The following is a 461373-nucleotide window of genomic DNA, read 5'->3' on the forward strand; positions in this document are numbered from 1 at the left end:
ACAAAGGTGAAGTGCGCCGCTTCGTGCGTCAAAAAATCGGCGAACTGAAGGAAGGGCGCGACAAGCTCGTCGCGGGCGTGATCTCGACCACGCGCACGCAAATGACCCAGCGCGGCAAGATGCTGATCGTCAATCTCGACGACGGCACCGGCCAGTGCGAAGTCACCGTGTTCAACGAGCAGTTCGAAGCCAACAAGGCGCTCTTCAAGGAAGACGAGTTGCTCGTGGTGCAAGGTCAGGCGCGTAACGACGCCTTCACCGGCGGCATTCGCTTTACCGTCGATACCGCGATGGACCTCGAACGCGCGCGCAGCCGCTACGCGCAGTCGGTAAAGGTCGAGATGAACGGCAACGCGGATTCCTTGCGTCTGCGCCGCGTGCTCGAAGCGCATGCGGCGGGTGCGGAAGCGCCGGCGGCCGTGGCGCCGCCCGCGCGCGAAAACGGCAGGCAGCGCCAGTCCGCACCCATCCCGAACGGCTTGAACGTGAGCATCGTTTATCGCAGCGAGCATGCGGAAGGCGAAGTGCGGCTCGGCGATGCCTGGCGCGTCAAGCCCACCGACGAACTCATCACCGCGCTGCGCGGCGAGTTCGCGGGCAGCGCAATCGAAATCGTCTACTGATGCGCATCGGCATCTCGGCGAACGCGCTCAAACTGAGCGGCGGGCTCGAACGATACGCCATGGACCTGGTGCGCGGTCTTGCCGCCGCCGGCTTCGAGGGCCGCCAAAAGCCTGCGTTCTTTGCCCGCAAGATCGACTCGTCGTTGCCGGAGAGCAAGCTCGTCGAGGCGCATCGCATCAAGGTGTCGTTTCTGCCGGGCAAGCTGCGCGACGTGTATTTTTCGTGGGCGCTCAAGCGCGCGCGCAATAAGGCCAGGGTCGACGTGCTGATCGGCTGCAATCGCGTGGAAGGCTCGGAGATCGCCATCTGCGGAGGCACGCATATCGGCTTTCTGCGCGCAACCGGGCGTCGCGAAAAGCGGTCGGATACGCGGCAGATCGCGCTCGAACGCAGGCAGTATCGGGACGCGCGCGTGATCGTCGCGCACTCGGACATGATGCGCAACGAGCTTCGCGGGCTTTACGGCATCGACGAACGGAAGATTCGCGTGCTTTATCCGCCCGTGGATGGCGCGCGTTTCGCCTTAGCCGATGAAACCGCGCGCGCCCGTCTGCGCGAACGGTTCGGTTTCAAGGAAGACGAAATCGTGCTGCTCTTTCCTTCGAGCAGTCACGAGCGCAAGGGTTTGCCGCTGATCGAGAAGGCGCTCGGCGGCGCAGGCTTGCCGATCGTGATCGCCGTTGCCGGGCGCGCGCCCGAGAAGAGCGCGCCGAACGTGCGCTATATCGGCTACGCTAAAAATATCGAGGACGCTTATCGCGCGGCGGACTTCACCATTCTCGCGTCGAGCTACGAGCCGTTTGGGCTCGTGGGCATCGAATCGGTCATGTGCGGCACGCCGGTGATCTTTCCGGCCTGCATCGGCTGTGGCGATGCCATCGACGAAAGCGCCAAGCACGTTTTCAAATCTGGCGATGCGGACGACCTGCGGCGCGTCGTCGCTGCGGCAATTGCTTCGCGACGCCGCGTATCGGGCAATGCCGTTCGTTATGACGCGAGCGTCGCGTCGCATGTGAATGCGCTGCTGGCGCTGGCGGAAGAAATCAGCGGCGGTCGTTGAAGCCGCTGAGCCAAGCCGTGGCGCCTATCGTCTCTCGTTCAGATGCTCGAGCTTCAAGAACCGGTAATACACCGTCTGCGCATTGAAGAGCGCGATCATGAAGCCCGTGCGCCCATCGAGAAAACCGCGGCGCAGAAAATACGTTCGCAAAAAAGCCCACGTGCCGCGTGTAAGCGCAACCCCGAAACCGCCGCGCTTGCCTGCCGCATGACGCTGCACGGCGCCCGCGGTCGAATAAGCGTCCAGCTTGCGCAGCACGGTCTCGAAGTCTTCGTAGGAGTAGTGCATCAGCCGGCCATTTAGCCTGATCGCGGGCTCGTTCGTGGAAAATACCAGACGCTCGTGCACGAGATCCGACGAGAAGCGCGCCGCGCCCCGCTTGAACAGCCGGGGAATCCAGTCCGGATACCAGCCGCTGTGTCTCACCCACGTTCCGCAAAAACTCGATAACCGGTCGACCGAATAGACATCCGCTTGCGGGCGAGTGATGGCGGCTCGAATCGATGCGGCGAGTTCGGGCGTCACGACTTCGTCGGCATCGATAGACAAGACCCAGTCGGTGGCGAGCGCATCCAGCGCGCGATTCTTCTGCGGCCCGAAGCCGGGCCAGTCGCGCGCTTCGATCACGCGCGCGCGATGTGCCTGGGCGATACCCACGGTGGCGTCGGTGCTGCCGCCATCGACGATGACGATGTCATCCGCGAACGAAACCGAGTCGAGACATTGCGCGAGCCGCGCGGCCGCGTTGTAGGTGATGATGGCGATGCCAAGCGTTGGCGATTTCATGTTGCCCGAGTCCGGCCTCTGATTCTTGTCGTGGTCACGTTCGATTGGAAAAGCCTAGCCGCGCAAATGCCATTTCACGAAGAAGAACGGCGAAAGCAGCCACGGGCACGTCGCATACACGAACATCTTGATGCGAAATCCCGGACTGACTTCATTCGATCCAATCAGTAGCGCGACCTTGCGCGCCAACGACGCGTCGCCGAACACGGCGCTCACGTAGCGCTCGCGCGCCGACTTTCGCGCCAGCATCGCGCGCATCCGAGCGCCGACGCCGACCTTGTCCGCGTCGCTTTCGAGCTGACGCGTCTCGCCCGATCCGTTGATATTCGCAAGCTTGATACGCGCGACGAATTCCGCCGGCGTGCGCCATTTGCGCTTGCTCGACAGCCCGCCGCGCCGGTACAGCACGAGCGGTTCGTGCAGCGTATGCGCGCCGTGACTCATGATCGCGCGAAACGCCATGATCTGGTCTTCGCCGTAGATGCCGGGCGCGATCGGCCCGAACTCCTCGAAGAGACGCCGCGCCCACGCATGCGCCGCGCCGACCAGATGAGGCCGCCGTTCCATCCAGTCGTCGAAGCTGCGATAGTCATCGAGGTCCGTTACGCGCAGGATGTCGTGCGTATTGCCTTCGGCATCGAGGTCTTGCAGGTCGGTCGCGATGAGGTCGTGGCGCTTGCCGCTTGCGAGCCACACTTCCATGACGCGCGTGACGCGTTCCGGTCGCGAGATATCGTCGCCCGCCGCGATAAAAAGCATCTCGCCCGATGCGCGCACCGCGAGCGCACTGAGATGCGCGCTGATACCCGTGTTCTTCTCGTTTCGATACAGCCGCACCGTATGCGGCCCGCGATATTCGCGCACACAGCGCTCGGCGACGGCGTAAGTGGCGTCGGAGGAGGCATCGTCGGAAATGAGGATTTCCAGCGGCGACCAGGTTTGCGCGAGCGCCCCGGCAATCGCGTCGGCAACGGTTTCCTGCTGATTGAAGGTAATGAGCAAGAGACTCGCGAGCGGCGCGTTCTGCTCTGGCTGTGATATTCCTGACATGTACGATTCTGAGTGCTTCGAAGGCCCGGCGCGTCTTGGCCACGGCGTTGCGCGCTCGCGGAGAGCGAATCTCATGCCAGACGGCAGCGGCTATAATAACCCGCGATTTGGGGATAGGCGACCGGGCCGGCCGGTCAATCCCGCTTAAGGTTCATCGATTTGGAAAAAACTCTGCGCTACATGATCGCCAGCATGGTCTTGCTGGCGCCCGCAAGCACACTCGTCGTGCGAGGAGGGACGGGCTACTGCTTCTTCGTGTTGCTTGCCATCGCGCTCTTCGCGGGGTTCAGCAAGCCGTTTCGTCTGAGGCTCGGTCTGCTCGTCAACGCGTTCCCGCTCTATACGGTGGCCATGCTGTGCTTCATGGTTTATCTGCCGTTGCAGCAAGCCATCGAAGGTTATTATCTGCCGCGCGAATTCGACGGCATGTCGCGCTTCGCACTCGCGTTGCCGATTTTCCTGCTGCTCGTCAACGTGCCGATTCGGCAACTGAAGGCGCTCGGCTGGGGCTGCGCGCTCGGTGCCATCGGCGCGGGTTTCTGGGCCGTGGACAGCGCCATCCACATGACGGTGACAGAACTCGATCGCCTCGGCAACGATTTCACCAATCCGATTCCCTACGGAAATACCGCGCTCCTGCTCGGCTTTCTTTCGGTGATGTCGATCCGCTGGGATCGTTATCCGAACGTGCTTACGAAGCGCCTCGGCATTGCACTGAAGCTGCTCGGACTGGTGGGCGGCATTTACGCGTCGTATCTGTCGGGCACGCGCGGCGGCTGGCTTGCCATTCCGCTCTTTCTCGTACTGTGCCTGCTCAACTTCGGCTGGATCAAACACCCTCGTCACTGGCTGACCGCGCTCGGCGTCGCCGTTCTGGCGATGGCGCTCTTGCTCGCCTCGCCGATCGGCCGCGAACGTGTGCAGGCGACGCGCTCCGACATCGCGCGCCTGTCGCACGGCGCGGCGGCGGACAGTTCGCTCGGCGCGCGGCTGCAGTTGTGGACCGCGTCGATTCATCTGTTCGAGGCGAATCCGGTCTTCGGCGTCGGCAAGGGACATCTGAAGAATTCGCTCAAGGGCATGGCCGATGCCGGCGAGGTATCGCCGCTCGTCGTCAATCAACGCGCGCACAGCGAGTTTTTCTCGACGATCGCGGAATTGGGCGCGTCGGGCGTGGTCTGTCTTGCGTTGCTGTATTTCGGGCCGCTCGTGTATTTCCTGCGCTACCGGAAGTCGCCGCATCCCGATGTGTCGACGGCGGCGTATTGCGGGATCGCGGTCTCGGGGTCGGTTATCATCTTCGGACTGAGTATCGATGTATTCACGGTCGTGATGAGCACGTCGCTCATCGCGCTCTTCTGGGCCGTGCTGCTTGCGGTCATCACGCACGACGCGCGCGAGCCGCTTGGCAAGCCGGGGCGCGGACCGATCGGCTGAATTCGGGCCGGCCGGTTTCATTCTCCGGCGGACGAGAAATCACAAAAGTAACCAACGAGCGCCGCGGGAAGAGCTGGAAAGCGCCGGGCGAAGTGGAGATACGCTCTTGAAACGAGAAGGTAGTTTGCGCAAGCCGATTGGCGGCGCGGAAAGTTCGTCGCCGACCGCGGTCATGCGGCGCCTGTGGCCCTACATCCGCCCGCTCATGGGCATGGTGTTGCTCGGGCTCGGCACGATGGGAATCGTCGCCGCGACCGAAGCCGGCATCCCGATGCTGCTCAAACCGTTGCTCGACCACGGATTTGGCTCCAAAAGCAGCGATCACGCGAAATGGCTCGTGCCGGCCGCGGTGATCGGACTCGCGCTCGTACGCGGCGCGGCGCAGTATGCGTCGGGCTATTTTCTGTCGTACGTGTCGAACAAGATCCTGCTGCAACTTCGCCTGCAGATGTTCGAGCGCATGATCCACACGAGCGCCGGCTTCTTTCAGCGCGAGACGGCCAGCACGGTCATCAATGCAGTCGTGTTCGAGGTCAACCAGATTCTGAGCGTGCTATCGAGCGTCGTCGTCACGCTCGTGCGCGATTCGCTCACGGTCGTCTTTCTGCTCGGCTATCTGTTCATCCTCAACTGGCGGCTCACGCTGATCGTCGCGGTCATCCTGCCGGTGATCGGCTGGCTCGTGAGCAAGATCAACCGCCGATTGCGGCGGCTCAATCGCGAGCATCAGACGCTGACCAACGAGTTGTCCTATGTCGTCGAGGAAACCGTCGCGGGCTACAAGGTCGTCAAGGTGCATAACGGCGAACCGTACGAAATGGACCGCTTCACGGAGATGAGCCAGCGCCTGCGCGGCTACTCGATGCGCATGCAGGTGTCCGGCGGCCTCGCGCAGCCGCTCACGCAGTTTCTTGCGTCGATCGCGCTCGCGGTGGTCATCACGATTGCGGTCGTGCAGTCCACCAACGATCAGACCACGGTGGGCGGCTTCGTTGCCTTCGTCACGTCCATGTTGCTCGTCATCTCGCCGCTCAAGCATCTGATTGACATCAACCAGCCGATGCAGCGTGGCATGACGGCGGCGGAGCTGATCTTCGGCCTGATCGACGAACCCGAGGAGCCGAAGGGCGGCGGGCGGCGTCTGGAACGCGCGCAAGGCGAAGTCGAGTTCCGCGACGTCACGTTCAGCTACGGTTCGCTGGACCGCATGATTCTTGACCGCGTGTCGTTCAAGGTTGCGCCCGGCGAGATGGTCGCGCTCGCGGGGCCGTCAGGCAGTGGCAAGACCACGCTCGTGAATCTGCTGCCGCGCTTCTTCGATCCACGCGGCGGGCAGGTGCTCGTCGATGGTGTGCCGATCACCGACTACGACCTGCACGACCTGCGCGGCCAGATGGCGATGGTGAGCCAAGATGTCGTGCTGTTCAACGACTCCATTGCGGCGAACGTTGCTTATGGGCAGAAGCCCGATCGCGACCGCGTGTTCTCGGCGCTGATGGCGGCGAATCTCATCGATATGGTGCAGGCGCTGCCTGATGGCATGGATACCTTGATCGGCGGCAACGGAATGCGCTTGTCCGGTGGACAGCGGCAGCGTTTGGCGATTGCCCGCGCGATCTACAAGGACGCGCCGATCCTGATCCTGGACGAGGCGACATCGGCGCTGGATTCCGAATCGGAACGCTACGTGCAGGCCGCGCTCGAAACGCTGATGAAGGGACGCACGACGCTCGTGATCGCGCATCGCTTGTCGACCATCGAGCGCGCGGACCGCATCCTCGTCATGGAAGGCGGGCGAATCGCGGAGCAGGGCAGCCATGCCGAACTATTGCGCAAGGAAGGACTGTATGCGCATCTGCACCGGATTCAGTATCAGCAGCAGCCGGCTTGATCGGCTTATTGACCATCGGCGCTTGTTCCCGACTTCGGTCAACTATTGATACAAACGCTTCGAGCAGCCTTGATATGATCCGCGGCCCAATCCGTGGGACCGGATCATTGAAAGAGAAGCGAAGATCATGTTGCAGTTCGTTGTAAAAGCAAAAACGCGCAGCCGGCCGAGCCTTGCGTCGATGGCTACGGTGGTTCTCATCAGCACCGTTCTTGCTGCCTGCTCGGGCGGCGGCTCTAGCGCTCCCTCGAAGGATTCGACGGATACCACGGGTACGACGGACCCGTCGGGCAAGAGCGCAACGCCCGCGGCCGCGCTGCCGGCCATGTCCATTAATACGGATGGCCGTGTTCCGATCGTCGATAAAGATGTTTATCTCGGCGCCGATCTCGGCATCACCGGGCCGGACGATGTCGATCCCTTCACAGGCAGGACGAGCATCAAGGGCCATGGCAACAGCACGTGGACGGCGGACAAGAAGCCATATCGCTTGAAACTTGACAGCAAGGCAAGTTTTTTTGGGCTGCCGAAGGACAAGAACTGGATTCTGCTCGCGAATTACTTCGACAAGACGCTCTTGCGCAATCGCACGGCGTTCGAACTAGGCAGGCGTTTTGGCATGGCGTGGACGCCGCATGACGTTCCCGTCGAACTCACGCTCAACGGTCAGTATGCGGGCGTGTATGACGTGGTCGAGTCGGTGCGGGTGGACAAGAACCGCGTGAATATCGCCAATAGTGACAACGTGGTCGCGCCCGAGAGCACAGGCTTCCTGGTCGAAATCAACGAGCGCATGGACGAAGACGTTTGCTGGCGCACGACGCACGGCATTGCGCTTTGCATCGACAGTCCGGATTCGGCATCGGACGCACAGGTCGCTTTTATCAAAGACTATATGCAGCAGGCCGAAGACGCGTTGTATTCCAATTCGGGGAATTACGAGCAGTACTTCGATGTCGCATCGCTGATCGACTGGTATCTCGTCAACGAGATTTTCAAGAATCAGGACGCGCGGGATTTTGCGAGCATCTACCTCTATAAGGATGCCGGCGGTAAATTGAAGTTCGGGCCGTTGTGGGACTTCGACATTGGCGCGGGCAACATTAACTTTTCCGACGCGCAGTATCCGGAAGGATGGTGGGTTGCAAACGGTCAGTGGATCTCACGCATGAAGCAGATCGATCCGAGCTTCGAGACACGTGTTCGGGCACGGTGGGATCAACTGAAGGCATCGCAAATCGATACGATCGTGAGTTATGTCGATGAGAACGCGCAGGCGCTTCAGGCAAATGGCGCAGCTAAGCGCAACTTTGATAAATGGCCGGTGCTTGGGAAGAAGCTTTGGCCGAATCCGGTGGTGACGGGTACTTATCAGGGTGAGGTGGCTTATCTGAAAGATTGGCTCACGCGGCGGATTGCCTGGTTGGATGGGAATCTTTGAGGGTGGAATTGCAGGAGCGTCAAGCGCTCCTGTTTGCTATTTGCTGTTTGCTGTTTGCAGCATCGATACAGAAGAGCCGCTCGGCTCAGTCGTCTGGAAAACCATACCAGCCATCCATTAAGGCGCTGATTTCGATGTCGACAAATTCTGGTCTGCCTTCGAATGAAGCTTCGTAATGACGAAGGGCCGCTATTCGGCCCTTTCGTTGCTTATTTATGCGTCGATGAACAAAAGGTTCGAACGCGCGCCCCTGCGTGTTTCTTTAGAGGTTGTATGAGTTAGTCCTACATCAACACAATGTCATACTGCTCCTGACTCAAATTCGACTCCACCTGCAACGAAACCGGCTTGCCGATAAAGTCCATCAACATCGCCAGATGCTGTGACTCTTCTTCCAGAAACAGATCGATCACCTGCTGAGAAGCCACCACGCGAAATTCGCGCGGATTGAACTGCCGCGATTCGCGCATGATCTCGCGCAACACGTCATAACACACGGTTCGCGGCGTCTTCACCTGCCCCTTGCCCTGACAAGTGGGACACGGCTCGCACAACACATGCGCAAGAGATTCCCGCGTGCGCTTTCGCGTCATCTCCACGAGCCCGAGTTGCGAAAAGCCATTGACCGTCACGCGCGTACGATCCCGCGACAGCGCGCGCTTCAATTCGCTCAGGACCTGATCGCGATGCTCGACGTTCTCCATATCGATGAAATCGATGATGATGATTCCGCCCAGGTTCCTCAACCGCAATTGCCGCGCGATGGTGTGCGCCGCTTCGAGGTTCGTCTTGAAGATGGTGTCGTCGAAATTGCGCGCGCCGACATAGCCGCCCGTATTCACGTCGATGGTGGTCATGGCCTCGGTCTGATCGATCATCAGATAGCCGCCCGACTTCAAATCGACGCGCCGCGACAGCGCCCGCAAAATTTCCGCCTCGATGTTGTACAGGTCGAAAAGCGGCCGCTCGCCCGTGTAGTGATGCACGCGCGATGCCACCGCCGGCGTGAACTCCGCCGCAAAATCCGCCAGCATCTGATACGTCTCGCGCGAATCCACTTGAATGCGCGTGGTCTCGTCATTCACGAAGTCGCGCAACACGCGCTGCGCCAGATTTAGATCCTGATAGAGCAAAGTGGTCGGCGGTACGCGCTGCCCTTGAGCAACTATCGTCGCCCAGGTCTTGCGCAGATACGAGACATCGGCGGCAAGCTCTTCACTCGATGCATCTTCGGCAATCGTCCGCACGATATAGCCGCCTTTCTCATCGGCGGGCAGCACGGCGGTGAGACGCGCGCGAATAGCTTCGCGCTCCGTCTCGCTCTCGATCTTCTGCGAAATCCCGATATGCGGTTCCTGCGGCAGATAAACCAGCGTGCGCCCCGCAATGCTCACCTGCGTGGAGAGTCGCGCGCCCTTCGTGCCGATAGGGTCCTTCACGACCTGCACCATCAGCGCCTGTCCTTCGAAGACGATCTTCTCGATAGGCACATGCGGCGACGATCCATGCGGCTCGCCCGCCACGCGCGGATGCCAGATATCCGCAACATGAAGAAACGCGGCGCGTTCCAGACCAATGTCGATGAACGCCGACTGCATGCCCGGCAACACGCGCACGACCTTGCCAAGATAGACGTTGCCGACGCGGCCGCGCGAGAGCGTGCGTTCGACGTGAAGCTCCTGAACGGCGGCTTGCTGCACCAGTGCGACGCGGGTTTCTTGCGGTGTGACGTTGATCAGGATTTCTTCGTTCATGGCCTGTTTAGAATTCGACGCGTGCCACGCGCAAGAGTGCTGCGGTTTCGAAAAGGGGCAAACCCATGATACCCGAATAGGACCCGTCGATTCGCTCGATAAATGCTGCCGCGCGGCCTTGAATGCCATACGCGCCGGCCTTGCCCAAAGGCTCGCCCGTCGCGGCGTATCGTTGCAGCGCAGCACGGTCGACCGGCGCGAAACGCACCGTCGAGCGCGAGAGCGCGGCGTGACATGCGCCATCGCCATCGACGACGGTCAGTGCCGTCAGCACTTCATGTTCGCGACCCGCGAGCTTCGTCAGCATCGCGACCGCGTCTTCTTCATGCGCGGGCTTGCCGAGTATTTGTCCGTCGATGGTCACGGTGGTATCCGCGACGAGAATGGGCGCTGTCCCATGATTGCCCGCGACGAGACGTGCGCGCGCCGCATGCGCCTTCAGCATGCAGACACGCTGAACATAGGCATGCGCTGCTTCGCCGGGCAGCTCGGCTTCGAGCGCTTCGGCGTCTTCATCGGGACGAGGCAAGAGGAGTTCGAAGCGCACGCCCAGTTGCCGCAGCAACTCCTGGCGGCGCGGGCTTTGAGACGCAAGATAGACGAAGGGATAAGTAGACATTCGATAGCGGGTCTCGACAAGCGCGCCGGCCTTCGACACCACCACGGAATATCAGGGCATCTGCCGTTACGCGCGATGATAAGGATGATTCTGCGTGATGCTCCACGCACGGTAAAGCTGTTCGGCAAGCAGCACGCGCACCATGCCGTGCGGCAGCGTGAGACTCGAGATACGCAGCATGAGTTCGGCGCGCGCCTTCACTTCGGGCGCGAGGCCGTCCGCGCCACCGATCACGAACGCGACATCGCGGCCGTCCTGTTGCCAGGCGGGCAGGGCGTTCGCGAGTTGCATCGTGGTCCAGTCGCGGCCGCGTTCATCGAGCGCAATCACGCGGGCGTTCTTCGGCAGGGCGGCTTCTATTCGCTGCTTCTCGGCAGCCATCACGCTTTCGGCATTGCGGCCGGACGAGCGCTGCTCGGGCTTGATCTCTTTGAGCTCGATGCGCAATTCGGGCGGCATGCGCTTCGCGTATTCGTCGAAGCCATTCGTGATCCAGTCGGGCATCTTGTGTCCGACTGCGAGAATGACGAGCTTCATCGACGCGCTGCGCTTTAGGCCTGCTTGCGCGCGGTCTTGCGGGCGGGACGCTTGACGGCCGGTGCGGCATCTTCCTCGTCTTCGTCCTCGTCGGCTTCGACGTTCGCGCCGCCGAACATGCTCGGCTTGCTCAATTTCACGCGCACGGGTTTGTCGCCCCAGACTTCTTCGAGGTTGTAGTACTGGCGCAGCGCCGGTTGCAGGATATGGACGACCGCGTCGCCGCAGTCGACCAGCACCCATTCGCCGATCTCTTCGCCTTCCGTGCTGATGATGTCGCCACCGGCTTCCTTCACCCGTTCGCGCACGCTGTTGGCAAGCGCCTTGGTCTGCCGGTTCGACGTGCCGCTCGCCACGACCACGCGGTCGAACAGCGACGTCAGGTGAGTGGTGTTGAACACTTTGATGTCTTGCGCCTTGACGTCTTCGAGACCGTCGATGATCGCGCGTTGAAGCTTTTGAATTTCCATGATTACCGTTGATACAAATGATGTTGAACAATGTAGTCCCATACGGCGGATGGGACCTGCGCGCGGACTTCGTCTTGCGACGCGCCTCGTGCGCCTTCGTGTGATGCGCTCGCTTCCTCGCGGATCGCCGTGGCGGATACGTCGATGAGAAGCGTGGTGTCGATCAGCATGTGACCGTGCGTGCTGGCCTGCAAGACTTCCGGGGATGCCTCGCGTGCTTCGAGTTCAGCGGCGACGGGCGCGGGCAGCGACGCGACATCGAAGCCGGGACGCGTCTCCACGCAGACATGCGCGAATTCGAAGAGCCGTTTCCAGTCGCGCCAGGTATTGAGCTTGACCAGTTGATCCGCGCCGATCAGCAACGCAAGCGATGCCTCGGCGCCTTCCTGCTCGCGCCAGCGCGCAAGCGTCTCCACCGTGTAGGTCGCGCCTTCGCGCTCGACTTCATCGGTGGCGACGGTGATCTTCACGCCCTCGATGTGCAGCGACTGCGCCGCCGCGCGCGTCATCGCCAGCCGGTGATGCGGCGCCGATACGCCTTCCTTCTGCCACGGCTGACCCGCGGGCAACAGCACGAGTTCGGTCAGGCGCAAGAGCGCGGCGAAGCGGCGCGCGAGCGCCAGATGCCCTTCGTGAATCGGATCGAAGGTGCCGCCCAAAATGCCGACGCGCTTTTTGCAAGGTGTGCCCGGCGCGATCACAGCCATTGCCGGCGCACCAGGAAGTCGGAATAGAGTCGCGCTTCCGGCGTGCCGGGCTCGGGCGCCCAGTCGTAGCGCCAGTTCGCGACCGGCGGCATCGACATGAGAATGGATTCGGTGCGCCCGCCGCTTTGCAGACCGAAGTGCGTGCCGCGATCGAACACGAGGTTGAACTCGACGTAACGTCCGCGCCGATACGCCTGAAACGCGCGCTCGTGCTCGCCGTAAGGCGTGTCGCGGCGCTTGTCGATGATCGGCAGATACGCTTCGAGAAACGCGTCGCCGACGCGCCGCATCATCGCGAACGAACGCTCGAAGCCGGGCTCGGAGAAATCGTCGAAAAAGATGCCGCCGATACCGCGCTGCTCGTCGCGATGCTTCAGATAAAAGTACTCGTCGCACCACGTCTTGAAGCGCGGATACAACTCCACGCCGAACGGGTCGAGCGCGTCGCGGCAGACGCGGTGGAAATGCCGCGCGTCGTCCTCGTAGCCGTAAATGGGCGTCAAGTCCATGCCGCCGCCGAACCAGAAGATCGGCTCTTCGCCGGGCTTGACCGCCGTGAGCATGCGCACGTTCATGTGCACGGTCGGGCAGTGCGGATTTCTCGGATGCATCACCAGCGACACGCCCAGCGCCTCGAAACCGCGCCCGGCGAGTTGCGGACGCGCGGCGCTAGCGGAGGGCGGCAGCGCGTCGCCCGCCACGTCCGAGAAGCCGATGCCGCCGCGCTCGAAAAACTCGCCGCCTTCGAGAATGCGCGTCACGCCCCCGCCACGCAGATGCGCGCCGGGCTCGCGAGTCCAGGCATCGGTCGCGAACGAATTGCCGTCGAACGCGCCGAGGGCATCGGCAATACGCGTCTGCAAGCCCGTCAGGTATTGACGGACGGCGGCGATATCGTGGGCTGCGTCGTGCTGGTTCGTTTCACTCATCGATTGCTGCAATGCGCCATGACAGGCGTTATGTGGATTCTCTAAAAACGCGCTGCCGGACGCGGAGGTCCGGCAGCGCGGGAAAAACGGCTCGATTTCAGGCGAAAAGCCTTATCCGTGCTTGCGGTTCACCGCCCGGTAGCCAATGTCCCGGCGATACTGCATGCCATCGAACGAAATCTGATTCACCGTATCGTAGACCACGGATTGCGCGCCGCGCACGGAATCCGCCAGACCCACGACACACAACACGCGCCCGCCTGAAGTGGTATGCTTGCCGTCCGCGAGCGTAGTCCCCGCATGGAATGTGACGGCGTTGTCCGTTTCAGGCGGAATGCCGTTGATGCGGTCGCCCTTGCGCGGCGTCTCCGGGTAGTTGTGAGCCGCGAGCACGACGCCCAGCGCCGTGCGCCGGTCCCAGTCGAGCTCCACGCTGTCCAGCTTGCCGTCGATAGCCATCTCCACGACCTTCGAGAAATCGCCCTTGAGGCGCGCCATGATCGGCTGCGTTTCGGGATCGCCCATGCGGCAATTGAATTCGAGCGTCTTGGGCGTGCCGTTGGCGTCGATCATCAAGCCCGCGTACAGAAAGCCGGTGAAGCGGATGCCGTCGTTTTCCATGCCGCGCACGGTCGGCAGGATGATCTCGCGCATCACGCGCGCGTGCAGTTGCGGCGTGACGATCGGCGCGGGCGAATACGCGCCCATGCCGCCGGTGTTCGGGCCCTTGTCGCCGTCGAGCAGACGCTTGTGGTCTTGGCTGGACGCGAGCGGCAGCACGTGCTTGCCGTCCACCATGACGATGAAGCTCGCTTCCTCGCCGGACAGGAACTCTTCGATCACCACGCGCGCGCCTGCGTCGCCGAGCTTGTTGTCGGCGAGCATGGAGTCGATCGCGTCGTGTGCTTCCTCTGCGCTCATCGCGACCACCACGCCCTTGCCGGCAGCGAGGCCATCCGCTTTCACGACGATCGGCGCGCCTTTCGTGTCGATGTAGGCGTGCGCGGCGGCGGCGTCGGTGAAGGTTTCGTAGTCGGCCGTTGGAATGTTGTGGCGCTTCATGAACGCCTTCGCGAAGTCCTTCGAGCTTTCGAGCTGCGCGGCTTCCTTTGTCGGCCCGAAAATCTTGAGCCCGCGCGAACGGAACAGATTGACGATGCCCGCGGCGAGCGGCGTTTCCGGTCCGACGACGGTCATCGCGACATGCTCGCGTTCGACGAAATCGGCGAGCGCCGAAGGCTCGGTGATGTCGATATTGCGCAGGCGCTCGTCCTGCGCGGTGCCGCCGTTGCCGGGCGCCACATAGACGATCTGCACGCGCGGCGACTGAGCGAGCTTCCAGGCCAGCGCATGTTCGCGACCGCCGGAACCAACGACGAGTAACTTCATTTGAATCCCCGAAAAGCTTGAGTGAAAGCAGTAGCCGCGCGCTGACGCCGGGCGGACCAGGCCAATGCCGGAGTCCACGCCGTCACCGGCATGACAGGTCGAAGGCGGCTCGCGCGGACTTCAGGCTGCGTCACCTGCCTTCTCATCAAGCGAAAGCCGTTCCAGCATCGCGGCCCGCCGAGCGCGGCGGACGGGCGCAACAGCGGCGCTTATTCGTCGTTGATGGCGGCGTTTGTATAGACTTCCTGCACGTCGTCGAGATTTTCGAGAGCGTCCAGCAGTTTTTGCATTTTCAGGGCGTCGTCGCCGCTGAATTCCACTTCGCTTTGCGGCTTCATGGTCACTTCGGCGAGTTCCGCCTTGAAGCCGGCGGCTTCGAGCGCGTCCTTCACCTTCTGGAAGTCGTTGGCGGGGCTGATTACTTCGATGCTGCCGTCGTCGTTCGTCACCACGTCGTCCGCGCCTGCTTCGAGCGCGGCGTCCATCAGCTTGTCCTCGGGCGTGCCCGGCGCAAACAGGAACTGGCCGACATGGTCGAACATGAACGATACCGAGCCGTCCGTGCCCATGTTGCCGCCGAACTTCGAGAACGCGTGGCGCACTTCCGCGACCGTGCGGGTGCGGTTGTCGGTCATGGTGTCGACGATGATCGCCGCGCCGCCGATGCCGTAGCCTTCGTAGCGGATTTCCTCGTAGCTCGCGCCATCGACGCCGCCGACGCCGCGCTGGATCGCGCGGTTGATGTTGTCCTTCGGCATGTTGGCGTCGTACGCCTTGTCGACCGCAAGCCGCAGCCGCGGGTTCGAGTCGACTTCGCCGCCGCCCATGCGGGCCGCGACCTGGATTTCCTTGATGAGGCGCGTCCAGACCTTGCCGCGCTTTGCATCGGCTGCGGCCTTCTTATGCTTGATGTTGGCCCATTTCGAGTGACCCGCCATTACCTTTCTCCATCGCGCGCGGACGTCGTGCCGCGCCTTGGTTTGCTGTGATGCTGTAGATGTCTGTTCGATGCGCTGCCGCGTCTTTTTAAACGGCAGCCGGGTTCGTGCGTCGGGCGCGGCCCGAAGGCAAGCCAGTCAGGCTCGCGGCAAGATCCGCTAAGGAACAGACCGAAATTTTATCATGCTGGGATGGCTTGGCAGGCGGCTTGCGTCGATTGGGGAAAACGAGCGGGCGAAGGCGGATTCGGGGAAAGTGCGCCGCGCAAAAGCCATCGCACAATAAAAAACCGCCGCGCATGTCGCGCGGCGGTCTCGAGACTTGATTTGCGAAAACGGGTTGCGATCAGTTCTTCGTGCCAAACAGCCGGTCGCCTGCATCGCCGAGACCGGGAACGATATACGCATGATCGTTCAGATGCGAATCCAGCGAGGCGACGTAGAGCTTCACGTCCGGATGCGCGTCCTGGAACACCTTCACGCCTTCGGGCGCCGCCACCAGCGCCACGAACACGATATTCTCGGACAGCACGTTGCGGCGCTTCATCACGTCGACGGCGTGGACGGCCGAGTAGCCGGTCGCGACCATCGGATCGCACAGAATGAAGACGCGCTCCTCCAGGTCGGGCGGCAGGCGCACGAGATACTCGACCGGCCGGTGATCTTCCGCGCGATAGACGCCGATATGACCGACGCGCGCCGAGGGGATCAGGTCGAGCAGCCCGTCCGACATGCCGATGCCCGCGCGCAGCACCGGCACGATGGCGAGCTTTTTGCCCGCGATCACGGGCGCGTCGATCTCGACGAGCGGCGTCTCCACGCGCTTGGTCGTGAGCGGCAAATTGCGGGTGATCTCGTAGCCCATCAGCAAGGTGATTTCCCGCAGCAGTTCGCGAAACGTGCGCGTGGACGTGTCCTTGTCGCGCATGTGGGTGAGCTTGTGCTGGATCAGCGGGTGATCGGTGATGAAGAGATTGGGAAAACGGCTGTCCTGTTTCATGGGTCTCGCGCGTTCGCGCGTCCTGCTGGTGTGCTGCTCGTGTGATGGGGTGCCGTCATGGGCGATGCGTGAGCGCCGGCGCTCATGCCGCGCGCCGGGCGGACAGTGGCGACAGTTTACCGAAAACCCCGCCGTTGCCTAAGAACATTTGCCGCGTTTATCGGCAAGCCGCATGGGCCGCCCGACGTTGCCGCCCCGATTCTCTTAGAATTGCGCGGAAGGCGTGACGGTCATCTCACGCGCTCCGAACCGAAACAGTCGAGACAACCTCTGGAGGATGGACGATGGACATGGGAATCGCAGGGCGCACCGCGCTCGTCTGCGCTGCAAGCAAGGGACTCGGGCGCGGTTGCGCCGAGGCGCTCGCAGCCGAGGGCGTCAATCTCGTCATCACCGCGCGCACGGCGGAAACGCTCGAAGCGACGGCCGCCGCCATCCGCGCGGCCTATGGCGTGGACGTGAAGACCGTGGCCGGCGACATCGCCACGCCCGAGGGCCAGGCCGCCGCGCTCGCCGCGTGTCCGCAGCCGGACATCCTAGTCAACAACGCGGGCGGGCCGCCGCCGGGCGACTTCCGCAATTTCACGCACGACATGTGGATCAAGGCGCTCGAAGCCAACATGCTCACGCCGATCGAACTCATCAGGCAGACCATCGACGGGATGATCGGGCGCGGTTTCGGACGCATCGTCAATATCACGAGCTCGTCGGTGAAGGCGCCGATCGATGTGCTCGGGCTCTCCAACGGCGCGCGCTCCGGGCTCACGGGCTTCGTCGCGGGTGTGGCGCGCAAGGTGGCGTCCACGGGCGTGACCATCAACAATCTGCTGCCCGGCACCTTCGACACCGACCGCGTCGCTGTGACGTTCGAAGCGCAGGCAAAGGCGCAGAACATCAGCATCGACGAGGCGCGCAAGCGTCGCGCGGACGCGCTGCCCGCTGGACGCTTCGGCGAGCCGGACGAGTTCGGCCGGGCCTGCGCGTTCCTGTGCAGCGCGCATGCGGGCTACATCACCGGGCAGAATCTGCTGATCGATGGCGGCGCTTATCCGGGCACGTACTGAACGCAGCCGCGCCGCGCGCGCATCAGCGCGAACGGCGCACTTGATTCTCGACACATGGCGAACTGAACCGACGGAGACATTCAAGCGATGACCAAGGCAATCCGATTCGACAAGACAGGCGGCCCCGAAGTCATGAAGTGGGTCGACGTGAACGTGGGCGAGCCGGGCAAGGGTGAAATCCGCGTGAAGCATCACGCGGTCGGGCTCAATTTCATCGATGTGTATTTCCGCACCGGGCTTTATCCGATGCCGCTGCCCAACGGGCTCGGCATGGAAGGCGCGGGCGAAGTCACGGCGGTGGGCGAGGGCATCACGCAATTCAAACCGGGCGATCGCGTGGCGTATGCGTCGCGTCCGCCGGGCGCTTATGCCGAGGAACGCGTGATGGCGGCGGATTTCGTCGTCAAGCTGCCGGATGCGATCAGCTACGAAGATGCCGCGTCGATCATGCTGCAAGGACTGACCACGCAATATCTGCTGCGCCGGACCTATCGCGTGAAGGCGGGCGAAACGGTGTTGATCCACGCGGCGGCGGGCGGCGTCGGCCTGCTCGCGGTGCAGTGGGCGAAGGCGCTCGGCGCGACGGTGATCGGCACGGTCGGTTCGGACGAGAAAGCGGAGATCGCGAAGGCGCATGGCTGCGATCACGCGATCGTCTACACGCGCGACAACTTCACTCAGCGTGTGCGCGAGATCACCAACGGCGCGGGCGTGCCGGTGGTCTACGATTCCATCGGCAAGGACACGTATATCGCGTCGCTCGACAGCCTCTCGCCGCTGGGATACTTCGTGAGCTTCGGCAATTCGTCGGGTCCGGTGCCGCCTATCGATTCATCCGAACTCGCCGGGCGCGGTTCGCTTTACTTCACGCGTCCGACGCTTTTCAGCTATATCGCCAAGCGCGCCGATCTGGATGCCATGGCGGCCGAACTGTTCGAAGTCGTGTCGTCGGGGAAGGTCAGGACGAACGTGCGACAACGTTATTCGCTGGCCGACGCGCCCCGCGCGCATGAAGACCTCGAAGCGCGCAAGACGACGGGCTCGACCATTCTTTTGCCTTGAGCCTTTCCCGCGTGACGGATTCTCACTGAAACTAAGAAATAGAACAGCATCGATATGAGCGAGCCGTCCGTCACCGTCGTCCTGATCGAGGACGAAAAGCAGATTCGCCGCTTCGTACGCGTGTCCCTGGAAGCCGAGGGCATGACCGTGCACGAAGCGGAGACCGGCCAGCAAGGTCTGATCGAAGCGGCGACGCGCAAGCCCGATCTCGTGATCGTCGATCTGGGTCTGCCGGATACCGATGGCCTCGACGTCATTCGCGAACTGCGCGGCTGGACCGAATTGCCGGTGATCGTGCTCTCGGCCCGCACGCAGGAAGCGGAAAAGGTCGCCGCGCTCGATGCCGGCGCCGACGACTATCTCACCAAGCCGTTCGGCGTTTCCGAGTTGATGGCGCGTATTCGCGCGCATTTGCGGCGGCGCAATCAGGCGGCGGGCAGCGAGACGCCGGCCGTGCGTTTCGGCGATGTCACCGTCGATCTCGCGTTGCGGCGCGTCACGAAAAACGGCGAGAGCGTGCATCTGACGCCGATCGAATATCGCCTGCTTGCCACGCTCGTGCGGCATGCGGGGCGCGTCTTGACGCATCGGCAATTGCTGAAGGAAGTGTGGGGACCGTCGCATGTGGAGAGTCCGCATTATCTGCGCATCTACATGGCGCATCTGCGGCAGAAGCTCGAGCGCGATACGGCGCAGCCCGAGCATATCGTCACGGAAACGGGCGTGGGATATCGGCTCGTGGGAGTCGTGTGACGTGCGTCGTTCGAATTACGCGGTGACCGCGGCGTAGGTATCGAGCACGGCGTCGAGCGGTTCGTTTCCGCCGACGAAGCCGATGACCCGATCCCGCACGCCAAGCGCCACGCAACGCAGCGCAATGCGCGCGACATCCTCGCGCGACACGTCGGGCATCTCGACCGTGGTCTCGTCCGCGAGCGCAATCGTGCCGCGCGCGGGTTCGTCGGATAGCGGGCCAGGACGCAGGATCGCGTAAGGCACGCCGCGCCGCATGACGTAGGCATCGGCTTCGCGTTTCATGCGCGAGTAATGACGCAGGGAAAGCGGATTGCGCTCCGGATGAAACGCGGTCAGCGCGCTTACGACGACGAGTTGCCGCACGCGCCGGCGCTTTGCGTAATCGGCGGTGCGCATGACGGCGTCGCGATCGATCGCACGTTCCTCGTGCACGCCTTCGCTCTCGGACGACCCCGCCGCGTAGATCACGTGCGTGATGTCGTCGAAGACATGCGAGAAGTCCTGATCGAGATCGCCGAGCACGATTTCCGCGCCCAGCGCCGCGAACTCGCTCTTGTGCGCGGATTTGCGAAGCAGCGCCCGAAAAGGCGCGGCGTGGTCATGAAGACCTTGCGCGATAAGCCGGCCCGTGCGGCCGTGCGCGCCGATCAGCAGAACTTTCATCGTCTTCATTGAGTTCGCTCCCTTGCGGTGGCCGGCTCGACAATCAAAGTAGGCGATTTCGGCGCCTTGTGCTATCCGTGCTTGCGCGGCCTCGCGTCACTCCACCGCGCTTGCCGGCCGCGCATTGCCACGCCGCCGCGCGCGCCGTTCCTCTGCGCGCACACGGAAGCGGTCCATGTACAGGTAAACCACCGGCGTCGTATAGAGCGTCAGCATTTGACTCACGATCAGCCCGCCGACGATTGCGATGCCAAGCGGCGCGCGCATCTCCGATCCTTCGCCAGTTCCGAACGCGAGCGGCAGCGCGCCGAGCAGCGCGGCGGCGGTCGTCATCATGATCGGGCGAAAGCGCAAGAGACACGCTTCCTCGATGGCATCGCGCGAAGTCTTGGCGCCGTGCCGCGTGGCCTCGATAGCGAAGTCCACCATCATGATCGCGTTCTTCTTCACGATGCCGATCAGCAAGATGACCGCGATCAACGCGATGATGCTGAATTCCGTCTTGAACAGCAGCAGCGCAAGCAGCGCGCCGACGCCCGCCGACGGCAGCGTGGAGAGAATCGTAATCGGATGGATATAACTTTCATACAGAATGCCGAGCACGATATACACGGCCGCGAGCGCCGCGAGAATCAGGATGGGCTGGTCGTTCATCGACTGCTGGAACGCCTGCGCCGTGCCCTGAAAACTGCCGTGGATGGTCTGCGGCACGCCGATTTCCGCCATCGTTTCGTAGATCGCGGCGGTGGCCTCCGAGAGCGACTTGCCCGGCGGCAGATTGAACGAGATGGTGGAAGCCACGAACTGGCTCTGGTGATTGACGGAAAGCGGCGTATTGCCCGGCCCGAATTTCGCGATGGCCGAAAGCGGCACCATCGTTTCCTGCGATGTGGAAACCGCCGCGCCTGACGACGAACTCGACTTGCCGCTCGCCGCGATGGCGTTGGTCGCCGAATTCTTGACCGAAGCGAGCGCCAGCGCGGCGGCTGTGTCGGAACTGCTGGTGGACGAGCCACCCGCGCCGGTCGAACCGGTCGCCGAGGTGGACGCCGTCGAGTTGGCGCCGGAAGTGGTGGTCGAATTAGTCGATGACGTGCCGCTCGCCGTGCCGCCCGACGTGCTGATGTAGATCTGCTTGAGCATCTCCGGGTCCTGCCAGTATTTCGGCGCGACTTCCATCACCACGTGGTATTGCGACAGCGGGTTGTAGATGGTCGAGACCTGGCGCTGGCCGAAGGCGTCGTAGAGCGTGTTGTCGATCTGCGCGGGCTTGATGTTCAGACGCGCGGCCGTGGCGCGGTCGAAGGTCACCATCGCTTCGAGACCGCCTTGTTGCTGGTCGGAATTCACGTCGGTGAGTTCGGGGCGCTTGAGCAGCGCCTCGGTGAGCTTGGGCGCCCACGTGTAAAGGTCGCTCGTGGTGTCGGACAGCAGCGTGAATTGATACTGCGCATTCGACTGCCGCCCGCCCACGCGAATATCCTGAACGGCCTGCAGGAAGGTGCGCGCGCCCGCGACATCGGCGAGCGGCTTGCGCAGACGGTTGATGACCTGATCCGCCGACACCTTGCGTTCGCTCTTCGGCTTGAGCGAGATGAACATGAAGCCGGAATTGGTCGTGCGCCCGCCCGTGAAACCGGCGACGCTGTCCACGGCCGGGTCCGATTCGACGATTCGCATCATCTCCGAAAACTTGCCTTTCATCGCCTGAAACGAGGTGCTCTGGTCCGCCTGAATGCCGCCGACGATACGCCCCGTGTCCTGCTGCGGGAAAAAGCCCTTCGGCACGATGATGTACAAATAGACGTTCAGCCCGATGGTCGCGAGCAAAATGAGCAGGATGAGCCGCGGGTGCCTGAGCGCCCAGCCAAGCGTGCGCGCATAGCCGCGCTGCATGCGCTCGAATTGGCGTTCGAGCCAGAGCGCGAGCCGGCCTTCTTTCTTCTTCTGATGCGGCTCTTGAAGCAGACGCGAGCACATCATGGGCGTGACGGTGAGCGACACCACGAGCGATACGGCGATCGCCAGCGACAAGGTCAGCGCGAACTCGCGGAACAGGCGCCCGACGATACCGCCCATCAGCAGGATGGGCAGGAACACGGCAACGAGCGAAATGCTGATGGACAGCACCGTGAAGCCGACCTCGCGCGCGCCGAGTATCGCGGCCTGCATGCGCGGCACGCCGTTCTCGACATGCCGCGAGATGTTCTCCAGCACGACGATGGCGTCGTCCACCACGAAGCCCGTCGCGATGGTCAGCGCCATCAGCGAGAGATTGTCGAGCGAGAAGCCGAGCAGATACATCGCCGCGAAGGTGCCGATGATCGATATCGGCACGGCGACGCTTGGAATCAGCGTTGCGCGCCAGTTGCGCAGGAACAGGAACACGACCATCACGACGAGCGCCACCGCGATCACGAGCGTGAGTTCAGTGTCGTGCAGCGAGGCGCGGATGGTGGTCGAGCGGTCCGCTGTCGGGGTGATCAGGACATCGGCGGGAAGGGCGGCTTGCAGTTGCGGCAGCATGCCCTTCACGCGGTCGATCGTCTCGATGATATTCGCGCCCGGCTGACGGTACAGAATGACGAGCACCGCGTGCTTGTTGTTGATGAGGCCGAGATTGCGCAGGTCTTCCACGGAATCGACCACTTCGCCGACGTCCGAAAGATGCACCGCCGAGCCGTTGCGATAGGCGACGACCAGATCCTTGTATTGCGACGCCTTGCTCGCCTGATCATTGGTGTAGAGCTGGACGTGGTTGTCCTTGAATTCGATTGCGCCCTTCGGACTGTTCGCATTCGCCGATGCCAGCGCCGCGCGCACGTCTTCCAGCCCGATGCCGTAGTGAAACAGCGCGCCCGGTTCGAGTTCCACGCGCACGGCCGGGTTTGCCGAGCCGCTCACGTCCACTTCGCCGACGCCCGGCACGGTAGAAAGCGTCTGCTGCAGCACGGTCGCCGCGGAGTCGTAAAGCGCGCCCGCGGTTCGGGTAGGCGAGGAGAGCGCGAGCACCAGAATGGGCGCGTCGGCCGGGTTCACCTTGTGGTACGTCGGGTTGCTGCGCAGCGCGGTTGGCAAGTCGGCGCGCGCGGCGTTGATGGCGGCCTGCACGTCGCGCGCGGCGCCGTCGATGTCGCGGTTCAGGCCGAATTGCAGCGTGATGCGCGTGGTGCCGACCGCGCTTTGCGAAGTCATCTCGCTGACATCGGCGATGGAGCCGAGATGCCGTTCGAGCGGACTCGCCACGCTCGTCGCCACGGTTTCGGGACTTGCGCCCGGCAACTGCGCCTGCACGGAGATGGTCGGAAAATCGACTTGAGGCAGCGGCGCGACCGGCAGCTTCACGAACGCGAACATGCCGGCGAGCGCGATGCCCACCGCGAGCAGCGTCGTCGCAACGGGCCGGTCGATGAAAATGCGCGACATGTTCATGGCTTACTCCGCGTCGGCGGCGGGCCGCGGCTCGTGCATGCCGCCGCCGAAGCGCGCGCGCAACCGGCGGCCGAGCGAATCGAAGGCCAGATAGATCACGGGCGTGGTGAAGAGCGTGAGCAACTGCGAGACGATGAGACCGCCGACAATCGCGATACCGAGCGGATGCCGCAGCTCCGAACCCGCGCCCCAGCCGATCATGAGCGGCAGCGCGCCGAGAAGCGCGGCCATCGTCGTCATGAGAATCGGGCGAAAGCGCAGCAGACACGCCTGGAAGATCGCGTCGCGCGGCGACTTGCCTTGATCGCGCTCGGCTTCGAGCGCGAAGTCGATCATCATGATGGCGTTCTTCTTCACGATACCGATCAAGAGCACGATGCCGATGATGCCGATGATGTCCAGATCGTGCCCGGTGACCATCAGCGAAAGCAGCGCGCCGACGCCTGCGGACGGCAGCGTCGAGAGAATGGTGATCGGGTGGATGAAGCTCTCGTACAGCACGCCGAGCACGATATACATCGTGACGATGGCCGCGAGGATCAGGAACAGTTCGTTCGAAAGCGAAGCCTGGAACGCGAGCGCCGCGCCCTGAAAGCGAATCTGGAACGACGCGGGCAGGCCGATGTCGTTCTTCGCCTGCTCGATGGCCTTGACCGCCGCCCCAAGCGATTCGCCCTTGGCCAGGTTGAAGGAAACGGTCGTCGCCGGGAATTGGCCCAGATGCGTGACGAGCAACGGCGCCGCGCGCTCGTGGAACTTGGCGATGGTGTTGAGCGGCACCTGCCCCGTCGTCGAAGTGGACGACGGCAGATAGATGCCGTTCAGGATCTCGCTGTAGTGCGCGTCCGAAGGCTCCGATTCAAGGATCACGCGATACTGGTTCGACTGCGTGAAGATGGTCGAAATGATGCGCTGGCCGAAGGCGTCGTAAAGCGCGTTGTCCACCGTCGCGGGCGTGATGCCGAAGCGCGCCGCCGTCGGCCGGTCGATTTCGATATACACCGACTGGCCGTTCTGCTGCAGGTCGGTCGCCACATCCGTGAGAATGGACGTATGTTGCAGCCGCTCGACGAGCTTCGGCACCCATTCCGCGAACTCGGACGGGTTCGGGTCGGTCAGCATGAACTGATATTGCGTCGGACTGACGGTGGAATCGATCGTCAAGTCCTGCACCGGCTGCATATACAGCTTGATGCCAGGAATGTCCGCGACGTCGCTCTGAATGGAACGGATCACGTCGCTCGACGTGTTGCTGCGGTCGTCGCGCGGCTTCAGGTTGATGAGCATGCGCCCGCTGTTCAGCGTGATGTTGGTGCCGTCCACGCCGATGAACGAAGTCAGGCTTTCGACATCCGGGTTCTGCAGAATCTTCTGCGCGAGCGCCTGCTGCTGCTCGGCCACGGCCTGATACGACGCGGCCTGCGGCGCTTGCGTGATCGCCTGGATCACGCCGGTGTCCTGCGTGGGAAAGAAGCCCTTCGGAATGAAGATGTACAGCACGGCGGTCAAAACGAGCGTCAGCAGGGCGACGACGAGCGTCGCGGCTTGCCGCTCCAGCACCCATTCGAGCGCGACGGCGTAGCGGCCGATCACGTAGTCGATGAACTTGTGGGCGCGCGCCTCGAAGCGCTTGCTGTCTTTGGGCGGCGTGTGGCGCAGGAGTTTTGCGCACATCATCGGCACGAGCGTGAGCGAGACGATAGCCGAGATCACGATGGTCACGGCGAGCGTGATCGCGAACTCGTGGAACAGACGGCCAACCACATCGCCCATGAAGAGCAGCGGGATAAGCACCGCGATCAGCGAAACGGTCAGCGAAATGATGGTGAAGCCGATCTGCTTCGAGCCTTTCAACGCTGCTTCGAGCGGCGGGTCGCCTTCCTCGACATAGCGCGCGATGTTTTCGATCATGACGATGGCGTCGTCGACGACGAAGCCTGTCGCGATGGTCAGCGCCATCAGCGAAAGATTGTCGAGTGAAAAGCCGCACAGGTACATGATCGCGAGCGTGCCGACCAACGACAGCGGCACGGAAAGACTCGGGATGATGGTGGCGTAGACGTTGGCGAGAAACAGATAAATTACCAGCACGACCAGCACGACGGAGAGCGCGAGTTCGAACTGCACGTCGCGCACCGACGCGCGGATGGTGGTGGTGCGGTCCGTGACGATGCGCACGTCCAGCGCCGCCGGCAGCGATTGCTGCAAGCCTGGCAGCAGCTTCTTGATGCCGTCCACCACTTGAATGACGTTCGCGCCCGGCTGACGCTGCACGTTGAGGATGATGGCGGGCGTCGCGTCGACCCATGCGCCGAGCTTGGTATTCTCCGGACCTTCGACGACCGTGGCGACATCGGTGAGCATGACCGGCCGGCCGTTCTTGTATGCGACCACCGCGCTTTGGTACGCGCTTGCATCGGTCAACTGGTCGTTCGCATTGATGGTGTAGTTGCGCGACGGGCCGTCGAAATTGCCCTTCGGCGTATTGACGTTGAGGTTGGCGATAGTCGTGCGCAAGTCGTCGATATTCAGCCCGTACGAGGCCAGCGCGCGTGTGTTCGCCTGAATGCGCACGGCGGGGCGGTTGCCGCCGCTGATCGACACGAGACCCACGCCCGCGACTTGCGAAATTTTCTGCGCGAGGCGCGTGTCGGCGAGATCCTGGACCTTGGTGAGCGGCAGTGTCTTGGAACTGATCGCGAGCGTGATGATCGGCGCGTCGGCGGGGTTCACTTTCGCGTAGATCGGCGGGGCGGGCAGGTCGGACGGCAGCAGATTGCCCGCCGCGTTGATGGCGGCCTGAACTTCCTGCTCGGCGATATCGAGCGGCAAATCCAGACTGAACTGCAAGGTGATGACCGACGCGCCCGCCGAACTCTGCGACGACATCTGGTTCAGGCTCGCCATCTGCCCGAACTGCTTTTCGAGCGGCGCGGTGACGCTGGAGGTCATTACATCCGGCGAAGCGCCGGGGTAAAACGTCTGCACCTGGATGGTCGGATAGTCGACCGCGGGCAGCGCGGACAGCGGCAGAAAACGTAGCGCGACGAGGCCGACCAGCATGATCGCTGCCATCAGAAGCGCCGTGCCGACCGGACGCAGGATAAAAAGGCGAGATGGATTCATGCGGCTCTAGTTGCTCTTGGCTTAACTGTCACTGCTGCGGTTGCTGACGACGATGCCCGCCATGCCGCGCACCCGCCGCTGCCGACGCGGCAGCCGCCGCCGATGCACCTGAAGCGCCGGATGCGCCCGAAGCACCCTTGGCCTTGTCCGCCGGAATCGTGATCTTCGCGCCTTCCTTGAGCCGGTCGGAGCCGTCGATCACCACGCGCTCGCCGGCCTGCAGACCGGTTTTGATGCTGGTGCGCTCGCCATCGACGGGACCGGTTTTCACGTTGCGCACCGTCACCGTATTGTCCGGCTTGACGACATACACGAACGATCCCGACGAGCCGTTCAGCACCGCCGAAGTCGGAACGATAAGCGCGTCCTTGATGACATCGACAAGCAGCTTTGTGTTCACGAACTGGTTCGGAAAGAGCCCGAGTCCTTTGTTGTCGAAGGTCGCGCGCAGCTTGACGGTGCCGGTGGTGGTGTCGATCTGGTTGTCGAGGGTTTCCAGATAGCCCGATTCGAGCGCAACCGTATTAGCGCGGTCATATGCCGTCACCGACATCTTCGTGCCCGCGTGCAGCGGCTTCAGGATGGCGGCAAGGTTGTCTTCCGAGGTGGTGAAGATCACGCTGATCGGCTGCAATTGCGTGATGACCACGACGCCGTTGGTGTCACCCGTCGTCACGTAATTGCCGGGATCGACCTGACGCAGGCCGACGCGTCCCGACACGGGCGCCGTGATGCGCGCGTAGGTGAGATCGAGCTTGTAGGTATCGACGTTGGCCATGTCCGACTTGACCGCGCCTTCATACTGCTTGACGAGCGAGCCCTGAGTGTCGACCTGTTGCTTGGCGATGGAGTCTTGCGAGAGTAGCGTCTGATAGCGCTGCAAGTCGAGCCTCGCGGTCTGCAACAGCGCCTGATCCCGCGCCAGCGTGCCTTCGGCGTTACGCAGCGAAATCTCATAAGGACGCGGGTCGATCTGCGCGAGCACGTCGCCCTTCTTGACCATCTGGCCTTCCTTGAAGGCCACGTCCATCAGCGTGCCATTGAGCTGCGTCTTGACCGTGACGTTGGCAAGCGGCGTGACCGTGCCGAGCGAATTGATGACCACCGGCATCTCGCCTTGCGCGACGGTCGCGACGTGCACGGGCTGCGGCTGATTCATCGCGTTCGCGCCGCCGCCACGACGGCCGCCGCCCTGACGTGCATCCTGTGGTTGACCCGAGGCACTGTTGCGGCTCCAAGGATGCCACCAGGCGACGGCTCCCGCGACAATCAGCAAAGCGATCACGAGCGGGACGAGCTTGCGCCGCCTTGGCGGGCGTTCCCCGAGCGTGGTCGTGGCAGGTCGATCAGGCGAGTTGGACGGTTTCTGCGGTTGTCCGGGAGAATTCTTTTGGTCGTCCATCGGTTCTGTGGCTGGTATTTCAAGTGATTCGTTGGAGCGCCCAAGGCGGCGCGCGAACGCCAGGCAGGACAGCGCAATCTGCAAGCCGCATCGAGGCGAGGACCTGAATGCGGGCAATGAGCACATGAAGCTTTGTCGCGACGCGTTCGAAGCGCTGCCGCGCATGACGAAACCGCAACGAAGAGACACGACGCATACAAGCCGCACCAACGCCGCGCAGTCGTGCGAAGCATGATGCTACGTCCCGCATCGAGGCCCGTCCACCTACCTTTCTTTCGGCTGATTACGAGTGTTACACGCGGCCTGACATGGCTTTCGCACGATGCGAGCGCAGGCCGGCCGAACCCGTCGATGGGTCGGCCGGCCAATACGTCAGGGGTGTCAAGTCTACTCGGTGGCGCGCAAGTCCGTAGAGGCAGCCATCGCGATGGCCGCCGATGCGGCGCCGGACGTGCCGCCGATCTCGTGCGCGATCTGGCTCACGCAGCGCAACAGCGCGGGCGCGACTGTTTCGATGAGCGTCTCTTCGGGACACTGATGTGCCGCGCCGCCGCAGTTCACGGAGTAACGCTCTTCCGACGGACCGATGAAGCCCGCCGCGACCGCGTTGAGCCCCAGATGCCATTCGCCGATCGAAACAGCGAAGCCATTGCGATGCGTGTCTTCGATACCGTGCCGAAGTCCCATCGCGATGAGCGGCCAGTCGTCGCCGGATGCGATCTGCAGACTACCGATGAGCGTTTCGCGATCCGCCTGCGACAGCACGGACAAGTACGCGCGCCCCACGGCGGTACGGGTCAGGTCCATCCTTCCGCCCACTTCGAGACGTGAGACGAGCACGGCCGAACGCGGACGGATGGCATCGATAACGACCATTTCCAACCGGTCCCGAACCGCCAGATGCACCGACAGGCTGGTTTCCTCGGCGAGCGCGATGAGGTAGGGGCGCGCCCGAGCACGAATATCGAAATTGCGTAAGAATCCGTTGCTGAATTCCAGAACCGAGGCGGTCAGCACGAAACGCTCGCTGTCGGGCAGCCGCAGCAGCAGGCCCGCGCCGACGAGCGTTGCTGTGATACGCGACACGGTAGGTTTGGGAATGCCGGTCCATTCGGTCAGCTCTCGGTTGCTGACAGGGGCATCGGCGGCAGCGATACGGCGTAGAACGTCAAGACCGCGCGCAAGCGCCGTGACTTCTTCGCCCTCTCTCTCTCTCGGTTTTTCCCGGTCTGGTAGCCGGCTTTTTAATGTGTGCATTCTTATTTTCTGAAACGTAGTTTCGGATGCGGACTGACGCTAAATAACCCGGATGCCGCTTAAACTTGCAAGCGGTGCAAGCCTCTCATCGATAAGCGGTAGACGGGATGAAACATTTCTCTTGTTAGGGGTTTGCAAAGATTACCTTGGGCAGAAGTTCTGCGCCGGAGATTTTGCTTGACTTGGGCAGCAATCCCATAAAAAATGGAACCGAATTTCGAAACTGGTGGGGCGACGTGCACAGTTGCTTTCCGCTCCCCGCTTGAATGACCGGCTCTCAGGTTCTAGCACGGCCCTCGGAATGGCTAGAACTTTTAAGGCGCTATGGAAACATAGCGCCTTTTTTTTCGCCCTATGTTTGCGGTAACAAACGCACTGAATATACGCTGAAAGCAGAAATGGCGTCGGACTGGAAGCTAGCTTGCTTCGGCGCGAAGGGTTGCGGAGACGCTGGAAGAGGGCGAGGCGCGTGCCCGAAGGCCGGGTGCGTGGACCTATAGCGGCGCGCGATGCGCCGCCGGTGAGTCGATTCAATCGAATTCGTTGAACACACGGCGCTGCCGAAGCAGCCGCTTGCCGCGCATGATCCAGTACACGCCGGCAAGTAACAAAAGCAACGCGACGCTCAAAACGAATACTGGCGAAATGCGTTCGGGCGCTGGCTGACTGGTGGCGATCAAAAGCGCCGCGAAAAATGCCGCCGCCGCTTGATAGTAGGCGCGCTTGGCCAGACTGCGGCGCATCTGGTGCGTGGTAAAGCGGGAGACAGGAGGACGGGTGAAAGGCTCGAAAAGCAGGACCCCGGCGAAGAGGGCCACGACGAAATTCATATAAAGCATGGGGGCAACGTTGGCGCGAAGAGATGTGGACTGGCGGCGAATATATGCGAGTCCCATGCCTCTCAAAACCAGAAGTGTCCTAAATGTAGAGGGAAAACTCTATTACATTCGCGGGGAGTTAGAGGGTGTTCAAAAGTTAGGCGAAGCCAAGAAGAGCCGGTAAGGGTTTTCCAAGGTTCCCTCGTGATGCAAGCTTTACAAAAAGCTTCTTTTCCAAGTGCCAATTCGAGCTGTCGCGCTTAGGCAAAATGCGCTCAAAACGTTGCCATCCAGGGTCAGCGTATGATGAGCGCCATTTCCAAGAGGAACAAATCGCGCTCAGGCGTGCGGACTTCGCATCAAGATTCATGCAGCACTCAGGCACCACATCTGGAAGGAACGACCATGCAGACTTCGCCCATGACCCGAATCGGGATCGCGCTCGCCGCGCTCGGTGTACTTGCCGCGTGCGAAAAGCACGATGCATCGGCAGGACAGGCGGCGGGCGCGCTCAACAACCTCGCGAGCCAGACCCAGCAAAAGTTCGATCAGGCGGCGAGTTACGTCGGCCAGAAGGTCGATTCCGCCAAACAGACAGCTCAGCAGAACATCGACAACGCCGGCTCGATGCCCGATATCTCTGCGAGCAGCGTCGCGGCGACGGCACGTGCGAATCTGCAGAACGCGGCGAGCGCGACTAACGCCGCCATCACCGACGCGGCCAGCGCGACGGGCGCCGGTTTGCAGAACGCGGGCCGCAAGTTGCAGGACTGGTCGAAGGATGGAAGCGCATCGGGCACGTCGGGTAACGCGGGTACGTCGGGCACTTCGGGCGCGAGCCCGACCACCGACACGAGCGGCGCCCGCACGGAAATGGACAAGTAAGCAGCCGGCGTCGACTTAACATTCCGTTACGTCCGATTCGGCCGATGCCTTCACCGCAGCCGCTAAACTGGCGGTCTTTCGGAAATCGAGACAGTTATGAAGTCACGCAAGCTCGCGCATGACGGCGCGCTGGCGATCGTCGCGATATTTTGGATGGCCGCGCTTGCGCTTTTCACGCCCGCCGCGTTCGCGGCTCCGGCGCTCACGCTGCCTTCGTTCGAGGAACTGATCAAGCCCGCCGCACCCGCATCCGCTCCCGATGCGGCTTCCGGCGTGACGGACCCGGTAGTATCGGATGCCGACATGGTGCGCTCGCTCGATACGGTCATCTCGACGCTCGACAGCGATCGACAGCGCGGCGCGCTCGTCGCGCAATTGAAGAAACTGCGCGAAGCCAAGCGCGCGGCCGAGACGGCTGGCGCGTCATCGGGCGCGGTCGCGGTCGATTCAGCCGCTGCGTCAGGCGCAAGCGCACCCGCGGCCACGGCGTCGACGGCATCGTCGGTCGTGGCGAGCATGGCGCAGAACGCGGGCTTGCTGGGCGCGATAGCATCGGCGCTCACGAACATCGAAGCCGACGTGAAGCGCGGCAAAACGCCGATCGCGTACTGGGGCGGGCGCTTCAACGCGGCCGGCAACGAACTCTTCACCATCGTCACGAGCCAGAGCCGCGAGCCGTTCGGCCGCACGCTCTTCAATTACTTCGCGATGCTCGTCGGCTGGGGCGCGTGCGCGTTCGTCCTCGTCTATGTGCAGCGGCAGGTCCACGCGCGTTACGGCATCCAGGCCGGACTGCATTCCAACCCGACCACGCGCGAATTGCTGCTCTTCGCGCTGCGGCGCGTCGCGCCTTATTTGTTCGCGTTCCTCGTCGCGCTGGCCTTCGTGCGCATGATGCCGCTTTCGCTCGGCCGCACGCTCGCGATGGTCACGGCCTACGCCATCGTGGCGGGCGCGGTGTTCTCGGCGATCTGCCTCATCATGTTTTCGCTGTTCGGCTCGGCACACCGGCGTGTGGCGGTGAACGTGCTGATCATCCGCGCGCGGCGGCTCCTGTTCCTGATTGGCACGTTCGGTGCGCTCGGCGACGCGGCCGCCAACTACGACGTCGCGCAGCAACTCGGCACCAATCTGTCCGCCCTGATCTCGACCTTCGCGAACATGGGCGCGGCGGCGCTTACCGCGTATTTCGCGCTGGCGTTCCAGCGGCCGGTCGCGCATCTGATCCGCAGCCGCACTTACGAGCAGCGCAACACGCGCAAGGCCGCGACCGAGACCTTCGAAGTGGTCGCTTCGTTGTGGCAGGTGCCGTTGCTGCTGCTGGCGTCGGCGTCGGTGGTCGCGACGCTCGCGGGCATCGGTACATCAGAGAACGTGTTGCAGATGGCGATTGCGACCGCCGGACTGCTCGTCGTCGCGTTCTTCCTGTCGGCGATCGTGATCCGCATCACGCGGCCGAAGTCGCAGAAGCCGCGCCGCCAGTCGGCTTACGTGCGGCGGCTCGTGAAATTCGTCGGCACGATGATCGTGACCGGCGTGTGGCTCGTATTCCTCGAACTGTCGTCGCGCTTCTGGGGTTTTTCGCTCGCGCACATGGCCGAGGAGAGCGTCGCGGCACGCGGCATCACGCGCGCGTTCGCCATGATCGTGCTGACGTTCTTCATCGTCTGGCTGGTGTGGATCCTGATCGATACCGCCATCCAGGAGACGTTGCGGCCCGATTCCACGCGGCGCGGCACGCGCGGCCCGAGCATGCGCGCGCGCACCATGCTGCCGCTCGTGCGCAACGTCGTGTTCGTCGTGCTGCTGATGATCGCGGGCATCGTCACCGCGGCCAATCTCGGCCTGAACGTCACGCCCTTGCTGGCGGGCGCGGGCGTGATCGGGCTCGCGGTCGGCTTCGGCGCGCAATCGCTGGTCGCGGATCTGATCACGGGGCTTTTCATCATCATCGAGGACACCATTTCCGTCGGCGATTCGATCGAGGTGGAAGGCGGCCACGCGGGTATCGTCGAAAGTCTGACGATCCGCACCGTGCGCCTGCGCGACGGCCAGGGCGCAATCCACGCGATTCCCTTCTCGCAGATCAAGACGGTGAAGAACCTGTCGCGCGACTTCGCCTACGCCGTGTTTGAAGTGCGCATGCCGTTTTCGGCGGATGTCGACGAAATCACGCAAATGATTCGCGAAGTCGGCGTCGAGCTGATGGACGATCTGCGCTACCGGCGCGAGATGCTGGGTCCGGTGGAGGTCTGGGGACTGGACCGTTTCGATCCGAACTGGATGGTCGTGAAAGGGCAGATCAAGACGCGGCCGCTGCAGCAATGGAGTGTGGCGCGGGCGTTCAATCTGCGCATCAAGCGGCGGATGGACGAGGCGGGCATCGAGATTCCCGTGCCGCGGATGCATGTGCAGATGAGCCGCACCGACCTGCATGCCGCGTTCGAGCCGCACGCCGATGGCCGCGCGCAGCGCATCTGGACGGGCGAGGAGCGGCTGCTCGAAGACGAGGAATTGGTGGATGCCGATCCCTCGAAGGCCCGCGATGTCTCGCACGAACCGCGTCCCGCGCCGCCGCCGACGGACCAGTCCGTGCAAATTCCGCCGCAGATTCCCACGGCGGAGCCGGGCAAAGGTTGAGACGAACTCGTCGTCAGGCCGCGAGCAAGTCGTTCACGTGCGTGGCAATCTCGTCGCCCGCGACGCCGTAGATATGCAGCGAGATCGCGCGCGCGGTGGCATCGGCGGGATTTCCCAGGCGGTGAATCGCGCCTCGGCCCGCCTGCACGAAGGAGACGTCGCCGGCCTCGCGCGCATGATGCCGCGTTTCGATGGCTGATGCCGAAGGCGCGTCCCAGCGATAAAGCGTCTCTTCAAGCGTCCCGTCGATCACCGCATAGCCGCACCACGTTCGATGACCGTGCACCGGACTCGCCTGTCCCGGCTCCCAGACGAGCGCGGCGATGGCGTAGCGGTCAAGCGGGTCGGCCGCCAGCAGATGACGGCGATAGCCGCGCGCGCCGCTCTCACGCTGGTCGAGGCGCAGCAAGCTCGTATCGGACGAAGCGCGCCGCAGAGCCGCACGCACGCGCGATCCGAACGACAAGGCATCGGCGGAATGGAAGGCGGCATCGATTTCATCGCAGAGCCGGTTTAGCGCCGAACCGCCGCGTAGCGACGCCGGCGCTTGATCCCGAGGCCGCGAAAGGCGGCTGAACGCTTCGAATTTCATGATGACGGCACCGGTTTTCGTTGTGTTTCGCGAACAACATTTATACCGGCTTGCGCCCAGAATTAGTTTCCATATAATTCCGCTCGAAGAACCAAAAATAGAATAATTTCCTATCGGGGGTGCGCTGTGGGAATGGACCTTATCGATCGCAAGCTGCTGGAATTGCTGCAGACCGACGTGACGATGCCTATCGCCGAGCTTGCGCAGCGCGTGAATCTTTCGCAGACACCGTGCTGGAAGCGCGTGCAGCGCTTGAAGGAAACCGGCGTGATCCGCGCACAGGTGGCGCTATGCGATCCGAAGAAGCTGGGTGTCGGCACCACGGTGTTTGTCGCGGTACGCACGAATCAGCACACGCAGATCTGGGCCGAGGACTTCACGCGCGCCGTGCGCGACATTCCGGAGGTCGTGGAGGTGTATAGGATGAGTGGCGAGACGGACTATCTGCTGCGCGTGGTGGTATCCGATATCGACGATTACGACCGCGTCTATAAGCAGCTCATTCGCGCCGTGCCGCTCTACGATGTCAGTTCGAGCTTCGCGATGGAGCAGATCAAGTATTCGACCGCATTGCCGGTGCGTCCCACGCTCGAATCCTGAGGCGTGACTCGTTTTCAGATGGCGGTTGGCGCTTGCCCGCGCCATGCCACTTCAGTCCGCACCAAGCGCCTGCCTGTGGAAGGCGCGGCATGATGGATTCGCCAAAAAAAAGCCGCCCGTGGAGGGCGGCGTAACGCGTCCAGTCACTAGGTATTCCGGTCTAGCCCTTACTGCCCCGGCCGGAATCAGACGCGCATGGAATCGAAGGAAGTATGGCCGGTGACGCGGTGCCCCTCAAGCGGGACCGTGCAGCAAAGAATTTCGCGGTGCTTGGCCGTCTTCCGAAACGGCGCGCGCGGACATGCGGCAGATCGAGGAACGGTCGGCGCAACGCAACTGAAAACCAGTGCGGGTACTATCACGGGTTGATGACGAAACGCGCCAGGAGACGCAACATCCGCCATGACCGATGACCGCAACGACCGCCGCCCGGACAGCACCCGCAACGGCGCGCCCAAGAAGAAGAATCCGACATTCGGCGTCGGCGCGTTTATCGTCGTCGTGGTGTTGCTCGTGATCGGCACGCTCGCGTATAACGCGATTCGCGAGAAGCGCGACTTCGATCAACAGAACGCGACGCCTTCGCCAGCGAGCGATGCGCGGCCGGCCGTGCCGGCGATCGGAGCGTCGCAGTAGCCGAGCCCCTCAAACCGGCAAGCGAATCTGCGCCGCATCCTTGCTGATCAGCGCGGACGCCGTAAGCATCTGCTTGCATTGATGTGCAAGCAGTTTGAGATCGTGAAGGGCATCGGCGGGCAACGCCTGCGTGCGTTCGGCATTCGTGACCATGGCGTCGAGTTCACGGCGCAGTTCCTTGATGTCGTCCGCATTCGCCGGTGTCGCTTCTTCGCGCGCGGGCTCCGGCAGCGCGCCCTGTGCATCCGACAGATTGTCGCGCACGATTCCGAAAGTCCGTTGCAACGGCTCGAACGCCTGACCTTCGGCTTCGTTGATCGTTTGCAGAAGCGGCGCCGCTGCCGTGATCTGCGACGCGAGCACGTGACTTTGCACGAGCAGATCGTTGAGTTCGGCGACGTATTTTTGCTGCGCCTTGGGCTCCAGCATCATTCGCTGGAACGCTTGCGCGAGATTGGCGAACGCAATGTGCACGTTCTTGCGCGCGAGCCGGTAGCGGAAGTCGCGGTCCAGCGCGGTGGCGGCGACGGTCGCGGCAGCCGATGCGCCCTTGCTGGTGGTCGCCGCCGTGCTCTCGCCGATGCTCACCGACGACAGCTTTTCCGCCGTTGCGCTCGCGGCACGTACCGCCGATGCCGTCACGAGATTCGGATCGAGCGCGGGGGTATCGACGGTGGATTCGTTGGCGGCTTCTTTCGCGATCACGATGCTCGATACGGCGGCGTCGTCTAGCGTCTGTGTCGCGGTGGCCGTGGCAACGGCGGCCGGTGCAATCGAATCTTGCGTGCGCGTGTTTGCACCCGCACCCGCACCCGCACCCGCACCCGCACCCGCACCCGCACCGCCACGCGCTTTACTCTCCGCTTGCCCCGCGCTCGCGCTCTTGGCCTTCCACCACCAACTCGCCTCGAGGTAATTGCGCGTCGCGCCAAGCAGATCCTTCACGAGCTTGCCCATCAGCCGATATTCCCAATACGGGAACAGATGGCTCGCCGCGATTGCAATCGCGCAACCAACCACCGTATCGATAGCCCGTTCGCCGATCAGCCGCATGCTTCCCGGCGCGAGCAGATGAAACATCAAGAGCACATACGACGACGTGAACACCACGCTCGCCGCATAGTTGAAGAGCAGCAGGCTGTAGCTCATCACCATCGACGCGAACATCACGATGAGCAGAATGTGCGGCTCCTTCACGAGCAGAATCAGCGCGATGGTCAGCGCGCAGCCTATCGCCGTGCCGATGATCCGCTGCGTGTTGCGCTGCTTCGTGAGCGAATAGCCGGGCTTCAGAATGATGACCGTGGTCATCACGATCCAGTACGCGTTCGTGAGCGGCAAGAGCCGTCCCAGCCAGAAGCCGATGCCCACCGCGATCGTGACCCGAAGCGCGTGCCGGAAGCTCGGCGAGGCCATCGTGAGATTCGAGAAAATCTGCATGAACGGCACGCGCCGGCTCGATATGAAACGCGACAACGCATGGTCGATCTGCACTTCGGTTTCGATCAGGCTCGCGTCATCGCGCGTGCGGCGGCGCATCTTGTCGATCAGGCGCGTGGCGCTCCACAAACGGCGGAACACCGCCGCCGCGGCCGCGTAGGCTTCGGCGTTCTTCTCGGGCATGCCGTGCTTGCGCATGAGTTCGAGTTCGTACTCGATAGCGCGCAGCTCCGCCTTCATGCTGATCTGCCTGGGCGCGGAACTGTTCTGCAATACGGCCAAGCCGATTTCTTCGAGATCCGCGCTCGCCTTGCGCATCAGGTCGCGATAAAAGATCAGCACGTCCGAGCCCGCGAACGTCTTGCGCACGAGCGGATAGTCCGTATGCGCGCCGACGAAGAACTCGTGCAGATCCACCACGTTGATGAACAGATTGAAAAGCCGCGCGCGCCGCGCGTCGAGCTTGCGGCTTTTTACTTTCGGCAGATTGCGCAGCACGATGTCGCGCGCGGCTTCCTGTTGCTCCACCGCCGCAATCTGCTTTTCGATGAGCTTTCGGTAGCATTCGTCGAGATCGGCGTCGTTGTCGTAAAACTCGGCGCGCGCCTGCAAATATTCCGCGCAACTGAAGATGCTCTGCGCCAGCGCCTGCTGTTCGATGCGATACACGAGCAGCCGGCTCACGAGCGTGGCCCAGTACGTGTACCAGAGGCCGCCCAGCAAGATCCACGACGCGTTGACGAGCGCCTGCATCGGCGTGAAGTGCTCTTCCAGTGTGACGACCATCATGAAGAGCGTGGCGAAGCTGATCTGCGGCCAGCGGTTGCCATAGACGACGATCAGCGAGAGCACGAAGGTGAGCGGCACGACCGTGAGCCATAGCGTCAACGGATGCGCCGTCGCAATGCCCGTGGCGAGTGCCGAGAAGAAGCCGATCACCGTGCACGCGAGCATCTCGTTGTGCTTGTATTTGAGCGGACCCGGCATGTCGACGACACACGCGCCAAGCGCGCCCGTCGCGATGGTGAAGCCCAGCTCGCGATTGTGAAACACGATGAGCATGAGCACGGCGGGCAGCGACACGCCCAGAGCGATCCGCAAGCCGCCGAAGAAATACTGGCTGTAAATGAACTTCCTGATTTCGAACGAATAGCGCATCGACTTCCTGGTTTGACGCTCGTTATGACCACGGGCGAAGCACGCTCCGGACCCAGGCGGTCAGGCGGGTTGAGTCTATCGCACTTGTCATGCACTTATAACTCACTTGCGCTTCGTTCGGAACTCGGCCGAATGGCCAGCTTTTCGGCGCCTCGCGGCCTTTGTTATGCTCACGTGAAAAGCGCCGAACACATCTTCAAGGGAGCCCACCGATGAGCGACAGCATCGCCGTGCCGCCGCACGAGATCGAGCTGACGGCCGTGCGCGCGCAGGGTGCGGGCGGGCAGAACGTCAATAAGGTATCGAGCGCCATTCATCTGCGCTTCGACATCCGCGCATCGTCGTTGCCGGAGCACATCAAGGCGCGGCTGCTCGCGCTGTCGGATAGCCGCGTGACGCGCGATGGCGTGGTCGTCATCAAGGCGCAGGAATATCGGACGCAGGACATGAATCGCGCGGCGGCGCTCGCGCGGCTCGACGAGCTGATTCGCAGCGTGAGCATCGTGCGCCGCAAGCGCATCGCGACCAAGCCAACGCGCGGTTCGCAAGTGCGGCGCGTCGAAGGCAAGGTCAGGCGCGGGGCGATCAAGGCCGGGCGCGGGCCGGTGCACGGCGACTGAAGCGGGAATTCAAGCGGGATTCGAGCGGGAGTTGAAGCGGCGCGTCAGCCGTGCTGCTCCGCGGGCGATACATCGAGCGGCCCGAGCATGATCGTCTTAAGCCTGCCGCGTCCGAGCACGCGCGCGAGTTCCGCGAAGACGCAATAGTTGAAGACGAGCGTGACGAGCAAAATCTGCACGGCCCAGAATTGCGGCCAGTTCAGATGGTCCAGCAAGTCCTGGTGCGCGGCCGCAAGACTATGCGTCTCTTTCCAGAACTCGAACAAGCGCTCCAGGTAATGGAGCACCAGCGCGACGAGCGTGTAAATGACGGTTTTCCATCCCGCATTCCAGATGAGCGGGCGCTCGGGATAGCGATTGATGAACGGCAGCATGTCGGCGAGTAGAACCGCCTTGCCGAGAATGAGCGAGGCGACGAGCACGGATGCCGACGCGGGAATCGACAGGCCGGCGCCTTTCACCATGAGCGCGTGCACGACCATCACCACGTGCAGCACGACGAAGAAGAACAAGGTGGGCGGCAGCATCTTCATCAATTCGTGCCGGGCCTTCGCGAAAAAGTCGTGCATGGTCTGCTCCAGGAAACGCATGGATGCGCATGCCGGCGCGTTGCACGAAATGCAACGCGCATCTGAACAATTCGATGAATCTCGCACTGCGGCAGCGGCTGCGCTGTTTGCAGTCTAGTTCAGCCTACGAGCTTGCGGCGTCCTGAAAACGGCAGGCGCTTGATCGCGCCGGTGGCGAGCGCGGTGCCCGCAAGGACGACGGCACAGCCTTCGAGCATGACGAGCGACACCCGCTCATGCAGAAACAACGCGCCCCACAGAATGCCGAAGAGCGGAATGACGAAAGTGACGGTCATCGCGCGCGCGGGACCGACGACCGCGACCAGATGGTAGTAGATGAAGTACGCGATACCCGTGCAACCCACGCCCAGCGCGAGCACCGCCGCCCATGCAGGCGCGGAGACCGGCGCGGCGGGCCACGTGACGAAGGCGATAGGCGCGAGCACGAGCGTCGCGCCGATCATGCTGCCCGCGGCGTTGGTCATGGCATCGACGTCCATCAGATACTTTTTCGCGAAGTTGCCCGCAACACCATATAGCGCCGATGCCGCGAGCGCCGCGGCCGCCGCCAACACGCCCGCCGCGCCCGATCCCGCCGATCCGGGCGAGCCTTCTATCTGATTCCACACGAGCAGCAGCACCCCCGCGAAACCGATCGCCGTACCGATCGTGCGCAAGGTCGTGAGGCGGTCCTTCAGCCAGAGATAGGCGACGAGCGCGCCCCACAGCGGCGTCGTCGCATTGATGACGGATGTGGCGCCGGCCGAAAGCGTCAGCTCCGCATAAGCGAAGAGGCAGAACGGCGCGGCCGAATTGAGAATGCCGACGATGAGTAGCGGTAGCGCACGCTTGCGCATGATCGCGAGACTGCTCGAAAACTGGCGGCGGCCGAGCAGCATGGCGACGAGAAACACGGCGCCGATGCCGACGCGCAAGGCCATGAGCGGCGCGACGCCGAACTCGGCGACGCCCACGCGGATAAAGAGAAACGACGCGCCCCAGAGCGCGGCGAGACAGACGAGTTGCAACAAATTGACGGGTGACATGACGATGCGGACTTCAGTGTTCCAAGGAAAAGTCCGCGCATGTTAGCACCGCGCCGCGTGCCGTCGGTCATCGCGCCGATGAGACCGCAAGGAACAATCAATGTGGCGGAATCATCCACGTCAACACGTTCTGCTGCAGCCACACGAGAATGCCGAGAATGATGGTGAGCAGGATCGAATGCTTGAAGGTGCGCGCGAAGACGAGTCCTTCCTTGCCCTTGAGTTCGGTCGTGGCGACGCCCGTCGAAATGTTTTGCGGCGAGATCATCTTGCCCATCACGCCGCCGGACGAATTGGTCGCGGCCATCAGCACAGGATTGAGATTGAGTTGATGAGCGGCGACCACCTGAAGGTTGCCGAAGAGCGCGTTGCCCGAGGTATCGCTGCCTGAGAGAAACACCGCCACCCAGCCGAGAAAGGCCGACACGAGCGGGAAGAACGGCCCGACCGAGGCCACCCCGAGTCCGAGCGTGTAGTTCATGCCCGAGTAGTTCATGAGATACGCGAGCCCGACGATGGTCGCCACCGTGAAGATGGCAATGCGCGTTTGCACCCAGGTATCGACGATAGCGTGGCCGAACTCGCTTGCCGGCAGCTTTACCAGGAGCGCGGTGATGATAGCCGCCACGAGAATCGCCGTGCCGGTGGCGAGCGGCTGGAAGTCCCAGATCGCGCCGTAGGGCTGATTGTAGAGCGTGATGTAGACCGCCTTGTCGAGCCCTGGCCACGGGACCTTCACGTCGCCGATGAGGAATATCTTGGCTACCGTCCAGACGATCACCACGACCGAGACGACGATCCACGGCATCCATCCCTGAGCGGCCGAGACGTTGCCGCGCGCGTTGGCAAGGCGATCGACGTTCACCGCGAAGCGTTCGTCGGGCGCGGGCTTCCAGACGCGCAGGAACGCTATGGTGAGGATCAGCGAGACGAGCGAGGAGAGGACATCGGTGAGCGAATAGCTGATGTAGTTCGACGTGACGTACTGCGTCAACGCGAACGCGCCGCCCGAGACGAGCAGCACGGGCCACACGCGCAACATGTTGCGAAAGCCCGCGTAGATACCGATAACATAGAACGGCAGGAAGAACGCGAAGAACGGCAACTGGCGGCCGACCATCTTGGCGAGTGCATCGGTGGGCAAATGCGTGACCGCGCCGAGCACGGTGATCGGTACGCCGAGCGCGCCGAACGCGACTGGCGCCGTGTTGAAGATCAGCGTGAACGTGAGCGCTTCGAGCGTCGGAAAGCCGAGCAGGATCAAGAGCGAACTCGTGATGGCGATCGGCGTGCCGAAGCCCGAGATGCCTTCGAGCAATGCGCCGAACGAAAAGCCGATGACCACGAGCACGATGCGCCGGTCGTTCGGCAGGTTGTCGATCATCCACACGCGAAACGCTTCGAAGCGTCCCGAGCGTTGCGCGACGTTGTAGAGCAGGATCGCGGAGAACACGATCCACATCACCGGCCAGAGCGCGAACACGGCGCCGGCCGCGATGGAGTCGAGCGCGAGTCCAACCGGGAAGTGCCAGCCCACCATCGCGATGATCAACGCGACGATCAGTCCCGCAAGCGAAGCCTGCCACGCGGGACGGCGCGCCCAGCCGAGCATGACGAGTACGACGATGATAGGCAACGCGGCAACGATGAAGGAGAGCGCGAGCGAACCCGCGATAGGCGTGAGGATCTGATGGAACATCGGGTCTCCTGTGTCTCTATTCTTGGATGGATGCCGCGGTCTTCACTACTGGTTCGAGTGGTATCGAAGACTTTAAGCAACCGCATAACGCGCTCACTAAGAATAGGGCGAGGATGGCCCTCGTCAAGGCTTGAATATTGGCGTAAGGATGCCGGATGGAAGCGGAAAGGGACGTGACGCATCTGCTCCGTTCGGACGCTTGGTCACGCGTTTCGCGGGATGCGGCGCTCAGCTCTCGACGGTCGCTGGAGTAGCCGTTGTTCGTTGTGCCGCGCTGGAATCAAGACGCGATACCGGCACTTGGCGAAACACCCAGAGCGCGAGCAGCCCAAGAGATGCGACCATCCACAGCAGGAAAAAAGCGAAGGCCATCATGTCCAATCCCCGAGAACGATAGGTAACGCTTGGGCTGACACCCGCGCGGTCCAATAAGTAGGGATACCATTTAGCGATAATCGTGCCAAGGCACCGGCGTAATCCGCCAGGGCCTTGTCGGATAAGGAAAGTGACCGATCGTACAGAGTGGCAAGGCAAGCGAACTGCGTCTGCATTGCCGGGAAATGTTTCAGAGTTGTTACTTTTTTCGGTAATAGCGGCGCAGAATGCGACATCGACGCCGCATTCGAGCGTGGTGTTTCCTTATTCAATGGCCATGGCCGCCACCGCCATGTCCACCGCCGCCTTGCCAACTGCCACCGCCGCCGTGCCATCCGCCGCCACCGCCGTGCCATCCACCGCCGCCGCCATGCCATCCGCCGCCATAGCCGCGTCCCCAGCAACATCCGCCGCCGCCCCAGTAGCCGAAGCCGATCGACACCGACGGATAACCGTAGCCGTAATAACCGGGGTAAGCAGCATATGCGGGATAAGCGGCGTAAGCGGGATAAGGTGCGTACGCGTAAGGATAGGGATAAGCCGGCGCATACGGCGTGCTCGTATAGATCGTCGAGTAGTCGACTGTCGGCGCGGCCACTGCGTACTGAGCTTGCGACGGCGCGTTCGCGGCACTGACGCCCGAAGCACCTTGCGCCGGTAACGCGAACTCACGTTGCGTGTAGGCAGCGGGAACCGGCGGATAGTAATAAGCGGGGTAGTCGGGATACGGCAGGTAGCATCCGCCGAGAAGTAATCCGGCAGCAAGCGATGCGGCCGCTGCCCTGTAACCGAAGATGATGCGCGGGGAAATCATGATGCTGCTCCTTGCTTGCGGCTTGCCGGACTCTACCTATGCGATTGCGAGGAAGGGTCCGTTAAGAAGGAGCTTACTCGATCGTTGCGGCGTGCGCGTCGCGCGTCCGCTAACAAGCCTCGGCGTGTATCAATCCTGAAACAGCCCTTGATCGAAGCGGCGGCAAGCATCGCTGCTTGCCGCATGAGATGACTGTGGATCGCCCGCTTACTTCCCGACTTGATTGCCGATAACCCCGCCTACTGCCGCGCCCCCCAACGTCGATAACGCGCTTCCGCCGATCACGGCCCCACCCGCGGCGCCGACACCAGCGCCAACGGCCGTATCGCGTTGACGCGTCGTCATGTTGTCGCAGGCCGTGAGTCCGGCGAGAAGGGAAACGACCACTGCTGCGGCGCCGATTTGTTTGATGATTTTCATGTCGACTCTCCAGAACGATTGATCAATGAAACGGCCGCGGCTTTGCCCACGCGTCCTGCCGTTCGATCACGATCTGGCTTTCATCGACGGACGCCGCAACGTTTTTTTCGCCGGTTCGTTCGTTTATCAGCAGGAAAGATGCCCGAAACGGTGCACGCGCGCGCCATGCAAAAATGGCCTGCAAGGAAGCACAGGCCGTTGCGTACAGTCAGCGTTTGCTTCAGGTCGGCTGATAAATCTCCGCGCCCTTCTTCACGAACTCGATGGCCTTGGTCTGCATGCCCTTGGCGAGCGCATCGCTTTCGGAGACGCCTTGCCTGGCCGCGAAGTCGCGCACGTCCTGCGTGATCTTCATCGAGCAGAAGTGCGGGCCGCACATCGAGCAGAAATGCGCGACCTTGGCGGAATCCTTCGGCAAGGTTTCGTCGTGAAACTCGCGCGCCTTGTCGGGATCGAGGCCGAGGTTGAACTGGTCTTCCCAGCGAAACTCGAAGCGTGCCTTGGATAGCGCGTTGTCGCGCACCTGCGCGCCCGGATGACCCTTCGCCAGATCGGCCGCGTGCGCCGCGAGCTTGTAAGTGATGATGCCGGTCTTGACGTCGTCCTTGTTCGGAAGTCCGAGATGCTCCTTCGGCGTGACGTAGCAAAGCATGGCGGTGCCGAACCAGCCGATCATCGCCGCGCCGATGCCCGAGGTGATGTGATCGTATCCCGGCGCGATGTCGGTGGTGAGCGGCCCGAGCGTGTAGAAGGGCGCCTCGTCGCACCATTCCAGTTGCAGGTCCATGTTCTCCTTGATGAGCTGCATCGGCACATGGCCGGGGCCTTCGATCATCACTTGCACGTCGTGCTTCCACGCGATCTGCGTGAGTTCGCCGAGCGTCTTCAGTTCACCGAGCTGGGCTTCGTCGTTCGCGTCGTAGATGGAGCCGGGACGTAGGCCGTCGCCGAGCGAGAACGAGACGTCGTACTGCTTCATGATCTCGCAGATGTCTTCGAAGTGCTCGTAGATAAAGCTTTCCCGATGATGCGCGAGACACCATTTCGCCATGATCGAGCCGCCGCGCGAGACGATACCCGTCATGCGGTTGGCCGTCAGCGGTACGTATTGCAGACGAACGCCCGCGTGAATGGTGAAGTAATCGACGCCTTGCTCGGCTTGCTCGACGAGCGTGTCGCGAAAGATTTCCCAGGTCAGGTCTTCGGCCTTGCCGTTGACCTTTTCGAGCGCCTGATAGATCGGCACCGTGCCGATCGGCACCGGCGAATTGCGGATGATCCACTCGCGCGTCTCGTGAATGTGCTTGCCCGTGGACAAGTCCATCACCGTGTCGCCGCCCCAGCGGATCGCCCAGGTCATCTTGTCGACTTCCTCGCCGATCGACGAACTCACCGCCGAATTGCCGATGTTCGCGTTGATCTTCACGAGGAAGTTGCGCCCGATGATCATCGGCTCGCTTTCCGGGTGATTGATGTTCGCGGGGATGATCGCGCGGCCGCGCGCCACTTCATCGCGTACGAACTCGGGCGTGATGGCCTTCAGGGTGTCCTTGTCGAACGGCACCGCGCCGAACGACTGGCCGGGATGCTGACGGCCCATCATCGCGGCGAGCTTTTCGCCGTTCGGACCGCTCGTCTTGAGGCTTTCGAGGTATTCGGCGCGGCGCTGATTCTCGCGAATGGCGATGTATTCCATCTCCGGCGTGACGATGCCCTGCCGCGCGTAATGCATCTGCGACACGTTCTTTCCGGGCGTCGCGCGTCGCGGATGACGATGCAGATCCGGGAAGCGCAGCTCGGCCGTTTTCGGGTCGGCGGCGCGCTCGCGGCCGAATTCGCTCGAAAGGCCCGCGAGTTTCTCGGTGTCGCCGCGCGCTTCGATCCAGCCGGCGCGCAACGCGGGCAAACCGGAGCGGATGTCGATCTTCGCGTCCGGATCGGAGTAGGGGCCGGACGTGTCGTACACGTACACCGGCGGATTCTTTTCGCCGCCGAAACTGTCGGGCGTGTCGGACTGCGTGATCTCGCGCATCGGCACGCGGATGTCGGGCGTCGAACCCGTCACGTAGACCTTGCGCGAGTTGGGCAGCGGCGCGATGGCGGCTGCATCGACGATGGCGTTTTCGGACAGGAACTTGGGATTCGCATTCATGTGCTGTTTCTCCTTTTCAGTCGCAGGGACGGTAATTAACAGCGAGCACGCGGGCGATCGAATGAACGACGAACAAACGAACGCCGGCGAGCTCGGCTGATTCAGGAGCTAGACAGGGAGGAACGAGATGGAAAGGTGCGGGCCCGAGAAGACGTGGCGCGTGAGAGAGATACCGTGCGCCGAGGCCCGAACGCTTCCCTGCGCTGGCATTATCCAGATCAGGTTCAAAGGGTATTTCTCACCCACATTGCACGGGCCATTCAGTCGACGCAGCCGGACGAATCGCGATGTGCAACGCAGGACCCCCGCGTTAGCAGGCGTCACCATACATCGTGGCGTGGCATCTTGGCAACCGTTCGCGAAGTTTGCGCTGAAGCGCAGGCGCTTACTGCATAATGGCGAGCGCGCGATTTTCGGTACTTACCCGGATGTCGTCAGCAGTCGCCCCGCCTGTCGCTTCCGCACTTCTTTCGCTCCGTCATGCCGTCCATCGTCAGTCCCGCCTCGTTCGTCACCTGGCGCGCGCGTTCTTCAAGCTCATGCCCCGTTCGGTCGATTGGCGGCAGTCCCCATTGCAAGTCTCTTGCCCCGATCCGGGCGCGCTTCGCGGAGTAATGCATGTCTGCCGTACCTCCGCGTCTGCCGCTCGGTTTTCCCGACCGCTTTCCGTTTCGCGCTCCTCGCAGCCTCAAGGGACGCGTCGCGCTCGCGTTGGCCGTCGTTTATCTCGTGTGGGGATCGACGTATCTCGGCATTCACCTGGCGCTCGAATCGTTTCCGCCGCTCATGCTCGGCGGCCTGCGTAACCTGTGCGCTGGCGTCGGTCTCTTCGCGATTGCCGTGCATCGCAAGGCGGTGTGGCCGACGGCGCGTGAAGTACGGAATGCAGCGATCGTCGGGACTTTGCTCGAAGGTTTGTCGAGCGGGATGATGGCTTACGGCATGCGCACGGTGGGAACCGGCACGGCTGCCGTGATGGTGGCTACCGTGCCGCTCTTCGCGACGATCTTCACCGCGCTTGCCGGGCGCAGTGTGGCGAAGGGCGAATGGTTTGCGGTGGCGCTGGGTCTCGTGGGTATCGTGTTGCTCAATCATGGCGATCCCTCGCCGAGCTCGACCGTCGGCACGCTTGCCATCTTGTGCGCGGCAATTTTTTGGGCGGGCGGGGCGCATTTAGCAAGCCGTCTCTCGCAGCCTTCCGATCTGCTGATGTCGACTGCGTTGCAGATCGGGCTTGGCGGGCTTATCGCGACTGTCATCGCGTTCGTGTCAGGCGAGCGCCTTGGCCAAGTGAGCATGGGCGCGGGGTTTTCGTTCTTGTATCTCGTCGTAATCGGATCGATGGCCGCGTATGTCGCTTATAACTTTCTCATTCGGAACACGAGCACGATTGTCGCGACGAGTTGTCTTTACGTGAATCCGGTCGTCGCGGTTTTATTGGGCGCTTTGTTGCTTGGGGAAATCATCACGCAGTGGACGGTTGTTGCCACGGTCGTGATTTTGATGAGCGTTGCGTTGTCGTTTTGGTTTGATTATCGGCGGCGGGGGTTGGTTTGAGCGTAGGAATCTGGCCCCTGTAAGCAAGGGCTTTCGAATAGAACTGAATCGCCGCCCGACGCTTCTTAAAAAGATAGCAACTATCGTAGATAGGAATCGGGACTAGCTTGACTTGACTTGACTTGTTAGAAAGAGCACCGTGGTCCGTTACGTCATCAGTTTCATTACCTAAGATATCTCGCGCGCTTCCGAGCCACCATCCCCCTTTCTCATAGCACGCCGTAGCACGAACCGCCGCGAGTGCAACTAGTTAGCCGCGAATTCGAATGGTCTCGATCAGGTGATGGACGCTTGAGCTAAAACAGCTTGCTGTTTCCTCTACCGACGCGTTATAGCGCGATCAGGTGGCGTCCAATGAAAAGCTTGCCGGGCACTTCCTCCCGCGTCTGCACACGACGTCCGTCACACGATAGGCGTCTAAAAATAACTCATGTCACGTGAATGAATGGCGCGCTGTAGCGACCACATCCACATTTATATTTAGCTTCTTTGAGCGATTGTTTTTTAAAAAACGTGGCACATACTCGTGTGCATGGAGCTGCGTTCATGAAGACATAATGCAGCATGTCCGCTATGCAAGGCGCAATGGCCCCCTCCGTGTCTAGTCCCGATAGACTCAAAAATAAGCAAATTCGAAAAATTTGAAGCGTTGCTTCATTGCTTTCAATTACATTGGTTATAGTGTTTGGAAGCAGGTTGATTAATCGAGTAAGAGCAGGACCTTCAAAATTCCTCGGTATCCGCTTTGGCTCCATCCCATCCTGAAGTCGGTTGAGCTTAGAAACGCCATTCAAGGCATATGGATGATTTTTAATACGAGATAACAACAGAATAAAAACGAATTGCTTGATTTTTGGCGGAGTTTTTGGTCATCGGTGCATCTCTATCCAAACCAATGCAGCCAACCCGCTATCGCCGCGTTTCTATTAACAACGGTCCGAGCATTGGCACAGCAATAAAGGAGGCTTTAGCGACGACTATCGTGCCTACAAAAAACTACGTTAGACGAACCTTGGCCGGGCGTCTAACGCAGCGCAATTACGCATCACAACTTGTCTTTCTTATACGATCATTATATATGAAATTTCATGCTTTTCGGTTCAAACCAGTAACGCTGGCGGTGCTTACCAGCTTGGCAGCGATGGCTACGTCAAGCGCATTTGCAGGGACGGTGACGGGTTGGGGCGACTCGTTGGCATCCGGGGTATCGCGCGATGGAACGAATATTTACGGCGATAACAATACGGTAAATGCCACGGCGACGGTGATTGGCGATAGCAATGTAGCCAAAGCCAGCGCAACGATGATCGGGAACAATCAATACAACGATGTTACAGGTAGCGTTCTTATTGGAAACGGCGCACAGGTGTCATCGACTGCGGACGGTTACTCGGGTGATCTCGCGGCCGTTGCGATTGGAGCAAGTTCGAGCGCGAAACAAAATAGCGTCGCTATTGGGCCCCATGCGAATGCCAGCTATGCCGATGCAACGGCAATTGGAGCGAACGCCCGGGCGAGTTTGAACGGTGTCGCTATCGGTACGAATGCCTGGGGTGGGGACTATAGTGCGACTGCGCTTGGCGCTGGTTCCTATGCCGATAGTTATAGTACGGCGCTCGGAACCAATGCACGTGCGCTTGATAGGAGCTTGGTAGTTGGGATTGGCGCATCCGGGTCGAGTAGCAGCTTGGTTGTTGGCAACGGAGCATCCGGGTCGGGTAGCAGTACCGTGTTAGGAAATCACGCATCCGCTGGCAGTAGCGATGCCCCAATTGCGATTGGCGAAGGTTCCTACGCCGGCGCATATGGCGCGATCGCGACGGGTTGGAGTGCGCAGGCGAATAGCCCTAATTCGATTGCCTTGGGCACGCGGACTCAAGTAACCGGGGACAGCAGTATCGCGATCGGGCGCTATATAAACGTTAGCGGCAACAACATGGTGGTGATCGGCGGCAGTGCAGTGGGCGCTGACAGTTATGCAGTTGCCCTCGGCTACGAAGCGAAGGCACTGAAGTTCAGTGCGGTCGCGCTCGGGGGTAGCGCGCAAGCTACTGACAAGTTCACGTTAGCCCTTGGTGCCGAATCGAATGCTTCGGGATGGTATAGCGTTGCCGCGGGTGGTTTTAGCAGATCTGAAGGGGAGCAAAGTGCCGCCTTCGGGAATGGCTCATACGCTCAAAACATCAAGTCACTTGCGTTGGGCTCCGGCGCGCAATCGTATGGAGTCAATTCAGTTGCGCTGGGGGCAAACTCTAACGATTACGGCCTGGACAACGTGGTCAGTGTCGGCGGCGACTTTGGCTATAGCAGGCGAATCATTGGTGTTGCAAGTGGAGTCGGCGACACCGACGCTGTTAATATGTCGCAGTTGAACGCGGTAAGCGCTCAGGTTGCACAAAACACAGCGAACATCTCGGCTATGCAGGGTGGCGTGAGAGCAACCTTCGTTGGCACGCCTTTGCACGCAAGCGCCGATGTGTCCGAAGTCGGCACGCCGTCGCTCGTCGGCGCAACTTCGAATGTAGGCGCGGCACCCGTCGTCGCACTGTCGGGCGGCTCAAGCTCCTTCTTTGCAGCTGATGGCGATTCGTCAGAAGTTGCCATCGCAAGTGCTGCACATTCTTTGGCAGTAGGCGCGAACGCTCATGCAAGCGCAGACGGGTCTATCGCCCTCGGCGCCAACTCGGTAGCGGACCGCGTGAACACTGTTTCAGTGGGCTCAGCTGAAAGCGCGCGTCAAATTACGAATGTCGCCACCGGTACGCAGGGAACGGATGCGGTGAATGTCGATCAACTGAATGGCGCAGTGACCAGTGCAGTGAAGCAGGCAGACTCGTACACCGACAACGCGATTGCCGGCGCGAACGTATATACCGATCGAGCCGTCGCGGATGCCAAGAACGAGATGAAGCATTACAGCGACCGGGCAGCCGCGTCGACCCTGGCTATTCCGAGCATTCCGATGCTCAATACCGGTGAAAAATGGGTTGGCGCAGCTGTCGGGAATTACGGCACCTCGACTGCTGTCGGCGTTGCGGCAGCGTATCAAGCGACGACGAACCTGAATGTCGGCGTGGCCGTTTCGTCGGCGAGCGGCGGCCCAGTTGCGCTTAAGGCGCAGGCGGGTTATCGCTGGTAAGCGATTTCGCGGGGGAAGGGCGCTACTTGCCAATCCCCCGCGATTATTTTCAGCCGAGCTTCCGGGCGAACCGGCGCTTGTGCTTTGAAAAATCATCATCTGAATGCTTCGGCATAAGTGTCAGTTTGATTAGGCGTTTAGGCTGGAAAAAGCGCTAGAGTCTACCTGCTGTAAAATGTCTAAAAAAAGATTTGGTTAGGGTTAAAAACCATGAAGCTAGAAGGCAGATTTATAAATCTGGAGCGAAGTCAGGAACGACGACAGTCGATTGAAGCTCAGCTAAAACAACTTGGATGCGCAGATTGGATCACACGCTTTCCGGCAATTGATGGTCGCGCTAACGGACCTTTTGACAATGCCGCCGAAAACAGCGTTTGGGCCTGCCGACAGTCTCACACTGAAGCAATCTTGAATTCCGAGGATGACTCGGCAGTTCTAATCTTGGAGGATGATGTAGAGCTCAGTCGCTATTTCCCGAGCATTCTGAATGAAGCAACGCTCAATGGTTTCGTTGATAGCTTTCCAAATTGCGATGTACTCTTGCTTGACTGTGTGGCGTTTCGCGCACAGACTCCCTACCTGCTTTCGCTTGCTGAAGGTCGGCTGAAAAATCGGGTGCGTAGCGACGCTTTGGAAGTCGAGCGACACGCGCTCTCTACGGTAAGCATTATCGATGCTCGCGGTGTGTTCGCTTATTGCGCCGCCTCTTATGTCGTAACGCCCAAGGGAAAAAAGACATTACATCGGCTTTTTTCGGACGATAAGGACGCGAATGCAGCAGTAGATATCCTTTATAGAGATTGGATTGCCAGTGGCCAGCTCAATGCAAACATTACTGTCCCATTCATAGCGACGCCCGAGTTTCAAAACATCTCGACTATTCCCTACGAACAATTTAAATTTCTTCACCTCAACGTGTCAGATGCTTTGCTTGCCAACGCTATTCGGCGTCTATTGTTCGCTGGAGAACACCGGTTGGATATGGCCAATATAGCAGTCATGATCGGCGAAACGGAAAGTTCGCCTGAGTACACGCTTGGCATGAAACTATACGAAACGTCGCGCTCTTCCGATTATTGAGTGGAGACAGTAAAAACTCTGGTTTGTTGTCTGCTATGGCGGACTTCACCATGTTGGCGAATGGTCAGATGCACCTTAATTTGGAACTTCGGCTCGGTGCCTTTGGTACGGCGGTGACCTGTTCTTGTTCAACCAGCGCGCCTTCCGCCTTTCCTTTTGTAAAAACCTCCTCCGCGCGCTGCATTCGCTCGTATCCGGCGCCGCTTTAGTCGGCCTTCCCGCTCGGCCCGAGCAATTCTTCTAACGAATAACAAAGCCTTGCGGCGCAAGGCTTCCCGTCATATCTGCCGCCTTTGCGCACCGATGCAGGGCATGCGCATTGCTCAATGCCGTCACCCTCGAACGACAGTTTCATCGGCATGACACGAAGGCCTGTCGTTCAAGGGAATAGAAGCAAAAGAGAGAAGGGGTCTTCCGAGGCGCGCCGGGCAATACGCATGATCACTTAAGCGTGGTGCTCGCAGCGCGGACCGGACAACAAAATCAATGATTAAAGCTAAGGAAGGTGGAAACATGAAGCTCATCCGCACAGTCACCGCACTTGCCGCCGTCGCCTCGATCCTGTCCGCTTGTGGCGGCTCCGACGACGTAGGCAAGGAACTCGGACTCACGAATCCAGAAGTCCACTTCATCCACGCGATCCCGAGTGCCCCCAACGTCGACTTTTACGACAACGGCAAGGTGCTGCAAGCGAATCTCGGCTACCAGACGGTGACGAACTTCGCAAACATCGATACGGGCCAGCAGAACTTCTCCTACGCCGCCGTCAACACGACGACGCAACTCGCGACCGACACGAGCATCTCGAATGCCGCCAAGGGTCACGAGTACACGGTGATCGCGCTGCCTGACGCGGGTTTCCTGCCGTCCATCGCCGTGATCGACGATCCGTTCGACAAGGGTCTGCTCTCGAACAGCGCGCGGGTGCGCGGCTTCAATGCGTCGGCGAATGCGCAGACTCTCGATCTGTATCTGGTCGCACCGGGGACGAACATCGCGACCGTCAATCCGACGATGGCGGGCGTCGGCTTCAAGAACGCCGTGCCGGCAACGACGCAAGACTCGCTCTACCTCAACGGCGGGACGTATCAGCTGGTCGCGACGCTGCCGGGTTCGAAGACGCCGGTGTATGCGTCGGCATCGTTCAATCTGAGCAACAACGCCGATTGGCTCGTGACGACGCTGCCTTCAGGCAACGCGCTGTCGCAAGTGATCCCGAACAAGATTCGCGTGCTCGTTGCGCAGGGCGGCAATACCACGACGCCTGCAATCGAGCTGCCGGACACGCTGTAAGTTGAAGCGCCCGGGTAACAGGGCGCAGACATCGACGAACCCCACGCTGCTGCACGCGTGGGGTTTTTTCGTTCGAAGAGGAGCGGGTTTATGACCCTCGCACACATCCGGCCGCCTAACTACGTGCGAACGTCGCCGATCAGGCGAGGCAAGCAAGCCTCAAGCGCCGCGCATCCACGCTCTCTCACGTACTAAAGACAAACGAAAAAAATCCCGCCAAAAAACATGACGGGACGACAGAAAATCAGCACGAAACATCAACGCGATGAGCGCCTGGCTCACCGCGCCGCGGCCAATTTACTTATGCTCTTCGGCCGAATTCGAAATAGCCTGACCGCCCTTCGAGATATCCTGGCCCGCGCCCGACATGGTATTGCAGCCCGCGAGCGCGGCGGTGCCGGCGATCAGCAGCAAAGCGATGATTCGAGTCATGTGTGTTCCCCTTGAATTAGAAATTCGGGTAGCCCTTCGAGGCTTCCGTTGTGATCAATCATAAAAAAGCGGCGTAGTCGACGCTGTAGGCGCGCACGGGTTTTTGGTGTCGGCCGTCTCTGCTATTGGCGTAAGTACCGTCCTACATAATCAGGCAAGCGGAACGGCCGCCGGCGTGCTTGCATCGATGAACGCACCCGCGCTGCGCTCGCGTGGCATCGACACGCTGATGCGCGTGCCATGCGGCGCCACGCGTTCGATCTCGAAGCGCCCGCCGCGCGCCGACACGCGCTGACGCATGCCGACCAGGCCGTGCGTCTGCGTGCGCTTCAAATCCTGCGGACGGATGCCGATGCCGTCATCCGCGATAGCGAGCGCAACGTCGTCACCATCGAGCGCGAGCGCGATTTCGATGCGGTTCGCGCGCGCGTATTTCGCCGCGTTCGTGAGCGTCTCCTGCGCCACCCGAAAGAGCGCGATCTCGATAGCCTCGCCGAACTTCACATCGTCGCCGGGAAGATCGAATTCGACGCTCCAGCCGTTGCGTTGCGCGGCTTCATCGGCGAGCGAGCGCAGCGCGGTCACGAGACCGAAGTTGGCAAGCACGGTCGGCCGCATGTCTTCGATAATTCGCCGCTTGAGCGCAATTCCCTGGTCCAGATTGCCGATGGCGCGCGCGAGCTTGTCGGACATGGCGGGTTCGCTCGTCCTGAGCTTGCCGCGCACCCATGCGACATCCATCTTGCTCGCGGTAAGAATGGAGCCGAGTTCGTCGTGCAGTTCGCGCGCAAGTTCGGTCTTTTCGTTTTCGCTCACGGATTGCAAATGCCACGCGAGCGCTTCGAGCTGACGCGTGCGTTCGAACACGAGCCGGTCGAGTTCCTCCTGCTGCGTAATGAGCTTCTTCTGCACGCGGTCCTGCTTGTCCAACTGGATACCGAGATTGCGGAACAGCAGCAGGAACAGGACGATGTTGAGCGCGCACAACGCGCCGACGCACAACGTGGAAATGCGCTGATCGGCGCGGCTTGCATCGAGCGCGTGCTGCGCGCGTTGCTCTTCGTTCAGCCGCAAGAGGGCGAGCGCGGCATCGAGCGTGGCGCTGCTATCGGGCGACGGCGTCGCCACGACGCGTGCGCGCATTTCCGCATCCGCGGGTGTCTTCGACAGATCGGCGAGATGCGCCTCGCCTTGCGCGATGTTCTCGTCGGCGGCGGCGCGAATCTGCGCGAAGCTCGCAAGCGCGGCGTCATCGCCGATGCGGCGGTAATAGCTATCGAGCGATGTCAACGCGCGGCGCACGCGCCCGGCCGTTTGCGCGAAGTGGCTCTTGTAGGTGTCGTCGGCGGCGAGCGCGAAACCGCGTTCCTCGGCGCTGAGCGTGGCGATATCGGCCGCCAGCGACGATAACTGCGCGGTGGCGCTTTTTGCATCGAGTGCGGTCTCGTACTCGGCCGCGATGCGCATGCGCCCCGATTCCAGAATCACGAGCCCGCCGACGGTAATGACGATAGCCACCGTCATCGCGACCGCCCAGCTATAGCGATGCATCCATTCGTTGATACGCGTCGCGCGCCGGGCGAGTCCCTGTGGAGTTTCAGATGCTGCCGGCGCGGCGTCTTTTAGAACGTGGCTCATGGTGTGTTTCTGCGGTTCCGGCGGGCGTCGTGAGCCACGCCGGCAAAGCCGTTTGAAAGCGGATGTCGGTGGATTCCCACAGCAAAAAAGGAGCCAGCCCGGATGCGCGCGCCCAAAGGCCCGGCTAGCATGGGTTCGTCATCATTTTTCAATCATTCCAACGGGGAACGATCATGCTGAAGTGGGCATTGTTTTTCGCGATCGTGGCCGTGATCGCCGGTCTTCTCGGGTTCACGGGTGTGGCGGCGGGCGCTGCGACCATCGCCAAATTCTTGTTCGTGCTGTTCCTGATTTTGTGCGTCGTGTTCCTGGTACTCGGTTTCGTCGTCACCAAGAAAATAGTCGATTAGCGACCAACTCACTCGCGCCCGAACCTGAATCAGACCATCAAAAGCAAGTCAGGGGGATTCCATGCTTCATTACGCTGCCGTTTTCTTCGTCATCGCGATAATCGCGGCCGTGTTCGGCTTTACCGGCATTGCCGCGGGCGCCGCGGAAATCGCCAAGATCCTTTTCTATATTTTCCTGGTGGTGTTCGTCGTCACGTTGCTGCTGGGCGTGTTCCGAACCTGACGTACGCCTGAAAGCCTTGCCGCACCGGGCCGCTCGCGCGGCCCGCGCCTTTTCCGCGCCTTTTGCGAGGCATTGGTGGGAGCAGGCATGGCGCGTGCATCGGAGTTTTTGATTGGATAGCAGGGCCCTATAAACGAAGCGGCACGCGTAGGCCTGCTCCAGCGAACGTCTTTCATCAAATATCAAGGAGCGAACCAAATGTCCAAATCGTCTGCTGTACAAGCCGCGCCGACTCAATCGCGAGACGCATTCGTCCTCGACGTGGAAAAGATCCGCGCCGATGCGCGCACGCACATGGACGAGGGCCCGGTCACGCCGAGCTACGGCGCGGATCGCGAAGTCGTGCTCAAGCTGCTGAACGACTCGCTCGCGACGGAAATCGTCTGCACGCTGCGCTACAAGCGTCACTATTTCATGGCCAAGGGCATCCATTCGGAAGCCGTCGCAGCCGAATTTCTCGAACACGCCAACGAGGAACAGGAACACGCCGATACGCTCGCGGAGCGCATCGTCCAACTGGGCGGCGCGCCGAACTTCGCACCCGACAGCCTGAAGTCGCGCTCGCATTCCGAGTACAAGGAAGGCTCGGACCTGATCGACATGATCCGCGAGAATCTGATCGCCGAGCGGATTGCGATCGATACGTATCGCGAGATCATTCGCTATCTCGGCGACAAGGATGTCACCACGCGCCGTATCTTCGAAGACATCTTGGCGGTGGAAGAAGAGCACGCCGACGACATGGCCGATCTGCTGGAAGGCCGGAACGGCTAAATAGCAGGGCATGCCGGCATGACGTCACGCGATGCGCGGAACTCGTCCGAGACCGCGCATCTTTTGCGTGGGCGCATGCGTACAATGGCGGCTCATCCCTGATTTCAAGCGCGAATGATCCGAGTCCTGATAGCCGACGACCATGCGATCGTACGCAGCGGTTTCAAGCAGTTCGTCGCGGACGAACCCGATATGGAAGTGGCGGCGGAAGCCTCCACTGGCGACGAAACCATCGCGCACGTGCGCGTTCAGGCGTTCGACGTGGTGTTGCTCGACATCGCGATGCCAGACAAGAACGGCGTCGATACCTTGCGTGTCATCAAGCAGATTCGTCCGGAGCAGGGCGTGCTGATGCTGTCGGGCTATCCCGAGAGTCAGTACGCGATCAACTTGTTGAAGGCGGGCGCGAACGGTTATCTGAACAAGGACGCGGCGCCGGAGGAAATCGTCAGGGCGATTCGCACGGTGGCGCGCGGGCATCGGTATCTGTCGGAATTCATCGCCGACGCGCTCGCCGACAAGCTCGACAAGCCTGCCGCCGAACGCCCGCACGAGGCGTTGTCCGAGCGCGAGTTTCAGGTCTTCTGCAAGCTCGCGGCCGGGCGTATTCCGACTGAGATCGCGGAAGAACTGCATCTGTCGGTGAAGACGGTGAGCACGTACCGCGCGCGCGTGCTCGAAAAAATGAGACTGGCGAACAACGCGGATCTCACGTACTACGCAATCAAGAACGGCCTGATCGAATAGCGCGACGCGCAGTCGGACGGCAAGCTGAACCGGAGGGCGCCCGAAGTGGGCAAGCACATCATCACCGACGACCGTGCGCAGCAACGCGAAGCGCGCGACACGCCGCTAGCGGTGCTGCTTATCGAGGATTCGCCGCTGATCCGGCGCAGCCTGACTGAAGCCATCGACGCGCTCGGTCCGTGGCGCGTGACCGCGTTCGCCGAGGCTCCGGACGAAGCCATCGCGCTCTTGTCGTCGCAGCGGTTCCATGCGGTGATCATCGACTTGCAACTCAGGCACGGCTCGGGCATCGAGGTACTGGCGTGGTTGCAGGAGAGCGGCAAGGCATCCATACACGACGAGGCCTTTGTCGCGGTGCTCACCAATCACGCGTTGCCGACGTATCGCGAGCGCTGCCAGCAATATGGCGTGCGCCATTTCTTCGATAAATCGCTGGAGTTCGATCGGGTGCTGGATGCGCTTTGCCGGCACGCGCGGGAAAGACAAGGTGAGCGGGGTTAGCGATCCCCGCCGCCGGAGCCCGCCAACGAATCTGCCGCTTCCCGCCCGCGCCAGTGACTGAACGCCGCCAGCGCCGTCGCAGCCAGCCCGACGACGCAAACGCCTGTCCATCCCATTGCGTGCCAGGCGAGCGACGCCAGCGCCGATCCCAACGCCCCGCCGATAAAGTAAGCCACCATATAAACCGTATTCACGCGGCTGCGCGCCTCCGGCTTCAATGCGTAAATGCGCGACTGGTTGGATATCTGCGCGGCCTGCACGCCGATATCGAGCACGATCACGCCGATGACCAGCCCCGCGATGCTGCGCGCCGAAAACGCGAACACCACGAACGACAGCGCAACGAGCCCGATGGACAACGTGATCACCGCGCGCGGCCCACGCCGGTCCGCCGACTTGCCCGCAAGCGGCGCCGCGAGCGCGCCCGCCGCGCCGACGATACCGAATAGTCCCGCGGCCTGCGGTCCCATGTGAAACGGCTCGCCCGCGAGCAGGAGTGTGAGCAGCGACCAAAACGCGCTGAATGCTGCAAAGAGCGCGCCGCCCGTGAGCGATGCTTCGCGAAGCCCGGGATTCTCGACAGCGAGATGCCACATCGACACGAGCAGCTTGCCGTAGGGCAGAGTAGACGTCGGACGGCTCTTCGGCAGCCGCGCAACGACGACGACCGCCAGCACGATCGTCGCGACCACGGAAGCGCCGAACACCGCGCGCCAGCCGAAGTATTCGGCAACGAAACCCGACACCGTCCGCGCGAGCAGGATGCCGAGCAATAGACCGCTCATCACCGTGCCGACGGCATGACCGCGCTCGGCGGCTGGCGCGAGTTCGGCGGCGAACGGCACGGCTTGTTGCGCGATGGTCGCGACGACGCCAATGGCAAGACTCGCGGCGATCAGCACGGCGAGCGTCGGCGCGACGCACCCCACCACGAGCGCCACGCCGAGCGCGGCCAGTTGGAGCAGGATCAGAAGCCGCCGGTCGAAGCGATCGCCGAGCGGCGCTAGCACGAGCATGCCGAGCGCGTAGCCGAGTTGCGTCGCGGCGGGCACCGCGCCGATCAGATACGCGCTGCCGGGAAACGAACCACGGAAATCGCCCAGCAGCGGCTGATTGAAGTAGATGTTGGCGACCGATACGCCCGCGATGGTCGCAAGCAGCCAGAGCGTGGCGCGCGAATAGTGCTGATGATGACTCGAGGAATCGGACGAAGCGGTCATGGTTGCCTTGAGTTGAGCGCGAGAACGGCGGCGAGCCGCCGTGGAGATGCGCGCTTCCGGTCGCCCGCTTTACTGCGCGGCATCGTCCGTGGGCTGCGGCTTCTTCACGAGCCTGGCGGGCGCGAGCCATTGAAAGCCGGTCAGCGTGTTCTCGGCGAACGTGCATTCGGCGGCGGCGGGCGTCTGGACGATTTTCGTGGCGGGCGGCTTGGGCTGCGTCGGGAATTCGCCGCGCACGACGACGCGCGAACCGTGGTAGCTTGCGCCCGATCCGGTGAGCTTCAGTGGCGCGCTTGCGGCGTCGGGATACTCGGCGCGCACGCGGTCCTTGCACGTTTCGACGTTGCGGTAATAGGAAGTGCAGCCGGACAAGAGCACGAGCGGAAGGCAGACCAGCAAGAAGAGGCGGGAACGGGTAATCATTGGTGAACAGGTGAATGCTCGGCCGCGCGAGGGCGCATCGGAGCGAAATCAGGGGATGGCGAGCTTTATAACATGCGGGCGCGGCTTGCGTGACCGCATTGGCGTCGTGCTGGCTGGCGTGCTTGCCTGTCGTGCATGCGGCGCGCGGCGGTAGCACAATCGGCGAATAGCGTTTCGTTTTGTGGAGGCCATCGTCATGCGCAAAGATATCGAAGCCGGCGAATATCTGCTGGCGCTCAACGCGGAAGAAAGCGAGAACGAGTCCGGCGCGGGCTATGCGGTTCGTGTGCGGGTGGCGCGCATCGACGGAAAAGCGGTGCACGGCTCGCGGTTGGTCGATGATTCCGGCGAGATGATCGGCCCGCACGGTCCGTTCGAGACGATAGCGGGAGCCCTCGCGCATGGCGAGGCGTGGGGGCGCCACTACATCGCGCGCGTATTGGCGCACGGGTTGTAACGGCGGGTGGCGGCGCAGGGAGGGATGTCATCCCCGCGAGGCGAGGGTGCGCGCGCGAATTATCGGCCGCTAGACTTGGCCTTACCGCTCGGTCCTGCGCCGATCGGCTCAAGCCAGTTTGCGGAGATTGCCATGACGCCCGTTGCGCTTTACGTCACGCCGAACTATATCGCCTCGGTTCGCCGGGGAAGAGGACGTGAATGTTTTGGAGGCACCGTGAGGTTTATCGGTGTGGATGCGTTGCCGTTCGATATCGAGCATCTCTGCCTGCTCGACCGCGAAACGCCGATCGAAGCCTTGTTCGATGCAGTGAGGGATGCAGAACGCTTGTTGAATGCGGTGTGATCCGCGATATCGATGCAGCAGGCAGGCGAAGGAAAGCGCAACGGGGTAGATCCCGCAGCGGGGCGCGGTCTCGGCCCGCAGCGCTATCACCCGCGTGATGGTTTCAATTGTGTTCGTGGTCGTTCAAGTCTGAACGGAAACAGCGCGCGCCGCGATAAAAGACGACTGGCTTTATGCTGTCGATTCAGCGTGAAACCATGGGCGAGTGGTACCGGGGACCGGACTTGAACCGGCAAGCCGTTAGGCGGCGGATTTTAAGTCCGCTATGTTTACCAATTTCATCACCCCGGCAGAGGGCGGACGCGAATTCTACCACTGCCATGCAGCGCGCCAAAACAGCGCGACGACAGCAAGTGAATGGCCCGCGCTCCGAGCGCATATCGACGAGAAAACATGACCCTCATCGGCCTCATCTCCGACACGCACAATCTCGTTCGCCCCGAAGCGCTCGAGGCCCTGCGCGGCTCTGCACACATCATCCACGCCGGCGACATCTGCAAGCGCGAAGTGCTCGATACGCTGGCGCAACTCGCTGCGCTGACCGTCGTGCGCGGCAATAACGATATCGGCGACGATGTCGCGATGTTGCCCGAGCACGCGCGCATCGACTTGGCGGGCGCGACAATCCATGTCGTGCACGATATCGCCGATGTGCCGAAAGCACTCGATGGCGTCCATGTCGTCGTGACCGGGCATTCGCACAAGCCGCTCGTCGAGAAGCGCAATGGCGTGCTGTTCGTGAATCCGGGTAGCGCGGGGCCGCGAAGGTTCAAGTTGCCGATCACGGTCGGTCTGCTCGAAATCGGCGAGACGGGTGACTCTGAGGACACGGACATAAAGGCGCGCATCGTTACGCTCATCGAATAAAAAAAGCCGGCGCTCTTGCACGCGCCGGCTTTTGTTCTAACGACTCAACCTCGATGCTCAAGCCCGAACGGTATTCTCGGGAAACGAGCCATCCATCTCTGCTGCCTCGCGATGACCGCGCAGAATCGCATGCGCTTCCGAATGCGATGCCACCGCGGGCGGCGAGCCCTTCAGCGGCTTTTTGGCCGTCTCGCGCAGCGCGAGCACCGAAACGATGCCGATGATCGACGCGCCCATCAAATAGTACGCGGGCATCATCAGATTGCCGGTCTTGTCGACGAGCCACGCCGTCACGAGCGGCGTCGTGCCGCCGAACAGTGACACCGACACGTTGAAGCCGATGGCGAGCGCGCCATAACGAATCTTCGTCGGGAACAGCGCCGGCAGCGACGACGGCATCACGCCCGTGAAACACGACAGAAGCGCACCGAGAATCATCATGCCCGCGAAGATCGAAGGCACGGTGCCGAGGCGGATCAGCGAGAGCGCCGGGATCGACAGCAGCAATAAGCCGACGCAACCCGCGAGCATCACCGGTTTGCGGCCGATCGTATCCGACAGACGGCCCGCGAACAGCGTGAGCGGCATCATCAGCACCATCACGACGAGCACGATGAAAAGGCCATGTGTCTCGTTGAACTTGAGCGTCGCCGAGAGATAGCTCGGCAGATACGACAGCGCCATGTAGTCGGTCACGTTGAAAATGAGCACGAGGCCCACGCACTGCAAGAGCGGCTTCCATTGCTGCACGAGCGTTTCGCGAAACTGCTGCTTGGTCGTTTCGTGCGACACGGCTTCGGCCTTTTCCGCCTCGCGCTGGAACGCGGGCGTCTCTTCGAGCTTCATCCGGATATACAAGCCGATCAGCCCGAGCGGACCCGCGATCATGAACGGAATGCGCCAGCCCCAGCTGAGGAGCGCCTGTTCGGACAACGCGGCAGTCAACACCGCGACCACGCCTGCGCCGAGCACATAGCCCACGAGCGTGCCGAGTTCCAGGAAGCTCGACATGAAGCCGCGCTTCTTGTCCGGCGAGAATTCGGCAATGAACGTCGCCGCGCCGCCGTATTCCCCGCCCGTCGAAAAGCCTTGCAACAAACGCGCGGCGAGCAGCAGCACCGGCGCCATCACGCCGATGGTCGCGTAGCTCGGAATGAGACCGATACAGAAGGTGCCGACGGCCATCATGATCATGGTCATCGCGAGCACGCGCTTGCGACCGATGCGGTCGCCGAGCGGACCGAACACCATGCCGCCGATCGGGCGCACGAGAAACGCGGCCGCGAACGTGCCGAAGGTGGCCAGCAACTGCGCGGCCGGACTGCTCGACGGAAAAAAGACCTTGCCGAGCGTCACGGCGATGTAGCTGTACACGCCGAAGTCGAACCATTCCATCGCGTTACCGATAGCCATGGCGCCGACCGCGCGCTTGAGAAGCGATTGATCGACGATGGTGATGTCGTCGAGCGTCATATCGGACGCCTGGTTTGATGCGCCTCGTTTGCGCCAGAGGCCGTCATGTGAAGCATTCATAGTGCGAGAGACTCCGTGTTCAACCCCGCGCGCGATGCCAGCGCCGGGTGCGCCGCTCCGAGGGCGGCGACTACTGCCGATATCGGCCGGAATAGTGCAGTTTCGCGACGGCGCCGCATGCGTGCTTTCAACCAATGGCCGAAATCGATGGCTCCGCGCAGCCCTGAATGAAGTCAGTGCTGAAAAGTGCGTAGCAAATGCGGTGCCAGTGCCTCACGGAAGAAGTCGCGAAATTGCACTCGGGTAAGAGCAAACGAATTTGACGTGCGGACGGCGAACTCAGCGAGTTGCCGCGGGTGGGCCGCGACGTCGGCGAAAACCAAGGCTTGAAACGAAAAAGGCCGGCGCGACGTTTTGATGTCGCTCGAAAACCGACAAGCCTCTTTGTATGAAACTGTCACTGCCGCGTTCGGATTCAGGCTTTAAGCTCGAACTGACCGCGCGAATGATGGTGAATTGCTGTTGATAACGAGCAAGATGATAACACGATGACAGAAGAAGCGCAAACCAGCCTGTCCGGGCGCTCTCTTGAAAACGCGCAATCCCTTGCTGGGCTTAGGATTACGCTTAGTCGAATTTGTCTTTAAGCGCTTGTTGAAAAAGACGAGCGCTCAACAAAAAACCGGCCACTCGGACCGGTCTTCGAGAGCCAATTAGGCTTAGATTTAGCTTTGCGGCGGCACATATCCCGTCGCGGTGTCGGCGCCTTCGCCGAAGAAGTACTTCTCCGTCTGCTTGAGCAAGTACTGGCGCGCGCGCGGGTCGGCCATATTGAGCCGGTTTTCGTTGATCAGCATGGTTTGCTGCTTGAGCCAGCCCTGCCAGGCTTCCTTCGACACGGTTTCATAGATGCGCTTGCCGAGTTCGCCCGGCAGCGGCGGAAAGTCGAGTCCTTCGGCTTCCTTGCCGAGCTTCGCACATTGGATCATTCGGGCCATCGTCTGTTTCTCCTATTGAGTAGCGGAGCGCGTGCGTTCGTGCGCACGGCGCGTGCAATGTCGGTTCAAAGCTGTTTCATCAGGACGAGCGATTTGCGCTGCCAGTTGTAGAGTCGCCGGCGGTCTTCCGGCAGGTCGTCCACCGTGACCTTCACGAAACCGCGCTTGAGGAACCAGTGTTCGGTGCGCGTCGTCAGCACGAAAATGCGCGTAAGACCGCGAGCGCGCGCGCGTTGTTCGATGCGCTTGAGCAGGCGCTCGCCATCGCCGGAACCTTGCGCCTCGGGCGCGACGGTCAGACACGCCATCTCGCCGATGCGCTCCTGCGTGTACGGATAAAGCGCCGCGCAGCCGAAGAGCACGCCATCGTGCTCGATGACCGAGAAGTGGTCGATGTCGCGTTCGATCTGATGCCGTCCGCGCCGCACGAGCGTGCCGTCGGATTCGAGCGGCTCGATCAGCGTGAGAATGCCGCCGACGTCGTCCGGCGTCGCTTCGCGCAGACTTTCGAGATTCTCGTAGGAGATCATCGTGCCGACGCCGTCGTGCAGGAAGAGTTCGAGCAGCACGCTGCCGTCGAGCTTGTACGGAATGATGTGCGCGCGCGCCACGCCGCCGCGGCAGGCGCGAATGGCGTGCTTGAGATAAAACGCGGTATCGCCCTGAAGCTCGCCGCTTTCGTGAAGCCGGTAAGCGTCGTCGAGCGACATTTCCCGCACGAGTTCGTTTTCCTGATCTTCGAGGCCGGGAATCTCGGTCACGAAGATGATCTTGTCGGCGCGCAAGGCGATGGCCGCGGCGGACGCGACGTCTTCCATCGACAGATTGAACGCTTCGCCAGTTGGCGAAAAACCGAGCGACGACAAGAGCACGAGCTTGTTGCTCGCAAGCGACTGGCGGATGGAATCGCCGTCGATCTTGCGCACGACGCCCGTGTGCTGGAAGTCGACGCCATCCAGAATGCCGACCGGCCGCGCCGTCACGAAGTTGCCCGACACCACGCTGATGTGCGCGTGAGCCATCGGCGTGTTCGGCAAGCCCTGGCTGATGGCGGCTTCGATGTCGAGGCGCACTTCGCCAGCGGCTTCCTTCGCGGATTCGAGCGCGCGCGCGTCGGTAATGCGCAGCCCGTGCGAGAACGACGATTCGACGCCGTGCAGACTCAGTTGCTCGTCGAGTTGCGGACGCGAGCCGTGCACCAATACGACGTGGATGCCCATGGCGTGCAACAGTCCGACGTCCTGGACGAGTGCGTTCAGGCGGCCTTCCTGCACCAGTTCCCCGCCAAACGCGACCACGAAGGTTTTGTTTCGGAACGCGTGAATATAGGGCGCAACGGAACGCATCCAGTCAACGAACTGGGCGTGGGGATTCGGCGCTTCGGCTTCGACTGCGGCCGGCTGCGACGGGATGGCGAGGTCGGTAGGGGAATTCATGCCGGGATTATAATGCGATGCTATGCCGAATGTTTCCAGACGCCCCACCCAAGGCGGCAAGCCGCCATCCGCCGACAAGTCGCTCGATACCCAGGAGCAGTTGAAGAAACTGCGCGAAAGCTTGCTGCGCGACTCGCAGACAGGCGAGGACGAGGCTGCCGGTCTCAGCAAGAAGGAACTGGCCGCGCGGCGATTTGCGGGCGGCGGTGCGGTTGAGGGCGCGGTTGGGAGTTCGGGTCCGCAGGGGCAGAGTGCGAAGTCGCCGACGCCGGTGGCTTCGCAGCCTCGGCTCGGCGCGCAGCAAGCGGCCGGAGGGGCTGCCGCCAAGTCGCAAAAGCCGAAGCCGCAGTCTCCGGTCACGCAGGAGTCGCGAGGAGTCGCGCCGCAAAGTCGCGTGGAGCGCAAAGCGCTGCAGGAACCGTCGTCGCGAAAGCTGGATGCATCGGCTGATCGGAACACGTCGCTCGCGCGCCCGGCAAGCGCACGCGATATCGCCAAACCTTCCTCTTCGCGCGATGCAAGTAGTTCGCACGATGCTCGCGGCCAACAGCGCAGCACGCAGGCGCGCCAAACTAGTTCTGCTTCAACCGCGCGGCCGGTCGAGGCACAAGACACCCGACGTTCAAAAAACGATTCTCGCGCGGAGACTACGTGTGCCGAACACAGCGCGCGCGACGAACGGCACAAGGCCGAGGCGCGGCAAGTCGATCGAAGCGCACGACCGGACGACCGATCCCATCGAGAGCAGGCCGCAGCGCAAACGCACTCGAGCGCGCGCAACGCGCAAGCCGGGCAGGTTCGCCACGTAAGCGACGAGCGTTCACCACGTGAAGCGCGCGCGGCGCGAGCCAGCGAACCACGCGCCAAGCAACAAGGAGAAGTCTCCGCAGTTCAGCCCGCGAGGCAACACAACGTACGCCCACCGCGCCGCGAGGCGCGCGCCGTCACCCCCAACCCCATCCCGCCGATCACCTTTCCCGAGGCGCTTCCCGTCTCCGCCCGTCGCGAGGAGATCGCGCGCGCGATCGAAGGGAATCAGGTCGTGATCGTGAGCGGCGAAACCGGCTCCGGCAAAACCACGCAGCTCCCCAAGATCTGCCTCGCGCTCGGACGCGGTCTCGGCGCGGGCGGCAGCGGTCTCATTGGTCATACGCAGCCGCGCCGGATCGCGGCATCGGCGACGGGGCGACGTATCGCCGAGGAACTCGCAACGCCTTTCGGCGAAGTGGTCGGCTACAAGGTGCGCTTCACCGACAACCTCGCGCCGGGCGCATCGGTCAAGCTCATGACCGACGGCATTCTGCTCGCGGAAACGCAAACCGACCCGCTGCTGAGCGCGTACGACACGATCATCATCGACGAGGCGCACGAGCGCAGCCTGAACATCGACTTCCTGCTCGGCTATCTCAAGGAAATCCTGCCGAAGCGCCCGGACCTCAAGCTGATCGTCACGTCCGCGACCATCGACGCGCAACGCTTCGCGCGCCACTTCGGCAGCGACGAAAAGCCCGCGCCCGTGATCGAGGTCAGCGGGCGGCTGTATCCGGTCGAGGTGCGCTACCGGCCGGTGGAGGAAGACAGCGCCGCCGTCAAATCGGCGCAAGGCACGCTGCAAAAGCGCAACGACCGCAAGGCGGACCGCGATTTGATGGAAGCCATCGTCGATGCCGTCGATGAACTCTGCCGCGTCGGTCCCGGCGACGTGCTCGTGTTCCTGCCCGGCGAGCGCGAAATTCGCGACGCCGCCGAGGCGCTGCGCAAGCACCATCCGCCGCATACGGAAATCCTGCCGCTGTTCGCGCGCCTCTCCGCTGCCGAACAGGAGCGCGTGTTCAAGGCGTCGAACGCGCGGCGTATCGTGCTCGCGACCAACGTCGCGGAAACGTCGCTGACGGTGCCGGGCATTCGCTATGTCGTCGATACCGGAATGGCGCGCGTGAAGCGCTATTCGTATCGCAACAAGGTCGAGCAGTTGCAGATCGAGTCGATCTCGCAGGCCGCCGCCAATCAGCGCGCGGGCCGGTGCGGGCGCGTCGCGGACGGCGTCTGCATTCGTCTCTATGACGAAGGCGACTTTCAGTCGCGCGTGCGCTTCACCGATCCCGAGATCCTGCGCTCGTCGCTCGCGGCGGTGATCCTGCGCATGAAGTCGCTGCATCTGACGGCGATCGAAACCTTTCCGTTCATCGAGCCGCCGCCGGGTCGCGCGATCGCCGACGGTTACCAGTTGCTGAACGAACTCGGCGCCTTCGACGACGACAACGCGCTCACGCCGCTCGGCCGTGAACTCGCGCGGCTGCCGCTCGATCCGCGCGTGGGCCGCATGATTCTCGCCGCCCGCGATCATCACGCGTTGACGGAAGTGCTGATCATCGCGTCGGCGTTGTCGGTGCAGGACCCGCGCGATCGTCCGATCGAAGCGCAGGAGCAGGCGGATCAGGCGCATCGGCAGTTCGTCGACGAGCGCTCCGAGTTCCTGCAATGGACGCGCATCTGGAAGTGGTTCGACGAAGCCATTGCGCACAAGAAGTCGAATCGACAGTTGACCGATGCGTGCCGCGCCAACTTTCTCTCGCATTTGAGATTGCGCGAATGGCGCGACGTGCATTCGCAACTTCTCACGGTCGTGCGCGAACATGGCTGGCGTCTGAACGAATCCGACGCGACGTTCGAGCAAGTGCATCTTTCGCTTCTCACGGGGCTGCTCGGCAACATCGGCATGAAGGCCGACGACGAGCCGCATTATCTCGGCGCACGCGGCATCAAGTTCCATTTGTGGCCGGGTTCCGCGCTGCTGAAGAAAGCGGGCCGCTGGGTGATGGCGGGCGAACTCGTCGAGACGAGCCGGCTGTACGCGCGAACCATCGCGAAGATTGAGCCGGAATGGCTGGAAACGGTCGGGCCGCATCTGTTGCGCAAGTCGCTTTCCGAGGCGCATTGGGAGAAGAAGGCTGCGCAAGTGGTCGCGTATGAACGCGCGACGCTCTACGGTCTCACGGTCTACGGGCGGCGGCGCGTGAGTTACGGCCAGCAGGACCCGAAGTACGCGCGCGAGTTGTTCATTCGCGGCGCGCTGGTGGAAGGCGAGTTCGACACGCGTCTGCCGTTCTTCGCGCACAACCGCAAGCTGGTCGCGGACATCGAGCAACTGGAACACAAGTCGCGCCGTCAGGACGTGCTCGTGGACGACGAACTCATCCACGGCTTCTACGATTCGCTCGTGCCCGAAGGCATCTGGACCGGCGCGGCGTTCGAACGCTGGTATCGCGACGAGCAGCGCAAGGAGGGCGGCAAACAACTGCTGTTCCTTTCGCGCGACGACCTGATGCGTCACGAGGCCGCCGGCGTCACCACCGACCTGTTCCCGAAGCGCATGACGATGTCGGGCATCGAAATGACGCTCGCGTATCACTTCGAGCCGGGCGCGCCGCGCGACGGCGTGACGCTCACGGTGCCGCTTTATGGCCTGAATCAGATCGATGCGCGCCGCGTCGAATGGCTCGTGCCCGGCATGCTCAAGGAAAAGACGCAACTGCTCCTGAAGTCGCTGCCGCAAAAGCTGCGCCGGCATGTCGTGCCCTTGCCGGATTACGCGGCGGGCTTTGCCGAGCGCAACGCGGGGCCGAGGTTCGGCGCGGGTGCCTTGGTCGATGCGCTCATCGCCGATATTCGGGAGCAGACGCAAGTCGCCGTGAAGAGCGCGGATTTCAAGCTCGAAACGCTGCCCGCGCATCTCTTCATGAACTTCAAGGTGATCGACGAGCACGGCCGCCAGCTCGCGATGGGCCGCAATCTCGCGCAATTGCGCGCGGAACTCGGCGGTCAGGCGCAGCAGCATTTCCAGAAGCTGACGGCAAGCGCGGCTTTCGATGCACTTTCCGCCGATTCGCCAAACGCGCCGCAGACGCAGGCCGCGAACGCGTCCACCGGCACCGCGCTCTATGAAAACCTCACGACGTGGAATTTCGGCAAGCTGCCCGAGCTGCTGGAAATTCGACGTCGCGGGCAGACGCTGTTCGGCTATCCGGCGCTCGTCGATCGCGGCGCGCATTGCGACGTCGAAGTGTTCGATTCGCCGGAGGAGGCGGCGCGGATTCATCGCGCGGGCTTGCGGCGGCTCTTCTGGCTGCAATTGCGCGAGCCGATTCGTTATCTGGAAAAGAATCTGCCGGGGCTGCGCGAAATGTCGATGCAGTTCATGGCGCTCGGCACCGCCGACGAGTTGCGCGATCAGATCGTCGATACGGCGCTGGATTGCGCATGTTTGCAAGACCCGCTACCCGACGACGACGTGAGCTTCCACGCTCGCCGCGATGCCGCGAAAGGCCGGCTCACGCTGCTCGCGCAGGAGATCGCGCGGCTGGTCGGCGCGATCCTCGGCGAATACACGGCGCTTCTAAGGAAGCTCGCGCAGGCGAAGCCGTTCGCCCAGGCTTACGCCGATATCCAGTCGCAGTTGAATGCGCTCATCGGCAAGCGCTTTGTGATCGACACGCCTTACGCGCAACTCGCGCATTTCCCGCGTTATTTGAAGGGCATCGGGCTGCGAATCGACAAGCTGAAGGCCGATCCGGCTCGCGATGCGCGTATTTCCACGGATCTGCATCCGCTCGTGCAGCAATATCAGCGCGCGCTCGCGCAACGCGGCGGCGTGGCGGACGCGCGGCTCTCGGAATATCGCTGGCTGCTGGAGGAACTGCGCGTGTCCCTGTTCGCGCAGGAACTGCGCACACCCATGCCCATTTCCGTGAAGCGCCTGCATAAAGTCTGGGAAGCGATGCAGCGCTAAAAGACGAAGCAGCGCAATGCCGATTTTTTCGCCAAAAAAACGGCATTTCTTGCGCCGTTAAACGAAATTGCGCAAAAACAGGCGTTTCGTCAACGCGACGACAAGCGCAAACGTTCTACAATGACGCCTGCCTTCGGACGTCTACTTTTTCATGCGCTCATCTTTTCTGTCTGGCCGCTTTCGGGCGGTTGCCTCACGCGCCGCGCTCGCTATCGGCGCGGCCTTCATCGCCACCGCGGCATATGCCAATAACGTCATCGTCCTGAACTCGGCTGAAGCCACGCTGAGTCTTATCGACGAAAACACGCGCCAGGTCGTCGGCACCGTGCCCACGGGCAAGGAACCGCATCACTTGATGCCCACGCCGGACGCGTCGTCGCTGATCGTTGCGAATTCGGTATCGAACAATCTCATGTTCGTCGATCCGAAAACCGGCGCCGTGCAGCGCTGGGTGCAGGATATCGAAGACCCGTATCAGATCGGCTTTTCGCCGGATCGCAAGTGGTTCGTGTCGACGGGTCTGCGGCTCGACCGCCTCGATATCTATCATTTCGACGGCAAGAATTTGACCGTGGCCAAGCGCTTGCCGCTCGCCACCATGCCGAGCCATATCGCGTTTTCGAACGACAGCACGACCGCGTTCATCTCGCTGCAGGTGTCGAACGAAATCGCCGCGATCGACCTGGCGACGCAGACGGTCAAGTGGAAGATGAAAGTCGGCCCGACGCCCGCGGGCGTATGGTTCACGCCGGGCGACAAATATCTGCTCGTTGGCATGACTGGCGCGGATTACGTCGCCGTGGTGGACTGGCGCAATCAGAAGATCGTCAAGACCATCACGACCGGCAAGGGCGCGCATAACTTCCGCTCGCTCGTGGACGGCAAGCATGTGGCCGTGTCGAACCGGGTGGCGAACACCATCAGCATCATCGACGAAGACACGCTCACGAACGTCGGCGACATCACGGGCCTCTTGCCGGGACCGGATGACATGGAACTTTCCGCCGACAAGAAGTATCTCTGGGTAACGTTCCGTTTCGCGAAGCATGTCGGCGTGATCGACCTTGCGGATCGTAAGCTGATCCAAACCATCAAGGTTGGCCGTTCGCCGCACGGAATCTACTTCTTCAATCGCGCGCCGGTGACCTCGCCTAACGGCGCCTGAGGCTGCCCGCGAAAGCAGTAGGAAAAGGGCGCTTGCGGGCGCCCTGTATTACGATTGAGTCAGGCCGTATTGAGTCACACGGAGCATCATGTTTCATTCCATTCTTTCGTCGCTCGACAGCTTCGTCTCCGCCCTGCAGACCATGCTCTATGTGGACGTGGTCCAGCCGTTCCTGTTCAAGGTCGGCCTCATGGACTATGACGAAGACACCTACGACGCTCTTTACTGGGTGATCGTCGGCGTGCTGGAAGTGCTCGCGATGTACGCCGTGCTGCGCCCGCTCGAAGCGCTGCGCCCGGCCGAGGAATGGCAGGATCGCAAGGGCGTGCGTATCGACGTGCTTTATACGTGGATCGTCAAGCTCGGCATTCTGAACCTCTTTTTCTTCTTTACGTTCCAGCCGGTTTTCGATTCGCTGCAAAGCTGGCTGCGCCTGCATGACATCCCGAATCTGGAAATCGACAATCTCTGGCCGGGCGTGACCACGCAACCCATGGTCACGTTCGTGATTTATCTGGTGCTGCTGGATTTCGCCGGTTATTGGTATCACCGGCTGGAGCATCGCATCGGCATCTGGTGGGAACTGCACGCGGTGCATCACAGCCAGCAGCAAATGTCGCTTTGGTCGGACGACCGTAACCATCTGCTCGACGACATCCTGCAGGCGGGGTTCTTCGCCACTGTCGCGCTCGTGATCGGCGTGGAGCCGTCGCAGTTCGTCGTGCTGGTCGCCATTACGAACCTCATGCAAAGCGTGCAGCACGCCAATATTCGCCTGCATTACGGCTGGCTGGGCGACCGGCTCTTCGTGAGCCCGGCGTTTCATCGTCGTCATCATGCAATCGGCTTCGGCCACGAAGGCACGGCGTACGGCTGCAACTTCGGCGTGCTGTTCGCGTTCTGGGACATTCTCTTTCGCTCGGCTTCGTTCGACCGCACCGTGGAGCCGACCGGTATTCGCGATCAACTCGGCGCGCCGGGCGTCGCGCCCGTGCGTTACGGCGACGGCTTCGTCGAACAGCACTGGCTCGCGTTCAAGCGGATCGGCGCGCGTTTGTCTTCGCGTCGCGCGAGTTCGGCTTCCGACAAAAGCTCGGCGGCTGTCTGAGTCTCCATCACCAGCGCCCGTTCGGTGCGCTGGTTTATGCTGTCGTTTCCACTCCCTCTTCGTCGAATCACGCATGAATGACTTGCTGCGTTCGTTCGTGCGCGCCATTGCGCATGCCTTTCACCCACGCATGCTCTGGCTGACTTTCATGCCATTTGCGGTCGCCACGCTGAGCTGGGGCGCGGTGCTCTGGTTCTTCTGGCAGACGCTGACAGGCGCGGCAACCGGTTGGCTCGACGGCTGGGCGCTCACCGCCGCGATGTACCGCCTGTTCGATGCCGTCGGCTTCTCCTCGCTGCATGCGGTGATCGCGCCGTTTTTCGTCGTCATCATGGCGATTCCGCTGATCTTCGTGACCGTGCTGCTGCTGATCGCCACGCTCTCCATGCCAGGCGTCATCAAGCTGCTCACGCGCCGGCCGGGCGGTCATTACGCGCTGCTCGAAGAGCGTCACGGCGGCTCGTGGTACGGCAGTCTCGGGCACTCGGTCATCACCACGCTCGTTTGCTTGATCGCGCTCGTCGTCACGTTGCCGCTGTGGCTCATTCCACCGTTTTTCGCGCTGATTCCGCCGCTTTTGTGGGGCTGGCTCACCTATCGCGTGATGACTTACGATGCGCTCGCCGTGCACGCGAGCGCCGAGGAACGCCGTGTGATCGTGCGTGATGCGCGCTGGCCGCTGCTTGTCATTGGCATCGTGAGCGGCCTGCTCGGTTCGGTGCCGACCATGTTGTGGGCCTGGTCGGTATGGCTCTTGCCACTCTTTCCCGTGGTCGCGGCGGCGACCATCTGGGCATACGCATTCATTCTGGTGTTTTCGGCGCTCTGGTTCGCGCATTACTGCCTGCACGCGCTCGAACGACTACGGGCGAATGCGGCGCCTCAAGTGCCGGCCACCACCGTTCCATTCTGAGAAGGAGCATTCATGGGCATTGGCGTCATCATCATCGGCGACGAGATTCTTTCAGGCCGGCGCACGGACAAGCATCTGCCGAAAATCATCGAATTGCTGAGCGCGCGCGGGCTCTCGCTCGATTGGGCCGAATACGTCGGCGACGATCCCGCGCGCATCACCGCAACGCTCGCGCGCACCTTTGCTTCGAGCGATATCGTGTTTTCGACCGGCGGCATCGGCGCGACACCCGACGATCACACGCGTCAATGCGCGGCCAAGGCGCTCGGCCGGCCGCTCGAACTGCAACCGGAAGCGGCGGAACTGATCCGCGAGCGCATCCGCGAGACGGCCGGCGACAAACCGTATGACCTCGATTCGCCGGAGAATCTGCATCGGCTGAATATGGGGACGTTTCCGCAGGGCGCGGCGATCATTCCGAACAGCTACAACAAGATTCCGGGCTTTTCCGTCGGCGATCATCATTTCGTGCCGGGCTTTCCCGTCATGGCGTGGCCAATGATCGAATGGGTGCTCGATACCAAGTACGCGCATCTGCATCACGCGACGCCTTATATCGAGCGCTCGTTGCTCGTGTTCGGGTTGCCGGAGTCGCGCATCACGCCGCTCATGGTGACCATCGAACGCGATTTCGACGGCGTGCGCGCCTTCAGCCTGCCAAGCGTGGGCGATGCCGCGCGCGGCGCGCTCTATGCGCGTTCGCATATCGACCTCGGCGTGAAGGGCGAGCCGGATCAGGCCAACGCCGCGTTCGAAGTGTTGCGCGAGGGCGTGCTTGCCCTGGGCGGCGAAGTGGTCGAAGCGCCGCCGGAGGACGCGGCGTGATCCTGCTCGAAGTCATCGCGACGACCGTTTCCGACGCGCGCGCCGCCGAGCGTGGCGGCGCCAATCGGCTTGAACTGATCACGGCGATGGGCGAGGGCGGTTTGACGCCGAGCATCGGCCTGATCGAGTCGGTGGTGGAGGCGGTGCGCATTCCGGTGAACGTCATCGTGCGGCCGCACAGCCGTTCCTTCGTCTACGATGCTGACGATTTCGCGGTCATCGAACGCGACGTCCGCGCAATGGCGAAGACGGGCGCCAACGCGATCGTCGTCGGCATGTTGAACGCACATGGCGATGTCGACACCGAAGCGCTAGAGCGCGTGATCGATGCCGCCGACGGTTTGCCGCTCACCTTCCATCGCGCGATCGACGAAGCCCGCGATTTACCCGCTGCGTTCGAGACGCTTTTGCGCTTCGACGCCGTCACGAACGTGCTGACATCGGGCGGCAAGCCTTCCGTGCTGGAAGCCGGACCGGTTATCAAGGCGCTCGTCGCGCAAGCGGCGGGAACGCATTGCACGGTGCTCGCGGGCGCTGGTTTCACCGTGGATGCGGTCGCACCGTTCGCCGCCGCGACAGGCGTGAAGGCCGTGCATTTCGGCTCTGGCGTGCGCGTGCATGGAAAAGGCTCGGAGCCGGTCGACGAATTACGCGTGGCGCGCGTGCGGGCGTTGCTCGACGCAGGCGAGTGAACGAACGGCGACGCTTATGCGCCCATCCAAGGCAAGCCGCGAAAACACCATCCCGACACCGTCTTCCGATGCCCTTGCCCGTCTTTGTCTCCCTCGAAACCTTCGAGCAGGTCATACGCTTTCATGAACCCTTCTTTCTGCGCGGCGACCGCGGCGAGCTTGGAGCGCGCGGCGCTGCGGCACAGAAAGAGCACCGGCGTATCCGGAGTGGCGACCTGCCGCAATTGTTCGATAAACTCGCCGTTCGGCACCGAGCCGGGATAGCGAATCCATTCGATATGCGCGTATTGCGCGCCATCGACAGCGGGACGTCCGACCCAGTCGAGTTCGGCGCGTGTGCGGACATCGACGAGACGCGTACGCGGGTCGAGTTGCAGCAGTTCGAAGGCTTCGGCGGGAAGGAAGGCGCCCGCGTAGGTCAGCTTGTTTTCCGTGGCTCGGCTCGCGGCCTGACCATAAAGTTGTTCGAGCGTGCTCATGGCGCGTAGTCTCCGGTAAAGCGCAAAAATTCATTTTAGCGTGCCAGACTCTGAGCGGTGCCGAGGGCTGGAATCGCGGCAACCTTACTGCGTCAAATTGGTGCAAGATAAGACGAATGCACGAAAATCGGGCGCGCCTCGGTAGATCCGAATTGTCGCGCACCGAATTAGTGCGAACGGTCGGCTTACGACTAAGCGGCCGGCTCGATAAAGCATCATCGTTTCACAAAAAACGCGCGCCGCTTCAATTGCTTAGCGCAAGATTGGTGCGCTTGGCATGGAAGCTGCTTTTCAAACCACGATTGTTTCAGCGGTACAGGATTCGGTCGGGGCGGCGAAAGGTTTTCGCCGACTTTTGTTAATCAGGAGATAGGTAATGAGTAAATCCGTGGCCGACGTCATTCAGCTCGTCAAGGACGAAGACGTCAAGTTTGTCGATTTCCGCTTCACCGACACGCGCGGCAAAGAACAACACGTTTCCGTGCCGGTCTCGGCATTCGACGAAGACAAATTTGAAAGCGGCCACGCTTTCGACGGTTCGTCCATCGCCGGCTGGAAGGGCATCGAAGCATCGGACATGTTGCTCATCCCCGATGCGGATACCGCGTTCATCGACCCGTTCTACGAAGAGTCCACGCTGGTTCTGACCTGCGACGTGGTCGAGCCGGCCGACGGCAAGGGCTACGAGCGCGACCCGCGTTCGCTGTCGAAGCGCGCTGAGGCATATCTGAAAAGCTCGGGTCTCGGCGACACCGCGTTCTTCGGTCCGGAGCCGGAATTCTTTATTTTCGACTCGGTGCAATGGAACACGGATCAGTCGGGCACGTTCGTCAAGATCGGCTCGGAAGAAGCGCCGTGGTCGTCGGCGAAGGAATTCGAAGGCGGCAACACCGGCCACCGTCCGGGCACGAAGGGCGGCTATTTCCCGGTCGCGCCGGTCGACACGTTCCAGGACATGCGTTCTGAAATGTGCCTGTTGCTCGAACAGATCGGCATTCCGGTCGAAGTTCACCACCACGAAGTGGCGGGCCAGGGCCAAAACGAAATCGGCACCAAGTTCTCGACGCTGGTTCAGCGCGCGGACTGGCTGCAGCAGATGAAGTACATCATCCACAACGTGGCGCATACGTACGGCAAGACGGCGACGTTCATGCCGAAGCCTATCGTCGGCGACAACGGCTCGGGCATGCACGTTCACCAGTCGATCTGGAAGGACGGTCAGAACCTGTTCGCGGGCAATGGCTACGCGGGGCTGTCGGAATTCGCGCTGTTCTACATCGGCGGCATCATCAAGCATGCACGCGCGCTGAACGCGATCACGAACCCGGGTACGAACTCGTACAAGCGTCTCGTACCGCACTTCGAAGCGCCTGTGAAGCTGGCTTACTCGGCTCGCAACCGTTCGGCATCCATCCGCATTCCGCACGTGAGCAACCCGAAGGGCCGCCGTATCGAAACGCGCTTCCCGGATCCGCTCGCGAATCCGTACCTGTGCTTCTCCGCGCTGATGATGGCGGGTCTCGACGGCGTGCAGAACAAGATTCATCCGGGCGAAGCCGCGGACAAGAATCTGTACGACCTGCCGCCGGAAGAAGATGCAAAGATCCCGACCGTGTGTGCCGGCCTCGATCAGGCACTCGACGCACTCGACGCGGATCGCGAGTTCCTGACGCGCGGCGGCGTGTTCACGGATTCGATGCTCGACGCGTACATCGAACTGAAGACGAACGAGCTGCAACGTTATCGTCAGTCGGTGCATCCGGTCGAGTTCGAGATGTACTACTCGCTGTAAGCGCCGCCAACGCATGACGTCGATGCGCTTCGTAGACGGCTGGTCGATGAAGCGCGCGGCGCATGCCCTAGGCGAACACGAAAAAGGGACGGCGCGCCGTCCCTTTTTTAATCGCCGCGTGGCTGATGCGCGTCACATGCAGTCACAAAGAAAGAAGAAGATCGAGTTTCACGAGCGACCTCATTGGCCACCCTTTTTAAAGCTCGATGGTGCTTAAGAATCTGATCAAGGCCCGCAAAGGGCACGCCGACGCACTCTCCGACGACACCCAACTCGCGGGAACCGGTCTTCTGCCGGGACTCGAAGCGTTGCCGACCGTCGTGCTCGTGCTCGACAAACGCACGCAGCGCATCGCGTACGCGAACCCGTCGGCGGAGTCGATGCTGGAGATGTCGCGCAAGCAACTCACGCAGACGCACTGGCCCAATCTCTTCGCCAACTCCGAGGAACTGGCGACGACCATCGCATCTATCGCGGAAAACCGCTTCAACGCGACGCGGCTCGATGCCATGCTCGAACGCCCCGGGCGCGAGGCGTTTCATGTGCATGCGATCGTCGCGTATCTGGAAGTCGCCACCGATTACGTGCTGCTCGAACTCTTCGAGAACGAACGGCATTTGCGCACCGACCGCGAAGAGCGCATTCACGATCTCACGGCGGTAAACAAGCAGCTCATCCGCAACCTCGCGCACGAGATCAAAAACCCGCTCGGCGGCATTCGCGGGGCCGCGCAGCTGCTCGAGTTCGAACTCGGCGCGCGCGAACGCGACGAGTTGCGCGAATACACGCAGGTCATCATCAAGGAATCGGATCGGCTGCAGACGCTCGTCGATCGCTTGCTGGAACCGCACCGGCATCCGCATATCGTCGGCGATGTGAACATCCACGAAGTCTGCGAGCGCGTGCGCGCGGTGATCCTCGCGGAGTTTCCGCGCGGCCTCACCATCGAACGCGATTACGACGTGAGCGTGCCCGACCTGCGCGGCGACAAGGAACAGCTGATTCAAGCGCTCCTCAACATTGTGCGCAACGCGGCCGAAGCGTTGAGAGAGCGCATCTCGCAAGGCGACGCCAAGATCGAACTGCGTACGCGCATTGCGCGCAAGGTGACCATTGGCAAAAAGCTGCACAAACTGGCATTGGACTTGCATATCACTGACAACGGTCCCGGCATTCCTAGTGAGATTCGCGACCGGATTTTCTTTCCGCTCGTGTCGGGCCGGGAAGATGGCAGCGGTCTGGGTCTTACGCTCGCGCAGTCGTTCGTGCATCAGCACGACGGGCTGATCGAAGTGGAGAGCAAGCCCGGTTGCACCGAGTTCGCCATGCTGTTGCCATTCGGAAACTGAGGATCATCGACCTGAATCCAAACGACGCACATTCCTGGCCGCCAATTTACGACGCGATTGCGCTCCAAGCCTTGAAGCCTGACCGTTTCGACGGGCTCACACCGAACCACACGAAGACTTCTCGCCGAACGATATGAAGCCGATCTGGATAGTAGACGACGACCAATCAATCCGATGGGTGCTTGAGAAAGCACTCGCACGTGAGAACTTCACGACGCGCAGTTTCTCCGGCGTGCGCGATGCGCTCGCCGCGCTCGAGCACGACAGCCCGCAAGTGCTCGTCTCCGACATCCGCATGCCAGGCGGCTCGGGCCTCGAATTGCTGCAAACGGTGCGTGACCGCTTGCCGGGCTTGCCAGTCATCATCATGACGGCGTTCTCGGATCTGGATAGCGCGGTGGCCGCATTTCAGGGCGGCGCGTTCGAATATCTTGCGAAGCCTTTCGATGTCGACAAGGCCGTCGAACTGATCCGCCGCGCCGTCGACGAGTCCATGCGCGGCGAGTCCGCCTTCGACGAGCGCGTGACGGAAACGCCCGAGATGCTCGGCCAGGCGCCGGCCATGCAGGACATGTTTCGCGCCATCGGCCGCTTGTCGCATTCGGCGGCGACCGTGCTCATCACGGGCGAATCAGGCACCGGAAAGGAGCTTGTCGCGCGCGCCTTGCACCGACATAGCCCGCGCGCGAACGGACCGTTCATCGCGCTGAATACGGCGGCGATTCCAAAGGATCTGTTGGAATCCGAACTATTCGGTCACGAGCGCGGCGCGTTCACCGGCGCGCAGGCCATGCGGCAAGGGCGTTTCGAGCAAGCGGAAAACGGCACGCTGTTTCTCGATGAAATCGGCGACATGCCGTTCGACTTGCAGACCCGCTTGCTGCGCGTGCTCTCCGATGGACAGTTTTATCGCGTGGGCGGACACAATCCGCTCAAGGCGAACGTGCGCGTGATCGCGGCGACGCATCAGAATCTCGAATCGCGCGTGCGGCAGGGTTTGTTTCGCGAGGACTTGTATCACCGGCTCAACGTGATTCGCCTGCGCTTGCCCGCGTTGCGTGAACGCAGCGAAGACATTCCCTTGCTCACGCGGCATTTTCTGCAGAAGAGCGCGCGTGATTTGGGCGTCGAGCCTAAGCGTGTCTCGGACGAAGCGATTGCTTACCTGGCGTCGCTGCCGTTTCCGGGCAACGTGCGCCAGTTGGAGAACTTGTGCAACTGGCTGACGGTGATGGCGCCCGCGCAAGTCATCGAGCAGAAGGACTTGCCACCCGACCTCACGCCGCGACAGGACTATGCGTCGGCGGAGAGCATTGCGGTGTTGCCCGATGGCGTGATGACGGCGGGGCCCGCAGTCACCAACGGCGTCGCGGCGCCGTTGGCCGGAACGCCGGCTGGCGTCTGGGAGAACGGCTTGCGCACGGAAGTCGCGCGCCTTTTGCGTGAGAATTCGGCCGATGTCATGGACGAACTCGCGCGCCGTTTCGAGGCTGCCGTGATTCGCGAAGCACTCGACTTCACGCGCGGCCGGAAAGTAGAAGCGGCCGAGCGTCTCGGCATTGGCCGCAATACCATCACGCGCAAGATTCAGGAACTGCATCTGGACGCGTGATTTGGAGCAAATGGGGTCAGCCGAGCGTTGCGATCACCGGCGCGTGGTCGGATGGCTGGTCCCATTTGCGCGGCGCTTTATCGACTTCGCATGAAGTGCATAGCGCCGAGAGTTCCGCCGACAGCAAGATATGGTCGATACGCAGACCCATGTTCCGGCGGAACGCCATCATTCGATAATCCCACCACGTGTAGAGCTTTTCGGGCTGCTTGAACTTGCGGAAGGCATCGGTCAGGCCGAGTTCGACGAGTTGCACGAAGTGCGCGCGCTCCTCGGGCGATACGAGATTCTGTCCTTCCCACGCTTTCGGGTCGTGCACGTCGCGGTCGTCTGGCGCGATGTTGTAGTCGCCGAGTAACGCGAGCTTCGGATGATGCGCCATCTCACCGCGCAGCCATTCACGCAGCGCGTCGAGCCAGCGCATCTTGTAGGCGAACTTCTCGGTGCCGGGCGCCTGGCCGTTCGGAAAATACGCCGACACAATGCGCACGCCTTCCACCGTCGCCGCGATCACGCGCTGCTGCAAATCCTCGAAACCGGGGATATTGCGAATGACGTTCACCTCGTCCACTTCCATGCCGTCGCGCACCAGAATGCCGACGCCGTTATAGGTCTTCTGTCCCGCGAACCAGCTTTTGAAACCGACAGCCGCGAGTTCGGCGCGCGGAAACTTTTCGTCGGGGAGCTTGAGTTCCTGAAGACACAGGACGTCGACGTTGGAGGAAGCCAGCCAGTCGATGACGTGCTGCTGGCGGACTTTGAGCGAGTTGACGTTCCAGGTGGCGATTTTCATGGGGACGACGATTATCTTTGGTTCTGGTGAGGTCGAGTGCGCCGGACTTCGTGCGCAAGGCAATTCAAGTGCGGATAGCCATCCCGAATGATACCGCCATGTCATGGCGGATCGCCTTCGGCAGCCTGGCGCGTGGGACCTATCCGTAATTCTGTGGGCGAGGCATATTATGAGAGGTAAAAGTCATGGATATGCCGATGAAGAAGAAACGCACCGTCGCTTCTCAGGCAGCGGCCCGAGGGCCGCTGCCTGCCCTTCCGGAAGGTCTGCTGGATGACCTGGTCAAAGGCCCGATGACGCCCACCGAGGTCCAGGACCTGATGCTGGCGTTCAACAAGGCACTCATCGAGCGCGCGATGGGCGCCGAGATGAAGATGCATCTGGGCTACCTGGCGGGGCAGCCGAAACCCGACGGCCAGGACAACGAACGTAACGGCGCCAGCGGCAAGACGCTCATCACCGATTATGGCCCGCTCAGGGTCGATCTGCCGCGTGATCGTGACGGCAGTTTTGAACCCATCCTGATTCCGAAACACGAGCGCCGTTTTACCGGTTTCGACGAGCGCATCATCGCCATGTACGCGCGCGGCATGAGTGTGCGCGAGATCCAGGCGTTTCTGGCCGAAGCCTATGGCACCGAGGTTTCGCCCGATTTCATCAGCTCGGTCACCGACGAAGTCATGGCTGAAGCGCTCGCCTGGCAAAGCCGTCCGCTTGAGCCGATGTACCCGGTGGTGTTCTTCGACGCGCTGCGTGTGAAGATCCGTGGCGACGGCGTGGTGAGCAACAAGGCGGTGTATCTGGCGCTGGGCATTCAGGCCGACGGCCAGCGCGATGTGCTCGGCCTGTGGATCGAACAGACCGAAGGGGCGAAGTTCTGGCTGAAAGTGTTCAACGAACTGAAGACCCGGGGCTGCCAGGACATCCTGATCGCGGTGGTCGACGGCCTGAAGGGACTGGCTGAGGCGATTGGCACGGCGTACCCGCGCACGGCCGTGCAGACCTGCATCGTGCATCTGATCCGCAACAGTCTGGAGTACGCCAGCTACAAGGACCGCAAGAGCGTGGCCGCAGCGCTGCGCCCGGTCTATGCCGCCGCGAGTGAACAGGCCGCTCAGCAAGCCCTGGAGGCCTTTGCCGAAGGCCCGTGGGGTGCGAAGTATCCGACTATCGTGCAGTCGTGGCGACGGGCGTGGGAGAACGTCACACCGTTCTTCGTGTTTCCGCCGGACATACGCCGTGTCGTCTACACCACAAACGCCATTGAGAGTCTGAACATGCAACTACGCAAGATCATCAAGACACGCGGCCACTTCCCCAATGACGAGGCCGCCATCAAGCTGCTGTGGCTGGCATTGCGCAACCTGCTGGCAAAGTCAGTACGCGCGGCGTTCGACTGGTCGTCCGCGATGAACCAGTTTGCCATCCTGTTTGGAGAGCGTTTTACCAACGCACGCGGGTGACTCCGCTAACCGCCTCGCACACAAAAATGCGGACAGGTTCTCCGCGTGCTTCGCAAAGCTGCGGTCGAAGCGCCTCTTTACACCATTTTTACACCGCCCCCTCCAACCTTATCCAACCCTTTACGCGTCCTCCCCTAATCTCCACCCTATCCGAAAACCGATAGGGGAGAACGTCTCAATGGACCTGCTTTACCTCGCCGGCATAGCCCTGTTCTGGGCCCTGTGCGTGGCCCTCACGCGTGGCTGCGCGCTACTGCGCAACCGCGTTCAGGGAGGCCGCGCATGAACGCCTGGATGATGTGGCTCGCCGCCGCCTCGACGCTGCTGCTCTTCGCGTACCTCGTTTATGCGCTTCTCGACGCGGAGAACCTAGAATGAACGCCAATTCGCTGATGCAGACAGCACTCTTCATCGTCGTGCTGATCGCGCTCGCCATCCCGCTCGGCCGATACATCGCGAACGTGCTCGATGGCTCATCGGTGATCGTGAGAAAGACACGACCCGTCGAACGATTCATCTATCGCATGGCTGGCGTCGACCCCGAAGCGGAAATGTCGTGGAAGCACTACGCACTCGCCGTGCTGCTCTTCAACGCGCTCGGCACGCTCGCGCTGTACGGCTTGTTGCGCGTGCAGCATCTGCTGCCCGCCAACCCGCAAGGCTTCGGCGCGATGACGCCCGACGCCGCCTTCAACACCGCCGTGAGCTTCGTGACCAACACGAACTGGCAGGACTACGGCGGTGAAAGCACGCTCGGCTATCTCGCGCAAATGCTCGGCCTGACCGTGCAGAACTTCCTTTCGGCGGCGACGGGCATTGCTGTCGTCATCGCGCTGATTCGCGGTTTCAAGCGGCATTCGGTGCAGACCATCGGCAACTTCTGGGTCGATCTCACGCGCACAACGTTGTACGTGCTCGCGCCGCTTGCTGTCGTCGTGTCGGTGTTGCTCGTGAGTCAGGGCGTGATCCAGAACTTCAAGGCGTATCGGGACGTCTCGACGCTGCAAGTCACGACGTATCAGACGCAGTCGACGGACGCGCAAGGCAAGGCCGTCACGCAAACGCTCGAGAACGACAAGCAAACGCTGCCGATGGGCCCCGTCGCGTCGCAGGAAGCCATCAAGATGCTCGGCACCAACGGTGGCGGCTTCTTCAACGCGAACTCCGCGCATCCGTACGAGAACCCGACGCCGTTTGCAAACTTCGTGCAGATGCTCGCCATGCTCGTCATTCCGGCGGCGTTATGCGTCGTCTTCGGGCGCATGGTCGGCGACAAGCGGCAAGGCTATGCGGTGCTCGCGGCCATGACCATCGCGTTCGCCGCCGCCTGCTGGAGCGAGATCGCGGCGGAACAGTCGGGCAATCCGGTCTATGCGTCGCTGCATGTCGATACGACCGCGTCCGCGCTGCAATCGGGCGGCAACATGGAAGGCAAGGAAACGCGCTTCGGCATTGCGCAATCGGGCATCTTCACGGTGGCGACGACCGCGGCCTCATGCGGCGCCGTCAACAACATGCACGATTCGCTGACGCCGCTCGGCGGGCTCGTGCCGATGCTGCTCATCCAGCTTGGCGAAGTGATCTTCGGCGGCGTCGGGTCGGGGCTCTACGGCATGCTCGTGTTCGCGTTGCTCGCGGTGTTCGTCGCGGGGCTGATGATCGGCCGCACGCCCGAATACGCAGGCAAGAAGATCGAATCGTTCGAGATGAAGATGGTGTCGATCACCATTTTGCTCACGCCGTTCATCGTGCTCGCGGGCACCTCGATCGCCGTGCTGAGCGTGGCGGGAACGGCAGGTATCGCCAATCCCGGCGCGCACGGCTTCTCCGAAGTGCTCTATGCCTTCAGTTCCGCCGCCAACAACAACGGCAGCGCGTTCGGGGGGCTTTCGGTGAACACGCCGTTCTATAACGTCCTGCTCGGCATCGCGATGTGGTTCGGCCGCTTCGGTTCGATCATTCCGGTGCTCGCCATCGCGGGATCGCTTGCGGCCAAGAAGCGTCTCGCGGTGACGGCGGGCACGCTGCCCACGCACGGACCGCTCTTCGTCGTGTTGCTGCTCGGCACGCTGGTGCTGGTCGGCGCGCTCACGTACGTCCCCGCGCTCGCGCTCGGGCCGGTCGTCGAGCATCTCGGCATGATCGCCGGCCACTGAATCTCGAGGAAAGCATGAATCAAATGAATCAAGCGCCGCTGCATCGTCCGGACAATACCGGGCAGACGCGCACGGCGGCCCGTTCGATGTTCGATCCCGCGCTCGTGAAGCCCGCGATCGTCGATTCGTTCGTCAAGCTCGCGCCGCGCACGCAGTTGCGAAACCCCGTGATGTTCTGCGTGTACGTCGGCAGCATTCTCACGACCGTGCTCTGGATCGCCGCGCTCGCGGGCCAGGCCGAAGCGCCCGCGGGCTTCATCCTCGCGATCGCGTTATGGCTGTGGTTCACGGTGCTCTTCGCCAACTTCGCGGAAGCGCTGGCGGAAGGGCGTTCGAAGGCGCAGGCGGCGTCGTTGCGCAACGCCAAGCACAACGTGGTCGCCAAAAAGCTCAACGAGCCGCATCCGAAGTCGCCGATCCGCATCGTCGCATCGACGGATCTGCGGCGCGGCGATGTCGTGCTCGTCGAAGCCGGCGACGCGATTCCCGCCGATGGCGAAGTGATCGAAGGCGTGGCATCGGTCGATGAATCCGCGATCACGGGTGAATCCGCGCCCGTGATCCGCGAGTCGGGCGGCGACTTCTCGTCGGTGACGGGCGGCACGCGCGTGCTGTCGGACTGGATCGTCGTGCGAGTGAGCGTGAATCCGGGCGAGGCGTTTCTCGACCGCATGATCGCCATGGTCGAAGGCGCGAAGCGTCAGAAGACGCCGAACGAAATCGCGCTCACCATCTTGCTCGTCGCGCTCACGCTCGTCTTGCTGTTCGCCACCGCGAGCCTCTTGCCGTTCTCCATGTTCGCCGTCGATGCCGCGAAGGCGGGCCACGTAGTGAGCATCACCGCGCTCGTGGCCTTGCTCGTCTGCCTGATCCCGACGACCATCGGCGGCCTGCTGTCCGCCATCGGCGTGGCGGGGATGAGCCGCATGATGCAGGCGAACGTCATCGCGACCTCGGGCCGCGCGGTCGAAGCCGCCGGCGATGTCGACGTGCTCCTGCTCGACAAGACCGGCACGATCACGCTCGGCAACCGGCAGGCGTCGTCGTTCGCGCCCGCGCCGCGGATCGATGAACGCGAACTCGCCGATGCCGCGCAACTCGCCTCGCTCGCCGACGAAACGCCGGAAGGACGCAGCATCGTGGTGCTGGCCAAGCAACGCTTCAACATCCGCGAACGCGACATGGCCACCTTGCACGCGACGTTTCTGGCGTTCTCCGCGCAGACGCGCATGAGCGGGGTGGATCTTCCCGACCGCGAGATTCGCAAGGGCGCGGCGCTCGCGGTGAAGAAGTACATCGAGGAACACGGCGGGCGTTTTCCGCAGGAAGTGCAGAGCGCCGTGGATGAAATCGCGCGACGCGGCAGCACGCCGCTCGTCGTCGCGGAACGCATGCTCGAAGGCGGCGCGCGCGCGCTCGGCGTGATCGAGCTGAAGGACATCGTGAAGGGCGGTATACGCGAGCGCTTTGCCGAACTACGCAAGATGGGCATCAAGACCGTGATGGTGACGGGCGACAACCGCCTGACCGCCGCCGCGATTGCCGCCGAAGCGGGCGTCGACGATTATCTCGCTGAAGCCACGCCGGAGACGAAGCTCGCGACCATCCGCGCGCATCAGGCCGAAGGGCGGCTCGTGGCGATGACCGGCGACGGCACCAACGACGCGCCCGCGCTCGCCCAGGCCGATGTCGCCGTCGCGATGAACACCGGCACGCAGGCCGCGAAGGAAGCGGGCAACATGGTCGATCTCGATTCGAATCCGACCAAGCTGATCGAGATCGTCGAGATCGGCAAGCAGATGCTGATGACGCGTGGTTCGCTCACCACGTTTTCCATCGCCAACGACGTGGCCAAGTATTTCGCGATCATCCCGGCCGCGTTCGCGACGACGTATCCGCAATTGCGCGTGCTCGACGTGATGCATCTCGCGTCGCCGTCGTCGGCGATTCTCTCGGCGGTGATCTTCAACGCGCTGATCATCGTGTTTCTGATTCCGCTCGCGTTGAAGGGTGTGAAGTATCGCGCGCTCGGCGCAGCTTCGCTCTTGCGGCGTAATTTGCTGATCTACGGGCTGGGCGGCATCGTGTTGCCGTTTCCGGTCATCAAGCTGATCGACATGACCATCAGCGCACTCGGCTGGCAATAATGGAGATGAACATGAAGAACCTCTTGCGTCCCGCGATCGTGCTGCTGCTCGCGCTGACTGTCGTGACCGGCTTGCTTTATCCGGCCATCGTGACGGCGCTCGGACAGGCCGCGTTCTCGCATCGGGCAAACGGCAGCATCATCGAGCGAGATGGGAAGGCGGTCGGTTCGGAACTGATCGGCCAGCAATTCGATGCCCCGCGCTACTTCTGGGGCCGTCTCTCGGCGACCACGCCGAACCCGTATAACGCGAGCGCGTCGAGCGGCTCGAACCTCGGTCCGACGAACCCCGCGCTCGCCGATGAAATCAAGTCGCGGATCACCGCGCTCGACGATCCGGCGTCCGCGCCTGTCGACCTCGTGACGTCGTCGGGCAGCGGGCTCGATCCCGAGATCAGTCCGGCAGCGGCGGCGTATCAGGTCGAACGCGTGGCGAAGGCGCGCGGCCTGCCGCGCGCACGGGTCGAAACGCTCGTCGCGCAGGCAACGTCCGGTAGACAGTTCGGTCTCTTTGGAGAGCCGCGAGTGAATGTGCTTAAATTGAATCTCGCGCTCGACGATGTTCGATGATCGATCACGCTTGAAGCAATCCGCCGCCCACGATGACCCGTCCCACTCCCGATGAACTCCTCGACAAACTGCAACGTGAGGAAGCGCAGCGTCAGCGCGGCCGGCTGAAGATTTTTTTCGGAGCATCGGCGGGTGTGGGCAAGACGTTCGCCATGTTGCAGGCCGCGCGGCGTTTGCGCGAAGAGGGTGTCGACGTGGTCGCGGGCGTCGTCGAAACGCATGGGCGGAAAGAGACGCTTGCGCTGCTCGAAGGAGTCGACGTTCTGCCGCCTGCGCGCATCGAGTATCGCGGGCGGCTTCTCGCCGAATTCGATCTCGACGCCGCGCTCGCCCGCAAGCCGCAACTGATCCTCGTCGACGAACTCGCGCACGCGAACGTGCAAGGTTCGCGGCATCTGAAGCGCTGGCAGGACGTGCAGGAACTGCTCGATGCGGGCATCGACGTATACACCACGGTCAATGTCCAGCACCTCGAAAGTCTCAACGATATCGTCGGGCGTATCACCGGCATTCGCGTATGGGAGACGGTGCCCGACCGCGTGTTCGATCGCGCCGACGAAGTCACGCTCGTCGACCTGCCGCCCGAAGAGTTGCTCGACCGTCTGCGCGACGGCAAGGTCTATCTGCCGCAACAGGCCGAGCATGCGGTGCGCAACTTCTTTCGCAAGGGCAATCTCATCGCGCTGCGCGAACTGGCGTTGCGGCGCACCGCCGATCGCGTGGATGCGCAGATGCGCGAGTATCGTGCCGATCAGTCCATCGAGCGTATCTGGCGCGCGCGCGAACGGCTGATCGCGTGCATCGGTCCGGGCCCGGAAAGCGCGGCGCTGGTGCGTGCGGCGGCGCGGCTCGCGAGTGCGCTGAAGGCGGACTGGCTCGCGGTGTACGTGGAGACGCCGCGCCTGCAACGCCTTCCCGATGACAAGCGTCAACGCACCTTCGACGCCCTCAAGCTCGCCGCCGAACTCGGCGCGGAAACCGTCACGCTGGATGGCGCCGATGCGGCGGCCACGCTCATCGCTTATGCGCGCATGCGCAACGTGTCGAAGCTCGTGGCGGGTGCGTCCTTGCCCGGCGGATGGCGCCGCCTCTTCGATACGCCGATGACCGAGCGCATCGTGCGGCAGGCGGCGGATATCGACGTGACGCTCGTGTCCACCGGTCCACGCGACGAACCGCGCACGAACTACGCAATGTCGTTCACCGCGCATTCGCCGCCGCATGCGTACCTTCTTGCGCTCGTCATCGGTGCGGCCATTACGGTCGTCGCGAACTTCCTGGAAGCGCGCCATTTCGCGATCACCAATCTCGTGATGCTGTATCTGCTGGGCGTGATCTTCGCGGCGGTACGGCTCGGACGCGGGCCGGGCGTCATGCTCTCGTTTCTCTCCGTCGCCGCGTTCGATTACTTCTTCGTGCCGCCGACGCTGTCGTTCTCCGTAACGGACACGCAGTATTTGCTGACCTTCATCGTGATGCTGCTGACTTCGCTCACTATCAGCCATCTCACGTCGAGTTTGCGGCGCGAGGCGCGCATTGCATCGCAACGGGAACGGCGCACGAGCGCCATGTACGCGATGACCAAGGAGCTTGCGGCCGCGTTGATGACCGAGCAGATCATCGAGATCGGCACGCGCCATGTCGCGGAGATTTTCCAGGCGAAGGTCGCGATTCTGCTGCCCGATGCCGCCGAACAAGTGCGCCAGAAAGTGGGCGAGCCGAATCCCGACACGGCGCTTGATGCCGCGCGTCTGGATATCGATATCGCGCAATGGGTCTACGATCAGCAAAAGCCCGCGGGACATGGCGCGGAAACGCTGCCAGCCGCTGCGGCGCTCTACTTGCCGCTCAAGGCGCCGATGCGCACGCGCGGCGTGCTCGCGCTCGTCACGGGACGCGAGGCCGAATTCGCCGTGCCCGAGCAGCGGCGCATGATCGAAACCTTCGCGGCGCAAATCGCGCTGGCGCTGGAGCGCGTGCATTACGTGGAGATCGCGCAGGACGCGCTCGTCAACATGGAATCGGAGCGCATGCGCAATGCCTTGCTGGCCGCGATATCGCACGATCTGCGCACGCCGCTGACATCGATCGTCGGCTTTGCGTCGTTGCTGGAGGGCGGGGCGTCGGAAGCGTCGTCGCGCGAGCTGATTCATGCGATCCACGAGGAAGCGTTGCGCATGAGCGGGCTCGTGACGAATCTGCTCGACATGGCGCGTTTGCAGGCGGGCGCGGTGCGGCTCAACCGTCAATGGTCGATGCTCGAGGAGACCGTCGGCGCGGCACTCAACGTCATGCGCCGGACGCTCGCCGGCCGTCCGGTGCAGGTGCGCGTTCCCGCCGATCTGCCGCTTCTCATGCTCGATGCCGTGCTGATGGAGCGGCTCTTCGCGAACCTTCTCGAGAACGCGGCGAAGTACACGCCTGCGGGTTCCGCCATACGCATAAGCGCGGCGGCCGAGCAGGATGGCGATGGCCGCGTCGTGCGCGTGTGTATCGACGACGACGGTCCGGGCGTGCCTGCCGGTAGCGAAGGGCGCTTGTTCGAAAAGTTCACGCGCGGGGAGAAGGAGTCGGCGAAACCGGGCATCGGGCTTGGGCTTGCGATCTGCCGGGCGATTGTCGAGGCGCATGGCGGGCGCATCGGCGCGGAGAATCGTGCAGATGGCGGCGCGCGGTTCTGGTTCACGTTGCCGGTGGAGGAGGCGATGCCTAGGGACATGCCGCAGGACGAGGAGGCTGAAGCGCCGCAACGGGATGGCGATATGGCGGGTTGAGCGGCGTGATGGCTCGAGCCGGAATCTCGCGTGTCGGGCGCGGTCATTTCGATTAATGATTACCTTGCGACTCCGTAGACGAACCGGACGCGTTCTCACGATATCGGACGCGCAGACGACGAGCGGTGCTGCCCGGCTCAATAGGGTCGTCGCCATTCACGAATGCCATGAATCAGCGGGCACACTTTGGCTTCCTGTAGACCTCGGCCGTCTGGCGGCGTGCCGAAGCCCGCGCCTCCATGCGATCATGCCATTCGCCGCCACGCTCACAAAACGCCATGACCGATCCTCAACCGACGCTCGAAGGACCGCGCGTCCAGCTTCGCCCGCTGCAACGCGATGACGCCCAAGCCTTGCTCGATGCCGCCGCCGACGGCGAGCTCTGGAATCTCGCGGTCACCGTCGTGCCGAACGCCGACACCATCGCCCGCTATATCGATGCCGCGCTCGCCGGTCGCGATGCCGGCACCGTCATGCCATTCGTGATCGTGCGCCGCGACACGGGCAAGGTTGCCGGCAGCACGCGCTTCTGGAAAATCGATCGCGCGAACCGCAAGCAGGAGATCGGTCATACGTGGCTCGCGGCATCGGCGCAACGCACGGGCATCAACACCGAAGCCAAGCTGCTCCTGCTCACGCACGCGTTTGAAACCATGCAGTGCGTGCGCGTGCAGTTCACCACCGACGAACTCAATGCGAAGTCGCGCGCGGCGATACTCGGCATCGGCGCGAAACAGGAAGGAATCGTGCGGCACGAACGCATCATGCCCGATGGCCGCAAGCGCAACTCGGTGCGCTTTTCGATCATCGACGACGAATGGCCCGGCGTCAAAGCGATGCTGCTTGCCAAGCTCGAAGGCCAGGCGTAGCGGGGTCTTCCTCCGCGCGTGCATGAAGGCGACGAAGTGGCGCGTGAGCGCATCGTCGCGTGCGCTTTGCCATGCGAGGCGATGCGCCTTTTCGCTAGTACGCCGCTCTGCCGCGCGAGACCAGCACGCGCTTGTAACGCGCGTCATCCGGCAAGGTCGGCACGTTGTCTTAACGTGGCATCTGTCCTCCAAACGCCGCAACATCGCAACGCACAGCCCACTAGCGCGCTTTGCGCGTCATCCAAACAAGCCCGCACGGCTTTTCTGTCCCGCTACAATCGGACGAACAGCCTTACAGCGGAGGGTTCTAACATGGATCTCATCATTCGCCGCGCGGCGCTCGTGCGCGGTCGCGAATTGGTCGACATCGGCATGGAAGCGGGGCGCATCGTCGCCATCGAGCCGCATTTGAGCGCCACCGCGCGCGAGGAAATCGACGCCGACGGTTCGCTCGTCACCGCGCCTTTCGTCGATGCCCACTTCCACATGGACGCGACGCTCTCTTACGGCTTGCCGCGCGTGAACGCGTCCGGCACCCTGCTGGAAGGCATCGCGCTGTGGGGCGAACTCAAGCCCGAACTCACGCAGGAAGCGCTCGTCGAACGCGCGATGCAATATTGCGACTGGGCGGTCGGGCGCGGCTTGCTCGCCATTCGCACGCACGTCGATGTCTGCGATCCGCGTCTGCTCGCGGTCGAAGCCTTGCTCGAAGTCAAGCGGCGCGTGAAGCCGTATCTCGATTTGCAACTCGTCGCGTTTCCGCAAGACGGCGTGCTGCGCAGCGCCGGCGCGTTCGAAAATCTCAAGCGCTCGATTGCGCTCGGCGTCGATGTGGTCGGCGGCATCCCGCACTTCGAACGCACCATGGCCGACGGTGCGGCGTCCGTGAAATTGCTGTGCGAATACGCGGCGGAGCAAGGTTTGCGCGTCGACATGCACTGCGACGAATCGGACGATCCCATGTCGCGTCACATCGAAACGCTCGCCGCCGAAACGCACCGGCTCGGTCTGCAAGGCCGCGTGACCGGCTCGCATCTTACGTCCATGCATTCGATGGACAACTACTACGTGAGCAAGCTCATCCCGCTGATTCGCGAGTCGGGCGTCGCGGCGATTGCCAATCCGCTCATCAACATCACGTTGCAGGGCAGATCGGATACGTATCCGAAGCGGCGCGGCATGACGCGCGTGCCCGAGCTGATGGCGGCAGGCGTCGATGTTGCCTTCGGACACGACTGCGTGATGGACCCGTGGTACAGCCTGGGCTCCGGTGACATGCTTGAAGTGGCGCACATGGGATTGCACGTCGCGCAGATGACGAGCCAGGATGGCATGCGCGCCGCGTTCGATGCGGTGACGACGACGCCTGCGCGCATTCTGGGCATCGAAGGTTATGGGCTGGAAGTGGGATGCAACGCGGATTGCGTCGTGCTCGACGCACGCGATCCGATCGAAGCCATTCGCCTGCGCGCGGCGCGCGTGGCCGTGGTGAGACGAGGAAAGGTCGTGAGCCGAAGTCCCGCCGTGCGCGCAACGCTTGCGCTGGAGGGACGGCCGCCAAGCGTCGACTTCAAACTCTGGCGCTAGGCGGACAATAACGCGGATAAAAACGAAGGGGGCCGAAGCCCCCTTTTCGATTTATCCCGCCATGCCGTTATGCCTCAACAGCGCGTCGATGTTCGGCTCGCGTCCGCGAAACGCCTTGAACGAATCCATCGCGGGACGGCTGCCGCCGACTTCGAGAATCTCCCGGCGATACCGCGTTCCCGTCTGTGCATCCAGCACCGAACCGTTCGCGAGCTTCGCGGCTTCCTCGAACGCGGCGTAGGCATCGGCGGAAAGCACTTCGGCCCACTTGTAGCTGTAGTAGCCGGCCGCATAACCGCCCGCGAAGATATGGCTGAACGTGTTCGGCCAGCGCGAAAACGAGGTTTGCGGAATCACGTGGAACTTCTCGTTGATCTCGCGCGCCAGGTCGTTGACGTTCTGCGTGCTGTCCGCCGGATCGTAAGACGTGTGCAGGACGAGATCGAACATGGAGAACACGATCTGCCGCAAGGTGCCGAGACCGCTCTGGAAATTCTTGGCCGCCAGCATCTTGTCGAAGAGTTCGCGCGGCAGCGGTGCGCCCGTTTCGACGTGCGACGACATGTCGGTCAGCACGTCCCACTCCCAACAAAAGTTCTCCATGAATTGCGACGGCAATTCGACCGCATCCCACTCGACGCCGTTAATGCCCGACACGCCCATTTCCTCGATACGCGTCAGCATGTGATGCAGACCGTGGCCGAATTCATGGAACAGCGTGATGACTTCGTCGTGGGTGAAGCACGCAGGCTTGTTGCCGACGGGCGCCGAAAAGTTGCAGGTGAGATAGGCGACCGGCGTCTGCACGCCGCCTTGCGCGCGCTTGTGGCGTGAGCGGGCGTCGTCCATCCATGCGCCGCCGCGCTTGCCTTCGCGCGCGTACAGGTCGAGGTAGAACTGCGCGACGAGCGTGCCGTCCTGGTTTTCCACACGGAAGAAGCGCACGTCCTTGTTCCAGACGGCGGCTTCGTCACGGCGGATCGAGACGTTGAAAAGCGTTTCGGTGACCTTGAACAACCCCTTGAGCACGGCTTCCTGCGGAAAGTACTGCTTCACTTCGTTCTCGGAGAACGAATAGCGCTTCTGACGCAGACGCTCCGCCGCGAACGCGATGTCCCACGGTTGCAGTTCGGGCATGCCGAGTTCGGTGGCGGCGAACGCGCGCAGTTCCATCCAGTCGTTTTCGGCATAGGGACGCGCGCGCTTTGCGAGGTCTTCCAGGAACGCGATCACTTGCGCGGGCGACTCGGCCATCTTCGGTGCAAGCGACACTTCCGCGAAGTTCTGGTAGCCAAGCGTGCGCGCTTCTTCGAGACGCAGCGCCAGGTTCTCCACGATGTTCTGCGTGTTGTCCCACTCGGCCCGGCCCTTGCCGTAGGTCTCGCCGAGTTCCGACGCACGCGTGACATACGCGCGATACATCGCCTCACGCATCGGCCGATGCTCCGAATACTGCAGCACCGGGAAATACGACGGGAAGTGCAGCGTGAACTTCCAGCCTTCCTTGCCTTCGCGCTGGGCGGCTTCGTGTGCCGCTTCGATCACGTCGTCGGGCAGGCCTGCAAGTTCGCTTTGCTGCGTGACGTAATAGGCATACGCGTTGGTCGAATCGAGCACGTGATCCGAAAACGCCTTCGAGAGCGCGGCCTGTTCTTCCTGCAACTGGGCGAAGCGCGGCTTGCGGTCCTCGGAAAGCTCCGCGCCGGACAGACGGAAGTCGCGCAGCGAGTTCTCGAGAATCTTCTTGCGTTCGGGGGAAAGGCTCTCGAAGTCGGGGCCGGCCGCAATCGCCTTGTACTTTTCGTAGAGGGCGAGATTCTGACCGACGCTCGCCGAGAACTCGGTCACGCGCGGCAGATTCGCGGCGTGAGCGGCACGCAGTTCGGGCGTGTCCGCCACCGCGTTCAGATGGCCGACGACACCCCACGCGCGCGACAGCTTTTCCGATTCGAGTTCAACTGCCTCCACGATATCCGTCCAGGTGGCGGGCGTCTCGGGCGCGCTCGCGCGATCGACGGCGCCTTTCGCGGCGGCGAGCAGCACGTCGAGCGCGGGCGTCACATGTTCGGGCTTGATGTCCCCAAAACGCGGCAGGTCGGAAAAATCGAGCAGCGGATTGGCTGCGGCGTTCGTGGTGGCTTGGATGGTATCGCTCATGACTCTCCCTTACTTGCTAATACATGCTGATTCGGGTGCGGGCGCGAGGCGCCCAAACCTTCGTTCGTTTGCTCTATTCGAGCATTATTTAAGGGCGGCGTGGGCAAAATCCAATGGTTTGTTTTTAAGGGGCCGATTAATGGATGAAATTCTTTTCGTGCCAGCTCCGGTCGCTTGACCGCTCAGTCGAGCGCCGCGCGTTCGGCCGCTTCGACGGTGTTGACGAGCAACATGGTGATGGTCATCGGTCCGACGCCGCCCGGCACCGGCGTGATGAAGCCGGCCACTTCCTTCACGTTCGCGAAATCCACGTCGCCGCAGAGCTTGCCGGCATCGTCGCGATTCATGCCGACGTCGATCACCGTCGCGCCCGGCTTTACCATGTCGGCGGTCAGGATATTGCGGCGGCCCGTGGCGGCCACGACGACATCGGCGTTGCGCGTGAAGCTGGCGATATCGCGCGTCTTGCTGTGGCAGATGGTGACGGTTGCGCCCGCTTCGAGGAGCAGGAGCGCCATGGGCTTGCCGACGATATTCGAGCGGCCGATCACCACCGCGTTCGCGCCCTTTAGGTCGATGCCGTGCGCCTCGAACATCTTCATCACGCCATAGGGCGTGCACGGGCGAAAGAGCGGCTTGCCCGTCAGGAGCGCGCCCGCGTTGGCGACGTGGAAGCCGTCGACGTCCTTTTGCGGCGCGATCGCTTCGATCACCTTATGGCTGTCGATATGCGCGGGCAGCGGCAATTGCACGAGAATGCCGTGGATCGCGGGATCGGCGTTCAGCTTGTCGATGTGCGCGAGCAATTCGTTCTCGGCGAGCGTCGCGGGAAAGCGGTCGAACACCGAATGCAGGCCGTTGTCGTGGCACGCCTTGACCTTGTTGCGCACGTAGACCTCGCTTGCCGGATTGTCGCCCACCAGCACGACCGCGAGGCCGGGCTTGTGGCCGCGAGCGGTGAGGGCGGCGGCGCGCCGGGCGACATCGGCGCGAAGAGTCTTGGAGAGGGCGTTGCCGTCGATGAGTTGGGCGGTCATGGCGAATCGGATTCGGATCGAGGATGGGCGAGAGAGATGTCCGGGCGTCGGACTCGCAGCGCCCGGCGCGATGATGCCGCGTTTGTTCGCGGGCATCGCCGGGTGTCTTCGCACCCTGGGGAAGGGCGAAATTATACCGCCGAGGGCTTCGTGGCGTTCTGGGCGGTGCGCGTCGCCGCTCCGAATCGGCGACGCGCGCATCGTTCAGGCCGGCCTTCTCACTGCGCGACCGGCTGCCACGACGAATCCGGATCGAACGACTTGATCGCCGCCGCCGTGCGCGGCGTCGCTGCGCCCAGATTCTTCTCGTACACCTGCCCGTCCTGATTGACGATGAACGACATCACGCCCGTCTGCCCATACTTTGCCGGCCACGCGATCATGGCGAAACCCCGGCTCAGGTTTCCGTCCTGCAGGTAGTTCATCGCGCCGCCTTTCGCATGCGGCCCCTGCGCCGTGAGAATGCGGTAGTGGTAACCGTAGTAGGCATCGGCCGTGTCGGTCTTGTCGGGCATGGTGGCGGCGAGCGGGCCGAGCGGGCTTTCGGGTTCACCGGGCGCGGCGTCCCAGTAAAGGCCGTCGTGCGTGCCGTGCGTGCTCAGAAAGCGCAGCGCGTAGTGGTTCGTGAGCTTCCGAAAGTCGTTTTGAGCATCGACGAAAGCGAGCGCGACCTGGATCACCGAACGCTCGTTGCGGCCAATGCGCCGCGTCAGCACTTCATCGCGCGCGGCGGGCATGTCGAAGCGCCAGCCCTGGGCCGCCTTCACGAGCGGGATCGGCAGCGTCCAGCCGCTGTCGCCCACTTCCACGTGCGCGCTGCGACGGCCGCCGAGCGGCTTGGCATCTTCGACGATGCGATGCCCCTTGGCCCACGAGCCAAGGTACTGATAGATATCCTGCTCGCCGATGCTGTCGGTCGGCACATACTGCGCGTGGTCCTTGCCGAGCACCTTGGAAAGCGCGATTTCGTCGTTGGAGGCGATGGCATCGGTGAGTGCCTCCGCGGCGGCTTCTGGCGACGGATAAACGGCCTGCGCGTGCGCGAGCATGGGCATCGACAACGACATGAAAGCGAGTGCGGCGCAGAAGGCGCGTGAAAGTGCGAGTGCTTGGTTAAACGTCATCTCAGGCTCCTGTAGCGGATGGGGACATGGGGCGCGACACGATCAACGGCGATGAAAACCTCCGCCACCGCCAAGTCCGCCACCGCCGTGAAAACCTCCGCCGCCGAAGCCGCCTTCGCGCTGCACGCCGCCGCCGCCCGCACCAAGACCTGGGCGCTGCACGCCGCCGCCGTTGCCGCCCACGCGATTCTGCTGATTCGCGAACGACTGCCTGCTCGCTTGCCCGCGCTGAGCGTCCTGCCGGGCCGTGTTGCCGTCGCCCGCGCCGCGCAGCGCGTTATCGCGATTCACGCTCTGCGCACGCTGCCGCACGCCGTTGTTGTCGAGCGCGTTCTGACCGCCGCCTTGCCGAATGTTCTGCACGCGCTGACTCGCATTCTGGTTGAGGTTCTGGCCAGTGCGCTGCTGCAGCGTCTGTGCGGCCTGCGCGCGGGCGTCGTTACGGCCGCGATACTGATCGCGGTTGGCCGCGCCGAGATTCTGATTGTTGAAGTTGTTTTGCCGGTTCGCGACGTTGTTCCGGTTGAACTGCGGGTCGTTGCGGTTCCAGTTCACGTTATTGCTGTTCGCGTTCAGGCGATTGTTCACGTTGATGTTGTTGTACCGATTGACGTTCACGTTCACATTGCCGTGGTTCCAGTCGCAATTGCCCCACAACGAATTCGCAACCGCGATGCCCGCGCCGAACGCGAGCCCCGTCGCGAATCCAGTGGCGATCGCATAGCCGGGCGGCGGCGGCACGTACACCGGCGGATACGCGGGATACGGCCACGCGCCGTATACGACCGTCGGGTTGTAGGTCGGCACGTAGACCACTTGCGGATTGGCAGGCTGAATCTGGATAGTCTGCTGCTCGACCACGATCTTCTGCTGCTCCGTGCTCTTGAGATTGCCCGCTGTCTGCGCGGCGCGGCGCAAGCGCTGCACGGAGTCCATCACGTCGCTCGGCTGCGCAATGAACGCGTTGCCAAGTTGCGTCATCCAGTCGGGCTTGGATGCCATCGTCGCGAGCGCCTGCGGGAAAGCAACGAGCGATTGCACGCTCGGGTCCCACGGCTCGGACTGCACGGCCTTGACGGCATCGTCGCCCTTGATGTTCGAGTTGGTCTTCGACCATTGCGCGGCCTCGGTGACCTCTTGCGGGTACGTCGACGCCATCAGCACTTGCGCGAGCAGCGCATCTGGATAAAGCGCGACGGGCGCGGTGAGCGCGTCGAGTTGCTGATTGCCGAGCTTGGGTGCCGTACTGGCCGCGCCTTGAGTCTGCGCAAGCACGGACGAGCAATGCAGCGCGGCGAGCGGCATGGCGGCAAGCGCCGCGGACAACGCGAGCATGCGGGCTTGCCGCGCGGGCCGGGTCAAATGGGTGCGATGAGCGGTCAATTTCAGTTCCTCCGTTGCACGGTATTCGATGCTTCGGGCGCGACCTTGGCGCCCGACAGACGCGCACACGCCGCCGCATGATGCGACATGAGCGCGAGAGATGAGCGTGAACCAGCGGGATAGATTGGCGGTACGAAGACTAAGAGCGAAGCCGATGAAAGGCAATGATGCGAAGCAAGCACCGAGGCAATCACGCTGCTTTTGGCAGCACTCAATTCAAACGTTTGCCCGCGTGCCGAAGCACCGTTTGAAAAGGCGACGAATGCGTTGTCGTGCATGACCTCGTTCCCGTAAGGAGGGTGCGGTCAAGTTACGGGCCGCCCTTGTAATGTGTCAACGTGATCCACGAAATATCACGTTTTGCATGCGCGGACAACGAAGGAATGCCGAGAGAAGGGCGCGTGAATTGGAAGCGCAAATACGCATACGGCCAGCATCGAATGCCGGCCGTATGGATAAAGATTGCCTTTAGGCAGTGAACTACGGTTATTGCTGCTGCGGCTTGTTTGAAAGCGCGAGACGCAGAAGGTCGGCAACGGTATTCACGGACAGCTTCTCCATGATGTTCGCGCGATGCGCTTCCACCGTCTTGATGCTGATGCCGAGATCGTCGGCGATCTGCTTATTCAGCCGCCCGGCGATGATCCGCTCCAGCACCTGATGCTCGCGCGCCGTGAGCTTGCCGAGCCGCTCGGCGGCCGCGCGTTGCTGCTGCACGCTGCTGCTTTCGTTGCGCGCTTTTTCGAGCATGCGCTCGACGAGCTTGCGCAGTTCGGCTTCGTCGAAAGGTTTTTCGATGAAATCCATCGCGCCTTTCTTCATCGTCGAGACGGCCATCGGCACATCGCCGTGACCGGTCACGAAGATGATCGGCAGAAGCGAATTCTCGGCGATCAGCTTTTCCTGCAACTCGAGGCCGGTCATGCCGGCCATGCGCACATCGAGAATCAGGCACGAAATGGCGCCCGAATGCGCGATCGGCAGATAGACGTCGAGGAACGATTCCGCGCTCGAAAAACACTGCACGCGATACCCGTTCGCCTCGAGCAGCCAGCGCAACGAATCACGCACGGCTTCGTCATCGTCCACGACAAAGACGGTTTCCTGAGTGGTGACTGGACTGCTCATAGTTCTCCCGTAACTGTTTGTTGTCTCGTATGTTCGCTTTGCGACCCGGCGTTGCCGCCCGAGTCCGTGCCCGACCCATCCACTTCGCCGATCGGCAGGCTGCAATGGAAAGTCGCGCCGGTCACGTGTCCGTCCGATTCGACATTGTTCACGACCCAAAGGCGGCCGCGATGCGATTCGATGATCGAACGGCAAATGTTCAGCCCCATGCCCATGCCATCGGACTTGGTGCTGTAAAACGGTTCGAAGAGACGCTCGGCGGTGGCTTCATCCACACCCGGGCCCTGATCGACCACGCTGATGCACACCACGCCGCCGTCGAGCCGCTGCACGATCACGCGGATGACGGGATCGACGGCATTCGGTTTTGCATCATGCATTGCTTCGGCTGCGTTTTTCAACAGATTCACGAGCACTTGTTCGATCAGCACGGGATCGACGTAGATCACGGGCATGCGCGAGCGGATTTCCGTGACGATGCGAATCTTGCGTTTGCGCGCCTCGATTTCGGCGAGACCGACTGCATCCGCGACGATATCGGCCACGCGCGTCGCCTGCCGCTTCGGCTCGCTGCGCTTCACGAACTCGCGAATGCGCTTGATGATCATGCCTGCTCGCACCGCCTGCTGCGCGGTTTTTTCGAGCGCGGGCAAGAGCGATTCCTGTGTCATGCGCCCGGATTTCACCAAGGCGACGCAGCCCGAACAATAGTTGTTGATGGCCGCGAGCGGCTGATTCAGCTCATGCGCGAGCGACGACGCCATTTCACCCATCGTCATCAAACGGCTCGTGAACTGCAGCTTCTCTTCCTGCTGATGCGCGAGTTCCTGCGCCTGCTTGCGCTGCGTGATGTCGGTCGCGATCTGCATCTGCGCGAGATGGCCGTCCACCCACTGAATGTACTGGCGGCGCACTTCGAACCACTTCTGGATGCCTTCCACATAGACTTCCTGCGCGTCGGCCGAGCTTTCGGTCAGCGCGGTGGCGGGCAGTCCGGCGTAGGTATCGACCATGTCGATGGTGTCCGACGAACTCAGCTCCGACGAACCCGAAGCGCCATCGAAACCGGCGCCCGCAAGCTGCAAGTGCCCGTCCGGACGAATGCCGAAGAGATGCCGGTAATAGCGGTTCGCGAACAGCAGTTCGGCTTCGTCGGCGGCGAGAACGGAGACGGCGGCATCGAGACTTTCGAGCACCGTGGTGAAGCGTTCGTGGGCGGCGGCGAGCTCTTCGCGCGCGCGCTTGGGTTCGGTGATGTCCGTCATCGACGACATCCAGCCGGTCTGGCGGCCCGAACTGTCGATCAACGGCGACACGTAAAGACGCGCGTGGAAGAACGAACCGTCCTTACGGCGCACGCGCAACTCGAAACCGGAAGAGGGCGCCTTGCCGCGCAGCGTCATGTCGAGTTGGCGCTGCATCTCGGGATAGGCATCGCGCGGCCAGTATGGAAACGGCGCGTTCTTGCCGACGAGATCGCTTTCGTCCCAGCCCGTCATGCGGCAGAACGCGGGATTCACGTGCGTGATGCGGCCGTGCATGTCGAGCACGCGCATGCCGATCAAGACGGAGTTTTCCATCGCGCGGCGGAAGAACGCTTCGGCGTAAAGCGCCTGTTGCGCCTCGAAGCGCTGACGCGTGTGCTTCCAGAGACTCCACAAGCTCCAGAGCACGAAGCACGACAGGCCGGCGACGAGCCACACCAGCGTGTTGTTCGTGAAGTTCGTGAGCTGCGGATACGAATACACGCGCACCGACAACCCCTGGCCGGGCGGATCGAGCGGCAGATCGTAGAACATGTCGCGCGGCAGGCGTGGACGGCTCGATGTCGTCGCGAGTTCGCGATTGTTCAGATCGGTGATGGAGATCTTGTACTTCGCCGACAGCTCGCTCGGAATGTCGTGCTTCAGAATGCCTTCGATGGAAAACACCGCCGCGATGGACCCGAGGAATTCGCGGTCGCGAAACACCGGCGTTTGCAAGGTGATGTAGCCGTTGCCGAGGTCGTCGTAGAGTAAGGGCGAATAAACCTGGCGACGCGTCGTGCGCGCTTCCTCGAAGGCGGCCTGCACCGCTTCGTCCATCTGCGTGTCGTTGGGTTTGGCGAGCCGCGACCCGAGTACCGGCAGCGGCGTATTAGGCCAGCGCGGTTTGTGCTGGCTCGTGTACCAGTTCATGTAGAGGATCTCGGGATGCCCCTGCATGATGTCGGTGGAAGACGTCTGGAATGTCTGAGGGTCGCCATGACCGCTTGCGATGTCTCGCGATAACGCCTGGATCTGCTCTTGCGCACCCGTCATCGAAAGACGAATCTGTTGCTGGGCCCAGGCGACGTTCCGATATAGCGTGTCTTCCTGCTGCTGCTGCTCGCGGCGGTTGAGACTCCAGAGAATCAGGCTCATGACGACCAGAAAAACGAGGATCGAGATGAGCGGCGTGAGTAAATAGGAGTTCGACCACCACGGTCCGTGGTGCCAACGGGTGGGCGACGAGTCGGTCGGCTTGCGCGCGACCCGCGCCGAGCGTGCGAGAAGCCGATCGGTCAACATGGAAGCGATTGTAACGCAGCGTCTGATTGTTAATTAGCGTAAAAAGGTGCTAGAGACGGCTCAATTGCGGGAAAAGGAGGAGAAAAGTCTGATTAAAAAAGCCTTATCGGACGGTGCATTGCAGCAATTTTCCGCATTATGAGATCATCTCTCATGATTCGAAAAATTCCTTGCTACAAAGTCTGGACCCTATTTAGAATTGCCGGCACGCGGCCAGTGCCCGGTTTTCGGCGGGCGACTGTCGGCGGTTCTTAGAGCGATCCTCACATCAGGAGACGAGCATGTCCGCTGTACCCGACGAAGTTCTCAAATATGTCGCCAATGCCAAAGACGACGATCCTCAGGAAACCGCCGAGTGGCTCGACGCACTCGACGGCGTCATTTCGGCAGTCGGTCCTGATCGCGCGCACTACCTGATCGAAAAGCAGATCGAATTCGCCCGTGTGCATGGCGAGCATCTGCCGTTTTCGGCGAATACGCCCTATATCAATACGATTCCCGTCGCCGGCCAGGCCAAGATCCCGGGCGACCAGGACATCGAGCACCGCATTCGTTCGTACACGCGCTGGAACGCCATCGCCATGGTGTTGCGCGCGGGCAAGGACACCAATGTCGGCGGTCACATCGCTTCGTTTGCTTCGGCGGCGACGCTCTACGACGTCGGCTTCAATCACTTCTGGCACGCACCGTCGAAGGAACATGGCGGCGATCTCGTGTTCGTGCAGGGTCACTCGTCGCCGGGCGTCTACTCGCGCGCGTTCCTGCTCGGCCGTCTGACCGAGGCGCAGCTCAACAACTTCCGTCAGGAAGTGGGCGGCGAGGGAATCTCCTCGTATCCGCATCCGTGGCTGATGCCGGATTTCTGGCAATTCCCGACGGTGTCCATGGGCCTCGGCCCGATCATGGCCATCTATCAGGCGCGTTTCATGAAGTACATGGAAGCGCGCGGTATCGTGAAGACGCAGGGCCGCAAAGTCTGGGCGTTCCTCGGCGACGGCGAAACGGATGAGCCGGAATCGCTCGGCGCAATCGGCATGGCCGGGCGCGAGCGTCTGGACAACCTCGTGTTCGTCATCAACTGCAACTTGCAGCGTCTGGACGGTCCGGTGCGCGGCAACGGCAAGATCATCCAGGAACTCGAAAGCGAATTCCGTGGCGCTGGCTGGAACGTCGTCAAGGTGATCTGGGGCAGCCGCTGGGACGCGCTCTTCGCACGCGACAAGACCGGCGCGCTCATGCGCCGCATGATGGAAGTGGTCGACGGCGAGTACCAGACCTACAAGTCGGAATCGGGCGCGTTCGTGCGCGAACACTTCTTCAACACGCCGGAACTGAAGGCGCTGGTGGCCGACTGGTCCGATGAAGACATCTGGAACCTGAACCGCGGCGGCCACGATCCGCACAAGATCTACGCGGCTTACGATCAGGCGCAGAAGTCGAAGGGCTCGCCTACCGTGATCCTCGCCAAGACCATCAAGGGTTATGGCATGGGCGAACACGGCCAGGCCATGAACATCACGCACCAGCAGAAAAAGCTGCCGATCGACACGCTGAAGAAATTCCGCGACCAGTTCCGTCTGCCGTTGACCGACGAACAGATCGCCGACGTGCCGTATCTCACCTTCGAGGAAGGCTCGAAGGAACTGGAATACATGCGCGCCCGCCGTCAGGAACTGGGTGGCTATCTGCCGTCGCGCCGCGAGAAGGCGGAGTCGCTGCCGGTGCCGGAACTGTCGGCATTCGAGCCGCTGCTCAAGGGCACGGGCGAAGGCCGCGAAATCTCCACGACGATGGCGTTCGTGCGGGTGCTCAACATCCTCTTGAAGGACAAGGCCATCGGCAAGCGTATCGTGCCGATCGTGCCGGACGAGTCGCGTACTTTCGGCATGGAAGGCCTCTTCCGCCAGATCGGCATCTGGAATCAGGACGGCCAGAAGTACATTCCCGAAGACTCCGACCAGCTGATGTTCTACAAGGAATCGGAAACCGGGCAGATTCTGCAGGAAGGCATCAACGAAGCCGGTGGCATGTGTGACTGGATCGCGGCCGCGACGTCGTATTCGACGCACGGCGAGATCATGATCCCGTTCTACATCTTCTACTCGATGTTCGGCTTCCAGCGCATCGGCGACCTGGCCTGGGCGGCGGGCGACATGCGTTCGCGCGGCTTCTTGCTGGGCGGCACCGCTGGGCGCACGACGCTCAACGGCGAAGGCCTGCAGCACGAAGACGGCCACTCGCTTCTGTGGGCAGCATCGATCCCGAACTGTGTGAGCTACGACCCGACCTTCGGTTACGAACTCGCGGTCATCATGCAGGACGGCCTGCGCCGCATGGTCGCCGACCAGGAAGATGTGTATTACTACATCACCGTGATGAACGAGAATTACGAGCATCCGGCGATTCCGCAAGGTGAATCGGTTGCCGCGGACATCATCAAGGGCATGTACGCGTTCAGGAAGGCCGAAGGCGCGGCAAAGGGTCCGCGCGTCCAGTTGATGGGCGCGGGCACGATCTTCAACGAAGTGATCGCCGCCGCCGACTTGCTCAAGAACGACTGGGGCGTGGCCGCCGACCTGTGGAGCGTGCCGAGCTTCACGGAACTGGCTCGCGAAGGCCAGGCAATCGACCGCTGGAACCTGCTGCATCCGGCCGACGAAAAGCAAGTGCCGCATGTCACCAAGCTGCTCAAGGGCGCGCAAGGTCCGGTGATCGCGTCGACGGATTACATCCGCGCGCTCGTCGACCAGATTCGCGCCTATGTCCCGAACAAGTTCGTGGTGCTCGGCACCGACGGCTACGGCCGCTCGGACACGCGCGAAGCACTGCGCCACTTCTTCGAAGTCGACCGCTACTGGGTCACGCTGGCCGCGCTCAACGCGCTCGCCGACGAAGGCACGATCGAGCGCAAGGTCGTCGCTGAGGCGATCAAGAAGTACAACCTCGACCCGGCTAAACCCAACCCGATGACCGTCTAAAGGCATCGCCCCCGTGCGTTGTGATGCGGCGCGCTCCCGAAGCGGGGGCGCGCCGCATGCAACACAGGAGACACTAATAATGAGTCAAGCGATCGAAGTCAAAGTGCCGGACATCGGCGATTTCAAGGACATTCCCGTGATCGAGGTTCTGGTCAAGGTGGGCGATGTCGTTGAACAGGAACAGTCCCTCGTCACGCTGGAATCCGACAAGGCCACCATGGATGTACCGAGCTCCTCCGCGGGCACGGTCAAGGAAGTAAAAGTCAAAGTGGGCGATAACGTGTCGGAAGGCACGTTGATCGTCGTATTGGAAAGCGGCGCTTCCGCGCCCGCCAAAACCGACGCGCCCGCCAAGCAGGAAGCGCCGGCCGGCACGACCACGCAGTCGCAACCCGCGCAAGCCGCTCAGGCTTCGAGCGGCGGCGGATCGGTGGAAGTGAAGGTGCCGGATATCGGCGACTTCACGGATATCCCGGTCATCGAAATCGGCGTGAAGGTTGGCGACAAGGTGGAGAAGGAACAGTCGCTCGTCACGCTCGAATCCGACAAGGCGACCATGGATGTGCCTTCGCCTGCCGCTGGCACCGTCAAAGAATTGAAGGTCAAGCTCGGCGATACGGTGTCAGAAGGCACGCTGATTCTGATTCTCGAAGGCGGCGAAAGCAGCCCGGCCGCTTCCGCGCCCAAGCAGGAGGCGCCGAAGCAGGAAGCGCCGAAGCCGGTCGAAGCGCCGCCCGATGCGCCCGCCAAACCCGCGCCCGCGCCCGCCCAGCCGTCCGCGCTCGCGCAGGCGCCCGCTATTCCCGCAGGCGATGGCACACGCACGTCGAGCCACGCGTCGCCTTCGGTGCGCAAGTTCGCGCGCGAACTCGGCGTCGATGTCACGCGTGTGCGCGGTTCCGGTCCGAAAGGCCGCATCACGCAAGGCGACATCACCGCGTTCGTGAAGGGCGTCATGTCGGGTCAGGGCGCAGCGCCCGCCGCGGTCGCCGCGCCGGCTGGCGGCGGTGGCGACCTCAACTTGCTGCCGTGGCCGAAGATCGACTTCACGAAGTTCGGTCCTGTCGATCCAAAGCCGCTGTCGCGCATCAAGAAGATCTCGGGTGCGAACCTGCATCGCAACTGGGTGATGATCCCGCACGTCACGAACAACGACGAAGCGGACATCACCGAGCTCGAAGCGCTGCGCGTGAAGCTGAACAAGGAAAACGAGAAGTCGGGCATCAAGATCACGATGCTGGCTTTCGTCATCAAGGCAGTGGTTTCCGCGCTGAAGAAATTCCCGACCTTCAACGCGAGTCTCGATGGCGACAACCTCGTCTTCAAGAAGTATTTCCACGTTGGCTTCGCAGCCGATACACCGAACGGCCTCGTCGTCCCGGTGATCCGCGACGCCGACAAGAAGGGCTTGATGGATATCGCGAAGGAGATGACGGATCTCTCGAAGCTCGCGCGCGAAGGCAAGCTGAAGCCGGACCAGATGCAAGGCGGCTGCTTCTCGATTTCTTCGCTGGGCGGCATCGGTGGCACGAACTTCACGCCGATCATCAACGCGCCGGAGGTGGCCATCCTGGGTCTGTCGCGTGGCGCGATGAAGCCGGTGTGGGACGGCAAGCAGTTCGTGCCGCGCCTCACGTTGCCGCTGTCGCTGTCGTATGACCACCGCGTCGTCGACGGTGCGGAGGCGGCGCGCTTCAACGCCTATCTCGCGGGCATTCTGGCGGACTTCCGCCGGGTGATTCTCTAAAAAAGTGGCGCGTGTCTTCCTCGCTCGATTGTGCGGGCAAGACACGTGAGACGCTGGGACCGGCGCGTGCTTCGGTGCGCGCGCCTGCTCCAACCGCTCTTCTTCGCCATCATCTTGCATGGGACCCGGGTCAGGCGCTTCAGGCACCGGCTCTGGTCGACATAGGGGACAAATATGAGTCTCGTCGAACTAAAAGTACCCGACATCGGCGACTTCTCCGATGTCGATGTCATCGAAGTCAATATCAAGCCCGGCGACGCCATCGAAAAGGAACAGGGCGTCATCACGCTCGAAACCGATAAGGCCACCATGGAAGTGCCCGCCGACCAGGCAGGCACGATCAAGGAAGTGAAGGTCAAACAGGGCGACAAAGTCTCGCAAGGCTCGGTCATCGCGATGATCGAAACCGAAGGCGCGAGCGCCGCTGCGGAACCGAAGGCCGAAGCGCCGAAGGAAGCGTCGTCCGCAAAGCCGGCTGCACCCGCGCCCGCGGCGTCGGGCGGCGGCGCACAGGACGTGAAGGTGCCGGATATCGGCGACTTCAAGGACATTCCGGTCATCGAGATCCATGTGAAGCCGGGCGATACGGTCGAGAAGGAGCAATCGCTCGTCACGCTCGAATCCGACAAGGCGACCATGGATGTGCCTTCGCCCGCCGCGGGCACCGTGAAAGAACTGAAGGTGAAGCTGGGCGACAACGTCTCCGAAGGCAGCGTGATTCTGACGCTCGAAGGTCAGGGCGGAGGCGTGAGCGAAGTGCCGACCAAGCCGACGGCCGCGCAACCGCAGCCCGCCGAAAAGGCGAGCGCCGCGCCCGCGCCGAAGGCAGGCAGTTATTCGGGCAGCGCGGATGTCGAGTGCGACATGCTCGTGCTCGGCGCAGGCCCCGGCGGCTATTCGGCGGCGTTCCGCGCAGCGGATCTCGGCATGAGCACCGTGCTTGTCGAACGCTATGCGACCCTGGGCGGCGTGTGTCTGAACGTCGGCTGCATTCCGTCGAAGGCGCTGCTGCATACGGCGCTCGTGCTCGACGAAGCCAAGCATCTCGAATCGCACGGCATCACGTTCGGCAAGCCGAGCATCGATCTGGACAAGCTGCGCGGCTTCAAGGAAGGCGTCGTCAAGAAGCTGACCGGCGGTCTCGCGGGCATGGCGAAGGCGCGCAAGGTACAGGTGGTGACGGGCGTCGGTACGTTCGTCGATCCGAACCACATGGAAGTGCAGGGCGACGGCGGCAAGAAGGTCGTCAAATTCAAGAAGGCGATCATCGCGGCGGGTTCGCAGGCGGTGAAGTTGCCGTTCTTCCCGGACGATCCGCGCGTGGTCGACTCGACCGGCGCGCTCGAACTGCGTCAGATTCCGAAGCGCATGCTGGTGGTGGGCGGCGGAATCATCGGGCTGGAAATGGCGACGGTTTATGCGTCACTCGGCTCCGAAATCGATGTCGTCGAAATGCTCGACGGTCTGATGATGGGCGCCGACCGCGATCTCGTGAAGGTCTGGGAGAAGTACAACGCGAAGCGCTTCGCCAACGTCATGCTGAAGACCAAGACGACCAAGGCGGAAGCCAAGGACGACGGCATTTACGTGACGTTCGAGGGCGACAAGGCGCCGACCGAAGCGCAGCGTTACGACCTCGTGTTGCTGGCCGTGGGCCGCAGTCCTAACGGCGGGAAGATCGGCGCGGACAAGGCGGGCGTCGCGGTGACGGATCGCGGCTTCATCAACGTCGACAAGCAACTGCGCACGAACGTCGAGCATATTTTCGCGATCGGCGATCTCGTTGGCCAGCCGATGCTCGCGCACAAGGCTGTGCACGAAGGCCATGTCGCGGCGGAAGCGGCGCACGGCGAGAAGGCGTACTTCGATGCGCTGCAAATTCCGTCGGTGGCTTATACCGATCCGGAAGTGGCGTGGGCCGGCAAGACCGAAGACCAGTGCAAGGCCGAAGGCATCAAGTACGGCAAGGCGGTGTTCCCGTGGGCCGCTTCGGGCCGCGCGATCGCCAATGGTCGCGACGAGGGCTTCACCAAGCTTATTTTCGATGAAGCGACGCATCGCGTGATCGGCGGCGGGATCGTCGGATTGAACGCGGGCGATCTGATCAGCGAAGTGTGTCTCGCGGTCGAGATGGGCGCGGATGCCACGGACATCGGCAAGACCATCCACCCGCATCCGACCTTGGGCGAATCCATTGGCATGGCGGCGGAGTTGTACGAAGGCGTCTGTACGGACTTGCCGCCGCAGCGCAAGAAGTAAGCGGCCGCAAGAGGGTGTCGAGCGAAGCGCGCTTCTTCAAGGAAGCGCGCTTTTGCTTTTGAACTGCCTGCTCGAATGCGTGAAGCGAAAGCCGTTTTTCCGAACCAACAGACGACAAAAAACCCGGCGCGAGGCCGGGTTTTTCGTGATTCTTGCTTCGTCAACCGGGCGAACCCGGCTTCGAACTTACGCAACCGTCTTCTTGGCGGTGCGCGTAGCTTGTTCGGTCGCTTGCGTAGCGGCCTTCGTGGCGGCCGTGGCGGCTGCGTTGAAGTTGCTTTCAGCGATTTCGACAGCTTGCTTCGTTGCCTTGTGAACCGTTTCGTACGTCGTGTTGGCGGCGGTGATGGCCGACTTCATGACTGCGACTGCGGTTTCCGAACCAGCCGGTGCGTTCTTCGCGACGTTGTCGACGAGCGATTGCACCTTGCGGTTTTGCTCTTCGTACTGAGCTTCAGCAACGCGAGCGAATTCAGCCTGCGTGGACGACGCGATTTCATACAGATGACGGCCGTACGACAGAACCTTCTCGGCGACCGGCTGCGTGAGGCTTGCTTGCAGCGAGAGGAGTTCTTGTGCGTCCTTGACCGACAGCGCGCGCTGGGTGTTCTCCTGGCTTTCGGCCAGGGTGGACTTCACGACTTGCAGATTCAGTTCGACCAGCTTTTCGATACCTTCGAATGCCTTGTTCGTGAGGCCGAACAGCGTGTCGAAGTTAGCTTTTTGTGCGGCGGCAATTTGCTCGGGGGTCAACAGGGTCATCTCAGGCTCCTGATAGTCGACCCATCAACGCGGGTCGTGGTTTGGTAGATCCGGCGCGCCGTTGCGGCCGGTTACTGCAAAGTGCGATTGGTGCGTCGCAACATGAAGCCATTTTAGAGATATTCCGATAGATGTCAAGCGCTTTTTGTGCATTGCACAATAGGCCGAAAGATCTTGTTAAACAATGGCTTAAGTCAGATCGCAGCCGCATGCGCTGCTGCTTGGTGAAAACCCTATGCACCGCCGCAGGGCGTGGCGTTGCGAGACATTCCTAACCGGATAGGAGCGTTATGTAAGCACGCTAAGACGACAGAATCATGTCCCGTCGATGCGCATGCTGGAGACTCGCATCGGCAAGAAAGATGAGATGTTTCTGTAGTAAGTCCTATTTTTAGGATGACGCCGTACACCAAATTGTTGAAGAGACGTTAACATTTCGACTGTCGGTTGCGTTGTTGTTGTGTTGACGCCGCATCCGTCCACCGCACGCAGCCTTCTTCGAATTTTCGCTTCGCTGTCTTCCAGACCCGAATCCGCGATTCCTGGCTCAAGTTGCAGAAAGTTTTGCCGATAGTGCGCTTGTCGTCCCGCATAAAAGCGCACTGTTGGCAGCACTGCTGCAAAGCGCGATCGTTTTTTCCGATCAAAGCGCGCGTTGTGTAACGATAAGCAATCGTGGCTTACAACTCGGTTTAACGAGTGCCGATAAGTGCTTAATATTGCTTAAATTTCGTAGCTTCACTACACTTGGCGGTACTCTCCAGCCGCCCAATAGAACACTAATGAAAACCGAAATGTTTTCGTCGTTTAAGGTGGTTCATGGCGTAGCGCTGCGCTCCGCGTTGTCGATCGCCATTTCCATCGCCGTAGCGACGTCCTTTGCAGCGGCTCCGGCTGAAGCCCTCGCAAAAACCGCCACCGCAACCAAATCCGTCAAGAAATCCGCGAAGTCCACTGCTTCCGCCGAGAAGGCCGAAAAGCCTGCTCGTGTGGCGAAGACATCGGCGAAATCGGGCCGTGCCGCCCGCGTAGCCAAGGTCGCCGCCGAAGACGACGACGTACCCCGGGCTTCCCGCAAGCGTCGAGTGAATTACCGCATGGACCCGCGCTCGCGCCGCGCCGCAGTGCACTCGGTGGCGTATCAGCCGCGTGCCACCTCGGTCGGTTCGGCGTTCGGTCTGCATGAAACGCCCGACAGCCTGGCGCTGCGTTCGAGCGTGGCCTATGTGGTGGACCAGAACACGTCCGAAACGCTTTTCGACAAGAATTCGCGCGCGGTCGTGCCTATCGCGTCCATCACCAAGTTGATGACGGCCATGGTCACGCTCGACTCGCACTTGCCGCTCACCGACGAAATGACGGTGACCGACGAAGATCGCGATTACGAGAAGTTCACGGGCTCGCGGCTTGCCGTCGGCTCGGAGCTCAATCGCGAGGACATGCTGCATATCGCGCTCATGGCATCGGAAAATCGCGCGGCGGCCGCGTTGTCGCGCTATTACCCGGGTGGCCGGCCGGCTTTCATCGCGGCAATGAACGCGAAAGCGAAGTCGCTCGGCATGACCGACACGCATTTCGAGAACTCCACGGGTCTCACGAGCCTCAACGTTTCGAGCGCACGCGATCTCGTGAAGATGGTGAACGCGGCGTATCAATATCCGCTCATCCGCAAGTTCTCGACGGATCGCAGCTACGAAGTCTTCACCGGCAAGCGCAATCTCGCCTACAACAGCACGAACGCGCTGGTGCGTAATGCGTCGTGGGATATCGGTTTGCAGAAGACCGGCTTCATCAACGAAGCGGGCGAGTGCCTGGTGATGCAGGCAACGGTCAACGGCCGCCCGGTCGTGATCGTGCTGCTCGATTCCTACGGCAAGTATTCGCGTTTCGCGGATGCCGGCCGCCTGCGTTCGTTCCTCGATACGCTCGGCGAACCGCGCATCATGAGTGCGGACATGGGTAGCGGCACGAACCCCTAAGCACGTTTGAATAAGCAGAAAGCCGGATGGGTCTCTCGACCCGTCCGGCTTTTTGTCTTTGAAGCAGCGTGTCTAACGCAAGATTCAGCGCGATGCGGCTGCAACCGGCTCGGGGTGATAACCCAGCGAGCGCGAGATCTCCAGCGCCGTATGACTGAGTTGCTTGAGCCACGCGTCTTGGAGACGATCGGCCGGCGCCGACAACGACAAGCCCGCGACGAGCCGCCCGGTATCGTCGTAAATGCCCGCCGCGATACAGCGCACGCCCAGTTCGAGTTCTTCGTTATCGCGCGCGCAAGCCTGTTGCCGCACGAACGACAGCTCACGTTCCAGCTTCGACAGATCGGTGATGCTGTTCTGTGTGTGGCCCGAAAGACCCGTGCGCATGGCGTAGGCGCGCACGCGCGTGGTTTCGTCGGCGGCGAGGAAGAGTTTGCCGACCGAAGTCAGATGCAGCGGCGCGCGTCCACCGATCGCGCGAACGACCTGCATGCCGGAGCGTTCGGAATAAGCCCGCTCGATATAGACGATTTCGTCGCCCTGACGCACCGAGAGGTTGACCGTCTGTCCCGTTTGCCGATGCAGTTCGCGCATCGGCGGCATCGCGGCCTCGCGCACCGAAAGGCGCGCCTTGACCAGATTGCCTAGTTCGAGCAGACGCATGCCGAGCCGATACGTGCCTGGATCGGAGCGGTCCACCAGCCGGCACAGCACCATGTCGTTCAGGATGCGGTGCGCCGTGGAAGGATGCAGATCGGTGCTTTGGGAGAGTTCCTTCAGGCTGACGGGATCGGTGTGGCCGGCAAGCGCGTCCAACAGACGCATCATGCGTTCGATCACCTGAATGGAGGTTTTGGATTCCGGGTTCGTATCGCTCATCGTGGAAATCGGTTGATGCGTCAAACTACGGATGCGCAATTGTATCTCATAATGTGAAAACGCGGTCGGCGGTTGGGATTGCCCGAACCACCGCCGCTTCGCGGATAATCGGCGTGCGTCTTAGAAAATCGCGATAAAACAGGAAACGCTCCACCATGCAAGTCGGACTATTCGTCACGTGCCTCATCGATATGATGCGGCCGGAGATCGGCTTTTCGGTCATCAAGCTGATCGAGCGCGCGGGTTTTACGGTGAGCGTGCCGCCCGCGCAAACCTGCTGCGGCCAGCCCGCGTATAACTCCGGCGATCGCAGGCTTGCACGCGATCTCGCCGAAAAGACACTGCAGGAATTCGAACAATTCGACTACGTGGTGGTGCCGTCGGGTTCGTGCGGCGGAATGATCCGCGCGCATTACGGCGATCTCTTCCGCGACGATCCGCAACTCATGAATCGCTTCGCGCGCCTGCAACCGCGCGTCTTCGAACTCACCGATTTTCTCGTGAATGTTGCCAAGGCGCGCATGGAGCCCGGTGTGTTCGAAGGCGCCGTGACCTATCACGATTCCTGCTCGGGCCTGCGTGAACTCGGCGTGAAGGCGCAGCCGCGCGATTTGCTCGCACAAGCGGGCGTGCCCGTGACCGAGATGGCGGGCTGCGAACATTGCTGCGGTTTCGGCGGCACGTTCGCGGTGAAGTACGGCGACATTTCGACGGCCATCGTCGATGAAAAGTGCGCCAACATCAAAGCGAGCGGCGCGGCTACCGTCGTGCTGGGCGATCTCGGCTGCATGCTGAATATAGAAGGGCGCTTGAGGCGCACCGGCGACACGAGCACGCGTGTGCTGCATATCGCGCAAGTGCTTGCCGGCGACGCATCCGACTCCATCCGCAACTGACGAACGAGCGAGCCCATGCAAGTCCAGACGATGCACTTCAAGGCGCGCGCCGGCAGCAAACTCGCCGATGAGCGTCTGCAGCAGAACCTCACCAAGCTCTCGACCAAATTCGTGAGCGCGCGGGCGAGCGCGGTGCTCGATATCGACTTCGAGGCGACGCGCGCCGCGCTGAAGGAGCGCCGCAATCGCGCGCTCGACAACCTCGATGTATGGCTCGAAACCTTCGAACGCGAGGCGACGCGCCGTGGCGCGACCGTGCTCTACGCGGAATCGACGCAGGATGCCGCGCGGCTCGTCGCGGACATCGCGCGCGCGCATGGCGTGAAAAAGGTCATCAAGACCAAGTCGATGGTCTCGGAAGAGATGCAACTGAATCGCGTGCTCGGCGAAATGGGCGTGCAGTCCATCGAAACCGATCTCGGCGAATATATCCTGCAGATCAACGACAACGAGCCGCCGAGCCACATCATTGCGCCCGTGGTTCACAAAGACAAGGAGCAGATCGCCGATCTCTTCGCGAAGACGCACGGCAAGCCGCGTCTCACGGACATCCCCGACATGACCCGCGAGGCGCGCGAAGTGCTGCGCCCGCATTTCATGTCCGCCGATATGGGAGTGACGGGCGGCAACTTTTTGATCGCGGAAACCGGCTCGGTGGCAGTTGTCACGAACGAAGGCAACGAAGGCATGTGTACCGTGATGCCGCGCGTGCACGTCGCGGTGACAGGCATCGAGAAGATTCTGCCGACGCTCGAAGATCTCGCCACCGCAATGCGTCTGCTGCCGCGTTCGGCGACCGGGCAGACCATTTCCAATTACTTCTCATTGCTGACCGGCCCCCGCGCGACGGGCGAGCGGGACGGGCCCGAGCATATGTATTTCGTGCTCGTCGATGGCGGGCGCACCGGGCTTATCGGCGGCGAGTTTCAGGAGATGCTGCGGTGTATTCGCTGTGGCGCGTGCATGAATCACTGCCCGGTGTATCAAAAGGTCGGCGGTCATGCGTATGGCTGGGTTTATCCCGGACCGATGGGTTCGGTGTTGACGCCGGCTTATGTGGGCATCGACAAGGCGCTCGATCTGCCGCAAGCCGCAACGCTATGCGGCGAATGCAACAGCGTGTGCCCGGTGGGCATTCCGCTGTCCGACCTGCTGCGCAAACTGCGCGAAAAGCAGACCGAACGCCATCTGCGCCCCTGGACCGAACGCGTGGCGCTCGCCGTGTGGGGTTACTTCGCGCTTCGGCCAATTGCTTATGCGCTTTTTACGAAACTCGCCGTGCGCGTGCTTGAAGTCATGGGCGGAAAGAGAAAGACGATATCGCGGATGCCATTCGGCGCCGGATGGACCGAAACACGCGATATGCCCGCGCCGGTCGGGCGCACCTTCCGCGAACTATATAAGGCGAAAGGCACGCATCTCGGGTAAGCGTGTTTCCATGAAAGCGATGTGAAAAAAGCCGCGCCGGTTCGACCCGGCACGGCTTTTTAGCGCTCCGCGCAATCGACGCGTTATCCGCCGATCGGCCCGAGCGAGCTTCGCTGGTTGCCGCCGTGTCCGCCACCGCCACCGGCGCCACCGCCTTGATCGCCACCGCGATGGTAGCCGCCATTGCCGCCACCGTTTCCGCCAGGATTCGCGGCGGGCGCCTGCGGACGTCCCGGCGGGACGCCGCCGACGGCTCGCGGCAACGGCGCGCCGCCGCCTGCCTGTTGAGGCGGCGGTCCGCCCACCGGACGGCCTCCACCGGCTTGCGGTGGCTGACCACCACCCGGCTGATGTCCGCCGCCCGCTTGTTGCGGTTGATTATTTCCTTGCGGCGGGCGCCCACGCGGATAGTCCCCGCGATTCCAGTTGCCCGATGGCGGACGACGCCAGCCTGGACCGTCATCCCAATAGCGGCCGGGGCCAGGACCGTAGTAAGCGGGGCCAGGACCGGAGTAGTAGCCGCCGCCCACCGCTACGCCGGGCTGAACGACCACCGGCGCGCCGTACGCGTCGTAGCCATAGCCGGGATCGGCGTAGCCCGCGGCGGGATATCCGCCACCGTAGGATGATCCATCGGGATAAACCGCGCAGCCGCCTAGTACCAAAGCCGATGACGCGATCAAAAGTCCAGCAACTGCGGATTTCATGTCGTTGATTAGTTCGTTGCAGTGATAACAATAAGACACCCGGCGTGCTCCGATGTCCCCAAGAACTTTGTAAGGTTTTATGACGATTGGCCCGTTCTTGTTGCAATTTCAAAGCCGTGGGTTCGCTACCTTTCGTTGTCCGCCACGCAACGAAGCTTTGCTTTTCAGCGTCTTTTTAAGATGTCGGCGATTCCGTAAAATTCGATAGTCGCTTAGTGGGCATCATTCATGCGCTTGATGCGACGACGAACAGAGGTAATCCCATGAAAAAGACAATATCGACCTATTGGCCCGCCGCGATCCTGTTGCCGCTTGTACTGACGTTCTGCATGCACGCGGGCGAGCCCCGCTTAGCCGTCGAACGTCACGGGCGTTTGGGCGTGGCAAGCGTGAGCGCGGAATTGGCGCGCGCGATTTCCTACGGCTTAGTCGATGACGACGACGCAAGACCTAACGCGCCGGCACGTCCCGAATCGATATAGACGCCGGCGAAACGCCGCGCACAGGCCACAAAAAATGGCGCCCTTCGTGAGAAGGACGCCATTTTCTTTCGCAGCAAACGCGCGTGCAATGCCTTACTTCAGCACGCTCGCCACCGCGTTGGCGACGACATCGATATTGCGCAGATTCAGCGCAGCCACGCAGATGCGCCCCGTGCTGACCGCATAGATGCCGAATTCTTCCCGCAGACGGTCCACTTGCGGCGCGGTCAGGCCCGAGTACGAGAACATGCCGCGCTGACGGTCGACGAAGGAAAAGTCGCGATCCACGCCAGCGCCCTTCAGACGCTCGACGAGGCCATTACGCATGGCGCGGATACGATCGCGCATCTCGCCCAGTTCCTGTTCCCACAGCGCACGCAGTTCCGGCGATGCCAGCACGGCCGCGACCACCGAGCCACCGTGCGTCGGCGGGTTCGAATAGTTGGTGCGAATCACGCGCTTCAATTGCGACAGCACGCGCGACGACTCTTCCTTACTCGACGTGATGATGGACAGCGCGCCAACGCGCTCGCCATACAGCGAGAACGACTTCGAGAACGACGACGACACGAACACGTTCAGATCCGACGCGGCGAAGAGGCGCACGGCGGCGGCATCGGCTTCGATGTTTTCGCCGAAGCCTTGATACGCGATGTCGAGGAACGGCACGAGGTTGCGCGCCTTCACGACTTCGACGATCTGCGCCCACTGCGCGTCCGTCAAATCCACGCCGGTCGGGTTATGGCAGCACGCGTGCAGCACGACGATGGTGCCGGCCGCGTAGCCGTTCAGCGCGTCGAGCATGGCCGCGAAGTTCACGCCATGCGTCGCCGCTTCGTAATACGGATAGTTGACGACCTCGAAGCCCGCACCTTCGAAGAGCGCGCGATGGTTTTCCCAGCTCGGGTCGCTGATCGCGACTTTCGCGCCCGGATTCACGCGCTTCAGAAAGTCCGCCCCGATCTTGAGCGCGCCCGTGCCGCCCAGCGCCTGCGCCGTGACGATACGGCCCGAAGCGATCAGCGGCGAGTCGCGGCCGACGAGCAGCGTCTGGACGGCCGAGTCGTACGCGGCGATGCCGTCGATAGGCAGATAGCCGCGCGGCAGCGCTGCATCGACGCGTGCTTTTTCAGCTTCGCGAACGGCGCGCAGAAGCGGAATCTTGCCTTCTTCGTTGGTGTAGACACCAACGCCCAGATTGACCTTGGTCGGGCGCGGGTCGGCGTTGAAGGCTTCGTTGAGGCCCAGAATCGGGTCGCGGGGAGCGAGTTCGACGGCAGAGAAAAGAGACATGATCTATCGGCAGTGGAAGGAAGACGTGCGGCGGGAAGAACGATGCTTGGGCGCTCGAAAAAGCGGCGCGTGACGTCGTTGGCGGCGCGGTCGTGCGGGGCGCCCCCTCGAAGCCCAGTCGCATATTGTATCGAATCCGGCGCTGCATTTCGGATCGAGCGTTATTCTATGTACGCGCTTTTTTCTCGCGAGCAAGAATAAGCGCATGGGCGCTGGCCGGTTGAACGCCTTGTCCGGCATGCGCGCAAGCCTCGATTGGACGGCATCGACGGAACAGCGCGGAGCCTTGCGCGCCATTGCTTGACTTCCACCCAACGGTCCCAACCTCCTCGATTCCGCCTCCGTGAGGCGGCCCGCGCCACTTTCGCCGCAGCCGCTAGAATAGGTGTTTGCTCCGGCGCCGACTTAGAAGATTCCCCTCTCCATGTCCGATACCCTTATCGAAACGCCCGACGCACTGGACGAATCGAAGTTCGCCACGTTCGAAGGCTCGCCGTTTCAGCTCTATCAGCCGTATCCGCCCGCGGGCGATCAGCCCGAGGCCATCAAGACGCTCGTCGAGGGCGTGGACGACGGTCTCTCGTTCCAGACGCTGCTCGGCGTGACCGGCTCGGGCAAGACCTTCACGATGGCCAACGTCATCGCGCGTCTGGGCCGGCCCGCCATCGTTTTCGCGCCCAACAAGACGCTCGCCGCGCAGCTCTACGCCGAATTCCGCGAGTTTTTCCCGCGCAACGCGGTCGAGTACTTCGTCTCGTACTACGACTATTACCAGCCGGAAGCGTATGTGCCGCAGCGCGATCTCTTCATCGAGAAGGATTCGTCGATCAACGAGCATATCGAGCAGATGCGGCTCTCGGCGACCAAGAGCCTGCTCGAACGCCGCGACGTGGTGATCGTGGCGACGGTGTCGGCCATTTACGGTATCGGCAATCCGTCCGAGTATCACAAGATGATCCTCACGCTGCGCGTAGGCGACAAGCTCGGCCAGCGCGATGTCATCGCACGGCTGATCGCCATGCAATACACGCGCAACGAGGCGGATTTTCAGCGCGGCTCGTTCCGTGTGCGAGGCGACACCATCGACATCTTTCCGGCGGAACACGCGGAAATGGCGGTGCGAGTCGAATTGTTCGACGACGAAATCGAGTCGATGCAGCTTTTCGATCCGCTCACCGGCCGCGTGCGCAACAAGATTCCGCGCTTCACGGTGTATCCGTCGTCGCATTACGTGACGCCGCGCGACACCGTCATGCGCGCGATCGAAACCATCAAGCTGGAACTGCGCGAGCGGCTGGAGTTTTTCCATAGCCAAGGCAAACTCGTCGAGGCGCAGCGGCTCGAACAGCGCACGCGCTTCGACCTGGAAATGCTGCAGGAACTGGGTTTCTGCAAGGGCATCGAGAATTACTCGCGGCATTTCTCGGGCTCGGCGCCCGGCGAACCGCCGCCGACGCTCGTCGACTATCTGCCGCCCGACGCCATCATGTTGCTCGACGAGTCGCACGTGCTGATCGGCCAGTTGAACGGCATGTATAACGGCGACCGCGCGCGCAAGGAAAATCTCGTCGATTACGGTTTCCGGATGCCGTCCGCGCTCGACAACCGGCCGCTCAAGTTCAACGAATTCGAGCGCAAGATGCGCCAGGCCGTGTTCGTCTCCGCGACGCCCGCCGACTACGAACAGAAGAAAGCGGGGCAAGTGGCCGAGCAACTCGTGCGGCCGACAGGTCTCGTCGATCCCGAAATCGAGGTGCGGCCCGCGCGCTCGCAGGTCGACGACGTGCTCTCCGAGATCAACGCGCGCGTCGCGGTGCACGAACGCGTGCTTGTTACCGTGCTCACCAAGCGCATGGCCGAACAACTGACCGAATTTCTCGCCGATCACGGCGTGAAGGTGCGCTATTTGCACAGCGATATCGACACGGTCGAGCGCGTGGAAATCATCCGCGATCTGCGGCTCGGCACGTTCGATGTGCTCGTCGGCATCAACTTGTTGCGCGAGGGTCTGGATATTCCTGAAGTGTCGCTCGTCGCCATTCTCGACGCGGACAAGGAAGGCTTCCTGCGCGCCGAGCGCTCGCTGATCCAGACAATCGGACGGGCGGCGCGCAACGTGAACGGCAAGGCGATCCTCTACGGCGACAACATGACGGACTCGATGAAGCGCGCCATCGACGAAACCGAGCGGCGCCGCGCCAAGCAGGTGGCGCATAACCTCGAGCGGGGCATCACGCCGCGCGGAGTGGAAAAGCGCATCAAGGACATCATCGATGGCGTCTACAACGCCGACGACGCGCGCGCCGAACTGAAGGAAGCCCAGACGCGCGCGAAGTTCGAGGACATGACCGAGAAGCAGCTCGCGAAGGAAATCAAGCGGCTGGAAAAGCAAATGATGGATCACGCCAAGAATCTCGAATTCGAAAAGGCGGCGCAGACCCGCGACCAATTGGCGCTGTTACGTCAACGCGTGTTCGGCGCGAACGTGGGCGATCACATCACCGGCATCGGCGGAAAGTAAGGCGAAAGAAAGAAAGTTTTCATCGTTCTGTCTCAAGCGACGCGGCGAGCCGGAAGGCGCACCGCGTTTTTTATCGGCCGCGAATGGACCGCGAGTTGGCTGCAAAGCCCGCCGGAGCCTTGCCGCAGCAGGCTTTTGTAAGCCCGCGCTAATTTGTCCCGAGTGGTGAAGGGTGCTAAACTGACGAACATTGAGAATGGTTCGTATTAACGTTTTCCAGATTCTGGAAGCGGTTTTCTGCTTCGCGCTAACGAACCGGCACCACAGTCATTTTTTTGCGCCGGCGCGTTTTTTTTTAGAGCGCCGGAGTTCGGTGGAAAAGGCGCGCGAATGTCACGCGCGCCATCGATAACAACAGGAGTGTTTGATGGGTTCAACGTTGATGCGCGGCCTCGTTGCCGCCGCAGGCCTCACGGCGATGATGGCGGCTTCCGCTGCTGAGTATCCGATCGGCAAGCAGCACATCGAAGGCGGCATGGAAACGGGCGCCGTCTATCTGCAGCCAATCACGATGGCGCCGGAAGGCATCATGCGCAAGGCATCGGATTCGGACATCCACCTCGAAGCGGATATTCACGCGGTCAAGAACAACCCGACCGGTTTCGCCGAAGGCGACTGGATGCCCTATCTGAACGTGACGTATGAACTCACGAAAACCGGCTCGACGCAGTCGGTCAAGGGCGACCTGATGGCGATGGTCGCAAGCGACGGCCCGCACTACGGCGACAACGTCAAGCTCTTCGGTCCGGGCAAATATCACCTCAAGCTGCATATCTCGCCGCCTTCCGAAACCGGCCACATGGCGTTCGGCCGTCACGTCGACAAGGAAACCGGCGTGGGTCCGTGGTTCAAGCCGTTCACGATCGAATACGACTTCCCGTTCGCGGGCATCGGCAAGAAGGGCGGGTACTGAGCTCGCGCACGGCGTTCGCGCGTTCCGGCAGGCGTTTGCAGTTCGCTGCGCCGCCGGACGCGTACCAATCAGGAAGTCCGCATGAAATTGAAAAGCCAGCTGATGGCGATGTTGCTCTCGGTCGCAGCGGGTCTTGGCGTGGCGCACGCCGCCGATCTGCCGACGTTCAAGCTCGAATTGAACGACGGCAAGCTGAACCCGGCGCGCATCGAAGTACCGGCGGGGCAGCGCATCAAGATCGAAGTGCATAACGTCGGCAAGGGCGCGGCCGAGTTCGAAAGCGTGCAGTTGCGCAAGGAGAAGGTGCTCGCGCCGGGTGCCGATTCGTTCGTGGTGATCGCGCCGCTCGATCCGGGCGAATACAAGTTCTTCGACGACTTTCATCAGACCGCGCAAGGCGTGATCGTCGCCAAGTAAATGTCTGTGCCGCGCGCGTGTTTCGGTGCGCCCGCGCGGGCAAGTGAAGCAACGCAAAGGGGTTCAAATGGGGCAGGTACTTTTCATCGTCTGGCGTGAGAGCGTCGAAGCTTTGCTGGTCGTCGGCATTCTGTACGCATGGCTGAAGAACGGCGACCAGCAGGCGCGTCGCGGCCTGCCTTATCTGTGGTTCGGCGTGGCTGCGGGGCTGGTTGCCGCCATCGCGCTGGGCGCCGCGCTCATCGGCTTCACGGAAGTGCTGTCCGGCAACGCGCAGGATTACTTCCAGACCGGCATGGTGCTGATCGCGTGCGTGCTCATTGTGCAGATGGTCCTGTGGATGAAGCGTCACGGCCGCACGCTCAAGCGCGACATGGAAAGCTCGCTGCAAAAGAGCACGCAGGACGGACAGTTCTGGGGCATCGCGGTGCTGGTTGCGCTGGCTATCGCGCGAGAAGGCAGCGAGACGGCCGTGTTTCTGTATGGCGTAGGCTTCGGGCAATCGGGACACGTCGATGCTTCGCAATATCTCGCGATCATCCTCGGCTTCGCGCTCGCGCTCCTGACGTTCTACGTGCTGCAACTCGGCGGCAAGATCTTCTCGTGGCGCTCGTTCTTTCGCGTGACCGAAATCATGCTGCTGTTTCTCGCCGCCGGCCTCTTCGAGACGGGCGTCGACAAACTGATCGACATGGAAGTGCTGCCGGTCATCGTCAATCAGGTGTGGAACTCGTCCGCGCTGCTCGACGACTCGAGCACCTTCGGTTCGCTCGTTGCCACCCTCACGGGTTATCGCGCGCATCCGGCGGGCATGAACCTGGTTGCCTACGCGGTCTACTGGATCGTGATCTATCTTCTCCTGCGCCGTTCCAATCATCAGATGGCGCAAAAACAAAAGGCGGCGAGCCGTCCAGCATGAGCTCTGTTCTGCAACGACCCGGCCGGCTGCAACAGGCCGGTCAATGGATGCAACGGCACGGCAACGCGATCCGCGGAATTCAGTGGGTCGTGGTTGCCGTGTACGCGTTTCTGATTCTCGTGCCGGCTGTCATGCCGCTGCCCGATGGCTCGGCGCATTTGTGGAATAACCTCACGCTTGCCGCGCAGTTCGTGTTCTGGGGCATCTGGTGGCCGTTCGTGCTGCTGTCGATGGTCATGCTCGGCCGAGTGTGGTGCGGTGTGCTGTGTCCGGAAGGCGCGCTCACCGAGTTCGCGAGCAAGTTCGGCCGCGGCTGGGCGATTCCGCGCTGGATGCGCTGGGGCGGCTGGCCGTTCGTCGCATTCGGACTCACGACCATCTACGGGCAGATGGTGAGCGTCTATCAATATCCGAAAGCGGTGCTGCTCGTGCTCGGCGGCTCGACCGTGGGCGCGATGATCGTCGGCGTGCTGTATGGCCGCGAAAAGCGCGTGTGGTGCAAGTACCTCTGCCCGGTAAACGGCGTGTTCTCGCTGCTCGCACGGCTTGCGCCGTTTCACTACAAAGTCAGCGAAGACGCGTGGCGCCGTTCGTACAAGGAAGGCGAGCACGGGCATCGGGTGATTCCGATCAACTGTGCGCCGCTCGTGCCCCTGCGCAAGATGGAAGGCGCCGCCGACTGCCATATGTGCGGCCGATGCAGCGGCCATCGCGATGCCATCGCGCTCACGTGGCGCTCGCCGTCGGAGGAAGTGGTCGAGCTCGGCAACAAGGCGGCGAATCCGTGGGACACGGCGCTGATTCTGTACGGCTTGCTCGGCATCGCGATCGGTGCGTTCCACTGGACCGTGAGCACATGGTTCGTCGATCTCAAGCAGATCTTCGCGAGCTGGCTGATCGATCACAACATCCTCTGGCCGCTCGATACCAACGCGCCGTGGTTCCTCTTCACGCATTATCCCGAGCAGAACGACGTGTTCTCCTGGCTCGACGGCACAATGGTGATCGGCTATATCGTCGCAACGGGTCTCGTCTACGGCACGGCGCTGCTCGCGCTGCTGGCGCTCGGCACGCGCATGCTCGGCAAGATGAACGCGGCGCGGCTGCATCACCTGACGCTCTCGCTGATTCCGCTCGCGGGATGCGGCGTGTTTCTCGGCTTGTCGGCGACCACGGTCTCGCTCCTGCGCGCGGAGCATCTGCCGCTGTGGTGGGTGACGGACCTGCGCCTCGGGCTGCTTGGCGTCGCCAACTTGTGGAGCGCCTGGCTCGCGTGGCGCGTCACGGCTCGTTATTCCTCGACGCTTGTTCCGCGCGCACTCACGATGGTATGGTTTGTCGCGGCGCTCGCCGTCGCGGATAGCGCCTGGTATCTGATGTTCTGGGGCTTCAGCCGATAACGCCATTAGGTGAGAATCAAGTGAGAACCAAACCCGTACTGACCGACGAAGACGTCCTGCTGATGGCCGCCGCCGCCGAGGCGCACGCAAAGGCGCACAACTGGAACGTGACCATCGCCATCGTCGATGACGGCGGGCATCTGCTGCATCTGCATCGGCTCGAAGGGACGGGCGCGAGCACGGTCGAGATGGCGACTGGCAAGGCGCGCACCGCCGTGCTCGGCCGGCGCGAAACGAAGGTGTACGAAGACACGATCAAGCAGGGCCGCACCGCGTTTCTGAGCGCGCCCATGACGGCCATGCTCGAAGGCGGCGTGCCGATCTTCGTCGGAACGGATATCGTCGGCGCGGTGGGCGTGTCGGGCGTGAAATCGGATCAGGATGCATCGATCGCGCGGGCGGGCATTGCGGCGCTTGGCATCGAAAACGTCTGAAGCGAGAACGTCCGAAGCGCGCGTTCGAATTTTTGCCATAGCCCGCGCAAAATAAAAACGGCACGCCTTCGCATTGAAGGCGTGCCGTTCGATCAAACAAAATGCATGGCCTCGTTCGGGCACATGACATCGGCGGGAACCAAAAAAAGCGGCTTCGCTTGCTATCGACGACTGGCTGGTGTTTGCACGAAGGGGTCTAAATTCTCGCGTGCAAGTCGTCCTCGCTGGCTAAGGCCAAACACCTCTTTGGCGAGGTGGTCCCCACAATACACGGTACTGCTGTTCTGCCTTACCTCTTTGCCGCTTACTTCGTCAGGATCAGCTTGCCCAGACGCGTCGCGCGCAACTGATAGGTCTCCCCGTTATGCACGATCGCGATATGACTGCGTCCCTGCAGTAACGTATCGCTGCGCAACGAACGATCGCCGGTTGCATCGGCTGAATCCGTCGATGTCGTCGATGCCCGCACCGACGTCACGGCAGCCGTCTTCGGGCGCGTGATGGCTGCATCGCGAACTGCCGGACGGCGAAGCCTGAGCGTGGTGGATCGCAGCGTGTCGGTCATGTCGTTTGAGTGCGTTCGTTGATTCGATGGGTCTATAGTAAATGATAACTATTCCTATTTGCAACTAGAGTTTCCTATGGGTGCGCGGCCGTCATAGCCGCGCTTCATGTAGTACTTGAACTTTCTAGTGCAGCGGCGTTTCGTCGTGGCGACCGTGCGCATACTGGCGAATCAGCCGCACCGTGTCGATATCCGATTCCCGATAAGCTGACTTGACGATCTCTTTGGTCTGGCGCTCATCAGGCGTCGCGTCGTCGTTTTCGGGCAGGGTGGTGCTGTACGTGAACCGCAGAAACAGTTGCAACTCGTCGGGCTGCTCGATCGCCATGGTCAACGAGCCGCCGACATGTTCGGCAGTCGGCAGGATGTCGTAACGCACGCTGCTATCCGGTGTGAGCGTGACGCGGTCCCGCACCACGGCCTGACCGTAGTGCAGCTCGCGCTCCATGACATCGCCTTCGCGCGAGAGGATGTCGCAGCTATCGAGGCCGAGCACGAAAAGTTGCGGCTGCTCGGCGCGCAGCACGAGTCCTTCCCACAGTTGTTCGCGCGTGAGCGACTCGACGAGCGGATTGGTCGGATCGTTGATCTGGATGAGATGTTCGAAATTCAAAACGACGTTTCCCTGGATAGTTCGATGTACCCGTGCGGGCTGTTTTCAGGAAGTCAGGAAGCGAGCCCCGAGTCGATGCGCACCGCTCCGGACAGAACCTTGTGCATCGGACACGCATTGGCGATTTGCAAGAGGCGTTCCCGCTGTTCGGCATCGAGCGCGCCCGTGAGCGCGATCTGCCTGTCGATGATCGTGCCGTCCGCCGTGCTCTTCATCGACAATTCGACGTGCACCGCTTCGAGCGGCCAACCCTTGCGCTTCGCGTACATGCGAAGCGTGATCGAGGTGCACGCACCCAGGCTCGATAGCAGCAGCGACGCGGGCTCCGGACCGGTATCCGCGCCGCCGAGGCTCGCGGGTTCATCCGCGACCCAGCCATGCGTGCCGTCGCGCAATTGCACCTGATAGTCGGCAGCGCCGATGCTGGCGGTCACGGAAGATCCGGAAGACATGCGTCGCTCCTATGAATGGCGATGTACGGCAAGAATAGCGGCGCGAATGAGAGCGGCGCGGCACGAACGGTCAGCACGAACGGTCATTGTGACGCAATGCGCCCGTTCGTGCCGCGCCGTTTCATCGTGCCGATACGGTTCAGCGATGAATACCGCTCGGTGTGCCTAATGCGTGATCGCGCCCATGCGGCCTGTCTGATAGTCGGTCACGGCCTGGCGAATTTCATCTTCCGTGTTCATGACGAAAGGACCGTAGCGCACCACAGGTTCCTTGAGCGGCACGCCGCCGATGAGCAACACTTCGACGGGTTCATCGCCGGCGGCGAGGATGATCGTGTCGCCATCGTCCTTGAACGAGATCATCTGCTGCTTGCGCACCGGTTGACCCTGCGGCCCATAGAGACCGACGCCCGACAACGGATATGCGAACACGCGAAAATCCCGCGGCACGTGATGCTCGACTCTTGCGCCAGGTTGCAGCGAAAAGTGCTGATAAAGAATCGGCGTACGTGTTTCGATGGCGGCCTTCACGCCGAGCGCTTCGCCCGCGATGACCTTCACGCGCACCTTGCCGTCGTCGCTCGTCGCGACGGGAATCTGCGCCGACGCGATCTCTTGATAATGCGGCGTCGTCATCTTGTCGCGCTTCGGCAAATTCACCCACAGTTGCAGGCCGTGCACGCGGCCGCCGCGTCGCGTGAATTCCTCGCCAGGCATTTCGCTATGAATAACGCCCGCGCCGGCGGTCATCCACTGCACGTCGCCCGGACGTAATGTGCCGGAATGGCCGGCCGAATCCTTGTGACCGAACTCGCCTTCGAGCATGTAGGTGACCGTTTCGAAGCCCCGATGCGGATGATCCGGCGCGCCCTTGGCTTCGCCCGGAGCGTAATCGGTCGGGCCCATTTCATCGAGGAGAAGGAACGGGTCGAAGTCCATCAGAAGACGCGTCGGAAACGGGCGATGCACAACGAATCCGCCGCCTTCAACCGTGCGCGTTGCGGGAATGATGCTGGAAATGGTACGGCTCATGATCGGAATGCCTCGCGTCACCAAAAGGGAAATAGCGATATTTGTAGAACGTGGGGATATTATATGTGCCGGATTTAGCGATAAAAGACCTCGTGGCGCAATGGATTGTCCCGCCACGGATAACGAACTCGAACGAACCGAACGTCCCATGAAAGTCGATTCGCACGATCTGAACGATCTGATGTACTTCTCGCACGTCGTCGAACACGGCGGTTTTTCGGCGGCCGAGCGCGTGCTGGGCATCTCCAAGTCGCGCTTGTCGCGGCGCGTGTCGGAGCTGGAGGCGTCGCTAGGCGTGCGCCTTTTGCAGCGCTCCACGCGCAAGCTTGCGCTGACCGAGGCGGGGCAGCTTTTCTATCAACACTGTCAGGCAATGCTCGTGGAGGCGCAGGCCGCCGTCAACGTGGTGCAAAGCCTGCGTGACTCACCGCGTGGCACGGTGCGCGTGAGCGTCCCGGTGACCATCGCGCAGACGTTTCTGTCGGCGGTGATGCCCGACTTCATGCATCGATTCCCTGAAGTGCGGGTCGTGCTGCGCGTGACCAATCGTGTGGTGGATCTGTTCGAAGACGCGATCGATGTCGCCTTGCGCGTGCGCTCCGAGCCGCCCGTGAGTTCGAACGTGGTCGCGCGCCCGCTGTGGCGCACCGAGCAGATGCTGGTCGCCGCGCCTTCGCTTCTCAAATCGAACGCGCCACCGATGACCGCCGCCGAACTCGCGCAATACGACACGCTCGATGTGCCATCGGCGGATGGCCGCCATGTGTATCGACTGATCGCGCCCGATGGCACGCGTCACGAGTTCGAGCACGAGCCGCGTCTCGTCACCGCCGATCTCTCGATGATCCGCGAAGCCGTCATGCGCGGCGTCGGCATCGCGGCGCTGCCCGAGATGATGTACGGCGCGCCGCTCAGAACCGGCCAGCTTTCGCCCGTGATGCCCGGCTGGACGTTTCCGTCGCCGCAACTCTATGCGGTTTTCCTGACGCGGCAGGGCATGGTCCCGGCCGTACGGGCGTTCGTCGATTTTCTGGTGGAGTCGATCGAAGGCGGCAAACGCTTCCCCGGAGAATGTCCTGTCAACGAACAGCCGGAACGCGAAACGGTTTGATCGCAATCGGCGCGCGGCATCATTTATGTCATTGAAGCGCGCGCTTGCGATGGACAGATTCAATCGCCGAAACCTTGTTTGCGGGAATGGCCGGCGTTATATTGAAATTCCTTTCGCTAAGGAGCTTCTTATGCGGAAACTGACGGCTACTCTGATAGTTAGCCTGATAGGGCTGATCGCGCTGTCCGTGTCAACGACGGCTGCCGCATGTGGCGATTCTTCCGGCTCGGGCTATTCGAGTCCCAAGTAATTGCCTTGCCCGAATGCGCCGAGTGCGCAATAAAAAAGGCCTTCATCCGACGATGAAGGCCTTTTACCTTTTATGGCTGTGTTGCGCGCTGCTTTAATTGCCGCCGGCTTTCGGCTCGGTCACGAAACCGATTTTCGTGAGTCCGCCCGCCTGAGCCGCGGACATGAGATCGGCCACGCGTTCGTACGCCACCTTGCGATCCGCGCGCAGATGAATCTCCGGCTGCGGGTTTTGCTGCGAAGCCTGCGCAATGCGCGCCTTGAGCGTCGCGTCGTCGATTTTCTGCTCGTCCCAGACGATCGTGCCATCGGCTTGAATCGCGACGTCCACATGCGACGGCTTTTCGTCTTGCGGCTGGCTGCTTGCGTGCGGCAGGTCGATCTTCACAGCGTGATGCATCGCGGGGATGGTCACGAGGAAAATGATGAGGAGCACCAGCATGACGTCGACGAGCGGCGTCATGTTGATCTCGCTCATCATGCCGTCGTCTTCATCGCCGGCGAAAGGGCTCATGGCCATCTTGAACCTCCGCTTACGATGCGCGCGTCGCGAGACGCAGGCTTTCGGACGTGGCGTCCTTGGTGCGCTTGGACGACGACAGCTTCGAGCCGGTCACGAAGAAGGCATGCAAGCCGTGCGCGAAGCGGTTCAGCTTCGTCACGACGCTCTTGTTCGCGCGCGTGAGGGCGTTGTAGCCGAGCACGGCAGGGATCGCGACGAAGAGACCGAAGGCCGTCATGATGAGCGACTCGCCCACCGGACCCGCCACTTGGTCGATCGATGTCTGGCCCGTCGCGCCAATTGTCAGGAGCGCGTGATAAATGCCCCAGACAGTACCGAACAGCCCGACGAACGGCGCCGTACTGCCGATCGATGCCAGCACGGCGAGCCCTGCTTGCATGCGGCCGACGCTTTCATCCATGACGTCTTTCAGGCATCGCGTGATCCACTCCGACACATCCATGCGGTCGTGCAGATGCGGCTGCGTCTGATGATGATGCTCGGACGCTTCCTGACCGGCCAGCGCCAGCGCGAGGTACGGGTTGTCAGCCGGATTCGACGACTGGCTGCTGATTTTCTTGATGCCGTCGTTGAAGTCGTCGGAATGCCAGAAGGCCTGATCGGCGTTCTTCGTGAGGCGCTTGAGACGCAGCACGTTCCATCCCTTGACGACGATCACGGTCCACGAAAGCACCGACATGATGACGAGCGCCAGCGCGATACCGCGTGTGACGAAGTCGCCTTGCGCCCAGACGTGCGCAATCCCGTAGTTGTTCATTTCCAGTTCCTGTTTCTATAAAAAGCCGGTCAGTCGTTCAGACTGAATACGAATGGCACCGTGGCGGTTGCCCGAATGGCTTCGCCATTCTCTTTGTAAGGACTGCACGCGCTGCTGCGCACGGCGTCGAGCGCCGCGTCGTCGAGGCGCTGCGAGCCGCTGCTCTTTTGCAGCGTCACATTCTCGATTTTGCCCGTAATACCGACCGTTAGCTTGACGAGCGAGGTGCCGGTTTCGCCGCGACGCCGCGACATCGCCGGATAATCCGGCTGCGCGATGTTGCAGCTCAGACGCGCGACGTTCTTCGGCGCGGCCAGATCCATCGTCGGTTTTCCGATCGCGGGCGCGGCCGGCGCGGCGGGCGCTGGCGCGGGCGGTGTCGGGGCCGGCGGTGTGGGATCGGGTGCGGGCGCGGCGATTTGCGAGGGCGTTTCGCGCACCGGCATCGGCGTGGGCTTCGGCTCGACCTTGGGTTTGACCTTCGGTTTGGGCTGCGGCTTTGGAACCGGTTTCGGCGGCTCGGGAGTCGGTGGCGACTGCACGGCGACAGGCTGCGGCGCGGGCGCCGGCGTTTCGCTGATCAGCTGCGCGGTGATCGTCTTCGCTTCGACGGGGCGCGGCAGCGGCTCGCGATGCATGGTGAGCGCCACGCCGAAGAGCGTGGCGTGAATCGCCAGCACGGCGACGCACGCGGCCACCACGCGCGGGTTCAAATTGCTCGGCGTCGTCGTGTCGAATACAGCGGGAGAGGTTGTTGGGGACTGCATTCTTATTCGCTGCTTGCGGTGTTGCCAGTAGCGCGGCCATCGAAGTTACGTACGTTCGCTGGTTCGGCGCGGAAGAAACCAAACGACATCATTTTCTGAAAATAATGAGGGATATGAATAGCGTAGCCACGAAACCAATCAGCAATTCCATCTTTCCCTCCTTAAGGGCAAAGAGTTGCGTGGCTGGCGTAGGTGATCGGAACCTGGCTTGCGATAAGCGATCAAGAAACCAAGCGGCGCGCTTCGCCGACAGCGGGGCGCCGAGCGCTATCTCGGTCGCGCCCCGCGCAACTTCAGGCAGCCTGGCGTTCGTAGAACGTGAGCGGCGCGACTTGCGCATGTTCGCGCTGTTCCATTCCACAGCGCGACGCGCAGACACCGCTCGTCGCCATGACGTCGCGCACGCTTGCTTCGCACTTCCCGCAGCATAGCGCGACCCCAAGCTCGAACTGGAGCTCGTCGAAGGATTCCATTCCATCGGCGATGGCGGAGCGGATCTTACGGTCGGAAACTGCTTTGCAGACACAGACGATCATGGTCGTTCGCGATAGCTTGCGTTAATGCGAATTATTATCATTCAGTAAGACGCTCTTGGCAAGCCGGGTTCTGTGTTTTTTGTAACACAGCGCGCGTGTTAGCCGATTTATTGCTTAGGAGCGTTTGCTGGTGGGGCTCCGACGGCTATGACGCCCCGGAAAAACCCTTAGACGATGTCGGGTTCGGCAAGGCGCGTGCGTCGCGAAGGGATCAGCACGTGTTCGACGCTGGCGTCGAGATGCAGAAGCGATGCCGCAAGCTGACGCTGGGATTCGCCGTCGGCGGTCGAGCAGAAGCGCGGCATGGATTCCACCGCAGCCGATGAGTTTTTCAGCGCGTTCGTTTCCAGCAGACGGTCGAGCTGGCGCGCGATGGCGATGCTGGTATCGACGAGTTGCAGCCGTTCGCCGGCGATCTCGCGAATGGCGCGGTCGAGAAACGGATAGTGCGTGCAGCCGAGCACCAGAGTATCCGCGCCGGCTTCGAGCATAGGCGCGAGATAGCCTTCGAGCAGCGCCATGAGTTCCGGCGACGACGTATCGCAGCGTTCGACGGCCTGCACGAGACCGTGTCCCGGCTGGCAGATGAAGCGGCAATCGCCCGCATAACGTTCGAGCAGCAACTGGAAGCGCGCGCTGCGCAAGGTCACCGCGGTTGCCAACACGCCGACGACGCGCGTCTTGGAAACGGCGGCGGCGGGCTTCACGCCCGGTTCGACGCCCACGAGCGGAATGGAAAGCCGCTCGCGCACGAGCGCGATGGATTGCGCGGTTGCCGTATTGCATGCGACGACGAGCGCTTTGGCGCCTTGCGCGACGAGCCATTCGCCGATGGCCATGGTGCGGTCGACGATGAAATCGTCATCGCGCTCGCCGTAAGGCGCGTACAGCGAGTCCGCGACATAGACGAGCCGCTCGTGCGGAAGCAACGCCCGCACCGCGCGCAGCACCGACAAGCCGCCGAGACCGGAATCGAAAATGCCGACCGGCGCGCTCGCGTTTACCGGAGCACGCGCGTTCGGCATGAGTGTGGGTACGACAACTACTGACATTGCGGACAGATATTTACTCGCCTTCGCCCATCATAGTCTGCTGGTAGTTCTGGATGCCAACCTTGTCGATCAGATCCAGTTGCGTTTCCAGCCAGTCGATGTGTTCCTCGGTGTCGTTCAGGATCTTGTCGAAGATATCGCGCGAGACGAAATCGCGCACCGATTCGCAATAGGCAATCGCCTCCTTGCACGTGGACTGCGAAATCTGTTCGAGCTTCAGGTCGCACTCGAGGATTTCCTTGGTCTCTTCGCCGATCAGGAGCTTGTGCAGGTCTTGCAGGTTCGGCAGACCGTCGAGCATGAACACGCGCTGGATGAGCCAGTCGGCGTGTTTCATTTCACCGATCGATTCGTCGTACTCATGCTTGCCGAGCTTTTCCAGGCCCCAGTGCTTGTACATCCGCGCGTGCAGGAAGTATTGATTGATCGCGGTCAGTTCATTTTTCAACTGCGCGTTCAGATATTCGATGACTTTAGCGTCGCCTTTCATGATTGTTCCTTTTCATAGCGTGGGGCATCCCGCAAAGATAAACGTTCTTAACGTCTCTGCCAAGGATGAGTGAATCTTTTTTGATTGCGATAAAACTGAGAATGGAAATCCTTCTCGATACCGCTTCTCCAAAACAAAAGAGCCGGACGCGCGGTCCGGCTCTTCATTGGCCGCGATCCGTGCGGCCTCGATCGATCAGACCGTCGCGACGGGAATCTTGCCGATCTTCGCCTGCCATTCGGCGGGACCCGTTTTGTGTACCGACGTGCCTTGCGAATCGACGGAGACCGTCACCGGCATGTCCCGCACGTCGAATTCGTAGATGGCTTCCATGCCGAGGTCTTCGAACGCCAGCACCTTCGCTTCGCGGATGGCTTTGGAGACGAGATATGCCGCGCCGCCCACGGCCATCAGATACGCCGCGTTGTGCTTCTTGATGGCCTCGATGGCGACAGGCCCGCGTTCGGCCTTGCCGATCATCGAGATGAGGCCGGTTTGCGCGAGCATCATCTCCGTGAACTTGTCCATGCGCGTGGCCGTGGTCGGGCCGGCGGGACCGACGGCTTCGTCGCGCACCGGGTCGACCGGGCCGACGTAATAGATCACGCGGTTGGTGAAATCGACCGGAAGTTTTTCGCCCTTGGCGAGCATGTCGGCAATGCGCTTGTGCGCCGCGTCGCGGCCCGTGAGCATCTTGCCCGACAAGAGCAACGTCTGGCCCGGCTTCCAGGAAGCCACTTCTTCCGGCGTCAGTGTATTCAGATCGACGCGCCTGCTGGTTTCCGTGTTCGGCGCCCAGGTCACGTCCGGCCACGCGTCGAGCGGCGGCGCCTCGAGCTTCGCCGCGCCCGAGCCGTCGAGCGTGAAGTGAGCGTGACGCGTGGCCGCGCAGTTCGGAATGATCGCGATGGGCTTGGACGCCGCGTGCGTCGGCGCCGCCATGATCTTCACGTCGAGCACGGTGGCAAGCCCGCCCAAACCTTGCGCGCCGATACCAAGCGCATTCACCTTCTCGTGCAGTTCCACGCGCAGTTCTTCGATCCAGTCCCGCGGTCCGCGCGCGATGACGTCCTGAATGTCGATGGGGTCCATGAGCGATTCCTTGGCCATCAGCATCGCCTTTTCCGCCGTGCCGCCGATGCCGATACCGAGCATGCCTGGCGGACACCAGCCCGCGCCCATCGTCGGCACGGTCTTGATGATCCAGTCGACGATGGAATCCGACGGGTTCAGCATCGCGAACTTAGACTTGTTTTCCGAGCCGCCGCCCTTGGCCGCGACCTGCACGTCGACCTTGTCGCCCGGCACGATCTCGTAGTGGATCACGGCGGGCGTGTTGTCCTTCGTGTTCTTGCGCGCGCCTTCGGGCGGGCTCACGATGGACGCGCGCAGCACGTTGTCCGGGTTCAGGTAACCGCGACGCACGCCTTCGTTGATCATGTCGGTGACGCTCATCGTCGCGCCGTCCCAACGCACGTCCATGCCAACCTTGACGAACACGGTCACGATGCCCGTGTCCTGGCAGATCGGACGCTTGCCTTCCGCGCACATGCGGCTATTGGTCAGGATCTGCGCGATGGCGTCCTTCGCGGCCGGGCTTTCCTCCAGCTCGTAGGCGCGGCCGAGCGCCTGAATGTAGTCGAGCGGATGGTAATAGCTGATGTATTGCAGCGAGTCGGCAATACTCTGGATCAGGTCTTCCTGCTTGATGACGGTCATGGCTTGGGCTTTTCGGGGACGAATATATTTGTGCGTTCTGATGACGCCTGAGGCTCAGTCGAGCGCGCTTCGGGGCGCGACTTCGCTGTGAAAATGTGCGGGATGCGTATGCGTGGTCAGCTTGTCGACGTACGCCATGATGAGCGCCGAGAACAGGAAGGCCATATGGATGATCACCTGCCACAGCACCGTATGAAACGTATGCTGGTCCGGGTTGATGAAGGTTTTGAGAAGATGGATCGACGAGATGCTGATGAGCGCCATCGAGAGCTTGACCTTCAGCACGCCCGCGTTGACGTGGTCGAGCCATTCGGGCTCGTCGGGATGACCTTCCACGCCCAGACGCGATACGAAGGTTTCGTAGCCGCCGACGATCACCATGATCAGCAGGTTCGAGATCATCACCACGTCGATGAGGCCGAGCACGACCAGCATGATGTTGGTTTCATCGAGCGTCATTGCGTGCGTGACGAGATGCCAGACTTCCTTCAGGAACAGCACGACGTATACGCCTTGCGCGACGATCAAGCCCAGATACAGCGGCACCTGCAGCCAGCGGCTCATGAAGATGATTTTCGGCAGCGCCTTCATCGAGCCGGGTTGGACGCGCGAGTCGGGTGTGTGCTTGGAAGCGGGCATGGGCGGCTTGTCGGTCGGCTGTCGGACGAGGAAAGGGAAGAAGCAACGAACAGGAAACGCGCGCGGGTCGTGGACCCGCGCTCAGGAAGCCCGCCATTGTAGCAAGTTGTATGTGACGATCCGCCCGGCTTTCAAAATGCGTCCGTGTCGGCGCGACTACTCGGCAACAGATACCGCCGCGCGCGTCTTCATGCTCGCGAGCCCGATGCCCGCGACCACGCAGGCGAGTGCGATGCCATGCGCGAAACTCGGCCGCTCCCCGAGAAACGCGATGCCATAGATCGCGGCGGCAATCGGCAGCACGGCGCAGAACACGCCGGCGAGACTGCCGTCGACATGGCGGATGCCTTTCATCCACAGCCAGAACGAGAAGATGCTCGCCGAGAGTCCATACCAGAGTACGAGCGCCCAGGTGAGCGGTTCGACGCCGCGCCAGTCGAACGCAACAAACGAAGCCGCGCCGAACGGCAGCATCAGCACGAAGCCTATGCCATGCGTATAAGCGCAGATGTCGATGGCCGGCAGCGTTTGCGTCAGACGCCGCGACAGGATCACATAGAGCGACTCGCAGCACACCGCGCCGAGCACCATCAGATTGCCCGTGAGCGAGCCCGCGCTGCCGTCGGCGTAGGCGTCGCCACTTTGCGCGACGTTAATGACGAGCACGCCCGCAATCGCAAGCGCGATCGATGCGAACGCGCGTCCGCTCGGCTTCTCCTTGAGAAAGAGCCACGAGAAGAGCGCGACGACAGCCGGAATCGTGCTCGTGATGACGCCCGCCGCGACCGCGCTCGTGCGTGCGACGCCATTCAACATCAGAAGCGTGAAGCCGAATGTGCCGAAGAATGCCTGCAGAAAGAGGTTGATCCATTCGCCGCGCGCGACCTGCCTCATCTTGGCGAGCCGGAAGAGCGGCCAAAGGACCAAGAGGGCGATCACGAAGCGCAGAAGCGCGAAGAGCGGAACGGGAACGGACGCGACGATGGACTTGCCGATACCGACGTTGCTTCCGACGAGCAGCATGGCTGCGATGAGTAAAAAGGCGTAGCGATTCAAGCTGGAATCCGCACTGCGAGTTCAGTTACGATTGTGGGGACACATTGTAATTGAAGCCGCCGCGACTCCGCGTATACCCCGTGCCTCTTGACCGGCGCGCGTAAGAAGCAGGTAAGTTGAACGGCATATCTTGGAGTACATGCGGGATGGCAGCGCTTTGCGAGCGACGCCGTTCCTGGAAAGGAGACAAGGTTCGGCCGGGAACGAAGCACGCTTTCCGGCTTTCGAACTTCATAACATGCGGCACGCGTTAGCAACGAAGCGCGCCGCCGGCTTTTGGAATCACCATCAGAGAGGTTGTCGATGTCTGCGATCGAATCGGTTCTTCAGGAAAAACGCGTGTTCCCGCCGTCTGCGAAAGCATCGGCGGGCGCGGCCATCTCCGGCATGGAGGCTTACAAGGCGCTCGTCGCCGAAGCCGAACGCGATTACGAAGGTTTCTGGGCGCGGCTCGCGCGCGAAACGCTGTCATGGCACAAGCCCTTTACCCGCGTGCTCGACGAATCCAAGGCGCCGTTCTACAAGTGGTTCGAAGACGGCGAGTTGAACGCTTCGTATAACTGTCTCGATCGCCATGTCGAAGCGGGCCGCGGCGGCGACAACGCCATCATCTTCGAAGCCGACGACGGCACGGTCACCAACGTCACGTATCAGGACTTGCTCGACCGCGTATGCCGTCTGGCCAATGCACTCAAAAAGCGCGGCGTGAAGAAGGGCGATCGCGTGGTGATCTATCTGCCGATGTCGGTGGAAGGCGTGGTCGCCATGCAGGCTTGCGTGCGGATCGGCGCGACGCATTCGGTCGTGTTCGGCGGCTTCTCGTCGAAGTCGCTCAACGAACGTCTCGTCGATGTCGGCGCGGTCGCGCTCATCACCGCCGACGAGCAGATGCGCGGCGGCAAGGCGTTGCCGCTCAAGAGCATCGCCGATGAAGCGCTCGCGGCCGGCGGCTGCGAGGCGGTGAAGAACGTCATCGTGTATCGCCGCACGGGCGGCAAGGTGCAATGGACCGAAGGACGCGACTCCTGGCTGCACGACGTAGTCGAGAATGAACCGGCGACGTGCGAGCCGGAATGGGTAAGCGCGGAGCATCCGCTCTTCATTCTGTACACGTCGGGTTCCACGGGCAAGCCGAAAGGCGTGCAGCACAGCACGGCGGGCGTGTTGCTGTGGGCCGCGCAGACCATGAAGTGGACCTTCGACATGAAGCCGGGCGATGTCTTCTGGTGTACGGCGGACATCGGCTGGATCACGGGACATAGTTACATTGCGTACGGGCCGCTCGCCATTGGAGCGACGCAAGTCATGTTCGAAGGCGTGCCCACGTATCCGCACGCCGGCCGTTTCTGGGAGATGATCGCGCGCCACAAGGTCACGATCTTCTACACGGCGCCGACGGCGATCCGCTCGCTCATCAAGGTCTCGGAAGCGGATCAGAAGGTCCATCCGAAGCGTTTCGATTTGTCGAGCCTGCGCATTCTCGGCACCGTCGGCGAGCCGATCAATCCCGAAGCGTGGATGTGGTATCACGAGAACGTGGGCGGCGGGCAGTGTCCTATCGTCGACACCTGGTGGCAGACCGAAACCGGCGGCCACATGATCACGCCGCTGCCGGGCGCGACGCCGCTCGTGCCGGGGTCGTGCACGTTGCCGTTGCCGGGCATCATGGCCGCTATCGTCGATGAAACCGGCCAGGACGTGCCGAATGGACAAGGCGGCATTCTGGTGGTCAAGCGTCCGTGGCCGTCCATGCTGCGCAACGTCTGGGGCGACCCGGACCGCTACAAGTCGAGCTACTTTCCCGAGGAACTCGGCGGCAAGCTGTATCTCGCGGGCGATGGCGCCGTGCGCGACAAGGACACCGGTTATTTCACGATCATGGGCCGTATCGACGACGTGCTGAACGTCTCCGGTCATAGGCTCGGGACGATGGAGATCGAATCGGCGCTGGTTGCGAACCCGATGGTCGCGGAGGCGGCAGTCGTCGGCCGTCCGGACGACACGACCGGTGAAGCCGTCGTGGCGTTCGTCGTGCTCAAGCGCGATCGTCCTGAGGGCGATGAAGCGAAGCAGATTGCGAACGAGCTGCGCAATTGGGTTGGCAAGGAGATCGGACCGATCGCCAAGCCGAAGGACATTCGCTTCGGTGAGAATTTGCCGAAGACGCGTTCGGGCAAGATCATGCGGCGTCTGCTGCGTTCGCTCGCGAAGGGCGAGCAGATCACGCAGGATGTTTCGACGCTCGAGAATCCGGCGATTCTGGATCAGCTCGGCGAGGCGCGTTGAGGGACGGTTTGCGATGTGTCGCGCACGTCAAGGCGCGCGCCGCATCGCGTTTAGCCGCATGCCGTGATTGCGGTTTAGCTCGATCGACGAGGGCAGGTACGTGAGCCTCTCCGTCTCCGTGCCATTCCATTCGGTCGTCTCGGCAGCGGACTCGTCCAGCCAGGGCAAACGCAGTTAGATTCGAACTCGATCCGCGTCCGCCCATCCCATCCCGCTGTAGTCCCCGATTGCCGATACCATGCGGTTTTGGTAAATAACCGCATGGTCATGCCGCCGCCCGCCGATTCCGCGCCACCCACGCTTCCCGCTCCGCCGCTCGTGCCGGCGGCAATGGCGCGCGCGCATCGGGCGTATTGGCGCTTCAATATCGCGTTGATCGGCGTGCTGCTCACGATCGGTTTCGTCGTCTCGTTCGGCGTGCCGCTTTTCGCGCAGCGTCTCGCGCACGTGCGCGTCGCGGGCTTTCCGCTGCCGTTCTACTTCGGGGCGCAAGGCGCGATACTCGTCTATGTCGCGTTGATCCTCGTCTATATCGTGCTGATGCAGATTGCCGATGCGCGTCTGTTGCGCGCGGCCGCGTTATCGGCGAGACAAGACGCAATGGACGCGGCCGCGCGATGAAGCTCACGAACCGGCTGATCCTCGCCTACGCGCTCTATACGCTCGGGTTTTTGCTCTTTATCTTTCTGATGGAGCGCATCGAGCGCACGACCGGGCCGGGCATGTGGATAGGCTACGTGTTCCTGTTCGTGCCGATCGCGGTGTATGCGGTCATCGGACTGCTTTCGCGCACGTCCGATCTCGTCGAATACTATGTCGCGGGCCGGCGCGTGCCGTCGGCGTTCAATGGCATGGCGACCGCGGCGGACTGGCTGTCGGCGGCGTCATTCATCGGACTCGCGGGATCGATCTATGCAAGCGGCTACGACGGCCTCGCCTACGTGATGGGCTGGACCGGCGGCTACTGCCTCGTCGCGTTCCTGCTCGCGCCGTACGTGCGCAAACTCGCGCGCTACACCATTCCCGACTTCCTCGGCACGCGCTTTTCCAGCAACCTCGTGCGCGCGCTCGCGGCCATCGCGGCGATACTCTGCTCGTTCGTCTATCTCGTCGCGCAGATTCAGGGCATCGGGTTGATCGCGTCGCGCTTTATCGGCATCGAGTTTTCCATCGGCATCTTTTGCGGGCTCGCGGGCATTCTCGTGTGCTCCTTTCTGGGCGGCATGCGCGCGGTGACGTGGACGCAGGTCGCGCAGTACATCATTCTGATCAGCGCGATGCTGATTCCCGTGTCGATGATCGCGCATCGCGAAGGCCTCGGCTGGCTGCCGCAACTCAACTATGGCCGCGTGATGGAGCGAGTCGAAGCCCTCGAGCGCGAAGTCGCGGCGTCACCCGACGAAGCGCGCGTGCGGATGGATTATCAACGTCAGGCGGCGCGGATGCAGCAGCGTATCGACGCGCTGCCGAAGTCGTTCTTCGACGAACACGGCCGTCTCGTCAACGAAGTCACGGACCTGCGCCGGCATAACGGACCGCTGCGCGAAATCAACGAGCGCGAGCGCGAACTGGCTTCGTTCCCCCGCGATCCCGCGGATGCGAAAGTCAAGTGGGCGCGCGAACGCGATGCCCTGACCGAGCGCGTCGCGGCTCCGGTTTCGATGGTCGAAGCCTTCGCGCCGGACTCCGCGAGCGATGAGACGCCGCGCTCGCATCAACTCAACTTCTTGTCGCTGCTGCTGTGCCTGTCGATCGGCACGGCCAGTCTGCCGCACATCCTCACGCGTTATAACACGACCACATCGGTGGCATCGGCGCGGCGCTCGGTTGGCTGGACCTTATTCTTCGTGGCGCTGTTTTATCTGACCGTGCCGGTGCTCGCGGTGCTCATCAAGCACGAGATTCTGACGGGCATTGTCGGCCACCGGTTCGCGGATCTGCCGCAGTGGGTCACGCAATGGCGGCGCGTGGAGCCGTATCTCATCCATATCAGCGATGTGAATGGCGATGGCATCGTGCGTTGGGCGGGAATCCAGATGCAGCCCGACATGGTCGTGCTTGCCGCGCCGGAGATCGCGGGCTTGCCGTACGTGATATCGGGATTGATCGCGGCGGGCGCGCTGGCGGCCGCGCTCTCGACGGCGGATGGCTTGCTGCTGACCATCGCGAATGCGCTTTCGCACGATGTCTATTACTGCATGGTCGATAAGAACGCGACCAGTCAGCGGCGCGTCACCATTTCCAAGATCTTGTTGCTGGGCGTGGCGTTGCTGGCATCGTGGGTGGCGTCGCTCAATACGGGAAATATTCTCTTTTTGGTGGGAGCCGCGTTTTCGCTGGCGGCGTCAAGTTTGTTTCCAGCGCTGGTGCTCGGTGTGTTCTGGAAGCGCACCACGCAGCGCGGCGTGGTCGCCGGGATGATTGCCGGGCTTGTCGTGTGCGTGTATTACATCGTGTCGACGTATCCGTTCTTCGTGCAACTGACCGGCTTCGCTGGGCATCGCTGGTTTGGCATCGAGCCGATCAGTTCTGGCGTCTTCGGTGTGCCGGCCGGTTTTGCGGTGGCGATCGTCGTGAGTCTTCTCGACCGGAAGCCGGATGCTTACACGCGCGCGCTCGTCGATTACATTCGACATCCGTAGGGGGTGGCGGGGCGGCGGGAAGTTGGTATAATCGCGGTCTTCCGGAGAGATGGATGAGCGGTTTAAGTCGCACGCCTGGAAAGCGTGTATAGGGTAAAACCTATCGGGGGTTCGAATCCCCCTCTCTCCGCCAGAATTTCAAGCCCTTGATTGTTCAAGGGCTTTTTTCTTTTCCAGCCGTAATGAACCTGTCCGCATTTTTGTGTGCGAGGCGGTTAGCGGAGTCACCCGCGTGCGTTGGTAAAACGCTCTCCAAACAGGATGGCAAACTGGTTCATCGCGGACGACCAGTCGAACGCCGCGCGTACTGACTTTGCCAGCACGTTGCGCAATGCCAGCCACAGCAGCTTGATGGCGGCCTCGTCATTGGGGAAGTGGCCGCGTGTCTTGATGATCTTGCGTAGTTGCATGTTCAGACTCTCAATGGCGTTTGTGGTGTAGACGACACGGCGTATGTCCGGCGGAAACACGAAGAACGGTGTGACGTTCTCCCACGCCCGTCGCCACGACTGCACGATAGTCGGATACTTCGCACCCCACGGGCCTTCGGCAAAGGCCTCCAGGGCCTGCTGAGCGGCCTGTTCACTCGCGGCGGCATAGACCGGGCGCAGCGCTGCGGCCACGCTCTTGCGGTCCTTGTAGCTGGCGTACTCCAGACTGTTGCGGATCAGATGCACGATGCAGGTCTGCACGGCCGTGCGCGGGTACGCCGTGCCAATCGCCTCAGCCAGTCCCTTCAGGCCGTCGACCACCGCGATCAGGATGTCCTGGCAGCCCCGGGTCTTCAGTTCGTTGAACACTTTCAGCCAGAACTTCGCACCTTCGGTCTGTTCGATCCACAGGCCGAGCACATCGCGCTGGCCGTCGGCCTGAATGCCCAGCGCCAGATACACCGCCTTGTTGCTCACCACGCCGTCGCCACGGATCTTCACACGCAGCGCGTCGAAGAACACCACCGGGTACATCGGCTCAAGCGGACGGCTTTGCCAGGCGAGCGCTTCAGCCATGACTTCGTCGGTGACCGAGCTGATGAAATCGGGCGAAACCTCGGTGCCATAGGCTTCGGCCAGAAACGCCTGGATCTCGCGCACACTCATGCCGCGCGCGTACATGGCGATGATGCGCTCGTCGAAACCGGTAAAACGGCGCTCGTGTTTCGGAATCAGGATGGGTTCAAAACTGCCGTCACGATCACGCGGCAGATCGACCCTGAGCGGGCCATAATCGGTGATGAGCGTCTTGCCGCTGGCGCCGTTACGTTCGTTGTCCTGGCCGTCGGGTTTCGGCTGCCCCGCCAGGTAGCCCAGATGCATCTTCATCTCGGCGCCCATCGCGCGCTCGATGAGTGCCTTGTTGAACGCCAGCATCAGGTCCTGGACCTCGGTGGGCGTCATCGGGCCTTTGACCAGGTCATCCAGCAGACCTTCCGGAAGGGCAGGCAGCGGCCCTCGGGCCGCTGCCTGAGAAGCGACGGTGCGTTTCTTCTTCATCGGCATATCCATGACTTTTACCTCTCATAATATGCCTCGCCCACAGAATTACGGATAGGTCCGCCGTAATTTTCGCCTTGCTCTTAGGCGATTCTCATCACGACAACGTCCGCGTTCCAGACGTTTCCCCAAGCGATGCGCTTCACGGAACACAAGCGATCGCCATTTCTCACGCGCGATCCAACCGGAAGTTCTCATCTGCGGGAAAAGCCGCACTCCTAAGCGTACGTCCTTGAAAAATTTAGTCAAATTCGCATCACTCGATGCTGGAAAGACTAACCATCGACGGTACTCCGCGCTAAGGTTCACGCGCTGCAACTCCCTATCAACTCAAGGAATTGAAACATGAGCATCTTCGGTGACATCGTCAACAAGATTTTCCACAAGGCAAAGCCCGCCGAGCAAGCGCCCGCAGTCGAAGCGCAACCGGTCCCGGCTGATGTCGCACAAGCCGACGTGGCGCCGGCTCCTGCCGCACTGTCCGACATCGACGTGGCCGCCGTCATGGACGGCTTGGCGCGCGAAAGCGGCCAGACGCTCAACTGGCGCGTATCGATCGTCGATCTGATGAAACTTCTGCAAGTAGACAGCAGCCTCGACCATCGCAAGCAGTTGGCCGCCGAGCTGAAGTACAGCGGCGACACCAACGACTCGGCGACGATGAACATCTGGTTGCACAAGCAACTGATGCAGGCATTGGCTGCCAATGGCGGCAAGCTGCCGTCGGATATGCTCGCTTAAACGCAAGCAAATACAGTCAGCAGAACAAGCCCGCTATCGGAGTCATTTCCGATAGCAGGCTTCTTTTTGGACAGACACGGGGAAAAGGAGGCGCCGTAAGAACGATGGCTACGACGGCAAGGCTAGGCCTCTAATAATGCTCGATTGAATCGCGCACATGGCAGGGCGGGGCCAACCGTGTATCCATCTCTTACGACATTCAACAGAATAGTCGATCCTGCTTCGGTGTCGATATCGGATTAATCGTGTTTCTGCAAACGTTTCATCGTCAAATTGCCGAAGAAACGTACGCTCCGTGCTTACCGTTGCCGCGGCGCAGTCGCGAAAGCCTCGATCGGATCGCGCGACGCGGCCGCTTTTTCCTCGCGTTTCCTGGCTGATGAGTCCGGTCGCGCGAACGCGGCGATGGGATCGGACTGGTTTGCGGTATCGACGTGCTGTGATGTATCCGCCACTTTTCGTTTTGGTGACACCGTCTTCGCCGCATGTTGCGGCGTGCTTTGTCGCGCGCCCGCCGTACTGCTAACCCATTCTTCGCTGTAGGTCGCGAAGGCCGACGATGCACAGGTCAACGCCAGGAATCCGAATGAAACAATAAGAGCGCTAAGTGTTCGCATGATTTCGTGATTGTTTTCCAATTGGCGGATGCACCATGACGCTGCCTGGTACGTGGACATGGGCGCGTAACGGTTGAAATCGTTGCAGTGAGAAGCCCCGCGCGTGCGGGGCTGTGAGTCGCTCGACTCGATACCGCGTGCTTTTGCTCGCGGTCAAGTCGTTTAGTGAGCGATCATCGCTTGAGCAGCCTGCTCTGCGTCGAAATGCAATGCGGCGTTTGCCGCCTGTTCCTGCGCCATGAATTCACGCGCCGTCTGAACGCCCTTTTCAAAAGACGCGCGAGCCGTGTGCTCTTCGAGCGCGGCGATCAACGGCATCTGTTCTTCTGCGACGGAGTGGAGCAGGCTCAGGATGTCGCGACGCATGGTTTCCGGGTACGAGCAAAAGTGTTCGAAGCCGCCCGGCGCTGCGACGATATTGACGAGCGATGACAGCAGGCGCGCACGATTGGCGCAATGCTCGCCGATAGCCATGGAGTGGGAAGTGGTGACGCGGCCGTTGGAGTCGACGGAAACTTGCAGGTCCTTCATTATTGTGAGCCTCTTTATGGTCTGTAGGAGGTATGCATTTAAGCGACTCACGCTGCAAAAAACCTTCGGACAATTCTTAATCGTTGTGATGGAGACGATAATTAACGTTTAGTAGGTCCGATGGCGATCACGCCAAACCGTTCGCGAGTGTCGCGCCCAAGCCGCCAACAGTAATGGACGCTTTGTCCGGAAACGCGCGTGTCAGCGCGCCGCACGAATGCACGGCGCGCGGTTCTATGTCACGCACGACTACTGCTTCATCGTCCCAGTAGAATTCGCGCCCTTTGCGGGCGCCTGCGTCGCGTCGGGCGCCATGCCCTTCTCGCGCTGTTGCATGAGCGTGCCGCTTCCCGCTGTGCCCGACGGCACGCCGCCCTGGGCCGAGTCGTTCATGTTCTTGCCCGGCGAGACGCCCGGTTGTACCTGCTGCATTTGGGAAGGACGCTGATTCAACTGATCGCGCGACATCTCCTGCGCCAGCGTGGCGGTGCTGACTAAGGCAATGAAAGCGCCGGCAACCAATGCGGTGGATTTCATGTTTGTCTCCTAGAAGTCCGGCGCGAGAGGTGCGCCGTGTGCCGACTTCGTAAGCATCGCGCGTGCCGCGTCGAAACGGCGGCTTTCTTGTCTTAAATCATTCGCAAAGACTAGGATTTATGGACGGGCAAAAGCCGCTGTTGGTTCGTTACAATTCGTGGTCCAGAAGATCTGGAACGGATCGAAATCCGTTTCAATCAACAGAATGTTACGGAGTTTTCCATGTCGATTTCCCTGAACGAATTAATGGCATGGAGCGCACGCATGCCCGATCCATCGAGCGAAGAAGCGCGAATGCTTCAGACCATGATTGCGCGCCGCGATAGCGAATTGCGCTTGCGCATTGCCGATCTCATCTCGAAAATAAGTGAGCGTGAGAATTGGCGCTTGCATGTGTGCGCCGCGACTGCGCGACGTGTCGAGCAAACGCCTGCCGATGGTCTGGAAGCGGTTTATCAGTTTTTCGTCGGCCGAAATGAAGGCACCATCCGTGCCGATATACCAGCGCCCGAGCCGCTTCCGGAACCGCCGGTGAATACGCCGGTTGCCGTCGAAAACGTCAGTCGTCTGTCCGCGTCCACGCACGCTGCACCACCTTCGCTGGTACATGGCGTTGCGCCTATCGAACATTTGTATCGCCACATGTCCACGCTTGAAGCCAGCGTCGCCAAGACGCCCGGCATTACATGTGGCGTACAGGGCATTCGAATCATGCGCATGGTTGCTTTAATGTCCAAGGCACGGTCCGCGCAATTAGCTAAGTTGCGCATGAGTGGAACTCAGGCAATCTACCGCCATATGTGATTAGCGTAGCCGGAAGAGTCACGGCGTTTCACGGAATTGCATTCACGGAAACGTCGCGAGTCAATCTTACGAGATACATGAGAAGCCTCGGCCTTTTCAAGGCGTCGATTGAATCTACCGACGCCTCGGCTATACTAAGTTTTCCGCAGTTCAATCGTATTGAAGATTAAAGCGTCATTGAGCGATGCATATTAGTGGCGTTTCAATCTTCAAGCTCGCAATTCATCGCGAAGCAATTTAAAGTCGCGAACTTCGAGTACGGATCGCGTGACGTCTGGCGATCGGAGCGAGGGGCAGCCGGGGAGTCAATGTGAAGAGTCTGCTCAGCAGAAGAGGCACCTTACTCGATAATGCGCCATCGTTTCTCTTACGGCCAAAAGCGCCTGATTCCTTTCGAATGCACGCCCCTCAGCCGCATGACGATGACGATGACACTGGTGCCGAGCCGCCTACCGTCGCCACACCCGCTGCGCAGGCAACGCGCGTCACGCCTCTTCGGCCGATAGGCGCATCGGCGCAGCAAGTCAATTCGCAAGCGTTGCAGGCTGCTCAAATAGCTGAAGTCGAATGGCTGATTCAGCAATCATCGTTATCGACGTTTCGCGCTTTTCAAAGTTTTGCGTTTTCGACCACTCTCCTGTTTTACCCGCGTGACCTGACGTACTATTCGGTACTTTTCCACGACGACGCTGTGTGGCGAGTCCTGAAAGCAGAAGATGCCGATGCCGCTGAAGCCGCGTTCCGTCACTTCGTCGAGCAAGCCATGCGACTCGCCGAAGCCGAAATGCGGCGCGCATACCTGGAAGCACAGAACGAACAGTACACACGGTTGATTGCAGAATCCGAAGCGCAAGTCGAGCGTGTGCGGGTCGATCTGCAGCGTGGCAATAGTCAGGATCAGCAAGTCGCAGCCAGGCAGCAGGAAATACGTCGCGAGCTTGCCCAACTAGAAGGCCGGCGAGTCTCGGCACAGGTGCAGCTCAGCAAACTTCAACGTCAGCTTCATCAACTCGAAACGACCTGCAACGAAGTTGTCCCGCACCTTCCGTCGCGTCGTTGAGTTGTTCCATAGTGGGGCAAAAAAAGAGTGCTGGCGGCAATAAGCTAAAATGGCGGTTTTGGCGGCTAGATAATTTTTTCGGCATACTCGCCGCCGTATCGCGAAATGTAGGTGCTTAGCCCGCGTCCAGTGTTAGCTAGCCGTTTCATCTCCTCGACTGTCGTACGCCCCGGCGTGCAATAGTCGTATAAATAGGTCCCGCCGTTGACAAAGCGTATTTTTATGCCGTCGTGCAGGATTTCGAAAGCCGCAATGCCCGATTTGCCCGAAAGATTTTTATAAGGCTGCATGAGTATTTTCCCGCATGCTGGATCTGGCGCGGCCGTGTGGCCGTGTAATGCGAGTCCGACAGCGCGCGTGATCCTAAAGTATTGCCGGCGTCAGCCGTTATCGATTTCATGCAACCGCCGCGGCCGGGGCCGACAGAGTGTCATGGATAAAGATCAGATACCGTTTCTGGATTCGAGCGATCCACACTTCGAACACGCTCGTGCGTTGAGCCTGTCGGTCGGAGCCATCCGGCGTGCACAAGGCAAATGCAATCCCAACGACTTCCCCGTGGGCTCGCTCGAATGGCATTTCGCCATCGAAGACTTCGCCGGCGATGTCCTGAAGGCGCTGATGGGCGAGACCGAAGGCGTCGACGTCCACGTCGGCGAGCGCCGCCGCGACTAGGCGGCTCGCCGAAATCCGTCCGCCCCTCAGAGCTTGACGCCGCCCGCCTCGGGCGCGTCGACGCCGGATGGCGGGATCGCGCCCGTCGGACTCACATCGTCCGGCCGCGTCTCATTGGTCCAATAAGGCTCTCGTCCGTAGTGCTGATGCACCGTGGTCGCCCAGACGCGGTCGGCCATGGAAGGCCACGCATCCTTGTCGAAACCGGGCGAGCTGCGCACTTCCTCGGCAGTCGCGGTTAGCCGAAAGCAGCGACTGTCGGTATCCAGCGTCAGCGCGCTCCAGGGAATGGCCAGCAGCTTGTTGCCGATGCCAAGAAAGCCCCCGCTCGACAGCACCGCATATGCAATACGTCCGCTGCTCACATCCAGCATGATTTCCTTCAGCGAGCCGACGTCGTGACCGTCGCTCGACAACACCGAATTTCCATCGAGCGTACTTGCGGCCATCACGTCCGGGCCAGGTCCGGCGGCGGTCGCGGCGCCTTTGCCTATGATCGTCGCGCCGCCCGAGGCGGGTTCCATCGGTTGGTTCATGATTCGCTCCTTACGCGTGAAAAACGTTGCGCGGTGTCGGTTTTCAAAGGTGCATGAGCCGCTCTTTTTCTTCAACTAAGCAGCAACGTTCGTTCCCATCGATGCCTGTTTGAATGCGCGCTAATGGCGTCTGCTAAGCTCGGGCTTCTTTTTCCCCGATGCCTCCTTAGTCCATGATCGATGTCGAGGAACTGCTTGCGGTTGCCTATAAGAAGGAACGTGAACGGAGCCGCCGGCTGTCCAAAGGCGCTTCGTTGTCCGAGCACGAAGCGCTCATCAGGACGATGACGAAAGTCGCCGGTTCGCAAAGCCTCGCCGATTTGATCGCGACCCGACGTGCAACGCAGCGGAAGTTTGCCGATGCCGTACGAACGCGCGAGGCCGAGCGTGCGAGCCGCGCGAACCGAAAACCCGTGGTCACCGATGCGCCCGCCTGGCGCGGCTGGTTCGACGGCTCCGCGCTGCCGAATCCGGGGCGCGTCGGCATTGGCGCGGTATTGCAGAGCCCGCAAGGCGAGGTCGTCGAAATCAGCGCGGAAGCGGGACGCGGCGACAGCAGCGTTGCCGAATATCGCGCGCTCATCGCGCTATTGGAAGCCGCCTTGCGCGAAGGCGCGACGGAGATCGCGATTCACGGCGACAGCCGCGTCGTGATCGACGATATGCACGCCAGCGAAGGCGCGGGCATTCGTTCCCTGACTCATTTTGCGCGCGAGGCGCGGGCGCTCATCGCCCGGATCGGCGCGGTCCGCCTCACGTGGATTCCGCGCGAACGGAATGCGAGCGCGGACGTGCTGTCGCGTCGGGCGCTCGACGGAGCGTCGATTCAAATGGACACGCACGACGCTCAGCCGAGCTCGCGCACGTCCGCTATGGCCGCGCTGCCGAACGCATCGCTCAACAAGTAGGCGATCAGCTTCTCGGACGATTGCCGCGGCGTCGCGAGCTGACCGTCGCGCTTGAGGGCATCGAAACGTTCTCGCAGCGGAAAGCGTTCGAGTCCGGTCGAGCGGATTTCGGCCTGCATGTCCGTATCGACGACACCCGGCGCGACGCTGCAAATGCGCAGCGTGCGATCCCCGGCTTGCTCCGAATCCAGTGCGACCGCGCGCGCGTGATGATCGAGCGCGGCCTTGGTCGCGCAGTACACGCTCCAACCGGGATAGGCGTTGCGCGCCGCGCCGCTCGAAATATGCGCAATGCGTTTGTCCGCGACGTGCGCAGCCTGTGCGGCGAAGGCTGCGGCGAACATCAGCGGAGCGGCAACGTTGACGCTGACCGCGCGCGCGATGGTCGCGGCGTTCTGATCCGCGAGCGCGCCGATCGGTGCCAGCATGCCCGCATTGTTGACGAGGAGCGCCTGGTCCGCATCGCCGATGAACGTGCGCAATGCGTCGCTTTCTAGCCAGCGGCCGAGGGCATCCAAGTCGGTCAAATCCAGTTCCACCTCTTCGAGCTTGCCGGAATAGCGCGCGGCGAGCGCGGCGTTTGTGTTGCGCGAGAGGGCGAGAAGCCGAATGTCTCGCGCGAGCAGCGTTTCGGCGAGCGCCGCGCCAAGGCCGCGCGTGTGGCCCGTCACGATTGCGATGGTGTTTTTCGACATGGGGCGTATTCCGGTTGTCCGTGAGCGCCTCGATTCTAGCGGCAAGCAACACGGGTCGCTGACTATGCTGAAGAGGGCGAAATCCGCAACCTCAATAAAGCAGAAAAAAGCGCGTTCGTTGGTTCAAGGTCACAGAGGGCTTTGCTGACGCTTTTCGACCTGACAACCTCGATTGCAGAATCGACAATCGCTCTCAGAACCAAAACGAACTATCGGAGCTCTTTATGCCAATCCGTCCGCGAAACTGCCGTGATACTTCTTCGGCCGCCGATGCTGGCCTCACGCCATCGAGCGCGCTGTTCGGCGTCCAGGCGGCGGTGGCAACCATCATCGCAGTCGTCGGGACGCCGTCGGCGGCCTGGGCGCAAAGTTCGGTGCAGCTCTATGGCGAAATCGACACCGGCGTGGCCTATGTCAGCAACGTGGGCGGGAAGTCGCAGTATCGGCTGACGAGCGGCACGATCGATGGCAGCTATTGGGGGCTGCAAGGCTCGGAGGACCTCGGCGGCGGCGCGCGCGCCATCTTCCGGCTGGAGCGCGGGTTCTCGTCGGTATCGGGAGAGGGCTTGAACGATCATCCGATGTACGTCGGACTCGGCACCGACACGCTCGGCACGGTGACGTTCGGGCATCAATACGATTCCATCCACGATTACCTCGCGCCATTCACGTTGACAGGCGGCACTGGCGGCACCGCGTTCGCCCATTTGCTCGATAACGACAACGCCAACAACTCGTACCTTGCCGCGAATTCCGTGAAGTACACGAGCGCTTCCTATGGCGGCCTGAGCTTCGGCGGGTTGTACGCGTTCTCTAATGCCGCCGGCCAGTTTGCGGAGAATCGCGCGTACAGCATCGGCGCGAACTATTCGCTCGGGTCGTTCAGCGCGGGCGCTGCCTATCTGCATAACAACGGACGCGGCGACACCACGAGCGGCGCGTACGACGCATTGGCGCTTCCCGGCGCGGCCAGCACGGTCTACTCGGCGAACGTTCAGCAGCAGAATACTTTCGGCGTGGGCGCAAGCTATGAACTCGGTGCGGTCACGCTGGGCGGCGCCTTTTCACGCACCGTCAATTCTGGCGTGACCGATGCCGACACCGGCAACGTCATGCCATCGCTCGGGCTGAACAACTACGAGATCAACGGCATTTACAAGCTCACGCAGTCCATCGCGATAGCGGGCATGTATGTCTATACCAGCGGCGGCGGCGCGCACTGGCATGAGGGCGCGCTGCAGGTGGATTATCTGCTGTCGAAACGCACCGATGTTTATCTCGAATCGATTTATCAGAGAGCATCGTCGCAGGCGCCAGCGGTGGTTTATGGCAATGATCCGTCGAGCGGCCGAAATCAGTTGATGTTCACGACGGGAATACGTCATCGTTTTTAAATGTGGTGCTGCACATTTTCACGTAATTCGAACGATTATTACGCTCGTAATTGCAATGCTCTTTTGGCATCGCAAAGTCTGTTTCCCCAAAGATTCGTGGCGATATGCGCAATTAAAATTGCAGCGGTTGTCGTGCAGCGCGAGATTGGCAAGAGAATCTCGTTGGTCTGCCTTGCAATACCGGTGCGTCGGAGTTTTGTCGGCATCCGCTGCGGCGACTCGCGCAATAGCCTGTTTCTCAATTTCCCCCATGATCCACATCGCGGATTTGCGATAATCACCCATTTTCCCGCTCGAACTCGCCTTACAGTTATTTGACTTTTTCCTGATCACCCTTTGAAGCGACGTTTCTCGCGCCGCTGATTCGCCCATCGTTGTTCAAGGATTTATCGATGATTACTCGCCCGCCCGGCACGTCTGAGACGCGCTCGTTCACCACGGTTTTTTTGATCGAGATGTGGGAGCGTTTTGGTTATTACGGCATGGCTGCGTTGCTCGTACTGTTCATGATTGACAAGATCGGTTTCGCCGACGAGCACGCCAATCTCACATGGGGCGCATTTACCGCGCTGGTTTTCTCCGCGCCGTCCATAGGCGGCTGGATTGGCGATAAAGTGCTCGGCGCGCGGCGCACGATGACGCTTGGCGCAATCGTGCTTGCGCTCGGTTATTTCATGCTGGCGCTGCCATACGACGCGCTCGGGTTCATGTATGCGTCGCTTGGCGTGATCGTCGTCGGTAATGGGCTTTTCAAGTCGAATGCGGCGAATCTCGTGCGACGAATTTACGAAGGCGATATCGCACGTATCGACAGTGCGTTCACCATTTACTACATGGCGGTGAATATCGGCTCGACCTTTTCGATGCTCGCCACGCCGTGGATCAAAGATCACTGGGGCTGGCACGCGGCCTTTGCGGTGTGCTGCGGCGGCATGCTGCTCGGACTTCTGAATTTTGCGCTGATGCGACGCACGCTCGCGCATATCGGCTCGGCGCCCGACGAAGCGCCTTTGAACTGGAGGCGCTTGTTCGCGGTCATCGGCGGCGGCGTGATGTTGGCGCTGGCAACAGTGTTCATCCTGCAGCACAAGGCCGTGGCCGTGACGTGCGTGTATGGCGCGGGCGTCGCGATTCTCGCGATCTTCGGCTACATGCTGAGCGTGTGCGATCGTAGCGAGCGCGCGGGACTCGTCGCCGCGCTGATCCTCGTATTTCAGGTCATCCTGTTCTTCGTGTTCTATCAGCAGATGTCGACGTCGCTCACGCTGTTCGCCCTGCGCAATGTCGATCCTTCGTTCTCCATTGCAGGCCGGCATCTCTTCAGTTGGAGCGCGGCGCAGTTTCAGGCGCTCAATCCGATCTGGATCATGCTGCTGAGTCCTATGCTCGCGCTGGCCTATACACGTCTCGGGCGTAGCGGCCGCGACATTTCCGTTGCGGCGAAGTACGCCCTTGGCTTTGTCGTCGTGGCGATTGGCTTTTTCGTCTTCGGATTGAGCGGGCGCTACGCGGTGGAAGGGCGCGTGTCGTCGTGGTTCATGGTGGCGGGGTACGGACTCTACTCGCTCGGCGAGTTGCTGGTGTCGGGCCTTGGTCTCGCGATGATCGCGCGTTACGTGCCGGCGCGCATGAGCGGCTTCATGATGGGCGCGTATTTCGTGGCGACGGGCGTGTCGCAGTATCTTGGCAGCGTGGTTGCCAATTTGGCACGCATGCCGAGCGGCAGTCTCGATGCGGTGCAGTCGTTGCCGCTTTATACGCATCTGTTCTTCGGACTGGGATGGCTTGCGACGGCCGGCGCGGCCATCGCATTCATCTTGCTGCCGTTGCTCAATAAGCTTTCGCGGGAGCACCATCGAGCGTTGCATTCTGGCGAAGAAACGCACGCAAGCGAAATACTTCTGCGTGTTTCATCGACTTGATGAAAACTCCGTTTGACGTAGCGAGCAAATTGCGCCTATAATTCAATTCTTCAGACGCGGGGTGGAGCAGTCTGGCAGCTCGTCGGGCTCATAACCCGAAGGTCGTAGGTTCAAATCCTACCCCCGCAACCAAGTTTCAAAGCAAAGAGCCCGGTTAAAGCCGGGCTCTTTGCTTTTGTGCGTTTGTTTGGCTTTTGCGCGCCGTTATCCTGATTGCAAGGCAAAACTAAAACACAAGGCCGCGTCGAAAAATTCATCCCCAACAAGCACGAAAAGCCTGCATGAGCATTCACTCATGCAGGCTTTGTGCATTCTTGCCAGCCGTTGTCCGAAGGACGCACGTCGAGTGCGCGTACTACCCGCGAACTTTCGCACCGATGACCAGACGGCCACTCAAGAGCGAAACCGCGACTAATCAGACTAAGGCTATGACCGGCTATCGGGCCGCTGTACCAGACAACTCAAACGACTCCGAACAGCTTTGATGCAGGCGAGGGCTCAAGACCCACGTCGATCAATAGAATTTCTTCGGCAATTGCGCGCGACGGATCTGCTTGCGCAGGCGAGCGACAGCAGCAGCTTTCTTGCGCTTGCGCTCGGTGGTCGGCTTTTCATACGCCATGCGCGACTTGAGTTCTTGAATCAGGCCCGTGCGCTCGACGGTACGGCGAAAACGGCGCATGGCGACGTCGAAAGGCTCATTCTCTTTCAGCAGTACTTTTGTCATTGAATTCTCGGTTGATCTGGCCCTGCCAGAATTTAGGGCAAAGCGCAATTGTACACTTTTTGAGAGCCGGCCTGCATCCTCTTTCCACTCGGACATGCTTGGCGGTGACTCGGGATGTTCATCGTAGGTCGTTGAATCGAGACGACAATCCCGGAATACCCGGGTTCGCGGAGTCAGAATCCGCGCGAGCGTGAAGGGCGCGGCAAAGGCACCATCTCACGCGCTTCGGGCTGCTCGATCACCACATCCGACGTCGCAAGCGCCACGCACGGCAGAACCCAGCGTTCGGCTTTTTCTTCCGCCGTCAGCCCCGGCCACTCTATTCGATACCGCACGTCGCCTTCGATCAGGCGGCACATGCACGCGCGGCACGTGCCGTTACGGCAGGAACTCGGCAGCGCCACGCGTGCCTTTTGCGCGGCTTCGAGCAGCGAGACGTTTTCATCGACCGGGACGACGAACCCGGCCGGCTCGACGCGCATTACGAACGCGCTCAAGTGCGCACCTCGACATTCGCGCGGCCATGGGTGATGTCGCGCAATTCGGCGGCAGCGGGTTCGCGTGCGATGGCCGCCATCTTGACGACGAGCCGCACGCGCATGCCGTAGGCGCTTTCCACGAGTTCGGCGGCGTTCTGTTCGATCCAGCGTCGCACGCGCGCTTCATCGGCGTAATCGATGTCGATCTCGACGACTCCCTGCTCGATGCGCTCCACACGCTCGGCCAGTTGCATGGCGCTGGCGATGGCATCGGTGTAGGCGCGCACGAGCCCGCCCGCGCCGAGCTTGATGCCGCCGTAGTAGCGCACGACGGCGGCGAGCACGCCATCGACTTCGTGATGGCGCAGCACTTCGAGAATCGGGCGGCCTGCCGTGCCAGATGGCTCGCCGTCGTCGGACATGCCCGACTGGCCGCCCGCCAAGAGCGCCCAGCAGACATGCGTCGCCGATGGGTGCTCGGCGCGCAGCCGTTCGAGTTCGCGCATGGCCGCGTCGCGGTCGGCGACGGGAATCGCGAGCGCGATGAAGCGGCTTTTGCGGATATCGATTTCAGCGCTGACGGCGGAGGCGAGTGTGTAGGTCGGCAAGGCGTGCTCAACTCTTCCCGTCGATGACCGGCGCCGACGCATCGAGCGCACGCTGCATCAGCACGGAATCGACCCATCGGCCATGCTTAAAGCCGACATCGCGCAGCACGCCCACATGTCCGAAGCCGAGCCGCGTATGCAGCGCAATCGACGCCGCGTTGCCGCTGTTGCCAATAACCGCGACCATCTGGCGCCAGGGCCCGGCCTCGCATCGGTCGATCAGCGCGCTGAGAAGCGTGTAGCCGAGACCGCGGCCATGAAAGCCCTCGGCGATATAGATGGAGTCTTCGATCGTATGCCGATACGCCGAGCGCGCCCGATACGCCGACGCATAGGCATATCCGGCCACTTCGCCATCGATCTCGGCGACGAGATAAGGCAAGCCCGCAGCCACGATGGCCGCCTGACGCGAACGCATTTCATCGGGCGATGGCGGGACTTCCTCGAAGGTGGCGAGCGCATGGTCGACGTAATGCGCATAGATGCGCGCGATGGCGTCGAAATCGCCGGATGCGGCGTCGCGAATGATCGGCGCGGTGGCGCTCTGTGCGTTCATCGTCGTTTCTGGAGCAAAAGTGATAGGCGGATTCTCGCACGACCGGCCGAGGCAAAAAAAGGGCCTGCGGGCCGTGCGCCAACCCACCAAGCCGGCGACTTATAGGTTAAAGAAAGCGTTGAACCGGGCGGGCGCTGCCCCCTACACTTAGTCGTCTGTCCGGGACGGCGGACGGCGCTGCCCTGCGCGCGCCCCGCCGAGTCGAGCATCCGAACGAAAAACGCGCTCAAAGCGCGTGCGGCGTAAGACCAGTATCACCCAACGCGCCGCGGACCATAACATGCAATGAACAAATTCCAACGTGGGGCGCTGGCGGCGCTTCTGATCGTCATCGTGGTGACCGCGGCGCTCGCACCGGCGGGCATCGGCTTTTTATTGGCGGAGCGCAGCCGCCGGCAGGAGCGAGTCGAATTGCTGAACACCGCCGCCGCCGCCGCGCTGTTTCGGGCGGAAGACGTAACGCGCCGTCTGTCGGGCGCGCTCGGCGAAATCGGCAAGGTGAGCGCCACGCCATGCTCGACGATCTATCTCCACGAACTCAGGCGCATCGCGCTGACACATACCCAAGTGCGCGATGCGGGCGCCTACGATCACGACGGCCGCTGGCAATGCTCGTCGCTTCTGGGCGCGGTGTCGGCGGGCACGCTCGAAGGGCTCACGCTGCCGGCTCCGGACTGGCGTTCGCGCGACGGCGTGAGCGCCTGGTATGCGCTCTCGCGTTTGCCGGGCGGCAAGGAGTCGCTCGTCATGGGCCGCGACGGTTTCTACGTCGCCGCCGATCCTTCGCTTTATCTCGATGGTCGCGACAACGCGAGCGCGCCCGCGAGTCTCGCGGTCATCAACACCGAAGCGAGCCGCGTGATCGCGCGCACGCCCGCCACCGATACCGCCGCCATCCTCGCCGTTTATCGCACACCATCGCCCGGGCCCGATTGCGCGTCGTGGGTCGTGCGCCGGTCCGTGTCGCTGCCGCTCGCGGTAGTCGTGAGCGCGCCGCATCAGACCTTCAGGCAGCGTATCTCCACCTTGCCGTGGGGATGGCTGCTCGGCGGCATGGGCGCGGGTCTTGCGTGCGCGGGCTGGGCCGCATGGTTCATCGTGAGAAGGCTCTCGCCGCGCGGTCAGTTGAGCGACGCGGTGCGGCGGCATCAGTTCATCGTCGCGTATCAGCCTATCGTCGATCTCACCACGCGGCGTTGCGTCGGCGCGGAAGCACTCGTGCGCTGGAAGCATCATGACCGGATCGTGCGGCCGGATCACTTCATTCCGCTCGCGGAGCATGGCGGGCTGATCCAGGCCATCACCGATCAGGTGCTCGACACCGTGCTCTTCGAACTCGGCGAGTTTCTCAAACGCTATCGCGATTACTACGTGTCCGTGAATCTGTCCGTGCCGGATCTCACGACGCACCGTTTTCTCGACGTGCTGCGCCCGGCGGTGGCGCGGGTCGGCGTGCGGCCGCAGCAGATTCGCATCGAAGCGACCGAGCGCAGTTTCCTCGATGCCGCCGCCGCGAAGGAAGTCATCAGCGCGTTCCGCGATGCGGGGCACGCGGTCTATCTCGACGACTTCGGCACCGGCTATTCGAGCCTGTCGCATTTGCAGAACTTTCGCGTGGATGGCCTGAAGATCGACAAATCGTTCGTCGATACCATCGGTCAGGACGCGGCATCGAGCAGCGTGGCCTCGCATATCGTCGACATGGCCGAGACCCTCGACGTGCAGGTGATCGCCGAGGGCATCGAGCGCGAGGAACAGGCGGCGTATCTGCAAGCGCGGGGCGCGAAGTTCGGTCAGGGCTGGCTCTTCTCGCCGCCGCTCTCGGCTGCCGAGTTCATTCGCTACGCAAGCAGGACACGCGGCCACTGAGCGGGTTGGAATCGACGGTATTGTCCTCATCTGGTGGGCTGACCTCAAGGAGCCACGACCATGAACGACCAGACAGCAAGCGCTTTTCTTCGCGATGTCCGTCATCCGCTGCTCACGTTTCATCGCAGCGTGCTCGCGCACATGCGCGCGCGCCACGAGGCCGAGTTCGGCGCGGTGTCGCCTGGCGAGTTCCTGCAGATCGTGATCAACGGTTCGGCTTATAAATGGCTCTCGCCCTTGTCGGCCGCGATCGCCGCCATCGACGACGTCCTCGACGACCGTGAAGCCACGCCCGAGGCGCGCATCGAGCACGCGAAAGCGGTGGCCGCGATGTTCCGCGCCGAAACTCGCGACGCCGCATTCGCCGAACGTTTCCTGCCGCTGCTGCAGGAAAGCGCCGATATCGCGGTGGCCAACGGCCAGGTCGCGCAACTCGTGCGCGCGCTGCCAGCGGATTGAACGCGACGCGGCTACGACAGGTCATTGTCTGGACGCCGACGCGTCTATCGAAAATGCGACCTGAAAGCGCGATTTTTCAACCTCATGCGTGCGTGGGTTCCGATCCGCGCTCGCGTACGCAGCGGCGTCTCGACTGCCTTCACACACGGATGCTGCATCGCAATACAAGCCAGCTTGCGCTTTGAGCGATTATTTTTAGCTTGCGAGGATCGCCGCCAATCGAAGAACAAATTGGAGGCGCTCCTTGTCTTTACACGGTTTCGGTCCGCTCCTATGGGCGGGCGCCAGGGAAACGCTCGCGCTCGCGGTGCTGTCGCTTCTCGTGGCGGTGCTGCTCGGACTTGCGGGCGCGACGGCCAAGTTGTCGCGGCATGGGGCGCTGCGCGCTATCGCCACCGCCTACACGACACTCATCCGCTCCGTTCCCGATCTCGTCCTCATGCTGCTCTTGTTCTACAGCATTCAGATCGCGATCAATCGCGTCACCGATGCCTTCGGCTGGGACCAGTTCGACATGGACCCCTTCACGGCCGGCGTGCTGACGCTCGGGTTCATCTACGGCGCGTACTTCACCGAGACCTTTCGCGGCGCGTTCCTCGCCGTGCCGCGCGGCCAGCTCGAAGCGGGTAGCGCCTACGGCATGAGCGGCATGCGCGTGTTCGGCCGCATTCTTTTTCCGCAGATGATGCGCTTTGCGTTACCGGGCATCGGCAACAACTGGCAGGTGCTGGTGAAGGCGACCGCGCTCGTGTCGATCATCGGGCTCGCGGATGTCGTCAAGGCGGCGCAGGATGCGGGCAAGAGCACCTTCGACATGTTCTTCTTCATCCTCGTCGCGGCGCTCATCTATCTCGCGATCACGAGCGCCTCGAATCTGGTGCTGATGGCGCTGGAACGCCGCTATTCCATTGGCGTGCGGCACGCCGAACTCTGACCACTCACGCTCGCCATGATCCAGATCCTTGCCGAATACTGGCGCCCGTTCCTGTACTCCGACGGCATGCGCGCATCGGGTCTCGTCGTCACGTTGTGGCTGCTGGCGGCATCGATCGCGACGGGCTTTTGCGCCGCCGTGCCGCTCGCCTGCGCGCGCGTGTCGAAGCGCCGCTGGCTCTCGACGCCCGTGCGTCTCTACACCTACGTGTTTCGCGGCACGCCGCTCTACGTGCAGTTGCTGCTGCTCTACACGGGCATGTACAGCCTCGAATTCGTGCGCTCGCAGTCGCTTCTCGAAGCGTTCTTCAAAAGCGGCTTCAATTGCGCGATCCTCGCCTTCGCGCTCAATACCTGCGCCTACACGACCGAGATCTTCGCGGGCGCGATTCGCGCGATTCCGCACGGCGAAGTGGAAGCGGCGCGCGCCTTCGGCATGAGCGGCTTCACGATGTATCGCCGCGTGATCCTGCCATCCGCGCTGCGCCGCGCCTTGCCTTTGTACAGCAACGAGGTGATCCTGATGCTGCATGCCACGACGGTCGCGTTCACCGCCACCGTGCCCGATATCCTGAAGGTCGCGCGAGACGCTAACTCCGCCACGTATCAGTCGTTCGAATCGTTCGGCATTGCGGCGCTGTTGTATCTCGCGATTTCGTTCGCGCTCGTGGCCGCGTTCCGGCGCGCGGAGCGGCGCTGGCTCGGCTATTTGAGACCGGCGAGCCGTTGACGAGCGGTAAAATCCGAAGCCATGCATCACGACAAGCCATCATCCGAGGAGAAAGCGTTGGAGCCTACCGCCAAAGACGTCGCGACCAAGCTCGTCGCCAGTGACATTCACAAGCGCTACGGCGACAACGAAGTGCTGAAGGGCGTGTCGCTCTCGGCGCGCGCGGGCGATGTCATCAGCATCATCGGCGCGAGCGGTTCGGGCAAGAGCACGTTCCTGCGCTGCATCAACTTTCTGGAGAAGCCCAACGCGGGGCAGATCGTCGTCGACGGCGAACCCGTGCGCACGAAGGCGGACAAGGCCGGCAATCTCGATGTCGCCGATCACAAGCAGTTGCAGCGCGTGCGCACCAAACTCGCAATGGTGTTTCAGCACTTCAATTTGTGGTCGCACATGACCGCCATCGAAAACGTGATGGAAGCACCCATCCACGTCCTCGGATTGTCGAAGAAGGAAGCCGAGGACCGCGCGCGTATGTATCTAGAGAAAGTGGGTTTGCCGCCGCGCGTGGAGAAGCAGTATCCGTCGCATTTGTCGGGCGGCATGCAGCAGCGCGTGGCGATTGCGCGCGCGCTTGCCATGCATCCCGATGTCATGCTCTTCGACGAACCTACGTCCGCGCTCGATCCCGAACTCGTCGGCGAAGTGCTGAAGGTCATGCAGAAGCTCGCGGAGGAAGGCCGCACGATGATCGTCGTCACGCACGAGATGGGCTTCGCGCGCAACGTGTCGAATCACGTGATGTTTCTGCATCAGGGACGCACCGAGGAAGAGGGCGCACCCGCCGATGTGCTGAGCGCGCCGAAAAGCGACCGCCTGCGTCAATTCCTGTCCGGCAGTCTCAAGTAAGGTGGGGCTGTCGCCGCCGGGTTCCGCGGGCTCGTCCGGGCCGTTGCAGGTCGTGATCGTGGCGCTGCCGCCGGTATCCATGAGCGGCATCGCGCCGATCATCGACAGTCTTCTGCTCGCCAACGAGATCGACGGGCACAGGCTTTACGAATGGCGGATCTGTTCGTGGGACGGCCGGCCGGTGCCGCTCTCGGGCGGTGCGCACATGCCCGCCGATTGCGCCTTCAACGACGCGGTGCAGTGCGACTGGCTCATCGTGATCTCGGAGCGCTACCAGCAGTTCGCCGACTACCGCCTCTTTCTGGCAAGCCTCGCGCGCGTGGCGCCCCGCACGCCGCTCGTTTCCGGCATCCATCACGGTGTCTGGTGGCTCGCCATGGCGGGACAACTCGCGCAGTATCGCGTCGCGGTGAACTGGGAAACGTATCAGCAATTCACCGAGCAGTTCGAGCGCGCAATCGTCTCGCAGCAGATCTTCGAGATCGACCGGAATCGCGCGACCTGCGCGGGCGGGCAAGCGAGCATCGACTTCATGCTGGCGATGATCGCGCGCGATCACGGCCAGGATCTTGCCGAACGCATTGCCGATTCGCTCGGCGTCGGCGTGTTGCGCGCGGGCACGGAGCGGCAGCGCATTCCGTTCGTGACCGCGCCGGGCGAGCGTCATCCGCGTCTGAACGACGCCTTGCAGCTCATGGAAGCGAATATCGAAGACCCGCTCGCCACCGATGAAATCGCGAGCCTCATCGGCATTTCGCGGCGGCAGCTCGAACGGCTGTTCCGCCAATACCTGGGCGCGATGCCATCGAAGTACTACCTCAATCTGCGGCTCACCAAGGCGCGCACGCAATTGCAGCGCACGAGCAAGTCGGTCGTGCAGATCAGTCTCGCATGCGGCTTTTCTTCGGCGGCGCATTTTTCGAATGCTTATCGCGACCGTTTCGGCGTGACGCCGCGCGAGGAGCGCCGCAACTGGATCGAGAAGCAGCGCGGCGGCGTGGTCGACGAACCGCGCGGCGGCGCGCTCATCGAACCGCCCGATGGTAGCGGCCAGCGCAATTGACGAGGTGCCTCGCGGCGGACGCCATCGACCGAAACGGAGCCTGTCCGCCAGTCAATGGACGCATCGAGCGAATCACGAAGTTTTGCACCGCCGCTTTTTTTACGAAGTCGCCGCCGGCAAGGTATAGACGCTCGTTTTTCTCATTTGCATCGTGTACTTGGTCGTCATTCCGTCCGGCCCCGACTTGGGATCGCTCAACGTTCCTTTTTCCGCCAGGACGCGGACCGAGACGGTGCCGTTCATGTCCTTGGAGATGACCGCTTCTCCAGTGCCTACCACGCTCTTCGAGTTGTCGGGTTCGAAGTAGTCGAACATCGACATTCGTTCAGCGGAGTTGCCAGTACTCGGATTCGTCAGGCTTCCCGATTTGCCGTTATAAACGATTACCGAGAATGGATACTTATTGCCGACGTTCATCAGGTCTTGACCGCCGGGCGAGGCAGAAGCAACGACCGGGCTATCTGGGCGCATTGCGTTGTGCGCTCGGACGATTTCAGCGGCGCCGTCCGCAGAGGTCGTCCATCCTGGACCCGCGCGATTGGTGCCGGCGTGGTAAGCATAAAAGTTCCGTCCGTCCGATGCCATCACCACGGAACATCCGGACAGGGTGCCTGTAGTCACGAGGACGGTTCCCCCGCGCGGAATCTTCGAGTACGGCACCGCGATCGCACCGACTCCCTCCCGGCCATTGTCGATACTGATGATCTGATCGGTGTTCTTGAGCGAAACGCCTTTCTTGTCCCAATAAGTGCCGGTGAACATCTTCATTTTGCTGTCGTACGAGGTCGCATCCTTCGTCTCGCCTACGTTCAGCACGTCGCGACGTTGATCGTATCGCGCTTCGGTGGCGTCCATCGGCGTGGCCATGTCGGAGACGTCTCTGTCGTGCCGATAGTATTCGAACCGGACGCGCAACGAATTCATTCGTTGCTGTTCGGCCGCCTGATCGGTGGGCGCACGTAATTTGAGCGGGCCTTTTCCGGCCAATTTCTCGACATCGCGCTGGCCGAGCTGGCGGGCAGGCGGCCGTGTCGTGCTGCCGCCCCCGGCTGTCGAAACGCCGGAGGTACCGGGTTGTTCCGGGCGCATGCGCGGTGGTTTGGTCGGCCCCAACAGGTACCCGATGCGCCCGTCCCGGAGATGTACAGGCCGCTTGACGAACGGCGTCGAAGGTGTTGCAGGCGGCGTCTCGTTTCGTGCGCTTTGCACGGCTCCCAAGTTCGGCCGCACGTTCAGCTCGTTGAGCAACTCGTGCGCCAATGCTCTCGTAAGTGGCTTTCCTTCTAAGACTTGATTCAAGCCGCCAGTCAACATACCGGCAACTTTCATGGCCCAGCCAGCAGGCGTTAATGCCATGAACTGGTCCGCCACGCCGGTATACCGTTCTATGGTCGATGCCTCTTCGGGAGTAAGCGCTTCTCCTCTTGCCAGCTTCTTACCGAGATCCTGCGAGCTTTTTACGAAGGACGTGAGGGGATTTTTGAGAGCCTCGGACGTCATTTCGAGAACTTCGGCTTGCGTATAGTCCGTCCGGATAATCGGGCCGCCTACATATCTGATCTGCACTTCGTCTTGAGTATGGGTGGACGGTGTGTCCAGCATGCTCTTGAGCGCGGGATCGATACGCGCGAGATATTCCGTCGCGACAGCGAACCGCCTTAGAGAGACGATTTCGTCCGCCGTAAGCTCCTGATGAGCCTGCAATTTGCCTTCAATCGCGAGAACGTTATTTCCCAGCATGCCGAATCGATTAGTGATTGTCTGCGCGACCAAGTCGGGGCTAAGCGTGAGCCAGCTTCCTCCCTTCGCGGAGACGGCATATCCGTTTGGCGTATAACGCGTGAATACGTTCTGCCCGTGAAAGGTGGGTGGCGTTGCTGGCGGCGTTTGCGGGCCTCCCGTCGTGCCTGCGTTCCCAGGCGGAGTATTTTCGCTTCCCACGGGGGGCGGCGGGGCCGCCAGCGCTCTCGTACCGGCCGGTATTAGCAATTCCGGCGGCAAGCCGCTCGTATCTCGCGTCAGCTCATCATTCGATACGCCGTACATATACCCAGTTTGCGAATTTACCTGCATACGGACCTCCTCAACGAGTTGTGGTCAATCCTTTTGTTACAGATCGAGCGTACGAGATGAGGTACGGCGGGGGTAATACGCGATCAATGCGCCGGATAAATCGCGCAATCCTGCGATAGGGAAGCATGCTCCAAGGCATTGCGCTGCGGTCTTGCACGCGCCGTTCCGCGAAAAGCCCTCGAAGCATGTCGCGAACGCGCAAGACGGATGGCGCGCGATTGCCTAATATCGGAGGCATTGCAATGGCAGACGAGGAGCACAGCATGAGCGAGATCAAGGTAAGCCGCGATACGTTCGACGAAGTCATGGTGCCGGTGTTTTCGCCGGCGAGTTTCGTGCCGGAAAAAGGCCGCGGCTCGCGCGTGTGGGATACCGAAGGAAAAGTCTACATCGACTTCGCGGGCGGCATAGCGGTCACGGCGCTCGGTCATGCGCATCCCGAACTGCTCAAGGTCTTGCACGAGCAGGGCGAGAAGCTCTGGCATATCGGCAACGGCTACACCAACGCGCCGGTGTTGCGCCTCGCGAAACGCCTCACGGACCTCACTTTCGCGGATCGCGCGTTCTTCGCCAACTCGGGCGCCGAAGCCAACGAAGCCGCGCTCAAGCTCGCGCGCCGTTATGCCATCGACACATTCGGTCCGGAGAAGATCGGCATCGTCTCGTTCACGCAATCGTTTCATGGCCGCACTTTCTTCACGGTGAGCGTGGGCGGCCAGCCGAAATACGCGGAAGGCTTCGGGCCGCAGCCGCAAGGCATTCGGCATTTGCCGTATAACGATCTCGCGAAGGCCGTCGAAGCCATCGGTCCGGACACGTGCGCGGTGATCGTCGAGCCGGTGCAAGGCGAAGGCGGCGTGCTGCCCGCCGATCCCGCGTTCCTCGAGGGTCTGCGCCGAGCCTGCGACAAGCACGGCGCACTCCTGATTTTCGATGAAGTGCAGACGGGCGTCGGCCGCACGGGCACGTTCTACGCATACATGCAGTATGGCGTGACGCCCGACATTCTCACGAGCGCGAAGGCGCTGGGCAACGGTTTTCCCATCGGCGTGATGCTGACCACCGAAGCGATCGCAAGCCATTTCTCGGTCGGCGTGCACGGCACGACGTATGGCGGCAATCCGCTTGGCGCATCGATTGCGGAAAAGGTCGTCGAACTGATCAGCGATCCAAAGGTGCTCGCAGGCGTGGAAGCGCGCAGCCGCGCGATCAAGGCGCATCTGCAGCGGATTGGCGAGCGCTTTAACATGTTCAGGGAGATTCGCGGTCGCGGTCTTCTGATCGGCGCGGAACTCAACGACGCTTACAAGGACCGCGCGAAGGACGTGCTCAATGCGGCAGCGGCGAATGGCGTGATCATGCTGATCGCCGGCCCCAACGTGCTGCGTTTCGCGCCGTCGCTCATCATGCCGATGGCCGATCTCGACGAAGGCTTCGCGCGTATCGAGCAGGCAATCGGCCAGCTCGTGGGCGCGTCCGCCGTCACTCGCTAACAGGACCCGATGATGCTATTCGTTCGTCCCGCAAGACTCTCCGATCTCGACGAGCTCGAACGGATGGCGCGTGCGGCGCAACCCGTGCTGCATTCGCTGCCGCGCGACCGCCGCGCGCTCGAAACGCGCGTTGCGCTCTCGGAAGATTCGTTTCGCGCCGAGGTGGATTTGCCCGGCGAGGAGTTCTATCTCTTCGTGATGCAGGATTCGGCGACGGGCAAGCTGCTCGGGACATCGAGCATCGTCGCGTCGGCAGGGTACTCGGAGCCGTTCTACGCGTTTCGTAACGACGCGCTGATCCACGCATCGCGCGAACTCAAGGTGAATCGCAAGATTCACGCGCTCACGATGTCGCACGAACTCACGGGCAAGAGCCGTCTCACGGGCTTTTATATCGATCCGTCGCTGCGCACGCCCGAAGGCGAAGCGGCGGCGCATTTGCTGTCGCGCTCGCGCATGTTGTATATCGCCGCGAACCGCAAGCGCTTTTCGAGCGAAGTCTTCTCGCTGATGCTCGGCGTCAGCGACGACACCGGCGCGTCGCCGTTCTGGGAAGCAGTGGGACGCAAGTTCTTCAGCCGCGACTTCGAGCAGGTGGAACTCGAATCGGGTGGACGCAGCCGCACGTTCATTGCCGAAGTCATGCCGAGTTATCCCATCTATGTACCGCTCTTGCCAGGCGAAGCGCAGCGCGTCCTCGGCGAGCCGAACGAAAGCACGCTCCTTGCATACGACATCCATCTGGAAGAGGGCTTCGAGCCCGACCGTTTCGTCGACATCTTCGACGCCGGCCCGGTGTTGACGATAGCCGTGGACAAGAGCGCATCGGCGAGTTCGGGCGAATTGCGCACGGTGCGCGATGGCGCGCTTGCCGGTTCACGCGCCGCGCCATATCTCGTGGCCGCGGGCGGCGCGCACGAATTTCGCGCGATCGTCGCACCATTGGCGGGCACGCGGTCCGACGGCGCGGCCTTGAGCGCCGACGCGCGCGCGGCGCTCGGCGTGCAGGAGAAAGAGACGGTGCGTGCCGTGCCCTTGCATCAGGCTTCGGGAGAATTGCAATGATCGTCGTGCGCTCTGTGCGGCCGGGAGATGTCGACGCACTCGTCGCGCTGGCCCTCGAAACGGGTCCGGGCCTGACCACCTTCAAGCCGGATCGCGAGGCGCTCGCCGCGCGCGTCGAACGCGCGCGCCGCACGCTTGCGGATGCCGCCGAGGCTTTCGAGGCAGGCTATCTTTTCGTGATGGAAGACACCGCGACGGGCGATATCGCGGGCGTTTGCGGCATCGAAACGGAAGTCGGACTGGAGCAGCCGTTCTACAACTATCGCGTGGCAACGGTCGTGCATGCGAGCAAGGATCTGGGCGTATGGACGCGTATGTCGCTGCTCAACATCTCGCACGACCTCACCGGTTACGCGGAAGTGTGCTCGCTGTTTTTGAGCCCGCGTTATCGCACGGCGGGTGTCGGCGGTTTACTGTCGCGCTCGCGCTTCATGTTCATCGCGCAATTCACTTCGCGGTTTCCGCAGCGTCTGTGCGCCGAGTTGCGCGGTCATTTCGATGACAACGGCGAGTCGCCATTCTGGAACGCGGTCGGCTCGCATTTTTATCAGATCGATTTCAACGAAGCGGACTATCTCAGCTCGCATGGCAAGAAGTCGTTCGTGGCGGAACTGATGCCGCGTTATCCCGTGTACCTCGACTTGTTGCCCGATGCAGCGCGCGATGCGGTCGGCATCACGCATCGCGATACCGCGCCCGCGCGCAAGATGCTCGAAGCCGAAGGGCTGCGCTACGAGAATCACGTCGATATCTTCGATGCCGGTCCCGTGCTCGAATGTCACGTCGCGGATTTGCGCACGGTGCGTGAAAGCGTGCTGGCCGAAGTGAGGATCGGCGTGCGCGATGCCGCCATCGAAAGCGATGCGCGCAGTCTCGTGTCGAACACGCTGCTCGAAGGGTTTCGCTGCGGCGCGACCGTTGGCGCGGTCGATGACGGCGAGTTCCTGCTGACTCAGGAAGAAGCCGATGCCCTGCGCGTAACCGCAGGCGATGCCGTGCGCGTGCTCACGTCTTATCCGCGCGCCAAGTAAAGAGAAACGACATGACTATCCAGAATCAGTTGTATATAGGCGGCGAGTGGCTCGAAGGCAAGGGTGCGGCGTTCGCCTCGCGCAACCCGGCGACGGACTCGGTCGTCTGGCAAGGCAACAGTGCTTCGGCCGACGATGTCGAGCGCGCGGTTTCATCGGCGCGGCGCGCGTTTGCGTCCTGGTCGGCGGTGAGTTTCGATGAACGCGTCGCCATTGCGCGCCGCTTCGCCGCGTCGTTGAACGAGAACAAGGAAGCGCTCGCCGACGCCATCGGCCGCGAGACCGGTAAGCCGTTGTGGGAAGCGCGCACCGAGGTGGCTGCGATGGCCGCGAAGGTCGATATCTCCGTGCAGGCCTATCACGAGCGCACCGGCGAGAAGCGCGCACCCATGGCCGATGGCGTCGCCGTGTTGCGGCATCGGCCGTATGGCGTCGTTGCCGTGTTCGGGCCGTACAACTTTCCGGGGCATCTGCCCAATGGTCATATCGTGCCAGCGCTCATCGCGGGCAACGCGGTCGTGTTCAAGCCTTCGGAACTCGCGCCGGGCGTGGCTGCAGCGACGGTCGCGTTGTGGAGCGAAGCAGGCTTGCCCGCCGGCGTGTTGAATCTCGTGCAGGGCGAGAAGGACACAGGCGTGGCGCTGGCGAATCATCGGCAAATCGACGGGCTTTTCTTCACCGGCAGTTCGGATACGGGCACGCTGTTGCATCGCCAGTTCGGTGGGCGGCCGGAGATCGTGCTCGCGCTGGAAATGGGCGGCAACAATCCGCTCGTCGTCGCGCATACGGACGACGTGGACGCCGCCGTGCATCACACCATTCAATCGGCGTTCTTGTCGGCGGGGCAGCGCTGCACGTGCGCGCGCCGTCTCTTCGTTCCCGACGATGCCTTCGGCGAGCGCTTCATGCAGCGCTTCGCCGAAGTGAGTGCGAACATTCGCGTTGGCGCTTATGACCAAGATCCGCAGCCGTTCATGGGCGCGGTGATCTCGGCGCGCGCGGCGGCGCGGCTCGTCAAGGCGCAGGCGCATCTGATCGAAGCGGGCGCGGCGCCCGTGCTCGAGATGAAGCAGCGCGCGGCGCATCTGGGCTTCGTCACGCCGGCTATCCTGGATGTGACCCACGCGGCCGACGTTCCCGACGAAGAGCATTTCGGGCCGCTCGTGCAGGTCACGCGCTACCGGACTTTCGACGAGGCCATCGAACGCGCGAACGATACGGCCTACGGTCTCTCGGCGGGCTTGCTCGCCGACGACGAAGCCGCGTGGACGCACTTTCAGCGCACCATTCGCGCGGGCATCGTCAACTGGAACCGGCCGACCAACGGCGCTTCGTCGGCGGCGCCGTTCGGCGGCATCGGGCGCTCGGGCAATCAGCGGCCGAGCGCGTACTATGCGGCGGATTACTGTTCGTACCCGATGGCATCGGTGGAAAGCGCGCAACTGCAGATGCCCGCGAGCGTGTCGCCGGGACTCACGTTCTAAAGAACCGCGAAGGATCAAGGATGTCTTCATTCGAAGCAAACTTCGACGGGCTGGTCGGCCCGACGCACAACTACGCGGGGCTGTCGTTCGGCAACGTCGCGTCGCGCAGCAACGAGAAGTCGGTGGCGAACCCGAAGGCCGCCGCGAAGCAGGGCTTGCGCAAGATGAAGCGGCTGGCGGACCTCGGCTTCAAGCAAGGCGTCTTGCCGCCGCTCGAACGGCCTTCCGTGCGTCTTCTGCGCGACGTCGGCTTTTCCGGCGACGATGCCACGGTCATCGCGCGCGCCGCTCGCGAAGCGCCCGAACTGCTGGCGGCGGCCAGTTCCGCATCGGCGATGTGGACCGCCAACGCCGCGACCGTCAGTCCTTCCGCCGATACCGCCGATGGCCGCGTCCACTTCACGCCCGCGAATCTCGCCGCGAAGCTGCATCGCGCGATCGAGCATGGCGAAACGCGCCGTTCGCTCGCCGCGATCTTCGTCGACGAAGCGCGCTTTCGCATTCATCACGCGCTGCCCGGCACGCCCGCGCTCGGCGACGAAGGCGCGGCGAATCACACGCGTTTTGCGCGCGAATATGGGGAGAAGGGCGTCGAGTTCTTTGTCTACGGACGCAGCGAATATGCGCAGGGACTGCAGCCGCAACGCTATCCCGCGCGGCAGACGCTGGAGGCGAGCCGGGCCGTCGCGCGCCTGCATGAACTCGATGAGTCGGCGACCGTTTTCGCGCAGCAATCGCCCGATGTGATCGATGCCGGCGTGTTCCACAACGATGTCATCGCGGTCGGCAATCGCACGACGCTGTTTTGCCATCAGCGCGCGTTCGTCGATCAACACAACGTGTACGACGAACTGAGCGCGAAGCTCGCGGCGCGTGGCGCGGTCTTCACGGCGCTCGAAGTGCCGGAGAGCGAAGTGAGCGTCGCGGATGCGGTCTCGTCGTATCTTTTCAACAGTCAGTTGCTGTCGAACGTTCAGGGCAAGCAGGTGCTCGTCGTGCCGCAGGAATGCCGCGAGAACGAGCGCGTGGCCGCGTATCTGGATTCGCTGGGCGAGCGATCCACGCCGATCGACGAAGTGCTCGTCTTCGATCTGCGCGAGAGCATGAAAAACGGCGGCGGCCCGGCGTGTCTGCGCTTGCGCGTCGTGCTGAACGACGTGGAGCACGCGGCCGTCAATCGCGATGTCTGGATGAACGACGCGCTCTTCACCCGCCTCGATGCGTGGATCGACACACATTATCGCGATCGCCTCGCGCCCGCCGATCTCGCCGATCCGCAATTGCTCGATCAGTCGCGCACCGCGCTCGATGAATTGACGGCCATTCTCTCGCTCGGATCGATCTATGACTTCCAGCGCTGATGCCTTGCTGCTTAACGATTTCTTGCGCTTCACGCTGTCGGGCGCGCAGCCGTCGCAAACCTTCGGCGTCGCGCCTTCGGGCGTGCGCTGGACCTGGCAGGACGATGGCGTGCTGCTGCTCGAACCCGCGGCGAACGAGGCATCGCAAAGCGTGATTGCATCGGCGGGCATTCATGGCGATGAAACCGCGCCCATCGAAATGCTGTCGCGGCTCGTTGCCGATATCGCGAGCGGCGCGGCGCCACTTGCCGCGCGCATGCTGGTGATTCTCGGCAACATCGAGGCGATGCGCGCGGGTGAGCGGTATATCGACGACGATCTGAATCGGCTTTTTAGCGGCCGCCATGCGAAGTTCACGCAGAGCCGGGAAGCGCCGCGCGCGGCGTCGCTCGAAGCGAGTGCGTTGGCGTTCTTCGAGGGCGTCACGCATGCGCGATGGCATATCGACATGCACACGGCGATACGCGCCTCGGTATTCGAGCAGTTCGCCTTGCTGCCGCACACCGGCGCACCGCTCGCACGCGCGATGTTCGACTGGCTGCGCGATGCGCGCTTGCAGGCGGTGCTTTTGCATCGCGAGAAGAACAATACTTTTTCATACTTCACGGCGCAGGCTTGCAACGCGCTTGCCTGCACGCTGGAGCTCGGCAAGGTGCGTCCGTTCGGCGCGAACGATCTCACGCGTTTTGCGGCATCGGATGCGGCGTTGCGTCGTCTGGTAGGCGGTGAGCGGCCGGACGCGGATGCGCCGTTGCGCGTGTTTTCGGTGGTCGCGCAGATCGACAAGCAAAGCGATGCGTTCGTGCTGAACGTAACTGGCGACGTGCCGAATTTCACGGCGTTTCCGGCGGGCACCGAGCTCGCGCATGACGGTGATTACCGGTATCGCGTATCGCACGATGAAGAGCGGATCGTGTTTCCCAATGCTCGGGTCAAGGCGGGATTGCGCGCGGGGCTGATGGTCGTCGATACGACCGAGGCTACGCTAGCGGCGCTCGATTGAGCGCTGGCGTTTGCGGTGGCGCTTGCACGTTTGTCCGAGCGTCGAGTCGTGCTTGTGGCCACACATCGGTCGCGATTATTGGGCGGCACATTGCCGACATTTCTATCGAGGTGGGTGGCACGCCTTCGCGATCTGTCGCGTGTTTGCACTTGTGCGTGGCTTGCCCGTGCATTTGCGTTTGGGCTCTAGCTTGAACTTGCCGCATGCACTTGACCGCGCACCCGACCGTCCATTTGTACTTGCATGAACGCGACCACCACTTGCAACTTCCCCTTCCACGTTATCTCCACAGTCTGTTGCCGCGACCACGCTACAATCGCGGCCCTGTGTTTGATGCGGCGCAGCGATCATCGCCGAGACGTTTGAGCATGGCTTTCCGTGCAGCGATGCTTCGGACGCTGGCGGCATGCGGCATCTAACAGAGACGAACGAATCGAACTGGAAGGAGATGGACTTGATTAAACTGCAATGGCTCAATCGCAGGTTTGCCGCGCTCGCGCTCGTGAGCGTTTCCGCGGCGGCAGGCATGGCAACGCTCGACGCGCATGCCGCCGACAGCATGAAGGAACTGCGCTTCGGCGTGGAGGCGTCTTACGCGCCGTTCGAATCCAAGACGCCGTCGGGTGAACTGACGGGCTTCGATATCGACATCGGCAACGCGGTGTGCGCGAAGCTGAAGACGAAATGCGTGTGGGTCGAAAATTCGTTCGACGGCCTGATTCCGGCCTTGCAGGCGCGCAAGTTCGACGCCATCAACTCGGACATGACGATCACGGACAAGCGGCGCGTCGCGATCGACTTCACCGATCCCATTTATACGATTCCCAACCAGCTCGTCGCGAAGAAGGGCAGCACGATCCTGCCGAGCGTCGATGGTCTGAAGGGCAAGCGCGTGGGCGTGCTGCAAGGCTCGATTCAAGAGACATACGCGAAGGCGAAGTGGGCGCCGGCGGGGATAGATGTCGAGTCGTATCAGGCGCAGGATCAGATCTACGCGGATCTCGCGACGGGCCGTCTGGATGCCGCGTTCCAAGATGCCGAGGCGGCATCGAAGGGCTTTTTGAAGCAGCCGCAAGGCGCGGGTTTCGCGTTCGCGGGACCGGCTGTGTCGGATGACAAGCTGCTCGGATCAGGCGTCGGCTTCGGCGTGCGCAAGAACGATAAGGCGCTGAAGGATGCGCTCAATCGCGCGCTGAAGGAGTTGAAGGACGATGGGAGCATCGACCGGTTCGCGGCCAAGTATTTCGATGTGAAAGTGGTTTTGAAGTAAGGCTTGGTCTTGCTTGAGAAAGCCCGTTTCTGGCGAAAGCGGAACGGGCTTTTTTGCGGCGGAATAGCTAGCGAATCGCGCAGATGACGCCGAGGTAATCGGCCAATTCTTCTCGACTGATGTTGCCTTCGGCCACATCCACCATTGTTTCGACCAGATCCTCTTCAATGTCTGGCGTCGCGGACAAGTCGTATCCCTGTTCCCCCAGATACGCCAAGGCACAGACAAGCGCTGTTCGCTTGTTACCGTCGTTGAATACGTGCCCTCGGGCAATGGCCACCGCGTACATCGCTGCAATACCGAAAATATCGTCTGCCCTGCGTAGTGGGCGTGATTCTACTCGGGCAAGCACGGCGTCCACGCCGCCCGGACCCGCTTGCGCGAAACCCGGAAGCCCGCCTTCCCAGGCCAGTATGTCGACGTGCGCGACGATGACGAATTCAGCGTTTAATAGCATGGCGAGACTCAGCGCTTTGCGAGTGCCTTGATCGCGACGTTATGCGTACGGATCACCTTGCGGATCGCAGCCGAGGCTCTTTCGCGCGCTTCCGGCGTCGACATGTCGATGGCTCGTTCAGGCTTGGGCGTGATTCTTTCACGCGGCGGAATGTCTTCGACCGCGAAGCGACCGATCTTCATGGATCCCATTCGAGACTCCTTTACTGCAACGAAAATTTCGTTCGACTTTACCTCGAACCCGTCCGTCGCATGAGCGGCGCAGCCTGCCCTTCGTACCTCACATCGCCCCAATCACCACCGTACAAGTCGTCCCCGCCGCGAGCAGCACGCCCTCCGGCACATCATCGATCTTCACGCGCACCGGCACGCGTTGCGCAAGCCGCACCCAGTTGAACGTCGGGTTCACATCCGCGAGCAACTCACGGCTTTGCGGATTGTCGCGATCGTAAATGCCGCGCGAAATGCTCTCGACGTGACCCGTGAGCTCGCCGCCGCTCATCAAACGAATCCGCGCCTTGTCGCCGATCTTCACATGCGGCAGCTTGGTCTCTTCGAAATAGCCATAGACCCAGAACGAATGACTATCGACGATGGCGAGCTTCGCCGCGCCCGCCGTCGCGTAGTCGCCGCGATACACGTTCAGATTCGTCACATAGCCATCCACTGGGGAAAACACCTTGGTGCGTTCCAGATTGAGCTTCGCGGCATCCAGCGCGGCGTTCGCCTGCTGCAACTGCGCCTCGGCAGTCGATGCCGTCTGCATGGAGTTCTCGCGTGCTTCCTTCGAGACGACCAGCGCGTCCATGTCCGCGCGACGCGCCGCATCGGCACGGCGCATGCGCAACTCGGCCGCGCGCGCCGCGACGTTCGCCTGCGCCTGCTCGACGGCGATCTGGTAATGCGACGGGTCGATCTCCAGCAGCAAGTCGCCTTTCTTCACGAACTGATTGTCGTGCAACGGCATCTGCACGACCGCGCCCGACACGTCCGGCGCCACGTTGACCACATCGGCGCGCACCCGTCCATCGCGCGTCCACGGATCGTTCATGTAATGCACCCACAGCATGCGGCCGATGACGAGCGCCGCGGCGAAGATGGCTATCGTCATGACGAAGCCGACGAGTTTTCTGATCAGCATGATGCAACTCTCTTGAATATGTTGTTGGCGACGAAGCGGTCGAGAATCATCGATACACCGCGAGACCCAGCACGCCGCACACGCAGACGAGCAGGCTCGCGCGAAACAGCGCCGGATGCCAGACCACGCGATACAGTCCGGTCAGCGCCAGCACGCGGTCGATGATCCAGGTGACGAGCCCGCCCGCGAGGCACAGCAAAAGCAGCGTCGGCACGTAAGCTTCGAGAATCGCGGTATCACGCGGCATGGGACGCTCCTTCAGGCGAAATCGGTTGGAACGCTGCGAACGGCGATTCCGGGTCGAGCAGCGCGGTACGAATAAAATGCAGATGACTCACGATGCGTTGCAGCCGATGCCGCTCTTCTCGCGGCGTATCCGAATCCGAAGCGTGCGAAGCAAGCCTGGCCTGCATCTCGTCGATGGCGTGTTCCGTCGCGACGAGCGCGCCATCGAAACGCGCTTGCCGTGGCCGATCGAAGAGCCGCGCCACCGCATCGAGCGTCGGGTTCACGACGCGTTCGAAGCCCGCCATTTCGCGTCGCAAATCGATCACCGCATTGCCGAATTCGAGCACCGCGAAGAGCCACTGCAAGGCCTCGCGTTGCAGCGCGGGCTTGTCGGAGGCGAGCGCGTTGATCTGCGAAAGCAGGTCGCGCGTGCGGCTTTCGAAATGCGTCGTCAGTTGCGCGAGACGTCCGCGCCGCGCGCTCACTACTTCGCGGCGCAGGTCCGCGAGCAGCAGACGGCGCAGCCACGGCGCATCGGTCGGCAGGAGCACGGCGAAGGCGATCGCGGAGACGATCATCGACAAGACGAGCGCGATGGCGTCGTTCATGAAGCCGGTCGGATCGTAATGCACGAGGTTGTCCGGCCCCGCGAGAAAGCAGAAGAAGATGCAGTAGCCGATGCCCACGCCCGCGAGCGAGCGACGCGTCGTCAAGAACGCGCCGAGCATGAGCGCGGGCACGAGCGCCGCGCACATCAGCACGAAGCCGTCGATATGCGGAAACACGCCGAACACGACGATCATGCCCGTGATGCTCGCGAGCGTCGTGCCGATAGCCATTTGCGCGGCCATCTGCGTCGGCCGTGGCGACGACGACGCCAGCGCGCATACGGCAGCGGCGTTGAGCACCATCGTGCCGCCGCTCGGCCACGCGCTCGCGATCCAGAACGCGCTCAGGACGAACATCACGACCGCGCCGCGCAGGCCGGAAACCGCGGCTGCGAGCAGATTGGTCTTGGGCACGTAACGCGCGACCCAGCGCTCGCGTTCATGCGACGGCGCCGCGAGCGACGCGTAGGTGTCGGCATACGCGAGCATGTCGTCGACGAAACGATAAAGCAGCTCGGTCGCGGTATCGAATTCGAGTGCGGTGAAGCCGGGCGCGGCTTCGAGCGAGATACGCACCGCGCGCACGCGCTTGGGAAACGCGGCCTTGTAATCGCGCAATTGCGCGGCGGCGTGCGCGGCGTCGGCAGCGTTGCGCACCGGTTCGCCCGCAATCAGCAACAGCGGCGGCACTTCGTGGATGAACGGTTCGAGCGCATCGATGGTCGTGCGCGACGCGTTTGCGCGCAGCCGGTTCATCAACTGATGCAGCGCGTGAAAACGCGTGGATGCGCTCATGAATTCGCTATTCAGCCGCGCGAGCCGCCCGCCGCGCCGCCGCGATTCGGGATGCTCGAAAATCGCGACACTGCGCGCCGCCTCGAAGCCGACGATATCCGCGACGAAGCTCAGATTGGTGCGTTCGATTTGCGCGCGCTCGAGCTTGCCGGACATCGCGTGACAGACGTAATCGACGAATTGCGTGAAGCGCCGTCGCACCGTGGTGCGGATCTGCTCGCCCGCGAGTTGCGGAAACACGAGCGCGCTCACGGCGCCCGCGCACACGATGCCGAGCGACACTTCGCCCACCCGCGTCAGGGCCGACAGATACGCGCCATCCGGATGCTGCGCCGCCGGTATGCCGATCAGCGCCGCCGTGTATCCCGCGAGCACGAAGCCATACGAGCGGAAGTTGCGATTGCGCGCCGCGCCCGCCGTGCAGATGCCGACCCAGAGCGCCGTCGCCGAGAGAAACAGCACCGGCTGCTGCGAGAACAGGCTGATGAATGCGAGCATGACGACGAGACCGACCATCGTGCCGCAGAAACGGTAGAAGCTCTTCGCGAGCACCATGCCGCTTTGCGGCTGCATCACGACGAAGACGGTGGTCATCGCGGTGCGCGGCTGCTGCATGTCGAGCCGCATGGCGATCCATAGCGCGATCAGCGCCGCCAGCACCGCCTTGAAGATGTAGATCCACGCGAGGCCGTCGGTGCGCGCCCAATCCGCGAAGGCGTTCACGAGCGATGCGCGCTTGTCGATGAGAACAGTGGCCATGAACGTTCTCCTCACTTCACCGAGGACGACGCGCCGAGCGACGAACCGAACGGGCCGATATGCTTCGCGGGCGCGAGCGCCGTTTCTTGCGGACCATTCGAGGGATCGTCGATACCGCCGCCGAGCGCGGAGGTGAGCGTTGCATAGGCTGCGAGCCGTTGCGCCCGCACGCGTGCTTCGCCGTCCTGCGCGCGCAGCAATTGCGCTTGCGCGATCAGCACGTTGACGTAATCGGTCAGGCCGCGCTTATAACCGGCGTTGGCGAGGTCGTAGTTCTTGCGTGCGGCGGCGACCGAGCGCCCCGACGCTTCCAGCTGCGTGTCGAGCGAACGCACGCGCACGACCTGATCGGCGATGTCCTTGAGCGCGGCGACGAGCGTCGCGTTGTAGTGATCGACGGCTACGTCGTATTGCGCCGACACCGCGCCGAGTTGCGAGCGCAGCCGTCCGCCTTCGAAGATAGGCAACGACAGCGCCGGGCCGAATGTATAACCCGTCGCCTTGCTCGTGAGGAAGCTGAGCAGCGCGCCGCCCGCGAAAGTCTGCGTGAGCGACGCCGCGAGATTGATGTTCGGATAGAACTCGGCCTTCGCGACATCGATACCGCGCGCTTGCGCCGCCACCATCCAGCGCGCCGCGACGATATCGGGCCGATGACCCACGAGTTCGGCGGGCAGCGACGAGGGCAAGGGCAGCGGCGTCGCGAGCGCGAGCGTGGGACGCGTGAGCGCATCGCCCGCGCCGGGACCTTCGCCTGCAAGCGCGGCGAGCTGATGGCGCGCGAGCTCGATCTCTTCCTGATAGATATCGACCTGACGCTCGTACTCGGGCAACGGCGTTTCGGCCTGACTCACTTCGAGCTGTGTGCCGATGCCGCCTTTCAAACGCCGCTCTGCGAGATCCGCGATGCGCTGCTGCTGCGCGAGCGTCTGTTGAGCGATATCGAGCAGCGCGAACGCCTGCGAAAAGCCGATGTAGGCGCGCACCACGTTGGTTTCGAGTTCGAGCTGGGCGGCGCGGGCATCGGCGGCGCGCACGTGGGCGACATCGAGCGCGCGTTCGGCGGCGTTATCGTCGCGGCCCCAGAGATCGAGGTCATAGGAGAGCGAAAGGCCGGCGGTGTCGTCCCACGTAGTCGTGCCGCCGTAGTAACCGGGGCCGTAGAAGTCGTTCTCCGGCCAGTGCTTGCGCTGCAGGCTCATCGCGCCATCGACGTGCGGCAAAAGCGCCGAGCGCGCCACGCCGGCTTCCTCGCGCGCCTCGCGAACGCGTGCGGCGGCCATCGCCAGTGTCGGGTTGCCGCCGGTTGCGCGTGTAATCCAGGCATCGAGCTGCGGATCGCGATACGCGCGCCACCATTCCTGGTCGGGCCACGCGGCGTCCGCATTGGCGGCGCGAATGGCGTTGCCGACATCGAGCGTTGCCGCGTCTTTCAGCGGATCTTGCGGCGCGACCTTGCCCGTACTTGCGCATCCGGCGATTGTTAAAAATGCCGTAAGAACCGCGGCATAAGCGGCGTGACTGAACGACCGGCTCCGCACGATTCCCTCCCAAAATTGAATAGAATTTGAGAGTGAATTATATTTTTGCAGGGATTGTCGAATAACCAGTAACGATGTAAAGCATTATTACTGAGATTGCGATAATCGCTGTTACTGGTCATGTAACAATTCGGTCTACATAAACGCCGAAAAACGGGAAAGCGTCATGGATACGCTCCAAAACATGCGCGTGTTCGCGCGCGTCGTCGAGGCGGGCAGTTTCACCGCCGCCGCGCAGCATCTCAATACGACCACCGCCTATGCGTCGCGCGCCGTGTCCGACCTGGAAGCGCATCTGCGCACGCGGCTGCTCAATCGCACGACGCGCCGAATCGCGCTAACCGAGGCGGGCGAGCGCTATTTGCAACGCTGCGAGCAAATTCTCGCGTATGTCGATCAGGCCGAAGCCGAAGCCAGCGACGCGCACGCGCGCCCGGCCGGCAAACTCAAGGTGCATTCGATGACGAGCTTCGGCGCGCACTATGTCGTGCCGATGATCTCGCGCTATCAGCAGCGTCATCCGTCCGTACAGGTCGAGCTGACTTTGGCGCAACGCGTGCCGGATCTACTGGACGAGGGTTACGACGTGTCGGTGGTGCTGGCTTCTGAGTTGCCGGATTCCGCATTGGTGTCGGCGCGGCTCGGCACGGTGTTCAGCATTGCATGTGCGTCACCGGCGTATATCGAGAAGCACGGCACGCCGCATGTGTTGTCCGATCTGGTGCGCCACACCTGTCTGCAATTGATGACGCCCGTGTTTCCGCCCGACCGCTGGGTCTTCGACGGTCCGAACGGGCAGGAAACGGTCAGTCTCGGCGCTTCGCCCTTCACGGTGAACGTGGCCGACGCCATGGTGACGGCGATCCGGGAAAACATGGGCATCGGCGTATTGCCGACGTCCTCCGCGCTGCCCGCCTTGCGCGCGGGCACTTTGGTGCGTGTGCTGCCGCAATACACGATGCAGGAACTGACGGTCTACGCGCTGTACCCGTCGCGCCAGTATTTGGACGCCAAGATCCGCACGTGGGTGGAGTTTCTGCGCGAGGCGCTGCCCGACACGCTCGCCGCCGATTCCGAGTCGCTCAAGGAGTTCGTAGTAGGCTAAATATGCTTGCCGTCAGTGCTGTCGGCTCCGGTGCGCTGACCGAAGTCCGGTTACGAAATAAGCTGCGGCGCAACACTTGCTTACTCCTGATTCACCCGCATTTGCTACTGTCTGTCTACGTTCACTGCATTTATCTTGGGGACTCGTCTGATGAGCACGCCACTTATGTTCGCCCTCGCCGCGCTTGTGTCGTTGATCGCCGTTCCGGCGTCGCGCGAGCTTTTCAATGCCATGCGTGCCCAGTCGGAAGAAGAGGCAAGAAAGCGCCTGATCCCGATTCGCGTCGAAAGCAACCGCGACCGGCGCACCCGCTGAATCTAAAAAAGCGCTTCCAGCGGCTCGATGAGCCGCGCTTCGTCCGTGGTGGCGCGGTTCACATCGGTTGAAACGCGGTGCCAGACGAAGTGCGAAGCCGGCACGCCGTCGGACTTCACGAGCCGCGCCAAATCTTCCGCTGATGCGTCCGGGTCCAGCCAGCGCCGCGCCGTGGCTGCGGAGAAAACCAGCGGGCGGCGGTCGTGGACGTCCACGAGGCCTTCGTCGGCTGCTGCCGTGACGATCACGAAGCCCGCGCCGGGCTGCGCGGCGTCCTCCTCGCGCGTGATGCTCGTGAGCGCGGCGAGGAACATGGGCTCGCCGTCGGCGCGTCGAATGTAATACGGTTGCTTGAAGGGCTTCGCAGCGGCGGGTTTGGTCGCCAATTCGCCCGGACGCGGCTCGATTCGCCATTCGAACCAGCCATCCGCCGGCACGAGAATGCGCGCTTTTTTCCACAGATTGCGAAAATAGGCACTGGTCGACGCCGTCTCGACGCGGGCATTGATGGTCTGCGGCAGCTTCTTTTGTATCGCCCACGGCGGGCAATATCCCCAATGCACGGCGCGAATCGATTCGTCGGGATAGACGGCGAGCGGATGCGTGCCCGGCGACAGGTTATAGCCGGGCCGCCGGTCGGCGGCATCGACGAGTACGAACGGGTTCTTCAGATGCAGACGTTGCGCGTAATGCATCGGCAGTCGGTACTGGCTGATTCGGCCGCACATGGCTTGGCTCCCGTTATTCGCGTTGCTCCGTCAGATTTCGACGACCTTGTCCCAGGCGAACTGTTCGTTTTCCCAGCGCCCGGAGCGACGGTCGAAGTAGCCGCGCGGATTGCAGACCACGCGCGTCCCATTCGCCGTGTAGTCGAACGACGTATGCGTGTGGCCGTGAATCCAAAGCGCGGCGGGCGTGCGGGCGAGCGTCGGCAGATGATTGACGAAGCCCGCCGACACGATATCCGTCGCGTACCGCTCGGACAGACTTTCGCGCAACGGCGCGTGATGCGTGACGACGATCGTCTGGCCCGCGAACGGTCTGGCCAATTCGTTTTCGAGCCACGCGCGCGCTTGCTCGTGCAGCGCGAGGGAATCTTCCGGTGCGAACGCGCGGGGTTCGCCGTCTTGCTCCGGCCACGCGAGCTGGATCAGCCCTCGATAATCCAGCATGACCTTGATGCACGCTTCCTGCGCCCGGCCGATTTCTTCGTCGCTCGACCCGAACAGCGCGAAGTCGGTCCAGAGCGTCGTGCCGAGAACGCGCCACGCGCCGCGCCGGTCGACGAGCGCCGCGTTGTTCAGGTAATGCACGTTGTCCACGCTTTGCGCCGCGTCGAGCATGGCGGCTTCCATCGCGCCGAATTCGGCGTCGTAGTACTCGTGATTGCCCGGCACATAGACGATAGGCACATCCGAACCGAAATTCTCCACCGCCCAACGCACGCCTTCCGCGTGATTGTGGATATCGCCCGCCAGCACGACGAGATCGGCTTCGGCATAAGGAATCGCGAGCGGCTCGTCGTTTTCCAGATGCAGGTCCGACAGCACGCGTATCTTCATGCGATGTTCTCCTTCCTTGTCCCGGCTTGCGCCCAGCGCACGACCTTGCCCGGATTCATGCGATTCTCGGGATCGAGCGCGGCCTTGATGCTTTGCATGAGGCGCACCTCGACGGCCGATTTATAGTGCATCGCTTCGTCCACCTTCAGTTGCCCGAGACCGTGCTCCGCGCTGATACTGCCGCGATGCGCATGCACCTGGTCGTAGACGAGCGCGTTGATCGGCGTCTGGAACGCTTCGAGAAATTGCTTCTGATCGACGCCTTCGGGCGCCTGCACGTTGTAATGCAGATTGCCGTCGCCTAGATGTCCGAAGGTCACCATGCGCGCGCCGGGCGTGGCTCGAGCGATGATCGCGTCGGTTTCCTCGATAAAGCGGCCGATGCTCGAGATCGGCACCGCAATGTCATGTTTGATGTTCAGCCCTTCCTCCGCCTGCGCGAGCGGGATATGCTCGCGCAAATCCCAGAATGCCTGCGACTGCGCGAGGCTTTCCGCGACCACGGCATCTTCGACGATACCTTCTTCCATAGCCTGTTCCATCAGCCTTTCGAAGAGCGCGCGGGCGTGTTCGTCGCTTTCGCTGTCGGAGAGTTCGAGCAGCACGGTCTGCGCGTGCGGTTCGCCGAACGGATAACGCAGTTGCGGAAAATGCCGGCCGACGAGGCGCATCGAGAAGTCGGACATGAGCTCGAAGCCGGTCAAGAGCGCACCTGCGTGACGTTGCGCCATTGCCAGGAAATCGAGTGCGGCGTGCGGCGAGGCTAGACCCGCGAGCGCCGTCACGCGCGCGACCGGCGCGGGATGCAGTTTCATCACCGCCGCCGTGATGATTCCGAGCGTGCCTTCCGCGCCGATGTACAGATCGCGCAGATCGTAGCCGGTGTTGTCCTTGCGCAAGCCGCGCAGGCCGTCCCAAATATCGCCTTGCGGCGTCACGACTTCGAGGCCCAGGCACAACTCGCGCGTGTTGCCGTAACGCAGAACGCCCGTGCCGCCCGCGTTGGTCGAGAGGTTGCCGCCGATCGTGCAACTGCCTTCGGCCGCGAGACTCAGCGCGAAGAGACGTTGTGCGCTTTCGGCGCGCGACTGGACTTCGGCGAGCACGACGCCTGCTTCGACGGTAATGGTGTTGTTATGCGGATCGATACCGCGAATGCGGTTCAGGCGGCGCAGGCTCAACACCGCTTGCGCGCCGCTCTCGTCGGGGGTTGCGCCGCCCGCGAGTCCCGTGTTGCCGCCTTGCGGCACGATGGCCACGCCGTGTTCATGCGCGAGTCCGACGACGGCGGCGACTTCCGCGGTGTCGGCGGGAAGCAGCACGGCGCACGCATTGCCGCGATAGCGCTTGCGCCAGTCGACGAGAAACGGCTCGGTGTCGTGATCGTGCGTGAGAACGTGGGACGCGCCGAGCAGTTCGGTGCAGGCGGCGATGAACGGGGCGTGAGAGGCAGTCATGGATGAGGGCAGATTGGACCGTGTAGCGTAGTCGACAGTATCGCGCAGCGGGGCGCGGCTTGCGCCTCGGCCGAATGGCATAGGCCGCGCGCAGCGTTTCGATCCGTGCTAAAAAGCATCACGTCCGTATGGAAAAAAGCGAACGATTCAGCGTTTTCTTGCACGCGCCGCACGTTTGAAGGGGGCGACGAAGCCGAGCGCGCAGACGAAGAATGCGAACGCAAGCAAAGTTTCGAGCCAGGCGAGGCGCGCGGAGAGGCCGGTATCGGTCATGCCGCGCACGATGCCTTCGGCGAAGTAGAGCAAAACGAGCATCGAAGCCCATTGCAAGGTATAGACGTTGCGATTGATGACACCGGGCAGCGCGCATGCAAGTGGCAGTGCTTTCAACGCGAGTACCCATGCGCCGGGACGCAGCGGCGCGAGCCACAGCTCCCAGAGAAGCGAGAGCACGATGAGCGCGGCAAGACTCGTCAGCGCACCGATGGCAAGCGGCGTGTTCGTTCGCGGCTCGGTTAGCGAAGGTGCGGTCATGGCGGGCTTAAGCGGGTTCAAACGGATTTAAGCGGCCTTCGCGCCACGCACGAGGTCGAGCGCGGTGCGCGCGAGCCTTGCGCCGAGCGCGACGGCGAGCGCTTTCTCGTCGGCGGTGATGCCGTGCTGGCTGGCGTCGCCCGTGCGCGCATGATGCGATGCGCCGTAAGGCGTGCCGCCGCTTTGCGTGGTAGTCAGGCGCGACTCGGTGTAAGGAATGCCGACGATCAGCATGCCGTGATGCAGGAGCGGCAGCATCATCGAGAGCAGCGTGGTTTCCTGGCCGCCGTGCAGGCTGCCGGTGGAGGTGAAGACACTTGCTGGCTTGCCCGCGAGCGCGCCGGACAGCCACTGCGGCGTGGTTCCGTCGAGGAAATATTTGAGCGGCGCGGCCATGTTGCCGAAGCGCGTGGGCGAACCGAGCGCAAGACCCGCGCATTCCTCCAGATCGCGCAACTCGGCGTAAGGCGGGCCGTCGGCGGGAATGTCGGGCTGCGTGGCTTCGCAGACGGTGGAAACCGGCGGCACCGTGCGCACCCGCGCGGCCATGCCAGGAACGCTGTCGACGCCCTGGGCGATGGCGAGCGCAAGCTCGCGGGTCGCGCCGTGGCGGCTGTAGTAGAGGACGAGGATGTCGTTCATAAGGCTTTTTTAGTGAACGGCTATTATAGGGATTAGCCTGTTTTTAGGGGCGCGCAGGGCAATAGCCTCACGCGGCCTCGCTTGGGAGAATGCGTTTGCGGCACGTTTTCATCGATCTCGCGGCAGTCAAGCGTCTCGCCGGTTTCGTCGCGCGGCGTCTTGGCGAGGATCGCGTCGCGCAGGTGGCGGGCAGTCTCACGTTCACGAGCGTGCTGTCCGTCGTGCCGCTCGCAACCGTCGCGTTCGCGCTCTTCACCGCGTTTCCCATTTTCGGTTCGTTCCAGTCGTCGTTGCAGGACTTCCTCGCGGCGCATTTAATGCCGACGCAGATCAACACGCAGATCTTCAACTATCTGAACCAGTTTGCCGCGAAAGCGAAGGGCCTGACCACGGTCGGCCTCATTATCCTGTTCGTCACCTCGGTGATGACCATGATGACCATCGAATCGGCGCTCAACGTCATCTGGCGCGTGAAGAAGGCGCGCCCGTTCGCGCAACGCGTCATGGTCTATTGGGCCATCATTACACTCGGGCCTATTCTCTTCGGCTGCAGTCTGTCCATCTCGTCCTACGTGTTCGCGCATTCGATCGCGTTCGCGGGGTCGCACAATCTCATGCCGCCTATCGTCGAATGGGCGCTGACGGGCGTTTCGTTGCCGCTCACGGTGTTCGCCTTCACCATCATTTACGTGTTCATGCCGAACTGCAAGGTCGAATGGCGCGATGCCGTCATCGGCGGGCTGATTGCAGCGGTGGCGTTCGAACTGGGCAAGCGCGGCTTCGGCTACTACGTGCGGCGCATTCCCACTTACACCGCCGTGTATGGCGCGTTCGCCGCGCTGCCGGTGTTTCTGCTGTGGGTTTATCTCTGCTGGATGATCGCGCTCGTCGGTGCAATGGTGACGTCCGCGTTGCCGGCCATTCGCATCGGGCAATATCATCGGCGCGAGTTTCCGGGCAGCGACTTGCTTTACGCGCTCGAAATACTCGCGCGACTCGTCGAATTGCGCGACGAAGGCAAGCCTGGCTACACGGCGATGGAACTCGCCAAGATGGCGCGTTGCGATCTGGATACCTCCACGCGCCTGATCACGCGGCTCGATGCGCTCGGCTGGATCGGCCGGCTCGAAGACTCGAAGATGCCGCGTTTCGTGTTGATCGCCAACCCGGCGCACATCACCATGACCATGCTGTTCGACCAGTTCGTGATCGACCGGGAGGAACTGGATTATCAATTGCGTCTCGATGCCACGCATCTCGATCGCACGGCGCTGATGGAAGCGCTCGAAAACGACAGGCTCGAAGCCACGCTCAACTCGCTCGTCGCGGCGCGCGCGGCGGCGCTCACAAACCCGCGCCTGCTCGAAACACCGCGTTCTTCCATGCCGCAGCAACCGGCCTGAGTGCGCGGTTCAAAGCGAGATCCTGCCGATGCAGATGTCCTTGAACATTACCCAGTCGCCCATCAGGCTATAGACCGGATGGCGAAAGGTGGCAGGGCGGTTCTTTTCGAAAAAGAAGTGGCCGATCCACGCAAAGCCGTAGCCGCAGATCACGGCGGCCGGCAGCCAGAGCCAGTCGCCGGTGGCGATGGCCATGGCAATGCAGCCAATCACGCCGAGTGAGCCTAAAAAGTGCAGCCTGCGCGATGTCAGATTGCGATGCTCGTCCAGATAGTACGGATAGAACTCGGCGAAGTTCGCGAAGTGTTCTCCGTGTGTCGTCTGCGCCATGATCGCCTCCCGGTCGATGCGGTGCCTTCCACCTGACGAAAGCGCCAGCAAGATTCATTCTGCGACGGCGCGCATGGTGGTGCAAGCGACGCAAAGCTTTGACGCGCGTGAGGCGTTCAACTATTGCAAACCACGCGCTAACCGGATTTCCATGCACTTCGGCGCCGAGACGAACGACGCGTCCGGTTACTCGGCTATCCGCGCAAAATCGTCACTCGGACCTAAAGCGCTTACCGCTTCCCTACACATTTCGGCGCCAAGACAAACGACGCGTCCGGTTCCTCGGCCAACAGCGCAGAATCGTCAATCGGTTCGAAAGCGCTTACCGTTCCCCCACACACTTCAGCGCGAACGCAAACAACGTGTCCAGCACGGCATCCGGTTGCTCGGCCATCAGCGCATGACCGCCGTCCAATTCGACCGCGCTCACCGTTGCGCCCGCACGCTTCATCGCCTCGACGAGCGGGCGGGAGGCGCGCGGCGGCGTCATTACATCGCGCTTGCCGCTCAGTACGAGTACCGGACACTGCACCGTTGCAGCGCGTTCGAGCGCATCCGCGTAACCGTTGCACGCGCTGAAATCGGTGTGAAAAAGCTGCGCCTCGCCTTGAGCGCTGATGCGTTCCATCAGGCGCTGGTTGACGCCTCGCAACCAGAATCCGGGCGCCGGAGCCGACGGTTTCGCGGCGATGGTCGAATGCGACCATTGGTTGACCATATCGATCGCTTCCGGCTCGTGCTCGCGCGCGGCATCGAGAAGCATGTCGGAGACGGCCATCGGTGCGGCCGTGCTGACGAGCGCCAGTCCATGCGCGCGGGTCGGATGGCGCGCGGCGGCATCGAGCGCGATCAGCGAACCCATGCTGTGCCCGACGAAAATGGCCTTGTCCGTATAGGCTGCATCGAGAAGGTGAATCGTCCAGTCGGCGAGCGCGGCGATGGTGCTCAACGCGGGCCCGGCGCTACGGCCATGCGCGGGCAGGTCGGGCGCGAGCACGCCGAAACCGTGATGCGCGAAGTAACGCGTCTGCAAGCCCCAAACGCTGTGATCGTGCTGCGCGCCGTGCAGGAAGACGATCGTTGGCCTGGCGGCATCGAACGGTTTGCCACCGGTGTAGGCATAGGCCGGGCGCCCGGCGATATCGAACATCATGCGCGGCTCCCAAGCGGCGCGGCGCGTGAGCCTTCGCTGCTTTTGCCGCTCTCTGCGCTTTCGGCCGCCTTTTGCGCTGCCTTGAGCCCGCGTTTGAGATCGTCGATGAGATCGTCCGCATCTTCCAGTCCGATAGACAAACGAATACGTCCCGGACCGATGCCCGCCGCGGCGAGCGCCGCCGCGTCCATGCGAAAGTGCGTGGTCGAGGCGGGATGGATGACGAGCGAGCGCGCATCGCCGACATTGGCGAGATGCGAAAACAGCGTCAGCGACTCGATGAACTTGCGCGCCGCCGGCACGCCGCCACGCAGATCGAAGCTGAACACCGCGCCCGCACCGCGCGGCAGAAGCCTCTTGGCGAGCGCATGGTCGCGATGCGTCGGCAGTTCGGGATAAGCCACGCCTTCGACTGCCGGCGAACTCAGCAGGAATTCGATCACCTTGCGCGTATTAGCAACGTGCCTATCCATGCGTAACGGCAAGGTTTCGATGCCTTGAAGCAACTGCCACGCAGCCTGCGGATGCAGACACGCGCCGAAGTCGCGCAGCCCTTCGCGCCGCGCGCGCAACAGGAACGGCGCAACCGTGCTTTCCTCGGCGAAGACCATGCCGTGAAAGCCGTCGTAAGGCTGGGTGAATTCGGGAAAGCGTCCGCTCGCCGCGAAGTCGAACGTGCCGCCATCCACCAGCACGCCGCCGATGGTCGTGCCATGACCGCCCAGAAACTTGGTCGCGGAGTGGTAGACCAGGTCGGCGCCGTGTTCGAGCGGTCGCAGCAGGTAAGGCGTGGTGAAGGTCGAATCCACGAGCAGCGGCGCGCCATGTTCATGCGCGATCTCCGCGACGCCCGCGATATCGAGCACGTCGAGTCCCGGATTGCCGAGCGTTTCGCCGAAGAAGAGGCGCGTTTCCGGACGCGCCGCTTGACGCCACGCATCGAGATCGTGCGGCGCGACGAAGGTGGTCTCTATCCCGAAGCGCCGCAGCGTGTAGTGCAGCAGATTGTGCGAGCCACCATACAGCGCGCTCGATGCCACGACGTGCGAGCCCGCACCCATCAGTGTGGCGATGGCCAGATGCAGCGCCGCCTGGCCGCTCGCCGTGCCGATTGCACCCGCGCCGCCTTCCAGCGCCGCCACGCGTTCCTCGAAAACCGCCACCGTCGGGTTCGAGATGCGGGAATAGACATGCCCCGAGCGCTCCATGTTGAAGAGCGCGGCGGCGTGATCGGTATCGCGGAAAGTGAACGACGTGGTCTGGTAGATCGGCGTGGCGCGCGCCCCGGTTACGGGGTCGGGCGCGGCGCCCGCGTGCAGCGCGAGCGTGTCGAAGCGGTTGGCGGGCATGGTTGGCGGCCTGTGTGGAGCAGGTCAGGAAAATAGCGGTCGATCATCGTAACATCCGCCTCGCGCGGGAAAACCTAGGGCGAACACGCGCGCATCGAATGGGAGATCGGCCCGCAAAGCCTTATCCGAATGGCCAGACAAGGCTGCTTTGCTTTCTTTTTGCGGGCCTTTCCGATAGCATCGAAACATGGTTTCAAGAACGTTCGGCAATTGAACAGGCATTTCGCGAGGAGACAGTCATGCGAGTCAGCGACATTCTGAAAGTAAAGGGCAACGCGCTATTCACGGTCACGCCCGACACGCCGCTCGCCGAAGCAATCGACGCCATGGCGGCGCATGACATCGGCTCGCTCGTCGTCATGGAATATGGCGATCTGGCCGGCATGCTTACCTTCCGCGAAATCATCGTCACCTTGCGCGACAACGGCGGCAGCGTCGGCACAACGAGCATCCGCAAGATCATGGACGACCATCCGCTCACCTGCACGCCCGAAACGGACGTCAACGAAGTGCGGCGCATGATGCTCGAGCATCACGTGCGTTACTTGCCGGTCATGGAGAATCGCGCGCTGATGGGCGTGATCTCGTTTTATGATGTCGCGCGCGCGGTCGTCGAGGAACAAGGCTTCGAGAATCGCATGCTGAAAGCGTATATACGCGACTGGCCTGAGCAAGAGGAAGAAGCGCGCTGAGCACCTGCCCGATCCAACGTTTCGACGCTTCGCGTGACACCCCATGGAAGCGCGCCCCGGTGGCGCGCTTTTTTTCGTCCGGCTCGAACGCCTTTGCAGGCTTCGAGCTTCTTTTCCCGTGACATCCGCATTCGATCGCGCGGCGCCATTCAAGCCCGGTTCGCGATCAACTCCGGATCAATTTTTGTAGATAGCCATGAGTAGTGAAAATCCGTCGCGTGCCTCGTCGCGCGCATCCCGCGCCGCACGCCACGACGAGAAAGGCCAGTTCGGTCTTTTGCGCGAACGCCGTTTCGCGCCGTTCTTCTGGACGCAATTTCTAGGCGCGATGAACGACAACGTCTTCAAGGTCGGCTTCACGTCGCTCGTCACGTTTCAGGCGGCGCGCTTTTCCGGCGTCGATCCGGGCACGGCCGCGTTCCTCATTTCGGCCATCTTCATCGTGCCGTTCGTGCTGTTCTCCGCGACCTCCGGCCAGATCGCCGACAAATACGACAAGGCCACGCTCGCGCGCCTGGTCAAGAGCTTCGAGATTCTCGTCATGTTGATTGGCGGCGCCGGCTTCGTGCTGCATAGCGCGCCGCTTTTATACGTCTGCACATTTCTGATGGGCGTGCACTCCACGGTGTTCGGGCCGGTGAAGTATGCGTATCTGCCGCAGCATCTGGAGGCTTCCGAACTCGTCGGCGGCAACGGGCTCGTGGAAATGGGCACATTCGTCGCGATTCTCATCGGCACGATCGTCGGCGGGGCAGCGGCGGGTGCGGTCGAACACGGGGCGATGGTGCTCGCGGCTGCGTGTCTCGCGTTCGCGATCATCGGGCGCGTCGTATCGAGCTTCATTCCGAAGTCCAACGCGTCGCAGCCGGACTTGCGCATCAACTGGAATCCGGTCTCGGAGACGTGGCGCAATCTCAAGCTCGCGAAAGCCGACCGTACCGTGTTCTTGAGCCTGCTCGGCATTTCATGGCTGTGGTTCGTCGGCGCGACTTTTCTCACGTCGTTCTTCAACTTCGCGAAGGACGTGCTCTCCGCGAACCCCGATGTCGTCACCATTCTCCTCGCGACGTTTTCGCTCGGCATCGGCACGGGTTCGCTCTTGTGCGAGAAGCTGTCGAAGCGGCGCGTCGAGATCGGACTGGTGCCGCTCGGGTCCATCGGCATCAGCGTGTTCGCCATCGATCTGTTCTTTGCCAGTCATCGGATTGCGCCGGCGGGGCATCTGCTCGGCGTTGCGGAGTTTCTGCTCGCGTTGCCGCACTGGCGCATTCTCGCGGACCTCTTTCTCCTTGCCATGTTCGGCGGCTTCTACAGCGTGCCGCTCTACGCGCTGATCCAGGCGCGCAGCCAGCCGACGCATCGGGCGCGCATCATCGCCGCGAACAATATCCTGAACTCGTTCTTCATGATCGTCTCGGCGTTGATGGCGCTCGGGCTCACGGCGCTCGGCGTAGGCATTCCCGGGCTCTTTCTCGCGACCGCGCTGCTCAACGTGGTTGTCGCCGTGTACATCTATTCGCTCGTGCCGGAGTTTTTGCTGCGCTTCATGGCCTGGGTGCTGGTGCATACGTTCTACCGCATTCGTCTCGTGGATGCCGAGCGCATTCCATCGCGCGGCGCGGCGGTGCTGGTGTGCAATCACGTCAGTTTCGTCGATGCCATCGTCATCATGGCCGAAAGTCCGCGCCCGATCCGCTTCGTGATGGATCACCGCATCTTTCGCTCGCCGGTAATCGGCTGGCTGTTCCGCCATGTGAAGGCGATTCCGATCGCGCCCGCGCACGAAGACGCGGAATTGCTCGAACGCGCGTACCAGAAATGCGCCGAAGCGCTCGAAGAGGGCGAGCTCGTGTGCATCTTTCCCGAAGGCAAACTCACGCGTACGGGCGAGATCAATCCGTTCAGGCACGGCATTTCGCAGATCCTGCGGCGGCATCCGGCGCCGGTCGTGCCGGTCGCGCTGCGAGGCTTGTGGGGCAGCGTGTTTTCGCGTCATGAAGATGCGCGCTGGCCGCGGCCTATCCAACGCGGCGTCATGACCCGCCTGACGCTGGCGGTAGGCGAACCGATCGCGCCGGAAGAGGCGACGCCGGAACGTTTGCAGCAGATCGTGACGGCGTTGCGCGGGGCGCGGCGCTAGATGCCACTGGCATAATGTCGGTTTCCCCGGCACTTTTCTAAGGTCGACGCTCATGTCCGGCAATACCCTTGGCACGCTTTTCACCGTCACCAACTTCGGCGAGTCGCACGGACCGGCGATCGGCTGCGTGATCGACGGCTGCCCGCCCGGCATGGCCCTGACCGAGGCCGATATCCAGGTCGAACTGGACCGCCGCCGTCCCGGCACGTCGCGCCACGTGACGCAGCGCCAGGAAGCGGATCAGGTCGAGATTCTCTCGGGCGTGTTCGAAGGCGTGACCACCGGCACGCCCATCGCGCTGCTTATCCGCAATACGGATCAGCGCAGCAAGGACTACGGCAATATCGTCGAAACCTTCCGCCCCGGTCACGCCGATTACACCTACTGGCAGAAATATGGCGTACGCGACTATCGCGGCGGTGGCCGTTCGTCGGCGCGTCTGACGGCGCCGACAGTCGCGGCAGGCGCGGTCGCGAAGAAATGGTTGCGCGAAAAGTTCGGCGTGGAAACGCGCGGCTACATGAGCGCGCTCGGCGAGATTCCCATTCCGTTCGTCGGTTGGGAACATGTGCGCGAGAACCCGTTCTTCGCGCCGAATGCCGACGTGGTGCCGCAGCTCGAAGCGTACATGGACAACTTGCGGCGCGACGGCGACTCGGTCGGCGCGCGCATCGAAGTGGTCGCGAGCGGCGTGCCGGTCGGCTTGGGCGAGCCGCTTTACGATCGACTCGATGCCGACATCGCCAAGGCGATGATGGGCCTGAATGCAGCGAAGGGCGTCGAGATCGGCGCGGGCTTCGCGAGCGTGGCGCAACGCGGTTCGCAGCATGGCGACGAAATGACGCCCGAAGGTTTCGCGACCAACAATGCGGGCGGCATTCTCGGCGGCATTTCGAGCGGGCAGGACATCACCGTGTCGATTGCGATCAAGCCGACATCGAGCATTCGCACGGCGCGGCAGTCGATCGACAAATCGGGCGCGCCCGCGACTGTCGAGACCTTCGGCCGTCACGATCCGTGCGTGGGGATCCGCGCGACGCCTATCGCCGAGGCGCTGCTTGCGCTCGTGCTAATGGACCACGCGCTGAGGCATCGTGCGCAGAACGGCGATGTCGTCGTCGGCACGCCGAAGATTGCGGCGCATACGCCGGCTAGTTGATCGCGCTTTGATTGCGCTTTCCTGAACGGCAGGCTTGACCGCGACGGCATTATCCTCGCCGATAAAAGCACGGCGCCGGTTCAAGACCGGCGCCGTACGACAGCCGCGCCCACGCGCGGCCCACCATCTCACCCGATTACATATTCGGGTAATTCGGCCCGCCGCCGCCTTCAGGCGTCACCCACACGATATTCTGCGTTGGGTCCTTGATATCGCATGTCTTGCAATGCACGCAGTTTTGCGCGTTGATCTGCAGACGTTCGCCGCCATCGTCCGTCTTCACGAACTCGTACACCGCTGCCGGGCAATAACGTCCTTCCGGACCTGCATAGGTCCGCAAATTCACGTTCACCGGCACGCTCGGGTCTTTCAGCGTCAGATGCGCCGGCTGATTCTCTTCGTGATTCGTGTTCGAAATGAACACCGACGAAAGCCTGTCGAACGTCAGCTTGCCATCCGGCTTCGGATAAACGATCGGCTTGCTCTGCGACGCGGGCTTCAGCATCTCGTGATCCCAATGCTGATGATGCAGCGTCCACGGCACGTTGCCGCCCATGACCTTCTGTTCCAGCCCGACCATGAACGTGCCGAGGTACAGGCCCTTGCTCATCCACTGCTTGAAATTGCGCGCGCGATGCAGTTCGGTCTTGAGCCAGGAAGTATCGAAGGCTTCTGGATAGGCGCTCAACTCGTCGCTCTGACGGCCCGCCTGCACCGCGTCGAAGGCGGCTTCGGCGGCCATCTTGCCGGACTTGATCGCCGCGTGGCTGCCCTTGATGCGCGATGCGTTCAAAAAGCCCGCGTCGTCGCCGGCCAGCGCGCCGCCCGGAAACACGAGCTTTGGCAACGACATCAGGCCGCCCGCGGTAATGGCGCGCGCGCCGTAGGAAATGCGCTTGCCGCCTTCGAGGAACGGGCGAATGGCCGGATGCGTCTTGTAGCGCTGAAACTCTTCGAACGGCGAAAGATACGGGTTTGAATAGCCGAGCCCGACCACGAAGCCCACCATCACCTGATTGTTGTCCATGTGATAAAGGAACGAGCCGCCGTACGTGTCGGGATCGAGCGGCCAGCCCGCCGTGTGGATAACGAGCCCCGGCTTGTGCTTGACGGGATCGATCTCCCACAATTCCTTGATGCCGATGCCATATACCTGCGGATCGGCATTCTGATTGAGCTTGAACTTGTCAATCAACTGACGGCCGAGATGCCCGCGCGCGCCTTCGCAGAATAGCGTGTACTTCGCGTGCAATTCCATGCCGAGCTGGAAGTTCTCGGTCGGCTCGCCATCCTTGCCGATGCCCAGATTGCCGGTGACGACGCCTTTCACCGCGCCACTGTCGCTGTACAGCACTTCGGCGGCCGGAAAGCCCGGGAAGATCTCGAGGCCCAGTTCCTCCGCCTGCGCGCCCAACCAGCGCGTGACGTTGGCGAGACTCACGACGTAGTTGCCGTGATTCTTGAAGTTGTCGGGAAGCAGCCAGTTCGGCACCTGCTTCGCGCTGTCCTGCGTGAGAAAGAGGAAGCGGTCTTCGGTCACTTCGACGTCAAGCGGTGCGTTTCTTTCCTTCCAGTCGGGGATGAGTTCGGACAGACCGCGCGGGTCCATGACCGCGCCCGACAAAATGTGCGCGCCGATCTCCGAGCCCTTTTCCAGCACGCACACGCCGATTTCGACGCCTTTTTCCTGCGCAAGCTGCTTTAACCGGATAGCCGCCGACAAACCGGCTGGCCCGCCGCCGACGATGACGACGTCGTATTCCATCGATTCGCGGGGACCGTACTGCTCGATAAGGCTCGCCGGGGTCATCAATGCTCCTCTGTACCGTTAGAATGGCCTTTTAAGATCGCGTATTGTCAGCGAACGTCAGGCAGGCTGCAACCGACCTTGTCTGATCGAGTACGATCGTACTATTCTAGACGGCGCCGCGAAATCGGTGTCGATGCCACTAGCGGACTGGCGCATGCCGCGTGCCGCGTAAGGCCGATCAACCGTAAAAGAAGGAAGCACAATGGGCCGTTCGATCAATCTGGAAGGCAAGGTCGCGCTGATTACCGGCGCGTCCAGTGGACTTGGAAAGCGTTTTGCGCAAGTACTGTCGCAAGCCGGCGCGAAAGTGGTGCTGGCGAGCCGTCGCACCGAGCGTCTCAAGGAATTGCGCGCGGAAATCGAGGCATCGGGCGGCGCGGCGCATGTCGTGTCGCTGGACGTGACCGACTATCAGAGCATCAAGTCCGCGGTCGCGCATGCGGAGACGGAAGCCGGTACCATCGACATCCTCGTGAATAATTCGGGTGTTTCGACCACGCAGAAGCTGACCGACGTCACGCCCTCCGACTACGAATACGTCTTCGGCACCAATGTGCGCGGCGCGTTCTTCGTGGCGCAGGAAGTGGCCAAGCGCATGATCATGCGCGGCAGCGGCGCGGCCAAGCCGGCGTATCGCATCATCAACGTGGCTTCGGTGGCGGGACTGCGCGTGTTTCCGCAGATCGGCCTCTACGCCATGAGCAAGGCGTCGGTCGTGCAGATGACCAAGGCCATGGCGCTCGAATGGGGCCGCCACGGCATCAATGTGAACGCCATCTGCCCGGGTTATATCGACACCGAAATCAATCACCATCACTGGAAAACCGAGCAAGGCCAGAAGCTCGTGTCGATGCTGCCGCGCCGCCGCGTGGGTTCGCCCGGCGACCTCGACGGCCTTCTGCTCTTGCTCGCCGCCGACGAATCGCAGTTCATGAACGGCGCGGTCATCTCGGCGGACGACGGTTTTTCGCTCTGAGCGCGCGCGCTTTCTCGAACAGGCAAACATGAGCAACAACCCTTTTCACACCGTCTTCGAACTTTCCATGCCTATCCGTTGGGGTGACATGGACGCCTTCGGGCACGTCAACAACACCGTCTACTTCCGCTACATGGAGCAGGTGCGAATTTCGTGGTTCGAAGAGCTCGGCATCGTCGGATCGAACGCCGAGGGACAAGGGCCGGTGATCGTCAATGCGTCGATGGAATTCCTGCGGCAACTACATTATCCGGGCAACGTGATCGGCCGCATGTCGGTCGGCAAGCCTGGACGCAGCAGCTTGGAAACGCACTTCGAGCTGTATCGCGACGACGCGCCCGGTGAGCTCTTTGCAAAGGGCGCGGCCAAGATCGTGTGGGTGGACTACAAGGCGGGCAAGTCCGTGCCGCTGCCGGACTTGCTTCGTCAGATCATCGAGACGGCTGCGCCCGCACTATGAGCGTGCGCGCTCAGTTGCCGAGCAGGCGCTGCAGCAACTCCGTCGCGTTGCCCGTATCGTATTTGCGCATGAGCCGCGCGCGGTAGATATCGACCGTGCGCGGGCTAATGTCGAGCACGCGGCCAATTTGTTTGCTCGTCTTGCCGGTCACGAGTTGCGCGGCGATCTCCCTTTCGCGCGGCGTCAGTTCTATGGCCACACGCCGCGTCGCGCTCAAATCCTCGAAAGTCCAGACGCCTGCCGCATGCGGTGCGTCGCGCTCCAGCGCGCGGCCGGTGACGTGGCACCAGAACATTTCCCCATCCGAGCGCTTCATGATGCGATCGTCGCTGTAGGTGCCTTGCGTGCTGATATGCGCGGCAATACGCTCGCCGATGCGCGCAAACTCGTCCGGACTCGGATAAAGCACCTGAAACGACTCGCCGATGAGCGCCGCGCGCTCGAAGCCGAACATGGCGCAGACCTGCTCGTTGCAGTCCTCGATGATGCGCTCGCGCGAAAGCACGAGGCCAACGGGCGCGAGATGAAACGCGGTTTGGTAGTCCAGTTCAGGCATGAGGAAAAGGTGCGCCCGTGCTTCGCTCCCGGACGGAACCAAAGGGCGCGGGCAAAGACTTATGTATTTTTGCGTATTGTGCCGGATGGATCGCTAAGCGTAATCTTTGCCCAAGTCTAAACGCCGCCTTGCATGCCACGGCGGCCAAGAAAAGCCGGTTTTCAGTCGGGTTCACAAATGGAAGGGACAATCAGATGAACAAGGTCTATCCCAGCGCGAAGGCGGCGCTCGATGGCATCGTCAAGGACGGGCAGACATTCGCCGTCGGCGGTTTCGGGCTGTGCGGCATTCCCGAAGCGCTGATCGCGGCGTTGCGCGACTCGGGCGTGAAGGACATCACCTGCATCAGCAACAACGCGGGTGTCGACGGCTTCGGGCTCGGCCTCCTGCTCGAAACACGTCAGGTCAAGAAAATGATTTCGTCTTACGTGGGCGAAAACAAGGAATTCGAGCGGCAGTATCTGGCCGGCGAACTCGAACTCGAATTCACGCCGCAAGGCACGCTCGCCGAAAAACTGCGCGCGGGCGGCGCGGGCATCCCGGCGTTCTTCACGAACACGGGCTTCGGCACCGTGATCGCGGACGGCAAGGAAACGCGTCAGTTCGGCGAAAACCATTACGTGCTCGAGCATTCGCTGACAGCGGACGTCGGTATCGTGAAGGCATGGAAAGCCGACAAATCGGGCAATCTTATCTATCGCCGCACGGCGCGCAACTTCAATCCGATGTGCGCCATGGCCGGCAAGATCACCGTGGCCGAAGTGGAGGAGATCGTCGAAGTAGGCGAGCTCGACCCCGATCACATCCATACGCCGGGCATCTTCGTGCAGCGGCTCGTCCTGAATGCGCACCCTGAAAAGCGCATTGAGCAACGTATCGTCCGCGCGAAAGGAGAATGACCATGGCTTGGACTCGTGACCAGATGGCCGCGCGCGCGGCGAAGGAATTGCAGGACGGCTTCTATGTGAACCTCGGCATCGGCTTGCCGACGCTCGTTGCCAACCATGTGCCGGATGGCATGGAAGTATGGCTGCAATCGGAGAACGGCCTGCTCGGCATCGGCCCGTCGCCGACCGAAGAAGAAGTGGACGCCGATCTCATCAACGCCGGCAAGCAGACGGTGACCACGCTGCCGGGCTCGTCGATCTTTTCGTCGGCGGATTCATTCGCGATGATCCGCGGCGGCCACATCAATCTGGCGATTCTCGGCGCCATGCAGATCAGCAAGACGGGCGACCTCGCCAACTGGATGATTCCCGGCAAGATGATCAAGGGCATGGGCGGCGCGATGGACCTCGTAGCGGGCGTGAAGAAGGTCGTCGTGCTGATGGAACACGTCGCGAAGGGCGACCAGCACAAGATTCTCGAGGAATGCTCGCTGCCGCTGACGGGCGTGGGCGTGGTGGATCGCATCATCACGGACCTCGGCGTGATCGACGTGACCGAGAATGGTCTCAAGCTCGTCGAACTGGCCGATGGCGTCAGTGCCGAGGAGATTCAGCAAAAGACCGGCGCGCCGTTGGATGTCAGCGGCGTGAAGTAATCGGGTTGAAGTAAAGCGGCGTCTTTCGACGTGGAAAGGCGGGTGGGGCTGCGAGGCTTCGCCCGCTTTGTTTTTGATCACCGTGGTCAAGGGGTCGTCCGTTCGGCCGATGTTCAGTCGGTTTCGCGCGCGGCGCTTACAATCGATTCGACATCTTCCTGCGAGGAATACCCATGAGCACATCCATCGTCGTCGAAGCGCCGCATCCGGCGGCCGCCGTGCCGCGCCAGCGTTTCGTGCAGTGTGCGAGCCCGGCCGGTCTGCATCGCACGGCCTACACCGAATGGGGCGATCCCGCCAATCCGCGCGTGCTGATGTGCGTGCATGGCCTGACGCGCTCGGGCCGCGACTTCGACAAGGTGGCGCAGGCGCTCGCAAACGAGTATCGCGTGGTGTGTCCGGATGTCGTCGGGCGCGGTCTGTCGGACTGGCTCGCCGACCCGCGCCATTACGGCGTGCCGCAGTACGTCGCGGACATGGTGACGCTCATCGCGCGTCTGAACGTGGAAACGGTGGACTGGTTCGGCACCTCGATGGGCGGACTCATCGGCATGGCGCTCGGCGGCTTGCCGAATACGCCGATTCGCAAGATGCTCATCAACGACGTGGGACCGCATATCGAGCCCATCGCGCTCACGCGTATCGGGGAATATCTCGGCAAGCCCACGCGCTTCGCCTCGCTCGATGAAGGCGTGCGGCACGCCGCCGCGCTTGCGGCTTCGTTCGGCAATCTCACGGACGAGGAGTGGGCAAGCATCAATACGCCGCTTCTGCACGAGAAGGACGGCGCGTGGCGCTTTCGCTACGACCCGGACATCGCGAAGCCGTTCAAGGCGTCGACGCCCGAACAGAACGCGGCGGGTGAAGCGTACTTGTGGCATGCGCTGGCCTCGTTCAAGACGCCGGTGCTCGTCGTGAGAGGAGAGCATTCGGACTTGCTGTCGCGCGAGACGGTCAAGCGAATGGTGTCGAAAGGGCAGGCGGTCACGAGCGTCGAAGTGGCGGATACCGGACACGCGCCGGCCTTCCTCGCGGCGGACCAGATCGCCACCGCGCGCGCCTTCTTTCTCGGAAATGACGCGGGCGCGGCATAATATCGGGCTGAGCGCCTGGCGCTATATCCCAATTTGCATCTTTATCGAACAGGAACGCATATGGCAGTTACTCGTCATCACGTCGGCGCACGGCTTTCGGAAATCGCCATCCACAACGGCACCGTGTATCTCGCGGGCCAGATCGCCGAGGACACCGACCAGGACATCACCGGCCAGACGCGCGAAGTGCTCGGCCATATCGACCGTTTGCTCGAAGAAGCGAACAGCGACAAGTCGCATCTGTTGTCGGTGCAAATCTACGTCTCCGACATGGTGCACTTCGCCGCGATGAACGCCGTGTGGGACTCGTGGGTCGCCGCGGGCAACACGCCGCCGCGCGCTACCGTCGAAGCGAAGCTCGCGAACCCCGCATGCCTGGTGGAAGTCGTCGTCGTGGCGGCGCAGCGCTAAGCAGGTTCGCCAAAGAGCAGTCATTCGCGCATGACCGAGTCCGCCGTTATCGCCGACACCTTGCCGGAGCCATCCATCGACGATGCGCTCGCGTTCATCCGCGAGCACGCGAAAGATGCGCGCGTCTCGACGGGCGAACTGCTCACCGAGCACGCGGAAGGCACGGCGCGCATCATGCAGACGCTCAACGTCGACGCTCACGCGATCGCCGCTGCGGCGCTCTTCGTGTTGACGCCGCATTTGGACGACCCGGAAAAGGTCATCGAGGAGCGCTTCGGCGCGGAAGTGCAGCGGCTCGTCGGCGATGTGCGCAAGCTCTTGCGTCTCGGCTCCGTCAGTTCGCGCGCCACGCTCGCGGACTTGCCCGAGAACACGCGCGACGCACAGGCCGCGCGGCGCGCGCAAGTCGAATCATTGCGCAAGATGTTGCTTGCTTTCGCGCAGGATATTCGCGTGGTGCTGATTCGCCTCGCCTCGCGCCTGCAAACCTTGCGCTATCACGCGGCCAACAAGATCGATCCCTCGCCCGATGTGCCGCGCGAGACCATGGAAATCTACGCGCCGCTCGCGAACCGTCTCGGCATCTGGCAACTCAAGTGGGAGCTCGAAGACCTGTCGTTCCGCTTCGAGGACCCGGTCACGTACAAGCGCATCGCGAAGTTGCTCGACGAGAAGCGCGTGGAGCGCCAGTCCTATGTCACGGACGCCATCGCGCGGCTGCAAACTGAACTCGATACCGCGCAGATCAAGGCCGAAGTCAGCGGCCGGCCAAAGCACATCTACAGCATCTGGAAGAAGATGCGCGGCAAGCATCTCGACTTCTCCGAACTGAACGATGTGCGCGCGTTTCGCGTGATCGTCGGGGACATCAAGGACTGCTATACCGTGCTCGGCATCGTGCACAACTTGTGGCAACCGGTGCCGCGCGAGTTCGACGACTACATCTCGCGGCCCAAGCCGAATGGCTACAAGTCGCTGCATACGGTCGTGATCGGCGACGACGGGCGCGCATTCGAAGTGCAGATCCGTACCTACGAGATGCATCAGTTCGCCGAGTATGGCGTGGCGGCGCACTGGCGCTACAAGGAAGCGGGCACGCGCGGCTACGCGGGCCAGGTCACGGCAAGCGAGAAGTACGACGAAAAAATCGCCTTTCTGCGCCAGTTGCTTGCCTGGAAGGACGATGTCGAAGGCGAGCAGCCCGGTTGGCAGCAGTTGCGCGACGCCACGCTCGACGACGACCACATCTATGTGCTGACGCCCCAGGCGCGCGTAATCGCGTTGCCGCACGGCGCGACAGCGGTCGACTTCGCGTATCACCTGCATAGCGAGCTTGGGCATCGCTGTCGCGGCGCACGTGTCGATGGCGTCATGGTGCCGCTCAACACGCCGCTGCAGAACGGGCAGACGGTCGAGATCGTCGCGGTGAAGGAGGGCGGCCCGTCGCGCGACTGGCTCAATCCGCAGCTCGGCTATCTGCACAGCCCGCGCGCGCGGCAGAAGGTGCGCGCGTGGTTCAACACGATCGATGCGGCGGAGAACATCGCGGAAGGTCGCGCGATCGTCGAAAAGACGCTGCAGCGCGAAGGGAAGACCTCGGTCAATCTCGATCAGCTCGCGAGCAAACTCGGCTTCAAGGCGCCCGAGGATCTCTACTCGGTCGTTGGCAAGGACGAATTCAGCCTGCGCAATATCGAACAGGCCTTGAGCGATACGCCGCCCCCCGAGCCCGAACTCGAAACGCCCGAGCAGTTCGAAAAGCGCAGCAGCGGACAGAGCGTGGCGCTCGGGGCATCGACGGGCGTGCTGGTCGTCGGCGTCGATGCGCTGCTCACGCAGCTCGCGCGTTGCTGCCGCCCGGCGCCGCCCGATCCTATCGCGGGGTTCGTCACGCGCGGCAAGGGCATGTCCATTCATCGGTCCGATTGCGCGACGTTCCAGCGCATGGCGCAGCGTTCGCCCGAGCGCGTGCTGCATACGACGTGGTCGGCGCAGGTGATGAACGGGCGCGGGTCGTCGGTGTATCCGGTGGATTTGTCGGTCGAGTCGGCGGATCGGCAGGGGCTGTTGCGCGACATCACGGAAGTCTTCGCGCGCGAAAAGATCAACGTGATAGGCGTGAAGACGCAAAGCCGGCGCAACGTGGCCTACATGCAGTTCACCGTGGAAGTGTCCAACGCGATGCAGATTCAACGTGCGTGCACCTTGCTCGGGGAAGTCGTGGGCGTGATCCGCGCGGCGCGCCGAGCCTGAACGCAAGCTACGGCCGGGAGCGTCACTGCGCGAAAAGTTGAACGGATCGACGAATAATTTTTCGATTCATCGCACAGATGCACTTGCCAAAAATCGAAACGCTCCATATAATCTCACTTCTTTCAGGCTCGTAGCTCAGCTGGTTAGAGCACCACCTTGACATGGTGGGGGTCGTTGGTTCGAGTCCAATCGAGCCTACCAACGAAAACGAAGCCTCGGTCCGCCGAGTCTTCAATCCGCAAGAAGCGCATTGCGCACAAGGCGAAAAAATATGGCACGTCGAACGTTGACCGAAACAACTTCGGAGCGACGCTAGTCGAGGACCTAATTCGCCTTCTGCCAATCTGTTTGCGGTATGTGTGAAAAGTGAATGCGGCCCCTCGATAGCGGGGCCGCATTTTTTTTGTCTCTCGGGTTTTGCACGGTATCGAGCGGCATGTTTTAGTCGAACTCGCCTGGCGTGAGCTGGCGTCTTGGAGAACGAAATGGTTTCGGTACGTTTGCCTGATGGGTCGGTCCGTCAATACGACCACCCGGTGACCGTCGCGGAAGTCGCGGCATCGATCGGCGCGGGTCTCGCCAAGGCCGCGCTTGCCGGCAAGCTCAACGGCGAGCTCGTCGACACGTCGTTTGTCATCGACCAGGATTCGTCGCTCGCCATCGTCACGGACAAAGACCCGGAAGGCGTCGATGTCGTTCGTCACTCTGCCGCGCACTTGCTGGCCTACGCGGTCAAGGACTTGTTCCCCGAGGCGCAGGTGACCATCGGGCCGGTCATCGACAACGGCTTCTATTACGACTTCGCGTACAGCCGTCCCTTCACGCCCGAAGACCTCGAGAAGATCGAAAAGCGCATGCAGGACCTCGTCAAGAAAGACGAGCCCGTGTCGCGGCGCGTGGTGTCGCGCGACGAAGCGGTCGAGTACTTCAAGAGCATCGGCGAGAAGTACAAGGCGGAGATCATCGAATCGATCCCGGCTTCGGACGAAATCAAGCTCTATTCGCACGGCGGTTTCACCGACCTGTGCCGTGGTCCGCACGTGCCGTCCACCGGCAAGCTGAAGGTTTTCAAGCTCATGAAGGTCGCGGGCGCGTACTGGCGCGGCGACTCGAAGAACGAACAGTTGCAGCGTATCTACGGCACCGCCTGGACCAAGAAGGAAGACCAGGAAGCGTATCTCCACATGCTCGAAGAAGCGGAGAAGCGCGATCATCGCAAGCTCGGCAAGCAGCTCGACCTGTTCCATTTGCAGGACGAAGCGCCGGGCATGGTGTTCTGGCATCCGAAGGGCTGGTCGCTGTGGCAGCAGGTCGAGCAGTACATGCGCCGTCGGATCAATGAGGCCGGCTATCTCGAGATCAAGACCCCGATGGTCATGGACCGCTCGCTGTGGGAAGCGTCCGGCCATTGGCAGAACTATCGCGAGAACATGTTCACGACCGAGTCCGAGAAGCGCGACTACGCCATCAAGCCGATGAACTGCCCGGGCCACGTGCAGGTGTTCAATCACGGCCTTCGGTCGTATCGCGATCTGCCGCTGCGCTACGCGGAGTTCGGATCGTGCCATCGCAACGAGCCGTCGGGCGCGTTGCATGGTCTCATGCGCGTGCGCGGTTTCGTTCAGGACGACGCGCACATCTTCTGCACGGAAGATCAGTTCATCGCCGAATCGATCGCGTTCAATACGCTCGCGATGAGCGTGTACAAGGACTTCGGCTTCGATCACATCGACATCAAGTTGTCGCTGCGTCCGGAGCAGCGCGCCGGTACCGACGAAACCTGGGATCGCGCGGAGCAAGGCCTGCGTGACGCCCTGACCGCGTGCGGCCTGCAGTGGCAGGAACTCGCGGGCGAGGGCGCGTTTTATGGTCCGAAGATCGAGTACCACATCAAGGACGCGCTCGGCCGGTCCTGGCAATGCGGTACGCTGCAGCTCGACATGGTGTTGCCGGAGCGTCTCGGCGCGGAGTACGTCGGCGAAGACAACAGCCGCCGCCGTCCGGTCATGCTTCATCGCGCGATCGTCGGGTCGATGGAACGTTTCCTCGGCATCCTGATCGAGCACCATGCCGGTGCAATGCCGCCGTGGCTCGCGCCTGTGCAGGCAGTCGTGCTGAATATTGCCGAAAGTCAGGCCGAATATGCGGCTTCTCTGGCCCAATCGTTGCAAAAACAAGGGCTTAGAGTTGAGAGCGATTTGCGCAATGAGAAGATTAGCTATAAAATACGCGAGCACACGCTGCAAAAGGTTCCGTATTTGCTGGTCGTCGGAGACAAAGAGCGTGATGCACAAACCGTAGCCGTGCGTGCTCGTGGCGGTGTCGATCTGGGCGTGATGCCGGTCGACGCGTTCCTCGAACGTCTGCAGCAGGAAGTGCGGGCGTTCAAGTAAGTCACTCGCAGCGCGGCTAGTCTTTTTATTTTTAGAGGAAACGTAACATCGCTACTGATAAGTCGTCACATCGCATCAACGGTGAAATCACTGCGCCGGAAGTGCGCTTGGTCGGAGTGGACAACGAGCCGCTCGGAATCGTGAAACTGGCCGAGGCTTTCCGTCAATCGGAACAGCTCGACGTGGATCTGGTCGAAATCGCGCCGCAGGCTTCACCGCCTGTCTGCCGTTTGATGGATTACGGCAAGTTCAAGTACTCGGAAGCGAAGAAGCAGCACGAGGCGAAGCTCAAGCAGAAGATCGTGCAGGTGAAGGAAGTCAAATTCCGCCCCGGCACGGACGACGGTGATTACAACGTCAAGCTGCGTAACCTCACGCGCTTCCTCGAAGACGGCGACAAGACGAAAATCACGTTGCGTTTCCGCGGGCGGGAAATGGCGCACCAGGAAATCGGCATGCGCATGCTCGAACGTCTGAAGACGGATCTGGACGAATACGGTCAGGTCGAGCAAATGCCGAAGATGGAAGGGCGTCAGATGATCATGGTGCTTGCCCCGAAGAAAAAGGGTAAGTAACGAGCGTCGTAAAGCGTTGGATCGCGCGCCGTGAAAAGCGTGAGCGCGGCATCGCAGGTGGTTTCAGGGCTGGCGTCACTTTGGTGACGCCGCTCATGAAAAGCGGTAGCCACAAAAGGCTGTCCGCACATAAGTGGAGCGTGGGTTTCGAAGGGCGGCAAGGGGTCCGATGTTTGTTTGACGGATCATCCGCACACCCATGACCATCTAATAAACTGGAGTAGTTTCATGCCGAAGATGAAGACCAAGAAGAGTGCTGCAAAGCGCTTCGTGGTGCGTCCGGGCGGTACCGTCAAGCGCGGTCAGGCCTTCAAGCGCCACATTCTTACCAAGAAAACCACAAAGAACAAACGCCATTTGCGTGGCACGACGGCCGTTCATGAGTCAAATCTGAACTCCGTCCGCGCAATGTTGCCGTTCGCTTAACCCTTAACCGACACTCATAGGAGCGCAACATGCCTCGAGTAAAACGTGGGGTTACCGCACGGGCCCGTCACAAGAAGATCATCCGTCTGGCCAAGGGTTACCGCGGCCGTCGCAATAACGTCTATCGCATCGCCAAGCAAGCGGTCATGCGCGCAGGGCAATACGCCTATCGCGATCGCCGCAACAAGAAGCGTGTGTTCCGCGCATTGTGGATCACGCGTATCAACGCGGCGGTGCGTCAGCACGACATGACGTACAGCGTGTTCATCAACGGCCTGAAGAAGGCTTCGATCGAACTTGACCGTAAGGTGCTGGCCGACATGGCTGTGTTCGACAAGGCTGCTTTTGCTGCGATCGTGAATCAGGTGAAAGCCGCCGTTGCAGCCTAATTGCGAAATTAGTACTGCGTGGTTCGCCTGAGCGTCGTCCGGTTGTTCAGGGTGGCGCGAAGGTAGAAAACGGGGCTCTCACCGAGCCCCGTTTTTGTTGGTCGGACGGTTTTGCTTATCGCATGTGAGGCGTACGAACCAATCGTGCGCATAAGCCAAACCGTAATTCAATTAGAACTTCGACGTTGAAAAGATGGGATCAATGGATCTGGACCAGATTGTCGCCGACGCAAAAAGCGCCTTTGAAGAAGCCTCCGACGCCGCCGCGCTCGAAAACGCGAAGGCCCGCTTTCTCGGCAAATCCGGCGCGCTGACCGAACTGCTGAAGGGTCTCGGCAAGCTCGATCCGGAGGCGAAGAAGACCGAAGGCGCGCGGATCAACGTGGCCAAGCAGCAAGTCGAAGCGGCGCTCAACGCGCGTCGTCAGGCGCTGGCCGACGCGCTCCTCAACCAGCGGCTCGCTGCCGAAGCTATCGACGTTACCTTGCCCGGACGCGGCGCGAGCACGGGCACGTTGCATCCGGTCATGCGCACGTGGGAGCGCGTGGAGCGCATCTTCGGCACGATCGGCTTCGATGTGGCGGACGGTCCCGAGATCGAAACCGACTGGTACAACTTCACGGCGCTCAATAGCCCTGAGAACCATCCGGCGCGCTCGATGCAGGACACCTTCTACGTCGACGGTAAAGATGCCGAAGGCCGCCCGCTGTTGCTGCGCACGCACACGAGCCCGATGCAAGTGCGCTACGCGCGCATGAACAAGCCGCCGATCAAGGTGATCGTGCCGGGCCGCACGTATCGCGTGGACAGCGACGCCACGCATTCGCCCATGTTTAACCAGGTCGAAGGCCTGTGGATCGAAGAGAACATCAGCTTTGCGGACCTGAAGGGCGTCTATACCGATTTCCTCAAGAAGTTTTTCGAGCGCGACGACATTCTCGTGCGCTTCCGCCCGTCGTATTTTCCGTTCACGGAGCCGTCGGCCGAGATCGACATGATGTTCGAACACGGCAAGAACGCGGGCAAGTGGCTGGAAATCTCCGGCTCGGGTCAAGTACATCCGACCGTCATCCGCAACATGGGGCTCGACCCGGAGCGCTATATCGGTTTTGCGTTCGGTAGCGGCCTCGAGCGTCTCGCCATGCTGCGTTACGGCGTGCAGGACTTGCGTCTGTTCTTCGAGAACGACCTGCGTTTTCTGCGCCAGTTCGCTTAAACGCCGCACGGCCCGCGGAGCCCGGTTTGGCAACAGCAACCGGGCGAGAGTCACCACCTCATTCGAACGTAGACACACATGCAATTCCCAGAATCCTGGCTCCGAAGCTTCGTCGATCCCGCACTCACGACCGACGAACTTGCGCACGCACTCACGATGGCCGGTCTAGAAGTCGAAGACCTGAGGCCGGTCGCGCCGCCGACCAAGAAGATCGTCGTCGGACAAGTGCTGGAAGTGGCGAAGCATCCGGACGCCGACAAGCTCAACGTCTGTCAGGTCGATGCCGGCACGGGCGAGCAGTTGAACATCGTGTGCGGCGCGCCGAACGTGACGCCCGGTATCAAGGTGCCAGTCGCGCTGGTCGGCGCGGAGTTGCCGCCTGCCGAAGCCGGTGGCGCGCCTTTCGCGATCAAGCTCTCGAAGCTGCGCGGTGTCGAAAGCCAGGGCATGCTGTGCTCGGCGCGCGAACTGAAGCTCTCGGAAGACCATAGCGGCTTGCTGATCCTTCCGGCCGATACGCCGATCGGACAAGACATTCGCGAAGCGCTCAATCTCGACGACACCGTCTTCGAGATCAAGCTCACGCCGAACAAGGCGGACTGCCTTTCGGTTTTTGGCGTCGCGCGCGAAACCGCCGCGATCACGGGCGCGACGTTGAAGTCGCTCGACATGCCGCCGGTCGAGGTCAAGCTCGACGAAAAGCTGCCAGTGAAGATCCTCGCGCCGGATCTGTGCGGCCGCTTTTCAGGTCGCGTGATTCGCGGTGTGAACGCGCGCGCGAAGACGCCGCAGTGGATGGTCGAGCGCCTCGAACGCGCCGGTCAGCGCAGCATCTCGGCGCTCGTCGATATCTCGAATTTCGTGATGCTTGAACTCGGCCGTCCCTCGCACGTGTTCGATCTCGACAAGATTCACGGCGGTATCGAAGTGCGTTGGGGCAAGAAGGGCGAATCGCTCAAGCTGCTCAACGGCAACACTATCGAACTGGATGAAACCGTCGGCGTGATCGCGGACGGCGCGCAGGTCGAAAGCCTCGCGGGCATCATGGGCGGCGACAGTACGGCTGTCACGCTCGATACCACCAACATCTATCTCGAAGCCGCCTTCTGGTGGCCGGACGCCATTCGCGGCCGTGCACGCAAATACAACTTCTCGACGGACGCCGCGCATCGCTTCGAACGCGGTGTCGATTACTCGACCACTGTCGAGCATATCGAACGCATTTCGCAATTGATCCTCGACATCTGCGGCGGCGAAGCCGGCCCGGTGGACGATCAGACCGTCAACGTGCCCGAGCGTCATCCGGTGACCATGCGCGTGTCGCGCGCGCACCGCATTATCGGCGTGGACATTAGCGTGGACGAGATCGCACAGATTTTCACGCGTCTGAATCTCGCTTTCGAGCGCGACGGCGATACCTTCAGCGTGACGCCGCCGGCTTATCGCTTCGATATCGAGATCGAGGAAGATCTGATCGAGGAAGTCGCGCGCATCTACGGTTTCGAGAAAATTCCCGCGCGCCCGCCGGTTGCTGCCAGCGAAATGCGGCGCACGAACGAAACGAAGCGCTCAATCCACACATTGCGTCATGCCGTGGCCGCGCGCGACTATTCGGAGACCGTGAACTTCAGTTTCGTCGATGCCGACTGGGAGAAGGATTTCGCCGGCAACGACAATCCGGTGAAGCTTATCAATCCGATCGCGAGTCAGCTTTCGGTCATGCGCACGACGCTGTTCGGCAGTCTGATCGACGTGCTGCGCTACAACCTCAACCGGCGCGCGGACCGTATTCGCTTGTTCGAAGCCGGGCGTGTGTTTCTGCGCGATGCATCGGTTACGGCGGGCGAATTGGCTGTCGAAGGTTTCGCGCAACCGAAGATGATCGGCGGTCTCGCCTACGGTCCCGCGCTAGACGAGCAATGGGGCGCGCCGTCGCGCAGCGTCGACTTCTTCGACGTGAAGAGCGACGTCGAAGCGCTGTTCGCTCCCGTCGTGCCGCGCTTCGTGAAGGCGGAGCATCCGGCGCTGCATCCGGGACGCAGCGCGCGTGTCGAAGTGGCGGGCCGGGCGGTGGGCTGGATCGGAGAACTGCATCCGCGCTGGCAGCAAAAGTACGACCTGCCGCATGCGCCGATCCTCTTCGAAATCGAAGCGGACGCGTTGATGGATCGCGCGCTGCCGGCGCCTTCGGAAGTGTCGAAATTCCCGCCCGTGCGGCGTGATATCGCCGTCGTCGTGGATCAGAAAGTACCGCTCCAGGCGTTGCTCGACGAGCTTGAAAATGCCCGTTCCGAACCTGCCTGCAAGCACGTCACAAGGGTTGCGCTTTTCGACGAATTTCGTCCAAAATCAAATACTTCCGGTGGGTTGGCGGAGCACGAGAAAAGTCTTGCCTTCCGTGTTACGTTGCAAGATACTGGCGGCACGCTTCAGGATGAAACGGTCGATACGGCCATCAAAACGCTGGTGGATCGCCTGGCTCGAGTACACGGCGCGCGGTTGCGCGGATAGCCTGCGGTTGGGCATGTAGTTGGCCTGCAGTTGGCTTAGTCCGTCTTCATCGTCGTCCGCCGTTTTACCGATATGAACCAAATGAACTCGAGTGATTTCGAAGCCCTTCTTTCGGCGCAGCGTAGCGCCATGACCCGAGATATCCCGACTTCGGGCGCCGTGTCCAATGACACGCCCACGCTCACGAAAGCCGAACTGGCCGAGATGCTGTTCGACCACGTCGGCTTGAACAAGCGCGAAGCGAAAGACATGGTCGAAGCCTTCTTCGAAGTCATTCGCGACGCGCTCGAAAGCGGCGATAGCGTCAAACTCTCCGGCTTCGGCAACTTCCAGTTGCGCGACAAGCCGCAGCGTCCGGGACGCAATCCGAAGACTGGCGAAGCCATTCCTATCGCGGCACGGCGGGTCGTCACATTTCATGCAAGTCAGAAGTTGAAGGCGCTGGTGGAAACGGGAGCGGAGTCAGGTCTCACGCGTTGAATTCGCTCATGCGCTGAACATCGCGCGAATCGCTTTTGCTTGCCGTGCTTCATCGACATCACTCACCAAGATGGTTGATCGACGATGGAAAAAGTCGTCTTGCCTCCGATCCCGGCCAAGCGTTATTTCACGATTGGCGAAGTCAGCGAGCTGTGCGGTGTCAAGCCGCACGTGCTGCGCTATTGGGAGCAGGAGTTTACGCAGCTGAGACCGGTCAAGCGGCGCGGCAATCGGCGCTACTATCAGCATCATGAAGTGCTGCTGATCCGGCGGATTCGCGAACTGCTATACGAGCAGGGATTCACCATCAACGGCGCGCGTAATCGGCTTGATTCGCAAGGCCGCCCGATCAGCGATGACGCCGAAGCCGAAGATATCGAGGGCGTAGCGGCTGCGCCTTCAGCGGGCGTCGATGTCGATCAGTTGCGCAAGGAGATCACGCAGGTGATCGATTTGCTCGGTGGCTGAATGCCGCTTGTCTTGTAGGAGTGACCAATGCCGCGACGGACTCGCGGCATTTTTTTGGTCTGTGTGCATTGCGTTCCGAGTGCGACTGCGCGAGGAACATGGGCTGTATGGTGCCGTTCTACCCGCGCAATGGCGAATCACAAAGCATGGGTTGGATCTATCAGCCGACGGTCAAGTTCGCGCTTGGCGCCTCTACACCAACCGACCAGTACACAAGGCTCGGCCCCATACCCATAGGCGGATAGATACGCCAGTCATCAGGTCCGTGATGGAAGAAGTACAGCGCAAAGCGCCCGCCATTCTTGTATGCGCTCACACATACATAGCGGCTCCCGCCCAGATAGATGCGGCCGAACCGTGTAACGCGCGCGGATGACACCGAAACGAACCATCTTGCGACTTCGAGACGCAAGCTGGAAGTTCGGGCTGACAGCGGTTGCCTTTGAACGACAGGCGCGAGAGCAAGCGAAGGCATCAGGCGGCGTTCCTTATACGTCACTTTAAGATTAGAGCTTAAGGGCCTGAGTTACAAGTGGTTTTTGTGCCTTTTAAGTCTGAGTAAAAGCGGGCAATTGCTTTAGGGAGACGATACTTTCTTGTTTCCGATCTGCAGTGGAAACCGATGAATCAATCGCTTCGGAACAAACTACAGACGGTTTCGGCGAGCATACCGCAAACGTTTGCTTTGCGAACTACTTTTCAGCGTGCAAAGTCATACGCAATTGAGAAAAGCAGCGACTAGCTCTCACGTGCTGTTAAGCAAGCGGTGCCATAGCGCTTTGGAAAGCTTGATTAGGGCGACAGTATTGTCAAATGCACCGACTGTTCTTCGTTATCCATACGCCGCAGAAATCGCGATGCATCGACCGGACAAAATAGCGCTTCTGTGCGGACTGACGGCGGATTAGTCCGTCGAGCTTCTAACCGCTGGTTCGGTGCCTTGTTTTTTTATGCGGTGAGCGGGTCGCTGAGCGTCGCGTCAAAATCGCGTTAAGGCAGGCACGGCTAATCATCGCGATCGCCGGAGTTCAGTGTTTTTTGCTTTGCGTGCAGCGCGCAAACCTATCTGAACGTTTTAGCGCGCCCATTTTCGCGTATGAACTTCGGCATGGCGACTGCCGCCCATTTTTCTGCACACGTGCGGGAGAGCACGGTCAGAAGAGGATAAGCAACTCTCGGGTTTCGCACGACGAGTCGGCCTATCTCGAGCAGCACGGCAATTCTCTGGCGGCGATGCATTCGTAAAGTCCAGGATGTGCGACGGTGGTCCTTGCCCGACGGTCGATTGACGAAGGACGGTATTCGCTGAGCAAGAGGCTTCATCACTACAGGCGCCTGGCGCCGAGTGACCATTGCATTACGACAACGCTTGCAATCGCTAGATCAGCTCTGTTGAGCAAGACGGCACTGTCGACTGACCACCTGATGTGCGGCGTCGATAGCTTCCAGGAACTGTTGCATGCCTGCCTGACGTGCCTCGCCATTGGCGATGAATTGCAAGGCTTCAAGAGCATCCACTTGCAGCAGATGGCCGGACGTGTTTGCCAGGTCTTTGATTTCAGCGTGCTTGCGTTCTAGTTCCTCAAGCACGGCCTTGGGCCAAGGCCGTTCAGGATCAGTCTGATACATGACTCGGAACACAACGCCCGAAAGCTCGGCGAGCGTTCCGAGCACTTCACGATAGACATGTGCGAGTGCATCCGCTGTCACCTCCGGCTTCTTGTCTCGACGCCCGAGATAGTGGAGGCTGGCGGTGGCACCGCGGACGACAACTGAGAGAATGGCTGACACGGCACGCCCCGATTTTTTATTTAATGATCATGATCGGAATATGAGGCAGTCTGGTTAGAAGTTGAGTGCGCCACTTAACGAAACGCCGCAATCAGCGTCAGGCCTGTCGAAAGTTTGGCGTGATTTGCATGACACTCGGGTGCCTCGCAGTCTTTTAGGTGGCGATCAAGGTGCAACGGCAAACACTGCGTGTGCCTAACAATCGTGGCCGCTCGAACTGATCCGATGATTTGTCGATAGATTGCGCGAAGAAGCGGTTGTCCGCATCGAAGCATGGGTCAAATGATTTTTGGCATTAGGATCTGCTCGGCGATAACGGGCAAGGCGTTTCCGCACAAGAGAGTACAGCTAGGATCGGCAAAGCGTCGATGCCGCAAGCGGAGCCGGTATCGGACACGCCTACAGGAGTTTGTAGAGAGGGCAGTGCGGCTTCATCACCCATGGTCCTTCAGAGACACATTCCCATCGTTGAACGAGAAGCAAATGAACAAGACGCCAAACAAATCCGCCATCCGTCAAACCGAATTCTCAAACAGCATTAGAAAATCATTTATATCTGTGCTTTTCATCAAGAGCGGATTCAACGTCTCCGGATCGTGTTCCCACCAACGTGAGTCGAGTAATCGGGCTATCACGTCTGGCTCGAAGCGATGACGCAGAACGCGCTGCGGATTACCGACGACTATCGCGTAAGCAGGAACATCTTTGCTGATCGTGGCGCCCGCCCCGATGATCGCTCCGGTGTGGATCGTAACGCCTGAAAGGATGGTGGTGTTTGCGCCGACCCAGACATCGTTGCCAATGACGACGTCTCCCTTCCATCTATTGGAAGCATTTATTTGATGCAGCGTCGTGTTCGTAGACAACGAAAGCTTCGGATGCTCGCCGCCTAACACGAATGTTGCTCCCTGAGCAATTGAGCAGTAATGCCCAACCTCAAATGCACACGGAGCCCCCCAGTAATAAACGGTTGGTCGGTTTATATGACTGTGGTTACCGACCGCGACTCTGATTTCCTGAACTGGGAAAAAGAACCGTCCGTCAGTCACTTCCGGTGGCGGTAACGGAACCTCGACTGCCGGTTGCGGGGCCTTTCTCGAAAAAAATTTAGATAGCGGCTTCATGCTTCATCACCTGTCTCGCGCGCTGGGGCCGTTGTGAAAGTCGTCGTTGTCAAGCCGATTAGCCGGACGGCGCTGTGCACACGAATCCTTCGTATCCACACTGTTGGCCCGTGCTAGAAGACACTTGAGCTTGGCTTGTGGCGCTACCACGAGCCGCCATCACGCAGGCAGGCATGATAGCAAGCGGGGCGAAATGACTTCGAATTCCCTGATGTGCGTGACAGAGCGGATCTTCCTCTCGCCATGACAAAGCCCGCTGCAAAGCGTGAACGCTTCCTCGCTATGCGGGCGAAAGTATCTGACGGTAAGTGGCGCAACGATGCCGCGGAAGTGGCGCGGCGGAAGGTAAAGAGGCGTCTCAAGTCTGACGGGACGCGGAAGTGCGCAGGCATCCGACTATGAAACCGCTCATTCCGTTGCTAGTTATCCAATATGAGTTCTTCGAGGTTGATGGCTATCAGCCAGCTCGGGCGGAGACTACGAACGCAGCGACTTCCTGATCCTCGATCGCCCAACACAACGACTAGCCTTAAAGTTCAGAGGCCTGCGCCAGTGCAAGCGTGTCGATGTACTCGCGAATGCTCGCGACTTTGCCATTGCGAACGATGATGGCAAAGATCCAGTGGTCTTCGAAGGTCTTGTTCGTGGCTTTGATTCGGCCCGTCGCGAAGCCGACGACCAGAACCCGGTCACTCTGAGCAACGAATTCGGGCGGGGCGGGGTAGGACGTATCCACCATCTCGGAAGCCTTCTGCAACAGGTTCGCCAAGTCCGCGTGCCCACGGTGGGTGCCGGCCAGCGCCCACTCGCCCGGAACGATCCACTCGATGTCTTCTGCGGAAATGGCCAGCAAAGCTTGCTTATCGCCGCTGCCCAGCGCGGCAAAAAAATCCTTCACGACCTGGACGCTCGCTTGTGTGCTCATCGGTATCTCTCCATGTTTGTGACACAGGCCCGCAACTGGAACAGGTCGCGCTCTTACGTCGGACGGCCGCTGCTCCATCGATGTGCCGCGCGTTTTGCAGTCCAACACGCGGCACTTAGGACCCACGCTTTCCGCCGTCGACCGACAAGCCCACTGAAGGGGCACTGCGAACGACGTTAGCCAGAGCCGCCACAACACATCAAAGTTGCGCCAAGCCGCCGTCGACGGCCACCTCGCTGGCGGTCATGAAGCTGCTGTCCGACGACGCGAGAAAGGCAGCCACCGCTCCGACCTCGGCCGGATCGGCCATGCGCTGAAGCGGAGTCATCGAGGCGAAAATCTTCTGGCCTTCCTCGCCCAGCGCTTCCTTCGCGAGTTCGGTTGCCGTCGCCCCGGGTGACAACACGTTCACACGGATGCCGGTGCCTTTCAGGTCCTCCGCCCACGTCCGCGCGAGGTTGCGCACGGCCGCCTTGCTCGCGCTGTAGGCGCTCATTCCAGGAGCGCCCGTAGTGCCGGCGCTCGATCCGGTCAGGATGATAGAACCGCCATCGCGCATCAGCGGCAACGCCTTCTGGACCGTGAAGATCGAACCCTTCACATTGGTGTCGAAGGCTTCATCGATGTGCTCGGCGGTGATCTTGCCGAGCGCTAGCTGGCTTCCCGCGCCGGCATTCGCAAAGACGATATCGAGGGTCCCGCGCTCGTCCTTCACCGCAGCATAAAGTCGGTCTAGGTCGGCCTCATCCGAGACCGAGCCCTTTACCGCGCGGGCATTGGGCCCGAGGTCGGCCACGGCATCGTCGAGTGCGTCTTGCCGACGGCCGAAGATGAAGACGAAAGCGCCTTCCTCGATGAAGCGCTTCGCTGCCGCGCGGCCAATGCCCGTGGCGCCACCGGTGATGACAGCCGTCTTTCCACTGAGTCTGGTCATGTCGTGCATCCTTCTTTCAAGTTGTACGGAAGCAGGAATTGCTTGCTTGAAACAAGTATGCAGTTGGACTAACCTAAGAACAAGTATGCACCTTTTGGTAACCACGAAAATGACCGACTGTTCTCCGACCTGCGGTGGCCGCTACTCTTACGGGCTAGCCGCGACCCTCAGCATCATCGCGGGCAAATGGAAGCCACTGATCTTGTACTTCCTGCTCGACGGCCCGAAGCGCTACGGCGAACTCAAGCGCAATGTCCACGGCGTCAGCGCCAAGGTGCTGATCCAGCAATTGAAGGAACTCGAAGCCGATCGCGTCCTCGCGCGGACCGACTATCAGGAGGTGCCACCGCGCGTGGACTACACGCTGACGCCGCTCGGTCGAAGCCTGGCCGACAAGATCGTCCCGCTGTGCACTTGGGGAACCGAGAATATGGCCGAAATGGTGAACATGCTCGCTGAGCGCGACAGGTTGAGATAAAAGACAGCCGACATCCACGTTTAACGCGCTATCAAAACGTGCCCGCGCTGTTTTCGCCACTCAAAGAGCAGGGAAGTAGTGGCCATTGTCGAGGTCCTCGATCAGGCCGGGCTGGGCAGGCTTCCAGCCGAGAGCCTGACGCGTGATGAGATTGGACGCCGGAAGGTCCAGCGTGACCAGGTTTGTCAGGAAGCCAAAGTATCCCGGCAGCATCAGCACGTCGATGGGAATGCTCACGGCCGGCAGGCCCAGGCGGCTGCCGATGGCCTCGGCGATCTCGCGCAAAGCGATGCCCTCGCCCTCGATGCCGTGCCAACTTTTGCCAGCCGGACCTTTCTCCAGCGCGAGACGGAACAAGGTGGCGAGGTCGCGGCCATGCACGGCCGGCCACAAGTTTGCGCCGTCTCCCGGATAACCGATGACGCCCTTGTCCTTTGCGAGCGCAATCAGCAACGGGAGGAAGCCTGCATCGCTCGTGCTGTGCGCGATGGGAGGAATCCGCACGACCGAAGACCGCACGCCCCGCTGCGCGAGTGCGATGACGGCGAGCTCCACGACGTTACGAACTCGCAGGGTTCCTTTGTATGCATCGCCGGCCGGAAGGGCAGGGTCATCCTCGCTGACGGGCCGGCCGAGGCTTTCCCATCCGGGTGAGCCGATGCTCGCCGACACGACCAGCGGCTTGCCGGTTCCGGCCAGTGCGTCGCCATATGCGAGCATGATCCGGAGTTCCGCGGCGGCCACGGCATCGAGCCCGCCAGAGGGAAGCAGGTCTTGTCTATGCGCGACATGGATGACACCGTCTGACTCCGACGCCGCGGCCTTGAGTTCATCGAGATCGGAGATATCGCCGCGACGCACCTTTGCGCCGAGCGCGGACACCGCCGCCGCTGATTTGTCCGACCTGGCGAGGCCGGTTACCTCATGGCCGGCGGCGATGAGCTCGGGAATGATGTACGAACCGATATGGCCGGTCCCGCCCGTGACGAAAACGTGCATGTTATTGCTCCCTCCAGAAGATGTGATGCGAGATGTCGTGGCGCGGGTGCAATCAGCCGAACAGGCTGACGCCGATTGAGAAGTTGGCGTGCTTGACGGAGTGAGTGAGCAGTCCCAGCGACAGCAGGCTGACGTGCTCCAGCGTCTTCGCCATGAGCAGCGGCCCGGTATCCATCGGGCGCAGTCCGAGGCTCGCGACGAATGCCGAGACGCGTGCTTTCGCCTGTGCGTCGTCCCCGGCGATGAACACGTCCAACAGGCGGCCCTCTACTGGACCGGCAGCCAGGACGTGAGAAAACAGGGTGTTGAACGCCTTGACGATTTTCGCGTCGGTAGGCGCGGCCTTGGCGATCTCCCGCGCGCCGAAGCTGTCGCCCGGAGTCACGAAGCTCACGTGATCGGAGGCGATGGGATTGGTGATGTCCACGAGAACCTTGCCTGCAAGCTCGTTCCCGTATTGCTTCACCACGTCGAGAACGGCTGGGTAGGGAAGCGCCAGGATGACCATGTCCCCGGCCGGGGCGACGCCGAACATCCCTGTCGTCGCGTTGGCTCCAAATTTTTCGGCAAGCGCCCGCGCCTTGGCAGCGTCGCGACTCATTACCTCGACTATGTGACCTGCATTGGCGGCAAGGCCGCCAATCGCTGCGGCCATGCCGCCTGTGCCAATGATGCTGATCGTGCTCATGCAGTCTCCTGGTGAGTTGGGTGGTGCTCGTAACCACTAGCAACCATCCTATTCACATAACTTGCAAAAAACAAGTAAACTAGGAAATTTACTTGCTTCATGCAAGCGATGTTAATATTTGGCCATGAAGACGACATCCAAAGAAGACCTTCGATCCCATTGCGCGGTGAACTACGGCGTGGAGATCTTTGGCGACCGGTGGTCGCTCTTGATCATTCGCGACATCGTTTTTGTTGGCAAGAAGACGTATGGCGAGTTTCTGAAATCGGAAGAGGGAATCGCGACCAATGTCCTTGCGTCCCGCCTTGCGTTTCTTGAGGAGCAAGGAATTCTCTCGAGGGCGCCCAGCCCCGACGATGGGCGCCGTGACTTCTACACGCTGACCGAGAAGGGCTTGGACCTCATCCCTGTCGTGCTGAACATCGTCCTATGGAGCGCGAAGTACGATTCAAAGTCGTACGTTCGGCGAAGTAAGGCTTTCATTGCCCGATTAAGGCAAAGTCCCCTACTGGTGAGCGAAGAGGTGAAGACGCTGGTTCGGAATGGCGGATGTATGTTTCCGGAGAGCAAGGAATAGGCAGGGCGGCAGGCATGCCGTGCTACGTCGATAGACGATGCGCGCATGGCTAGTCGAGAGGTGCGGCGAATAGCGGCCCGATGTCGAGAACGGTTCTGGAGACCGTGACTGAGGTTCAGCGGCCTGAGCGGGCGAAAAATCGCGCCGGCTTCAGTTCCATTCCGTACGCGATCTAAGACATTACGGCGAGCGCGATAACGGATGAAAAGAAAGCGCGACCACTACATCGACGCACTTCAGTCCACCGTAGCACACGCCACGCGCGCGCAGGACGGAGATGAAGATTCAGCCGCGCAGAAGTTTCATCTTGACTGTACGCAACGCGCTTCGGCGGCGTTCTTTTGGAAGCCGTCAGAACTGCTACTTCCGCCATGACATACAAATGAGAAAGCCCGCGTAATCAAAAGATTACGCGGGCTTAATTTGGTCGGGGCGAGAGGATTTGAACCTCCGACCACCTGCACCCCATGCAGGTACGCTACCAGGCTGCGCTACGCCCCGAAAGAGCGAAAGTATATCAGAGCGAAACGAATAGTAGAACTGCTTCGACGAAATTCGTGTTCGGACTCGTCGAATCTACTCGAAAATGCTCACAGCCTGAGTTCAGATTGCGTGTAAGGGGAAGTCTTGATCGAAACAGGCGCGTCATTGTTACGCAGCGTCGGCACGCGCCGCTTGCGCGCAAGCGCTGCGCGCTGACGCTTGCGAAAGCGCTGTGCCAACAACGCCGACACGACACAAGGAATCAGGTAACTCAGCACGCGTTCGCTCCACTTGCTCCGCGTCGCGATGCTTTCATACTGCGTGTGATCATGAAAACTCGCGGACGCAAAGACCATCGTCAGTACGAAGTCGAGAGCCATTGCCAGAAAGCAGAAGATAAAGAACACCAGTGCGCCATTCCACAGCAGCTTGCCGTGACTTGCATTGATCGTGCGGCAGACAAACATCACCGCGCACAGAAGCAAGAGGTTGAACAACAAGGGGAGCCAGGGAAAGAAGTCCATGTGCGCTAAGCCAATGATGATGCGTGAAAGAGCCAGCCTCCCCAGCGGCGATCGTCACAATCCGTGATAACCAGATCGTGGAAGGCCAAACCGGGAATTGGGCGCGATATTCACACACGGCAAGCAGCGCTTGAATACGAGTATTCTTAATCTACGACTAATCCGAATTCTGTCGTGATTCGGTCACTTCCTTGGTTCTTGATCGCTCAGCGAGTCCGACAAGAAATCGATGAAGGTTCTGACCTTCGTCGTCATGTACTTGCGGCTCGTGTACACCGCATACACCGACGGCGCGAACGCTTCGTAGCCGGGCAGCACGCGCAGCAAGTTGCCCGCGCCCAGTTCGGGATCGACGATCCACGCCGGCAGATACGCCATGCCCATCCCGGCGCGCACGAGTTGGAGCGCCATCGACGTATCGTTGGTCTTCAGCACCGGCTGATTTCTGACCGTGAACGCGCCGTCCGCGCCCGTCAGCGTAACCGTCTCGATATTGGTGTAAGTCGGCAGCACGACGCGATGCCGCGCCATGTCGTGCGGATGCCGCACCGGCCCATGCCGTTCGATATACGCAGGCGATGCCGCCAGCACGAACGGCATCCGGCACAACGGCCGTACGATGAGCGAGGGCGACGGCTCGGACGTCGCGCGCAAGGCCATGTCGTAGCCTTCCTCGACCAGATCGACGAAGCGGTTCTCGAGACGCAGATCGACGAGCACATCCGGATAACGCGCCTGATAAGCCACCAGCAAATCCGCGAACTTACGATTGGCGAACCAGCCCGGCGCGGTCACCTTGAGCACGCCATGCGGCTGCGCCGTCTGCGTGCCGACCGCGGCTTCTGCCGCGCGCAGGATATCGAGCGCCTCGCTGCACTGTTCGTAATAAACGTTGCCGGCTTCGGTCAGGCTGAGATGCCGCGTCGTTCGATTCAGCAACCGCACGTTCAAATGGCGTTCGAGGTTGGCGACGTGTTTGCTCGTCATCGCGGTCGAGATGTCTAGCCGTTCGGCCGCCTTCACGAAACTCCCGGCTTCGACGACCTCGCGGAATACGCGAAGACTGGTGAGCGCATCCATCGATCATTTCCTTCGAGGAAACAAAACGCCAATGTTAGCCGGATTTATCCGCGGATGAGGGCCACTCGGACGCAAGCCGGAGCGGGCGTTAGACATCGCCGCACGTCGAGGAAAAGCTGCCCGTCACTTCGGCCATTCGTCGAGCGCGTCGTTGAAGAGCGAGGCGACGACGCCACGCAGCCAACTCGTGCGTGGATCGTTATGAAACTTGCGATGCCAATGCTGCCGCAGATCGAACCTCGGCAGCGCGAGCGGCGGCTCGGCAAGCGTGATCGACGCGTGTTCGGCCACATACGCGAAGCCGATCGCATGCGGCACCGTCGCGATGAGATCCGTACGCGACAAAATGAACGGCAAGCTCATGAAGTGCGGCGTCTCCAGCACGGCGCGGCGCCGCACGCGTTCCTTGTCGAGATGATTTTCGAGTATCTCCTGACTGCGTCCCTCCGCGCGCACGACGGCGTGGCCGCATGCGCAGAAGCGTTCGAGCGTGAGAGGCTCGCGCGCGAAGGGATGATCGCGCCGCATGAGACAGATGAACCGGTGCGAAAAGAGCCGCTGCTGGAAGAAGTTGTTGCCGCGCAGATCGGGAAAATAGCCGACCGCCAGATCGATCGAGCCGGCTTCGAGTCCGCGCTCGACATCGCCGTGTGAAGCCGACACAGACCGCAGATTCGCTTGCGGCGCCTCGGTTGCGAACGCCTGCAACAAGCGCGGCAGAAACACGATCTCGCCGACATCCGACAGCGCTATCGAGAACGTGTCAGTGCTCGACGAGGGATCGAAGTGCTGCGTATCGAGCAAACCGCGTTCGATCCGCCCGAGCGCCTCGCGCGCCGCCGGCACGAGCGCCAGGGCGCGCGGCGTCGGTTCCATGCCGCGCGAGGTCCGCACGAACAGCGGGTCGTTGAAATATTCGCGCAACCGTCCGAGCGCCGTCGACACGCGCGGCTGACTCACGCCAAGTCGCTCGGCGGCGCGGCTCACGTTGCGCGTCTCCTCTATCGCGACGAGGAACGGGATCAGATTCAGGTCGAGGTCGGTCATGCGGCCGTCGTTATCGTCCGGCGAAATAGTGCGTCATGCGGCATTCGCCTCGCGGATAGTGGAGTGTCGCGCGGATCATCCACGCCGCGCAACCATGTCCGACACGCGCTGCGCCGCTTCCTGCAGCGGCGTCAGGAACGACTTCACCATTTGCTTCGCGCTCTTGCGCTGCGCGTTGCCGGAAAGGTTCAGCGCGGCGATCACGCGGCCTTGCCGGTCGCGAATGGGCGCCGATAAGGAGATCAATCCTTCTTCCAGTTCCTGATCGACGATAGCCCAGCCCTGGCGCCGCACGAGCGCGATCGATTCCCTGAGCGCAGTCTTGTCGACGATGGTGTGCGGCGTGCGCGCGACGAGTTCGCTGGCATCGAGTGCTTCGTCGAGTTGTGCGTCGTCGAGCGCGGCGAAAAGCACGCGGCCCATCGACGTGCAGAACGCGGGCAGACGGCTGCCGATCGACAGATTTTGCGTGATGATCTTGTGGGTCGGCACGCGCAGCACGTAGACGATCTCCGCGCCGTTCAACACCGCCGCCGAGCAGCTTTCGTGAACTTGCGCGACGAGTTCTTCCATGACCGGCTCGGCGAGATTCCAGAACGGCATCGACGTGAGATAGGCGAAGCCCAGGTCGAGTATCTTCGGTGTGAGCTGGAAGAGGCGGCCGTCGGCTTCGACATAACCGAGCGTCTGCAACGTAAGGAGAATGCGCCTTGCGCCCGCGCGCGTTAAGCCGGTCGCGGCGGCGACATCGGTGAGCGTCTGCGCCGGGCGGTTCGCGTCGAACGAGCGGATGACCGAAAGCCCGCGCGCGAACGATTGCACGTAGGCGTCGCCGGGACGCGCGGGGTTATCGGATGAATCCGCGTCGGCATTCGTTGGAGTGGACATATAGAAAGCGTGAAGACCCGTACAAACCCGCACTTCGCGCATGCTTCGTTGACACGACAAAGAACCGGGGACTAACATGCCGATGTTCGCTTAACGAATCCATGTTCGCATATCGAACATTTCGAAGCAAGCTTGTCGGCGCACAGGTAAACCCCGAGATGCGTTTGCTTCAAGCAGCCGCTGACACGCAAGTCGGTTCGACACAGGAGAAAGTACGGCAATGATCAACAAGATTTTCGACTCGCTCGCGTCGGCGGTGGCGGATGTGCAAGACGGCGCGACCATCATGATCGGCGGTTTCGGCACGGCGGGCATGCCCTCGGAACTGATCGACGCGCTCATCGAACAGGGCGCGCGCAATCTCACCATCGTCAACAACAACGCGGGCAATGGCGACACGGGTCTCGCCGCCTTGCTGAAGGCGAAGCGCGTCAGCAAGATCATCTGTTCGTTTCCGCGTCAGACCGACTCGCACGTCTTCGACGCGCTCTACCGCGCGGGCGAAATCGAACTCGAACTCGTGCCGCAGGGTAATCTCGCGGAGCGCATTCGAGCGGCGGGCGCGGGCATCGGCGGATTCTTCACGCCGACCGGCTACGGCACGAAGCTCGCAGAAGGCAAGGAAACCCGCGTGATCGACGGCAAGCACTACGTGCTCGAAGCGCCGCTACACGCCGACTTCGCGCTCGTGAAGGCCTATAAGGGCGACCGCTGGGGCAATCTGGTCTATCGTAAGACGGCGCGCAACTTCGGGCCGATCATGGCGAGCGCCGCGAAGACCGCCATCGTGCAGGTGTCGAAGGTCGTGCCGCTCGGCGAGCTTGACCCCGAAAACATCGTGACGCCGGGCATCTTCGTGCAACGTGTGGTCGAAGTGCCGCAGGCGGTGCATGCCGCCGAACTCGAAGCTGAACTTGCATCCTGAAGGATCGAAGCCATGAAGAAACTTTCCCGTGACGAAATGGCCCGCCGCGTGGCCGCGGACATTCCCGAAGGCGCGTATGTGAACCTCGGTATCGGCGTGCCGACGCTCGTCGCCAATCATCTCGCGGCGGATCGCGAAATCTTCCTCCATAGCGAAAACGGCCTGCTCGGCATGGGTCCCGCGCCCGCGAAGGGCGAAGAGGACGACGAACTCATCAACGCCGGCAAGCAGCACGTCACGCTCTTGACGGGCGGCGCGTTCTTCCATCACGCCGATTCCTTCGCGATGATGCGCGGCGGCCATCTCGACTTCTGCGTGCTCGGCGCGTTCCAGGTCTCGGCGACGGGCGACCTCGCTAACTGGCACACCGGCGCACCCGATGCGATTCCCGCCGTCGGCGGCGCAATGGACCTGGCCATCGGCGCCAAGCAGGTGTACGTGATGATGGAACTGCTCACGAAGCAAGGCGAGAGCAAGCTCGTGGCCGAGTGTTCTTATCCGGTGACGGGCGTACAGTGCGTGGATCGCGTGTATACGGACCTCGCCGTGTTCGACGTGACGCCCGAAGGCTTCGTCGTGCGCGAGATGGTGGAAGGTCTGTCGTTCGACGAACTGCAAAAGCTGGCCCAGGTGCCGCTGCAATACGTGCCGCTGTCCGAGGCTGCATAAACGCTTCGACTGAGAGATAACTGGAGTTGACCGATGAAAGAAGCTTTCGTATGTGATGCCATCCGCACGCCGATCGGCCGTTACGGCGGTTCGCTGTCTTCCGTGCGTGCCGACGACCTGGGCGCCGTGCCGCTGCGCGCGCTCGTCGAACGCAACAAGGAAGTGGACTGGGAAGCCGTCGAGGAAGTGATCTACGGCTGCGCGAATCAGGCGGGCGAAGACAATCGCAACGTCGCGCGCATGTCGGCGTTGCTTGCCGGCTTGCCTGTGGGCACGCCCGGTTCGACGGTCAACCGCCTGTGCGGTTCGGGCATGGATGCGGTCGGCATCGCGGCGCGCGCCATCAAGTCGGGCGAGGCGAGCCTTTTGATCGCGGGCGGCGTCGAGAGCATGAGCCGTGCGCCGTTCGTGATGGGCAAGGCGACGAGCGCGTTCTCACGTCAGGCCGAGATTCACGACACGACCATCGGCTGGCGCTTCGTCAATCCGCTGATGAAGAAGCTCTATGGCGTCGACTCGATGCCCGAAACCGCCGAGAACGTCGCCGACGACTACAAGGTGAGCCGCGCCGATCAGGACGCGTTCGCGCTGCGCAGTCAGCAGAGGGCATCGCGCGCGCAGAAGGACGGCACGCTCGCCCAGGAAATCACGCCGGTCAGCATCGCGCAGAAGAAGGGCGACGCGCTCGTCGTGTCGCAGGACGAGCATCCGCGTGAGACGAGTCTCGAAACGCTCGCGAAGCTGAAGGGCGTGGTGCGTCCGGACGGCTCGGTGACGGCGGGCAACGCGTCGGGCGTGAACGATGGCGCCGTCGCCATGCTGATCGCCGACGAAGAAAGCGCGAAGCGTCATGGCCTCACGCCGCGCGCGCGCATTCTCGGCATCGCGACCGCGGGTGTCGAACCGCGCGTGATGGGTATCGGACCGGCGCCCGCATCGCAGAAGCTGTTGGCGCGCCTTGGCATGACGATCGACCAGTTCGATGTGATCGAACTGAACGAAGCCTTCGCCTCGCAAGGGCTCGCCGTGCTGCGCATGCTCGGCATTGCCGACGACGATCCTCGCGTCAACCCGAACGGCGGTGCGATCGCGCTCGGACATCCGCTCGGCGCGTCCGGCGCGCGGCTCGTGACGACCGCGAGCTATCAGTTGCAGCGCACGGGCGGGCGCTTCGCGCTCTGCACCATGTGCATCGGCGTGGGCCAGGGCATTGCGATGGTCATCGAGCGTGTCTAAGGACATGTTCGCCTCGACCGGACGTCTCACGGATCTCATCTGCGGCAACGAGGCCGCCAACGCGCTATGGTCGGCGCGCGCGACGGTGCAGGCCATGCTCGATGTCGAAGCGGCGCTCGCGCGTGCATCGGCGGAGCATGGCGTGATTCCGGCGAGCGCGGTCGATGCGATAGTCGCCGCATGCAATGCCGACAACATCGACGCCGGCGCGTTGATGACCGGCGCGGCCGCTGGCGGCAATCTCGCGATTCCGCTCGTCAAGCAATTGACCGCCGTGGTGAAGGCCGGCGACGCCGAGGCCGCGAAGTACGTGCATTGGGGCGCGACGAGTCAGGACATCATCGACACGGGCGTTATGCTGCAACTGCGCGCCGCATTCGAACTGATCGATACCGATCTGCGGGAACTCGCGGCATCGCTCGCGCAGCAGGCGCAGAAGCATCACGCGACGCCGATGATCGGCCGCACATGGTTGCAACAGGCGCTGCCAATCACGCTCGGTCTCAAGTTCGCGCAATGGCTGGACGCAGTGACGCGTCATCGCGGGCGTCTGTACGAACTGAAATCGCGCGTGTTCGTGCTGCAATTCGGCGGCGCGGCGGGCACGCTGGCGAGTCTGCGCGACAAGGCCTTGCCGTTGGCGCAGTCGCTCGCCGATGAACTTCAGCTCGCCCTGCCCGCGCTGCCTTGGCATACGCAACGCGATCGCATCGCGGAGGCGGCGGCGTTTCTGGGCATGCTCACGGGCACGCTTGGCAAGATCGCGCGCGACATCTCGCTCATGATGCAGACCGAACTCGGCGAACTCGCCGAGCCGGCCGCGGCAGGCAAGGGCGGGTCGTCCACCATGCCGCACAAGCGCAATCCCGTGGGTTGCGCGGCGGTGCTGACTGCCGCGACGCGCGCGCCCAATCTCGTCGCGACGGTTTTCGCGGGCATGGTGCAGGAACACGAACGCGCGCTCGGCGGCTGGCAGGCGGAATGGGAAGCGCTGCCCGATCTCGCGCGGCTTACGGCGGGCGCGTTGTCGAATATCAAGGGCATCGTGCCGGGTCTCGAAGTGAACGTCGCGCGGCTCGCGCGGAATCTCGACGCGACCAACGGTCTCGTGCTCGGCGAAGCGGTCATGCTCGCGCTCGGCGACGCCATCGGCCGGCTGGATGCGCACAAGCTCGTCGAGCAGTCGTCGAAGGCGGCGGTGGCAAGCGGCCAGTCTCTCTTCGATATGCTCGCCGCGAACGAAACCGTCACGCAGCATCTTTCGCAACAACAGTTGAAATCCTTGCTCGATCCGGCGAATTACGCCGGTCAGGCACAGGCCTTCGTCGACGCCGCGCTCGAGCTTCATCGCGCGAACGCGTGAGCGCACAAGATTCAGGAGCGATACAGCATGCCCCTTGCCGCTATCAACGGTACCCGGATTCACTATCGAGTCGATGCCCGCGCGGGCAATGACGCCCCGTGGCTCGTGCTGTCGAATTCGCTCGGCGCCGATGTCTCCATGTGGACGCCGCAAGTCGAAGCGTTCGCCGAGCACTACCGCGTGGTGCGTTACGACACGCGCGGCCACGGCCATTCGGACGCGCCAGCGGGGCCGTACACCATCGATCAGTTGATCGGCGATGTCGTCGGGCTGCTCGATCATCTCGGTATCGAACGCGCGCATTACTGCGGTCTGTCGATGGGCGGACTCACGGGCATCGGGCTCGCCGCGCGTCATCCCGAACGTTTCTCGCGCGTGGTGCTGTCGAACACGGCGGCGCTCATCGGCTCGGATGCGGTGTGGACGCCGCGCGCCGCGAAAGCGCGTGAAGCAGGCGGCATGCCGTCGCTGACCGACGCCGTGATCGCGCGCTGGTTCACTGCGCCGTTCATCGAGCGCGAACAGCTCGTGCTCGCCAACATCCGCGATGTCTTCCGGCATACGGAGGGCGAAGGCTACGCGTCGAATTGCGAAGCGATCCGCGACGCCGACCTGCGCGCCGAAGCGAAGACCATCGCGCTGCCGGTGCTCGTGATCGCAGGCACGCACGATCTGTCGACGACTGCCGAGCAGGGCCGCGAACTGGCGGGTTATATCGAAGGCGCGCGCTACGTCGAACTGGACGCGGCGCATTTGTCGAACATCGAGAAGCGCGACGATTACACGCGCGCCGTGCTCGACTTTCTCGGAGAACAACCATGACTGATGACGAACGTTACGAAGCCGGCATGAAGGTGCGCCGCGCGGTGCTGTCCGATGCGCACGTGGACCGCTCGCTTGCCAACCGCACCGATCTCACCACGGATTTCCAGAACTTCATCACGCGCTATGCGTGGGGCGAAATCTGGACGCGCGATGGCTTGCCGCGTCATACGCGCAGCCTTCTCACCATCGCGATGATGGTCGCGCTCAATCGTGGCGAGGAACTCGCGTTGCATCTGCGCGCCGCGAAGAACAACGGCGTGACGCAGGACGAGATCAAGGAAGTGCTGTTGCAGACGGCCGTGTATTGCGGCGTGCCGGCCGCGAACTCAGCGTTCCATCTGGCGCAGAAGATCTTCGAGGAAGAGGCGCAGAAGAAGTAAGTAGCTTTCCGCCTGTTGCGGCATGTCAAGCCGAGGGCCGTTCATCGCGAACGGCCCTCGGCTTTTCAGAACGCGTAATACGGCCCGTTTCCTGCGGGCGTCGCGCGTCCTTCGAGCGCCGTGAACACGCGTCTCCCAAAGAAGAATGGCAAGCCCCAGTCGAAGTATCCGCTCGACGGTCCGGCGAGATTGCTGAACGCGAAATTGCCGCTTGCGATCAACGTGGTCGATTGCGCGACGCTGAACGAGACGTCGGTCGTGATGCCGCTCGTCGAACGCACGGTCGCGCTCAAGGCTTGCGTCGCCGCCGGGCAATACCACGCGCCGCATGTCGTGATGCTCGTCGAAGGGAAGAACAACCCATTCGATCCGCTGTCGATGAAGCTCGTCCCATACTGACTGCCGCCGAAGCTCGTCGACACATAGCCGGAAGACGAACTCGATTTCAACACCGTCGCCGAGCCAAGCAGATTGTTCGCCTGCGTACCGATGCCGAAGGTCATCGTCCCCGTGACCGCGGATGCGCCTGCGGCTGGAATGGCGGGGAGTTCGATCAGCACGCCGTTGTTGTCGGCGGCGAAATTGGCGACCGGATTGGTCACCTGCTGCGCAACCGGCAAGCTGCTCGCCGTGCAACCGCCGCCCGCGTTGCAGGTGTAGTACCAGCGTGGCATGGCGGAGGCGGCGCAGCCCGCGCCGCAATCGGCGGTGAACGGACCGACGCCGAGAATGCCGTTGCCGCGCAGCTTCGATGCGTCGAGCATCGGCAGGCCGGACTGTGCGCAATCGGCGGGCGCCGTGGGCGTCGATGCATCGGCGATCAACTGCACGGAGGTTGCCCCCGCGACTTGGCCGGCGAGCCGCACATCGGCGGTGCGCACGGCGCCCCATGTGTAGCCGGTGCCAAACACCGAGCATTCGGCGACGATCCCGTTCGAACCGCTTGCCGCGACGAGCGGCAGCGCGATTTGCGAGTTCAGTGCCGACGCCAGCACGCGCAGCCCGTGCGAGCCGGTATCGACCTGGATGTTGTCGATGGTCTGGCAAGTATTCGTACCCGGCACGCAGATAGTGACGCTCGTCTGCAGCATGTTGCGCGTGCGAGTTGGCGTGCTGGTCACGGTGATGGTTTGCACGTTCGGCGTGGTCGATTGCACAACGGTGGTGGAGTCGGCGCTCGGTGCGGATGCCGCGCTGGCGCTGCTGGCGGCGCTTGCCGCGGCCGGGGCGCTTGCCGTGCCCGGCGCGCTGGCCGTCGCGGGCGCGCTGGCTTGTGCAGGTGCCGCGGGTGCCGGCGTGGCGCTGTCGGAACCGCCGCCACCGCCGCATGCGGTCAAGGTCAGTGCGGTGACGATAAGAAGCGTGAGATGCGTGCGAATAGGCATGCGTGCCTCCATCGTCATTGAATATCGGCGGTGGATACGCCAACTGGAAGCGCGCTCACGAGCCATGCGCGGCCACTGAACTCACGCAGCCGCACGTGATTTTCGACGACGAGATCGCCATTCGCGATGCGCGTCGCGTGCAGACCGGCATCGCCCGACGAAGCGTTCGCGCCGTCCTTGAAGCGCTGAAAGTACGCGCCGAGCAGCGCTTCGGTGTCGGGCATGGCCGGTCCGCGCCAGGAGATTGCGTACACGGCGCCGCTGGCCGCGACGTATTCGCGCACGACGATGCCGTTCGCGTCCGTCGTTTCGACGTAATCGAGCAGGCCGTGCGTCGATCGATGCGCGACGACGCCTGGCGAAAATACGGCGCTGCGCGCTATCGCGCCGAGTTGCGCTTGTGCAGGCGCGGCCATCGATCCGCCGAGCGCGATGCAAGCCGCCGCGAGGTAATGAGGATTTCTTAGCGTATGTCTTGGTGTAGTCACGTGTTCCTCTTTCAGTTTCACTCAGATAATTCTTAATTTTGAGAGCGATTCTAGAGGGAAGAAGGGGATGGGCGATACCGTCGCCCGAGGCACTCGAAAGCCGCGAAAAGCCTTCGAAAGACGGGCGTGGTGCCTTGAAAATCAGTACGTTACGAAGCTCGAAAAGCCAAATCGCCTATTTTTGAGACTGTCATAAATTGTCATTTCGAGGCGAAGACGATTTAATGGCTTGGGTGCATCCATGCCTTTTGACCGCAACAAAAGCGCATTCGCTGCCGATGGCGAATTGCCAACAAATCTCGGCGACAAAAAGCATCCAGTTTCCGTGGATCAATATCGCGACGAGCGTCGCGGAAAACGAAACCGGCCTCTTTTTGCCAGAGACACCGCCAGACCGGTAAAATGCTGGGTTGATCCACGGAAGAACCCGTGGCGTTGCGGAAGGACTTTCCAGACATGACAGATTTTCGTGTAACCAGGCGGGTTGCTGCGGTCGTCGCAGTGGCAGGAATCGTGGCGGGTTGCGGCACGTCTTCACCTAACGCGATCAACTACAAGAGCGATCAGCGCTCCAAGCAGGAAACCCTCGCGAATCCGCCGAACCTGCTCGACGAAGCCGTCGATCAGCGTTCGCTGCCGCCACAGGGCGGGCAGACATCCCTTTCCGATCTGCAGCAAGTCCAGAAGGTCGCGCCCACCGCACCCACGGTGGTGCCGCCAATCACGGGCATGCGCATTCAGCGCGATGGCGCCGAGCGCTGGCTCGTCGTCGACGACCGCGCGCCCGATCAGGTCTGGCCGCAGATCCGCCGGTTCTGGCAAGAGCAGGGCTTCTTGCTCGTCGTCGATCAACGCGATAAAGGCGTGATGGAAACCGACTGGAACGAAACGCATCCGCAAATTTCAGATGGCCTGATTCGCGACACGCTCTCCAAGGCCACGGGCAATTCCTATGTCACGGCCGAGCGCAACAAATACCGCACGCGTCTCGAAGCGGCGCCCAACGGCGGCACGTACGTGTTTATCAGCCAGAAGGGCATGCGTGAAGCGTTGACCGGCGTGAACAACGACACGAGCCAGTGGCAGGCGCGTCCGAACGACCCCGCGCTCGAAAACGAATACCTGCGCCGTCTGATGACTTCGCTTACCAACGCGGACACGCGTCAAGCGGGCGGCACGTCTTTGCCGGGCGCGACCGCTGCGGCGGCGAGCGCCAAGGCTGGAGACAAGAAGGCTGCATCGGTTGCCGCGCAGAACGCGGCCAACGCAGGCAACAGCCCCATTCGCAACGAAGCCGTACCCGAAGCCACGACATCGGAGCTGACCCTGCCCGAAGCCTACGACCGCGCGTGGCTGCGCGTGGGCATCGCGCTGGATCGGGCGAACTTCACCGTGGACGATCGCGACCGTGGGCGTGGCGTCTACTACGTGCGTTACGTCGATCCGAACGACAAGACATCGGCCGAGCAGGGCTTTTGGAGCCAAGTGTTCCACGGCCGCAAGGAAATGGTCGCGAAGCAATATCAGGTCAACGTGCGCGCGGTTACCGAACAGCAAACACGCGTAGCAATCGTCGACGACAAAGGTCAACTCGATTCGTCGCCGCAAGCGCGTCAGATCATGGCCTTGTTGGCCGGTCAGATCGGCTGATCATCGCGTTCGCAGCCTTCGGGCTCTCATCGTGTGCAAACCGCCTCGTCATCGAGGCGGTTTTTTTTTCGTCAACCTTTCTCGGCGCGACAAGTTAAGACGATAGCGAAAAAATCGGTCGTGCGATTGAACGCATATGCGAGCGTTCCGCGCTTATTGCGCAGAGGATTCTTTCTATCGCGCTATGTGCGCAAAAGCTTATAGAAAACGACCGAGTGGACAGTACATTACGTCATCGGCGAACACGGTGCAGCGAAGCGCCGATACAGGACAAACGAATAATGGTTCGCGTTCTCGCGAACCCCGATGGCCCCGTCGCCTATCCTCGTAGGGCGACGGTTTTTACCCGCGTTTCATTCGGAACGCGGGTTTTTTCTTTGTGGATCGAAAACGGCAGAGTGCGCCGCGCGCGGTTATGCTTCGCGTTCCATCCCAACATTGAAACGAGGAGAACACTTATGTCGGAAGTCGCTGTCGTCGCTATTTTTGTCGCGAAGCCAGGCAAGGAAGAGGAACTCAGGAAAGTGCTCGAAGCGAATGTCGAGCCGACTCGCAAGGAACGCGGCGCGTTGCAATACGACCTGCATCGCGATGTGAAGGAACCGCGCCGCTTCATCTTCGTCGAGCGTTGGGAAAGCGAAGAGGCACTCGCCGAGCACGGCAAGTCCGCGCATATCCAGGCGTTTCGCGCCAAGTCGCCGGAACTGGCCGAGCACGGCGAGGTTCACGTCGCAGGCAAGATTCTCGGAACTGCGGCGTGAATGAACGGCGCGGATGCCGTTGGGTCGTTAGTGCGTTTCGTGCGGGACGTCGAGGATCAGAATGATGGTCCAGTCCGCATCGCCGTCGTGATGATATTGACGCTCGGCCACGATAAACGGTTGCTGCTTACCCGACGGCCCGAGGAAAAGCACATCGCCTTCCATCGGCAAACATTCGACCGGCGGCAGTGCCAGATAGGCGTCCTTGCTGGCGTTGCGCGGCATCAGTTTCTCGATTTTGCGCGATGCCGCCTCGGTCCATTCGATATCGAGCTGGATATTGCTCATGCTGTCGTTCGCACGGTCAGTGCGCTCCACGGTTGAATCGTTAAAAAGACGATGCGCAATGTAGCACACGCCATGCGCGATTCGTTCGCCACGTCTCAATGAACAAACGGCCCGCAGGCCGTTTGTTCGCAATGCACGTTTCGCAATGAACGACTCAACCTTCGCGGGTCAGATCGCCTCGTAAAGCGGCAGGGTCAAAAATTCGGTGAACTGCGCCGAAGTCGACATCTCTTCGAAGATCTTGGCCGCGCGTTCGTAAGGCTTGGTATCGCTGCCCGCGCCGCCGACCAACTGCTTGACCTTCTCGAGTTCGTCGATGGTGATCTCCCGCACCATCGCTGCCGTGACCTTGCGGCCATCGTCGAGCTTGCCCTTCGGCGAACGAATCCACTGCCACACTTGCGAACGCGAAATCTCGGCGGTCGCGGCATCTTCCATCAGATTATGGATCGGCACGCAGCCATTGCCCGCGAGCCACGAACCGAGATAGTGGATGCCCACGTTCACGTTATTGCGCAAACCGGCTTCGGTGATCGGTTCTTCGGGACGGAAATCGAGCAGATCGTGTGAGCTCACCTGTACGTCGTCACGTTGCTTCGCGATCTGATTCGGCTTGTCGCCGAGCACTTTCACGAATTCTTCCATCGCAATGGGCACGAGTCCCGGATGCGCGACCCAGCCGCCGTCGTAACCGTCGGTGGCATCGCGCGCCTTGTCGGACCGTACGCCGCCCATCGCTTTTTCGTTCGCGGCGGGATCGTTCTTGATCGGAATCAGCGCCGCCATGCCGCCGATAGCCGGCGCATTGCGCTTGTGGCACGTCTTCAGCAATTCGAGCGCATATGCGCGCATGAAGGGCACGGTCATCGTGATCTTCGCGCGATCGGCGAGGCAGAAGTTTGGATCGTTCTTGAACTTCTTGATCGCGGAAAAGATGTAATCCCAGCGGCCTGCGTTCAGGCCGGAGCTATGTTCGCGCAGTTCGTACAGAATCTCGTCCATTTCGAAGGCCGCGAGAATGGTTTCGACCAGCACGGTCGCGCGAATCGTCCCGCGCGCAATGCCCACGCTTTCCTGCGCCGCGATGAAGATGTCGTTCCACAGACGCGCTTCGAGATGGCTCTCCATCTTCGGCAGATAGAAGTAGGGGCCGCTGCCGCGCGCGATCAGTTCCTTCGCGTTGTGGAACAAGAACAGCGCGAAGTCGAAGATGCTGCCCGAGACGCGCTCGCCATCGACCGTCACGTGTTTCTCATCCAGATGCCAGCCGCGCGGACGCACGATCAACGTGGCGACCTGGTCGTTGAGCTTGTATGACTTGCCGTTCTGTTCGAGCGAGATGGTGCGGCGCACGGCCTCCATCAGATTGAGCTGGCCGGTGATCTGGTTGTCCCAACTCGGCGCGTTCGAATCCTCGAAGTCGGTCATGTACGAATCCGCGCCGGAGTTGAGCGCGTTGATGATCATCTTGCGCTCGACCGGACCGGTGATCTCCACACGACGGCATTGCAGGTCCTTCGGCAACGGCGCCACTTTCCAGTCGCCTGCGCGAATCGATTCGGTCGATGCGAGGAAGTCGGGACGCTCGCCTGCGTCGAGCCGCCGGGTACGGTCGATACGCGCGGCGAGCAGTTCGCGGCGACGCGGCTCGAAACGGCGATGCAGCGATGCAACGAGCGCGAGCGCCTCGGGCGTGAGGACGGTTTCGAAGCCCGGCTTGATCTCGGCCGCGATGCGCATGCCTTCGGGCAACGAGAGCGGATGCGATTGCGATGTCTGCGTCATGTTCAAATCTCCTTGGTCGGTCAGACGGTTTTGCTTGTAGCGGTGAAGCGGTAAATCAGTTGCGCGGCGCCCGGCGCGCACCACGTAAGGGAATGTCCTGTGGCTTGCATCCACCTTCGACGAATTCGATCAGTTCGGCCATGCCGCGTCCCGTTGCACGTGGCGCGAGCCCGAGTTCTTCAACCGGCAAGCCGGCGCGATTGATCCAGAACGTCGTGTAGCCGAACCAGGTCGCGCCCGCGATATCCCAGCCGTTCGACGACACGAACACGATCTCGCGCGCCGCCACGCCGAAAGCGCGCGTGCCGAGTTCGTACGCGGCGGCGGCGGGCTTATAGGCGCGCACCGCATCGACGGAAAGCACGTGGTCGAAGAGTCCCGTCATGCCCGCGCTTTTGATGGCGATATCGAGCATCGGCGGATTGCCGTTGGACAGGATCGCGAGGGGAATGCCTGCGCGCTCACGCCATTGTTTGAGCGCGGTCACGGTATCGGGGAACGCGGACAGGCAGGCGTATTCGTCCATCAGACGCTTCTCGGCGGCGCTGGTGAGCGCATCGGCAAGACCGAGGCGGGCGGCGGCGTGGCGCAGGGCATCGATCGTGATGTCCCAGAACGGCGCGTAATGGCTACCCGACGGATCGGCGAGCGTGCGCAACTGCGTGTATTCGATCTGCTTTTGCCGCCAGAGCTGCGAGAGCGGCTCGCCCTTGCCGGGAAACAGTTGCTCGGCCACCGAGACGACCGAGTGAACGTCGAAGAGCGTGCCGTAGGCGTCGAAAATCACTGCGCGGGGAGATGGGTGTGTCGTTATGGCCGACATAGCCGTGCGCTCCATGTAGAGGTCGGGTTGGATTGTATTGGTGATCGTAGTGAAGGAAAAAGCATCGCCGGATCACTTGATCTTTTACTTTTTAATACCTAATCTGAGCGCGAGTCCCGCATTTGACGAAAAAAACGCATGGATCGATTCAAGCAGATTGAGACGTTCGCGGCCGTCGCGGCAAAAGGCAGCTTGTCGGCGGCAGCGCAGGCGGAAGGCATCGCGCCCGCGGTAATAGGCAGGCGGCTCGACGCGCTGGAAGAACGGCTCGGCGTCAAGCTGCTCGTGCGCACGACGCGCAAGATCACGCTGACGTTCGAAGGCTCGGCGTTTCTCGAAGACTGCCAGCGCATCATCAACGACATGCAGAACGCGGAATCGAGCGTGTCGGCGGGCGGCGTGAAGGCGAGCGGGCATCTGCGCGTGTCGGCGCCGGCGGGCTTCGGGCGGCGTCACGTCGCGCCGCTCGTGCCGAAATTCACGTCGCTGCATCCGGACGTTTCCGTGAGCCTCGATCTCACCGACCGCATGGTCGATCTCGTCAACGAAGGCTTCGATTGCGCCGTGCGTCTCGGCGAGTTGCCGGATTCGTCGCTCGTGTCGCTCAAACTCGGCGAGAACCGGCGCGTGTGCGTGGCGTCGCCCGACTATCTCGCGAAATTCGGTGAACCCGCGGACCTCGCGGCGCTTGCGCATCACAACTGTCTCGCGCTTGGGGCATCGGCAAATCAGCAGCGCGGCTGGGTGTTTCAGCAAGATGGCAAGGTAGTGACGATCAAAGTCTCCGGCACGATGGAGTGCTCGGACGGCGCCGTGCTGCACGAGTGGTGCATGGAAGGGCGCGGGCTCGCGTGGCGGTCGTGGTGGGAGGTGGGCGAGGATATCGGCGCGGGACGCCTCGAGAGCGTGCTCGATGCGTTCGCCGCGCCGCCTATCGGCATCCACGCCGTTTTTCCGCAACGCCGGCACTTGCCGTTGCGCGTGCGTCTTTTTCTCGATCTGCTCAAGCATACGTATAACGCTTCGGGATACTGGGGATGAACCGCCCTTGATCGCGCGTTTGCGGCACTAGAATGAAAGCACGCACCGACGCCCGAAGGAGGACGCCATGTTCAAACACATCCTTGTGCCGACGGACGGTTCCGAACTGTCGCAAAAGGCCATCGACGGCGCGATCGACCTCGCGCAATCCGTTGGCGCACGCATCACGGCTTACGCGTGCCTGCCGCAATACCCTTATTCGCCTTTCGCCGATGTCGCCGTCGAACCACCCGACGACTTCCACACGCGCGCCGAACGCGAAGCCCGCGATCATCTGCGCGCCGTCGAACGCGCGGCGATCGCGGCAGGCGTGGCGTGCGACAGCGTGACGAGCATTGACGCGGCGCCGTATATCGGCATCATCGAGGCGGCGGAGGGCAACGGCTGCGACGTGATCCTGATGGCCTCGCACGGCAGACGCGGGCTCGGCAGTCTCCTGATCGGCAGCGAGACACAGCGCGTGCTTACGCATACCAAGATTCCGGTCATCGTCTATCGGTGACAGGTCACGGTGAAATGAAAAACGGCGGCCATGTCGCCACGGCCGCCGTCGGTTTCACTGCGCTCCCTGATTCAGCCTGCCGCTTTTACGCGACCTTTTTGTCGAAGAACTGCTCGTCTTCCGTCGATCCATGCAGCGCGGTCGTCGATGCGTCGCGTTCGACCGTTTGCGTGACGGCATCGAAATAGCCAGTGCCCACTTCGCGTTGATGCTTGACCGCCGTGAAACCCTTGTCGGCGGCAGCGAATTCGGCTTGCTGCAGTTCGACGAAGGCGCTCATCTGCGAGCGGGCGTAGCCGTGCGCGAGGTTGAACATCGAATAGTTCAGCGCGTGGAAACCCGCGAGCGTGATGAACTGGAATTTGTAGCCCATTGCGCCGAGTTCGCGCTGGAACTTGGCGATGGTCGCGTCGTCCAGATTCTTCTTCCAGTTGAACGACGGCGAGCAGTTGTACGAGAGCATCTTGCCCGGGAACTGCTTGTGGATGGCTTCGGCGAATTTCTTCGCATATTCCAAGTCCGGCTTGCCGGTTTCGCACCATACGAGGTCGGCATACGGCGCGTAGGCGAGGCCGCGCGACACTGCCTGATCCAGCCCCGGACGCGTGCGATAGAAGCCCTCCACGGTGCGCTCGCCGGTCAGGAACGGCTTGTCGTTGTCGTCAATGTCGGACGTGACGAGATCGGCGGCTTCGGCATCCGTGCGCGCAATGACGAGCGTCGGCGTGCCGCAGACATCGGCGGCGAGACGCGCGGCCGTCAGCTTCGCGACGTTCTCACGCGTGGGCACCAACACCTTGCCGCCCATGTGGCCGCACTTTTTCACCGACGCCAACTGGTCCTCGAAGTGCACGCCCGCTGCGCCGGCTTCGATCATCGCCTTCATCAGTTCGAAGGCGTTGAGCACGCCGCCGAAACCGGCTTCGGCATCCGCAACGATCGGCGCGAAGTAATCGACGTAGCCGGCATCGCCCGGATTCTTGCCTTCGGACCATTGAATCTGATCGGCGCGCGTAAGCGTGTTGTTGATGCGCTTCACGACGAGGGGCACCGAGTTCGCCGGATACAACGACTGATCCGGATACATCTCGCCCGCGACATTGGCATCGCCCGCGACTTGCCAGCCGGACAGGTAGATGGCCTTGAGGCCGGCTTTCACCTGCTGCATCGCCTGATTGCCAGTCAATGCGCCAAGCGCGTTGACGAACGGCTCTTCATGAATCGACGCCCACAGCTTTTCAGCGCCACGCCGCGCGAGCGTGTGCTCGACCGGCACGGAGCCGCGAAGACGCACCACGTCCTCCGCCGAATAGCTGCGCTTGACACCTTTCCAGCGCGAATCCGTTTCCCATTCCTGATGGAGTTGTTGGGCTTGCTGTTGACGTGAGGTCATGGCGTTTCTCCTAGAGATTGAACTGAAGTTCCTTGACGATTTGAGCTTCGGTGCGCCGAGGTCGGCGGTTTTGTTTGCTCAACTCTTATATAAGAGTCTAGGCAAATTGCCGCCCGCAACACAGTCCCTGCAGAGCGATTTGCGTATAAATATTTTCGTTAAAATACAGGGAGATGGGATAATATTTCCACGATGCGAAATACGGTTTTCCATCTTGCAATGCCCGACGTTGTGCCGCGCAGCACGTCTTTTGCGACGCAAAAGATCATTGCACATCGTGAAATATGGCGAGCGGACGAAAAAAAACCGACGCGCGAGGCATCGGTTTTTTTTGTGCAATCGGGCAAAGGGCTTTTATAGCCGCTCTGCCCTTTAAGCGATCAAGGCTTAGCTGCCGCGGCGCGGGGCGCGCGGACCATCGCTGCGGCGGGCGAAACCGTCGCGCTGGCCACCGAAACCGCCATCGCGCGAACCGCCACGATAACCGCCTTCGCTGCCGCCGGCGTTGGTGCCGCGATAGCCGCCGCCTTCACCGCGATACCCGCCTTCGCGCGAACCGGTGCTCGGCTTGTTACCGTATCCGCTGGCGTTGGATGCGCCGTACCCACGGCCACCGCCGTTACCGCTGCCGCCATTGCCACCGCCGCTGCCGAAGCGACGACCGCCGCCATTGCCGCCGCCCGGACGACCACGGCCGCCAGCGCCGCCACCGAAACCACCCTTAGGCGGCGACTTGCGCGGCTCGAAGCCGACCACGACGTTCACCGGCAGCGGCGAACGCACGAAGCGCTCGATACGCTTCAGCGCGCCGATTTCAGCGTAATGCACGAGGCTCACCGCGATGCCGCTGCGGCCCGCGCGACCCGTGCGGCCGATACGGTGCACGTAGTCTTCCGCGAACTTCGGCAGATCGTAGTTGAACACGTGCGTGATGCCGGGAATGTCGATACCGCGTGCAGCCACGTCGGTCGCGACCAGCACGCGAACGCGCTTTTCGCGCAGCGCGCGGATCGTGCGATTGCGTGCACCTTGCGGCAGGTCGCCGTGCAATGCGGCGGAATCGAAGCCAGCGTCCGACAGACGGTTGGCGATCAGGTCCGCGTCGCTCTTGGTCGCCGTGAAGACGATTGCCTGATCGAGGCCTTCGTCGCGCAGCAGATGGTCGAGCAGACGATCCTTGTGATCGCGGTCATCGACGTAATGCACGTGTTGCGCGATGTTGTCGCGCGCTTCGAGCTTCTGAACGATCTCGATGCGCTCAGGGTCCTTCAACAGACGGCCGGTAAGTGAAGCGATCTTGCCGTCGATGGTGGCCGAGAACAGCAGCGTCTGACGCGAAGCTGGCGTGGCGGCAACGATCGTTTCGATGTCGTCGATGAAGCCCATGTCCAGCATGCGGTCGGCTTCGTCGAGCACGAGCATGTCGAGAGTCGACAGGTCGATACGGCCACGTTCGAGGTGATCGATCAAGCGACCCGGCGTGGCGACGAGAATCTCAGGGTTCTTCGCAAGCAGCATCAATTGCTGGCCGTAAGCCACGCCGCCGAGAATGCTGACCGTACGCAGACGCTTCAGATGACGGCCATAGGTCGTCGCGGCAGCGGAAACCTGCATGGCGAGTTCGCGGGTCGGCGTGAGCACGAGCAGACGCGGGCGCGCGACGGGTTGCTGACGGCGCACCGGCTTGGCATTCGGGTCACGCGGGGCGCGCGGTTGCTGCGCCTGGAGCTTCTCCATTTGCGCGAATTTTTCGATGGCGGGCAGCATGAACGCGGCCGTCTTGCCCGAACCGGTCGGGCTGGAGACGAGCAGATCGCGGCCGGCGAGCGCTGCGGGAATCGCGCGCTGCTGAACCGGCGTCGGCGACTGATAGCCTGCGGCGGTCAGCGCGGAGACGATGTCGGCGGACAGGCCAAGCGACTCAAACGTCGGGCCTTCGGGTTGTGCCACGGCTTGTACTGCGGGTGCTGCGGGGAGGTCTAGTGTTTGTGCTGCGATGTTGTCCAACGGGCTGGGGGTAATGCTCGAAGTCATGTCGATCCTTGAAACGGGAAATGAGGCGTCGGCGCCAATCGGCATACCCAGGTCGTTGGATTCAGCGAGCGAAGAAACAGCGAGCAAATCGAAAAACGGGGGCCACTCGCACGCATAAGCGGCGAGAATCTTTTTAGAAGCTGTATAGGATACGGCAGACCCGAGGGGCGCTGACGTCAGCCTGATGCATGACGGGCCGATAGATGCGAACAACACAACGCGCTAATACAACACGCAGACGGCCTGGCAGGGAGGGGACAGTTTCTAAACTGGATTGGGGCAAAACGCTACGAAACGCTTTGTTGCTCGGAAGATCACCGATCTTGCTTAGGTCTTTCTCGGGTGATGCAACTTACAGTCAAGCGCTGACCGCTAGTATATCGTAGTTTGTTGCACCGCGCCACATGATGAAGCACCTGCGCGCCAATTTCGGGCATTAAAGCGCGCCGGCATACTTGGTTCGTGAATTAGTCAGCGTCGCCGCGTCTGAGCGAATCGACCAATTCCACGTAACGCCGCTTGGCGTCGTCGGCGGGTGTGCCTTTGAGCGCGGCCCAGGCTTCGTACTTGTACTTGCCGGCGATATCGGTGAAGCCTGGCTTGTCGCCTTGAACGTCGCCGAGACTGCCTTGCTTGAATAGCGCATACAGGCGCAGCAGCGTGAGATTGCCGGGGCGCTCGGTCAACTGCGTGACATCATTCTGCGCCTGGGCGAATTGCTGATCGATCTCGGTCATGCGCGTTTCTCCTGCGAGTCTTTGGGCTGCCGATCTTAGCAAGCGCATTCTCCCGAATGGGTCGAGGTTTTCTTCGAACCGAGCGAAGCCTCCAGAGCCCACGCATCGCCGAAACGCGTCGCGCCGATTCAGATGGCGCGAAAGCGTCGCGGGTCCCGCATTACAATACCGGCTATGACACGCACCGTTCTGCTCGCCCTCGATACCTCGACGGAGTTCTGCTCCGTTGCGCTCTTGCTCGCCAATTCTTCTTCTCCTTCCGATACCGTCGCCCCGCAATACGCACACGACGACCTACGCGTCTGGTATCGCCACGAGGCGACGGGCGCGGTATCCAGCACGCGGCTGCTGCCCGCGGTGCGCGAGTTGTGCGAGGACGCTGGCGTCACGCTTGCCGAATGTTCGGCGATCGCGTTCGGCGCGGGTCCGGGCTCCTTCACGGGATTGCGCACCGCGACAGGCGTCGCGCAGGGTTTGGCGTTCGGCTTGAACGTGCCGGTCGTGCCCGTGAGCACGCTCTTCGCATGCGCACAAGCGGCGCGCCTGCACGACGCAGCGCTGCCAGCGCGCGTGCTCGTCGCACTCGATGCACGCATGGACGAAGTCTACTGGGCCGACTTCGAGTTCGACGATGCAACGGGCGCGTGGCGCACGCTGCATCCCGCATCGCTCGATGCACCGGCGGCCGTACCGCTTCCCGATGTCCCCTTTGCGCTCGCGGGCAACGCCGCAACGGCTTTTGGCGAACGTTTTCCCGCGCTTGCAGCCGCGACGGTCGTCGATCGTCATGCCTTGCCGCACGCGCTTCCCGTCGCGCTGATCGCGCTTCGCGAATGGCGCGCGGGACGGGCGATTGCACCTGAACTCGCCGCACCCGACTATATCCGCGACAAGGTGGCGCAAACGACGGCGGAGCGCATGCAGGCGCGCGCCGCATCGGGCGAGGGGGCGCTGCGGTGAGCGGCGTGCTGCTGGCGGACCGGTATCTGACGCCGATGACCGAGGCCGATCTCGACGAAGTCGCCGCCGTCGAAAAGATGGCGTACGAGTTTCCGTGGAGCCGCGGCAATTTTCAGGACTCGTTGCGCAATGGTTATTACGGCGTGTGCTTGCGGCATGTGACGGGCACGCTCATCGGCTATTGCGTGCTGATGCCGGTCGTCGATGAAATGCATCTGCTCAACCTGTGCGTCGCGCCGAGTGCGCAGCGCGCTGGAGCGGGGCTCACGCTGTTGCGCGAGGCGGTGCGCATCACGCGTACGGAAAAGCTCGAAGGCGTGTTGCTCGAAGTGCGGCCGTCGAACCCGCGTGCCATTCAGCTTTACGAGCGCTTTGGCTTCGTGGCCATCGGGCGCCGGAAAAATTATTATCCCGCGCGGCACCGTTCGCGCGAGGACGCAATCGTCATGCGTCTGTCGTTTCCGAAGGAGAGTGCGCATGGCGCTCGATGATCTGCTTGTGGAAGAACTCGGCTTCGGGCCGGTGTGGGTGCGGCGGCGGGTGAGCGAGGCGGGTGGCGCGTCTTCGGCTTCCTTGACGTTGCCATCGGATGTTGCAGTCGAGGCGCGGCTTTCGCGTTCGTCGCGTGGCGAAGTGGCAAGTCCGGGTGCGGACGAGGCGGCATCGTTGGCTTCGAAAACATCGGAGGCGCGGTTGACGCCTCTTCCGGCGGCCAATCCACGCGACGCATCGGCGACGCATCAGGGACATGTGGCGAGCCCAACCTCGCGCGATTCGCTGCCGAATCAAGCGCCTGAGGGTCGTGCGCAAGACGCATCGCCTGATGCCTTGGCCCACCAACCGCGCTTACGCGAAGCCGAAGCCGAAGCCGAAGCCGTCACTCGCGCCGATCGCGAACCGGCACGCGCCGCACGCGAACCAAGCCCGCCTCAAGACCACGAAGCCCCTTTCGAAGCCTACGACGATCTCCCGTGGACCGACGATGCGCCGTTTTACGCACCGTCGCCCGCCGCAGCCGACGCCCCGAGCGACATCCATACGCTCGATTGGGACACGCTCGCCGCGCGCGTTGCCGGTTGCGAACGTTGCCGCCTGTGCGAGCGCCGCACCAACACGGTGTTCGGCGTCGGCGACCGCGAAGCGGATTGGCTGCTCATCGGCGAGGCGCCCGGCGAGAACGAGGACAAGGAAGGCGAACCGTTCGTCGGCCAGGCCGGCAAGCTGCTCGACAACATGCTGCGCTCGCTCGAACTGTCGCGCGAGTCGAACGTCTTCATCACCAACGTGCTGAAGTGCCGTCCGCCCGGCAATCGCAATCCGGAACCCGAGGAAGTCGCGCGCTGCGAGCCTTATTTGCAACGTCAGGTCGAGCTCGTCAAGCCGAAGATCATCGTCGCGCTCGGGCGCTTCGCGGCGCAGAGTCTTCTCAAGACGGACGGCAGCATCGCGTCGATGCGCGGCCGCGTGCATGAATATCGCGGCGTGCCGGTGGTGGTCACGTATCACCCCGCGTATCTGCTGCGCAGCCTGCCCGACAAGGCCAAGGCCTGGGCGGATCTGTGCCTCGCGCGCGGCACGTACCGGGATGCGCTCGCCGCGCTCGGCGTCGAGGCGGGCGCGCAGGAAGGACGAAAGGGCGGCCGCTGATGTCGGCGCCATCGCCGGATTTCGCGCGCATCGTCGATGGTTTCGGCGACACGACGGTGCGGGATCTGGCGTGGCTGCTACTCTCGCCGGACTTGCTCGACGAGCATCATGCGGGCGCGCGGCTCGCTCATCCCTTCGACTCGGAAGCAATGCGGCGAACGACGCTCGCGTGGCTCGCCGAACTCGATGCCGCGCCCGACGCGCTCCACGCCCACACGCGCAATCCAAAGAGCACGCGGCTCGGCATCTATGCGGAAAGCCTGCTGGAATTCTTCCTTGCGCACGGGCCGGCGGCGCGCCTGATCGCCGCGAACGTGCAGATACGGCGTCAGCGTCGCACCATCGGCGAATGCGATTTTCTGCTCGAAACGGCGGACGGCGCGCGGCTGCATTGGGAACTCGCGGTGAAGTTTTATCTGCATATCGGTGAACCTGTCGCGCAAGGCGGTGGCGAGATCGACGCGCCGTCAGGCGCGCGTCTGCCAGATCGCTTCGTCGGTGAACGCGCCGCGCAAGGCGGTGGCGAGATCGACGCGCCGTCCGGCGCGCGTCTGCCGGATCGCATCGTCGGTGAACGCGCCGCGCAAAACGTCGGCGCTGACGCCGCGTCGCCAAGTTCACGACTCTCCGACTACGTGGGACCGGACTTGCAGGATCGCTTCGATCTGAAACATGCGCGCTTGCTGACGCATCAGTCCACGCTGACGGCGCGCCCTGAGTTCATCGCGCTGGGTTACGAAGGACCGTGGGAGCCGCGCTTGTTCATCAAGGGGCGTCTCTTTTATCGTGATGAAGGCGTCGCGAGCGCGCCTGAAATCGGCGAGCAGCATTTGCGCGGCTGGTGGATGACGGCATCCGACTGGCGCGAGAAGCGTGGCACGGCAAGCAATGCCCACGATGAGCGCGCGTGGATCGTGCAGCCACGACTCGCGTGGCTGGCTTCGCGGCGGCTCCGCGCAGACGATGCAAACGCGTTGTTGGCCGAGGCATCGGTGATTCATGCGCGTCTGCAAGAGATTGCCATGCCGACGATGATCGCGGCTTATCGACGCGATGATGCGGGCAACTGGAGCGAGGAATCGCGCGGCTTTATCGTGCCGGACGACTGGCCGGAGCGCGCGCGGATCTTTGCGGCGGCGCGGTTATAGAGCGTTCAGGCGCGCGCCGACCGCTACCACCAGCGATAAAAATGATGCACCGGCCCGACGCCGTGCCCGACATCGAGCCGCGCGCTCGCTTCGATCGCGCCCGTGAGATAGCGCTTCGCTTTAGCCGCCGCGCTCGCGAGATCGTCCGTTTGCGGAATCAGCGCCGCAATCGCCGACGACAACGTGCATCCCGTCCCGTGCGTATTCTTGAGCGGCACGCGCACACCGTTAAGCCGCATCGAACCGCTTGCCTCGACGAGCCAGTCGGGACTGTCGGCCGAAACAAGATGGCCGCCTTTCATCAGCACCGCGCGCGCGCCGAGCGAGCGCAGTGCTTCGCCCTGACGGACCATTTCGTCTTCGTCGACGGCTGGCGTCGAGCCGAGCAGCGCCGCCGCCTCTGGCAGATTCGGCGTCACCAGCGTGGCAAGCGGAAGCAGTTCGTCGCGCAACGCCGCCACCGCTTCCGGCGCGAGGAGCGCGTGATTGCTCTTGGAAATCATCACGGTATCCAGCACGACATGCGTCGGCTTATGCCGCCTGAGCGCATCGGCGACGGCGCGCACGATATCCGCGTTCGCCAGCATGCCGATCTTCACCGCGTCGATGCGAATGTCGTCGAACACGGCATCGAGTTGCGCGGTGATGAACACCGCTTCCGGCGCATGCACGGCCGTGACTCCGCACGTGTTCTGCGCCGTGAGCGCCGTGATGACGCTTGCGCCGTACGCGCCGAGCGCGGAGAACGCTTTCAGATCGGCCTGGATGCCCGCGCCGCCGCCCGAGTCGGAACCGGCGATGGTGAGCACGTTGGGGATGGTTTTCGTATCGGCCATAAGGTGACGGTGAGGTTCAGGCGCGTTCGATGATCTCGCGCAAGACGCGCGACGCGTCGCGGGGATCGGCCGCCTTGCAGATTGCGGAGACGACGGCAAGACCCGCGGGTTTCGCGCGCATGACATCCGCGGCATTGTGCGTCTGAATGCCGCCGATCGCCACCGTGGGCAAACACGCATCGGCGACGAGCGCAGCCAGGCCATCGATACCGCATGGCGCCGATGCATCGGTCTTCGTCGGCGTGGCGTACACCGGTCCCGCGCCGAGGTAATCGACGGTTCCTCGTAGCGCGTTCGCCGCGTCGAGTTCGGCGCGATCGGCCACCGACAAACCGATGATCGCATCCGCGCCCAGCAAGCGCCGCACGGCGTCGGCCGGCAGATCGCGCTGCCCGACATGCACGCCATCGGCGCCGACTGCGAGCGCGACATCCACCTGATCGTTGATGATGAGCGACACGCCATGCGCACGCGTGAGCGGCAGCAGATCGCGCGCGAGCTCGTACCACGCGCGCTTGTGCCACTCAGGCGCGCGTAATTGCAAGATGGTCGCGCCGCCTTCGAGCGCCGCGCGCGCCACGGCAAGCGCCGCAGCGTGTCCGCCGCACTGCACGGGATCGAGCACGAGATAAAGCGAAAGATCGAAGGAAGGCCGCATTTGCCGAGCGATCAGGAAAGCGCGACGTCACGCATGACGAGCGTCTGCCCGAACGCGTTCTCGTCGAGTGAGGCCAGCCGGTCGAGATACGCGACCGCGAAACTGCCGGGCAGGGCGGCATCGCGCGCGGCGAGTTCGCCCGCAATCGTCGTATGGGCGATGGCCGCGACCGTCGCCGCGAAGTGTTCATCGCGCGATGTCGCGGTGGCGATGAACGCCGCGACCGTCGCCGAGAGCGCGCAGCCCACGCCGGTTACGCGCGTCATCAGCGGCGAGCCGTTCGACAGCGCGACGACCTGCCGGCCATCGGTGATGTAGTCGGTGGCGCCCGTCACCGCGACGACTGCCTGTGTCCTGAGCGCGAGGATCTGGGCGGCGTCGAGCGCGGCGTCGGTGGCGGCGGTGCTGTCCACGCCGCGTCCGCTTGCAGCGCCGCCCGAGAGACTGATGATCTCGGATGCGTTGCCGCGTATGACCGCTGGCGTGAGATCGAGCAGTTCGAGCGCGAATTCCGTGCGGAACGTAAGCGGGCCGACCGCGACCGGGTCTAGCACCCACGGCTTGCCGGCGCCGTTGGCGGCATCGACGGCGGCACGAATCGCGCGGGACTGCGGGACGTCGAGCGTGCCGAGATTGACGGAGAGCGCGCCCGCGATCGGCGCGAATTCACCGACTTCCTCGCGCGCGACGACCATGGCCGGCGCGGCGCCGATGGCAAGCAGCACGTTGGCCGTGAAGTTGGTGACGACGAGATTCGTCAGGCAATGCACGAGCGGCGCATGACCGCGCACGCGCGTGACGAAGGAATAGAGATCGGCGGAAAGCATGATGGAAGAAGATTAGCCGATGCTTACGAGCAAAGCGTGCCGCGCGACTTCAATGCCGCGCTTCGCCGATCAGCGCGACGGAATCGAACGCGCGCTGATTCGCCTGATGCCGCCGCATGACGAAGTACATCATCAGGCACACGAAGGTGCCGAACAGCACGATCACGAACTGGATCGGCACGTCGAGCCACACCAGCACCGCGTAGAGGCACAGCATGACGAGCACGGAGAGATTCTCGTTGAAGTTCTGCACGGCGATCGAATGGCCCGCCGACAAGAGCACGTGCCCGCGATGCTGGAGCAGCGCGTTCATCGGCACGACGAAGAAGCCCGACAAGCCGCCGACGATCATCAGGAACAAATAGGCGACGAGCAGATACCCCGGAAAGTGCATCTTGCCGAAGTAGATGCCCCAGTGCGCGGGAAAGAGGTGGCGCGTGTAGAACGCCATCAGCATGACGGCGATGCCCATCATGATGCCCACCGGCAACACCGAGAGCGAGCGCTTGAGCGGCACGCGCGCCGCCGCGAGCACCGCGCCGACCGCGACGCCCACCGCGATCACCGCCTGCAAGATGGCGGCCTGCGAGAGCGTCATGCCGAGCGACACTTCGGCCCATTTCAGTACGATGAACTGCAAGGTCGCGCCCGCGCCCCAGAAGAGCGTGGTGACCGCGAGCGAGATTTGTCCGAGCTTGTCGTGCCAGAGCGTCACGAAGCAACCGGCGAAATCGGTGATGAGCTTGATCGGCCGCGTTTCCTGCTTCGGATAACGCGCGCCGGTGTCGGGAATGCGCAGGTTGAAGATCGCGGCGATTACATACATCAGCACGATCACGAGCATGGCGGCTTCGGCGGGCGTATTGACTTTCGGAATGTGCAGACTGAGCAGATGCCCGGCGATATGCGGACTGATGAGCGCGCCGCCCATGACCGTGCCCAGGATGATCGACCCGACCGTGGTGCCTTCTATCCAGCCATTGGCGGCAACGAGCCGGTCGGCGGGCAGCAGTTCGGTGAGAATTCCGTACTTCGCGGGCGAGTAGGCCGCCGCGCCGAAGCCCACGATGCCGTAGGCCAGTAGCGGATGCGCGCCCACCAGCATGGTGATGCAGCCGACGACCTTGATGGAATTGGTGACGAACATCACCCGGCCCTTGGGCCGCGAGTCCGCGAAAGCGCCGACGAAAGCCGCGAGTACCACGTAGGAGAGCACGAAGAACAGCTTCAGGAGCGGCGTCATCCAGTTCGGGGCGTGAAGGTCTTTCAGCAGTGCAATGGCAGCAATCAGGAGAGCGTTGTCAGCCAGCGATGAGAAAAACTGCGCGGCCATGATGGTGTAAAAACCTTTTTTCATCTGATCCGAAGCTTTCCTCACTGCGGGTGATCCGCCCCGCCCGCCGGACATGCCGCTTGTCTTGTGATCGGGCTTATGCCTTTCGAAATGGGTTGTGCGCACGGCTTTATAACACGAAAATAGGCGCATTCTGACTAGCAGTAATCTCGATGACGCTCGAAAAACAGACGATCGTCCGCGAGTTTGTTCTTAAGATACTGATTCGCAAGGCGTCTTTGAGACCCGCAGCACGCAATGCCACGCTGGCGTATGCTCGCCCTTCCGACTGCCCGAACCGCAATTCCACACACGCTCATGCCGCGCCCCCTTTCCGCCACCATTCACACCGCCGCACTCGCCAACAATCTCTCCGTCGCACGAAAGCACGCGCCGAAATCCAAAATCTGGGCTGTCGTCAAGGCCAATGCTTATGGCCACGGACTCGCGCGAGCGTTCCCCGGACTTCGGGCAACGGACGGCTTCGGGCTTCTGGACCTCGAAGAAGCCGTAAAGTTGCGTGAATTGGGTTGGGCCGGGCCGATTCTTCTGCTCGAAGGCTTCTTCCGGCCGACCGATATCGACGTGATCGACCGCTACAGCCTGACCACGGCCGTGCATTGCGACGAGCAATTGCGCATGCTGGAAATGGCGCGGCTGTCCAAGCCGATCAATATCCAGTTGAAGATGAATAGCGGCATGAACCGGCTCGGCTACGTGCCCGAGCGGTTCCGCGCCGCGTGGGAGCGGGCGCGGGCGGTGCAGGGCATCGGACAGATCACGCTCATGACCCATTTTTCCGATGCCGACAGCGAACGCGGCGTGGCGCATCAGCTGGCGGCGTTCGAACGCGGCGCGGAAGGCATTGCGGGGGCGCGCAGCCTGTCGAACTCGGCGGCGGTCCTGTGGCATCCGGCCGCGCACTTCGACTGGGTGCGGCCCGGCATCATTTTGTATGGCGCGTCGCCGTCGGGCGTGACGGCCGATGTCGCGAATCTCGGGCTGCGTCCGGCCATGACGCTTTCGTCGGAGCTGATCGCCGTGCAGACGGTCGAGGCGGGCAGCAGCATCGGTTACGGTTCCACTTACACGGCGGGACAGGCCATTCGCATCGGCGTGGTGGCGTGCGGTTATGCGGACGGTTATCCGCGCGTGGCGCCGGAAGGCACGCCCGTTATCGTCGATGGCGTGAGGACGAAACTCGTCGGCCGCGTGTCCATGGACATGCTCACGGTCGATCTCACGCCGGTTCCGCATGCGGGCATCGGCTCGCGCGTCGAACTGTGGGGCCCGAATCTGCCTATCGACGATGTCGCCTCTTCGTGCGGCACCATCGGCTATGAATTGATGTGCGCGATCGCGCAACGCGTGCCGGTGCGCGCGGAATGACCCAGGCATCGAACTTCAACCGGACTTATAGCAAGGCAGCGCGTGGCAAAAGCAGCGAAAGCAAAGACGCTCTATATCTGTAGCGAATGCGGCGGACAAGCGCCGAAATGGACCGGCCAGTGTGCCGCGTGCGGGGCGTGGAATACGCTCGTGGAGTCGGTGGAGCAGGGCGCTTCGGCGCATCGCTTCCAGGCGCTCGCGAAGAGTTCGCCGGTGCAGCGGCTCGCCGACATCGAGGCCTCCGACGTGCCGCGTTTCACCACGGGCGTCGGCGAATTCGACCGGGTGCTCGGCGGCGGTCTCGTGCCCGGCGGCGTGGTGTTGATCGGCGGCGATCCGGGCATCGGCAAATCGACGTTGCTCTTGCAATCGCTTGCGGAAATCGCCCGCGAGCGGCGCGCGCTCTACGTGAGCGGCGAAGAATCCGGCGCGCAGATCGCGTTGCGCGCGGCGCGGCTCGGCCTGACGGGCGCGCGGGACAGCGCCGTCGGCGACCTCGGCTTGCTCGCGGAAATCCAGCTCGAAAAAATCCAGGCGACCATCGACGAGCAACGGCCGGAAGTCGCGGTCATCGATTCGATTCAGACCATCTATTCCGAAGCGCTCACCTCCGCGCCCGGCTCGGTCGCGCAGGTTCGCGAGTGCGCGGCGCAGTTGACGCGCATCGCCAAGCAGACCGGCACCGCGATCATCATGGTCGGCCACGTGACCAAGGAAGGCAGCCTCGCGGGGCCGCGCGTGCTGGAACATATCGTCGATACGGTGCTGTACTTCGAAGGCGATACGCACTCGTCGTTCAGGCTCGTGCGCGCCTTCAAGAACCGCTTCGGCGCGGTCAACGAACTCGGCGTGTTCGCCATGACCGAGCGCGGCTTGCGCGGCGTGGCGAATCCGTCGGCGCTCTTTTTGTCGCAGCACGAGCAGAGCGTGCCGGGGTCGTGCGTCCTGGTGACGCAGGAAGGCTCGCGGCCCTTGCTCGTCGAGGTACAGGCGCTCGTCGACACCGCGCACGTGCCCAATCCGCGACGCCTCGCGGTCGGGCTCGAACAGAACCGGCTCGCGCTCTTGCTCGCGGTGCTGCATCGGCACGCGGGCATCGCGTGTTTCGATCAGGACGTGTTCCTGAACGCCGTCGGCGGCGTGAAGATCACCGAACCCGCGGCCGATCTCGCCGTGCTGCTCGCCATCCATTCGTCGATGCGCAACAAGCCGCTGCCGAAGGGCCTCATCACGTTCGGCGAAGTGGGACTCGCCGGCGAGATCCGGCCTTCGCCGCGCGGACAAGACCGGCTCAAGGAAGCGGCCAAGCTGGGCTTTTCGGCCGCGCTGATTCCGAAGGCCAACGCGCCGAAGCAGCCTATCGACGGGCTGAACGTGATCGCGGTGGATCGGATCGAGGAAGCGATCGACCGCGTGCGCGACCTGGAGTGAGCTCCTGGCGCGCTTGGTCGGAGCTTCGTAATGCGACGTAAAAATGTCGCGTCGATATGTAACCTGATTCGCGCGCGATCTTCTTATCCTTACAGGGCTACGGAACCGGCCGGCTTCGTCTGCTGTCTCGACACAGGCGAAGTGATTGCAAGGATCGAGAGGACCACGCTTTGAACCACATCAAATCAACGCGGCCCAAGCCCGCGTTTCATCTGCGCGGGTGCCGTGTCTCCGCGCCGCTGCAGCAGCCTTTCGGTGGCGGATGCCGGATCGTCGAATGGATCGACGGTGAAGGGCAGATTTCGCGTCGTGTCGTCGCGGCCGATGCCACCGAGGACGAAGTCGTCGCGACTATCCGCCGCCATGTGACGGGGCGCAAGCACGTGCTCGTCGATGACGAACGGCAACCAAGGCAGACCTTGCCGCGAAGGTGAAATTCGTGGCGGCGGCGTGGGTGAACGTGTTGCGTGTCGATCAGTGAAGGGTTCGCGCTTCCTACGAAGCACGGTGGCGTTCGAAGGCTTGCGGCGCGCCAGGCACGCGAAGCTACGTGAGTCCGGCCGCTGGATCAGCGCGCCGCAAAGTCATCACCCGATCTGCTCAAGCTCTTCATGCGCTTCCAGCCACTCCATTTCGAGCGCCTCCAGCCGCGCGCCGACTTCGCCTTGCCGGCGAATGGTGTCGGTTAGCTTCGTTTTCATCGCGGCCTCGTAACTCGCGGGATCGGCGACGAACGTATCGAGCGTGGCTTTTTCCGCATTCAGCGCATCCATTTCCTTTTCTATCTTCGCAATGCGCGACTGCAGCGGCTTCTTCAGATGCGCGAGCTTCTGCCGCTCCTGCGCCTCCAGACGGCGCTGTTCCTTGCGGTTCTGCGCGCTGTCCTGCGTGTCTGCGTTCGTGGACGACGCGCCATTCGCGTCCTTTGCCGCCGCGCGCGTTTCGGCGGCGTGTTGCAGCAGCCAGTCGCGATAATCGTCGAGATCGCCGTCGAACGGACTCAGACGATGCTTCGCCACCAGCATGAAGGTGTCGGTCGTCGCGCGCAGCAAGTGCCGGTCGTGCGACACGAGGATCAGCGTGCCTTCGAACTGCGCGAGCGCCATGGTGAGCGCGTGGCGGGTTTCGAGGTCGAGGTGATTGGTCGGCTCGTCCAGCAGCAGCAGATTCGGCTTCTGCCAAATGATGAGCGCCAGCGCGAGCCGCGCCTTTTCGCCACCGGAAAACGGCGCGATCTTCGCGGTCGCCATTTCGCCCGAAAAGTTGAAGCTGCCGAGAAAGTCGCGCAGTTCCTGCTCGCGCGTGTCGGGCGCAAGCCGCGCGAGATGCTGAATGGCGGAGTCGTCGGGACGCAGCGTTTCGAGCTGATGCTGCGCGAAGTAGCCAATCTGCAAGCCCTTGCCTTGCCGCACGCTGCCGGACAGCGCGGCAAGCGTGCCGGCGAGCGTCTTGATGAGCGTCGATTTACCCTGCCCGTTCGCGCCGAGCAAGCCGATGCGCTGACCGTTTTGAATCGACAGCGTCACGCCTTCGACAATCGGAATCTCGATGCCCTCGGTGCGATAGCCGCAGCGCACGTCTTCCATGACCATCATCGGATTGGGCGCGGCGTCGGGCGCGCGGAACTCGAACGTGAACGGCGAGCTCGCATGCGCGGGCGCGATCAGCTCCATCTTCTCCAGCGCCTTGACGCGGCTTTGCGCCTGCTTGGCCTTGGTCGCCTTGGCCTTGAAGCGGTCGATGAAACTCTGCAGATGCGCCACCGTTCTCTGCTGCTTTTCGTAGGCGTTCTGCTGCAAGGCGAGCTGCTGCGCGCGCAGCACTTCGAACTGGCTGTAGTTGCCGCCGTAGCGCTTGATCTGACGATTCTCAAGATGCAGCGTGACATTGCAGACCGCGTCGAGAAATTCGCGGTCGTGCGAAATCACGACGAGCGTGCCGGGATAACGGCCGAGCCAGTCTTCGAGCCAGATGATTGCATCGAGGTCCAGGTGATTCGTGGGTTCGTCGAGCAGCAAGAGGTCGGACGGACACATCAGCGCCTGCGCCAGATTCAGGCGCATGCGCCAACCGCCCGAGAAGCTCGTCACCGGTTCGCGTGTCTGCGCGAGCGTGAAGCCCAGGCCGAGCAACAGCGTTTCGGCGCGCGCGGGCGCGGTGTAGCCGTCAGCATCGGCGAAAGCGGCGTGGGCTTCGGCTTCGGCCGCGCCGTCATGCGCCGCCGAAGCCGCCGCGATGCGTGCCTCGATAGCCCGCAGTCGCGTGTCGCCGTCGAGCGTGTAGTCGAGCGCCGTGCGGTCCACGGCGGGCGTTTCTTGCGCGACATGCGCAATGCGCCACGAAGGCGGCAGCGCGAAATCGCCGCCGTCCGCGTGCAACTCGCCGCGCAACACGGAAAAGAGCGTGGATTTGCCCGCGCCGTTCGCGCCGACGAGACCGGCTTTCTCGCCCGGATTGAGCGTGAAACTGGTCTCTTCGAAAAGCGGCTTGGTGCCGCGGGAGAGGCTGAACTGGTTGAAGCGAATCACGGGAGATGGCGGCGCGGCATGAGGGAAACCGCTATTTTAGACTGCGGCCACGAAGCGCCGGGGGTCGTCCGTTCGGCCAATGGCGGTAAGTGGCGCGCGGTAGTAGCATCGCCTTTCTTCGAATCTTTCCAGCGGGAGCAACTCATGAGTGCAGCAAGCGACGACATTTACGCGTTCAAGGCCGAGACGCTGGGCGGCGAGACGGTGGGCATCGACCAGTATCGCGGCAAGGTGCTTTTGATCGTGAACACCGCGAGCGAATGCGGCTTCACGCCGCAATACAAGGGTTTGCAGGAAGTCTATGAGCGCTTCGCGGCGCGCGGTTTCGAAGTGCTCGGTTTTCCCTGCAACCAGTTCGGCGCGCAGGAACCGGGCGATGCCACGCAGATCGGCAGCTTCTGCGAAAAGAACTACGGCGTCACGTTCCCGATGTTCGCGAAAATCGACGTCAAGGGGCCAAATGCGCATCCGCTCTTCAAATATCTGACATCGAAGGAACCGGGCGTGCTCGGCACCGAGGTCATCAAGTGGAATTTCACGAAGTTTCTCGTGAACCGCAACGGCGACATCCTGAAGCGCTACGCGTCGCTGACGAAACCGGAGTCGATTGCCGAGGACATCGAAAAACTGCTGTAGCGCCTTAAAGGATAGGCGAGAAGAGGCGCGCCACGTGCATGGCCATGCGTCGCCAGGACGCCGCGCCGCGATAGTCCTCGCGGTCGATCTCATACGAAAGCGCGAAGTCGGCGAGCAGCATGCTTTCGACTTCACGCGCGAAAGCGTTGTCGACGGTCAGCACCATGACCTCGAAGTTGAGGCGAAAGGAGCGGTTGTCGAGATTGGCGCTGCCGATGGCCGCGCCGACATCGTCGACGAGCACGACCTTTTGATGCAGAAAACCCGGCTTGTAGCGGAAGATGCGCACGCCCGCCTGCAACAGATCGTAGGCATACAGCTTCGATGCCGCGAACACCACGCGATGATCGCGCCGGCTCGGAATCAGGATGCGTACATCGACGCCACGCATCACGGCAAGGCGCAGCGCGGAGAACACGGCTTCGTCGGGAATCAGATAGGGCGAGGTGATCCAGACACGTTGGCGCGCCGCGTTGATCGCCTCGACGAAGAAGAGCGAACAGGTCTCCTGTTTGTCGGCCGGGCCGCTCGACAATACCATGCAGTGCATGTTTTCGTCCGAATGCGGCGCGGGGCCGAGCTCGGGCAGGCGTTGCGTGGCCCAGTACCAATCTTCCGTGAAAACGAACTGGATGCTCGCCACGGCGGGGCCGCGCACCTCGACGTGGGTATCGCGCCAGGGCGTGAGGCGTGGATTGCCGCCGAGATACTCGACGCCCACGTTATGTCCGCCGACGAATGCGCGCTTGCCGTCGACCACCACGATCTTCCGGTGATTGCGGAAGTTGATCTGGAAGCGGTGCACGAACTTGCGCTTGGCCGCGAACGGATGCGCCTGTACGCCGCTCGCACGCAGCGCATTCACGTAGCGATGCGGCAAGTCGAAGCTGCCGATGCTGTCGTAGAGAAAATAGACGCGCACGCCCGCTTTCGCCCGCGCGATGAGCATTTCCTTGAGCAACTCGCCGAGCGCATCGGCGCGCACGATGAAGAACTGCACGACGACATAGTGCTCGGCCGCTTCGATGGCGGAGAGAATCGCGGAGAACGTGGCGTCGCCGTTGACGAGCACGCGCACCGAGTTGCCGCGCAGGAACGGCATGCCCGAGAGGCGCTGCAAAGTGCGAATGGTCGGATTGCCGAGATAGCTCGCCGGTCCCGGCGCGATCTCGCCGCGCACGCCCGACGCGTCGAGCAGCGCGCCGGCTTCGTCGCGATGAATTGGGAGCGGCTGAGGCGCGTCGCTGCGATCGGTCGAGTCCCATTCGGCGGGTTTCGAGCGGCTGCGCAGAATCTCGATTTCGAGCCGACGCGCGTCGATATAACCCGCGAACTTGCTACGGCCGAGAAACAGATAAGGAATGAGCGTGAAGTAAGGCATGGCCACGAGCGACACCGCCCACGCCACCGCGCCCTGCGAGGTGCGCGTATTGATGATGGCGTGAATCGCCGCGATCACGCCGAGCACATGCGCGGCTATCACGAGCGTGCCGAGGTGTAGCCAGTCTGCTGCTTGCATGGAATGCCGTTGGTCCGATGACGACGCGTGCAGCCTGCACGGCGCGACAGCAAATGCGCTGCCGCGAGGATGCGTCATATTACCGAACCTTGGGCGCAAGTCGCGGCCCGAAAAGGACCGCGCTTGCGTTGAAACAACGCCGCTGAAGGCTCAGGCCGGCAGGTCGGCGGCCTGGATCAGGAACACGTTGTCGTCGCCAGCGCTGGTCGAGAGCCAGATCAGATCGAGACCGCCGAGCGCCGCTTCGACATTGGCGCGTTCGTTGCCGATCTCGACGACGAGCACGCCGTCTTCGGTCAGCCACTTGCTCGCCTCGTGCACGATACGCCGCACCACGTCCATGCCGTCCGCGCCGCCCGCGAGCGCGAGTGCCGGCTCGTGGCGATATTCCTCGGGCAGCGACTGCATGGCGGTGGCGTTGACGTATGGCGGGTTCGTGATGATCACTTCGTAGCGCGCGTCTTGCGGCAGCGGCGCGTACAGGTCGCCTTCGTAAAGCGAGATGCGTTCGTCGAGTTCGTAGTCGTCGACGTTGCGGCGCGCGACCGCGAGCGCATCGGCGGAGATGTCGACGGCATCGATATCGGCGTTTTCGAACGCCTGCGCCGCGAGCACCGCGAGGCAGCCCGAACCCGTGCAGAGTTCGAGCACGCGCGTGACCTGGTCGGGGTCGGCCACGTAAGGCTGCAAGCCGTCCTGCAGCAATTCGCCGATGAACGAACGCGGCACGATCACGCGCTCATCGACGTAGAAACGGTGTCCGTGCATCCACGCTTCCTGCGTGATGTAGGCGGCGGGCACGCGCTCCTTCGCGCGGCGCTCGATCACTTTCATGACGGCGTCGATTTCGGTGTCGAGCAGGCGCGCGTCGAGAAACGGGTCGAGCGTGTCGAGCGGCAGATGCAGCGTATGCAGAATCAGATACGCGGCTTCGTCATAGGCGTTGGTCGAACCGTGGCCGAACGAGAGTCCGGCCTCTGTGAAGCGCGTAACGCCAAAGCGCAGCAAGTCGCGCAGGGTGGTGAAGGGCAGCGCCATCGAATGGCTCCTTGTGTGACGGGTAGAGGCTTTAAGCGACGAGTTGTTCGAGCACGCGGCGGTAGATGTTCTTCAGCGGCTCGATGAATCGCACTTCGACATGTTCGTCGATCTTATGGATGGTGCCGTTCGGCGGACCGAATTCGATCACCTGTTTGCAGATGCGCGCGATGAACCGCCCGTCCGACGTGCCGCCCGTGGTCGACAGTTCCGTCGCCACGCCGGTTTCGTCGCGGATCGCTTTTTCGAGCGCCTCGGAGAGTTCGCCGCGCGGTGTCAAGAAGGGCAGGCCGCTCACCGTCCAGGTCAGGTCGTAATCGAGGCCGTGCTTGTCGAGAATGGCTTGCACGCGGCTTTGCAGACCTTCGACCGTGCTCGCGGTCGAGAAGCGGAAGTTGAACATCAGGTCCGCGTGGCCGGGAATGATGTTGGTCGCGCCCGTGCCGGAATGCAGGTTCGAGACTTGCCATGTGGTCGGCGGAAAGTATTCGTTGCCGTCGTCCCAGCGCTCCGCCACGAGTTCGGCAAGCGCCGGTGCGAGCGCATGCACCGGATTTTTCGCGAGATGCGGATACGCGATATGCCCTTGCACGCCCTTGACGACGAGCTTGCCTGTCATCGAGCCGCGCCGGCCGTTCTTGACCATGTCGCCGAGCGTGGCGTTCGAAGTCGGCTCGCCGACGATGCAGTAATCGAGTCGCTCGCCGCGCGCCTTCAAGGCTTCGACGACCTTCACGGTGCCGTCGGTGGCGGGGCCTTCTTCATCGCTCGTGATGAGAAAGGCGAGCGAGCCGCGATGCAACGGATGGTTCGCGACGAACTCTTCGCTCGATACGACGAACGCCGCAAGCGAGGCCTTCATGTCCGCCGCGCCGCGCCCGTAGAGCTTGCCGTCGCGCTGCGTCGGGGCGAACGGCGGCGAGGTCCATTGTTCGAGCGGGCCGGTGGGCACGACATCGGTGTGGCCGGCGAAGGCAAGCAGCTTGCCTTGCGATCCGTCCGTGCCGCGCTTGACCGCCCACAGGTTCGTGACGCCGCCCGAGGCGATGGTTTCGCAGTGAAAGCCGATCGCGGCGAGGCGTTCGATCATCAGCGCCTGACAATGCTGGTCGTCGGGCGTGACGGACGCGCGTTCGATCAATGCTTCGGTGAGGGATAAGGTGCCGGACATGGTGTCTTGACGTTGATGCGATAAAAAATGCCGGCGCAGGGGGCCGGCACTCGTGGCGCGTCAGTGACTCGGAAAAGCGAAGTCACCGCACGCGATCATGCGAAGATCGTCTCGTACTGCTCGGCCGAAAAGCCGAGCGTCTTCACGCGCCCGTTCACGACGACGACCGGCCGCTTGATGATCGACGGCTTGTGGATCATGAGCGCAATGGCGCCCGCGGTGGTATCCGCTTCGGCCTTGTGCACGTCCGACAGCCCGCGCCAGGTCGTGCCGCGCTTGTTGATGAGCTGGTCGAGCGGCACGTCCTTCAGCCAGTCCTGCACCAGCGCGTTCGACACGCCGGCTTTCTTGAAGTCGTGAAACTCGAACGGCACGCCATGTTCCTCCAGCCACACGCGTGCTTTCTTCACCGTGTCGCAATTGGGAATGCCGTACACGACCGTTGTCTTCGCCACGATCAGTCGCCTCGCAGCAGTTCGTTCAGGCCAACCTTGGCGCGCGTCTTGGCGTCGACCTTCTTGACGATGACCGCGCAATACAGGCTATGCGAACCGTCCTTCGAAGGCAGGTTGCCCGCAACCACCACCGAGCCCGCCGGAATGCGGCCGTAGCTCACCTGACCGGTTTCGCGGTCATAGATCTTGGTGCTCTGGCCGAGATACACGCCCATGGAAATGACCGAATTCTCCTCGACGATCACGCCTTCCACCACTTCCGAGCGCGCGCCGATGAAGCAGTTGTCCTCGATGATGACCGGATTCGCCTGTAACGGCTCCAGCACGCCACCAATGCCCACGCCGCCCGACAGATGCACGTTCTTGCCGATCTGCGCGCACGAACCGACGGTGGCCCAGGTATCGACCATGGTGCCTTCATCGACATAAGCGCCAATGTTAGTGTACGAGGGCATCAGCACCACGTTCTTCGCGATGAACGAGCCGCGCCGCGCGATGGCCGGCGGCACCACGCGGAAACCGCCTGCCGCGAAGTCTTCGGGCGTGTAGTTCGCGAACTTCGAGGGCACTTTGTCGTAGAACTGCGAGTAGCCGCCGGCGGGCATCGGCGCGTTGTCTTCCAGACGGAACGACAGCAGCACCGCCTTCTTCAGCCATTGATTCACGACCCAGTCGCCGTCGCGCTTTTCGGCGACACGCAACGCGCCCTTGTCCAGTTGTTCGATGGCATGGGCAACGGCTTCGCGGACTTCCGCTGGCGCGGCCTTGGGCGACAGTTCAGCGCGGTTTTCCCAGGCTTGATCGATGATGCTCTGAAGTTGTTGCGACATAGTTGGTATCGAGGATGATGGAGAGATGGACTGGCCGCGCCCGTCACGGCGAGACGGATGCCGTGACCGGCGACAGCGTGCGGCAGAATTCGACGATGCGGCGGGCGCCTTCGACACATTCCTCGACGCCGGCGACGAGCGCGATGCGCACGAAGCCTTCGCCCGGATTTGTGCCGTGCGCCGTGCGGGCGAGAAAGGACCCCGGCAGGACCGTCACATTATAGTCGGCGTACAGACGCGCGGCGAACTCGGTATCCGTGAGACCGGTCTTGGCGACGTTGGCCCACAAATAGAACGCGGCGTCGGGCAGACGCACGTCGAGCACCTCGGCGAGCATGGGCGTGACGGTTTCGAACTTCCGCAGATACTTCGCACGATTGTCGCGAACGTGCGTTTCATCCTGCCACGCGACCACGCTCGCTTTCTGAAACACCGTCGAAAGCGCCGCGCCATGATAGGTGCGATACAGCAGGAAACTTTTGAGGATAGCGGCGTCGCCAGCGACGAAGCCCGAGCGCATGCCGGGCACGTTCGAGCGCTTCGACAAGCTCGACAGCATGACGAGACGCTCGAAACCGCGATTCAGCTTGTGCGCGGCTTCGAGGCCGCCGAGCGGCGGATTGGCTTCGTCGAAATAGATTTCCGAATAGCACTCGTCGGAGGCAATCACGAAGCCGTGCTTGTCCGACAGCGCGAAGAGTTCGCGCCAGTTGTCGAGCGTGAGCACGGCGCCTGTCGGATTGCCCGGCGAACACACGTAGAGCAGTTGCGTGCGCGCCCAAATTGCTTCGGGCACCGTCGAGTAATCGCACGCGAAGTTGCGCGACGGGTCGCTATTGACGAAGTAAGGCTCGGCGCCCGCGAGCAGCGCCGCGCCTTCGTAGATTTGATAGAACGGGTTCGGACAGAGTACGATGGGCGGCTCGCCCGACGCCGCCGCGTGACTCGCGCCGCGGCTGTCGACAACGGTTTGCGCCAGCGCGAACAAGGCTTCGCGCGAACCGGAAACGGGCAGCACCTCGGTGGCGGGATTGATCGAAGGCAGACCGTAGCGCGTCATCACCCACTTGGCGATGGCTTCGCGCAAGGGCGCGCTGCCGAGCGTTGCCGGATAGCTCGCCATGCCGTCGAGCGAATCGATGACGGCGTCGCGTATCAGCGCGGGCGTGGGATGCTTCGGCTCGCCTATACCGAAGCTGATCGGCGTGAATCCGGCGCGCGGCTCGATGCCCTGAAAAAGCAGACGCAGCTTTTCGAACGGATACGACTGAAGTTTCTGGAGTAGTGGATTCACAGCGTGACCGGTTTTGCGGTTATGCGGTTATGCGTCTGTACGTATGTATGAGCGAACGGCATCCGACGCATGCGTGCAGCGGGCTTGAAGAAGAGCTTCGTCGCGACACGACGAACACGCGAAATGCACACGCAAGAGCACGAGATTATAGCGCGCGGCCTTATGCCGGACGCGTTGCAGCAAAGGACAAATGAATAATGAGCCTCATGAAAGGCGCACTGGTACAGCCGGTTGATCACGATGAGATGCGCGCAATCGCGCAGCCGGCCGGAGTAACACGATGAGCAGCCGCTTCCACGACGCCGGCCCGACGCTCGCCATCATGATCGGCGCATCGGTCTGGGGCCTCGTGTGGTATCCCATGCGCATGCTCGCCGCCATGGGCCTTTCCGGCACCGCCGCCAGCGCAAGCACGAGCGCGGTCGCCTGTCTCTTCGTGCTGCTGTTCCGGCATCGCTCGATCAAGAGCCTTTCGTGGCATTGGCTGCTCGTCGCGCTTGGACTCGCGGCGGGCGTGACGAGCATCGGCTTCGTCTGGGGCGCTATTCACGGTCAGGTGATGCGCGTGCTGCTGCTGTTCTATCTCACGCCCGCCTGGACCGCGATCTTCGCGCACTTCATCCTGAAGGAACGCCTGACTCGCGTGGATGCCGCGCTGTCCTTGCTGTCGCTCGCGGGCGCGGTCACCATGCTGTGGTCGCCCGAACTCGGCCTGCCGTTGCCCGCCAATCTCGCGGAATGGGCGGGGCTCATGGGCGGCATGGGCTTTTCCATCAGCAACGTGCTGGTGGTGCGCATCACGCGCACGCTTCCGGCAATGAAGCCGGAGATGCGCACGGCGGTGATCTTCGGCGGCGCGGCTATCGTCGCTTCGCTCGTCACCGTGTTCGAGCCGATGCCCGCGCCGCCTTCAGCCGCGCAATTGGGCACGGTCGCGTCGATCGTGCTGGGCCTCGGCGTCGTGCTCGCGGTGAACAACATGATCGTGCAGATCGGCCTGGCGCGCGTGCCCGCCAATCGCGCGTCGATCATCATGCTGTTCGAACTCGTCGTCACCGCGCTCTCGTCGTGGCTCTTCGCGCATGAAGTGCCGGGCCCGCGCGAATGGGCCGGCGGCGCGTGCATCGTGGCGGCTTGCGTGCTGTCGGCATGGGTGCATCGGCAGCGAAAAGAAGCCGCTGAAAATACATCGCGCGATGAAGGCGCAGGCAAAAAGAAATCGAGACGGGCGATGGTATGATGGTGACCGCTCGCCGGGTAGGGCTTTAAGCTCATGCCCGGGCCTCGACTGCCTTCAAGGCGAGCATGATCGACGGGCCGCTGTGCGGCCTGTCTGCTATTTACCTCCGTATTCATCTCAAACAGCGAAATCGCCGTGCGTCTGACCTCGATCAAACTCGCTGGCTTCAAGTCCTTCGTCGATCCCACGCATTTCCAGGTCCCCGGCCAGTTAGTCGGCGTGGTCGGTCCGAATGGCTGCGGCAAGTCAAACATCATCGATGCCGTGCGCTGGGTGCTCGGCGAATCGCGCGCGTCCGAACTGCGCGGCGAATCGATGCAGGACGTCATCTTCAACGGCTCCACGGCGCGCAAGCCGGGCAGCCGGGCAAGCGTCGAACTGATCTTCGATAACGGCGACGGCCGCGCCGCCGGGCAATGGAGCGCTTACGGCGAGATCGCGGTCAAGCGCGTGCTCACGCGCGACGGCACCTCCAGCTACTACATCAACAACCTGCCCGCGCGACGCCGCGACATCCAGGACATCTTCCTCGGCACGGGCTTAGGTCCGCGTGCTTACGCGATCATCGGCCAGGGCATGATCGCGCGCATCATCGAGGCCAAGCCCGAAGAACTGCGCGTGTTTCTGGAAGAAGCCGCGGGCGTGTCGAAGTACAAGGAGCGCCGCCGCGAGACGGAGAATCGTCTGCACGATACACGCGAGAATCTGACACGCGTGGAAGACATCGTCCGCGAACTTGGCGCGAATCTCGAGAAGCTCGAAGCGCAGGCGGTCGTCGCGACGAAGTACAAGGATCTGCAGGCCGAAGGCGAGGAAAAGCAGCGCCTGTTGTGGCTTTTGCGCAAGAACGAAGCGGGCAACGAAGCCGAGCGGCAGCAACGCGCTATCCGCGACGCGCAGATCGAACTCGAAGCGCAGACCGCGCGTCTGCGCGAAGTGGAAGCGCAACTCGAGACGCTGCGTGTCGCGCACTACAGCGCGAGCGACGCCATGCAAGGCGCGCAAGGCGCGCTCTATGAAGCCAACGGCGAAGTGAGCCGGCTGGCAGCGGAGATTCGCTTCATCGTCGAATCGCGCAATCGCGTGCAGGCTCAGATCGCCGCGCTCAACGCGCAGCGCGAGCAATGGCAAATGCAGGCGCAAAAGGCGCGCGACGAAATCGAGACGGCATCGGAAGCGCTCGCGGAAGGCGAAGAGAAAGCAGTCATCGCGCGGGAAAACGCTGCCGCAAAGCATGACGAACTGCCGGCGCTCGAAGCCCGCTGGCGCGACGCGCAGACGCATCTGAACGAAGAACGCGCAGGCATCGCGCGCGCGGAGCAGGCGTTGAAGCTCGAAGCGGCGCATCAGCGCAATGCGGATCAGCAGCTTCAGCAGTTGCAGCAGCGCGAGGAGCGGCTCAGGACCGAATCGAAAGGACTCGACGCACCCGACGAAGCGCAACTCGAAGAACTGCGCATGCAGCTCGCCGAGCATGAGGAAGTACAGAGCGAAGCGCAGGCGCGTCTCGCCGATGCGCAGGAAACCGTGCCGCGTCTGGATGCCGAGCGCCGCGCGGCGCAGGAGCGTGTACAGACCGAAAGCGCGCAGAATCATCAGCTCGAAGCGCGGCTTGCTGCCTTGCGGCAGCTTCAGGAAAGCGTTCAGACCGAAGGCAAGATCCAGCCGTGGCTCGACAAGCACGAGCTCGGCGCGCTGCCGCGCCTCTGGAAGAAGCTGCATGTCGAAGCGGGCTGGGAAGCGGCGCTCGAATCGGTGCTGCGTGAGCGTCTGGCGGCACTCGAAGTATCGAATCTGGACTGGATCAAGGCTTTCGCCGCCGACGCGCCGCCCGCCAAGCTCGCGTTCTATTCGCCGCCCGTCGCCGGCAAGCCGCTCGACACGCCGCAAGGCTTGCGGCCGTTGCTGTCGCTCGTGCGCATCGACGACCCGGGCTTGCGCGCGGTGCTGAACGAGTGGCTCGCCACGACCTTCATCGCCGACGACATCGGCCAGGCGCTCGCGGCGCGCACGCAATTGCCGGAAGGCGGCGCGTTCATCGTGAAGGCAGGGCATGTGGTGACGCGTGTCGGCGTGCAGCTGTACGCCGCCGATTCCGAGCAGTCGGGCATGCTCGCGCGTTCGCAGGATATCGAAAATCTCACGCGGCAAGTGCGCGCGCAGGCATTGCTCGCCGACGAAGCAAAGGCCAACGCGGTACGCGCAGAAGCCGCGCATACCCAAGGCTCGCAAACTCTTGCCGATGCCCGCGCCGCCGCCGAACGCGCGACGCAACGCGTCCACGCGCTGCAACTCGATGTGCTGAAGCTCGCGCAGGCGCATGAGCGCTACACGCAGCGCAGCACGCAGATTGGCGAGGAACTCGAGGAAATCGTCGCGCAGATCGAGGAACAACGCGCGCTGCGGGCCGAATCCGAGGCGGCGTTCGAACATCACGATACGGAGCTCGCGCAATTGCAGGCGCGCTTCGAAGACAACCAGATGGCGTTCGAAGCGCTCGACGAAACGCTCACGGCCGCCCGTCAGGAACTGCGCGAACTGGAACGCGCCGCGAGCGACGCGGGTTTCGCCGCGCGCGGCCTTGCCGCGAAGATCGAGGAATACAAGCGCAACATCGACACGGCGCACGACCAAAGCGAACGCGTGGCGGCATCGCTCGAAGATGCGCGCGCCGAACTCGAAACCATCAACGAACAGACGGCGCAGACCGGCTTGCAGGACGCGCTCGAAGTCCGCGCGGCACGCGAGGAAGCGCTGCACGCCGCGCGCGTCGAACTGGACGATCTGACGGCGCGTCTGCGTGCCTCCGACGAACAGCGGCTACTCGCCGAACGCTCGCTGCAGCCGCTGCGCGACCGCATCAACGAATTGCAGTTGAAGGAGCAGGCCGCGCGCATCAGTGGCGAACAGTTCGTCGAACAGTTGCAAGCAGCGGGCGTCGACGAAGCCGAACTGCAGGCGAAGCTCACGCCGGACATGAAGCCTTCGTATCTGCAAGGCGAAGTCACGCGTCTGAACAACGCGATCACGGCGCTTGGGCCGGTCAACATGGCGGCGCTCGAAGAACTCGTCGCGGCCACCGAGCGCAAGCAGTTCCTTGACGCGCAATCGGCGGATCTGAACGACGCCATCGGTACGCTGGAAGATGCAATCCAGCGAATCGACCAGGAAACGCGCGCGCTGTTGCAAGGCACGTTCGACGAAGTGAACCGACACTTCGGCGAACTGTTCCCGCGGCTGTTCGGCGGTGGCCAGGCCAAGCTCATCATGACGGGTGACGAAATCCTGGACGCTGGCGTACAGGTCATGGCGCAGCCGCCCGGCAAGAAGAATTCGACCATTCACTTGCTGTCAGGCGGCGAGAAAGCGCTTACCGCGACCGCGCTCGTGTTTGCGATGTTCCAGTTGAACCCGGCGCCGTTCTGTCTGCTAGACGAAGTGGACGCGCCGCTCGACGACGCCAACACGGAACGCTTCGCGAATCTCGTGCGCGCGATGTCGGTCAAGACGCAGTTCCTGTTCATCTCGCACAACAAGATCGCGATGGAAATGGCGCAGCAACTGATCGGCGTGACGATGCAGGAGCAGGGCGTATCGCGCATCGTCGCGGTGGACATGGAGTCGGCGGCGGGCTTCGCCCAAAACGGCTGAAGCGCGCGACGCAGCACCAGGATTTGAATGAGTGGCAGGCCGGACGCTGATCCGGCCAGGCGCGCAGGCGCGGAGTGGTGCGCAAAAGACCCGAGGCGTGATGCCGGAACGCGGTCCGATGCGTGCGACAGATCGCGCGGCGCTTCGTAACCCAAAAGAACGATGGAGCGTGCATGGACGAGTTGACACTCGGTTTGATCGGAGCAGGAGCCGTGGTGGTGGGCGGCGTGGTGGTGTACAACGCGTGGCAGAGCGCCAAGGTGCGCCGCAAGATGCCGCGTCCGATGCCCGACGAGGCAGCCGACGCGCTCGCGCGTCAAGAGACGGACGACGAGCAACCGTTTATCGAACCGGTGCGCCAGCCGCGTCGCGAGCCGGTTTCGAGCGAGAGCGAAGCGCGCGTCGAGCCGAGTTTTGGCGGCGTGAGCCTTGCGGCCGAGCCGGCGCCCGTCGCGCCCGCGCCTATCGCTCCGGCTGATACCGCCGTCGATCTGCAGGCTGAAGCCACCGCCGCTGATGAAGCGGAAGTCGCGAGCATCGACGAAGACGAACGCAACGAGCCGACCTTGCCCGCCACGAACACCATTTCGTCGGCGCCGCCGGCGCTGGTCGATCGCCGCATCGATTGCGTCGTGCCGATTCGCCTTGGTGGACCCGTTGCGGGAGACCGCGTGTTGCCGCTGGCGCAGCGTCTGCGTCGCGCGGGCACCAAGCCCGTGACGATCGAAGGCAAGCCCGAGGGCGATTCGACCTGGGAATTGCTGCGCAACGGCGCGCGTTATGAAGAGTTGCGTGCCGCCGCGCAACTGGCAAACCGCAGTGGCCCGCTCAACGAACTCGAGTTTTCCGAATTCGTGACCGGCGTGCAGCGTCTGGCCGATGCCATCGACGGTTCGCCCGAGTTTCCGGACATGATGGAAACCGTGGGCATGGCGCGCGAGCTGGACGCCTTCGCCGCCCAGTGCGACGCGCAGCTCTCCATCAATATCCTGTCCGACGGTGCGCCGTGGTCGGCCAACTACGTGCAGGCGGTGGCCTCGCAAGACGGGCTTTTGCTCTCGCGCGACGGCACGCGTTTCGTGAAACTGGATGCGAAGCAGAACCCGGTTTTCATGCTCCTTTTCGGCGATACCAACTTCCTGCGTGATGACCTCACGTACAAGGGCGGCCAGATGATCACGCTGGTGCTCGACGTGCCGGTGGCGGACGAAGACATCCTGCCGTTCAGGCTCATGTGCGATTACGCCAAGTCGCTGTCAGAGCGTATCGGCGCGCGGGTCGTGGACGATCAGCGCCGGCCGTTGCCGGAATCCGCGTTGCTCAACATCGAAAAGCAATTGATGACGCTGTACGCCAAGCTTGAGCAGGCGGGCATGCCAGCAGGCTCGCCCGCCACGCGGCGGCTCTTCAGCCAATAAGCGCGAGGTCTCACGGCGCGCTCGTCTTTTAGCGTGCAGCGGGCTTCGAAATTGCGCCCCCGACCGGGGCGCTTTCTTTTGCGCGCGCGGCATCGCACGTTTCGTCACATCCTGGCCGTTTGGCCGATGCCACGATTTACCGATCTTCTGAGACAATCGAACGGTCGTTGGCAGACTTAATTCACTTTCCCAAGTATTTGTCGCATGTCCGCTAAAACGAAAGCCGAATCCGCCGCTGCCAGAAAGTCGGGCGCAGCCGTCCCCAGTGCCGATCGTCCGGCCGAGCGCGCGGCGTGGTTGCGCTCGGAACTCGAACGCGCGAATTACGCCTACTACGTGCTCGACCAGCCGGATCTGCCCGACGCCGAATACGACACGCTCTTCAAGGAATTGCAGGGAATCGAGACGGACCGTCCCGATCTCGTCACGCCCGATTCGCCGACGCAACGCGTGGGCGGCAAGGCGGCGGAAGGTTTCGAGCCCGTGGTGCACGACGTGCCGATGCTTTCGCTCAACAACGGTTTCGCCGACGAAGACATCGCCGCGTTCGACAAGCGTGTGTCGGACGCGCTCGCGCACGCGCCGGTGCAATATGCGTGCGAACTGAAATTCGACGGCCTGGCCATTTCCCTGCGTTACGAGGACGGCCGCTTCGTGCAGGCGTCCACGCGCGGCGACGGCGCGACCGGCGAAGATGTGACGGCCAACGTGCGCACCATTCGCTCCATTCCGCTCACGCTCAAGGGCAAGCACGTGCCGAAGCGGCTCGACGTGCGCGGCGAAGCACTGATGTTCAAGCGCGACTTCGAACGGCTCAACGCACGTCAGCGCGATGCCGAGCAGCGCGAGTTCGCCAATCCGCGTAACGCCGCGGCGGGCAGTTTGCGTCAACTCGATCCGAAGATGACCGCGCAACGGCCGCTATCCTTTTTCGCATATGGAATCGGCGTGCTTGAGGGCGCGGAGATGCCGGATACGCACGCCGGTCTGCTCGACTGGTACAAGGAAATGGGCTTGCCGGTGAACGCGGAACGCGGCGTGGTCGATGGCGCGGAGGGTCTGCTCGACTTTTTCCGCAAGACGGGCGAAAAGCGCGAGCAGCTGCCGTACGACATCGACGGCGTGGTCTACAAGGTCAACTGGCGCGACGAACAGGACAAGCTCGGCTTCGTTTCGCGCGCCCCGCGCTTTGCGCTCGCGCACAAGTTTCCGGCGCAGGAAGCGCTCACGCAGCTGCTAGCCATCGACGTGCAGGTGGGCCGTACGGGCGCCATCACGCCGGTCGCGCGCCTGGCGCCGGTCTTCGTCGGCGGCGCGACCGTCACGAATGCGACGCTGCATAACGAAGACGAAGTGCGCCGGAAGGACATCCGTATCGGCGACACGGTGACCGTGCGCCGTGCGGGCGACGTCATTCCCGAAGTGGTGGGCGCGATTCTCGACCGTCGTCCGGACGACGCGCGCGAGTTCGTCATGCCGGCCGAGTGTCCGGTGTGCGGCTCGAAGATCGAACGTCTGCCCGACGAAGCCATTGCGCGTTGCACGGGCGGCCTTTTTTGTCCGGCGCAGCGCAAGCAGGCGCTGTGGCATTTCGCCCAGCGGCGCGCGCTCGATATCGACGGCCTCGGCGAGAAGATCATCGATCAACTGGTCGAAGAGAATCTCGTGCGCACGCCCGCCGATCTCTTCAGCCTCGGTTTCTCGACGCTCACCGCGCTCGACCGGTTCGCCGACAAATCCGCGCAAAACCTGCTCGATTCGCTCGACAAGGCGCGCCACACGACGCTCGCGCGTTTCATTTACGCGCTCGGCATCCGCCACGTGGGGGAGTCGACGGCAAAGGATCTCGCGAAGCATTTCGGCTCGCTCGACCCAATCATCGCCGCTTCGGTCGAGGAATTGCTGGAAGTGAACGATGTCGGGCCGGTCGTCGCCGAAGCCATCCATAATTTCTTCAGCGAAGAGCACAACCAGCACGTCATCGAACAATTGCGCGTCAAGGTGTCGTGGCCGGAAGGTCCGCCCGCACCGAAAGCGCCGCTGGGCGTGCTGGCGGGCAAGACCGTGGTGCTGACGGGCACTTTGCCCACGCTCACGCGCGAAGATGCAAAGGAGATGCTGGAGGCGGCCGGAGCGAAAGTGGCCGGTTCGGTATCGAAAAAGACCGACTACGTGGTGGCGGGCGCGGAAGCAGGCAGCAAGCTTGCGAAAGCGGAGGAACTCGGGGTTCCCGTTCTCGACGAAGACGGCATGAAGAAGCTTTTGGAAGGAGTTACCCCATGATCCGAGAAATCCTGAAGATGGGCGATCCGCGGCTGTTGCGTATCGCCGAGCCGGTGGAGCATTTCGACACGCCGGAACTGCACACGCTGGTGCAGGACATGTTCGATACGATGCGCGACGCCAATGGCGCGGGCCTCGCCGCTCCGCAGATCGGCGTCGATCTGCAAGTGGTGATCTTCGGCTTCGGACAGAATCCGCGCTATCCCGACGCGCCGTCGGTGCCGGAGACGGTGCTCATCAACCCGATCATCACGCCGAACGGTCACGACATGGAGGAGGGCTGGGAAGGCTGCCTGTCCGTCCCCGGCCTGCGCGGCGCGGTACAGCGCTTTTCGATGATCCGCTACCAGGGCTTCGATCAGTACGGCAACGCCATCGAGCGGCTGGCGGAAGGTTTTCACGCGCGCGTCGTGCAGCACGAGTGCGACCATCTGATCGGCAAGCTTTATCCAATGCGTATTACCGACTTCTCGAAGTTCGGCTTCACGGACGTGCTGTTTCCTGGGCTCGATCCGGTTGGCGACGACTGAGAACGTGCGGACGCGCGAGGGCGCGTTCCGCATTTGCACACACTAAAAAGCCGCTCCTTGCGAGCGGCTTTTGTTCAGGCGAAGGACTTGGGCGTTCCGCTAACGGCCGGCTGGCGGAACAGCGCGACATGTTCAGGGTTCGCGGACGCTTGCAGACGTCCGTCCGGCAGGCGCGCAACAACGATTTCGCCGATGCCGGGGCTCATGACGACCACTTCATCTCGCAGGGCGAGCAAGGCGTCGAGCCGTCGACGGCCGCTGACGATTTCGAGGCCGCTTTTCGTTTCTCGGACAATGATCTCGACTGACATGGCGATTCTCCTTCGATCAGTTAAATGCTGAATCCTTGGTGCGCTGCAGGACGGTAAAAAAGTCTCTGCGTCACACTTGCCTAACGGAATAATGACTTATTTTCTTTAGGCGGTAATCAGCAAAAAAATAAAACTGGCGATCGATGTGGCGCCATCAGGGGTTGCAAGTCGAGACGTCGCTTTTTTGCGACGCAGCCGCGAAGCGGAGAGGATTGCGAGAACGGTCGTTCGTGGTTCGCTCCGAACGATGATCGTCCGGAGCGAAAACGCGCAATCAGAAGCTCTCGTCGGCGCCGAGATAGCGCCAGTGACCCGGCGGCAGCGCGCCCAGCGTGACGCGGCCCATGCGGATGCGTTTCAGACCGACGACTTCCAGTCCGACCAGTTCGCACATCCGGCGAATCTGGCGTTTTTTGCCTTCGTGCAGCACGAAGCGCAACTGCTCGCCGTTCTGCCAACTGACTTGTGCGGTCTTGAGCGGGACGTCGTCGAGCGACAGGCCGTGACGCAGCAGCGCGAGTTGTTCTTCCGGGAAGTGCTGATCCACATCGACTTCGTGTTCGCCGTAGCGCACGCGCACGAGGTACTCCTTGTCGACTTCGGAATGGTTGCCGATCAATTGCTTCGCGATGCGGCCATCCTGCGTAAGTACGAGCAGCCCGGTCGAATCGATATCGAGTCGGCCGGCCGGCGCGAGCGTGCGCAGATGACCCGGTGCGAAACGAATGCCGCTGCGGTCGTCTTGCCAGTGATTGGCCGGATTGATGAGCGTGACGGCGGGCTCGTAGCCGTCTTCTGCCTGACCCGATACGTAGCCGACCGGCTTGTGCAGCAAGATCGTGACGAGCAGCGACTGTGCGGAACGCGCGGCGGGCAGGACATCGATTTCCTGATCCGGGCGGATACGCGTGCCGAGCGTATCGGTGACTTCGCCATCGACGAGCACCCAGCCTTTTTCGATCCACTCGTCCGCTTCGCGGCGCGAGCAGAGGCCGAGTTCGGACATCACCTTCGACAGGCGGACGAGGCCGTCGTCGTGGGCGCGGGGCTTGTGGGCGGGTTCGGTGGATGCCGGGATGACTTCGGCGTGCGGTGGGCGGTCGTCGCGTGATGCGGGACGACGGTCGCCCGCGCCGCGCTTGTCGAAGCTTGGGCGTGAATCGTCGCCACGCGGTTTGAACGTGCGTCGTTCATCGGTGCCGGGCGTGCGGTCGTCGCGTACGAACGGCCGACGCTCCGACCGATCGCCCGCGCCGCGCTTGTCGAAGCTCGGACGCGAATCATCGCGCGGTTTGAAAGGGCGTCGTTCATCGCCACCGGTCGGGCGCTCATCGCGCGCAAACGGCCGCCGTTCGGAGCGATCGCCCGCGCCGCGTTTATCGAAGCTCGGACGCGAATCGTCGCGCGGCTTGAAAGGGCGTCGTTCATCGCCACCGGGCGTGCGCTCATCGCGCGCAAACGGCCGCCGTTCGGAGCGATCGCTCGGGCCGCGTTTATCGAAGCTCGGACGCGAATCATCGCGTGGTTTGAACGTGCGTCGTTCATCGCCACCGGGCGTGCGGTCGTCGCGCGCAAACGGACGGCGTTCGGAGCGATCGCCCGCGCCGCGCTTATCGAAGCTCGGACGCGAATCATCGCGCGGTTTGAAAGGGCGTCGTTCATCGCTGCCGGGCGTACGGTCGTCGCGCGCAAACGGCCGACGTTCCGAGCGATCGCTCGCGCCGCGCTTATCGAAGCTCGGACGCGAATCATCGCGCGGTTTGAAAGGGCGTCGTTCATCGCTGCCGGGCGCGCGGTCGTCGCGCGCAAACGGCCGACGCTCGGAGCGATCGTCCGCGCCGCGCTTATCGAAGCTCGGACGCGAAGCATCGCGCGGTTTGAAAGGGCGTCGTTCATCGCTGCCGGGCGTGCGGTCGTCGCGCGCAAACGGACGGCGTTCGGAGCGATCGCCCGCGCCGCGCTTATCGAAGCTCGGACGCGAATCATCGCGCGGTTTGAACGAACGTCGTTCATCGCCACCGGTCGGGCGCTCATCGCGCGCAAACGGCCGACGCTCCAACCGATCCCCCGCGCCACGCTTATCAAAGCTCGGACGCGAATCATCGCGAGGTTTGAAAGGGCGTCGTTCATCGCTGCCGGGCGTGCGCTCATCGCGCGCAAACGGCCGACGCTCCGACCGCTCGCCCGCGCCGCGTTTATCGAAGCTCGGCCGCGAATCATCACCACGCGGTTTAAACGCGCGCCGCTCATCGCCGCCCGAAGAACCGGGCCGACGCTCCGACCGATCCCCCGCGCCCCGCTTATCGAATCCCGCGCGCGAATCGCCCCCCGCACCGCGTGGTGTCGACGGCCGCTCGTGCGGCGTTTCAGGCCGCGTGGTCTTGCGGGCGGTGGAACTACCGGTGCGAACCGGCGACCGCGTCGACGATGTCGGACGCGGATGTTTGGCTGTCAGTTTGACGCGCATAAAATTTCAGGCTGCGATCGCGCGCAGCAGTTCGGTCTCGATCTGGATCTGGGTGCGATTGTTCGACAAGCTCTTGCCGTCGAGCAAAAACACGTCCTCGACGCGTTCGCCAAGCGTGTTGATTCGCGCTGCCTGCACGCCGATCCGGTGTTGCGCCAGAACGCGCGCGATCGAATAAAGAAGGCCCTGCCGGTCGTTGGCCGACACGGAAAGGATGTAGTACTGGCCACGCTCGTCCGGGCGCAAATCCACACGCGGCGTGACAGGAAAGGTGCGCACGAGCCGCGATACGCGGCCCTTCGACGGCTCGGGCAAAATGCGCTCGTCCGCCAAAAGCGTGCTCAATTGTTGTTCGACGAGATTCGCGATGTCGCGATAACTCCCGTCGTGATCGGGATGCGCCACGAGAAAGTTATCGAGCGCGTAGCCATGTCGCGTCGTCGTCACGCGGGCATCCAGCACGGAAAGGCCATTGCGGTCGAAGTACGCGCAGATGCCGGCGAACAGATCCGGCCGGTCCTTCACGTACACCAGCACCTGTAGCGCCGCGCCGATGGGCGACGGGCGCGCGCGCACGATCGGCGCGTCGCTTTCGACATGCCGGTACAGCACACGCGTTTGCCACGCAATATCCGCGGCATCGTGACGCAAGAAGTAGCCGACATCCAGTTTGTCCCACAGCTCGCGCTGCGCATTCTCCGGCACGGTTTCCAGACGCAGGAGCGCGAGCGCCGCCTCCTGACGCGACTTGAGTTCCGAGTGCGCATCCGGCTGTGCGCCGCCGAGCACGGCGAGCGTCGCGCGGAACAGGTCTTCGAGCAGCTTGCCCTTCCAGTTGTTCCAGACCTTGGGCGACGTGCCGCGAATGTCCGCCACGGTCAGAAGATAAAGCGCGGTCAGCCGCCGCTCGGTCTTTACCACGGAGGCGAACTGCTTGATGACTTCAGGGTCGCTCGTGTCCTGCTTCTGCGCGACATGGCTCATCGTCAGATGCTGCTGCACGAGCCACACGACGAGGTCGGTGTCTTCCTGGCACATGTCGTGTTCGCGGCAGAAGCGACGGGCATCGGCCATGCCGAGGGTCGAATGATCGCCGCCGCGACCTTTCGCGATGTCGTGGAAGAGCGCCGCGACGTAGAGCACCCACGGGCGCTCGAAATTGCCCATCAACTGACTGCAAAACGGATACTCGTGCGCATGCTCCGCTATCGCAAAGCGGCGCAGGTTGCGCAGCACCATCAGGATGTGCTGATCGACCGTATAGACATGGTAAAGGTCATGCTGCATCTGTCCGACGATGCGCCGGAAGTTCAGCAGATAACGCCCGAGCACGCTCGTCTGGTTCATGAGACGCAGCGCGTGCGTGATGCCCTCGGGCTGCTTGAGAATCTCCATGAAGAGACGCCGGTTCTCCAGGTCGCGCCGCCAGTCGCGGTCCATGAGTTCGCGCGCGTTGTAGATCGCGCGCAGCGTGCGCGCCGAGAGTCCCTTGATGCCGCGGGTCTGCTCGTAGAGCAGGAACGCTTCGAGAATGGCGTGCGGTTCGCGCTCGAAGACGTCGTCACGGGCAATTTCCAGCATGCCCTGCTTCTCAACGAAGCGCCCCGAAATGACGCGCGTGATACCGCTCGTCGACGGGAACAACTGCGCCTCGACGTTCTGAATCAGAATGGTCGCGAGCTGCGTGACGGCCTTTGCCGCCCAGTAGTAGCGGCGCATCAACTGCTCGCTCGCGCGCTTGGCAGTCGTCGGTTTGAAGCCGAAACTCTCGGCGAGCGGCGTCTGCAAATCGAAGACGAGAATGTCCTGGCGACGCTTCGCAATCACGTGCAACCGCGCACGCAAAGTCTTGAGAAACGCTTCGTTGCGGCGCAGTTCGCGCGCTTCGCGGTCGGTAATGAGACCGCGCAGGTCGAGTTCGCGCCAGCTACTGCCGAAACCGGCTGCGCGCGAAATCCAGAGAATGAGCTGAAGATCGCGCAGACCGCCCGGACTTTCCTTGATGTTCGGCTCGAGGCTGTACGGCGTGTCCTGAAACTTCGCGTGGCGCTGACGCATTTCCAGCACCTTCGCCTGGAAGAAGCCGCGCGGATCGAGCGTCTCCTTGTAGCGCGCGGAAAAGCGTTCGAACAGTTCCGCGCTGCCGAAGATGCGCCGCGCCTCCAGCAGCGACGTGAGGACGGTGACATCGCCGCTCGCTTCCGCGATGCATTGCTCGACCGAACGCACGCTGCTGCCGATATCGAGCCCAAGATCCCACGCCATGCCGATAAACCGCTCGACGCGCGCGTTGAGCGGGCCCACGTCTTCCTGATCGCCGCCGGCATCGGGCAGAAGCACGAGGATATCGACGTCCGAATACGGCGCGAGTTCGCCGCGCCCATAGCCGCCGACCGCGACCAGCGCCGCGTCCGCCGGCATATCGCAGGCGGCCCAGGCGCCCTTGAGCGCGTCGTCGGTGGCGCGCCCGAGCGCGTGCATCAACGGTTCGACGTTCGAAGCCGTCTGAAAGCGTTCGATGAGCGCCGACTTCGCCGCCTTGTAGGCAGCGCGCAGCGTTTCACACGGCGTGGCGACAGGGACTGTGACGCTCATGGGCTCGGATTCAGGAAGGAAGAAGGCCGCGCACGCAAGCGCGGCCGGGGCGCGGCGAAGCTCAGGAAGCCGTGGCCGCGATCAAATGCGAGGGCGCCTGCGTGCCCGCGGACACGGTCAGGACTTCGTAACCGGTCGGCGTGACGAGAACGGTATGTTCCCACTGCGCGGAAAGGCTGCGATCACGCGTCTTGACGGTCCATTGATCCGGCATCGTGCGGATTTCGCGGCGACCGGCGTTGATCATCGGCTCGACGGTGAAGATCATGCCCGCTTCCAGTTCGATACCCGTACCCGCGCGCCCGTAATGCAGCACCTGCGGTTCTTCATGGAACACCTGGCCGATGCCGTGACCGCAATATTCGCGCACCACGCTGTAACCTTGCGCCTCGGCATGCTTCTGGATAGCCGCGCCGATGTCGCCGAGATGCGCGCCCGGACGCACCTGATCGATGCCGAGCCACATGCAATCGAAGGTGGTTTGCACCAGACGCTTCGCCAGAATGGACCCTTCGCCGACGATGAACATGCGGCTCGTGTCGCCGAAATAGCCGTTCTTGATGACGGTGACGTCGATATTGAGCGCGTCGCCGTTCTTGAGCACTTTTTCGCCGGGAATGCCGTGGCAGATTACGTCGTTGACGGAAATGCAGGTGGCTTTCGGGTAAGGCGGATAACCCGGCGGCTGATAGTTGAGCGGTGCGGGCACCGTGCCCTGTTCCTTCACCATGAGTTCGTGGCAAAGGCGGTCGAGTTCTTCGGTGGTCACGCCAGCAACGATATGCGGCGTGATGAAATCGAGCACTTCGCTGGCGAGCCGGCAGGCGACGCGCATTTGCGCGATATCGTGATCGTTTTTCAGCGTAATGGACATGACTAGGCTCAGAAATGCGTGTATGCGGCCGTGAGCCGCGAAATCGGCATTATCGCACCTTAGAGAGGGCGCCGCAGCCCGAATCAAAGGCATGCGGGGCATGGATCGGGCTTCCCCAAGCGCTTTCGGGCACCTGCAAGCGGCTTGAGCTAGTCAATCCTCACATGCTATAGTTACGGGCTAAGTCCTATCCACACTTTTATCTAGGTGTAGTAGGGCTTGGAAAGAGGTTGAAAGTTAGGGTGGCGTGACGTCTCGCTTCTCTTACAGACAATCGTTCGATTCGCAAGCCGGCGCACCCAGGGTGTCCGGCGTCCGGTTAGCTAGAAGCACCGGGCGCGGGATGCGGCAGCCGGCTTAAGACCCAACCCTCGCGGAGAATTTCATGGCAGTCACGATGCGTCAAATGCTGGAAGCCGGTGTCCACTTCGGTCACCAAACGCGCTTCTGGAACCCCAAGATGGCCCCGTTCATTTTCGGTCATCGCAACAAGATTCACATCATCAACCTCGAAAAGACGCTGCCGCTCTACAACGACGCGCTGAAGTACGTGCGCCAGTTGGCAGCGAACCGCGGCACGATCCTGTTCGTGGGCACGAAGCGTCAATCTCGCGACACCATCGCTCAGGAAGCCGCCCGCTCGGGTATGCCTTTCGTCAACGCCCGCTGGCTCGGCGGCATGCTGACCAACTTCAAGACCTTGAAGGTTTCGATCAAGCGCCTGAAGGACATGGAAGCATCCGTCGAATCGGGTGAAACCGAGCGCATGAGCAAGAAGGAAGCGCTTCTGTTCGAACGCGAAATGCAGAAGTTGCAGAAGTCGATCGGCGGCGTGAAGGACATGGGCGGCATTCCGGACGCGATCTTCGTGATCGACGTCGGCTACCACAAGATTGCCGTGACCGAAGCCAAGAAGCTTGGTATTCCGGTCATCGCCGTGGTCGACACGAACCACTCGCCGGAAGGCATCGACTACGTCATTCCGGGTAACGACGACGCCAGCAAGGCCGTCGCGCTGTACGCCGAAGGCGTGGCCGACGCGATCCTCGAAGGCCGTGCAAACGCGGTGAACGACGTGGTCCAGGCTGTCCGTGAAGGCGACGGCGACGAGTTCGTCGAGGTCAACGCAGAGGCGTAATCGAGCCCTGTGGCCGATATAAAAGGGGGCTTTGCGAAAGGCCCCTTTTTTTTAAGCCGCGGCACTCGGGAGCGCGACATTGCGTTCATGCACGTCCAGTACCCTTTCCCGTGGCGGATTCAAGCGGCGGGACGTATCAAACAGACTCAAGGAGCGAATGATGGCGGCAATTACCGCAAGCATGGTGGCAGAACTGCGCGCGAAGACCGACGCGCCGATGATGGAATGCAAGAAGGCGCTGACGGAAGCCGACGGCGACATGGCGCGCGCCGAAGAGCTGCTGCGCGTGAAGCTCGGCAACAAGGCGAGCAAGGCGGCATCGCGCGTGACGGCTGAAGGCATCGTCACGTCGTATATCGACGGCGGCGTGGGCGCGCTCGTCGAACTGAACTGCGAAACCGACTTCGTTGCCAAGAACGACGACTTCCTGGCCTTCGCCAAGACGATCGCCGAACTCGTGGCCAAGAACAATCCGGCTGACGTGGCCGCGCTCTCCGCGCTGCCGCTCGAAAGCTCGACGGTCGACGCCGTGCGCCTCGCGCTCGTCGGCAAGATCGGTGAAAACCTGTCGATTCGCCGTTTCGTGCGCTTTGAATCCGCGAACAAGCTGGCCTCGTATCTGCACGGTGCGCGTATCGGCGTTCTGGTCGAGTTCACGGGCGCGGACGAGCAAGTCGGCAAGGACGTCGCCATGCACGTCGCGGCCATGAAGCCGGTCTCGCTGTCGTCGGACGAAGTGCCGGCCGACCTGATCGCGAAGGAACGCAGCATCGCCGAGCAAAAGGCCGCTGAATCGGGCAAGCCGGCTGAAATCGTCGCCAAGATGGTCGAAGGCAGCGTCCAGAAGTACCTGAAGGAAGTGTCGCTCCTGAACCAGCCGTTCGTGAAGAACGACAAGCAGACGATCGAACAGATGTTGAAGGCCGCAAACGCGTCGGTGCAGAAGTTCGCGCTGTTCGTGGTGGGCGAGGGCATCGAGAAGCGTCAGGACGACTTCGCGGCGGAAGTGGCTGCGCAAGTTGCCGCCGCCAAGCAAGGCTGAGTTTTAAAGTGAAGGCGCTCGGCGGTATGGCGGCGCCGGGCATCGAAAGGCAGTAAGGCGGCAAGCATCGCGCGGGCGCGGCGAATTCGGGAAAACCCGTATGCGTCGCGCCCGTCGCCCGATCCGGCCGCTTGCGGTAAATATTGTTTCACCCCTACAGTTCTACGTTGTTGCAACCCTCCTCGGCGCGATCGGAAACTCATATGCCCACAGCCTACAAACGCGTACTCCTCAAACTCTCCGGCGAAGCCCTCATGGGCGACGATGCCTTCGGCATCAATCGCGCGACAATCGAAAGGATGGTGGCGGATGTCGCTGAAGTAGTGCGGATGGGCACGCAAATGGCCGTCGTGATCGGCGGCGGCAACATCTTCCGTGGCGTGGCGGGCGGCGCGGCCGGCATGGACCGGGCGACGGCCGACTACATGGGCATGCTCGCGACCATGATGAACGCGCTGGCGCTGCAAGACGCCATGCGTCACGCCGGCATCGAAGCGCGCGTTCAGTCCGCGCTGCGCATGGACCAGGTGGTCGAGCCGTACATCCGCCCCCGCGCGATTCGCCAGCTCGAAGAAGGCAAGGTCGTGATCTTCGCGGCCGGCACGGGCAACCCGTTCTTCACGACCGACACCGCTGCTGCCTTGCGTGGCGCGGAAGTGGGCGCCGAAGTGGTGTTGAAAGCAACCAAGGTCGATGGCGTATACTCCGCCGACCCGAAGAAAGATCCGAGCGCCACGCGCTACAGCACGATCAGCTTCGACGAAGCGATCGGCCGCAATCTGCAAGTCATGGACGCCACGGCTTTCGCGCTGTGCCGCGACCAGAAGCTGCCGATCCGCGTGTTCTCGATCACGAAGCCGGGCGCGCTCAAGCGCATCGTGCAAGGCGACGACGAAGGTACGCTCGTCCACGTGTAAACTCTCGCGTTGAGAGTGGTCAACGAGAAGTTCAGCGACGTTGAAAGGGCGCCGCGCCGCGGCCGGTGTGGAGCACGCCGGAAGATCGCGCGAAGGCGCCTAGATTGCCAGTAACCCAAGGTTTCGGAGGTTCAAATGAGTGTGGCTGACATTAAAAAAGGCGTCGACCAGAAGATGACGCGGTCGATCGAAGCGTTCAAGGCCGATCTCGCGAAGATCCGCACGGGCCGCGCCCACACGGGTCTGCTCGATCACATCCAGGTCGACTACTACGGCTCGAATGTGCCCATCTCCCAAGTGGCGAACATGACGCTCGTCGACGCCCGCACGATCGGCGTGCAGCCGTGGGAAAAGAAGATGGTCGGCGTCGTCGAAAAGGCGATCCGCGAGTCGGACCTCGGTCTGAACCCGGCAACGCAGGGCGATTTGATCCGCGTGCCAATGCCCGCGCTCACCGAAGAGCGCCGCCGCGAGCTGACCAAGGTCGTGAAGAGCGAAGGCGAATCGGCGAAGATCGCTGTGCGTAACCTGCGCCGCGACGCGAACGAGCAACTGAAGAAGCTCGTGAAGGACAAAGAGATTTCGGAAGACGACGAGCGCCGCGCAAGCGACGACGTGCAGAAATTCACCGACAAGTTCGTCGCCGAAATCGACAAGCTCGTCCAGACCAAAGAAGCCGAAATCATGACGGTGTGAGGCCGTAGATACGGTCTTGCCAGCCTCGACCATTTAGATTGAGGCTGGCTCTCACTTCTGTCGATTTCAAGATTCAACGGCCATGACCTATACCAGCTCTACCGTTCGCGTGCCCGATGTCGCGGCTGTCCCGCGCCACGTCGCGATCATCATGGACGGCAACGGCCGTTGGGCGACCGAGCGGCGCCTGCCGCGCGTCGCCGGTCACACCCGCGGCGTCGATGCGGTGCGCGCCACCGTCGAAAGCTGCGCGCGGCGCGGCGTCGAATTCGTCACGCTGTTCGCGTTCAGTTCCGAAAACTGGCGCCGTCCGACCGAGGAAGTGTCGTTTCTCATGCGCCTGTTCGTGACCGCGCTCGAGCGCGAAATCGGCAAGCTGCACGCCAACGGCATCCGTCTGCGCGTGGTCGGCGACACCGGCATGTTCGACGACCGCATCCGCGCGCTCATTCAGCGTGCCGAGACCAAGACGGCGCGCAATACGCGTTTGACGCTCACCATCGCCGCCAATTACGGCGGGCGCTGGGACATCATGCAGGCGACGAAGAAGCTCATCGCGCAATCGCTTGAGCAGGGCGTGCCGGCGCGCGTGGACGACGAATCCTTCGCCGAGCATCTCGCCATGGCTTACGCGCCCGAGCCGGATCTCTTCATCCGTACGGGCGGCGAGCAGCGCATCAGCAATTTTCTGCTGTGGCAACTCGCCTACACCGAGTTCTATTTCACCGATACCTACTGGCCCGATTTCGACGCCGAAGCGCTGGATCGCGCCATCGCGTCGTATGGCGAGCGTGAACGCCGCTTCGGGCGCACCAGCGCACAAGTCGAAAACCAATCGCAGAAGGCCGACACCCTTTCATGCTAAGAACCCGTGTCATCACGGCAATCGTCCTGCTTGCGGTCCTCGTGCCGGTCACGTTGTTCGCGCCGATCGGCGTATTCGGGGCGTTGATCGGTTTTGTCGTCGTCTTCGCCGCATGGGAATGGGGACGGCTCCTCAAGCTCAACGGCGCGGGTCCGGTGGCCTACGCGCTCATTGCGGGACTCGCGCTCATTTTCAGCACGTTTCTCGGCGTCGCGCCCAAGGCGCTCTTCGAAATGGCCGCTATTTTCTGGGTGTTGGCCGGGCCATATGCGCTTTTGCGCAAGCCCGTGCTTTCGGCGGGTGCGTGGCGCGGCTTCCTGCTTTTTGCCGGAATCGTCGTGTTCGTGGCCTGCTGGCACGCGGTGGTCGCGGCCCGCACCGTGGGCGTGGCTTTCGTGCTATCGCTTCTTCTAGTAGTCTGGCTGGCCGATGTGGGCGCATACTTCGCCGGCAAAGCCCTTGGCCGCCACAAGCTGGCCCCGTCCATCAGTCCGGGCAAGACTTGGGAAGGCGCGATCGGCGGCTGGGTCGCGGTGATGGTCATCGGCACGATTGCCGCCGCCACCGCGTTCGAGGCGCCGACCGTATTCAGCGCGTTCGTCGAACATCTAGGCTGGGCGCGCGCGCTCCTCGCGCTGAGCGTGCTGGTTGCGTTCAGCGTGGTCGGCGACTTGTTCGAATCGCTCCTTAAGCGCCAGGCGGGCGTCAAGGATTCGAGCGGTTTGCTGCCGGGTCACGGCGGCGTACTCGACCGGATCGACGCGTTGCTGCCCGTACTGCCGATTGCATTGCTGATGCTCGGCTAGAGAAGAATTCATGCAAAAACGTCTTACATTGCTCGGCTCCACGGGCTCGATCGGCGATAGCACGCTCGACGTCGTGGCGCGGCACCCGGACCGTTTCTCGGTCTACGCGCTCACCGCGCATCGCAACGGCGACAAGCTCGTCGAACAGTGTCTGCGCTTCACGCCCGAAGTGGCCGTGGTCGGCGACGCGGAAACGGCCGCGCACGTGGCGGGCGCCCTGAACGCCGCGGGCTGCAAAACCGAGGTGACGCATGGCGAAGCCGCGCTAGTCGAGGTGGCGCGGGCGTCGCAATGCGACACGGTGGTCGCGGCCATCGTCGGCGCGGCGGGCCTTGCGCCTACGCTCGCGGCGGCGCGCGCGGGCAAGCGCATCCTGCTTGCCAACAAGGAAGCGCTCGTCATGTCCGGCCAGATTTTCATGGATGCGGTGCGTGACAACGGCGCCATCCTGCTGCCGGTGGACAGCGAACATAACGCCGTGTTTCAGTGCCTGCCGCCCTGCGCGGACAACGAGGCAAAGCTGCACGGCGGCGTATCGAAGATCATCCTGACCGCATCGGGCGGCCCGTTTCGCACGCGCGAGCCGGCAACGCTCATCGACGTCACGCCGGACGAAGCCTGCAAGCACCCGAACTGGGCAATGGGCCGCAAGATTTCCGTCGATTCCGCGACCATGATGAACAAGGGCCTCGAAGTCATCGAGGCTCACTGGCTCTTCAATTTGCCCGGTTCGCGCATCGAGGTGCTGATTCATCCGCAAAGCGTGATCCATTCCATGGTCTCGTATGCGGACGGCTCCGTGCTCGCGCAACTCGGCAACCCGGACATGCGCACGCCGATCGCACATGCGCTGGCGTTTCCGGATCGCGTCGATTCGGGCGTCGCGCCGCTCGATCTCGCACAGATCGCCACGCTCAGTTTCGAGAAGCCGGACTTCACGCGCTTTCCGTGTCTCGCGCTCGCAATCGGCGCGCTGGAAGCGGGCGGTCTGGCAAGCGCGGCGCTGAATGCCGCAAACGAGATCGCGGTGGAAGCGTTCCTCGCGCGCCGCATCGGTTTCATGGCGATCGGCGATGTCGTCGATCGCGTGCTGAACTCCTTGCCAAACGGCAGCGCTTCATCGCTCGACGACGTCCTCGCCGCCGATGCGAACGCGCGCCGTCTGGCGCATCGGTTTGTCGCGGAACTCACCGCCAGCGCGCCAGGCGCCGAGTCCATCGCCCATTGAGGCCGTCATGAACTTTCTGACCGAAATCGTCGCCTTCGTCGTTGCGATTGGCGTACTTGTCGTCGTCCACGAATTCGGTCACTACAGCGTCGCGCGCATGTGCGGCGTCAAGGTGCTGCGTTTTTCCGTGGGCTTCGGCAAGCCGCTCGTGAGCTGGGTCAGCAAAAAGACCGGCGTCGAGTGGACCATTGCCGCGTTGCCGCTCGGCGGTTACGTGAAGATGCTCGACGAGCGCGAAAGCGAAGAGAGCATCGCGCCCGAGGACCTGCCACGCGCCTTCAACCGGCAGCCGGTCGCCAAGCGCATTGCGATCGTCGCGGCGGGGCCTGTCGCGAACTTCATTCTTGCCATCGTGCTGTTCGCGGCGGTATTCGCGGGCGGCGTGTCGGAGCCCGAAGCAATCGTCGCGACCCCCGTGGCGAACACGGCAGCCGCGCGCGCAGGTTTCGAAGGCGGCGAAAAGATCGTTTCGATGCGCGACGCGGACAACGGCGGCGAAACGCACGCTATTCGCTCGTGGTCGGATCTGCGCTGGAAGATTCTGGATGCATCGTTCGATCATCGCCGCATCGTGCTTTCGGCGAAGACGCACGAAGGCACGTACGACTTTCCGCTGAGTGTCGGCACCATTTCGGATGCGGACGCCGAGCAGGACTTCATGGACAAGCTCGGCTTCACGCCGGGCGGTGGCACGCTCACGGTCGCGGGTGTGGAGGCGGGCAGCGCCGCGCAAAAGAGCGGTCTGCAGGCGGGCGACAAGCTGCGCGCAATAGACGGTCATAACGTCGATAACGCGACGAGCTTCATCGACTACGTGAAGGCGCACGGCGCGAAAGCGGTCACGCTCAAGATCGAGCGTGCGGGCAAGCAGCAGACGGTGCAGGTGACGCCCGACGTCAAGCACGATGCGGCGAGCGGCAAGGATATCGGCCGTATAGGTGCTGCGCTCGCCAATCAGTTGCCTAGCGTCGACGTGCGTTACGGACCGGTGGAAAGTCTGCGTCTCGGCGTGAATCGCACGTGGGACATCAGCATGTATTCGCTGCGCATGTTCGGGCGGATGATCACCGGCGAGGCATCGCTCAAGAACCTTTCAGGACCGGTCACCATTGCGGACTATGCAGGAAAGAGCGCGCGTTTGGGTCTGGCGGCTTTCGTTTCCTTTCTCGCGCTCGTGAGTATCAGCCTCGGTGTGTTGAACTTGTTACCGATTCCGGTTTTGGACGGTGGGCATCTGTTATATTATTTGGTTGAAGCCGTTACCGGCAAGGCGGTGTCCGATCGCTGGCAGCTGGTTCTGCAACGGGCGGGGCTGGTGTGCATCGTCGCTTTGTCGATGATCGCGTTGTTCAATGACCTGGCTCGCCTGATCCGTTTCTGATCCACTTTGACAATCTCTGGCGGCGTTGTTCGAGCGACCGCCGGAATGAATGCAGCTTTAAATACTGGGGAAGCACGTTGTTCAAACCTCATCGCTTTGTTCCTAAGACGGCTGTAGCCGCGGCGCTTGCCGCAACGGGTATCACGGCACACGCCGTTACGCCGTTCGTCGTGCAGGATATTCGGATCGAAGGTCTTCAGCGCATCGAACCGGGTTCCGTGTTCGCCTATCTGCCGATCAAGCAAGGCGACACGTTCACCGACGACAAGGCCTCCGAAGCGATTCGCGCCCTCTATGCAACGGGCTTCTTCAACGACGTTCAAATCGCAACCGAAGGCAATGTCGTGGTCGTGCAGGTGCAAGAACGGCCGGCCATTTCGAGCATCGATTTCGCGGGTCTGCACGAGTTCGACAAGGACACCATCACCAAGGCGCTGCGCTCGGTCGGCCTGTCGCAAGGCCGCTCCTACGACAAGGCGCTGCTCGACAAGGCCGAACAGGAACTGAAACGTCAGTACCTGACGCGCGGCTACTACGCGGCCGAAGTCACCACCACCGTCACGCCGGTCGACCGTAATCGCGTCACCATTCTGTTCTCGGTGGCCGAAGGTCCGAGCGCGAAGATTCGCCAGATCAACTTCGTCGGCAACAAGGCCGTGAGTTCGAGCACGCTGCTCGGCGAAATGCAGCTCTCCACGCCGAACTGGTTCTCCTGGTACACGAAGAGCGATCTCTACGCGAAAGAAAAGCTCACGGGCGACCTCGAAAATGTCCGCTCGTACTATCTGAATCACGGTTACCTCGAGTTCAGCATCGACTCCACGCAGGTGTCGATCTCGCCGGACAAGAAGGACATGTACCTGACCGTCGCCTTGCATGAAGGCGAGCCGTACAAGGTCAGCAGCGTCAAGCTGTCGGGCAATCTGCTGAGTCGCGACGCCGAGTTGAGCAAGCTCATCAAGATCAAACCGGGCGAACTCTTTTCGGCCGAGAAGCTGCAGTCCTCGACCAAGGCCGTCGTCGACAAGCTCGGTGAATACGGCTACGCGTTCGCACAGGTCAACGCGCAGCCGGAAATCGATCAGGCGCATCACACGGTGGCGCTCACGCTGCAAGTCGATCCGAGCCGCCGCGTGTATGTGCGCCGCGTGAATATCGACGGCAACACCCGTACGCGGGACGAAGTCGTGCGTCGCGAAATGCGTCAGCTGGAAAGCTCGTGGTTCGATTCGAGCCGCCTCGCGCTCTCGAAAGATCGCATCAACCGTCTCGGTTACTTCACGGATGTCGATGTCACCACCACGCCGGTGGAAGGGACCAACGACCAGGTGGACGTGGACGTGAAGGTCGCGGAAAAGCCGACCGGCGCCATCACGCTGGGTGCGGGTTTCTCGTCGACGGACAAGGTGGTGCTCTCGGCGGGCGTCTCGCAGGACAACGTGTTCGGCTCCGGCACGAGTCTCTCGGTGAACGTGAACACCGCAAAGACCTACCGTACCTTGACGGTCACGCAGGTCGATCCGTACTTCACCATCGACGGTATCAAGCGGATCACGGACGCCTACTACCGCACGTATCAGCCGCTCTACTACTCGACTGATTCGAGCTTCAAAATCGTGACGATGGGCGCGGACACGAAGTTCGGTATTCCGTTCTCCGAGCAGGACACGGTCTTCTTCGGCGTCGGCGCCGAGCAGAACACCATGGACGTCGACTCGGCCACGCCGCAGTCGTACATCAACTACGTGAACGAATTCGGTCGCGTGGTGAACAACTATCCGCTGACGGTTGGCTGGTCGCGCGACAATCGCGACAGCGCGCTCGTGCCGAGCCGCGGTTACTACCTGCAATCGAACGCGGAGTACGGCACGCCTATCGGCAACACGACCTACGCTAAATTCGACGCGCAGTTCCAGTATTACTACTCGTTCGCGCGCGGCTTCGTGCTCGGCTTCAACCTGCAAGGCGGTTACGGCAAGGGCCTCGACGGCCAGACGTACCCGATCTTCAAGAACTACTACGCGGGCGGTATCGGCTCGGTGCGCGGTTACTCGCCGAGTTCGCTGGGTCCGCGTGACGCGAAAACGGGCGACCCGATCGGCGGTTCGCGCATGGCGGTGGGTAATATCGAACTCACGTTCCCGCTGCCGGGAACGGGTTATGACCGCACGCTGCGCGTCTTCACCTTCCTCGACGCCGGCAACGTCTGGGGCGACCCGAATCAGGGCGGCACGAGCGCCGGCGCGAACGGCTTGCGGTATGGCTATGGTGTCGGTCTTGCATGGATCTCGCCAATCGGCCCGCTCAAGCTGAGCCTGGGCTTCCCGCTGCAGAAACATGAAGGCGACCAGTATCAGAAGTTCCAGTTCCAGATCGGCACGGCGTTCTAAGCTGCGTCGCGACGAGAACAGAGGCTTCATTCATTTCGACGTAACGTGAGGAACACTTTGCGAACCGGTAAGCTTTCGAAACATATGGCGCTGGCGCTTGCGTTGTCGATGGTTCTCGGCCTGGGTGCGGCTGCGAGCGCGAGCGCTCAAGAAGCGCGCATCGCCGCGGTCAACTCCGACCGCATCCTGCGCGAGTCGGCGGCGGCGAAGGCTGCGCAGTCGAAACTCGAGCAGGAGTTCTCCAAGCGCGACAAGGCGCTGCAGGACATGGCGCAGCGCATGAAGGCCATGTCCGACAACATGGACAAGAATGGCGCCTCGCTCGCGCCAACCGACCGCGCCGCGCGCCAACGCGATCTGGCGCAGCTCGACGCCGACTTCCAGCGCAAGCAGCGCGAGTTTCGCGAAGACCTGAATCAGCGTCGTAACGAAGAACTCGCGGCGGTGCTGGATCGCGCGAACAAGGTCATCAAGCAGATCGCGGAACAGCAGCATTACGATCTGATCGTGCAGGAAGCGGTGTATGTGAGCCCGCGCATCGATATCACGGATCAAGTGCTGAAGGCGCTGGCTGCGAGCACGCAAAATGGTGCGAGCGGCGCGAGTGGCGCAAGCTCGAACTGACACGGAGTAACTGAACGCATGGCATCAGGCATGGCGATCACGCTCGACGAACTGGTCAGCCGCTTTGGCGGCGAGATAGTCGGCGCGGGCACGCAAAAGGTCGAGGCGCTTGCGCCGCTCGACAAAGCCGGCCCCGCGCAACTCGCGTTTCTCGCCAACCAGAAGTATCTGGCGCAAGTCGAGACGACGCGCGCCGGCGCGGTGTTGATCTCGCCCGCCGATCTGGAGAAGGTGGGCAATCGCGCGGGCACGAATTTCATCGTCACGGCGAACCCTTACGCTTATTTCGCTCGCGTCGCACAGGCGTTTATCGATCTTGCAACGCCCGTCTCGAAGCCCGGCGTGCATCCGAGCGCGTATGTCGATCCGGCTGCGCACGTCGCGGCGAGCGCGGTGATCGGGCCTCATGTGACGGTGGAAGCGGGCGCGGTCGTCGGTGAGCGCGTGAAACTGGATGCAGGCGTGGTCATCGGACGCGGCGTGAAGTTGGGCGACGACGTGCATCTGTATCCGAACGTCACCGTGTATCACGGCTGCAAACTGGGCGCGCGCGTGATCGTGCACGCCGGCGCGGTCATTGGCGCGGATGGCTTCGGCTTCGCGCCGGATTTCGTGGGCGAAGGCGATGCTCGCACCGGCACCTGGGTGAAGATTCCGCAGGTGGGCGCGGTGGACATCGGCGAGGACGTGGAAATTGGCGCGAACACCACGATCGATCGCGGCGCCATGGCGGATACCGTCATCGAAGAAAGCGTGAAGATCGACAATCTCGTGCAGATCGGGCACAACTGCCGCATCGGCGCGTACACGGTTATCGCCGGTTGCGCGGGTATCGCGGGCAGCACGAATATCGGGCGGCATTGCATGATCGGCGGCGCGGTGGGCATTGCAGGCCACGTCACATTGGCGGACTACGTGATCGTCACGGCGCAGTCGGGCGTCTCCAAGTCGCTGACGAAGCCTGGCATGTACACGAGCGCTTTCCCGGCGGTGAATCATGCCGACTGGAACAAGAGCGCGGCGCTGGTGCGCAATCTGGACAAGCTGCGTGATCGCATCAAGGCGCTCGAAACGGCGTTGGGCGAGAAAGCAGGTAAGGGCGACGCGGGCGGCGCGGAGTAAGCAAGCCAAGATCCGCTGGTTCAAAGCACTGGCCGGCAACCTTGATACGGGCAGTAAGCCGGCGACGTCAGCAATTTCAGCAGCGCAAGGGGTTGGTATTCTCACCGAGGCAGCGTCGAAACGTGCCGTGAGCAGGCCGAGTCAAGCAGTGTAAAAGCGTCGAGGGTTCGTATCATCGCCGGCGCATAAACGAAACGCGCAGTAAGCGAGCCGGGTTCAACGGTTTCAAAAGGCGTCGACGGTCCATCCCATCATCGAGGCAGCAACAAAACACGCAGTAAGCCGCATTGAAGATAAACACAAAGGCATTTCCGGCGGGCGCAAGATTCGTTCAACGCGTCCGCAGTCAATTTCCGCGCACAATACGCGCGCGAGCAGAACGACCATGAGCACAGAAAAAATCAACCTCGATATTCACAAGATCCTCACGCTGCTGCCGCATCGGTATCCGATCCTGCTCGTGGATCGCGTACTCGAACTCGAGCCGCACAAGAGCATCAAAGCGCTGAAGAACGTGACGATCAACGAGCCGTATTTTCAGGGTCACTTCCCGACGCGGCCCGTCATGCCCGGCGTGCTGATTCTCGAAGCGCTCGCGCAGACCGCGGCGCTCCTGACTTTCGCCGAGGAACCGCACGATCCGTCGACCACGCTGTATTACTTCGTGGGTATCGACGGCGCGCGCTTCAAGCGCGTGGTGGAACCGGGCGATCAACTGATCCTCAACGTCAACTTCGAGCGGTACATGCGAGGCATCTGGAAGTTCAAGGCGCGCGCCGAAGTTGACGGCGTGACCGCTGCCGAGGCCGAGCTCATGTGTACCGTGAAGAACACGGCCGCCTAAGGCCGCGTTCACCGTCAAGACACAGGCAGCACGAACAGCTTGAGGCGATAAGCGCATGAGCAAGATTCACCCTACCGCGATCATCGAGCCGGGCGCTCGACTCGACGATACCGTCGAAATCGGACCGTACGCGATCGTCGGCCCCCACGTCGTGATCGGCGCGGGTACGACGGTCGGTTCGCACAGCGTGCTCGAAGGGCACACGAGCATCGGCCGCGACAACCGCATCGGCCACTACGCGTCGATCGGCGGGCGTCCGCAGGACATGAAATACCGCGACGAGCCCACGCGTCTCGTGATCGGCGACCGCAATACCATCCGCGAATTCACCACGCTGCATACCGGCACCGCGCAGGATCAAGGCGAGACGTCCATCGGCGACGATTGCTGGATCATGGCTTACGTGCACGTCGGCCATGATTGCCGGCTCGGCAACAACATCATCATGTCGAGCAACGCGCAACTGGCGGGCCATGTGACGGTCGGCGATCATGCTATCGTCGGCGGCATGTCGGGCGTGCATCAGTTCGTGCGTATCGGCGCGCATTCCATGCTGGGCGGGGCTTCCGCGCTCGTGCAGGACGTGCCGCCGTTCGTCATCGCGGCGGGCAACAAGGCCGAGCCGCACGGTATCAATGTCGAAGGGTTGCGCCGGCGCGGCTTCACGCCCGACGCCATTTCGGCGTTGCGCCAGGCGTATCGCATCGTCTACAAGAGCGGTTTGTCACTCGAAGAAGCGAAATTGCAACTGAAGGATCTGGGCAAGGCAGGCGGCGAGGGCGATGCTCCGGTCAAGGCGTTCTCCGATTTCATCGCGACGTCGCAGCGCGGCATCATCCGCTAAGCGCGCCCGATGACGCCAATCACCCACTCGCCACGCATTGCGATGGTCGCGGGCGAGCCTTCCGGCGACCTGCTCGCGGCGTCGCTGCTTCAAGGTCTGCAAGAAAGGTTGCCTGCCGATACGCGTTACAGCGGCATCGGCGGCCCGCGCATGGCCGCGGCGGGCTTCGAAGCCCACTGGCCCATGGACAAGCTGTCCGTGCGCGGCTATGTCGAAGCGCTGCGCCATATTCCCGAAATTCTCGGCATTCGCAACGAACTGAAGCGGCAACTGCTCGCGGAGCCGCCGTCGGTGTTCATCGGCGTCGACGCGCCCGATTTCAATTTCGGTCTCGAAGAGCCATTGCGCGCAGCGGGCATTCCGACGGTGCACTTCGTCTGCCCGTCGATCTGGGCGTGGCGCGGTGGCCGCATCAAGAAGATCGTGAAAGCGGTCGATCACATGCTGTGCGTGTTTCCGTTCGAAATCGCGTTGATGGAAAAGGCGGGCGTGGCGGCGAGCTATGTCGGCCATCCGCTTGCCGATGAAATCCCGCTCGAACCGGATGTCGCCGACGCGCGACGCGAACTCGGTATCGCACAAGGCGGTCCGGTGATTGCCGTGCTGCCGGGCAGCCGCCGCTCGGAGATCGCGCTGATCGGCCCGACCTTTTTCGACGCCATGGAACTCATGCAGTTGCGCGAGCCCGGCGTGCGCTTTCTGATGCCGGCCGCGAACCCCGCGTTGCGCGAGCTTCTGCAGCCGCTCGTCGATGCGCATCCGAATCTCTCGCTGACGATTACCGACGGCCGCGCGCAAACCGCCATGACCGCCGCGGACGCCATCCTCGTGAAAAGCGGCACGGTCACGCTCGAAGCCGCGCTGCTCAAGAAGCCGATGGTCATTTCCTACAAGGTGCCCTGGCTCACGGGCCAGATCATGAAGCGTCAGGGCTATCTGCCCTATGTCGGCTTGCCGAACATTCTCGCGGGGCGCTTCGTGGTGCCGGAGATCCTGCAGCACTTCGCCACGCCCGAAGCGCTCGCCGACGCCACGCTCAAACAGTTGAACGACGAAGCGAACCGCCGTACCCTGACGGAGATTTTCACGGACATGCATATCGCGCTGCGTCAGAACACGTCGCAGAAGGCGGCCGACGCGGTCGCGCGAGTGCTGCAAACGCGGAGAGCCGGATAATGGCGCGTGAGACAAAGGCGGTGCGGGCGACACTCCAAAGCGGGCTGGACTTCAGTTCGCCTTTCGACATCGTCTGTGGCGTGGATGAAGCGGGGCGCGGTCCACTGGCGGGGCCGGTCGTGGCCGCCGCGGTGATCTTCGATCCCGCGAAGCCGCGCATCAACGGTCTCGACGATTCGAAGGCCTTGAGCGCGAAACGCCGCGAGGAGCTTTACGAGAAGATCGTCGATCGCGCGCTTGCTTTTTGCATCGCGTCGGCAAGCGTCGAAGAAATCGACACCATCAACATCCTGCATGCTTCCATGCTCGCCATGAAGCGCGCGGTCGAAGGGCTTGCGGTTGCGCCGACGCTCGTGAAAGTGGACGGCAACCGCTGCCCGACGCTGTCGATCCGCTCGGAAGCCGTGATTGGCGGCGACGCGCTCATCAAGCAGATTTCGGCGGCATCGATTCTGGCCAAGGTCACGCGCGACCGCATGCTGCTGGAATTGCACGACGTTCATCCTGTCTACGGATTCAATGCACACGCGGGCTACGGCACGCCGCAACATCTGAAAGCGCTTCATGAGCATGGGCCGTGCGAGCATCATCGGCGTTCGTTCGCGCCGGTGCGCGAGGCGCATATCCGTTTCGGCTCGATGCTGCCGGCCATCGCGCCCGAGGTGTTGCAAGCCGCCGCGACCATCAACGACGACCCCGATGCACGCGCGTTCTGAATCTTGAAATCGATCACCTCGCGGGACAACCCGCTCTACAAGCGTCTAAAGGCGCTCGCCGGTTCGACCGCGCAGCAGCGCCGCAGCGCTCACGCGCTCCTCGAAGGGCTCCACCTCGCTTCAGCCTATCTCGACGCCGCCGGTCAGCCGGAAACCTGCGTCGTGACCGAAGGCGCGCTCTCCCATGCCGAAGCGCGGGAGATCGTCGCGCGCATCGAGGAAAAACGTGTGATCGTGCTGCCGGATGCGCTCTTCGGCCAATTGTCGAGCGTCGTGCACGGCGTTGGCATGTTGTTGCTCGTTGAGAAGATCGATGCCGCGCTGCCCGACCGCGTCGAGGCAACCTGCGTGATTCTCGACGGCATTCAGGACGCGGGCAACGTCGGTTCCATTTTGCGCAGCGCGGCGGCGGCGGGTATCACGCGCGTTTTCTGCGCGCCGGGAACGGCTTACGCGTGGTCGTCGAAGGTCTTGCGCTCGGGCATGGGCGCACACTTTTTGCTCGATATCTTCGAGGATGTCGAACCGGCAAACCTGATTGCGCGCCTGGATGCGCCCGTGACCATCACCGACTCACATGGCGCGGTCGCGCTTTACGATTGCGATCTCGTGGGTCCGCTCGCATGGGTCTTCGGCAACGAAGGCGCGGGCGTGTCGCAGGTCTGGCGCGATGCAGTCACGCATCGCGTGACGATTCCACAGCCGGGCGGCATGGAATCGCTGAACGTGGCGGCTGCGGCGGCAATTTGTCTTTTCGAACAATGCCGCCAGCAGCGGCGCTGATCAGTAGTACGACGGCCGCTCCGGCTTGATCTCCTGCAGAATCGTGGTGGCGATTTCCTCGATCGACTTGTGTGTCGACGAAAGCCATTTCACGCCTTCGCGCTTCATCATCGATTCGGCTTCGTTGATCTCGTAACGGCAGTTTTCGAGCGCCGCGTACTTGCTGCCCGGCCGGCGCTCGTTGCGAATCTCCGAGAGCCGCTGCGGGTCGATGGAAAGACCGAACATCTTCTCGCGATGTTCCAGCAAGGGCGTCGGCAGTTTGCCGCGCTCGAAATCTTCCGGAATCAGCGGGTAGTTCGCCGCCTTCACCCCGTATTGCATTGCCAGATAGAGGCTCGTCGGCGTCTTGCCACTGCGCGAGACGCCCACGAGAATCACGTCCGCCTCCGTGAGATTGCGGTTGGATTGACCGTCGTCGTGCGCGAGCGAGAAGTTTATGGCCTCGATGCGGTTCTTGTATTCCTCGGTATCCGCGTTCTGGTGGACGCGGCCCATGGCGTGCGTCGACTTGATTTCCAGTTCGTGTTCGAGCGGCTCGATGAAGGTCTGGAACATATCGAGCACGAGCGCATTGCAGCCCTTGACGATCTCGTTCGACGCGCTGTCGACGAGCGTCGTGAAGACAATGGGCCGCCGTCCGTCCAGTGACACCACTTCGTTGATCTTCTCGACGGTCGCATGCGCCTTGTCGATCGAGTCGACGAACGGCACGCGCACTAGCCGGAATTTCTGGTCGAACTGGGCGAGGATCGAATGCGCGAACGTCTCGGCGGTGATTCCTGTACCGTCGGAAACGATGAATACGGATGGCGGCATCGGCGATATGGGGAACGAGTTGGAAGGCACGTGCTCGAAGGTAACGCGCGAGCACGGGAGCGGAAAAGGCCTGTGTTAAGGTAACTGGATTCGGGGTGTGCGCCGCCGAACCATTGGGCGTCAAAGACCTCGATTTTGCCGTCTATTTGCTGATTATGCCGGGACAAAATTGAGAAATGGCACGGTAGAATAGCGGCAACCTGTTCGATAAGCAATTGCGTATGGATTGATTGGGATTTTCGTCAAAACGAGGTTGCTTCGCTTATTTTTGCTTCAAAGAAGCATGAATCCGAGCAGTTTCAGACGTCCCTATCCATACCGCGATGGCTTATCAAACAGGTTGTACGAGATGCGTCTCGCGCTTCCAATGAGCGCCGCCGCATATGAGCCCACTCGTGCGATCGTGAATTTCATCCACCTTAGGGGCTTGTATGACTAACGCAGTTAATGTTGCGAACGATGTCGCAAAGGATCAGGCGTATGTAGTTCCATTCGAGCAGTTGCGAATGACCGACGTGGAAATCGTCGGTGGCAAGAATGCGTCGCTCGGCGAGATGATCAGCCAGCTTTCCGAAGCCGGCGTTCGCGTGCCCACGGGCTTTGCCACAACTGCACTCGCGTTTCGCGATTTCCTGCATCACAACAATCTGACCGAACGCATTGCGAAGCGTTTGGAGACGCTCGACGTCGACGACGTGAAGTCGCTCGCCGAAGCCGGCAAGGAAATCCGCCAGTGGATCGTCGACGCGCCCATGCAGCCGCGTCTCGAAGACGAAATCCGTCGTGGGTTCGACGTCCTTCAGAACAGCTCGCCCGAAGAGCTTTCGTTCGCCGTGCGTTCCTCGGCGACCGCTGAGGATTTGCCCGACGCATCGTTCGCGGGTCAGCAGGAGAGCTATCTGAACGTCGTCGGCATCGAAGACGTGCTCGACCGCATGAAGCACGTGTTCGCGTCGCTGTACAACGACCGCGCCATTTCTTATCGCGTCCACAAGGGCTTCACCCACGCCGAAGTCGCGTTGTCGGCTGGCGTGCAGCGCATGGTCCGTTCGGACGTGGGCGCGGCGGGCGTCATGTTCACCATCGACACGGAATCGGGCTTCAAGGAAACTGTGTTCATCACGTCGAGCTACGGTCTCGGCGAAACGGTGGTGCAGGGCGCGGTGAATCCGGACGAGTTCCACGTCTTCAAGACCACGCTCGCGCAGAACAAGTATCCGATCATCCGCCGTTCCATCGGCTCGAAGCTCATCAAGATGGAGTTCACGAAGGCCGGCGAAGCGGGCCGCGTGAAGACGGTGGACGTGCCGCACGAGCAGCGCAACCGCTTCTCCATTTCCGATGAAGACGTGATCGAGCTCGCGAAGTACGCGGTGATCATCGAGAAGCACTATCAGCGTCCGATGGACATCGAGTGGGGCCGCGACGGTCGCGACGGCAAGATTTTCATTCTCCAGGCGCGTCCGGAAACGGTGAAGAGCCAGGCTGCGGGCAAGGCCGAGATGCGTTTCAAGCTGAAGGGCCAGTCGAACGTGCTGACCACGGGCCGCGCAATCGGCCAGAAGATCGGCGCGGGTCCGGTGCGTGTGATTCACGACCCGTCGGAAATGGAACGTGTGCAACCGGGCGACGTGCTCGTCGCCGACATGACCGACCCGAACTGGGAACCGGTGATGAAGCGCGCATCGGCCATCGTGACGAATCGCGGCGGGCGCACGTGCCACGCGGCAATCATCGCGCGTGAATTGGGCGTGCCGGCAGTGGTTGGCTGCGGCGACGCAACGGACTTGCTGAAGGACGGCGCGCTCGTCACGGTATCGTGCGCGGAAGGCGACGAAGGCAAGATCTACGACGGCCTGCTCGAAACCGAAGTGACCGAAGTGCAGCGCGGTGAACTGCCGAAGATTCCGGTCAAGATCATGATGAACGTCGGCAATCCGCAACTTGCGTTCGACTTCTCGCAGTTGCCGAACGCGGGTGTGGGCCTGGCGCGGCTCGAATTCATCATCAACAACAATATCGGCGTGCATCCGCGGGCTATTCTCGAGTACCCGAATATCGACGCCGATTTGAAGAAGGCCGTTGAAAGCGTTGCGCGCGGTCATGCGTCGCCGCGTGCGTTCTACGTCGACAAGCTGACCGAAGGCATCGCCACGATCGCGGCGGCGTTCTATCCGAAGCCCGTCATCGTGCGTCTGTCCGACTTCAAGTCGAACGAGTACAAGAAATTGATCGGCGGTTCGCGCTACGAGCCGGACGAAGAAAATCCGATGCTCGGTTTCCGCGGCGCATCGCGCTATATCTCGGACGACTTCGCCGAAGCGTTCCATATGGAATGCATCGCGCTGAAGAAGGTGCGTGAAGACATGGGACTCGACAACGTCGAGATCATGGTGCCGTTCGTGCGCACGCTGAAGCAGGCGGAGCGCGTGGTCGGTCTGCTCGACAAGTTCGGGCTCAAGCGCGGCGTGAACGGCCTCAAGCTCGTGATGATGTGCGAAGTGCCGTCCAACGCGATTCTCGCCGAAGAATTCCTGCAGTTCTTCGACGGCTTCTCCATCGGTTCGAACGACTTGACGCAGCTTACGCTCGGGCTCGACCGCGACTCCGGCATGGAACTGCTCGCCGCCGACTTCGACGAACGCGACGAAGCCGTGAAGTTCATGCTGAAACGCGCAATCGAGACGTGTCTGCGGCTCAACAAGTACGTCGGCATTTGCGGTCAGGGCCCGTCGGATCACCCGGACCTCGCCGAATGGCTGGCAAAGCAGGGCATCGAATCCATGTCGCTGAACCCGGACACCATCATTGACACCTGGCAGCAATTGGCGACTACTTTGTCAAAATAAGTGGGCAGTGCCTTTCCGTGTGCTGACGGAGAGGCGCATCATGCTATAAAAAACACCCCGGACCTTTCCGGGGTGTTTTCGTTTGGAGACGAGCATGGCGACGAATGGACTGATCTGGTGGATCGCAGCCGGTGCGTTGATCGTAACGGAGTTGTTTACCGGCACGTTCTATCTGCTGATGATCGCGCTCGGGTTGATCGCGGGCGGTCTTGCGCATGCAATGGGCGCGTTGCCGCACGTGCAGTTCGGCGTGGCGGCGGTCGTCGCGCTGGTCGCGGTCGCCGTGTTGCGGCGTTCGCGCTTCGGCAACTGGAAGCGGCGCGACGCCACGCGCGATGCGGCGGTGAATCTCGACATCGGCGCGACGCTCGAGGTCGACGAATGGCGCGATGGCCGCGCGCGGGCGATGTATCGCGGCGCGCAGTGGGACATCGTGCTGGCGCCGGGCGAGTCGGAAACGGCGCGCTGGTATCGCATCACCGCGCTCGACGGCAGCCGGCTCGTCGTTGCCGCAAAAGGCTCCTGAGCGCAAACCGGTCGAAACTCGATCAACAAGAACCCAAGGAGTAGAAAATGATTTTCGCGCTAGTCTTGCTCGTCATCGCAATCGTGATTGTGGTGAACACGGTCAAGATCGTTCCGCAGCAGCATGCATGGGTGCTGGAACGTCTCGGCCGCTATCACGCGACGTTGACGCCGGGCCTGAACATCGTGCTGCCGTTCATCGACCGCATTGCGTACAAGCACGTGCTCAAGGAGATTCCGCTCGAAGTGCCGAGCCAGGTCTGCATTACGCGCGACAACACGCAATTGCAGGTGGATGGCGTGCTGTACTTTCAGGTCACGGATGCCATGAAGGCGTCATATGGATCGAGCAACTTCGTTTTTGCCATCACGCAGCTCTCGCAGACGACGTTGCGTTCGGTCATCGGCAAGCTGGAACTGGACAAGACTTTCGAGGAGCGCGATTACATCAACCAGAACATCGTCGCTTCGCTGGACGAAGCCGCGTCGAACTGGGGCGTGAAGGTGCTTCGCTACGAAATCAAGGATCTGACGCCGCCGAAGGACATCCTTCACGCGATGCAGGCGCAGATTACCGCCGAGCGCGAGAAGCGGGCGTTGATCGCGGCATCCGAAGGGCGCAAGCAGGAGCAGATCAACATTGCTTCCGGCGCGCGCGAGGCGGCGATTCAGAAGTCCGAGGGCGAGCGTCAGGCGGCGATCAACCAGGCGCAGGGCGAGGCAGCGGCCATTCTCGCGGTGGCCGAGGCGAACGCGCAAGCCATCGAGAAGATCGGCGCGGCGATTCAGACGGCAGGCGGCATGGAAGCGGTGAACCTCAAGGTTGCCGAGCAGTATGTCGGCGCGTTCGGCAATATCGCGAAGGCGGGCAACACGCTCATCGTGCCGGGCAACATGTCCGACATGGGCTCGATGATCGCATCGGCGCTCGCTATCGTGAAAGGCGAGGGCGGGGGCGGCATCATCAGGAAGAGCTAAAGCAGAAGGGGCGCTTTCGGGCGCCCCTTTTTGCATGCGGAATCAACGCGCGGCCGTTCGCATGAGACGCGCGCGTTCGCGGTCCCAGTCGCGCTTCTTCTCCGTCTCGCGCTTGTCATGCAGCTTCTTGCCCTTGGCAAGCCCGATCTCGCATTTCACGCGGCCTTCCTTGTAGTGGAAGTTGAGCGGCACGAGCGTATGCCCACGCTGCTCGACCTTGCCGATGAGCTTGTCGATCTGATCGCGATGCAAAAGCAGCTTGCGCGTGCGCACCGGGTCCGGGTTGATATGCGTCGAGGCTTCGGGCAGCGGGCTGATATGCGTGCCAATCAGGTACAGCTCGCCTTGCTTGATGACGACGTAGCCTTCCTTGATCTGCCCGCGGCCCGCGCGCAGCGCCTTGACTTCCCAGCCTTCGAGCACGAGACCCGCCTCGAAGCGTTCCTCGATGAAGTAATCGAAGAAGGCTTTTCTGTTGTCGATGATGCTCATGAATGGAAAGTGCCCAACTCGTTTAAAATCACAATTTTAGCAGCGCGCCGTCTGTGGGACGATCCCATGCGTGAAGCGCAGTTGCCGCCCAATCAAGCCACCCGCCGCGCCCTTTATGGCAGACGTCCAAAAAACAGTATTGATCCGCCATTCAGCGGAAGAAATGTTCGACCTCGTCACCGATGTCGCCGATTACCCCAATTTTCTGCCGTGGTGCGGCGGCGTGGAGATCGGGCGGCAGGACGAGAACGGCATGGAAGCGAAGATCGACATCAGCTTCAAGGGCATCAAGCAGCACTTTGCCACGCGCAACGTGCAAAAACGTCCGACCAGCATCGATATGGTGTTCTTAAGCGGCCCTTTCAAGAAGTTCACGGGCTATTGGCGCTTCACGCCCCTGCGCGCGGACGCCTGCAAGATCGAGTTCGCGCTCCACTACGAGTTTTCGAACCTCATTCTGGAGAAGCTGATCGGGCCGGTGTTCAGCCATATTGCCAACACCTTCGTCGATTCCTTCGTGAAGCGCGCGGATCAACGGTACGGCAAGAAATGAGCCTTCGTATCGACGTTTGCTACGGTCTTGCCGATGGCGCGAGCTTTCTCGCGCATCTCGATCTGCGCGAAGGTGCGACGGTGCGAGAGGCCATTGAAGTGAGCGGGGTCTTGAAGCAGCATCCGGAAATCGATTTGTCGACACAAAAGGTCGGCGTGTTCGGCAAGGCCCAGCCGCTCGATACGGCGTTGTCGGACTTCGATCGCGTGGAGATTTATCGGCCGCTCAAGGTCGACCCGAAAACCGCGCGCTTGCGCCGGGTGGCGAAGACACGCAAGGCCGGTTCGATCGAAGGCCGCAAGTGGCAGTCGAAGGATTCGCGTTAGCCGGCGCCTTTCAATGCGCAGGCGCTTCCTTGCTGACGCGAGGCGTCACGACGCTGTGCTGACGCACCGACCAACTCACGCCCGCAGTCAGCAAAGCGATGGCGCAGAGTTCCGGCACGCGCGGCCAGCGGCCGTCATAGACAAAGGCATAGAGCAGCGCGAAGAGCGTTTCGAACGCAATCAACTGACCGGACAGCGTCAGCGGCAAGCGCTTGGACGCCGCGTTCCACAAGATGTTGCCGACCCACGAACCGCCCGCCGCCAGGGCAAAACTCACGAGCCAGAACAACTGCCAGCGTTCGGGCGACACGGCGGCCTGCACGCTGCCTGCGGGCAACATCCACATGATCGCGCCGAGGATTGCGCCCAGCACGCCCGTCACGATTCCCCACAGCACCGACCATTCGTTGCCATCGAAACGATGGTTCGCCTGCACGTAGCGCGCGTTGACGACCGCATACCAGGTCCACGCGGCGAGCGCCCCGAGCGCGCATGCGAGGCCGGCAAGCCGTGTCGGCACGCTGCTCGTCTCGACGCTGCCATGCTGCAAAAACACGTCGCGAAACACATCCAGATTGATGCACGCGATGCCCGCCAGGATCATCGACAACGGCCCGGCGAGGCGCCGCAATTCCACCGCGCCATCATCGCGCCGCCCCGCGAGCGTGACGGTGACGGGCAGAATGCCGACGATCAGCGATGTCGGCGCGACGCCGACCAGTTGCACCGCGCTTGCAAGCAGCATGTAGTAAAGAAGGTTGCCGACGAGCGCCAGTTTTACGAGCGCGAGGAGATCGGCGCGCGTGAGCTTGGTCATCAACCGCCGCGCGATAGGCAGCGCCACCGCGAGCGACACGGCGCCATACATCAGATACCGGCCGACGCTCAAAGCAAGCGGCGAGAAATCGGGCAACAGCCGCGGCGCCAGAAAAATGAAACCCCAGATTGCTCCGGCCGACATTCCGTACATCACACCGCGCTGCATCCCGACTCCCTGACCCACGTCCATTCGATGTAGGCGAGGGTAAAGGCGCGCGCCAGCCAGCGTCTTGTCTAATTCTGCATATGCCAGGGGCGGTCAGAACGCCCGCACGCCCGGCCCGTAACTTGCATGCGTTTGAGCTAAGCCGCTGTTCGGGCAGTGAAAACCCGAGGAACTATCGGTATAATCTGCTTTTGCGCCCATAGGATTTGCCATGCGTCTGATCCAGAAAGCACTCACGTTCGATGACGTGCTCCTCGTGCCTGCGTTCTCCAGCGTACTTCCGCGCGATACCAGTCTGAAATCCCAGCTGACTCGCAACATCTCCCTGAATATGCCCCTCGTGTCCGCCGCCATGGACACGGTCACCGAAGGCCGGCTCGCCATCGCCATGGCGCAGATGGGCGGCATCGGCATCGTTCACAAGAATCTCACTGCCAAAGAGCAAGCGCGCGAAGTCGCCAAGGTCAAGCGCTTCGAGTCGGGTGTGGTGCGCGACCCGATCACCGTGCCGCCGGAAATGCGCGTACGCGACGTCATCGCGCTTACGCAGCAGCATGGCATTTCGGGCTTTCCTGTCGTGGAAGGCGCGAAGCTCATCGGCATCGTCACCAACCGCGACCTGCGCTTCGAAGAGCGCATGGAAGAGCCCGTGCGCAACATCATGACGCCGCGCGAGCGCCTCGTGACGGTCAAGGAAGGCACGCCGCTCGCACAAGCCAAGGCGCTGATGCATAGCCATCGCCTGGAACGCGTGCTCGTGGTCAATGACGCGTTCGAACTGCGCGGCCTGATGACCGTGAAAGACATCACGAAGCAGACCGAGAATCCGGACGCTTGTAAAGACGAAGACGGCAAGCTGCGGGTGGGCGCGGCAGTGGGCGTGGGCGCGGACAACGAGGAGCGCGTCGAGCTGCTCGCGGCGGCGGGCGTGGACGTGATCGTCGTCGATACCGCGCACGGCCATAGCCAGGGCGTGCTCGAACGCGTGCGCTGGGTGAAGCAGAACTACCCGAAGGTGCAGGTGATCGGCGGCAACATCGCTACGGCGGCTGCCGCCAAGGCGCTCGTCGAATACGGCGCGGACGCGGTGAAGGTCGGTATCGGTCCGGGCTCCATCTGCACGACGCGGATCGTCGCGGGCGTGGGCGTGCCGCAGATCACGGCAATCGCGAACGTCTCTGAAGGATTGCGCGGCAGCGGCGTGCCGGTGATCGCGGACGGCGGCGCGCGCTTCTCGGGCGATGTCGCCAAGGCGCTTGCGGCCGGCGCGAACGTCGTCATGATGGGCAGCATGCTCGCGGGCACGGAAGAGTCGCCCGGCGACGTGTTCCTGTTCCAGGGCCGCCAGTACAAGGCGTATCGCGGCATGGGTTCAGTCGGCGCGATGAAGGACGGCGCGGCGGACCGCTACTTCCAGGACAACTCGGCGAACATCGACAAGCTCGTGCCGGAAGGCATCGAAGGCCGCGTGGCCTACAAGGGCTCGGTCAACGCCATCCTGTTCCAGGTCATCGGCGGTGTGCGCGCGAGCATGGGTTATTGCGGCTGCAGCACCATTGCCGAGTTGCACGACAAGGCTGAGTTCGTTCAGATCACGGCGGCCGGCATGCGCGAGTCGCACGTGCACGACGTGCAGATCACGAAGGAAGCGCCGAATTACCACGTCGACTGAACATATTGACTAACCCGGGGATCGATCATGAAACCGTTGCTGCGGGCCGTGCTGATCGTCAATGCGCTGATCTTTCTGGCGTTCGGCGTATTGTTCCTGCTGACGCCGTGGACCGGCCTGTACGCCGCGCTGCAACTCGACCCCATCCTCGTTCAGCCCGCCTTCGCCGGGCAATTGCTCGGCGTGGCGTTGCTCGGACTGGCGTGGCTTTCACTGCACGCGGCTATCGACGGCGCGTTGACGGCGCGGGCTGCAAGAGTTTCGGGCCATGTGGAGTGGCTTTCCGGCGTGATCGTGCTGGTCTGGCTGCTTGGGTTGCGCACGCCGGAAGTGGCCGGCTTCGGGCAGGTGAGCGCAACGCTCGTTGGCATCGTGCTCATGGTGCTAGGTCTTGGCAGCGTGCGTTTGTCGTCGGCCGTGCGGCGGCGTGAGCGTCTGGCGGCGGCAGGCAAGGCTTCGGCCACGCGGGCAGAACAGAAGGCGGCGGACAAGCGCGAGCAAGGCATACCGTTGGACACCGCGACACGTCCGTTGGCGCGCGCGCCGGAAGCTACGGCCATCGATCCAGTTTCAGGCCGCACGGTCGATTCGTCCGGGCGTCCGCTTGATACCGCGACGCCGCTGTCTCGCACGCGTATGGACGGCGGCGCGGTCGATCCGGTCACGGGCCGCACGTTCGACCCCGTCGGTGGCCGCGAAATCGATCCGGTGACGGGCAAGCGCATCGAGCCTGTAATCAGCGGCGATATCGATCCGGTCACGGGCAGACGCGTCGATCCGCTGACCGGTGCAGATGTGCGCCAGACGCCGCTCTGATGGCGTGCAGACGGCAGATCATCGTCGGGCAGTACCGCAGTAAGACAAGCACGGTCGGCCTTTGCGCCGACCGTCGATTTATTGGCAGCCGGACTTCGCGCGAGATTCGCGCGCAGCCGGCACAAGACCCATTCGTTCACTTAGCCTTTGGCCGCAGCCATGCACGACAAAATCCTGATCCTCGATTTCGGCTCCCAAGTCACGCAACTGATCGCGCGGCGCATCCGCGAATCGCACGTCTACTCGGAAATCCATCCGTACGACGTCGATGAAACCTTCATCCGCGAGTTCGCGCCGAAGGGCATCATCCTGTCGGGCGGCCCGAACTCGGTCACCGAGGCGGGCTCGCCGCGCGCGCCGCAGGTTGTGTTCGATCTCGGCGTGCCGGTGCTCGGCATCTGCTACGGCATGCAGACGATGGCCGATCAGCTTGGCGGCAAGGTCGAACTCGGCAGCGTGCGCGAATTCGGCTATGCGGAAGTGGCTGCGCTCAACCACACGGGCTTTCTTGAAGGCATCGAAGACTTCAAGAGCGCCGAGGGCGAGGCGATGCTGAAGGTGTGGATGAGTCACGGCGACAAGGTCGCCGACTTGCCGGCCGGCTTCAAACTCATGGCCTCGACGCCTGCGTGTCCGATCGCCGCGATGGCCGACGACGACCGCCGCTTCTACGGCGTGCAATGGCATCCCGAAGTCACGCACACCGTGCAAGGCCGCGCGATGCTCGATCGCTTCGTGCTTGGACTGTGCGGCGCGAAAGCGGACTGGGAGATGGGCCATTACATCGACGAAGCGGTCGCGAAAATTCGCGAGCAGGTTGGCAGCGAGCATGTCATTCTGGGCTTGTCGGGCGGCGTGGATTCGTCGGTGGCGGCGGCGCTGTTGCATCGCGCGATCGGCGATCAGCTGACTTGCGTGTTTGTCGATCACGGCCTCTTGCGTCAGAACGAAGCCGAGCAGGTGATGTCCACGTTCGCCGATCACCTTGGCGTGAAGGTCATCCACGTCGATGCGAGCGCGGAGTTTCTCGCGAAGCTCGCGGGCGTGACGGACCCGGAGGCGAAGCGCAAGATCATCGGCGCCGAGTTCGTCGAAGTGTTCGATGCGGAATCCCAGAAGCTCACGGATGCCAAGTGGCTCGCGCAGGGCACCATTTATCCGGACGTGATCGAATCGGCGGGCAAGGGCAAGAAGGGCGCGCATACGATCAAGAGCCATCACAACGTCGGCGGCTTGCCGGAGACGCTGAACCTGAAGCTGCTCGAACCGTTGCGCGAGCTGTTCAAGGACGAAGTGCGCGAGTTGGGCGTGAAGCTTGGTTTGCCGCACGCGATGGTGTACCGCCATCCGTTCCCGGGACCGGGACTTGGCGTGCGTATTCTCGGCGAAGTAAAGCGCGAGTTCGCTGACCTTTTGCGTCAGGCGGACGCGATCTTTATCGAAACGTTGCGCAATACCATCGACAAGGAAACGGGCAAGTCGTGGTATGACCTCACGAGCCAGGCGTTCGCGGTGTTCTTGCCGGTGAAGAGCGTTGGTGTCATGGGCGACGGGCGGACTTATGAGTATGTCGTTGCTCTGCGCGCCGTGCAAACGCTGGACTTCATGACTGCGCATTGGGCGCATCTGCCGCATGAGTTGCTTGGGCATGTGTCCAATCGGATCATTAACGAAGTGCGGGGGATTAACCGGGTGGTTTATGACATCTCGGGGAAGCCGCCAGCGACGATCGAGTGGGAGTGAATCGACGTGTCTTTATGGGCCATCGCCGGGTAATTAACCCTTTACGAACCGGCGGACGATGCCCTGACAGCTGAACAATCTTGGGTGGCGCGGGATCAAAGCTTTTGGGAGGGGACGGGTTGACAAGCCCGTCGCTGCCTTGAGCTCTATGCTGGAGTGCCACCGCTAGAGCAGGCGTGCAGCTTGCCCTTGCTTCGTCAGCAGTGATACCGCTTTTTTGTCGAAAGAAACGAAGGTCTCCGCCCCAAGCCAGCTACCATCGTAGGCGATGACCCCATCAGCAAAATCTCCGCCCGCATCCAGTAACGCAAGTCCTGCCTCGGCGCCCGGACGATTAACCACGACATTGCTTGTGCTCAACAGCGTGCGAATTGCGAAAGCGATATCCGCACGAGTAACGCCGTATTGGCCGCGCAGCACCCAAACAACCTCGCATAGCGTTTGCAGGCTAACCGCCACCATGTCGGCCGTATCCAAAAGTGCGACAGCGCGCGTTGTTTGAATTGCGTCATCGTCCACAATGGTGCGAAGCAGGACGTTCGTGTCAGCTGTCACCTTCATGCCTTGCCAGCCCCTCGGGCCGCGCCACAAGCGGCAATCGCGTCGTTAATTTCCTCGATAGTTAATCGAGCGCCGTTCGTCTTGCCCTTAAGAATGCCCCGCAGTTCCCGAAATGAACCCTTTGTTTGAGCGGCAGTCAATTCGGCCCGGCCGTCCGGCAGCAGGTTCAACTCGATTCTTTCGCCGGGCTTGATACCCAAGTGCTGCAGTACCTCTTTCCGAAACGTGACCTGGCCCCGCGCGGTGACCGTCAGTGTGCTCATGAGATACCTCCATCAGTTAATGATCGATTGTAATGCAAAACTGCATTACAATCGAGTTTGAGACAGCGTCAGCGCTGCCACTTCCACTGGCACAAACAAAACCGGCACCCTGAGGTGCCGTTTCTCGGCTTTACGGACTTTGCTTTCAAAACAACCTCAACAACCCATCCAGCCCAACGAAATTAAACGCGAGACTAGCCGCCTCCCTCACCACCGGCTTTGCGCGAAACGCCACCGACAGACCCGCTTCCGCCATCATCTTCAAATCGTTGGACCCATCGCCCATGGCGATCGCGCGTTTCGGATCGATGCCGAGCTCCAAGCAGGTCTCGCGCAGCGTGCGCGCCTTGACATCCGCGTTGACGATCTCGCCGAGCACCTTGCCCGTAAATTTGCCATCGACGATTTCGAGCGTATTCGCGCGCGTGTAGTCGAGGCCGAGCCGCGCTTTCAGCCGCTCGGTGAAGAACGTGAATCCGCCCGACACCAGCAGCGTTTTCAAGCCCGCTGCCCGCGCGCCGGCGAGCATGCGTTCCGCGCCCGGCGACAACTGCAGACGCTCGTCGAACACGCGTTGCAATGCGGTCGCCTCCAGTCCCTTCAAAAGTGCGACGCGGCGCGTGAGACTCTCGTTGAAGTCCTTGATCTCGCCGCGCATCGAGGCTTCCGTGATCGCCGCGACTTCCGCCTTCAGCCCGCAGAAATCCGCGATCTCATCGATACATTCGATCGTGATGAGCGTCGAATCCATATCCATCGCGACGAGGCCGAAGTCGGTCAACTTCGCGTTTGCGTCGATGAACGCGTAGTCGAGCGCGTGCGTGCCGCAATAAGCGTCGATGTCGGCGCGTTGCAGCGGATCGGCATCGGTCAGGCGCAAGAGCGTGTCGTCGATACGCTGCGTTTCGCGCGAACGGGCGAGGGCGGCGAGCGGCTTCAGATGCGCATCGGAGATAAGACTGGGGCTTTGAATGACGAGGTTCATCGCAGGCGGATTGTGATAAGCGCGAAAACCGACATTGTACGGGCCACCCGCGAGTGGAGACCGGCTAGCCTGTTCCAAAGCCAAAGCCAAAGCCAAAGCCAAAGCCAAAGCCAAAGCCAAAGCCAAAGCCAAAGCCAAAGCCAAAGCCAAAGCCAAAGCCCAAGCCCAAGCCCAAGCCCAAGCCTACCGCTGCACGCTTCCCGGATCGACGTCCCAATACGGCGGTTCGCCGAAGCGCTCGGCCAGAAAATCGATGAAAGCCAGCGTCTTCGGCGGCACGAACGCGCGACTCGGATACACCGCCCAAATCGCGACCGTCTGCGCGCACGGATAATCATCGAGCAGCGTCACGAGTTCGCCGCTCGCGAGCAGCGGCGCCACGCTCCACGTCGACTTCAACGCGATACCGACGCCCGCCGCGATCGCGTCCCGGATCACTTCGCCGTTGTCGGTCACGATGCGCCCCGACACGCGTACATCGATCACGCCCGTCGGCGTATGAAAGCTCCAGTCGCGCTGGTCGGATAGGATCACGCACTCGTGCTCCGCAAGCTCGGCCGGGTGCCGCGGCCGGCCATGCGCCTCGATATACGCAGGCGACGCGCACAGCACGCGCCGGTTGCTCGCCAGCTTGCGCGCGACGAGCGTCGAGTCCTTCAGCGCGCCGATACGAATGGCGAGATCGATGCCCTCATCGACGAGATCGATGATCTGATCCGTCATGCGCAGCTCGATGCTCACACCCGGATACAACCGCAAAAACGCCGGAATCAGCGGCGAAACATGCTGACGCCCAAGCGACGACGGCATGGTCACCCGCAGCCGTCCGTGAGGCCGTTCGCGTGCGCGGCCCACCGATGCACGCGCGGCCTCGGCGGCATCGAGCAGTTCACGCGCGTGGGCCGCGAAAATCTCGCCCTCCTGCGTGACGCTCACGCGCCGCGTCGTCCGATGCAAAAGCCGCGCGCCGAGCATGCGCTCCAGCCCCGCGATGCGCGCGCTCGCCACCGCCGGCGAGAGGCCGAATTCACGCGCCGCCGCCGACAAACTGGCAAGCGCCGCCGCGCGCACGAACAAGCCGACGTCGAGCAGATCGAGACGTTCGCGCGCGTCGGAATCGGCGTGGCTGGCAAGCGGTTCGCTAATCATTCGATGGATTTCCCAAAAAATGTTTCAACAATTATGACGGTTTTACGGAACGCCGGCGGCGGCTAAGATGACTACACCTCATGCAATTCAAACACGGAGCTCAAACATGAAAGCCGTTGGACTGACTCGCTATCTGCCGATTTCGAATCCCGAATCGCTCGTCGACATCGAGCTCGACAAACCCGCGCCGTCCGGGCGCGACTTGCTCGTGAAAATCGAGGCGATCGCCGTCAACCCCGTCGACACGAAAGTGCGCGCGCCAAAGGACAAGACCGAGGCCACGCCGCGCGTGCTCGGTTGGGACGCGGCGGGCGTCGTCGAAGCGGTCGGCCCCGAGGTCACACTCTTCAAGCCGGGCGATGCCGTCTATTACGCAGGCGACATCACGCGGCAAGGCGCGAACAGCGAGTTTCATCTGATCGATGAACGCATTGTCGGCGCGAAGCCGAAGTCGCTTGATTTCACGTGCGCGGCGGCGTTGCCGCTCACGACCATCACCGCATGGGAAGCGCTCTTCGACCGCCTGAACGTGTCCGCCGAAGGCAAGGACGCGGGCAAGACGGTGCTGATCATTGGCGGGGCGGGCGGAGTGGGGTCCATCGGCATTCAGTTGGCCAAGCAGGTTGCGAAGCTGAACGTGATCGCCACCGCATCGCGGCCGGAATCCGCGCAATGGGCAAAGGAGCTGGGCGCGGATCACATCGTCAATCACTTCGAGGACATCCCCAAGCAGCTGAAGGACGCGGGCTTCCCGCAAGTCGATTTCGTGCTGATTTTCAACGACACTGACAAGCATTTTCCGGCAGCGGCGGAAGTGATCAAACCTCAAGGCGGCATCTGTACGATTGTCGAGAATGCGAAGCCGATCGCGGTCGAATTGCTGAAGGCGAAAAGCGCGGCGTTCCACTGGGAGTTCATGTTCACGCGCGCGATGTTCCATACGCCCGACATGATCGAACAACACAAGCTGCTCACGGAAGTGGCGCGGCTGATCGACGCAGGCGCGATCCGCACGACGCTTGGCCGCGACCTCGGCAAGATCAATGCGACGAATCTGCGTGAGGCGCATCGCCTGCTGGAAGAAGGGCGCGCGATCGGCAAGCTCGTGCTGACCGGTTTTTGACGAACTTCAACGAAGCGGGCCATCGTTCAAGTGCACACGGGTTTTCCATTAGGAGACCCGGGCATGCGCGGCGCTAGACTGATTTCGCCTTCAGTCATCCGGCGCGTCGTTCGCGGCGCGCCGGAATTCCCCAAGCGTTTAAACGGAGGTGCCGGCATGAATCGTCGCCCGAATTTCAGTCGCATCGTTTCAGCGTTTGCGCTCGCGTTGGGCGTGATGGCGAGCGCGCATGCGACGCCAGGCATCAAGGTTCTCTCCGAAGCGCCCAATGACGGGCCGATCAAATACAGCGTGAAGATGGTGTCGAAGAGCTTCGGCAACGAACAGGAAACGCGCACCATCCGCTCGGGGGAAAGCGACGACTTTACCTGGCAGGGCGCGGCGCCCGCTGGCGCGCAGCCAGTGCCGGATGGCTGTCCGCAGGCGGCATCGGTGCCGCATAGCGCGGACGGCGCGGCCGTGCGCCAGGTGCAGATTCGCTTTGCGCCGGTCATCGCGGATAACGGCGCGGCCAATGTGCAGATCAGCTTTCGAGCTTATGCGCCGAAGGGTGTAAATAAGGTCACGGTCGGCGGCAAGAGCTTGCAGTGTCCCGTCGATAATCGCTTCAGCCAGGTCGTGCGCTTTTCCATGTCGACTTCGACCGGCTCCAAGAAGACCGTCACGCTCGATGATGGAACGCAACTGACGATTACGGCGAGTCGGAAGTAGGGCGCTGATGACGCGGGCTTGTTTCGCGCTGATCGTGACTTGCTGCTTTGATCGGCATGCAGACGGCGGGGCGGTGGCTTATGCATCGGCCCCGACGATGACCTCAGTGCAATCGGTCCGCGTGCGTCTCAGGTGAGGTCAACGAGGCTCTTGCCAGAGGCGACGTCGCGACCGCAATGCGTTCAACCGCACTCAAGCGCACTCAAGCGCACTCAAGCGCACTCAAGCGCACTCAAGCGCACTCAAGCGCACTCAAGCGCACTCAAGCGCACTCAAGCGCACTCAAGCGCACTCAAGCGCACTCAAGCGCACTCAAGCGAAGCAACTAACCGTCCATTTCCTCGCAATCTAACTACTTCGACGTACACCACTGTCACCAATTCATCTCCATAAAGCTTACAGCCAGCAGCGCCATCCGCGGATCAGATCCAACAACGCAATCAAAGCCCGCCGCCAACCTACCTGATTTGGCACGCTTCCTGCGGTACACCCCGATGCCCGCTTCAAACGCAGCTTTCAACCGCGCGTGAAGCGCGTCCCATCGACCGTTCCGCCAGCGAGGTTTCGCGATGCCGCACATGATCTGGAAGGGTGCGATCAGCTTCGGGCTGGTCCACGTGCCCGTGCAACTGTATCCCGCCACGCAGTCGGACAAGGTCGGCTTCAATCTGCTCGACAAACGCTCGATGGACCCCATCGGCTACAAGCAGATCAACAAGAACACCGGCAAGGACGTGACACGCGACAACATCGTGCGCGGCTTCGAGTACGAGAAGGGCAAATACGTCGTGATGACCGATGCCGAAATCCGCGCGGCCAATCCCGAGTCGACTCAAACGGTCGATATCCTCGCTTTCGTCGATGCCCCCGAAATCTCGTTCCTCTCGCTCGACACGCCGTACTATCTCGCGCCCGATCGGAAAGGCGAAAAGGTTTATGCGCTTCTGCGCGACGCCTTGAAAGACACAGGCAAGGTCGGCATCGCTAGCGTCGTGCTGCACAACAAGCAGCATCTGGCCGCATTGATTCCCGTCGGTCCCGCGCTTGCGCTCAACACCTTGCGCTGGGGCGACGAAGTACGCGATTTCACCGACTTCAAGTTCCCCGATGAAGACACCAAGAAAGCGGGCGTATCGCCGAAAGAACTCGACATGGCCAAGCGCCTGATCGACGACATGAGCGACTCGTGGGACCCGACGAAGTATCACGACACCTTCAAGGACGACATCATGGCGCTCGTCGACCGCAAGGTGAAGGAAGGCAAGGTCGCGGAAGTCATGAAGATCGACGAGGGTAGCGGCGGCGAAGGCAAGGCATCCGCCGATATCCTCGACCTTTCCGAACTGCTCAAGCGCAGCCTGAAGAAGGGCGGCGCGGCGCCGGCCAAGCGCGGCGCCGCGGCATCGAAAGACGACGATTCGGGCGAAGAACCCGCCGCGAAGCCCGCGCGCAAGACTACGCGGCGCAAACGTGCCTAAAGCGTAAGGCGTGCCGGCCGCGCCCATGAGCTGCGCGACGGCACGTTACGCGGTCTGATGAAGCCGACAGAGCGTGGCGACCAACCCCGCAACATCGGCGACGTTTGACGCAATCACACACCGCACCACGACTACCAAGCCTCCCATAAACGGAGCCACGAAAACGATGGCCGGCAAACTCGAAACCTATCAGCGCATGCGGCGTTTCAACGAGACGCCAGAGCCGTCCGGGACGCAGAAGGCTGCCGCGAAGAAACGCGCAGCCAAAAAAGCCGCCGCGGTCGAGACGCTCTCATTCGTGATCCAGGAACACGATGCGCGCCGCTTGCACTACGACTTTCGCCTGGAGCTCGACGGCACGCTCAAGTCGTGGGCCGTGCCGAAAGGCCCGAGTCTCGATCCAACGGTCAAGCGCCTTGCGGTTCATGTCGAGGATCATCCGATCGATTACGGTTCGTTCGAAGGCGATATCCCCGAAGGAAATTACGGCGCGGGCAGCGTGATCGTCTGGGATCGCGGTCGCTGGGCGCCGCAAGCCGGCAGCTTCGACGAAGCCCTGGCCGAATATGAAAAAGGCAAGCTCAAGTTCGTGCTCGATGGCGAAAAGCTGCAAGGCGGCTTCACGCTCGTGCGCAGCCACATGCGCGGTAGCGGCGACAAGGAACAGTGGCTACTCATCAAGGAACGCGACGACGAAGCGCGTCCCGAAAGCGAATACGACATCCTTCTGAAGCGGCCCGGCAGCGTCTTGTCGGAATCGCTCGGCGCGCGGGGGAAGAATGGCGCGGTCGTCGAGCGCACCGAGCGCAAGACCAAGCCTGCCGCCAAGAAAGCGGCCACCAGAAAAACCGTCAGCAAGACAGCGAATGGGCGCGAGCATCCGGATATCGTCGCGAACCGGAACGCGGAGTCGTTGCGCACGCTCTCGCATGACCCGGCGATAGAAGGCGCGGTCAAGGCCAAGCTGCCCGCGACCTTCAAGCCGCAACTGGCCACGCTCGTCGATACCGCGCCGTCGGGCGAAGACTGGGCCTATGAGATCAAATTCGATGGCTATCGCGTGCTCGTGCGGATCGAGACGATCAAGGGCAAACGCGATATCCGCATTTTCACGCGCAACGGCAACGACTGGACGGCGAAGTTCAGCAAGCAGGTGAAGGCGCTCGAAGCACTCGACATAGAAGACGGCTGGCTCGATGGCGAAGCCGTCGTGCTCGACGATCGCGGCCTGCCGGACTTTCAGGGGCTGCAAAACGCGTTCGATGTCGGACGTCCGCAAGATATCGTCGTGTACTTCTTCGATCTGCCTTATTTGAACGGGTACGACTTGCGCGAGGTGCCGGTCGTGCAGCGCCGCGCAATTCTGAAAGCGATCGTCGAACCGCTCGCCGATCCCGTGCTGCGCTACTCGGAAGACTTCGCTTTTCACGCCGACGATCTCCTCAAAAGCGCCTGCGACATGGCGCTGGAAGGGATCATCGGCAAGCGGATCGACTCGACTTATGTCTCCGGGCGCAGCGCGTCGTGGATCAAGCTCAAGTGCCGGCGCCGGCAGGAGTTCGTGATCGGCGGCTATTCGGAACCGGCGGGCACGCGCGGCGAGTTCGGCGCGTTGCTGCTCGGCGTGTACGACGCCAAGGGCAAGCTGCAATACGCGGGTCGCGTCGGCAGCGGCTTCGATCACGCCACGCTCACCGCCGTGAAGAAGGAACTCGACAAGCGCGAAACCAAAAGCATGCCGTTTGCGAGCGAGCCGCAGGAGCGCAGCCGCACGCCGGTGCATTGGGTCAAGCCCGAACTCGTGGCGGAATGCAATTTCGCGGAATGGACCAAGGAGCGCATCGTGCGACAAGCATCGTTCGTCAGTCTGCGCGACGACAAGCCGGCCAGGCAGATCGTCAAGGAAGAAGCGGTATCGGCGCAAAAGGTGGAAGACGAGGGCGCGCCGAAGAAGACGGCTGCCAGGAAAACCGCCGCGAAGAAAGCGCCCACGAAAACCGCGGCCAAAAGCAAATCGGCCGCCGAGGTCGAAGGCGTCAAGATCAGCCATCCGGATCGCGTCATCGACAAGTCCACGGGGCTTCGGAAAATCGATGTCGTCGAGTATTACGCGTCGGTCGCTCAATGGATGCTGCCGCATCTGCACGACCGGCCCGTGTCCCTCGTGCGCGCCCCGGAAGATATCGGCGGCGAATTGTTCTTTCAGAAGCACAGCGCGAGGCTCGCGATTCCGCACATCACGCAGCATGCGGATATCGATCCGGGACATCCGCCGCTGCTCACCATCGAATCGGCGCAAGCGCTCGTCGGCACGGCGCAGATGGGGACGATCGAACTGCATACGTGGAACGCGCTGGCGTCGAACATAGAGAAACCGGATCGCATGGTGTTCGACCTCGACCCCGGCGAAGGCGTCGACTGGAAGCGCATGGTCGAAGCCGCGAAGCTCACGAAGGAACTGCTGGCCGAACTCGGACTTACTTCGTTTTGCAAGACGAGCGGCGGCAAGGGCTTTCATGTGGTCGTGCCGCTCGCCAAACAGTCGGGCTGGGACGAAATGAAGGGCTTCTCGCAAGCCGTCGCGCAGCATATGGCGAGTACCTTGCCCAAGTTCTTTTCCGCGAAGATGGGCATGCAGAATCGGAAGGACAAGATATTCATCGACTATCTGCGCAACAACCGCGGATCGAGCACGGTGGCGGCGTTCTCGTTGCGCTCGCGGCCGGGACTGGGCGCTTCGATGCCTATTGCCTGGGACGAAATCGACGAGGTCACGAGCGGCGATCAATGGAACATCGGCAACGTGGCCGAGCGCATGAATTCATTGCGCGCCGACCCGTGGGCCGACTACGCGAAGGGCCGCCAGCGTCTTACGGCGGCAATGAAAAAACAGCTTGGCATCGACGCTAAAAGCAAGACCAAGTGAACGCATCAAGGAGAGGGACCATGAAGCCAGTCAAGACAGCACCCGAAAGCGCGCCCGAACGCGGCCGCGAAATGTCGAGCAAGGACGAACAGACGCAAGTGGACGACGATTCATCGAACGCGGCGCTGCCGCACGAGGCGGATCAAAGTGTCGACTCGCAGGATGAGCACGAGCCGCGCGAAGTCGGCAAGCAGGCGCATGACGATGTAAAGCGCGGTCTCGTCGATACCGACCGGCGCGGTGGCGGCGCGTATCAGGAAGCCACGCAGCGCGACGATCACGTGAACGAGAATAGCGGCGGCGGCAGCGGCGGCCCAGGCGCGAATTGAACCAGATGGTGAAACCACGAGTCTTGCACTGACATTGCGTGAGACGGTTGCGTAAAATGATTTTTGTTTCGAAAGCAGAACACGTCGATCATGCGTTTTCTACCGGATCATTCAGTGCCGCGCGCGTTTCATCCGGTAAGCGCTTCCGATGCAAGCCTCGTTTGCTTGCTTGTACATCCATAGCGTCCTCAGCCAACCCGACGGAACATGTCCCAAGATCTATTGTCCCGGCTCAAGAACGAAACCGCCGTATGCCATACGCGGCTCGAGAACGCGCTCGACCTCATGCAGGACAGCCTGCAACGCGCCGAATACATTGCGCTGCTCGAACGCTTTTACGGCTATATCACGCCGTGGGAAGACGTCGCGGGCGCGCAGATGCCCGAGTCGCTGCAAGTATTTTTCGATGAGCGCCGCAAGGCGCCGCTCATCGCCGCCGATCTCGCCGTGCTCACCGGCGAGCGCGTGCCCGTGGGTTCGGTCCCGCGTGCTCACGCGCTTTACGATCTGCCGCAGATCAAGAGCGTCGCGAGCGCGATCGGCTCCATGTACGTGATGGAAGGTTCGACCCTGGGCGGGCGTTTCATCGCGCCGCATGTTGCCAAGCTGCTCGATCTCGAACCCGGTTTCGGCAACGCTTATTTCGAAGGTTACGGTTCGCACACCGGCAGCATGTGGAACGCCTTCCGCACGACCGCCGCGGCGACGGTGCCCGAGGCGCAATACGACGAAGCCGTGCATGCCGCCATCGCGACCTTCGAGAGCATGCAGGCGTGGCTGTGCCCGGAATCCGCGGAGGTCGAAGACCTTCAGGCCGTGAGCGGAGTGGCCACATGAGCGAGGCGGCAAGCGGACCAGCCGGTTCTGCGTCCTTTCACGGCGACTCGCAAGGTCCGCCGGATGCCGTCGCGCGCCGCCTGACGCTCGACTCCGGCGTTGCGAGCAAGGACTGCGACGCCGAGCCCATCCATGCACCCGGTGGCATCCAGCCGCATGGCTATCTGCTCGTGCTGGACGACGCTCTGCGCATTCTGCAGGCAAGCGAGAATCTGGCTGCGCTCACGGGCCGCGACATCGAGACGCTGCCTGGCGAATCGCTCGAAACAGTGCTGGGCGATGTGGGCGCCAAGCGCATCGCGAAAGCCGCCGCGACGGCGGAGATCGACGACGCGCCGCTTTACGTCGGCCCGGTGGATGCCGCCAAAGCGGACCACGCTTCCGTGCGCCTGGATGTCACGGTGCATCGCCATGAAGGCGCGCTCATCGTCGAGATGGAAACGGCCGCAATCGGCGACGCCGCTTTCGCGTCCATGTATCCGCTCGTGCGCACGTTCGCGCGCGGTTTGCAGGATGCCGGCACCGTGCAGGAACTCGCGGAACTCGCCGTGCAAGAAGTCCGCGCGATCACCGGCTTCGGTCGCGTCATGCTTTACAGCTTCGACGAGGAAGGCCGCAGTCATGTTCTCGCGGAAAATCGCGACGAAAGCTACGCGTCCTTTCTGCATCAGTTCTTTCCGGCTTCCGACATTCCGCGTCAGGCGCGCGCCCTGTATATGCGGCACCGGATCCGCCTCGTCGCCGATGTGAACTATCGCCCCGCGCGCCTCGTGCCGGCGCTCAATCCGCTGACCGGCCGCCCGACTGACCTCACTTACGCCACGCTACGCAGCTTCTCGCCCGTGCATCTGGAATACATGCGCAACATGAACACGCATGCGTCGATGTCGGTGTCGATCGTCGTGCGCGGGCGCTTGTGGGGCCTCATTTCCTGTCACGATCACGATCCGCGCATCGTGTCGTTCAATACACGGCTGGCGGTCGAACATCTGGGGCACATGCTGTCGCTGCAGATCGAGGCAAAGGAAGAGCGCGCCGAGGGCGAATATCTCGCCGCGCTGCGTCGCACGATGGGCCGTCTCGTCAGCGCGATGGGCGAGCACACCAATTTCGTGGCCGGCCTGCAGGCGGCGCCGAAGGACGTGCTGGGCTTCGCGCGTTCGGCGGGCGCGGCTATCGTCTTCGATGAAAACGTCACGCTCATGGGCGCGACGCCCGATGAAGACACGGTGCGCGCGCTCACGCACTGGCTCGCGGAAAACACCACGGGCGTGTGGGCAAGCGACTCGCTCGCGCGCGAATGGCCGCCCGCCAAGGCGCACGAGGACAAGGCGTGCGGCGTGCTCGCCGTGCCGGTATCGCAGATTTTTCGCAACTATTTGCTGTGGTTTCGCCCCGAGGTGATGCAGACCATCAAGTGGGCGGGCGAGCCGGTCAAGATTCGCGACGCGGAAGGCGCCAGCGCCCCGCGCACGAGCTTCAGTCCCTGGCTCGAAACGGTGCGCGGGCATTCCGCCATGTGGCGTCAGGGCGAGATCGAAATCGCCAACGAATTGCGCGGCGCGCTTCTGAATATCGTGCTGCGCCGTGCCGAGGAACGCGCGGAACTCGCGACCGAACTCGCACGCGCGAACAAGGAACTCGAAGCGTTTTCGTATTCGGTATCGCACGACTTGCGCGCGCCGCTGCGCCATATCGCGGGTTACGGCGACCTGCTGCGCGAACTGGAAGGCGAGCGCATGTCGGAAAAGAGCCGGCGTTTTTTGAACAACATGCTGGATTCGGCGCGCTTCGCGGGCACGCTCGTCGACGATCTTCTGACCTTCTCGCAGATGGGCCGCGCGGCGCTCAGACCCGCTCCGGTCGACCTGAACCAGCTCGTCGGCGTGATCGTGCGGGAGTTCGAAATGGATGCCTCCGAGCGCCGGATCGAGTGGGTCATCGGCGATCTGCCGCGCATCACGGGCGACGCCGCCTTCCTGCAACTGGCGCTGCGCAACCTCATTTCGAACGCGGTGAAATATACGAGAACGCGAGAATCGGCGAAAATCGAGATATTCGCCCAGAAAAGCGGCGACGAGTACATCGTCGGCGTACGGGACAATGGCGTCGGCTTCGACATGAAATATGGAGCCAAGCTGTTCGGCGTGTTCCAGCGGCTGCACCGCGCGGAGGAGTTCGAGGGCACCGGTATCGGCCTCGCCAACGTGCGGCGGATCATCGAACGGCACGAGGGACGCACATGGGCGGAAGGGCGGCTCGGAGAAGGCGCGGTATTCTATTTCTCCCTGCCGGTCGTGTTTCGACATGTCACGGGCCGCGAAGGCGTCCGCCTGGGTTCCGGCGCGCCGTCGGGAACCTGAATATCAGCGTCAATACCAGACCATGCTTAAACCGATTTTGCTTGTCGAAGACAATCCGAACGACCTCGAACTCACGCTCGTGGCGCTGGACAAAAGCCAGCTTGCGAACGAAGTGATCATCGCGCGCGACGGTCAGGAAGCTATCGACTATCTCACTTGCGAAGGCGACTGGAAGGAGCGCACGCCGGGCAATCCCGCCGTCATTTTGCTCGACTTGAAACTGCCGAAGATCGACGGGCTCGAAGTGCTCGACACGATCCGCTCGACCCCGGTTCTGAAAAGCGTGCCGGTCGTCATGCTCACGTCCTCGCGCGAAGAGCAGGACCTCGTGCGCAGCTATGAACTCGGCGTCAATGCCTATGTAGTCAAGCCCGTGGAGTTCGCGGAATTCGTCGAGGCGATCAGCGATCTCGGCGTGTTCTGGGCCGTGCTCAACGAGCCGCCGCCGGGTTCCACGCGCTTTCGCCGACCGCCGTCCGCGCAATGACCGACGTGAACCTCGTGAACTTCGTGACTGCCAATATCGACCGCATCGTGCGCCGCCGCGCGTTTTCTCGCGAGGCCGCCTAGACCATGCAGCCCCTGCATCTGCTTCTCGTGGAAGACAACGCACTCGATGCGGAGCTGACCATCGCTCAGCTCGAGCGCGCCGATTACGCGGTGGATGCGTCCATCGTCTACGACTCGGCGAACTTCATCGCGGAGCTCGCCGCCAAGCGCTTCGACGTGATCCTCGCGGACTTCGTCATGCCCACGTTCTCCGGCATCGAGGCGCTGAGCATCGCGAGCGAGCGCGCGCCGGATACCCCGTTCATCTTCGTGTCCGGGCTGCTTGGCGAAGAACACGCCGTCGACATGCTCAAACGCGGCGCGACCGACTATGTGCTGAAGCAGCGTCTGCAACGGCTGCCCGCGGTGGTGCGCCGCGCCATGCGCGAGAGCGACGAGCGTGCGCAACGCATTGCGGTGGAGCGCGCGCTGCGCGAGACGGAGACGCACTTTCGCATGCTGATCGACGCGCTGAAGGACTACGCCGTCATCACGCTCGACCCGGAAGGGCGCATTCGCACGTGGAACGCGGCGTCGGAGCGCATTCTCGGCTTTCCGGCGCAAGACGTGCTCGGCCAGAGCGCGAGTATCTTCTATAACCAGGAAGACCGCGAAACCGGCGTATTCGAGGACGAACTCGACATCGCGCGGCGCGAGGGCAGCGCCAGCGACGACCGCTGGCTGTGGCGCAAGGACGGCCACTCGTTCTTCGCCTCGGGCGTGACCACGGCCATCCGCACGGAAAACGACGAACTGATCGGCTTCTCGAAGATCGTGCGCGACGCCACCGACGCTCACATGGCCGCCGATGCCTTGCGGCTCGCCAAGGATCAGGCGGAATCCGCGAATCGCGCGAAGGACCATTTCCTGGCGGTGCTGTCGCATGAATTGCGCACGCCGCTCACGCCGATTCTCGCCGCCGTGCGTCTGCTCGAAATGAAGCATTCGCTGTCGCACGAGGCGCATCCCACGCTTGAACTGATTCGCCGCAATGTGGAACTGGAGGCGCGTCTGATCGACGATCTGCTCGATCTGACGAGCATCGCGCGCGGCAAGCTGAGTCTGAATTTCGCGAGCGTCGCGCTCGATACCTTGCTCACGAGCGCACTCGACATGTCGGAAGCCGACATGCGCGCGAAGAATCTCACGCTCGACACGCGCTTCGACGCGCACCAGTTCGTCGTTTTCGGCGATGCCGCGCGCCTTCAGCAGATCGTCTGGAACCTGATGAAGAACGCGGTGAAGTTCACCCCGGCGGGCGGGCGGCTCGAAGTACGGACGTGGAATCCGGATCGCGCGACCATCGCGGTATCGGTGACGGATAGCGGCATCGGCATCAGCGCCGAAGCATTGCCGCGCATTTTTTCCGCATTCGAACAGGCCGATGATTCCATCACGCGTTCCTTCGGCGGGCTGGGCTTGGGCCTGGCTATCGCCAGCACGCTCGCGCAGAAGCATGGCGGCACGCTCTCGGCCTACAGCGAAGGCCGCGATGCGGGCGCGCGTTTCACGCTCACGTTGCCGCTCGCGAAAACGGAGCCGCAGCACGAGGCCGAGCCGCTCGTCGAGGCAAAGCGGCACGAACACGGCCGTTCGCTGCGCGTATTGCTCGTGGAGGACAACGAGCAGACTTCATCGGCGATGGCGGAAGTGCTGGAGATGCTCGGTCACGTCGTTACTGTCGCCAGCACGGTGGCAGTTGCGCTCGAACGCGCGAAGGAGGCGTCGTTCGATCTTCTCGTGAGCGACATCGGCTTGCCGGATGGCACCGGTCTCGACATCGCGCGCGCGTGGCGCGAGCTGCAGCCCGACAAGCCCGCCGTGGCCATTACGGGCTACGGCATGGACGAAGACATTCGACGTTGCCGGGAAGCAGGTTTTCGGGATCATCTGACGAAGCCCGTCAACTTTTCGCGGCTCGAAGGGCTCATTCAGACGCTGGCCGAAACGCCGGACGCCTGAGCTGCAAAAAAATCCGGCCGAAGTCCGGATCGATGTCGATTGACGCCTGGCTTGCACGTTGTAGGGTAGGAGAGCGGCGCCGATTCCCGGCGCGTCTCGTCACTTCTACGGAGCCAGCCATGTCCACACCTGCCGTCAACCCCATTCCGCCTGGCATGCGTTCGCTGACCCCGCACCTCACGTGCGCGGGCGCGGCGGAGGCGATCGACTTCTATGTGCGCGCCTTCAACGCCGTCGAACTGGGCCGTCTGCCCGGACCGGACGGCAAGCTCATGCATGCCATGGTCAAGATCGGCGATTCGGTGCTGATGCTCGTCGACGAGAACCCGACCTTCGGCATGCTCGGCCCGAAGGCGATCAAAGGGTCGCCGGTGACCATCCACCTTTATGTCGACGATGTCGATGCCACGTTCACGCAGGCCATCGATGCCGGCGCCGAAGTCACCATGCCGGTTGCCGAGATGTTCTGGGGCGACCGTTACGGCCGGCTCGTCGACCCGTTCGGGCATCAGTGGTCGTTGGCATCGCACGTACGCGACGTGAGCCCCGAGGACATGCAAAAGGCGATGACCGCGCCGCGCGAATAACGCGCCTTTCAAGGAGAGACTCATGAACAAGATATCGCCATGCCTATGGTTCGACGGCAACGCGCAGGAGGCCGTCGATTTCTATCTGAGCGTGTTCAAGGACGCGCGCATCGTTGAAACCATGCTGCATAACGAGGCCAGTCCGGGCACGCCGGGCAGCGTGCTCGCCATTCTGTTCCAGTTGGAAGGCGAAGACATCATGGCGCTCAACGGCGGCCCAGAATTCAAGTTCACGCCCGCCCTGTCGTTGTTCGTCAAATGCGACAGTCAGGCCGAGATCGACCGCTACTGGGACAAGCTTCTCGAAGGCGGCCAGGCGATGGCCTGCGGCTGGCTCACGGACCGTTTCGGCGTGACGTGGCAGATCGCGCCGAGAAAGCTGCTTAAGATGCTGCAGGACCCCGACCCGGACAAGGCCAATCGCACGATGACCTCGATGAGAACGATGGTGAAGCTCGACCTCGACGAACTGGAGCGGGCATACCGCGGAGCGTGACGCGAAAAGGAAGCGCTTCAGGCAGAGCGCTTCTTCGCCTTCCTCTCCATGAGTTTCGCGGCCATGAAGCGGTGATCCGGCGAGAACAGCCGCCGATACGTCAGCACGACTGCGCCGACCACGCCGAGCGCCGAAGCCGCCGCGATCAGAAACATGATGACGATCTGATAGCGCACCGCCTGCAATGGAGATTGTCCCGCCAGCACCTGACCGGTCATCATCCCCGGCAGACTGACGAGGCCCACGACGGTCATCTGGTTGAGCGTCGGAATCATGCCCGCGCGCACGGCCTGCCGCGCGGGCCCTTGCGCGGCTTCCCAGCGCGTCGCGCCTAATGCGAGCGACATCTCCACGGCCGCGCGTCCGGCGGTCAGTTCCTCCGTCATGCGTTCGATGCCGAGCGACACGCCCGTGAGCGTATTGCCGAGAATCATGCCGAGAATGGGTATGGCGTATTGCGGCTCGTACCACGGATGAATGCGGATCACGACGAACAGCCCGAATGCGCCGATCAGCCACGAACTCGCCCAGATCGACACGATGCTGTCGGCGCGTTGTCCGGTGTAGGTGCGCCGTCCGCGATTCGAAGCGGACAATCCCGCGATGATGGTCATCAACGCCATGAGCGGTAGCACGACATACCACCGGCTGAAGGCAAACACCCAGCCGAGCACATAGCCTATCAGCAGCAATTGAACGACGGTGCGTATGGCCGCGATCGCGAGCTTGCGTTCGAGCCCGAGATTGAGCGCGACCGACAACACGCCGTTCACCACGATCAGCGCCGCCGCAAGCGCGATATCGAGGAGACTGAGGTTTTGATAACCGTTCATGGCGCGCTCGCTTCGGTGAGGACGCCCGCGTTCATCGACAAATGACGCGTGGCCACGCGCGCGGCTTGTTCGGGGTCGTGCGATACCCAGATGCTCCCGCGCTTGTTGCCCGGTTTGCCGTCCGCTTTGTCCGCCGATTCGAACCACGCGCTGACCAGCGCTTCGATCGAACGCGCCGAAGCCGGATCGAGCGATGCCGTGGGCTCGTCGAGCAGCAGCACGTCGGGCGCGAGTTGCAGTACACGCACGAGCGCGGCGATCTGCGCCTCACCGCCGGACAACTCGCTCGCGACCTTGTCGAGAAAGTCCGCGCCGCGTCCCGCCGCTTCCGCAAGTTGCGTGGCCATCGCGCGATCGAAGCGGGCATCGCGATAAGCCTTGAGTGTGTACGGATAACGCAGGTTGTCCTCGACACTTCCGTCCAGCATCGCGGGCCGTTGAGCGATATAGGCCACGCGTCGTCGATAAGCCGGAATGCCCGCGCGCGCGATACGCTCGCCGCGCCAAGTCACGTAACCCTCGTCGCAGGCATCGAGCAGCGCGAGGGTACGCAAAAAGACGCTCTTGCCCGATCCCGACGGTCCTGTGATCGCGGCGCGCTCGCCTTCGCTCAGCACGAAATCCGTGGGATGCAAAAGGACGGTGCCGCGCGCGGTATCGCGCCGTGCGACGCCAACGGTTGCGACGAGTGAAGAAGGCATCGGGCCTCGTGGGGCACTTATCGAGCCGTCATCTTACGGAAAAGGCCGGGCGTTGCCCATGACATGCGGCGCTCATGACACACGTCGACCGTCACGCGGGCACACTCTGTGCTGCGCCACACACAATCAGAAAAAATGGATGGAGAGGTCATGGCGCAGGCCCGCACGAGCAGAAAAATCGGAAAGATCGTCGCATGGTTTTTTGCCGTTCTGGCGGTACTGATAGCGGTGGTCGTGGTTATTTTCCTGACGTTCGACTGGAATCGCCTGAGGCCGTGGGTCGATGACAAAGTCTCGCAAGCTATTGGGCGGCAGTTTCATATTACCGGCGACCTGAAGGTGGGCTGGCGCCGTCCGCCTAACGAAACGGGCTGGAAACGCTGGGTGCCGTGGCCGCGCTTCTCGGCTGAAAAGATCACCGTCGCGAACCCGGACTGGGCGCGCAACCAGTATTTCGCCACGCTCGACGAAATCGACTTTCAGGTGGCCGTGCTGCCGCTGCTCGCGCACGACATCGTCATTCCCGCGATCAATCTGGTGAATCCTTCCATCGATGTCGAGCGGCTCAAGGACAACCGCAACAACTGGACGTTCAAGTTCAAGCAGTCCACCGAACCTTCGACGTGGAATCTCAAGCTCGGCGATATCTCGCTTGCAAAAGGCACGGTCGGCGTGCACGACGAAGTGACCAAGGCCGAGATGCAGGTCGATATCGATACGCTCGGCCAGGCCGTGCCGATCGGCGAAGTGATGAAGCAGCAACAAGAGGCGTCGAGCAAATCGTCGGCGGAGATGGTCGGCAAGAGCGGCGCGGCCAAGCTGGAAAAGCAGACGGATGCAGCGGCGGCCTCGGAGGCGTCCGCCGCTTCGGCTGCATCCGCGGCTGCGGCGGCGAATGCGTCGGCGCCGAATCCGGCGAGTACGTCGGCCAATCAGAGCATCACGACGAAAGAAGGCGTGAAGCCGCCGATTCCGCCGTATGCCTTCGGCTGGACGGTCAAGGGCACCTACAACGGCGGCAAGGTTTCCGGCGACGGCAAACTCGGCGGCGTGCTCGCGGTGCAGGACGCGGCGCGCCCGTTCCCCGTTCAGGCCGATGTGCGCCTGGGGGACACGCATATCGCGTTCGTCGGCACCGTGACCGATCCCGCGCATCTCGCGGCGCTCGATCTGCGGCTGTGGATTCAGGCGGTCAGCATGGCGCATCTGTATCCGTTCACGGGCGTGACGCTGCCGGAAACGCCTCCTTTTGCCACGGAAGGGCGTCTCACCGGTCAGTTCAAGGAAGACGGCAACGTGTTCCACTACGAGAACTTCACGGGCCGCGTGGGTGGCAGCGACATCAACGGCTCGCTCGTCTATGCGGGCAGGAAGCCGCGACCGCTGCTTCAGGGCGAACTCGTGTCGCATCTGCTGCGTTTCGCGGACCTCGCGCCGATCATCGGTGCGGATTCGAACGCGAGCAAAGCCAAGCGCGGCGAGACGGAAAAGCAGCCGTCGGCGAAGGCGTTGCCGACCGAGGAGTTCAAAACCGATCGCTGGAAGGCCATCGATGCCGACGTGAAGTTCACCGGTCAGCGCATCATCAAGGACCCCGACCTGCCGATCACGGATCTCTATACGCACGTCGTGATGAAGGATGGCGTGCTGTCATTCGAACCGCTCAAGTTCGGCGTGGCGGGCGGCGCGTTCTCGTCGAACATTCATCTGGATGGCAGTGCGGCGCCTCTTAAGGGACGCGTGTCGGCGGAGGCGCGGCATCTAAAGCTCAAGCAGTTGTTCCCGACCGTGAAGACCATGCAATCCGCGCTCGGTGAAGTGAACGGCGACGCGGCTTTGTCCGCCACCGGCAATTCGCCCGCCGCGCTTGCTGCAACGTCTAACGGCGAGATAAAGGCGCTCGTGACGCAGGGCACCGTGAGCCGGCTGTACATGGAAGCGGCGGGCCTGAACGTGGCGAACGTCGTCTACGAGAAGCTCTTCGGCAAGCGCGATGTGAACATCAACTGCGCCGCGACCGATTTCGTCGTCACGGATGGCGTGCTCGACTCGCGCGTCTTCGCACTCGATACCGACGACGCGGTCATCAACGTCGACGGCAACATCAATCTGAGGAGCGAACAGATGGATCTGGGGATTCATCCGCATACGAAGGGCTTCCGCATCTTTTCGTTGCGTTCGCCGCTGTATGTGAAGGGCACGTTCAAGGACCCGAAGGTTGGCGTGAATGTCGGCGCGTTGGCGGTGCGCGGCGGTGCGATGGTCGGTCTTGGACTCATCAACCCGTTTGCCGCGTTGATCCCGCTGATCCAGCCGAGCAACAACAAGCCGTTGCCGTGCGCGCAGATGCTGGCCGACATGCGCAATGCGCCAACAGCGCCGCCTGCCGGACAGAAGCAGACGACCAAGGCGGCGCCGGCTTATATGTCGTCGGGTGCGGCCGCGGGCTCGGCTTCCAAGCCGCCGGCGAAGAAGGCCGTGCCGGCCGCGCCGGCCAGTGCGGCGCAGTATCGCGGAAGCTAAGAGCAACGTACTGCACAGGCTTGTCCACAGATTCTGTGGACAAGTCGGGCAAGGATCGAGCTATTCGTTTGCCACGTAGAGCATGACCTGATCCGCGCCGCACGGCGTTTTGCGAACAGAATCAAGAAATTAGCTGAGTCGCCAAGCGCTTTTCCACAGGCATTTCCCCGTTTGCGGGGGATAAGTTATGCAGAGGGCGCGGGCAGGTTGGCGCGACTTGAAGCGCAGGATGTTTTTCGTTGCGCGTCAAATGCTTAGACGAGTTCACAGCGGGTTTTCAACAGGGTGGTCCCCAATTGCTGGGGACAACTTCGGCTCTTTGAGACGCCCTTCCTAGACCGAGATTCCCGGACCGCCATTGCTTCCGAGCAACTGCTCGACGGAATTCGCATCCTTATAGTCTTGCTCGGGCAGACCATCGAAGACAGCAATCACATCGTTGCTGACACCGGCTTCGCGCGCGGCATTCACTAGTGCGTCCTTGTTGGCTGGGAACGTGGCATAACGCAGGACTTCGGCGATTTCATCGTCGATGGGTTCGTCGTTCAGGCTCTGAGTTCCGGGTGTATCCGACATGGAATTCCTGTAGATGAAGAAGTGAGCGCTTCAGGTCTGTACCTGAATGGTCTGGCTTGCCATGCCGTGACTCGGCGTACGCGATTTCGGCAGCGGCACATGACGCCAGTGCGCGTGGTCGAGACTATCTGCCGCGATTTCGGGCGCGGGCGGCGCGACCGGCCCGGCGTTCACACGCAAGGCAGCGCGCGTTGCGGCCACTACGGCCGAATCGTCAGTCGAACTCGTGTGCAGAGGCGCGGCGTAACACGACGCCGAAACCAATGCCATCGTCAACAACGTTGAGGTCTTCATCGGGCAACCCCTCCTCACGTAGGCAGCGAGAAGCATCAAGCAAAGCCTATGCCGATACGTCCCTCGCGCACCGTTCATGCGTGGATGCCAATGAAGCAGACCTCGCACGGGCGCAACGAGCGGTGCTCGCGCGCAAACACTTCGCGTGATTTCTAACTTATGAATAATCCGCTTCCACCCAGCGTTGCGGATCGGCATGCGCCGCGAAATTGCACAGCCGCGCACTTTCAGCGCTGCGTCGGATTCAGACGGAAGTATGCGTCGAGAAGAGAGGTTTTGTACACGACACCGAGCAGCAGCGGTTCGCTCTTTTTTTCGATGACAGGAAGCCGCTCGCCCTGGAAAGCGAGGAAGTGCTGCAGTGCCTCGCCGAGCGACATGTCGGGTGTGAGCACGTCGAATTGCGGCTGGAGGTAATCGGCGGCGGTACGCGCGGATGTGTCTTGCTTGTCGAGAAGATCGGACGTGATGTCCTTGAGTGCGACCACACCGCGAAAGCGCCCCGCGTCATCCACGACATACAGATACTTCACGGGATATTCGAGGAACACGCGCGTCATGTCGTTCACGTTCGCATCGAGCGGGACGACGGTATCGGGCGGCTTGACGAGTTCGCGCATCTGCGTGGCCGCGAGGCGCAGACGCTCCTTCTCTTCGCGCGTGCGACGCAGGGTGACTTCGTACATCGACGTCTGCTCGGAGGTTCGGGCAATGAAATATGCCACCACGCACGAAAGCATGAGCGGCAACACCACCGAGTACGACAGCGTCATCTCGAAGATCATGAGGATCGCCATGAGCGGCGCGTGCGTGGCCGCGGCGAGAAACGCGCCCATGCCGACCATGGCGTAGGCGAATGGCTGTGAAGTCGAATGCGGCCAGATGGCGTGAACGCCGAGACCGAAGAGACAGCCGAGCACGGCGCCGACGAAAAGCGTGGGCGTGAAGATACCGCCTACCGCGCCCGAGCCGGCCGTCGCGGCGGTGGCGAGGAGCTTGAAGACGAGCACCAGCAAGAGCGCGGACCACGTCCATGGCTGATGCAGAAGCGAGTTCACCACTTCATAACCGTTGCCCCAGACTTCGGGCCACCAGATCGAAATGACGCCGACGATCAGTCCGCCGAGCGCGAGACGAATCGGCAAGGGCAGCGGCAACTTCGCAAAGCGCTTGCGCGACTCTGCGAGCAGCCGCAGGAAGTGTGGCGCGAGCGCGCCGCACAGCAAACCGAGCACGACGAAGAGCAGCACTTCGAGGCCCGCGATGGGCGGAAACACCGGCATCTGGTAAGGCGGCCGATACCCGGCGAACTCGCGCATCGTGATGTTGGCGACGACCGACGACACGACGATCGGCCCGAAGCTCTCCATGACCATGGAGCCCAGCACGATTTCGGTGACGAAGAACGCGCCCGCGATCGGCGCGTTGTATGCGGAGGTGATCCCGGCCGCCGCGCCGCACGCCACGAGCAGTCGCAGGCGCGGCGGATCGAAGTGGACCCAGCGTCCAATAAGCGATGAAGCGAGCGCGGCGAGCTGCACCATCGACCCTTCGCGGCCGATGGAACCGCCGCTCGTGATCGTGAAAAGCGACGACAGGCTGCGCCAGATGCTTTGCCACACGGGCACGACGCCATCGCCGATGGTCACCGCTTCCATGTAATCCGTGTTCGCGTGCTTGTCTTGACGAACCCGTGCGACGATCAGACAGAAGCCCGCGATGAGCCCGCCCGCCGCTGGCAACACGATACGCAGCGGCCACGGCAGGCTTTCGGCCATCTTGACGAAGTTGCCGGGTTCGCCGCCGAACGCCCGTTGCAGCGAATCGATGCCTTCACGAAACGCCGATGTCGCGAACGCGCCCGCAACGCCGACGACGACTGCCCAGATGAGCATGGTGTGCGCATCCGACAAACGGAAGAGTTGTTGAGCGCGCGTGCGCAGCCGAAGCAGGAACGAAAGCACGGATTATCGTGGAAAGCTTAGAAGCAAATGGAATAAGGCCGACGCAAGGATAGCATTGCGCATCATCCGTCCACTTTCGAGCGCGCGAAAAAAAGCCCGGCTATCGAAGACAGCCAGGCTTTTCAAGCGATGCATCCAGCGCTTCGGTCTACGCGCTCACCACTTCGGCGCGAACGAAGGATTCGCGTTGCGCTTGCCTTCGTCGAGCTTGTCGATCTTCGCGATGTCGTCGGCGTCGAGCTCGAGCTTTTGCGCATCCCAGTTGATCTGTTGATGCTCCGGATTCGTCGATGCCGACAGTACCACGATATCGCGCGCCAAAAGCCATGCGAAGGTAACTTGCGCGGGCGTCGCGCCGTGCTTCTTCGCGATGGCCTTGATGGTCATGTCGTTATGCGCGCGGCCTTCGCCGAGCGGCATATACGCGGTCACTTTCACGCCGAGCCGTTGAGTGGCTTCGACCAACGCTCGGTTCGCGAGGAACGGGCTCACTTCGATCTGGTTCGTCACGATCTCCTTGCCGCCCGGCGCCTCGAGCGCTTGTTCGAGCAGCGGCGCGGTGAAGTTCGACACGCCGTAATGACGGATGAGGCCGAGCTTCTGCGCTTCCTGAAACGCGCCAAGCGTTTCGGCGATAGGCACCGCGCCCTCGGGCGACGGCCAATGCACGAGCGCGAGATCGATCGTGCCGATATCGAGCTTTTCGTGACTGTCCTTGAGACTCGCGATCAGCTTGTCGCGCTGCAGCCGGTCCCACCAGACTTTCGTCGTCACCCAGACGTCTTCGCGCGGAATGCCTGACTCGCGCACGCCCGCGCCGACGGCGGCTTCGTTGTTGTAGAACTGTGCGGTGTCGATATGACGAAAGCCGATCTGCAATGCGCTTCTGACGGCTTCGGTGGTCTTCGCGGCATCGACACGGAATGTGCCGAGGCCGAAGGAGGGAATCGTTTCGATCATGCTGGCTCCTTGTTTCGTTGAGGCGATCAGTGAACTCAGTGACGCGTCTTACTTCGCGTCCTGATCGAGTTCGGGATAGTGCCTGAAAATGCCGGATTCGTTGAACGGGATGCGCCGTTCCGAATCGACATAAGCGGCGATATTGGGCCGTTGCAGCACGGCGTCATGCAGCGCCGCGACACGCGGATAGTGCTTGTCGAAGGTCTTCATCGCGCGCGGGAAGGCGTAGTGCAGGCCATCGACGAGCTGAAAGACGGAGAGATCGACGTAGGTCGTCGTGTCGCCGACCATTTGCGTGTCGCCGTGCGGATTCTGCTTCAGCACGCGCTCGAAATAACCCATGAATTTGGGCACGCGCTGGTCCAGGAAATTTTTCGAGCGCGTTTTCGCGGCTTCTTTCTGGTCTTCGTAATAGAGATCGGTCGCGAGCGGATGATGCGTGTCATGCACTTCCGCGACGATATCCGCGATGGTCAACTGCAAGCCATGCGCTACGTAGCGCAGGCCTTCGTCCTTCGGCGCGAGCTTCAGCTTCGGGCCGAGATACAGCAGGATATTCGCGACATGCGGCACGATCAGATCGCCGTCCTTCAGAAACGGCGGCGCGAACGGAATGTGCGGCTCGGTCTTGCTGCCGAGGAGCTTCATCATCGCGTCCATGCCTTTCTTCGAACGCGCGACATCGATGTATTCGGCGCCCGCGTCTTCGAGCGCGAGGCGCACATATTCGCCCCGGCCTTGCAATCCGTCCCAGTAATAGAGTTCGTAAGCCATGCGTGGGCTCCTTGTCAAACGTGCTGTGCTTTTGACGCCATGCGCGGCGGATGCTTGGGTTGGCAAGTTAATCGCGTGCTGCTTGCCGCGGGTCGAGCACGCGAACGAGTGTTCAGGCGAGCAACACGCGTACCCGCCTGGGGCCGTGGCGGCGCGGGCCGCGATGTAAAATGAATCCTTTGCTCGAGGGCCGATTCGCGATGCCCGTCAGAGAGCGAACGACTTCGAAGCGGAGAGAAGATGGACAAGCAAGGCTTCACCACTGGCATCGTACACGGCGATCGTGACGCGGGCGTCGAGCATGGCGGCGTGCGTCAACCCATCCATACGTCGGTTCAGTATGGCTTCGAACGCGTGGAAGATCTCATCGGCGTGTTTCAAGGCACGAAGAAGGGCGGGTTCAACTATGCTCGTCAGGGCACGCCGACCACTGCGGCGCTCGAGCGCAAGATCACGAAGCTCGAAGGCGGCGCGGGTTCCATCTGCTTCAGCACCGGCATGGGCGCAATCTGCGCGGTGTTTCTCACGCTTCTGCGCGCGGGCGATCATCTCGTGTCGAGCCAGTTCGTCTTCGGCAATACCAATAGCGTGTTCGGCACGCTGCGCACGCTCGGCATCGAAGTGACGGTGGTCGATGCAGGCGATGTCGCGAACGTCGCCAACGCGCTCAAGGCCAACACGCGCATGGTGTTCGTCGAGACCATCGCGAATCCGGGCACGCAGATCCCGGATTTGAAAGGTATCGGCGAACTGTGTCGCGAACGCGGGCTCGCTTATGTCGTCGATAACACCATCACGTCCGCGGCGCTTTTCAGGCCGAAGGATGTCGGCGCGAGCCTCGTCGTCAACTCGCTGACGAAGACGATTGCAGGACACGGCGCGGCGCTCGGCGGTGCGGTCACGGACACGGGCGTCTTCGACTGGAGCACGTACCCGAATATCGCGGATGACTACCGGCGCTCGCCCGCGAAGGAGCAAGGGCTTCTGCAAATTCGCAAGAAGGGTCTGCGCGACATGGGCGCGGCGTTGTCGTCCGAGCAGGCGCATCAGATTGCGCTGGGCGCGGAGACGTTGGCGTTGCGAGTCGGCAAGAGCAGCGATAACGCGCTCGCACTGGCGCAGTTCCTGCAGAAACACGAAGCGGTGGGTCGCGTGCTTTATCCGGGTTTGCCGAGTCATCCGCAATATGAAGTCGCGAAGAGTCTGTTCAAAAACGGCTCGTGGCTCTTGTCATTCGAGTTGCGCCATCCCGAACGCATGATCGACTTCGTCAACGCGCTGCAGATCCCGATCAAGGCGACCGGTCTCGGCGATACACGCACGCTCATCATCCCCGTTGCACCGACCATCTTCCACGAAGCCGGTCCGGACGTGCGCCGCGCAATGGGCATTTCGGACGGCATGCTGCGCTTGTCGCTGGGTATCGAGGATATCGACGATCTCATCGCCGATTTCGAACAAGCGTTGAAGCACGCGTAAGCCGAGAAAGCAGGCTTCGAATGCAAAAAAGCCGTCGGTTCAGTCGACGGCTTTTTTGTGTCCAGCATCGATACGATCAGCCGAAAAGACGCTCCACACCATACGTGATCGCAAGTCCACCGCCGATCAACCATGTATACAGAATCGCGCCGGTTGCAATCGCACGCGGACCCGCTTCGCGAATCTGCGCGATGCGCGTTTCCATGCCGAGTGCGGTCATCGCCATGGTGAGCGCGAAGGTATCGAGCGTGTTGAGCGTGCTGGTCGCGCTGGCGGGCAACACGTGCAGCGAATTCACCACCACGAGCGCGAGGAAGCCGAAGGCGAACCAGGGCACCGCGAGCTTGCCCGTGCCGCTTTGTGCGCTTTGATCATGACGCTTGCGATTGATCCAGAAGCCGACCACGAGCAGGACCGGCACGAGCAACATGACGCGCGTCATCTTCACGATTGTCGCGATATGCGCCGCTTCCGGGCTCACGTTGCTTGCCGCGCCAACGACCTGCGCGACTTCGTGAATCGTGCCGCCGAAGAAAAGGCCCGTGCCGAGCGTGTCGAGATGCAACCAGCCTGCGTGAATCGCGAGCGGATAGAGGAACATGGAGAGCGTGCCGAACAGGACCACGCTGCCAACGGCCATCGCGCTCTTGTGGGGCTTCGATTGCAAGGTCGATTCGAACGCGAGCACGGCCGCGGCGCCGCAGATGGCGCTGCCGGCTGCCGTGAGCAAGGCGGTATCGCGGTCGAGCTTCATGACCTTCATGCCGAACCATGTGCCGATGGCAAGCGTACTCACGACCACCAGCACAGATACCGCGAAACCCGACAGCCCGACGTGCGCGATTTCCTGCAGACTCACGCGCAACCCGAAGAACGCCACCGCGATGCGCAGCAATTTGCGCGCGGCGAAGTTCACGCCCGCCGCCCAGCTTTCGGGCATGCCGTGGCGCAGCGCGTTGCCGTAAATCGTCCCCGCGGCAATGCCGACGATCAACGGGCTGATGCCCAATCCAGCGATGAACGGCAGCGCGGACAGATGCGTCACGGCTGCCGCGAACAGCGCGACGAAAAGAATTCCGTTGAGCTGCCCACGCGTGGACGATGCTTCGGCGATTGACGGTGCGGCGGGTACTGCGGACATGGGAGCGTCCTTTTGACATTGCGTTGCGATTTGCTAATCCTAAATCACTCATATGCATATGAAAAATCGTGATTTAGGATGTAATGTATCGGTTGATCTGATATTTTTGCAAGATGACCCCGGATCAGCTGATAACCTTTGCTACCGTTGCCGAGCACGGCAACATCAGCCGCGCGGCTGTTGCGTTGCATTTGTCGCAGCCTGCCGTGTCGGGGCAGCTTCGGCTTTTGCAGGACGAATTCGGCGAATCGCTGTATTTGCGCGACGGCCGGGGCGTTCGCCTGACCGCAGCCGGCGAACAGCTGCTCGTCCACGCGGAGCGTGTGCGCGAGAGCTTCCGGCAAGCACACGCGCTGCGGGACGCGTTGCGCGGGCTCGAGCGCGGCACATTGCGTATCGGTGCGAGCACGACGCCCGCGAGCTACCTGCTGCCTTATCTGATCGCCGCATTCCACAAGCGCTATCCCGACGTGACGCTGACGACCATCGACGGGAACACGGCGGAAATCGTCGCTGCGCTCGGTTCGCTCGATATCGCGCTCATCGAAGGCCAGCCAAGTGGCGAGTTGCCGTCGGGCACTACGGTGACCGCCTGGCGGGAAGACGAGATCGTGGCTATCGTTCCGCGCGGTCATCCGCTCGCCGAAAGGCAAGACGCCACGCTCGATGAAATCGGCGGCTATCCGCTCGTGCTGCGCGAAAGCGGCTCGGGCGTGCGGCAGATCGTCGAGCGCGCGTTCGCCCAGGGCAAGGTGGCCGTGCGCGTCGCGCTCGAAATCGCGGGCGTCGAAGGCGTCAAGGAAGCGGTGCGGGCGGGCATGGGTATCGGCTTCGTCTCGGCAATGTCGATCCGGCACGAGGACGGCATGCTGCAACGCGTACACGTCGGCCCGGCGCCGCTCACGCGCCGCTTTTCAATCCTGTTTCCTCATGCCGACGCGCCTTCGCGTGTCGCCGCGCGCTTTCTCGAACTCTGCCAGGACGCCTCGATTCTCGGCTAGGGAATTCCACTATGGCGCAACGCGCACCGCCAAGAGCACTATTCGTCTTCATTGGGGCGCTGCGGCGTCCTTTTCAAACAGCAGTAATGGAACCGGTTCCAACCACTAGTTTTTGTCAGTTTTCAACGGAAAAGAGGCGTGATTTCATCTGATGCTTCAAAAATCGGCGTGCGCCCGGATGTCGTCGTAGTCGCCAGCGCCTTTGGCTTGGACACGGTTCGCACCGATGGTCACGCGGTCTGCGCCGAAGCCGCCGCGCGCGCGGGCGCCCAGGGTTTCGAAGTGCGCCGCGAACTTTTCGCTAACGAATCCGATGCCAGTTTCGACGCGCTCTCGCTTCTCGGCGCGCGCATCCGCACACTCGGTTTGTGGGCCGTCCACTCGACGCCCGCAACCTTGTTTCGCGACGATGGCGCTCTCGATGACAGTGCGCTCGCCCAGGCCATCGGCGAGGCGCATGCGCTGGGCGCGCGCATCGTGAAGCTGCAATTGGGCGGCACGGAACGCGGCGTTGCGACCGATGCGGCAACGCTCGATCGGTTGCTGAACGCGGTGGCGTCGTCGCCAGCGCGGGTGGTCGCCGAAAACGGCCAGTTGAAGGCGGGCGGCACGATCGGCGCGTTCGAGGCGTTGTTCGCGGCTTTGCCCGCGCAGGCGCAAAACGGGCTTGCGATGACCTTCGACACTGGCAACTGGCGCTGGCCGGATCAAGACCCGCTCGATGCCGCCGTGCGTCTCGCGCCGCACGTGGCCTATATCCATTGCAAGGCAGTGACAGGCGAGGGCGCGCGACGTTTCGCCATAGCCCCGTCGCAAGACGATGCGCACTTCGCCGCGCTCCTCGCGCAATTGCCGCGTGACGTGCCGCGCGGAATCGAATATCCCTTTCTCGACGCCGATGACGCCGCCGTTCAGGTCGCGCGTATCGCGGCATTTTGAATACAAGGTACCGCATGCAATCACAACGAAACGCCCTCGACATCGTTACGTACGGCGAGGCGATGACCATGTTCGTCGCCGCCGAAACCGGCGATCTGGCAAAGGTCGGCCAGTTCACCAAACGCGTCGCGGGCGCGGATCTGAACGTGGCTATCGGGTTGTCGCGGCTCGGCTTCAAGGTGGGCTGGATGAGCCGTGTCGGGCGAGATTCCTTCGGTCAATACGTGCTCGATGTGCTCGCGGCCGAAGGCATCGATGCGCGCCGCGTGAGTATCGACGAGCGCTATCCGACCGGCTTCCAGTTGAAGGGCAAGTGCGACGACGGCAGCGATCCGGCAGTCGAATACTTCCGCAAGGGCTCGGCCGCAAGCCATCTTTCGCTTGACGATTACGCCGCTGATTACGTGCTCAACGCGCGGCATCTGCACCTGACGGGCGTGGCGCCAGCCATTTCCGCGAGTTCGCGTGAACTGGCTTTCCACATGGCCCGCGAAATGCGTGCAGCAGGCAAGACTATTTCCTTCGATCCGAATTTGCGCCCGACACTCTGGCCGTCGCGCGACGCAATGGCGCAATCGCTCAACGCGCTCGCGGCGCTTGCCGACTGGGTGCTGCCGGGTGTGAGCGAAGGGTTGACGCTGACGGGCTACGAGAAACCCGAGGACATCGCGAAGTTTTATCTCGATCAGGGCGCGAAAGGCGTGGTCGTGAAACTGGGCGCATACGGCGCGTATTTCCGCACCGTCGATGGCGATGCCGGCATCGTGCCTGCGGTGCCCGTCGCGAAGGTCGTGGATACCGTCGGCGCGGGCGATGGCTTCGCGGTCGGCGTAGTGAGCGCGCTGCTCGAAGGCCGCGACGTGCGGCATGCAATCGCGCGCGGCAACCGCATCGGCGCGCTGGCGATTCAGGTGATCGGCGACAGCGAGGGCCTGCCCACGCGCGCAGCGCTCGACGTGCTCGAAGCTCAGGATGTGGGCGCTGCCCTCGACGCGGCGTGATCATCAGAGACTCAATCGAACTGTGTTCGGAGACAACCATGCAAGCATCTTCAACCCCGACTCTCGCCGTGCGCCGCTGGTGGATGATCATGCCGATCGTCTTCATCACGTATAGCCTTGCGTATCTGGATCGCGCGAACTATGGCTTTGCGTCGGCGGCGGGCATCAATCAGGATCTGGGCATCAGCAAGGGACTGTCGTCGCTGATCGGCGCGTTGTTCTTTCTCGGCTACTTCTTCTTTCAGATTCCGGGCGCGATCTACGCCGAACGCCGCAGCGTGAAGAAGCTCGTCTTCTGGAGCCTGATTTTATGGGGCGGTTGCGCCGCGCTGACGGGCATGGTGAGCAACATACCGTCGCTGATGGCGATCCGCTTCGTGCTCGGTGTCGTCGAAGCGGCGGTGATGCCCGCGATGCTCGTCTTCATCGCGAACTGGTTCACCAAGTCGGAGCGTTCACGCGCGAATACGTTTCTGATTCTCGGCAATCCGGTGACAGTGCTGTGGATGTCGGTCGTCTCGGGCTATCTCGTGAATTCGTTCGGCTGGCGGCACATGTTTATCGCCGAAGGTTTGCCTGCGGTGGTGTGGGCGGTAATCTGGTGGTTCATCGTGAAGGACAAACCCGCGCAGGTGACGTGGCTCACGGACGCGGAAAAGAGCGATCTCGATGCCACCTTGCGCGCCGAGCAAGCGGCGATCAAGCCGGTGAAGAACTATGGAGAGGCATTCAAGTCTCCCGCTGTCATCAAGTTGTGCGCGCAATACTTCTGCTGGAGCATCGGCGTGTATGGCTTCGTGCTCTGGCTGCCGTCCATCCTCAAGAGCGGCTCCACGCTCGGCATGATCGAGACGGGCTGGCTTTCCGCAGTGCCTTATCTCGCCGCGACCATCGCCATGCTGCTCGCTTCCTGGGCCTCCGACAAACTGCAGGCGCGCAAGGCCTTCGTATGGCCATTCCTGCTGATCGGCGCGGTGGCGTTCGCGGGTTCGTATCTGCTTGGATCGAACCACTTCTGGGCTTCGTACGTCTTGCTCGTTATTGCAGGCGCGGCGATGTATGCGCCTTATGGGCCGTTCTTCGCGATCGTGCCTGAACTGCTGCCGAAGAACGTCGCGGGCGGTGCCATGGCGCTCATCAACAGCATGGGCGCGCTCGGTTCGTTCGTGGGTTCCTATGTCGTCGGATACCTGAACGGGGCCACTGGATCGCCGGCTGCGTCATACGTCTTCATGAGCGCGGCCTTGCTCGTGGCCGTGGCGTTGACGCTGGCCGTGAAGCCGCCAGCGGTGGTGAGTCCGCGCGTCGCCGTGGGGTCGTGATGTCCAGAGCTCCAGAGCGCTGCCGCTGTCTATGCTTTAATGGAAAGCACGAACGCAGCGGCCGTCATCCACTCTTACCATGAGCCTGCAAAGGCCTGAAAACTCCATGAGCCGAAAGAAAATCGTAGCCTATAAGTCCCTGCCATCCGATGTCGAAGCGTACCTTCTCGATCATGCGGATGTCGTACATGTCGATCCGGCCGATCACGACGCATTCGTGGCGGCGCTCAAGGATGCCGACGGCGCCATCGGTGCGAGCGCGAAGATCACGCCCGCGATGATCGAAGGCGCGACGCGTCTGAAGGCGCTTTCGACGGTCTCGGTAGGCTTCGATGCGTTCGATGTCGACGACCTGACCAAACGCGGCATCGTGCTCACGCATACGCCTGACGTGCTCACCGAATCGACCGCGGATACGGTCTTCGCATTGATCCTCGCCAGCGCGCGCCGCGTGGTGGAACTCGCGGAATGGGTCAAGGAAGGGAACTGGAAAGCGAGCCTGGGCGAAGAAGGTTTTGGCGTGGATGTGCAGGGCAAGACGCTTGGTATCGTGGGGCTCGGTCGCATTGGTGGCGCGGTGGCAAGACGCGCGTCGCTGGGCTTTCGCATGAACGTGCTTTACACGAATCGCAGTTCCAACGAGCAAGCAGAGAAGGACTACGGCGCGAAGCGTGTCGAACTCGACGACCTCCTTGCGCAATCCGACTTCGTGCTTCTGCAAGTGCCGCTCACGGCTCAGACGCGTCATATCATCGGCGCGGCGCAGCTCAAGAAAATGAAGAGGAGCGCAATTCTCATCAACGCATCACGCGGACCGACCGTCGATGAAGCGGCGCTCATCGAAGCTCTCAAAGACGGCACGATTCGCGCGGCAGGCCTCGACGTGTTCGACAAGGAACCGCTGCCCGTCGATTCGCCCTTGCTCAAGCTGAAGAACGTCGTCGCGTTGCCGCACATCGGCTCGGCCACGCATGAAACGCGTCACGCGATGAACCTCAACGCCGCCGAGAACCTCATCGGCGCGCTCGATGGCACGCTCACGCAGAACATCGTGAATCGCGAAGTCCTCAAGCGCTGAACGCGGATCGGATCGACGGGTAGCCACGATGCGCTAACATGCGCATGCCGAGGCCAACGACAACGATGTCGATACCGCTCGCCCGATGTCGGGCGTTCGTCAAGCCATCACGACCACCATGTCCGACGATCCCACTTCAAGCAACCGGCCGCGCGTTTTCGGGGCGCGCCGCGCGACTATCACCGATGTCGCGCGCGAAGCCGGCACCGGCAAGACCAGCATCTCGCGTTATCTGAACGGCGAGACGGGCGTGTTGTCGCCCGATTTGCGCGAGCGTATCGAGGCGGCCATCGCGCGGCTGGACTATCGACCGAATCAGATGGCGCGCGGCCTGAAGCGCGGGCGCAATCGACTGATCGGCATGTTGCTCGCCGACCTGACCAATCCGTACTCCGTCGAAGTGCTGCAAGGCGTGGAAGCCGCGTGCCATGCGCTCAACTACATGCCGCTCATCTGCCACGCGGCCAATGAAGTCGACATGGAGCGGCGTTATCTGCAACTGCTTACGACGTATCGCGTCGAAGGCGTGATCGTGAATGCGCTCGGCGTGAAGGAAGCGTTGTTGCAAGGCTTCACGCAAGGCGGTATTCCGGTCGTGCTGGTCGATCGTTCGGTGGAAGGCATCGTCACCGATATGGTCGGGCTCGACAATCCGGCGGCCGTTGCACTGGCAACCGGACATCTCATCGATGAAGGCTTCGACGAATTGCTCTTCATCGTGCAGCCCGTCACGCATGTCAGTTCGCGGCGTTTGCGCGAGGCCGCGTTTCGCGAAAGCGTGAGCGCGCGTGCTGCAAACGGCGCGACGCTCGTGATCGATCTCGCCGATGCGGCATCCACGCTCGATGAAATCGATCGGCGCATCGAAGGTGCGCGCGCGGCGAACCGGCGCGTCGCGTTGTTCGCGGCGAACGGTCCGGTGGCTTTGCGCGTCGCGGTGCATCTCAAGGAACGATACGGCGCGGACTGGCAAGCGGGCGTCGCGCTGATGTCCATCGACGATTCCGAGTGGGCGCAACTCGCCGGCATGACGACGGTGCGGCAGCCGACTTACGATATCGGCCGACGCGCGGTGGAGTTTCTGCATGAGCGGCTCGGCGGCGCGGTCATGCCGCCACGCGAATGTCTGTTGCCGGGAGAACTCGTCGTGCGCGCATCGACGACGAGAGCAAGACACGAAGCATCACAAGGAACCTGAATGGTCAGTCTATCGACGTTGCTGTGCGTGGGATTCGCCACGCTCATCATCGCTGCATTGCCGGTCGTGTTGTATAAGCTCGCGAGGCCGCGTTTTCAGCTCGTGCCGCGCGAGGCGATACTCGGCATTGCCGTGTTTGCGCTTTTCGCCATGGTGATCGAGCGCGCGCTGCACGGCTTCATGCTGGGCAATCCGGCCACGTCCGCGTGGTTGATGAATCCCGCGGTCTTCGTGGTCTATGGCGCCATCACTGCGGGCCTGTGCGAGGAAGTGGGCCGCTTCCTGGCGATGAAGTGGCTCATCTCGCGCGAGCCCGGCGCGCTCGATCGTCCCGGTCCAGCGCTCGGTTACGGCATCGGACATGGTGGCGCGGAGGCGTGGATCGTCGGCGTGCTCGTACAGGCGCAATGGATCGTGTATGCGATCCTGGCCAACAACGGTACGCTCGATGCGCATTTCGAAAGCGCGCCGCTCGATGCAGTAGCGCGTATTCACTTGGTGCTCATGAGTCTCTCGCCTGTGTCGGCGGCTATCTTCGTGGTCGAGCGGGCGAGTGCGTTTGCCTTCCAGCTCGGCTTTTCGGCACTGATGTGGCAGATGCTGCGCGAACGGTCGCGTCATGCGCTTGGCGTGCTGATTGCGGCCCACGCGCTCGTCGGCATGCCGGCCGCGCTCTTTCAAGCGCGCCTGATTCCGCTCGCCGCCGCCGATGCCGTGTATCTCGTGCTCGGCGTGATCGTCACCGTGGCGCTCGTGCGCTACTATCGCGCCGCAGTCACGCGCCAATCCTGATTCATCGAGTATCCATGGACGACTACCAATACGACTGCCCGAGCGCGGACATCGACATGCTTGCGCATGTCATCAGCGATCTCTTCCCCGAGCAGACGCAATTCGCCGAACGCCTCGACGACGAAGGCCGTACCTCGCTGACGATTCATTACATCGCGATGCGTTTCGGTTCGACGGCGCGGCGCATTGCCATCGACGTGCGTTTCGATGCTGCCGCGCTGGCACGGTATCGAGCCATGCCGGTGAGGATGCATGCTCGAAGCTATGCAGTGTTACGTGCCTATGTGGAGGCGACGCTGGGTTCGCTGGAAGAAGCATACGCGAATGGCGAGGCGGTCCCGCGGCAGCTTGAAATCGAGATGGGAGAGGATTTCGCGTGAAGGGGCAGGTTGTATTCTGTATGCCGACAGGTTGCGTTTTGTATTCGAGATTTGAGCGAGGTGGGGCGGAACGGGTGATCGATTCAGATGCGGGTTGGCTGTTCGCTTTCGCATCTTGCACTCGGATGTGCGTGCGCTATGCGGCTGTCCGCGTCGGATGCGGCTATCTGAATTCTGTATGCCACGCCTTGGCATTTCGCATACAAAGTCTGCGTGGATTTATTGAACCTGGTTGAGGCTGTCTTCGGCATACGTGCGATTTGAATTCCGTATGCCACGCTCCCGCACTTTGCTTTCTCATCCGCGTGATCTGCACGCTCGTTGAGGCCATCCCCGTCAAACGCAGCAACTTGCATGCTGCGTGCCGCGTCCCTGCATAGCGCCTTCAAACTTCGCGATAAACCTTGGCGAAGCGTGCCGCCTTCACGACGCCATAGTCGCCCGGCGCATACTGCATGACCCAATCGCCCGCGTCGCCGGTGAGCACGTCGCCATTGTCTGACCGCGCGATGGAAAAAGGCTCATGCATCTCCCGCGCAAGAACCACGCTCGGCTTGTTGCGGTAGGTTCCAGCCTCGCCATGCGCGATGCCGCCTTCCGGCACGTACTTGGGATCGAACCGGTCACGCGACACGACCCAGCGTTCACCCGTCGCGCCAGTGACGATAGCGTCATCGGGCGCATAGCGATTCGGGCCTTCCAGGCTCATCAGCTCGCCAGGCGCAGCGGCGAATTCCACGGTCACGGCTTCGTCCTTGACGACGCGGCGCGCGGTAGCATCTGTTGTGAGATCGAGGCGGGATAGATGGAGCATGATTAGTCGGCCAATGCGGTTGCGGTGCGGGATCGTAACGGCAATCGGATGATTTTGCATCCAGAATACGAAAAACCCGCTTCGTTCGCCATGATGACGCCCGATGCGGGTTTTGGCAAAGCCGCCGAATGCCAAGCATTCAAGCGCTTACGCGCTGCGGCTTAAGGCTTCGTCGTCGATGCCGGTTGTGCTGCGCCCGCGCGCGACGGATGACGAGCGCGTGCATTCTTTGCGCGATCATGATGCTCTTGACGGAAGCTCGTATCGGCAAGCTTCTTCTGCTCCGGCGAAAGGCTTGCGTAAAGCGGCTCGAAAGCCTCGACCAGGCGTTTCGTGCCGTCTGCATTGGCCTGCGTGATCTGCTCGTATTGCTTCATGTCATCGAGCGCGGACATGGTGTCGCGTTGTGCAACGCGTTGGCGGTATAGATCGCCCACCGTGTGCGCGTTGTCGCGCATCACGTCGGCGAACTTCGACCACTGATCTTCCTGCTGCGATGTGATCTTGAGGCTTGCATGCAATTGGGCGATACGTTCTTCCACGCGAGCTTCGCGCTTCGTGGCGCCGGGCGCCGATGCCACCGTCGTGGCGGAGGCAGATGCCGCGGAGGGCGCCGCGGTCTGTGCGAACGCGGCGCTAAGCATGCAAGATGCCGCCAGTGCTAAAAATGTTTTTTTCATTCCGAAACCTTAGTCGAATTAAGAGAAAGCGCGCTTGCTGGTTGATCTCAGTCAAGGCAGAAACGTCGTCGGCGGTTATTAGTAACACGCCTGCCTGACAATTCACCTCGATTGCCACAACTGCTTACATCCGATACTTCTCTGGAAAATTCCGTAAAGGAAGCTCAAGCAAGATCGGGCGGTGACGTCGGCGATAATCCTGCTTGCGGCCGATTGCATACCGCATGCGGTACACAAAACGCATAACGCAATACAAACGCCAAACATCACAGCGAGAAGGACGACATGAGACCCCCGCGCCTCGACCAGCTCGACGACATCGACCGTAACCTCGTCGCGCTATTGCAGACGAACGCGCGTGAAAGCGTTGCCGATCTCGCGCGTCAGCTGGGCGTGGCGCGCACCACAGTCATCGCGCGCATGGCGCGGCTCGAAAAGAACAACGTGATAGCGGGCTACGGCGTACGGCTAGGCCAGGACGTGCTCGACGCCAGTATTCAGGCTTACGTCGGCATCAAGCTCGCGCCAAAGTTCGGCCGCGACGTGCAGAAACGCTTCGCGCGCATGCCGGAGATGCAACTGCTTTGCGCGGTAAGCGGCGAGTTCGATTACGTCGCTTGGTTGCGTGCGGACTCGCCCGATCGCCTGAACGACTTGCTCGATGAAATCGGCGCACTGGAAGGTGTGGAGCGCACCACCACCTCGATCATTCTGGCGCGCAAAATCGACCGTTCGAGTTAGGACGATACAAAACGCAGCGATACATCGTCAAAACGTCGAAAATTATCGTCGATACGCATCAATTTGCGTCTAGGATCAATATTCGTCGGTCCCTAAACTGTATTCAGTATGCCTTCCCAGGCGACACAAAATGCAAAATACACTAGGAGAACAACGATGAAAGTAGCGTTAGTCGGCGCCGGATTGATCGGCAAGAGCATCGCCCACTTGCTTCGTGACACGGGAGACTTCGAAGTCGTTGCATTCGATCGCGACGAACAGGCGCTCACCGCGCTCGAAGCGGAGGGAATCGCGACTCGCCGCGTCGATTCCGCCGATACGCCCGCGCTGCGTCAGGCGCTCCACGGCTTCGACGCACTCGTCAACGCGTTGCCGTATTACCTTGCCATCAGCGTTGCATCGGCGGCCAAGGCGGCGGGCGTCCATTATTTCGATCTGACCGAGGACGTGCGCGCAACGCATGCAATTCGCGCCATCGCGGAGGGTTCGGACGTGGCCTTCATGCCGCAGTGCGGGCTCGCGCCGGGTTTCATCGGCATCGTCGCGCATGATCTGGCCGAGCGGCTCGATAACGTGCGCGAAGTGAAAATGCGCGTCGGTGCGCTGCCCGAGTTTCCGACCAATGCGCTCAAATACAACCTGACATGGAGCATCGACGGACTCATCAACGAGTACTGTCAGCCATGCGAAGCGATCCGCGATGGCCGCACGCAATGGGTCCAGCCGCTCGAAGGCGTCGAACATTTTTCGCTGGATGGCATCGAGTACGAGGCCTTCAATACTTCGGGCGGGCTCGGCACGTTATGCGAGACGCTGGCGGGCAAGGTGGAATCGCTCGACTACAAGTCGGTTCGATATCCCGGCCATCGCGATCTGATGAAGTTCCTCCTCGACGATCTGCGCATGTCGACCGATCGCGACGGTCTCAAGGCAATGCTCAAGCGCGCGGTGCCATCGACTTCGCAGGACGTGGTGCTGATCTTCGTCACGGTAACGGGCATGCGCGGCGGCCCATCGGGACAACTCGTGCAGAACGTCTTCACGCGCAAGGTCTTTGCCAAGGAAGTCGGCGGCATGCCGATGAGCGCAATCCAGATCACGACGGCGGGCGCCATCTGTGCCGAGCTCGATCTGTTCCGCGAAGGCGTGCTGCCGCAAAGCGGGTTCGTGCGTCAGGAGCAGGTGCCGCTTGCGGCGTTTTTGAATAACCGTTTTGGAAAGCTCTATCAAGGCGCGAATATGGTTTCGAGCGCGCCGCGGATGGCGACGCTCTGAACCAGCCACTTCAGATACGCCTCGTCGGTCTGCGAGGCAATAGCGGACATGAAGACAGCGCCACTTCGGCATTTTGCATGCACGCTGCCACACCTCAAGCCTGATCGATTACACGCTGATACCGCTTCATCAAGGGCGTCGCCGTGACGCCATGAATGATCACCGACGCCACGATCACCGCGATGACAAGCGGAACGAGCGGCTTGGCCACGTCCTTCGGCGCCTGCTCGATTGCATACAAGAGATAGTAGAACGAGCCGACACCGCGTATGCCGAACCAGCTCATCAGCCGCCGTTGCGCGCCATGTGCGCCCGATCCGATGAGCGATGCCTCCACCGACAGCGGCCGCGCCACGAAGAACAAGCAGCCGATCAGCAAGGCCGCTTGCCACGTGAACAGCTCGCGCCAGATAGTGGCGAGCACGGCGCCGACCATCAGCATGATCGCGACTTCGGCGATACGTTCCAGTTCGATCGTGAAGCCATGCACGCGCTCGGCCATGAAGGCGTGCGCGCGGGCCGGATCGGATGCAGTGGCGCCGACATCGTCGGCGTCGATCGTGCCGACCGCTTCGCGCGCGGACTTGTCGCCGCTCGCTTTCTGTTCTACGCGTCGCATGGCGAGTCCCGCCGCGAACACGGCGAGAAACGCATACGTGTGCAGCAATTCGGCCACGCCATACGACAAGGCGATCAGTCCTAGCGCATAAAAACCTTCCGGACCGAGCGCCTGTCCGTGGCGCGTGCGCAGATAAGCCACGAGCCGCACAGCCAGTTCCCCGAGGAACCAGCCGCTGCCGAGCGCGCCGGCAATGCCCCATAAAGCCTGCAATGCGAAGCTCCAATGCAGCACCGCTGCAGGCGACGCTTCGAACCGGCATACCGCGATGCCGAGCAGCGCGAAGGGCAACGCGATGCCATCGTTCAGTCCGCCTTCGCCCGTCAGCGAAAAGCGCAACAAGTCGATGTCGCCAGGCTTTTCGACCTGGACATCATGAGCGAGGACAGGGTCGGTCGGCGCGAGCATCGCGGCGAGCAGCAGCGAAGGCCCCCAACTGAAGCCGAGTACATACACGCAAAAGACGGTGAGCAGGGCGACGGTCAAGACCATCGCAACCACGCCGAGCCGTAGCGGCAGTATCCAGATGCGGTCCGTGGGCGGCACGCGCAGACGCAAGCCGATGGCAAAGAGCGACGCGAGCATCGCGACTTCGGTGATGCGTCGCAAAACCGTGGCATCGGTCGCGAGATCGAAATGCAGCATGTTTGCCGCGCCCGGCCCCAGCACGAAGCCAATGGCTAGGTAGCACATCGCGGTGCTGATCGGCAAATGCCGGAATGTCGAACTGGCGAGCCCCATGAAAATGAGCACGCCGCCGACGATGAGAAACCACATCGTCTCGGTCATGGAAGCCCTGTTCGATTGTTTCGAGGATGGCGGGGAGCCGTCTGGATCCTCGTTTGCATTCTGCATGCAGGATCAATGCAAGCGGCTGAGAAGACAACAGCAAGCACGTCACATGCCCATGCTTGCAGCAAACCTGCTTGAGCCCGACGATCCGCGTAATATTGGCTGGCTCATTTGCGTTTTGCATGCTGTATCCATTTGGTTCGGCGACACCGGTCCAGCGTGCGCATTCAGGAGATCAAGGCATGTCACAGCACTTCGATGCGGTCGTCATCGGTACAGGTCAGGGCGGCTCGCCGCTCGCCGTGCGGCTGGCACAGAGCGGAAAACGAACCGCCGTGATCGAGCGGCATCTTTTTGGCGGCACGTGCGTGAATGTCGGCTGCACGCCGACCAAGACCTATGTGGCGAGCGCGCGCGCCGCGCATGTGGCGCGCACGGCGGCAAAGTACGGCGTGATCGTCGGCGGCGACGTGAAAGTGGACATGGCGCGCGTCAAGGCGCGCAAGGACGAGGTCATCGCCGGCTCGCGCAATGGCATCGAGGCGTGGTTGCGCGACACGCACGACATCACCGTATTCGAGGGACACGGGCGCTTCACCGGTCCGCATGCGCTGCAAATCGAAGCCGCCGATGGCTCGCAGCAGGACATCGACGCGGACATGATCTTCATCAACACGGGCACGCGAGCGTCGGTGCCGAAGATCGACGGGCTCGACGGCGTGCCGTATCTCACGAATTCATCGATTCTCGAACTCACCGAAGTGCCCGAGCATCTCGTCATCGTGGGCGGCAGTTATATCGCGCTCGAATTCGGGCAGATGTTCCGACGCTTCGGCAGCCGCGTCACGCTTCTGGTACGGGGCGAGCGCATCCTTGCGCGCGAAGACGAGGACGTCGCGCTTGCGATGCAAGACGTGCTCCAGCGCGAAGGCATCGAGTTTCGCTTCGGCACGGAACCGCGTCGCGTGGAAACGCAAAACGGCGGCGTGCGAATCGTCACCGAGGGCGAAACGATCGATGCCTCGCATCTGCTGTTCGCCACCGGCCGCACGCCGAACACGGACGATCTCGGTCTGGAACACGCTGGCATCGAGCCGGACAAGCACGGCATCATCGAAGTGGATGGGCAATTGCGTACGCGCGTCGAGGGCGTATGGGCGCTGGGCGACGTGAACGGACGCGGCGCGTTCACGCACACGTCGTGGAACGATTACGAGATTATCGCGGCCAACTTGCTGGATGGCGAAACGCGCAGCGTCGATACGCGCATCATGGCTTACGCCGTGTTCGTCGATCCGCCGTTCGCGCGTGTCGGCATGAGCGAGGCGGAGGTCAGGAAGGACGGGCGTGAGGCGCTCATCGCCACGATGCCGATGTCGCGCGTAGGCCGCGCGAAGGAACGCGGTGAAACGGATGGCTTCATGAAGGCGCTCGTCGATGCCCGCACCGAGCGGATTCTAGGCGCGCAGATCTACGGCATCGAAGGCGACGAGGTCATTCATACGTTCATCGACATCATGAATGCCGACGCTTCCTACAAGACGCTGCAGCGCGCCATGCACATTCATCCGACGGTGAGCGAACTGGTGCCGACGCTTCTCGGCATGCTCAAGCCATTGAAGTGACTATCAAACCTTGACGGATGGTTCGGCGGTGCCGGCCTCGGCTTTCTCCGCTCCGCGCGTCTCCGGCATCGCGAGCCAGACGAGCAAGACGGCGAGCGCGCCCGCAGCGGCGAGGCCGAAAAAGCTCATCGACGTGCCGAAGCGATCGGCGGCAAAGCCTGCGGCCGCAGTCGACAAGGTTGCTCCGACGCCCGCTGCCAGCCCGAAGAAGCCGATGGTCAGGTTGTAATGCCCGCGCCCGCCGGCGACATCGGCGGCGATGAGCGGCAGCATCACGCCGAAGACGGCCGCGCTGATGCCATCGAGCATCTGCACCGGCACGAGCAGATAAGGGCTGCTGACGCCGGCGAAGAGAATCGCGCGCAGGGGCAAGGCGCAGAAGCCGATGATCAGAACCGGCCGGCGGCCCCAATGCTGCGCCTTGCGCCCGACCCACGGCGAGAGCGCCGCGACGATGAACTGCGGCACGATGATGCACGCCGCGATCACCAGTTGAACGTTGTCGCCCATGTGCGCGGTGACTTCGCCGGCGGCAAGATTCAGCATCGCCGCGTTCGAGAGATGGAACAGCACCACGCAAGCCGCGAAGATCAGCAGGCGCCGGTCTTTCAGAAGCTCGCGCAAGGACTCGCGCTCTTCGCCTTCCGGCGTCAGGTTCGGCTTGCCCGCAGGCATGCACGGCACGACGGGCGGCGCATCGTAATGAATCATGCGCAAGGCGAAGATTGCCGGCAACGCGAGCGCCGCCGTGAGAAAGAACACCGAGCGCAAGGACAGATATTCTCCGAACGCGCCCATCAACGCGGCGGTCAGCGCGCTGCCTATGGACGCCCAGCGCGCGTTGCGGCCGAGCCGGTCGCCGAGATCGGCACGCGAGACGAGTGCGAGCGAAATCGCGGCCATCGCCGGGACCAGCATGCAGCTCGCGAAGCCGTGCAGCACTTCGGCGGCGAACACCGGAATGAAGGTCGGACTCGCTGCGAGCAGCAACGCACTCGCGATGATCGCGACGATGGCCGAAAGCGCGGCGAACTTCTTGTTGCGCATGGCATCGACGAGCGCGCCCGCGGGCAGCTGGCTCGCCATCGCGCTGATGGTGCCGACCGACAGCATGAGGCCGATCTCACCCTGCGTCCATTTGTTGGCAGCGAGATAAGAGGCGATGAAAGGGCCGAAGCCCGTCTGCACGTTGGCGACGAAGAAGTTCAGCCAGTCGAGCGCGCGCAGACTTCGTGCAATTACCATGTTGTGATTCGGTTATCGATCTCGTGAATCTTCATGTGCGTCTTTTGCGTCATGTGCGTCGTCTGCGTCATTTGTTCGGGCGCGCGCCGGACGATGCCGACGACTGCGCCGCCACGGACCCGGATGCGGTCGTGCCGGTGGACGAGTTCGAGGCCGGCGCGCCCGCCGATGCCGCAGCCGCCGGCGAAGAAACAGGCGCGGCGGGCGCGGCTACGACCGGCGAAACGATCTTGATCGGTTGCTCGGGCGAGTAGGTCGGCGAGGCCTTCAGTTGCGCTTCGGTGAAGTCCATCTGCAAGCTCGCTTGCTTGTTGCGCGTCACGACGTGCAGATCGCCCCAGTTCGCGGCCACATGGCGCTTGTCTTCCGCGAGCGAATTGCTCAGGTCGAGCACGAGCGCTTCTGGCTCGCCTTGCGAATCGACGAGCACGTCGACCACCCGTCCAATACGCGCGCCGGTCTTCTGGGTCACGGTCGAATCGACGAGTTGCAGGTAGCTCGGCGGCGCTTCCGCGACCGGTTGCGGCTTCGGCGCGGGGTCGGCGGGCTTGCCCTTGACGGCGGGCGCGGGCGGCACGAAGGTGATCGGCGCGGTCTTCGAGTTGGGCGCGAAGCGGAACGCGGTCCACGGGAAGTTGACTTTTCGGTCGCCTACGCCGAGGAAGCCGGCGAGGTTCACCATCATGAGCTTCGGCTTGGCGGCGGTATCGATATACAGGTCCACCGCGCGGCCCACGACCTTGCCATCGGCGCGCTGCACTTCGGCATCGAGCAGGCCGTGCAGCTGATCGTGCTGCAGGATACGCGTGGAGATGATCGGCGGGGGCGGAGGCGGCGGCTCGGGCGCCTCTTGCGGCTGCACGATCACCGGCTCCGGCGGCTTCGGTTTGACGATACGGCGTTTGGGCTTTGGCGCGGGCGCGGGCTTCGGCGTCGATGCGGGCTCGGGCACGGCGGCGACAGGCGCGGGTTCCTCGGGCTCGGTGCTCTCGGTTTCGTCCGGCGTCGGAATATACGAATGCTCGACGATGGGCGCGGGCGTCTGCACCGGCAAGAGTCCGCAGGCGGACAGGGCGAAGGCCGCGAAGATCACCGCCAGCGTTGCAAGCGGGAATCGCTCATGCCGCGCAGGGTGCCGCATCAGCGATGCGACAGCGCGCCAGGCGAGGCGCATAGCGAGCATCCCCGCTACGAGGCCGAGTGCGGCGAGGCCGGTCGTCGACGCATCGCTTCGATGCGAGAGTCCGCCTGTCATCACAAAAGCTCCATGGTTCCGTGTCACCTGTCGATCGGAGCGGGCACTGCGCGCCTCGCTCCGGTGCCATGCAAGAGGGCGGGTTCGTTACCGTGCATTCAGCGCGGCCTTGCCAGAGAGCGTGTCACGCGCGCCGTCACACATCGGACGGGCGTGTGTGCGTGCTCGCCGCCTGCGCAAGACGCGCGGCAGTGTCCGGCGCGCCCATTTTTTCGGCGGCGTCGCGTGCGGAGAAACCGCCCTTGTCGCGCGCATCCGGATTGGCTCCACGCGCGATCAGATATTCGACGATCTCCACGCGATTGAACATGGCCGCGATCATCAACGCCGTGCGTCCGTCAGGCGATGCGCCTTCGACATCGGCGCCATGTTCGAGCAGCGTCTCGATTACTGACTTGTAGCCCTTGAAGGCCGCGCCCGCGATTGGCGACTGGCCGTTATCGTTGCGCAGGTTCGGGTCGGCCTTGTGTTGCAGCAGCACGCGCACGGCATCGGCGTGGCCGTGATAGCTCGCGAGCATGACGAGGCTGTCGCCCTTGTCGTTGCGCAGGTTCGGCGGCAGGCCCTTGGCAAGCAGCGCGTCGAGCATGGCGGCGTCGCCTTTGCGCGCGACTTCGAAGACTTCGGTCGCGAAGGCGATCATTTCGTCGTCCGGGCCGTCGGCGGGGCCATTTGCCGGCGAAGCGTGCTGCGGGGCGTTGCCCGAAGGCGTATCCCTGGTTGGGTCGTGCGGCATGGTCAGCTCCATGGTTTCGCGTTATCTGAATCGCGTTGCGGGCAACCGGCTGCTCATCGGGTAAGCTTGAGCGCCGCGCGGAAATCTTCCGGGAGCATACACGGGGTTGCGTGCGCGCTTCATAACTCCGGCGCGCGGCGGGCTTGGCAACGCTCGTGCGACGGGGCGGGCAGCAGGAATCGCGCCAACTCTTTCAGCTTGTGCCACCGAAGCCCTGACGCTCAACGCATCCAAACTCAACCGCGCTCTTCGATGACGACCACTTCCCCCGATGACGATGCCCGCGTGCGCCGCCGCGCTCCCGCCGCCGAACGCAATCGCGATGCGATTCTATCGGTCTTGACGCGCGTGCTGCCGTCCGCTGGCGTCGTGCTGGAGATCGCGAGCGGCACCGGTCAGCATGCCGTGCATTGCGCGGCGGCGTTGCCCGGCATCGTGTGGCAGCCAAGCGATGCGGATGCCGCCGCGCGCGCATCCATCGACGCGTGGCGCGAGCATGCGTGCCTCGCGAACCTGAACGCGGCGCTCGCGCTCGATGTGCGTGAGGAGGACTGGCGCATCGGCGAGGACGCGGGAATCGCGGCGGTCGTGTGCATCAACATGATCCACATTGCGCCGTGGGAGGCCGCCGAGGCACTGTTTCGCGGCGCGTCGCGGCATCTTCCGGCGGGGGGCGTACTTTACCTGTATGGGCCGTATCGGCGCAATGGCGCGCATACCGCTCCGAGCAACGAAGCGTTCGACACGGAGTTGCGCGCACGCGATCCGCGCTGGGGCGTGCGCAATCTGGAGGCGGTGGAGGCGTTGGGTAGATCGGTGGGCTTTGCGCTCGAGCAAGTCGTGCCGATGCCGGCGAACAACTTCAGTCTGGTGTTTCGGCGCGGTTACATCAGGTCGATCGGTTTGCGAGGCCCGACCGCGCCGCGAACCATCCGCGCCAGGGCACTGTCGCCATCAACGAGGCGAGGACGATCAGGCCGCCGCCGATCCATCCCGTCGCCGATACATGCTCGCCCAGCCAGACGCTTGCGAAGAGCGCGCCGAACGCGGGTTCGCTGCCCATCAAAAGCGATACGCGCGTCGGACTGCTGCGGCCAATCGCATAGTTTTGCGCGAAGAACGCGAAGAGCGTGCACGCGATCACGAGATACATCACCGAGCCCCAGAACGCGCCGTGTCCCGCGAACGACGGCAAGGGCTGCCATTGCGACGGCACGAAGAAGAACGCCAGCAACGCGCTGCCGCTCGCGACGACGCCCGCCTGCACCGCCGTCACGGTGAGCGCCGGAAGCGGCGAGGCGCGCATCACGCGCTTGGTCACGCACACCGAGAGCGCGCGCAGCACGGCGGCGACCAGAATCAGCGCATCGCCGGGATTGAAGCTGAACGCGCCATCGCCAGCTAGCAACCACGCACCGCCGAGCGACACCGCGACCGCGAGCCACTCGGTCGCGCCGGGTTTGCGACGCAGCATCGCCCATTCGACGAGCGGCGTCATCACCACGCACAGACTGATGAGGAACGCGGCGTTCGCGGCGCGCGTGAGCATCACGCCAAAGGTCTCCGCGAGGAAGATGGCGAGCAGCAAGAGGCCGCAAGTCAGCACACCCATGAGCGTTTTCAGGTCGACACGGCGCAAGTGGCGCAGGTTCACGCTCAACAGCACGAACGTGATGCCGAACCGCAACGCGATGAGCGCCAGCACCGGATAAAACCCGAGCGCGTTTTTGACGACGCCATAGCTGCTTCCCCAAACCATCGCCACCACGAAAAGCAGCAAATCGGAGACAGGAAGCAGGCGGCGAACAGGCGATGCGAGGGTCATGCGACGTCTCCGGTAAGTGCTGACTGGCAGTGCCCAGCAGCGAGCCGTCATTGTCGAATGATGCGTTCATCGCGATAATCGGGTCTGGACGCACAGATTAATTGTCGCGGATGCACAAATGAACCCTTCGGATCTTTTCGACTTGCTGCCGGACATGGCGGTATTCGCACGCGTGGTCGATGCCGGCAACTTCTCGATCGCGGCGCGGCAATTGGGCAGCACGCCATCGACGGTGAGCCGGCAAATCAAGCGGCTCGAAGACGCGCTCGCCACGCGCCTGCTCGAACGTTCGACGCGCAAGGTGCGCGTGACGGAATCGGGATATCAGGTGTATCGGCATTGCCGCGACATGGCGACGGCCGCGACCGGCGCGGTGGATGCCGCCGGGCAACTATCCGGAAAGCCACAGGGCAAGGTCTCGCTATCGGCGCCCACGGCATATGCGAAGTCGGTGATTCATCCGCTCGTGCCGGGCTTTCTCGCGGCTTATCCCGAAGTGGATTTGCAGCTCGTGTTCAGCGATCACGACATCGATCCGCTCGCGAGCGACGTCGATCTCGTCATTCGCGCCACCGACGATCCGCCGCAAGGTCTCGCGGCACGGCGCATCGGCCGCGTGCGATGGCTGCTGTGCGCGGCGCCTCGTTATCTTCAGACGCGCGGCGAGCCCGCGCATCCGCGTGATCTTGGGCGTCACGATTGCATTCCGCTCGGCGAGACCGTGGACGATCATCGCTGGCGGTTTGCGCGCGGCGGTGAGACGGCGACGGTCGCGGTGCACGGCCGGTACATCGCCAATCACGCGGGCGCGCGGCTCGACGCGGCTGAGAACGGCATGGGCATTGCGACTCTGCCGGAGTTCGCGGCGCGCGAAGCGCTCGCGAGCGGCCGCGTGCAAGCCGTGCTGGTCGATTGGGAGGTACAGGCGCGCGCGTATCGGGGACCGGTGTGGCTGCTTTATCCGCCCAATCGCTTTCTGCCGCCGAAGGCGCGCGCGCTGATCGATTATCTGCACGCCCATCTTGGCGAGTCAGACTGACCGAACCGGCCTGACATGGCCCACATTGACGAAACGCAGGCTGCACGCGCACCGAATCGGGCCGCGCCGTGTAGACTGCCAGAGGTCGTTCATCGCGCCGCGCATCATGCGTGGCGCTCAATCCGATCTCCTTTTCCGGAGGCGTCGTACATGCACGCAGCGTTGCCGCAGGGCGAACAGGAAGCCGGTTCGGTCGATACAACAAGAGCGCCGCGCGATCTGCGCCGCGTCGATATTCATCCGGATCACTGGTATCCGCTTGCATGGTCGCGCGAGGTCAAACGCGGCAAGACGCACGCCGTGAAGTTCGCGGGCGATCCCATCGTGCTCGTGCGCAGTGAGTCGGACAAAGTGTTCGCGCTGGAGGACCGCTGCGCGCATCGGCAAGTGCCGTTGTCGGCGGGTGTCGTGGATGGCGAATCCATCCGCTGTTGCTATCACGGCTGGACTTACGACTGCACCGGCCGTTGCACCGACATTCCGTATCTCGGCCGCGAACGCTTGCCCAACGGCGTGCGTTCCTATCCGTGCCGCGAGGAAGCGGGGCTCATCTTCGTCTTCACCGGCGACCCGGCGAAGGCCAACGACGCCAAGTTTCCCAACCTCGTCTCGGCGAGCGACAAAGCCTACAAGACACGCCGTTTCGGCAAGCCCGTGAAGTGCCATTACAGCTTCATGCATGAAAACCTGATGGATATGAACCATCAGTTTCTGCATCGGCGGCAAATGGGCAGCATGCGCGCGCGCTCGGTCGGACGACGTCGCGGCGACGACTGGATTGAAGTCGATTACACCTTCGCGCGCGAGGCGGGCAAGCAGCCTATCGGGGAGGCGCTCGTGTTCGGCCAGAAACGCGGCACCAAGGCCGACGATTCTCACAAGGACGTGATGACGATTCGCACCGAGTATCCGTACCAGACGCTCAAGATCCACACGAAGGACGAGACGATGGTAATGGACCTGTGGATCGCCTATGTCCCGCTCGATGCCGAACAGCGCACCAACCGCACCTTCGGCTTGCTGTCGATCCGCCGCCCGAAACTTCCCGGCGTGCTCGATGCCGCGTGGCCGTTGCTCGTGTGGTTCACCGAGCGCATCTTCAAGGAAGACCGGTGGATCGTCGAGCGCGAGCAGGAAGCACATGACAGGCAGGGCGCGGATCACAACCACGAAGTGTTTCCGGTCATTCTCGAATTGCGCGCTTTGCTGACCGAGCATGGCGTGGCGCACCGCGCCGGTTATGGCGATGCCAAGCGCATCCATTTCATGCAACCGGTGATGGACTTGCCGACGTCGTGATGCCACCGATTGCGGCGGCATCGCCACGGCGCTATACAAGAAGAAGGCCATTCGTCTGGAGGACCATCACATGAACGGCGACCCGACTGATCAGCGCAATCTGAACGATCCGCGCGCAACCGACCCGGCGGTTGGCGAAGCGCATCCTGGCGTCGAGCATTTCGATGCGGCGCTTTCACACGTCGATGAATCCGTCGCGGCAGGCAGGATGGCGGCCGGCGCGGCAAAGGGCATTCTTTACAGCATCATCGAGACGCTCGGCACGCTCGTCGGCGACCCCGATTTGCCTGCGCATGCGCGTTCGGGCTATGAAGGCTTGCTGGAAACAGCGCGCGAACTGCGCTCGAAGATCGACGACTGAGCCATCCGCGCGCAGTCTCATGAACCGCATGGTGACCATCCATGCGGCTTCCCAACAATCGATTAGTGATTTACATATTTCCTTCGGCACCGTAACGGCCTTCGTCGGGCCGTAAGCCGTGGTCAAACTCAGTCGCGCCGCGTGGCTGGCACTGTGCAAATCCTTTCAGTCGTGTCTTCGGCCCAGGCCGAGTCCTTGGGCACGCTTCCCTTCTCCGCATATCAAATTTTCACATCGAGCCTTATCCAGTAAGGCTTTCAGGCGATCGCGCCGGCTTCGTCACAGCTTTTGCCCGCTCTCGTCACATCTCGATATCCGTCCCGCAGTTGTCAGCTACCGGTCAGTTTCATGACCGGATGCCCAATATTTGCGCGCCAGAAAATACTGGTTAACCACACAGTGCAAAAAAAAGACACGAATCTGCCTGATTCTTTCGCATTGCATCCGTAAGCCATACACTTGCCAGCGATGAAATGTTACGAATTTATAAGGCGGTTCAGCGTTAAGCGGCATCCGTTACCGGCTCACTAAAGATCAGAAGATTCGCCATTCGCACACAGGAGAAGAAATGAAGGGTTTCCGCTTGACCAAGGCTGCCATCGTCGCCGCCACCGCCTTTGCCGCAGCAGTCCCGGCGTTCGCTCAAAGCAGCGTGACGCTTTACGGTATCGTCGATGACTCGATCGTCTACCAGAGCAGCCAGGGCGCACTTGGCTCTAACAGCGGCGGACGTTCGAACGTCAAGCTGGCATCGGGCATCTGGGCGGGTAGCCGCTTCGGCCTGAAGGGCGCCGAAGATCTCGGCGGCGGCAACAAGGCAATCTTCCAGTTGGAATCGGGCTTCAACATCAACAATGGCGGACAGCAATACGCCAACGCGATGTTCGGCCGCCAGGCTTGGGTTGGTCTCACGAACCCCACCTACGGTACGTTGACTCTCGGTCGCCAATACACGTCGTATTACACGCTGATGGCGCCGTATAGCCCGACGAACTGGCTGACCGGATACTTCGGCGCGCACCCGGGCGATCTGGACGAACTGGATACGATCTACCGCGCGAACAACTCGATCGTCTACACGTCGCCGAAACTCTTCGGCTTCACGGCAAGCGGCTCGTACTCGTTGGCTGGCACGCCGGATAGCGCCTATCGCGGATCGACGTGGTCGGGCGCCTTGCAGTACGCGCAAGGCCCGATCGGCGCGACGGTCGCGTTCACGCGTATCAACAACTCGACGATTGGCGGCGGCGTGTACGGCGCGGATTCGACGACCAACACGGGCGGCCAGTCGGGCATCTCGGCAGTCACGAACGGTTATCAGGGCGCGCAAGCTCAGAACCGCTTCGCGGTTGGCGGCGGCTACACGTTCAACAGCCAGTGGGATATTTCGGCGACGTACACGAACGTTCAGTACATCCCGGGTATCAACTCGAAGTTCACCGACACGGCGATCTTCAATACGGCTGGCACCGTGCTGCACTGGAAGGCAACGGCGGCATGGGACTTTGCCGCTGGCTACAGCTACACGTGGGCAAGCAAGGCGAACGGTATCGACGATGCAGCGTCCTACCATCAGTTCAACCTAAGCCAGTACTACTCGCTGTCCAAGCGCACGGGTCTGTATGCACTGGAAGCATTCCAGCGCGCCAACGGCCGCACGCTCGGCACGCCGACGTTCACCGCTGCGGGCGCGACGAATCGCCAGATCAACGCCACGGCTTCGATCGGCGACGGCTTCCAGAGCGCTCCGTCGACCTCGCGCAGCCAGTTCGCGGCAGGCGTGGGTATCATTCACCGCTTCTAAGCCTTCGGGCTGCCGAGCGGGTTGTACAAAGCTGCATGCAGAAAACCGGGCGCTTCGGCGTCCGGTTTTTTCGTTTACGTGGTCGATGCCGGGTTCATGTCGGGTTGCCGGGTTGCCATATTGCCGGGTTGCGGGCTTGCTGGCGCAGCCTTTGCTGCGAATGGTATTTCGCATGCAAACGTCGGCATTGAGTCTCGCTCAAGGGCCTGTAACGGAGATACGGACATGACCACCAAAGACGAATCACTCGATGAACAGTTGTTTCGCCTCTTCGCCGTGGAACAGCGCGTACTGGCACAGAATGTCGACGGCAAGGTTATCGACATCGGTGCGTTCGAATCCAAAGACGGAGAGTATTGGGCGAGTCTCGATGTAGGTGAGATTTCAGTGGAGCCCAAGCGCAGCCCGGAACTGGCGCTCAAGGCTTTGGTGGAAGAGCTGTCGTTCGATTATCTCGATGGACTGTTCACGAGCGAAGGCGAGACGGAAGTGAGCGGGCGGTTGCAGGATTATCCGAACGTGGAATTTGCGCTCGATGAACCGCTGCCGCGTGGTTTGACCGATGGAACGCCACCACAGGTGTTCTGATGAGCGTTTGCATGCTGCATTCTTAATGCGGCATGCAGCATGCAAAGTCATGCGTGCCCTCGCGGCGATTCACCGCCTCCGACAGACCGGGCCGCGGCGCTGTCAGCCGAAATTCTGGTCTTACCGCCAGACAGCGTTCCAGAAGCATGCCCCCGGGCCGGCGGTGCGTCGCGCGGGGGAAACATCGCGCCGACGAGGCGATCGACGAAATAGAAGAACTTGTCCGACGCGTACCCCGCAATGAACGCCAACGCGAGCGGCGATACGTCCTTGCCGCCCTCCAATAGCTTGCTGAAGAGTCCAATGGAAATGCCGACGATGATCGCGCTCGTCACATGTGCGCGATTCGCCACTTTCGAATGCTCGGGATGAAACGTGCTGGCAGACGACTCCGCGCTCAACTGCCGCAAAATCGCGGCGCACGCACCAAGCCATGCATACAGCACGGGCAACAAGAAGCCGGTCACAGCGCCGACAATGGAAAGAATGATGTCGTTTGCATACAGCGCCATCGCGCGGATGTCCTGATAGACGGCGATCTTCTGAAACCCTTGCTCGACAGCGTCGAGATCGGTTGGCGGATGCTCGTCCCCGGTTTGCGCGCGCGGCTTGGCCAGTAGCGGCAGTGTGATTTCGAGCACCTTCCGAGCGACGTCCGGATTGCATTGCCAATCGCTGTCTACATTGCCGCCGGTGTATCGACGCGAATGCGAAGTGCGGTACGCGCTCTGAAAATTAAGCACGCTCTCTTGATCGTCGCAAGGCCGCTTATAAGGGCTGCGGATGACACCGAGTCCAAGGCCGGTGGTCAACGCACTAATGCGGGACACGTCCGCGAAAAGCTGCCGGTTATTGGTCGCGAAGTTCTGCAGTTCCTCCTTGATCTGCAGTGCGGGCTGCGAGTTCTGCAGCGCGATGAGAGCGGCATCGTCCTTCTTTTTGACAGCCTCGCCGATAGCCACCGCATGCGCCTGCAACTGGTTGTGCAGTGTGAGCGCGGCGGCGTCGTTGCTCTTCACGACGTTGGCGATATCGCTCGAAATCTGATTGCCCACGAAGAGCAGGCACGACAACGACACCACCAGCACGGTGAGCGCAATCGCCGAGCGCGTATAGATGCGGATTGCACGACGCGCGCCTTCGCGTGCTTCGTTGCCGGCAGTCGCGGCGACGACAGGCGTCACCGCATGCGCGATACGGCTCATCGCGGCATAGAAGGCGCTCTCCGTTTCCGCGTTCCACGTGCGATTTTGCTGGGCGGCGCGTGCCCTCGACATGGCTTCGACATCGTGTTCATCGAGCGGTTTGCCGTTTTGTGCGCCATACGAGACCATGTCGCGGCAGTGATCGAGATCGGCGACGATGCTGCTGCCCGGATAATGCGACGCTGCCGCGATACGGCTCATCGCACCATAAAACGCACTGGCGGTAGCGCGGTTCCACACGCCGCGACCGAAGGCGCAGCGCGCGTTACGCACGGCGTCGACGTCGGCGTTGTCGAGGATCGTACCGGTTGCGGCAGCGCGCGAGATGAGTGCTTCGCATTTGGCAAGATCCTCGGCCGCGCGCGGCCCGGGATCGCCGTGCCCGGCTTCCGTATCGCTCGGCTCGATATCTTCGCGCTCGCCTGCGCGGAGTTGCGGTGTGGACGGTACGCTCATTACGGTCTCCCGTCGATCAAACCGAATAGGCGACAGCCCTGACGCTGGGATCGCCAATTGATCGGATTACTGATCGATCGACTGCTTGCTCATTGACCAACTGGCAGCCTGCGAAGCTGTGCGCAGAGTTGCGGATAGATGTCCAGAAAACCGGGCGTATCGAGCCGCTTGGAAAGGCTTGGATCGATCGTCTCGTTGAGCGCCGTACCTGCAACACGCGGTGCCTTTTCGCAAACATCCCTTAGCACGGCGCTTTTGCTGGTGAACTCGGCGTATGAATCGATTGGCTCGCATGCGTAAGCGGCTAACGGAATATCGATTGGCTTATCGAACACGAGGCCATGCGATGCCGCCTTCTCACGCAGCCATTCGGCGGGAATCAGCGGTAGCAGATCTTCGGGGGTGCGTGGTGGACTCAGGTAGCCGCCGCCGACATTGGCATGCGCGCCCATGAACCAGCGCTGCTCGAGCGGCAAGTTGCCACGATCCTCGGAACCTTGCGTCCACAACGTCGGCGCATAGAGCGAGCGATATTCGTTGGCCGCGATCGCGTGATATGCGGCCTTTGTCGTGTTGGACAGCGTCGTATCGTGGAACTTGTAGTAGCTCGAAAATCCCGGCACCGGCAATGTGCCGACTGGAATGCCCAGCTCGCCGACCGTATCCCAGACGCCAACGAATGCAATATCCACATCGCGCGAGAACTGCTTGCGATACGCGACGACTGCGTCATCGGTGGCGCTCGCATTCTGATCACGATAGATGCCGTATGCCTGATCGATCGAATCATGTCCCGTGTCGGTGGCGAGCCCGCATTTGCGGATCAGCCCGGCAAGACTGCGCGCCGAATAGGCGCCGCGACTGAAGCCGAGAATGAAGATCGATGCGCCCGGTTTGTAGCGTTCGCAAAGCCACGCATAACCGGCCTTGATGTTTTCCGATAGCCCGTCGCCGAACGCGCCGCCAAGGAACTTGCTGGCCAGCGCGAACAACCCGTTACCTTGTGTCCCGACGCCTTGGACGTAGAGCGTTTCCTGCTCGTCCGTCTCGGGTGCGAGCTTGTAGAGCAGATATGCGTTGGTGCGATCGTTGGGTTCGCTCCAGGTGCCGTCGAAAAAGATGGCGAGATTCATGATGAAGGGTCTCCTTACCAAGTCTCGATACGCTCTCATACGTTGTCAGCGGTCTGACAAAAGCGCCTTGAGTAAGGGATAGGAAATCGCGGGGCAAGCTGCAAGCATCGGATACGCGAAAACGGCGCGCGGGCATGGAGCGGCTGTATTTTGGCGGATACGAGGGGGACCCATGCATCTCGCGCACGGACGGATCGACATGAATGTGCCATCCTTGATCCACGGCCGATGCGATAGGGCGTGATCGGGCCGTCGACTATTGCTGGGGTGAATCATGAAGAAAACGTTTCTCGCCATGATCGTTTTTGCATGCGCTGCAACACTCGGTGCACCGGCATTCGCACGCGACGATGGTCCGCGCTTCGCGCAGGACCATCTCGATCGGTTGGTCGCGCAGCATGCGGACGCGAATCGGCATATCCGCGGTGGGACGCATGGCGCGGCGGCATCGGGAACGGTGTCATCGCAAAGTTTTGGCAACGACGCTTCCAAGTGATCGCTCGCGGCTTTCGCGACGGCTTGTGTGCCGGCCGGGTGCAATAGGCACCAACGTGTACGGCGCCGGAAGAGAGACGCTTTCGTGCAAGGCGAGAGCGGAGAGGCATTACGCATTGGGTCGACCGCATGCAAAATGCAAATCGTTAGGGCGCGCCTAACAGCAACATGAGACGCTCCGAAGGAAAGCCACGTTCGTGCGACGCGAAGATGGCGCAGGTTCCAGGCATCCGGTTCACCGCATTCAACATGCAATCGGTTGGCAAAGGTATGAATTTTGCGACAACCGCCCGAATGTTCCGCGGCGACATGCCGACGATCCTCCCCGTCAATTCCCCTGAGAGCCATGACACGGAAAGCCCTATTGATAGCTGTACTCTCTGCATCTTTTCTGGCGGCAGGCTGCGCGGGTATCGGCCCGAGCCGTCTAAAAGCCGATCAGGTCGACTATTCACGCGCACTCGGCGATGCCAAGAAGCGCGAAATTCTTGCCGCAATCGTCGGTTTGCGCTTCGCGGATTCGCCTTCATTCCTCACGGTGAGCAGCATCATTGCCGCTTACACGTTCGATACCACCGCTGGCGCCACGCTCAATGCGGGTTCTGGCAGCGTGCCGAACTACGCGGCAGCCACCGGAAGCGTGTCGTATTCGAACCATCCGACTTTCACCTTCACCCCTACCACGGGCGACGCCTACGCGAGCGCATACATCCACCCGCTCGCACCCGCGCTCGTGATGCCGCTTGCCGAAAGCGGCATTCCGGTCGATCTGCTCTTGCGCATCACGGCGCAATCCATCGGCGGGTTACAGAACGGCACGGCGCTCGGCGGCCCGAATGGATCAGGCGCGCCGGAATTCTTCATGTTGATTCAAGCGCTGCGCCGTCTGCAACTGGCCGGCGAATTGAATATTGAATCACGTAATGGAAAGGATGGCGGCGTGTTCATTACGCTCGGCGCAACGCGCAGCGGCACTAACAAGCAGACCGTCGGCGATCTCACGCTCGTGCGCAAGCTGCTCAAGTTGTCCCCGAAGATGAAGACGTATGAACTCGTCTACGGCCAGGCGGCGGATCATGATCGCATTCCGATGGTCACGCGTTCCGTGCTTGGGATCCTGACCGATATCGGCGCGCAAATCACCGTGCCGGACGAGCAGGTGGGAACGGGAGCAACCAAGCCGACCATCGGGTTGATCGGCGGAGAGACGCGTCCGACCATCATCGTGCAAGTGGGCGAGAAGCCGCCGCAGGATGCGTATGTCAGCGTGCCCTACGATAAAACGAACTATTGGATCGACAGAAGGGATTTCGATTCGAAGTATGCCTTTACCGTCGTGCAGAACCTGATGGCGCTAGCCGAAGTGACGGACACATCGAAAGCGCCGGTCGTGACGATCCCGGCCAACTGAGTTTGTCCGCGCGCTCGGCGTCTGCTCCATTGCTCTTCTAAAAGGCAGGTCGAGTGGCGCCGCCGCTATGAATGTCCTCGTGTCGCAATGTCGCAATGTCGCGAAGCGCGAGATGAGATTGCCGGCACGGATAGGCCGCTTGAATTTGAATGCAAAGTACCTTGGCTTTGCATTCTGCATCCAATTACGCGCCAAGCAACACAAGCACACGCCAAGCGCAGACAACCCCAGCGCTTACTGCCCGAAAAACGTGCCGAACGCGCGAGGTTGAGTGCTCGTCGTGCGACCAGCTTGCGACGACCCAGCCGTGACCGAACCATAGTCATTCGACTGCGTTGACGCTTGCGCAATGGATTGCGTGCCCACACGCGCTTCGGCTGCCTGAATGTTCGACGGATAGGTAGGATCGGCTGCGACCGGGTTGTAGCCGGCGTTCTCTAGTTGCGCGAGTTCGGCGCGAACCTGCGCGCGAGTAAGCGGCGCATCCGTTTGCGAGTAAGAAAGGGCGGGGACGGCAAAAGCAGCGGCGATGGCGATCGCAGAGAAGAACGGTTTCATGGATGTCGGCTCCGTGGTGGATAGGTCGTGCTCTTCGAATAGCTTTCGGGACAGCGTTTGCACGGAGTGTAGAGAGGGCTGAGTCGCGGATCATCTATCGATCCGTTGAAGGATCTTTCTAGGGATGGCAACAATCCATGGATGCGCTTGAATTAAAAATACCACTCACTGGCATACAAAATTAGGGTTTCACCTAGCCTATCGGCGTTCAAGACGTTCATCTTAAAATTAATCAACCGGACGGTCGGTTAATCGATATACTCGCTGCATCGCTTCTCAAAATAGAGCGGAGTCTCGCATGTACACGCAATCCCTCGATCTTCCGGGTCAGCCCGCGGTTTCGGACGCTTCAGCCGAGGCGTCGTCGCAACAGCAACATTTCGATGCGGTGATGCAGGCGGATAGCAAGATCGAACCGCAAGACTGGATGCCCGAGGCGTATCGCAAGACGTTGGTGCGGCAGATTTCTCAGCACGCGCACTCGGAGATCATCGGCATGCAGCCCGAGGGCAACTGGATCAGTCGTGCGCCTAGCCTGAAGCGCAAGGCGATCCTGCTCGCCAAGGTGCAGGACGAGGGCGGCCACGGCTTGTATCTCTACAGCGCGGCTGAAACGCTCGGCGTCTCGCGCGACCAACTGACCGACGCGCTGCATGCGGGCAAGGCCAAATATTCGAGCATCTTCAACTATCCGACGCCTACATGGGCCGACGTGGGCGTGATCGGCTGGCTCGTGGATGGCGCCGCGATCATGAATCAGATACCGCTGTGCCGCTGTACTTACGGCCCTTACGCGCGCGCGATGATTCGCATTTGCAAGGAAGAGTCGTTCCACCAACGGCAGGGCTTCGATGCCCTGCTCGCAATGATGAAAGGCACGCAAGCGCAGAAAGACCTCGTGCAGCAAGCCGTGAATCGCTGGTGGTGGCCCGTGCTGATGATGTTTGGACCGAGCGACAAGGATTCCATTCATAGCGGCCAGTCGTTCGCGTGGGGCATCAAGCGAATTTCGAACGACGACCTGCGGCAAAAGTTCGTCGATGCCACCGTCGAGCAAGCGAAGATTCTCGGCGTAACGTTGCCCGATCCCGATCTCAAATGGAACGAAGCGCGCGGTGCGCATGACTACGGCGAGATCGACTGGGACGAATTCTGGCGAGTGGTCAATGGTGACGGTCCGTGCAACAAGGAACGGCTTGCGACTCGCGTAAAGGCGAATGACGATGGCGCGTGGGTGCGCGAAGCGGCGCTCGCTTATGCCGACAAACAAGCGCGCAAAGCGCAGGATCAGCAGAAACAGGCCGCATGAAGGAGACGACGATGAGCAAGGAATGGCCGATCTGGGAAGTGTTCGTGCGTAGCAAGCAGGGTCTAGATCACAAGCATTGCGGCAGCCTGCATGCGCCCGACGCGGGCGCTGCGTTGAGAATGGCGCGCGATGTCTATACGCGGCGTCAGGAAGGCGTGAGCATCTGGGTGGTGCCATCATCGGCTATCACGGCATCGGACCCGGCGGACAAGGGCGAATTATTCGAACCCGCGATCGACAAGATATATCGGCATCCTACGTTCTTCGTGCTGCCCGACGAAATCAATCACATGTAAAGGCGGGACATGACGACGCTCATTTCGACGCGCGAACATCTCGCTTACGTCCTGCGCCTCGCCGACAACGCGTTGATCCTCGGTCAGCGAAACGCCGAATGGTGCAGCCACGGTCCCGCGCTCGAAGAAGACATCGCGCTCGCTAACATGAGTCTCGATCTCATCGGACAGGCGCGCTTGCTTTATTCGCATGCGGCAACGCTCGAAGCCGAGATGACCGGCACGCAGAAAAGCGAAGACGATTACGCGTACTTTCGTGGCGAGCGTGAGTTCGCCAACTATACGATTTCCGAGCTGCCGCACTATGGACCGTTCGCGGGCACGGTGCGAACCGAGCGCGATTATGCAGTGACCATCGTGCGCAACTTCCTCTATTCGGCGTTGATGGCTGAACTATGGACGGCCTTGCAGGCATCGGCCGATGCGCAGCTTGCCGCCATTGCCGCGAAGTCGATCAAGGAAGTCCGTTACCACTTGCATCATGCACGCGACTGGCTCGTGCGCTTCGGCGACGGCACGGAGGAATCGCATCGACGCGCACAGGCTGCACTCGACTATTTGATGCCTTACACACGCGAGTTTTTTGCGATCGATGCAATCGAGCGCGCCGTTGCACAAGCAGGCATCGCGCCGCTTGCAAGCGATTTCGAAGCGGCATGGCGCGCACAACTGGACGACGCTTTAAACGAAGCCACACTCACCGCGCCCGCCGATGTAAAGCATGTCAGCACAGGCAAACTCGGCGAACACTCCGAGCATATGGGTTATCTGCTCGCGGAGATGCAAAGCCTCGCACGTCAGCACCCGGGCGCAAGCTGGTGAACACCATGCACGCCGATACTGTCTTGCAACACGTATGGTCCGTGCTCGAAGCCGTGCCGGACCCGGAGATCCCCGTCGTATCCATACGCGAACTGGGCATCTTGCGCGACGTGCGTCATGGCGCGGACGGCGTGCTCGAGGTCGTGATTACGCCGACTTACTCGGGATGTCCCGCCATGTCGCAGATCGCCGAGGACATCGCGTATGCAATCCATACCGCGAAGCTCGGGGCGCATCGCATTGAGACGGTGCTCGCGCCGGCATGGACCACCGACTGGATCACCGATGAAGCGCGCGACAAGCTACGACGTTATGGCATCGCGCCGCCGACGGGGCAACGTGGAACTGCTGCACCGAATCAGGAGCAACCGCTGCGTTTCGTGCCATATAAGCCTATGAAGCAGGAGACGGTCGCGTGTCCTCGTTGCGGTTCGACGCATACGGAAAAGCTCGCGCAATTCGGCTCGACGGCGTGCAAGGCGCTGTACCGATGCGTCGATTGCCGCGAGCCGTTCGATTACTTCAAGCCGTACTGATCCGTTTCTTTTTTATCGATTCAACGCTCATGGCCACTCCGCAATTCCATCCGCTGCGCATTCGCGAGGTTCGTCCTGAAACGGCCGACGCGGTCACCGTCTCGTTCGATGTACCGCCACTGCTGCGCGACGCGTTCCGCTTCACGCAAGGGCAGTTCGTGACCTTGAAGACGCATATCGACGGCGAAGAGACGCGCCGGTCCTATTCCATCTGCGTAGGTGTCACGGATTACGATCGCGATGGAGAATTGCGTATCGGCATCAAGCGCGTGCGCGGCGGGCGCTTTTCGAACTTCGCATTCGACACGCTGAAGCCCGGCCTCGAGATCGAAGTCATGACGCCCGATGGCCGTTTCTTTACGCATCTGAATGCGGACCACGCCAAGCATTACGTGGCGTTTTCAGGTGGCTCGGGCATCACGCCAGTGCTCGCCATCGTCAAGACCACGCTCGATACGGAACCCACGAGCCGCTTCACGCTTGTGTACGGCAATCGCAGCGTGGATGCGATCATGTTTGCCGAAGAGCTCGAAGATCTCAAGAACCGTTATATGAGCCGCTTTTCGCTCTATCACGTGCTCTCGGACGACTTGCAGGATGTCGAGCTCTTCAACGGCGTGCTGGACGAAGCAAAGTGCCGCGCGTTCCTGCAAACGCTGCTGCCTCCGCAAGAAATCGATGAAGCCTTCATTTGCGGTCCTGGGCCGATGATGGATGCGGCTGAAGCCGCGCTCAAGAGTTCGGGCATCGCACAGAAACGGATCCATGTGGAGCGTTTCGGTACAGCCTTGCCGCAAGCGGGCGTTCCGGCCGTCGAAATTACCGACAACACGCCTGCGGCCGACCTTGAACTCGTCATCGACGGAAAACGGCGCAAACTGCGTTTGCCCTATGAAGGCGTGAGTGTGCTCGACATCGGACTCAAAGCGGGTTTGGCGCTGCCCTATGCGTGCAAAGGCGGCGTGTGCTGCACGTGCCGCGCAAAGGTGCTTGAGGGAGAGGTAAAGATGGACCGGAATTTCACGCTCGAACAACACGAGATCGATGACGGTTTCGTGCTGACGTGCCAGTGTCATCCGGTTAGCGAACGCATAGTCGTGAGCTTCGACGAACGCTAGACACTTCTTAGCGTGGCTTTAGAAAAACAATTCAGGAAATATCGGAAGAATTCTTTACGCATAAACCCTCGCAAGCGTTTGCACAAATTGTTTTGTAAGCTTTGTTTGTGTCATCGTACGGATGCTTTCAGCGCTTAGTTGGCGCTGAGCGAAAAGTATTCGAAATAGCGAACATCAAACGGGGCAAGCGAAACTTCGATGTGGATCGTCAGACTCGCGCTTAAGCGCCCGTACACGTTCATTGTCCTGTCGCTGCTGCTGCTTATCATCGGCCCGCTCGTGATCATGCGCACGCCGACCGATATCTTTCCGAACATCGACATTCCGGTCGTTAGCGTAATCTGGTCGTACACGGGCTTGCCTCCTGATCAAATGGAGCGCCGCATCACGCTCAATTACGAGCGTGGGCTTTCGGTGGCGGTCAACGACATCGAACATATCGAATCGGAATCGCTGCCAGGCATTGCGGTCATCCGCATATTTTTTCAGCCGAACGCAAACGTGGATGAAGCGATCGCGGAAATTACCGCGCTTTCGCAGACGCAGCTTCGTCAGTTGCCACAGGGCATCACGCCGCCGAACATCTTGCGCTTCAATGCGTCGACCGTGCCGATCTTGCGGCTTGCGTTGTCATCGTCGGAACTCACCGAGCAGCAGCTCTACGACTTCGGCAATAGCTTTCTCAAGACGCAGCTTGCGACAGTGCAGGGTGCATCCGTGCCGTTGCCCTATGGCGGCAAGCAGCGGCAGATCATGGTCGATATCGACTCGCGCCGGCTGCAGGCAAAGAATCTCGCGCCCACCGATGTCGTGAATGCCATCAGCGCGCAAAACCTGATCTTGCCGACGGGCACGACCAAGATCGGACCGACCGAATATCAAGTGGGACTCAATGCGAGCCCGGATACGATCGAAGGTCTCAACGACATTCCGATCCGAACAGGGCCTGGCGGCACCATCTATATTCGCGACGTGGCGCACGTGCGCGATGGCTTTCAGCCGCAAACGAATATCGTGCGACTCGATGGCACGCGTGCGGCGCTTCTGACGATCAACAAGAGCGGCAATGCATCGACGCTCGATATCGTGTCGCGCGTGAAGAACCTGTTGCCGACGCTGCGTGGCATGGTGCCCGAATCTTTAAAGATAGAGCCGGTCGCCGACCAATCGCTGTTCGTGCGGGCATCGGTAGAGGGTGTGTTGCGCGAGGCCGTGATCGCGGCGGGTCTGACCGCGCTCATGGTGCTGCTGTTTTTAGGTAGCTGGCGCGCGACGCTTATCATCGCCATCTCCATTCCGTTGTCGATGCTCACGTCGATCGTCGCACTCTCGGCGATCGGGCAGACCATCAACATCATGACGCTCGGCGGACTGGCGCTCGCGGTCGGTATTCTCGTGGACGATGCTACCGTCGCTATCGAAAACATCAGCCAGAATCTCGAAGAAGGCAAGGAACTGGAGCAAGCGATTCTCGATGGCGCGCAACAAATTGCCGTGCCAACGCTCGTTTCCACGCTTTCCATCTGCATCGTTTTCATTCCGATGTTCCTGCTTACCGGCGTTGCGCACTACCTCTTCGTGCCGCTGGCCGAAGCAGTCGTTTTCGCCATGATTGCGTCGTACTTCTTCTCGCGCACGCTCGTTCCGACGCTTGCGAAGTATCTGTTGCGCAACCACGAACACATGGGTGGCGATGTCGAATCGATGAAGGGTTCGCGCAACCCCTTCGTGCGTATTCATCTCGGTTTCGAGAGGCGCTTTGAAGCGGTGCGCGGACGCTACCGCGCCTTTCTCGAAGCTCGGCTCGCGCATCCCGCGCGCTTCGCGTCGTTGTTCCTCATCTGCTGTCTGCTCTCGCTCGCCCTCGCACCGTTTCTTGGCCGTGACTTCTTTCCTTCCGTCGATTCGGGCGTGATCGCACTGCACTTGCGCACGAAAACCGGCACACGTATTGAGGAAACAGCGGCATTGACCGATCGTGTCGACAAGCGCATTCGCCAACTCATTCCGTCGCGCGAGGTGCATTCGATCATCGACAACATGGGCTTGCCGGTATCGGGCATCAATCTTTCGTATAGCAACACCGGCACCATCAGTTCCGCCGATGCCGACGTGCTCATCACGCTCAACGAAGATCACGCGCCCACCGACGACTATATCCGCCAACTCCGCAAGCGCCTGCCGCAGGAGTTCCCCGGCGTGGCGTTCTCCTTCCTGCCCGCGGATATCGTGAGCCAGATTCTCAACTTCGGTGTCCCGGCGCCGCTCGATATTGCCATCACGGGCCGCGATGTGCGTGGCAATCGCGCCTTCGCCAATCACTTGCTCGAGAGGATTCGTCGCGTGCCGGGTCTCGTCGATGCACGCATTCAGCAGCCTTCCGATCTTCCATTCGTCAACGTTGAAGTAGATCGTACGAAGGCGCTTCAGGCAGGCTTTACGCAACGCGATGTCGCAAGCAATCTGCTCATCACGCTGTCGGGAAGTCAGCAGACGACGCCTACGTTCTGGCTCAATCCCGCGAATGGCGTGAGCTACAACGTCATTACGTCCGCGCCGCAATACGATATGAACTCGTTGCAATCAGTCGCGAATATTCCAGTGACATCGGCTAGCGGCAAGACGAATATTCTCGGCGCGCTTGCTTCATTGTCTCGCGGGTCGCGCGATGCCGTTGTATATCACTACAACGCGCAGACCACCATCAATCTTTATGCAAGCACCGAGCGGCGCGATCTGGGCGCGGTGTCGGATGACGTTCAACGCATCATCGACGAAGCGCGCGGCCAATTGCCCAAAGGCTCGTCAATCGACATGCGTGGACAAGTCGAAACGATGAACGGGTCTTTCTCGGGCCTGGCGTTTGGATTAATTCTCGCCGTCGTGCTGGTGTATCTGCTTATCGTGGTGAATTTTCAGTCGTGGCTCGATCCGTTCATCATCATCACCGCGCTGCCGGGTGCGTTAGCGGGCATTGTCTGGATGCTCTTCCTCACGCATACGACGCTGTCCATTCCCGCATTGACCGGCGCAATCATGTGTATCGGTATCGCGACGGCCAACAGCATTCTCGTCGTGAGCTTTGCGCGTTCTGCATTGCAGGAACACCGCGATGCCATGCGCTCGGCGCTCGAAGCCGGCTACTCGCGTTTCAGGCCCGTGCTGATGACCGCACTCGCGATGATGATCGGCATGGTGCCCATGGCCATCGGTCTCGGCGAGGGCGGCGAACAGAATGCGCCGCTCGGCCGCGCGGTGATCGGCGGCCTGATGGTCGGCACCATCGCCACGCTCTTCTTCGTGCCCGTGGTGTTCTCGATGATCTATAAGCGTATCGAAGCGAAGCGCGGCGGCGCAAAGCACCTGGATGGCAAGCCGCAAGGCCAGTCGTGATGCCGATATATACGGAGTTCGAATGAACGAGCAGTCAAACGAACGATCGACACGCAAGCGCGGGCGCATGTGGCTCGTGATCGCGCTCGTGGTCGTCGTGTTGCTGGTGGCGCAGGGTATCTGGTCACGCCATTCCGCGCACGCGGAACTGGAACGCGATGCCGGCGAGCACAGCGTCCAGACCGTCGAAATCATCAAGCCGACGCGCATGAAGCCGACACAGGACCTCGTGCTCGCAGGCGATATCCGTGCCTTCTCCGATGCCCCGATTTTTGCGCGCACCAATGGCTATCTGAAACGCTGGACCGCGGATATCGGCACCAAGGTGCGCAAAGGACAGCTGCTTGCGGAGATCGATGCACCCGAGATCAATGATCAGCTGCGCCAAGCTCGCGCCGATGCGCAGACGGCGCGCGCCAATTATCTGTTGGCGAAGACCACCGCCGATCGTTGGGTGCAGATGGCGAAGAACAACTCGGTCTCGCGGCAGGAGACAGATGAAAAGACCGGCGACATGCTCGCCAAGGAAGCTGCGTTCAACGCCTCGCAGGCGAACGTGTCGCGACTGGAGCAGATGGTTTCGTTCCAGAAGATCTATGCACCGTTCGATGGCGTCGTGACGGCCCGCAACACCGATGTCGGCCAGTTGATCGATGCGGGCAGCGCGGGGATCGGCCGCGAGCTCTTCCATATACAAGATGCCACTACGCTGCGCGTGTTCGTCGATGTGCCGCAAGCCTATGCGCGGCTCGTGACCCCCGGCTTGCCAGCGGAACTGATCCTCAACGAAGAGCGCAATCGCAAGTTCGAGGGCGTCACGGTGCGAACGGCGGGAGCGGTCGATCCGGTTGCACGCACCATGCGTGTCGAAGTCGGCGTGAAGAATCCGAGCGGGGAATTGCTGGCAGGCGCCTATGCGCAAGTGCGCTTTCATCTCACCAACGCTAGCGCGTCGTACACGCTACCCGGCAATGCGCTGCTGTTTCGTCCGGATGGCGTGCATGCGGCGAGCGTCGATGCGAACAATCTCGTGAAGCTGCTGCCGATCACGCTTGGAACCGATTACGGCACGCGCGTTTCGATCGCAGCCGGATTGTCGGGCGATGAGCGTGTGATCGTGAATCCCCCGGATTCGATCATCGATGGAGCGGCGGTGCGCATCGGACGCGCGAACGCCACGCCTGGTGCGAGTCAACCGAAGCAGGGCGGCGAAGCATCATGAGCATGCTGCATGCAAAATGCCGAATGCCAAGTTTGGCGGCGGTGCTGGCGCTAATGTTAAGCGGATGCGCGGTCGGGCCGGATTACAGCAAGCCCGACGTGGCGATGCCCGTTGCATACAAAACGGCAGAACCCGCCGATGCGCCCGTTCATGCGGACACACTGCCGCAAAACTGGAAAGCCGCGCAGCCCGCCGATGCCACCCAACGCGCTCCCTGGTGGGAAATCTACGGCGACCCGCAATTGAACGCTCTGGAGGAACGCGTCGCGAGCGCGAACCAAACGGTGGCGGCGGCATCCGCGCGTTTTCGCGGCGCGCGAGCGGCCGTCGCGCAGGCGCGTTCGGCATACTTTCCGACTGTCACGGCGAATGCTGCATTCAATCAGTCGCGGGCGTCGTCGAACATAATGTACAAGTCGAGCGCGGGCGTGACAGTGCCGGACTATCTGGTCGATGCGCAAATCTCGTGGGAGCCCGACTTGTGGGGCCGCATTTCCCGCGCGGTCGAAGGCGGACGTGCGGGAGCGCAGGCAAGCGCAGCCGACTTGCAAAGTGCGATCCTGTCGATGCAGGCCGAGCTTGCAAGTAACTACTTCGAGTTGCGCGGCACGGTGGAGGAAGAGCGGCTTTTAAAGGAAACGCTGCAAGCCTACGACAAGGCGCTCGCGTTGACGCGTGACCGGTTTGCAGGCGGCATCGCGGCCGAGTCCGATGTTGCGCAGGCGGAGGAGCAGTTGCGCTCGACGCAGGCGCAGTTGATCGATCTCGAAACCGCGCGCGCGAGCCTCGTGAATGCAATCGCGATTCTCGTTGGCGAGCCGCCGTCGAGTTTCACGCTCGATGTCGAGCCGCTCGATGAAGGGCATGCGCCGCGCCCATCGGCGGCACTCGCTGCGCTGCCGCTTTCCGTGCCTTCCGCGTTGCTGGAGCGACGGCCCGATATCGCGGCGGCCGAGCGCCGCGTCGCTGAGGCCAACGCACGCGTCGGCGTGGCGACGGCCGCGTTCTTTCCGAATCTGCTGCTTGCCGCGACGGGTGGCCTCGAAGCCACCAATTTCAGTTCCTGGTTGATGGCGCCAAGCCGCTTCTGGTCGCTCGGGCCGCAACTCGCTTTCACCGCACTGGACTTCGGTGGCCGTGCCGCGGCACGCGATGCGGTACGCGCGACTTATGACGAGAGCGTCGCTGATTATCGTCGAACGGTGCTCACGGCTTTCGGGCAAGTGGAGGACAACCTCAACGCGCTGGAGGTTTTGCGCCGTGAGAGCGAAGCGCAACGCGACGCGGTCGATGCAGCGAAGCGCGCGTTATCGAAGGTTGGCAATCGCTACGAGAACGGCGCGATCACGTATCTGAACGTAGTGGTGACGCAGGCTATCGTGTTATCGGATCAACGCACGGAGGTGCGTATCGAGCGGCGGCGCATGGCGGCCAGCGTCGCGCTGATCAAGGCGCTCGGCGGCGGATGGACGACCGCCGCGTTACCAGATGCGGAAGAAGTATCGCGGCGAGAGTGAGAGGGCATTTTGCATTCGGTCTTTTGCATGCCGGAATTATGCATGCCGAATGCAATTGCCTGGCAGAAGCGCTCGCCATGTGAAACGCCGGGCCGCATTCGTCGCGTTCCCGGCGTATCGCCCAGCAGTCGAATACCTCAACCTTGCGCTTTCGGCCTGCAGATCATGAAGTATTGCGAACTCAACCACCAAGGCATATGCGGCACCGGGCTCATATGCACGGCATTGATATCGAAGCCCACGCTTACGAGATCGCGCAACTCACGGAAGTCGAAACCCTTATGCGTGATGCGCGGATTGATCGGCCGGCTCACGGACATGCCGACCATCGACTTGAGCACTTCGGAAGGCGTGTATTCCGACTTGAAGGAACGACTGCGGAGCATCCAGTTCGATACCTTCGGCGCGATTGCGAGGCCGTACATGATCGGCACCGAGATCACGAGCGCGCCGCTCGGCTTGAGAATGCGCGCGGCGTCATCGAGCAGCATGGCCAGTTCGTTGTCGTAGAGATGCTCGCAGACTTCGAAGGCGGTCAGCACGTCGACGCTTTGCGGCGTTACGTTGTTCAGCGACTCCGCGTATTTGATTTCGGGAAAGGTGGGCGCCATGTACGGATCGTGACCGACGAGCGTCACGTCCGGGCGCGCTTCGCCGAGCGTGTGCAAAAAGAGTCCAGGGCCAGCACCGAAATCGACCACCGTGCCGCGTTTCGCACATAGTCCGGTCACCAAATCGACCGCCATGTTCATGCGCGTTCGATGTGCATAACGCGCTAGCGGATTGCCGGATTTGACGGTTTGTTCTTCGTATGAAATTTCGCGCATCGGTGTGCTCCCCCTCGTTCGACTAGGCCATTTGTTCCTGGAATTTTCTGCGCCGCGTTCTTTTGTTTTTATCGTTATGTCGGTTGATATTGCCGGGACTAACTGAGTCACGCAATCGACGACAGTAGGCCTTTAGCGCCTAACTTCTGCCGGCGTCCGCCACGTGCGTCGGCCCTTGAGGCCTGTCTTGCAGCAGCGGAATCCAGACTACACGAAGAGCCACGCGCCGCATGCGATGAGGGCCACACTCCAGAGCCAATCGACGTTGACCCACCCCGTGCGTAGAAACCCGAGCCCCACACGCTCATGCACCGTCACGGCCAGCAGGGAGATGACGGCAATGACGGCAAGCATCGACGCCGTGTGGATGGCGAGCGCGAGGGCGCCCGCTTCGAGCGCGCCGCCGGCAAGCTTGCCCGAGCACAGGGGCAAGAGCGCCGGCACGAGCATGAGGCCCGCGCCGTGTGCGCTCGACATTACGAACGACCACAACGCGAGGCCCGCGAGGCCCGTGCGCATGCCAACCGAAGGCCGTCCACGATGACCGCGCCACAGCCGCCATATGCCCCAGCCGATCAGCACCAGGCCTGCACCACGCGCGAGCATCTCATGTCCAAGCATGGTCCCGAGCGTAAGCGCGCCAACCAGCACGAGCCCTACCGATAACGCATGACCGAGCGCAATCGGCACGAGCGAGATCAGAACGACGCGCCTGCTATGCGCATAGAGTCCGAGCGCGACGGCAAAGAGCCAGCCCATTGCGGGATTGAGTCCATGAAAGGCGCCCAATCCCGCAGCCGTGAGCCATAACGCCGACGAGGAGGTCACGGATAGCAGAACGAATCCGATGAGCAATCGCCGCCTTGCAGCCTGATCTGATGCGGCCTGTGCCCCTTCGGCCAGTCGATGAAGAAGTTCTTGTCGGTGCTAAGGCCGCCGTTCGGATCGGCGTCGAGTTTCACCATCCAGCCGTCGATACCTTCGGGATAAAACTGCGCGTCCACCGCGCCATAAAGCGAATTGGTGAAGTAGACGCGCCGACCATCGCGACTGACTTCGACCATTTGCGGTCCGCCATTGAGTGCACCGTTTTTAGCGCCGGGATGAGTGGCGCGCGACACGATCCCACCGATGCGGACCTTACCTGTGAGCTTGGGCGAGAAGGGATCGGAGACGTCATACTGAAGCATGTCGCCCGTGCCCCAGCAGGACACGTAGAGGAAGCGATCATCCATCGAGAGATCGATGTCGGAGACGAGCGGCGGCACCGCGCCGAAGCCTTGAAGAAGCGGCGGCAGAACCGAGGCATCGGCAGGTTCCGCGGGAATGTCGATGATCTTCTTGACGGCCCACTTGTCCTTGTCGCGATACCAAGTCCATATCGACGAGGACAGATCCTTCAAGCTGATGACGCAATTCACGAAGCCGTACGCCTTGGTCGGATCGTGCGCGGGGCGCAGTTCGAACACGAGTTGATACTCGTCGCCAAAGTCGATTTCCTGAATATGCTTGCGCTTGGTGAAGTCCCAGAAATGCAGTTTTCTGCCGTATTTCGCGCCTAAAAGAAGTTCGGGTACGAGGCCGCTCTCGAAGGTATCGGGCGTGCCCCATTCGCTCGTCACCATCGTGTCGTAACCGAGATGCCACCAGCCATCGTAGGCAAGCTGTTGCGGGCCGCGGTCCACTTCCCATCGGCCTAGTGGATCGAAGCTCTGTTGATCGAGCATCAGCACGCCGCCGGGCGCTTTGCCTTCTGCATTGCCCAATGCCGTGACGTAGATGCCTCCCGGTCCGCAATGCACGGTATGCGGACGCGTATAGCCCGTTTTCTCGGCGAGTTCATCGGGCTCGATCGTACGCACGATCTTGAGTTGCTTTGGATCGGGCTTCGTATCGACGATATGAATGCGCGACGAGCGCAGCCCCGGCACCACGAGATAACGCCTTTCCATATGCGGGTGCGGCGCATTGGGGCAAAGACACGAAGAGCAGGCGTTCCAGCCGAAGTGATGCAGTTCGTCGCCGGTATCGGGCATGGCGAGTTCGCCGACGATCTTCGTATAGTCCGGCGAATCGGGATCGACATCGACGACCGCTAGCTTGTCGGGCGTATTGCGCTCGGGGTCGAATGTCGCGACATAGGCGAGTGTTTCTCGCGGAGCCTTGGCTGCAAGGCGAGGCGAAGGATAGAAGCTCGGGTCGGGTTTCCATGTTGCCATGTTGCACGTCTCCGGTTAGCGGTCCTTGAGCGGCTCTTCTAAAGCGTTCTTGCGACTCTCTTACGTCTCTTCAAGTCTCTTCATCATAGGACAAGCGTGCGCGACTCGTTCCGTCAAGCTTCGAAGTATTTGCGCAATACAAAGCAACGTGCGCTTAAGGATCGCTCGGTCGCTCCAAGCTTTACCTCAGGCTGGCTTGAAAAATTCCATCGGCATGCACTGCGCCGTGAAGTTCGTTTAAGCGCATGATGCCTGGAAGCGCCGCACGCTCTCAAGCTGTGCAAGCGTCGCCCCTTGTTCCGCTAAGGAGGTTGCTTATGACCGAACCGATGATCAGCCTGATGGTGGGCATTGTCGTGCTGCTATGCGCCGCGGTGATTCTCGTGATGCATCATCGTCATCCGCATATCAACGTCCCCAAGGCACGATGGCTCGATACACATCCGCCGCGCGACTGGATGCGTCACAGACATTAAAGCTCGAAGTGTTTTAAGCACATGCGGCGCCGGCTGATTACCGGCGCTTTTTATTGCCTTGGCCTGGCTGCTATGAATCGCTTTAGCGTCTTGGCCCTTTCATCACTTCGGCTTCCATGGCGGCGTGCCATTCCTCGTTGTGCTCTATCGGCTCCATGTCTTCGTCGATGAACGCCGATGCACGCTCGGCCACGGAGCGCGTTTCCTCTTCATCGTCGATGTCGGCGGTATCGTCGTCATCGCCAGGAGGGTCGAGCATGTCCTTGATCATTGCGTTGAGTTCGGGTGTATCCCACGGCTCGTTCCGCTGCTTTTTCTTCTTGATGTAATGCCGCACTTCGGCGTCCTGCTCGGTGGTCAACGGCAGCCCGCGGAAGGTGCCTTGCGCGTCCAGGTTATCCATGATCGGTGCTCCTATTGCTGAGGCATTCAAGCGTTTTTGAGCCGTTCTAGTGTAACGCGCTTCGACCTCGTGCCACGTCGTATAAAATGGCGCGCTTTTCCCGAACGCATCGATACCTCGCCATGTGGTTCAAAAACCTCCAGCTTCACCGTCTGCCCGCACCGTGGAACATCACCCCTGAAAAGCTGCAGCAGTGGCTCGCGCCACTTGGCTTCAGTGCTGCATCGAGCGTCGAGAACGAACGGCGCGGCTGGGTTTCGCCGCACGGCGACGACTCGCTCGTCTATGCCGTCAACCGACAGATGCTCATTACGTATCGCGCCGAGAAGAAGCTCTTGCCCGCTTCGGTCGTGACGCAGTTCACTAAGGAACGCGCGCTCGAAGTGGAAGAACAGCAGGGCTTCAAACCCGGCCGCAAGCAGATGCGCGAGCTCAAGGAGCAGATCACCGACGAACTCTTGCCGCGCGCGTTCAGCATCCGGCGCGATACGCGCGTGTGGATCGACCCTGTAAATGGCTGGCTTGCAATCGACGCTGCGTCGGCGACGCTATGCGACGACATCATCGGTCTGCTCGTCAAGTCGGTGACCGATCTTCCGTTGATGAGTGTGCGCGTGGCACGGTCGCCCGTTTCCGCGATGACCGAGTGGCTCCTAACAGGCGAAGCGCCCGCGGGCTTTACGCTTGACCGCGATACCGAGCTGCGTTCTGCTGGCGAGGGCAATGCAACGGTCCGCTACGTGGGTCACGCGCTGGAAGCGGAAGACATGCGCCGTCATATCGAAGCGGGCAAGCAGTGCATGCGGCTTGCCATGACGTGGAACGACCGCGTTTCCTACGTCTTGACGCCATCGCTTACGTTGAAGCGGGTCAGCGCGCTCGACGTCATCAAGGAAGCCGCCGATCCCACCGCGACCAACGACGATGAACGCTTCGAATCCGACTTCATGCTGATGACAGGCGAACTCGCGCGCATGCTCGGCGACCTGACCGACGCGCTCGGTGGCCAGGAAGACCTTCGTGCAGCGGCCTAGATAGAAGCGGAAGCAGATGCAGTGGGTGCGAGAGAGGCGAAGGCGTAGTTGTTCTTGCCGTTACGCTTGACTGTGTACATGGTGTCGTCGGCGACCGCGACGAGGCGCCAATAGTCGCTCACCCGGTCCGGGTAGCTCGCGATGCCGATACTTGCTCGCACCAGCGAAAGACGCATCTGCATGTCGGTTTCGGTCACGCAATCGATGATCCGTTGCGCGATCGCGGCCAGCTCCTTGTCCCCGGAAAACTCGCGCACGAGCACGGCGAACTCGTCGCCGCCGATACGCGCGACGACGTCGCCACTACGCACGGTCTGGCGAAAGCGTCGCGATATCGCAATCAGGAACTCGTCGCCGATACGGTGACCGTGCGTATCGTTGACGCGCTTGAAGCCGTCGAGATCGATATACAACACGGCGATGCGTGCCGGTTCGGCGCCGTTCGCAAGGCGCGCGGCCGACTCCTCCAGCGACGCGAACAGCTTGCGTCGATTGGGCAGGCCCGTCATCGCGTCGTGCAGTGAAGCGTGTTCGAACTCATGCGACATGCCGACCAATTGTCGATTGCGTTTTGCATACATTCCGATCGCCGTGATCAACACGCCGAACACGATCGCCGATAACGCGATGAGCGTATGCGACACGCTCACGATGCGCTCGCGCAGATCGGCGCTGGCGCGGTCGCGCTCGGTGCGCCAGTAGGCATAGACGGAATCGAGCGCGCTGCTGGCCGCGCGAAAATCGGCAGCAGGCGAGAGGACGTCAGCGGGCATTGGCGGCGCGGGCACCGGGCTCGAACCGATGAGCGCGTGCAGGCTTCCGAGCCGCGCGGCAAACTCGATGCGCGCCTGGCGGTACGCAATGTGGTGCTGTGCATCGCTCGCCGGCGTGCCCAGCAGCACCACCGAGGCGCTACGCGCGGCATCGGCACGCTCGACTGCTTCGAGCACGAGCCCGATGTATTCCTGATGCAATTGCACCGAGAAAATGGTGCGGACCTGAACCGCAAGAAAGAGCAGGCCGATGAGCAGCAGCGACAATGCCACGGCTGCAAGCGGAGCTGGCCCGCGAATGCCCGCACGCCGGGCGAGCGCCTGAACGGTATTCAAAATGCGATGCGGCAGCGGCCGATCCACGGCGTCTTCATCCGCGGGCATCGGTGGCGCTGCCGATGCTTCACGGACGGGAATATTCCTCTCGCTGACCGGCTGTTGCATTGCGTCGATAACTCACTCGATGGAAGAACGCGCCCACGCGCGCGAAGAGGCCGGTGTCCGTTCTGGCGCGCGCCGCGCGCCGGCGTGCAGCCTGAGTCTGGCCGGCGCTAGCCTGGGCCGAAGCCGCGCGGTTTCCGCGCGCCGAGGCAGTTTGCGACTGAGGTCGCGTTGCGGCCACCGCGCTCGGACGTTGCACGGTCGGCGCCGCTTGCGTTGGAGCGGCGGCGATGGCGGCGGCATCCACTGTGTCCGCGCCATAGACGGCGGGTGCAGTCGTGCTCACGGACGCATCGCGAACGGAGACGGGCGCCGCTTCCACCGTGCCAACGGCTTGCGTCTGCGTTTGCACCTGTGCAGGCACCTGAGCCGCGACAAAAGTCGGTTGATCGACACCTAACGTCTGGCGTGCGCTGGACATCGCTTCGGCATAGACGCGTTGATCGTGCGAGAACCACATGCTGTAGGCGATGGTTCCCAGCACGCCGACGGCCAACGCGCCCGCCGACGCGCTCCACAAGGCGAGACGCCCAAAGCGCAATGGTGCGCGCTGCGCCACGGGCTCATCCTCCAAATCGAGCGGCGGTGTTTCCATGGCAATGACAGTGGGATCATTCGCGGGTCGTGCGTGACCCGCGATGCTCTCCTGGGGTAGTTCAGCGTGGTGAGGCATGACAGCGCTCTCCGGAACGTGATCGTCGGGCGATGTCCAACTAGCGTTACACAACACGCTCGACACCGCCGTATAACAGTGGAATGGCGCGCACGCGATATGAAGGCCCGCGTGGCGCACCCATTCAAACGAATGGCCCAACTGATGATGAGTACAGCCTTGAAGATCGATGGCTATGCAGCGACAGCCGACTGATCCTTCTCGCCGCAATAAAGCATGCCGAACGCCCGCGTTACCTGGCGCTCAACGATGGATGCAATTCAGTTTGCTTCGCACGATGCCCGCGTAAGGAGGGCTGGCGCCGCATTTTATAGGCGAAGTGCTTAGAGCGGCACCATGCCATCGACATTTACAGGACGTGTCGCTCGCATTTTGAATACTACCGTAGCAGAGTTCACGCCCGCGCATCGAAATGGGGAATTTAGCGCTATTTGTCGGACGAGAAAGTCAAACTTATGTGCGATAGCGCACATAAAATGCAATCGGACCATCAGGCGGATAGGTTCAGCCCGTGCCAGTGTGGAACGGTTGCGGCTCGGTGGCCTGAGGCAGGCCGAAGCGCTCGAACTCGGAGATTACTTGCGCACCGAAGAGCAATAACGTGGCGAGTGCCTCCAGACTAAACAGCACGACAATCGACGTCGTCAGCGATCCGTACACCACGCTTACCTGCGAAAGCGTCGCGAAGTACCAGACGAGCACGTGGCGCGTGATTTCCCAAAGAATGGCAGCGGTCACGCTGCCTATCAACGCGAGCCGCAGTGACGGTCGTCCCACCGGCATCACGAGATAGATCGATGTAAGCACGAAAACCTCGCCCGCGAAGCCGAGCAAATACAGCAAAAGGCGCGACACGCCTTTGAGCGATATTTCGATGCCGAGGAAATAGAGGCTGTTCGTGCCCATCGCCTGAAGCCCGTTCGAGACGAAAGTCACGATCAGCATGCCGACGCCCAAGAACAGGATGTAGCAGTACGGCAGCAAGGCGGACAGGAGAAAGTGCCGACGGCGGATCGCCACGCGATGCACGAAGATCACCGACATCGCGTTCTCGAGCACGGTGAAGGCGAGCGAACTGAAGAAGATCATCGTGATGAGAAGAAGCCAACCGATGACCGCGCGATGCGTCAAAAAATTCGCGAGTTCACGCACGACTGCGCGTGCCTGTCCCGGCACGAGCCATTCGAGTAAATGGGAGAGCGTGTCGAGCAGTTCCTTCTGTCCGATGAATTTCGACAGCACGATCACGATGAGGATCAGAAGCGGCACGATCGACAAAAGCGCGTAATAAGCCACCGCGCCCGCGAGCAGCATGCCCTGATTGGCGCGAAATGCCTTGATCGTGCGCATGACGAAGCCGAACGGATGACGTGCGACGTTCGCTACGTGCGGGCCCAGTATCGGGCCGAGTATCTTCGACATGGAGCCTCCGCGGCGCGTGGCCCACGGCGCCATGTCGTTCTGAAAAGCAAGTAATGCTCCCGTCCGTGAATACTCTTGCTCAGCCGGGACGGCGCGCCTCGCTACGGGCGGCCGCTTGCTGCGCGGCTTCTTCGAAGGCGAGGTCGAGCAGTGTATCCACGTCCTGGGCGGGCAAGTCGGCGGCATCCACGTTGCGCAGCCGGCAAAAAAGGGCAAGCGCCTCGGCGGCTGCGGCGAAGGCGTTGTTCATATCGCGGGAGTGTAGGCGTTTCTTTCTCATGCACCGCATAACGGCATGCGGATCACCTGACTTTAGCGTGTGGTGAGCGTGTCGTTGCTCGTCGGTGCAATGATGCGCGCGGTCGTAAGCCAACACGGGCGTGGTGGATATGGACCTCGCGCCGTCGATGAATTTGCTCGGCTCAACGCAGCCACTTGCGCACGTCCTGCTCCCAGTCGGGTTGTCCGCAGTTCGGCGGGTTTTCCGGGCCTAGAACGGTGATGTAGCCTTTGCTCTTCATACAGGATTCGTAGGCGCGCACCTGTGTGCAGCGGTCCGCGCCTGCCTGTCGCGACTGCGTCTTGCAGGCGTTCATCGAGTTGTCCATGCCGCTGAAGTCGGCGGGACCGTCGTTGTCGGAAGCGGGTGGGTTGGCGCTCGCGGAGAATTCGACCGGGCCGGTCTGTGCGCAAGCCGAAAGGAATAGGGCGGTCGCGATTGAAAACGCTCGGAACGGCAGACCCAGCGGGAAAGTTCTCATCTTCTCGATTCTCCAGGCGTTATCGATGTTTTGCGTGGTTGTTGTCGTGCACGTTCGAGGTGACATGGCCCGGTGCGCTGGCGTGCTTGATGGCTGTGGCGCAAAACGGGCAAAGTTGCCGGCGACGCTGGGCATTTTGTGTTTTGCATGCGGTGCACCTAATGCCAAGGGTGTTATTCGCAGTGACGTTTGGAATGATGCCGTCGTGTCTATTATCCGCGCGGAGGTTACTGCGTGTCCCGGATCGTGACGTGAAGGGCTTTCTGCGTTTGACACGCGGCGGACTTGGCGCCCGCGCCTGTTTTGCCGCAGTCCCTCCCTGGTGGGATGACGTCGGATGCATTGTTCCTGTGTGTAGAGTTGATCGTGCTTTGCGTTTGGCATTTTGCATGTGGTGCTTTGCATGCCATCCGCATCATTCGCCATTGGCCATCCCTGCGCCAGGCACTGTCTGCAAATCCACGGTCCAAAGACAGCCCATTTCGCCGATACCTCTCGTCTTTGAGACGATCGAGTAGTCAATCGAGACGCTGCGACATTCGCGCAACGGCCTGACGGACCTAAGCTTTCTCCATCGACGGACACAAGAGCGCAGCACGCGTTCTTACCCGCGCATTCACGGAGAAGGGCAATGGACACCAATGATCGTATGAACAAGCGTCAACCGATGCCGGTCGCTTTTTTCGGCATCGCGGTGGGCCTTCTGGCCTTGGCGGGCGCATGGCGAGCAGCGGCGCATGTCTGGGCGATTCCGGCCGTCGTGCCGCCGCTCTTGACCGCGGGCGCGCTGTCGGTTTGGCTCGCTTTGATGATCGCGTATGCACGCAAGTGGCTTATCGAGCGCGACGCGGCCATCGCCGAGATGGCGCATCCCGTGCAGTCGTCGTTCGCCGCGCTCGCGCCTGTATCGACATTGCTCGCGGCGCAAGCGGTGCAGAACTATTCGCGAGAATTAGCGATCGTGCTGTTCGTCGCGGGCGTGGTGAGTCAGCTCGGCCTCGGCGCTTATCTTCACGGACGCTTCTGGCAAGGCGGCCGGAAGCCCGAACTGACGACGCCGGCCATCTATCTGCCGACCGTCGCGCCGAGTTTCGTCGCGGGAACGGCGGCAGCGAGTCTTGGTTGGACGCAGATCGGCGCGTTGTTCTTCGGGGTGGGTGTGTTCTCGTGGCTCGCGATCGAATCGATCGTGATGCATCGCGCGGCTGTACACGATCCGCTGCCCGACGCGCTGCGTCCCACGCTCGGCATCCAGCTCGCGCCGCCGGTGGTGGGAGGCGTGTCGTATCTCGCGATCACGCATGGCGTGCCGGATCTCTTCGCTTACATGCTTCTCGGCTACGGTGTTTATCAGGCAATGATGCTCACGCGGCTCCTGCCGTGGATTCGTCAGCAATCGTTCACGCCTTCGTACTGGGCGTTCAGCTTCGGCGTTGCAGCGTTGCCGACGATGGCAATCCGCATGCTGGAACGCGGCGCAGCAGGCCCGCTGCTTTGGCTGGCTCCGGCATCTTTCATCGTGGCGAACGTGGTATTTGCGAGTCTCACCGTCGGGACCGTGCTGGCCCTGTTCAAGGGCAAGCTTTTTCCGATAATGGCCACGCAAGTCAAGACAGTTTGAGACGACGAGCCTGCGAGGTGCAGGCTCGTTCAGCACAAACATGCAACTAATGGTCGGCTTTTTGAACATCCACATTCAACTGTCGACGTCGTACCGTTCTCCAAAACTAGCATCCAGTTTGGCCTCGACGTAATCACGCAGAAACGCTACCCAAGTCTTGATCTTCGCATCGAGGTATTGGCGCGAAGCGTACATCGCATACACCGTCATCTTTTGCAGTTCCCAGTCCGGCAGCACGCGCACCAGCGCGCCATTCGTAAGCGAGGGCAGGGCAGACAACATCGGCAAAGGCGCGATACCCAGACCATTGGCCACCGCGACGGCGAGTGCATCGGCGGAATTCACGCGAAGGCGGCCAGGCGGAAGTTCGACATCGACTTTTCCTTGCGCGCCTTCGAACGTCCATCGATCCACCGGAAAGAATGTCGTGACGAGTTGAAGGCACGCGTGCTTCGAAAGATCTTCCACGGTCATCGGCATGCCGGCCCGCCGCAAATAGTTCGGCGATGCGCACAGCACGCTCGGCATCGTGCAAATACGCGTGGAGACGAGCGCGGAGTCGGGCAGCGTCGAACTCGTGACCTGCAGGAAGACGTCGTAGCCTTCGTCGAGCATGTCGGGAACCTGCTGCGACAAGGTCAACTCGACGCGCACGAGCGGATGCTCTTCCAAATACTGAGAAAGCGCCGGCACGACATAGTGATGACCGAAGGTGATCGGCGCGTGCATGCGCAACACGCCGCTTGGCGACACTTGCGCGTCGCTGGCTTCCGCTTCAGAGAGGTCGACCAGCGAGATCACTTCCTTGCAGCGCGCCAGATAGCGATTCCCAGCATCGGTCAATGCGACGCGGCGCGTCGTGCGATTCAAAAGACGCGTGCGCAGATGCGACTCGAGTTCGGTGATCGCGCGCGACGCTTGCGCGGTCGTAATGTCCATGTGCTGCGCGGCGACGGTAAAGCTTGCCGCCTCGGCTACCCGGACAAAGATTCGCATGCTGCGCAAGAGGTCCATTGGCCGGCATCCTTTTTATCGAGCCGGAAATATCCCATGCACGATACGAGCGCGCAACCCGCTGACGGGTTCAACAGGGCACTGCAAGCTTCATTTCAGTGTTCACATCTGTTACAGCGCTTGTAACTCAAGCCTGCGAAGGCATCGCTAACATGGATTCATGGCTGCGATGCGCGGTCGCTTCGGACGAGGAAAACATGAACGTGAAGAGTCTCATCGGACTGGGTATCGCGTCTTGTGCGGGGCTTGCTTGTGGATCGGCGCTGGCGGGTGTGAGCGTCGGCGTCAATCTGGGTGTACCGGTGCCGGTCTATGCGCCGCCTCCGCCTGTATATGTGGCGCCCGCCGCGCCGGTTTATGCCGCGCCGCCTCCGCCGCCTCCGGTCGTGTATCAATCGCCGCCCGTGGTCGCTTATCAACCGGCGCCCGTTGTCGTCGCGCCGGGGCCTGCTGTCATCGTCGGATGGCATGGCGACCGGTATTGGGACGGCTATCGGTACTGGAACCAGCGTGACTGGTACGCGCATCACGGTGGATATGGGTATCGCCGCTGGTAGACGGGGACGAACGGGGAGTCGCATCGATCATGAAAAACATTAATCGACAACACGGTAAGCGAGGTGCGGTTCGAACGCTCGCGACTGCAACTGCGATAGTCATCGCGGCGGGGCTTGGCGGCTGCATTTATGCGCCGCCTTACGGCTATGCGCCTGCGCCCGCTTACGGCTATGCACCGGCGTATGGCTATGCCTACGGCCCCGGTTATTACGCGGCGCCGGCGGTTTCAGTGGGGATCGGCGTGGGCGGTTATGGGCATTGGCACGGGCATTGATGCGTAATGGTTGTGAGGGCGGCAGGAGACGCCATGACTTCGTTGGAACACACGTTGCTCCTCCGTCGTAAGACCCGGAGGATCACGTCATGTCCCATGAAACCAAAACCTCACTTGCCGCCAACGCGCGCTGCGAATCTTTCATGCTGGCGCAAAACGGCTGGGTACCGAATAACACGCGCTTGCCGGTTCTCGTCTGGCGTAATGCAATCGACTCGCGCGAGTTCGACGTAGCCGGCCGCTTCGAATCTCTCTTTCAGCAAAACGGCTGGCCGCCGCAATGGCGCGACGGGGTCTTCGACTATCACCACTTTCACTCGACCGCGCACGAAGCGCTCGGCGTGATCTCGGGCGAGGCGGAATTGATCATCGGCGGGCCGAAAGGCCGAGTCATCGCAATCCGCGCGGGCGATGCCATCGTTCTTCCCGCCGGCACCGGGCACTGTCTTTTGGCGAGTGGTCGGCGCTTTCAAGTGGTGGGCGCCTATCCGCCGGGACAGCAGTGGGACATCCGCCGCGAAGGCATCAGCGAGGCGGAACGACAAGCGATGGAAGCGTTGCCGTTTCCCCATGACGATCCCGTGGCCGGCGAAGATGGCCCGCTCGTCCATCTCTGGCGGTAAAGCCACGCGCTCCTGGCGTCACTGCTTCGCCGCCGCTGCGCGTCGTGCACGCGGCCACGCAACGCGCTTGACCACGCCCGTTGCAAGCCCTGTCCCGATCAGCACGATTCCGCACGCCACCGCCATCCCGACCGATACACGTTCGGCGAGAAACAGCGCGCCCCACAGAATTCCGAAGATTGGAATGACGAAGGTCACGGTAATCGCGCGAGCGGGCCCAGCCACGGCGATCAAATGGAAGAACAGCATGTAAGCGACGCCTGTGCATGCCACGCCCAATCCGAGCACCGCGCCCCACGCGTGCATTGAAACGCTCGCTGTTGGCCACCAGAACAGCGCAAACGGTAGCAGGACGAGCGTCGCGGCGCTCATGGTGCCTGTCGCGACGATCAACGAATCGACACCCATGAGATGCCGCTTGGTGTAACTGGCGGCGATCCCATAGAACAATGTCGCGCCCAGTGCGGCCAGGGCGGCGAGCGCAGTGGCGAGCGGTGCAACGGTCGCGGCGCCGGCATCGTGGACGAACATCTGATCCCAAACCAGCGCGAGCACGCCCGCAAAGCCGATGGCGAGTCCCGCAATGCGTAGCTTGCTCAGGCGATCGTCGAGCCAGATGTAGGCGACGAGCGCGCCCCACAGCGGCGTGGTCGCGTTGATGACGGAAGTGACGCCAGCCGACAGCGTCAACTCCGCATAGGCGAAAAGGCAAAACGGCGCGGCCGAGTTGAGGATGCCGACCATCAGAAGCGGCCATGCGCGCTCGCGCATCGCGGTGAGTGCCTGACGCATGCGGCCGCGAAGCACGAGCACCGCAAACAAAAACACTGCGCCGATGCCGACGCGCAAGGCCATCAACGGCGCCACGCCGAAATCCGTTACGCCGATACGAATGAAAAGGAACGAACCGCCCCACAGCGCGGCAAGGATGAACAACTGGACCAGATTGACGGGATTCATGGCGGGCTTCGCAAGAGAGGGAAGAGCGAAGCCATGGTATCGGCGCTTGTTGGGCGGATGCTTCCGCGCGGCGTGAAACGAATCATGCAGCATCAAGCCCGCATTACCGATAAACGCTTCGTTCTTGTTCGCCGAATCGTAGGCTGGCCGTGTGGGCGTCGCAAACGAGCAATTCTCACGGATATGTGAGCCAGATTGCGATTGAGTCGATATCGCGTGGCGCCATATCGTCAGGAGCGAGTTGCCGCCGCGCCCATTCGGTGCGACTCTTGCGTAAGGGTGACATGGGCTTCACGACAGGCTTGATGACTTGGTGGGACGACGTAAAAAGGAGAGCGCCATGGACAATGCAAACGGCAACAAGAAGGGAGTTGCGGCATCGGGCGAATCGCTGCCGCTTCGGCAAAGGCGCGGGCAGGGCGCACTCGGGTCCGCGCTCACGCCCGGTCTCGAACAGCATCAGGGCGTGATTCCACTCTCGCCCGGCGCGCCGCACAAACCGGCGCACGCGCATCCGTCGCATCCGTCGCGGCACGTGCATGGCAGCGTGCTGGAAGGCGGCGACAGTCCGGCCGTGCTCGCGCAGCCCGCAGCAGTCACGGCGCAGCATCTAGGTAGCCGGTTTCATCCGCAGGCGGCCAAGAACAAGTTCATCGAGCATGGGCGGCGTGCCAAGGACGTCGTTGCGATGCGCTATCGCGATGTCACCGAAGGCGCCGACGATTACGTGCACTACAACCCGTGGAAGTCGATTGCACTAGCGGCAATTGGTGGACTGATCGTCGGCTTGCTGGCCGCCCGCTGAACTTTTGTCGAAGTGCGGGCCTCGTCCTTGCTAAATCACCTAAATGGCGCGGTGCTTATCATTGCGTCATTCCGACATGAACCGACGACCCTTCAACACGCGCCCCGGGCGCAGCGAAATCTGGAATCAGCGTACCGCCGTGGAAAGCGATCCACGACGCGTAATGCTCGTGCATTCCGAGTCCGATGTCGGCGAGTCTTTCGCGATGATGCTCGCCATGCGTGGCTTCGATGCCGTGCAGATCGCGGATGCGCAAAGCGCGCTTCATTTCGCTCACATGTGGCGGCCGCAGGTATTGTTCATCGATACACGCGTGAACGAGGCGCACGAGGTGCTGGCAAAGCACGACCATGCACTTGTACGCGCGTTGCGCGAATGTGGCAGGGAAGCATCGCTGGATCAGATGTTGATTGCGTTCGCGGCCGAGGAGAGCAGCGACCCACGCGACGTTTTGTTGAGCGCCGGCTATGACGGATTCTTCAGAATGCCGTGCCCCGTGTGGCGGCTTTTCGATGCAGTGACGCGTTTTTACGTGCACTGATAAATGCATCGAGCGTCGATTCGTTCACCGAGGCGGCGGCGCCGCCCCGGTACAACGCGTACGCGTTTTGCTATTGCTTCGTGCTGTTCCTGAAGTCGCCGGTTTCGAGTTCCACGGACTGGCCGTGATTGCGTTCGAGCGCTCGCCGCGCTGAATCTTCGATTTCGACGCGTCCGCCTTCGAACGCGCTGAGGATGGCATGGGAAGAGGTGCCGGTATTGCCGAAGTGATCGTTGAGCGCATCGAGAGAGACGCTGCACCAGACTTCACGTCCATCTACATTGGCTTCGAACGCAACTCGCGCTGCCGCCACGACGTGACGCCGCCCACTGAACTCTATCGTCATCCTTATTACCTCCGGTTGTTCGTTTGAGGCACGTGGACCGCAATGCTCGTGATCCACGCTTCAGGTCGCGCAACGGCAATGACGCTGGTACTCGACTCAAGCTGCACAACTACGCGCCTGTCCCGTGCATCATACGCCGCCCGCCACGGGTTCGTGCTTTTGCAATGGCCGTGCCCGAACGCATGTGGACACGCGTGCATCGATCAGCCACAACACGCACAACCGCCGCGATGGCGCATGCCGTAGCTCCCCGAATCTTCGCTCACGTTGGCGCCGCCGTTACCGCCGCGTCCAAGCGATGGCGCGCCGATGGTGACGCGCGCGCTAGTCTCACCGCAGCGTGGACAGGCTGCGGGTTCATCGCGTTCGGCGATACGGCGATTTGCTTCGAAAGTGCCGCAGTCGCCGCATTCGTAATCGTAGACAGGCATGGCTTCTATCGGGCAGAAGATGGAATGAACGACCAGTTTATCAAGTTCGAGCAAGCGACATTCCGCTTCACGCATTCTCGAATCTGCCAGAAAAACATTGAGTGGCACCTGCATTGCTGACAACAGGTAGCACCAATCGCCACAGGAGGCCACATGAAACGCAATATCGTTATGATCGTCACCGCGCTTGCAGCAGCCGCGCCAATCGCGAGCTTTGCACAGACCGAAGCTGCCAGCACCACGCTTGCCAACGACCTTACGCAACCGGACAAGGATTTCGTGCAGGGCGCGTCGTCTTCGGGATCGACGGAAATCGATGCCGCCAAGCTTGCTCAGACGCACTCGCAGGACAAAGACGTGAAGAGCTTCGCGCGTCATATGATCGTCGACCATACCAAGCTGACCGTGCAGCTAAAAATGGCGGCGCCCAAAGGCGTGACCGTGCCCAAGGACAATTCGGATACTTCCGCGATCGATTCGCTCAAGGCATTGCACGGCAAGGCATTCGATACCGCATATATCCAGAAGGTTGGCGTGCAGGGCCACCAGGAGGCAGTGGCGCTATTCCAGAAGGAAGCAGACGGCGGCCAGAACGCGAAGCTGAAGGAAGCGGCGCAAAAGGCGTTGCCGACGATCCAGGATCACTTGAAGATGGCTCAGGATCTCGCGTCGAAGAAGGGCGTGCAGTAATCGTTCGTTGCGGCGTCAGCCCTATTGACGCCGCCATTCTCATGTATTTTCAACGCGCCTGTTCGCGTAACAGGCGCAAGCGCGCTTCGGCAATCGACTGGAAGCCGCCCCCGTGTTCGTCGAAGATCGATACCTTTCCCTGCCCGATGTCATATACCCAACCCTGCACTTGAAGCTGGCCAAGCGCGAGCCGTCCCGCGACTGCCGGATGCGTACGCAAATGCGTAAGTTGAAGGCGGATGTTTTCTTCGACCATCGCCTGAACCATGCGCTCGTGTTCCAGCTTTCGCGCCCGTACCACACTGCGCGCCGCTTCTGCGTTGCGTAACCACGCGTGCACCGTAGGCATTTCATCGGCGATGGTTGCGCCCGAGGCGAGGCCCTTCATCGCGCCGCAGTCGGAATGGCCGCAGATCACGATCTGCCGCACGTTCAATGCGAGCACCGCGTATTCGACTACCGCCGACACGCCGCCGAGCATCTCCCCATAAGCCGGCACGATATTGCCGATGTTGCGGCACACGAAGAGCTCGCCGGGCCGCGTCTGCGTGATCATCTCGGGCGACACACGCGAGTCCGCGCACGTGATGAAAAGCGTGTGCGGTGCTTGCCGTCGCGCAAGACTTTTGAAAAGCGCTTCGCTATCGGGGAAGACGAAGTGGCTGAAATCGTCCGCGCCTTGAAGCAGATAGAGGAGGTCGGGCGTGTCGGAGCCGTTGCGTTCTTCACTCATCGATTTATCGGACATGGGCGCCTCGGGTTCTGGACAATGCGCGGCGTTGGTTCGCGCTCCGGCGAGAGCTTGCGGGGTTTTGAGATAGATCGCAAGTCGAAGGAGCGAGGGGCGGCGCACCAGGAGGGGGCGTGAGTAGGGGAATCGCTTTGCAGGCGAGGACGTTTCTTTATAGTTATTGACGAATTCGGACCGGTGGTTTGTTATCTTTGGGTCCATTTTCTTTTGCGTGCCCGAAGCATGTCCGCCAAATCCGATTCATACGGCGCAGCAGCGGCGTTTTACTCCAGCGAGCGGTTCGTTGAAGCGCTTGAAGCGCTGGAATATCAAATAAATCAGCCGTACGCGGATATCGAAGCGCTGAATCTCGCCGCGGTGTGTTGCTATCGGCTGAATCGACTCGACGAGGCCGAGTCGCATTGGCGTCGTGCGGTAGCGCAAGACCCTCAATACGCCGGCGGATATGCCAACCTCGGTAATTTGCTGATGCTGCGAGGCAGATTGGAAGATGCGGAAACTGTCTATCGCGAGGCGATTGCCATTCGTCCTGATTTCGCGGAGGCTCATTACAATCTCGGTAATCTGCTTGTCAAAAAGGGACGTCTTGTGGAGGCAGAGGCCGCGCTTCGTCAGGCGTGCGCCGCGCGCGCCGATTTTGCGGACGCACATTTCAATCTCGCGAATCTTTTAAAGAGTCAAAGTCGATTGGCTGAGGCTGAAATTGCCTTTCAACGCGCAATTGCTGCTAGAGGAAATTACGCGGACGCATTCAACAATATGGGTAATTTATTGCGCGAATCAGGACGCCTCGTGGAAGCGGAGGCGGCTTTGCGGCAAGCCGTGGCGTGTCGCCCTGATTTTGCTGAAGCAAATTTTAATCTCGCTCAGGTTTTGAACGATCTGAAAGACTTTGCGCAAGCTGAGGCGTTTTACCGGCGCGCCATCGAACTCCGACGAGACTACTCGGAGGCACATGTCGGTCTCGGCGCGGTTTTACATAAGCTGCAACGCGTGCGAGAAGCTCAAGCGGTATTTCTCGCGGCATTGTCGGTTTGTCCGGACGACACGAATGCGCTTATGGGGCTGGCCAATGCCTACCACGCACTCGATTCGTTGGAGGATGCGGAACGCATATATCGTCGAGTTCTCATTCTGGAGCCGGATAACATACAGGCAAGAACCACACTCGGTTATACGCTCCAAAAGCTGGAGCGCCTTTGCGATGCCGAGACTGAATATCGCAAGGCGTTGATTCTGGCGCCCGATGCTGCCGATATCCACTACAACCTCGGCATACTTTATGGTCATCAAGATCGCCTGAACGACGCTGAACGGACATATCGCCGGGCAATAGAATGCTGTTCGGATCACGTCGAAGCGCATAACAATCTTGGCCGCATTTTGCAAAGCCTTGGTCGCCTTGAAGAGGCTGAATCAATCCTGCGCCGGTCGATTGCAATCCGAGACGATATTCCCGAGGCTCATAATAACCTCGCCGGCGTACTCAAGGATATGGGCGCAATGGAAGAGGCAATCCAAAGCTTCCGTCGCGCCGTCGATTGCGGACCGAACGATGAATGTGTGCATCGAAATCTCAACTACGCGCTGACCTATCACGCGGAAACGCCACGCGAAATTCTCGAAGACTGTTTGCGCTTCGCCGCGCGACACGAAGCGCCGCTGCTTCGCCATGACATCGTCCATACCAACAATCGCGATTCTGAGCGACGGCTCAAAATTGGCTACGTCGCGCCAGACTTCGACGGACACTGCCAGGCCATGTTCACCGCGCCGGTCTTCGCGCAACACGATCACGCGGCGTACCACATCTTTTGTTATTCCAGCGTTAAAACGCCCGACGCGATAACACACCTGATCCGTCCGATGGCCGACACCTGGCGCGACGTTCACGCGCTCGACGACGAGCAATTGGCGCAACTCGTTCGCGACGATGGCATCGACGTATTGGTCGATCTGACGATGCACATGTCGCGCGGCCGGCCATTATTGTTCGCACGCCGACCGGCGCCTGTGCAAGTGCAATGGCTCGCGTATCCGGGCACGACGGGCAGCAGCGCCATCCGCTATCGCCTGACCGACCCGTGGATCGATCCGCGCGACACGGCCGATCTCGCGGATCGTTATAGCGAAGAGACCGTGTGGTTGCCCGAGACGTTCTGGTGTTTCGATCCGCGCGTCACGTCGCCGAATGCACCGAACGTGAATGCGTTGCCAGCGTGGCGCAACGGTCACATTACATTCGGATGCCTGAATAATCCGTGCAAGGCGTCCGAGTGCACGTTGCGCATGTGGGCGGCAATACTCGCCGCCGTGCCCAATGCGCGCTTCATTCTGCTAGCCGGTCCCGGCCCGCGCGAACGTTTCAGTGAGCGTCTCGGCGCGTTGGGCGTCGATCTGTCGCGCGTTCGGTACGTGGGATATCAGTCGCGCGTCGATTATCTGCGGACCTATCAATCAATCGATATCGGCCTCGACACCTATCCGTACAACGGCCACACGACGAGCCTCGACGCCTTGTGGATGGGCGTGCCCGTGCCATCGCGCGCGGGCGAAACATCGGTCAGCCGCGCGGGTCTGAGCCTGCTGATGAATCTCGGCATCGGCGAACTCGTGGTTCATGACGACGCGGCGTACGTCGATGTCGTGACTCGCCTCGCCAACGATCTGGCGCGTTTGACCGAGTTGCGCTCGACGCTGCGCGCAAGGCTCGAACGCTCACCGATGATGGATGCACCGCGCTTCACGCGTAATCTGGAAGCGGCGTATCGGCAGATGTGGCGCGCGTGGTGCGCTTCGCCAGGCGCTTGAAAAAGAGCGTCACTTCGGTTTTTACGAACCGAAGCCTCTGAAAATTCACGTTTTTCAGTGTCGAATGCTGCGATAGGCTTGGGTCATCGTAAGCAAAAAGAAAGGATTCGACATGAAATGCCCCGTGTGTCCCGCGACGGATCTCCTGATGACCTCGCGCGAGAGCATTGAAATCGATTATTGCCCGTCCTGTCGCGGCGTGTGGCTCGATCGCGGCGAGCTCGACCGGCTCATTCAGCGCGACGAACAGGTCTCGCCGCAGCAAACGGCAGGGCGCGAAGCGTGGCGCGACAAGGACGACGATCGCGACCATCGCGTGCGACCGCGCTATGACGACCATCGCTATGGCGACTCGCACTCGAGATATGGACATTCACGCAGGAAGAAGTCGTTTCTCGGCGATCTGTTCGACTTCGGCTGAACCCGTCGTTCCAACTTTTCAGGCAATCCGACCCAACCGCGCGCTGCGCGAAGGAGATCAAGCATGGCAACGGTAAAGCAAGTACTCAAGGCCAAGAGCGATGACACGGTGCATACCATCGACGTCGAAGCGAGCGTGTTCGATGCGGTCGTGCTGATGTCGAAGGCCGGCGTTGGTGCCGTCGTGGTCACGGTGGGAGGGCGCGCGGACGGCACGGTGTGCGGGATCGTCACCGAGCGCGACTACGCGCGCAAAGTCATCTTGCAGGACAAGGCATCACGCAATACGACCGTGTGCGAAATCATGAGCGCGCCCGTCTTGTCGGTGAGCCTGCGCACGAGCACCGACGAATGCATGGCGCTCATGACCACACGCCATGTCCGTCATTTGCCAGTAATCGAATGCGGCCGGCTGATGGGGATCGTTTCCATCGGCGACATGGTGCGGCAGTTGATCGATGAGCAGCAGTTCGCGATCGAGCAGCTGGAAACGTACGTACGCGGATCCAGCGAAGAAATGCCCGCTTGCGCGCTTACCCGGCGCAGTCCCGTGCCGCAGACGTTGGCGCTGCGCTTCGCTTGATGCGCAAATCAGCGCGCATCCGCATTCAACAGACGCCCCAGGTTATCCGCCAAGCCGCGCCATCCGCCCAACTCGGTCGCACGTACGAGCCGCGTGGCCGGATACCACTTCGTTACCGTCGGATCGCGTTCGTACCGCCATTCAGCGACCTGATTGAGCAGCAAATGATTGCGTTTGCCGAGCGCGCCCGCGATGTGCGCCAGGCTGCCATCGTTGCCGGCGAACGCATCGAGCCGGTCGAGCAGGGCGATGGATTGCGCGAAAGTCGTATTGGATTCGAGCGTCGTGAAACGGTTGAGATTGCGTGAACGCGGGTCGTCCAGCCAACGCTTGCGCTCGAAGCCGCGCTGCATGATCACCCAGTAGATGTCGCCGGAGTGGTCGAACAGCGCGTCGAGATCGGGCAAACATAGGCTCCGATGACCGAAATTGTCCGGCGATTCGGACGACGACCAGAAGATGCCTACGCAGCGCCTGCCGCGCGCGCGATGCCAGATCGTGTCGAGAATGGCGTCGGCCGCATCCGGCTCTGCGGGCTCGATATAGCGCCCTAACGGCATATGGCCGAGCGCTGGGAAGAGGGACGTGAAGAGCGCGAAGGGATCGGTCCACATGTCGCCTTCCGTCGATGCGCGTGTGAAGCCGGCCGCGCGCATCGCGGCAGCAAGCGCCTCGTGTTCGGATTCGGGTATGACGAGCCTGAACCGGCTGTCTTCATACTCGACTTTCACTCCCATGACTTCCAGCGCGCCTAGATAGCGCACCCATTGAATAAGATCCCCGTAACCGGATGCAATCGACTTGACGGTAATACGCGCGGGCAATTCACGCTGGCCGCTCCAGTATCCGTCGAGATTTAAATGTGGAAAGAGCACGCGCCGCGCTTCTGGCGACGACCACCATCGATGCATCGCCGCAACCGCGTGCTCGATGCCGTGCAGTCGCATCTGGCTGCGTGCCTGGTGATGACCGAGCACGTAGACTGAATGCTCGTCGACGCCATCCGCGCTCAAATCGAGCACGCGTTGATCCTCGCCGAGATAGTGCCAGCCGTAGACGCGCCACAAAAACGCGCCGATGGCCGGCGTCGTCGGCTTCTTTCCGAAGTAATCGATGGCGGTGAGCGCCGTTTCCTTCAGTCCCAAGTGGGAGCAGGCATCGGCGAGACAGTGAATCTGGTAGCCGAAGACATCCGACTCGCGCGTCAGGTAAAAGCAAATGTCGAGCGCCTTGTCGAATTGCTGCGCGCGCAAATGCGTTACCGCGCGCCAATGCCAATAATCGGCGCTATTGCTGTCGGTCGCGCGGCGTGCATCGAGAAACTCGAAGCATTCGTCGATGTCACCGGCATATAGTTTCGGCGGAAGGTCCTGGTAGTTTTCGATCATGCGATGACTCTTATCGTTTGACGCGGACGCGCTCAATTGGCGTAACCGGGTAGTCTGGCACTTCGATGTCACTGTGTTTCGAAGTTTCGATTAATCTTTGAGAAAGATGACAATTTTTGAATTAATCGGTGACGAACGGCTATTAAGTATAGGTGGATGTTGCATGCAAAAACACGGCATCTCCTTATAGTTTTGCTGTTGAATGGTGCTACTTCTAAGTCTTACCAAGTAACTGGCAACGGATTCGGTGTTGGCGCATTGCGTGATCATGGCCGCGAAGGGAGACTCGATGGATGGCCAGGATGGACGACGCTGCCCGCCAGCGGGTGCGAGCCGCTCCGTATGTTGTCGGGCTTGACGCCATCCGCGTAGCGCCTAAAAAACACGCAGAATCTCATCGCGCTACGAGATCGACTTGTCAGACTGCGACCTTCGACAGCGCACAACAGAATGGCTGCGAATGTGGATTCTGCGTCATCAACGCGAAGCAGCCCTTCACTCCGGGCCGCGTGGCGCGTAAACCTTTTGTGCAAGGTCCGAAAATCAATTCCGCTTCGACGACACGAAAGGCGGCGAGCAGGTACTTCTGGATGCGGAGCGCAATCGGGATATTGCAGTCGAGACTTACTGGGACGGGCACGACACGAAGATTATCGGAACGACGAAACCACCGTCGTGAAGCACAACGGACCGAGTCGGTTGGCCATGACGAAACGATCACCATCGGTATTGATCGTAGCGAGCGGGGGAACAACAACGAGAAGATTCCCATCGGCGCGAACCGGACCGATACCGTGAACGAGAAAAAGCCATCACCGTTGACGCCAAGCGCACAATCCTCGCCAAGCCCGGGAGACCGCGACCGTGCTCTTGCAACGCACGCGGTGGGCATCGATGAAACCGTTTCGGTGGCGCGACGCGGAGAGGTGATCATCGGCGCGTTTCAGGCGGTGCCGATGGTGCTTACGAAAGCGTGAAAGTCGGCGCGAAACAGACGATCGAACTGCAAGGAGATATTAACTGCGATCAAGTTATTTTCATTTCTAGCAGTAATCTATCTTTTGAAAATGCCCTATGGCAATTACGTAATTCAGCTTTTCCCGTATTTTGATCGAGTGCAAAGGACGTGAAATTACAGCTTCAATACTTCACCTCACGTGATAGGCTGCCAATCATTGATCTTTCCGCTTGTAACGGAGCAGGTAAAGTTTAGCGCGATTGGTTTTCCAACGACGAAAGAGATTATTTCCGAGATATCCATGTCCGGCGCCTTTAGGCCGCACCGCCAAGTACGCGACACGCGCCAGCAATCGACACCGTTGCTTTAGCAGTCTTAGCTTACTTTTTCTTCGGATAATCAGACATATTCAGCAGTGCTCGAAAATCACAACTAGAAATGTCCTAATCAACATCTATCGCTTCCCCCTATTAAAACCCTGTCCGTGCCGAATAAGAATTAAGCCGTCGAATTTAAATAAACGTGATTCGAGAGCAGGCGCGACTCGCCGACAACAGTGTAAGAACTGTAGTCCTCGCAAGTGACGCGATGGATTTCAGACGCTAAACAAAACGCGCATGGAAGGTCGATTTTTTGAGCGCGCACCAGTCCATTTATCCGAACAGATCGTCGCTGAGCACGCGAGCATCCCAAATAAATCGACGTGCGCAACTAGAATCAGTCAAAGAGGAACAAGAAGAGATGAATTCCGGCTCGTTATTCGAAGTCTTCGTCCGCAATACAAACCGTGGAGTAGCAGCCTCTTACACCAGTCTACGGGACGGGGAAACCGTCGAACGCACATTGACTCACGTCGAACTACTCCAGCGTGCCAGAGCGTTGGCAGGGTGGATGAAGCAGAAGGGCTTCTCGGGTAAGCGCGCCATCATGGTGTTCCCAGTTGGCCTGGAGTTCGTGGAAGCGTTTCTGGCGTGTCTCATGGCGAATGTTATAGCGGTGCCGGTTGCACCGGTGCCGCTCACGGGCGACTCCAACAAGGTTCGGCGAATGCTCGCGATCATGGAGGATTGCCAGCCATCGCTAGTGCTGGGTGTCAGCAAGAGTATCGGCAATTCGGCGCTCTTCGTGGGACGGTATCCCGAATATGGAAACCTGACGTGGCTGGAAGTCGATCGATTCGACGAATGGGATTCGTTGTCCGACTTAAGCTTCGACATGCCGTCTCCCGAAGCAATCGCATTGCTGCAATACACGTCTGGCTCCACGGGCATGCCCAAGGGAGTCATGCTGTCGCACCGAAACATCCTCAGTAATTTGCAGCAATGGGATCAGGGACTGGGGCATGACGACGACAGCAAGCTCGTCTGCTGGGTGCCGCATTGCCATGATCTCGGCTTGCTGTACGGCATTCTGTTCCCGATGTATCGATGCATCTCGGCCTATCTGTTGCCGGGCGTTGCGGTCGCGCAGAAGCCATCGCGCTGGCTGCGCGCGATTTCGGATTTCAAAGGCACGCACAGCATGGGGCCCAACTTCATCTACGGGCATTGCTGTGAGCGCATGACAGAGCAGGAATGCGAAGGTCTCGATCTGTCTTCCTGGCGCATGGCGCTCAACGCCGCAGAGCCGATCCGCGCGGAAACCGTGGAGCGATTCACCCGAAAGTTCCGGCCGTTCGGCTTCGATCCTCTCGCCATGACGGCGGCCTACGGTCTGGCCGAAGCGACATGCATCGTCACAGGCCAGAACTGGGATTCGCCATGTCGCATTCTGCGCTTGTCCGACAAGGAACTGCAGCGCAACAAGGTCCGGTTGGCGGGACCGGACGAGACGGTTGCGTCCCTGGTGGCCTGCGGTCAGCCGCTATCGGACACCATCGTGAAGATCGTCGATCCCGCAGGCTTGACCGAATGCGCGCCGGACGAGGCCGGGGAAATCTGGGTATCCGGCGACAACGTGGCGAGCGGCTACTGGATGCGGCCCGACGAATCGGCGGCGACGTTCGGCGCCACCCTGCCCAGCGTTCCCGGCAAGGTTTTTCTGCGCACGGGTGACCTCGGTTTCATTCACGAGGGCGAAGTCTTTACGACCGGGCGCATCAAGGATCTCATCATCGTGCGGGGGGCAAACTATTATCCGCAGGATGCTGAAAGCCTCCTCGAGCGCGCCCATCCTGGTTTCGTGCATGGCTCCTGCGCTGTTTTTTCGGTGCTAAAAGAGGGCGAGGAGCGCGTGGTCGTGGTCCAGGAACTCACGCGCGGACATCGCAACGGCCCTTATGAGGAGATGTTCGATGCGATCCGGCGCGCGGTGGGGGCGGCGTTCGATCTCCCGGTGGAATCCATCGCCCTGATACAGCCAGGCACCACGGCCAAGACCTCGAGCGGCAAGATTCAGCGCCGCCAGTCCAGGCAGGCTTTTCTCGACGGTAGTCTGCGGCTCGTCGCAACGTGGAGTCGCGAACGTAACGCGGATGTGCCTGCCGTCGGGACCGCCGCGCCAGCCCAGGCCAACTCGGAGAAAATGGAACACTTTCTGATCCGGCGTATCGCGGATATTTCGCGGCTTTCGCCAGAAAGCATCCGTGTGGATCGCCCGTTCTCAGAGTACGGACTGGGGTCGCTCGATTCGACGCGCATCGCGGAAGAACTGGCGGTCCAGTTCAAGATCGCCGTGTCTCCCGCAATGTTCTACGACCATCCGGATGTCCAGCGGCTGGCGGCGCATCTGGGCAGCCTGGTGCGGACGCCCGCGCCCGCGTCCGGGCAGCCGCGCGTGGCCACGGCATCGCCCGATGCCGACACTCTCGTCGTGGTCGGCATGGCATGCCGGTTTCCGGGCGCGAGTCATCTGGCGGCCTACTGGGAATTGCTGTCGGAAGGACGAAGCGGTGTCGGCACGCGCCGCGAAGTGGATGGCGCGACGCGTCATGGCGGTTTCGTCGACGACGTGGGGCAATTCGACAACGCATTCTTTACGATCACCAATCGCGAAGCGGCGTGTATCGACCCTCAGCAGCGCATGGCGATGCAAGTGGCCTGGAATGCGCTCGAAGATGCCGGCATCATTCCGTCCACGCTAGCCGGAACGGACACCGGTGTGTTTTTTGGCGCTTCCGCATTCGACTACGGATCGCTTCAGTTGGCGCACAGTGAACTGGACGCTTACAGCAATCAGGGATCGGTGCTGGCGGTCATTGCGAACCGGATTGCCTATCATCTGGATCTGCGCGGCCCGTCGTTCGTCGTCGATACGGCTTGTTCATCGGCACTGACGGCGGTGCATCTCGCTTGCCGCAGCTTGCGCGAGCGCGAATGCCGTACGGCTCTCGTTGGTGCGGTGAACGTTCTGCTTGCCAAGGACTGGGATATTGGACTGACCAAGGCCGGTATGCTCGCGCCCGACGGTCAGTGCAAGACCTTCGACGCAGCGGCCGACGGCTACGTGCGCAGCGAAGGTTGCGGCGTGCTGGTCGTCAAACGATACGAGGACGCGCTGGCCGACGGTGACCGTATCTATGGTGCCATCCTTGGTACGTCGATCAATCAGGACGGACGCAGCAACGGCCTGACCGCACCCAACGGCAGTGCGCAGGAAGCGCTCGTGTTGCGCGCGCTTGCGGATGCGAAAGTCGACCCGTCCGATCTTCAGTATGTCGAAGCGCACGGCACTGGCACGGCGCTAGGCGATTCCATCGAATGCCGGGCCTTGTCACGCGTTCTGGCGCAGGGCGCCCACCCGGAAGCAAAGCCATGCTATCTGGGGTCGGCCAAGGCAAACGTCGGTCATCTCGAAGCCGCCGCCGGCATGGCCGGACTCATCAAGGCGTTGCTGATGCTGCATCACGGATCCATTCCGATGCAGCGCAATCTGTCGCGGCTCAACCCGCTGCTCGATCTTGGCGCGCGCCTACGGATTTCCCGCACTCGCGTCGATTGGCCTTCGTCGACCGAGGCTAGGCGCTACGCATCGGTGAGCGCCTTCGGCTTTTCCGGTGCAAACGCCTGCGTGGTGGTTGGGGACGCGAGCGATGCAGCCGGGGCACAGCCGGCGTCGGTCCCCTCTTCAAACGTTCTGCCCTTCGTCATGAGCGCTCGCGACAGGGCGGCGCTAGATCGCCTGGCTGTCAGTTATGTCGAGATGCTTTCGACCTTGCCCGCGCAGGATTGGCCCGACTTCACCTACACCAGCAGTTGCCGCCGAACGCCGCAAGATGTCCGTTTCGCAGTCACGGCCGACGGTCCGGCGGCGCTCGCGCCGAAGTTGCAGGCTCTGGTCCGGGGTAGCGATGAATACGTATCCAGGCGTGCCGCGCCGAAGATCGCTTTCGTCTACACAGGACAAGGCATGCCGCTGAAGAACGCTGCGCGTGAGTTTCGTCGGATGCCCGTCTTTCAGGATGCCTTGAAGCGTTGCAACGAGGTATTGCAGCCGGTGCTCGGCATGACGCTCGACGCGTGGCTCTACGAGGACGCTACCGGCCCGCTCACGAGCCGGCCCGCCTTGTCGCAACCGGTCCATTTCGGCTTGCAATACGCCATCAGCCAGGTCGTGCTGTCGTTCGGCATCCGTGCCGATCTCGCGTTGGGTCACAGCCTCGGCGAGTATGCGGCGCTAGTGACCTGCGGGGCCATGACCCTGGAAGACGCGCTCCGGTTGGTCCTCGTACGCGGCGACCTGTGCGAGAACCGGGTCGCTTCGGGCAGCATGGCAACGGTCTTCTCCGATGAAGATACAGTCCGGCGCGCAATACTGCTCGCAAATGGTCAGGTTGAACTGGCCGCGGTCAATGGCCCGCAACATTGCGTGGTGTCCGGGACCACCGATGCCGTGTCGCAGTTCTGCGCTCGCCTCAAGGAGCAGCGCGGGATAGACTCGCGCAAGTTGCAGGTCGAGCGTCCTTACCATTCGGCTCTTTTGGAGCCGGCTCTGCCCGCGCTGATGAGCGCCGCCGAGGCGCTGGAACTGCACGCGCCCGAGATTGGCTTCGTTTCCACCGTGACGGGTAGCCTTTGGAGTCCGGGAAAGAAGCTTAACGGCCACTACTTTGCGCGTCAGTTGCGTGAACCCGTGCGCTTTGCTGATTCGCTGCAAACGCTGGCACGCGCTGGTATCGACCTGGCAATCGAAATTGGCTCCCGGCCGGTTCTGTGCGCCCTTGGCAAGGCGTGCCTGGGAGATGCTGGCCCTCGCTGGCTGCCGCTGTTGAGGCAAGACGACCGCGACCACGAGAATGTGATCGAAAGCCTGCTGGACGCGATGGGCGCGGGCGCGGACATCGATTGGCGGCCGTTCTTCGACGCATCGTCACGCAAGATTCTGTCCTTGCCGGTGTACGAGTTCGAGAAAGTACAGCACTGGTTCCAGTCGCGTTCTCCGGAGCTGGCTTCGCCCGATGTTCCCGCCGCAACGACGCAATTGCCGACACGACCAGATCCATCGATTCCATTCGTCGGACTGCCGGCTTGGGATGCCGTTGTCCGCCGCGGCGAACAGGCCTTGGACGGCTTCCGCGCTGCCGAGCGCCCGGCGTTGGCGCGCTTTGAGGACATTTGGCAACGTCTAGAAGAGGCCTGCCCGCTGGTCATGGCTGCCTCACTGGCCGAACTGGGGCAGTTCCGCCAGCCTGGAGAAACGGCGTCCGCGCAATCTATCTGCAAACGGTTCGGACTCAAAGCCAATCGGCTTGCGCCGCTCGGACAATGGCTAATGACGCTCGAGCAGACCGGCTTCGTCAAGGCGGCCGGAAGTGACGGCCTCTTTCGCAACCTCGTTGCGTTCGATGCGGTGAAGCTGCGCAGCCAGGTCGCCACGCTGTTCGCCACGATCCAGGCGGACGACGACGTTCGACCGTTCGTGGACTATGTAAGGGCGTGCGCCTTCAGTCAGGTCGGGCTGCTCAAGGGCCTGACGAATCCGCTCGACTTGTTGTTCCCTGACGGCCAAACCAGTGTCGCCGACTCGCTTTATCAACTCAATCCTGTATCCAGAATGCAGAACCGTATCGCGGCGGAAGTGCTAGGGGCGCTCGTGGCCCGGCACACCGCTTCGCGCCGGACTCCCATGCGCATCCTGGAACTGGGCGCGGGGACCGGCGGCACGACGGCGGCGCTGCTGAAGGCGCTGCCGCAGTCAGGCGTCGTCTATCGCTTCACGGATGTCTCGCACTTCTTCACAGACCGCGCCCGGGCGCACTTCGCCGCTGTGCCGTTCATTGAGTATGGCCTCTTCGATCTCGACAAGGGCTTCGCCGAACAAGGCTATCAAGCGGCTTCTTTCGACCTGATTCTGGCCGCGAACGCTGTGCACGCCGCGAAATACATCGACCGGACGCTGCTGGACCTGCGCCGGCTTCTCGCGCCGGGCGGCGTAACCATGCTCATAGAGGGCACGGTCAATACGCCAATTCAGATGCTGACGCTCGCGCACATCGAGAGCTTTGGCCACTATCAGGACCACCGCAAGGTCAGCAACCTGCCGTTCATGGCGATCGATCAATGGCGGGAGTGTGTGCTGAAGGCCGGTTTCGAGCACTTCAGCGCCATTCCGGGCACGGGCGTTCCGTCCACGGCGTGGCCGCAGAACGTGCTGCTGGCCTTCGCTTCGGAAACCAACGCTGCGTTGCCTCCGGCGGCCGCGTATGGCGCGCCCGCCATTCATCCGCCGGCCGCGGTGGCTAAGAAAGCGCCTAGTTCGGACGCACGGACCGAACCAGGCTTAAGCACCATGGACTCGCTGAAGAGTCTGCTAGCAAATCTCATCCACGTCGATGCGGCGAGCATCGAACCTCACGCCACCTACATGGAGCTTGGCGTCGATTCCATCGTGCTGATGGAATTCACGCGCGTCGTCAGTCGGCAGCGTGGCATGAAGCTGACGGTGCCCCAGCTCTTCGAGCACTACCCGAGCCTGGATGCGCTGTCGCGCTTCCTCGATGCGAGCGAGACCAGTCAGGCGCGCTTGCAGGATATCGACGCCGCACAGGAGATCTCATGAGCGGAAGAATTGCGACCTTGCCTGTCCTGAACGACAGCGTCCGCGGGGCCTACCCGTTGACTCCGATGCAGCAGGCTTACTGGATCGGCGAAAAAAACGGCTATCGACTGAACACCGCTGCCAGCCTGTATCGCGGCTTCCGGACGACGGAACTCGATGTGCAGCGGCTAGAGCAGGCACTGCTCGTCCTCATGGTCAACCACCCGGCGCTGCGAACCCGCGTTCATGCGGACAGCACGCAGTCCATCGCCGCTATGCCCGAACGCTACGAGGTGCGCATTCGTGACTTGCGGCATCAGGAAGTGGCATTCCAAGAGAGCCTCGCGGGTAGCCGGAAGGACGCGGCGAGCGAGCATCTGCCCGGCATGGACAGCGGCTGCCAGTTCGCCTGCTTCGTCGATCGTGTTCACGACGGCTATCGTGTTCATTTCCTGTTTCGTCTGCTGATCCTGGATGGTTACTCGCTCGCGTTGTTTTTCAACGACCTGACGCACGCGTATAGCGGAAGGGCGATAAACGCGCCGACGGCCGCGTTTCGCGAGTATGCCGAACGGCTGTCTGTGGAAAGGTCCGAGCCGGAGTATCAGCTGTCCCTCGATTACTGGAACGACAAGCTCAAGACACTGCCTTCCGCACCGGATCTGCCCATTCGGGATCTGGATGAAATTCCTGGGAAGTCGGTCTTCCGTCGCCTCCAGATCTGCCTTGAACCGGCCGATGTTCAGCAACTCGGCTTGCAGGCAAGAAAGCTCGGCGTCACGCTTAACGCTCTGCTATGCACGCTGTTCGCGGATGTCCTGCGCATGTGGTCGCGTCATCCGGCCTTCACGTTAAATCTGCTGATTTCCAATCGGCCCGCAGACGATGCGCGCTTCGATCGCACCATTGGCAATTTCAGCAACACCCTGCTGTTGGAAGTGCCCGTAGTCGAAGGCGATTTTCAAGGGCGCGCGCGCGCCTTGCAAAGGCAACTCTTTCGCGAGATCGAATACCGCAAGGTGTCCGGCGTGGACGTGATCCGGATGATGAGCCGTCCGGCGTCCGTGCTGCCGGCCATGCCGGTGGTGTTTGCCAGCACCTTGGGACTCGAGAATGGCTCGATGGCCGCACCGGCCGAACTGGGCTGGCGCACCGACGGCGGCGGCATGAACACGCCTCAGGTATGGCTGGACCATCAGGTCTACATGGATGAAGGCCGTCTGATTCTGAACTGGGATTACGTCGACGGCGTGTTCATGGTCGGCGTGATCGAGGAAATGTTCGAGACGTACGGCAACGCCCTGCGTCAACTTCTGGCGCTGGAGGACTCTTCTTCGCTCGTTCCGAGTCTGCCCGAGACCGCGCTTGCCGCCCGCCGCCTCGCGAATCAGACCGCACGGGTGCTGCCTCAGGGACTGTTGCATGACTTCTTCCACGCGGCGTGTGGCGCTCATCCCAAGCAAACCGCGCTGATCGCGTCCCGCGTCGAGATCAGCTACCGCGAGTTGTTTCACAGAACCACGCATTTGGCGGCGACATTGCGGCGCCTGGGCGTATGCGCCAATGACCTCGTTGCCATCGTGGCACGGCGGAGCTGGCGTCAGGTGGCCGCGGTCATTGCCACGGTGCAGTCTGGCGGCGCGTACCTTCCTGTCGCCCATGACCTTCCCCAGGCACGAAAGCAGTGGTTGATCCAGCAGCCGGGCGTCAAGGTCGTTTTAGGCGAGCGGGAGTGCGTTGCTAGTCTGAGCGTCCCGGCAGACGTGATAGTGCTGGCGCTCGAGGACGTGCTGCCGGACGAAGCGCCCACCGAGGCCGTCACACTGGCCAACGTTCAGCATCCGCACGATCTGGCCTATGTGATATTCACCTCCGGATCGACGGGCCAGCCGAAGGGCGTTGCCATTGATCATCGCGGGGCTGTCAACACGCTCCAGGACGTCATCGCGCGGTTTGGCCTAGACACGCACGATCGCGTCATAGGTCTCTCGGCCTTCAATTTCGATCTCTCTGTCTACGATATCTTCGCCACTCTGGGCCGGGGCGCAACGCTGGTGCTGCCGCCTTACGGCGACGGCCCGTCTCCCGCCGACTGGGCCAAATGTCTTCAGGAGCATGGCGTCACCGTCTGGAACAGCGTGCCCGCGCTATTGGAAATGCTGCTCGAAGTATCGGCAGGTCAGGCGGCGGCGGTCTTTGCGAGTTTGCGGCTGATCATGCTGAGCGGCGATTGGATTCCGGTATCCCTGCCGGGGCGCATGGCCGCCGTCGCGCCGAACGCGACGTTCGTCAGCATGGGCGGAGCCACCGAAGCCTCGATCTGGTCGAACTATTTCATCATCGATACGGTGAACCCGGCGTGGCGGAGCATTCCATACGGATGGCCGCTTTCGAACCAAAGTTTCCACGTGCTCGACGACGCCTTGCAGGCCCGGCCCGCGTACGCCGTCGGCGAGCTGTATATCGGCGGCATCGGTTTGGCGCAGGGCTACTACCGGGACCCGGAACGGACTAGTCAGAGCTTCATCACGCAACCTCAGACCGGTGAACGTCTCTACAAGACGTCGGACCTCGGCCGCTACCGTTCGGACGGCTGTCTGGAGTTTCTCGGGCGCAACGACACCCAAGTCAAGATTCATGGGCATCGCATGGAATTGGGCGAGATCGACGCTGTGCTCGAACGATGCCCCGGCGTGCGTAGCGCCGCGTCGCTAGTCAAGACTGTCGGTGAACAGCACGGGCTGCAACTGCTGGCATTCTACGTTCGCGATCGCGCTGTTTCAGAGCGCGCTGTAGCAATCGAGACATCGATACGACAGCACTTGAGCGATTTGCTGCCCCAGTACATGGTGCCCAGTTTGCTCGTTGAAATCGATCATATGCCCGTGACGGCCAACGGAAAGATCGACCGCGCCGCATTGGGTCAAAAAGCAGCCGTGATACAGATAACAAGTACGGAAAAAATCTTGCCTCGCAACGACACCGAGCGTGCCTTGTCGAGCCTTTGGGAAGGCTTGCTGGGAATCGAAAGTCCCGGCGTTCACGACGACTTCTTCGCGCTGGGCGGCAGTTCGCTGCTAGCGGTGCGCCTGCTCAACGCTATCGCGGTCGAGTTCGGGCAAAGCTTGTCGCTGGCCTCGCTGCTGCGTCACGGCACGATCGCGGCCCAAGCCGGATTAATCCGCGAAAGCGCCCCGCAAGATCATGCCCGGAGTGCCGGTTCAAATCTTCCACGAAAAGCGGTGGTGTGCATTCGGGACGCGGCTCCCGAGTCTGATTCGCGGGATGTGCTGGTCGCTGTTCATCCAGTAGGCGGCAACATCTTGTGCTACCGGGAACTGCTGGACTACGTTCCCGCGGACATGACTGTGATCGGCATCCAGTCGCGCGGCGACGGCGTCGCAAGGACGGTGACGGGTATGGCCGCCAGTTATTCCGAGGAATTGGCTAGCCACATTTCTTCCAATGCCCGAATCTCGCTGTGGGGATGGTCCATGGGCGGCGCCATAGCGCAAGAAATGGCACGTTTGCTGGAGAACGCCGGCGCGACGGTCGCGAACCTGATCATGATCGACAGTTGGGTCGGGAATCCAGCTCTCGATCGTACGGTGCTGGAAGGGCATCGACTCTTGGAGAATTTCGCTCGCGATCTGCTACAGACGCAGGACAGTCCGAAAGACCTGGAATCGCTGCTGTCGTTGCCTGAGGCCCGGAGGTTGCAGGCAGTCAGGTCGATGCTCGACGAGGCGGGCGGTGTGCGCTTGTCGGCGGCCGATTTCGACAGCCTTCTGGCCGAGCATCGGGCGAACTTCAACGCGCTGATTCGTCACCGGCCGCAAGCAACCTGTATCGCACCGGTGCAGTTTCGCGCGACGCGACTCTTCGACTTCCCCTTCCTCGTGCCTTTCCCGGCGTCAGTTGGCAATGCGGCCGCGCCAGGAGAGACGATCGATCTCGACGAAACCCATTTTTCGATTGTCCGCGGCGAGTGTCTTCGCCGAATCACGGATATGACTCTTGGTAGCAAAAACCTCGCATGAATCATCGATCATCTTTCATCAAGACCGTGGACACGCTCGTCATCGGCGCCGGACAAGCTGGTCTGGTCACGAGCTATCACCTTCGTTCGCACGGCATCGAGCATCTTGTCATCGAGAGCGAAGGCCGCCCGGCCCACAAATGGACGGACCGTCTTTGGGACTCCTTTACCCTCGTAACACCCAACTGGACTTTCCGGATTCCTGGCGCGGAGTACGGCGGGACCGATCCCCACGGGTTCATGACCAAGGCCGAAGTGGCGGCTCGTTTCAAGGCTTACGTCGCGAAGTATCAATTGCCCGTGCTTTACAACACCCGGGTGCTGTCAGTGACCGCGGGCGTGGACGACGACTTCGAGGTGGAGACCAATGCCGGCAAAATGCGGGCGAAGCAGGTGGTCATGGCCACGGGCCTGTTTCAGACATCTCGCATTCCTTCGTTTGAACGGGGCTTTTCCAGCCACGTCCGTCAACTGCATTCCAGCGACTACAAGAACCCTGAGCAGCTGGGACGAGGGGCCGTGCTCGTGGTCGGAAGTTCCCAATCTGGCGCCCAAATTGCCGACGAAATCAATCGCAGCAACCGGAAGGTATTCCTGTGCGTCGGCGAGTCGGGCCGGGCGCCGCGGCGGTATCGCGGCAAGGATAGTTCGGAGTGGCTGGAACTGCTTGGCCTTGCGGATAAAACAGTGGACCAGTTGATGTCGCCGGGAATCAAGTTCGCGGCCAACCCGCACATTGTCGGCCGATCGGATGGCCGCGATATCAATCTGCACCGCTTCCACCGCGACGGCATCACGCTACTGGGCCGGCTGATGGACGTGCGCAATAGCACAATTTATCTTGCGCCGGACCTGCACCGGAATCTGAAACTGGCCGACGAGTTCGAGAAATCGCTTCTCGAGCAAATCGATCAGTACATCGCAGAGCATCGACTCGACTGCGAATCGCAACGCTTGACGCAGTGGAAGGATGGTTTCGAGTGCGAGCAACTTTCTTCGCTCGACGCCACGCGAGAGGGCATCGAAACCGTCATCTGGGCAACAGGTTACCGGTTCGACTTCAGTTTGGTGGACTTCCCGGTGTTTGACGAGGACGGATATCCCGTCCAGAAGCGCGGCGTCACCGCACAGCCAGGCCTCTACTTCGTCGGACTGCCGTGGTTGTACAAGCAGAAGTCCGGCCTTCTGGGCGGCGTGGGCGACGACGCGGCGCACGTGGTGTCCGAGATCGTGCGGCGCACGTCTGCCGTAAGACACGGTTGATGCTTCATCACTGTCCTAATTCATACAGATCACGCAAAAGGTGGAGATGCCTGAGAATCAAGATACGGCGGCACGGTTATCCGTGCCCAATCCGAACGACGCTGCTGCTTCCGCAGTTTCGGCCCAGCGGCGCGATGGCCGCCGGAAGAACCGGTTGATCATCGGCGCGGTCGTCGTTGCGGCTTTGATGGTTGCGGCGCGCATGGCATGGCGAAGCCACTATTTCGAGGAAACGGACAACGCTTTTCTCGACGGCAACATCACTTTCGTTTCACCGCGTATCGCCGGCACGGTGAGCAGGGTTCTCATTAAAGAAAATCAACGAGTGAGCGCCGGGGACCTGATGATCCAACTCGACAAATCCGATCAGGAAATCAAGGTCCGCGAGGTCCAGGCCCTGTTCGTGGAAATCGATGCGCAGAGCAAGCAGGTGGAAGCGCAGATCCGGAAATCGACCGCCGAGGTCGAATCGGCCAGGGCAGAGGTCGAGCGCGCCGAGGCACAAGCACGCCGGGCGCGCACCGATGCGGCGCGCTACAAGACCGTGTTCACCGAGGAAATGCGGGCGGTGTCAAGGCAAGAGCTGGATAATGCGGTGGCCGCCGCCGACGTGGCTGCCGCCGAGTTGCTCGAAAAGAAGGAACGGCAATCCGCGGCGCAGGCCAACATGGCTTCGGCCGTCGCGTCGAGAGACATCCTGCTCGCCAAGAAAAGTGGGCTGCTCGTTCAACTTCAGGACGCGCAACTTCAACTGAGCTATAACGACATCCACGCGCCAGTCAGCGGCGTCGTAGGCAGGAAGAACGTGGAGGTCGGATCCCGGATCGCGCTAGGTCAGCAGGTGCTTGCCATCGTGCAGGACCATGTGTGGGTCAATGCAAATTTCAAGGAAACCCAGCTTGGCCAACTAGTGCCGGGGCAGACTGCGACCGTTCACGTGGATGCCTTTCCGGCGCACGATTTCGTTGGGCATATCGAGAGCTTCTCGCCCGCGTCCGGCAATCAGTTCGCGCTGCTGCCGCCGGACAACGCAACCGGTAACTTCACCAAGATCGTTCAGCGCGTTCCCGTGCGAATTGCGCTGGAGCCGGCCTCCGTCGATGCCTACAAGTCGCGTCTTGCGCCGGGCATGTCCGCAGTCGTGGAGATTGATCTTCGGCAGGGTCGCCCCGCGCATCCTGCCGAAGCAGCCAGCCATCAAGGGCGCTCATGAAGACCGTCGGCACCGATATGTTCCAAAGCGGCCCCGGCAAGCCGTCATCACCAGACCCGCTTACCGACGATGCGGCGTTGCGTCGGACGTGGGTGGCGGTCTCCGCCGCGATTCTCGGCGTATTCATGTCCATTCTGGACATCCAGATCACCAATGCATCGCTCAAGGACATCTTCGGCTCGCTGTCCGCCACACAGGACGAAGGCTCGTGGATGTCCACCGCCTATCTGGCGGCCGAGGTGACGGTCATTCCGGTGACGGCCTTTTTCATGACCGTTCTTGGTCTCCGTATGTATATGCTGGCCAGCGGATTTTTTTTCCTCGTGTTTTCCACCTTGTGTGGCTATGCGTGGAATCTGGAAAGCATGATCGTCTTTCGCATGCTGCAGGGCCTGGCGGGCGGCGCGCTGATTCCGATGGCCATGACGCTGCTGTTGACGCGCCTTCCGCCGGCCAGCCGCCCGACAGGACTTGCGTGGCTGATGCTTTCCACCACCTTGGCGCCGGCCTTCGGTCCGACCATCGGCGGCGTGCTCACGAGTATGTATGGCTGGCCGTCGATCTTTTTCATCAACTGGGGGCCGGGCATCCTGTTGCTGATTGGCCTTGCCCACGGGCTCGACCACGATGCGGGCAAGGCCGGTGCGCTCCGGCAAGCCGACTGGCTGTCCATCGCGACAATGACGGTGGGGCTAGTCTCGCTGATCGTCTTCCTCGAAGAAGGCAACACGCGCGACTGGTTCGACTCGCGCTTCGTTCAGGTCTTCTTCGGGCTGGCGCTGGTGAACCTGAGCATCTGGATATACAGGATGTTCTCGCGCACGAGCCCTTACGTGAACCTGCGACTCTACGCGCGCCGGAATTTCGGCGTGTCGTCCATCGTCGGCGCCACGAGCGGCATGGCGCTGTACGGGTCGACATTTCTGCTGCCGTTGTTTCTCTCGCAGATCGCGGGCTACAACTCCTTCCAGATAGGCCTGGTCATCATGTGGATGGGGCTGCCACAAATATTTCTGATGCCTGTCGTGGCCAGGTTCGCAAAAGTCTACGACAACCGTCTAATTTGCGCGCTGGGTCTGATTCTGTTCGCCGTATCGTCGTTTATGAACACCAACATGACGGCGGACACCATGCGCGACCAATTAGTGGCCTCGCAACTGTTCAGAGGTCTGGGTCAGCCGATGATCGTGTTGACCTTGTCCAATTTCGCCACGGCCCGGATGGAACTGACCAACATGTCCTCGGCGTCCAGCCTGTTTAATATGTCGCGAATACTGGGTGGCGCCGTCGGGACCGCAATTCTCGCGACATTACTCACTACGCGGGAGAAATACCATTCGATGCGCCTTGGTGAATCGGTTTCTTTTTTTTTCGAACAGTGTGCTTGAGCGAATCGGGCGTTTGTCGTCCAGCTTTCTGCAAAGTGTTGCGGACTCGTCCAGTGCGACCAATCAGGCTTTCGCGGCGATTTCGCATGTTGTGCGCCGGGAGGCGTACGTCATGGCCTATAACGACTGTTTCTTCGTCCTGGGTGTCGTGTTGAGTGCGTCGGCCGTGGTCATCTGGCTGGCAGATAGAGTGGTTTCTGGAACGGGAAAATGAGCATCCGCAAGAACAAGTACCAGCTTCTTTTGTTGACGCTCGCGTTGTCGCAAGCGGGTTGTTCCACGGGTCCGCTGACTCCCATCGAAGGACCTGTCAACGCGCCGCAGCAGTTCAAGGGTGACTTCAACGGCGAGCGTATTCAGGGCAAGTGGTGGGAAAACTATCACGACCCAGTCCTCAACCAGCTCGTGAAAACGAGCTTGCGGGACAATCCCAATCTGGGTGTCGTTTATGCCCGATTGCGTGCTGCCCGCGAACAGGTCAATGCCGTCTCGTCCACATCACTACCGCGTCTTGATGCCGACGCCGGCATTGGCTACTCTCGCACTTCGCCTAATACCCCGTTCGGCCTAGCGCTTGGGCAGCAATCGATCAAAGGCAGCCAGTATTCGATCGAAACCAGAGCCTCCTGGGAACCGGACCTGTGGGGACGCGTGGCCAATGCCGTGAAGACAGCCAATACCCGGGTCGAGTTGGCGAAGATCGACATCGATTCGTACATGTTGATTCTCTGTTCCGAAGTGGTTCAGTTTTATTGGCAGATGCGCTCGGCGGAAGCGGATCTGGCATTCCTGCAAGCTGTTCAGCGCTCACATGCCGAAACTGTTGGCCTGCTGACAACGCGCTATCGCGGTGGATTGGAGGGAGAACTCGACTTGGCCCGGGCCCGCGCTGAACTGGCGAACTCCACGGCCGACATGGAAGAAGCGCGCAAGCGGCGCGAGTTGAACGAGCACAGCCTCGCTACTCTGACCGCGCGGCCGGTGGCGGAGTTTTCCGTGCCGGCGATTCATCACGACGAGGCCACCGCCGACTGGCTTCCGCCACCGCCGCCGCGTATGGCTCCTGGCGCGCCCGCGACGATCCTTTCGCGACGTCCTGATCTGGCAGCGAGTGCGCAGGACATCCGGGCGGCGATTGCCGATCGAAACATCGCTGAAACGGCGTTTTACCCGACGATCAAACTGACGGGAGATTTTGGATTCGCGTCCAGGGATCTTGGTTCGCTGCTCAGCGGTCAACAGTTGTCGTTCGGCCCCGTGGCCATCTCCTTGCCGATTTTTGACGGCGGCAGGAACAAGGCAAACCTCGCGGCGGCGGATGCGCGCTACCAAGAGGCTGTGGCATCGCACAAGAGCAAGCTGTTGCTGGCGCTGAAAGAAGTCGACGATGCGCTGACTGAAATCGCGACGAATGAAACCGCTGTGACGGGACGACAGCAAGCGCTCGATGCTGCCAGACGAGCAATTGCAGTCGCCAAGGCCCGTCAGAAGAGTGGCTTGACCAACTACCTGGATGTGCTGGAGTCGGAGCGCACGATGCTGACCATCGAACGAGCCAGCCTGCAAAACCGCATGCGGGCACTCGTCGCTAGCGTCGAACTAGTGCGTGCGGTAGGCGGGGGATGGGACGCAGGGAGTGCGGTAACTCCCGGCCAGTTGGAGTGATGGCGTCGCCAGGATGCGCGTTGAGGCGCCTCCTGGCGACGCGACGCTTCTACGACGATGCCAACGGCTTCGCCTTCTGGGCGGCGATCTTCTCCACAAGACCTGCGAGCCAGCACATGGGACACCCCTTGAGCAGGAAGAGGGCGGTGACAAAGCAAACCATGGAAAACAGCTTCACTGCCGAGGCGGAAAAAATCAGGAAATACATGCCCGCGCCGATGAGAAGGAGCGCTAGAACTCCCCTCAACAGATGAATGGTGATAGATCGACTGCAATACATGGATGCCTCCGAAATGAGTGTTGTCGATGCGTCTTCGGGAAGATTCGAACGGAGTTCGTTATCCCTTAAGTCTTCGGCCCACCATCGCGCACATTGGACAAAAACCGACGAAACCCATCACGACGAACGACACGCCCGCAACGACAAGCAGCCACTTGAGCCACGGCTCCATAGGGATGACGAACGCGACGATGGCGACAGCCACGCCAACGCAGGTTCGAAGGGCACGCTCCCACAGAGGCAGGTTTTTCTGAAAAAAAAGTGCAGACATATGCGTTTGTTCTCTTGTTCGATTAATGAGTTAAGACGGCAAGCTTTCTGTTGAGATGTGTGCAAAAAAGCTAAATTGAAGCTATCTTGAGCAGCTGATTCTGCGCCGATGGGAATACTTGCGCTCGCAAGAAATACATTTGCCACTTGCCAGCAAATCCGCTTGAAATTCGTTATGCGAAGCAAATATTCAATGCTAAGGATATGCGTCATACATGAACGATGTCAATGAGTTGATCGTGATCTTATTATGAGATAAAAAATGATTAGGTATTCTTATATACGTCATTTTTATCGATAGGAAAGGGAGATTGCCAGGGCGCACGCAAACTCGGCGATTCGCGGATTTTCACCGCCTGTGTTGTCGCCGATGTTTGCTTTAGTCAAGGCAAGGCAACGCACGCGTCGCCGACGTTGCGCTTAACTCGAGAATTGCTCGTTAGCATCAGGCGGCAATCGGCCAACCAAACTCTTTGCCGAGATAAAAAACGTCAGGCAGGTCAAAGGACGATCTACCCTATAGCTTTTTCAATTCCCGGATTGTGTCGCAGCAAGTTCGGAAGAGGTCGGGTCGGCCTTAAGCCACGTCATCAACATTTCATCGATTGGCGGCTAACGGGCGGCGGCCGGTTCGGTCGTGTATTCATCGACAAAGTTCGCGGTCGAAGGCATCACGGAAGCCATGCATGCCAAATTGGAGCCGCTGGACAGTCACACGACAGTGGTCGAGTTGGGCTATCTCCGCCCGGAGTTTCTTGATACGTCCTCGCTGCTCGCCACGCCCGACGTGATCGATAAGTACTACGAAACACCGGGCGCAGTTCGACGCACGACATTAGAATATGCCCGCTACAACACATGTCGAGGCCAATTTGAAATGTCCGATATCCGGCTAAATTGAAATGTCCGGTTTGGGGTCGGTTCCTGCTTCCAAAGAAGACAGTTTCCCCACCGAGGCTGCCCGCATTTCGGCACTTCTGAGCATCATCGCGTTCAGGTCGATCTGCTTGAGTTCGCGTTGCTTGCGCGTGTTGTTGGCGCGCATCTTCGGGCGCACCTCTTCGCCCCGATTGGTGCGTGAGGGCGCTGACTTGATAGGGCGATTGTCGCGCTCCATCTGCACCTGCCTCGACAGCGCAAGGACGTGTCCAAGACGCTTGTAGTCGACCTCAGCGCCCTGGTCGACATGGGACAGGCGATCATAACGTCGACAGGGCAACGCCGCGCCATTCGCCCAAATCTCGATGCGCCCGTCCGGGTACTCGTACACATCGAGATAGCGATGGATCAAGGCGCGCGTCGCCGGCGAATCTTCAAGCAGGTACATCACGCGATCGTATTGCACCGTCAGCGAGGCCGAGACGCAACGAGATTCGCGTGCCGTCAGAATCGAATCGAGATCCTCGTCGGCACGCACCGGACGATGCGCGTCAAAGTCGCTCTTCGCGCGCTTGCCGAAACGGTCGTTGAAGTCGGCGATGAAGTGGGGCGCATAAGCATTCGCGGCCTCCCACGTGTCGATCTCGCGCAGCCGCAATTCCTTGACGAGCCGATCCTGCAAGGTCAAGTTGGCACGCTCCACGCGCCCCTTCGCCTGACTGCTGTTGGCGCACAGGGTCTCGACGTTGAGCTCGTACAAGGCCCGGCCAAACTGCGTGACCCCCTTGTCAGCCTTGCGCGAGCCCCGGTTGAGCGAGAACACACTGGCTTTATCGCTATACAGCGCCAAGGGCTTGCCGTGCTGCTCGATGTAGCGGCGCGTTGCCTCGAAATAACTGAAGGTCGATTCGGTGGCCGTGAAGTGCAGGGTCATCAGACGGCTGGTGGCATCGTCGATGAACACCAGCAGCGTGCACGCCGGCGCGCGATCTTCGAACCAGCGATGATCGCTGCCATCGATCTGGATCAGCTCGCCATAGCACGAGCGACGGTTGCGCGGCTGATGGATCCTTGGAGGACGCTGTCGACGTGGCGTCCAGAGTCCGGCGCCGATCATGAGCCGCCGAACGGTTTCCTTGGCCAGCCGAATGTCATGACACTCGCGCAGCTTCTCGCAGGCAAGCGTCGGGCCAAAATCGCTATAGCGCTCTTTGACGATGGCCACGGCCCGGACCGCCAAGCCCGCGTCGACACGATGATTGCCCGTTTGACCGCGCTTGCCGGAAACCAGGCCCGGCGCGCCTTGTTCGCGTAACCGCGCACTGAGACGCCGCACCTGTCGTGTACTCAGTCCAAGTCGCTCGGCGGCCCGCCACGGTTTGAGCAGTCCGTCGACCACTGACTGAATCACTTTGAATCGGTCCAACTCGCGCATCGACATGGTAATCGTGTCCGTTGCAGCCATCGCGGTCTCCTGCGCCGCAGCATCGGCGCGGGGTAAGCTTAGGCGGCTCGAAGCGGACATTTGAATCTGGCTAAAAGCAATGGGATGGACTCCTCCTCACCCCGCGGGAACAGGGCGCATGATTGCAGTTGTCTTCAACCGGTCAATCAGGAGGAACACAAGATGGACATCATTCGCGTCGGGATCGATCTCGCAAAAAATGTCTTTCAAGTTCACGGCGTGGATCGACGCGAGAAGACGGTCTGGCGTCGCAAGCTTGCACGCGATGAATGGCTGGATATCCTGCGCAAAACGGTTCCCCTGCATGCACAGATCGGAATGGAGGCGTGTGGCGGGGCTCACTATTGGGCACGGCGTCTCCAGATGCTTGGATATACGGTCAAGCTTATCGCTCCGCAGTTCGTGAAGCCGTACGTCAAGAGCAATAAGAACGACGCCAACGATGCTGAAGCTATCTGTGAAGCGATAAGTCGGCCTGGCATGCGTTTCGTCTCCGTCAAGACGGTCGGGCAACAAGACGTGCAGGCAGCTCACCGGGTGCGCACTGGACTGATGGAGCAACGAACCGCGAAAGCAAACCAGATTCGTGGCTTGGCCTCCGAGTACGGTCTCGTGGCTCCCAAACAGATACTTCAGCTACGACGCGCAGTTCCTGTTTGGCTCGAAGATACCAACTGCGGTCTGAGTGATCGTTTCCGTCGACTGCTCACGGGGATCTGGGAAGACCTGCGCTCACTGGACGATCGGATAGCACAACTAGACCGCGAAATCACTGCCATCGCGGCATCTGATCCCGTAGCGGTGCGTCTGCAGCAGTTGCGTGGCGTCGGTCCGATGGTCGCCACGGCCTTGTTGGCCGCAGTGGGCGATGCCAGGCAATTTGCCAATGGACGACAGATGGCTGCATCGCTGGGGTTGACGCCCAAGCAGAACAGTTCAGGCGGCAAGGAACGGCTTCTCGGAATCAGTAAGAGAGGCGATTCTTATGTGCGTTGCCTCTTGATTCACGGCGCTCGAGCGATGATCCAGATGGCCAAACGCAGGACTGATGCGCTAAGTCTCTGGGTCATGCGTATTGCGGCAAGCCGGCATCCCAACGTTGCCGCGGTCGCCTTGGCGAACAAGACTACGAGGATCGCGTGGGCGATGATCACACGGCAAACAGATTACCAGCCAAGGCTGGCTGCGCAGTAAAGTCGTTCGCGACTAGCGATACCTTCTTTAAGATTGCAAAACAAGCCGCATGATGGCCAACAGGTCGAACCGGCGCTGATCGAACCCGCTAATGTCCGGGGCTTCGAGCCCGTAAAAGCGATTGGGAATCAGCGCGCGAATAGCCCATCAGGGTCCGCTGCCTCATTGAGGCGCAGCTTCATGAGACCGGATATACGTGAGCGATCGATACTAGGGCTGACACGCGGAGTGTTTGCAAACGAGGAGGAGTCCATATACGGACATTACAATCTAGCCGCTACACACGCAAAACTGCGCTAATTTATCTTATGTAAACTCAAAGGTTAGACACAGCAACCACGACCCCAACATCACCCCATTTCCTCCGCCCGCCCCAAAAGAAACGCCTGCTCCCGAGCATTCCTGGTCAACGCAGCCGCACGCGCGAACTCCTCGCGCGCTTCGTCTTTGCGTCCCAACTTTGCCAGCAAATCCGCACGCACACTCGGCAACCAGGGATAAGTCCTGAGCGCTTGCTCCTTACGCAAATCATCGACGATATCGAGCGCAGCCTGCGGCCCGTAAGCCATGCTCACCGCGACCGCGCGATTCAGCTCGACCACCGGCGTGGGCGCCGTTTGCATGAGCGCGTCGTATAACGCAACGATCATCAGCCAGTCAGTCGCGTCGGCGCTCGGTGCGCGCGCGTGACACGCGGCAAGCGCCGCCTGAAGCGCATATACGCCGCGCGCGCCGCCCAGGGTCTCCGAGCGCTGCAAGGCCGTCAGCCCGCGACGAATCAAAAGCGGGTCCCAGCGGCTGCGGTCCTGATCGAGCAACAAAATCGGCCGTCCCTGGGCATCGACACGCGCCTTCGTGCGCGACGCCTGAATCTCCATCAACGCGACGAGTCCGTGAACTTCGCTCTCCGTGGGCATCAGCTCGGCGAGAATGCGTCCGAGACGCAGTGCGTCTTCACAGAGCGCGGGGCGCATCCAGTCGTCGCCAGCGGTCGCTGAATAACCTTCGTTGAAAATCAAATAGATGACTTCGAGCACCGACGCAAGCCGCGCCGCCCGCGCGTCCGCCTGCGGCACCTCGAACGGCACGCGCGCCGCCGTCAGCGTGCGCTTCGCGCGCACGATCCGCTGCGCGATGGTCGGCTCCGGCACCAGAAACGCGCGCGCGATTTCATCGGTCGTCAAGCCGCCGAGCAGGCGCAAGGTCAGCGCGGCGCGGGCATCGACGGAAAGAACGGGATGACACGCCGTGAAAATCAGCCGAAGAAGGTCGTCGCCGATGTCGTCTTCGCGGGCCGCGTCGAGGGCATCGACGAAATCGGGCGTGATGTGCATCTCCTGGGCGTCGAGATCGCGGCCCAGTTCCTCGTGCTTGCGCGCGTGCAGCGTGTGCTGCCGCAGCCGGTCGAGCGCCCTGTTCTTCGCTGTCGTCATGAGCCACGCTCCCGGCTTGTCCGGCACGCCCGCATCGGTCCAATGCTCGAGCGCCGCGACGAACGCGTCCTGCGCGAGTTCCTCGGCAAGCGCGACGTCGCGCACCACGCGGGCCACGCTCGCAATCACTTTCGCCGATTCCATTCGCCAGACCGCGTCGATAGTCTTGCGCGTCGCGATCGACTGAGCCGCCCGCCCGGCGTCCGAACGCTCGCTCACGCCGCTTCCGGATTCATATGCACGAGTTCCCAGATGTGACCGTCCAGATCCTCGAAGCCGTGGCCATACATGAAGCCGTGATCCTGCGGTTCGCGCGGCGCCCGCCCGCCCGCTTTCAACGCCTTCGCGACGAGATCGTCCACTTCCGCCCTGCTCTCGCACGAAAGACACACGAGCGTTTCGGTGGCCTCGTGCGCATCGACGATCGCTTTTGCAGTGAAGGTCTGGAAGAACTTCTCGACGAGCAGCATCGCGAAGATGTTTTCGCCGATAACGAGGCACGCGGCGTCGTCATTGGTAAAAGCCGGGTTGAACGAGAGGCCGAGTTCCTTGAAGAAGGTCATCGAGCGCTTCAGATCGCGCACGGGCAAGTTGACGAAAATCTGTTGATGCATGGCGTAAGGCTCCGACGCGAATGGAAAGACGAGCGAAATTGCCGGCTTCATTGGGACGACGTTTGACGCGCCCGCCGATCGACAGGAAATCACCCGGGAGCAGCGAAACTCGCCTTAGAGATAGCACGGCCCGACTTTGCGGACCTCGATCGTGCACCACGCGGCCGCCGGGCACGTTGCGGCAATTTCAACTGCTTCGGCGTGCGTTTCGCAATCGAGCAGGAAAAATCCGCCGATCATTTCTTTTGCCTCGGCGAACGGTCCGTCGATGATTCTCGCGTCATCCGCCGATGCCCGCGAAACCCGCGACGCATCCTTGAGCGAAGTCAGCGACTCGCATGCGCGCAAAACGCCGCGCGCTTTCAGGCCGTCGGCGAACTCTCCCATCTGCCGATACGCCTCGCGCCCCTCTTCCGGCGTGCGTTGGCTGCGTTGCTCCACGGGCTCGATCACAAGTAGCAGATAAGCCACATCCACCTCCACGAAAAGTTTTTTAGCGTCGCTCAAGTTAAACCGTCGTGGCGCTATCGGCAAGGCTGGCGTGGGTTTGCCATGCGAATTCAAGCAAAAATCTATCCTCATACGTAACATTTTGTTACTCAGTATTACTCAACGTCATTCAATCCATCGAGTAGTATTTGCTTCCGACGAGTCGGAAATGTCTTAGAAACGAGCAATAGTTACCTTGCATCGATTTCTTCTACTCATTAGTTCCAGCAGACCACCCGCTTTTCGTCACCCTTCTATCTCGCGATATCGAGCGATATAGCAAACGTTTGCGCGTTCAACCGTTCGTGTAGCAAAAGCGGAATGCGTCCATGTCGAAGCCGGTCGGATGGCGTATCAGAACCCAGCCCGCCTGTCGAAAACCAGATGCTTTTTGCATCGCTGGGCGTAATCGAAATGAACGCCTGGTTTTATCTGCGCTTATGCGTTTTGAATCGATGACCAAAAGTCCTTTCCTGCTTTCGACGCTCGTCCTCGCTCTTGCCGGTTGCGGCGGCAGCGACGGCGGTTCTCCCGCCTCCACGAGCGCGGCTAGCGCCGGCCCCGCCGGCGTGGCAAACGCCTCCGCCGCCTCCGGCTCCGAAGCCGATGCCACCGAACAAGCGGTTGCCAAGGCTGCCTCGAATCTGCGTCTGACGTGTGCTTCGCCGGCGGTGTCGTCGGCATCGGCCGGCAACGGCAAGATCACCGTCGATACCCCCGGAGGCGACGGTTCGCGCATGTTCGCGATCAACGCCAAGTTCAAGGTCGCCGTCACCACGCGCGCCGGCAGCGCCGATACGCTCAAGTGGACTATCGCCGATGCGCTCGGCAAGACGGTCGCAAGCGGCAGTTTCGCGGTGCCTTCGGTTGCAACGACCACCACCCTCACCTGCTCGTCCACGCTTGCCGGCTACTTTGCCGTGTCCGCGACGCTCGCCAATGGCGGCGGTCAGGTGCAAACCTCGGGCACGCGTCCGAATGGCTTCGCGAGCTTCGGCGTGACGCCGGATCTGAGCGGCACGATTCCGGCCGTGACCTACACGAAGCAGGAACAACATCGCTTCGGCATGCAAGGCTTCAACGACAACGGCGTCATGCTGTCGGCGCTCGGCATTTCCTCGACCATCGACGATCGTCAGATGTCGGTGATGGAACCGAACGGCCGCAACACCTTCAACCCAAGCGCGAACAACCTCGATCCGTTCTACACGTCGGGCAAGGTCATGCGTCTCGTGCGGCTCGACGGCATTCCCGGCTGGGCAAGCGGTCACGGCCTGAGCCCGGACTACGGCTATGCGCCGGCCGATCTCGGCTACTTCTCGAACTACCTGTCGCGCGTCGGTCAGGAAACGGAGGCGATTCGCCAGAAGTACTATCCGACGATGTCGTCGAACTACTATCAGGTGACGTGGGAGCCGTACATCCTGTGGAAAGACACGGATGCCAACTTCGTCGCGCTCTACAAGGCCGCGTATCAGGGCCTGCATGCGAAAGATCCGCACGCCGTCGTGATGGGCCCGGCCGAGCCGTTCCCGTCGCTGACGACGGATCGCCTCAAGCGCCTCGCGCCCTTGGGCTACGCGCAATATATCGACGGCATCGCGACGCACGGTTATTACGATGCGGGCACGTCGCCCTCGCATCCGCCGGAGCGTCATCACACGGACCCGGACCCCGCCGATGCCGCGAATTCGCTGCTCAACGAGATGCGCAACCTGCGCGCGGAGATGGCGAAGGAATACAAGCCGAACATGAAGCTGTTCGTGACGGAAACGGGTATCAGCTATGACATCGGTTCGAGCTATGGCCCGAACTATCCGTCGCCGAACATTCTGTACGCACAGGGCGCGGTGGTGGCGCGTACGCATATCATCATGCTCGGCGAAGGCGCGGATCAGACCTATGTCTTCTTCGGCCCGGACTTCCCGGGCGAACCTGGCTACGGCACGTTCTTCGACCTCGACAATCCGCAAGCGGCATTCGGCACGACGAACATCAGCCCGAAGCCGGCCGCGATGCAAGTCGCCACGATGACCCGCGTGCTCGACGGCACGGTGACGCTCGGTCCGGTCAAGAACCTGCCGGCCGGCGTGTACGCCTATCAATTCCAGCAGCTTGGCAGCGGCAAGATCATCACCGCGTTGTGGACGCATAACAATGCAGTGTGGCCCGCGGCCGACGGCACCTTTAGTTCGAGCTACAACACCTCGTACAAGCTGCAGGTAGGTGTGCCGGGCACGGCGGGCACGGTGGCGTTGATCGATCCGATGGGCAACGTGTCGAGCGCACCGTACAACAACGGCGGCATCACGCTCACGCTGACCGAGTCGCCGCGTTATATCGTGTCGACGCTGGCGGACATCGCGAAGAACAATACGACGAAGCCGTTGGGTTATAGCGGCAACTAAGCGCGATCGAGATACTCGAACGAAGAGAACCCGTACCGTGGCAACGCGGTCCGGGTTTTTTATCGCTTTGAAAATCCTGTCTCGATATTGACAGCGCGCCTGGTTCCAACTGATACTCCATTCCATGCACGCAGACCTCGTCCTCGCCATCGCCGCGATTAAAAACCCAATGAACGCCATTAAGCATGGCGGGTCATCGGGAGAACGTGTGCGCTAGCAGCCAAGGCTCAAGCAGACAAGTTGGTTCCCAAGGCCCCGCCGAAAGACGGGGCCTTTTGTTTGATGCGTGCTGGCCTTCCGTCTTCGGCTTACAACATGGAGAGCGAGATGGAAGAAGGTTCGGAAGTGCTACAACGCGGCGTGTTGCACGGCGTGGCAGCGGGCAAGCTGGATGCGAGCGGCGCACGCGTGGTGGTGTATGTCGAAGTCGCGCCGCATCAGACGGTGTCGTGGCGTCTTGCACGCGATGCCGACTTGCGTATCGCCGATGCATCCGTGTGGCTCACGCGTCATCAGGATTCCTACGATTACTGGATGAAGCCCGGCGATATCGTGCGCCTAAAGCGCGGCGAACGCGTGTGGTTGTCGTCGGAGAGCGAGCACGCGGTCGAGGTATCGCTGACGTCGTATCGCAAGAATAAGGCGCGCACGTGGGCGCGGATTCTCGCGCGCTTCATGCCGCGCGCGGCGAACGCGACCAGCTTCTGAGCGTGCGCTCAAGACGGGCGCTCAAGGCAAGCATTCAAGGCAAGACACAGCGAAAGTTCGCCGCGACATTGATGCTGCCCTTACCCAGGTAACGCGGATAGCCGGGGTAACGGCAGATCGGCCGCGTGCGTCCGTTGGTGGCCGGCGCAATGTCGCTGCCGATGAGCGTCTCGGGCGCCGTGCCATTCGTGACCCACTCGTCGAGCGCGCCCAGTTCGTCCCATGCGGGAATGAACACGCCGTTGCCATGCTGAAAACCCGGCACCATGTAAAGCCGCATGAAGGAATCGACGCTGTCTTGGCCGTACTTGTCGATGAGCCCGTTGAAGAACGCGATGGTCTGGTTCGGGCTGATGACTTCGTCGGAGAGTCCGTGCATTGCAATCAGCTTGCCGCCGTGCGCGATGAATGCCGCGAAGTCCGGGTTCATCGCGCCGACCGTGTAGGCGAGCGTGATGAGCCGCTGCTTGTAGCGCGCGGGGTCGTTCAGGTCGAAATTGAGCGAGTTGAACGAGAGATCGCGTGTGACGAAGTGGCGGATATACGCGTCGCCTTGCGCGAAGAGATAGCCATTGGCGCCGAAGGTTGGCGGCGAAAGCAGCGTGGGTGAATCGCCGAGACCGAGCGTGCCGGAGAAATCGACGCCCTGAAACACGTTGTAGCCCGGATAAGTATCGACGTTATACGCGAGCGGATACGGCAGCTTCAGGCCATCGCGCAGGAGTTCGAGCGTCTCGATCTGCGCGTCGGAAAGACAACTGTCGCGCAGTGAAGGCCGCTGCCCGTTCGCGCAGCGCAACGACGCGATGATCTGCGGCTCGAGCTTCCGGCAAGCTTCCACATTGCCGACAATGCCATCGGCCGCGCCGTCGAGCTTGTCGCACTCATGCACGACCGTTTCGAACAACCGCCGCTGCTGCGCGAGGCCGACGAATCCGCCGGGCTTGGCATAGGACGCCTGCCCGACTTTCACACCCATCAGCCGCACGCCCGAGAAGTTGATAGCCGGCGCATTGGCGATCACGCCGTCGTAATCGTTCGGAAAGCGTTCGATGACCGTGAAGCCTTCGCGTCCGCCGGTCGAGCCGCCCGCGAAGTACGTCTTCTCCGGCGAACGTCCGTAGCCCATCTGGATGAGCGCGAGCGCGACATCGCGGGTCTTCTTGAGATGCGCGAAGCCGAAGTTGACGATGGCTTCGTCGTTCACGGCGAAGTCCGCGCGCCCCGCGTTGCCCGAGTGCCCCGAGTCGGAACCGAAGGTCGCATAGCCGCGCGCGAGCGGCGTCGAGTCGGGCGCGAAAGGCATGGGTTCGGTGCCGGAGACGAGCGTGCCGTTATAGCCGCCGCCGCCCATCTGCAACGCGCGGCCGTTCCATCGGCTTGGCAGATTCACTTCGAAGCGGATGTCGGGCGTGTTGTCCTGGATCGCCCGGATGATGCCCGTGACGCGGCAATACTCGCCGTTGCGATTACCCGGCGCGGCGGCCTTCGTCACCGACGCGCTCTCGATCAGCGCGCCGCGCGTCGGCAGACCGATGATCGATGCGGGCACCGTCTTGCCACCGAGGTCTTCGCAATGCTTCGTAAGATACGTGGCGGCATGCGCGCCCGCAAACGGCAAGGCGAGCGCCAAGAAGACGAGCAACTGCCGCCATGTCCTCATGGACAGGCCCGCGAGACAGCTAGATGAAAGACAGCGAAGACGTGACACGAGATGGGTTGGCCGCTTCGAACGCCGCTCAATATATAAGAAGCGATCGGCGAAGGCCAATCGCACCGGCTGCACGTTGTTGCGGCACAACCGCCGCACATCTCGCGCCTGCCCTCTTTCGCTTCTGGTCGAAGCGTTCATTCGCCGTCCCATTCGCCGCGCAGGTCGCTGCTTTCGAGCAACTGAAGCAGGGTCTCGGCGGGCCGGCTCAGATGTTTCGCGCCGAACGCGATGAACTCCACCTCCGGCAATCCCGGCAACGCTTCGCGATTCACAGGCGGCGCGAGTCCGCGTCCCGCCAGAAAATGCGAACGCACCGTGAGCCCGAGTCCGCCGCGCGCCGCCGCGATGCAGCCCGCATGGCTGCTGCTCGTGCAGACGGTTTGCCAGCTCGCGCCGGCCATGGCGAGCGCATCGAGTACCACAGCGCGCGTCACGCTCGGCTCGGCGACCAAGATGAGCGGCAAGGGCTGAGTCGTATCGACGATGGTGCCTGGCTTTGCAAGCCACTCCAGTCGGCCGCTGAACAGCCGCGTGCCGCGCGCATCGCCGATACGGCGCTTGCCGACGGCAAGATCGAGTTCGCCAGCATCGACGAGTTGATACAGCCGTCCCGTCATGCCGATGGTGATCTCCAGTTCGACATCCGGATGCGTGTCGCGAAAGGCGGCAAGCACGCTCGGCAGCGGCCCGAGCGCCAGATCGTCCGATGAACCGAGCCGCACGCGTCCGCGCAGCCGCGGCGAACTGAACTGCGATTGCGCATGCGCCATCGCTTCGAGAATCACGCGGGCGTGAACGAGCATGGCTTCTCCGTCGGCCGTGAGCGCGAGAGAATGGGTATCGCGCACGAGGAGCCTTCGTCCGACGCTTTCTTCGAGGCGTCGAATGTGCTCGGAGACGCTCGACTGGCGCAGACCGAGCTGACGGCCGGCGTCGGTAAAGCTGTGCGACGTGGCCACGGTCGCGAAGGTGGTCAGCCACACGGGATTCAGCATGCGGCATTGTGATCGGAAATCACGATCACAGTCAATGCGGTTAGCGGTCTTCCCGATAGCGCGCGGAGTCATTAACATTTCATAATGCGCGCTGACGGGCTTTTCACTGGCCTTTCGTCAGGCTTTCGCGGCGCGCCGCTTCCTGCCACTTCGCCCCTCAAATGAACAAACTGTCATCGCACACGGCTCTACTCTGGATCGTCGCCGTGGGCTTCTTCATGCAGGCGCTGGACACGACCATCGTAAATACGGCGCTGCCGTCCATCGCCCGCGATCTGCACGCGGCGCCGCTCGCGATGCAGTCCATCGTCGTTGCCTACACGCTCACGATGGCGCTTTTCACGCCCGCTTCGGGCTGGCTCGCCGACCGCTTCGGCACGCGGCGCGTGTACTTCGTCGCGATCACGTTGTTCGTGATCGGCTCGCTTGCCTGCGCGAGCGCCCACACGCTCGATCAACTCGTCATGGCGCGCGTGCTGCAAGGCATCGGCGGGTCGATGTTGCTGCCAATCGGCCGCCTTGCCATTCTTCGCACGATGACGGGCGAAGCCTACGTGTCCGCGCTCGCGATGATTTCGGTTGCCGGACAGGTCGGCCCTATTCTCGGTCCGACGCTCGGCGGCTGGTTCGTTCAGTCGTTCACGTGGCACTGGATCTTTCTGATCAACGTGCCGATCGGCGCGGTCGGCCTCTATGCCGTGCGGCGCTTTCTTCCCGACGACGCCATCAGGAACGCGCCGCCTTTCGATTTCGTCGGTTGCGGGCTCTTGTCCCTGTGCATGGTGGCGTTTTCGTTGGCGCTGGATAGTCCGGTGCAAACGCATCGCGGGCTCGTGTCGGCGGCGCTGTTCGTCGTGGCCGCCGTCTCGGCCTTCGCGTATATCCCGTATGCGCGCAGAAAGCGCAATCCGCTCTTTCATCTCGCGCTCTTTCGCGAGCCGAACTTCAGCGTCGGGCTGATCGGCAATCTGGTTTGCCGGATCGGGTCGAGCGCGGTGCCGTTCTTGTTGCCGCTTCTCATGCAGCTCGAACTCGGTTACAGCCCGCTGCATTCCGGCTTGATGATGCTGCCTATCGCGTTCGCGGGCACCTTGTCGAAGCGCTGGATCGCGGGCCTCGTCAAGCGCTACGGCTACGACAATTTTCTGCTGGTGAATACGGCGCTGGTGGGCGCGTCGATCATCGGCTTTGCGTTGTTTTCGCCGTCGCTGCCGCTCGTCGTGGAGATCGCCATTCTCGCGCTCTTCGGCGCCTGCAATTCGATGCAGTTCGCGGCGATGAACAGCGTCACGCTCAAGGGCCTTTCCATCAAGGATGCGGGCAGCGGCAACAGCCTCTTCTCGATGGTGCAGATGCTTGCGATCGGGCTTGGCGTGTCGATCGGCGGGTCGCTCGTGCAGGTGTTCGAGCATCAGTTCGGCTCGGGCGCGATCGGTTTCAGATTGAGTTTCCTGTGCATGGGCGTGGTGACGTTGCTATCGGGTCTCGTCTTCAGACGGCTCGACAACGCGCCGCGCGCCGCCGCGCCCGCGCCTGCTGCGCGCTGATAGCGGCGTGCGTCCGGGTAGCCCCGAGCGCGCGGCACGCATAAAGACTATCCTGTCGATCGCTATTCAACCTCGGGAGCGCAATCGTGCAATATCGCAAATTCGGCAGCACCGGTCTCACCGTCTCGCGTCTCACCCTCGGCACGATGACCTTCGGTTTGCAGACGGAGGAAGACGCGTCGTTCGCCATCATGGATCGCGCGGCCGAGGCGGGCGTCAATTTCATCGACACCGCCAACGTTTATCCGCTTGGCGCGACGAACGACCTCGCGGGCCGCACCGAGGAAATCGTCGGACGCTGGTTGAAGGGCCGGCGGCATCAATACATTCTCGCCACCAAGGCCGTGCACGCGATGGGGCCGCTTACATGGGATCAGGGCGCATCGCGCAAGCATCTGCTCGATGCAATCGATGCGTCGTTGAAGCGTCTCGGCACCGACTACGTCGATCTCTATCAACTGCATAACGACGATCGCGACACGCCGCTCGACGAGATGCTCGAAGCGCTCGATATCATCGTGAGAAGCGGCAAGGCACGCTATGTCGGGGTATCGAATTTTCTGGCGTACAGGCTCGCACGTGCGCTAGGTCGCGCCGATGTACTGCGCACCGCCCGCTTCGTTTCCGTTCAGCCGCGTTATAACCTGCTGTTTCGCCAGATCGAGCGTGAACTGCTGCCGCTGACGGTGGAAGAAGGGCTCGCCGTGATTCCGTATAACCCGCTCGCGGGTGGCTTGCTGACGGGCAAGCACAAGCACGACGCCGCGCCTTCGGACGGACGCTTTACCGCGACGGTCGGCAAAGCGGGAGAAATGTATCAGCAGCGCTACTGGCACGAGCGCGAGTTCCAGACCATCGAAAAGCTGAAAGATGTGGCGAAGGAAAACGGCCGGTCGCTTGCGAGCACATCGCTTGCATGGGTGCTGGCGAATCCGGCGGTGACCTCGGCGATCATCGGTGCAAGCCGCGTCGAACAGCTCGACGAGACGCTCGCGACAGTGGATCAGCCGATCGATACCGAACTCAAGGCGAAGCTCGACGATCTGACGGTGGAGTACCGATGGGGTGACGCGTTGCGTTGATCACCCTCGCCCCGGCCGCGCCCGATACAAGCCTTCGAGCGAATAAATCGCCAACGCCGCCCAGATCGCGCCATAGCCGATCAGACGGTCATGCCCGAACGCCTCCTGATAAATCACCACGCCGATGAGCAACTGCAGCGTCGGCGTGATGTACTGAATCAGGCCGAGCATCGACAAGGGAATGCGCCGCGCGCCGGCCGCGAACAGCAGCAACGGCACGGCGGTGATCGGCCCGGCCGCCGCGAGAAGCACCTCGATGCCCACGGACGCATCCAGGAAACCGCTATGTCCGTTCGCGCCGAGCACGAATAAATAAAGCAGCGCGACAGGACACAGCAACATGGTTTCGAGCGTGAGCCCTTCGAGCGCGCCGAGCTTCGCCGTCTTGCGCAACAACCCGTAGCCGCCGAAAGTCAACGCGAGCGCGAGACTGATCCAGGGCGGCGCGCCGTTCACCCAGGTGAGCCACAGCACGCCGAGCGCGGCGATGACAACGGAGAACCACTGTATCGGCCGTAACCGCTCGTGCAGGAAGGCCATTCCGAACAGCACGTTGACGAGCGGATTGATGAAGTAGCCAAGACTTGCCTCGACGATTCGCCCGTCGTTTACCGCCCAGATGTAAATGCCCCAGTTCGTCGATAGCAACACGGCGCTCGCCGCGAAGCGCGCAAGCAGACGTTTGTCGCGCAGCACCGGGCCGAGCCAGCGCCACTGACGCCGCACCGTCAGGACGATGAAGAGGAAGATCAGCGACCAGGCCATGCGGTGCGCAAGCATCTCCAGCGCGCTAATCGAATTCAACGCCTTGAAGTAGATCGGGAACAGGCCCCAAAGCGCGAAGGCCGCGAATGCGTAGACGACACCAGGATTCATTGTTGGATACGTAAAGCGCACCGTGCCACGCACGTGGAACGCGCATTGCTCTTGCATCCGGCTCGATTGAGACCGGAAGCGGTCCGCAAGGAATGAAAGCCGGATTTTAGTCGAGAGCGGTGTCAATGGTTGAACGCTGACCGAACCGCCGGTCGAAACAGCGCTCCAATGCAGTGCATGAATGACGTCGGCAGCCGCGTGCTAGCATGCGCGAACTCGAGCGGCGCTGCCCGCTCCCCTTCCGCTTAACCGGTCCCAATGAATAATCAGTCCGTCCATCAAAGCTTCTTTCATATCCTGTTGTTCGTCGTCACGCTCGCGCTTGCGTGGGTGCTCCTGCCTTTCTTCGGCGCGATCTTCTGGGGCGCGATTCTCGCTATCCTGTTTCAGCCAATGCAGCGCTGGCTCACCGTGCGCTTCGGCAAGCGGCGCAACCTCGCCGCGCTGACGACGTTGGCCGCGGCGATTCTCATCGTCATCATCCCATTGGCCGTGGTGGCCGTGACGCTCGTGCAGGAAATCGCGCTTGTCTACGCGCGCATCAAGAGCGGCGACCTGAATTTCGGAGTGTACTTTCAGCACGTGCTGCATGCGCTGCCGACTTCGGTGCAGCAGATGCTCGGGCGCTACGGTCTCGACGATATCCCCGGCATCCAGCGTCGACTCATGGAAGGCGCGGCGCAGATCAGCCAGTTCGCGGCGGCGCAGGCGTTGTCCATTGGCCAGAACACGTTCCAGTTCGTCGTGAGCTTCGGCGTCATGCTGTATCTGGTGTTTTTCCTGCTGCGCGATGGCGGCGAGATCGGCCGGCGCATCCGCCGCGCCTTGCCGCTCGATCCGGCGCCGAAGCAGCATCTGATCGCGAAGTTCACGACCGTCGTGCGCGCGACGGTCAAGGGCAATATCGCGGTCGCCGCCGCGCAGGGTTTGCTGGGCGGGCTCATCTTCTGGATTCTCGGCATCAACGGCTCGCTCTTGTGGGGCGTGCTGATGGCGTTTCTCTCGCTCCTGCCCGCGGTCGGCGCGGCGCTGGTCTGGGCGCCCGCGGCGATCTACTTCTTCGCGACCGGCCAGATCTGGCAAGGGCTCGTGCTGGTTGGATTCTGCGTGGTCGTGATCGGTCTCGTGGATAACGTCCTGCGCCCGATTCTCGTCGGCAAGGACACGAAGATGCCTGACTGGGTCGTGCTCATTTCGACGCTCGGCGGCATGGCGCTTTTCGGCATCAACGGCTTCGTGATCGGGCCGCTGGTTGCGGCGCTCTTCATGGCAAGCTGGGACATCTTCACGCAAGACGAGGAAGGCAAGGAAATCTGAAGCCTGCTTCGGACAAGAAAAAAACGGCTCCGCGAGGAGCCGTTTTCTTTAAAGCTACCGATCAGCGCGCGTGATTCGGCGGCGTGTACCGACAGTCGAAGCGCTTTCTCACCGTGCCGTTTTCATCGACGCTCTCCAGATAAACGTCGAACTGCCACAAGCGCGCCATGTGCTTGAGCACTTCGTCGCTGTCGTTCGACAGATGCCGGTTGTCCGTCATGAAGTGGCGCAGCGTGAGGCTGCGGTCGCCGCGCGTGTTTACCGAATAGACCTGAATGTTCGGCTCGCGATGATGTATGTCGTATTGGCGCGACAACGCCTGCCGCACATAGCGATACCCGCTGCCGTCGTGAATGGCTGAGACTTCGAGCGAATCGCGCATGTCGTCGTCGAGAATCGAGAAGAGGCGCATTTCCCGGATCAGATGCGGCGACAAATACTGCGCGATAAAGCTCTCGTCCTTGAAGTTGCGCATTGCGTAGTGCAGCGATTCGAGCCAGTCGCTGCCCGCGAGTTCGGGGAACCACTCGCGATCTTCATCCGTCGGGCTTTCGCAAATGCGGCGAATGTCGCTCATCATCGAAAAGCCGAGCGCGTACGGATTGATGCCGCTGTAATACGGCTTCGTCACGGGCGGCTGATACACCACGTTGCTGTGCGAATGCAGGAACTCCATCATGAAGCCGTCTTCGAGCCGGCCTTCGTTATAGAGCGTGTTGAGCAGCGTGTAGTGCCAGAACGTGGCCCAGCCTTCGTTCATCACCTGCGTCTGCCGCTGCGGATAAAAATACTGCCCGACCTTGCGCACGATACGAATGACTTCGCGCTCCCACGGTTCGAGCAGCGGCGCGTTCTTTTCCGCGAAGTACAGCAAGTTTTCCTGCGGCTCCGGCGGATAACGGCTTTCGATTTCCTCGGCGGACTGTGCCTTGCGATTCGGCAAGGTGCGCCAGAGTTCGTTGACTTGCGACTGCAGATATTGCTCGCGTTCACGCCGCATCGCGGCTTCCTTCGCAAGCGAAAGTTTCTGCGGGCGCTTGTAGCGATCCACGCCGTAATTCATCAGCGCATGGCAGGAATCGAGCAGTTCCTCGACACGATCCAGCCCGAAGCGCTCCTCGCATTCGGCGATGTAATTCTTCGCATACACGAGATAGTCGATGATCGCGTGCGCGTCGGTCCAAAGCCGAAAGAGGTAATTGCCCTTGAAGAAGGAGTTGTGCCCGTAGGCCGCGTGCGCGATGACGAGCGCCTGCATCGTCATCGTGTTCTCTTCCATGAGGTACGCAATGCATGGGTTCGAATTGATGACGATCTCATACGCGAGACCCATCTGCCCGCGCCGATAGCTCTTCTCGGTCGACAAGAAGTGCTTGCCGAACGACCAGTGCCGATAATTCACCGGCATGCCGACGGAGGCATAAGCATCCATCATCTGTTCGGCGCTGATGATTTCGAGCTGAATGGGATAGACGTCGAGCCCGTATCGGTTGGCGACGCGCGATATCTCGGCGTCGTATTCCTCGATCATCTCGACGGTCCAGTCGGACGGGCACGGCAGCGGCCGCTTTTCTGCAACATTCATCCTGCCTTCCTTGTGCGTCTCCTCGGACGCCTTGTCTTCGACTACTTCCTTGTCTGCTTCCTTCCCTTCTTCCAGTTCCAACGTCGATGCAACCGCACGATCGTCCGTGCCATCCGGTTGAGCCTTCTGCGCTTCCTTCTGCACATTCCGTTTCGTCATGCAGCCGCCTGTTGCTTTTCGAAGAGTTCGCGGAACACGGGGTAGATGTCCGCGGCGGAGTCCACCTTCTTCATGGCCAGTTCAGGCGCGCCGAGCGCAAGTTGCGCATATTCCACCCACAGATTTTGCTCTTCTGGCGCAACTTGAATATAGGCGAAATAACGTACCTTCGGCAGGATGTCGTCCGAAAGGAGCTTGCGGCACTTGGGGGAATCGTCGGTCCAGTTGTCGCCGTCCGATGCTTGCGCGCCGTAAATGTTCCATTCTGTCGGCGAATAACGCTCGTCCATGATTTTCTTCATGAGTTCGAGCGCGCTCGACACCACGGTGCCGCCGCTTTCGGTCGAATGAAAGAAAGTGTCTTCGTCCACTTCCTCGGCTCGCGTGTGATGGCGGATGAACACCACTTCGATTTTCTCGTAGTTCCGCTGCAGGAACAGGTAAAGGAGAATGAAGAAGCGCTTGGACAAGTCCTTGCGCTGCTCGTCCATGGAGCCGGAAACGTCCATCAGACAGAACATGACCGCCTTGCTCGACGGCGTGGGCTGCTTGACGCGATTCACATATCGCAGATCGAATGGGTCGATGAATGGGATACGCGTGATCCGGCCCTGCAGGATCACGATGTCCGCTTCCAATCGCGCGATGTCTTCGGGATCGGCGTTATCGTTCTTGAGTGCTTCGAGCTGACGTTCCATCTCGCGCAGTTGCGCGGTGAGCGGCATGCCGAGCGCGATACGCCGCCCGAGCGCGCTCCTCAGCGAACGCACCACGTCGATGTTGTTCGGCGTACCTTCCGCCGCCCAGCCCGCACGCACGTTCTTCCACGTGGGCACCGCGAGCAATTGCGTCTTCACGAGACGCGGCAGTTCGAGATCGTCAAAGAAGTACTGCATGAATTCTTCGCGCGACAGTTCGAACACGAAGTCGTCCTGGCCCTCGCCTTCGTTGCTCGCGCTTTTCCCGCCGCCGCCCGAACCGCCTTGCGGACGCGGAATCTTGTCGCCGCGAATATAGTCGGCGTTGCCCGGATGGACATACTCGCGCTTGCCGCCCGGTCCATGACGGAACGAGGGCTCGGCGATATCCTTCTTGGGGATGGTGATGCTCTGAGTGCTTTGAATATCCTTGATGCTGCGATCGCGCACCGCGTCCGAAACCGCGCGGCGAATGTAGTTCTTGACGCGTCGCAGAAAGCGCTCGCGATTGGCGATGCTCTTGTTCTTACCAGCTAACCTGCGGTCGATGATCTGGTGCAGCACATTCAGTCTCCCGCGTTGATGGCGAGGATGCGAGGCGCTGCGCGAGCCTTGGGCCTGCCGCGAAGGGCATGCCAGCGTCTCTCTCTCGCAAAGTGCCCGCTTTGCCGCTCAGGAAGTCACACCTTGCGGCGCAAACTTCGGTCCCGAGCGGCGCGGACCTACATTACAGCATGCGTCCTGCTTACGACGACTTGCGCACGCGCAGATACCAGTCGCAGAGCAGCCGGACCTGCTTCGGCGTATAGCCTTTCGCGACCATGCGATTGACGAAGTCTTCATGCTTGCGTTGCTCTTCGGCCGAACCTTTCGCATTGAACGAAATGACCGGCAGAAGTTCTTCGGTGTTCGAGAACATTTTCTTCTCGATCACCACCCGCAGCTTCTCATAACTGATCCACGCCGGGTTCTTGCCGCCATTGGCCGCCCGCGCACGCAATACGAAGTTCACGATCTCGTTGCGGAAATCCTTCGGGTTGCTGATGCCTGCCGGCTTTTCGATCTTTTCCAGTTCCGCATTGAGCGAGGCACGGTCGAAACTTTCACCCGTATCGTGATCGCGGAACTCCTGGTCCTGAATCCAGAAGTCGGCATACGTCACGTAACGGTCGAAGATGTTCTGTCCATACTCCGAATACGATTCCAGATAAGCAGTCTGAATTTCCTTGCCGATGAATTCGGCGTAACGCGAAGCCAGTACGTCCTTGATGAACGACAGATACTTCTGCTCCGTCTCCGGCGGAAACTGCTCGCGCTCGATCTGCTGTTCAAGCACGTACATGAGATGCACCGGATTCGCCGCGACTTCCGACGAGTCGAAGTTGAAGACGCGCGACAAAATCTTGAACGCGAAGCGCGTGGACACGCCCGTCATGCCTTCGTCCACACCGGCGAAGTCGCGGTACTCCTGATACGACTTCGCCTTCGGGTCCGTGTCCTTGAGGTTCTCGCCGTCGTACACCTGCATCTTCGAAAAGAGGCTGGAGTTTTCAGGTTCAGCCAAACGCGTGAGCACGGCCATCTGCGCCATCATCTTGAGCGTGCCGGGCGCGCATACCGCCTCGGCCAGCGACGAGTTACGCAGAAGCTTTTCGTAGATCTTGACCTCTTCGCCGTAGCGCAGGCAATACGGCACCTTCACGACGAAAATACGATCGAGCAGTGCCTCGTTGTTCTTGTTGTTGCGGAACGCCTTCCATTCCGACTCGTTCGAGTGAGCGAGAATCACGCCGTCGAAAGGGATCGCGCCGAAGCCTTCCGTGCCCTTGAAGTTGCCTTCCTGCGTAGCCGTCAACAACGGGTGCAACACCTTGATCGGCGCCTTGAACATTTCGACGAATTCAAGCATGCCCTGATTGGCGAGGCACAGGCCACCCGAATAGCTGTATGCGTCCGCGTCGTCTTGCGAATAGGTTTCGAGCTTGCGGATATCCACCTTGCCGACGAGCGAGGAGATGTCCTGATTGTTCTCGTCGCCAGGCTCGGTCTTGGCAATGCCGATCTGACGAAGAATGGAAGGATAGCGACGCACCACGCGGAACTTGCGGATGTCGCCGTTGTACTCGTGCAGGCGCTTCACGGCCCACGGAGACAAGATGCTCTTGAGATAGCGGCGCGGAATGCCGTATTGCTCCTCGAGCACGGGACCATCTTCGTCGTAATCGAAGAGGCCAAGCGGTGATTCGTTGACAGGCGAGCCCTTGATCGAATAGAACGGGACGCGCTCGGCAAGCTGCTTCAAACGTTCGGCGATCGACGACTTGCCGCCGCCCACCGGACCCAGCAGATACAGGATCTGCTTCTTCTCTTCCAGACCCTGCGCCGCGTGCCGGAAATACGACACGACGTTCTCGATCACTTCCTCCATTCCGTAGAACTCACGGAATGCCGGATACACCTTGATGACCTTGTTCGCAAACACACGCGAAAGCCGCGGGTCGAGTCTCGTGTCGACGAACTCGGGTTCCCCGATGGCCGTCAACATACGTTCGCCCGCTGTTGCATATGTGGCAGGATCTTCCTTGCAGAGCGCGAGATACTCTTCGAGCGAGAATTCCTCCTCGCGGGTTTTTTCGAAGCGGGTCGCGAAACTGCTGTAGATATCCATGCTACCTCCTCGCCGAAGTCAGAAAGCTATGCCGTGCGCAACGCGCGTAATCGAAACGACATCGCTTGAATTCATCCTAAACCCTTTCGAATTTTTTTTCACGCACTTGCGAAGCTATCCATCTGAGAAGAAGTGCTAGCTACACGAATTATTTTCGGTGCCCTACAATCCTCATCCCAATCTCCTCTTTTGCACATGGTCTTGCGCGGCGTTCTCGCCGCCTGTACGCATGACCGCGCTTCTGTCACTCTCACCCTGCCTTCATCCGCCAGCATCGTTGGGCGCCGCACGCTGTTGTTTCCATCTCATGACTCATACGTGCGCGCATGCATGTCAGATGCAATAACGCGGGTTACGCGGCTGTCGTGACAATAACCGCGCGTGGTGTGTGGACTCTATGAACGCGTGGTGCGACGTGACATGAAGCGTCAGGTAAGAACGAGTTCGAGCTCGCCGATGCGGTCGATCGCGCCATGCACCATCGCGGGACCTTCCACGCGATAAGCGCCCGTATAAGAACCCGTGGTGATGGTCCAGAACGGTTCGACCGTCAGTCCCATGCGCGAACAATGATTGACGAGCCACGGCAGCAAGACGCGGGGATCGCCCGCTGGATTGCCTTGCGCGGCCGGAGCAATCGGCAGGCCATCGAGTGTCAATTCGATACGCGGCGACAAGAAGTCGAAGCCCGCCGATACGACCTCATAAGGCTCCATGCCGCTCACGATGAGCGCGCCGTTGTTCTGCGAATCGGCAAGTTGCGCGAGTGGGTCGACGTTGGGCCATTGCGCGAGGCGGCTATCGACGATTTCGAGTGCGACGGCCATGCCGCCCAGTGCGTCGAGGACTTCGGCGTGGCTGTAAGGGTCGCTACGCGGCGGCAGCGGGTAGGCAAAGCGAAACGCTATTTCGAGTTCCACCAGTACGTGAAAAAACGAGTCGAACGCGAGCCGCGCAGGCGATACATGCACGAGGTCTGCATCGATGGGTGCGCCTGCGGCGAGGGCATCGGGCGCGCGGGCGCCGATCTTCCATGCGCCGATGCGCGCGTTTGCCGCACGCAGCGTCTCGTGCTGAATGGCATAGGCCGTGGGCGCGTCTACGGGAATGTCGCGCGGCGCAAGCGTCTCGATGCTCCGATGCTGCCGGCGCGCTTCCACGAGCTGTGCGGCGAGTGTCGATCCGGTCATGTCGATGGTCCTCGTATGCAAGATGATGCGGTGGCATCAGTGTACGGGGACGCGCTCGATGATGGCGACAGGTGCGTCTTGCGCTCGCACCTCCGGCTTTAGACTTGGCGCCGCCATGCGCGCGACGGCGAAGTTCCGTTACCGCAGCGGGCTCAAAACGTCTCCCAATCCCCGCTTGCAGCCGCCGCTGCAACCGCCGGCGTGGCAGCCGGCTTTGCTGCCTGCGAAGGCTTGACGGGGACGGGGCGCTTGCTTGCCGCCACCGCCGCTGGCTTGCGCGCAACGCGCCGGGCGGCGCTCACCGAAGCCGAAGCCAAAGGCGCATCCGCGCTGAAACCCTCATTCACCTGAAACACCGCAACCGCCTGACGCAAGCGTCCCGCCTGATCTTCCAGCGATTGCGCCGCTGCCGCCGCTTCCTCGACGAGCGCGGCATTCTGCTGCGTCACTTCGTCCATCTGCGTGACCGCGAGCGACACCTGGTCGATACCACTCGACTGCTCCTCCGACGCCGCCGCGATCTCGCCCATGATGTCGGTCACGCGCTGCACCGCGCCGATGATCTCGTTCATCGTGCGGCCCGCTTCATCGACGAGCGTGGTGCCCGACTGCACGCGCGCCACCGAGGTATCGATCAACTCCTTGATTTCCTTTGCCGCCGCCGACGAACGCTGTGCAAGCGAGCGCACTTCGCCCGCGACCACCGCGAAGCCGCGCCCTTCCTCGCCCGCGCGGGCCGCTTCCACGGCTGCGTTGAGCGCGAGAATGTTGGTCTGGAACGCAATGCCCTCGATGATCGTGATGATGTCCGCGATCTTCGACGAACTGCGGTTGATCTCGCCCATGGTATCGACGACCTGCATGACGACCGTGTTGCCCTTGCCCGCGATCTCCGACGCGTTGGCCGCGAGCGCGCTTGCCTGACGCGCATTGTCGGCGTTCTGACGGACCGTGCCGGTCAGCTCTTCCATGCTCGACGCGGTTTCCTGCAACGCGGATGCTTGTTCCTCGGTACGCGACGACAAATCGGTATTGCCAGCGGCGATCTGCTGCGTGGCCGACGCGATCGATTCGCTGCCCGAGCGCACGGTGCGAACGGTCGTCAGAAGGCTTGCGCGCATCTTGGCGAGTCCTTCGAGCAATTGCCCCATTTCGTCGCGCGAAGTGACCACGACTTCACGGCGCAGGTCGCCCGCGGCAATCGCCTCGAAATGGCCGAGCGCGGCTTCGAGCGGGCGCGCGATGGCGCGTCGGAGCGAAACCCACGCGAACGCCGCCGCGGCCAGCCCGAGCGCGATGGCAGACATCGCGACCGCGCGGAACCACAGAAACTGGCTCTGCGCGTCTTCGTAGCTCTTGTGCGAGGACTCGGACAGAAACTTGCGCAGCGTTTCGTTGGCGTTGGCGTAATCGTTGTAGATCGCCTGCATCGACTTGGCGGAAGCGATGATCGCGTCGTGGTCGTTGGCGGCAACGGCCTTGAGGCCCTTGTCGAGCTCACGCTGCAGTTCGAGACGTTTGGCCTGCGCCGCTTCCGCGAGGCGCGCTTCGCCGGACTCTTGCGGCAGCGCCGTGTATTGCTTCCAGAAGCCATCGGCGCGCTCGCGCATGAGGCGTGAACGCTCGATGGTCGCCGCGACTTCCGCCGTGCCCGCGAGCAGCGCGCCGCGATCGAACACGAGCCGTTCGCGCATGGCGTACATCTCGGTGTTGCCGACGGCGATGGCGCTCGGCATCTGATTCGAGTAGGTATCGAGAAACGCGGTGTTCGAGTGATTCATGCCGCTGAGGCCGAGCGCCCCGATGGCGATCAGCAGCGCGCCGAGAAACGCCATCGAGATGCCGATGCGCGCCTTGATGGTCAAAGCCTTGTTCATGTGTCGTCCCATGCCGCTCGTCAATGCGGTCGTAGCCAGGTGAGGGCCGGCGCGCGCGGAGAGTCGCCGCAACCGATTCGCGTAGCGGCGCTTCTGCGCTCGCTCACTATGTAAACGGCGCGAAAGGGACTGGCTTGAGGATATTTATTTCATCAGACGAAAAGAACGGCGCAAGCTACGCGCCGGTTTTCAGTGAAAACTGAACACTTATGCGGAAATTTCGCTGCGATGCGGAATCGAAGGCTGCGCGCCCTCACGCGTGACCGCAAGCGCGGCGGCGCGCTGGCCGAAACCGATGGCGTCGAGCACCGCCGAGCCGCGCGCGAGTTCCGCGGCAAATCCGCCGATGAAGGTATCGCCCGCCGCGGTGGTATCGACAGCCTGCACTTTTGGCGAAGGCAAGTGCTGGCCGCCGTCGTCGCCGTTACCGTCTGATTCGAGCAGCGCGAAGACGCCCTGCCCACCGAGCGTCACGATCACGTTGCGCGCGCCTTTTTGCCGGAGCGCGTGCGCGGCGCGGCGCGCATCGTCGGGTGTGGAAATGGCAATGCCCGACAGCGTCGCGGCTTCGAGTTCGTTCGGAATCAGATAATCGACGAGGCCGAACCAATCGGCCGGCAACTCGTTCGCGGCGGGCGCGGGGTTGAGGATGGTCGTGCGCTGCAGACGCCGGCCGGCGGCAAGCGCCGCGCGCACCGTGTCCGGCGGCGTTTCCAACTGGCAAACGATTACGTCGGCGCGCGCAAGAAGCGCCTCTTGAGACGCGATGCTCTCGGGCGTCACCTGCGCGTTGCTGCCCGCCACGATCACGATGGCGTTCTGGCTCGCATCGTCGACGATGATGAGCGCGACACCCGTTGGCGCGTCGGTGCTGAGAGCCACCGTGGCGCAGTCGATGCCTTCCGCCTCGAGACTCGTCTTGAGCGTCGCACCGTTGCTGTCGTCGCCGACGCAGCCGATCATCGCGACCTCCGCGCCCAGGCGCGCCGCCGCCACCGCCTGATTACCGCCCTTGCCGCCCGGCACTTGCGCGAACGCGTGGCCTGCGAGCGTCTCGCCGGGTTTCGGCAAACGCGGCGCGCGTGCGACCAGATCCATGTTCAGACTGCCGACCACGGTGACGCGGCCTTGCTTGGCTATTGACTTGTCGCTCATTACGCTCCTTGTGTTGCTTCCAACGTCTATCCGGCGCGTCGCGCCTCGTGCACGACCGCCGTCGATTCGCGCCGCACGAGACGCGGCGCCACGACGCGCCGCCGCGTATTGCCCGCGAGCTTGCCGGTGATCCGCTCGATCAGCGTTTGCGCGGCCATTTCGCCGAGCGCGCGCACCGACTGTCCGACGGTAGAGAGCGCGGGATACGTGTACCGCGAGAGTTCGACATCGTCGAAACCGATGATCGAGCAATCCGTCGGCACGTTGATATGGCGTTCCGCGGCCGCCCGCAATGCACCGATGCCCATCATGTCGTTGCACGCGAAAATGGCCGTCGGCTTCATCGAGTCGAACAGTTGCGATGCTGCCGCGTAACCGCCTGTCGCCGAGAAATCGCTCTGCACGATCGCGTTCGGCTCGATCTCGATACCGCGTTCGGCCATCGCGCGAATGAAGCCATGCAGACGCATAGCGCTCACCGCCGTCGCGACCGGCCCGGTAATGCAGCCGATCTCCGAATGCCCGAGTTGCAGCAGATGCCGCGTGGCGAGATACGCGCCCTTCTCGTGGTCGATCTGCACGAGATCGGCCGTGACGCCTTCGATATTCCGGTCAACGATCACGAGCGGTTCGCGCGATCCGGAAAGGCTGTGCGCGAGCACCGAATCCTCACCCGCCGATGCAATGACCAGCCCGTCGATGCGCTTTTCCTGCAGCACGCGCAGGTAGTGGCGCTGCTTCGCGGGATCGTCGTCCGAATTGCAGAAGAATACGCAATAGCCGTTCTTCGCGCAGCCGTCCTCGACGCCGCGCGCGAGTTCCGCGAAATAAGGGTTCGTCGCGTTCGGCACCAGGAGGCCGATGGTCGCGGTGGACTTCGCCTTCAGCGAACGCGCGACGGCCGAGGGCACGTAATCGAGTTCACGAATTGCCCGTTCTACTTTCGCCCTGACATCGGCCGATACCGGCCTCGAATTGTTGACCACATGGGACACCGTCGTAAACGACACCCCGGCAATGGCTGCCACGTCTTTTATCGTCGCCATACATCGTCCTTCGCTATCTTTGTGCTGCTGCTCTCTTATTTGAAATAGGCGTTCGGTGCGCACTGGCCTCGCGTGCGCTTTTTGGTTTCGCTGTTCCCGTCAGCTACGGCGTAATGCTGCCGCTTCCCCGATCGCCCTGGTCTTTGCTGCATGCTGCCTGTCATCCCGGCGCGCCCCGTGCGCGCCGTACTGCCTTACCCTTTGCTCCTTGGTCGAATTCGCCTGGCGCTCCCCGTCAAGCCCGCTTACGCCGGCTGCGATACGTGTCGAGCACGACCGCCACCACGATCACCGCCCCGGTGATGATGCGCTTGGTCGGTTCGTTCGCGCCGATCTGCGCGAGCCCCGCCGCCAGCACGGAAATGATCAAGACCCCGAAGAACGTGCTGATGACCGAGCCGCGCCCGCCCATCAGACTCGTTCCGCCGATCACCACCGCCGCGATCACCTGCAACTCCAGCCCCGCGCCGCCGTTAGGGTCGGCGGCTTCGAGGCGCGAAATCTGGAATAGCGCGGCGAGCCCGGAGAGCGCGCCCATCAACGCGAAAACGATTACCTTGTAAGGACGCGGATTTACGCCCGCAAGCCGCACGGCTTCCTCGTTCGTGCCTATTCCTACGAGATATCGGCCAAAAACCGTCCGAGTCAAGACCAGGTGCGCAATTATCATCACGGCAACCGCGATCACGAACGACGGCGAGATGCCGAAAGCGATCGGATTCGACAGAAAATCGAAGGCGTCGCCGATATACGCGGTCCGCGAATTGGTCATCTGGTAGGCGACGCCGCGTGCCGCTTCCAGCACGCCGAGCGACACGATGAATGACGGAATGCGCCACGCCACCGTGACGAGCCCGGTCAGCGTGCCCGTCAGCGCGGCGGCGGCCATGCCCATCAGCGCGGACGGCAACGCGGGCCAATGCCACTTCAACGCGGCGACGCTCACGACCGATGCGCCGAGCGCCAGGACCGACCCCACCGACAAGTCGATTCCCGCGATGATCAACACGAAGGTCATGCCCACCGACATCACGACCAAATCCGGAATCTGGTTGGCGATGGTGCTGAACGTCTCGTAGGTGAGGAAGTGCGAACTCAGCACCGAAAACAGCGCGATCATCGCGGCGAGCGCGCCGACGAGACCGAGGTAATTCGAAAAGCCGAGCCGCGTGCCGATGCCCTTCGGACTCTTCGGCGCATCGGCTGGCAGATTGGCTTGAGTCTGACCGGTCATTCAGTGCTCCACTTTTTGGTCTTGTTCGGGCGGCTTCGCGTCCGGCGCGAGCGGCTCGTGCAGCATGGCTTCGCGTTTCGCATAGCCCGCGAAGGCTGCGGCAAGCAGCGCATCCTGCGTCCAGTTGGCGCGCTCGAACACGCCCGTCATCCGTCCCGCCGACATCACGCCGATACGGTCGCAAATCAGCATGAGTTCGCGCAGATCGCTCGACACGACCACGAGCGCGCGTCTTTCGCGCGCCAGTGCGCCCATGAGCCCGTAGATATCGAACTTCGCGCCCACGTCGATGCCGCGCGTCGGTTCGTCGAACAGGAGCACGGTGCAGTCGCGGGCGAGCCAGCGGCCGATCACCACTTTCTGCTGATTGCCGCCCGACAGTTCCGAGACGGCCTGCGCCGGCCCGGATGTGCGGATACGCATGGCGTCGATCTGCGTCTGCGCGAGCGCGGCTTCGCGCTTCGTGTCGATCACGCCGTGACGCGACACCGCGTCGAGATTACCCAGTGAAACGTTCGCGGCGATAGGCAAGCCAAGCAGCAGGCCCTCGCCCTTGCGGTCCTCCGTGATGAGCGCGATGCCGTGCTTCACCGCATCCGATGGCGAATTCACGGCAACGGGCCGCAACGCCTGCCCGCCGTGCGCAATCGAGACCGTGCCGGAATCCGCGCGATCCGCGCCGTAAATCAGGCGCATGAGCTCGGTGCGGCCCGCGCCGATCAGCCCGCTCACCCCAAAAATCTCGCCCGCCTTCACTTCGAAGGAGACGTCGCGCACCACGCTGCCGCGCGTCATGCCGGCGACCTTCAGCGCCACGCCGCCGATTCTTCTTTCGCCCAGGTCGATACGCTCGCCGAGTTCGCGTCCGACCATCAGCGTCACGAGCCGATCGCTCGACAGTTCGGCCATTGGTCCGAGATGCACGAGACGCCCGTCGCGCAGCACGGCCGCGCGCTCGGCAACGCGGCGCAATTCCTCGAGCCGGTGCGAGATGTACACGAGCGCGACGCCGCGCGCTTTCAGGCGGTCGATCTGCTCGAACAGCAAATCGACTTCGCGCGCGGTGAGCATGGCGGTCGGTTCATCGAGGATCAGCACGCGGCAATCGCCGATCAGGTTGCGCGCGATCTCCACCATTTGCTGATGCCCGATGCCGAGCGCACCCACGAGCGTGTCCGGGTCGATGGCGTCGAGCCCGACTTGCGCCATTGCGTGGCGCGCATCTTCCGCGAGCTTCTTGCGGTCGATCCAGCCAAAGCCGCCTTTTTTCGGCAGGCGGTTGAGGAACAGGTTTTCCGCAATCGACAAAGTCGAAAGCAGATTCAGCTCCTGCATGACCATGCGCACGCCGAGCGCTTCGGCCTCGGTGCGGCTTTGCGGCGTGTACGGCTTGCCGGCGAGCGTCATCGTGCCGGCCGTGGGGTTCACCAGCCCGCCGATGATCTTCGACAAGGTGCTCTTGCCCGCGCCGTTCTCGCCCGTCAGCGCGAGCGCTTCGCCCGGCACGAGGTCGAGCGTGACGTCCGCGAGCACCGGCTCGACATAGGTCTTGCCGACGCCGCTGACTGTCAGCACGCTGGCATCGTTCACGTCGTTCGCTCCTCGAAAGGGGCGCCATGGAATTGGCTACGCATCCTCGCTATGTGTTCCGCTTGGGGCCCGACGGCTTGGCGCAAAGCGTCGCGCAGGCAAGAGCCTACGTCGACGTTCAAACGCGCTCGTTCGTGCTTTATCGGCATGAAAGCCGCGAAACTTGAATGGACCGAAGCTCGCGCATTCATGCCGTAGTGAAGGTTTGCGCCCGCTCCGTGTTCCGGCGGGCGGAGCTGACTGCTGCATCGCCGCGTGCGACGACAGGCAGCAGCTCGTCATGTCATGCCTACTTCGTGATCAGTTCGACCGGCGTTTCCACGACCGTCGACAGCTCCGACTGCTTTTTCTTGCCGGAAATCGCCTTCAGCGCCACGTCGATCCCGAACACCGCCTGTTTTGCGGCGTATTGATCGGCGGTGGCGAGCACGCGGCCGTCCTTCAACATCGGCTTGATGGCCGTGATGTTGTCGAAGCCGACCACCTGCACCTTGCCCGCCTTGCCCGCTGCGCGCACCGCCGACACCGCGCCGATCGCCATGTTGTCGTTATCGCACAGGAGCGCCTTCACGTTCGGGTTCGCGTTCAGGATCTGCGAGGCGACCGCGTTGCCCTTGTCGATTTCCCAGTCGCCCGACTGCAGCGCGACGACCTTCATGCCGCCACCTTCCATCGCGTCCTTGAAGCCGGCGCTGCGCGCCTGCGAGTTGGTCGTCGTGGTCACGCCTTCGACGATCGCCACTTCATCGCCCTTCTTCAGATGCTTGGCCAGATAGTCGCCGACCTTCTTCGCGCCCTTGCGGTTGTCCGGGCCGACGAACGGCACGTTCAGATTCTTCGACTTCAACACGTCCGGGTCCAGCCGGTTGTCGATATTGACGACGATGATGCCCGCATCCGCCGCCTTCTTGATCACCGGCACGAGCGCCTTCGAATCCGCCGGCGCGATGATGAGCGCGTCGACCTTGGAGACGATCATCTGCTCGACGATGCGAATCTGCGCGGCGGTATCGGTTTCGTCCTTGATGCCGTTGGTGATGAGATCGAACTGGCCGGAGTTGTGTTGCTGATAATCCTTCGCGCCGTTTTCCATGGTCAGGAAGAACTCGTTGGCGAGCGACTTCATGACGAGCGCGACCTTCGGCTTGGCCGGCGTCTGCGCAAAGACGGACGACGATGCGAACGGCAGCGCGGAGCACGCGATCAGCGCGACGGCGGCCGACAGCACGCGGCGGCGGATGTTTCGATTCATGGATCTCCTCCAGTACTTTCGTTTTGAGTTGTCTGGGCGAAACTGATTCTGGTCAATCTCATAGCCTGACGAGCGTTGGCAAACGCGCATGTCCAGTCGCTGCTTTGAACGCTGTTCAACGTTTGCCCGCCGTCGATTCTCGTTGCGAAGCGGCGTCGGGTCAATCGGGCTAACGTGTAGTGGGCGCTTTGAACATGCGCCGAAATGATGGCTCGACCGCATTCGCAAGAAGAAAGCCGCCAGCCGCGGCCGTTGGCGGATGCAATGTGCTTGCGGTCAAGGGTTTCAAAGGTCTTCCACCGACTCGCCTTCGATCTCGTTGTCGATGATCTTGCGCGCGTAGTCGATGCCCGCGCGCACCGCGTCGATCGGGCTTTCGAAAGGTTCCTGATCGGGCACGCCGAACATCGCGGTGCGGCCGCTGTCGCCGTGCGCGCTGCGGGATATCGTCGTGACGATATCGAAATGGCGCGGACCGTCGTCGGGTTCGTCACGCTCCTTCGCGCGCCGCAGAGCCTGCACCTTGATTTCGAAACCCTTGTAGTGGTCGGATAGCGGAGTGGACATGCGCGTGCTCCTTGTCGTTGGTGGCGGCCGTGGGTAGGACAGCCGCCTTTTCTGAATGCTGCACTAAAAACTCTCGAGGCGTCCATGAACATGCCGGTCTTACGGCGAGCTGCATACGCGAGCTCTTTTGCCTTGTAGCGAAAGCCGTTTGCAAGGCGTACTCCCTCTCGTCTCCCGATTTCACCCGATGCCACACATCAGTGATATTCGGTTTGCCATAATGCACGGGCGGATGGCGCATGCTTGTCAGGCGCATCCGGCATTCGTCGTCCAAAGAACAAACTTCATTCAAATCAGGGAGCGTCACATGATCATTCGAGCCACCGCCCTTGCAGCAGTCATCGCTGTTTCCAGCCTCACGATCAGCGCGAGCCCGGCGTTCGCCGCCAACAGCCAGCAATCGAAGATGACCGACTGCAACAAGCAGGCAGCCGACAAGAAAGGCGATGAGCGCAAGGCGTTCATGAAGAGTTGTCTGTCGTCGTCGGCGCCCGCCGCCGCGCCCATGACCCAGCAAGAGAAGATGACCGCGTGCAATGGTCAGGCATCCGGCAAGAAGGGCGACGACCGCAAGGCGTTCATGAAGAGCTGCCTCAGCAACAAAGGCTGATTGCCGGCATTGCGTAATGCGCCGCGCGGCATCGCGCGGCGCCCATCCTTCGCCACTTGCTGCTTGGGGATATTGCACTTGCCGCTTGGGGATATTGCACTGCACCCAAGCAAATGATTCGCACCGTCGTCTTTTTCTCCTAAGATGGCGCGAAGGCGGCCCCCCAATATTCGAAGAAACACGCCATCGGCCGCCGCTCGTCTAGCGGGGCGTCATGCCTCGCACGGAGGCAATGGATGGCATGGAGACACAAGAACCGCTGGTTCAGGCGGTGGCTCGTCACGATCACCTTCTGGCTCGTGCCGGTGATGATCGTCGCGGTCAACGAAGTACGCGACGAAATGGCCTACAACACGGTCGATCTGCAAAAGTCGCTATCCACGTGGGAACTGACCGATGCCCAACGCGCATCGGGCGCCGCGGCCCGCTGTCATGGCGCGCCCGACGAAGCGCGGGCCGCCGGCTGTCCCGCCGACATCCTCAGCGCCAATGCGGGCAAGCATCAGGAAGCGCTCGACGAATACGATCATCGCAAATCCACGCTCGCGGGTTATCTCTGGCACGCGTTCGTCGGCTACTGGGTCGTTCCTGCTGCATTTTTGTTCGTGCTCGGCATGGTAATCGGCATCATTCGACGACTGCTACGGCGCACGCCAGGCGAGCAAAACGCTTCGGCAGCCGCGCCCGCGTCCAAAGTAAAAACGACGAGTCACCCTTGAAGCCGGGTCGGGAACGGTCGTTGCTACTGGTGACAGCGGCCGCGGCGTAACATCGACGGCCGTGCGGTGAAATAAATGCAAGCCATACGGAAACGGTTCGGGCGAAAACGCGCTGTCAGGTCTTTCCAATCGAGCGGTTTCCGGGTGAGCGTTGCGCTGTATCGCATGACGAAGGTTTTAGTCGTGTAGCTACGCAACAACGATATCAGTGACAGATTGGGAGTAAGCTTGCCAAGTCAAAGTTACCGAAGGGAGCGGCGGCACTGCGCGCGGGTTGGTTCGAAGCAATTTTTCGGGTCATCCGGCGGGGTCTGGTGGTTGCACGGTGCTGTGCTATAACTTGGCGAACCTCACCCTCCCGATCTAATGGGGTTTCCCAAATTCCACGATGGAGAACAACGATGCAAAGACGAAACTTCATGCTCAAGTCGACGGCTGTGCTGGCACTTGGCGGCCTCACGCTGGCGGGATGTACGACCAATTCGAACACGGGTCAGGAAAAGGCCGCAGGCACCGCTGACGACCGCCGCTCCATCGACGCGGACGTCGACAGCGCAATCCAGCGCCTCTATTCGACCGTCGCCGGTTCACGCGAACTGGTCGCCAAGTCGCGTGGCATTCTGGTGTTCCCGTCAGTCATTCAGGCTGGCTTCATCGTCGGCGCGCAATACGGCAAGGGTTCACTGCGCGTGGGCGGCGGCACGGTCGGCTACTACAGCACGACCTCCGGCTCGTTCGGCCTGCAGGCAGGCGCGCAGTCGAAGTCGCTGATCTTCCTGTTCATGACGCAAGACGCGCTCGACAAATTCCGCAATTCGGACGGCTGGTCTGCCGGTGCGGATGCATCCGTGGCACTCGTGAAGATGGGCGCAAACGGCGCGGTGGATACGAACACGGCCACCAGCCCGGTCGAGGCGTTCGTGCTGACCAACGCCGGCTTGATGGCCGACGTATCGCTGGCAGGCACGAAGGTGACGCGCCTGAAGATGTAAAAGCCGGCTCGCGCGGCCTGGCCGCGCGTTTTGCTGCTTTTGGCGTCGACAAAGCATGACCGCCGTGTGTCGCGACCTGATGGTCGCGGCACACGGCGGTTTTTTTGTGCTTTCGAGTTGCGGACTTAAGTCGTCGCGCGATCGATAAGCTTGAAGCGCGAGCGCTTCTGCGCGCGCACGACGGACTGATACGCGTCGATATACTGCCGCGCCATCCGGTGCGCGGTGAAGCGCTCCTCGAAACGCTTGCGCACGCCTTCGCGCGACAGGGTATGCAGCCGATTCACGGCGGCTACCGCGCCGATCTCGTCTTCGACGATGAACCCCGAGACGCCCTCGTCCACCACTTCCGGCACGGCGCCGCGATTGAACGCGATGACAGGCGTGCCGCACGCCATCGACTCGATCATCGCCAGACCGAATGGCTCCGGCCAGTCGATCGGAAAAAGCAAGGCATGCGCGCCCGATAAGAACTCGGCCTTCTGACTGTCGTTGATCTCGCCGATATATTCCACGTACGGCAACTTGAAAAGCGGCGCGATCTCACGTTCGAAGTATTCGTGGTCCGCCGCGTCCACCTTGGCGGCGATCTTGATCTTCAAGCCACAACGCCCGGCAATGCGAATGGCCGTATCCACGCGTTTTTCCGGCGAAATGCGCCCGAGAAATGCGAGATATTCCTGCTTGACCGGTTGCGGTTCGTAGAGCTTTTCCGGCAGCGCGTGATAAACCGTCGTCACCCACTTCGCCTGCGGCAGCGGATGACGCTGCGCATCGGAGATGGACACCACCGGCGCGGTGTTGAAAGTATCGAAAACCGGCTGCTGCTCAGGCAGATCGAGCCGGCCATGCATGGTCGTGAGAAACGGCGTGTCCTGGCGCTTGAACAGCGAGAACGAGTAGTAGTCCATGTGGAAATGCAGGACATCGAAATCTTCCGCGCGGCGGCGCACCATTTCCAGCAGCAGCATGTGCGGCGCGATGCGGTCGCGAATGGCCGGGTCCAGACGCAACGCGCGCGGCCAGACGGCTTCGAGATTCGCCTTGGTTTGCGAGTCGCCGGTGGCGAAAAGCGTGACTTCGTGACCGAGCTCGACGAGCGCCTCGGTCAGATACGAGACGACGCGCTCCGTTCCGCCGTACAACTTGGGCGGCACCGATTCCGTCAACGGGGCAATCTGGGCAATTCTCATCGTTCTCGTCTCCCTGTCGGCCGTGAACTTCGTGCCGGCCGGCGTCAGCGCTGCAATGCTCGTTCTCGCGTCATGCGAAAAGGTCGCGCCAAGTTCCCTAAACGTTCGGGCAAGTCGCCTGAACGTGTGTCGAGTATGACAGTAGGCCGTAAGGTTTGGATAACGAGGTTTGCCCTAGGCGACGGCGCGCTCGTTTTGCGCGCTGGTTTAGCACGTGACGTCATTATCGACGGCTCATGCGTCAACACCGCCGCCTATTTCACTTTCATCGCTCTGTTACAGGTCCGAAACAATCGTTTCCGATGGCGGTTACGGGTTCTTTTTCACGGCCGGTGCGGGCTTCTTGCGCGGTTTGCCACGAAGATCGGCAAGGAAATTGTCCCGCCACACGCCCAGATCGTATTTGCGCAGCGAAGTCATGTTGGTTTCGTAGCGCTGGCGGCGTTCCGCGAGCGGCATGGCGAGTGCGCGCGAGATGGCGTCGCTGGTGCCGACGATGTCATGCGGATTCACCATCACCGCGCCCGTCATTTCCGCGGCCGCGCCGGCGAATTGCGACAGCACGAGCACGCCCGGATCGTCGGGATTCTGCGCGGCGATATATTCCTTGGCGACGAGATTCATGCCGTCGCGCAAGGGCGTGACGAGCCCGACTTGCGATTCGCGGAACAGCGACATCAGCTTCCACCGGTCGTAACGCTGATTCAGATACCGGATAGGCGTGTAATCGAGACCGGAATAGCGCCCGTTGATGCGCCCTGCTTCGTATTCCAGGTTCTGGCGGATCTGTTGATACGTCTCCACGTCCGAACGCGTAGGCGGCGCAATCTGCACGAGCGTGACATTGCCGCGCCATTCCGGCGACTTCTCCAGAAAATGCTCAAACGCGCGAAAGCGCTCGACGAGCCCTTTCGAATAATCGAGCCGATCGACGCTCATGATGAGCTTGCGCCCTTCCAGACTCTGCTTGAGGTCCATGACATCCTGACGCGCTTCGCCGCGCTCGGCCTGTTCGGCGATCTCGTCCGGAAACACGCCGATGCGGTAGACGCCCGTCGTGAGCTTGCGACCGAACGCTTCGACATGTCCGTCGGGCGTCGCCGTGCCGTGCGCGTGCCGCACGATGTAATCGTGGAACGCGGTCTGATCGCCCTCGGTCTGAAAGCCCACGACGTCATAGCAGCACAGCGACTTGACGAGCTCCTCGTGAGGCGGAATGTTCAAGAGAATTTGCGGCGACGGAAACGGGATATGCAAAAAGAAGCCGATGCGATTCGTCACACCCGCGCTGCGCAACGCCTCGGCGAACGGAATCAGGTGATAGTCGTGCACCCAGATCACGTCTTCCGGTTCGAGCAGCTTGATGAGTTTGTGCGCGAGCCACGAATTCACGCGCCGATACCCCGCGTATTCGTCACGATCGTAGACGGCGAGATCGTTGCGATAGTGGAAAACCGGCCACAGCATGGCGTTGGAAAAGCCGCGGTAGTACTGGTCGTAGTCCTTCTTCGGCAGGCCGACGGTGGCGAACGTCACCGCGCCGTCCTGCTGTAGCGTCGGCCCCTGGTTCGCGACGGTCTCGCTCACCACGTCCCCGCTCCAGCCGAACCACACGCCGCCGCTGTCTTTCAGCGCGCCGAACACGCCGACGGCGAGGCCGCCCGCAGAGCCCTTGGTTTCGGTCGGGGTAGCGACCCGGTTGGATACGACGACGAGACGGCTCATGAGTATTCCTTTTTCGTTTGCTGACTACGATGATTCGGTTGCGGTGCTTCGCTTGAGATTTCTATCGCTTCTATCGCTTCAGCGCATCCACCGGCGCGGTCGATGCCGCCGAGTTCGCGCGCGGATCGGGACCCGTGCGCTCGCCCCGGCTCGCGACCGGGTCCGCCGCGGTATTCGCGGTGGTGGGCGATGCCGTGTTGGCGCGTTCCAGCGGCGGCGCGAAGTCTACGTGCTTGCTGTCGGTGGAGAGATCGGCCCGTGCGCGTGGCAGATACTGCGGATACGCCGCCTGCACGAAATTCAGCAAGCCTTCGCGCACCCGGCAGCGCAAATCCCAATTGAGCGCGGAGTCGAAGGAACTGACGAGCGCGCGCAATTGCATGGCGTGCTCGGTGGCATCGGTGACTTGCAGCACTTGCACGCGGCCGTCCCACTCCGGCGCGCTCGCCAGAATGCGTTCGAGTTCCGCGCGCAGCGGCGCGATCGGCATGCGGTAATCGACGAAAAGAAACACCGTGCCGATGATCTGCGAGCTATTGCGCGTCCAGTTGGTGAACGGATTCTCGATGAACCATTGCAACGGCACGATCAGCCGCCGCTGGTCCCAGATGCGGATCGACACATAGGTACCCGTGATCTCTTCGACGCGGCCCCACTCGCCCTGAATCACGACGACGTCATCGAGACGAATGGGTTGGGACAGCGCGATCTGCAAGCCGGCGATCAGATTGCCGAGCACGGGCCGTGCGGCGATACCCGCGACCAAACCCGCCACGCCGGCGGAAGCCAGCAAGCTCGCGCCGATCTGCCGCACGCTCGGAAACGCCATGAGCGCCCCGCCAAAACCGATGATCACGATCACCACCATGACCGAGCGCGCCAGCACGCGCGCCTGCGTGTGGATGCGGCGCGCGTTGAGATTGTCGTCGGTATCGAGCGGATGCGCCTGCACGACCGCCTCGCCCACCGCGCTCGCCGAACGCGCGGCGAGAAACGTGAGCGCACCGATCAACGCGACGGTTTCGATATCGCGCAATACGCCGATGAGCGGCAGCGTGTCCGGCGCCTCGAAAATCACGAAGCCGAACGCGAGCATGATGACGAGGACGAGCGCGGGCGCGTCGATGTAGCGCAACACCGTGCTCATCAGCGGATACGGCCGCGCGACGCGCGTCAAGACGCGCGCACCGATCCGATGCACCCCGATGGCGACGATCAGTGCGATGGCGGCGGCGCACAGCGCGCCGGGCCAGGTGCCGAGCGGGCGCTCGGCTAGATCGAGAAAGCGGTCGAAAGAAAGCATGAGCGTCGCGGGATCAGCCTCGCAGGAAGGTGGATACGGCGGCCGCGTGCACGAGCCTCGCCACTATGCGCCATGTCGGACGCATCGTGCGCGGTTCGTGCTGCCGGGGTGCGTCTTTAGTCGGCGTCCAGGTCGGCTTCTACGTCTTCAAGTGCAGCGGCGGGCGGCGTCGAGCATCAAGCAAATTCGCTGCCCGCCTCGAAGCCTTGCATCAACGTTCCGCCTTGCAGGGAAACGCCTTGCCAAGTCCGAGCGACACCATGGTCGTCGCATTGAAGCCGGACTTGTCGGGATTGTCCGCGATGTACTTGCGCACTGCATCGGTCAGTTGTTGCGGCTTGACTTCGGCGGGCAGGCAAAAGTATTGGCCGACTTGCGGGCCGGAGGTTCCGCCAATTGCCTCGATGGTGTTATACACGCCGTCCGCGGCGCCTTCGATATAGGCCGCGCAGGCAGTACGGGAGTTCGGGTCGGTCTTGGTGCAAAGTTGATTCAAATCGCTGCCAGTGAATGCGAACGCGCTGACGGGCGTGGCGAGAACACAGGCGAAGACGAATTTCCGCAGCATGGTCTTCCTTTTATGTGGAGCGGCGGCTCGAAGGGGCGCGGCGGCCGCGCCTGGCCGCCCGCTCCCCGTGGTTACGTTATTTTGCACTGTTTGTGCTGCTTGCGGCGCCCGTCGAGGCCGCCGGCATGGCGTCGAGGCGAGCCTGCAGGCCTTCCGCGACGTCCTTCTCGTTGTACTTCTTCGCGAAGTCCACAGCCGTCATGCCAAGCTGGTTCTTCACGCGCAAGTCCGCGCCTTCGTCGAGCAAAAGCTTGCAGGTGGACAGATGCCCGCCGCGCGCGGCCATCATGAGCGGCGTCGTGCCGTTCGGCGCGCCGGCATCGATATAGGCCGAATGGTCGAGCAGAATCTTCACGATATCGTCATGACCGTTGGTTGCCGCGTAGTGCAGCGGCGACCAGCCCTTCTTGTTCACTTCGGCATCCTTGGCGATCAGGAGATTCACGAAAGTCGCGTCGCCGTTGAGCGCGGCGAGCATCATCGCGTTTTCACCGGCCGGGTCCTGCTTCTCCAAATCGGTCTTGGGATTGTCGGCAAGCGCCTGGCCTACCTTGTCCGACTTCTCGCGCGCGGCGATCACGATGAGCGGTGCGCCCGTGTTGTCGACGGTATTCGGGTCCGCGCCCTGCGAAAGCGCCTTCTTGACCGAGGAGATGTCGTCGAACTTGACGTCCTTGATGAGCGCGTCCACGGACTCGGCCAACGCGGGTTGCGCGAACGCGCACGCGGCGAGCAGCACGCCGATCAACATTTGCCGCGTGCTCGAACGTGTGCTCGTGCGCTTGCTTTGTCCCGCTTCACGCGAGGAAAACATCGGGGATTTATTCATAGTGAACCTTTGGATTGCCTTTGAAACAGTGGTTCTCGCCGAGCGTGCCGGTCAGACGGCCTGCGCGCGCGGCGGGATCTTGAACAGCCGGAAGAAGTTGTCGGTGGTGGCTTTCGCGACTGCTTCGTCCGTCTCTTCGCGCAACTGCGCGATGTGACGTCCGACATAGCTCACGTAAGCTGGTTCATTCGGCTTGCCGCGATACGGCACCGGCGCGAGATATGGCGAGTCGGTCTCGATCAACAGACGTTCGAGCGGCACACGCCGCGCCACGTCGTGCACGTCCTCGGCCTTCTTGAACGTGACGATGCCCGAAAGCGAAATATGAAAGTTCTGCGCGAGCGCGGCTTGCGCCACTTCCCACGTCTCGGTGAAGCAATGCATCACGCCGCCCGGCACGCTCGCGCGTTCTTCTTCCATGATACGCAGCGTGTCTTCCGCCGACGAACGCGTATGGATGATGAGCGGCTTGCCGGTCTCGTGCGCCGCGCGAATGTGGTTGCGAAAGCGCTCGCGCTGCCATTCCATGTCGGCGATGCTGCGGCCTTCCAGCCGGTAATAGTCGAGCCCGGTCTCGCCGATTGCGCAGACTTTGGGATGCCGCGCCAGTTCCACTAGTTGCGCGACGCTCGGTTCCGTTGCGTCTTCGTGGTCCGGATGCACGCCAACCGATGCGAAGATGTGCTCGTGCCGCTCGGCGATATCGAGCACCGATGGCAGCGTCTCCAGATCCACCGACACGCAAAGCGCGTGCGTGACCTTCTGCTCGCGCATCTTGTCGAGCACTTCGGGCAGCCGGTCGGCGAGGCCTTCGAAATTGATGTGACAGTGGGAATCCACGAACATCCGCTACTCCTTTGCTCTCGCGCCGAGCCGCAAGCCGAGAATGACGAGATCGCGCTCGACGCCGTCCAGAACCGCGACGCGCGGCAGCGTGCCCCACGATTCGAAACCGAAGCTGCTGAAGAGCTTCATGCTCGGCTCGTTATGTCCGAAGACGAAGCCGAGCACGGTATCCACATCAAGCGTCGGCGCGCGCTCCAGCGCCTCGTGCAACAACTGCTTGCCGAGCCCCTTGCCGCGCGCGCGTTCGTCGAGATAAATGCTCACTTCGACCGTGCGCGCGTAGGCCGGACGGCCGTAGAAATCGGAGAAACTCAGCCACGCGATGACTTCGCCGCCCTCTTCCACGACCCACAGCGGACGCTTGTCCGGTCCGTGCGCGTGAAACCAGGCAAGGCGGCTTTCGACCGGAACCGGATCGAGGTCGGCCGTGATGAGGCGCGAGGCGACCGTCGAATTGTAGATGGCGACGATGGCGGGCAGGTCGTCCAGCGTGGCGTCTCGATATTGAAGACTCATGGCGTGATTACGTTCAGGTTCAGGCGAAGATGCCGCGATAGCCCATGAAGAGTTCCTCGAACACGAGACGCGCGTTCAACGGATGATTCTCCACGGCGCGTTGCCGCGTGACGGTTTTCATGTAGCGCGAAAGGGCGGCCGGGTCGGCGCTGGCGGCGCATCGCGCGAGCGCCTTGGCCGCGCCCGGAAAATAGCGCGGACGGCCTGCCGTGCGCTCGGCGAGCACGTCGTAAAGCCAGCGTTGCAGCCAGCCGAGCACCAGCGGCACCGGCAGTTTCTGCAGGTTTTCGCCGCACGCGAAGGCGTCGCAGTTCGGGCCGGCCGCAAGTTGCGCCAACGTGAAATCGCGCAGCGCGCGGTTCTCGTCGCTCGCGAGCTCAAGCGCGTTGAGCGGCGCGCCGCCCGCTTGCGCGAGAAGCCCGGCGGCATCGTCGATACCTCGTGACGCAAGCCACGCGCGCGCTTCGTCGAAGGGCGGCACGCTCATCGGCCACTGTCGGCAGCGGCTGATGATGGTTGGCAACAAGCGGTCGATACGCGCCGACACCAGCAGGAACACGACGCCCGAAGGCGGTTCTTCCAGCGTTTTCAAGAGCGCGTTGGCCGCCGCGACATTGAGCGCTTCGGCGGGATACAGCAGCACGACACGCAAGCCGCCGCGATGCGATCCGAGACTGCAGAAGTCGAGCAGCGCGCGTACCTGTTCGATCTTGATTTCCTTGCTCGGCGCGCGGCTCTTCTTGCCTTCGTCGCCATCGGCTTTCTCGGCTTTCTCGGCGGATGCATCGGCGGAAGAATCCGCGCCTGCCGCCGCAAGCCCCGCAAGCGCCTCGGGCAACACCGCGCGGTAGTCGGGATGATTGCCCTGCGAGAACCACAGGCAAGCGGAACAGGTGCCGCACGGCTCGCCGCTCGGCAGATGCGTTTCGCACAGCAGCCCCTTCGCCAGATGCTGCGCGAACTGCAGCTTGCCGATGCCCGCTTCGCCATGCAGCAAAAGCGCATGCGGCCAGTTCGCGCGTAGCTGCTGGAGACGCTGCCAGTCGTTGGCTTGCCAGGGATAAATCATCGGCGGTTCAGTGGGTTAGGCGTAGCTTGAGCGTGGATCAAAGGCTCGCGATGACATCTTCGAGCTGCGTGCGGATATCGTCGATGGGCCGGCTCGAATCGACGATGAAAAAACGCTGCGGCGATTCGGCCGCGCGCCGCAGATATTCGGCGCGCGTGCGCTTAAAAAATGCCTCCGATTCGCTCTCGAACTTGTCCGGCGCGCGCGCGGCCGAACGGCGTTCGCTCGCGGTCTCCGTCGGAATGTCGAACAGAACGGTAAGGTCCGGCTGAAAACCGCCCTGCACCCAGCGTTCCAGCGCTTCCAGCTTGTCGCGCGGCAGACCGCGTCCACCGCCCTGATAAGCAAAGGTGGCATCCGAAAAACGGTCCGACAGCACCCAGTCGCCATGCGCGAGCGCCGGTTCGATGACCTGCGCGAGATGCTCGCGGCGCGCGGCGAACATGAGAAGCGCCTCGGTTTCGAGGTCCATTGGCTGATTCAGCAGAATGCCGCGCAACGTTTCGCCGAGCGGTGTGCCGCCCGGCTCGCGCGTCATCACGACAGAGCGCGCGTGCGCGGCGAGTTTTTCGGCGAGCCGCTCGCGAAACCACTCCAGATGCGTGGTCTTGCCCGCTCCGTCGATACCCTCGAATGTAATGAACTTGCCCCGCGCCATTCACTGACCCCGGATGTATTTGTCGACGGCCTTGTTGTGGTCGCCCAGGTTGTCGGAAAAGATGCTGCTGCCGTCGCCGCGCGACACGAAATAGAGCGCATTGCTCGCGGCGGGATTGAGCGTCGCGGTGAGCGCGGCCACGCCGGGCAGCGCGATCGGCGTGGGCGGCAGACCCATGCGCGTGTAGGTATTGTACGGAGTGTCGGTCTGCAGATCCTTTTTCTTCAGATGCCCGCCGTAAGCCGGACCGAGGCCGTAGATGACGGTCGGGTCGGTCTGTAGCGGCATGCCGATCCGCAGCCGGTTGGCGAACACCGCCGCCACGAGCGGCCGGTCGGTTGCGCGCCCCGTCTCCTTCTCGACGATCGACGCCATGACGAGCGCTTCGTAAGGCGTCTTGTAAGGCAAATTCGGCGAGCGCGTGTTCCAGGCTTCGGTGAGCCGCTGCTGCATGATCCGGTACGCGCGCTTGTAGACCGTGAGGTCGCTCGTGCCTTTGTCGAAAAGATAGGTATCCGGGAAAAACAGTCCTTCCGCCGATGCCTTGTCCACCTCGGGCGCGCCGATTGCACGCAAGAGGTCCGTGTCGGACATGCCGGCGGTGTCGTGCGCGAGCGCGGAGTTGGCGTCGAGTTCGGCGCGCATTTTTTGCAACGTCCAGCCCTCGATGACGGTGGCCACGTACTCGTTGACGTCGCCGCGCGCGATCTTTTGCAGCACTTCATACGGTGTCACGCCGCTTTTGAACGCGTAATTGCCGGATTTGAGCTGCGACGAAAGCCCGAGCACGCGCGTCATCAACACGAAAAGCTCGGATTCGACCGGCACGCCGCCGCGAATCAACTGGGCGCTGACGCTGCGCAAGCTGCTGTGAGGCTTGATGGTGACGTCGAGTTCGGCGGGCGTGAGGTTCATCGGCCGATTGGCCCAGTAATAAACGCCACCTGCGAGCGCCGCCGCGAGCACCGCGACGATCACCACCGTCACGACGCATTTCTTGAAAAGGGACATGCCAGACACACTAGGAATAAGACCAATATAATAACTTGCCCGCCTGCGCCCCGGTCAGTTTGACCGGCCGGACCGACTGACAGGATTGACCGCACTTGACGCCATGAATTCCCAAACCCAGCTTTCCCCCGGTTCCGCTCCAAGCGCCATTCCCGCCGACGACTTCGAAGCCGTGAAGACAGCGGGCGTTTTCGTGCCGCTCACGCAGTTCGGCGTGATCGACATCAAGGGCGAGGATGCCGCTTCGTTTCTGCACAACCAGGTCACCAACGACGTCCAGCATCTCGACGCATCCACGGCGCGCCTCGCGGGCTATTGCTCGCCGAAGGGACGCCTGCTGGGTTCGTTTCTCATGTGGCGTTCAGCCGATACCGTGCGTCTCTTGATCTCGCACGATGTCCAGGCGCCCGTGCAAAAGCGTCTGTCCATGTTCGTGCTGCGCGCAAAAGCGAGGTTGAGTGACGCGACGCCGGAACTCGCGGCAGTCGGCTTTGCGGGTGATGTGCGCGCGGCGCTCTCCGGCATCTTCGATGCGTTGCCCGACGGCGTGCATGTCAAGGTGGAAGGTCCGCATGGCGCGCTGATTCGTGTGCCGGATGCGGCGCATCGGCCGCGTTTCCTGTGGGTCGGCCCGAGGGCCGATATCGAAGCACGACTGCCCGAGCTTGGCGAGAAGTTGCGGCGCGCGGGACCGGCGCTGTGGGACTGGCTCGACATCCACGCGGGCGAGCCGCGCATCACACAGGCGACGACCGAGCAGTTCGTCCCGCAGATGGTCAACTTCGACGTGCTGGGCGCGGTGAACTTCAAGAAGGGTTGCTATCCGGGACAGGAGATCGTCGCGCGCAGCCAATATCGCGGCACGATCAAACGACGCACGGCGCTCGCGCACGGCGAATCGGCCACGCCGGGCGCCGAGCTGTTCCATTCGGCCGATCCCGGTCAGCCTTGCGGCATGGTGGTCAACGTGGCGCCGGCCGAAGGCGGCGGCGTGGATTGTCTTGTGGAGATCAAGCTGGCGTCGCTGGATAACGGTTCGGTGCACGTCGGCGCCGCCGATGGCCCCGCGCTCAAATTCGTGCCGCTGCCCTACGCCTTTCCTGCCGACGCCTGAACGCCATGTGCCTGATCGTCTTCGACTGGCAACCCCAGACCGCGCCCGCCAACGGCCGCGCGCTGCTTACACTGGCGGCGAATCGCGACGAGTTCTTCCGCCGCGAGACCGACCCGATGCATTGGTGGAGCGACGCGCCCGGCGTGCTCGCGGGCCGGGATTTGACGGGCGGCGGCACGTGGCTTGGCGTAACGCGGGACGGGCGCTTTGCCGCGCTGACGAACTATCGCGCGCCGAGCGAGATTCGGCCGGATGCGCCCACGCGTGGCGCGTTGGTCAGCGAATTTTTGACGGGCGAGCGCGTCGAGCCTTTGACGTATCTGAAGCGCGTTGCCCTGGAAGGTCATCGGTACAACGGCTTCAATTTACTGTGCGGGGATTTCACACGACGTGAGCTCGGCTGGTACGGCAATCGCGCCGATGCCGAGCCGGTTTTGCTCGAAGCGGGCGTGCATGGGTTGTCGAATAGCTTGCTGAATACGCCGTGGCCGAAGCTCGTCGCCCAGCGCGATGCTTTACGCGATTTGATTCACGCCGATGAGCGGCCATCGCTCGACGAGCTGATCGAAACCTTGCGTGACCCGCGTATCGCCGACGATCACGTCTTGCCATCCACTGGCCTTTCCATCGAGCGTGAACGCGTGTTGTCGGCGGCGTTTATCGAGAGCGATGGATACGGCACGCGCGGGACGACGGCGTTGCAAGTGTTGCCGCTGACGCATGGTATTGAGCTGCATGTCAAGGAACGCAGTGACGATGACGGTTCCCACAAGGTCGTGCGGCCGGGGGATTTTGTGCGGGCGTTCAGGTTTGAGGTGGCGTGACGCATGATCGCCGCGACCCACGTTTCAACAGTAAGAGCACTATCAAGGTAATCGCAATGGCGACAAATTTGCCATGTACTTTTCAGAATCTAATCAAGCCCTCACCCCAACGCCTTCCTCAACGCAGCCACCGCATCCGCATGCGCCCGCGCCACGTCGCGAACAAACCCGCCCATCTTGAAGAACTCGTGAATCATCCCTTCATACCGCATCAGTTCCACCGATACGCCCTGCGCTGAAAGCTTCTCCGCGTAAGCGACATCTTCATCGTAAAGCGGATCATGATCCGCAGCCGCGATCCACATCGGCGCCACGCCACGATAATCCGGCTGCCCGCCCGCCGCATCCAGCGGCGCAAAACGCCAGTCGTCCCGGTCGCGTTCATCGCGCACGTACTGCTCGAAGAACCATTGAATCGTCTCTGCGCTCAGCAAGTACCCTTCGGCAAGCCGCGCATGCGATTCGCTTCGCTGCCACGCGCTCGTCCCCGGATAAATCAGCATCTGCAATTGCAAGGCGATGCCTGCATCGCGCGCCAGCACCGAGCACACCGTCGCGAGCGTGCCGCCCGCGCTGTCTCCACCAATCGCGATGCGAGCCGGATCGATCCCCAACGTGGACGCCTCGCGCGCGAGCCATTGCAAGGCGTCGAAGGCATCGTTCACGGCGACCGGAAACTTGTGTTCGGGCGCAAGCCGGTAATCGACCGATACCACCGCGCAGCACACGTCATGCGCGAACTTGCGGCACAGCGCGTCGTGCGTCTCGATGCTTCCCACCGTAAAGCCGCCGCCATGCAGATACATGAGCGCGCCAAGCGGCTCCGCCCAATTCGGCTCGATCGGATAATACGCACGCACACGAATGGACCCGCCATCGCGCATAGGAACGGGAAGATCTTCGACACGCGCCATGGGCAACGGCGCGACATCGAGAATGGGCGCGCTCATCGCATAGGCGGCGCGCGCCTCTTGCGGCGTGAGCGTGTGATAAGGCGCGCGCCTCGCGCGTGCGATCATCTGCAAGACTTGCGCGACCTGGGGATTGAGCTGCATTATCATGCCGATGCCGAGGTCAACGCGACTTGAGCGACATGGGATCGCTCGGGTCGCGCAGCTGCGCGATGTCGTCCAGCCGCAGCTGCACCGAAGGCATGATGTTCGGATGCGTGACCACATAAAAACGATTCGCGCGGATAGCGTCGAAGGTCAGTTCGGCGACATCCCGCGCCGATAGCTTGCCGTGCTCCACCGCCTTTGCCAGTTGCCGCGCCGCGAGCTTCTGCGACGCCGTCATCTCTTCGTCGTTGACGAGCGCGCCGGGCCGCGCGCGTTCGGCATCGGCGATACCGGTCGGCACGAACGCCGGACACAACAAGGACACGCCGACCGACGCGCGCGCGAGCCGCAGATCGTGATAAAGCGTCTCGGTCATGGCCACGACCGCATGCTTCGACGCGTTATAGACGCCCATTGCGGGCGCGGCGAGCAGCCCCGCGACCGAAGCCGTGTTGACGATATGCGCCGGTTCGTTCTGGGCCAGCATGATCGGCGTGAACGCGCGAATGCCGTTGGCAACGCCCATCACGTTGACGCCGAAGACCCATTGCCAGTCGTTCGCGCTGCTCTCCCAGATGAAGCCGCCGGCGCCCACGCCCGCGTTGTTGAAGAGCAGATGCGCGCCGCCGAAGGCATCGAGCGTGGCGCGAGCGAGTGCATCGACGTTCGCGGCATTCGAGACGTCCGTTCGCACGCCGCGCACCTCGGCGCCTCGTTCGCGCAGCGATGTCACGGTTGCATCGAGCGCGGTGGCGTCGATATCGGCGAGTACGAGCTTCATGCCGAGCGCCGCGCCCTTTAGCGCAAACTCGCGGCCGAAGCCGCTCGCCGCGCCGGTGATCACGGCGACTTTTCCTTCGAAGCGGTCCAAGCGGGCTCCTTTCTCGCGTGGTGTGGTACTCGGCGCGTCAGATGAGCTTGACGAGCTGCTTGCCGAAGTTCTTTCCGCGCAAAAGACCGAGGAACGCTTCGGGCGCATTTTCCAGTCCCTGCGCAATGGTCTCGCGGTAGATCAGCTTCTTCGTCGCGACGCGTTCGCCGAGTTCCTTCAACGCTTGCGGCCACAATTCCATGTGCTCGCTCACGATGAAACCCTGCAGCTTCAGACGCTGCGTGAGCAGAATGCGCGGCGCCTGCAGCGGCAATGGCTTGCCGTCGTAGCCCGAGATCATGCCGCACAACGCAATGCGCCCGTGTGCGTTCATGCGCGGCAACACGGCATCGAGCACTTCGCCGCCGACGTTTTCGAAATAGCCGTCGATGTCATCCGGCGCCGCGGCTTTCAGCTCGTCGTACAAATGGCCCGCCTTGTAGTCGATGCATGCGTCGAAGCCCAGCGTCTCGACGACATAGCGGCACTTCTCGGCGCCGCCCGCAATGCCGATCACGCGGCAGCCCGCCGCCTTCGCCAGTTGCCCGACCACGCTGCCGACCGCGCCGCTTGCCGCGCTCACGGCGACCGTATCGCCAGCCTTCGGTTCGATGATGCGATTCAGGCCATACCAGGCCGTCACGCCCGGCATGCCGACCGGGCCGAGATACGCGGACAGCGGAACGTGCGTGGTATCGACGGCATAAAGACCCGTGCCGTCCGATGTCCCGTATTCCTGCCAGCCGTACATGCCGACCACGTTGTCGCCGACCTTGAACTTCGGATTGCGCGACTCGACCACTTCACCGACCGTGCCGCCGATCATCACTTCGTTCAACGCCTGCGGCGCGGCGTATGACTTGGCATCGCTCATGCGCCCGCGCATGTACGGATCGAGCGACAGATAGTGATTGCGCACGCGCAGCTCGCCTTCCCGCAGCGGCGCAAGCGGTGTTTCGACGAGCCTGAAATTGTCGGTCGATGCCTCGCCTTCCGGTCGCGATACCAGCAAAACCTGACGATTCTTCTGAGCGTCTGCCATTGCGAATCCTCCTGTTCGGAATGAATCAAGCGTCGCTCGGTCCCGGCGTGGCCTTGGGATCGGAACGCATTTTCTGTTTCACGATATCGCGGCCCACTGCGAGCCTGCGCATATATTTGAACGTGCCTAGCGCCTTGGCGACGAAATGCCCTTCGCTGTCGCGCACTTCGCCTTCGCAATACGCCATGGTGGTGGAGCGATGCAGCACGCGCCCGATGCCGCGCAATTCACCGCGTCCCGGCTGCATGAAGTTCACCTTCATCTCGACGGTAACGACGCCGATGCCATTGCCCGCGAGACTGCGCGCGGCGAGTGCCAGCGCGGAATCGAGCAAGGTCATGGTGACGCCGCCGTGCGCGATGCCCCACGTGTTCAAATGCGCATCTTCGAGCGCGAGCCGCACTTCCGCTTCGCCGTCGGCGGCCTTGACCAATTCCACGCCGAGCGAGTCGATGAACGGGCTTTCGATGGCGACGTCATGTGGCTTGTCGGTCATGGTCGTCACACTTCGTAGTCGACGCATTGACGGTCTTCGCGCACCGCGGCAATGAAGTCTTTCAGCGCCACGTGCTTCGGATGCACCTGATAGGCAACGAGCGCCGCTTTGTCGTCGAAGTCGGAGACGAGCACGACATCGTAAGTGCAGTCGAAACCCGGTTGCGCCGTACCGACCTCGAAGTGTCCCTGCCCCTTAACGATGCTGCGGCAGGTTTCGAGCTTCTCCTTGAGCTTCTGCGCATTCTCCGCGCGGCTCGCGCCTTCCGCCGACTCCTTCAGCTTCCACATGACGATGTGACGTAACACGGCAACTCCTGGTCAAGAAAACGATGAAGGCAGAAGCGTAGCAAAGATTCGACGGTAGCTTCGGAGGCTCACGCGAGCAAATAATCGGAGCGTATGCGTTCGACACCCGCGTCGCGCATTTCGCGCCACGCTCGATCAAGCGAGCCGTCGAGATCGATCGCGCGGCACGCGTCTTCTATCACGCTCACTTCGAAGCCCGCGCGACGCGCATCCAACGCGGACCACGCAACGCAATAATCCGTCGCCAGCCCCGCGACCCATACGCGCTTCGCACCGACGTCGCGCAGATAGCCTGCAAGACCCGTGGGTGTCACGCGATCCGCCTCGAGAAACGCGGAGTAGCTGTCGACATGTTCGTGATGCCCCTTGCGGATCACGAGCCGCGCGTGCGGTAATTGCAGGCCGCGATGTAGCGCCGCGCCCTCGGTGCCCTGCACGCAATGCACCGGCCACAGCACCTGTTCGCCGTAAGGCATTGTCATCATGTCGAAGGGCGCGCGTCCTTCGTGATTCGCCGCGAACGAGACATGCGAGCGCGGATGCCAGTCCTGCGTCAGGACGACATGCGAGAACGCGCGCGCCAGGCGGTTGATGACGGGCACCACCTCATCGCCTTCCTTCACGGCGAGCGCGCCGCCGGGCATGAAATCGTACTGCACGTCCACGACGAGTAAAACATCTTCTACGGGTTTCATCATGCTCATCTTCAAGGGTTGAACCGGCCGTTGACCGCCGCGAGTTGCGTCACGCGGGCGGCGGGCTGCCATGCGTCGCCGTTGGGCTGTTGCGCGTAGCGGCGCATGGCGCGTTCCACGGCGGCGAGGCCGATGGTGTCGGCATAGAACATCGGGCCGCCGCGCCAGAGCGGGAAACCGTAACCCGTCAAATAGACCATGTCGATATCCGAGGCCTTCGAAGCGATGCTCTCTTCGAGAATACGCGCACCTTCGTTGACGAGCGCGAGCATGAGCCGCTCGACGATTTCATCGTCCGCGATACGCCGTCTTTCGATGCCTGCTTCCTTCGAATACGCGACGATCATGTCGTCGACCGCTTGTGATGGCAGCGCATCGCGCTTGCCTGGCTCATAGTCGTACCATCCCGCACCGGTCTTTTGTCCGAAGCGGCCCGCTTCGCACAGCCGATCCGCGATTTTCGAATAGCGCAGCTCGGGCTGCTCGACATAACGGCGCTTGCGAATGGCCCAGCCGATGTCGTTGCCCGCAAGATCGCTCATGCGAAACGGCCCCATGGCGAAGCCGAAATCTTCGATTGCACGATCGATCTGCGCGGGCAGCGCGCCTTCCTCCAGCATGAAAAGCGCCTGCCGCAAGTACTGTTCGACCATGCGGTTGCCGATGAAGCCATCGCATACGCCCGAGACCACGGCCGTCTTCCTGATCTTCCGCGCGAGTTGCATGACGGAGGCGAGCACGTCCTTGTCCGTTTTCGCGCCGCGCACCACTTCGAGCAGCTTCATCACGTTGGCGGGGCTGAAGAAGTGCGTGCCGATGACATCGCCCGGACGTTTCGTGAACGCGGCGATTTTGTCGAGATCGAGCGTCGATGTGTTCGATGCGAGAATCGCGCCGGGCTTCGCGACTTCATCGAGGCGGCGGAAGACTTGTTCCTTCACGCCCAGGTCTTCGAATACCGCTTCGATGATCAAGTCCGCGTGCGCGAGGTCTGCATAATCGAGCGTCGGTTGAATGAGGGCCATGCGTTCATCGACCTCGTCTTGCGTGAGCTTGCCCTTCTTCACTTGCGCTTCGTAATTGCGGCGCACGTTCGCCAAACCCCGGTCGAGTGCGTCCTGTTTCGTTTCGAGCAGCACAACGGAAAACCCCGCGTTAATGAAGTTCATGGCGATGCCGCCACCCATCGTGCCCGCGCCGATCACGCCGATGCGCTCGATCTTTCTGACGGGCGTGTTCGACGGCACATCCGCGATCTTGGACGCCGCGCGTTCGGCGAAGAACGCGTGCCGCAGCGCGCGGCTTTCCGGTGTCTGCACGAGCGCGAGAAAGCATTCGCGCTCGAAGGCGAGCCCGCGTTCGAAGCCTTCTTTCAGGCCTTTTTCGATGGCATCGATGCACTTGTGCGGTGCCGGAAAATGCTTCGCCGTCGCGATGGCGTTCGCGCGCGCGGCCTGGACGATTCGATCGGCATCCGTGTGTTCGATGGGGCGTTCGCGCACTTGCGGGTGCTTGCTGTCACGCTTGGCGACGTGCTGAGCGAAACGCACGGCGCCATCGAGCAAGTCGCCTTCGATCATTTGGTCGAAGAGCGCGGTATTCGCGAGTCGTTCGGCTAATACCGGCGTCCCCGACACGATCATGCCGAGTGCCCTTTCGAGGCCAACCACGCGCGGCAGCCGTTGCGTGCCGCCCGCGCCGGGCAGGAGGCCGAGTTTCACTTCGGGCAGCGCGATCTGCGCGCCGGGCGACGCCACGCGGAAATGCGCGCCGAGAGCGAGTTCGAGGCCGCCGCCCATCGCCACGGCGTGAATCGCCGCGATCACCGGCTTCGCGCTGCCCTCGATTGCTTCGATGACCGTCTTGAGCGTCGGTTCTTGCGTCGCCTTCGGCGTATTAAATTCGGTGATGTCCGCGCCGCCCGAAAACGCCTTGCCGGCGCCGATCACGACGAT

412 protein-coding genes, 5 tRNA genes, 5 pseudogenes and 1 riboswitch (2 of these 423 cut by a window edge) are annotated in these 461373 nt (G+C 61.9%); of the genes and pseudogenes, 225 read left to right on the top strand and 197 right to left on the bottom strand.

From position 1 onward, the window contains the following. Together dnaE and P9250_RS23285 are read left to right on the top strand one after the other, a co-directional pair. Nucleotides 1-623, top strand: the 3' portion of a protein-coding gene (gene dnaE, locus P9250_RS23280) for a DNA polymerase III subunit alpha (protein ID WP_409014929.1). The gene continues 2908 nt to the left of window position 1, outside the view; the window shows 623 of its 3531 coding nt (coding positions 2909-3531); the start codon falls outside the window, past its left edge; it ends in the stop codon at nucleotides 621-623. Continuing rightward, nucleotides 623-1684 (top strand): glycosyltransferase family 4 protein, encoded by a 1062-nt coding sequence (locus P9250_RS23285; protein ID WP_310395420.1) that lies wholly within the window; start codon nucleotides 623-625, stop codon nucleotides 1682-1684. Before dnaE ends, P9250_RS23285 begins: the two co-directional genes overlap by 1 nt. A 24-nt stretch (nucleotides 1685-1708) precedes the next feature. Here P9250_RS23285 and P9250_RS23290 read toward each other — a convergent pair whose 3' ends face one another. After that, nucleotides 1709-2470 (bottom strand): glycosyltransferase family 2 protein, encoded by a 762-nt coding sequence (locus tag P9250_RS23290; protein ID WP_310395422.1) that lies wholly within the window; start codon nucleotides 2468-2470, stop codon nucleotides 1709-1711. A gap of 54 nt (nucleotides 2471-2524) precedes the next feature. Further along, nucleotides 2525-3520 carry a glycosyltransferase gene (locus P9250_RS23295; protein ID WP_310395424.1) on the bottom strand — a complete coding sequence of 332 codons (996 nt, stop codon included), beginning with the start codon at nucleotides 3518-3520 and terminating at the stop codon, nucleotides 2525-2527. Between the two features lie 159 nt (nucleotides 3521-3679). Here P9250_RS23295 and P9250_RS23300 point away from each other — a divergent pair, with 159 nt between their 5' ends. From P9250_RS23300 to P9250_RS23310, 3 genes are all read left to right on the top strand, one after another. Then, nucleotides 3680-4957, top strand: coding sequence for an O-antigen ligase family protein (locus tag P9250_RS23300; RefSeq protein WP_309960976.1), 1278 nt, complete (start codon nucleotides 3680-3682; stop codon nucleotides 4955-4957). A 172-nt stretch (nucleotides 4958-5129) separates the two neighbouring features. After that, nucleotides 5130-6848 carry a lipid A export permease/ATP-binding protein MsbA gene (gene msbA, locus P9250_RS23305; protein ID WP_370652127.1) on the top strand — a complete coding sequence of 573 codons (1719 nt, stop codon included), beginning with the start codon at nucleotides 5130-5132 and terminating at the stop codon, nucleotides 6846-6848. Between the two features lie 181 nt (nucleotides 6849-7029). Next, on the top strand, nucleotides 7030-8289 hold the full coding sequence (locus tag P9250_RS23310) for a CotH kinase family protein (RefSeq protein ID WP_310395427.1): 1260 nt from the start codon (nucleotides 7030-7032) through the stop codon (nucleotides 8287-8289). Nucleotides 8290-8573: 284 nt separating this feature from the next. Here P9250_RS23310 and rng read toward each other — a convergent pair whose 3' ends face one another. From rng to upp, 9 genes are all read right to left on the bottom strand, one after another. Then, entirely contained in the window at nucleotides 8574-10043 is a 1470-nt protein-coding gene (gene rng, locus P9250_RS23315; protein ID WP_250492108.1) for a ribonuclease G, read from the bottom strand. Nucleotides 10044-10050: 7 nt separating this feature from the next. Continuing rightward, nucleotides 10051-10662, bottom strand: a complete 612-nt coding sequence (locus P9250_RS23320; RefSeq protein WP_310395429.1) for a Maf family protein — start codon at nucleotides 10660-10662, stop codon at nucleotides 10051-10053. Nucleotides 10663-10728: 66 nt separating this feature from the next. Then, a complete protein-coding gene (gene rlmH / locus P9250_RS23325) occupies nucleotides 10729-11199 on the bottom strand; it encodes a 23S rRNA (pseudouridine(1915)-N(3))-methyltransferase RlmH (protein WP_244827533.1) in 471 nt (156 codons plus the stop codon). A gap of 14 nt (nucleotides 11200-11213) precedes the next feature. Continuing rightward, entirely contained in the window at nucleotides 11214-11669 is a 456-nt protein-coding gene (gene rsfS, locus P9250_RS23330) for a ribosome silencing factor (protein WP_244827534.1), read from the bottom strand. 2 nt (nucleotides 11670-11671) lie between these two features. Continuing rightward, nucleotides 11672-12376, bottom strand: a complete 705-nt coding sequence (locus P9250_RS23335; RefSeq protein ID WP_250464257.1) for a nicotinate-nucleotide adenylyltransferase — start codon at nucleotides 12374-12376, stop codon at nucleotides 11672-11674. Next, the gene (gene hemF / locus P9250_RS23340; protein WP_250464259.1) at nucleotides 12367-13305 is read right to left on the bottom strand and encodes an oxygen-dependent coproporphyrinogen oxidase; all 939 of its coding nucleotides are present in this window, start codon (nucleotides 13303-13305) and stop codon (nucleotides 12367-12369) included. Before hemF ends, P9250_RS23335 begins: the two co-directional genes overlap by 10 nt. A gap of 111 nt (nucleotides 13306-13416) precedes the next feature. After that, a complete protein-coding gene (gene purD / locus P9250_RS23345; RefSeq protein ID WP_310395433.1) occupies nucleotides 13417-14694 on the bottom strand; it encodes a phosphoribosylamine--glycine ligase in 1278 nt (425 codons plus the stop codon). 209 nt (nucleotides 14695-14903) lie between these two features. Next, nucleotides 14904-15632, bottom strand: coding sequence for a YebC/PmpR family DNA-binding transcriptional regulator (locus tag P9250_RS23350; protein ID WP_244827538.1), 729 nt, complete (start codon nucleotides 15630-15632; stop codon nucleotides 14904-14906). Between the two features lie 346 nt (nucleotides 15633-15978). Next, nucleotides 15979-16632, bottom strand: a complete 654-nt coding sequence (gene upp, locus P9250_RS23355; RefSeq protein WP_244827539.1) for a uracil phosphoribosyltransferase — start codon at nucleotides 16630-16632, stop codon at nucleotides 15979-15981. Between the two features lie 284 nt (nucleotides 16633-16916). Here upp and P9250_RS23360 point away from each other — a divergent pair, with 284 nt between their 5' ends. From P9250_RS23360 to kdpE, 3 genes are all read left to right on the top strand, one after another. Beyond that, nucleotides 16917-17696: an SDR family oxidoreductase gene (locus P9250_RS23360; RefSeq protein WP_244827540.1), complete on the top strand. Its 780-nt coding sequence runs from the start codon at nucleotides 16917-16919 to the stop codon at nucleotides 17694-17696. An 87-nt stretch (nucleotides 17697-17783) separates the two neighbouring features. Further along, nucleotides 17784-18758 carry a quinone oxidoreductase gene (locus P9250_RS23365; protein ID WP_250464263.1) on the top strand — a complete coding sequence of 325 codons (975 nt, stop codon included), beginning with the start codon at nucleotides 17784-17786 and terminating at the stop codon, nucleotides 18756-18758. A 54-nt stretch (nucleotides 18759-18812) separates the two neighbouring features. Then, nucleotides 18813-19511, top strand: coding sequence for a two-component system response regulator KdpE (gene kdpE / locus P9250_RS23370; RefSeq protein ID WP_250464265.1), 699 nt, complete (start codon nucleotides 18813-18815; stop codon nucleotides 19509-19511). A gap of 15 nt (nucleotides 19512-19526) precedes the next feature. Here the strand turns inward: kdpE and P9250_RS23375 are convergent, their stop codons facing one another. The 6 genes from P9250_RS23375 to P9250_RS23400 all read right to left on the bottom strand — a co-directional run bounded on the left by P9250_RS23375 (nucleotide 19527) and on the right by P9250_RS23400 (nucleotide 30290). Further along, nucleotides 19527-20186, bottom strand: a complete 660-nt coding sequence (locus P9250_RS23375; RefSeq protein ID WP_244827543.1) for an NAD(P)H-binding protein — start codon at nucleotides 20184-20186, stop codon at nucleotides 19527-19529. An 87-nt stretch (nucleotides 20187-20273) separates the two neighbouring features. Continuing rightward, the gene (locus tag P9250_RS23380) at nucleotides 20274-23609 is read right to left on the bottom strand and encodes an efflux RND transporter permease subunit (protein WP_310395437.1); all 3336 of its coding nucleotides are present in this window, start codon (nucleotides 23607-23609) and stop codon (nucleotides 20274-20276) included. 3 nt (nucleotides 23610-23612) lie between these two features. Then, a complete protein-coding gene (locus P9250_RS23385; protein ID WP_250464267.1) occupies nucleotides 23613-26735 on the bottom strand; it encodes an MdtB/MuxB family multidrug efflux RND transporter permease subunit in 3123 nt (1040 codons plus the stop codon). Between the two features lie 28 nt (nucleotides 26736-26763). Then, nucleotides 26764-28137 carry an MdtA/MuxA family multidrug efflux RND transporter periplasmic adaptor subunit gene (locus P9250_RS23390; protein ID WP_310395440.1) on the bottom strand — a complete coding sequence of 458 codons (1374 nt, stop codon included), beginning with the start codon at nucleotides 28135-28137 and terminating at the stop codon, nucleotides 26764-26766. 387 nt (nucleotides 28138-28524) lie between these two features. Beyond that, nucleotides 28525-29394 (bottom strand): IclR family transcriptional regulator, encoded by an 870-nt coding sequence (locus P9250_RS23395; RefSeq protein ID WP_244827547.1) that lies wholly within the window; start codon nucleotides 29392-29394, stop codon nucleotides 28525-28527. A gap of 530 nt (nucleotides 29395-29924) precedes the next feature. After that, nucleotides 29925-30290: a hypothetical protein gene (locus P9250_RS23400; protein WP_250464271.1), complete on the bottom strand. Its 366-nt coding sequence runs from the start codon at nucleotides 30288-30290 to the stop codon at nucleotides 29925-29927. Nucleotides 30291-30617: 327 nt separating this feature from the next. Here P9250_RS23400 and P9250_RS23405 point away from each other — a divergent pair, with 327 nt between their 5' ends. Next, complete coding sequence (locus tag P9250_RS23405; RefSeq protein ID WP_310395446.1) at nucleotides 30618-31097, top strand: hypothetical protein; 480 nt, start codon at nucleotides 30618-30620, stop codon at nucleotides 31095-31097. A 96-nt stretch (nucleotides 31098-31193) separates the two neighbouring features. After that, entirely contained in the window at nucleotides 31194-33737 is a 2544-nt protein-coding gene (locus P9250_RS23410; protein ID WP_310395448.1) for a mechanosensitive ion channel family protein, read from the top strand. 13 nt (nucleotides 33738-33750) lie between these two features. Here the strand turns inward: P9250_RS23410 and P9250_RS23415 are convergent, their stop codons facing one another. Next, on the bottom strand, nucleotides 33751-34329 hold the full coding sequence (locus tag P9250_RS23415; protein ID WP_309960963.1) for a cysteine dioxygenase family protein: 579 nt from the start codon (nucleotides 34327-34329) through the stop codon (nucleotides 33751-33753). A gap of 132 nt (nucleotides 34330-34461) precedes the next feature. On the opposite strand from P9250_RS23415, the gene P9250_RS23420 reads away from it, so the two are divergent. Together P9250_RS23420 and P9250_RS23425 are read left to right on the top strand one after the other, a co-directional pair. Then, nucleotides 34462-34929: an Lrp/AsnC family transcriptional regulator gene (locus P9250_RS23420; protein WP_244827553.1), complete on the top strand. Its 468-nt coding sequence runs from the start codon at nucleotides 34462-34464 to the stop codon at nucleotides 34927-34929. 402 nt (nucleotides 34930-35331) lie between these two features. Then, nucleotides 35332-35565, top strand: a complete 234-nt coding sequence (locus P9250_RS23425) for a hypothetical protein (protein ID WP_244827554.1) — start codon at nucleotides 35332-35334, stop codon at nucleotides 35563-35565. A gap of 9 nt (nucleotides 35566-35574) precedes the next feature. Here P9250_RS23425 and P9250_RS23430 read toward each other — a convergent pair whose 3' ends face one another. Continuing rightward, on the bottom strand, nucleotides 35575-38163 hold the full coding sequence (locus P9250_RS23430; RefSeq protein ID WP_310395450.1) for an FUSC family membrane protein: 2589 nt from the start codon (nucleotides 38161-38163) through the stop codon (nucleotides 35575-35577). Between the two features lie 212 nt (nucleotides 38164-38375). Here P9250_RS23430 and arfB point away from each other — a divergent pair, with 212 nt between their 5' ends. Further along, entirely contained in the window at nucleotides 38376-38783 is a 408-nt protein-coding gene (arfB, locus tag P9250_RS23435; RefSeq protein ID WP_250464280.1) for an alternative ribosome rescue aminoacyl-tRNA hydrolase ArfB, read from the top strand. A gap of 44 nt (nucleotides 38784-38827) precedes the next feature. Here the strand turns inward: arfB and P9250_RS23440 are convergent, their stop codons facing one another. The 6 genes from P9250_RS23440 to thiC all read right to left on the bottom strand — a co-directional run bounded on the left by P9250_RS23440 (nucleotide 38828) and on the right by thiC (nucleotide 45858). Continuing rightward, nucleotides 38828-39352, bottom strand: coding sequence for a hypothetical protein (locus tag P9250_RS23440; protein WP_244827557.1), 525 nt, complete (start codon nucleotides 39350-39352; stop codon nucleotides 38828-38830). Nucleotides 39353-39471: 119 nt separating this feature from the next. After that, entirely contained in the window at nucleotides 39472-40398 is a 927-nt protein-coding gene (locus P9250_RS23445) for a DMT family transporter (protein ID WP_250525650.1), read from the bottom strand. A gap of 97 nt (nucleotides 40399-40495) precedes the next feature. Next, nucleotides 40496-42097 carry an L-lactate permease gene (locus P9250_RS23450; RefSeq protein WP_250508834.1) on the bottom strand — a complete coding sequence of 534 codons (1602 nt, stop codon included), beginning with the start codon at nucleotides 42095-42097 and terminating at the stop codon, nucleotides 40496-40498. Between the two features lie 643 nt (nucleotides 42098-42740). Then, the gene (locus P9250_RS23455; RefSeq protein WP_244827560.1) at nucleotides 42741-43286 is read right to left on the bottom strand and encodes a hypothetical protein; all 546 of its coding nucleotides are present in this window, start codon (nucleotides 43284-43286) and stop codon (nucleotides 42741-42743) included. Between the two features lie 207 nt (nucleotides 43287-43493). Continuing rightward, nucleotides 43494-43706 carry a glycine zipper domain-containing protein gene (locus tag P9250_RS23460; protein WP_244827561.1) on the bottom strand — a complete coding sequence of 71 codons (213 nt, stop codon included), beginning with the start codon at nucleotides 43704-43706 and terminating at the stop codon, nucleotides 43494-43496. 220 nt (nucleotides 43707-43926) lie between these two features. Beyond that, nucleotides 43927-45858, bottom strand: a complete 1932-nt coding sequence (thiC, locus tag P9250_RS23465; protein WP_310395454.1) for a phosphomethylpyrimidine synthase ThiC — start codon at nucleotides 45856-45858, stop codon at nucleotides 43927-43929. 177 nt (nucleotides 45859-46035) lie between these two features. After that, nucleotides 46036-46175, bottom strand: a riboswitch (TPP riboswitch). A gap of 301 nt (nucleotides 46176-46476) precedes the next feature. Between thiC and P9250_RS23470 the strand changes: the two genes are divergently transcribed. The 4 genes from P9250_RS23470 (at nucleotide 46477) to P9250_RS23485 (ending at nucleotide 52927) form a co-directional block, all read left to right on the top strand. Next, nucleotides 46477-47415, top strand: coding sequence for an EamA family transporter (locus tag P9250_RS23470; RefSeq protein WP_310395456.1), 939 nt, complete (start codon nucleotides 46477-46479; stop codon nucleotides 47413-47415). Between the two features lie 853 nt (nucleotides 47416-48268). Then, entirely contained in the window at nucleotides 48269-50554 is a 2286-nt protein-coding gene (locus tag P9250_RS23475; protein ID WP_310395458.1) for a hypothetical protein, read from the top strand. A 210-nt stretch (nucleotides 50555-50764) separates the two neighbouring features. After that, nucleotides 50765-51634, top strand: a complete 870-nt coding sequence (locus tag P9250_RS23480; protein WP_310395460.1) for a glycosyltransferase family 25 protein — start codon at nucleotides 50765-50767, stop codon at nucleotides 51632-51634. Nucleotides 51635-52147: 513 nt separating this feature from the next. Next, complete coding sequence (locus P9250_RS23485; protein WP_310395462.1) at nucleotides 52148-52927, top strand: DUF4397 domain-containing protein; 780 nt, start codon at nucleotides 52148-52150, stop codon at nucleotides 52925-52927. Between the two features lie 297 nt (nucleotides 52928-53224). On the opposite strand, the gene P9250_RS23490 is transcribed toward P9250_RS23485, so the two are convergent. Both P9250_RS23490 and P9250_RS23495 read right to left on the bottom strand, forming a co-directional pair. Continuing rightward, nucleotides 53225-53359 carry an entericidin A/B family lipoprotein gene (locus P9250_RS23490; RefSeq protein ID WP_244827565.1) on the bottom strand — a complete coding sequence of 45 codons (135 nt, stop codon included), beginning with the start codon at nucleotides 53357-53359 and terminating at the stop codon, nucleotides 53225-53227. A gap of 150 nt (nucleotides 53360-53509) precedes the next feature. Next, the gene (locus P9250_RS23495; protein ID WP_310395464.1) at nucleotides 53510-54997 is read right to left on the bottom strand and encodes a sensor histidine kinase; all 1488 of its coding nucleotides are present in this window, start codon (nucleotides 54995-54997) and stop codon (nucleotides 53510-53512) included. 173 nt (nucleotides 54998-55170) lie between these two features. Here P9250_RS23495 and P9250_RS23500 point away from each other — a divergent pair, with 173 nt between their 5' ends. From P9250_RS23500 to P9250_RS23520, 5 genes are all read left to right on the top strand, one after another. After that, nucleotides 55171-55347 carry a DUF1328 domain-containing protein gene (locus tag P9250_RS23500; protein ID WP_132450940.1) on the top strand — a complete coding sequence of 59 codons (177 nt, stop codon included), beginning with the start codon at nucleotides 55171-55173 and terminating at the stop codon, nucleotides 55345-55347. Between the two features lie 61 nt (nucleotides 55348-55408). Next, entirely contained in the window at nucleotides 55409-55570 is a 162-nt protein-coding gene (locus P9250_RS23505) for a DUF1328 domain-containing protein (protein WP_040048814.1), read from the top strand. A gap of 198 nt (nucleotides 55571-55768) precedes the next feature. After that, complete coding sequence (locus tag P9250_RS23510; RefSeq protein ID WP_244827567.1) at nucleotides 55769-56344, top strand: bacterioferritin; 576 nt, start codon at nucleotides 55769-55771, stop codon at nucleotides 56342-56344. Nucleotides 56345-56458: 114 nt separating this feature from the next. Next, entirely contained in the window at nucleotides 56459-57091 is a 633-nt protein-coding gene (locus P9250_RS23515) for a response regulator transcription factor (protein ID WP_244827568.1), read from the top strand. A gap of 45 nt (nucleotides 57092-57136) precedes the next feature. Beyond that, complete coding sequence (locus P9250_RS23520) at nucleotides 57137-57592, top strand: response regulator (protein WP_244827569.1); 456 nt, start codon at nucleotides 57137-57139, stop codon at nucleotides 57590-57592. Here the strand turns inward: P9250_RS23520 and P9250_RS23525 are convergent. Further along, entirely contained in the window at nucleotides 57589-58812 is a 1224-nt protein-coding gene (locus tag P9250_RS23525) for an MFS transporter (protein ID WP_310395468.1), read from the bottom strand. The two genes, P9250_RS23520 and P9250_RS23525, sit on opposite strands and share 4 nt — an antisense overlap. 69 nt (nucleotides 58813-58881) lie before the next feature. After that, the gene (locus P9250_RS23530; RefSeq protein ID WP_244827571.1) at nucleotides 58882-59235 is read right to left on the bottom strand and encodes a hypothetical protein; all 354 of its coding nucleotides are present in this window, start codon (nucleotides 59233-59235) and stop codon (nucleotides 58882-58884) included. A gap of 196 nt (nucleotides 59236-59431) precedes the next feature. On the opposite strand from P9250_RS23530, the gene P9250_RS23535 reads away from it, so the two are divergent. Continuing rightward, a complete protein-coding gene (locus P9250_RS23535) occupies nucleotides 59432-59692 on the top strand; it encodes a hypothetical protein (RefSeq protein ID WP_250492129.1) in 261 nt (86 codons plus the stop codon). Between the two features lie 132 nt (nucleotides 59693-59824). Continuing rightward, nucleotides 59825-60037 carry a hypothetical protein gene (locus P9250_RS23540; RefSeq protein ID WP_250464302.1) on the top strand — a complete coding sequence of 71 codons (213 nt, stop codon included), beginning with the start codon at nucleotides 59825-59827 and terminating at the stop codon, nucleotides 60035-60037. A 206-nt stretch (nucleotides 60038-60243) separates the two neighbouring features. On the opposite strand, the gene P9250_RS23545 is transcribed toward P9250_RS23540, so the two are convergent. Further along, nucleotides 60244-60328: transfer RNA gene (locus tag P9250_RS23545), tRNA-Leu, on the bottom strand. Between the two features lie 102 nt (nucleotides 60329-60430). On the opposite strand from P9250_RS23545, the gene P9250_RS23550 reads away from it, so the two are divergent. Beyond that, on the top strand, nucleotides 60431-60904 hold the full coding sequence (locus P9250_RS23550; RefSeq protein ID WP_250508840.1) for a metallophosphoesterase family protein: 474 nt from the start codon (nucleotides 60431-60433) through the stop codon (nucleotides 60902-60904). Between the two features lie 57 nt (nucleotides 60905-60961). Here P9250_RS23550 and proP read toward each other — a convergent pair whose 3' ends face one another. The 3 genes from proP to argA form a co-directional block, all read right to left on the bottom strand. After that, on the bottom strand, nucleotides 60962-62437 hold the full coding sequence (gene proP / locus P9250_RS23555) for a glycine betaine/L-proline transporter ProP (RefSeq protein WP_244827575.1): 1476 nt from the start codon (nucleotides 62435-62437) through the stop codon (nucleotides 60962-60964). Nucleotides 62438-63102: 665 nt separating this feature from the next. Further along, on the bottom strand, nucleotides 63103-63375 hold the full coding sequence (locus P9250_RS23560) for an oxidative damage protection protein (RefSeq protein ID WP_244827576.1): 273 nt from the start codon (nucleotides 63373-63375) through the stop codon (nucleotides 63103-63105). Between the two features lie 65 nt (nucleotides 63376-63440). Beyond that, entirely contained in the window at nucleotides 63441-64811 is a 1371-nt protein-coding gene (argA, locus tag P9250_RS23565; protein WP_244827577.1) for an amino-acid N-acetyltransferase, read from the bottom strand. Nucleotides 64812-64833: 22 nt separating this feature from the next. Between argA and hrpA the strand changes: the two genes are divergently transcribed. The 6 genes from hrpA to P9250_RS23595 all read left to right on the top strand — a co-directional run bounded on the left by hrpA (nucleotide 64834) and on the right by P9250_RS23595 (nucleotide 74303). After that, nucleotides 64834-69600 (top strand): ATP-dependent RNA helicase HrpA, encoded by a 4767-nt coding sequence (gene hrpA / locus P9250_RS23570; RefSeq protein ID WP_310395472.1) that lies wholly within the window; start codon nucleotides 64834-64836, stop codon nucleotides 69598-69600. 151 nt (nucleotides 69601-69751) lie between these two features. Then, nucleotides 69752-70765, top strand: a complete 1014-nt coding sequence (locus P9250_RS23575; protein ID WP_310395474.1) for a beta-propeller fold lactonase family protein — start codon at nucleotides 69752-69754, stop codon at nucleotides 70763-70765. An 88-nt stretch (nucleotides 70766-70853) separates the two neighbouring features. Further along, the gene (locus P9250_RS23580; RefSeq protein ID WP_310395477.1) at nucleotides 70854-71873 is read left to right on the top strand and encodes a sterol desaturase family protein; all 1020 of its coding nucleotides are present in this window, start codon (nucleotides 70854-70856) and stop codon (nucleotides 71871-71873) included. 73 nt (nucleotides 71874-71946) lie between these two features. Further along, nucleotides 71947-72786 (top strand): EI24 domain-containing protein, encoded by an 840-nt coding sequence (locus P9250_RS23585; protein ID WP_310395479.1) that lies wholly within the window; start codon nucleotides 71947-71949, stop codon nucleotides 72784-72786. Between the two features lie 12 nt (nucleotides 72787-72798). Further along, complete coding sequence (locus tag P9250_RS23590; protein WP_244827582.1) at nucleotides 72799-73611, top strand: molybdopterin-binding protein; 813 nt, start codon at nucleotides 72799-72801, stop codon at nucleotides 73609-73611. Further along, complete coding sequence (locus P9250_RS23595; protein ID WP_310395481.1) at nucleotides 73608-74303, top strand: copper homeostasis protein CutC; 696 nt, start codon at nucleotides 73608-73610, stop codon at nucleotides 74301-74303. The genes P9250_RS23590 and P9250_RS23595 overlap by 4 nt, the downstream gene beginning before the upstream one ends. Before the next feature lie 14 nt (nucleotides 74304-74317). Here the strand turns inward: P9250_RS23595 and P9250_RS23600 are convergent, their stop codons facing one another. Next, a complete protein-coding gene (locus P9250_RS23600) occupies nucleotides 74318-74782 on the bottom strand; it encodes a rhodanese-like domain-containing protein (RefSeq protein ID WP_310395483.1) in 465 nt (154 codons plus the stop codon). 376 nt (nucleotides 74783-75158) lie between these two features. Between P9250_RS23600 and glnA the strand changes: the two genes are divergently transcribed. The 4 genes from glnA (at nucleotide 75159) to ntrC (ending at nucleotide 79535) form a co-directional block, all read left to right on the top strand. Then, nucleotides 75159-76574, top strand: coding sequence for a type I glutamate--ammonia ligase (gene glnA, locus P9250_RS23605; RefSeq protein ID WP_244827585.1), 1416 nt, complete (start codon nucleotides 75159-75161; stop codon nucleotides 76572-76574). 22 nt (nucleotides 76575-76596) lie between these two features. Next, on the top strand, nucleotides 76597-76791 hold the full coding sequence (locus tag P9250_RS23610; protein WP_250525664.1) for a hypothetical protein: 195 nt from the start codon (nucleotides 76597-76599) through the stop codon (nucleotides 76789-76791). After that, nucleotides 76781-77923 (top strand): nitrogen regulation protein NR(II), encoded by a 1143-nt coding sequence (gene glnL / locus P9250_RS23615; protein WP_244827586.1) that lies wholly within the window; start codon nucleotides 76781-76783, stop codon nucleotides 77921-77923. The genes P9250_RS23610 and glnL overlap by 11 nt, the downstream gene beginning before the upstream one ends. A gap of 133 nt (nucleotides 77924-78056) precedes the next feature. Beyond that, a complete protein-coding gene (ntrC, locus tag P9250_RS23620; RefSeq protein WP_310395487.1) occupies nucleotides 78057-79535 on the top strand; it encodes a nitrogen regulation protein NR(I) in 1479 nt (492 codons plus the stop codon). A gap of 16 nt (nucleotides 79536-79551) precedes the next feature. Here the strand turns inward: ntrC and xth are convergent, their stop codons facing one another. Next, the gene (gene xth / locus P9250_RS23625; RefSeq protein ID WP_309842384.1) at nucleotides 79552-80328 is read right to left on the bottom strand and encodes an exodeoxyribonuclease III; all 777 of its coding nucleotides are present in this window, start codon (nucleotides 80326-80328) and stop codon (nucleotides 79552-79554) included. Between the two features lie 191 nt (nucleotides 80329-80519). Here xth and P9250_RS23630 point away from each other — a divergent pair, with 191 nt between their 5' ends. The 8 genes from P9250_RS23630 to P9250_RS23665 all read left to right on the top strand — a co-directional run bounded on the left by P9250_RS23630 (nucleotide 80520) and on the right by P9250_RS23665 (nucleotide 91893). Then, entirely contained in the window at nucleotides 80520-81791 is a 1272-nt protein-coding gene (locus tag P9250_RS23630; protein WP_409014974.1) for an IS256 family transposase, read from the top strand. A 282-nt stretch (nucleotides 81792-82073) separates the two neighbouring features. Further along, nucleotides 82074-82169 (top strand): potassium-transporting ATPase subunit F, encoded by a 96-nt coding sequence (locus P9250_RS23635; RefSeq protein ID WP_244827589.1) that lies wholly within the window; start codon nucleotides 82074-82076, stop codon nucleotides 82167-82169. Then, nucleotides 82166-83947, top strand: a complete 1782-nt coding sequence (gene kdpA, locus P9250_RS23640) for a potassium-transporting ATPase subunit KdpA (RefSeq protein WP_310395492.1) — start codon at nucleotides 82166-82168, stop codon at nucleotides 83945-83947. Before P9250_RS23635 ends, kdpA begins: the two co-directional genes overlap by 4 nt. Nucleotides 83948-83961: 14 nt before the next feature. Next, the gene (kdpB, locus tag P9250_RS23645) at nucleotides 83962-86094 is read left to right on the top strand and encodes a potassium-transporting ATPase subunit KdpB (protein WP_284509323.1); all 2133 of its coding nucleotides are present in this window, start codon (nucleotides 83962-83964) and stop codon (nucleotides 86092-86094) included. Between the two features lie 11 nt (nucleotides 86095-86105). Continuing rightward, complete coding sequence (gene kdpC, locus P9250_RS23650; protein WP_250492141.1) at nucleotides 86106-86663, top strand: potassium-transporting ATPase subunit KdpC; 558 nt, start codon at nucleotides 86106-86108, stop codon at nucleotides 86661-86663. A gap of 32 nt (nucleotides 86664-86695) precedes the next feature. Beyond that, complete coding sequence (locus P9250_RS23655) at nucleotides 86696-89437, top strand: sensor histidine kinase KdpD (RefSeq protein ID WP_250492142.1); 2742 nt, start codon at nucleotides 86696-86698, stop codon at nucleotides 89435-89437. A 278-nt stretch (nucleotides 89438-89715) separates the two neighbouring features. Further along, nucleotides 89716-90306: a GNAT family protein gene (locus tag P9250_RS23660; RefSeq protein ID WP_310395495.1), complete on the top strand. Its 591-nt coding sequence runs from the start codon at nucleotides 89716-89718 to the stop codon at nucleotides 90304-90306. A gap of 312 nt (nucleotides 90307-90618) precedes the next feature. Next, nucleotides 90619-91893, top strand: coding sequence for an amidohydrolase family protein (locus P9250_RS23665; RefSeq protein WP_244827594.1), 1275 nt, complete (start codon nucleotides 90619-90621; stop codon nucleotides 91891-91893). Between the two features lie 51 nt (nucleotides 91894-91944). On the opposite strand, the gene P9250_RS23670 is transcribed toward P9250_RS23665, so the two are convergent. The 6 genes from P9250_RS23670 to fixL form a co-directional block, all read right to left on the bottom strand. Further along, nucleotides 91945-94050, bottom strand: a complete 2106-nt coding sequence (locus P9250_RS23670) for a M3 family metallopeptidase (RefSeq protein ID WP_250508850.1) — start codon at nucleotides 94048-94050, stop codon at nucleotides 91945-91947. 182 nt (nucleotides 94051-94232) lie between these two features. Further along, complete coding sequence (folD, locus tag P9250_RS23675; RefSeq protein WP_244827596.1) at nucleotides 94233-95087, bottom strand: bifunctional methylenetetrahydrofolate dehydrogenase/methenyltetrahydrofolate cyclohydrolase FolD; 855 nt, start codon at nucleotides 95085-95087, stop codon at nucleotides 94233-94235. A 218-nt stretch (nucleotides 95088-95305) separates the two neighbouring features. Then, on the bottom strand, nucleotides 95306-96211 hold the full coding sequence (locus tag P9250_RS23680; RefSeq protein ID WP_409014930.1) for a DUF2950 domain-containing protein: 906 nt from the start codon (nucleotides 96209-96211) through the stop codon (nucleotides 95306-95308). Nucleotides 96212-96253: 42 nt separating this feature from the next. Further along, a complete protein-coding gene (locus tag P9250_RS23685) occupies nucleotides 96254-97546 on the bottom strand; it encodes a DUF3300 domain-containing protein (RefSeq protein ID WP_310395498.1) in 1293 nt (430 codons plus the stop codon). A gap of 534 nt (nucleotides 97547-98080) precedes the next feature. Then, nucleotides 98081-98722 (bottom strand): oxygen response regulator transcription factor FixJ, encoded by a 642-nt coding sequence (gene fixJ / locus P9250_RS23690; protein WP_244827597.1) that lies wholly within the window; start codon nucleotides 98720-98722, stop codon nucleotides 98081-98083. Further along, a complete protein-coding gene (gene fixL / locus P9250_RS23695; RefSeq protein WP_244827598.1) occupies nucleotides 98719-101271 on the bottom strand; it encodes an oxygen sensor histidine kinase FixL in 2553 nt (850 codons plus the stop codon). The genes fixJ and fixL overlap by 4 nt, the downstream gene beginning before the upstream one ends. A 281-nt stretch (nucleotides 101272-101552) precedes the next feature. Between fixL and aceE the strand changes: the two genes are divergently transcribed. The 4 genes and pseudogenes from aceE to lpdA all read left to right on the top strand — a co-directional run bounded on the left by aceE (nucleotide 101553) and on the right by lpdA (nucleotide 108255). Then, nucleotides 101553-104249 carry a pyruvate dehydrogenase (acetyl-transferring), homodimeric type gene (aceE, locus tag P9250_RS23700; RefSeq protein ID WP_244827599.1) on the top strand — a complete coding sequence of 899 codons (2697 nt, stop codon included), beginning with the start codon at nucleotides 101553-101555 and terminating at the stop codon, nucleotides 104247-104249. 79 nt (nucleotides 104250-104328) lie between these two features. After that, complete coding sequence (gene aceF, locus P9250_RS23705; RefSeq protein ID WP_250464331.1) at nucleotides 104329-105996, top strand: dihydrolipoyllysine-residue acetyltransferase; 1668 nt, start codon at nucleotides 104329-104331, stop codon at nucleotides 105994-105996. A gap of 174 nt (nucleotides 105997-106170) precedes the next feature. Further along, nucleotides 106171-106395: pseudogene (locus tag P9250_RS23710) on the top strand (biotin/lipoyl-containing protein); the annotation flags it as partial. A gap of 117 nt (nucleotides 106396-106512) precedes the next feature. Continuing rightward, a complete protein-coding gene (gene lpdA / locus P9250_RS23715) occupies nucleotides 106513-108255 on the top strand; it encodes a dihydrolipoyl dehydrogenase (protein ID WP_309845202.1) in 1743 nt (580 codons plus the stop codon). A gap of 186 nt (nucleotides 108256-108441) precedes the next feature. On the opposite strand, the gene P9250_RS23720 is transcribed toward lpdA, so the two are convergent. Next, nucleotides 108442-109017 (bottom strand): phasin family protein, encoded by a 576-nt coding sequence (locus tag P9250_RS23720; RefSeq protein ID WP_244827602.1) that lies wholly within the window; start codon nucleotides 109015-109017, stop codon nucleotides 108442-108444. A 782-nt stretch (nucleotides 109018-109799) separates the two neighbouring features. Here P9250_RS23720 and pbpG point away from each other — a divergent pair. Continuing rightward, nucleotides 109800-110996 (top strand): D-alanyl-D-alanine endopeptidase, encoded by a 1197-nt coding sequence (gene pbpG / locus P9250_RS23725; RefSeq protein ID WP_244827603.1) that lies wholly within the window; start codon nucleotides 109800-109802, stop codon nucleotides 110994-110996. Nucleotides 110997-111080: 84 nt separating this feature from the next. Here pbpG and P9250_RS23730 read toward each other — a convergent pair whose 3' ends face one another. Beyond that, nucleotides 111081-111875, bottom strand: coding sequence for an IclR family transcriptional regulator (locus P9250_RS23730; protein WP_244827604.1), 795 nt, complete (start codon nucleotides 111873-111875; stop codon nucleotides 111081-111083). A gap of 155 nt (nucleotides 111876-112030) precedes the next feature. Here P9250_RS23730 and P9250_RS23735 point away from each other — a divergent pair, with 155 nt between their 5' ends. Continuing rightward, nucleotides 112031-112771 (top strand): (Fe-S)-binding protein, encoded by a 741-nt coding sequence (locus P9250_RS23735; RefSeq protein WP_310395502.1) that lies wholly within the window; start codon nucleotides 112031-112033, stop codon nucleotides 112769-112771. 15 nt (nucleotides 112772-112786) lie between these two features. Then, nucleotides 112787-114199 carry a lactate utilization protein B gene (locus tag P9250_RS23740; protein ID WP_310395504.1) on the top strand — a complete coding sequence of 471 codons (1413 nt, stop codon included), beginning with the start codon at nucleotides 112787-112789 and terminating at the stop codon, nucleotides 114197-114199. Between the two features lie 83 nt (nucleotides 114200-114282). Here P9250_RS23740 and P9250_RS23745 read toward each other — a convergent pair whose 3' ends face one another. After that, nucleotides 114283-114906: a hypothetical protein gene (locus P9250_RS23745; protein ID WP_244827607.1), complete on the bottom strand. Its 624-nt coding sequence runs from the start codon at nucleotides 114904-114906 to the stop codon at nucleotides 114283-114285. Nucleotides 114907-115169: 263 nt separating this feature from the next. Here P9250_RS23745 and P9250_RS23750 point away from each other — a divergent pair, with 263 nt between their 5' ends. Next, nucleotides 115170-115388 (top strand): hypothetical protein, encoded by a 219-nt coding sequence (locus P9250_RS23750; protein WP_310395506.1) that lies wholly within the window; start codon nucleotides 115170-115172, stop codon nucleotides 115386-115388. A 93-nt stretch (nucleotides 115389-115481) separates the two neighbouring features. Here P9250_RS23750 and P9250_RS23755 read toward each other — a convergent pair whose 3' ends face one another. Next, nucleotides 115482-116681 (bottom strand): amino acid aminotransferase, encoded by a 1200-nt coding sequence (locus tag P9250_RS23755; RefSeq protein WP_244827609.1) that lies wholly within the window; start codon nucleotides 116679-116681, stop codon nucleotides 115482-115484. A gap of 424 nt (nucleotides 116682-117105) precedes the next feature. On the opposite strand from P9250_RS23755, the gene uvrB reads away from it, so the two are divergent. The 6 genes from uvrB (at nucleotide 117106) to P9250_RS23785 (ending at nucleotide 123285) form a co-directional block, all read left to right on the top strand. After that, nucleotides 117106-119202 (top strand): excinuclease ABC subunit UvrB, encoded by a 2097-nt coding sequence (gene uvrB, locus P9250_RS23760; protein ID WP_244827610.1) that lies wholly within the window; start codon nucleotides 117106-117108, stop codon nucleotides 119200-119202. 367 nt (nucleotides 119203-119569) lie between these two features. After that, nucleotides 119570-120115: an iron transporter gene (locus P9250_RS23765; RefSeq protein WP_370652099.1), complete on the top strand. Its 546-nt coding sequence runs from the start codon at nucleotides 119570-119572 to the stop codon at nucleotides 120113-120115. An 81-nt stretch (nucleotides 120116-120196) separates the two neighbouring features. Beyond that, nucleotides 120197-120532, top strand: coding sequence for a cupredoxin domain-containing protein (locus P9250_RS23770; protein WP_250464342.1), 336 nt, complete (start codon nucleotides 120197-120199; stop codon nucleotides 120530-120532). A 67-nt stretch (nucleotides 120533-120599) separates the two neighbouring features. Then, entirely contained in the window at nucleotides 120600-121451 is an 852-nt protein-coding gene (locus P9250_RS23775) for an FTR1 family protein (RefSeq protein ID WP_244827613.1), read from the top strand. Then, entirely contained in the window at nucleotides 121448-122851 is a 1404-nt protein-coding gene (locus tag P9250_RS23780) for a 4Fe-4S binding protein (protein ID WP_244827614.1), read from the top strand. The genes P9250_RS23775 and P9250_RS23780 overlap by 4 nt, the downstream gene beginning before the upstream one ends. Before the next feature lie 20 nt (nucleotides 122852-122871). Then, nucleotides 122872-123285, top strand: coding sequence for a heme-binding protein (locus P9250_RS23785; protein ID WP_244827615.1), 414 nt, complete (start codon nucleotides 122872-122874; stop codon nucleotides 123283-123285). Between the two features lie 304 nt (nucleotides 123286-123589). Here P9250_RS23785 and hemP read toward each other — a convergent pair whose 3' ends face one another. The 4 genes from hemP to P9250_RS23805 all read right to left on the bottom strand — a co-directional run bounded on the left by hemP (nucleotide 123590) and on the right by P9250_RS23805 (nucleotide 125947). Beyond that, on the bottom strand, nucleotides 123590-123850 hold the full coding sequence (gene hemP, locus P9250_RS23790; RefSeq protein ID WP_244827616.1) for a hemin uptake protein HemP: 261 nt from the start codon (nucleotides 123848-123850) through the stop codon (nucleotides 123590-123592). Between the two features lie 124 nt (nucleotides 123851-123974). Beyond that, the gene (locus P9250_RS23795) at nucleotides 123975-124463 is read right to left on the bottom strand and encodes an SRPBCC family protein (RefSeq protein WP_244827617.1); all 489 of its coding nucleotides are present in this window, start codon (nucleotides 124461-124463) and stop codon (nucleotides 123975-123977) included. Nucleotides 124464-124516: 53 nt separating this feature from the next. Continuing rightward, nucleotides 124517-124915 carry an OsmC family protein gene (locus P9250_RS23800; RefSeq protein WP_244827618.1) on the bottom strand — a complete coding sequence of 133 codons (399 nt, stop codon included), beginning with the start codon at nucleotides 124913-124915 and terminating at the stop codon, nucleotides 124517-124519. A gap of 165 nt (nucleotides 124916-125080) precedes the next feature. After that, on the bottom strand, nucleotides 125081-125947 hold the full coding sequence (locus tag P9250_RS23805) for a pirin family protein (protein ID WP_250508859.1): 867 nt from the start codon (nucleotides 125945-125947) through the stop codon (nucleotides 125081-125083). A gap of 148 nt (nucleotides 125948-126095) precedes the next feature. Between P9250_RS23805 and P9250_RS23810 the strand changes: the two genes are divergently transcribed. Continuing rightward, entirely contained in the window at nucleotides 126096-127058 is a 963-nt protein-coding gene (locus P9250_RS23810; protein ID WP_250464354.1) for a LysR family transcriptional regulator, read from the top strand. A 343-nt stretch (nucleotides 127059-127401) separates the two neighbouring features. On the opposite strand, the gene P9250_RS23815 is transcribed toward P9250_RS23810, so the two are convergent. The 9 genes from P9250_RS23815 to P9250_RS23855 form a co-directional block, all read right to left on the bottom strand. After that, nucleotides 127402-127827: a biopolymer transporter ExbD gene (locus tag P9250_RS23815; protein ID WP_244827621.1), complete on the bottom strand. Its 426-nt coding sequence runs from the start codon at nucleotides 127825-127827 to the stop codon at nucleotides 127402-127404. Between the two features lie 13 nt (nucleotides 127828-127840). Then, nucleotides 127841-128587 carry a MotA/TolQ/ExbB proton channel family protein gene (locus P9250_RS23820; RefSeq protein ID WP_244827622.1) on the bottom strand — a complete coding sequence of 249 codons (747 nt, stop codon included), beginning with the start codon at nucleotides 128585-128587 and terminating at the stop codon, nucleotides 127841-127843. Nucleotides 128588-128616: 29 nt separating this feature from the next. Next, nucleotides 128617-129354 (bottom strand): energy transducer TonB, encoded by a 738-nt coding sequence (locus P9250_RS23825; RefSeq protein ID WP_310395513.1) that lies wholly within the window; start codon nucleotides 129352-129354, stop codon nucleotides 128617-128619. A 293-nt stretch (nucleotides 129355-129647) separates the two neighbouring features. Continuing rightward, on the bottom strand, nucleotides 129648-129890 hold the full coding sequence (locus P9250_RS23830; protein WP_244827624.1) for a bacterioferritin-associated ferredoxin: 243 nt from the start codon (nucleotides 129888-129890) through the stop codon (nucleotides 129648-129650). 167 nt (nucleotides 129891-130057) lie between these two features. After that, complete coding sequence (murI, locus tag P9250_RS23835; protein ID WP_310395515.1) at nucleotides 130058-130942, bottom strand: glutamate racemase; 885 nt, start codon at nucleotides 130940-130942, stop codon at nucleotides 130058-130060. A gap of 13 nt (nucleotides 130943-130955) precedes the next feature. Beyond that, nucleotides 130956-131432 (bottom strand): bacterioferritin, encoded by a 477-nt coding sequence (bfr, locus tag P9250_RS23840; protein ID WP_244827626.1) that lies wholly within the window; start codon nucleotides 131430-131432, stop codon nucleotides 130956-130958. A gap of 195 nt (nucleotides 131433-131627) precedes the next feature. Continuing rightward, nucleotides 131628-133151 (bottom strand): fumarate hydratase, encoded by a 1524-nt coding sequence (locus P9250_RS23845; protein WP_310395518.1) that lies wholly within the window; start codon nucleotides 133149-133151, stop codon nucleotides 131628-131630. 54 nt (nucleotides 133152-133205) lie between these two features. After that, a complete protein-coding gene (locus P9250_RS23850) occupies nucleotides 133206-133742 on the bottom strand; it encodes a TIGR00645 family protein (protein WP_404989359.1) in 537 nt (178 codons plus the stop codon). A 204-nt stretch (nucleotides 133743-133946) separates the two neighbouring features. Then, on the bottom strand, nucleotides 133947-134846 hold the full coding sequence (locus P9250_RS23855; protein WP_310395520.1) for a DMT family transporter: 900 nt from the start codon (nucleotides 134844-134846) through the stop codon (nucleotides 133947-133949). Between the two features lie 303 nt (nucleotides 134847-135149). Between P9250_RS23855 and acs the strand changes: the two genes are divergently transcribed. The 4 genes from acs to P9250_RS23875 all read left to right on the top strand — a co-directional run bounded on the left by acs (nucleotide 135150) and on the right by P9250_RS23875 (nucleotide 139907). Beyond that, nucleotides 135150-137132, top strand: coding sequence for an acetate--CoA ligase (gene acs / locus P9250_RS23860; RefSeq protein WP_310395522.1), 1983 nt, complete (start codon nucleotides 135150-135152; stop codon nucleotides 137130-137132). Nucleotides 137133-137393: 261 nt separating this feature from the next. Continuing rightward, entirely contained in the window at nucleotides 137394-137753 is a 360-nt protein-coding gene (locus P9250_RS23865; protein ID WP_409014931.1) for a DUF4212 domain-containing protein, read from the top strand. Beyond that, nucleotides 137750-139774 (top strand): sodium:solute symporter family protein, encoded by a 2025-nt coding sequence (locus P9250_RS23870; protein WP_310395525.1) that lies wholly within the window; start codon nucleotides 137750-137752, stop codon nucleotides 139772-139774. The genes P9250_RS23865 and P9250_RS23870 overlap by 4 nt, the downstream gene beginning before the upstream one ends. A 43-nt stretch (nucleotides 139775-139817) precedes the next feature. Next, nucleotides 139818-139907: transfer RNA gene (locus tag P9250_RS23875), tRNA-Ser, on the top strand. Between the two features lie 91 nt (nucleotides 139908-139998). On the opposite strand, the gene P9250_RS23880 is transcribed toward P9250_RS23875, so the two are convergent. Further along, nucleotides 139999-141270, bottom strand: a complete 1272-nt coding sequence (locus P9250_RS23880; protein ID WP_370652123.1) for an IS256 family transposase — start codon at nucleotides 141268-141270, stop codon at nucleotides 139999-140001. A 339-nt stretch (nucleotides 141271-141609) separates the two neighbouring features. Here P9250_RS23880 and P9250_RS23885 point away from each other — a divergent pair, with 339 nt between their 5' ends. Then, on the top strand, nucleotides 141610-142005 hold the full coding sequence (locus tag P9250_RS23885) for a DUF3597 domain-containing protein (protein WP_310395528.1): 396 nt from the start codon (nucleotides 141610-141612) through the stop codon (nucleotides 142003-142005). 299 nt (nucleotides 142006-142304) lie between these two features. Here P9250_RS23885 and P9250_RS23890 read toward each other — a convergent pair whose 3' ends face one another. The 3 genes from P9250_RS23890 to P9250_RS23900 form a co-directional block, all read right to left on the bottom strand. Beyond that, the gene (locus P9250_RS23890) at nucleotides 142305-142682 is read right to left on the bottom strand and encodes a hypothetical protein (RefSeq protein ID WP_310395530.1); all 378 of its coding nucleotides are present in this window, start codon (nucleotides 142680-142682) and stop codon (nucleotides 142305-142307) included. 102 nt (nucleotides 142683-142784) lie between these two features. Continuing rightward, nucleotides 142785-143204: a hypothetical protein gene (locus P9250_RS23895; RefSeq protein WP_250464370.1), complete on the bottom strand. Its 420-nt coding sequence runs from the start codon at nucleotides 143202-143204 to the stop codon at nucleotides 142785-142787. Between the two features lie 198 nt (nucleotides 143205-143402). Then, complete coding sequence (locus tag P9250_RS23900) at nucleotides 143403-143690, bottom strand: hypothetical protein (RefSeq protein WP_309958813.1); 288 nt, start codon at nucleotides 143688-143690, stop codon at nucleotides 143403-143405. Between the two features lie 306 nt (nucleotides 143691-143996). Between P9250_RS23900 and P9250_RS23905 the strand changes: the two genes are divergently transcribed. Together P9250_RS23905 and P9250_RS23910 are read left to right on the top strand one after the other, a co-directional pair. After that, entirely contained in the window at nucleotides 143997-144494 is a 498-nt protein-coding gene (locus P9250_RS23905) for a hypothetical protein (RefSeq protein WP_250508869.1), read from the top strand. Between the two features lie 310 nt (nucleotides 144495-144804). Next, nucleotides 144805-145554, top strand: a complete 750-nt coding sequence (locus tag P9250_RS23910) for a DUF2968 domain-containing protein (protein WP_250464373.1) — start codon at nucleotides 144805-144807, stop codon at nucleotides 145552-145554. Nucleotides 145555-145619: 65 nt separating this feature from the next. Here P9250_RS23910 and P9250_RS23915 read toward each other — a convergent pair whose 3' ends face one another. Then, nucleotides 145620-145844 (bottom strand): hypothetical protein, encoded by a 225-nt coding sequence (locus P9250_RS23915; protein ID WP_310395533.1) that lies wholly within the window; start codon nucleotides 145842-145844, stop codon nucleotides 145620-145622. A gap of 142 nt (nucleotides 145845-145986) precedes the next feature. Between P9250_RS23915 and P9250_RS23920 the strand changes: the two genes are divergently transcribed. Further along, on the top strand, nucleotides 145987-146229 hold the full coding sequence (locus P9250_RS23920) for a hypothetical protein (protein WP_250508871.1): 243 nt from the start codon (nucleotides 145987-145989) through the stop codon (nucleotides 146227-146229). Between the two features lie 26 nt (nucleotides 146230-146255). Here the strand turns inward: P9250_RS23920 and P9250_RS23925 are convergent, their stop codons facing one another. Beyond that, nucleotides 146256-146765, bottom strand: coding sequence for a PRC-barrel domain-containing protein (locus P9250_RS23925; RefSeq protein ID WP_310395535.1), 510 nt, complete (start codon nucleotides 146763-146765; stop codon nucleotides 146256-146258). A gap of 173 nt (nucleotides 146766-146938) precedes the next feature. On the opposite strand from P9250_RS23925, the gene P9250_RS23930 reads away from it, so the two are divergent. After that, nucleotides 146939-147673: a ribonuclease HI family protein gene (locus P9250_RS23930; protein ID WP_250508873.1), complete on the top strand. Its 735-nt coding sequence runs from the start codon at nucleotides 146939-146941 to the stop codon at nucleotides 147671-147673. Here the strand turns inward: P9250_RS23930 and P9250_RS23935 are convergent. After that, a complete protein-coding gene (locus tag P9250_RS23935; RefSeq protein WP_310395538.1) occupies nucleotides 147613-148368 on the bottom strand; it encodes an SDR family oxidoreductase in 756 nt (251 codons plus the stop codon). The two genes, P9250_RS23930 and P9250_RS23935, sit on opposite strands and share 61 nt — an antisense overlap. A gap of 224 nt (nucleotides 148369-148592) precedes the next feature. On the opposite strand from P9250_RS23935, the gene P9250_RS23940 reads away from it, so the two are divergent. The 3 genes from P9250_RS23940 to P9250_RS23950 all read left to right on the top strand — a co-directional run bounded on the left by P9250_RS23940 (nucleotide 148593) and on the right by P9250_RS23950 (nucleotide 151816). Beyond that, nucleotides 148593-149762: a porin gene (locus tag P9250_RS23940; protein ID WP_310395540.1), complete on the top strand. Its 1170-nt coding sequence runs from the start codon at nucleotides 148593-148595 to the stop codon at nucleotides 149760-149762. Nucleotides 149763-150154: 392 nt separating this feature from the next. Further along, nucleotides 150155-151684 (top strand): oligopeptide:H+ symporter, encoded by a 1530-nt coding sequence (locus P9250_RS23945; protein WP_310395542.1) that lies wholly within the window; start codon nucleotides 150155-150157, stop codon nucleotides 151682-151684. Nucleotides 151685-151739: 55 nt separating this feature from the next. Next, a tRNA-Met gene (locus tag P9250_RS23950) sits at nucleotides 151740-151816 on the top strand. 382 nt (nucleotides 151817-152198) lie between these two features. Here P9250_RS23950 and rpsU read toward each other — a convergent pair. From rpsU to P9250_RS23970, 4 genes are all read right to left on the bottom strand, one after another. Further along, nucleotides 152199-152411: a 30S ribosomal protein S21 gene (rpsU, locus tag P9250_RS23955; RefSeq protein ID WP_006999077.1), complete on the bottom strand. Its 213-nt coding sequence runs from the start codon at nucleotides 152409-152411 to the stop codon at nucleotides 152199-152201. A gap of 173 nt (nucleotides 152412-152584) precedes the next feature. Further along, nucleotides 152585-152893, bottom strand: a complete 309-nt coding sequence (locus P9250_RS23960; RefSeq protein ID WP_310396857.1) for a 2Fe-2S iron-sulfur cluster binding domain-containing protein — start codon at nucleotides 152891-152893, stop codon at nucleotides 152585-152587. A gap of 11 nt (nucleotides 152894-152904) precedes the next feature. Beyond that, nucleotides 152905-153498, bottom strand: a complete 594-nt coding sequence (locus P9250_RS23965; protein WP_310395545.1) for a YigZ family protein — start codon at nucleotides 153496-153498, stop codon at nucleotides 152905-152907. Between the two features lie 7 nt (nucleotides 153499-153505). Next, the gene (locus tag P9250_RS23970) at nucleotides 153506-154054 is read right to left on the bottom strand and encodes a GNAT family N-acetyltransferase (protein ID WP_250464381.1); all 549 of its coding nucleotides are present in this window, start codon (nucleotides 154052-154054) and stop codon (nucleotides 153506-153508) included. Between the two features lie 285 nt (nucleotides 154055-154339). On the opposite strand from P9250_RS23970, the gene P9250_RS23975 reads away from it, so the two are divergent. The 6 genes from P9250_RS23975 to P9250_RS24000 all read left to right on the top strand — a co-directional run bounded on the left by P9250_RS23975 (nucleotide 154340) and on the right by P9250_RS24000 (nucleotide 159957). Next, nucleotides 154340-155923, top strand: coding sequence for an EAL domain-containing protein (locus P9250_RS23975; protein WP_310395546.1), 1584 nt, complete (start codon nucleotides 154340-154342; stop codon nucleotides 155921-155923). 60 nt (nucleotides 155924-155983) lie between these two features. Then, nucleotides 155984-156382, top strand: a complete 399-nt coding sequence (locus tag P9250_RS23980; RefSeq protein WP_310395548.1) for a hypothetical protein — start codon at nucleotides 155984-155986, stop codon at nucleotides 156380-156382. Between the two features lie 244 nt (nucleotides 156383-156626). Further along, a complete protein-coding gene (locus P9250_RS23985; RefSeq protein WP_244827663.1) occupies nucleotides 156627-157316 on the top strand; it encodes an ABC transporter permease in 690 nt (229 codons plus the stop codon). Between the two features lie 15 nt (nucleotides 157317-157331). Beyond that, nucleotides 157332-158045 carry an ABC transporter permease gene (locus P9250_RS23990; protein ID WP_310395550.1) on the top strand — a complete coding sequence of 238 codons (714 nt, stop codon included), beginning with the start codon at nucleotides 157332-157334 and terminating at the stop codon, nucleotides 158043-158045. Nucleotides 158046-158066: 21 nt separating this feature from the next. Further along, on the top strand, nucleotides 158067-158894 hold the full coding sequence (locus P9250_RS23995) for an ABC transporter ATP-binding protein (RefSeq protein ID WP_409014933.1): 828 nt from the start codon (nucleotides 158067-158069) through the stop codon (nucleotides 158892-158894). A gap of 79 nt (nucleotides 158895-158973) precedes the next feature. After that, nucleotides 158974-159957 (top strand): GlxA family transcriptional regulator, encoded by a 984-nt coding sequence (locus tag P9250_RS24000; protein ID WP_310396859.1) that lies wholly within the window; start codon nucleotides 158974-158976, stop codon nucleotides 159955-159957. Nucleotides 159958-160056: 99 nt separating this feature from the next. Here P9250_RS24000 and P9250_RS24005 read toward each other — a convergent pair whose 3' ends face one another. After that, entirely contained in the window at nucleotides 160057-161697 is a 1641-nt protein-coding gene (locus P9250_RS24005; RefSeq protein ID WP_310395554.1) for a cytotoxic necrotizing factor Rho-activating domain-containing protein, read from the bottom strand. A 596-nt stretch (nucleotides 161698-162293) separates the two neighbouring features. Here P9250_RS24005 and P9250_RS24010 point away from each other — a divergent pair. From P9250_RS24010 to P9250_RS24040, 7 genes are all read left to right on the top strand, one after another. Beyond that, complete coding sequence (locus tag P9250_RS24010; RefSeq protein ID WP_310395556.1) at nucleotides 162294-163523, top strand: aspartate aminotransferase family protein; 1230 nt, start codon at nucleotides 162294-162296, stop codon at nucleotides 163521-163523. A gap of 12 nt (nucleotides 163524-163535) precedes the next feature. Continuing rightward, entirely contained in the window at nucleotides 163536-164588 is a 1053-nt protein-coding gene (gene aruF, locus P9250_RS24015; RefSeq protein ID WP_250464691.1) for an arginine/ornithine succinyltransferase subunit alpha, read from the top strand. Next, nucleotides 164585-165619: an arginine N-succinyltransferase gene (astA, locus tag P9250_RS24020; protein ID WP_309842523.1), complete on the top strand. Its 1035-nt coding sequence runs from the start codon at nucleotides 164585-164587 to the stop codon at nucleotides 165617-165619. Before aruF ends, astA begins: the two co-directional genes overlap by 4 nt. 11 nt (nucleotides 165620-165630) lie before the next feature. After that, the gene (astD, locus tag P9250_RS24025; protein WP_310395559.1) at nucleotides 165631-167103 is read left to right on the top strand and encodes a succinylglutamate-semialdehyde dehydrogenase; all 1473 of its coding nucleotides are present in this window, start codon (nucleotides 165631-165633) and stop codon (nucleotides 167101-167103) included. 20 nt (nucleotides 167104-167123) lie between these two features. Further along, complete coding sequence (gene astB, locus P9250_RS24030; RefSeq protein ID WP_310395562.1) at nucleotides 167124-168464, top strand: N-succinylarginine dihydrolase; 1341 nt, start codon at nucleotides 167124-167126, stop codon at nucleotides 168462-168464. Continuing rightward, on the top strand, nucleotides 168448-169467 hold the full coding sequence (gene astE / locus P9250_RS24035) for a succinylglutamate desuccinylase (protein ID WP_310395564.1): 1020 nt from the start codon (nucleotides 168448-168450) through the stop codon (nucleotides 169465-169467). The genes astB and astE overlap by 17 nt, the downstream gene beginning before the upstream one ends. Nucleotides 169468-169924: 457 nt before the next feature. Continuing rightward, nucleotides 169925-170737 carry an ABC transporter substrate-binding protein gene (locus P9250_RS24040; protein ID WP_250508997.1) on the top strand — a complete coding sequence of 271 codons (813 nt, stop codon included), beginning with the start codon at nucleotides 169925-169927 and terminating at the stop codon, nucleotides 170735-170737. Nucleotides 170738-170804: 67 nt separating this feature from the next. On the opposite strand, the gene P9250_RS24045 is transcribed toward P9250_RS24040, so the two are convergent. The 6 genes from P9250_RS24045 to P9250_RS24070 form a co-directional block, all read right to left on the bottom strand. Next, nucleotides 170805-171194: a type II toxin-antitoxin system death-on-curing family toxin gene (locus P9250_RS24045; RefSeq protein WP_310395566.1), complete on the bottom strand. Its 390-nt coding sequence runs from the start codon at nucleotides 171192-171194 to the stop codon at nucleotides 170805-170807. An 8-nt stretch (nucleotides 171195-171202) separates the two neighbouring features. After that, nucleotides 171203-171385: a hypothetical protein gene (locus P9250_RS24050; protein WP_310395568.1), complete on the bottom strand. Its 183-nt coding sequence runs from the start codon at nucleotides 171383-171385 to the stop codon at nucleotides 171203-171205. Nucleotides 171386-171473: 88 nt separating this feature from the next. Further along, on the bottom strand, nucleotides 171474-172334 hold the full coding sequence (locus P9250_RS24055; RefSeq protein ID WP_309842534.1) for an HlyD family secretion protein: 861 nt from the start codon (nucleotides 172332-172334) through the stop codon (nucleotides 171474-171476). 46 nt (nucleotides 172335-172380) lie between these two features. After that, nucleotides 172381-172581, bottom strand: a complete 201-nt coding sequence (locus P9250_RS24060; protein WP_250464390.1) for a DUF1656 domain-containing protein — start codon at nucleotides 172579-172581, stop codon at nucleotides 172381-172383. Further along, nucleotides 172571-174724, bottom strand: a complete 2154-nt coding sequence (locus tag P9250_RS24065; protein ID WP_310395571.1) for an FUSC family protein — start codon at nucleotides 174722-174724, stop codon at nucleotides 172571-172573. Before P9250_RS24065 ends, P9250_RS24060 begins: the two co-directional genes overlap by 11 nt. 11 nt (nucleotides 174725-174735) lie before the next feature. Next, nucleotides 174736-176265, bottom strand: a complete 1530-nt coding sequence (locus tag P9250_RS24070) for an efflux transporter outer membrane subunit (RefSeq protein ID WP_310395573.1) — start codon at nucleotides 176263-176265, stop codon at nucleotides 174736-174738. Between the two features lie 166 nt (nucleotides 176266-176431). On the opposite strand from P9250_RS24070, the gene P9250_RS24075 reads away from it, so the two are divergent. Both P9250_RS24075 and P9250_RS24080 read left to right on the top strand, forming a co-directional pair. Beyond that, nucleotides 176432-177370, top strand: a complete 939-nt coding sequence (locus P9250_RS24075; RefSeq protein WP_310395575.1) for a LysR family transcriptional regulator — start codon at nucleotides 176432-176434, stop codon at nucleotides 177368-177370. A 165-nt stretch (nucleotides 177371-177535) separates the two neighbouring features. Beyond that, nucleotides 177536-177685 (top strand): hypothetical protein, encoded by a 150-nt coding sequence (locus tag P9250_RS24080; protein ID WP_309842543.1) that lies wholly within the window; start codon nucleotides 177536-177538, stop codon nucleotides 177683-177685. Between the two features lie 2 nt (nucleotides 177686-177687). On the opposite strand, the gene P9250_RS24085 is transcribed toward P9250_RS24080, so the two are convergent. From P9250_RS24085 to wrbA, 5 genes are all read right to left on the bottom strand, one after another. Further along, on the bottom strand, nucleotides 177688-178413 hold the full coding sequence (locus P9250_RS24085; RefSeq protein WP_310395577.1) for an SOS response-associated peptidase: 726 nt from the start codon (nucleotides 178411-178413) through the stop codon (nucleotides 177688-177690). Between the two features lie 30 nt (nucleotides 178414-178443). After that, entirely contained in the window at nucleotides 178444-179247 is an 804-nt protein-coding gene (locus tag P9250_RS24090; protein WP_250492212.1) for a metallophosphoesterase, read from the bottom strand. Next, a complete protein-coding gene (locus P9250_RS24095) occupies nucleotides 179244-180704 on the bottom strand; it encodes an FAD-binding oxidoreductase (protein ID WP_310395579.1) in 1461 nt (486 codons plus the stop codon). Before P9250_RS24095 ends, P9250_RS24090 begins: the two co-directional genes overlap by 4 nt. A gap of 147 nt (nucleotides 180705-180851) precedes the next feature. Further along, nucleotides 180852-181238: a DUF2069 domain-containing protein gene (locus P9250_RS24100; RefSeq protein ID WP_310395582.1), complete on the bottom strand. Its 387-nt coding sequence runs from the start codon at nucleotides 181236-181238 to the stop codon at nucleotides 180852-180854. A 27-nt stretch (nucleotides 181239-181265) separates the two neighbouring features. Then, nucleotides 181266-181880: an NAD(P)H:quinone oxidoreductase gene (gene wrbA, locus P9250_RS24105; protein ID WP_244827682.1), complete on the bottom strand. Its 615-nt coding sequence runs from the start codon at nucleotides 181878-181880 to the stop codon at nucleotides 181266-181268. 95 nt (nucleotides 181881-181975) lie between these two features. Here wrbA and P9250_RS24110 point away from each other — a divergent pair, with 95 nt between their 5' ends. Then, nucleotides 181976-183283: a YihY family inner membrane protein gene (locus tag P9250_RS24110; RefSeq protein WP_370652103.1), complete on the top strand. Its 1308-nt coding sequence runs from the start codon at nucleotides 181976-181978 to the stop codon at nucleotides 183281-183283. Between the two features lie 9 nt (nucleotides 183284-183292). Here the strand turns inward: P9250_RS24110 and P9250_RS24115 are convergent, their stop codons facing one another. From P9250_RS24115 to P9250_RS24125, 3 genes are all read right to left on the bottom strand, one after another. Further along, entirely contained in the window at nucleotides 183293-183613 is a 321-nt protein-coding gene (locus P9250_RS24115) for an Mpo1-like protein (RefSeq protein ID WP_244827684.1), read from the bottom strand. A 322-nt stretch (nucleotides 183614-183935) separates the two neighbouring features. Then, entirely contained in the window at nucleotides 183936-184766 is an 831-nt protein-coding gene (locus tag P9250_RS24120; protein ID WP_310395585.1) for an alpha/beta hydrolase, read from the bottom strand. Then, nucleotides 184763-186115 (bottom strand): O-acetylhomoserine aminocarboxypropyltransferase, encoded by a 1353-nt coding sequence (locus P9250_RS24125; protein ID WP_310395587.1) that lies wholly within the window; start codon nucleotides 186113-186115, stop codon nucleotides 184763-184765. Before P9250_RS24125 ends, P9250_RS24120 begins: the two co-directional genes overlap by 4 nt. A gap of 239 nt (nucleotides 186116-186354) precedes the next feature. On the opposite strand from P9250_RS24125, the gene P9250_RS24130 reads away from it, so the two are divergent. The 3 genes from P9250_RS24130 to aroC all read left to right on the top strand — a co-directional run bounded on the left by P9250_RS24130 (nucleotide 186355) and on the right by aroC (nucleotide 190106). Then, nucleotides 186355-186807: a CBS domain-containing protein gene (locus tag P9250_RS24130; protein ID WP_310395590.1), complete on the top strand. Its 453-nt coding sequence runs from the start codon at nucleotides 186355-186357 to the stop codon at nucleotides 186805-186807. 196 nt (nucleotides 186808-187003) lie between these two features. After that, a complete protein-coding gene (locus tag P9250_RS24135) occupies nucleotides 187004-188947 on the top strand; it encodes an MFS transporter (RefSeq protein ID WP_310395592.1) in 1944 nt (647 codons plus the stop codon). 52 nt (nucleotides 188948-188999) lie between these two features. Beyond that, a complete protein-coding gene (aroC, locus tag P9250_RS24140) occupies nucleotides 189000-190106 on the top strand; it encodes a chorismate synthase (RefSeq protein WP_250464408.1) in 1107 nt (368 codons plus the stop codon). 136 nt (nucleotides 190107-190242) lie between these two features. Here aroC and P9250_RS24145 read toward each other — a convergent pair whose 3' ends face one another. After that, entirely contained in the window at nucleotides 190243-191916 is a 1674-nt protein-coding gene (locus P9250_RS24145; RefSeq protein ID WP_310395595.1) for an electron transfer flavoprotein-ubiquinone oxidoreductase, read from the bottom strand. Nucleotides 191917-192118: 202 nt separating this feature from the next. On the opposite strand from P9250_RS24145, the gene P9250_RS24150 reads away from it, so the two are divergent. Together P9250_RS24150 and P9250_RS24155 are read left to right on the top strand one after the other, a co-directional pair. Next, nucleotides 192119-192892, top strand: a complete 774-nt coding sequence (locus P9250_RS24150; protein ID WP_244827691.1) for an SDR family oxidoreductase — start codon at nucleotides 192119-192121, stop codon at nucleotides 192890-192892. 28 nt (nucleotides 192893-192920) lie between these two features. After that, a complete protein-coding gene (locus P9250_RS24155) occupies nucleotides 192921-193352 on the top strand; it encodes a thioesterase family protein (RefSeq protein ID WP_244827692.1) in 432 nt (143 codons plus the stop codon). 10 nt (nucleotides 193353-193362) lie between these two features. On the opposite strand, the gene P9250_RS24160 is transcribed toward P9250_RS24155, so the two are convergent. Beyond that, nucleotides 193363-193908 (bottom strand): LuxR C-terminal-related transcriptional regulator, encoded by a 546-nt coding sequence (locus P9250_RS24160; RefSeq protein WP_250464414.1) that lies wholly within the window; start codon nucleotides 193906-193908, stop codon nucleotides 193363-193365. Nucleotides 193909-194102: 194 nt separating this feature from the next. Between P9250_RS24160 and P9250_RS24165 the strand changes: the two genes are divergently transcribed. The 14 genes from P9250_RS24165 (at nucleotide 194103) to P9250_RS24230 (ending at nucleotide 207667) form a co-directional block, all read left to right on the top strand. After that, nucleotides 194103-194807 (top strand): CoA transferase subunit A, encoded by a 705-nt coding sequence (locus P9250_RS24165; RefSeq protein ID WP_244827694.1) that lies wholly within the window; start codon nucleotides 194103-194105, stop codon nucleotides 194805-194807. Between the two features lie 2 nt (nucleotides 194808-194809). Further along, entirely contained in the window at nucleotides 194810-195451 is a 642-nt protein-coding gene (locus P9250_RS24170) for a CoA transferase subunit B (protein ID WP_244827695.1), read from the top strand. Between the two features lie 173 nt (nucleotides 195452-195624). Next, complete coding sequence (locus P9250_RS24175; RefSeq protein ID WP_310395598.1) at nucleotides 195625-196545, top strand: alpha/beta hydrolase; 921 nt, start codon at nucleotides 195625-195627, stop codon at nucleotides 196543-196545. A gap of 60 nt (nucleotides 196546-196605) precedes the next feature. After that, nucleotides 196606-196956, top strand: a complete 351-nt coding sequence (locus P9250_RS24180) for a RidA family protein (protein WP_244827697.1) — start codon at nucleotides 196606-196608, stop codon at nucleotides 196954-196956. 30 nt (nucleotides 196957-196986) lie between these two features. Further along, a complete protein-coding gene (locus tag P9250_RS24185; protein ID WP_250464417.1) occupies nucleotides 196987-199209 on the top strand; it encodes a bifunctional (p)ppGpp synthetase/guanosine-3',5'-bis(diphosphate) 3'-pyrophosphohydrolase in 2223 nt (740 codons plus the stop codon). A 124-nt stretch (nucleotides 199210-199333) separates the two neighbouring features. Beyond that, nucleotides 199334-199410: transfer RNA gene (locus tag P9250_RS24190), tRNA-Val, on the top strand. Nucleotides 199411-199694: 284 nt separating this feature from the next. Further along, entirely contained in the window at nucleotides 199695-201602 is a 1908-nt protein-coding gene (thrS, locus tag P9250_RS24195) for a threonine--tRNA ligase (protein WP_244827699.1), read from the top strand. A gap of 47 nt (nucleotides 201603-201649) precedes the next feature. Continuing rightward, a complete protein-coding gene (gene infC / locus P9250_RS24200) occupies nucleotides 201650-202177 on the top strand; it encodes a translation initiation factor IF-3 (protein ID WP_074168877.1) in 528 nt (175 codons plus the stop codon). A gap of 228 nt (nucleotides 202178-202405) precedes the next feature. Then, nucleotides 202406-202603 (top strand): 50S ribosomal protein L35, encoded by a 198-nt coding sequence (gene rpmI, locus P9250_RS24205; protein WP_244827700.1) that lies wholly within the window; start codon nucleotides 202406-202408, stop codon nucleotides 202601-202603. 29 nt (nucleotides 202604-202632) lie between these two features. Beyond that, complete coding sequence (gene rplT / locus P9250_RS24210) at nucleotides 202633-202992, top strand: 50S ribosomal protein L20 (protein ID WP_050454097.1); 360 nt, start codon at nucleotides 202633-202635, stop codon at nucleotides 202990-202992. A gap of 202 nt (nucleotides 202993-203194) precedes the next feature. After that, a complete protein-coding gene (pheS, locus tag P9250_RS24215) occupies nucleotides 203195-204208 on the top strand; it encodes a phenylalanine--tRNA ligase subunit alpha (protein ID WP_244827701.1) in 1014 nt (337 codons plus the stop codon). A 78-nt stretch (nucleotides 204209-204286) separates the two neighbouring features. Then, entirely contained in the window at nucleotides 204287-206719 is a 2433-nt protein-coding gene (gene pheT, locus P9250_RS24220) for a phenylalanine--tRNA ligase subunit beta (protein ID WP_250464419.1), read from the top strand. Nucleotides 206720-206791: 72 nt separating this feature from the next. Next, complete coding sequence (locus P9250_RS24225; RefSeq protein WP_244827703.1) at nucleotides 206792-207199, top strand: integration host factor subunit alpha; 408 nt, start codon at nucleotides 206792-206794, stop codon at nucleotides 207197-207199. Between the two features lie 84 nt (nucleotides 207200-207283). Next, entirely contained in the window at nucleotides 207284-207667 is a 384-nt protein-coding gene (locus P9250_RS24230; RefSeq protein WP_244827704.1) for a MerR family transcriptional regulator, read from the top strand. A 1383-nt stretch (nucleotides 207668-209050) separates the two neighbouring features. Here the strand turns inward: P9250_RS24230 and P9250_RS24235 are convergent. The 4 genes from P9250_RS24235 to P9250_RS24250 form a co-directional block, all read right to left on the bottom strand. After that, on the bottom strand, nucleotides 209051-209458 hold the full coding sequence (locus P9250_RS24235; RefSeq protein ID WP_244827705.1) for a hypothetical protein: 408 nt from the start codon (nucleotides 209456-209458) through the stop codon (nucleotides 209051-209053). 515 nt (nucleotides 209459-209973) lie between these two features. After that, nucleotides 209974-210582, bottom strand: coding sequence for a CatB-related O-acetyltransferase (locus P9250_RS24240; protein WP_310395602.1), 609 nt, complete (start codon nucleotides 210580-210582; stop codon nucleotides 209974-209976). Nucleotides 210583-211111: 529 nt separating this feature from the next. Continuing rightward, on the bottom strand, nucleotides 211112-211507 hold the full coding sequence (locus P9250_RS24245; protein WP_310395604.1) for a nuclear transport factor 2 family protein: 396 nt from the start codon (nucleotides 211505-211507) through the stop codon (nucleotides 211112-211114). Nucleotides 211508-211706: 199 nt separating this feature from the next. Then, nucleotides 211707-212441 carry an SDR family oxidoreductase gene (locus tag P9250_RS24250; RefSeq protein ID WP_310396862.1) on the bottom strand — a complete coding sequence of 245 codons (735 nt, stop codon included), beginning with the start codon at nucleotides 212439-212441 and terminating at the stop codon, nucleotides 211707-211709. Between the two features lie 109 nt (nucleotides 212442-212550). Between P9250_RS24250 and P9250_RS24255 the strand changes: the two genes are divergently transcribed. Continuing rightward, complete coding sequence (locus P9250_RS24255) at nucleotides 212551-212919, top strand: helix-turn-helix domain-containing protein (protein WP_250464428.1); 369 nt, start codon at nucleotides 212551-212553, stop codon at nucleotides 212917-212919. Nucleotides 212920-212979: 60 nt separating this feature from the next. Here P9250_RS24255 and P9250_RS24260 read toward each other — a convergent pair whose 3' ends face one another. Beyond that, nucleotides 212980-213918 (bottom strand): SDR family oxidoreductase, encoded by a 939-nt coding sequence (locus P9250_RS24260; RefSeq protein WP_310395606.1) that lies wholly within the window; start codon nucleotides 213916-213918, stop codon nucleotides 212980-212982. Between the two features lie 52 nt (nucleotides 213919-213970). Then, nucleotides 213971-214606: an NAD(P)-binding domain-containing protein gene (locus tag P9250_RS24265; RefSeq protein ID WP_310395608.1), complete on the bottom strand. Its 636-nt coding sequence runs from the start codon at nucleotides 214604-214606 to the stop codon at nucleotides 213971-213973. A gap of 124 nt (nucleotides 214607-214730) precedes the next feature. On the opposite strand from P9250_RS24265, the gene P9250_RS24270 reads away from it, so the two are divergent. Then, nucleotides 214731-215183 (top strand): helix-turn-helix domain-containing protein, encoded by a 453-nt coding sequence (locus tag P9250_RS24270; protein ID WP_250492236.1) that lies wholly within the window; start codon nucleotides 214731-214733, stop codon nucleotides 215181-215183. 424 nt (nucleotides 215184-215607) lie between these two features. Here the strand turns inward: P9250_RS24270 and P9250_RS24275 are convergent. From P9250_RS24275 to P9250_RS24295, 5 genes are all read right to left on the bottom strand, one after another. Then, nucleotides 215608-215684 (bottom strand) — tRNA-Pro (locus tag P9250_RS24275). Between the two features lie 89 nt (nucleotides 215685-215773). After that, nucleotides 215774-216190 carry a hypothetical protein gene (locus P9250_RS24280; RefSeq protein WP_244827712.1) on the bottom strand — a complete coding sequence of 139 codons (417 nt, stop codon included), beginning with the start codon at nucleotides 216188-216190 and terminating at the stop codon, nucleotides 215774-215776. 183 nt (nucleotides 216191-216373) lie between these two features. Continuing rightward, nucleotides 216374-217270: a LysR family transcriptional regulator gene (locus tag P9250_RS24285; RefSeq protein WP_310395611.1), complete on the bottom strand. Its 897-nt coding sequence runs from the start codon at nucleotides 217268-217270 to the stop codon at nucleotides 216374-216376. 123 nt (nucleotides 217271-217393) lie between these two features. Continuing rightward, entirely contained in the window at nucleotides 217394-218317 is a 924-nt protein-coding gene (locus P9250_RS24290) for a LysR family transcriptional regulator (protein ID WP_244827714.1), read from the bottom strand. Nucleotides 218318-218392: 75 nt separating this feature from the next. Beyond that, nucleotides 218393-219205, bottom strand: a complete 813-nt coding sequence (locus P9250_RS24295) for an IclR family transcriptional regulator (protein WP_309963943.1) — start codon at nucleotides 219203-219205, stop codon at nucleotides 218393-218395. 220 nt (nucleotides 219206-219425) lie between these two features. Between P9250_RS24295 and P9250_RS24300 the strand changes: the two genes are divergently transcribed. From P9250_RS24300 to pcaC, 6 genes are read left to right on the top strand one after another with little or no spacing between them, the layout of a single operon-like run. After that, on the top strand, nucleotides 219426-220130 hold the full coding sequence (locus tag P9250_RS24300; RefSeq protein ID WP_244827716.1) for a 3-oxoacid CoA-transferase subunit A: 705 nt from the start codon (nucleotides 219426-219428) through the stop codon (nucleotides 220128-220130). A 12-nt stretch (nucleotides 220131-220142) separates the two neighbouring features. Next, entirely contained in the window at nucleotides 220143-220799 is a 657-nt protein-coding gene (locus P9250_RS24305) for a 3-oxoacid CoA-transferase subunit B (RefSeq protein ID WP_244827717.1), read from the top strand. 33 nt (nucleotides 220800-220832) lie between these two features. After that, on the top strand, nucleotides 220833-222035 hold the full coding sequence (pcaF, locus tag P9250_RS24310) for a 3-oxoadipyl-CoA thiolase (protein ID WP_250492243.1): 1203 nt from the start codon (nucleotides 220833-220835) through the stop codon (nucleotides 222033-222035). A 4-nt stretch (nucleotides 222036-222039) separates the two neighbouring features. Continuing rightward, the gene (locus P9250_RS24315; RefSeq protein ID WP_310395615.1) at nucleotides 222040-223398 is read left to right on the top strand and encodes a 3-carboxy-cis,cis-muconate cycloisomerase; all 1359 of its coding nucleotides are present in this window, start codon (nucleotides 222040-222042) and stop codon (nucleotides 223396-223398) included. A gap of 27 nt (nucleotides 223399-223425) precedes the next feature. After that, a complete protein-coding gene (gene pcaD, locus P9250_RS24320; protein WP_310395617.1) occupies nucleotides 223426-224220 on the top strand; it encodes a 3-oxoadipate enol-lactonase in 795 nt (264 codons plus the stop codon). Then, the gene (gene pcaC, locus P9250_RS24325) at nucleotides 224217-224603 is read left to right on the top strand and encodes a 4-carboxymuconolactone decarboxylase (RefSeq protein WP_244827721.1); all 387 of its coding nucleotides are present in this window, start codon (nucleotides 224217-224219) and stop codon (nucleotides 224601-224603) included. Before pcaD ends, pcaC begins: the two co-directional genes overlap by 4 nt. Before the next feature lie 65 nt (nucleotides 224604-224668). On the opposite strand, the gene P9250_RS24330 is transcribed toward pcaC, so the two are convergent. After that, on the bottom strand, nucleotides 224669-225988 hold the full coding sequence (locus tag P9250_RS24330; RefSeq protein ID WP_310395620.1) for a DUF3443 domain-containing protein: 1320 nt from the start codon (nucleotides 225986-225988) through the stop codon (nucleotides 224669-224671). A gap of 14 nt (nucleotides 225989-226002) precedes the next feature. After that, nucleotides 226003-226476 (bottom strand): DUF2844 domain-containing protein, encoded by a 474-nt coding sequence (locus P9250_RS24335; RefSeq protein ID WP_244827723.1) that lies wholly within the window; start codon nucleotides 226474-226476, stop codon nucleotides 226003-226005. Between the two features lie 456 nt (nucleotides 226477-226932). On the opposite strand from P9250_RS24335, the gene bamC reads away from it, so the two are divergent. Continuing rightward, on the top strand, nucleotides 226933-228126 hold the full coding sequence (bamC, locus tag P9250_RS24340) for an outer membrane protein assembly factor BamC (RefSeq protein ID WP_244827724.1): 1194 nt from the start codon (nucleotides 226933-226935) through the stop codon (nucleotides 228124-228126). Between the two features lie 458 nt (nucleotides 228127-228584). Further along, entirely contained in the window at nucleotides 228585-228887 is a 303-nt protein-coding gene (locus P9250_RS24345; RefSeq protein WP_310395623.1) for a putative quinol monooxygenase, read from the top strand. A gap of 27 nt (nucleotides 228888-228914) precedes the next feature. On the opposite strand, the gene P9250_RS24350 is transcribed toward P9250_RS24345, so the two are convergent. The 3 genes from P9250_RS24350 to P9250_RS24360 form a co-directional block, all read right to left on the bottom strand. Beyond that, nucleotides 228915-229175, bottom strand: a complete 261-nt coding sequence (locus P9250_RS24350; protein ID WP_244828011.1) for a DNA-binding protein — start codon at nucleotides 229173-229175, stop codon at nucleotides 228915-228917. 168 nt (nucleotides 229176-229343) lie between these two features. Beyond that, complete coding sequence (aceB, locus tag P9250_RS24355) at nucleotides 229344-230960, bottom strand: malate synthase A (RefSeq protein ID WP_310395625.1); 1617 nt, start codon at nucleotides 230958-230960, stop codon at nucleotides 229344-229346. A gap of 55 nt (nucleotides 230961-231015) precedes the next feature. Beyond that, nucleotides 231016-231783, bottom strand: coding sequence for a haloacid dehalogenase type II (locus P9250_RS24360; protein WP_310395627.1), 768 nt, complete (start codon nucleotides 231781-231783; stop codon nucleotides 231016-231018). Nucleotides 231784-231921: 138 nt separating this feature from the next. On the opposite strand from P9250_RS24360, the gene P9250_RS24365 reads away from it, so the two are divergent. Then, on the top strand, nucleotides 231922-232824 hold the full coding sequence (locus P9250_RS24365; RefSeq protein WP_309963926.1) for a LysR family transcriptional regulator: 903 nt from the start codon (nucleotides 231922-231924) through the stop codon (nucleotides 232822-232824). Between the two features lie 67 nt (nucleotides 232825-232891). Beyond that, on the top strand, nucleotides 232892-233326 hold the full coding sequence (locus P9250_RS24370) for a universal stress protein (RefSeq protein WP_244827729.1): 435 nt from the start codon (nucleotides 232892-232894) through the stop codon (nucleotides 233324-233326). 85 nt (nucleotides 233327-233411) lie between these two features. On the opposite strand, the gene aceA is transcribed toward P9250_RS24370, so the two are convergent. From aceA to P9250_RS24385, 3 genes are all read right to left on the bottom strand, one after another. After that, nucleotides 233412-234719 carry an isocitrate lyase gene (gene aceA / locus P9250_RS24375; RefSeq protein WP_244827730.1) on the bottom strand — a complete coding sequence of 436 codons (1308 nt, stop codon included), beginning with the start codon at nucleotides 234717-234719 and terminating at the stop codon, nucleotides 233412-233414. Nucleotides 234720-235106: 387 nt separating this feature from the next. Next, on the bottom strand, nucleotides 235107-236753 hold the full coding sequence (locus tag P9250_RS24380) for a DEAD/DEAH box helicase (protein WP_310395630.1): 1647 nt from the start codon (nucleotides 236751-236753) through the stop codon (nucleotides 235107-235109). A 467-nt stretch (nucleotides 236754-237220) separates the two neighbouring features. Next, nucleotides 237221-237490, bottom strand: a complete 270-nt coding sequence (locus P9250_RS24385) for an acyl-CoA-binding protein (RefSeq protein ID WP_244827732.1) — start codon at nucleotides 237488-237490, stop codon at nucleotides 237221-237223. Nucleotides 237491-237664: 174 nt separating this feature from the next. Here P9250_RS24385 and tsaB point away from each other — a divergent pair, with 174 nt between their 5' ends. The 4 genes from tsaB to P9250_RS24405 are packed head-to-tail and all read left to right on the top strand — an operon-like array spanning nucleotide 237665 to nucleotide 241245. Further along, nucleotides 237665-238450, top strand: coding sequence for a tRNA (adenosine(37)-N6)-threonylcarbamoyltransferase complex dimerization subunit type 1 TsaB (tsaB, locus tag P9250_RS24390; protein WP_310395632.1), 786 nt, complete (start codon nucleotides 237665-237667; stop codon nucleotides 238448-238450). After that, a complete protein-coding gene (gene rimI, locus P9250_RS24395) occupies nucleotides 238447-238941 on the top strand; it encodes a ribosomal protein S18-alanine N-acetyltransferase (RefSeq protein WP_244827734.1) in 495 nt (164 codons plus the stop codon). Before tsaB ends, rimI begins: the two co-directional genes overlap by 4 nt. Continuing rightward, entirely contained in the window at nucleotides 238928-240097 is a 1170-nt protein-coding gene (locus P9250_RS24400) for a uracil-DNA glycosylase family protein (RefSeq protein ID WP_310395633.1), read from the top strand. The genes rimI and P9250_RS24400 overlap by 14 nt, the downstream gene beginning before the upstream one ends. Beyond that, nucleotides 240097-241245, top strand: coding sequence for a DUF1853 family protein (locus P9250_RS24405; protein ID WP_310395635.1), 1149 nt, complete (start codon nucleotides 240097-240099; stop codon nucleotides 241243-241245). The genes P9250_RS24400 and P9250_RS24405 overlap by 1 nt, the downstream gene beginning before the upstream one ends. A 23-nt stretch (nucleotides 241246-241268) precedes the next feature. Here the strand turns inward: P9250_RS24405 and thiD are convergent, their stop codons facing one another. The 4 genes from thiD to lplT are packed head-to-tail and all read right to left on the bottom strand — an operon-like array spanning nucleotide 241269 to nucleotide 244923. After that, the gene (thiD, locus tag P9250_RS24410; protein WP_310395637.1) at nucleotides 241269-242081 is read right to left on the bottom strand and encodes a bifunctional hydroxymethylpyrimidine kinase/phosphomethylpyrimidine kinase; all 813 of its coding nucleotides are present in this window, start codon (nucleotides 242079-242081) and stop codon (nucleotides 241269-241271) included. Between the two features lie 16 nt (nucleotides 242082-242097). Next, nucleotides 242098-242739 carry a thiamine phosphate synthase gene (gene thiE, locus P9250_RS24415; protein ID WP_310395639.1) on the bottom strand — a complete coding sequence of 214 codons (642 nt, stop codon included), beginning with the start codon at nucleotides 242737-242739 and terminating at the stop codon, nucleotides 242098-242100. A gap of 11 nt (nucleotides 242740-242750) precedes the next feature. After that, a complete protein-coding gene (gene thiM, locus P9250_RS24420) occupies nucleotides 242751-243566 on the bottom strand; it encodes a hydroxyethylthiazole kinase (RefSeq protein ID WP_250492261.1) in 816 nt (271 codons plus the stop codon). A gap of 49 nt (nucleotides 243567-243615) precedes the next feature. After that, nucleotides 243616-244923 carry a lysophospholipid transporter LplT gene (gene lplT, locus P9250_RS24425; protein ID WP_244827740.1) on the bottom strand — a complete coding sequence of 436 codons (1308 nt, stop codon included), beginning with the start codon at nucleotides 244921-244923 and terminating at the stop codon, nucleotides 243616-243618. A gap of 294 nt (nucleotides 244924-245217) precedes the next feature. Here lplT and alr point away from each other — a divergent pair, with 294 nt between their 5' ends. The 3 genes from alr (at nucleotide 245218) to P9250_RS24440 (ending at nucleotide 248153) form a co-directional block, all read left to right on the top strand. Then, complete coding sequence (gene alr, locus P9250_RS24430) at nucleotides 245218-246288, top strand: alanine racemase (protein WP_244827741.1); 1071 nt, start codon at nucleotides 245218-245220, stop codon at nucleotides 246286-246288. Nucleotides 246289-246330: 42 nt separating this feature from the next. After that, on the top strand, nucleotides 246331-247719 hold the full coding sequence (gene radA / locus P9250_RS24435) for a DNA repair protein RadA (RefSeq protein WP_244827742.1): 1389 nt from the start codon (nucleotides 246331-246333) through the stop codon (nucleotides 247717-247719). A gap of 170 nt (nucleotides 247720-247889) precedes the next feature. Then, entirely contained in the window at nucleotides 247890-248153 is a 264-nt protein-coding gene (locus tag P9250_RS24440; protein WP_244827743.1) for a DUF2866 domain-containing protein, read from the top strand. A 153-nt stretch (nucleotides 248154-248306) separates the two neighbouring features. Here the strand turns inward: P9250_RS24440 and P9250_RS24445 are convergent, their stop codons facing one another. Further along, nucleotides 248307-250247, bottom strand: a complete 1941-nt coding sequence (locus P9250_RS24445) for an ATP-binding cassette domain-containing protein (RefSeq protein WP_250464470.1) — start codon at nucleotides 250245-250247, stop codon at nucleotides 248307-248309. A 144-nt stretch (nucleotides 250248-250391) separates the two neighbouring features. On the opposite strand from P9250_RS24445, the gene P9250_RS24450 reads away from it, so the two are divergent. Further along, nucleotides 250392-250883 (top strand): glutathione peroxidase, encoded by a 492-nt coding sequence (locus P9250_RS24450; RefSeq protein WP_309843113.1) that lies wholly within the window; start codon nucleotides 250392-250394, stop codon nucleotides 250881-250883. A 4-nt stretch (nucleotides 250884-250887) separates the two neighbouring features. Here the strand turns inward: P9250_RS24450 and cls are convergent, their stop codons facing one another. The 6 genes from cls to dapC all read right to left on the bottom strand — a co-directional run bounded on the left by cls (nucleotide 250888) and on the right by dapC (nucleotide 257190). Further along, complete coding sequence (cls, locus tag P9250_RS24455) at nucleotides 250888-252402, bottom strand: cardiolipin synthase (RefSeq protein ID WP_250492264.1); 1515 nt, start codon at nucleotides 252400-252402, stop codon at nucleotides 250888-250890. Between the two features lie 150 nt (nucleotides 252403-252552). Continuing rightward, nucleotides 252553-253440: a 50S ribosomal protein L3 N(5)-glutamine methyltransferase gene (gene prmB / locus P9250_RS24460; protein WP_244827747.1), complete on the bottom strand. Its 888-nt coding sequence runs from the start codon at nucleotides 253438-253440 to the stop codon at nucleotides 252553-252555. A 31-nt stretch (nucleotides 253441-253471) separates the two neighbouring features. After that, a complete protein-coding gene (gene dapE / locus P9250_RS24465) occupies nucleotides 253472-254611 on the bottom strand; it encodes a succinyl-diaminopimelate desuccinylase (RefSeq protein WP_309843106.1) in 1140 nt (379 codons plus the stop codon). 95 nt (nucleotides 254612-254706) lie between these two features. After that, complete coding sequence (locus P9250_RS24470) at nucleotides 254707-255066, bottom strand: ArsC family reductase (protein ID WP_404989191.1); 360 nt, start codon at nucleotides 255064-255066, stop codon at nucleotides 254707-254709. A gap of 2 nt (nucleotides 255067-255068) precedes the next feature. Then, on the bottom strand, nucleotides 255069-255896 hold the full coding sequence (dapD, locus tag P9250_RS24475) for a 2,3,4,5-tetrahydropyridine-2,6-dicarboxylate N-succinyltransferase (protein WP_244827749.1): 828 nt from the start codon (nucleotides 255894-255896) through the stop codon (nucleotides 255069-255071). Between the two features lie 43 nt (nucleotides 255897-255939). After that, nucleotides 255940-257190: a succinyldiaminopimelate transaminase gene (gene dapC, locus P9250_RS24480; RefSeq protein ID WP_310395645.1), complete on the bottom strand. Its 1251-nt coding sequence runs from the start codon at nucleotides 257188-257190 to the stop codon at nucleotides 255940-255942. Between the two features lie 280 nt (nucleotides 257191-257470). Between dapC and P9250_RS24485 the strand changes: the two genes are divergently transcribed. The 5 genes from P9250_RS24485 to def all read left to right on the top strand — a co-directional run bounded on the left by P9250_RS24485 (nucleotide 257471) and on the right by def (nucleotide 266312). Then, the gene (locus P9250_RS24485; RefSeq protein ID WP_250525741.1) at nucleotides 257471-258430 is read left to right on the top strand and encodes a DMT family transporter; all 960 of its coding nucleotides are present in this window, start codon (nucleotides 257471-257473) and stop codon (nucleotides 258428-258430) included. A 135-nt stretch (nucleotides 258431-258565) separates the two neighbouring features. Next, entirely contained in the window at nucleotides 258566-262081 is a 3516-nt protein-coding gene (gene smc, locus P9250_RS24490) for a chromosome segregation protein SMC (RefSeq protein ID WP_310395647.1), read from the top strand. A gap of 173 nt (nucleotides 262082-262254) precedes the next feature. Continuing rightward, entirely contained in the window at nucleotides 262255-263499 is a 1245-nt protein-coding gene (locus P9250_RS24495; protein ID WP_310395649.1) for a cell division protein ZipA C-terminal FtsZ-binding domain-containing protein, read from the top strand. A 204-nt stretch (nucleotides 263500-263703) separates the two neighbouring features. After that, a complete protein-coding gene (gene ligA / locus P9250_RS24500; protein WP_310395651.1) occupies nucleotides 263704-265782 on the top strand; it encodes an NAD-dependent DNA ligase LigA in 2079 nt (692 codons plus the stop codon). Further along, a complete protein-coding gene (gene def / locus P9250_RS24505; RefSeq protein WP_244827755.1) occupies nucleotides 265779-266312 on the top strand; it encodes a peptide deformylase in 534 nt (177 codons plus the stop codon). Before ligA ends, def begins: the two co-directional genes overlap by 4 nt. Nucleotides 266313-266386: 74 nt before the next feature. Here the strand turns inward: def and P9250_RS24510 are convergent, their stop codons facing one another. The 4 genes from P9250_RS24510 to map all read right to left on the bottom strand — a co-directional run bounded on the left by P9250_RS24510 (nucleotide 266387) and on the right by map (nucleotide 272559). Next, the gene (locus tag P9250_RS24510; protein ID WP_244827756.1) at nucleotides 266387-266623 is read right to left on the bottom strand and encodes a hypothetical protein; all 237 of its coding nucleotides are present in this window, start codon (nucleotides 266621-266623) and stop codon (nucleotides 266387-266389) included. Between the two features lie 274 nt (nucleotides 266624-266897). Further along, entirely contained in the window at nucleotides 266898-268682 is a 1785-nt protein-coding gene (locus P9250_RS24515; RefSeq protein ID WP_310395654.1) for a pseudouridine synthase, read from the bottom strand. 414 nt (nucleotides 268683-269096) lie between these two features. Beyond that, complete coding sequence (locus tag P9250_RS24520; protein ID WP_310395656.1) at nucleotides 269097-271685, bottom strand: [protein-PII] uridylyltransferase; 2589 nt, start codon at nucleotides 271683-271685, stop codon at nucleotides 269097-269099. A gap of 61 nt (nucleotides 271686-271746) precedes the next feature. Further along, entirely contained in the window at nucleotides 271747-272559 is an 813-nt protein-coding gene (gene map / locus P9250_RS24525) for a type I methionyl aminopeptidase (protein ID WP_244827759.1), read from the bottom strand. Nucleotides 272560-272944: 385 nt separating this feature from the next. On the opposite strand from map, the gene rpsB reads away from it, so the two are divergent. From rpsB to P9250_RS24605, 16 genes are all read left to right on the top strand, one after another. Then, on the top strand, nucleotides 272945-273697 hold the full coding sequence (gene rpsB, locus P9250_RS24530; RefSeq protein WP_244827760.1) for a 30S ribosomal protein S2: 753 nt from the start codon (nucleotides 272945-272947) through the stop codon (nucleotides 273695-273697). A gap of 160 nt (nucleotides 273698-273857) precedes the next feature. Next, nucleotides 273858-274739 carry a translation elongation factor Ts gene (gene tsf / locus P9250_RS24535; protein ID WP_244828013.1) on the top strand — a complete coding sequence of 294 codons (882 nt, stop codon included), beginning with the start codon at nucleotides 273858-273860 and terminating at the stop codon, nucleotides 274737-274739. A 203-nt stretch (nucleotides 274740-274942) separates the two neighbouring features. Beyond that, complete coding sequence (pyrH, locus tag P9250_RS24540) at nucleotides 274943-275656, top strand: UMP kinase (protein WP_244827761.1); 714 nt, start codon at nucleotides 274943-274945, stop codon at nucleotides 275654-275656. A 135-nt stretch (nucleotides 275657-275791) separates the two neighbouring features. Then, nucleotides 275792-276352, top strand: a complete 561-nt coding sequence (gene frr, locus P9250_RS24545) for a ribosome recycling factor (RefSeq protein ID WP_244827762.1) — start codon at nucleotides 275792-275794, stop codon at nucleotides 276350-276352. Nucleotides 276353-276434: 82 nt separating this feature from the next. Then, a complete protein-coding gene (gene uppS, locus P9250_RS24550) occupies nucleotides 276435-277217 on the top strand; it encodes a polyprenyl diphosphate synthase (RefSeq protein ID WP_310395660.1) in 783 nt (260 codons plus the stop codon). Further along, nucleotides 277211-278023, top strand: coding sequence for a phosphatidate cytidylyltransferase (locus P9250_RS24555; protein WP_310395662.1), 813 nt, complete (start codon nucleotides 277211-277213; stop codon nucleotides 278021-278023). The genes uppS and P9250_RS24555 overlap by 7 nt, the downstream gene beginning before the upstream one ends. 10 nt (nucleotides 278024-278033) lie before the next feature. Beyond that, a complete protein-coding gene (locus P9250_RS24560; RefSeq protein ID WP_310395664.1) occupies nucleotides 278034-279251 on the top strand; it encodes a 1-deoxy-D-xylulose-5-phosphate reductoisomerase in 1218 nt (405 codons plus the stop codon). A 7-nt stretch (nucleotides 279252-279258) separates the two neighbouring features. Next, nucleotides 279259-280632, top strand: coding sequence for an RIP metalloprotease RseP (gene rseP, locus P9250_RS24565; RefSeq protein ID WP_310395666.1), 1374 nt, complete (start codon nucleotides 279259-279261; stop codon nucleotides 280630-280632). 77 nt (nucleotides 280633-280709) lie between these two features. Next, nucleotides 280710-283022 carry an outer membrane protein assembly factor BamA gene (gene bamA, locus P9250_RS24570; RefSeq protein WP_244827767.1) on the top strand — a complete coding sequence of 771 codons (2313 nt, stop codon included), beginning with the start codon at nucleotides 280710-280712 and terminating at the stop codon, nucleotides 283020-283022. 84 nt (nucleotides 283023-283106) lie between these two features. Then, nucleotides 283107-283646, top strand: coding sequence for an OmpH family outer membrane protein (locus P9250_RS24575; RefSeq protein WP_244827768.1), 540 nt, complete (start codon nucleotides 283107-283109; stop codon nucleotides 283644-283646). Nucleotides 283647-283676: 30 nt separating this feature from the next. Then, complete coding sequence (lpxD, locus tag P9250_RS24580; protein ID WP_244828014.1) at nucleotides 283677-284768, top strand: UDP-3-O-(3-hydroxymyristoyl)glucosamine N-acyltransferase; 1092 nt, start codon at nucleotides 283677-283679, stop codon at nucleotides 284766-284768. A 385-nt stretch (nucleotides 284769-285153) separates the two neighbouring features. Beyond that, nucleotides 285154-285612, top strand: coding sequence for a 3-hydroxyacyl-ACP dehydratase FabZ (gene fabZ / locus P9250_RS24585; RefSeq protein WP_244827769.1), 459 nt, complete (start codon nucleotides 285154-285156; stop codon nucleotides 285610-285612). A 55-nt stretch (nucleotides 285613-285667) separates the two neighbouring features. Further along, nucleotides 285668-286456 (top strand): acyl-ACP--UDP-N-acetylglucosamine O-acyltransferase, encoded by a 789-nt coding sequence (gene lpxA, locus P9250_RS24590; RefSeq protein WP_244827770.1) that lies wholly within the window; start codon nucleotides 285668-285670, stop codon nucleotides 286454-286456. A gap of 9 nt (nucleotides 286457-286465) precedes the next feature. Further along, nucleotides 286466-287632, top strand: a complete 1167-nt coding sequence (gene lpxB, locus P9250_RS24595; protein ID WP_310395669.1) for a lipid-A-disaccharide synthase — start codon at nucleotides 286466-286468, stop codon at nucleotides 287630-287632. After that, a complete protein-coding gene (gene rnhB, locus P9250_RS24600; protein WP_244827772.1) occupies nucleotides 287632-288348 on the top strand; it encodes a ribonuclease HII in 717 nt (238 codons plus the stop codon). The genes lpxB and rnhB overlap by 1 nt, the downstream gene beginning before the upstream one ends. A gap of 3 nt (nucleotides 288349-288351) precedes the next feature. Next, nucleotides 288352-289131: an RNA methyltransferase gene (locus P9250_RS24605; RefSeq protein ID WP_309963885.1), complete on the top strand. Its 780-nt coding sequence runs from the start codon at nucleotides 288352-288354 to the stop codon at nucleotides 289129-289131. Here the strand turns inward: P9250_RS24605 and P9250_RS24610 are convergent, their stop codons facing one another. After that, a complete protein-coding gene (locus P9250_RS24610; RefSeq protein ID WP_244827774.1) occupies nucleotides 289132-289950 on the bottom strand; it encodes a pyruvate, water dikinase regulatory protein in 819 nt (272 codons plus the stop codon). 431 nt (nucleotides 289951-290381) lie between these two features. Here P9250_RS24610 and ppsA point away from each other — a divergent pair, with 431 nt between their 5' ends. The 3 genes from ppsA to P9250_RS24625 all read left to right on the top strand — a co-directional run bounded on the left by ppsA (nucleotide 290382) and on the right by P9250_RS24625 (nucleotide 294302). Further along, nucleotides 290382-292799, top strand: a complete 2418-nt coding sequence (gene ppsA / locus P9250_RS24615) for a phosphoenolpyruvate synthase (protein ID WP_244827775.1) — start codon at nucleotides 290382-290384, stop codon at nucleotides 292797-292799. A gap of 94 nt (nucleotides 292800-292893) precedes the next feature. Next, the gene (locus P9250_RS24620) at nucleotides 292894-293325 is read left to right on the top strand and encodes an NfeD family protein (protein ID WP_250464507.1); all 432 of its coding nucleotides are present in this window, start codon (nucleotides 292894-292896) and stop codon (nucleotides 293323-293325) included. A gap of 47 nt (nucleotides 293326-293372) precedes the next feature. Further along, nucleotides 293373-294302 (top strand): SPFH domain-containing protein, encoded by a 930-nt coding sequence (locus P9250_RS24625; protein ID WP_244827777.1) that lies wholly within the window; start codon nucleotides 293373-293375, stop codon nucleotides 294300-294302. 42 nt (nucleotides 294303-294344) lie between these two features. Here P9250_RS24625 and smpB read toward each other — a convergent pair whose 3' ends face one another. After that, on the bottom strand, nucleotides 294345-294794 hold the full coding sequence (gene smpB / locus P9250_RS24630) for an SsrA-binding protein SmpB (RefSeq protein WP_250464509.1): 450 nt from the start codon (nucleotides 294792-294794) through the stop codon (nucleotides 294345-294347). 115 nt (nucleotides 294795-294909) lie between these two features. Here smpB and P9250_RS24635 point away from each other — a divergent pair, with 115 nt between their 5' ends. Both P9250_RS24635 and P9250_RS24640 read left to right on the top strand, forming a co-directional pair. After that, nucleotides 294910-295347, top strand: a complete 438-nt coding sequence (locus tag P9250_RS24635; protein ID WP_244827779.1) for a type II toxin-antitoxin system RatA family toxin — start codon at nucleotides 294910-294912, stop codon at nucleotides 295345-295347. Then, nucleotides 295344-295673, top strand: a complete 330-nt coding sequence (locus P9250_RS24640; RefSeq protein ID WP_244827780.1) for an RnfH family protein — start codon at nucleotides 295344-295346, stop codon at nucleotides 295671-295673. The genes P9250_RS24635 and P9250_RS24640 overlap by 4 nt, the downstream gene beginning before the upstream one ends. A 10-nt stretch (nucleotides 295674-295683) precedes the next feature. Here the strand turns inward: P9250_RS24640 and P9250_RS24645 are convergent, their stop codons facing one another. Further along, nucleotides 295684-296658 (bottom strand): DMT family transporter, encoded by a 975-nt coding sequence (locus tag P9250_RS24645; protein WP_310396865.1) that lies wholly within the window; start codon nucleotides 296656-296658, stop codon nucleotides 295684-295686. Nucleotides 296659-296869: 211 nt separating this feature from the next. Between P9250_RS24645 and guaB the strand changes: the two genes are divergently transcribed. The 3 genes from guaB (at nucleotide 296870) to guaA (ending at nucleotide 300889) form a co-directional block, all read left to right on the top strand. Then, complete coding sequence (gene guaB, locus P9250_RS24650) at nucleotides 296870-298330, top strand: IMP dehydrogenase (RefSeq protein WP_244827782.1); 1461 nt, start codon at nucleotides 296870-296872, stop codon at nucleotides 298328-298330. 27 nt (nucleotides 298331-298357) lie between these two features. After that, nucleotides 298358-299146 (top strand): hypothetical protein, encoded by a 789-nt coding sequence (locus P9250_RS24655; protein ID WP_244827783.1) that lies wholly within the window; start codon nucleotides 298358-298360, stop codon nucleotides 299144-299146. 159 nt (nucleotides 299147-299305) lie between these two features. Then, entirely contained in the window at nucleotides 299306-300889 is a 1584-nt protein-coding gene (guaA, locus tag P9250_RS24660; protein ID WP_250508934.1) for a glutamine-hydrolyzing GMP synthase, read from the top strand. A 165-nt stretch (nucleotides 300890-301054) separates the two neighbouring features. On the opposite strand, the gene P9250_RS24665 is transcribed toward guaA, so the two are convergent. From P9250_RS24665 to P9250_RS24680, 4 genes are all read right to left on the bottom strand, one after another. Further along, the gene (locus P9250_RS24665; protein ID WP_244827785.1) at nucleotides 301055-301450 is read right to left on the bottom strand and encodes a type II toxin-antitoxin system VapC family toxin; all 396 of its coding nucleotides are present in this window, start codon (nucleotides 301448-301450) and stop codon (nucleotides 301055-301057) included. Further along, complete coding sequence (locus P9250_RS24670) at nucleotides 301447-301713, bottom strand: transcriptional regulator (protein ID WP_309963878.1); 267 nt, start codon at nucleotides 301711-301713, stop codon at nucleotides 301447-301449. The genes P9250_RS24665 and P9250_RS24670 overlap by 4 nt, the downstream gene beginning before the upstream one ends. 145 nt (nucleotides 301714-301858) lie before the next feature. Continuing rightward, on the bottom strand, nucleotides 301859-302698 hold the full coding sequence (serB, locus tag P9250_RS24675; RefSeq protein ID WP_310395676.1) for a phosphoserine phosphatase SerB: 840 nt from the start codon (nucleotides 302696-302698) through the stop codon (nucleotides 301859-301861). A 183-nt stretch (nucleotides 302699-302881) separates the two neighbouring features. After that, nucleotides 302882-303847 (bottom strand): LysR substrate-binding domain-containing protein, encoded by a 966-nt coding sequence (locus P9250_RS24680; RefSeq protein ID WP_309843063.1) that lies wholly within the window; start codon nucleotides 303845-303847, stop codon nucleotides 302882-302884. Nucleotides 303848-303953: 106 nt separating this feature from the next. On the opposite strand from P9250_RS24680, the gene P9250_RS24685 reads away from it, so the two are divergent. From P9250_RS24685 to P9250_RS24735, 11 genes are all read left to right on the top strand, one after another. Then, on the top strand, nucleotides 303954-304970 hold the full coding sequence (locus P9250_RS24685) for a zinc-binding alcohol dehydrogenase family protein (RefSeq protein ID WP_310395679.1): 1017 nt from the start codon (nucleotides 303954-303956) through the stop codon (nucleotides 304968-304970). A gap of 156 nt (nucleotides 304971-305126) precedes the next feature. Continuing rightward, nucleotides 305127-305681 carry a DUF6013 family protein gene (locus P9250_RS24690; RefSeq protein WP_310395681.1) on the top strand — a complete coding sequence of 185 codons (555 nt, stop codon included), beginning with the start codon at nucleotides 305127-305129 and terminating at the stop codon, nucleotides 305679-305681. A 569-nt stretch (nucleotides 305682-306250) separates the two neighbouring features. Further along, complete coding sequence (locus P9250_RS24695; RefSeq protein ID WP_244827791.1) at nucleotides 306251-307159, top strand: Ku protein; 909 nt, start codon at nucleotides 306251-306253, stop codon at nucleotides 307157-307159. Nucleotides 307160-307325: 166 nt separating this feature from the next. Next, nucleotides 307326-310085 (top strand): DNA ligase D, encoded by a 2760-nt coding sequence (gene ligD, locus P9250_RS24700; RefSeq protein ID WP_310395683.1) that lies wholly within the window; start codon nucleotides 307326-307328, stop codon nucleotides 310083-310085. A 20-nt stretch (nucleotides 310086-310105) separates the two neighbouring features. Further along, a complete protein-coding gene (locus tag P9250_RS24705; protein ID WP_409014935.1) occupies nucleotides 310106-310414 on the top strand; it encodes a hypothetical protein in 309 nt (102 codons plus the stop codon). 207 nt (nucleotides 310415-310621) lie between these two features. Next, the gene (locus P9250_RS24710; RefSeq protein WP_310395685.1) at nucleotides 310622-311251 is read left to right on the top strand and encodes a biliverdin-producing heme oxygenase; all 630 of its coding nucleotides are present in this window, start codon (nucleotides 310622-310624) and stop codon (nucleotides 311249-311251) included. Continuing rightward, on the top strand, nucleotides 311248-313614 hold the full coding sequence (locus tag P9250_RS24715) for an ATP-binding protein (RefSeq protein WP_310395686.1): 2367 nt from the start codon (nucleotides 311248-311250) through the stop codon (nucleotides 313612-313614). Before P9250_RS24710 ends, P9250_RS24715 begins: the two co-directional genes overlap by 4 nt. 22 nt (nucleotides 313615-313636) lie before the next feature. Continuing rightward, a complete protein-coding gene (locus P9250_RS24720; RefSeq protein WP_244827795.1) occupies nucleotides 313637-314101 on the top strand; it encodes a response regulator in 465 nt (154 codons plus the stop codon). An 86-nt stretch (nucleotides 314102-314187) separates the two neighbouring features. Further along, complete coding sequence (locus P9250_RS24725) at nucleotides 314188-316125, top strand: response regulator (protein ID WP_250492456.1); 1938 nt, start codon at nucleotides 314188-314190, stop codon at nucleotides 316123-316125. A 119-nt stretch (nucleotides 316126-316244) separates the two neighbouring features. Continuing rightward, the gene (locus P9250_RS24730) at nucleotides 316245-316712 is read left to right on the top strand and encodes a VOC family protein (RefSeq protein ID WP_310395690.1); all 468 of its coding nucleotides are present in this window, start codon (nucleotides 316245-316247) and stop codon (nucleotides 316710-316712) included. Nucleotides 316713-316734: 22 nt separating this feature from the next. Beyond that, on the top strand, nucleotides 316735-317208 hold the full coding sequence (locus tag P9250_RS24735; protein WP_250492455.1) for a VOC family protein: 474 nt from the start codon (nucleotides 316735-316737) through the stop codon (nucleotides 317206-317208). Nucleotides 317209-317225: 17 nt separating this feature from the next. On the opposite strand, the gene P9250_RS24740 is transcribed toward P9250_RS24735, so the two are convergent. Both P9250_RS24740 and P9250_RS24745 read right to left on the bottom strand, forming a co-directional pair. After that, nucleotides 317226-318041: an ABC transporter permease gene (locus P9250_RS24740; RefSeq protein ID WP_310395692.1), complete on the bottom strand. Its 816-nt coding sequence runs from the start codon at nucleotides 318039-318041 to the stop codon at nucleotides 317226-317228. Next, nucleotides 318038-318742, bottom strand: coding sequence for an ATP-binding cassette domain-containing protein (locus P9250_RS24745; protein ID WP_310395694.1), 705 nt, complete (start codon nucleotides 318740-318742; stop codon nucleotides 318038-318040). The genes P9250_RS24740 and P9250_RS24745 overlap by 4 nt, the downstream gene beginning before the upstream one ends. Nucleotides 318743-318892: 150 nt before the next feature. Between P9250_RS24745 and P9250_RS24750 the strand changes: the two genes are divergently transcribed. Beyond that, nucleotides 318893-321265: an AsmA family protein gene (locus P9250_RS24750; protein WP_310395696.1), complete on the top strand. Its 2373-nt coding sequence runs from the start codon at nucleotides 318893-318895 to the stop codon at nucleotides 321263-321265. A gap of 333 nt (nucleotides 321266-321598) precedes the next feature. Here the strand turns inward: P9250_RS24750 and P9250_RS24755 are convergent, their stop codons facing one another. From P9250_RS24755 to P9250_RS24775, 5 genes are all read right to left on the bottom strand, one after another. After that, complete coding sequence (locus P9250_RS24755; protein WP_250464545.1) at nucleotides 321599-321841, bottom strand: DUF2795 domain-containing protein; 243 nt, start codon at nucleotides 321839-321841, stop codon at nucleotides 321599-321601. Between the two features lie 30 nt (nucleotides 321842-321871). Then, nucleotides 321872-322135: a hypothetical protein gene (locus P9250_RS24760; protein ID WP_244827803.1), complete on the bottom strand. Its 264-nt coding sequence runs from the start codon at nucleotides 322133-322135 to the stop codon at nucleotides 321872-321874. Between the two features lie 227 nt (nucleotides 322136-322362). After that, nucleotides 322363-324099, bottom strand: a complete 1737-nt coding sequence (locus P9250_RS24765) for a ClcB-like voltage-gated chloride channel protein (RefSeq protein WP_244827804.1) — start codon at nucleotides 324097-324099, stop codon at nucleotides 322363-322365. A 156-nt stretch (nucleotides 324100-324255) separates the two neighbouring features. Next, a complete protein-coding gene (locus tag P9250_RS24770) occupies nucleotides 324256-325059 on the bottom strand; it encodes an aldo/keto reductase (RefSeq protein ID WP_244827805.1) in 804 nt (267 codons plus the stop codon). A gap of 48 nt (nucleotides 325060-325107) precedes the next feature. Continuing rightward, a complete protein-coding gene (locus tag P9250_RS24775; protein ID WP_310395699.1) occupies nucleotides 325108-325833 on the bottom strand; it encodes a glutathione S-transferase in 726 nt (241 codons plus the stop codon). 240 nt (nucleotides 325834-326073) lie between these two features. On the opposite strand from P9250_RS24775, the gene P9250_RS24780 reads away from it, so the two are divergent. After that, complete coding sequence (locus tag P9250_RS24780; protein WP_250464554.1) at nucleotides 326074-327312, top strand: cystathionine gamma-synthase family protein; 1239 nt, start codon at nucleotides 326074-326076, stop codon at nucleotides 327310-327312. Nucleotides 327313-327388: 76 nt separating this feature from the next. Here P9250_RS24780 and P9250_RS24785 read toward each other — a convergent pair whose 3' ends face one another. Further along, complete coding sequence (locus P9250_RS24785) at nucleotides 327389-328453, bottom strand: YeiH family protein (RefSeq protein WP_310395701.1); 1065 nt, start codon at nucleotides 328451-328453, stop codon at nucleotides 327389-327391. 113 nt (nucleotides 328454-328566) lie between these two features. Here P9250_RS24785 and P9250_RS24790 point away from each other — a divergent pair, with 113 nt between their 5' ends. From P9250_RS24790 to P9250_RS24825, 8 genes are all read left to right on the top strand, one after another. Further along, a complete protein-coding gene (locus P9250_RS24790) occupies nucleotides 328567-329454 on the top strand; it encodes a LysR family transcriptional regulator (protein ID WP_310395703.1) in 888 nt (295 codons plus the stop codon). Nucleotides 329455-329592: 138 nt separating this feature from the next. Beyond that, nucleotides 329593-330393 carry a sugar phosphate isomerase/epimerase family protein gene (locus tag P9250_RS24795; protein WP_409014936.1) on the top strand — a complete coding sequence of 267 codons (801 nt, stop codon included), beginning with the start codon at nucleotides 329593-329595 and terminating at the stop codon, nucleotides 330391-330393. Nucleotides 330394-330407: 14 nt separating this feature from the next. Continuing rightward, complete coding sequence (locus tag P9250_RS24800; protein ID WP_244827810.1) at nucleotides 330408-331394, top strand: sugar kinase; 987 nt, start codon at nucleotides 330408-330410, stop codon at nucleotides 331392-331394. A gap of 38 nt (nucleotides 331395-331432) precedes the next feature. Then, complete coding sequence (locus tag P9250_RS24805; RefSeq protein ID WP_309963843.1) at nucleotides 331433-332716, top strand: MFS transporter; 1284 nt, start codon at nucleotides 331433-331435, stop codon at nucleotides 332714-332716. A 106-nt stretch (nucleotides 332717-332822) separates the two neighbouring features. Beyond that, a complete protein-coding gene (locus P9250_RS24810; protein WP_310395706.1) occupies nucleotides 332823-333794 on the top strand; it encodes a D-glycerate dehydrogenase in 972 nt (323 codons plus the stop codon). A 118-nt stretch (nucleotides 333795-333912) separates the two neighbouring features. Then, nucleotides 333913-334992, top strand: coding sequence for a LacI family DNA-binding transcriptional regulator (locus tag P9250_RS24815; protein ID WP_310396869.1), 1080 nt, complete (start codon nucleotides 333913-333915; stop codon nucleotides 334990-334992). After that, nucleotides 334993-335784, top strand: a complete 792-nt coding sequence (locus tag P9250_RS24820) for a YhfC family intramembrane metalloprotease (protein ID WP_244827813.1) — start codon at nucleotides 334993-334995, stop codon at nucleotides 335782-335784. A gap of 14 nt (nucleotides 335785-335798) precedes the next feature. Then, entirely contained in the window at nucleotides 335799-336164 is a 366-nt protein-coding gene (locus tag P9250_RS24825; RefSeq protein ID WP_250464566.1) for a DUF3022 domain-containing protein, read from the top strand. Nucleotides 336165-336549: 385 nt separating this feature from the next. Here P9250_RS24825 and P9250_RS24830 read toward each other — a convergent pair whose 3' ends face one another. Both P9250_RS24830 and P9250_RS24835 read right to left on the bottom strand, forming a co-directional pair. Further along, nucleotides 336550-336978 (bottom strand): PGDYG domain-containing protein, encoded by a 429-nt coding sequence (locus P9250_RS24830; protein ID WP_310395708.1) that lies wholly within the window; start codon nucleotides 336976-336978, stop codon nucleotides 336550-336552. A gap of 161 nt (nucleotides 336979-337139) precedes the next feature. Then, nucleotides 337140-337658, bottom strand: a complete 519-nt coding sequence (locus tag P9250_RS24835) for a Spy/CpxP family protein refolding chaperone (protein WP_250492443.1) — start codon at nucleotides 337656-337658, stop codon at nucleotides 337140-337142. A gap of 285 nt (nucleotides 337659-337943) precedes the next feature. On the opposite strand from P9250_RS24835, the gene P9250_RS24840 reads away from it, so the two are divergent. Both P9250_RS24840 and P9250_RS24845 read left to right on the top strand, forming a co-directional pair. After that, nucleotides 337944-338399, top strand: coding sequence for an Lrp/AsnC family transcriptional regulator (locus tag P9250_RS24840; protein ID WP_250464575.1), 456 nt, complete (start codon nucleotides 337944-337946; stop codon nucleotides 338397-338399). 156 nt (nucleotides 338400-338555) lie between these two features. After that, on the top strand, nucleotides 338556-339674 hold the full coding sequence (locus tag P9250_RS24845; protein ID WP_250525771.1) for a saccharopine dehydrogenase C-terminal domain-containing protein: 1119 nt from the start codon (nucleotides 338556-338558) through the stop codon (nucleotides 339672-339674). A gap of 94 nt (nucleotides 339675-339768) precedes the next feature. Here the strand turns inward: P9250_RS24845 and P9250_RS24850 are convergent, their stop codons facing one another. Then, a complete protein-coding gene (locus P9250_RS24850; RefSeq protein ID WP_244827819.1) occupies nucleotides 339769-341082 on the bottom strand; it encodes a sodium:proton antiporter in 1314 nt (437 codons plus the stop codon). A gap of 245 nt (nucleotides 341083-341327) precedes the next feature. Here P9250_RS24850 and P9250_RS24855 point away from each other — a divergent pair, with 245 nt between their 5' ends. Next, nucleotides 341328-342710 (top strand): FAD-containing oxidoreductase, encoded by a 1383-nt coding sequence (locus P9250_RS24855; RefSeq protein ID WP_310395710.1) that lies wholly within the window; start codon nucleotides 341328-341330, stop codon nucleotides 342708-342710. 3 nt (nucleotides 342711-342713) lie between these two features. Here the strand turns inward: P9250_RS24855 and P9250_RS24860 are convergent, their stop codons facing one another. From P9250_RS24860 to P9250_RS24870, 3 genes are all read right to left on the bottom strand, one after another. Continuing rightward, nucleotides 342714-343955, bottom strand: a complete 1242-nt coding sequence (locus P9250_RS24860; protein WP_310395711.1) for an MFS transporter — start codon at nucleotides 343953-343955, stop codon at nucleotides 342714-342716. Nucleotides 343956-344022: 67 nt separating this feature from the next. Continuing rightward, on the bottom strand, nucleotides 344023-345210 hold the full coding sequence (locus P9250_RS24865) for a PRC-barrel domain-containing protein (protein ID WP_250464581.1): 1188 nt from the start codon (nucleotides 345208-345210) through the stop codon (nucleotides 344023-344025). Nucleotides 345211-345346: 136 nt separating this feature from the next. Continuing rightward, the gene (locus P9250_RS24870) at nucleotides 345347-345853 is read right to left on the bottom strand and encodes an ankyrin repeat domain-containing protein (protein ID WP_309845232.1); all 507 of its coding nucleotides are present in this window, start codon (nucleotides 345851-345853) and stop codon (nucleotides 345347-345349) included. A gap of 345 nt (nucleotides 345854-346198) precedes the next feature. On the opposite strand from P9250_RS24870, the pseudogene P9250_RS24875 reads away from it, so the two are divergent. After that, nucleotides 346199-346828: pseudogene (locus P9250_RS24875) on the top strand (DUF938 domain-containing protein); the annotation flags it as partial. A 7-nt stretch (nucleotides 346829-346835) separates the two neighbouring features. Here P9250_RS24875 and P9250_RS24880 read toward each other — a convergent pair. Beyond that, nucleotides 346836-347771 (bottom strand): DMT family transporter, encoded by a 936-nt coding sequence (locus P9250_RS24880; protein ID WP_250464584.1) that lies wholly within the window; start codon nucleotides 347769-347771, stop codon nucleotides 346836-346838. A gap of 118 nt (nucleotides 347772-347889) precedes the next feature. Between P9250_RS24880 and P9250_RS24885 the strand changes: the two genes are divergently transcribed. The 5 genes from P9250_RS24885 (at nucleotide 347890) to P9250_RS24905 (ending at nucleotide 352862) form a co-directional block, all read left to right on the top strand. Beyond that, nucleotides 347890-348810 (top strand): LysR family transcriptional regulator, encoded by a 921-nt coding sequence (locus P9250_RS24885; RefSeq protein WP_310395714.1) that lies wholly within the window; start codon nucleotides 347890-347892, stop codon nucleotides 348808-348810. Nucleotides 348811-348960: 150 nt separating this feature from the next. Next, nucleotides 348961-350109: an aromatic ring-hydroxylating dioxygenase subunit alpha gene (locus P9250_RS24890; protein WP_310395716.1), complete on the top strand. Its 1149-nt coding sequence runs from the start codon at nucleotides 348961-348963 to the stop codon at nucleotides 350107-350109. Nucleotides 350110-350179: 70 nt separating this feature from the next. Next, on the top strand, nucleotides 350180-350470 hold the full coding sequence (locus P9250_RS24895; protein ID WP_310395717.1) for a hypothetical protein: 291 nt from the start codon (nucleotides 350180-350182) through the stop codon (nucleotides 350468-350470). Between the two features lie 568 nt (nucleotides 350471-351038). Further along, nucleotides 351039-352274, top strand: a complete 1236-nt coding sequence (locus P9250_RS24900) for a porin (protein ID WP_244827828.1) — start codon at nucleotides 351039-351041, stop codon at nucleotides 352272-352274. A 225-nt stretch (nucleotides 352275-352499) separates the two neighbouring features. After that, entirely contained in the window at nucleotides 352500-352862 is a 363-nt protein-coding gene (locus tag P9250_RS24905) for a hypothetical protein (RefSeq protein ID WP_244827829.1), read from the top strand. Nucleotides 352863-352909: 47 nt separating this feature from the next. Here P9250_RS24905 and P9250_RS24910 read toward each other — a convergent pair whose 3' ends face one another. Continuing rightward, nucleotides 352910-354523 (bottom strand): hypothetical protein, encoded by a 1614-nt coding sequence (locus P9250_RS24910; RefSeq protein ID WP_310395721.1) that lies wholly within the window; start codon nucleotides 354521-354523, stop codon nucleotides 352910-352912. 89 nt (nucleotides 354524-354612) lie between these two features. After that, a complete protein-coding gene (locus P9250_RS24915; protein ID WP_310395723.1) occupies nucleotides 354613-355656 on the bottom strand; it encodes a DUF2235 domain-containing protein in 1044 nt (347 codons plus the stop codon). 274 nt (nucleotides 355657-355930) lie between these two features. Here P9250_RS24915 and P9250_RS24920 point away from each other — a divergent pair, with 274 nt between their 5' ends. Together P9250_RS24920 and P9250_RS24925 are read left to right on the top strand one after the other, a co-directional pair. Then, nucleotides 355931-356152 carry a hypothetical protein gene (locus P9250_RS24920; protein WP_250464597.1) on the top strand — a complete coding sequence of 74 codons (222 nt, stop codon included), beginning with the start codon at nucleotides 355931-355933 and terminating at the stop codon, nucleotides 356150-356152. Between the two features lie 345 nt (nucleotides 356153-356497). After that, on the top strand, nucleotides 356498-357562 hold the full coding sequence (locus P9250_RS24925; protein WP_310395726.1) for a hypothetical protein: 1065 nt from the start codon (nucleotides 356498-356500) through the stop codon (nucleotides 357560-357562). Nucleotides 357563-357796: 234 nt separating this feature from the next. On the opposite strand, the gene P9250_RS24930 is transcribed toward P9250_RS24925, so the two are convergent. Further along, on the bottom strand, nucleotides 357797-358120 hold the full coding sequence (locus tag P9250_RS24930) for a DUF4148 domain-containing protein (RefSeq protein ID WP_244827834.1): 324 nt from the start codon (nucleotides 358118-358120) through the stop codon (nucleotides 357797-357799). Nucleotides 358121-358418: 298 nt separating this feature from the next. Between P9250_RS24930 and paaA the strand changes: the two genes are divergently transcribed. The 8 genes and pseudogenes from paaA (at nucleotide 358419) to P9250_RS24970 (ending at nucleotide 368333) form a co-directional block, all read left to right on the top strand. Next, on the top strand, nucleotides 358419-359429 hold the full coding sequence (paaA, locus tag P9250_RS24935) for a 1,2-phenylacetyl-CoA epoxidase subunit PaaA (RefSeq protein WP_250464601.1): 1011 nt from the start codon (nucleotides 358419-358421) through the stop codon (nucleotides 359427-359429). A gap of 11 nt (nucleotides 359430-359440) precedes the next feature. Further along, on the top strand, nucleotides 359441-359725 hold the full coding sequence (paaB, locus tag P9250_RS24940) for a 1,2-phenylacetyl-CoA epoxidase subunit PaaB (RefSeq protein WP_250464602.1): 285 nt from the start codon (nucleotides 359441-359443) through the stop codon (nucleotides 359723-359725). A gap of 9 nt (nucleotides 359726-359734) precedes the next feature. Next, nucleotides 359735-360547 (top strand): 1,2-phenylacetyl-CoA epoxidase subunit PaaC, encoded by an 813-nt coding sequence (gene paaC, locus P9250_RS24945; RefSeq protein WP_310395730.1) that lies wholly within the window; start codon nucleotides 359735-359737, stop codon nucleotides 360545-360547. A gap of 35 nt (nucleotides 360548-360582) precedes the next feature. Further along, a pseudogene (paaD, locus tag P9250_RS24950) lies at nucleotides 360583-361083 on the top strand (1,2-phenylacetyl-CoA epoxidase subunit PaaD); the annotation flags it as partial. A gap of 29 nt (nucleotides 361084-361112) precedes the next feature. After that, on the top strand, nucleotides 361113-362201 hold the full coding sequence (gene paaE, locus P9250_RS24955; protein ID WP_310395734.1) for a 1,2-phenylacetyl-CoA epoxidase subunit PaaE: 1089 nt from the start codon (nucleotides 361113-361115) through the stop codon (nucleotides 362199-362201). A gap of 198 nt (nucleotides 362202-362399) precedes the next feature. Then, nucleotides 362400-365594, top strand: coding sequence for an efflux RND transporter permease subunit (locus P9250_RS24960; RefSeq protein ID WP_310395736.1), 3195 nt, complete (start codon nucleotides 362400-362402; stop codon nucleotides 365592-365594). 22 nt (nucleotides 365595-365616) lie between these two features. Further along, entirely contained in the window at nucleotides 365617-366816 is a 1200-nt protein-coding gene (locus tag P9250_RS24965; RefSeq protein WP_310395738.1) for an efflux RND transporter periplasmic adaptor subunit, read from the top strand. Nucleotides 366817-366839: 23 nt separating this feature from the next. Further along, a complete protein-coding gene (locus P9250_RS24970) occupies nucleotides 366840-368333 on the top strand; it encodes an efflux transporter outer membrane subunit (RefSeq protein WP_310395740.1) in 1494 nt (497 codons plus the stop codon). A 137-nt stretch (nucleotides 368334-368470) separates the two neighbouring features. Here the strand turns inward: P9250_RS24970 and P9250_RS24975 are convergent, their stop codons facing one another. The 3 genes from P9250_RS24975 to P9250_RS24985 form a co-directional block, all read right to left on the bottom strand. Beyond that, nucleotides 368471-369160, bottom strand: a complete 690-nt coding sequence (locus P9250_RS24975) for a methyltransferase domain-containing protein (RefSeq protein WP_310395742.1) — start codon at nucleotides 369158-369160, stop codon at nucleotides 368471-368473. A gap of 207 nt (nucleotides 369161-369367) precedes the next feature. After that, the gene (locus P9250_RS24980) at nucleotides 369368-369988 is read right to left on the bottom strand and encodes a hypothetical protein (protein WP_409014939.1); all 621 of its coding nucleotides are present in this window, start codon (nucleotides 369986-369988) and stop codon (nucleotides 369368-369370) included. Further along, nucleotides 369985-371379, bottom strand: coding sequence for a selenium-binding family protein (locus P9250_RS24985; protein ID WP_244827845.1), 1395 nt, complete (start codon nucleotides 371377-371379; stop codon nucleotides 369985-369987). Before P9250_RS24985 ends, P9250_RS24980 begins: the two co-directional genes overlap by 4 nt. A gap of 317 nt (nucleotides 371380-371696) precedes the next feature. On the opposite strand from P9250_RS24985, the gene P9250_RS24990 reads away from it, so the two are divergent. Further along, nucleotides 371697-371855, top strand: a complete 159-nt coding sequence (locus P9250_RS24990; protein ID WP_244827846.1) for a hypothetical protein — start codon at nucleotides 371697-371699, stop codon at nucleotides 371853-371855. Nucleotides 371856-371937: 82 nt separating this feature from the next. Here P9250_RS24990 and P9250_RS24995 read toward each other — a convergent pair whose 3' ends face one another. Continuing rightward, nucleotides 371938-372258, bottom strand: coding sequence for a hypothetical protein (locus tag P9250_RS24995; protein ID WP_250525786.1), 321 nt, complete (start codon nucleotides 372256-372258; stop codon nucleotides 371938-371940). A gap of 122 nt (nucleotides 372259-372380) precedes the next feature. On the opposite strand from P9250_RS24995, the gene P9250_RS25000 reads away from it, so the two are divergent. After that, entirely contained in the window at nucleotides 372381-373292 is a 912-nt protein-coding gene (locus P9250_RS25000; RefSeq protein ID WP_310395745.1) for a recombination-associated protein RdgC, read from the top strand. On the opposite strand, the gene P9250_RS25005 is transcribed toward P9250_RS25000, so the two are convergent. The 5 genes from P9250_RS25005 to P9250_RS25025 form a co-directional block, all read right to left on the bottom strand. Further along, the gene (locus P9250_RS25005) at nucleotides 373289-374449 is read right to left on the bottom strand and encodes a GGDEF domain-containing protein (RefSeq protein ID WP_310395747.1); all 1161 of its coding nucleotides are present in this window, start codon (nucleotides 374447-374449) and stop codon (nucleotides 373289-373291) included. The two genes, P9250_RS25000 and P9250_RS25005, sit on opposite strands and share 4 nt — an antisense overlap. 19 nt (nucleotides 374450-374468) lie before the next feature. Then, nucleotides 374469-375179: a hypothetical protein gene (locus tag P9250_RS25010; protein WP_309963797.1), complete on the bottom strand. Its 711-nt coding sequence runs from the start codon at nucleotides 375177-375179 to the stop codon at nucleotides 374469-374471. A 504-nt stretch (nucleotides 375180-375683) separates the two neighbouring features. Continuing rightward, nucleotides 375684-376601: a YihY/virulence factor BrkB family protein gene (locus tag P9250_RS25015; protein WP_244827851.1), complete on the bottom strand. Its 918-nt coding sequence runs from the start codon at nucleotides 376599-376601 to the stop codon at nucleotides 375684-375686. Between the two features lie 79 nt (nucleotides 376602-376680). After that, nucleotides 376681-376851, bottom strand: coding sequence for a hypothetical protein (locus tag P9250_RS25020; protein ID WP_250464626.1), 171 nt, complete (start codon nucleotides 376849-376851; stop codon nucleotides 376681-376683). Between the two features lie 172 nt (nucleotides 376852-377023). Next, nucleotides 377024-377362: a hypothetical protein gene (locus P9250_RS25025; protein WP_310395749.1), complete on the bottom strand. Its 339-nt coding sequence runs from the start codon at nucleotides 377360-377362 to the stop codon at nucleotides 377024-377026. 631 nt (nucleotides 377363-377993) lie between these two features. Here P9250_RS25025 and tehA point away from each other — a divergent pair. Further along, the gene (gene tehA, locus P9250_RS25030; RefSeq protein WP_310395751.1) at nucleotides 377994-378983 is read left to right on the top strand and encodes a dicarboxylate transporter/tellurite-resistance protein TehA; all 990 of its coding nucleotides are present in this window, start codon (nucleotides 377994-377996) and stop codon (nucleotides 378981-378983) included. 75 nt (nucleotides 378984-379058) lie between these two features. Here the strand turns inward: tehA and P9250_RS25035 are convergent, their stop codons facing one another. Next, nucleotides 379059-379997, bottom strand: coding sequence for a LysR family transcriptional regulator (locus tag P9250_RS25035; protein WP_310395754.1), 939 nt, complete (start codon nucleotides 379995-379997; stop codon nucleotides 379059-379061). Between the two features lie 197 nt (nucleotides 379998-380194). On the opposite strand from P9250_RS25035, the gene P9250_RS25040 reads away from it, so the two are divergent. The 3 genes from P9250_RS25040 (at nucleotide 380195) to P9250_RS25050 (ending at nucleotide 381452) form a co-directional block, all read left to right on the top strand. Beyond that, nucleotides 380195-380554, top strand: a complete 360-nt coding sequence (locus P9250_RS25040; protein ID WP_310396872.1) for a hypothetical protein — start codon at nucleotides 380195-380197, stop codon at nucleotides 380552-380554. 29 nt (nucleotides 380555-380583) lie between these two features. Next, nucleotides 380584-380829 (top strand): hypothetical protein, encoded by a 246-nt coding sequence (locus P9250_RS25045; RefSeq protein WP_250464633.1) that lies wholly within the window; start codon nucleotides 380584-380586, stop codon nucleotides 380827-380829. 89 nt (nucleotides 380830-380918) lie between these two features. After that, nucleotides 380919-381452 (top strand): cupin domain-containing protein, encoded by a 534-nt coding sequence (locus P9250_RS25050; protein ID WP_310395757.1) that lies wholly within the window; start codon nucleotides 380919-380921, stop codon nucleotides 381450-381452. Nucleotides 381453-381470: 18 nt separating this feature from the next. Here the strand turns inward: P9250_RS25050 and P9250_RS25055 are convergent, their stop codons facing one another. Then, on the bottom strand, nucleotides 381471-382412 hold the full coding sequence (locus P9250_RS25055; protein WP_310395759.1) for a DMT family transporter: 942 nt from the start codon (nucleotides 382410-382412) through the stop codon (nucleotides 381471-381473). 340 nt (nucleotides 382413-382752) lie between these two features. On the opposite strand from P9250_RS25055, the gene P9250_RS25060 reads away from it, so the two are divergent. Then, entirely contained in the window at nucleotides 382753-383217 is a 465-nt protein-coding gene (locus P9250_RS25060) for a glycine zipper domain-containing protein (RefSeq protein WP_310395761.1), read from the top strand. A gap of 76 nt (nucleotides 383218-383293) precedes the next feature. Next, nucleotides 383294-383758, top strand: coding sequence for a response regulator (locus P9250_RS25065; protein WP_250508984.1), 465 nt, complete (start codon nucleotides 383294-383296; stop codon nucleotides 383756-383758). A 70-nt stretch (nucleotides 383759-383828) separates the two neighbouring features. Here the strand turns inward: P9250_RS25065 and P9250_RS25070 are convergent, their stop codons facing one another. Next, nucleotides 383829-384104: a DUF1488 domain-containing protein gene (locus tag P9250_RS25070; RefSeq protein ID WP_244827860.1), complete on the bottom strand. Its 276-nt coding sequence runs from the start codon at nucleotides 384102-384104 to the stop codon at nucleotides 383829-383831. Between the two features lie 203 nt (nucleotides 384105-384307). Continuing rightward, nucleotides 384308-384535, bottom strand: coding sequence for a zinc ribbon domain-containing protein (locus P9250_RS25075; protein WP_250509005.1), 228 nt, complete (start codon nucleotides 384533-384535; stop codon nucleotides 384308-384310). Nucleotides 384536-384688: 153 nt separating this feature from the next. On the opposite strand from P9250_RS25075, the gene P9250_RS25080 reads away from it, so the two are divergent. Next, on the top strand, nucleotides 384689-385225 hold the full coding sequence (locus P9250_RS25080) for a DUF4142 domain-containing protein (protein WP_250464641.1): 537 nt from the start codon (nucleotides 384689-384691) through the stop codon (nucleotides 385223-385225). A gap of 49 nt (nucleotides 385226-385274) precedes the next feature. On the opposite strand, the gene P9250_RS25085 is transcribed toward P9250_RS25080, so the two are convergent. Further along, nucleotides 385275-385973 carry a carbonic anhydrase gene (locus P9250_RS25085; protein WP_244827862.1) on the bottom strand — a complete coding sequence of 233 codons (699 nt, stop codon included), beginning with the start codon at nucleotides 385971-385973 and terminating at the stop codon, nucleotides 385275-385277. A 225-nt stretch (nucleotides 385974-386198) separates the two neighbouring features. On the opposite strand from P9250_RS25085, the gene P9250_RS32655 reads away from it, so the two are divergent. The 3 genes from P9250_RS32655 to P9250_RS25110 all read left to right on the top strand — a co-directional run bounded on the left by P9250_RS32655 (nucleotide 386199) and on the right by P9250_RS25110 (nucleotide 389790). After that, entirely contained in the window at nucleotides 386199-388787 is a 2589-nt protein-coding gene (locus tag P9250_RS32655; protein WP_409014940.1) for a tetratricopeptide repeat protein, read from the top strand. A 112-nt stretch (nucleotides 388788-388899) separates the two neighbouring features. Further along, a complete protein-coding gene (locus P9250_RS25105) occupies nucleotides 388900-389208 on the top strand; it encodes a zf-TFIIB domain-containing protein (RefSeq protein ID WP_310395769.1) in 309 nt (102 codons plus the stop codon). Nucleotides 389209-389271: 63 nt separating this feature from the next. Further along, nucleotides 389272-389790, top strand: coding sequence for a CBS domain-containing protein (locus P9250_RS25110; RefSeq protein ID WP_310395770.1), 519 nt, complete (start codon nucleotides 389272-389274; stop codon nucleotides 389788-389790). 8 nt (nucleotides 389791-389798) lie between these two features. Here the strand turns inward: P9250_RS25110 and P9250_RS25115 are convergent, their stop codons facing one another. Continuing rightward, nucleotides 389799-391178: a hypothetical protein gene (locus tag P9250_RS25115; RefSeq protein ID WP_310395772.1), complete on the bottom strand. Its 1380-nt coding sequence runs from the start codon at nucleotides 391176-391178 to the stop codon at nucleotides 389799-389801. 577 nt (nucleotides 391179-391755) lie between these two features. Here P9250_RS25115 and P9250_RS32660 point away from each other — a divergent pair. From P9250_RS32660 to P9250_RS25150, 7 genes and pseudogenes are all read left to right on the top strand, one after another. Next, nucleotides 391756-391857: pseudogene (locus P9250_RS32660) on the top strand (hypothetical protein); the annotation flags it as partial. Between the two features lie 1020 nt (nucleotides 391858-392877). Continuing rightward, nucleotides 392878-399132 (top strand): polyketide synthase, encoded by a 6255-nt coding sequence (locus P9250_RS25125; RefSeq protein WP_310395776.1) that lies wholly within the window; start codon nucleotides 392878-392880, stop codon nucleotides 399130-399132. After that, complete coding sequence (locus P9250_RS25130; protein WP_310395778.1) at nucleotides 399129-403151, top strand: amino acid adenylation domain-containing protein; 4023 nt, start codon at nucleotides 399129-399131, stop codon at nucleotides 403149-403151. Before P9250_RS25125 ends, P9250_RS25130 begins: the two co-directional genes overlap by 4 nt. Further along, nucleotides 403148-404413, top strand: a complete 1266-nt coding sequence (locus P9250_RS25135; protein ID WP_310395781.1) for an NAD(P)/FAD-dependent oxidoreductase — start codon at nucleotides 403148-403150, stop codon at nucleotides 404411-404413. The genes P9250_RS25130 and P9250_RS25135 overlap by 4 nt, the downstream gene beginning before the upstream one ends. Nucleotides 404414-404459: 46 nt before the next feature. Continuing rightward, on the top strand, nucleotides 404460-405626 hold the full coding sequence (locus P9250_RS25140) for an HlyD family secretion protein (RefSeq protein ID WP_310395783.1): 1167 nt from the start codon (nucleotides 404460-404462) through the stop codon (nucleotides 405624-405626). After that, the gene (locus P9250_RS25145; protein ID WP_310395785.1) at nucleotides 405623-407014 is read left to right on the top strand and encodes an MDR family MFS transporter; all 1392 of its coding nucleotides are present in this window, start codon (nucleotides 405623-405625) and stop codon (nucleotides 407012-407014) included. Before P9250_RS25140 ends, P9250_RS25145 begins: the two co-directional genes overlap by 4 nt. 210 nt (nucleotides 407015-407224) lie before the next feature. Then, nucleotides 407225-408679, top strand: a complete 1455-nt coding sequence (locus P9250_RS25150; RefSeq protein ID WP_310395787.1) for an efflux transporter outer membrane subunit — start codon at nucleotides 407225-407227, stop codon at nucleotides 408677-408679. 49 nt (nucleotides 408680-408728) lie between these two features. Here P9250_RS25150 and P9250_RS25155 read toward each other — a convergent pair whose 3' ends face one another. Both P9250_RS25155 and P9250_RS32665 read right to left on the bottom strand, forming a co-directional pair. Beyond that, entirely contained in the window at nucleotides 408729-408887 is a 159-nt protein-coding gene (locus tag P9250_RS25155; RefSeq protein ID WP_250464678.1) for a hypothetical protein, read from the bottom strand. A gap of 130 nt (nucleotides 408888-409017) precedes the next feature. After that, nucleotides 409018-409230 (bottom strand): DUF2892 domain-containing protein, encoded by a 213-nt coding sequence (locus tag P9250_RS32665; protein ID WP_250525807.1) that lies wholly within the window; start codon nucleotides 409228-409230, stop codon nucleotides 409018-409020. Nucleotides 409231-409812: 582 nt separating this feature from the next. On the opposite strand from P9250_RS32665, the pseudogene P9250_RS25160 reads away from it, so the two are divergent. Next, nucleotides 409813-410058: pseudogene (locus tag P9250_RS25160) on the top strand (SDR family NAD(P)-dependent oxidoreductase); the annotation flags it as partial. Between the two features lie 63 nt (nucleotides 410059-410121). Here the strand turns inward: P9250_RS25160 and P9250_RS25165 are convergent. Continuing rightward, the gene (locus P9250_RS25165) at nucleotides 410122-411549 is read right to left on the bottom strand and encodes an ISNCY family transposase (protein ID WP_409014976.1); all 1428 of its coding nucleotides are present in this window, start codon (nucleotides 411547-411549) and stop codon (nucleotides 410122-410124) included. A 186-nt stretch (nucleotides 411550-411735) separates the two neighbouring features. Here P9250_RS25165 and P9250_RS25170 point away from each other — a divergent pair, with 186 nt between their 5' ends. Further along, on the top strand, nucleotides 411736-412767 hold the full coding sequence (locus tag P9250_RS25170) for an IS110 family transposase (RefSeq protein ID WP_250470253.1): 1032 nt from the start codon (nucleotides 411736-411738) through the stop codon (nucleotides 412765-412767). A gap of 350 nt (nucleotides 412768-413117) precedes the next feature. Here the strand turns inward: P9250_RS25170 and P9250_RS25175 are convergent, their stop codons facing one another. The 3 genes from P9250_RS25175 to P9250_RS25185 form a co-directional block, all read right to left on the bottom strand. Next, a complete protein-coding gene (locus P9250_RS25175; RefSeq protein WP_310396875.1) occupies nucleotides 413118-414344 on the bottom strand; it encodes a sigma-70 family RNA polymerase sigma factor in 1227 nt (408 codons plus the stop codon). A gap of 71 nt (nucleotides 414345-414415) precedes the next feature. Further along, nucleotides 414416-414814 carry a VOC family protein gene (locus tag P9250_RS25180; RefSeq protein ID WP_244827868.1) on the bottom strand — a complete coding sequence of 133 codons (399 nt, stop codon included), beginning with the start codon at nucleotides 414812-414814 and terminating at the stop codon, nucleotides 414416-414418. A 114-nt stretch (nucleotides 414815-414928) separates the two neighbouring features. Then, the gene (locus tag P9250_RS25185; protein WP_250464900.1) at nucleotides 414929-415285 is read right to left on the bottom strand and encodes a YciI family protein; all 357 of its coding nucleotides are present in this window, start codon (nucleotides 415283-415285) and stop codon (nucleotides 414929-414931) included. 473 nt (nucleotides 415286-415758) lie between these two features. Here P9250_RS25185 and P9250_RS25190 point away from each other — a divergent pair, with 473 nt between their 5' ends. Both P9250_RS25190 and P9250_RS25195 read left to right on the top strand, forming a co-directional pair. Then, a complete protein-coding gene (locus tag P9250_RS25190; RefSeq protein WP_250492394.1) occupies nucleotides 415759-417711 on the top strand; it encodes a hypothetical protein in 1953 nt (650 codons plus the stop codon). Between the two features lie 327 nt (nucleotides 417712-418038). Further along, entirely contained in the window at nucleotides 418039-418419 is a 381-nt protein-coding gene (locus tag P9250_RS25195) for a DUF2917 domain-containing protein (RefSeq protein WP_250464882.1), read from the top strand. Between the two features lie 34 nt (nucleotides 418420-418453). On the opposite strand, the gene P9250_RS25200 is transcribed toward P9250_RS25195, so the two are convergent. Next, nucleotides 418454-420082, bottom strand: a complete 1629-nt coding sequence (locus P9250_RS25200; RefSeq protein ID WP_250492392.1) for a tannase/feruloyl esterase family alpha/beta hydrolase — start codon at nucleotides 420080-420082, stop codon at nucleotides 418454-418456. 185 nt (nucleotides 420083-420267) lie between these two features. Continuing rightward, nucleotides 420268-421128: a LysR family transcriptional regulator gene (locus P9250_RS25205; RefSeq protein WP_244827873.1), complete on the bottom strand. Its 861-nt coding sequence runs from the start codon at nucleotides 421126-421128 to the stop codon at nucleotides 420268-420270. 161 nt (nucleotides 421129-421289) lie between these two features. Here P9250_RS25205 and P9250_RS25210 point away from each other — a divergent pair, with 161 nt between their 5' ends. Next, on the top strand, nucleotides 421290-422675 hold the full coding sequence (locus P9250_RS25210; RefSeq protein ID WP_244827874.1) for a DHA2 family efflux MFS transporter permease subunit: 1386 nt from the start codon (nucleotides 421290-421292) through the stop codon (nucleotides 422673-422675). 86 nt (nucleotides 422676-422761) lie between these two features. Beyond that, nucleotides 422762-423757 (top strand): aldo/keto reductase, encoded by a 996-nt coding sequence (locus P9250_RS25215; RefSeq protein ID WP_310395795.1) that lies wholly within the window; start codon nucleotides 422762-422764, stop codon nucleotides 423755-423757. Here P9250_RS25215 and rarD read toward each other — a convergent pair whose 3' ends face one another. Continuing rightward, entirely contained in the window at nucleotides 423758-424633 is an 876-nt protein-coding gene (gene rarD, locus P9250_RS25220; protein WP_310396877.1) for an EamA family transporter RarD, read from the bottom strand. Between the two features lie 258 nt (nucleotides 424634-424891). Here rarD and P9250_RS25225 point away from each other — a divergent pair, with 258 nt between their 5' ends. Then, complete coding sequence (locus P9250_RS25225; protein WP_244827876.1) at nucleotides 424892-425950, top strand: AI-2E family transporter; 1059 nt, start codon at nucleotides 424892-424894, stop codon at nucleotides 425948-425950. A gap of 61 nt (nucleotides 425951-426011) precedes the next feature. On the opposite strand, the gene P9250_RS25230 is transcribed toward P9250_RS25225, so the two are convergent. The 11 genes from P9250_RS25230 to P9250_RS25280 all read right to left on the bottom strand — a co-directional run bounded on the left by P9250_RS25230 (nucleotide 426012) and on the right by P9250_RS25280 (nucleotide 440971). Further along, nucleotides 426012-427535 (bottom strand): SpoVR family protein, encoded by a 1524-nt coding sequence (locus P9250_RS25230; protein ID WP_409014977.1) that lies wholly within the window; start codon nucleotides 427533-427535, stop codon nucleotides 426012-426014. Nucleotides 427536-427690: 155 nt separating this feature from the next. Then, on the bottom strand, nucleotides 427691-428956 hold the full coding sequence (locus P9250_RS25235; protein WP_310395799.1) for a YeaH/YhbH family protein: 1266 nt from the start codon (nucleotides 428954-428956) through the stop codon (nucleotides 427691-427693). A 181-nt stretch (nucleotides 428957-429137) separates the two neighbouring features. Beyond that, entirely contained in the window at nucleotides 429138-431060 is a 1923-nt protein-coding gene (locus P9250_RS25240) for a PrkA family serine protein kinase (RefSeq protein WP_244827879.1), read from the bottom strand. A gap of 428 nt (nucleotides 431061-431488) precedes the next feature. Next, nucleotides 431489-432250: a hydratase gene (locus P9250_RS25245; protein WP_250464869.1), complete on the bottom strand. Its 762-nt coding sequence runs from the start codon at nucleotides 432248-432250 to the stop codon at nucleotides 431489-431491. 152 nt (nucleotides 432251-432402) lie between these two features. Then, nucleotides 432403-434127: a methyl-accepting chemotaxis protein gene (locus P9250_RS25250; RefSeq protein WP_310395802.1), complete on the bottom strand. Its 1725-nt coding sequence runs from the start codon at nucleotides 434125-434127 to the stop codon at nucleotides 432403-432405. Nucleotides 434128-434334: 207 nt separating this feature from the next. Further along, nucleotides 434335-435282, bottom strand: coding sequence for a ribokinase (rbsK, locus tag P9250_RS25255; protein WP_250525859.1), 948 nt, complete (start codon nucleotides 435280-435282; stop codon nucleotides 434335-434337). Between the two features lie 26 nt (nucleotides 435283-435308). After that, nucleotides 435309-436328 (bottom strand): LacI family DNA-binding transcriptional regulator, encoded by a 1020-nt coding sequence (locus P9250_RS25260; protein WP_244827883.1) that lies wholly within the window; start codon nucleotides 436326-436328, stop codon nucleotides 435309-435311. Between the two features lie 235 nt (nucleotides 436329-436563). Further along, complete coding sequence (locus P9250_RS25265) at nucleotides 436564-437562, bottom strand: ABC transporter permease (RefSeq protein WP_244827884.1); 999 nt, start codon at nucleotides 437560-437562, stop codon at nucleotides 436564-436566. Further along, nucleotides 437563-439152 (bottom strand): sugar ABC transporter ATP-binding protein, encoded by a 1590-nt coding sequence (locus tag P9250_RS25270; protein ID WP_310395805.1) that lies wholly within the window; start codon nucleotides 439150-439152, stop codon nucleotides 437563-437565. It lies immediately after the preceding gene. A 289-nt stretch (nucleotides 439153-439441) separates the two neighbouring features. Beyond that, the gene (locus P9250_RS25275; RefSeq protein WP_244827886.1) at nucleotides 439442-440404 is read right to left on the bottom strand and encodes a sugar ABC transporter substrate-binding protein; all 963 of its coding nucleotides are present in this window, start codon (nucleotides 440402-440404) and stop codon (nucleotides 439442-439444) included. A 285-nt stretch (nucleotides 440405-440689) separates the two neighbouring features. Then, nucleotides 440690-440971: a hypothetical protein gene (locus P9250_RS25280; protein ID WP_244827887.1), complete on the bottom strand. Its 282-nt coding sequence runs from the start codon at nucleotides 440969-440971 to the stop codon at nucleotides 440690-440692. 307 nt (nucleotides 440972-441278) lie between these two features. Here P9250_RS25280 and P9250_RS25285 point away from each other — a divergent pair, with 307 nt between their 5' ends. The 3 genes from P9250_RS25285 to P9250_RS25295 all read left to right on the top strand — a co-directional run bounded on the left by P9250_RS25285 (nucleotide 441279) and on the right by P9250_RS25295 (nucleotide 443292). Further along, on the top strand, nucleotides 441279-441581 hold the full coding sequence (locus P9250_RS25285) for a PsiF family protein (RefSeq protein WP_244827888.1): 303 nt from the start codon (nucleotides 441279-441281) through the stop codon (nucleotides 441579-441581). Nucleotides 441582-441817: 236 nt separating this feature from the next. Then, nucleotides 441818-442300 (top strand): hypothetical protein, encoded by a 483-nt coding sequence (locus tag P9250_RS25290; protein WP_250464863.1) that lies wholly within the window; start codon nucleotides 441818-441820, stop codon nucleotides 442298-442300. Nucleotides 442301-442701: 401 nt separating this feature from the next. Then, nucleotides 442702-443292 (top strand): YSC84-related protein, encoded by a 591-nt coding sequence (locus P9250_RS25295; RefSeq protein ID WP_244827890.1) that lies wholly within the window; start codon nucleotides 442702-442704, stop codon nucleotides 443290-443292. A gap of 125 nt (nucleotides 443293-443417) precedes the next feature. Here the strand turns inward: P9250_RS25295 and P9250_RS25300 are convergent, their stop codons facing one another. From P9250_RS25300 to mltG, 10 genes are all read right to left on the bottom strand, one after another. Beyond that, nucleotides 443418-444485, bottom strand: coding sequence for a glycosyltransferase family 4 protein (locus P9250_RS25300; RefSeq protein ID WP_244827891.1), 1068 nt, complete (start codon nucleotides 444483-444485; stop codon nucleotides 443418-443420). A gap of 309 nt (nucleotides 444486-444794) precedes the next feature. Continuing rightward, the gene (otsA, locus tag P9250_RS25305) at nucleotides 444795-446210 is read right to left on the bottom strand and encodes an alpha,alpha-trehalose-phosphate synthase (UDP-forming) (protein ID WP_250525857.1); all 1416 of its coding nucleotides are present in this window, start codon (nucleotides 446208-446210) and stop codon (nucleotides 444795-444797) included. Nucleotides 446211-446280: 70 nt separating this feature from the next. Continuing rightward, nucleotides 446281-447513, bottom strand: coding sequence for a mechanosensitive ion channel domain-containing protein (locus P9250_RS25310; RefSeq protein ID WP_310395808.1), 1233 nt, complete (start codon nucleotides 447511-447513; stop codon nucleotides 446281-446283). A gap of 211 nt (nucleotides 447514-447724) precedes the next feature. Beyond that, nucleotides 447725-448081, bottom strand: a complete 357-nt coding sequence (locus tag P9250_RS25315; RefSeq protein ID WP_244827894.1) for a Rap1a/Tai family immunity protein — start codon at nucleotides 448079-448081, stop codon at nucleotides 447725-447727. Nucleotides 448082-448157: 76 nt separating this feature from the next. Beyond that, nucleotides 448158-448832 carry an ankyrin repeat domain-containing protein gene (locus tag P9250_RS25320; RefSeq protein ID WP_309964294.1) on the bottom strand — a complete coding sequence of 225 codons (675 nt, stop codon included), beginning with the start codon at nucleotides 448830-448832 and terminating at the stop codon, nucleotides 448158-448160. A gap of 129 nt (nucleotides 448833-448961) precedes the next feature. Next, on the bottom strand, nucleotides 448962-449756 hold the full coding sequence (locus P9250_RS25325) for a TatD family hydrolase (RefSeq protein WP_250464860.1): 795 nt from the start codon (nucleotides 449754-449756) through the stop codon (nucleotides 448962-448964). A gap of 3 nt (nucleotides 449757-449759) precedes the next feature. Continuing rightward, nucleotides 449760-450272, bottom strand: a complete 513-nt coding sequence (locus P9250_RS25330; protein WP_310395811.1) for an N-acetyltransferase family protein — start codon at nucleotides 450270-450272, stop codon at nucleotides 449760-449762. Nucleotides 450273-450291: 19 nt separating this feature from the next. Further along, nucleotides 450292-451341, bottom strand: a complete 1050-nt coding sequence (locus P9250_RS25335) for a DNA polymerase III subunit delta' (protein WP_310395813.1) — start codon at nucleotides 451339-451341, stop codon at nucleotides 450292-450294. A gap of 37 nt (nucleotides 451342-451378) precedes the next feature. Next, on the bottom strand, nucleotides 451379-451999 hold the full coding sequence (tmk, locus tag P9250_RS25340) for a dTMP kinase (RefSeq protein WP_244827898.1): 621 nt from the start codon (nucleotides 451997-451999) through the stop codon (nucleotides 451379-451381). After that, nucleotides 452000-453010, bottom strand: coding sequence for an endolytic transglycosylase MltG (mltG, locus tag P9250_RS25345; RefSeq protein WP_310395815.1), 1011 nt, complete (start codon nucleotides 453008-453010; stop codon nucleotides 452000-452002). A 103-nt stretch (nucleotides 453011-453113) separates the two neighbouring features. Here mltG and P9250_RS25350 point away from each other — a divergent pair, with 103 nt between their 5' ends. Beyond that, nucleotides 453114-454124, top strand: coding sequence for a YgfZ/GcvT domain-containing protein (locus P9250_RS25350; protein WP_409014942.1), 1011 nt, complete (start codon nucleotides 453114-453116; stop codon nucleotides 454122-454124). Nucleotides 454125-454129: 5 nt separating this feature from the next. Then, entirely contained in the window at nucleotides 454130-454948 is an 819-nt protein-coding gene (locus P9250_RS25355; RefSeq protein ID WP_310395819.1) for an NRDE family protein, read from the top strand. A 101-nt stretch (nucleotides 454949-455049) separates the two neighbouring features. On the opposite strand, the gene P9250_RS25360 is transcribed toward P9250_RS25355, so the two are convergent. The 7 genes from P9250_RS25360 to P9250_RS25390 form a co-directional block, all read right to left on the bottom strand. Then, on the bottom strand, nucleotides 455050-456003 hold the full coding sequence (locus P9250_RS25360; RefSeq protein ID WP_310395821.1) for an alpha/beta hydrolase: 954 nt from the start codon (nucleotides 456001-456003) through the stop codon (nucleotides 455050-455052). Nucleotides 456004-456022: 19 nt separating this feature from the next. Next, nucleotides 456023-456877: an SDR family oxidoreductase gene (locus tag P9250_RS25365; protein WP_310395823.1), complete on the bottom strand. Its 855-nt coding sequence runs from the start codon at nucleotides 456875-456877 to the stop codon at nucleotides 456023-456025. Between the two features lie 37 nt (nucleotides 456878-456914). After that, nucleotides 456915-457919, bottom strand: a complete 1005-nt coding sequence (locus tag P9250_RS25370) for an NADP-dependent oxidoreductase (protein WP_250509023.1) — start codon at nucleotides 457917-457919, stop codon at nucleotides 456915-456917. A 25-nt stretch (nucleotides 457920-457944) separates the two neighbouring features. Next, nucleotides 457945-458415: a PaaI family thioesterase gene (locus P9250_RS25375; protein ID WP_244827907.1), complete on the bottom strand. Its 471-nt coding sequence runs from the start codon at nucleotides 458413-458415 to the stop codon at nucleotides 457945-457947. A gap of 5 nt (nucleotides 458416-458420) precedes the next feature. Beyond that, nucleotides 458421-458723 (bottom strand): Dabb family protein, encoded by a 303-nt coding sequence (locus P9250_RS25380; RefSeq protein WP_244827908.1) that lies wholly within the window; start codon nucleotides 458721-458723, stop codon nucleotides 458421-458423. A gap of 68 nt (nucleotides 458724-458791) precedes the next feature. Then, on the bottom strand, nucleotides 458792-459418 hold the full coding sequence (gene pncA / locus P9250_RS25385) for a bifunctional nicotinamidase/pyrazinamidase (RefSeq protein ID WP_250509136.1): 627 nt from the start codon (nucleotides 459416-459418) through the stop codon (nucleotides 458792-458794). 11 nt (nucleotides 459419-459429) lie between these two features. After that, nucleotides 459430-461373: the 3' portion of a 3-hydroxyacyl-CoA dehydrogenase NAD-binding domain-containing protein gene (locus tag P9250_RS25390; protein WP_310395825.1), read on the bottom strand. Its footprint extends 141 nt past the window's final position; the window shows 1944 of its 2085 coding nt (coding positions 142-2085); its start codon lies beyond the right edge, outside the window; the stop codon is at nucleotides 459430-459432.

The sequence above is a fragment of the Caballeronia sp. LP006 genome (assembly GCF_031450995.1).
In the GTDB taxonomy this organism is placed as follows: Bacteria; Pseudomonadota; Gammaproteobacteria; order Burkholderiales; family Burkholderiaceae; genus Caballeronia.

Excerpts from the sequence above, each read along its gene's own strand:
- P9250_RS23285 (WP_310395420.1), top strand. The coding sequence starts at position 623 with ATGCGCATCGGCATCTCGGCGAACGCGCTCAAACTGAGCGGCGGGCTC.
- P9250_RS23290 (WP_310395422.1), bottom strand. The coding sequence starts at position 2,470 with ATGAAATCGCCAACGCTTGGCATCGCCATCATCACCTACAACGCGGCC.
- P9250_RS23295 (WP_310395424.1), bottom strand. The coding sequence starts at position 3,520 with ATGTCAGGAATATCACAGCCAGAGCAGAACGCGCCGCTCGCGAGTCTC.
- msbA (WP_370652127.1), top strand. The coding sequence starts at position 5,130 with ATGCGGCGCCTGTGGCCCTACATCCGCCCGCTCATGGGCATGGTGTTG.
- P9250_RS23310 (WP_310395427.1), top strand. The coding sequence starts at position 7,030 with ATGGCTACGGTGGTTCTCATCAGCACCGTTCTTGCTGCCTGCTCGGGC.
- rng (WP_250492108.1), bottom strand. The coding sequence starts at position 10,043 with ATGAACGAAGAAATCCTGATCAACGTCACACCGCAAGAAACCCGCGTC.
- P9250_RS23320 (WP_310395429.1), bottom strand. The coding sequence starts at position 10,662 with ATGTCTACTTATCCCTTCGTCTATCTTGCGTCTCAAAGCCCGCGCCGC.
- rlmH (WP_244827533.1), bottom strand. The coding sequence starts at position 11,199 with ATGAAGCTCGTCATTCTCGCAGTCGGACACAAGATGCCCGACTGGATC.
- rsfS (WP_244827534.1), bottom strand. The coding sequence starts at position 11,669 with ATGGAAATTCAAAAGCTTCAACGCGCGATCATCGACGGTCTCGAAGAC.
- P9250_RS23335 (WP_250464257.1), bottom strand. The coding sequence starts at position 12,376 with ATGGCTGTGATCGCGCCGGGCACACCTTGCAAAAAGCGCGTCGGCATT.
- hemF (WP_250464259.1), bottom strand. The coding sequence starts at position 13,305 with ATGAGTGAAACGAACCAGCACGACGCAGCCCACGATATCGCCGCCGTC.
- purD (WP_310395433.1), bottom strand. The coding sequence starts at position 14,694 with ATGAAGTTACTCGTCGTTGGTTCCGGCGGTCGCGAACATGCGCTGGCC.
- P9250_RS23350 (WP_244827538.1), bottom strand. The coding sequence starts at position 15,632 with ATGGCGGGTCACTCGAAATGGGCCAACATCAAGCATAAGAAGGCCGCA.
- upp (WP_244827539.1), bottom strand. The coding sequence starts at position 16,632 with ATGAAACAGGACAGCCGTTTTCCCAATCTCTTCATCACCGATCACCCG.
- P9250_RS23360 (WP_244827540.1), top strand. The coding sequence starts at position 16,917 with ATGGACATGGGAATCGCAGGGCGCACCGCGCTCGTCTGCGCTGCAAGC.
- P9250_RS23365 (WP_250464263.1), top strand. The coding sequence starts at position 17,784 with ATGACCAAGGCAATCCGATTCGACAAGACAGGCGGCCCCGAAGTCATG.
- kdpE (WP_250464265.1), top strand. The coding sequence starts at position 18,813 with ATGAGCGAGCCGTCCGTCACCGTCGTCCTGATCGAGGACGAAAAGCAG.
- P9250_RS23375 (WP_244827543.1), bottom strand. The coding sequence starts at position 20,186 with ATGAAGACGATGAAAGTTCTGCTGATCGGCGCGCACGGCCGCACGGGC.
- P9250_RS23380 (WP_310395437.1), bottom strand. The coding sequence starts at position 23,609 with ATGAACATGTCGCGCATTTTCATCGACCGGCCCGTTGCGACGACGCTG.
- P9250_RS23385 (WP_250464267.1), bottom strand. The coding sequence starts at position 26,735 with ATGAATCCATCTCGCCTTTTTATCCTGCGTCCGGTCGGCACGGCGCTT.
- P9250_RS23390 (WP_310395440.1), bottom strand. The coding sequence starts at position 28,137 with ATGGACGACCAAAAGAATTCTCCCGGACAACCGCAGAAACCGTCCAAC.
- P9250_RS23395 (WP_244827547.1), bottom strand. The coding sequence starts at position 29,394 with ATGCACACATTAAAAAGCCGGCTACCAGACCGGGAAAAACCGAGAGAG.
- P9250_RS23400 (WP_250464271.1), bottom strand. The coding sequence starts at position 30,290 with ATGGGACTCGCATATATTCGCCGCCAGTCCACATCTCTTCGCGCCAAC.
- P9250_RS23405 (WP_310395446.1), top strand. The coding sequence starts at position 30,618 with ATGCAGACTTCGCCCATGACCCGAATCGGGATCGCGCTCGCCGCGCTC.
- P9250_RS23410 (WP_310395448.1), top strand. The coding sequence starts at position 31,194 with ATGAAGTCACGCAAGCTCGCGCATGACGGCGCGCTGGCGATCGTCGCG.
- P9250_RS23415 (WP_309960963.1), bottom strand. The coding sequence starts at position 34,329 with ATGAAATTCGAAGCGTTCAGCCGCCTTTCGCGGCCTCGGGATCAAGCG.
- P9250_RS23420 (WP_244827553.1), top strand. The coding sequence starts at position 34,462 with ATGGACCTTATCGATCGCAAGCTGCTGGAATTGCTGCAGACCGACGTG.
- P9250_RS23425 (WP_244827554.1), top strand. The coding sequence starts at position 35,332 with ATGACCGATGACCGCAACGACCGCCGCCCGGACAGCACCCGCAACGGC.
- P9250_RS23430 (WP_310395450.1), bottom strand. The coding sequence starts at position 38,163 with ATGCGCTATTCGTTCGAAATCAGGAAGTTCATTTACAGCCAGTATTTC.
- arfB (WP_250464280.1), top strand. The coding sequence starts at position 38,376 with ATGAGCGACAGCATCGCCGTGCCGCCGCACGAGATCGAGCTGACGGCC.
- P9250_RS23440 (WP_244827557.1), bottom strand. The coding sequence starts at position 39,352 with ATGCACGACTTTTTCGCGAAGGCCCGGCACGAATTGATGAAGATGCTG.
- P9250_RS23445 (WP_250525650.1), bottom strand. The coding sequence starts at position 40,398 with ATGTCACCCGTCAATTTGTTGCAACTCGTCTGTCTCGCCGCGCTCTGG.
- P9250_RS23450 (WP_250508834.1), bottom strand. The coding sequence starts at position 42,097 with ATGTTCCATCAGATCCTCACGCCTATCGCGGGTTCGCTCGCGCTCTCC.
- P9250_RS23455 (WP_244827560.1), bottom strand. The coding sequence starts at position 43,286 with ATGATTTCCCCGCGCATCATCTTCGGTTACAGGGCAGCGGCCGCATCG.
- P9250_RS23460 (WP_244827561.1), bottom strand. The coding sequence starts at position 43,706 with ATGAAAATCATCAAACAAATCGGCGCCGCAGCAGTGGTCGTTTCCCTT.
- thiC (WP_310395454.1), bottom strand. The coding sequence starts at position 45,858 with ATGAATGCGAATCCCAAGTTCCTGTCCGAAAACGCCATCGTCGATGCA.
- P9250_RS23470 (WP_310395456.1), top strand. The coding sequence starts at position 46,477 with ATGTCTGCCGTACCTCCGCGTCTGCCGCTCGGTTTTCCCGACCGCTTT.
- P9250_RS23480 (WP_310395460.1), top strand. The coding sequence starts at position 50,765 with ATGAAGCTAGAAGGCAGATTTATAAATCTGGAGCGAAGTCAGGAACGA.
- P9250_RS23485 (WP_310395462.1), top strand. The coding sequence starts at position 52,148 with ATGAAGCTCATCCGCACAGTCACCGCACTTGCCGCCGTCGCCTCGATC.
- P9250_RS23490 (WP_244827565.1), bottom strand. The coding sequence starts at position 53,359 with ATGACTCGAATCATCGCTTTGCTGCTGATCGCCGGCACCGCCGCGCTC.
- P9250_RS23495 (WP_310395464.1), bottom strand. The coding sequence starts at position 54,997 with ATGAGCCACGTTCTAAAAGACGCCGCGCCGGCAGCATCTGAAACTCCA.
- P9250_RS23500 (WP_132450940.1), top strand. The coding sequence starts at position 55,171 with ATGCTGAAGTGGGCATTGTTTTTCGCGATCGTGGCCGTGATCGCCGGT.
- P9250_RS23505 (WP_040048814.1), top strand. The coding sequence starts at position 55,409 with ATGCTTCATTACGCTGCCGTTTTCTTCGTCATCGCGATAATCGCGGCC.
- P9250_RS23510 (WP_244827567.1), top strand. The coding sequence starts at position 55,769 with ATGTCCAAATCGTCTGCTGTACAAGCCGCGCCGACTCAATCGCGAGAC.
- P9250_RS23515 (WP_244827568.1), top strand. The coding sequence starts at position 56,459 with ATGATCCGAGTCCTGATAGCCGACGACCATGCGATCGTACGCAGCGGT.
- P9250_RS23525 (WP_310395468.1), bottom strand. The coding sequence starts at position 58,812 with ATGACCGCTTCGTCCGATTCCTCGAGTCATCATCAGCACTATTCGCGC.
- P9250_RS23530 (WP_244827571.1), bottom strand. The coding sequence starts at position 59,235 with ATGATTACCCGTTCCCGCCTCTTCTTGCTGGTCTGCCTTCCGCTCGTG.
- P9250_RS23535 (WP_250492129.1), top strand. The coding sequence starts at position 59,432 with ATGCGCAAAGATATCGAAGCCGGCGAATATCTGCTGGCGCTCAACGCG.
- P9250_RS23540 (WP_250464302.1), top strand. The coding sequence starts at position 59,825 with ATGACGCCCGTTGCGCTTTACGTCACGCCGAACTATATCGCCTCGGTT.
- P9250_RS23550 (WP_250508840.1), top strand. The coding sequence starts at position 60,431 with ATGACCCTCATCGGCCTCATCTCCGACACGCACAATCTCGTTCGCCCC.
- proP (WP_244827575.1), bottom strand. The coding sequence starts at position 62,437 with ATGAATGCTTCACATGACGGCCTCTGGCGCAAACGAGGCGCATCAAAC.
- P9250_RS23560 (WP_244827576.1), bottom strand. The coding sequence starts at position 63,375 with ATGGCCCGAATGATCCAATGTGCGAAGCTCGGCAAGGAAGCCGAAGGA.
- argA (WP_244827577.1), bottom strand. The coding sequence starts at position 64,811 with ATGAATTCCCCTACCGACCTCGCCATCCCGTCGCAGCCGGCCGCAGTC.
- hrpA (WP_310395472.1), top strand. The coding sequence starts at position 64,834 with ATGCCGAATGTTTCCAGACGCCCCACCCAAGGCGGCAAGCCGCCATCC.
- P9250_RS23575 (WP_310395474.1), top strand. The coding sequence starts at position 69,752 with ATGCGCTCATCTTTTCTGTCTGGCCGCTTTCGGGCGGTTGCCTCACGC.
- P9250_RS23580 (WP_310395477.1), top strand. The coding sequence starts at position 70,854 with ATGTTTCATTCCATTCTTTCGTCGCTCGACAGCTTCGTCTCCGCCCTG.
- P9250_RS23585 (WP_310395479.1), top strand. The coding sequence starts at position 71,947 with ATGAATGACTTGCTGCGTTCGTTCGTGCGCGCCATTGCGCATGCCTTT.
- P9250_RS23590 (WP_244827582.1), top strand. The coding sequence starts at position 72,799 with ATGGGCATTGGCGTCATCATCATCGGCGACGAGATTCTTTCAGGCCGG.
- P9250_RS23600 (WP_310395483.1), bottom strand. The coding sequence starts at position 74,782 with ATGAGCACGCTCGAACAACTTTATGGTCAGGCCGCGAGCCGAGCCACG.
- glnA (WP_244827585.1), top strand. The coding sequence starts at position 75,159 with ATGAGTAAATCCGTGGCCGACGTCATTCAGCTCGTCAAGGACGAAGAC.
- P9250_RS23610 (WP_250525664.1), top strand. The coding sequence starts at position 76,597 with ATGCGCTTCGTAGACGGCTGGTCGATGAAGCGCGCGGCGCATGCCCTA.
- glnL (WP_244827586.1), top strand. The coding sequence starts at position 76,781 with ATGGTGCTTAAGAATCTGATCAAGGCCCGCAAAGGGCACGCCGACGCA.
- ntrC (WP_310395487.1), top strand. The coding sequence starts at position 78,057 with ATGAAGCCGATCTGGATAGTAGACGACGACCAATCAATCCGATGGGTG.
- xth (WP_309842384.1), bottom strand. The coding sequence starts at position 80,328 with ATGAAAATCGCCACCTGGAACGTCAACTCGCTCAAAGTCCGCCAGCAG.
- P9250_RS23630 (WP_409014974.1), top strand. The coding sequence starts at position 80,520 with ATGCCGATGAAGAAGAAACGCACCGTCGCTTCTCAGGCAGCGGCCCGA.
- P9250_RS23635 (WP_244827589.1), top strand. The coding sequence starts at position 82,074 with ATGAACGCCTGGATGATGTGGCTCGCCGCCGCCTCGACGCTGCTGCTC.
- kdpA (WP_310395492.1), top strand. The coding sequence starts at position 82,166 with ATGAACGCCAATTCGCTGATGCAGACAGCACTCTTCATCGTCGTGCTG.
- kdpB (WP_284509323.1), top strand. The coding sequence starts at position 83,962 with ATGAATCAAATGAATCAAGCGCCGCTGCATCGTCCGGACAATACCGGG.
- kdpC (WP_250492141.1), top strand. The coding sequence starts at position 86,106 with ATGAAGAACCTCTTGCGTCCCGCGATCGTGCTGCTGCTCGCGCTGACT.
- P9250_RS23655 (WP_250492142.1), top strand. The coding sequence starts at position 86,696 with ATGACCCGTCCCACTCCCGATGAACTCCTCGACAAACTGCAACGTGAG.
- P9250_RS23660 (WP_310395495.1), top strand. The coding sequence starts at position 89,716 with ATGACCGATCCTCAACCGACGCTCGAAGGACCGCGCGTCCAGCTTCGC.
- P9250_RS23665 (WP_244827594.1), top strand. The coding sequence starts at position 90,619 with ATGGATCTCATCATTCGCCGCGCGGCGCTCGTGCGCGGTCGCGAATTG.
- P9250_RS23670 (WP_250508850.1), bottom strand. The coding sequence starts at position 94,050 with ATGAGCGATACCATCCAAGCCACCACGAACGCCGCAGCCAATCCGCTG.
- folD (WP_244827596.1), bottom strand. The coding sequence starts at position 95,087 with ATGACCGCCCAACTCATCGACGGCAACGCCCTCTCCAAGACTCTTCGC.
- P9250_RS23680 (WP_409014930.1), bottom strand. The coding sequence starts at position 96,211 with ATGACGTTTAACCAAGCACTCGCACTTTCACGCGCCTTCTGCGCCGCA.
- P9250_RS23685 (WP_310395498.1), bottom strand. The coding sequence starts at position 97,546 with ATGCTCGCGTTGTCCGCGGCGCTTGCCGCCATGCCGCTCGCCGCGCTG.
- fixJ (WP_244827597.1), bottom strand. The coding sequence starts at position 98,722 with ATGAGCAGTCCAGTCACCACTCAGGAAACCGTCTTTGTCGTGGACGAT.
- fixL (WP_244827598.1), bottom strand. The coding sequence starts at position 101,271 with ATGTTGACCGATCGGCTTCTCGCACGCTCGGCGCGGGTCGCGCGCAAG.
- aceE (WP_244827599.1), top strand. The coding sequence starts at position 101,553 with ATGTCCGCTGTACCCGACGAAGTTCTCAAATATGTCGCCAATGCCAAA.
- aceF (WP_250464331.1), top strand. The coding sequence starts at position 104,329 with ATGAGTCAAGCGATCGAAGTCAAAGTGCCGGACATCGGCGATTTCAAG.
- P9250_RS23720 (WP_244827602.1), bottom strand. The coding sequence starts at position 109,017 with ATGACCCTGTTGACCCCCGAGCAAATTGCCGCCGCACAAAAAGCTAAC.
- pbpG (WP_244827603.1), top strand. The coding sequence starts at position 109,800 with ATGAAAACCGAAATGTTTTCGTCGTTTAAGGTGGTTCATGGCGTAGCG.
- P9250_RS23730 (WP_244827604.1), bottom strand. The coding sequence starts at position 111,875 with ATGAGCGATACGAACCCGGAATCCAAAACCTCCATTCAGGTGATCGAA.
- P9250_RS23735 (WP_310395502.1), top strand. The coding sequence starts at position 112,031 with ATGCAAGTCGGACTATTCGTCACGTGCCTCATCGATATGATGCGGCCG.
- P9250_RS23740 (WP_310395504.1), top strand. The coding sequence starts at position 112,787 with ATGCAAGTCCAGACGATGCACTTCAAGGCGCGCGCCGGCAGCAAACTC.
- P9250_RS23745 (WP_244827607.1), bottom strand. The coding sequence starts at position 114,906 with ATGAAATCCGCAGTTGCTGGACTTTTGATCGCGTCATCGGCTTTGGTA.
- P9250_RS23750 (WP_310395506.1), top strand. The coding sequence starts at position 115,170 with ATGAAAAAGACAATATCGACCTATTGGCCCGCCGCGATCCTGTTGCCG.
- P9250_RS23755 (WP_244827609.1), bottom strand. The coding sequence starts at position 116,681 with ATGTCTCTTTTCTCTGCCGTCGAACTCGCTCCCCGCGACCCGATTCTG.
- uvrB (WP_244827610.1), top strand. The coding sequence starts at position 117,106 with ATGTCCGATACCCTTATCGAAACGCCCGACGCACTGGACGAATCGAAG.
- P9250_RS23765 (WP_370652099.1), top strand. The coding sequence starts at position 119,570 with ATGGGTTCAACGTTGATGCGCGGCCTCGTTGCCGCCGCAGGCCTCACG.
- P9250_RS23770 (WP_250464342.1), top strand. The coding sequence starts at position 120,197 with ATGAAATTGAAAAGCCAGCTGATGGCGATGTTGCTCTCGGTCGCAGCG.
- P9250_RS23775 (WP_244827613.1), top strand. The coding sequence starts at position 120,600 with ATGGGGCAGGTACTTTTCATCGTCTGGCGTGAGAGCGTCGAAGCTTTG.
- P9250_RS23780 (WP_244827614.1), top strand. The coding sequence starts at position 121,448 with ATGAGCTCTGTTCTGCAACGACCCGGCCGGCTGCAACAGGCCGGTCAA.
- hemP (WP_244827616.1), bottom strand. The coding sequence starts at position 123,850 with ATGACCGACACGCTGCGATCCACCACGCTCAGGCTTCGCCGTCCGGCA.
- P9250_RS23800 (WP_244827618.1), bottom strand. The coding sequence starts at position 124,915 with ATGTCTTCCGGATCTTCCGTGACCGCCAGCATCGGCGCTGCCGACTAT.
- P9250_RS23805 (WP_250508859.1), bottom strand. The coding sequence starts at position 125,947 with ATGAGCCGTACCATTTCCAGCATCATTCCCGCAACGCGCACGGTTGAA.
- P9250_RS23810 (WP_250464354.1), top strand. The coding sequence starts at position 126,096 with ATGAAAGTCGATTCGCACGATCTGAACGATCTGATGTACTTCTCGCAC.
- P9250_RS23815 (WP_244827621.1), bottom strand. The coding sequence starts at position 127,827 with ATGGCCATGAGCCCTTTCGCCGGCGATGAAGACGACGGCATGATGAGC.
- P9250_RS23820 (WP_244827622.1), bottom strand. The coding sequence starts at position 128,587 with ATGAACAACTACGGGATTGCGCACGTCTGGGCGCAAGGCGACTTCGTC.
- P9250_RS23825 (WP_310395513.1), bottom strand. The coding sequence starts at position 129,354 with ATGCAGTCCCCAACAACCTCTCCCGCTGTATTCGACACGACGACGCCG.
- P9250_RS23830 (WP_244827624.1), bottom strand. The coding sequence starts at position 129,890 with ATGATCGTCTGTGTCTGCAAAGCAGTTTCCGACCGTAAGATCCGCTCC.
- murI (WP_310395515.1), bottom strand. The coding sequence starts at position 130,942 with ATGTCAGTAGTTGTCGTACCCACACTCATGCCGAACGCGCGTGCTCCG.
- bfr (WP_244827626.1), bottom strand. The coding sequence starts at position 131,432 with ATGAAAGGCGACGCTAAAGTCATCGAATATCTGAACGCGCAGTTGAAA.
- P9250_RS23845 (WP_310395518.1), bottom strand. The coding sequence starts at position 133,151 with ATGACCGTCATCAAGCAGGAAGACCTGATCCAGAGTATTGCCGACTCG.
- P9250_RS23850 (WP_404989359.1), bottom strand. The coding sequence starts at position 133,742 with ATGAAGGCGCTGCCGAAAATCATCTTCATGAGCCGCTGGCTGCAGGTG.
- acs (WP_310395522.1), top strand. The coding sequence starts at position 135,150 with ATGTCTGCGATCGAATCGGTTCTTCAGGAAAAACGCGTGTTCCCGCCG.
- P9250_RS23865 (WP_409014931.1), top strand. The coding sequence starts at position 137,394 with ATGGTCATGCCGCCGCCCGCCGATTCCGCGCCACCCACGCTTCCCGCT.
- P9250_RS23870 (WP_310395525.1), top strand. The coding sequence starts at position 137,750 with ATGAAGCTCACGAACCGGCTGATCCTCGCCTACGCGCTCTATACGCTC.
- P9250_RS23880 (WP_370652123.1), bottom strand. The coding sequence starts at position 141,270 with ATGCCGATGAAGAAGAAACGCACCGTCGCTTCTCAGGCAGCGGCCCGA.
- P9250_RS23885 (WP_310395528.1), top strand. The coding sequence starts at position 141,610 with ATGAGCATCTTCGGTGACATCGTCAACAAGATTTTCCACAAGGCAAAG.
- P9250_RS23890 (WP_310395530.1), bottom strand. The coding sequence starts at position 142,682 with ATGTCCACGTACCAGGCAGCGTCATGGTGCATCCGCCAATTGGAAAAC.
- P9250_RS23900 (WP_309958813.1), bottom strand. The coding sequence starts at position 143,690 with ATGAAATCCACCGCATTGGTTGCCGGCGCTTTCATTGCCTTAGTCAGC.
- P9250_RS23905 (WP_250508869.1), top strand. The coding sequence starts at position 143,997 with ATGATTGCGCGCCGCGATAGCGAATTGCGCTTGCGCATTGCCGATCTC.
- P9250_RS23915 (WP_310395533.1), bottom strand. The coding sequence starts at position 145,844 with ATGCAGCCTTATAAAAATCTTTCGGGCAAATCGGGCATTGCGGCTTTC.
- P9250_RS23920 (WP_250508871.1), top strand. The coding sequence starts at position 145,987 with ATGGATAAAGATCAGATACCGTTTCTGGATTCGAGCGATCCACACTTC.
- P9250_RS23925 (WP_310395535.1), bottom strand. The coding sequence starts at position 146,765 with ATGAACCAACCGATGGAACCCGCCTCGGGCGGCGCGACGATCATAGGC.
- P9250_RS23930 (WP_250508873.1), top strand. The coding sequence starts at position 146,939 with ATGATCGATGTCGAGGAACTGCTTGCGGTTGCCTATAAGAAGGAACGT.
- P9250_RS23935 (WP_310395538.1), bottom strand. The coding sequence starts at position 148,368 with ATGTCGAAAAACACCATCGCAATCGTGACGGGCCACACGCGCGGCCTT.
- P9250_RS23940 (WP_310395540.1), top strand. The coding sequence starts at position 148,593 with ATGCCAATCCGTCCGCGAAACTGCCGTGATACTTCTTCGGCCGCCGAT.
- P9250_RS23945 (WP_310395542.1), top strand. The coding sequence starts at position 150,155 with ATGATTACTCGCCCGCCCGGCACGTCTGAGACGCGCTCGTTCACCACG.
- rpsU (WP_006999077.1), bottom strand. The coding sequence starts at position 152,411 with ATGACAAAAGTACTGCTGAAAGAGAATGAGCCTTTCGACGTCGCCATG.
- P9250_RS23960 (WP_310396857.1), bottom strand. The coding sequence starts at position 152,893 with ATGCGCGTCGAGCCGGCCGGGTTCGTCGTCCCGGTCGATGAAAACGTC.
- P9250_RS23970 (WP_250464381.1), bottom strand. The coding sequence starts at position 154,054 with ATGAACGCACAGAGCGCCACCGCGCCGATCATTCGCGACGCCGCATCC.
- P9250_RS23975 (WP_310395546.1), top strand. The coding sequence starts at position 154,340 with ATGAACAAATTCCAACGTGGGGCGCTGGCGGCGCTTCTGATCGTCATC.
- P9250_RS23980 (WP_310395548.1), top strand. The coding sequence starts at position 155,984 with ATGAACGACCAGACAGCAAGCGCTTTTCTTCGCGATGTCCGTCATCCG.
- P9250_RS23990 (WP_310395550.1), top strand. The coding sequence starts at position 157,332 with ATGATCCAGATCCTTGCCGAATACTGGCGCCCGTTCCTGTACTCCGAC.
- P9250_RS23995 (WP_409014933.1), top strand. The coding sequence starts at position 158,067 with ATGCATCACGACAAGCCATCATCCGAGGAGAAAGCGTTGGAGCCTACC.
- P9250_RS24000 (WP_310396859.1), top strand. The coding sequence starts at position 158,974 with ATGAGCGGCATCGCGCCGATCATCGACAGTCTTCTGCTCGCCAACGAG.
- P9250_RS24005 (WP_310395554.1), bottom strand. The coding sequence starts at position 161,697 with ATGCTGGGAAATAACGTTCTCGCGATTGAAGGCAAATTGCAGGCTCAT.
- P9250_RS24010 (WP_310395556.1), top strand. The coding sequence starts at position 162,294 with ATGAGCGAGATCAAGGTAAGCCGCGATACGTTCGACGAAGTCATGGTG.
- aruF (WP_250464691.1), top strand. The coding sequence starts at position 163,536 with ATGCTATTCGTTCGTCCCGCAAGACTCTCCGATCTCGACGAGCTCGAA.
- astA (WP_309842523.1), top strand. The coding sequence starts at position 164,585 with ATGATCGTCGTGCGCTCTGTGCGGCCGGGAGATGTCGACGCACTCGTC.
- astD (WP_310395559.1), top strand. The coding sequence starts at position 165,631 with ATGACTATCCAGAATCAGTTGTATATAGGCGGCGAGTGGCTCGAAGGC.
- astB (WP_310395562.1), top strand. The coding sequence starts at position 167,124 with ATGTCTTCATTCGAAGCAAACTTCGACGGGCTGGTCGGCCCGACGCAC.
- astE (WP_310395564.1), top strand. The coding sequence starts at position 168,448 with ATGACTTCCAGCGCTGATGCCTTGCTGCTTAACGATTTCTTGCGCTTC.
- P9250_RS24045 (WP_310395566.1), bottom strand. The coding sequence starts at position 171,194 with ATGCTATTAAACGCTGAATTCGTCATCGTCGCGCACGTCGACATACTG.
- P9250_RS24050 (WP_310395568.1), bottom strand. The coding sequence starts at position 171,385 with ATGGGATCCATGAAGATCGGTCGCTTCGCGGTCGAAGACATTCCGCCG.
- P9250_RS24055 (WP_309842534.1), bottom strand. The coding sequence starts at position 172,334 with ATGCTGATCAGAAAACTCGTCGGCTTCGTCATGACGATAGCCATCTTC.
- P9250_RS24060 (WP_250464390.1), bottom strand. The coding sequence starts at position 172,581 with ATGCCGCGTGATACCGCGATTCTCGAAGCTTACGTGCCGACGCTGCTT.
- P9250_RS24065 (WP_310395571.1), bottom strand. The coding sequence starts at position 174,724 with ATGGCCACTGTTCTCATCGACAAGCGCGCATCGCTCGTGAACGCCTTC.
- P9250_RS24075 (WP_310395575.1), top strand. The coding sequence starts at position 176,432 with ATGGATACGCTCCAAAACATGCGCGTGTTCGCGCGCGTCGTCGAGGCG.
- P9250_RS24080 (WP_309842543.1), top strand. The coding sequence starts at position 177,536 with ATGTTCGCCCTCGCCGCGCTTGTGTCGTTGATCGCCGTTCCGGCGTCG.
- P9250_RS24085 (WP_310395577.1), bottom strand. The coding sequence starts at position 178,413 with ATGTGCGGCCGAATCAGCCAGTACCGACTGCCGATGCATTACGCGCAA.
- P9250_RS24090 (WP_250492212.1), bottom strand. The coding sequence starts at position 179,247 with ATGAAGATACGCGTGCTGTCGGACCTGCATCTGGAAAACGACGAGCCG.
- P9250_RS24095 (WP_310395579.1), bottom strand. The coding sequence starts at position 180,704 with ATGACTGCCTCTCACGCCCCGTTCATCGCCGCCTGCACCGAACTGCTC.
- P9250_RS24100 (WP_310395582.1), bottom strand. The coding sequence starts at position 181,238 with ATGACCGCACCTTCGCTAACCGAGCCGCGAACGAACACGCCGCTTGCC.
- wrbA (WP_244827682.1), bottom strand. The coding sequence starts at position 181,880 with ATGAACGACATCCTCGTCCTCTACTACAGCCGCCACGGCGCGACCCGC.
- P9250_RS24115 (WP_244827684.1), bottom strand. The coding sequence starts at position 183,613 with ATGGCGCAGACGACACACGGAGAACACTTCGCGAACTTCGCCGAGTTC.
- P9250_RS24120 (WP_310395585.1), bottom strand. The coding sequence starts at position 184,766 with ATGATGTTCGATATCGCCGGGCGCCCGGCCTATGCCTACACCGGTGGC.
- P9250_RS24125 (WP_310395587.1), bottom strand. The coding sequence starts at position 186,115 with ATGCCCGCCAACCGCTTCGACACGCTCGCGCTGCACGCGGGCGCCGCG.
- P9250_RS24130 (WP_310395590.1), top strand. The coding sequence starts at position 186,355 with ATGCGAGTCAGCGACATTCTGAAAGTAAAGGGCAACGCGCTATTCACG.
- P9250_RS24135 (WP_310395592.1), top strand. The coding sequence starts at position 187,004 with ATGAGTAGTGAAAATCCGTCGCGTGCCTCGTCGCGCGCATCCCGCGCC.
- aroC (WP_250464408.1), top strand. The coding sequence starts at position 189,000 with ATGTCCGGCAATACCCTTGGCACGCTTTTCACCGTCACCAACTTCGGC.
- P9250_RS24145 (WP_310395595.1), bottom strand. The coding sequence starts at position 191,916 with ATGACCCCGGCGAGCCTTATCGAGCAGTACGGTCCCCGCGAATCGATG.
- P9250_RS24150 (WP_244827691.1), top strand. The coding sequence starts at position 192,119 with ATGGGCCGTTCGATCAATCTGGAAGGCAAGGTCGCGCTGATTACCGGC.
- P9250_RS24155 (WP_244827692.1), top strand. The coding sequence starts at position 192,921 with ATGAGCAACAACCCTTTTCACACCGTCTTCGAACTTTCCATGCCTATC.
- P9250_RS24160 (WP_250464414.1), bottom strand. The coding sequence starts at position 193,908 with ATGCCTGAACTGGACTACCAAACCGCGTTTCATCTCGCGCCCGTTGGC.
- P9250_RS24165 (WP_244827694.1), top strand. The coding sequence starts at position 194,103 with ATGAACAAGGTCTATCCCAGCGCGAAGGCGGCGCTCGATGGCATCGTC.
- P9250_RS24170 (WP_244827695.1), top strand. The coding sequence starts at position 194,810 with ATGGCTTGGACTCGTGACCAGATGGCCGCGCGCGCGGCGAAGGAATTG.
- P9250_RS24175 (WP_310395598.1), top strand. The coding sequence starts at position 195,625 with ATGAGCACATCCATCGTCGTCGAAGCGCCGCATCCGGCGGCCGCCGTG.
- P9250_RS24180 (WP_244827697.1), top strand. The coding sequence starts at position 196,606 with ATGGCAGTTACTCGTCATCACGTCGGCGCACGGCTTTCGGAAATCGCC.
- P9250_RS24185 (WP_250464417.1), top strand. The coding sequence starts at position 196,987 with ATGACCGAGTCCGCCGTTATCGCCGACACCTTGCCGGAGCCATCCATC.
- thrS (WP_244827699.1), top strand. The coding sequence starts at position 199,695 with ATGGTTTCGGTACGTTTGCCTGATGGGTCGGTCCGTCAATACGACCAC.
- rpmI (WP_244827700.1), top strand. The coding sequence starts at position 202,406 with ATGCCGAAGATGAAGACCAAGAAGAGTGCTGCAAAGCGCTTCGTGGTG.
- rplT (WP_050454097.1), top strand. The coding sequence starts at position 202,633 with ATGCCTCGAGTAAAACGTGGGGTTACCGCACGGGCCCGTCACAAGAAG.
- pheS (WP_244827701.1), top strand. The coding sequence starts at position 203,195 with ATGGATCTGGACCAGATTGTCGCCGACGCAAAAAGCGCCTTTGAAGAA.
- pheT (WP_250464419.1), top strand. The coding sequence starts at position 204,287 with ATGCAATTCCCAGAATCCTGGCTCCGAAGCTTCGTCGATCCCGCACTC.
- P9250_RS24225 (WP_244827703.1), top strand. The coding sequence starts at position 206,792 with ATGAACCAAATGAACTCGAGTGATTTCGAAGCCCTTCTTTCGGCGCAG.
- P9250_RS24230 (WP_244827704.1), top strand. The coding sequence starts at position 207,284 with ATGGAAAAAGTCGTCTTGCCTCCGATCCCGGCCAAGCGTTATTTCACG.
- P9250_RS24240 (WP_310395602.1), bottom strand. The coding sequence starts at position 210,582 with ATGAAGCCGCTATCTAAATTTTTTTCGAGAAAGGCCCCGCAACCGGCA.
- P9250_RS24245 (WP_310395604.1), bottom strand. The coding sequence starts at position 211,507 with ATGAGCACACAAGCGAGCGTCCAGGTCGTGAAGGATTTTTTTGCCGCG.
- P9250_RS24250 (WP_310396862.1), bottom strand. The coding sequence starts at position 212,441 with ATGACCAGACTCAGTGGAAAGACGGCTGTCATCACCGGTGGCGCCACG.
- P9250_RS24255 (WP_250464428.1), top strand. The coding sequence starts at position 212,551 with ATGACCGACTGTTCTCCGACCTGCGGTGGCCGCTACTCTTACGGGCTA.
- P9250_RS24260 (WP_310395606.1), bottom strand. The coding sequence starts at position 213,918 with ATGCACGTTTTCGTCACGGGCGGGACCGGCCATATCGGTTCGTACATC.
- P9250_RS24265 (WP_310395608.1), bottom strand. The coding sequence starts at position 214,606 with ATGAGCACGATCAGCATCATTGGCACAGGCGGCATGGCCGCAGCGATT.
- P9250_RS24270 (WP_250492236.1), top strand. The coding sequence starts at position 214,731 with ATGAAGACGACATCCAAAGAAGACCTTCGATCCCATTGCGCGGTGAAC.
- P9250_RS24280 (WP_244827712.1), bottom strand. The coding sequence starts at position 216,190 with ATGGACTTCTTTCCCTGGCTCCCCTTGTTGTTCAACCTCTTGCTTCTG.
- P9250_RS24285 (WP_310395611.1), bottom strand. The coding sequence starts at position 217,270 with ATGGATGCGCTCACCAGTCTTCGCGTATTCCGCGAGGTCGTCGAAGCC.
- P9250_RS24290 (WP_244827714.1), bottom strand. The coding sequence starts at position 218,317 with ATGACCGACCTCGACCTGAATCTGATCCCGTTCCTCGTCGCGATAGAG.
- P9250_RS24295 (WP_309963943.1), bottom strand. The coding sequence starts at position 219,205 with ATGTCCACTCCAACGAATGCCGACGCGGATTCATCCGATAACCCCGCG.
- P9250_RS24300 (WP_244827716.1), top strand. The coding sequence starts at position 219,426 with ATGATCAACAAGATTTTCGACTCGCTCGCGTCGGCGGTGGCGGATGTG.
- P9250_RS24305 (WP_244827717.1), top strand. The coding sequence starts at position 220,143 with ATGAAGAAACTTTCCCGTGACGAAATGGCCCGCCGCGTGGCCGCGGAC.
- pcaF (WP_250492243.1), top strand. The coding sequence starts at position 220,833 with ATGAAAGAAGCTTTCGTATGTGATGCCATCCGCACGCCGATCGGCCGT.
- P9250_RS24315 (WP_310395615.1), top strand. The coding sequence starts at position 222,040 with ATGTTCGCCTCGACCGGACGTCTCACGGATCTCATCTGCGGCAACGAG.
- pcaD (WP_310395617.1), top strand. The coding sequence starts at position 223,426 with ATGCCCCTTGCCGCTATCAACGGTACCCGGATTCACTATCGAGTCGAT.
- pcaC (WP_244827721.1), top strand. The coding sequence starts at position 224,217 with ATGACTGATGACGAACGTTACGAAGCCGGCATGAAGGTGCGCCGCGCG.
- P9250_RS24330 (WP_310395620.1), bottom strand. The coding sequence starts at position 225,988 with ATGCCTATTCGCACGCATCTCACGCTTCTTATCGTCACCGCACTGACC.
- bamC (WP_244827724.1), top strand. The coding sequence starts at position 226,933 with ATGACAGATTTTCGTGTAACCAGGCGGGTTGCTGCGGTCGTCGCAGTG.
- P9250_RS24345 (WP_310395623.1), top strand. The coding sequence starts at position 228,585 with ATGTCGGAAGTCGCTGTCGTCGCTATTTTTGTCGCGAAGCCAGGCAAG.
- P9250_RS24350 (WP_244828011.1), bottom strand. The coding sequence starts at position 229,175 with ATGAGCAATATCCAGCTCGATATCGAATGGACCGAGGCGGCATCGCGC.
- aceB (WP_310395625.1), bottom strand. The coding sequence starts at position 230,960 with ATGACGCAGACATCGCAATCGCATCCGCTCTCGTTGCCCGAAGGCATG.
- P9250_RS24360 (WP_310395627.1), bottom strand. The coding sequence starts at position 231,783 with ATGTCGGCCATAACGACACACCCATCTCCCCGCGCAGTGATTTTCGAC.
- P9250_RS24365 (WP_309963926.1), top strand. The coding sequence starts at position 231,922 with ATGGATCGATTCAAGCAGATTGAGACGTTCGCGGCCGTCGCGGCAAAA.
- P9250_RS24370 (WP_244827729.1), top strand. The coding sequence starts at position 232,892 with ATGTTCAAACACATCCTTGTGCCGACGGACGGTTCCGAACTGTCGCAA.
- aceA (WP_244827730.1), bottom strand. The coding sequence starts at position 234,719 with ATGACCTCACGTCAACAGCAAGCCCAACAACTCCATCAGGAATGGGAA.
- P9250_RS24380 (WP_310395630.1), bottom strand. The coding sequence starts at position 236,753 with ATGACTTCGAGCATTACCCCCAGCCCGTTGGACAACATCGCAGCACAA.
- P9250_RS24385 (WP_244827732.1), bottom strand. The coding sequence starts at position 237,490 with ATGACCGAGATCGATCAGCAATTCGCCCAGGCGCAGAATGATGTCACG.
- tsaB (WP_310395632.1), top strand. The coding sequence starts at position 237,665 with ATGACACGCACCGTTCTGCTCGCCCTCGATACCTCGACGGAGTTCTGC.
- P9250_RS24400 (WP_310395633.1), top strand. The coding sequence starts at position 238,928 with ATGGCGCTCGATGATCTGCTTGTGGAAGAACTCGGCTTCGGGCCGGTG.
- P9250_RS24405 (WP_310395635.1), top strand. The coding sequence starts at position 240,097 with ATGTCGGCGCCATCGCCGGATTTCGCGCGCATCGTCGATGGTTTCGGC.
- thiD (WP_310395637.1), bottom strand. The coding sequence starts at position 242,081 with ATGGCCGATACGAAAACCATCCCCAACGTGCTCACCATCGCCGGTTCC.
- thiE (WP_310395639.1), bottom strand. The coding sequence starts at position 242,739 with ATGCGGCCTTCCTTCGATCTTTCGCTTTATCTCGTGCTCGATCCCGTG.
- thiM (WP_250492261.1), bottom strand. The coding sequence starts at position 243,566 with ATGCTTTCCGCCGATCTCTATTCCTTCGTCACGCGCGTGCGCGGTCAT.
- lplT (WP_244827740.1), bottom strand. The coding sequence starts at position 244,923 with ATGAAAAAAGGTTTTTACACCATCATGGCCGCGCAGTTTTTCTCATCG.
- alr (WP_244827741.1), top strand. The coding sequence starts at position 245,218 with ATGCCGCGCCCCCTTTCCGCCACCATTCACACCGCCGCACTCGCCAAC.
- P9250_RS24450 (WP_309843113.1), top strand. The coding sequence starts at position 250,392 with ATGAGTGCAGCAAGCGACGACATTTACGCGTTCAAGGCCGAGACGCTG.
- cls (WP_250492264.1), bottom strand. The coding sequence starts at position 252,402 with ATGCAAGCAGCAGACTGGCTACACCTCGGCACGCTCGTGATAGCCGCG.
- prmB (WP_244827747.1), bottom strand. The coding sequence starts at position 253,440 with ATGGCGCTGCCCTTCACCACCCTGCGCGACTTGCTGCGCTTTGGCGTT.
- dapE (WP_309843106.1), bottom strand. The coding sequence starts at position 254,611 with ATGTCCGGCACCTTATCCCTCACCGAAGCATTGATCGAACGCGCGTCC.
- dapD (WP_244827749.1), bottom strand. The coding sequence starts at position 255,896 with ATGTCGCAACAACTTCAGAGCATCATCGATCAAGCCTGGGAAAACCGC.
- P9250_RS24485 (WP_250525741.1), top strand. The coding sequence starts at position 257,471 with ATGAGCAGCCGCTTCCACGACGCCGGCCCGACGCTCGCCATCATGATC.
- P9250_RS24495 (WP_310395649.1), top strand. The coding sequence starts at position 262,255 with ATGGACGAGTTGACACTCGGTTTGATCGGAGCAGGAGCCGTGGTGGTG.
- ligA (WP_310395651.1), top strand. The coding sequence starts at position 263,704 with ATGTCCGCTAAAACGAAAGCCGAATCCGCCGCTGCCAGAAAGTCGGGC.
- def (WP_244827755.1), top strand. The coding sequence starts at position 265,779 with ATGATCCGAGAAATCCTGAAGATGGGCGATCCGCGGCTGTTGCGTATC.
- P9250_RS24510 (WP_244827756.1), bottom strand. The coding sequence starts at position 266,623 with ATGTCAGTCGAGATCATTGTCCGAGAAACGAAAAGCGGCCTCGAAATC.
- P9250_RS24520 (WP_310395656.1), bottom strand. The coding sequence starts at position 271,685 with ATGAGCGTCACAGTCCCTGTCGCCACGCCGTGTGAAACGCTGCGCGCT.
- map (WP_244827759.1), bottom strand. The coding sequence starts at position 272,559 with ATGTCCATTACGCTGAAAAACGATCACGATATCGCGCAAATGCGCGTC.
- rpsB (WP_244827760.1), top strand. The coding sequence starts at position 272,945 with ATGGCAGTCACGATGCGTCAAATGCTGGAAGCCGGTGTCCACTTCGGT.
- tsf (WP_244828013.1), top strand. The coding sequence starts at position 273,858 with ATGGCGGCAATTACCGCAAGCATGGTGGCAGAACTGCGCGCGAAGACC.
- pyrH (WP_244827761.1), top strand. The coding sequence starts at position 274,943 with ATGCCCACAGCCTACAAACGCGTACTCCTCAAACTCTCCGGCGAAGCC.
- frr (WP_244827762.1), top strand. The coding sequence starts at position 275,792 with ATGAGTGTGGCTGACATTAAAAAAGGCGTCGACCAGAAGATGACGCGG.
- uppS (WP_310395660.1), top strand. The coding sequence starts at position 276,435 with ATGACCTATACCAGCTCTACCGTTCGCGTGCCCGATGTCGCGGCTGTC.
- P9250_RS24555 (WP_310395662.1), top strand. The coding sequence starts at position 277,211 with ATGCTAAGAACCCGTGTCATCACGGCAATCGTCCTGCTTGCGGTCCTC.
- P9250_RS24560 (WP_310395664.1), top strand. The coding sequence starts at position 278,034 with ATGCAAAAACGTCTTACATTGCTCGGCTCCACGGGCTCGATCGGCGAT.
- rseP (WP_310395666.1), top strand. The coding sequence starts at position 279,259 with ATGAACTTTCTGACCGAAATCGTCGCCTTCGTCGTTGCGATTGGCGTA.
- P9250_RS24575 (WP_244827768.1), top strand. The coding sequence starts at position 283,107 with ATGGCGCTGGCGCTTGCGTTGTCGATGGTTCTCGGCCTGGGTGCGGCT.
- lpxD (WP_244828014.1), top strand. The coding sequence starts at position 283,677 with ATGGCGATCACGCTCGACGAACTGGTCAGCCGCTTTGGCGGCGAGATA.
- fabZ (WP_244827769.1), top strand. The coding sequence starts at position 285,154 with ATGAGCACAGAAAAAATCAACCTCGATATTCACAAGATCCTCACGCTG.
- lpxA (WP_244827770.1), top strand. The coding sequence starts at position 285,668 with ATGAGCAAGATTCACCCTACCGCGATCATCGAGCCGGGCGCTCGACTC.
- lpxB (WP_310395669.1), top strand. The coding sequence starts at position 286,466 with ATGACGCCAATCACCCACTCGCCACGCATTGCGATGGTCGCGGGCGAG.
- rnhB (WP_244827772.1), top strand. The coding sequence starts at position 287,632 with ATGGCGCGTGAGACAAAGGCGGTGCGGGCGACACTCCAAAGCGGGCTG.
- P9250_RS24610 (WP_244827774.1), bottom strand. The coding sequence starts at position 289,950 with ATGCCGCCATCCGTATTCATCGTTTCCGACGGTACAGGAATCACCGCC.
- ppsA (WP_244827775.1), top strand. The coding sequence starts at position 290,382 with ATGACTAACGCAGTTAATGTTGCGAACGATGTCGCAAAGGATCAGGCG.
- P9250_RS24620 (WP_250464507.1), top strand. The coding sequence starts at position 292,894 with ATGGCGACGAATGGACTGATCTGGTGGATCGCAGCCGGTGCGTTGATC.
- P9250_RS24625 (WP_244827777.1), top strand. The coding sequence starts at position 293,373 with ATGATTTTCGCGCTAGTCTTGCTCGTCATCGCAATCGTGATTGTGGTG.
- smpB (WP_250464509.1), bottom strand. The coding sequence starts at position 294,794 with ATGAGCATCATCGACAACAGAAAAGCCTTCTTCGATTACTTCATCGAG.
- P9250_RS24635 (WP_244827779.1), top strand. The coding sequence starts at position 294,910 with ATGGCAGACGTCCAAAAAACAGTATTGATCCGCCATTCAGCGGAAGAA.
- P9250_RS24640 (WP_244827780.1), top strand. The coding sequence starts at position 295,344 with ATGAGCCTTCGTATCGACGTTTGCTACGGTCTTGCCGATGGCGCGAGC.
- P9250_RS24645 (WP_310396865.1), bottom strand. The coding sequence starts at position 296,658 with ATGCAGCGCGGTGTGATGTACGGAATGTCGGCCGGAGCAATCTGGGGT.
- guaB (WP_244827782.1), top strand. The coding sequence starts at position 296,870 with ATGCGTCTGATCCAGAAAGCACTCACGTTCGATGACGTGCTCCTCGTG.
- P9250_RS24655 (WP_244827783.1), top strand. The coding sequence starts at position 298,358 with ATGAAACCGTTGCTGCGGGCCGTGCTGATCGTCAATGCGCTGATCTTT.
- guaA (WP_250508934.1), top strand. The coding sequence starts at position 299,306 with ATGCACGACAAAATCCTGATCCTCGATTTCGGCTCCCAAGTCACGCAA.
- P9250_RS24665 (WP_244827785.1), bottom strand. The coding sequence starts at position 301,450 with ATGAAGGTGACAGCTGACACGAACGTCCTGCTTCGCACCATTGTGGAC.
- P9250_RS24670 (WP_309963878.1), bottom strand. The coding sequence starts at position 301,713 with ATGAGCACACTGACGGTCACCGCGCGGGGCCAGGTCACGTTTCGGAAA.
- serB (WP_310395676.1), bottom strand. The coding sequence starts at position 302,698 with ATGAACCTCGTCATTCAAAGCCCCAGTCTTATCTCCGATGCGCATCTG.
- P9250_RS24680 (WP_309843063.1), bottom strand. The coding sequence starts at position 303,847 with ATGATTAGCGAACCGCTTGCCAGCCACGCCGATTCCGACGCGCGCGAA.
- P9250_RS24685 (WP_310395679.1), top strand. The coding sequence starts at position 303,954 with ATGAAAGCCGTTGGACTGACTCGCTATCTGCCGATTTCGAATCCCGAA.
- P9250_RS24690 (WP_310395681.1), top strand. The coding sequence starts at position 305,127 with ATGAATCGTCGCCCGAATTTCAGTCGCATCGTTTCAGCGTTTGCGCTC.
- P9250_RS24695 (WP_244827791.1), top strand. The coding sequence starts at position 306,251 with ATGCCGCACATGATCTGGAAGGGTGCGATCAGCTTCGGGCTGGTCCAC.
- ligD (WP_310395683.1), top strand. The coding sequence starts at position 307,326 with ATGGCCGGCAAACTCGAAACCTATCAGCGCATGCGGCGTTTCAACGAG.
- P9250_RS24705 (WP_409014935.1), top strand. The coding sequence starts at position 310,106 with ATGAAGCCAGTCAAGACAGCACCCGAAAGCGCGCCCGAACGCGGCCGC.
- P9250_RS24710 (WP_310395685.1), top strand. The coding sequence starts at position 310,622 with ATGTCCCAAGATCTATTGTCCCGGCTCAAGAACGAAACCGCCGTATGC.
- P9250_RS24715 (WP_310395686.1), top strand. The coding sequence starts at position 311,248 with ATGAGCGAGGCGGCAAGCGGACCAGCCGGTTCTGCGTCCTTTCACGGC.
- P9250_RS24720 (WP_244827795.1), top strand. The coding sequence starts at position 313,637 with ATGCTTAAACCGATTTTGCTTGTCGAAGACAATCCGAACGACCTCGAA.
- P9250_RS24725 (WP_250492456.1), top strand. The coding sequence starts at position 314,188 with ATGCAGCCCCTGCATCTGCTTCTCGTGGAAGACAACGCACTCGATGCG.
- P9250_RS24730 (WP_310395690.1), top strand. The coding sequence starts at position 316,245 with ATGTCCACACCTGCCGTCAACCCCATTCCGCCTGGCATGCGTTCGCTG.
- P9250_RS24735 (WP_250492455.1), top strand. The coding sequence starts at position 316,735 with ATGAACAAGATATCGCCATGCCTATGGTTCGACGGCAACGCGCAGGAG.
- P9250_RS24740 (WP_310395692.1), bottom strand. The coding sequence starts at position 318,041 with ATGAACGGTTATCAAAACCTCAGTCTCCTCGATATCGCGCTTGCGGCG.
- P9250_RS24745 (WP_310395694.1), bottom strand. The coding sequence starts at position 318,742 with ATGCCTTCTTCACTCGTCGCAACCGTTGGCGTCGCACGGCGCGATACC.
- P9250_RS24750 (WP_310395696.1), top strand. The coding sequence starts at position 318,893 with ATGGCGCAGGCCCGCACGAGCAGAAAAATCGGAAAGATCGTCGCATGG.
- P9250_RS24755 (WP_250464545.1), bottom strand. The coding sequence starts at position 321,841 with ATGTCGGATACACCCGGAACTCAGAGCCTGAACGACGAACCCATCGAC.
- P9250_RS24760 (WP_244827803.1), bottom strand. The coding sequence starts at position 322,135 with ATGAAGACCTCAACGTTGTTGACGATGGCATTGGTTTCGGCGTCGTGT.
- P9250_RS24770 (WP_244827805.1), bottom strand. The coding sequence starts at position 325,059 with ATGATCGAAACGATTCCCTCCTTCGGCCTCGGCACATTCCGTGTCGAT.
- P9250_RS24775 (WP_310395699.1), bottom strand. The coding sequence starts at position 325,833 with ATGGCTTACGAACTCTATTACTGGGACGGATTGCAAGGCCGGGGCGAA.
- P9250_RS24780 (WP_250464554.1), top strand. The coding sequence starts at position 326,074 with ATGGACAAGCAAGGCTTCACCACTGGCATCGTACACGGCGATCGTGAC.
- P9250_RS24785 (WP_310395701.1), bottom strand. The coding sequence starts at position 328,453 with ATGTCCGCAGTACCCGCCGCACCGTCAATCGCCGAAGCATCGTCCACG.
- P9250_RS24790 (WP_310395703.1), top strand. The coding sequence starts at position 328,567 with ATGACCCCGGATCAGCTGATAACCTTTGCTACCGTTGCCGAGCACGGC.
- P9250_RS24800 (WP_244827810.1), top strand. The coding sequence starts at position 330,408 with ATGCAATCACAACGAAACGCCCTCGACATCGTTACGTACGGCGAGGCG.
- P9250_RS24805 (WP_309963843.1), top strand. The coding sequence starts at position 331,433 with ATGCAAGCATCTTCAACCCCGACTCTCGCCGTGCGCCGCTGGTGGATG.
- P9250_RS24810 (WP_310395706.1), top strand. The coding sequence starts at position 332,823 with ATGAGCCGAAAGAAAATCGTAGCCTATAAGTCCCTGCCATCCGATGTC.
- P9250_RS24815 (WP_310396869.1), top strand. The coding sequence starts at position 333,913 with ATGTCCGACGATCCCACTTCAAGCAACCGGCCGCGCGTTTTCGGGGCG.
- P9250_RS24820 (WP_244827813.1), top strand. The coding sequence starts at position 334,993 with ATGGTCAGTCTATCGACGTTGCTGTGCGTGGGATTCGCCACGCTCATC.
- P9250_RS24825 (WP_250464566.1), top strand. The coding sequence starts at position 335,799 with ATGGACGACTACCAATACGACTGCCCGAGCGCGGACATCGACATGCTT.
- P9250_RS24830 (WP_310395708.1), bottom strand. The coding sequence starts at position 336,978 with ATGCTCCATCTATCCCGCCTCGATCTCACAACAGATGCTACCGCGCGC.
- P9250_RS24835 (WP_250492443.1), bottom strand. The coding sequence starts at position 337,658 with ATGAAAAAAACATTTTTAGCACTGGCGGCATCTTGCATGCTTAGCGCC.
- P9250_RS24840 (WP_250464575.1), top strand. The coding sequence starts at position 337,944 with ATGAGACCCCCGCGCCTCGACCAGCTCGACGACATCGACCGTAACCTC.
- P9250_RS24845 (WP_250525771.1), top strand. The coding sequence starts at position 338,556 with ATGAAAGTAGCGTTAGTCGGCGCCGGATTGATCGGCAAGAGCATCGCC.
- P9250_RS24850 (WP_244827819.1), bottom strand. The coding sequence starts at position 341,082 with ATGACCGAGACGATGTGGTTTCTCATCGTCGGCGGCGTGCTCATTTTC.
- P9250_RS24855 (WP_310395710.1), top strand. The coding sequence starts at position 341,328 with ATGTCACAGCACTTCGATGCGGTCGTCATCGGTACAGGTCAGGGCGGC.
- P9250_RS24860 (WP_310395711.1), bottom strand. The coding sequence starts at position 343,955 with ATGGTAATTGCACGAAGTCTGCGCGCGCTCGACTGGCTGAACTTCTTC.
- P9250_RS24865 (WP_250464581.1), bottom strand. The coding sequence starts at position 345,210 with ATGACAGGCGGACTCTCGCATCGAAGCGATGCGTCGACGACCGGCCTC.
- P9250_RS24870 (WP_309845232.1), bottom strand. The coding sequence starts at position 345,853 with ATGATCGCCTTCGCGACCGAAGTCTTCGAAGTCGCGCGCAAAGGCGAC.
- P9250_RS24880 (WP_250464584.1), bottom strand. The coding sequence starts at position 347,771 with ATGACCCTCGCATCGCCTGTTCGCCGCCTGCTTCCTGTCTCCGATTTG.
- P9250_RS24885 (WP_310395714.1), top strand. The coding sequence starts at position 347,890 with ATGAACCCTTCGGATCTTTTCGACTTGCTGCCGGACATGGCGGTATTC.
- P9250_RS24890 (WP_310395716.1), top strand. The coding sequence starts at position 348,961 with ATGCACGCAGCGTTGCCGCAGGGCGAACAGGAAGCCGGTTCGGTCGAT.
- P9250_RS24895 (WP_310395717.1), top strand. The coding sequence starts at position 350,180 with ATGAACGGCGACCCGACTGATCAGCGCAATCTGAACGATCCGCGCGCA.
- P9250_RS24900 (WP_244827828.1), top strand. The coding sequence starts at position 351,039 with ATGAAGGGTTTCCGCTTGACCAAGGCTGCCATCGTCGCCGCCACCGCC.
- P9250_RS24905 (WP_244827829.1), top strand. The coding sequence starts at position 352,500 with ATGACCACCAAAGACGAATCACTCGATGAACAGTTGTTTCGCCTCTTC.
- P9250_RS24910 (WP_310395721.1), bottom strand. The coding sequence starts at position 354,523 with ATGAGCGTACCGTCCACACCGCAACTCCGCGCAGGCGAGCGCGAAGAT.
- P9250_RS24915 (WP_310395723.1), bottom strand. The coding sequence starts at position 355,656 with ATGAATCTCGCCATCTTTTTCGACGGCACCTGGAGCGAACCCAACGAT.
- P9250_RS24920 (WP_250464597.1), top strand. The coding sequence starts at position 355,931 with ATGAAGAAAACGTTTCTCGCCATGATCGTTTTTGCATGCGCTGCAACA.
- P9250_RS24925 (WP_310395726.1), top strand. The coding sequence starts at position 356,498 with ATGACACGGAAAGCCCTATTGATAGCTGTACTCTCTGCATCTTTTCTG.
- P9250_RS24930 (WP_244827834.1), bottom strand. The coding sequence starts at position 358,120 with ATGAAACCGTTCTTCTCTGCGATCGCCATCGCCGCTGCTTTTGCCGTC.
- paaA (WP_250464601.1), top strand. The coding sequence starts at position 358,419 with ATGTACACGCAATCCCTCGATCTTCCGGGTCAGCCCGCGGTTTCGGAC.
- paaB (WP_250464602.1), top strand. The coding sequence starts at position 359,441 with ATGAGCAAGGAATGGCCGATCTGGGAAGTGTTCGTGCGTAGCAAGCAG.
- paaC (WP_310395730.1), top strand. The coding sequence starts at position 359,735 with ATGACGACGCTCATTTCGACGCGCGAACATCTCGCTTACGTCCTGCGC.
- paaE (WP_310395734.1), top strand. The coding sequence starts at position 361,113 with ATGGCCACTCCGCAATTCCATCCGCTGCGCATTCGCGAGGTTCGTCCT.
- P9250_RS24960 (WP_310395736.1), top strand. The coding sequence starts at position 362,400 with ATGTGGATCGTCAGACTCGCGCTTAAGCGCCCGTACACGTTCATTGTC.
- P9250_RS24965 (WP_310395738.1), top strand. The coding sequence starts at position 365,617 with ATGAACGAGCAGTCAAACGAACGATCGACACGCAAGCGCGGGCGCATG.
- P9250_RS24970 (WP_310395740.1), top strand. The coding sequence starts at position 366,840 with ATGCCAAGTTTGGCGGCGGTGCTGGCGCTAATGTTAAGCGGATGCGCG.
- P9250_RS24975 (WP_310395742.1), bottom strand. The coding sequence starts at position 369,160 with ATGCGCGAAATTTCATACGAAGAACAAACCGTCAAATCCGGCAATCCG.
- P9250_RS24985 (WP_244827845.1), bottom strand. The coding sequence starts at position 371,379 with ATGGCAACATGGAAACCCGACCCGAGCTTCTATCCTTCGCCTCGCCTT.
- P9250_RS24990 (WP_244827846.1), top strand. The coding sequence starts at position 371,697 with ATGACCGAACCGATGATCAGCCTGATGGTGGGCATTGTCGTGCTGCTA.
- P9250_RS24995 (WP_250525786.1), bottom strand. The coding sequence starts at position 372,258 with ATGGATAACCTGGACGCGCAAGGCACCTTCCGCGGGCTGCCGTTGACC.
- P9250_RS25000 (WP_310395745.1), top strand. The coding sequence starts at position 372,381 with ATGTGGTTCAAAAACCTCCAGCTTCACCGTCTGCCCGCACCGTGGAAC.
- P9250_RS25005 (WP_310395747.1), bottom strand. The coding sequence starts at position 374,449 with ATGCCCGCGGATGAAGACGCCGTGGATCGGCCGCTGCCGCATCGCATT.
- P9250_RS25010 (WP_309963797.1), bottom strand. The coding sequence starts at position 375,179 with ATGCCTCACCACGCTGAACTACCCCAGGAGAGCATCGCGGGTCACGCA.
- P9250_RS25015 (WP_244827851.1), bottom strand. The coding sequence starts at position 376,601 with ATGTCGAAGATACTCGGCCCGATACTGGGCCCGCACGTAGCGAACGTC.
- P9250_RS25020 (WP_250464626.1), bottom strand. The coding sequence starts at position 376,851 with ATGAACAACGCCTTCGCCGCAGCCGCCGAGGCGCTTGCCCTTTTTTGC.
- P9250_RS25025 (WP_310395749.1), bottom strand. The coding sequence starts at position 377,362 with ATGAGAACTTTCCCGCTGGGTCTGCCGTTCCGAGCGTTTTCAATCGCG.
- tehA (WP_310395751.1), top strand. The coding sequence starts at position 377,994 with ATGGACACCAATGATCGTATGAACAAGCGTCAACCGATGCCGGTCGCT.
- P9250_RS25035 (WP_310395754.1), bottom strand. The coding sequence starts at position 379,997 with ATGGACCTCTTGCGCAGCATGCGAATCTTTGTCCGGGTAGCCGAGGCG.
- P9250_RS25040 (WP_310396872.1), top strand. The coding sequence starts at position 380,195 with ATGAACGTGAAGAGTCTCATCGGACTGGGTATCGCGTCTTGTGCGGGG.
- P9250_RS25045 (WP_250464633.1), top strand. The coding sequence starts at position 380,584 with ATGAAAAACATTAATCGACAACACGGTAAGCGAGGTGCGGTTCGAACG.
- P9250_RS25050 (WP_310395757.1), top strand. The coding sequence starts at position 380,919 with ATGTCCCATGAAACCAAAACCTCACTTGCCGCCAACGCGCGCTGCGAA.
- P9250_RS25055 (WP_310395759.1), bottom strand. The coding sequence starts at position 382,412 with ATGAATCCCGTCAATCTGGTCCAGTTGTTCATCCTTGCCGCGCTGTGG.
- P9250_RS25060 (WP_310395761.1), top strand. The coding sequence starts at position 382,753 with ATGGACAATGCAAACGGCAACAAGAAGGGAGTTGCGGCATCGGGCGAA.
- P9250_RS25065 (WP_250508984.1), top strand. The coding sequence starts at position 383,294 with ATGAACCGACGACCCTTCAACACGCGCCCCGGGCGCAGCGAAATCTGG.
- P9250_RS25070 (WP_244827860.1), bottom strand. The coding sequence starts at position 384,104 with ATGACGATAGAGTTCAGTGGGCGGCGTCACGTCGTGGCGGCAGCGCGA.
- P9250_RS25075 (WP_250509005.1), bottom strand. The coding sequence starts at position 384,535 with ATGCCTGTCTACGATTACGAATGCGGCGACTGCGGCACTTTCGAAGCA.
- P9250_RS25080 (WP_250464641.1), top strand. The coding sequence starts at position 384,689 with ATGAAACGCAATATCGTTATGATCGTCACCGCGCTTGCAGCAGCCGCG.
- P9250_RS25085 (WP_244827862.1), bottom strand. The coding sequence starts at position 385,973 with ATGTCCGATAAATCGATGAGTGAAGAACGCAACGGCTCCGACACGCCC.
- P9250_RS32655 (WP_409014940.1), top strand. The coding sequence starts at position 386,199 with ATGTCCGCCAAATCCGATTCATACGGCGCAGCAGCGGCGTTTTACTCC.
- P9250_RS25105 (WP_310395769.1), top strand. The coding sequence starts at position 388,900 with ATGAAATGCCCCGTGTGTCCCGCGACGGATCTCCTGATGACCTCGCGC.
- P9250_RS25110 (WP_310395770.1), top strand. The coding sequence starts at position 389,272 with ATGGCAACGGTAAAGCAAGTACTCAAGGCCAAGAGCGATGACACGGTG.
- P9250_RS25115 (WP_310395772.1), bottom strand. The coding sequence starts at position 391,178 with ATGATCGAAAACTACCAGGACCTTCCGCCGAAACTATATGCCGGTGAC.
- P9250_RS25125 (WP_310395776.1), top strand. The coding sequence starts at position 392,878 with ATGAATTCCGGCTCGTTATTCGAAGTCTTCGTCCGCAATACAAACCGT.
- P9250_RS25130 (WP_310395778.1), top strand. The coding sequence starts at position 399,129 with ATGAGCGGAAGAATTGCGACCTTGCCTGTCCTGAACGACAGCGTCCGC.
- P9250_RS25135 (WP_310395781.1), top strand. The coding sequence starts at position 403,148 with ATGAATCATCGATCATCTTTCATCAAGACCGTGGACACGCTCGTCATC.
- P9250_RS25140 (WP_310395783.1), top strand. The coding sequence starts at position 404,460 with ATGCCTGAGAATCAAGATACGGCGGCACGGTTATCCGTGCCCAATCCG.
- P9250_RS25145 (WP_310395785.1), top strand. The coding sequence starts at position 405,623 with ATGAAGACCGTCGGCACCGATATGTTCCAAAGCGGCCCCGGCAAGCCG.
- P9250_RS25150 (WP_310395787.1), top strand. The coding sequence starts at position 407,225 with ATGAGCATCCGCAAGAACAAGTACCAGCTTCTTTTGTTGACGCTCGCG.
- P9250_RS25155 (WP_250464678.1), bottom strand. The coding sequence starts at position 408,887 with ATGTATTTCCTGATTTTTTCCGCCTCGGCAGTGAAGCTGTTTTCCATG.
- P9250_RS32665 (WP_250525807.1), bottom strand. The coding sequence starts at position 409,230 with ATGTCTGCACTTTTTTTTCAGAAAAACCTGCCTCTGTGGGAGCGTGCC.
- P9250_RS25165 (WP_409014976.1), bottom strand. The coding sequence starts at position 411,549 with ATGTCGATGCGCGAGTTGGACCGATTCAAAGTGATTCAGTCAGTGGTC.
- P9250_RS25170 (WP_250470253.1), top strand. The coding sequence starts at position 411,736 with ATGGACATCATTCGCGTCGGGATCGATCTCGCAAAAAATGTCTTTCAA.
- P9250_RS25175 (WP_310396875.1), bottom strand. The coding sequence starts at position 414,344 with ATGGAATCGGCGAAAGTGATTGCGAGCGTGGCCCGCGTGGTGCGCGAC.
- P9250_RS25180 (WP_244827868.1), bottom strand. The coding sequence starts at position 414,814 with ATGCATCAACAGATTTTCGTCAACTTGCCCGTGCGCGATCTGAAGCGC.
- P9250_RS25190 (WP_250492394.1), top strand. The coding sequence starts at position 415,759 with ATGACCAAAAGTCCTTTCCTGCTTTCGACGCTCGTCCTCGCTCTTGCC.
- P9250_RS25195 (WP_250464882.1), top strand. The coding sequence starts at position 418,039 with ATGGAAGAAGGTTCGGAAGTGCTACAACGCGGCGTGTTGCACGGCGTG.
- P9250_RS25200 (WP_250492392.1), bottom strand. The coding sequence starts at position 420,082 with ATGAGGACATGGCGGCAGTTGCTCGTCTTCTTGGCGCTCGCCTTGCCG.
- P9250_RS25205 (WP_244827873.1), bottom strand. The coding sequence starts at position 421,128 with ATGCTGAATCCCGTGTGGCTGACCACCTTCGCGACCGTGGCCACGTCG.
- P9250_RS25210 (WP_244827874.1), top strand. The coding sequence starts at position 421,290 with ATGAACAAACTGTCATCGCACACGGCTCTACTCTGGATCGTCGCCGTG.
- rarD (WP_310396877.1), bottom strand. The coding sequence starts at position 424,633 with ATGAATCCTGGTGTCGTCTACGCATTCGCGGCCTTCGCGCTTTGGGGC.
- P9250_RS25225 (WP_244827876.1), top strand. The coding sequence starts at position 424,892 with ATGAATAATCAGTCCGTCCATCAAAGCTTCTTTCATATCCTGTTGTTC.
- P9250_RS25230 (WP_409014977.1), bottom strand. The coding sequence starts at position 427,535 with ATGAATGTTGCAGAAAAGCGGCCGCTGCCGTGCCCGTCCGACTGGACC.
- P9250_RS25240 (WP_244827879.1), bottom strand. The coding sequence starts at position 431,060 with ATGGATATCTACAGCAGTTTCGCGACCCGCTTCGAAAAAACCCGCGAG.
- P9250_RS25245 (WP_250464869.1), bottom strand. The coding sequence starts at position 432,250 with ATGACCGGATCGACACTCGCCGCACAGCTCGTGGAAGCGCGCCGGCAG.
- P9250_RS25250 (WP_310395802.1), bottom strand. The coding sequence starts at position 434,127 with ATGAACAAGGCTTTGACCATCAAGGCGCGCATCGGCATCTCGATGGCG.
- rbsK (WP_250525859.1), bottom strand. The coding sequence starts at position 435,282 with ATGAGCGACAAGTCAATAGCCAAGCAAGGCCGCGTCACCGTGGTCGGC.
- P9250_RS25260 (WP_244827883.1), bottom strand. The coding sequence starts at position 436,328 with ATGGCGACGATAAAAGACGTGGCAGCCATTGCCGGGGTGTCGTTTACG.
- P9250_RS25265 (WP_244827884.1), bottom strand. The coding sequence starts at position 437,562 with ATGACCGGTCAGACTCAAGCCAATCTGCCAGCCGATGCGCCGAAGAGT.
- P9250_RS25275 (WP_244827886.1), bottom strand. The coding sequence starts at position 440,404 with ATGAATCGAAACATCCGCCGCCGCGTGCTGTCGGCCGCCGTCGCGCTG.
- P9250_RS25280 (WP_244827887.1), bottom strand. The coding sequence starts at position 440,971 with ATGTCCACTCCGCTATCCGACCACTACAAGGGTTTCGAAATCAAGGTG.
- P9250_RS25285 (WP_244827888.1), top strand. The coding sequence starts at position 441,279 with ATGATCATTCGAGCCACCGCCCTTGCAGCAGTCATCGCTGTTTCCAGC.
- P9250_RS25290 (WP_250464863.1), top strand. The coding sequence starts at position 441,818 with ATGGCATGGAGACACAAGAACCGCTGGTTCAGGCGGTGGCTCGTCACG.
- P9250_RS25295 (WP_244827890.1), top strand. The coding sequence starts at position 442,702 with ATGCAAAGACGAAACTTCATGCTCAAGTCGACGGCTGTGCTGGCACTT.
- P9250_RS25300 (WP_244827891.1), bottom strand. The coding sequence starts at position 444,485 with ATGAGAATTGCCCAGATTGCCCCGTTGACGGAATCGGTGCCGCCCAAG.
- otsA (WP_250525857.1), bottom strand. The coding sequence starts at position 446,210 with ATGAGCCGTCTCGTCGTCGTATCCAACCGGGTCGCTACCCCGACCGAA.
- P9250_RS25310 (WP_310395808.1), bottom strand. The coding sequence starts at position 447,513 with ATGCTTTCTTTCGACCGCTTTCTCGATCTAGCCGAGCGCCCGCTCGGC.
- P9250_RS25315 (WP_244827894.1), bottom strand. The coding sequence starts at position 448,081 with ATGCTGCGGAAATTCGTCTTCGCCTGTGTTCTCGCCACGCCCGTCAGC.
- P9250_RS25320 (WP_309964294.1), bottom strand. The coding sequence starts at position 448,832 with ATGTTGATCGGCGTGCTGCTCGCCGCGTGCGCGTTCGCGCAACCCGCG.
- P9250_RS25325 (WP_250464860.1), bottom strand. The coding sequence starts at position 449,756 with ATGTTCGTGGATTCCCACTGTCACATCAATTTCGAAGGCCTCGCCGAC.
- P9250_RS25330 (WP_310395811.1), bottom strand. The coding sequence starts at position 450,272 with ATGAGTCTTCAATATCGAGACGCCACGCTGGACGACCTGCCCGCCATC.
- P9250_RS25335 (WP_310395813.1), bottom strand. The coding sequence starts at position 451,341 with ATGATTTATCCCTGGCAAGCCAACGACTGGCAGCGTCTCCAGCAGCTA.
- tmk (WP_244827898.1), bottom strand. The coding sequence starts at position 451,999 with ATGGCGCGGGGCAAGTTCATTACATTCGAGGGTATCGACGGAGCGGGC.
- mltG (WP_310395815.1), bottom strand. The coding sequence starts at position 453,010 with ATGTCCCTTTTCAAGAAATGCGTCGTGACGGTGGTGATCGTCGCGGTG.
- P9250_RS25350 (WP_409014942.1), top strand. The coding sequence starts at position 453,114 with ATGAATTCCCAAACCCAGCTTTCCCCCGGTTCCGCTCCAAGCGCCATT.
- P9250_RS25355 (WP_310395819.1), top strand. The coding sequence starts at position 454,130 with ATGTGCCTGATCGTCTTCGACTGGCAACCCCAGACCGCGCCCGCCAAC.
- P9250_RS25360 (WP_310395821.1), bottom strand. The coding sequence starts at position 456,003 with ATGCAGCTCAATCCCCAGGTCGCGCAAGTCTTGCAGATGATCGCACGC.
- P9250_RS25370 (WP_250509023.1), bottom strand. The coding sequence starts at position 457,919 with ATGGCAGACGCTCAGAAGAATCGTCAGGTTTTGCTGGTATCGCGACCG.
- P9250_RS25375 (WP_244827907.1), bottom strand. The coding sequence starts at position 458,415 with ATGACCGACAAGCCACATGACGTCGCCATCGAAAGCCCGTTCATCGAC.
- pncA (WP_250509136.1), bottom strand. The coding sequence starts at position 459,418 with ATGAAACCCGTAGAAGATGTTTTACTCGTCGTGGACGTGCAGTACGAT.